At 54.2% G+C, this 453140-nt stretch carries 460 protein-coding genes, 4 tRNA genes, 2 other RNA genes, 4 pseudogenes, 2 riboswitches and 1 other annotated feature (2 of these 473 cut by a window edge); of the genes and pseudogenes, 249 read left to right on the top strand and 221 right to left on the bottom strand.

Annotated features, from left to right (window positions below):
• A protein-coding gene (locus ACMVME_RS04805) for an ABC transporter ATP-binding protein (protein ID WP_032681288.1) crosses the window boundary here: on the bottom strand, positions 1-905 show its 5' portion. The gene continues 211 nt to the left of window position 1, outside the view; 905 of the gene's 1116 nt are visible here — the first part of the coding sequence; the start codon lies at positions 903-905; its stop codon lies off the left edge, out of view.
• Between the two features lie 321 nt (positions 906-1226).
• On the opposite strand from ACMVME_RS04805, the gene ACMVME_RS04800 reads away from it, so the two are divergent.
• The 6 genes from ACMVME_RS04800 (at position 1227) to ACMVME_RS04775 (ending at position 8301) form a co-directional block, all read left to right on the top strand.
• A complete protein-coding gene (locus tag ACMVME_RS04800) occupies positions 1227-2441 on the top strand; it encodes an extracellular solute-binding protein (RefSeq protein WP_032681287.1) in 1215 nt (404 codons plus the stop codon).
• Between the two features lie 57 nt (positions 2442-2498).
• Entirely contained in the window at positions 2499-3803 is a 1305-nt protein-coding gene (locus ACMVME_RS04795) for a carbohydrate ABC transporter permease (protein ID WP_020884733.1), read from the top strand.
• Positions 3804-3814: 11 nt separating this feature from the next.
• Entirely contained in the window at positions 3815-4666 is an 852-nt protein-coding gene (locus tag ACMVME_RS04790) for a sugar ABC transporter permease (RefSeq protein ID WP_032681286.1), read from the top strand.
• Between the two features lie 2 nt (positions 4667-4668).
• On the top strand, positions 4669-5871 hold the full coding sequence (locus ACMVME_RS04785) for an arabinogalactan endo-beta-1,4-galactanase (RefSeq protein ID WP_014169480.1): 1203 nt from the start codon (positions 4669-4671) through the stop codon (positions 5869-5871).
• Positions 5872-5901: 30 nt separating this feature from the next.
• On the top strand, positions 5902-7959 hold the full coding sequence (locus ACMVME_RS04780) for a beta-galactosidase (RefSeq protein ID WP_014169481.1): 2058 nt from the start codon (positions 5902-5904) through the stop codon (positions 7957-7959).
• 99 nt (positions 7960-8058) lie between these two features.
• Positions 8059-8301 carry a glucose PTS transporter subunit EIIB gene (locus ACMVME_RS04775; RefSeq protein WP_074164888.1) on the top strand — a complete coding sequence of 81 codons (243 nt, stop codon included), beginning with the start codon at positions 8059-8061 and terminating at the stop codon, positions 8299-8301.
• Positions 8302-8405: 104 nt separating this feature from the next.
• On the opposite strand, the gene ACMVME_RS04770 is transcribed toward ACMVME_RS04775, so the two are convergent.
• Positions 8406-9671, bottom strand: a complete 1266-nt coding sequence (locus ACMVME_RS04770) for a maltoporin (RefSeq protein ID WP_025204490.1) — start codon at positions 9669-9671, stop codon at positions 8406-8408.
• 269 nt (positions 9672-9940) lie between these two features.
• Between ACMVME_RS04770 and ACMVME_RS04765 the strand changes: the two genes are divergently transcribed.
• Positions 9941-11017: a LacI family DNA-binding transcriptional regulator gene (locus tag ACMVME_RS04765; RefSeq protein WP_041162527.1), complete on the top strand. Its 1077-nt coding sequence runs from the start codon at positions 9941-9943 to the stop codon at positions 11015-11017.
• 41 nt (positions 11018-11058) lie between these two features.
• Here ACMVME_RS04765 and ACMVME_RS04760 read toward each other — a convergent pair whose 3' ends face one another.
• A complete protein-coding gene (locus ACMVME_RS04760; protein WP_020884727.1) occupies positions 11059-12060 on the bottom strand; it encodes a magnesium transporter in 1002 nt (333 codons plus the stop codon).
• A 60-nt stretch (positions 12061-12120) separates the two neighbouring features.
• A riboswitch (M-box (ykoK) riboswitch) is annotated at positions 12121-12290 on the bottom strand.
• Between the two features lie 289 nt (positions 12291-12579).
• On the opposite strand from ACMVME_RS04760, the gene ACMVME_RS04755 reads away from it, so the two are divergent.
• Entirely contained in the window at positions 12580-13083 is a 504-nt protein-coding gene (locus tag ACMVME_RS04755; RefSeq protein WP_032670645.1) for a DedA family protein, read from the top strand.
• A 1-nt stretch (position 13084) separates the two neighbouring features.
• On the opposite strand, the gene ACMVME_RS04750 is transcribed toward ACMVME_RS04755, so the two are convergent.
• A complete protein-coding gene (locus ACMVME_RS04750) occupies positions 13085-13834 on the bottom strand; it encodes an SDR family oxidoreductase (protein ID WP_041162528.1) in 750 nt (249 codons plus the stop codon).
• A 100-nt stretch (positions 13835-13934) separates the two neighbouring features.
• Between ACMVME_RS04750 and ACMVME_RS04745 the strand changes: the two genes are divergently transcribed.
• Together ACMVME_RS04745 and agp are read left to right on the top strand one after the other, a co-directional pair.
• Positions 13935-14294 (top strand): winged helix-turn-helix transcriptional regulator, encoded by a 360-nt coding sequence (locus ACMVME_RS04745; protein ID WP_068794492.1) that lies wholly within the window; start codon positions 13935-13937, stop codon positions 14292-14294.
• 86 nt (positions 14295-14380) lie between these two features.
• On the top strand, positions 14381-15622 hold the full coding sequence (agp, locus tag ACMVME_RS04740) for a bifunctional glucose-1-phosphatase/inositol phosphatase (protein WP_032681278.1): 1242 nt from the start codon (positions 14381-14383) through the stop codon (positions 15620-15622).
• Between the two features lie 32 nt (positions 15623-15654).
• On the opposite strand, the gene ACMVME_RS04735 is transcribed toward agp, so the two are convergent.
• Both ACMVME_RS04735 and wrbA read right to left on the bottom strand, forming a co-directional pair.
• Positions 15655-15882, bottom strand: coding sequence for a YccJ family protein (locus ACMVME_RS04735; RefSeq protein WP_014169490.1), 228 nt, complete (start codon positions 15880-15882; stop codon positions 15655-15657).
• 18 nt (positions 15883-15900) lie between these two features.
• On the bottom strand, positions 15901-16497 hold the full coding sequence (gene wrbA / locus ACMVME_RS04730) for an NAD(P)H:quinone oxidoreductase (RefSeq protein ID WP_014169491.1): 597 nt from the start codon (positions 16495-16497) through the stop codon (positions 15901-15903).
• Between the two features lie 391 nt (positions 16498-16888).
• Here wrbA and ACMVME_RS04725 point away from each other — a divergent pair, with 391 nt between their 5' ends.
• Complete coding sequence (locus ACMVME_RS04725) at positions 16889-17059, top strand: general stress protein (RefSeq protein WP_001273664.1); 171 nt, start codon at positions 16889-16891, stop codon at positions 17057-17059.
• Between the two features lie 117 nt (positions 17060-17176).
• Positions 17177-18100 (top strand): DMT family transporter, encoded by a 924-nt coding sequence (locus ACMVME_RS04720; RefSeq protein ID WP_041162529.1) that lies wholly within the window; start codon positions 17177-17179, stop codon positions 18098-18100.
• On the opposite strand, the gene rutG is transcribed toward ACMVME_RS04720, so the two are convergent.
• From rutG to rutA, 7 genes are read right to left on the bottom strand one after another with little or no spacing between them, the layout of a single operon-like run.
• Positions 18088-19416, bottom strand: coding sequence for a pyrimidine utilization transport protein G (rutG, locus tag ACMVME_RS04715; protein ID WP_014169495.1), 1329 nt, complete (start codon positions 19414-19416; stop codon positions 18088-18090). The two genes, ACMVME_RS04720 and rutG, sit on opposite strands and share 13 nt — an antisense overlap.
• A 21-nt stretch (positions 19417-19437) precedes the next feature.
• The gene (gene rutF / locus ACMVME_RS04710; protein ID WP_014169496.1) at positions 19438-19932 is read right to left on the bottom strand and encodes an NADH-dependent FMN reductase RutF; all 495 of its coding nucleotides are present in this window, start codon (positions 19930-19932) and stop codon (positions 19438-19440) included.
• 9 nt (positions 19933-19941) lie between these two features.
• The gene (locus ACMVME_RS04705; protein WP_068794493.1) at positions 19942-20532 is read right to left on the bottom strand and encodes a malonic semialdehyde reductase; all 591 of its coding nucleotides are present in this window, start codon (positions 20530-20532) and stop codon (positions 19942-19944) included.
• Between the two features lie 9 nt (positions 20533-20541).
• The gene (gene rutD, locus ACMVME_RS04700; protein WP_020884719.1) at positions 20542-21342 is read right to left on the bottom strand and encodes a pyrimidine utilization protein D; all 801 of its coding nucleotides are present in this window, start codon (positions 21340-21342) and stop codon (positions 20542-20544) included.
• A gap of 7 nt (positions 21343-21349) precedes the next feature.
• Positions 21350-21736 (bottom strand): pyrimidine utilization protein C, encoded by a 387-nt coding sequence (gene rutC / locus ACMVME_RS04695; RefSeq protein WP_020884718.1) that lies wholly within the window; start codon positions 21734-21736, stop codon positions 21350-21352.
• An 11-nt stretch (positions 21737-21747) separates the two neighbouring features.
• Complete coding sequence (rutB, locus tag ACMVME_RS04690; RefSeq protein ID WP_068794494.1) at positions 21748-22437, bottom strand: pyrimidine utilization protein B; 690 nt, start codon at positions 22435-22437, stop codon at positions 21748-21750.
• Positions 22437-23528, bottom strand: a complete 1092-nt coding sequence (gene rutA, locus ACMVME_RS04685; RefSeq protein WP_068794495.1) for a pyrimidine utilization protein A — start codon at positions 23526-23528, stop codon at positions 22437-22439. Before rutA ends, rutB begins: the two co-directional genes overlap by 1 nt.
• A gap of 243 nt (positions 23529-23771) precedes the next feature.
• Between rutA and rutR the strand changes: the two genes are divergently transcribed.
• Positions 23772-24410 (top strand): HTH-type transcriptional regulator RutR, encoded by a 639-nt coding sequence (rutR, locus tag ACMVME_RS04680; protein WP_063156153.1) that lies wholly within the window; start codon positions 23772-23774, stop codon positions 24408-24410.
• Here the strand turns inward: rutR and ACMVME_RS04675 are convergent.
• Together ACMVME_RS04675 and putA are read right to left on the bottom strand one after the other, a co-directional pair.
• Entirely contained in the window at positions 24407-24802 is a 396-nt protein-coding gene (locus ACMVME_RS04675) for a lysozyme inhibitor LprI family protein (protein ID WP_020884714.1), read from the bottom strand. The genes rutR and ACMVME_RS04675 overlap by 4 nt on opposite strands.
• A gap of 101 nt (positions 24803-24903) precedes the next feature.
• Positions 24904-28866: a trifunctional transcriptional regulator/proline dehydrogenase/L-glutamate gamma-semialdehyde dehydrogenase gene (putA, locus tag ACMVME_RS04670; protein ID WP_068794496.1), complete on the bottom strand. Its 3963-nt coding sequence runs from the start codon at positions 28864-28866 to the stop codon at positions 24904-24906.
• 423 nt (positions 28867-29289) lie between these two features.
• Between putA and putP the strand changes: the two genes are divergently transcribed.
• Positions 29290-30798, top strand: a complete 1509-nt coding sequence (gene putP / locus ACMVME_RS04665) for a sodium/proline symporter PutP (protein ID WP_020884712.1) — start codon at positions 29290-29292, stop codon at positions 30796-30798.
• Positions 30799-30911: 113 nt separating this feature from the next.
• The gene (locus ACMVME_RS04660) at positions 30912-31331 is read left to right on the top strand and encodes a DUF3574 domain-containing protein (protein ID WP_068794497.1); all 420 of its coding nucleotides are present in this window, start codon (positions 30912-30914) and stop codon (positions 31329-31331) included.
• 32 nt (positions 31332-31363) lie between these two features.
• On the opposite strand, the gene ACMVME_RS04655 is transcribed toward ACMVME_RS04660, so the two are convergent.
• A complete protein-coding gene (locus ACMVME_RS04655; RefSeq protein ID WP_014169507.1) occupies positions 31364-32548 on the bottom strand; it encodes a NupC/NupG family nucleoside CNT transporter in 1185 nt (394 codons plus the stop codon).
• Between the two features lie 251 nt (positions 32549-32799).
• Here ACMVME_RS04655 and efeU point away from each other — a divergent pair, with 251 nt between their 5' ends.
• The 4 genes from efeU (at position 32800) to phoH (ending at position 37380) form a co-directional block, all read left to right on the top strand.
• Positions 32800-33633, top strand: a complete 834-nt coding sequence (efeU, locus tag ACMVME_RS04650) for an iron uptake transporter permease EfeU (protein WP_020884710.1) — start codon at positions 32800-32802, stop codon at positions 33631-33633.
• Between the two features lie 42 nt (positions 33634-33675).
• On the top strand, positions 33676-34803 hold the full coding sequence (efeO, locus tag ACMVME_RS04645; RefSeq protein WP_020884709.1) for an iron uptake system protein EfeO: 1128 nt from the start codon (positions 33676-33678) through the stop codon (positions 34801-34803).
• Positions 34804-34808: 5 nt separating this feature from the next.
• Positions 34809-36092 (top strand): iron uptake transporter deferrochelatase/peroxidase subunit, encoded by a 1284-nt coding sequence (efeB, locus tag ACMVME_RS04640; RefSeq protein ID WP_020884708.1) that lies wholly within the window; start codon positions 34809-34811, stop codon positions 36090-36092.
• A gap of 499 nt (positions 36093-36591) precedes the next feature.
• On the top strand, positions 36592-37380 hold the full coding sequence (gene phoH, locus ACMVME_RS04635; RefSeq protein WP_024908976.1) for a phosphate starvation-inducible protein PhoH: 789 nt from the start codon (positions 36592-36594) through the stop codon (positions 37378-37380).
• A gap of 298 nt (positions 37381-37678) precedes the next feature.
• Here the strand turns inward: phoH and ACMVME_RS04630 are convergent.
• The 4 genes from ACMVME_RS04630 to ACMVME_RS04615 form a co-directional block, all read right to left on the bottom strand.
• A non-coding RNA gene (locus ACMVME_RS04630) (RtT sRNA) lies at positions 37679-37816 on the bottom strand.
• Between the two features lie 44 nt (positions 37817-37860).
• Positions 37861-37948: transfer RNA gene (locus ACMVME_RS04625), tRNA-Ser, on the bottom strand.
• A gap of 147 nt (positions 37949-38095) precedes the next feature.
• Positions 38096-38773, bottom strand: coding sequence for an isochorismatase family protein (locus tag ACMVME_RS04620; RefSeq protein WP_040017121.1), 678 nt, complete (start codon positions 38771-38773; stop codon positions 38096-38098).
• Positions 38774-38793: 20 nt separating this feature from the next.
• Complete coding sequence (locus ACMVME_RS04615) at positions 38794-39654, bottom strand: pirin family protein (RefSeq protein WP_020884706.1); 861 nt, start codon at positions 39652-39654, stop codon at positions 38794-38796.
• A 109-nt stretch (positions 39655-39763) separates the two neighbouring features.
• On the opposite strand from ACMVME_RS04615, the gene ACMVME_RS04610 reads away from it, so the two are divergent.
• On the top strand, positions 39764-40669 hold the full coding sequence (locus tag ACMVME_RS04610) for a LysR family transcriptional regulator (protein ID WP_068794498.1): 906 nt from the start codon (positions 39764-39766) through the stop codon (positions 40667-40669).
• 119 nt (positions 40670-40788) lie between these two features.
• Here ACMVME_RS04610 and ACMVME_RS04605 read toward each other — a convergent pair.
• A tRNA-Ser gene (locus ACMVME_RS04605) sits at positions 40789-40876 on the bottom strand.
• 232 nt (positions 40877-41108) lie between these two features.
• Here ACMVME_RS04605 and ghrA point away from each other — a divergent pair.
• The 4 genes from ghrA to ACMVME_RS04585 all read left to right on the top strand — a co-directional run bounded on the left by ghrA (position 41109) and on the right by ACMVME_RS04585 (position 44023).
• A complete protein-coding gene (gene ghrA, locus ACMVME_RS04600; protein ID WP_020884704.1) occupies positions 41109-42047 on the top strand; it encodes a glyoxylate/hydroxypyruvate reductase GhrA in 939 nt (312 codons plus the stop codon).
• Between the two features lie 84 nt (positions 42048-42131).
• The gene (locus ACMVME_RS04595; protein ID WP_014169516.1) at positions 42132-42869 is read left to right on the top strand and encodes a phosphatase; all 738 of its coding nucleotides are present in this window, start codon (positions 42132-42134) and stop codon (positions 42867-42869) included.
• Positions 42870-42889: 20 nt separating this feature from the next.
• Positions 42890-43444, top strand: a complete 555-nt coding sequence (locus tag ACMVME_RS04590; protein WP_014169517.1) for a molecular chaperone — start codon at positions 42890-42892, stop codon at positions 43442-43444.
• Between the two features lie 96 nt (positions 43445-43540).
• Positions 43541-44023, top strand: a complete 483-nt coding sequence (locus tag ACMVME_RS04585) for a DUF1097 domain-containing protein (RefSeq protein WP_074439190.1) — start codon at positions 43541-43543, stop codon at positions 44021-44023.
• Between the two features lie 43 nt (positions 44024-44066).
• Here ACMVME_RS04585 and csgG read toward each other — a convergent pair whose 3' ends face one another.
• The 4 genes from csgG to csgD are packed head-to-tail and all read right to left on the bottom strand — an operon-like array spanning position 44067 to position 46408.
• Positions 44067-44900 carry a curli production assembly/transport protein CsgG gene (gene csgG / locus ACMVME_RS04580; RefSeq protein WP_014169519.1) on the bottom strand — a complete coding sequence of 278 codons (834 nt, stop codon included), beginning with the start codon at positions 44898-44900 and terminating at the stop codon, positions 44067-44069.
• A gap of 26 nt (positions 44901-44926) precedes the next feature.
• Positions 44927-45340, bottom strand: a complete 414-nt coding sequence (csgF, locus tag ACMVME_RS04575; RefSeq protein ID WP_020884701.1) for a curli production assembly/transport protein CsgF — start codon at positions 45338-45340, stop codon at positions 44927-44929.
• Positions 45341-45363: 23 nt separating this feature from the next.
• Positions 45364-45753 carry a curli production assembly/transport protein CsgE gene (gene csgE / locus ACMVME_RS04570; RefSeq protein ID WP_020884700.1) on the bottom strand — a complete coding sequence of 130 codons (390 nt, stop codon included), beginning with the start codon at positions 45751-45753 and terminating at the stop codon, positions 45364-45366.
• Positions 45754-45757: 4 nt separating this feature from the next.
• Positions 45758-46408, bottom strand: a complete 651-nt coding sequence (gene csgD / locus ACMVME_RS04565; protein ID WP_020884699.1) for a biofilm master transcriptional regulator CsgD — start codon at positions 46406-46408, stop codon at positions 45758-45760.
• Positions 46409-47174: 766 nt separating this feature from the next.
• Between csgD and csgB the strand changes: the two genes are divergently transcribed.
• The 5 genes from csgB to ymdB all read left to right on the top strand — a co-directional run bounded on the left by csgB (position 47175) and on the right by ymdB (position 49648).
• Entirely contained in the window at positions 47175-47630 is a 456-nt protein-coding gene (gene csgB / locus ACMVME_RS04560) for a curli minor subunit CsgB (RefSeq protein WP_020884698.1), read from the top strand.
• A gap of 41 nt (positions 47631-47671) precedes the next feature.
• On the top strand, positions 47672-48127 hold the full coding sequence (gene csgA / locus ACMVME_RS04555; RefSeq protein WP_014169524.1) for a curli major subunit CsgA: 456 nt from the start codon (positions 47672-47674) through the stop codon (positions 48125-48127).
• A gap of 59 nt (positions 48128-48186) precedes the next feature.
• Positions 48187-48519, top strand: a complete 333-nt coding sequence (gene csgC, locus ACMVME_RS04550) for a curli assembly chaperone CsgC (RefSeq protein ID WP_014169525.1) — start codon at positions 48187-48189, stop codon at positions 48517-48519.
• Positions 48520-48678: 159 nt separating this feature from the next.
• Positions 48679-48999, top strand: coding sequence for a hypothetical protein (locus ACMVME_RS04545; protein WP_014169526.1), 321 nt, complete (start codon positions 48679-48681; stop codon positions 48997-48999).
• A 106-nt stretch (positions 49000-49105) separates the two neighbouring features.
• A complete protein-coding gene (gene ymdB, locus ACMVME_RS04540) occupies positions 49106-49648 on the top strand; it encodes an O-acetyl-ADP-ribose deacetylase (protein WP_032681269.1) in 543 nt (180 codons plus the stop codon).
• Between the two features lie 34 nt (positions 49649-49682).
• Here ymdB and mdoC read toward each other — a convergent pair whose 3' ends face one another.
• Complete coding sequence (mdoC, locus tag ACMVME_RS04535) at positions 49683-50822, bottom strand: glucans biosynthesis protein MdoC (RefSeq protein WP_014169528.1); 1140 nt, start codon at positions 50820-50822, stop codon at positions 49683-49685.
• A 255-nt stretch (positions 50823-51077) separates the two neighbouring features.
• On the opposite strand from mdoC, the gene mdoG reads away from it, so the two are divergent.
• The 3 genes from mdoG (at position 51078) to ACMVME_RS04520 (ending at position 55461) form a co-directional block, all read left to right on the top strand.
• Positions 51078-52631 (top strand): glucans biosynthesis protein MdoG, encoded by a 1554-nt coding sequence (mdoG, locus tag ACMVME_RS04530; protein ID WP_025204472.1) that lies wholly within the window; start codon positions 51078-51080, stop codon positions 52629-52631.
• Positions 52624-55152 carry a glucans biosynthesis glucosyltransferase MdoH gene (mdoH, locus tag ACMVME_RS04525; RefSeq protein ID WP_032681268.1) on the top strand — a complete coding sequence of 843 codons (2529 nt, stop codon included), beginning with the start codon at positions 52624-52626 and terminating at the stop codon, positions 55150-55152. Before mdoG ends, mdoH begins: the two co-directional genes overlap by 8 nt.
• 81 nt (positions 55153-55233) lie before the next feature.
• Positions 55234-55461 carry a YceK/YidQ family lipoprotein gene (locus ACMVME_RS04520; protein ID WP_020884695.1) on the top strand — a complete coding sequence of 76 codons (228 nt, stop codon included), beginning with the start codon at positions 55234-55236 and terminating at the stop codon, positions 55459-55461.
• 6 nt (positions 55462-55467) lie between these two features.
• On the opposite strand, the gene ACMVME_RS04515 is transcribed toward ACMVME_RS04520, so the two are convergent.
• From ACMVME_RS04515 to ACMVME_RS04505, 3 genes are all read right to left on the bottom strand, one after another.
• Positions 55468-55842, bottom strand: coding sequence for a MysB family protein (locus ACMVME_RS04515; RefSeq protein ID WP_020884694.1), 375 nt, complete (start codon positions 55840-55842; stop codon positions 55468-55470).
• Between the two features lie 84 nt (positions 55843-55926).
• A complete protein-coding gene (gene mdtG, locus ACMVME_RS04510) occupies positions 55927-57156 on the bottom strand; it encodes a multidrug efflux MFS transporter MdtG (RefSeq protein ID WP_032677863.1) in 1230 nt (409 codons plus the stop codon).
• Between the two features lie 141 nt (positions 57157-57297).
• On the bottom strand, positions 57298-58224 hold the full coding sequence (locus ACMVME_RS04505; RefSeq protein ID WP_414743390.1) for a Kdo(2)-lipid IV(A) acyltransferase: 927 nt from the start codon (positions 58222-58224) through the stop codon (positions 57298-57300).
• A gap of 223 nt (positions 58225-58447) precedes the next feature.
• Between ACMVME_RS04505 and ACMVME_RS04500 the strand changes: the two genes are divergently transcribed.
• The gene (locus tag ACMVME_RS04500) at positions 58448-59497 is read left to right on the top strand and encodes a rhodanese-related sulfurtransferase (RefSeq protein ID WP_020884692.1); all 1050 of its coding nucleotides are present in this window, start codon (positions 58448-58450) and stop codon (positions 59495-59497) included.
• Between the two features lie 41 nt (positions 59498-59538).
• Here ACMVME_RS04500 and ACMVME_RS04495 read toward each other — a convergent pair whose 3' ends face one another.
• The 9 genes from ACMVME_RS04495 to mdtH form a co-directional block, all read right to left on the bottom strand.
• A complete protein-coding gene (locus ACMVME_RS04495; protein ID WP_020884691.1) occupies positions 59539-60117 on the bottom strand; it encodes a YceI family protein in 579 nt (192 codons plus the stop codon).
• A gap of 1 nt (position 60118) precedes the next feature.
• Positions 60119-60685, bottom strand: coding sequence for a cytochrome b (locus ACMVME_RS04490; RefSeq protein WP_032670551.1), 567 nt, complete (start codon positions 60683-60685; stop codon positions 60119-60121).
• A gap of 228 nt (positions 60686-60913) precedes the next feature.
• Entirely contained in the window at positions 60914-61027 is a 114-nt protein-coding gene (locus ACMVME_RS04485; RefSeq protein ID WP_032670549.1) for a DUF2770 family protein, read from the bottom strand.
• A 59-nt stretch (positions 61028-61086) separates the two neighbouring features.
• Positions 61087-62205, bottom strand: a complete 1119-nt coding sequence (gene solA, locus ACMVME_RS04480; protein ID WP_049022472.1) for an N-methyl-L-tryptophan oxidase — start codon at positions 62203-62205, stop codon at positions 61087-61089.
• Positions 62206-62321: 116 nt separating this feature from the next.
• Positions 62322-62576, bottom strand: a complete 255-nt coding sequence (bssS, locus tag ACMVME_RS04475) for a biofilm formation regulator BssS (protein ID WP_008500827.1) — start codon at positions 62574-62576, stop codon at positions 62322-62324.
• Between the two features lie 273 nt (positions 62577-62849).
• Entirely contained in the window at positions 62850-63095 is a 246-nt protein-coding gene (gene dinI, locus ACMVME_RS04470; RefSeq protein ID WP_020884687.1) for a DNA damage-inducible protein I, read from the bottom strand.
• Positions 63096-63169: 74 nt separating this feature from the next.
• Positions 63170-64216, bottom strand: a complete 1047-nt coding sequence (gene pyrC / locus ACMVME_RS04465) for a dihydroorotase (protein WP_032677867.1) — start codon at positions 64214-64216, stop codon at positions 63170-63172.
• 126 nt (positions 64217-64342) lie between these two features.
• Positions 64343-64903 carry a lipoprotein gene (locus tag ACMVME_RS04460; protein WP_020884685.1) on the bottom strand — a complete coding sequence of 187 codons (561 nt, stop codon included), beginning with the start codon at positions 64901-64903 and terminating at the stop codon, positions 64343-64345.
• A gap of 124 nt (positions 64904-65027) precedes the next feature.
• On the bottom strand, positions 65028-66236 hold the full coding sequence (gene mdtH / locus ACMVME_RS04455) for a multidrug efflux MFS transporter MdtH (RefSeq protein WP_014169547.1): 1209 nt from the start codon (positions 66234-66236) through the stop codon (positions 65028-65030).
• A 236-nt stretch (positions 66237-66472) separates the two neighbouring features.
• Here mdtH and rimJ point away from each other — a divergent pair, with 236 nt between their 5' ends.
• From rimJ to murJ, 4 genes are all read left to right on the top strand, one after another.
• On the top strand, positions 66473-67057 hold the full coding sequence (gene rimJ / locus ACMVME_RS04450) for a ribosomal protein S5-alanine N-acetyltransferase (protein WP_013097146.1): 585 nt from the start codon (positions 66473-66475) through the stop codon (positions 67055-67057).
• Between the two features lie 9 nt (positions 67058-67066).
• Positions 67067-67717, top strand: coding sequence for a YceH family protein (locus ACMVME_RS04445; protein ID WP_068794501.1), 651 nt, complete (start codon positions 67067-67069; stop codon positions 67715-67717).
• A gap of 2 nt (positions 67718-67719) precedes the next feature.
• Positions 67720-68643: a Gfo/Idh/MocA family protein gene (locus ACMVME_RS04440; protein ID WP_025204464.1), complete on the top strand. Its 924-nt coding sequence runs from the start codon at positions 67720-67722 to the stop codon at positions 68641-68643.
• 191 nt (positions 68644-68834) lie between these two features.
• The gene (murJ, locus tag ACMVME_RS04435; RefSeq protein ID WP_020884681.1) at positions 68835-70370 is read left to right on the top strand and encodes a murein biosynthesis integral membrane protein MurJ; all 1536 of its coding nucleotides are present in this window, start codon (positions 68835-68837) and stop codon (positions 70368-70370) included.
• 59 nt (positions 70371-70429) lie between these two features.
• On the opposite strand, the gene flgN is transcribed toward murJ, so the two are convergent.
• The 3 genes from flgN to flgA all read right to left on the bottom strand — a co-directional run bounded on the left by flgN (position 70430) and on the right by flgA (position 71906).
• A complete protein-coding gene (flgN, locus tag ACMVME_RS04430; RefSeq protein ID WP_025204463.1) occupies positions 70430-70855 on the bottom strand; it encodes a flagella biosynthesis chaperone FlgN in 426 nt (141 codons plus the stop codon).
• A gap of 4 nt (positions 70856-70859) precedes the next feature.
• The gene (gene flgM / locus ACMVME_RS04425) at positions 70860-71153 is read right to left on the bottom strand and encodes a flagellar biosynthesis anti-sigma factor FlgM (protein WP_014169554.1); all 294 of its coding nucleotides are present in this window, start codon (positions 71151-71153) and stop codon (positions 70860-70862) included.
• A 93-nt stretch (positions 71154-71246) separates the two neighbouring features.
• Entirely contained in the window at positions 71247-71906 is a 660-nt protein-coding gene (gene flgA / locus ACMVME_RS04420; protein ID WP_020884679.1) for a flagellar basal body P-ring formation chaperone FlgA, read from the bottom strand.
• Positions 71907-72063: 157 nt separating this feature from the next.
• Here flgA and flgB point away from each other — a divergent pair, with 157 nt between their 5' ends.
• The 11 genes from flgB (at position 72064) to flgL (ending at position 81918) form a co-directional block, all read left to right on the top strand.
• Positions 72064-72480 (top strand): flagellar basal body rod protein FlgB, encoded by a 417-nt coding sequence (gene flgB / locus ACMVME_RS04415; RefSeq protein WP_014169556.1) that lies wholly within the window; start codon positions 72064-72066, stop codon positions 72478-72480.
• A gap of 3 nt (positions 72481-72483) precedes the next feature.
• On the top strand, positions 72484-72888 hold the full coding sequence (gene flgC / locus ACMVME_RS04410) for a flagellar basal body rod protein FlgC (RefSeq protein ID WP_013097138.1): 405 nt from the start codon (positions 72484-72486) through the stop codon (positions 72886-72888).
• A gap of 11 nt (positions 72889-72899) precedes the next feature.
• Complete coding sequence (gene flgD / locus ACMVME_RS04405; protein ID WP_014169557.1) at positions 72900-73610, top strand: flagellar hook assembly protein FlgD; 711 nt, start codon at positions 72900-72902, stop codon at positions 73608-73610.
• A gap of 26 nt (positions 73611-73636) precedes the next feature.
• A complete protein-coding gene (flgE, locus tag ACMVME_RS04400; RefSeq protein WP_068794502.1) occupies positions 73637-74845 on the top strand; it encodes a flagellar hook protein FlgE in 1209 nt (402 codons plus the stop codon).
• A gap of 20 nt (positions 74846-74865) precedes the next feature.
• The gene (locus tag ACMVME_RS04395) at positions 74866-75621 is read left to right on the top strand and encodes a flagellar basal body rod protein FlgF (RefSeq protein WP_014169559.1); all 756 of its coding nucleotides are present in this window, start codon (positions 74866-74868) and stop codon (positions 75619-75621) included.
• Between the two features lie 11 nt (positions 75622-75632).
• Positions 75633-76415, top strand: coding sequence for a flagellar basal-body rod protein FlgG (flgG, locus tag ACMVME_RS04390; protein ID WP_008500810.1), 783 nt, complete (start codon positions 75633-75635; stop codon positions 76413-76415).
• A 57-nt stretch (positions 76416-76472) separates the two neighbouring features.
• The gene (gene flgH / locus ACMVME_RS04385) at positions 76473-77171 is read left to right on the top strand and encodes a flagellar basal body L-ring protein FlgH (RefSeq protein WP_023311139.1); all 699 of its coding nucleotides are present in this window, start codon (positions 76473-76475) and stop codon (positions 77169-77171) included.
• A 12-nt stretch (positions 77172-77183) separates the two neighbouring features.
• Positions 77184-78281, top strand: coding sequence for a flagellar basal body P-ring protein FlgI (locus tag ACMVME_RS04380; RefSeq protein WP_014169561.1), 1098 nt, complete (start codon positions 77184-77186; stop codon positions 78279-78281).
• On the top strand, positions 78281-79234 hold the full coding sequence (flgJ, locus tag ACMVME_RS04375) for a flagellar assembly peptidoglycan hydrolase FlgJ (protein WP_063214591.1): 954 nt from the start codon (positions 78281-78283) through the stop codon (positions 79232-79234). Before ACMVME_RS04380 ends, flgJ begins: the two co-directional genes overlap by 1 nt.
• Before the next feature lie 75 nt (positions 79235-79309).
• The gene (gene flgK / locus ACMVME_RS04370; protein WP_020884676.1) at positions 79310-80950 is read left to right on the top strand and encodes a flagellar hook-associated protein FlgK; all 1641 of its coding nucleotides are present in this window, start codon (positions 79310-79312) and stop codon (positions 80948-80950) included.
• Positions 80951-80964: 14 nt separating this feature from the next.
• Positions 80965-81918 (top strand): flagellar hook-associated protein FlgL, encoded by a 954-nt coding sequence (flgL, locus tag ACMVME_RS04365; protein ID WP_050736632.1) that lies wholly within the window; start codon positions 80965-80967, stop codon positions 81916-81918.
• Positions 81919-81993: 75 nt separating this feature from the next.
• Here flgL and ACMVME_RS04360 read toward each other — a convergent pair whose 3' ends face one another.
• The gene (locus ACMVME_RS04360) at positions 81994-83208 is read right to left on the bottom strand and encodes an MFS transporter (protein WP_020884675.1); all 1215 of its coding nucleotides are present in this window, start codon (positions 83206-83208) and stop codon (positions 81994-81996) included.
• A 109-nt stretch (positions 83209-83317) separates the two neighbouring features.
• Between ACMVME_RS04360 and ACMVME_RS04355 the strand changes: the two genes are divergently transcribed.
• Complete coding sequence (locus ACMVME_RS04355; protein WP_068794503.1) at positions 83318-84253, top strand: LysR family transcriptional regulator; 936 nt, start codon at positions 83318-83320, stop codon at positions 84251-84253.
• Positions 84254-84293: 40 nt separating this feature from the next.
• Here ACMVME_RS04355 and rne read toward each other — a convergent pair whose 3' ends face one another.
• On the bottom strand, positions 84294-87404 hold the full coding sequence (gene rne, locus ACMVME_RS04350; RefSeq protein ID WP_047955361.1) for a ribonuclease E: 3111 nt from the start codon (positions 87402-87404) through the stop codon (positions 84294-84296).
• A gap of 572 nt (positions 87405-87976) precedes the next feature.
• Here rne and rluC point away from each other — a divergent pair.
• On the top strand, positions 87977-88924 hold the full coding sequence (gene rluC / locus ACMVME_RS04345) for a 23S rRNA pseudouridine(955/2504/2580) synthase RluC (protein WP_014169568.1): 948 nt from the start codon (positions 87977-87979) through the stop codon (positions 88922-88924).
• Positions 88925-88987: 63 nt separating this feature from the next.
• Here the strand turns inward: rluC and ACMVME_RS04340 are convergent, their stop codons facing one another.
• Positions 88988-89572 carry a Maf family protein gene (locus tag ACMVME_RS04340; RefSeq protein WP_063156134.1) on the bottom strand — a complete coding sequence of 195 codons (585 nt, stop codon included), beginning with the start codon at positions 89570-89572 and terminating at the stop codon, positions 88988-88990.
• A 140-nt stretch (positions 89573-89712) separates the two neighbouring features.
• On the opposite strand from ACMVME_RS04340, the gene yceD reads away from it, so the two are divergent.
• The 14 genes from yceD (at position 89713) to ptsG (ending at position 102037) form a co-directional block, all read left to right on the top strand.
• Entirely contained in the window at positions 89713-90234 is a 522-nt protein-coding gene (yceD, locus tag ACMVME_RS04335) for a 23S rRNA accumulation protein YceD (RefSeq protein ID WP_014169570.1), read from the top strand.
• 16 nt (positions 90235-90250) lie between these two features.
• A complete protein-coding gene (rpmF, locus tag ACMVME_RS04330) occupies positions 90251-90424 on the top strand; it encodes a 50S ribosomal protein L32 (protein ID WP_003857964.1) in 174 nt (57 codons plus the stop codon).
• 80 nt (positions 90425-90504) lie between these two features.
• On the top strand, positions 90505-91539 hold the full coding sequence (gene plsX, locus ACMVME_RS04325; protein WP_014169571.1) for a phosphate acyltransferase PlsX: 1035 nt from the start codon (positions 90505-90507) through the stop codon (positions 91537-91539).
• Between the two features lie 6 nt (positions 91540-91545).
• The gene (locus tag ACMVME_RS04320) at positions 91546-92499 is read left to right on the top strand and encodes a beta-ketoacyl-ACP synthase III (RefSeq protein WP_068794504.1); all 954 of its coding nucleotides are present in this window, start codon (positions 91546-91548) and stop codon (positions 92497-92499) included.
• Between the two features lie 15 nt (positions 92500-92514).
• Positions 92515-93444, top strand: a complete 930-nt coding sequence (gene fabD, locus ACMVME_RS04315) for an ACP S-malonyltransferase (protein ID WP_014169574.1) — start codon at positions 92515-92517, stop codon at positions 93442-93444.
• A 12-nt stretch (positions 93445-93456) separates the two neighbouring features.
• A complete protein-coding gene (fabG, locus tag ACMVME_RS04310; RefSeq protein WP_014169575.1) occupies positions 93457-94191 on the top strand; it encodes a 3-oxoacyl-ACP reductase FabG in 735 nt (244 codons plus the stop codon).
• Between the two features lie 154 nt (positions 94192-94345).
• Positions 94346-94582 carry an acyl carrier protein gene (gene acpP / locus ACMVME_RS04305; protein WP_003857954.1) on the top strand — a complete coding sequence of 79 codons (237 nt, stop codon included), beginning with the start codon at positions 94346-94348 and terminating at the stop codon, positions 94580-94582.
• Positions 94583-94671: 89 nt separating this feature from the next.
• Positions 94672-95913, top strand: coding sequence for a beta-ketoacyl-ACP synthase II (gene fabF, locus ACMVME_RS04300; protein WP_014169576.1), 1242 nt, complete (start codon positions 94672-94674; stop codon positions 95911-95913).
• A 121-nt stretch (positions 95914-96034) separates the two neighbouring features.
• The gene (gene pabC, locus ACMVME_RS04295; RefSeq protein WP_050736636.1) at positions 96035-96844 is read left to right on the top strand and encodes an aminodeoxychorismate lyase; all 810 of its coding nucleotides are present in this window, start codon (positions 96035-96037) and stop codon (positions 96842-96844) included.
• A 2-nt stretch (positions 96845-96846) separates the two neighbouring features.
• Positions 96847-97869 (top strand): cell division protein YceG, encoded by a 1023-nt coding sequence (yceG, locus tag ACMVME_RS04290; protein ID WP_020884666.1) that lies wholly within the window; start codon positions 96847-96849, stop codon positions 97867-97869.
• Positions 97859-98500 carry a dTMP kinase gene (gene tmk, locus ACMVME_RS04285; RefSeq protein ID WP_014169579.1) on the top strand — a complete coding sequence of 214 codons (642 nt, stop codon included), beginning with the start codon at positions 97859-97861 and terminating at the stop codon, positions 98498-98500. Before yceG ends, tmk begins: the two co-directional genes overlap by 11 nt.
• Positions 98497-99501, top strand: a complete 1005-nt coding sequence (gene holB / locus ACMVME_RS04280; protein ID WP_050736637.1) for a DNA polymerase III subunit delta' — start codon at positions 98497-98499, stop codon at positions 99499-99501. The genes tmk and holB overlap by 4 nt, the downstream gene beginning before the upstream one ends.
• Before the next feature lie 10 nt (positions 99502-99511).
• Positions 99512-100306 (top strand): metal-dependent hydrolase, encoded by a 795-nt coding sequence (locus tag ACMVME_RS04275; RefSeq protein WP_032677884.1) that lies wholly within the window; start codon positions 99512-99514, stop codon positions 100304-100306.
• Between the two features lie 297 nt (positions 100307-100603).
• Complete coding sequence (gene ptsG / locus ACMVME_RS04270; RefSeq protein ID WP_014169582.1) at positions 100604-102037, top strand: PTS glucose transporter subunit IIBC; 1434 nt, start codon at positions 100604-100606, stop codon at positions 102035-102037.
• 57 nt (positions 102038-102094) lie between these two features.
• On the opposite strand, the gene fhuE is transcribed toward ptsG, so the two are convergent.
• Positions 102095-104284: a ferric-rhodotorulic acid/ferric-coprogen receptor FhuE gene (fhuE, locus tag ACMVME_RS04265; protein WP_050736638.1), complete on the bottom strand. Its 2190-nt coding sequence runs from the start codon at positions 104282-104284 to the stop codon at positions 102095-102097.
• A gap of 350 nt (positions 104285-104634) precedes the next feature.
• Between fhuE and hinT the strand changes: the two genes are divergently transcribed.
• From hinT to ACMVME_RS04225, 8 genes are all read left to right on the top strand, one after another.
• On the top strand, positions 104635-104994 hold the full coding sequence (hinT, locus tag ACMVME_RS04260) for a purine nucleoside phosphoramidase (protein ID WP_014169584.1): 360 nt from the start codon (positions 104635-104637) through the stop codon (positions 104992-104994).
• Position 104995: 1 nt separating this feature from the next.
• Positions 104996-105370: a YcfL family protein gene (locus ACMVME_RS04255; RefSeq protein WP_014169585.1), complete on the top strand. Its 375-nt coding sequence runs from the start codon at positions 104996-104998 to the stop codon at positions 105368-105370.
• 10 nt (positions 105371-105380) lie between these two features.
• Positions 105381-106028, top strand: a complete 648-nt coding sequence (gene lpoB / locus ACMVME_RS04250; protein WP_014169586.1) for a penicillin-binding protein activator LpoB — start codon at positions 105381-105383, stop codon at positions 106026-106028.
• On the top strand, positions 106009-106833 hold the full coding sequence (thiK, locus tag ACMVME_RS04245) for a thiamine kinase (protein WP_050736639.1): 825 nt from the start codon (positions 106009-106011) through the stop codon (positions 106831-106833). The genes lpoB and thiK overlap by 20 nt, the downstream gene beginning before the upstream one ends.
• Positions 106834-106844: 11 nt before the next feature.
• A complete protein-coding gene (gene nagZ / locus ACMVME_RS04240) occupies positions 106845-107870 on the top strand; it encodes a beta-N-acetylhexosaminidase (protein WP_020884661.1) in 1026 nt (341 codons plus the stop codon).
• A 34-nt stretch (positions 107871-107904) separates the two neighbouring features.
• Positions 107905-108447 carry an alpha/beta hydrolase YcfP gene (ycfP, locus tag ACMVME_RS04235; protein WP_013097106.1) on the top strand — a complete coding sequence of 181 codons (543 nt, stop codon included), beginning with the start codon at positions 107905-107907 and terminating at the stop codon, positions 108445-108447.
• A 238-nt stretch (positions 108448-108685) separates the two neighbouring features.
• Positions 108686-109990, top strand: a complete 1305-nt coding sequence (locus tag ACMVME_RS04230; protein ID WP_025204449.1) for an NAD(P)/FAD-dependent oxidoreductase — start codon at positions 108686-108688, stop codon at positions 109988-109990.
• Between the two features lie 192 nt (positions 109991-110182).
• Positions 110183-110722: a glycine zipper 2TM domain-containing protein gene (locus tag ACMVME_RS04225; RefSeq protein ID WP_008500779.1), complete on the top strand. Its 540-nt coding sequence runs from the start codon at positions 110183-110185 to the stop codon at positions 110720-110722.
• A gap of 60 nt (positions 110723-110782) precedes the next feature.
• Here the strand turns inward: ACMVME_RS04225 and comR are convergent, their stop codons facing one another.
• Positions 110783-111418, bottom strand: a complete 636-nt coding sequence (gene comR / locus ACMVME_RS04220; RefSeq protein ID WP_014169591.1) for a TetR family copper-responsive transcriptional repressor ComR — start codon at positions 111416-111418, stop codon at positions 110783-110785.
• A gap of 244 nt (positions 111419-111662) precedes the next feature.
• On the opposite strand from comR, the gene bhsA reads away from it, so the two are divergent.
• Positions 111663-111920, top strand: a complete 258-nt coding sequence (gene bhsA / locus ACMVME_RS04215) for a multiple stress resistance protein BhsA (RefSeq protein WP_013097102.1) — start codon at positions 111663-111665, stop codon at positions 111918-111920.
• Between the two features lie 79 nt (positions 111921-111999).
• Here the strand turns inward: bhsA and ldtC are convergent, their stop codons facing one another.
• The 3 genes from ldtC to ACMVME_RS04200 all read right to left on the bottom strand — a co-directional run bounded on the left by ldtC (position 112000) and on the right by ACMVME_RS04200 (position 117783).
• Complete coding sequence (ldtC, locus tag ACMVME_RS04210; protein WP_032681246.1) at positions 112000-112965, bottom strand: L,D-transpeptidase LdtC; 966 nt, start codon at positions 112963-112965, stop codon at positions 112000-112002.
• Between the two features lie 149 nt (positions 112966-113114).
• Entirely contained in the window at positions 113115-116561 is a 3447-nt protein-coding gene (gene mfd / locus ACMVME_RS04205; protein ID WP_414743389.1) for a transcription-repair coupling factor, read from the bottom strand.
• Positions 116562-116709: 148 nt separating this feature from the next.
• Positions 116710-117783, bottom strand: a complete 1074-nt coding sequence (locus ACMVME_RS04200; RefSeq protein WP_014169594.1) for an acyltransferase family protein — start codon at positions 117781-117783, stop codon at positions 116710-116712.
• Between the two features lie 256 nt (positions 117784-118039).
• On the opposite strand from ACMVME_RS04200, the gene lolC reads away from it, so the two are divergent.
• The 5 genes from lolC to cobB are packed head-to-tail and all read left to right on the top strand — an operon-like array spanning position 118040 to position 122979.
• On the top strand, positions 118040-119239 hold the full coding sequence (gene lolC / locus ACMVME_RS04195) for a lipoprotein-releasing ABC transporter permease subunit LolC (protein ID WP_032681244.1): 1200 nt from the start codon (positions 118040-118042) through the stop codon (positions 119237-119239).
• Positions 119232-119933 carry a lipoprotein-releasing ABC transporter ATP-binding protein LolD gene (gene lolD, locus ACMVME_RS04190; protein WP_020884656.1) on the top strand — a complete coding sequence of 234 codons (702 nt, stop codon included), beginning with the start codon at positions 119232-119234 and terminating at the stop codon, positions 119931-119933. Before lolC ends, lolD begins: the two co-directional genes overlap by 8 nt.
• Positions 119933-121177, top strand: coding sequence for a lipoprotein-releasing ABC transporter permease subunit LolE (gene lolE / locus ACMVME_RS04185; protein ID WP_014169597.1), 1245 nt, complete (start codon positions 119933-119935; stop codon positions 121175-121177). Before lolD ends, lolE begins: the two co-directional genes overlap by 1 nt.
• A 54-nt stretch (positions 121178-121231) precedes the next feature.
• Complete coding sequence (gene nagK, locus ACMVME_RS04180; protein WP_044867442.1) at positions 121232-122143, top strand: N-acetylglucosamine kinase; 912 nt, start codon at positions 121232-121234, stop codon at positions 122141-122143.
• 14 nt (positions 122144-122157) lie between these two features.
• Entirely contained in the window at positions 122158-122979 is an 822-nt protein-coding gene (cobB, locus tag ACMVME_RS04175; protein ID WP_014169599.1) for a Sir2 family NAD+-dependent deacetylase, read from the top strand.
• Between the two features lie 46 nt (positions 122980-123025).
• On the opposite strand, the gene ACMVME_RS04170 is transcribed toward cobB, so the two are convergent.
• Entirely contained in the window at positions 123026-124957 is a 1932-nt protein-coding gene (locus ACMVME_RS04170) for a methyl-accepting chemotaxis protein (RefSeq protein ID WP_050736642.1), read from the bottom strand.
• Between the two features lie 237 nt (positions 124958-125194).
• Between ACMVME_RS04170 and ACMVME_RS04165 the strand changes: the two genes are divergently transcribed.
• Complete coding sequence (locus ACMVME_RS04165) at positions 125195-126424, top strand: EAL and HDOD domain-containing protein (RefSeq protein ID WP_050736643.1); 1230 nt, start codon at positions 125195-125197, stop codon at positions 126422-126424.
• Between the two features lie 47 nt (positions 126425-126471).
• On the opposite strand, the gene potD is transcribed toward ACMVME_RS04165, so the two are convergent.
• From potD to potA, 4 genes are read right to left on the bottom strand one after another with little or no spacing between them, the layout of a single operon-like run.
• Positions 126472-127506: a spermidine/putrescine ABC transporter substrate-binding protein PotD gene (potD, locus tag ACMVME_RS04160; RefSeq protein WP_014169602.1), complete on the bottom strand. Its 1035-nt coding sequence runs from the start codon at positions 127504-127506 to the stop codon at positions 126472-126474.
• On the bottom strand, positions 127503-128294 hold the full coding sequence (gene potC, locus ACMVME_RS04155) for a spermidine/putrescine ABC transporter permease PotC (protein ID WP_014169603.1): 792 nt from the start codon (positions 128292-128294) through the stop codon (positions 127503-127505). The genes potD and potC overlap by 4 nt, the downstream gene beginning before the upstream one ends.
• Positions 128291-129148 carry a spermidine/putrescine ABC transporter permease PotB gene (gene potB / locus ACMVME_RS04150; protein ID WP_020884651.1) on the bottom strand — a complete coding sequence of 286 codons (858 nt, stop codon included), beginning with the start codon at positions 129146-129148 and terminating at the stop codon, positions 128291-128293. Before potB ends, potC begins: the two co-directional genes overlap by 4 nt.
• The gene (gene potA / locus ACMVME_RS04145; protein ID WP_171032980.1) at positions 129132-130283 is read right to left on the bottom strand and encodes a spermidine/putrescine ABC transporter ATP-binding protein PotA; all 1152 of its coding nucleotides are present in this window, start codon (positions 130281-130283) and stop codon (positions 129132-129134) included. The genes potB and potA overlap by 17 nt, the downstream gene beginning before the upstream one ends.
• Positions 130284-130516: 233 nt before the next feature.
• Between potA and pepT the strand changes: the two genes are divergently transcribed.
• On the top strand, positions 130517-131740 hold the full coding sequence (pepT, locus tag ACMVME_RS04140; RefSeq protein ID WP_020884649.1) for a peptidase T: 1224 nt from the start codon (positions 130517-130519) through the stop codon (positions 131738-131740).
• Positions 131741-131798: 58 nt separating this feature from the next.
• Here pepT and ACMVME_RS04135 read toward each other — a convergent pair whose 3' ends face one another.
• The 10 genes from ACMVME_RS04135 to rluE form a co-directional block, all read right to left on the bottom strand.
• The gene (locus tag ACMVME_RS04135) at positions 131799-132920 is read right to left on the bottom strand and encodes a cupin domain-containing protein (protein ID WP_032677894.1); all 1122 of its coding nucleotides are present in this window, start codon (positions 132918-132920) and stop codon (positions 131799-131801) included.
• 91 nt (positions 132921-133011) lie between these two features.
• Positions 133012-134475: a two-component system sensor histidine kinase PhoQ gene (gene phoQ / locus ACMVME_RS04130; RefSeq protein WP_044867219.1), complete on the bottom strand. Its 1464-nt coding sequence runs from the start codon at positions 134473-134475 to the stop codon at positions 133012-133014.
• Entirely contained in the window at positions 134476-135147 is a 672-nt protein-coding gene (gene phoP / locus ACMVME_RS04125; protein ID WP_032670531.1) for a two-component system response regulator PhoP, read from the bottom strand. It abuts the gene before it with no gap.
• Positions 135148-136218: 1071 nt separating this feature from the next.
• On the bottom strand, positions 136219-136974 hold the full coding sequence (locus ACMVME_RS04120; protein WP_068794506.1) for a glycosyltransferase family 25 protein: 756 nt from the start codon (positions 136972-136974) through the stop codon (positions 136219-136221).
• A 28-nt stretch (positions 136975-137002) separates the two neighbouring features.
• Positions 137003-137266 carry a hypothetical protein gene (locus ACMVME_RS04115; RefSeq protein WP_068794507.1) on the bottom strand — a complete coding sequence of 88 codons (264 nt, stop codon included), beginning with the start codon at positions 137264-137266 and terminating at the stop codon, positions 137003-137005.
• A gap of 331 nt (positions 137267-137597) precedes the next feature.
• Complete coding sequence (gene purB / locus ACMVME_RS04110) at positions 137598-138968, bottom strand: adenylosuccinate lyase (RefSeq protein WP_020884458.1); 1371 nt, start codon at positions 138966-138968, stop codon at positions 137598-137600.
• A 19-nt stretch (positions 138969-138987) separates the two neighbouring features.
• Positions 138988-139617 carry a high frequency lysogenization protein HflD gene (hflD, locus tag ACMVME_RS04105; RefSeq protein WP_014169611.1) on the bottom strand — a complete coding sequence of 210 codons (630 nt, stop codon included), beginning with the start codon at positions 139615-139617 and terminating at the stop codon, positions 138988-138990.
• Positions 139618-139644: 27 nt separating this feature from the next.
• Complete coding sequence (gene mnmA, locus ACMVME_RS04100; RefSeq protein WP_032670452.1) at positions 139645-140757, bottom strand: tRNA 2-thiouridine(34) synthase MnmA; 1113 nt, start codon at positions 140755-140757, stop codon at positions 139645-139647.
• 40 nt (positions 140758-140797) lie between these two features.
• Positions 140798-141271, bottom strand: coding sequence for an NUDIX hydrolase (locus ACMVME_RS04095; protein ID WP_020884456.1), 474 nt, complete (start codon positions 141269-141271; stop codon positions 140798-140800).
• Between the two features lie 9 nt (positions 141272-141280).
• Positions 141281-141934, bottom strand: a complete 654-nt coding sequence (gene rluE, locus ACMVME_RS04090) for a 23S rRNA pseudouridine(2457) synthase RluE (RefSeq protein ID WP_020884455.1) — start codon at positions 141932-141934, stop codon at positions 141281-141283.
• A gap of 117 nt (positions 141935-142051) precedes the next feature.
• Here rluE and icd point away from each other — a divergent pair, with 117 nt between their 5' ends.
• The 5 genes from icd to ACMVME_RS04065 all read left to right on the top strand — a co-directional run bounded on the left by icd (position 142052) and on the right by ACMVME_RS04065 (position 146747).
• Positions 142052-143302, top strand: a complete 1251-nt coding sequence (gene icd / locus ACMVME_RS04085) for an NADP-dependent isocitrate dehydrogenase (RefSeq protein ID WP_014169617.1) — start codon at positions 142052-142054, stop codon at positions 143300-143302.
• Positions 143303-143889: 587 nt separating this feature from the next.
• On the top strand, positions 143890-144936 hold the full coding sequence (locus ACMVME_RS04080) for a glycosyl hydrolase (RefSeq protein ID WP_068794509.1): 1047 nt from the start codon (positions 143890-143892) through the stop codon (positions 144934-144936).
• Between the two features lie 199 nt (positions 144937-145135).
• On the top strand, positions 145136-145486 hold the full coding sequence (locus tag ACMVME_RS04075; protein ID WP_020884453.1) for a DUF1304 domain-containing protein: 351 nt from the start codon (positions 145136-145138) through the stop codon (positions 145484-145486).
• A 76-nt stretch (positions 145487-145562) separates the two neighbouring features.
• Positions 145563-145808 carry a YmjA family protein gene (locus ACMVME_RS04070; RefSeq protein WP_014169620.1) on the top strand — a complete coding sequence of 82 codons (246 nt, stop codon included), beginning with the start codon at positions 145563-145565 and terminating at the stop codon, positions 145806-145808.
• A 243-nt stretch (positions 145809-146051) separates the two neighbouring features.
• Entirely contained in the window at positions 146052-146747 is a 696-nt protein-coding gene (locus tag ACMVME_RS04065; protein ID WP_068794510.1) for a hypothetical protein, read from the top strand.
• On the opposite strand, the gene ACMVME_RS04060 is transcribed toward ACMVME_RS04065, so the two are convergent.
• Positions 146744-148255, bottom strand: a complete 1512-nt coding sequence (locus ACMVME_RS04060) for a cyclic diguanylate phosphodiesterase (protein WP_068794511.1) — start codon at positions 148253-148255, stop codon at positions 146744-146746. The genes ACMVME_RS04065 and ACMVME_RS04060 overlap by 4 nt on opposite strands.
• A gap of 237 nt (positions 148256-148492) precedes the next feature.
• Between ACMVME_RS04060 and ACMVME_RS04055 the strand changes: the two genes are divergently transcribed.
• From ACMVME_RS04055 to ACMVME_RS04045, 3 genes are all read left to right on the top strand, one after another.
• Complete coding sequence (locus tag ACMVME_RS04055) at positions 148493-150013, top strand: cyclic diguanylate phosphodiesterase (protein WP_081308085.1); 1521 nt, start codon at positions 148493-148495, stop codon at positions 150011-150013.
• Positions 150014-150194: 181 nt separating this feature from the next.
• Positions 150195-151667: a sensor domain-containing diguanylate cyclase gene (locus ACMVME_RS04050; RefSeq protein ID WP_032679672.1), complete on the top strand. Its 1473-nt coding sequence runs from the start codon at positions 150195-150197 to the stop codon at positions 151665-151667.
• Positions 151668-151943: 276 nt separating this feature from the next.
• The gene (locus ACMVME_RS04045; protein WP_006174788.1) at positions 151944-152192 is read left to right on the top strand and encodes a GlsB/YeaQ/YmgE family stress response membrane protein; all 249 of its coding nucleotides are present in this window, start codon (positions 151944-151946) and stop codon (positions 152190-152192) included.
• Between the two features lie 54 nt (positions 152193-152246).
• Here the strand turns inward: ACMVME_RS04045 and yoaJ are convergent, their stop codons facing one another.
• Genes yoaJ through ACMVME_RS04030 form a run of 3 tightly spaced genes read right to left on the bottom strand, consistent with a single transcriptional unit; the run spans position 152247 to position 153494 of the window.
• A complete protein-coding gene (yoaJ, locus tag ACMVME_RS04040; protein ID WP_071605476.1) occupies positions 152247-152321 on the bottom strand; it encodes a protein YoaJ in 75 nt (24 codons plus the stop codon).
• Entirely contained in the window at positions 152322-152420 is a 99-nt protein-coding gene (locus ACMVME_RS04035; RefSeq protein ID WP_014883431.1) for a YoaK family small membrane protein, read from the bottom strand.
• A 45-nt stretch (positions 152421-152465) separates the two neighbouring features.
• Entirely contained in the window at positions 152466-153494 is a 1029-nt protein-coding gene (locus tag ACMVME_RS04030; RefSeq protein WP_040017217.1) for a sensor domain-containing diguanylate cyclase, read from the bottom strand.
• A 304-nt stretch (positions 153495-153798) separates the two neighbouring features.
• Here ACMVME_RS04030 and ACMVME_RS04025 point away from each other — a divergent pair, with 304 nt between their 5' ends.
• Together ACMVME_RS04025 and ACMVME_RS04020 are read left to right on the top strand one after the other, a co-directional pair.
• Entirely contained in the window at positions 153799-154053 is a 255-nt protein-coding gene (locus ACMVME_RS04025; RefSeq protein ID WP_068794512.1) for a DUF333 domain-containing protein, read from the top strand.
• 80 nt (positions 154054-154133) lie between these two features.
• The gene (locus tag ACMVME_RS04020) at positions 154134-154439 is read left to right on the top strand and encodes a hypothetical protein (RefSeq protein ID WP_014169628.1); all 306 of its coding nucleotides are present in this window, start codon (positions 154134-154136) and stop codon (positions 154437-154439) included.
• Here ACMVME_RS04020 and ACMVME_RS04015 read toward each other — a convergent pair whose 3' ends face one another.
• Complete coding sequence (locus ACMVME_RS04015; protein WP_014169629.1) at positions 154440-154784, bottom strand: DUF488 domain-containing protein; 345 nt, start codon at positions 154782-154784, stop codon at positions 154440-154442. It lies immediately after the preceding gene.
• A gap of 151 nt (positions 154785-154935) precedes the next feature.
• On the opposite strand from ACMVME_RS04015, the gene ACMVME_RS04010 reads away from it, so the two are divergent.
• On the top strand, positions 154936-155643 hold the full coding sequence (locus ACMVME_RS04010; protein ID WP_068794513.1) for a CTP synthase: 708 nt from the start codon (positions 154936-154938) through the stop codon (positions 155641-155643).
• 31 nt (positions 155644-155674) lie between these two features.
• Here ACMVME_RS04010 and ACMVME_RS04005 read toward each other — a convergent pair whose 3' ends face one another.
• On the bottom strand, positions 155675-156862 hold the full coding sequence (locus ACMVME_RS04005; RefSeq protein ID WP_068794514.1) for a CynX/NimT family MFS transporter: 1188 nt from the start codon (positions 156860-156862) through the stop codon (positions 155675-155677).
• Between the two features lie 99 nt (positions 156863-156961).
• Here ACMVME_RS04005 and ACMVME_RS04000 point away from each other — a divergent pair, with 99 nt between their 5' ends.
• The gene (locus ACMVME_RS04000) at positions 156962-157753 is read left to right on the top strand and encodes an AraC family transcriptional regulator (RefSeq protein ID WP_014169632.1); all 792 of its coding nucleotides are present in this window, start codon (positions 156962-156964) and stop codon (positions 157751-157753) included.
• On the opposite strand, the gene ACMVME_RS03995 is transcribed toward ACMVME_RS04000, so the two are convergent.
• Entirely contained in the window at positions 157737-158183 is a 447-nt protein-coding gene (locus ACMVME_RS03995) for a DUF441 domain-containing protein (RefSeq protein ID WP_014169633.1), read from the bottom strand. The two genes, ACMVME_RS04000 and ACMVME_RS03995, sit on opposite strands and share 17 nt — an antisense overlap.
• 145 nt (positions 158184-158328) lie before the next feature.
• Between ACMVME_RS03995 and yoaI the strand changes: the two genes are divergently transcribed.
• The gene (gene yoaI / locus ACMVME_RS03990) at positions 158329-158433 is read left to right on the top strand and encodes a small membrane protein YoaI (protein ID WP_251858844.1); all 105 of its coding nucleotides are present in this window, start codon (positions 158329-158331) and stop codon (positions 158431-158433) included.
• A gap of 20 nt (positions 158434-158453) precedes the next feature.
• Here the strand turns inward: yoaI and ACMVME_RS03985 are convergent, their stop codons facing one another.
• The 3 genes from ACMVME_RS03985 to yeaG all read right to left on the bottom strand — a co-directional run bounded on the left by ACMVME_RS03985 (position 158454) and on the right by yeaG (position 162386).
• Positions 158454-158954, bottom strand: a complete 501-nt coding sequence (locus ACMVME_RS03985) for a YbaK/prolyl-tRNA synthetase associated domain-containing protein (protein WP_014169635.1) — start codon at positions 158952-158954, stop codon at positions 158454-158456.
• A gap of 114 nt (positions 158955-159068) precedes the next feature.
• Entirely contained in the window at positions 159069-160352 is a 1284-nt protein-coding gene (locus ACMVME_RS03980) for a YeaH/YhbH family protein (RefSeq protein WP_040017223.1), read from the bottom strand.
• 99 nt (positions 160353-160451) lie between these two features.
• Positions 160452-162386 (bottom strand): protein kinase YeaG, encoded by a 1935-nt coding sequence (gene yeaG, locus ACMVME_RS03975; protein WP_014169637.1) that lies wholly within the window; start codon positions 162384-162386, stop codon positions 160452-160454.
• Positions 162387-162818: 432 nt separating this feature from the next.
• Between yeaG and ACMVME_RS03970 the strand changes: the two genes are divergently transcribed.
• Positions 162819-163568, top strand: a complete 750-nt coding sequence (locus ACMVME_RS03970; protein WP_014169638.1) for a MipA/OmpV family protein — start codon at positions 162819-162821, stop codon at positions 163566-163568.
• Between the two features lie 91 nt (positions 163569-163659).
• Complete coding sequence (locus ACMVME_RS03965; RefSeq protein WP_068794515.1) at positions 163660-164514, top strand: aldo/keto reductase; 855 nt, start codon at positions 163660-163662, stop codon at positions 164512-164514.
• A 47-nt stretch (positions 164515-164561) separates the two neighbouring features.
• Here ACMVME_RS03965 and ACMVME_RS03960 read toward each other — a convergent pair whose 3' ends face one another.
• The gene (locus ACMVME_RS03960) at positions 164562-165446 is read right to left on the bottom strand and encodes a D-hexose-6-phosphate mutarotase (protein ID WP_068794516.1); all 885 of its coding nucleotides are present in this window, start codon (positions 165444-165446) and stop codon (positions 164562-164564) included.
• Between the two features lie 74 nt (positions 165447-165520).
• The gene (gene gapA, locus ACMVME_RS03955; RefSeq protein WP_414743388.1) at positions 165521-166516 is read right to left on the bottom strand and encodes a glyceraldehyde-3-phosphate dehydrogenase; all 996 of its coding nucleotides are present in this window, start codon (positions 166514-166516) and stop codon (positions 165521-165523) included.
• Positions 166517-166857: 341 nt separating this feature from the next.
• Here gapA and msrB point away from each other — a divergent pair, with 341 nt between their 5' ends.
• Both msrB and ACMVME_RS03945 read left to right on the top strand, forming a co-directional pair.
• Positions 166858-167271, top strand: coding sequence for a peptide-methionine (R)-S-oxide reductase MsrB (gene msrB / locus ACMVME_RS03950; protein WP_020884441.1), 414 nt, complete (start codon positions 166858-166860; stop codon positions 167269-167271).
• 56 nt (positions 167272-167327) lie between these two features.
• Positions 167328-167591 (top strand): YeaC family protein, encoded by a 264-nt coding sequence (locus ACMVME_RS03945; RefSeq protein ID WP_153852331.1) that lies wholly within the window; start codon positions 167328-167330, stop codon positions 167589-167591.
• A gap of 55 nt (positions 167592-167646) precedes the next feature.
• On the opposite strand, the gene ACMVME_RS03940 is transcribed toward ACMVME_RS03945, so the two are convergent.
• The 4 genes from ACMVME_RS03940 to sppA all read right to left on the bottom strand — a co-directional run bounded on the left by ACMVME_RS03940 (position 167647) and on the right by sppA (position 172664).
• On the bottom strand, positions 167647-168906 hold the full coding sequence (locus ACMVME_RS03940; RefSeq protein WP_068794517.1) for a glycoside hydrolase family 18 protein: 1260 nt from the start codon (positions 168904-168906) through the stop codon (positions 167647-167649).
• Positions 168907-169076: 170 nt separating this feature from the next.
• Positions 169077-169718: a bifunctional nicotinamidase/pyrazinamidase gene (gene pncA / locus ACMVME_RS03935; protein ID WP_020884439.1), complete on the bottom strand. Its 642-nt coding sequence runs from the start codon at positions 169716-169718 to the stop codon at positions 169077-169079.
• 9 nt (positions 169719-169727) lie between these two features.
• Complete coding sequence (ansA, locus tag ACMVME_RS03930) at positions 169728-170744, bottom strand: asparaginase (protein ID WP_020884438.1); 1017 nt, start codon at positions 170742-170744, stop codon at positions 169728-169730.
• Between the two features lie 63 nt (positions 170745-170807).
• A complete protein-coding gene (sppA, locus tag ACMVME_RS03925; RefSeq protein ID WP_068794518.1) occupies positions 170808-172664 on the bottom strand; it encodes a signal peptide peptidase SppA in 1857 nt (618 codons plus the stop codon).
• Positions 172665-172831: 167 nt separating this feature from the next.
• Here sppA and ACMVME_RS03920 point away from each other — a divergent pair, with 167 nt between their 5' ends.
• From ACMVME_RS03920 to ACMVME_RS03910, 3 genes are all read left to right on the top strand, one after another.
• Entirely contained in the window at positions 172832-173383 is a 552-nt protein-coding gene (locus tag ACMVME_RS03920; protein ID WP_014169648.1) for an NAD(P)H nitroreductase, read from the top strand.
• Between the two features lie 116 nt (positions 173384-173499).
• Entirely contained in the window at positions 173500-174543 is a 1044-nt protein-coding gene (selD, locus tag ACMVME_RS03915) for a selenide, water dikinase SelD (RefSeq protein ID WP_020884436.1), read from the top strand.
• Positions 174544-174547: 4 nt separating this feature from the next.
• Positions 174548-176455, top strand: coding sequence for a DNA topoisomerase III (locus ACMVME_RS03910; protein WP_020884435.1), 1908 nt, complete (start codon positions 174548-174550; stop codon positions 176453-176455).
• A 49-nt stretch (positions 176456-176504) separates the two neighbouring features.
• On the opposite strand, the gene gdhA is transcribed toward ACMVME_RS03910, so the two are convergent.
• Entirely contained in the window at positions 176505-177848 is a 1344-nt protein-coding gene (gene gdhA, locus ACMVME_RS03905; RefSeq protein WP_414743387.1) for an NADP-specific glutamate dehydrogenase, read from the bottom strand.
• A gap of 228 nt (positions 177849-178076) precedes the next feature.
• On the opposite strand from gdhA, the gene ACMVME_RS03900 reads away from it, so the two are divergent.
• Positions 178077-178349 carry a YnjH family protein gene (locus ACMVME_RS03900; protein WP_014169653.1) on the top strand — a complete coding sequence of 91 codons (273 nt, stop codon included), beginning with the start codon at positions 178077-178079 and terminating at the stop codon, positions 178347-178349.
• Here the strand turns inward: ACMVME_RS03900 and ACMVME_RS03895 are convergent.
• Positions 178309-178725 carry a pyrimidine (deoxy)nucleoside triphosphate diphosphatase gene (locus ACMVME_RS03895; RefSeq protein ID WP_047357299.1) on the bottom strand — a complete coding sequence of 139 codons (417 nt, stop codon included), beginning with the start codon at positions 178723-178725 and terminating at the stop codon, positions 178309-178311. The genes ACMVME_RS03900 and ACMVME_RS03895 overlap by 41 nt on opposite strands.
• Positions 178726-178800: 75 nt before the next feature.
• Here ACMVME_RS03895 and ACMVME_RS03890 point away from each other — a divergent pair, with 75 nt between their 5' ends.
• Both ACMVME_RS03890 and ACMVME_RS03885 read left to right on the top strand, forming a co-directional pair.
• A complete protein-coding gene (locus ACMVME_RS03890; protein ID WP_020884431.1) occupies positions 178801-179370 on the top strand; it encodes a carboxymuconolactone decarboxylase family protein in 570 nt (189 codons plus the stop codon).
• Positions 179363-179980 (top strand): CDP-alcohol phosphatidyltransferase family protein, encoded by a 618-nt coding sequence (locus ACMVME_RS03885; RefSeq protein WP_025204416.1) that lies wholly within the window; start codon positions 179363-179365, stop codon positions 179978-179980. Before ACMVME_RS03890 ends, ACMVME_RS03885 begins: the two co-directional genes overlap by 8 nt.
• Here ACMVME_RS03885 and ACMVME_RS03880 read toward each other — a convergent pair.
• From ACMVME_RS03880 to xthA, 6 genes are all read right to left on the bottom strand, one after another.
• Positions 179977-181284, bottom strand: coding sequence for a rhodanese-like domain-containing protein (locus ACMVME_RS03880; protein WP_032681220.1), 1308 nt, complete (start codon positions 181282-181284; stop codon positions 179977-179979). The genes ACMVME_RS03885 and ACMVME_RS03880 overlap by 4 nt on opposite strands.
• Positions 181285-181357: 73 nt before the next feature.
• Positions 181358-181978: an ATP-binding cassette domain-containing protein gene (locus ACMVME_RS03875; protein WP_032681219.1), complete on the bottom strand. Its 621-nt coding sequence runs from the start codon at positions 181976-181978 to the stop codon at positions 181358-181360.
• Positions 181978-183507, bottom strand: a complete 1530-nt coding sequence (locus ACMVME_RS03870; RefSeq protein ID WP_032681218.1) for a thiamine ABC transporter permease — start codon at positions 183505-183507, stop codon at positions 181978-181980. Before ACMVME_RS03870 ends, ACMVME_RS03875 begins: the two co-directional genes overlap by 1 nt.
• Positions 183480-184640, bottom strand: coding sequence for an ABC transporter substrate-binding protein (locus tag ACMVME_RS03865; protein WP_025204412.1), 1161 nt, complete (start codon positions 184638-184640; stop codon positions 183480-183482). Before ACMVME_RS03865 ends, ACMVME_RS03870 begins: the two co-directional genes overlap by 28 nt.
• Positions 184641-184655: 15 nt before the next feature.
• The gene (locus ACMVME_RS03860) at positions 184656-185339 is read right to left on the bottom strand and encodes a TVP38/TMEM64 family protein (RefSeq protein WP_025204411.1); all 684 of its coding nucleotides are present in this window, start codon (positions 185337-185339) and stop codon (positions 184656-184658) included.
• Positions 185340-185345: 6 nt separating this feature from the next.
• On the bottom strand, positions 185346-186152 hold the full coding sequence (xthA, locus tag ACMVME_RS03855) for an exodeoxyribonuclease III (RefSeq protein WP_020884424.1): 807 nt from the start codon (positions 186150-186152) through the stop codon (positions 185346-185348).
• Between the two features lie 433 nt (positions 186153-186585).
• Between xthA and ACMVME_RS03850 the strand changes: the two genes are divergently transcribed.
• The 7 genes from ACMVME_RS03850 (at position 186586) to ves (ending at position 194300) form a co-directional block, all read left to right on the top strand.
• Positions 186586-187806 carry an aspartate aminotransferase family protein gene (locus ACMVME_RS03850; RefSeq protein ID WP_014169663.1) on the top strand — a complete coding sequence of 407 codons (1221 nt, stop codon included), beginning with the start codon at positions 186586-186588 and terminating at the stop codon, positions 187804-187806.
• On the top strand, positions 187803-188837 hold the full coding sequence (gene astA / locus ACMVME_RS03845) for an arginine N-succinyltransferase (protein WP_014169664.1): 1035 nt from the start codon (positions 187803-187805) through the stop codon (positions 188835-188837). Before ACMVME_RS03850 ends, astA begins: the two co-directional genes overlap by 4 nt.
• Positions 188834-190321, top strand: coding sequence for a succinylglutamate-semialdehyde dehydrogenase (gene astD, locus ACMVME_RS03840; RefSeq protein ID WP_032681217.1), 1488 nt, complete (start codon positions 188834-188836; stop codon positions 190319-190321). Before astA ends, astD begins: the two co-directional genes overlap by 4 nt.
• Positions 190308-191633: an N-succinylarginine dihydrolase gene (gene astB, locus ACMVME_RS03835; RefSeq protein ID WP_047955472.1), complete on the top strand. Its 1326-nt coding sequence runs from the start codon at positions 190308-190310 to the stop codon at positions 191631-191633. The genes astD and astB overlap by 14 nt, the downstream gene beginning before the upstream one ends.
• Positions 191634-191643: 10 nt before the next feature.
• Positions 191644-192609, top strand: a complete 966-nt coding sequence (gene astE, locus ACMVME_RS03830) for a succinylglutamate desuccinylase (protein ID WP_047955473.1) — start codon at positions 191644-191646, stop codon at positions 192607-192609.
• A 338-nt stretch (positions 192610-192947) separates the two neighbouring features.
• Complete coding sequence (gene spy, locus ACMVME_RS03825) at positions 192948-193445, top strand: ATP-independent periplasmic protein-refolding chaperone Spy (RefSeq protein WP_020884420.1); 498 nt, start codon at positions 192948-192950, stop codon at positions 193443-193445.
• 297 nt (positions 193446-193742) lie between these two features.
• On the top strand, positions 193743-194300 hold the full coding sequence (ves, locus tag ACMVME_RS03820) for an environmental stress-induced protein Ves (RefSeq protein WP_020884419.1): 558 nt from the start codon (positions 193743-193745) through the stop codon (positions 194298-194300).
• Here the strand turns inward: ves and cho are convergent.
• Together cho and nadE are read right to left on the bottom strand one after the other, a co-directional pair.
• Positions 194278-195156, bottom strand: coding sequence for an excinuclease Cho (cho, locus tag ACMVME_RS03815; protein WP_014169671.1), 879 nt, complete (start codon positions 195154-195156; stop codon positions 194278-194280). The two genes, ves and cho, sit on opposite strands and share 23 nt — an antisense overlap.
• 123 nt (positions 195157-195279) lie before the next feature.
• Positions 195280-196107 (bottom strand): ammonia-dependent NAD(+) synthetase, encoded by an 828-nt coding sequence (gene nadE / locus ACMVME_RS03810; protein WP_020884418.1) that lies wholly within the window; start codon positions 196105-196107, stop codon positions 195280-195282.
• Positions 196108-196339: 232 nt separating this feature from the next.
• On the opposite strand from nadE, the gene osmE reads away from it, so the two are divergent.
• From osmE to chbG, 7 genes are all read left to right on the top strand, one after another.
• The gene (osmE, locus tag ACMVME_RS03805; RefSeq protein ID WP_014169673.1) at positions 196340-196684 is read left to right on the top strand and encodes an osmotically-inducible lipoprotein OsmE; all 345 of its coding nucleotides are present in this window, start codon (positions 196340-196342) and stop codon (positions 196682-196684) included.
• Positions 196685-196965: 281 nt separating this feature from the next.
• On the top strand, positions 196966-197283 hold the full coding sequence (gene chbB, locus ACMVME_RS03800) for a PTS N,N'-diacetylchitobiose transporter subunit IIB (RefSeq protein WP_008500676.1): 318 nt from the start codon (positions 196966-196968) through the stop codon (positions 197281-197283).
• A 79-nt stretch (positions 197284-197362) separates the two neighbouring features.
• Entirely contained in the window at positions 197363-198721 is a 1359-nt protein-coding gene (gene chbC / locus ACMVME_RS03795; RefSeq protein ID WP_014169674.1) for a PTS N,N'-diacetylchitobiose transporter subunit IIC, read from the top strand.
• A 47-nt stretch (positions 198722-198768) separates the two neighbouring features.
• On the top strand, positions 198769-199116 hold the full coding sequence (gene chbA, locus ACMVME_RS03790; protein ID WP_032681213.1) for a PTS N,N'-diacetylchitobiose transporter subunit IIA: 348 nt from the start codon (positions 198769-198771) through the stop codon (positions 199114-199116).
• A gap of 8 nt (positions 199117-199124) precedes the next feature.
• Positions 199125-199964, top strand: coding sequence for a transcriptional regulator ChbR (gene chbR, locus ACMVME_RS03785; protein WP_074176883.1), 840 nt, complete (start codon positions 199125-199127; stop codon positions 199962-199964).
• A 110-nt stretch (positions 199965-200074) separates the two neighbouring features.
• Positions 200075-201430 (top strand): 6-phospho-beta-glucosidase, encoded by a 1356-nt coding sequence (locus ACMVME_RS03780; RefSeq protein ID WP_068794521.1) that lies wholly within the window; start codon positions 200075-200077, stop codon positions 201428-201430.
• Between the two features lie 11 nt (positions 201431-201441).
• A complete protein-coding gene (chbG, locus tag ACMVME_RS03775; RefSeq protein ID WP_068794522.1) occupies positions 201442-202200 on the top strand; it encodes a chitin disaccharide deacetylase in 759 nt (252 codons plus the stop codon).
• 85 nt (positions 202201-202285) lie between these two features.
• On the opposite strand, the gene katE is transcribed toward chbG, so the two are convergent.
• Complete coding sequence (gene katE, locus ACMVME_RS03770; RefSeq protein ID WP_059305969.1) at positions 202286-204535, bottom strand: catalase HPII; 2250 nt, start codon at positions 204533-204535, stop codon at positions 202286-202288.
• A 202-nt stretch (positions 204536-204737) separates the two neighbouring features.
• Here katE and cedA point away from each other — a divergent pair, with 202 nt between their 5' ends.
• Positions 204738-204977, top strand: coding sequence for a cell division activator CedA (gene cedA, locus ACMVME_RS03765; protein ID WP_025204404.1), 240 nt, complete (start codon positions 204738-204740; stop codon positions 204975-204977).
• Positions 204978-205024: 47 nt separating this feature from the next.
• On the opposite strand, the gene ACMVME_RS03760 is transcribed toward cedA, so the two are convergent.
• The 4 genes from ACMVME_RS03760 to hxpB all read right to left on the bottom strand — a co-directional run bounded on the left by ACMVME_RS03760 (position 205025) and on the right by hxpB (position 208791).
• The gene (locus ACMVME_RS03760; protein ID WP_014169681.1) at positions 205025-206416 is read right to left on the bottom strand and encodes an L-cystine transporter; all 1392 of its coding nucleotides are present in this window, start codon (positions 206414-206416) and stop codon (positions 205025-205027) included.
• A 127-nt stretch (positions 206417-206543) separates the two neighbouring features.
• A complete protein-coding gene (locus ACMVME_RS03755; RefSeq protein ID WP_032681210.1) occupies positions 206544-207134 on the bottom strand; it encodes a metal-dependent hydrolase in 591 nt (196 codons plus the stop codon).
• A 93-nt stretch (positions 207135-207227) separates the two neighbouring features.
• On the bottom strand, positions 207228-207989 hold the full coding sequence (gene kduD, locus ACMVME_RS03750) for a 2-dehydro-3-deoxy-D-gluconate 5-dehydrogenase KduD (RefSeq protein WP_032681209.1): 762 nt from the start codon (positions 207987-207989) through the stop codon (positions 207228-207230).
• A 130-nt stretch (positions 207990-208119) separates the two neighbouring features.
• On the bottom strand, positions 208120-208791 hold the full coding sequence (gene hxpB / locus ACMVME_RS03745; RefSeq protein WP_025204401.1) for a hexitol phosphatase HxpB: 672 nt from the start codon (positions 208789-208791) through the stop codon (positions 208120-208122).
• Between the two features lie 148 nt (positions 208792-208939).
• Between hxpB and ACMVME_RS03740 the strand changes: the two genes are divergently transcribed.
• Positions 208940-209476, top strand: a complete 537-nt coding sequence (locus tag ACMVME_RS03740) for a YniB family protein (protein WP_014169686.1) — start codon at positions 208940-208942, stop codon at positions 209474-209476.
• Positions 209477-209512: 36 nt separating this feature from the next.
• Here ACMVME_RS03740 and ACMVME_RS03735 read toward each other — a convergent pair whose 3' ends face one another.
• The 3 genes from ACMVME_RS03735 to pfkB all read right to left on the bottom strand — a co-directional run bounded on the left by ACMVME_RS03735 (position 209513) and on the right by pfkB (position 211807).
• On the bottom strand, positions 209513-210373 hold the full coding sequence (locus tag ACMVME_RS03735) for a fructosamine kinase family protein (RefSeq protein ID WP_014169687.1): 861 nt from the start codon (positions 210371-210373) through the stop codon (positions 209513-209515).
• Positions 210374-210478: 105 nt separating this feature from the next.
• Entirely contained in the window at positions 210479-210769 is a 291-nt protein-coding gene (gene ghoS / locus ACMVME_RS03730) for a type V toxin-antitoxin system endoribonuclease antitoxin GhoS (protein ID WP_014169688.1), read from the bottom strand.
• A gap of 105 nt (positions 210770-210874) precedes the next feature.
• Positions 210875-211807, bottom strand: coding sequence for a 6-phosphofructokinase II (gene pfkB, locus ACMVME_RS03725; RefSeq protein WP_068794523.1), 933 nt, complete (start codon positions 211805-211807; stop codon positions 210875-210877).
• A gap of 295 nt (positions 211808-212102) precedes the next feature.
• Between pfkB and ACMVME_RS03720 the strand changes: the two genes are divergently transcribed.
• Both ACMVME_RS03720 and ACMVME_RS03715 read left to right on the top strand, forming a co-directional pair.
• A complete protein-coding gene (locus ACMVME_RS03720; protein WP_025204400.1) occupies positions 212103-212861 on the top strand; it encodes a YdiY family protein in 759 nt (252 codons plus the stop codon).
• Between the two features lie 272 nt (positions 212862-213133).
• On the top strand, positions 213134-213367 hold the full coding sequence (locus tag ACMVME_RS03715) for a hypothetical protein (protein WP_068794524.1): 234 nt from the start codon (positions 213134-213136) through the stop codon (positions 213365-213367).
• A 199-nt stretch (positions 213368-213566) separates the two neighbouring features.
• Here ACMVME_RS03715 and yniD read toward each other — a convergent pair whose 3' ends face one another.
• Positions 213567-213674 (bottom strand): small membrane protein YniD, encoded by a 108-nt coding sequence (yniD, locus tag ACMVME_RS03710; protein WP_008500658.1) that lies wholly within the window; start codon positions 213672-213674, stop codon positions 213567-213569.
• A 99-nt stretch (positions 213675-213773) separates the two neighbouring features.
• Positions 213774-213866 (bottom strand): stress response membrane protein YncL, encoded by a 93-nt coding sequence (yncL, locus tag ACMVME_RS03705; protein WP_021241082.1) that lies wholly within the window; start codon positions 213864-213866, stop codon positions 213774-213776.
• A 323-nt stretch (positions 213867-214189) separates the two neighbouring features.
• Here yncL and thrS point away from each other — a divergent pair, with 323 nt between their 5' ends.
• The 14 genes from thrS (at position 214190) to selO (ending at position 226837) form a co-directional block, all read left to right on the top strand.
• Positions 214190-216118: a threonine--tRNA ligase gene (thrS, locus tag ACMVME_RS03700; protein WP_014169692.1), complete on the top strand. Its 1929-nt coding sequence runs from the start codon at positions 214190-214192 to the stop codon at positions 216116-216118.
• A 3-nt stretch (positions 216119-216121) separates the two neighbouring features.
• Positions 216122-216664: a translation initiation factor IF-3 gene (infC, locus tag ACMVME_RS03695; protein WP_023616141.1), complete on the top strand. Its 543-nt coding sequence runs from the start codon at positions 216122-216124 to the stop codon at positions 216662-216664.
• 97 nt (positions 216665-216761) lie between these two features.
• Positions 216762-216959: a 50S ribosomal protein L35 gene (gene rpmI, locus ACMVME_RS03690; RefSeq protein ID WP_003030583.1), complete on the top strand. Its 198-nt coding sequence runs from the start codon at positions 216762-216764 to the stop codon at positions 216957-216959.
• Between the two features lie 50 nt (positions 216960-217009).
• Entirely contained in the window at positions 217010-217366 is a 357-nt protein-coding gene (gene rplT / locus ACMVME_RS03685) for a 50S ribosomal protein L20 (protein WP_000124850.1), read from the top strand.
• Positions 217367-217484: 118 nt separating this feature from the next.
• Positions 217485-217609, top strand: a sequence feature (Phe leader region).
• Positions 217490-217534 (top strand): pheST operon leader peptide PheM, encoded by a 45-nt coding sequence (gene pheM / locus ACMVME_RS03680; RefSeq protein ID WP_001386830.1) that lies wholly within the window; start codon positions 217490-217492, stop codon positions 217532-217534. It overlaps the preceding feature by 45 nt.
• 62 nt (positions 217610-217671) lie before the next feature.
• A complete protein-coding gene (gene pheS / locus ACMVME_RS03675; protein WP_020884406.1) occupies positions 217672-218655 on the top strand; it encodes a phenylalanine--tRNA ligase subunit alpha in 984 nt (327 codons plus the stop codon).
• 15 nt (positions 218656-218670) lie between these two features.
• Positions 218671-221058 (top strand): phenylalanine--tRNA ligase subunit beta, encoded by a 2388-nt coding sequence (pheT, locus tag ACMVME_RS03670; protein ID WP_025204398.1) that lies wholly within the window; start codon positions 218671-218673, stop codon positions 221056-221058.
• A 4-nt stretch (positions 221059-221062) separates the two neighbouring features.
• The gene (ihfA, locus tag ACMVME_RS03665) at positions 221063-221362 is read left to right on the top strand and encodes an integration host factor subunit alpha (protein ID WP_003857805.1); all 300 of its coding nucleotides are present in this window, start codon (positions 221063-221065) and stop codon (positions 221360-221362) included.
• A gap of 103 nt (positions 221363-221465) precedes the next feature.
• Positions 221466-222446, top strand: a complete 981-nt coding sequence (btuC, locus tag ACMVME_RS03660; RefSeq protein WP_044866869.1) for a vitamin B12 ABC transporter permease BtuC — start codon at positions 221466-221468, stop codon at positions 222444-222446.
• Between the two features lie 33 nt (positions 222447-222479).
• Positions 222480-223031, top strand: a complete 552-nt coding sequence (locus tag ACMVME_RS03655; RefSeq protein WP_068794525.1) for a glutathione peroxidase — start codon at positions 222480-222482, stop codon at positions 223029-223031.
• Positions 223031-223786: a vitamin B12 ABC transporter ATP-binding protein BtuD gene (gene btuD, locus ACMVME_RS03650; RefSeq protein ID WP_020884404.1), complete on the top strand. Its 756-nt coding sequence runs from the start codon at positions 223031-223033 to the stop codon at positions 223784-223786. The genes ACMVME_RS03655 and btuD overlap by 1 nt, the downstream gene beginning before the upstream one ends.
• 74 nt (positions 223787-223860) lie before the next feature.
• Positions 223861-224325: an NlpC/P60 family protein gene (locus ACMVME_RS03645; RefSeq protein WP_020884403.1), complete on the top strand. Its 465-nt coding sequence runs from the start codon at positions 223861-223863 to the stop codon at positions 224323-224325.
• A 294-nt stretch (positions 224326-224619) separates the two neighbouring features.
• Entirely contained in the window at positions 224620-225330 is a 711-nt protein-coding gene (locus ACMVME_RS03640) for an EAL domain-containing protein (RefSeq protein WP_020884402.1), read from the top strand.
• Between the two features lie 64 nt (positions 225331-225394).
• Positions 225395-226837: a protein adenylyltransferase SelO gene (gene selO, locus ACMVME_RS03635; RefSeq protein ID WP_020884401.1), complete on the top strand. Its 1443-nt coding sequence runs from the start codon at positions 225395-225397 to the stop codon at positions 226835-226837.
• A gap of 59 nt (positions 226838-226896) precedes the next feature.
• Here the strand turns inward: selO and ACMVME_RS03630 are convergent, their stop codons facing one another.
• The 5 genes from ACMVME_RS03630 to ACMVME_RS03610 are packed head-to-tail and all read right to left on the bottom strand — an operon-like array spanning position 226897 to position 231683.
• Positions 226897-227667: a 3-hydroxybutyrate dehydrogenase gene (locus ACMVME_RS03630; RefSeq protein WP_044867294.1), complete on the bottom strand. Its 771-nt coding sequence runs from the start codon at positions 227665-227667 to the stop codon at positions 226897-226899.
• Positions 227668-227677: 10 nt separating this feature from the next.
• Positions 227678-229072 carry a GntP family permease gene (locus ACMVME_RS03625; protein WP_333053897.1) on the bottom strand — a complete coding sequence of 465 codons (1395 nt, stop codon included), beginning with the start codon at positions 229070-229072 and terminating at the stop codon, positions 227678-227680.
• 53 nt (positions 229073-229125) lie between these two features.
• The gene (locus tag ACMVME_RS03620) at positions 229126-230307 is read right to left on the bottom strand and encodes an acetyl-CoA C-acetyltransferase (protein WP_251858845.1); all 1182 of its coding nucleotides are present in this window, start codon (positions 230305-230307) and stop codon (positions 229126-229128) included.
• A gap of 9 nt (positions 230308-230316) precedes the next feature.
• A complete protein-coding gene (locus tag ACMVME_RS03615; protein WP_251858846.1) occupies positions 230317-230973 on the bottom strand; it encodes a CoA transferase subunit B in 657 nt (218 codons plus the stop codon).
• A 2-nt stretch (positions 230974-230975) separates the two neighbouring features.
• Complete coding sequence (locus tag ACMVME_RS03610) at positions 230976-231683, bottom strand: CoA transferase subunit A (RefSeq protein ID WP_032677981.1); 708 nt, start codon at positions 231681-231683, stop codon at positions 230976-230978.
• Between the two features lie 140 nt (positions 231684-231823).
• Between ACMVME_RS03610 and ACMVME_RS03605 the strand changes: the two genes are divergently transcribed.
• Positions 231824-232747, top strand: a complete 924-nt coding sequence (locus tag ACMVME_RS03605; protein WP_020884395.1) for a LysR family transcriptional regulator — start codon at positions 231824-231826, stop codon at positions 232745-232747.
• On the opposite strand, the gene ACMVME_RS03600 is transcribed toward ACMVME_RS03605, so the two are convergent.
• From ACMVME_RS03600 to ppsR, 8 genes are all read right to left on the bottom strand, one after another.
• Entirely contained in the window at positions 232714-233493 is a 780-nt protein-coding gene (locus ACMVME_RS03600) for a heme ABC transporter ATP-binding protein (protein WP_251858847.1), read from the bottom strand. The two genes, ACMVME_RS03605 and ACMVME_RS03600, sit on opposite strands and share 34 nt — an antisense overlap.
• Positions 233486-234478, bottom strand: coding sequence for a FecCD family ABC transporter permease (locus ACMVME_RS03595; RefSeq protein ID WP_113656688.1), 993 nt, complete (start codon positions 234476-234478; stop codon positions 233486-233488). The genes ACMVME_RS03600 and ACMVME_RS03595 overlap by 8 nt, the downstream gene beginning before the upstream one ends.
• Positions 234478-235299 carry a heme/hemin ABC transporter substrate-binding protein gene (locus ACMVME_RS03590; RefSeq protein ID WP_050736668.1) on the bottom strand — a complete coding sequence of 274 codons (822 nt, stop codon included), beginning with the start codon at positions 235297-235299 and terminating at the stop codon, positions 234478-234480. Before ACMVME_RS03590 ends, ACMVME_RS03595 begins: the two co-directional genes overlap by 1 nt.
• Positions 235296-236324 carry a hemin-degrading factor gene (locus ACMVME_RS03585; RefSeq protein WP_251858848.1) on the bottom strand — a complete coding sequence of 343 codons (1029 nt, stop codon included), beginning with the start codon at positions 236322-236324 and terminating at the stop codon, positions 235296-235298. The genes ACMVME_RS03590 and ACMVME_RS03585 overlap by 4 nt, the downstream gene beginning before the upstream one ends.
• 47 nt (positions 236325-236371) lie before the next feature.
• The gene (locus tag ACMVME_RS03580; protein ID WP_040017272.1) at positions 236372-238357 is read right to left on the bottom strand and encodes a TonB-dependent hemoglobin/transferrin/lactoferrin family receptor; all 1986 of its coding nucleotides are present in this window, start codon (positions 238355-238357) and stop codon (positions 236372-236374) included.
• 76 nt (positions 238358-238433) lie between these two features.
• Positions 238434-238622: a hemin uptake protein HemP gene (gene hemP / locus ACMVME_RS03575; protein WP_020884389.1), complete on the bottom strand. Its 189-nt coding sequence runs from the start codon at positions 238620-238622 to the stop codon at positions 238434-238436.
• Positions 238623-238786: 164 nt separating this feature from the next.
• Positions 238787-239833 (bottom strand): 3-deoxy-7-phosphoheptulonate synthase AroH, encoded by a 1047-nt coding sequence (gene aroH, locus ACMVME_RS03570; protein ID WP_025204385.1) that lies wholly within the window; start codon positions 239831-239833, stop codon positions 238787-238789.
• Between the two features lie 152 nt (positions 239834-239985).
• Positions 239986-240819 carry a posphoenolpyruvate synthetase regulatory kinase/phosphorylase PpsR gene (gene ppsR / locus ACMVME_RS03565; protein WP_020884387.1) on the bottom strand — a complete coding sequence of 278 codons (834 nt, stop codon included), beginning with the start codon at positions 240817-240819 and terminating at the stop codon, positions 239986-239988.
• 335 nt (positions 240820-241154) lie between these two features.
• On the opposite strand from ppsR, the gene ppsA reads away from it, so the two are divergent.
• The 3 genes from ppsA to ACMVME_RS03550 all read left to right on the top strand — a co-directional run bounded on the left by ppsA (position 241155) and on the right by ACMVME_RS03550 (position 247545).
• Positions 241155-243533 carry a phosphoenolpyruvate synthase gene (ppsA, locus tag ACMVME_RS03560; protein ID WP_020884386.1) on the top strand — a complete coding sequence of 793 codons (2379 nt, stop codon included), beginning with the start codon at positions 241155-241157 and terminating at the stop codon, positions 243531-243533.
• A gap of 232 nt (positions 243534-243765) precedes the next feature.
• On the top strand, positions 243766-245166 hold the full coding sequence (locus ACMVME_RS03555) for an MFS transporter (RefSeq protein ID WP_020884385.1): 1401 nt from the start codon (positions 243766-243768) through the stop codon (positions 245164-245166).
• A 3-nt stretch (positions 245167-245169) separates the two neighbouring features.
• Positions 245170-247545, top strand: a complete 2376-nt coding sequence (locus ACMVME_RS03550; protein WP_228175595.1) for a glycoside hydrolase family 3 N-terminal domain-containing protein — start codon at positions 245170-245172, stop codon at positions 247543-247545.
• 5 nt (positions 247546-247550) lie between these two features.
• On the opposite strand, the gene rprA is transcribed toward ACMVME_RS03550, so the two are convergent.
• An RNA gene (gene rprA / locus ACMVME_RS03545) (antisense sRNA RprA) lies at positions 247551-247658 on the bottom strand.
• Positions 247659-247866: 208 nt separating this feature from the next.
• The gene (gene ydiK, locus ACMVME_RS03540; RefSeq protein ID WP_020884383.1) at positions 247867-248982 is read right to left on the bottom strand and encodes an AI-2E family transporter YdiK; all 1116 of its coding nucleotides are present in this window, start codon (positions 248980-248982) and stop codon (positions 247867-247869) included.
• Positions 248983-249179: 197 nt separating this feature from the next.
• Between ydiK and ACMVME_RS03535 the strand changes: the two genes are divergently transcribed.
• The 3 genes from ACMVME_RS03535 to ACMVME_RS03525 all read left to right on the top strand — a co-directional run bounded on the left by ACMVME_RS03535 (position 249180) and on the right by ACMVME_RS03525 (position 252923).
• On the top strand, positions 249180-252236 hold the full coding sequence (locus ACMVME_RS03535) for an FAD-binding and (Fe-S)-binding domain-containing protein (protein ID WP_251858850.1): 3057 nt from the start codon (positions 249180-249182) through the stop codon (positions 252234-252236).
• On the top strand, positions 252233-252643 hold the full coding sequence (gene menI, locus ACMVME_RS03530; RefSeq protein WP_020884381.1) for a 1,4-dihydroxy-2-naphthoyl-CoA hydrolase: 411 nt from the start codon (positions 252233-252235) through the stop codon (positions 252641-252643). Before ACMVME_RS03535 ends, menI begins: the two co-directional genes overlap by 4 nt.
• 85 nt (positions 252644-252728) lie before the next feature.
• Positions 252729-252923: a YdiH family protein gene (locus ACMVME_RS03525; protein ID WP_003857766.1), complete on the top strand. Its 195-nt coding sequence runs from the start codon at positions 252729-252731 to the stop codon at positions 252921-252923.
• Between the two features lie 50 nt (positions 252924-252973).
• Here the strand turns inward: ACMVME_RS03525 and ACMVME_RS03520 are convergent, their stop codons facing one another.
• A complete protein-coding gene (locus ACMVME_RS03520; protein ID WP_047357321.1) occupies positions 252974-253603 on the bottom strand; it encodes a helix-turn-helix domain-containing protein in 630 nt (209 codons plus the stop codon).
• 67 nt (positions 253604-253670) lie between these two features.
• On the bottom strand, positions 253671-254330 hold the full coding sequence (locus tag ACMVME_RS03515; RefSeq protein ID WP_025204381.1) for a winged helix-turn-helix transcriptional regulator: 660 nt from the start codon (positions 254328-254330) through the stop codon (positions 253671-253673).
• 451 nt (positions 254331-254781) lie between these two features.
• On the opposite strand from ACMVME_RS03515, the gene ACMVME_RS03510 reads away from it, so the two are divergent.
• From ACMVME_RS03510 to fliB, 7 genes are all read left to right on the top strand, one after another.
• Positions 254782-255312, top strand: a complete 531-nt coding sequence (locus ACMVME_RS03510; RefSeq protein ID WP_020884377.1) for a fimbrial protein — start codon at positions 254782-254784, stop codon at positions 255310-255312.
• Positions 255313-255366: 54 nt separating this feature from the next.
• Positions 255367-256044, top strand: coding sequence for a molecular chaperone (locus tag ACMVME_RS03505; RefSeq protein WP_020884376.1), 678 nt, complete (start codon positions 255367-255369; stop codon positions 256042-256044).
• A 44-nt stretch (positions 256045-256088) separates the two neighbouring features.
• Positions 256089-258614 (top strand): fimbria/pilus outer membrane usher protein, encoded by a 2526-nt coding sequence (locus ACMVME_RS03500; protein ID WP_414743386.1) that lies wholly within the window; start codon positions 256089-256091, stop codon positions 258612-258614.
• A gap of 2 nt (positions 258615-258616) precedes the next feature.
• The gene (locus ACMVME_RS03495; protein ID WP_251858852.1) at positions 258617-259564 is read left to right on the top strand and encodes a fimbrial protein; all 948 of its coding nucleotides are present in this window, start codon (positions 258617-258619) and stop codon (positions 259562-259564) included.
• An 8-nt stretch (positions 259565-259572) separates the two neighbouring features.
• Positions 259573-260088 (top strand): fimbrial protein, encoded by a 516-nt coding sequence (locus ACMVME_RS03490; RefSeq protein ID WP_014169728.1) that lies wholly within the window; start codon positions 259573-259575, stop codon positions 260086-260088.
• A gap of 47 nt (positions 260089-260135) precedes the next feature.
• The gene (locus ACMVME_RS03485) at positions 260136-260798 is read left to right on the top strand and encodes a helix-turn-helix transcriptional regulator (protein ID WP_078773938.1); all 663 of its coding nucleotides are present in this window, start codon (positions 260136-260138) and stop codon (positions 260796-260798) included.
• Between the two features lie 110 nt (positions 260799-260908).
• Positions 260909-262126, top strand: a complete 1218-nt coding sequence (fliB, locus tag ACMVME_RS03480) for a flagellin lysine-N-methylase (protein ID WP_044859405.1) — start codon at positions 260909-260911, stop codon at positions 262124-262126.
• A 37-nt stretch (positions 262127-262163) separates the two neighbouring features.
• On the opposite strand, the gene fdhF is transcribed toward fliB, so the two are convergent.
• The 4 genes from fdhF to ycgZ all read right to left on the bottom strand — a co-directional run bounded on the left by fdhF (position 262164) and on the right by ycgZ (position 265379).
• Positions 262164-264314 (bottom strand): formate dehydrogenase subunit alpha, encoded by a 2151-nt coding sequence (fdhF, locus tag ACMVME_RS03475; RefSeq protein WP_068794541.1) that lies wholly within the window; start codon positions 264312-264314, stop codon positions 262164-262166.
• Between the two features lie 192 nt (positions 264315-264506).
• The gene (locus ACMVME_RS03470; protein WP_014169732.1) at positions 264507-264785 is read right to left on the bottom strand and encodes a biofilm development regulator YmgB/AriR family protein; all 279 of its coding nucleotides are present in this window, start codon (positions 264783-264785) and stop codon (positions 264507-264509) included.
• 29 nt (positions 264786-264814) lie between these two features.
• The gene (locus tag ACMVME_RS03465; protein ID WP_020884369.1) at positions 264815-265135 is read right to left on the bottom strand and encodes a hypothetical protein; all 321 of its coding nucleotides are present in this window, start codon (positions 265133-265135) and stop codon (positions 264815-264817) included.
• Positions 265136-265139: 4 nt separating this feature from the next.
• Complete coding sequence (gene ycgZ, locus ACMVME_RS03460; protein ID WP_020884368.1) at positions 265140-265379, bottom strand: regulatory protein YcgZ; 240 nt, start codon at positions 265377-265379, stop codon at positions 265140-265142.
• Between the two features lie 341 nt (positions 265380-265720).
• Here ycgZ and ACMVME_RS03455 point away from each other — a divergent pair, with 341 nt between their 5' ends.
• From ACMVME_RS03455 to ldtE, 9 genes are all read left to right on the top strand, one after another.
• Entirely contained in the window at positions 265721-266941 is a 1221-nt protein-coding gene (locus ACMVME_RS03455; RefSeq protein ID WP_014169734.1) for a diguanylate phosphodiesterase, read from the top strand.
• Between the two features lie 188 nt (positions 266942-267129).
• Positions 267130-267858: a MerR family transcriptional regulator gene (locus ACMVME_RS03450; RefSeq protein ID WP_414743385.1), complete on the top strand. Its 729-nt coding sequence runs from the start codon at positions 267130-267132 to the stop codon at positions 267856-267858.
• A gap of 313 nt (positions 267859-268171) precedes the next feature.
• Entirely contained in the window at positions 268172-268540 is a 369-nt protein-coding gene (gene sufA / locus ACMVME_RS03445) for a Fe-S cluster assembly scaffold SufA (RefSeq protein WP_008500631.1), read from the top strand.
• A gap of 8 nt (positions 268541-268548) precedes the next feature.
• Positions 268549-270039 (top strand): Fe-S cluster assembly protein SufB, encoded by a 1491-nt coding sequence (gene sufB, locus ACMVME_RS03440; protein WP_032681183.1) that lies wholly within the window; start codon positions 268549-268551, stop codon positions 270037-270039.
• 9 nt (positions 270040-270048) lie between these two features.
• Positions 270049-270795, top strand: coding sequence for a Fe-S cluster assembly ATPase SufC (sufC, locus tag ACMVME_RS03435; RefSeq protein ID WP_020884365.1), 747 nt, complete (start codon positions 270049-270051; stop codon positions 270793-270795).
• Positions 270770-272041 (top strand): Fe-S cluster assembly protein SufD, encoded by a 1272-nt coding sequence (gene sufD / locus ACMVME_RS03430; protein WP_040017285.1) that lies wholly within the window; start codon positions 270770-270772, stop codon positions 272039-272041. Before sufC ends, sufD begins: the two co-directional genes overlap by 26 nt.
• Positions 272038-273258 (top strand): cysteine desulfurase SufS, encoded by a 1221-nt coding sequence (sufS, locus tag ACMVME_RS03425; RefSeq protein ID WP_032681180.1) that lies wholly within the window; start codon positions 272038-272040, stop codon positions 273256-273258. Before sufD ends, sufS begins: the two co-directional genes overlap by 4 nt.
• 14 nt (positions 273259-273272) lie before the next feature.
• Positions 273273-273689 (top strand): cysteine desulfuration protein SufE, encoded by a 417-nt coding sequence (sufE, locus tag ACMVME_RS03420; RefSeq protein ID WP_025204370.1) that lies wholly within the window; start codon positions 273273-273275, stop codon positions 273687-273689.
• A gap of 97 nt (positions 273690-273786) precedes the next feature.
• On the top strand, positions 273787-274800 hold the full coding sequence (ldtE, locus tag ACMVME_RS03415; protein WP_014169743.1) for a L,D-transpeptidase LdtE: 1014 nt from the start codon (positions 273787-273789) through the stop codon (positions 274798-274800).
• A gap of 60 nt (positions 274801-274860) precedes the next feature.
• Here the strand turns inward: ldtE and lpp are convergent, their stop codons facing one another.
• The 4 genes from lpp to ACMVME_RS03395 form a co-directional block, all read right to left on the bottom strand.
• Positions 274861-275097, bottom strand: a complete 237-nt coding sequence (lpp, locus tag ACMVME_RS03410; protein WP_001082307.1) for a murein lipoprotein Lpp — start codon at positions 275095-275097, stop codon at positions 274861-274863.
• A gap of 310 nt (positions 275098-275407) precedes the next feature.
• On the bottom strand, positions 275408-276820 hold the full coding sequence (pykF, locus tag ACMVME_RS03405; protein ID WP_014169744.1) for a pyruvate kinase PykF: 1413 nt from the start codon (positions 276818-276820) through the stop codon (positions 275408-275410).
• Between the two features lie 377 nt (positions 276821-277197).
• A complete protein-coding gene (locus ACMVME_RS03400; protein WP_041162559.1) occupies positions 277198-278343 on the bottom strand; it encodes a trans-sulfuration enzyme family protein in 1146 nt (381 codons plus the stop codon).
• An 11-nt stretch (positions 278344-278354) separates the two neighbouring features.
• On the bottom strand, positions 278355-279725 hold the full coding sequence (locus tag ACMVME_RS03395; protein ID WP_014169746.1) for a pyridoxal-phosphate dependent enzyme: 1371 nt from the start codon (positions 279723-279725) through the stop codon (positions 278355-278357).
• 399 nt (positions 279726-280124) lie between these two features.
• Here ACMVME_RS03395 and ACMVME_RS03390 point away from each other — a divergent pair, with 399 nt between their 5' ends.
• The 4 genes from ACMVME_RS03390 (at position 280125) to fumD (ending at position 282967) form a co-directional block, all read left to right on the top strand.
• Positions 280125-281147 (top strand): methionine ABC transporter ATP-binding protein, encoded by a 1023-nt coding sequence (locus ACMVME_RS03390; protein ID WP_020884357.1) that lies wholly within the window; start codon positions 280125-280127, stop codon positions 281145-281147.
• Entirely contained in the window at positions 281140-281808 is a 669-nt protein-coding gene (locus ACMVME_RS03385; RefSeq protein WP_025204366.1) for a methionine ABC transporter permease, read from the top strand. Before ACMVME_RS03390 ends, ACMVME_RS03385 begins: the two co-directional genes overlap by 8 nt.
• A gap of 28 nt (positions 281809-281836) precedes the next feature.
• Positions 281837-282649, top strand: a complete 813-nt coding sequence (locus tag ACMVME_RS03380; RefSeq protein WP_014169750.1) for a MetQ/NlpA family ABC transporter substrate-binding protein — start codon at positions 281837-281839, stop codon at positions 282647-282649.
• A gap of 108 nt (positions 282650-282757) precedes the next feature.
• Positions 282758-282967, top strand: coding sequence for a fumarate hydratase FumD (fumD, locus tag ACMVME_RS03375; protein WP_014831602.1), 210 nt, complete (start codon positions 282758-282760; stop codon positions 282965-282967).
• Here the strand turns inward: fumD and ACMVME_RS03370 are convergent.
• The 4 genes from ACMVME_RS03370 to ACMVME_RS03355 are packed head-to-tail and all read right to left on the bottom strand — an operon-like array spanning position 282948 to position 286011.
• Positions 282948-283634: an amino acid ABC transporter permease gene (locus ACMVME_RS03370; RefSeq protein ID WP_047744540.1), complete on the bottom strand. Its 687-nt coding sequence runs from the start codon at positions 283632-283634 to the stop codon at positions 282948-282950. The two genes, fumD and ACMVME_RS03370, sit on opposite strands and share 20 nt — an antisense overlap.
• Positions 283618-284364 carry an amino acid ABC transporter permease gene (locus ACMVME_RS03365; RefSeq protein ID WP_014169753.1) on the bottom strand — a complete coding sequence of 249 codons (747 nt, stop codon included), beginning with the start codon at positions 284362-284364 and terminating at the stop codon, positions 283618-283620. The genes ACMVME_RS03370 and ACMVME_RS03365 overlap by 17 nt, the downstream gene beginning before the upstream one ends.
• Complete coding sequence (locus tag ACMVME_RS03360; protein ID WP_063156077.1) at positions 284364-285179, bottom strand: amino acid ABC transporter ATP-binding protein; 816 nt, start codon at positions 285177-285179, stop codon at positions 284364-284366. Before ACMVME_RS03360 ends, ACMVME_RS03365 begins: the two co-directional genes overlap by 1 nt.
• Position 285180: 1 nt before the next feature.
• Entirely contained in the window at positions 285181-286011 is an 831-nt protein-coding gene (locus ACMVME_RS03355) for an ABC transporter substrate-binding protein (protein WP_020884352.1), read from the bottom strand.
• A gap of 244 nt (positions 286012-286255) precedes the next feature.
• Between ACMVME_RS03355 and ACMVME_RS03350 the strand changes: the two genes are divergently transcribed.
• From ACMVME_RS03350 to ACMVME_RS03335, 4 genes are all read left to right on the top strand, one after another.
• Positions 286256-286423, top strand: a complete 168-nt coding sequence (locus ACMVME_RS03350) for a hypothetical protein (RefSeq protein ID WP_014169756.1) — start codon at positions 286256-286258, stop codon at positions 286421-286423.
• A gap of 107 nt (positions 286424-286530) precedes the next feature.
• Entirely contained in the window at positions 286531-287856 is a 1326-nt protein-coding gene (locus ACMVME_RS03345) for a sensor histidine kinase (protein WP_068794542.1), read from the top strand.
• The gene (locus ACMVME_RS03340) at positions 287849-288460 is read left to right on the top strand and encodes a response regulator transcription factor (protein ID WP_014169758.1); all 612 of its coding nucleotides are present in this window, start codon (positions 287849-287851) and stop codon (positions 288458-288460) included. Before ACMVME_RS03345 ends, ACMVME_RS03340 begins: the two co-directional genes overlap by 8 nt.
• Before the next feature lie 89 nt (positions 288461-288549).
• Positions 288550-289029 (top strand): GlcG/HbpS family heme-binding protein, encoded by a 480-nt coding sequence (locus ACMVME_RS03335; protein WP_020884350.1) that lies wholly within the window; start codon positions 288550-288552, stop codon positions 289027-289029.
• Positions 289030-289064: 35 nt separating this feature from the next.
• Here the strand turns inward: ACMVME_RS03335 and ACMVME_RS03330 are convergent, their stop codons facing one another.
• Positions 289065-289205 carry a hypothetical protein gene (locus ACMVME_RS03330; protein ID WP_020884349.1) on the bottom strand — a complete coding sequence of 47 codons (141 nt, stop codon included), beginning with the start codon at positions 289203-289205 and terminating at the stop codon, positions 289065-289067.
• 125 nt (positions 289206-289330) lie between these two features.
• Between ACMVME_RS03330 and ACMVME_RS03325 the strand changes: the two genes are divergently transcribed.
• Together ACMVME_RS03325 and ACMVME_RS03320 are read left to right on the top strand one after the other, a co-directional pair.
• The gene (locus tag ACMVME_RS03325; RefSeq protein WP_251858853.1) at positions 289331-290113 is read left to right on the top strand and encodes an MBL fold metallo-hydrolase; all 783 of its coding nucleotides are present in this window, start codon (positions 289331-289333) and stop codon (positions 290111-290113) included.
• A gap of 72 nt (positions 290114-290185) precedes the next feature.
• Positions 290186-290821 (top strand): carbonic anhydrase, encoded by a 636-nt coding sequence (locus tag ACMVME_RS03320; protein WP_014169762.1) that lies wholly within the window; start codon positions 290186-290188, stop codon positions 290819-290821.
• Between the two features lie 28 nt (positions 290822-290849).
• Here ACMVME_RS03320 and ACMVME_RS03315 read toward each other — a convergent pair whose 3' ends face one another.
• From ACMVME_RS03315 to mdtK, 4 genes are all read right to left on the bottom strand, one after another.
• Positions 290850-292445, bottom strand: a complete 1596-nt coding sequence (locus ACMVME_RS03315) for an FAD-NAD(P)-binding protein (RefSeq protein ID WP_251858854.1) — start codon at positions 292443-292445, stop codon at positions 290850-290852.
• 118 nt (positions 292446-292563) lie between these two features.
• Positions 292564-292640: transfer RNA gene (locus ACMVME_RS03310), tRNA-Val, on the bottom strand.
• Between the two features lie 4 nt (positions 292641-292644).
• Positions 292645-292721, bottom strand: a tRNA-Val gene (locus tag ACMVME_RS03305).
• A 153-nt stretch (positions 292722-292874) separates the two neighbouring features.
• Positions 292875-294248, bottom strand: a complete 1374-nt coding sequence (mdtK, locus tag ACMVME_RS03300) for an MdtK family multidrug efflux MATE transporter (RefSeq protein WP_014169764.1) — start codon at positions 294246-294248, stop codon at positions 292875-292877.
• Positions 294249-294473: 225 nt separating this feature from the next.
• Between mdtK and ACMVME_RS03295 the strand changes: the two genes are divergently transcribed.
• A complete protein-coding gene (locus tag ACMVME_RS03295; protein WP_414743384.1) occupies positions 294474-295115 on the top strand; it encodes a riboflavin synthase subunit alpha in 642 nt (213 codons plus the stop codon).
• A 28-nt stretch (positions 295116-295143) separates the two neighbouring features.
• Here the strand turns inward: ACMVME_RS03295 and cfa are convergent, their stop codons facing one another.
• The gene (gene cfa, locus ACMVME_RS03290) at positions 295144-296292 is read right to left on the bottom strand and encodes a cyclopropane fatty acyl phospholipid synthase (RefSeq protein ID WP_014169766.1); all 1149 of its coding nucleotides are present in this window, start codon (positions 296290-296292) and stop codon (positions 295144-295146) included.
• A gap of 299 nt (positions 296293-296591) precedes the next feature.
• Positions 296592-297791 carry a purine nucleoside transporter PunC gene (punC, locus tag ACMVME_RS03285; RefSeq protein ID WP_251858855.1) on the bottom strand — a complete coding sequence of 400 codons (1200 nt, stop codon included), beginning with the start codon at positions 297789-297791 and terminating at the stop codon, positions 296592-296594.
• Positions 297792-297906: 115 nt separating this feature from the next.
• Between punC and punR the strand changes: the two genes are divergently transcribed.
• Positions 297907-298818, top strand: coding sequence for a DNA-binding transcriptional activator PunR (punR, locus tag ACMVME_RS03280; protein WP_086532629.1), 912 nt, complete (start codon positions 297907-297909; stop codon positions 298816-298818).
• Positions 298819-298834: 16 nt separating this feature from the next.
• On the opposite strand, the gene purR is transcribed toward punR, so the two are convergent.
• A complete protein-coding gene (purR, locus tag ACMVME_RS03275) occupies positions 298835-299860 on the bottom strand; it encodes an HTH-type transcriptional repressor PurR (protein ID WP_014169769.1) in 1026 nt (341 codons plus the stop codon).
• Between the two features lie 297 nt (positions 299861-300157).
• Here purR and ACMVME_RS03270 point away from each other — a divergent pair, with 297 nt between their 5' ends.
• Together ACMVME_RS03270 and ACMVME_RS03265 are read left to right on the top strand one after the other, a co-directional pair.
• Entirely contained in the window at positions 300158-300247 is a 90-nt protein-coding gene (locus tag ACMVME_RS03270) for a YnhF family membrane protein (protein WP_032670423.1), read from the top strand.
• 163 nt (positions 300248-300410) lie between these two features.
• The gene (locus ACMVME_RS03265) at positions 300411-301577 is read left to right on the top strand and encodes an MFS transporter (protein WP_068794546.1); all 1167 of its coding nucleotides are present in this window, start codon (positions 300411-300413) and stop codon (positions 301575-301577) included.
• 38 nt (positions 301578-301615) lie between these two features.
• On the opposite strand, the gene sodB is transcribed toward ACMVME_RS03265, so the two are convergent.
• Both sodB and ACMVME_RS03255 read right to left on the bottom strand, forming a co-directional pair.
• Positions 301616-302197 carry a superoxide dismutase [Fe] gene (sodB, locus tag ACMVME_RS03260; protein WP_020884341.1) on the bottom strand — a complete coding sequence of 194 codons (582 nt, stop codon included), beginning with the start codon at positions 302195-302197 and terminating at the stop codon, positions 301616-301618.
• Positions 302198-302319: 122 nt separating this feature from the next.
• Positions 302320-303093 carry a C40 family peptidase gene (locus ACMVME_RS03255; protein ID WP_068794547.1) on the bottom strand — a complete coding sequence of 258 codons (774 nt, stop codon included), beginning with the start codon at positions 303091-303093 and terminating at the stop codon, positions 302320-302322.
• 339 nt (positions 303094-303432) lie between these two features.
• Between ACMVME_RS03255 and grxD the strand changes: the two genes are divergently transcribed.
• Complete coding sequence (grxD, locus tag ACMVME_RS03250) at positions 303433-303780, top strand: monothiol glutaredoxin 4 (RefSeq protein WP_003832760.1); 348 nt, start codon at positions 303433-303435, stop codon at positions 303778-303780.
• A 45-nt stretch (positions 303781-303825) separates the two neighbouring features.
• On the opposite strand, the gene rnt is transcribed toward grxD, so the two are convergent.
• The 5 genes from rnt to eptA form a co-directional block, all read right to left on the bottom strand.
• Complete coding sequence (rnt, locus tag ACMVME_RS03245; protein ID WP_025204356.1) at positions 303826-304476, bottom strand: ribonuclease T; 651 nt, start codon at positions 304474-304476, stop codon at positions 303826-303828.
• Positions 304477-304572: 96 nt separating this feature from the next.
• Positions 304573-304980 (bottom strand): lactoylglutathione lyase, encoded by a 408-nt coding sequence (gloA, locus tag ACMVME_RS03240; RefSeq protein WP_020884340.1) that lies wholly within the window; start codon positions 304978-304980, stop codon positions 304573-304575.
• Between the two features lie 100 nt (positions 304981-305080).
• Positions 305081-306178 carry an alkene reductase gene (locus tag ACMVME_RS03235; RefSeq protein WP_020884339.1) on the bottom strand — a complete coding sequence of 366 codons (1098 nt, stop codon included), beginning with the start codon at positions 306176-306178 and terminating at the stop codon, positions 305081-305083.
• Positions 306179-306231: 53 nt separating this feature from the next.
• The gene (locus ACMVME_RS03230) at positions 306232-306831 is read right to left on the bottom strand and encodes a TetR/AcrR family transcriptional regulator (protein WP_014169778.1); all 600 of its coding nucleotides are present in this window, start codon (positions 306829-306831) and stop codon (positions 306232-306234) included.
• A gap of 41 nt (positions 306832-306872) precedes the next feature.
• The gene (gene eptA, locus ACMVME_RS03225) at positions 306873-308498 is read right to left on the bottom strand and encodes a phosphoethanolamine transferase EptA (protein WP_068794548.1); all 1626 of its coding nucleotides are present in this window, start codon (positions 308496-308498) and stop codon (positions 306873-306875) included.
• A gap of 149 nt (positions 308499-308647) precedes the next feature.
• Here eptA and ACMVME_RS03220 point away from each other — a divergent pair, with 149 nt between their 5' ends.
• The 3 genes from ACMVME_RS03220 to sodC all read left to right on the top strand — a co-directional run bounded on the left by ACMVME_RS03220 (position 308648) and on the right by sodC (position 310430).
• On the top strand, positions 308648-308887 hold the full coding sequence (locus ACMVME_RS03220; RefSeq protein ID WP_020884337.1) for a DUF1289 domain-containing protein: 240 nt from the start codon (positions 308648-308650) through the stop codon (positions 308885-308887).
• Between the two features lie 48 nt (positions 308888-308935).
• Positions 308936-309832 (top strand): aldo/keto reductase, encoded by an 897-nt coding sequence (locus ACMVME_RS03215; RefSeq protein WP_047366452.1) that lies wholly within the window; start codon positions 308936-308938, stop codon positions 309830-309832.
• Positions 309833-309911: 79 nt separating this feature from the next.
• A complete protein-coding gene (gene sodC / locus ACMVME_RS03210; protein WP_020884336.1) occupies positions 309912-310430 on the top strand; it encodes a superoxide dismutase [Cu-Zn] SodC in 519 nt (172 codons plus the stop codon).
• On the opposite strand, the gene ACMVME_RS03205 is transcribed toward sodC, so the two are convergent.
• The 3 genes from ACMVME_RS03205 to ACMVME_RS03195 are packed head-to-tail and all read right to left on the bottom strand — an operon-like array spanning position 310409 to position 313541.
• Positions 310409-312442 carry an FUSC family protein gene (locus tag ACMVME_RS03205; protein ID WP_047366454.1) on the bottom strand — a complete coding sequence of 678 codons (2034 nt, stop codon included), beginning with the start codon at positions 312440-312442 and terminating at the stop codon, positions 310409-310411. The genes sodC and ACMVME_RS03205 overlap by 22 nt on opposite strands.
• Positions 312442-313302: an HlyD family secretion protein gene (locus ACMVME_RS03200; RefSeq protein ID WP_068794549.1), complete on the bottom strand. Its 861-nt coding sequence runs from the start codon at positions 313300-313302 to the stop codon at positions 312442-312444. Before ACMVME_RS03200 ends, ACMVME_RS03205 begins: the two co-directional genes overlap by 1 nt.
• A 2-nt stretch (positions 313303-313304) precedes the next feature.
• On the bottom strand, positions 313305-313541 hold the full coding sequence (locus tag ACMVME_RS03195; protein ID WP_020884333.1) for a DUF1656 domain-containing protein: 237 nt from the start codon (positions 313539-313541) through the stop codon (positions 313305-313307).
• A gap of 186 nt (positions 313542-313727) precedes the next feature.
• Between ACMVME_RS03195 and slyA the strand changes: the two genes are divergently transcribed.
• Positions 313728-314168 (top strand): transcriptional regulator SlyA, encoded by a 441-nt coding sequence (gene slyA / locus ACMVME_RS03190; protein WP_014169785.1) that lies wholly within the window; start codon positions 313728-313730, stop codon positions 314166-314168.
• A gap of 35 nt (positions 314169-314203) precedes the next feature.
• Here the strand turns inward: slyA and ACMVME_RS03185 are convergent, their stop codons facing one another.
• Together ACMVME_RS03185 and slyB are read right to left on the bottom strand one after the other, a co-directional pair.
• Positions 314204-315565: a GGDEF domain-containing protein gene (locus ACMVME_RS03185; RefSeq protein WP_068794550.1), complete on the bottom strand. Its 1362-nt coding sequence runs from the start codon at positions 315563-315565 to the stop codon at positions 314204-314206.
• A gap of 222 nt (positions 315566-315787) precedes the next feature.
• On the bottom strand, positions 315788-316255 hold the full coding sequence (slyB, locus tag ACMVME_RS03180; protein ID WP_014169789.1) for an outer membrane lipoprotein SlyB: 468 nt from the start codon (positions 316253-316255) through the stop codon (positions 315788-315790).
• A gap of 255 nt (positions 316256-316510) precedes the next feature.
• Here slyB and anmK point away from each other — a divergent pair, with 255 nt between their 5' ends.
• From anmK to pdxY, 5 genes are all read left to right on the top strand, one after another.
• Entirely contained in the window at positions 316511-317635 is a 1125-nt protein-coding gene (gene anmK, locus ACMVME_RS03175; RefSeq protein ID WP_044867844.1) for an anhydro-N-acetylmuramic acid kinase, read from the top strand.
• A gap of 93 nt (positions 317636-317728) precedes the next feature.
• A complete protein-coding gene (gene mliC, locus ACMVME_RS03170) occupies positions 317729-318052 on the top strand; it encodes a C-type lysozyme inhibitor (protein WP_020884329.1) in 324 nt (107 codons plus the stop codon).
• Between the two features lie 57 nt (positions 318053-318109).
• The gene (gene pdxH, locus ACMVME_RS03165; RefSeq protein WP_025204349.1) at positions 318110-318766 is read left to right on the top strand and encodes a pyridoxamine 5'-phosphate oxidase; all 657 of its coding nucleotides are present in this window, start codon (positions 318110-318112) and stop codon (positions 318764-318766) included.
• A gap of 125 nt (positions 318767-318891) precedes the next feature.
• On the top strand, positions 318892-320166 hold the full coding sequence (tyrS, locus tag ACMVME_RS03160) for a tyrosine--tRNA ligase (protein ID WP_032678025.1): 1275 nt from the start codon (positions 318892-318894) through the stop codon (positions 320164-320166).
• 65 nt (positions 320167-320231) lie between these two features.
• Positions 320232-321092: a pyridoxal kinase PdxY gene (gene pdxY, locus ACMVME_RS03155; RefSeq protein WP_014169794.1), complete on the top strand. Its 861-nt coding sequence runs from the start codon at positions 320232-320234 to the stop codon at positions 321090-321092.
• Positions 321093-321151: 59 nt separating this feature from the next.
• On the opposite strand, the gene gstA is transcribed toward pdxY, so the two are convergent.
• From gstA to blr, 12 genes are all read right to left on the bottom strand, one after another.
• On the bottom strand, positions 321152-321757 hold the full coding sequence (gene gstA / locus ACMVME_RS03150) for a glutathione transferase GstA (protein ID WP_014169795.1): 606 nt from the start codon (positions 321755-321757) through the stop codon (positions 321152-321154).
• 105 nt (positions 321758-321862) lie between these two features.
• Positions 321863-323371: a dipeptide/tripeptide permease DtpA gene (dtpA, locus tag ACMVME_RS03145; protein WP_014169796.1), complete on the bottom strand. Its 1509-nt coding sequence runs from the start codon at positions 323369-323371 to the stop codon at positions 321863-321865.
• A gap of 617 nt (positions 323372-323988) precedes the next feature.
• Positions 323989-324624 (bottom strand): endonuclease III, encoded by a 636-nt coding sequence (gene nth / locus ACMVME_RS03140; protein ID WP_014169797.1) that lies wholly within the window; start codon positions 324622-324624, stop codon positions 323989-323991.
• A complete protein-coding gene (locus ACMVME_RS03135) occupies positions 324621-325307 on the bottom strand; it encodes an electron transport complex subunit E (protein WP_020884326.1) in 687 nt (228 codons plus the stop codon). Before ACMVME_RS03135 ends, nth begins: the two co-directional genes overlap by 4 nt.
• Positions 325308-325309: 2 nt before the next feature.
• Positions 325310-325930 carry an electron transport complex subunit RsxG gene (gene rsxG, locus ACMVME_RS03130; RefSeq protein WP_020884325.1) on the bottom strand — a complete coding sequence of 207 codons (621 nt, stop codon included), beginning with the start codon at positions 325928-325930 and terminating at the stop codon, positions 325310-325312.
• Between the two features lie 10 nt (positions 325931-325940).
• A complete protein-coding gene (rsxD, locus tag ACMVME_RS03125) occupies positions 325941-326993 on the bottom strand; it encodes an electron transport complex subunit RsxD (RefSeq protein WP_014169800.1) in 1053 nt (350 codons plus the stop codon).
• Positions 326994-329216 (bottom strand): electron transport complex subunit RsxC, encoded by a 2223-nt coding sequence (gene rsxC, locus ACMVME_RS03120; RefSeq protein WP_063435087.1) that lies wholly within the window; start codon positions 329214-329216, stop codon positions 326994-326996.
• Positions 329209-329787 (bottom strand): electron transport complex subunit RsxB, encoded by a 579-nt coding sequence (rsxB, locus tag ACMVME_RS03115; protein WP_014169802.1) that lies wholly within the window; start codon positions 329785-329787, stop codon positions 329209-329211. The genes rsxC and rsxB overlap by 8 nt, the downstream gene beginning before the upstream one ends.
• Positions 329787-330368: an electron transport complex subunit RsxA gene (gene rsxA, locus ACMVME_RS03110; RefSeq protein ID WP_014169803.1), complete on the bottom strand. Its 582-nt coding sequence runs from the start codon at positions 330366-330368 to the stop codon at positions 329787-329789. The genes rsxB and rsxA overlap by 1 nt, the downstream gene beginning before the upstream one ends.
• 76 nt (positions 330369-330444) lie before the next feature.
• Positions 330445-330885 (bottom strand): DUF2569 domain-containing protein, encoded by a 441-nt coding sequence (locus ACMVME_RS03105; RefSeq protein ID WP_025204344.1) that lies wholly within the window; start codon positions 330883-330885, stop codon positions 330445-330447.
• A gap of 86 nt (positions 330886-330971) precedes the next feature.
• A complete protein-coding gene (gene ydgT, locus ACMVME_RS03100; RefSeq protein ID WP_006174966.1) occupies positions 330972-331187 on the bottom strand; it encodes a transcription modulator YdgT in 216 nt (71 codons plus the stop codon).
• Positions 331188-331419: 232 nt separating this feature from the next.
• Positions 331420-331545, bottom strand: a complete 126-nt coding sequence (gene blr / locus ACMVME_RS03095) for a division septum protein Blr (RefSeq protein ID WP_168112406.1) — start codon at positions 331543-331545, stop codon at positions 331420-331422.
• 243 nt (positions 331546-331788) lie between these two features.
• Between blr and ACMVME_RS03090 the strand changes: the two genes are divergently transcribed.
• Positions 331789-332829 carry an oxidoreductase gene (locus ACMVME_RS03090; protein ID WP_068794551.1) on the top strand — a complete coding sequence of 347 codons (1041 nt, stop codon included), beginning with the start codon at positions 331789-331791 and terminating at the stop codon, positions 332827-332829.
• 45 nt (positions 332830-332874) lie between these two features.
• Here ACMVME_RS03090 and add read toward each other — a convergent pair whose 3' ends face one another.
• From add to malX, 3 genes are all read right to left on the bottom strand, one after another.
• The gene (add, locus tag ACMVME_RS03085; protein WP_014169807.1) at positions 332875-333876 is read right to left on the bottom strand and encodes an adenosine deaminase; all 1002 of its coding nucleotides are present in this window, start codon (positions 333874-333876) and stop codon (positions 332875-332877) included.
• Positions 333877-333972: 96 nt separating this feature from the next.
• Positions 333973-335145 carry a MalY/PatB family protein gene (locus ACMVME_RS03080; protein WP_040017321.1) on the bottom strand — a complete coding sequence of 391 codons (1173 nt, stop codon included), beginning with the start codon at positions 335143-335145 and terminating at the stop codon, positions 333973-333975.
• A gap of 48 nt (positions 335146-335193) precedes the next feature.
• Entirely contained in the window at positions 335194-336786 is a 1593-nt protein-coding gene (malX, locus tag ACMVME_RS03075; protein WP_014169809.1) for a maltose/glucose-specific PTS transporter subunit IIBC, read from the bottom strand.
• Between the two features lie 177 nt (positions 336787-336963).
• Here malX and ACMVME_RS03070 point away from each other — a divergent pair, with 177 nt between their 5' ends.
• A complete protein-coding gene (locus ACMVME_RS03070) occupies positions 336964-337992 on the top strand; it encodes a Mal regulon transcriptional regulator MalI (RefSeq protein WP_014169810.1) in 1029 nt (342 codons plus the stop codon).
• 69 nt (positions 337993-338061) lie between these two features.
• On the opposite strand, the gene ACMVME_RS03065 is transcribed toward ACMVME_RS03070, so the two are convergent.
• The gene (locus tag ACMVME_RS03065) at positions 338062-339621 is read right to left on the bottom strand and encodes a YdgA family protein (protein ID WP_068794552.1); all 1560 of its coding nucleotides are present in this window, start codon (positions 339619-339621) and stop codon (positions 338062-338064) included.
• A gap of 99 nt (positions 339622-339720) precedes the next feature.
• Positions 339721-340896, bottom strand: a complete 1176-nt coding sequence (manA, locus tag ACMVME_RS03060; protein WP_068794553.1) for a mannose-6-phosphate isomerase — start codon at positions 340894-340896, stop codon at positions 339721-339723.
• Positions 340897-341093: 197 nt separating this feature from the next.
• Here manA and fumA point away from each other — a divergent pair, with 197 nt between their 5' ends.
• Positions 341094-342740 (top strand): class I fumarate hydratase FumA, encoded by a 1647-nt coding sequence (fumA, locus tag ACMVME_RS03055; protein ID WP_025204339.1) that lies wholly within the window; start codon positions 341094-341096, stop codon positions 342738-342740.
• Positions 342741-342877: 137 nt separating this feature from the next.
• Complete coding sequence (gene fumC / locus ACMVME_RS03050; protein WP_414743383.1) at positions 342878-344272, top strand: class II fumarate hydratase; 1395 nt, start codon at positions 342878-342880, stop codon at positions 344270-344272.
• On the opposite strand, the gene tus is transcribed toward fumC, so the two are convergent.
• The 3 genes from tus to rstA all read right to left on the bottom strand — a co-directional run bounded on the left by tus (position 344273) and on the right by rstA (position 347777).
• The gene (gene tus, locus ACMVME_RS03045; protein WP_014169815.1) at positions 344273-345202 is read right to left on the bottom strand and encodes a DNA replication terminus site-binding protein; all 930 of its coding nucleotides are present in this window, start codon (positions 345200-345202) and stop codon (positions 344273-344275) included.
• A 74-nt stretch (positions 345203-345276) separates the two neighbouring features.
• Positions 345277-346575 carry a two-component system sensor histidine kinase RstB gene (gene rstB, locus ACMVME_RS03040; protein WP_059306021.1) on the bottom strand — a complete coding sequence of 433 codons (1299 nt, stop codon included), beginning with the start codon at positions 346573-346575 and terminating at the stop codon, positions 345277-345279.
• Between the two features lie 485 nt (positions 346576-347060).
• On the bottom strand, positions 347061-347777 hold the full coding sequence (gene rstA / locus ACMVME_RS03035) for a two-component system response regulator RstA (protein ID WP_025204337.1): 717 nt from the start codon (positions 347775-347777) through the stop codon (positions 347061-347063).
• Between the two features lie 128 nt (positions 347778-347905).
• Here rstA and ACMVME_RS03030 point away from each other — a divergent pair, with 128 nt between their 5' ends.
• Complete coding sequence (locus ACMVME_RS03030; RefSeq protein ID WP_020884312.1) at positions 347906-348241, top strand: GlpM family protein; 336 nt, start codon at positions 347906-347908, stop codon at positions 348239-348241.
• Here the strand turns inward: ACMVME_RS03030 and folM are convergent.
• From folM to ydgH, 3 genes are all read right to left on the bottom strand, one after another.
• Positions 348238-348960, bottom strand: a complete 723-nt coding sequence (gene folM / locus ACMVME_RS03025; protein WP_020884311.1) for a dihydromonapterin reductase — start codon at positions 348958-348960, stop codon at positions 348238-348240. The two genes, ACMVME_RS03030 and folM, sit on opposite strands and share 4 nt — an antisense overlap.
• Positions 348961-348999: 39 nt before the next feature.
• Positions 349000-350382 (bottom strand): amino acid permease, encoded by a 1383-nt coding sequence (locus tag ACMVME_RS03020; RefSeq protein WP_068794555.1) that lies wholly within the window; start codon positions 350380-350382, stop codon positions 349000-349002.
• A 184-nt stretch (positions 350383-350566) separates the two neighbouring features.
• Entirely contained in the window at positions 350567-351511 is a 945-nt protein-coding gene (ydgH, locus tag ACMVME_RS03015; protein ID WP_020884309.1) for a DUF1471 family protein YdgH, read from the bottom strand.
• 535 nt (positions 351512-352046) lie between these two features.
• Here ydgH and pntA point away from each other — a divergent pair.
• On the top strand, positions 352047-353576 hold the full coding sequence (gene pntA / locus ACMVME_RS03010) for a Re/Si-specific NAD(P)(+) transhydrogenase subunit alpha (protein WP_020884308.1): 1530 nt from the start codon (positions 352047-352049) through the stop codon (positions 353574-353576).
• Positions 353577-353586: 10 nt separating this feature from the next.
• Positions 353587-354975 (top strand): Re/Si-specific NAD(P)(+) transhydrogenase subunit beta, encoded by a 1389-nt coding sequence (pntB, locus tag ACMVME_RS03005; RefSeq protein WP_014169826.1) that lies wholly within the window; start codon positions 353587-353589, stop codon positions 354973-354975.
• A gap of 49 nt (positions 354976-355024) precedes the next feature.
• Here the strand turns inward: pntB and uspE are convergent, their stop codons facing one another.
• From uspE to ACMVME_RS02975, 6 genes are all read right to left on the bottom strand, one after another.
• Complete coding sequence (uspE, locus tag ACMVME_RS03000) at positions 355025-355975, bottom strand: universal stress protein UspE (RefSeq protein WP_014169827.1); 951 nt, start codon at positions 355973-355975, stop codon at positions 355025-355027.
• Positions 355976-356414: 439 nt separating this feature from the next.
• Complete coding sequence (gene fnr / locus ACMVME_RS02995; protein ID WP_014070017.1) at positions 356415-357167, bottom strand: fumarate/nitrate reduction transcriptional regulator Fnr; 753 nt, start codon at positions 357165-357167, stop codon at positions 356415-356417.
• A gap of 183 nt (positions 357168-357350) precedes the next feature.
• A complete protein-coding gene (gene ogt / locus ACMVME_RS02990; protein ID WP_020884306.1) occupies positions 357351-357866 on the bottom strand; it encodes a methylated-DNA--[protein]-cysteine S-methyltransferase in 516 nt (171 codons plus the stop codon).
• A gap of 10 nt (positions 357867-357876) precedes the next feature.
• Entirely contained in the window at positions 357877-359403 is a 1527-nt protein-coding gene (abgT, locus tag ACMVME_RS02985) for a p-aminobenzoyl-glutamate transporter (RefSeq protein ID WP_020884305.1), read from the bottom strand.
• A 44-nt stretch (positions 359404-359447) separates the two neighbouring features.
• Positions 359448-360893, bottom strand: a complete 1446-nt coding sequence (locus ACMVME_RS02980) for a M20 family metallopeptidase (protein WP_068794556.1) — start codon at positions 360891-360893, stop codon at positions 359448-359450.
• Positions 360893-362203, bottom strand: coding sequence for a M20 family metallo-hydrolase (locus tag ACMVME_RS02975; RefSeq protein WP_063156053.1), 1311 nt, complete (start codon positions 362201-362203; stop codon positions 360893-360895). Before ACMVME_RS02975 ends, ACMVME_RS02980 begins: the two co-directional genes overlap by 1 nt.
• A gap of 175 nt (positions 362204-362378) precedes the next feature.
• Here ACMVME_RS02975 and ACMVME_RS02970 point away from each other — a divergent pair, with 175 nt between their 5' ends.
• Together ACMVME_RS02970 and smrA are read left to right on the top strand one after the other, a co-directional pair.
• Positions 362379-363290, top strand: a complete 912-nt coding sequence (locus ACMVME_RS02970) for a LysR family transcriptional regulator (protein WP_063156052.1) — start codon at positions 362379-362381, stop codon at positions 363288-363290.
• 354 nt (positions 363291-363644) lie between these two features.
• Positions 363645-364208 carry a DNA endonuclease SmrA gene (smrA, locus tag ACMVME_RS02965; RefSeq protein WP_044866938.1) on the top strand — a complete coding sequence of 188 codons (564 nt, stop codon included), beginning with the start codon at positions 363645-363647 and terminating at the stop codon, positions 364206-364208.
• A 37-nt stretch (positions 364209-364245) separates the two neighbouring features.
• On the opposite strand, the gene tcp is transcribed toward smrA, so the two are convergent.
• The gene (tcp, locus tag ACMVME_RS02960) at positions 364246-365907 is read right to left on the bottom strand and encodes a methyl-accepting chemotaxis citrate transducer (protein ID WP_014169836.1); all 1662 of its coding nucleotides are present in this window, start codon (positions 365905-365907) and stop codon (positions 364246-364248) included.
• 144 nt (positions 365908-366051) lie between these two features.
• On the opposite strand from tcp, the gene ACMVME_RS02955 reads away from it, so the two are divergent.
• The 3 genes from ACMVME_RS02955 (at position 366052) to umuC (ending at position 368832) form a co-directional block, all read left to right on the top strand.
• Positions 366052-366918, top strand: a complete 867-nt coding sequence (locus tag ACMVME_RS02955) for an aldo/keto reductase family oxidoreductase (protein WP_020884301.1) — start codon at positions 366052-366054, stop codon at positions 366916-366918.
• Positions 366919-367151: 233 nt separating this feature from the next.
• Positions 367152-367586 carry a translesion error-prone DNA polymerase V autoproteolytic subunit gene (umuD, locus tag ACMVME_RS02950; protein WP_014169838.1) on the top strand — a complete coding sequence of 145 codons (435 nt, stop codon included), beginning with the start codon at positions 367152-367154 and terminating at the stop codon, positions 367584-367586.
• Positions 367570-368832 (top strand): translesion error-prone DNA polymerase V subunit UmuC, encoded by a 1263-nt coding sequence (umuC, locus tag ACMVME_RS02945; RefSeq protein WP_182268520.1) that lies wholly within the window; start codon positions 367570-367572, stop codon positions 368830-368832. Before umuD ends, umuC begins: the two co-directional genes overlap by 17 nt.
• A 7-nt stretch (positions 368833-368839) precedes the next feature.
• Here umuC and ACMVME_RS02940 read toward each other — a convergent pair whose 3' ends face one another.
• Complete coding sequence (locus tag ACMVME_RS02940) at positions 368840-369721, bottom strand: LysR family transcriptional regulator (RefSeq protein ID WP_044858837.1); 882 nt, start codon at positions 369719-369721, stop codon at positions 368840-368842.
• Between the two features lie 97 nt (positions 369722-369818).
• Between ACMVME_RS02940 and ACMVME_RS02935 the strand changes: the two genes are divergently transcribed.
• The gene (locus ACMVME_RS02935) at positions 369819-370874 is read left to right on the top strand and encodes an SDR family oxidoreductase (RefSeq protein WP_047955519.1); all 1056 of its coding nucleotides are present in this window, start codon (positions 369819-369821) and stop codon (positions 370872-370874) included.
• Positions 370875-370939: 65 nt separating this feature from the next.
• Here the strand turns inward: ACMVME_RS02935 and ACMVME_RS02930 are convergent, their stop codons facing one another.
• On the bottom strand, positions 370940-372448 hold the full coding sequence (locus ACMVME_RS02930; protein WP_251858857.1) for a PLP-dependent aminotransferase family protein: 1509 nt from the start codon (positions 372446-372448) through the stop codon (positions 370940-370942).
• A 36-nt stretch (positions 372449-372484) separates the two neighbouring features.
• Here ACMVME_RS02930 and ACMVME_RS02925 point away from each other — a divergent pair, with 36 nt between their 5' ends.
• Positions 372485-373252, top strand: a complete 768-nt coding sequence (locus ACMVME_RS02925) for an arylamine N-acetyltransferase family protein (RefSeq protein ID WP_020884297.1) — start codon at positions 372485-372487, stop codon at positions 373250-373252.
• Between the two features lie 120 nt (positions 373253-373372).
• Here ACMVME_RS02925 and ACMVME_RS02920 read toward each other — a convergent pair whose 3' ends face one another.
• Positions 373373-373642: a hypothetical protein gene (locus ACMVME_RS02920; RefSeq protein WP_014169844.1), complete on the bottom strand. Its 270-nt coding sequence runs from the start codon at positions 373640-373642 to the stop codon at positions 373373-373375.
• Between the two features lie 56 nt (positions 373643-373698).
• Positions 373699-374046 carry an HNH nuclease YajD gene (gene yajD, locus ACMVME_RS02915; protein WP_014169845.1) on the bottom strand — a complete coding sequence of 116 codons (348 nt, stop codon included), beginning with the start codon at positions 374044-374046 and terminating at the stop codon, positions 373699-373701.
• Between the two features lie 178 nt (positions 374047-374224).
• Here yajD and ACMVME_RS02910 point away from each other — a divergent pair, with 178 nt between their 5' ends.
• Positions 374225-375250 (top strand): LLM class flavin-dependent oxidoreductase, encoded by a 1026-nt coding sequence (locus ACMVME_RS02910; protein ID WP_014169846.1) that lies wholly within the window; start codon positions 374225-374227, stop codon positions 375248-375250.
• An 89-nt stretch (positions 375251-375339) separates the two neighbouring features.
• Here ACMVME_RS02910 and ACMVME_RS02905 read toward each other — a convergent pair whose 3' ends face one another.
• Complete coding sequence (locus ACMVME_RS02905) at positions 375340-376383, bottom strand: AI-2E family transporter (RefSeq protein ID WP_014169847.1); 1044 nt, start codon at positions 376381-376383, stop codon at positions 375340-375342.
• Positions 376384-376804: 421 nt separating this feature from the next.
• Here ACMVME_RS02905 and mdtJ point away from each other — a divergent pair, with 421 nt between their 5' ends.
• The 3 genes and pseudogenes from mdtJ to ACMVME_RS02890 all read left to right on the top strand — a co-directional run bounded on the left by mdtJ (position 376805) and on the right by ACMVME_RS02890 (position 379723).
• Positions 376805-377167, top strand: a complete 363-nt coding sequence (gene mdtJ, locus ACMVME_RS02900; protein ID WP_025204323.1) for a multidrug/spermidine efflux SMR transporter subunit MdtJ — start codon at positions 376805-376807, stop codon at positions 377165-377167.
• Entirely contained in the window at positions 377154-377483 is a 330-nt protein-coding gene (mdtI, locus tag ACMVME_RS02895) for a multidrug/spermidine efflux SMR transporter subunit MdtI (protein WP_014169849.1), read from the top strand. Before mdtJ ends, mdtI begins: the two co-directional genes overlap by 14 nt.
• Before the next feature lie 85 nt (positions 377484-377568).
• Positions 377569-379723, top strand: a pseudogene (locus tag ACMVME_RS02890) (EAL domain-containing protein).
• A gap of 1 nt (position 379724) precedes the next feature.
• On the opposite strand, the gene ACMVME_RS02885 reads toward ACMVME_RS02890, so the two are convergent.
• The 3 genes from ACMVME_RS02885 to ACMVME_RS02875 all read right to left on the bottom strand — a co-directional run bounded on the left by ACMVME_RS02885 (position 379725) and on the right by ACMVME_RS02875 (position 382879).
• Positions 379725-380546 carry a trypsin-like serine peptidase gene (locus tag ACMVME_RS02885; RefSeq protein ID WP_020884292.1) on the bottom strand — a complete coding sequence of 274 codons (822 nt, stop codon included), beginning with the start codon at positions 380544-380546 and terminating at the stop codon, positions 379725-379727.
• 278 nt (positions 380547-380824) lie between these two features.
• Positions 380825-381214 (bottom strand): acid resistance repetitive basic protein Asr, encoded by a 390-nt coding sequence (gene asr / locus ACMVME_RS02880; RefSeq protein WP_032670412.1) that lies wholly within the window; start codon positions 381212-381214, stop codon positions 380825-380827.
• Between the two features lie 177 nt (positions 381215-381391).
• Positions 381392-382879 (bottom strand): carboxypeptidase M32, encoded by a 1488-nt coding sequence (locus tag ACMVME_RS02875; protein WP_044866433.1) that lies wholly within the window; start codon positions 382877-382879, stop codon positions 381392-381394.
• 155 nt (positions 382880-383034) lie between these two features.
• Between ACMVME_RS02875 and ACMVME_RS02870 the strand changes: the two genes are divergently transcribed.
• On the top strand, positions 383035-383397 hold the full coding sequence (locus ACMVME_RS02870; protein WP_104440207.1) for a cell envelope integrity protein TolA: 363 nt from the start codon (positions 383035-383037) through the stop codon (positions 383395-383397).
• Position 383398: 1 nt separating this feature from the next.
• On the opposite strand, the gene ACMVME_RS02865 is transcribed toward ACMVME_RS02870, so the two are convergent.
• Positions 383399-384652 (bottom strand): MFS transporter, encoded by a 1254-nt coding sequence (locus ACMVME_RS02865; protein ID WP_049022299.1) that lies wholly within the window; start codon positions 384650-384652, stop codon positions 383399-383401.
• A 121-nt stretch (positions 384653-384773) separates the two neighbouring features.
• Between ACMVME_RS02865 and ACMVME_RS02860 the strand changes: the two genes are divergently transcribed.
• From ACMVME_RS02860 to bioD, 3 genes are all read left to right on the top strand, one after another.
• Positions 384774-385706, top strand: coding sequence for a LysR family transcriptional regulator (locus ACMVME_RS02860; RefSeq protein ID WP_044866430.1), 933 nt, complete (start codon positions 384774-384776; stop codon positions 385704-385706).
• A 94-nt stretch (positions 385707-385800) separates the two neighbouring features.
• Positions 385801-387021, top strand: a complete 1221-nt coding sequence (gene mlc / locus ACMVME_RS02855; protein ID WP_044857727.1) for a sugar metabolism global transcriptional regulator Mlc — start codon at positions 385801-385803, stop codon at positions 387019-387021.
• Positions 387022-387151: 130 nt separating this feature from the next.
• Entirely contained in the window at positions 387152-387847 is a 696-nt protein-coding gene (bioD, locus tag ACMVME_RS02850) for a dethiobiotin synthase (RefSeq protein ID WP_014169857.1), read from the top strand.
• Here bioD and clcB read toward each other — a convergent pair.
• From clcB to ACMVME_RS02810, 8 genes are all read right to left on the bottom strand, one after another.
• Complete coding sequence (clcB, locus tag ACMVME_RS02845; RefSeq protein WP_068794562.1) at positions 387782-389092, bottom strand: voltage-gated ClC-type chloride channel ClcB; 1311 nt, start codon at positions 389090-389092, stop codon at positions 387782-387784. The genes bioD and clcB overlap by 66 nt on opposite strands.
• Positions 389093-389260: 168 nt before the next feature.
• Complete coding sequence (gene osmV / locus ACMVME_RS02840) at positions 389261-390409, bottom strand: osmoprotectant ABC transporter ATP-binding protein OsmV (RefSeq protein ID WP_047357361.1); 1149 nt, start codon at positions 390407-390409, stop codon at positions 389261-389263.
• Positions 390409-391056 carry an osmoprotectant ABC transporter permease OsmW gene (gene osmW, locus ACMVME_RS02835; RefSeq protein WP_014169860.1) on the bottom strand — a complete coding sequence of 216 codons (648 nt, stop codon included), beginning with the start codon at positions 391054-391056 and terminating at the stop codon, positions 390409-390411. The genes osmV and osmW overlap by 1 nt, the downstream gene beginning before the upstream one ends.
• A gap of 8 nt (positions 391057-391064) precedes the next feature.
• The gene (gene osmX, locus ACMVME_RS02830) at positions 391065-391964 is read right to left on the bottom strand and encodes an osmoprotectant ABC transporter substrate-binding protein OsmX (protein ID WP_047955525.1); all 900 of its coding nucleotides are present in this window, start codon (positions 391962-391964) and stop codon (positions 391065-391067) included.
• 18 nt (positions 391965-391982) lie between these two features.
• Complete coding sequence (osmY, locus tag ACMVME_RS02825; protein WP_068794563.1) at positions 391983-392693, bottom strand: osmoprotectant ABC transporter permease OsmY; 711 nt, start codon at positions 392691-392693, stop codon at positions 391983-391985.
• Positions 392694-392966: 273 nt separating this feature from the next.
• Positions 392967-393710, bottom strand: a complete 744-nt coding sequence (locus ACMVME_RS02820; RefSeq protein WP_068794564.1) for a YoaK family protein — start codon at positions 393708-393710, stop codon at positions 392967-392969.
• A gap of 155 nt (positions 393711-393865) precedes the next feature.
• Positions 393866-394489, bottom strand: a complete 624-nt coding sequence (locus tag ACMVME_RS02815) for a glutathione S-transferase family protein (protein WP_047357365.1) — start codon at positions 394487-394489, stop codon at positions 393866-393868.
• A gap of 106 nt (positions 394490-394595) precedes the next feature.
• Entirely contained in the window at positions 394596-394886 is a 291-nt protein-coding gene (locus tag ACMVME_RS02810; RefSeq protein WP_032678054.1) for a DUF1330 domain-containing protein, read from the bottom strand.
• Between the two features lie 71 nt (positions 394887-394957).
• On the opposite strand from ACMVME_RS02810, the gene ACMVME_RS02805 reads away from it, so the two are divergent.
• From ACMVME_RS02805 to atzF, 8 genes are all read left to right on the top strand, one after another.
• Positions 394958-395410 carry a MarR family winged helix-turn-helix transcriptional regulator gene (locus tag ACMVME_RS02805; RefSeq protein ID WP_068794565.1) on the top strand — a complete coding sequence of 151 codons (453 nt, stop codon included), beginning with the start codon at positions 394958-394960 and terminating at the stop codon, positions 395408-395410.
• A 216-nt stretch (positions 395411-395626) separates the two neighbouring features.
• Positions 395627-395725: riboswitch (guanidine-I (ykkC/yxkD leader) on the top strand.
• 57 nt (positions 395726-395782) lie between these two features.
• Complete coding sequence (locus ACMVME_RS02800; RefSeq protein ID WP_032681129.1) at positions 395783-396841, top strand: putative urea ABC transporter substrate-binding protein; 1059 nt, start codon at positions 395783-395785, stop codon at positions 396839-396841.
• 17 nt (positions 396842-396858) lie between these two features.
• Complete coding sequence (locus ACMVME_RS02795; RefSeq protein WP_068794566.1) at positions 396859-397674, top strand: ABC transporter permease; 816 nt, start codon at positions 396859-396861, stop codon at positions 397672-397674.
• On the top strand, positions 397671-398447 hold the full coding sequence (locus ACMVME_RS02790; RefSeq protein WP_068794567.1) for an ABC transporter ATP-binding protein: 777 nt from the start codon (positions 397671-397673) through the stop codon (positions 398445-398447). Before ACMVME_RS02795 ends, ACMVME_RS02790 begins: the two co-directional genes overlap by 4 nt.
• A 13-nt stretch (positions 398448-398460) precedes the next feature.
• Positions 398461-399168 (top strand): urea amidolyase associated protein UAAP1, encoded by a 708-nt coding sequence (locus tag ACMVME_RS02785; RefSeq protein ID WP_040019021.1) that lies wholly within the window; start codon positions 398461-398463, stop codon positions 399166-399168.
• Positions 399169-399179: 11 nt separating this feature from the next.
• Positions 399180-399812, top strand: coding sequence for an urea amidolyase associated protein UAAP2 (locus ACMVME_RS02780; protein WP_068794568.1), 633 nt, complete (start codon positions 399180-399182; stop codon positions 399810-399812).
• Between the two features lie 152 nt (positions 399813-399964).
• Positions 399965-403567: an urea carboxylase gene (gene uca, locus ACMVME_RS02775; RefSeq protein WP_414743382.1), complete on the top strand. Its 3603-nt coding sequence runs from the start codon at positions 399965-399967 to the stop codon at positions 403565-403567.
• On the top strand, positions 403564-405363 hold the full coding sequence (atzF, locus tag ACMVME_RS02770; RefSeq protein WP_068794570.1) for an allophanate hydrolase: 1800 nt from the start codon (positions 403564-403566) through the stop codon (positions 405361-405363). The genes uca and atzF overlap by 4 nt, the downstream gene beginning before the upstream one ends.
• An 18-nt stretch (positions 405364-405381) precedes the next feature.
• Here the strand turns inward: atzF and dmsD are convergent, their stop codons facing one another.
• From dmsD to catA, 6 genes are all read right to left on the bottom strand, one after another.
• Positions 405382-405996, bottom strand: a complete 615-nt coding sequence (dmsD, locus tag ACMVME_RS02765; RefSeq protein ID WP_040017358.1) for a Tat proofreading chaperone DmsD — start codon at positions 405994-405996, stop codon at positions 405382-405384.
• A 42-nt stretch (positions 405997-406038) separates the two neighbouring features.
• The gene (locus ACMVME_RS02760) at positions 406039-406893 is read right to left on the bottom strand and encodes a dimethyl sulfoxide reductase anchor subunit family protein (protein WP_068794571.1); all 855 of its coding nucleotides are present in this window, start codon (positions 406891-406893) and stop codon (positions 406039-406041) included.
• Between the two features lies 1 nt (position 406894).
• Positions 406895-407512: a DMSO/selenate family reductase complex B subunit gene (locus tag ACMVME_RS02755; RefSeq protein WP_014169373.1), complete on the bottom strand. Its 618-nt coding sequence runs from the start codon at positions 407510-407512 to the stop codon at positions 406895-406897.
• 10 nt (positions 407513-407522) lie between these two features.
• Positions 407523-409961, bottom strand: coding sequence for a selenate/tellurate reductase subunit YnfE (gene ynfE / locus ACMVME_RS02750; RefSeq protein ID WP_068794572.1), 2439 nt, complete (start codon positions 409959-409961; stop codon positions 407523-407525).
• 145 nt (positions 409962-410106) lie between these two features.
• Entirely contained in the window at positions 410107-410400 is a 294-nt protein-coding gene (locus ACMVME_RS02745; RefSeq protein ID WP_014169881.1) for a DUF1161 domain-containing protein, read from the bottom strand.
• A gap of 167 nt (positions 410401-410567) precedes the next feature.
• Entirely contained in the window at positions 410568-411266 is a 699-nt protein-coding gene (gene catA, locus ACMVME_RS02740) for a type A chloramphenicol O-acetyltransferase (protein WP_068794573.1), read from the bottom strand.
• A 386-nt stretch (positions 411267-411652) separates the two neighbouring features.
• On the opposite strand from catA, the gene ACMVME_RS02735 reads away from it, so the two are divergent.
• A complete protein-coding gene (locus ACMVME_RS02735) occupies positions 411653-412399 on the top strand; it encodes a YnfC family lipoprotein (RefSeq protein WP_032670404.1) in 747 nt (248 codons plus the stop codon).
• 16 nt (positions 412400-412415) lie between these two features.
• Here ACMVME_RS02735 and speG read toward each other — a convergent pair whose 3' ends face one another.
• Together speG and ACMVME_RS02725 are read right to left on the bottom strand one after the other, a co-directional pair.
• Positions 412416-412976, bottom strand: coding sequence for a spermidine N1-acetyltransferase (gene speG / locus ACMVME_RS02730; protein ID WP_020884265.1), 561 nt, complete (start codon positions 412974-412976; stop codon positions 412416-412418).
• Entirely contained in the window at positions 412976-413314 is a 339-nt protein-coding gene (locus ACMVME_RS02725; RefSeq protein ID WP_020884264.1) for a DUF1283 family protein, read from the bottom strand. The genes speG and ACMVME_RS02725 overlap by 1 nt, the downstream gene beginning before the upstream one ends.
• 152 nt (positions 413315-413466) lie before the next feature.
• Between ACMVME_RS02725 and ACMVME_RS02720 the strand changes: the two genes are divergently transcribed.
• The 5 genes from ACMVME_RS02720 to ACMVME_RS02700 all read left to right on the top strand — a co-directional run bounded on the left by ACMVME_RS02720 (position 413467) and on the right by ACMVME_RS02700 (position 419293).
• Positions 413467-413793 (top strand): YnfA family protein, encoded by a 327-nt coding sequence (locus tag ACMVME_RS02720; RefSeq protein WP_025204305.1) that lies wholly within the window; start codon positions 413467-413469, stop codon positions 413791-413793.
• Positions 413794-413907: 114 nt separating this feature from the next.
• Positions 413908-415122, top strand: coding sequence for a starvation-sensing protein RspA (rspA, locus tag ACMVME_RS02715; RefSeq protein WP_020884262.1), 1215 nt, complete (start codon positions 413908-413910; stop codon positions 415120-415122).
• A gap of 14 nt (positions 415123-415136) precedes the next feature.
• Positions 415137-416156 carry a Zn-dependent oxidoreductase gene (locus ACMVME_RS02710; protein WP_020884261.1) on the top strand — a complete coding sequence of 340 codons (1020 nt, stop codon included), beginning with the start codon at positions 415137-415139 and terminating at the stop codon, positions 416154-416156.
• A 73-nt stretch (positions 416157-416229) separates the two neighbouring features.
• Positions 416230-417609, top strand: a complete 1380-nt coding sequence (locus ACMVME_RS02705) for an MFS transporter (RefSeq protein WP_014169890.1) — start codon at positions 416230-416232, stop codon at positions 417607-417609.
• Positions 417610-417829: 220 nt separating this feature from the next.
• Positions 417830-419293, top strand: a complete 1464-nt coding sequence (locus ACMVME_RS02700) for a mannitol dehydrogenase family protein (RefSeq protein WP_251859097.1) — start codon at positions 417830-417832, stop codon at positions 419291-419293.
• Positions 419294-419336: 43 nt separating this feature from the next.
• On the opposite strand, the gene ydfZ is transcribed toward ACMVME_RS02700, so the two are convergent.
• A complete protein-coding gene (gene ydfZ, locus ACMVME_RS02695) occupies positions 419337-419540 on the bottom strand; it encodes a putative selenium delivery protein YdfZ (RefSeq protein WP_013096785.1) in 204 nt (67 codons plus the stop codon).
• 289 nt (positions 419541-419829) lie between these two features.
• Here ydfZ and ACMVME_RS02690 point away from each other — a divergent pair, with 289 nt between their 5' ends.
• Positions 419830-420261 (top strand): universal stress protein, encoded by a 432-nt coding sequence (locus ACMVME_RS02690; protein WP_068794575.1) that lies wholly within the window; start codon positions 419830-419832, stop codon positions 420259-420261.
• A 35-nt stretch (positions 420262-420296) separates the two neighbouring features.
• On the opposite strand, the gene ACMVME_RS02685 is transcribed toward ACMVME_RS02690, so the two are convergent.
• Positions 420297-420983 (bottom strand): GntR family transcriptional regulator, encoded by a 687-nt coding sequence (locus ACMVME_RS02685; RefSeq protein WP_014169893.1) that lies wholly within the window; start codon positions 420981-420983, stop codon positions 420297-420299.
• Between the two features lie 91 nt (positions 420984-421074).
• Entirely contained in the window at positions 421075-421821 is a 747-nt protein-coding gene (gene ydfG, locus ACMVME_RS02680; protein ID WP_068794576.1) for a bifunctional NADP-dependent 3-hydroxy acid dehydrogenase/3-hydroxypropionate dehydrogenase YdfG, read from the bottom strand.
• A 142-nt stretch (positions 421822-421963) separates the two neighbouring features.
• Here ydfG and dcp point away from each other — a divergent pair, with 142 nt between their 5' ends.
• The gene (gene dcp / locus ACMVME_RS02675) at positions 421964-423997 is read left to right on the top strand and encodes a peptidyl-dipeptidase Dcp (protein ID WP_414743381.1); all 2034 of its coding nucleotides are present in this window, start codon (positions 421964-421966) and stop codon (positions 423995-423997) included.
• 150 nt (positions 423998-424147) lie between these two features.
• Here the strand turns inward: dcp and ACMVME_RS02670 are convergent, their stop codons facing one another.
• From ACMVME_RS02670 to ACMVME_RS02625, 10 genes are all read right to left on the bottom strand, one after another.
• Positions 424148-425287: a phage integrase Arm DNA-binding domain-containing protein gene (locus ACMVME_RS02670; protein ID WP_106504017.1), complete on the bottom strand. Its 1140-nt coding sequence runs from the start codon at positions 425285-425287 to the stop codon at positions 424148-424150.
• Positions 425268-425525 (bottom strand): excisionase, encoded by a 258-nt coding sequence (locus ACMVME_RS02665; protein ID WP_050736722.1) that lies wholly within the window; start codon positions 425523-425525, stop codon positions 425268-425270. The genes ACMVME_RS02670 and ACMVME_RS02665 overlap by 20 nt, the downstream gene beginning before the upstream one ends.
• Positions 425526-425584: 59 nt before the next feature.
• Positions 425585-425827 carry a DUF4060 family protein gene (locus ACMVME_RS02660; RefSeq protein ID WP_106504018.1) on the bottom strand — a complete coding sequence of 81 codons (243 nt, stop codon included), beginning with the start codon at positions 425825-425827 and terminating at the stop codon, positions 425585-425587.
• A gap of 38 nt (positions 425828-425865) precedes the next feature.
• The gene (locus ACMVME_RS02655; protein WP_414743380.1) at positions 425866-426951 is read right to left on the bottom strand and encodes a RecT family recombinase; all 1086 of its coding nucleotides are present in this window, start codon (positions 426949-426951) and stop codon (positions 425866-425868) included.
• 9 nt (positions 426952-426960) lie between these two features.
• Positions 426961-430098 (bottom strand): RecE family exodeoxyribonuclease, encoded by a 3138-nt coding sequence (locus tag ACMVME_RS02650; protein ID WP_414743379.1) that lies wholly within the window; start codon positions 430096-430098, stop codon positions 426961-426963.
• A gap of 140 nt (positions 430099-430238) precedes the next feature.
• Positions 430239-430403 (bottom strand): YdaE family protein, encoded by a 165-nt coding sequence (locus ACMVME_RS02645; RefSeq protein WP_328704382.1) that lies wholly within the window; start codon positions 430401-430403, stop codon positions 430239-430241.
• 399 nt (positions 430404-430802) lie between these two features.
• Positions 430803-431000, bottom strand: coding sequence for a hypothetical protein (locus ACMVME_RS02640; protein ID WP_106504022.1), 198 nt, complete (start codon positions 430998-431000; stop codon positions 430803-430805).
• A 367-nt stretch (positions 431001-431367) separates the two neighbouring features.
• The gene (locus ACMVME_RS02635; RefSeq protein WP_279257582.1) at positions 431368-431787 is read right to left on the bottom strand and encodes a hypothetical protein; all 420 of its coding nucleotides are present in this window, start codon (positions 431785-431787) and stop codon (positions 431368-431370) included.
• Between the two features lie 6 nt (positions 431788-431793).
• On the bottom strand, positions 431794-432210 hold the full coding sequence (locus ACMVME_RS02630; protein WP_279257581.1) for a hypothetical protein: 417 nt from the start codon (positions 432208-432210) through the stop codon (positions 431794-431796).
• Positions 432211-432264: 54 nt separating this feature from the next.
• Positions 432265-432648 (bottom strand): helix-turn-helix domain-containing protein, encoded by a 384-nt coding sequence (locus ACMVME_RS02625; protein ID WP_279257580.1) that lies wholly within the window; start codon positions 432646-432648, stop codon positions 432265-432267.
• Between the two features lie 98 nt (positions 432649-432746).
• Between ACMVME_RS02625 and ACMVME_RS02620 the strand changes: the two genes are divergently transcribed.
• The 13 genes and pseudogenes from ACMVME_RS02620 (at position 432747) to ACMVME_RS02560 (ending at position 441274) form a co-directional block, all read left to right on the top strand.
• On the top strand, positions 432747-432965 hold the full coding sequence (locus ACMVME_RS02620) for a transcriptional regulator (RefSeq protein WP_414743378.1): 219 nt from the start codon (positions 432747-432749) through the stop codon (positions 432963-432965).
• 2 nt (positions 432966-432967) lie between these two features.
• Positions 432968-433519, top strand: a complete 552-nt coding sequence (locus ACMVME_RS02615; protein WP_414743377.1) for a toxin YdaT family protein — start codon at positions 432968-432970, stop codon at positions 433517-433519.
• An 84-nt stretch (positions 433520-433603) separates the two neighbouring features.
• A complete protein-coding gene (locus ACMVME_RS02610) occupies positions 433604-434521 on the top strand; it encodes a replication protein (RefSeq protein ID WP_414743376.1) in 918 nt (305 codons plus the stop codon).
• Complete coding sequence (locus tag ACMVME_RS02605) at positions 434518-435192, top strand: replication protein P (RefSeq protein ID WP_414743375.1); 675 nt, start codon at positions 434518-434520, stop codon at positions 435190-435192. The genes ACMVME_RS02610 and ACMVME_RS02605 overlap by 4 nt, the downstream gene beginning before the upstream one ends.
• Positions 435193-435607: 415 nt before the next feature.
• Positions 435608-437053 (top strand): AAA family ATPase, encoded by a 1446-nt coding sequence (locus ACMVME_RS02600; RefSeq protein ID WP_414743374.1) that lies wholly within the window; start codon positions 435608-435610, stop codon positions 437051-437053.
• Positions 437043-437972, top strand: coding sequence for a hypothetical protein (locus ACMVME_RS02595; protein ID WP_267214925.1), 930 nt, complete (start codon positions 437043-437045; stop codon positions 437970-437972). Before ACMVME_RS02600 ends, ACMVME_RS02595 begins: the two co-directional genes overlap by 11 nt.
• 629 nt (positions 437973-438601) lie before the next feature.
• Positions 438602-439051 (top strand): annotated as a pseudogene (locus ACMVME_RS02590) (replication protein P); the annotation flags it as partial.
• Between the two features lie 11 nt (positions 439052-439062).
• Entirely contained in the window at positions 439063-439749 is a 687-nt protein-coding gene (locus ACMVME_RS02585; protein ID WP_414743373.1) for a DUF1627 domain-containing protein, read from the top strand.
• Positions 439750-439752: 3 nt separating this feature from the next.
• Entirely contained in the window at positions 439753-440082 is a 330-nt protein-coding gene (locus ACMVME_RS02580) for a DUF977 family protein (protein ID WP_414743372.1), read from the top strand.
• Between the two features lie 47 nt (positions 440083-440129).
• Positions 440130-440387 (top strand): hypothetical protein, encoded by a 258-nt coding sequence (locus ACMVME_RS02575; RefSeq protein ID WP_414743371.1) that lies wholly within the window; start codon positions 440130-440132, stop codon positions 440385-440387.
• 44 nt (positions 440388-440431) lie between these two features.
• On the top strand, positions 440432-440761 hold the full coding sequence (locus ACMVME_RS02570) for a hypothetical protein (protein WP_414743370.1): 330 nt from the start codon (positions 440432-440434) through the stop codon (positions 440759-440761).
• A complete protein-coding gene (locus tag ACMVME_RS02565; RefSeq protein WP_232960429.1) occupies positions 440754-441005 on the top strand; it encodes a hypothetical protein in 252 nt (83 codons plus the stop codon). The genes ACMVME_RS02570 and ACMVME_RS02565 overlap by 8 nt, the downstream gene beginning before the upstream one ends.
• A pseudogene (locus ACMVME_RS02560) lies at positions 441005-441274 on the top strand (hypothetical protein). The gene ACMVME_RS02565 and the pseudogene ACMVME_RS02560 overlap by 1 nt, the downstream one beginning before the upstream one ends.
• 42 nt (positions 441275-441316) lie before the next feature.
• Here the strand turns inward: ACMVME_RS02560 and ACMVME_RS02555 are convergent.
• Positions 441317-442294: a Kiwa anti-phage protein KwaB-like domain-containing protein gene (locus tag ACMVME_RS02555; RefSeq protein WP_414743369.1), complete on the bottom strand. Its 978-nt coding sequence runs from the start codon at positions 442292-442294 to the stop codon at positions 441317-441319.
• Positions 442295-442305: 11 nt separating this feature from the next.
• Positions 442306-442902, bottom strand: coding sequence for an anti-phage protein KwaA (gene kwaA / locus ACMVME_RS02550; protein ID WP_232960425.1), 597 nt, complete (start codon positions 442900-442902; stop codon positions 442306-442308).
• A gap of 589 nt (positions 442903-443491) precedes the next feature.
• On the opposite strand from kwaA, the gene ACMVME_RS02545 reads away from it, so the two are divergent.
• From ACMVME_RS02545 to ACMVME_RS02500, 10 genes are all read left to right on the top strand, one after another.
• Positions 443492-443716: a DinI-like family protein gene (locus ACMVME_RS02545; protein ID WP_414743368.1), complete on the top strand. Its 225-nt coding sequence runs from the start codon at positions 443492-443494 to the stop codon at positions 443714-443716.
• Between the two features lie 106 nt (positions 443717-443822).
• Positions 443823-444065: a hypothetical protein gene (locus tag ACMVME_RS02540; RefSeq protein WP_224065701.1), complete on the top strand. Its 243-nt coding sequence runs from the start codon at positions 443823-443825 to the stop codon at positions 444063-444065.
• Positions 444066-444104: 39 nt separating this feature from the next.
• Positions 444105-444707: a DUF1367 family protein gene (locus tag ACMVME_RS02535; protein WP_414743367.1), complete on the top strand. Its 603-nt coding sequence runs from the start codon at positions 444105-444107 to the stop codon at positions 444705-444707.
• Positions 444707-444913: a hypothetical protein gene (locus tag ACMVME_RS02530; protein WP_414743366.1), complete on the top strand. Its 207-nt coding sequence runs from the start codon at positions 444707-444709 to the stop codon at positions 444911-444913. The genes ACMVME_RS02535 and ACMVME_RS02530 overlap by 1 nt, the downstream gene beginning before the upstream one ends.
• 2 nt (positions 444914-444915) lie before the next feature.
• A complete protein-coding gene (gene rusA / locus ACMVME_RS02525) occupies positions 444916-445278 on the top strand; it encodes a crossover junction endodeoxyribonuclease RusA (protein WP_414743402.1) in 363 nt (120 codons plus the stop codon).
• On the top strand, positions 445275-446108 hold the full coding sequence (locus ACMVME_RS02520) for an antitermination protein (protein WP_414743365.1): 834 nt from the start codon (positions 445275-445277) through the stop codon (positions 446106-446108). Before rusA ends, ACMVME_RS02520 begins: the two co-directional genes overlap by 4 nt.
• 690 nt (positions 446109-446798) lie before the next feature.
• On the top strand, positions 446799-447023 hold the full coding sequence (locus ACMVME_RS02515) for a class II holin family protein (protein WP_252065077.1): 225 nt from the start codon (positions 446799-446801) through the stop codon (positions 447021-447023).
• Positions 447001-447492, top strand: coding sequence for a lysozyme (locus ACMVME_RS02510; protein WP_414743364.1), 492 nt, complete (start codon positions 447001-447003; stop codon positions 447490-447492). Before ACMVME_RS02515 ends, ACMVME_RS02510 begins: the two co-directional genes overlap by 23 nt.
• A complete protein-coding gene (locus tag ACMVME_RS02505; RefSeq protein WP_414743363.1) occupies positions 447492-447953 on the top strand; it encodes a lysis protein in 462 nt (153 codons plus the stop codon). Before ACMVME_RS02510 ends, ACMVME_RS02505 begins: the two co-directional genes overlap by 1 nt.
• A gap of 51 nt (positions 447954-448004) precedes the next feature.
• Positions 448005-448685: a hypothetical protein gene (locus ACMVME_RS02500; RefSeq protein ID WP_414743362.1), complete on the top strand. Its 681-nt coding sequence runs from the start codon at positions 448005-448007 to the stop codon at positions 448683-448685.
• A gap of 120 nt (positions 448686-448805) precedes the next feature.
• On the opposite strand, the gene ACMVME_RS02495 is transcribed toward ACMVME_RS02500, so the two are convergent.
• On the bottom strand, positions 448806-449078 hold the full coding sequence (locus tag ACMVME_RS02495; protein WP_126304116.1) for a DUF6953 family protein: 273 nt from the start codon (positions 449076-449078) through the stop codon (positions 448806-448808).
• Positions 449068-449259 (bottom strand): YodC family protein, encoded by a 192-nt coding sequence (locus ACMVME_RS02490; protein ID WP_126304118.1) that lies wholly within the window; start codon positions 449257-449259, stop codon positions 449068-449070. Before ACMVME_RS02490 ends, ACMVME_RS02495 begins: the two co-directional genes overlap by 11 nt.
• Before the next feature lie 23 nt (positions 449260-449282).
• On the opposite strand from ACMVME_RS02490, the pseudogene ACMVME_RS02485 reads away from it, so the two are divergent.
• The 6 genes and pseudogenes from ACMVME_RS02485 to ACMVME_RS02460 all read left to right on the top strand — a co-directional run.
• A pseudogene (locus ACMVME_RS02485) lies at positions 449283-449515 on the top strand (terminase small subunit); the annotation flags it as partial.
• An 86-nt stretch (positions 449516-449601) separates the two neighbouring features.
• Positions 449602-449799 (top strand): hypothetical protein, encoded by a 198-nt coding sequence (locus ACMVME_RS02480; RefSeq protein ID WP_196083428.1) that lies wholly within the window; start codon positions 449602-449604, stop codon positions 449797-449799.
• 98 nt (positions 449800-449897) lie between these two features.
• Positions 449898-450125, top strand: coding sequence for a hypothetical protein (locus tag ACMVME_RS02475; RefSeq protein ID WP_414743361.1), 228 nt, complete (start codon positions 449898-449900; stop codon positions 450123-450125).
• A 61-nt stretch (positions 450126-450186) separates the two neighbouring features.
• Positions 450187-451176, top strand: coding sequence for a terminase small subunit (locus ACMVME_RS02470; RefSeq protein WP_414743360.1), 990 nt, complete (start codon positions 450187-450189; stop codon positions 451174-451176).
• Complete coding sequence (locus ACMVME_RS02465; RefSeq protein WP_414743359.1) at positions 451154-452461, top strand: terminase large subunit domain-containing protein; 1308 nt, start codon at positions 451154-451156, stop codon at positions 452459-452461. The genes ACMVME_RS02470 and ACMVME_RS02465 overlap by 23 nt, the downstream gene beginning before the upstream one ends.
• A gap of 1 nt (position 452462) precedes the next feature.
• Positions 452463-453140, top strand: partial view of a DUF4055 domain-containing protein gene (locus ACMVME_RS02460; protein WP_414743358.1) — the beginning only. The gene runs 711 nt beyond the window's last position; the window shows 678 of its 1389 coding nt (coding positions 1-678); it begins with the start codon at positions 452463-452465; its stop codon lies off the right edge, out of view.

Below are 453140 nucleotides of genomic sequence, written 5' to 3'. Positions count from 1 at the left end.
CAGTTAAACGTCAGCCGCGTGCCGTGGCGGAGATCGGTGGTTAAATGTTCCGGACGGATGCCCAGCGTCACCGGGCTGCCTGCGTTCAACGGTGTGGTGGTCAGGGCCAGTGTGAGTGTCTTCTGCTGGGATAATCTCACCGTCAGCTCACCCGGTTGCCAGGACTCTACCGTTGCCGGCAGGAAATTCATCTTCGGCGAGCCGATAAACCCGGCCACGAACTTGTTCGCCGGTTTGTAGTAGAGTTCCATCGGCGCGCCCATCTGCTCAACCTTTCCGTAGTTCATCACCACAATTTTATCAGCCAGGGTCATCGCTTCTATCTGGTCGTGGGTGACATACACCATGGTGGTTTTCAGTTCCTGGTGCAGACGGGCAAGGTGCAGACGCATCTCCACGCGCAGCTCGGCATCCAGGTTGGAGAGCGGTTCGTCGAACATAAAGACCCGCGGATTACGTACGATGGCGCGGCCAATAGCCACACGCTGGCGCTGGCCGCCGGAAAGCTGCTTAGGTTTGCGATCCAGAAGGTGGGAAAGCTGCAGCGTTTTGGCCACCATCTCGACCTGATGGCGGATCTGATCTTTCGGCACCTTATTGACCTTCAGGCCGTAGCCCATGTTTTCGGCCACCGTCATATGTGGGTAGAGCGCATAGGACTGAAACACCATCGCCACGCCGCGGTGGGAGGGGGCAACGTCGTTCATCACCTCGTCACCAATTAACACTTCCCCTTCGCTAATGTCCTCCAGTCCGGCAATCATGCGCAGCATTGTCGATTTACCGCAGCCGGAAGGACCGACAAAGACGGCAAACTCACCGTCTTCAATCTCAAGATTCACGTTGTGCAAGGTTACGGTGTCGCCAAAGCGTTTGGTGACATTCCTCAATTGTATGTTCGACATCTGTATTCCCCGAGTAAACCGCCGTGTATGTATTACGTATAACAATTATTTGCTACATGGCTGGACGGTGCAATTTGTCTGCTCTGACTATAACTTCCAGTATTCACGCACCCTATACTGATATTCCATTAATGTTATGACGATCACACAACTTACAGTTTTTTGTAGAGTTATCATGATGTGAAGGGTAGCGTATACCAAACCAAAGGCATTTGATGTTATACGTTATACGCCAGTGTTAGTCGGTTTTCTGGCGAAGGTGTATGGCGGTGAAATGCAATAACAACCATAAAATTGTTATACCTTCACATGAGGTTGATAATGAAAAAGAACATACTCGCTGCTCTGATCCTCTCTACGCTCGCGGTGCAGGCTCACGCCACCACGCAGCTTAACGTCTGGGAAGACATCAAAAAGTCGTCCGGCATTAAAGACGCGGTCGCCGATTTCGAAAAGCAGTACGACGTTAAGGTTAACCTGCAGGAGATGCCTTACGCGCAGCAGCTGGAAAAACTGCGCCTCGACGGCCCGGCAGGAATTGGCCCGGACGTGCTGGTCATTCCCAATGATCAACTCGGCGGCGCGGTTGTGCAAGGGCTGCTGACCCCCCTGAATCTGGAGGCGAAGCAGACCGAACAGTACACGCCGGCGTCGATAAATGCCTTCAAAATGGATAACACCCTTTACGGTGTGCCGAAAGCGGTTGAGACGCTGGTGCTGATTTACAACAAAGACCTGATCGCGAAGCCGCTCAACTCACTTCAGGACTGGTATGACTTTTCTAAACAGCAGCGCGCCAAAAACCAGTACGGCCTGCTCGCCAAGTTCGACCAGATTTACTACAGCTGGGGGGCTATCTCCCCGATGGGCGGGTACATCTTCGGTAAAAACGATAAAGGCGGTTATAACGCCAGCGACGTGGGCCTGAACAAGCCGGGCGCGGTAGACGCGGTCACCTACCTGAAAAAATTCTATACCGATGACGTATTCCCGGCGGGGATCATCGGCGATAACGGTCTGAACGCGATCGATTCTCTGTTTACCGAGAAAAAAGCGGCAGCCGTCATCAACGGTCCGTGGGCGTTCCAGCCGTATGAAGCGGCGGGCATTAACTACGGCGTTGCGCCGCTGCCGACGCTGCCGGACGGTAAGCCAATGAGTTCATTCCTGGGCGTGAAGGGCTATGTCGTCTCTACCTGGAGCAAAGACAAAGCCATGGCGCAGAAATTTATCGAATTTATCAACCAGCCGCAGTACGTCAAAACGCGCTATATCGCGACGCGTGAAATTCCGCCGCTGACCGCGATGATTGACGATCCGCTCATTAAGAACGACGAGAAAGCCAGCGCGGTTGCCGTGCAGGCCGCACGGGCGACAGCGATGCCGGGCATTCCGGAAATGGGTGAAGTCTGGGCTCCGGCGAACGCGGCCCTCGAGCTGAGCCTGACCGGTAAACAGGATCCGAAAGCCGCGCTCGACAGCGCAGAAAAACAGGTTCAGATGCAAATCGAAGCCATGCAGGCCAGCAACCAGTAGTTTTCTGACGTCGCAGAACGGGAGGGCGTCTCTCCCGTTTTTTGAAAGGAGTTGTTTGTGAGTATCATCCCGGAACATTTTGCCAAACCGCGCGTGGCCGGGCGTCACGCCTGGACCAGCCTGCTGCTGGCGGTCATTCCCGGCTTCGGTCAGTTTTACCACCGTCAGTGGCTGAAAGGGGTCATCTTCCTGGTGCTGCTTGCCAGTTTTATCGGCGTATTTGCTGATTTTCTGCGCGAAGGGCTGTGGGGACTGGTGACGCTGGGTGAGGAGGTGCCGCGCGACAACTCCATCTTCCTGCTGGCGGAGGGGATCATCAGCGTGTTAATCGCTGCGTTCGGCGTGATGGTGTATTACCTGTCGATGCGTGACGCGTGGGTCAATGGCCTGAAACGTGACGAAGGGTTGCAGCTTAACAGCGTGCGTAAACAATATCAGATGCTATTGAGCGACGGCTTCCCGTATCTGATGATCACCCCGGGCTTTATCCTGCTGGTGTTTGTGGTGGTGTTTCCCATTTTGTTCGGGTTTGCCATCGCCTTTACCAATTACAACCTCTACCACACGCCGCCGGCTAAGCTGGTTGACTGGGTCGGGTTTAAGAACTTCATCAATATCTTTACGCTCTCTATCTGGCGTTCCACCTTCTTCGACGTGCTGCAGTGGACGGTGGTCTGGACGCTGCTCGCCACTACGCTGCAGTGTACGGTGGGCGTACTGCTGGCGATTCTGGTGAACCAGAAAGATTTACGCTTTAAGCCGCTGATCCGCACCATCTTTATTTTGCCGTGGGCGGTGCCGGGCTTTGTCACCATCCTGGTTTTCGCCGGGATGTTTAATGACTCGTTCGGGGTGATTAACAACGCCATTCTGGCCTTCTTTGGTATTGCGCCTAAAGCCTGGATGACCGATCCGTTCTGGACCAAAACGGCGCTGATCATGATGCAAACCTGGCTTGGTTTCCCGTTTGTTTTCGCCATGACCACCGGCGTGCTGCAGGCCATTCCTGATGACCTGTATGAAGCGGCCACCATGGACGGCGCCAGCAGCTGGACCCGGTTGCGGACCATTACGCTGCCGCTGGTGCTCTACGCCATTGCGCCGATCCTGATTACGCAATACACCTTTAACTTCAACAATTTCAACATCATCTATCTGTTCAATAACGGCGGACCGGCGGTGGTAGGGTCGAATGCGGGCGGCACCGACATTCTGGTGTCGTGGATCTACAAACTGACGATGTCATCTTCGCAATATGCCATTGCGGCGACCATCACCATCCTGCTGTCTGTTTTTGTCGTCGGCCTGGCGCTATGGCAGTTCCGCGCCACCAAATCTTTCAAAAATGACGACATGGCGTAAGGGACGTAACAATGGCTAAATCACAAAGTATTAAACGTGAGAAATGGGTCCGCCTTTCACTCTCCTGGCTGGTTATTGTGCTGGTGTCGGTCATCATCATTTACCCGCTGGTGTGGACGGTGGGCGCCTCACTCAACGCGGGCAACAGCCTGTTAAGCTCCTCTGTTATTCCACAGAACCTGTCGTTCCAGCATTACGCCGACCTGTTTAATGGTCAGGTGAACTATATGACGTGGTACTGGAACTCGATGAAAATCAGCTTCCTGACCATGGTGTTGACCTTAATCAGCGTTAGCTTTACCGCCTATGCCTTCTCGCGTTTTCGCTTTAAGGGGCGGCAGAACGGACTGATGCTCTTCCTGCTGCTGCAGATGATCCCGCAGTTCTCGGCGCTGATTGCCATCTTCGTGCTCTCGCAGCTGTTGGGCTTAATCAACAGCCATCTGGCGCTGGTGCTGATTTACGTTGGCGGCATGATCCCAATGAATACCTATCTGATGAAGGGCTACCTGGACGCCATTCCTAAGGATCTGGATGAGTCCGCGCGCATGGACGGAGCCAGTAACTTCCGCATCTTCATCGAGATCATCATGCCGCTTTCCAAACCCATTGTGGCGGTGGTGGCGCTGTTCTCCTTCACCGGGCCGCTGGGGGATTTCATTCTCTCCAGCACCATTTTGCGCACCCCGGACAAATACACCTTATCCATCGGGCTTTATAACCTGGTGGCGCAAAAAATGGGTGCCAGTTACACCACCTACGCGGCAGGCGCGGTGCTGATTGCGGTGCCGGTCGCGATCCTCTATCTGGCCTTACAAAAATACTTCGTCTCCGGTCTGACCTCCGGGAGTACTAAGGGATAACCATGAAAAGACTCAAACCCGCTTTGCTTGCTGTTTGTCTTTCTTGCGGTCTTGCCGCGAGTGCGTTCGCCGCGGACGGGGTAAAAACGCGTCCTTTTAACGCCATGCCGGCAGACTTTATTAAGGGGGCGGACATCTCGACGCTGCTCGAGGCGGAACAGCATGGCGCAACATTTTATAACCAGAATGGCCAGCAGCAGGACGCGATTGCCATTCTGAAAGCCAACGGCGTGAACTATGTGCGCCTGCGTTTGTGGGTGGATCCGCAGGATGCCAACGGAAATACCTACGGGGGCGGCAGTAACAATCTGGAAAACACGCTGGCGCTGGCGAAGCGCGTGAAGGCCCAGGGCATAAAACTCCTGCTCGATTTCCACTACAGCGATTTCTGGACCGACCCGGGCAAACAGTTCAAACCTAAAGCCTGGGAGAAGATGGATTACCCGCAGCTTAAAACGGCAATCCATGACTATACGCGCGACACCATTGCCCGCTTTAAAAAAGAGGGCGTGCTGCCGGACATGGTCCAGATTGGTAATGAAATCAATGGCGGAATACTCTGGCCGGAAGGCAAAAGCTGGGGGCAGGGTGGTGGCGAGTTTGACCGCGTAGCCGGGTTACTCAACGCCGCAATCAGCGGGATGAAAGAGAACCTGACCGACGGCGAGCAGGTGAAAATTATGCTGCACCTGGCCGAAGGCACTAAAAATGACACCTTCCGCTGGTGGTTTGATGAGATCACGAAGCGCGATGTGCCATTCGATATTATCGGCCTGTCGATGTACACCTACTGGAATGGCCCGATCGGCGCGCTGAAAGCCAATATGGATGACATCAGCAAACGCTATAACAAAGACGTCATTGTGGTGGAAGCGGCCTATGGCTATACGCTGGAGAACTGCGATAACGCAGAAAACAGTTTCCAGGCCAAAGAAGAGAAGGACGGTGGCTACCCCGGCACCGTGCAGGGTCAGTACGATTATATCCACGATTTAATGCAGGCCGTGATTGACGTTCCCGATCGTCGCGGTAAAGGTCTGTTCTACTGGGAGCCGACCTGGATTGCCGTACCGGGCACCACATGGGCCACCAAAACCGGCATGAAATATATCCATGATGACTGGAAAGAGGGAAATGCCCGCGAAAACCAGGCGTTATTTGATTGTCATGGCAAAGTGCTGCCGTCGATAACGGTATTTAAATAGTATTCTGTTTCACTTCAGGACGTTTTTAATATGAATAAATTTGCGCCTTTAAGTTCGAAGGTCGCTGCGTTATTGCATGGCGCCGACTATAACCCGGAGCAATGGGAGAATTACCCCGGTATTATTGAAAAAGATATTGCCATGATGCAGCAGGCGAAATGTAATGTCATGTCGGTGGGCATATTTAGCTGGGCGAAGCTCGAACCGCGTGAAGGGGAATATGATTTTGTCTGGCTGGATAACGTCATTGATAAATTATATTCAGCGGGGATCCATATTTTCCTCGCCACGCCGAGCGGTGCGCGCCCGGCATGGATGTCGCAAAAATACCCGCAGGTGCTGCGCGTAGGGCGTAACCGCGTGCCTGCGCTGCACGGTGGACGTCATAACCACTGTATGTCTTCCCCGGTGTACCGTGAGAAGACATTCAAAATGAATAGCTTACTGGCTGAGCGTTATTCACAGCACCCGGCGGTGCTGGGCTGGCATATCTCCAATGAGTACGGCGGTGAGTGCCACTGCGATCTGTGCCAGGAGCGCTTTCGTGACTGGCTGAAAGCGCGCTACAAAACCCTGGATGCGCTGAACCACGCATGGTGGAGCACCTTCTGGAGCCACACCTATAGCGACTGGTCGCAGATTGAGTCCCCTGCGCCGCAGGGAGAGGTGTCCATTCACGGTCTGAACCTCGACTGGCGCCGCTTTAATACGGCGCAGGTAACAGATTTCTGCCGCCATGAGGTTGCGCCGCTAAAAGCCGTCAACGCAGCGTTGCCGGTGACGACCAACTTCATGGAGTACTTCTACGATTACGACTACTGGCAGCTTGCGAAAGCGATCGACTTTATCTCCTGGGACAGCTACCCGATGTGGCACAAGGAGAAAGACGAAACCCAGCTCGCCTGCTACACCGCCATGTACCACGACATGATGCGCAGCCTGAAAGGCGGCAAACCTTTTGTGCTGATGGAGTCCACGCCGAGTACCACCAACTGGCAGCCGACCAGCAAGCTGAAAAAGCCGGGGATGCATATTCTCTCGTCAATGCAGGCGGTGGCACACGGGGCCGATGCCGTACAGTACTTCCAGTGGCGTAAAAGCCGCGGTTCGGTGGAGAAATTCCACGGGGCGGTTATCGACCACGTGGGGCATCTTGATACGCGTGTCGGGCGCGAAGTGACGCGTCTGGGCGAAATGCTTGAGCGCCTGCCGGGGGTGGTCGGGTGTCGCACGCAGGCACGGGTGGCGATTATCTTCGACCAGCAAAATCGCTGGGCGCTGGACGATGCCGAAGGGCCGCGCAACATGGGGATGGAGTACGAAAAAACCGTTAACGAACACTACCGTCCGTTCTGGGAAAAAGGCATCGCGGTGGATGTGATTGATGCCGACGGCGATCTCAGCCAGTACGCGCTGGTGATTGCGCCGATGCTTTATATGGTGCGGGAAGGCTTCGCCGAACGCGCAGAAGCGTTTGTCGCCGGGGGCGGCCATCTGGTGACCACCTACTGGAGCGGCATCGTGGATGAAAGCGATCTTTGCCATCTCGGTGGGTTCCCGGGGCCGCTGCGTAAACTGCTCGGCATCTGGGCAGAAGAGATCGACTGTCTCGGTGAGGGAGAACGTAATCTGGTACAGGGGCTGGCGGGTAATGCGGCTGGCCTGCAGGGCCCGTATCAGGTTCGTCATCTGTGCGAGCTGATCCATGTCGAAAACGCTCAGCCGCTGGCGACCTACCGGGATGATTTCTACGCCGGTCGGCCTGCCGTGACGGTGAACCGTTTCGGTAAGGGGAAAGCGTGGCATGTGGCGTCGCGCAACGATCTGCCGTTCCAGCGTGATTTCTTCGCCGGGATTATTGACGAACTGGCGCTGCCGCGGGCCATGGAATGCGATTTCCCACCGGGTGTAGTGGCAACGGCCCGCACGGACGGCGAAACCACGTGGGTGTTTGTGCAGAACTACACCGCCCAGCAGCAGCTCATTACGCTGCCGCAGGGGTATACCGACTGCATGACCGATGCCGCCGCCGCGGGTGATACTGCTCTGCTGCCGTGGGATTGTCGGGTACTCAGGCGTAAAGCGTAGTCGCTGAGGGCGTCGCGTCGTACAACCCTGGCTAATCAATCTGAAGGCGCCTGCTCTATGAGCAGGCATTTTTTTATCTGCATAACAGAGAGGCGTATTATGGACAGTGAAATAACTCAGCGTTTAATTCCTGCATTCGGCGGCGACGATAATATCGAACATGTTGAAGCCTGCATTACCCGTCTGCGCGTCACGGTAAAAGATTTAAATAAGGTGGATACGCAGGCGTTACAACAGGAGGGGGCGCTGGGCGTAATTATTATTGGCCAGCAGGTGCATGCGATATTTGGCCGGCAGTCTGATACCTTGCGGCAATTATTAGATGCGCATTTTAGTCATTAATAATAAAAAAGGGATAGCCAAAATAATGGCTATCCCAAACCAGGATAATAGACTGCCAGTTGTTGGAGATACAATAACGATTAACGCATATCAGGAAATAAATATTACCACCAGGCTTCCACCTGCACGCCAACGTTCCAGGTATTATTTGCGGTGCCGTCTTCGAAGGATTGTCCTTTCTCGGAGTCATTCAGGTAAGAGGCGAAGACGCGCAGTTCAGGACGCGACATAAAATCAGGCCCATCCGCCAGTCCGAGTGCGAGGGTGTACTTCTCTCCGCTCTGCTTGTAGCTGGAGCCGTCGGTGTAGGTATCTTTCTGGTAGAAACCACCCACTTCACCAATCAGACGCACGTATTCGGTGAACTGGTACTGCGCGCGACCCACCAGAGAGACAAGGCGCGATTTATCGGTGAATTGCGTGGTGTCATCCGCCGAGCCCCAGGTCAGCACGTGGTTGAAGGAGAGCTTGTCCGTAATCGGAATTAAGCCGGTGTTAATCACACGGTAGCCGCTGGCGTCGTTCACGTAGTTCCACATGTCATACCAGCCGCCGCCCTGGGACACCATGTTCTGCGCCAGGCCTTTGTTCGCATACTGCAGCACCAGCTTGTTGTAGCCGCCTAACATGTCCTGGCTGATCTCACCGGTGACCATGACGCCGTTGTCGGCCTCATACAGCCCACCGTACTCTTTCTGCTTATTGGTGGGGTTTGGCATGGCGTAATCAATGCCCACTTCAGTCCATGCACCCGCCCACGGCTTCCAGCCCGCATAGCGAAGGTCGATGTAGTTGATATTGACGTCGCTATCGCCATCCACGCGGTAGTCCACGTCGTTGGCATCGCCACGGATCCAGGCCACGGACACCGCACCCGGTCCGAGCGTGTAGTTTTCGATACCGGCACCCGCGCCTGAGATGTTCCAGTATTTGGTGTCAATGATGTGCAGGTCATGGCGCTGGTAGTAGCGCTTACCGCCCCAGATCACCGCGTTCGGATCGCCGGGGATCAGCCCCTTGATCTGCAGATTCAACTGACGCAACCCGAACTGCGCATCGTCGCCGAAGGTGGTTTCATTGTCGTTAGAGCCGTCAGAGACCATGCTCACCATGCTGTCGAGGTAGAAGCTGACATCGTTCTTTTTGTACACCTCTGAGCCCAGCTCCAGCTCGCCGTAGGTATCGGCCTCGTTACCCAGACGGCCAATTTTATTTTTTTGCCACTCCTCCATCCCACCATCCCGTGAGACGCCCACACCGGAGCGAAGATACCCATGAAAATCAATTGGTACTGAAGACGCTGCAAACAGCGAAGGAGACGCTAACGCGGCAGCCAACGCAACAGATACAGAGCGGATCGTCGTGTTCATTGTTACCCTCTTATTGTTTTGTAATACGTTCACAAATCCGCTGTCATAAAATGCCTAAACCTTTTTTCTGGCAATTGCGTGATCGTTAATCTGTGATTAAGTGCAAATAAAATAGCCAATTTTGTTACGATTGATGAGGTGCGACCAGAAATGTAGTATTGTGAACGTAATACTTTTTGATGGTGTTATGGCAGCCAGACGTGCCCAGTGGACGTTTTTTTATATCGCCCCTGATACAATCAGCGCATAACAACATAAGGAACCGGACCATGAAGTCGAAAAGCGCAACGTTAGAGGACGTCGCACGCCATGCGGGCGTCTCCTATCAGACCGTGTCCAGGGTACTGAATAAATCTGCCAATGTATCCGAAGCCACGCGTCACAAGGTGGAGAAATCCATAGAGTTATTGCGGTATGTCCCGAACCGTCTGGCGCAGCAGCTGGTCGGAAAGCAGACCCAGACCGTCGGACTGGTGACGATTTCGCTGGCTTTGCATGCGCCGTCACAGGTCGCCGCGGCGGTAAAACGCTATGCAAATGTGGAAGGGTACCAGGTGTTGATCTCCATGATTGATGAGAACGTCAACCACAGCATCCAGGATTCGATCAATGAACTGAAATCTCAGCTCGTCAGTAAGGTGATCATCAACGTCCCGCTGGAAGCAGAGCAGGCGCAGAAAATCGCGACGGACAACGACGATATCGTCTGTCTGTTCCTCGACGTTGACCCTTACAGTTCCGTGTTTAACGTTTCGTTTAACCCGGCAGATGGCACCCGTGCCAGCGTCAAATATCTCTACGAACTGGGGCACCGGGAAATCGCGTTGCTGGCGGGGCCAGCCTCTTCTGTCTCGGCGCAGCTCAGGCTGAAAAGCTGGATTGAAACCCTGAACGGTTACGGTCTGGAGCCGGCCTCGGTGATCCGCGGGAACTGGGATGCGCAGAGCGGTTACGCGGGTGCACTGCAGATGCTGCGCGAGACGCCGCAATTTTCTGCCGTGCTGGTGGCCAACGACCAGATGGCGCTGGGGGTATTAAGTGCTTTCCATCAGCATCAGATTTCCATTCCGGGTGAAAAATCGGTGATTGGCTACGATGACACCTACGAAAGCTCATTCTTCTATCCGGCATTGACCACGGTATCGCTGGACCTGGATCTGCAGGGGAAGGAGGCGGTGCGCCGCATTCTTGATAGTGGCGAAGACAATGCCGTGCGCATGTCATCCATTTTGCCTGCCCGGCTGGTGGTGCGGCAGTCGACCGGGCCGAAAGGTGAGAAGGGCAAAAACCTGCAGGCGCTGGCGCAACAGCTTCGTGATATCGCACATCAGCTTGGCGATATGTAAAACGGTGAGCACCTCATCCCGGCGGGTGAGGTGCTGCACTCTTATTCCAGCCCCAGCGTGTACTGCGCAATCTTGAAGTAGATAATCAGACCGGTTCCGTCGATAAGCGTCGCGATAAAGGGCGCGGAAACGACGGCCGGGTCAATGCCGCAGCGCTTCAGTACCATCGGAATAACTGACGAGACAATCGCACTCCACAGCGTAATACAGACCAGCGTCAGGCTGACGATAAGGGTAATTTCCAGCCCGATACCCATCATCCAGGCGCGAACACACCCGGCAAGACCAAGCGTGGCGGCAATCATCAGCGAGGTGGTCATCTCCTTTCGTAACACGCGGCCAACGTCGCGCAGACGCACTTCACCCAGCGCCATTGCACGCACCAGCGTGGAGGTGATCTGCGTCCCGCTGTTCCCACCGGTCCCTATCAGCAGCGGAATAAAAAAGGCCAGGGCAATGGCGGATTCCAGCGCTTCTTCGAAGTGCTGAATAACCGAGCTGGTATAGGCTTCAGCGACAAACAACAGCAGCAGCCAGACGGAGCGTTTTTTCCACAGGCTGAAGGGGCTGGTTTCCAGATACGGCTTTTCCAACGGCAGCGTTGCTCCCTGGAGCTGGGCATCTTCGGTGACATCATCTTCCAGCAGATGGGCGATTTCGCGTTCGGTCAGGCAGCCGACCACTTTACCGTGCGTGACCACCGGCACGACATCCGCCTCGCCGTGGGCCAGCAGCCCGGCGACATCGGCACGCTCGTCTTCCGGTTTGACCTGCAGAAACTGAGAAATCATCAGCGTTTTCACCGGCTGTACCGTATCGGCGGTCTGCAGCAGTTTGCGCACCGCAACCATGCCCGCCAGCCGACCGTTATCTTCGAGGAAAATATGCGATGGAATATCATCGTCTTTTAATTTTTCGAAAAATTGCTCGCGTGCCAGCGCCACGCATAATGAAATATCGAGGACGATAAAATCGGTATTCATATATTGCGCGATTGCGCTGTCATTGAATGCCAGGTTTTGATTGTGAATAGCGTAAGACATAGTGAATTCCCTTTGAATAATAAAATCTCTCAGGGGCGAGCAAGACAGGGCATGTCGAAGAGGAGATCCCCACGTCCTGGGTTCAGCACTGTACACCGTATCCCGTAAGGGAAGTTATACTGACAAAGCCTTGATTCGACAGTGCCTGTTTTACCCTGTGCCGGTTCTCTCGAACCCACCAGAGCGATAACGTGTATTTGTACAGGAGCCTCGCCATAACGAGATCGTTGTAAAACGAGAGGGATAATACGCCACTTTAAAAATCGCGCTGTGGAATTTAAAAGACGTTTAAGAAACGTTTAGAACAATAATTTAATCCCGCGTATTAATGACATCGATTATTCATCAATGACGGAGGTTATTGCTCAAGAGAGTATAATTCCACGCCTCTGTGTTTCTAATGGCGCTGACATTTTCGCGTGTCGTTAATGCCTTTCTGCTGGAGGTCTGAGCGGTTGATACCCCATTTAAGGTTGTTCGTTTCTAATGGTCAGCATCACGAACGCTGCGGGGTGGAATATGACGTGGTTTGACAATCTGCTGAATCATTTTGCGCTCTATCCGACGCATCTGTTCGCGCTGCTTTTCGTCATCGCGCTGAGCAAGTCTACGGTACTGGTTTCCTCCGTGCTTCCGCCGGCCTCGGTGATGCTGCTGGCAGGGATCACCGTCAGCCAGACCAGCCTGCATCCGGGACTGACGTGGCTGGCTGTCGCGGCGGGTGCCACAACAGGGTCGGTATTGAATTATCATATCGGCCAGTTGATGGGCCACACGCGGCTGGTCACGCGCTTCACCTCCCGGCACGCCGAGAAATTTTTGCGGGTACAACATCAGCTGCAGAAAAACGGCGTGCTGGTGCTCTTTACCGCGCGTTTCCTGGCGGTGCTGCGCTATATCGTCCCGCTGGCAGCGGGCATGCTCAGACTGAACGCGGCGAAGGTGTACGCGGTAAGCCTGATTTCAGCCGTCGTATGGGCGGCGCTGTATGTCGGCATCGTCACCGGCATCAGCGCCTTTTGACCTACAGGTTTCCCATTCCGCCGTCGACCAGCAGTTCCGTTCCCACCATATAGCGCGATTCGTCAGAGGCAAGATAGAGCGCGGCTTTCGCCAGCTCCGTCGGCGTGCCCATTCTGCCCAGCGGCACAAGTTTGGTGATATCCCCCAGCATCGCCTTGAGCGCTTCCTCGCTTAACCCCGTTTTATTAAATGCCGGTGTTTCTACCGGACCCGGGCTCAGGCCGTTGACGCGAATACCGCGCGGCAACAACTCCCCTGACAGCGTGCGTGCCAGCGACAGTAATCCCGCCTTGCTGGCGGCATAAACGCTGCTGGCAGGCAGCCCGATGCGGGCGCTCACGGACCCGCACAGGATCACAGAGGAGGGATTATTGAGCAGCGGCAGCAGGGCCTGAATCAAAAAGAACGGTCCTTTAAGGTTGATGCCCATCAGGCGATCCCAGGCGTCTTCCTGCCACTCTTCAAGCAGCCCGTGCGTCACATCGCCGGCGTTAATAAACACGGCATCAAGACGCGACCAGCAAGAGGCGAGCGTGTCCGCCAGCGCTTTTTGCGCGGCGATGTCACCCGCATCGGTCGGAATAACCCAGGCATTATCGCCCAGAATGCGTTGTGCTTCGGCAAGGGTATCCGGGTTACGTCCGGTGACAGCAACGTGCGCCCCTTCGGCAATAAATTCCTGCGCGGTAGCGAGACCAATACCGGAAGTGCCGCCGGTAATCAGCGTATATTTACCTGCTAAACGACCCATGTGCTTCTCCTGAAATGACTCTGGAGAAAGCACTATAGAAACGTTAGTATCGAAAGGAAACCAGGTACCATTTGGATACTAATGAGGCTAGAGGTGTGCTATGGCGGAATCACTCAATATACCCTGTGAAAAAAAATCTGAGGTTTATCTCTGCCCGATGACGCAGTTTGTAAACCTGATTTCCGGTAAGTGGGCCATCCCGGTGCTCTATCGCCTGATTATGCTCAATGCACCGGTCCGGTTTGGCGATCTGCTGCGCGCCGCTGCCCCCATCACGCAAAAAGAGCTCACGAAGCAGTTGCGCCTGTTTGAGCAGCGCGGGCTGGTGTCGCGCACTATCTACCCGGAGATCCCACCGCGGGTGGAGTATCAGGTAACCGCGCTGGGGTTAACCCTCCAGAGCGCGCTCTCCCCGCTGGCCGACTGGATGAGCGAATACGGCGATCGCCTTGAAAAGTAATCCTCAGTTTGCGAAACGCTTCCCGGAAAATTGTCACGAATCTGTCACACTCACTGCGACATTTTAAAACGAGTGAGGAATTAGGGATGAGAAAAGCACTACTCGCGCTGGCAATCGCCGGTTCCATTGCAGTGACATCTGGCGTGCAGGCGCAAGAGACGCCGGAAGGGTATCAGCTGGAACAAGTTTTAATCATGAGTCGCCATAATTTGCGCGCGCCGCTCGCCAATAATGGCAGCGTGCTCGAGCAATCCACACCGAAGCAGTGGCCAGAATGGGAGGTGCCAGGCGGTCAGCTCACCACCAAAGGTGGCGTGCTTGAAGTCTATATGGGCCACTATATGCGTGAGTGGCTGGCACAGCAGGGGATGGTGAAAACCGGCGAGTGCCCGGCCGCGGATAGCGTATATGCCTATGCCAACAGCCTGCAGCGCACTGTCGCCACCGCGCAGTTCTTTATCACCGGCGCCTTCCCGGGGTGCGATGTGCCTGTGCATCATCAGGAAAAAATGGGCACCATGGATCCGACCTTTAACCCGGTGATTACGGATAACTCACCTGAATTCCGTGAAAAAGCGCTGAAGGCGATGGAGACTGAGCGGCAGAAAATGCAGCTTGGCGAGAGCTACAAGCTGCTGGAGCAGATGACGAATTACGCCGATTCACCGTCCTGTAAAGAGAAGAACGTGTGCTCGCTGGCAGAGGCGAAAGATACCTTCAGCGCCGACTATGAAAAAGAACCTGGCGTATCGGGGCCGTTAAAAGTCGGTAACTCGCTGGTGGATGCCTTCACGCTGCAGTATTACGAAGGCTTCCCGGCAGACCAGGTTGCCTGGGGTGAAATTAAAACCGATCAACAGTGGCGCGTGTTGTCGCAGCTGAAAAATGGCTATCAGGACTCGCTGTTTACCTCCACCGAGGTGGCGCAAAACGTGGCCAAACCGCTGGTGAAGTATATCGACCAGGCTCTCGTCACCGGGCAGGCGAAAGCGCCGAAAATCACCCTGCTGGTGGGGCATGATTCCAATATCGCGTCGCTGCTTACGGCGCTGGATTTCAAACCGTACCAGCTGCATGACCAGCACGAGCGGACGCCAATTGGCGGGAAAATTGTTTTCCAGCGCTGGCATGATAAAAGCGCCAACCAGGAGCTTATGAAGATTGAGTATGTCTATCAGAGCGCCGACCAGTTGCGTAACGCCAGCGTACTGTCACTGGATGCGCCGGCACAGCGTGTGACGCTGGAGCTGAAGGGGTGTCCGGTTGATGCGAACGGTTTTTGCCCAATCGATAAATTCAATGCGGTGATGAATAACGCGGCGAAATAGGTAAAACCCCCCGCTCAGGCGGGGGGAAACGTTCAGACGTTTTTACGTTCGATGGTTTGCTCACCCCAGAAGAGCGCGTCTTTGTCCGTTTTCCCGAAGGCACGTTCCAGCACTTCATCGCTGCCTTCTTCCCAAATCTGCTCTGCCAGCTTCTCGTCATAGTTCGCGACTTCAAAAATGGCTTCGGCGATCTCCGGAGAGGTGTTGCGTAAACTTGCCCATTCACCCACGCGGTGGGCTTTGGATTCTTGAGTTGGCATGCTTGTCCTCCTGTTGAGTTAGCCGTTCAGTTTTTTGGCGAGGCCTGCGACATACTCACCCTGATAGCGGGCGATAGTGAGCTCTTCGTTGCTCGGCTGTCGGGAGCCATCGCCACCGGCAATGGTGGTGGCGCCGTACGGTGTCCCGCCACGAACCTGGGAAATATCAAACAGTTCCTGCGCGCCGTAGCCAATCGGCACAATCACCATCCCATGATGAGCAAGGGTAGTCCAGGTTGACGTAATCGTCTGCTCCTGACCGCCGCCGGTCCCGGTGGAGCTGAAGACGCTGGCGAGTTTGCCGTATAACGCTCCGGATGCCCAAAGTCCTCCGGTTTGATCGAGGAAGGTCCGCATCTGACCTGACATATTGCCAAATCGGGTAGGGGTGCCGAAAATAATGGCATCGTAATCAGCCAGTTCCTGCGGGGTGGCAACCGGGGCATTTTGTGTTTTCCCCCCGGCTTTGGCGAACGCCTCAGCCTGCATCGTTTCCGGTACGCGTTTCACCACAACTTCTACGCCGTCCACTCTGTTTGCACCTTCTGCTACCGCGTGAGCCATGGTTTCAATGTGTCCATACATGGAATAATAGAGCACCAGAACTTTTGCCATTTTGCATCACTCCTCGTTTGTGTTTTCTGACAGCGGATCGCTGCGTTCATTTAAAGATATGTCATCACAGCCAGACTGCAAAAATGAACGGCATTTCTTTGATTTATAACAATATGGATACAAAAGCGCTTTGTAGCAAAATGAAACAACTTTCCCGCTGCGGATTTTTAAAATGATAAGAAAGGCTTATAAATGGCCGTCGCGTAATCTCACCCGAATGGCTGAGATCATGTTGCAGAATATTACCTCTGACTTGCCGGATAGCCGCATTCCACTAAGCTTAATTTCACGCGGCACAGATAAAGGCACTGTCCTTCAGCCGCGCGGTGAAAGAATCCTCTTTTACTGAATGCAATATGATGTCTAATGTTTCACACTCTGGAGGTTAGAGATGGCAAACCATCGTGGTGGTTCAGGTAATTTCGCTGAAGACCGTGAAAGAGCATCAGAAGCAGGTCGTAAAGGTGGCCAGTCTAGCGGGGGGAATTTCAAAAATGACCCTCAGCGCGCATCAGAAGCTGGCAAAAAAGGGGGCAAAAACAGTCATGGCAGCAATAAGTAATACGCCGGGCTGATACCCTGCCGCCGGGATCTCCCGGCGGTTTTTTATTTCTGCAACATTGAACTGTCACCAAAGGCATCGCACACTAGAGGATTGATGCTTATTTGCTGGTGCCGCATGTCTCTCTCCCGTTTCACATTCTCCGTCAAACCTCAGGAAGCCCTTCTCATTCTGATCACCATGTTCTGGGGCGGAACCTTTCTCGCCGTCCAGTATGCGGTTACGCTGAGCGGTCCGTTCTTTTTTGTCGGCCTGCGCTTTGCGACGGCGGCGATTGCCGTGGGATTACTCTCGCTTAAAACCTTGCGCGGGCTGACGCTTAAAGAACTGAAGGCCGGGGTGGCCATAGGGGTTGCAATTGCCATGGGCTACAGCCTGCAGACGTGGGGATTACAGACCATCACCAGCAGCAAATCGGCGTTTATCACCGCCATGTATGTGCCGCTGGTGCCGTTATTGCAATGGCTCTGTCTGGGGAGAATACCGGGTCTGATGTCCTGCACGGGGATCGTACTGGCGTTTATTGGCCTTATCTTGCTTGCCGGGCCGGAAAACAACCTGCTGGCGCTGGGGCCGGGCGAAATCATTACGCTGGTGGGCGCTATCGCGATTGCAGCGGAAATTATTCTGATCAGCGCCTGGGCTGGCAAAGTGGACGTCAAGCGCGTCACCGTGGTTCAGCTGGCGACCGCGTCGCTGGTGGCTTTTGCCACCATGGTGCCGGCAGGGGAGTCTGTTCCGCCGATGTCCACCGGGCTGGTTGTGGTGGCGCTGGGGCTGGGCATCTTTAGCGCCATTATCCAGGTCACCATGAACTGGGCGCAGCGCAGCGTTTCCCCGACGCGTGCGACGGTTATCTATACCGGTGAACCGGTATGGGCGGGCATTTTCGGGCGTATCGCGGGAGAGCGTTTACCGCTGCTGGCGCTGGTGGGTGCGGCGTTTATTGTCGCCGGCGTGCTGGTGAGTGAGCTGAAGCTGAAACGGAAGAAAAAAGCGCTGCCAGAGCGTGACAGCGCTGCGATAAATCAAGAGTCCTGATGTACCACGTCGCCCTGCGGTGCGGCCGCTTCCCGGCGGCTCAGCAGGGCGTTAAGCAGGATTGCGCCAAAGGTTGCGGTGCCAATCCCACCAAGGGTGAAGCCGCCCAGCGTCAGGGCAAAATCTCCCGCCCCCAGCACCAGCGTGACCGCCACCATAATCAGGTTGCTGTTCTGGCTCAGATCGACACGGTGCTGCACCCAGATGCGTGCCCCGGCAACGGCAATCAGACCAAATACCACAATCGATGCCCCACCAATCACCGGCGCGGGAATGGTGTGGATCAGCGCGCCGAATTTCGGTGAGAAGCCGAGGAGCATCGCCATCACCGCTGCCGCCACGAAGACCAGGGTGGAGTAAACTTTGGTCACTGCCATCACACCAATATTTTCAGCGTAGGTCGTTACACCGCTACCGCCGACCGAGCCGGAGAGCATGGTAGCCAGACCGTCGCCGACAAAGGCGCGGCCCATGTAAGGGTCCATGCTGCGCCCGGTCATACCCGCAACGGCTTTCAGATGGCCTAAGTTTTCTGCCACCAGGATCACCGCAACTGGCGCGATTAACATCATCGCCTGCGTGTTAAAGACCGGAGACGTCACCTGCGGCAGGCCGAACCAGGCGGCGTTATGCAACAGTGTAAAATCAACCGGCTTGCCCAGACCGAAGACGTTTGCCAGCAGGGCGTACACCAGACAGGCAACGATTAACCCCACCAGGATCAACAGTCGCTGGATCATCCCCCGCGTAAACACCGCCACCAGGCCAATGCAGAGTACCGTGATCACCGCCATCCAGCTTTCAAAGGGCGAACCGGAGACGCTTCTGACGGCTATTGGCGCAAGGTTCAGACCAATTGCCATCACCACAGCCCCGGTGACGACGGGAGGCATCATCCGCTCTATCCAGCGCGTCCCGACCTTCATGACCACCAGGCCAATCAGCGTGTAGACCAGCCCGCAGGCGATAATGCCGCCGAGCGCGACGCTCAGATTCGGGTTGATACCCTGACCGTTAAAGCCGGTGGTGGCGATGACCACGCCGACAAACGCAGCGCTGGAACCAAGATAGCTGGGCACGCGCCCGCCGGTGATGAAAAAGAACAGCAGGGTACCGATACCCGACATCAAAATGGACAGATTGGGATCAAGCCCCATCAGCATGGGCATCAGCACCGTTGCGCCGAACATCGCGACCGCGTGCTGAACCCCCATCACTAAGGTTGGCCCGAGCGGGAGCCTTTCATCCGGCGCGACCACGCCAGGTTCTGTAGAGGTCGATTTCAACTGCCAGTGGGGAAAACCGAACATTGCCATGAGCTGACTCCTTAAGGAGGGTTAACAGGCGGGTCGCATAAGCGCGTGATAGCCGCGGTCAAACCACACCAGCCCTTGCGGCGCGGGGTGGCGAATAATCGAAACGATGTCGCAAAACAGGATGTCGTGCGTGCCCACGCTCACCACCTGGCTGATACGGCAGTCAAACGAGGCCAGCGCCTCCTCCAGACGCGGGCACCCCGTTTCGCCAGTCTCCCAGCGCGCGGCGGCGAAGCGCTCGTCCATCGGGGTTTTCCCCCCAAACAGGTTTGATAGCGGCTCTTGTCCGGCGCTCAGGGTATTGACGCACAGGGTGCGGTTTTCACTGAAGGTCGGCCAGACGGATGCGCCACGGTTCAGGCATACCAGCAGCGTGGGCGGTGAATCCGTTACGCTGCACACCGCGCTGGCGGTGAAACCCGCCATCCCGGCAGGACCGTCGGTGGTGATGATATTGACCGCCGCACCGACGCAGGCCATGGCATCACGGAAGGTTTGTTTATCGGGTGTCATCATGGTGGCTCCTTATGCCAGTGCGCATGCGTCTTCAAAGGCCAGACGCGGCAAACGGCCGTAGAGTTTGCTGGTATCGCCATAGCCAATATTGATAAGCAGATTACTTTTCAGCGACGTGCCGGTGAAAAACGCGTCGTCGACTTTTTGGCGATCAAAGCCTGACATCGGGCCCGTATCGAGCCCCAGCGCCCGACAGGCGAAAATCAGGTAAGCCGCCTGCATCGCGCTGTTGCGAAAGGCTGTCTCTTCGGCAAGCACCGGGCTTGAGGTAAACCAGCTCCGCGCATCCCCGTGGGGGAACAGGGCGGGAAGGCGTTCATAAAATTCACTATCCCAGGCGACAATCGCCGTGACCGGGGCGGTGAGGGTTTTCTCCAGGTTGCCGCTGGAAAGCGCCGGGCGCAGTTTTTCTTTTCCCTCTGCGCTTCGTACAAACACAATCCGCGCTGGCGAGCAGTTGGCGGACGTTGGACCCCATTTCATCAGGTCGTAGATCTCGCGCAGCGTCTCGTCGCTGACGGGGATCGCCTGCCAGCCGTTATGGGTGCGTGCGCCGGTAAACAGTGATGCCAGCGCGCCAGGGGTAATCGCTTCGCTCATCAGGGCTCCTTATAAAGCGGGTTCAGGGCTGTGCAGCAGGCTGGCAAGCCCGTTCAGCAGCAGCGTATTAAAGGTTTCTGGCTCGGTGACGTTGCAGGCGTGCCCGCCCTGACGCATCACCACCTTGTGGCTGCCGGGGATGGCCGCCTGTAGCTCAGTGGAACAGACCGCAGGGATGAGCAGATCGTCGGCGGAGCAGATGAGGTGTACCGGGCAGTGAATGCGTGAGGCGTGGCGACTGAAGTCCGCTTTCTTCAGGGCATTCAGCCTGTGCAGCAGGTTGTTTTTGCCCTGGAAGTGGGCCAGTGCCAGAGCCTCTTCGGCCTCCAGACGCGGCGCGCGGGCGGCCATCCAGTCGGCCGGGTAAAGAAACAGCGGCTGTGCCTCTACCCACGCCTGTGCGCCGCCTGCATGAAGCAGGCGTTCGCGGATCTGGAAACAGCGTCGGGTATGAGCATTCAGAGTGAGCCAGCCGTTCACGCACACCAGCGCGCTGAGGGCATCGGGGTGGTCGAGCGCCAGCTGCAGGCCGATCAGCGCTCCCAGCGCATGACCCACGACGCAGTAACGAACGATCCCGGCGGCATTCAGCGCCCGGGCCAGCTCGTCGGCCATCATCGCCAGGCTGTAGGCTTCCGGCAGCACGTCGGGATTATTGCCCGTCCCGCGCTGGTCGTAGCACACCACCTGGTACTCTTGCTCCAGGACGGCAAGCTGCGGTAGCCAGTAGCTGCCGCCCCCGCCAAGCCCGGCAATCAGGACAACCGTGGGCGCGCCGTCGTAAGGGGGAGGTGAGACAGAGAGCTTCATGGCCGCCTCACTTTGCGATGTGTGCAACGGTCGCGATTTCAACCAGCGCATCTGGCTTCACCAGCCCACACTGAATGCAGAACCGGGCCGGTTTATCACCGGGAAAGAATTCGGCGTAAATGTCGTTAATCGCGGCGTAGTTTTTCCAGTCGGTGATAAAGATACTGTTGAACGTCACATCCTCCATTGTGCCACCCGCTGTTTCGATCACTTTTTTGATCGTCTCCAGCACGTGGCGGGTTTGCGCCTTTGGGTCGTTGGGGTAGACCACGTTATTGTGCTGATCAAACGGCAGCGTGCCGGATACATACACCACACCATCGGCCAGCGTGCCGGGCACGAACGGGGCAATCGGGGTACTGGTTCCTGGCGGAATAATCACGGATTTCGGCATGGTCTTGTTCCTCAGGCAATACGGGCTAATGGTGGATTCAGGGCGTCGCAAAAATCCGCGACGTTGCTGACCCAGCCAAAAAAGGTTTCGATGTTGAACAGGGCCGCTTGCTGCGCAAACGCCGGCCCGGCCTGATGGGTGGCGTCTTCCAGCACCACGCCAAAATATTCCAGGAAGAAGCCGTCGCGCAGGGTGGATTCCACGCAGACGTTGGTAGCGATGCCGGTAAAGACCAGATGACGGATCCCCCGGCTGCGCAGCAGGCTGTCGAGCGGGGTGTTGAAAAAGCCGCTGTAGCGCGGTTTGGGCAGCACGATATCGCCTGCCTCTGGCACCAGCTCATCCACCAGCTGGTAATCCCAACTGCCTTTCGCCAGCAGTGTGCCCTGCAGTTCGGGCCGTTTGCGCATGGTTTTCAGGGCGTTCGATTTATGGAAATTGGGAGAGCCCGGGCCACCGGCCTCCACATATTGATCGTCCCAGCCGTTCTGGAACCAGACGATCAGCATGCCTGCCGCGCGGGCTGCGTTGACTGCGGTTTGAATGTTCTCAATCACCGGTCGGGTGGTGGAGACGTCAAATCCCGCCAGATCCAGATAGCCGCCCTGGCTGGCATAGGCGTTTTGCATATCCACCACAATCAGGGCGCTTTGGTGCGGCGCAAAGGTGATGGCTTCCGGACGTGCTGCAAGCGTGGTCATTACGCGACCTCCTTTGTGATGGCAGGAATGTGGGCGCGGCACTGCATCAGCGGCTGAATGCGCTCGCCAAATGTTTCCACACCGGTCAGGAACTCATCGAAGGTCAGCAGCACGCCTTCCGCACCGGGCACGGCGGCCACTTCATCGAGCATTCTGGCGATGCTGGCATAGGAACCGACCAGCGTGCCCATGTTGATGTTGACCGCTGAGGTCGGGTCGGCCATCTGACGGACGTTGGTGTCCGAGCCGGAACGGGTATCTTTCTGGCTCTGTTCGGTGAGCCAGCTCAGTGCTTCATCGTCCGCGCCCGCCTTATACCGTTCCCATTTCGCGCGGGCGGCGTCGTCGGTTTCGTCGGCAATGACCATAAACAGGACATAGGAACCCACATCGCGACCGGTTTTGTCCGCGGCCTCTTTCATGCGTGCCGCGGTCGGGGCGAAGGCGGCTGGGGTATTCACGCCTTTGCCAAAGCAGAAGTTGAAGTCGGCGTATTTAGCGGAGAATTCCATTCCTGCGTCGCTCTGCCCGGCGCAGATCACTTTCATCGGGGCGGAAGGCTGCGGGCTGACGCGGCAGTCGTTCATGGTGAAGTAATCACCTTTGAAGTCGCTTTTGCCTGTGCCCCAGAGATCGCGCAGCACCTGCACATACTCGGTCAGGTAGTCGTAGCGGCGGGAGAAATACTCGTCGCCCGGCCAGATCCCCATCTGCTCATATTCAGGTTTTTGCCAGCCCGTAACCAGGTTAACGCCAAAGCGACCACCGGAAATGGAGTCGATGGTGGAGGCCATTCTGGCAACGATCGCCGGCGGCAGGGTGAGGGTGGCGGCCGTCGCGTAGATCTGAATGCGCGAGGTGACGGCTGCCAGCCCGGCCATCAGGGTGAAGGACTCCAGGTTGTGATCCCAGAATTCGGTTTTGCCGCCGAAACCCCGCAGCTTGATCATCGAAAGCGCAAAATCGAAATGGTAGTGCTCCGCCTTTTGCACAATGGCCTTATTCAGCTCAAAAGTAGGCATGTATTGCGGGGCGGTGGTCGAGATTAGCCAGCCGTTGTTGCCGATAGGTACAAATACGCCAATTTTCATCACGAACCTCTCTTTACGACGTTGCAGGTAAAAAGGGTTTTGCAAAGGCAATGCCAGTTTTGAAAATGGCTTTGTTATTAATGTGTTAATCAATGGTTGGTTAATTGAGGTATGCAAATGTGGACTAAATGGTCAAAAACATTGCACAGAAAACAGGCATTCATGCGCGATCGGAGTGCAGAGTGTCGTGGTCGGTGAGGGGTTTTGCTATGCTGATGGCAACGCAAAATATGGAGAGCGGGAATGACACAAGGTGCAGTGAAAACACCCGGTAAACGTTCGCAGGCGGTCAGTGCGAAGAAGCAGGCCATCCTCGGTGCGGCACTGGAGACCTTTTCGCAGTTTGGTATTCATGGCACGCGCCTTGAGCAGGTGGCGGAACAGGCCGGTGTGTCGAAAACGAATCTGCTCTACTACTACCCGTCGAAAGAGGCGCTTTATATTGCGGTGATGCAGCAGATCCTCAATATCTGGCTGGCGCCGCTTAAGGCGTTTCGCGAAGAGCTTGCCCCGCTGGTGGCAATCAGGGAGTACATTCGCCTGAAGCTGGAGGTGTCGCGTGATTATCCGCAGGCGTCACGGCTGTTCTGCCTGGAGATGCTGCAGGGCGCACCGCTGTTGCAGGCGGAACTGACCGGGGATTTAAAACAGCTGGTTGACGAGAAATCGGCCATTATTGCCGGATGGGTGGCGGGCGGGAAGCTGGCTCCAGTTGACCCACATCATCTGATCTTTATGATTTGGGCCTCCACTCAGCATTACGCTGACTTTGCGGCCCAGGTTGAAGCGGTAACCGGTAAGACGCTTCAGGATGAGGCGTTTTTCCACAGCACGCTGGAAAACGTTCAGCAGATGATCATTGAAGGGATCCGCGTGCGTTAGTTTCCCGGCGGAAGAGGGCAGCTTAAATCGCCCTCTTCACACTGCATCAGTGAGGCAAGAAACGCTTCACGCTCAACGGTTTTTTCGTTCAGGCACTGGCTGATGATCATCGGCTGGACGCTGCCTCCCTCCGTACCCGACCCGATAAAGTTGCAGTCGGCATCGCGCAGGGCAATCCACGCCTGCTGTGCCTTTTTCAGAAGCTCACGCTGTGGGGCTTCTGCGCGTTTGATGGCAGCCTGATACGTCTGATTCAGTTTTTTATCGGCTGCCTGGTACTGCTGCGCCGTACAGGTGTTCATTTCAAGCTGGGTGGTCGCATTTGCGCACTCTTCTGCCAGCGCGTTCGCGCTCAGCAGCAATGCAGCCCCCGCGATCAGATATCTTTTCATCATCCCCTCCATGTAAAAAAGCCGGATGCGCTGTGCTTATCCGGCCCTGGGTTTTTTTGTCACCCCGGTAAGCGTAGTGCCACCGGGGATATTTTACACGATTAACCGATTGTCATCAGGCTCGCGTTACCGCCCGCCGCTGCGGTGTTCACGCTGAGCGAGCGCTCCACGTACAGACGTTCCAGCAGCAGATTGGTTTCGCCGCGGGCAAAGCCCTGCACCGAAACAATCGCACCGCTGCGGGCCGCCACCTGCTCGCACAGTTCGCGCAGCTGGTCGGAATCACCGTGATAGATAACGGCATCAAACGGCTGAGTCAGCAGGGCATCGGGCTTTGCAAAATGAATGCGGGCAGAGACCGCTTTCGGCAGCTGTTTCGCGAGGTCACGATGCAGTGCATCTTCCGGCCACAGCACTTCACAACCGGTTGCAGCAGCGGCGGCCAGCTGGACCAGCGCATCCTGCTCGTTGTCCGCCACGCACAGCACACGCTCGCGCGGCATCAGCGTCCAGGTGTTGCGCTCACCGGTTGGCCCCGGCAGCAGGCGCTGGGTACCCGCCTGCGCCAGTTCGCCATACTGCTGTGCGACAGCGCGCAGTTCCGGGCGTGTTTCTGCCCACGTGATGAGCGCCTCCAGCGGCTGTGTCAGCACGGCCTTCAGCTGCGCGTCCACCGGACGTTCGGCATCCTGACGTGCCAGCGTCACGCCGAGCGCATTGTCCGGACGGTTTGCCAGCAGACGGTACAGGTAGAGTGGACCACCGGCTTTTGGACCGGTACCTGACAGACCTTCACCGCCGAACGGCTGTACGCCCACCACCGCGCCGACCATGTTACGGTTGACGTACAGGTTGCCTACTTTAGCGCTGCCGGTCACCTGAGCGATGGTCTCATCGATGCGGGTATGCACGCCAAGGGTCAGACCATAGCCGGAGGCGTTAATCTGTTCAATCAGCTCGTTGAGGTTGTTCCGGTTGTAGCGCACCACGTGCAATACCGGGCCAAAGACCTCTTTTTTCAGCTCGTCGAAGCTGGCCAGTTCAATCAGCGTTGGCGGCACAAAGGTGCCGGTCTGCCACTCGCGGGCATCCTCGCTGTTTTCACGCACGGCCTGGAAGACCGGACGGCCTTTGGCGCGCATGGTCTGAATATGGTTTTCGATATTTGCTTTGGCTTCCGCGTCGATAACCGGCCCGATATCGGTCGTGAGACGGCCCGGGTTACCCATGCGGCATTCGGCCATCGCGCCGCGCAGCATCTTCAGTGTGTGGTCTGCCACGTCATCCTGCAGACACAGCACGCGCAGGGCGGAACAGCGCTGGCCCGCGCTGTCGAAGGCGGAGGCGAGAACATCGACCACCACCTGCTCGGTGAGCGCGGAGGAGTCGACGATCATGGCGTTCATGCCGCCGGTTTCAGCGATGAGCGGCGTTGGACGCCCCTGTGCATCAAGACGGGTGGCGATGTTGCGCTGCAGCAGGGAGGCCACTTCAGTCGAGCCTGTAAACATCACGCCGCGCACACGGTTATCGGCGGTCAGTTTCGCCCCGACCGTTTCACCGCGGCCCGGCAACAGCTGTATGACACCCGCAGGCACGCCTGCTTCCAGCAGAATGTTAATACCCTGAGCGGCAATCAGCGGGGTCTGCTCCGCCGGTTTTGCCAGCACGCTGTTGCCTGCGGCAAGTGCGGCGGCAATCTGGCCGGTGAAGATCGCCAGCGGGAAGTTCCACGGACTGATACACACCACCGGACCGAGAGGACGGTGGGTTTCGTTATCGAAATCATCACGAACCTGGCCTGCGTAGTAGTGCAGGAAGTCGACCGCTTCACGAACTTCGGCAATGGCGTTGCTGAAGGTTTTACCTGCTTCGCGCACCAGGATCCCGATGAGCGACTGCATCTGGTCTTCCATCAGCACCGCAGCACGTTCCAGAATGGCGCCACGCTCTTGCGGCGGCGTCGCGAACCAGATTGGCGCGTTATTCACCGCGCTGTCCAACGCCTGATCCACTTCTGCTTCGGTTGCTTCACGCACGTAGCCGACGATATCTTTTGGCTCCGCCGGGTTAATCACGGGCTGCATTTCGCCATCAGCGACGGGCTGCTCCAGAATCGGTTTGGCCTGCCATTTCTGCAGCGCGCTGTTGAGCAGGGCGGAGGAGAGGGAGGCCAGACGGTGTTCGTTCGCCAGGTCCAGGCCCGCGGAGTTCACGCGACCTTTGCCGTACAGTTCGCGCGGCAGCGAGATCTTCGGATGCGGCAGGCCAATCTGACCTTCCTGGGCCGCCATCTTCTCAACCGCCTGCACCGGATCGGCAACCAGCTCGTCAAGCGGCAGGGTGGTATCGGCGATACGGTTAACGAAGGAGGTGTTCGCCCCGTTCTCCAGCAGACGACGCACCAGGTACGCCAGCAGGGTTTCATGGGTGCCCACCGGGGCATAAATACGGCACGGACGGTTCAGTTTGCCATCCGCCACTTTACCGGTGACCTGCTCGTACAGCGGTTCACCCATGCCGTGCAGGCACTGGAACTCATACTGACCCGGATAGTAGTTCTGACCGGCCAGGCTGTAGATGGCCGCCAGAGTGTGGGCGTTATGGGTGGCAAACTGCGGGTAAATCAGGTTCGGCACGCCGAGCAGTTTTTTCGCGCAGGCAAGGTATGAGACATCGGTGTAAACCTTGCGGGTATAGACCGGATAGCCTTCCAGACCTTCCATCTGGGCGCGTTTAATCTCGCTGTCCCAGTAGGCGCCTTTCACCAGGCGGATCATCAGGCGACGGCGGCTGCGGCTTGCCAGGTCAATCAGGTAATCAATCACGAACGGACAACGTTTCTGATACGCCTGGATAACGAAACCAATTCCGTTCCAGCCTGCCAGCTCCGGCTCGAAGCACAGTTTTTCCAGCAGATCGAGGGAGATCTCCAGGCGGTCGGCCTCTTCGGCATCGATGTTGATACCGATGTCGTACTGGCGCGCCAGCAGGGTCAGAGACTTCAGGCGCGGATAGAGCTCTTCCATCACCCGGTCGTACTGCGCACGGCTGTAGCGCGGATGCAGGGCCGAGAGCTTGATGGAGATCCCCGGGCCTTCATAAATACCACGACCGTTTGACGCTTTACCAATGGCGTGAATCGCCTGCTGGTAAGAGACCATATAAGCCTGCGCGTCGGCGGCGGTCAGAGCCGCTTCACCCAGCATGTCGTAAGAGTAGCGGAAACCTTTATCTTCGAGCTTACGGGCGTTGGCCAGCGCTTCCGCGATGGTTTCGCCGGTAACAAACTGCTCGCCCATCAGGCGCATCGCCATATCCACGCCTTTGCGGATCAGCGGTTCACCGCTCTTGCCGATGATGCGGTTCAGGGAGCGGGAGAGGTTGGCTTCGTTATGGGTCGAGACCAGTCGGCCGGTAAACAGCAGGCCCCAGGTCGCCGCGTTGACGAACAGCGACGGGCTGCGGCCAATGTGTGACTGCCAGTTACCGTTGCTGATTTTGTCGCGGATCAGTGCGTCACGGGTGGCTTTGTCAGGAATACGCAACAGCGCTTCCGCCAGACACATCAACGCTACGCCCTCCTGAGAGGAGAGGGAAAACTCCTGCAGCAGACCCTGTACCATTCCGGCGCGGCCGGTGGCATTTTTCTGGTTACGCAGTTTGTCGGCAAGCTGATACGCCAGGCTGTGCGCCTGAGAGGCAATGGCTTCTGGCAGACGGGCCTGCTCCAGCAGCATCGGTACGGCGTCGGTTTCGGCACGACGGTAAGCACCGGTAATGGCGGCGCGGCTGACGGACTGAGGCAGGATCTGCTCGGCGAATTCAAGGAACGGCTGATGGTTTTCGTCAGCAGCGGCGGAAACCTCATCACTTTCATTGGCCGCACCCGCCAGCAGCGCGGGCAGCTCTGGCAGCCCCTCATCGCTTTCGAGTCTTTCAAGGTAGTTAAAAATCGCCTGCTTGATTAGCCAGTGCGGCGTGCGGTCAATGCGTGTTGCTGCGGTCTTAATCCGTTCGCGGGTTGCGTCATCCAGCTTAACCCCCATGGTGGTCATACCCATGCCAAAGCTCCTGTTGTTCTGTCGTCGTGTGCTATCGATAGCGTGAAATATCCACCATGTTGCAACTTTGTGCAACCGTGTTAAATGTGACCTGGTTTGCAACCCAGGAAATGAATGGATTGTTAAGAGATGGTTAGCTGGAAAAAAGTGCTGGCTTCTGGATGAGAGGCCTGTTTTTATGCGGGACTTAACACTTTTAAAAGGTGCAACCCGTAAAAGCGTGAGCGAGTGCAACCTATACGAAAGACGTATAAAACCAGGGATGAATTTGATGTAAATGCAGTGTTAAATCGTTTGTGTGCGAGCACTGCTTACGGCAGGATACGCGCGGCCAACAGAAACACATACACACATCACTACGTTCCGGTGATGACATAACAAGGCAACCCGGACGGTTGTCGCTCGACATTTTGGAGAATTTGAATGGCAATTAGCACACCGATGCTGGTGACATTTCTCGTTTATATATTTGGCATGATCCTGATAGGGTTTTTGGCATGGCGTTCAACAAAGAACTTTGACGACTACATTCTGGGCGGGCGTAGCTTAGGGCCGATGGTTACCGCACTCTCTGCGGGCGCGTCCGACATGAGCGGCTGGCTGCTGATGGGTCTGCCGGGGGCGATTTTCATCTCCGGTATTTCTGAAAGCTGGATCGCCATTGGCCTGACCGTTGGGGCATGGATCAACTGGAAGCTGGTTGCAGGCCGTCTGCGCGTGCATACCGAAGCCAACAACAATGCGTTGACCCTGCCGGATTACTTCACCGGACGCTTTGAAGATAACAGCCGCGTGCTGCGTATTATCTCTGCGCTGGTTATCCTCGTGTTCTTCACCATCTATTGTGCCTCTGGCATTGTGGCCGGTGCGCGCCTGTTCGAAAGCACCTTCGGCATGAGCTATGAAACGGCGCTGTGGGCCGGTGCTGCGGCAACCATTCTCTATACCTTCGTGGGCGGTTTCCTGGCCGTAAGCTGGACTGACACCGTGCAGGCGAGCCTGATGATCTTCGCTCTGATCCTGACGCCAGTCATTGTCATCTTCACCGTCGGCGGCTTTGCTGATTCGCTGGAAGTAATTAAGCAGAAGAGCATTGAAAACGTCGACATGCTGAAAGGGCTGAACTTTGTCGCCATCGTTTCTCTGATGGGCTGGGGTCTGGGCTACTTCGGTCAGCCGCACATTCTGGCGCGCTTCATGGCCGCTGACTCTCACCACACGATTGTTCATGCCCGTCGTATCAGTATGACGTGGATGATCCTCTGTCTGGCGGGTGCCTGTGCGGTTGGCTTCTTCGGCATCGCTTACTTCAACAATAACCCGGCGCAGGCAGGTGCAGTAAACCAGAACGCAGAGCGTGTGTTCATCGAACTGGCGGGCATTCTGTTCAACCCGTGGATTGCCGGTATTCTGCTCTCCGCGATCCTGGCGGCCGTGATGTCCACCCTGAGCTGCCAGCTGCTGGTCTGCTCAAGTGCAATCACCGAAGACCTCTACAAAGCGTTCCTGCGTAAAGATGCGAGCCAGAAAGAGCTGGTTTGGGTGGGGCGTTTCATGGTGCTGGTGGTGGCCTTAATTGCCATTGCGCTGGCGGCAAACCCTGAGAACCGCGTGCTGGGCCTGGTGAGCTACGCGTGGGCGGGCTTTGGTGCGGCGTTTGGTCCGGTGGTGCTCTTCTCGGTGCTGTGGTCGCGCATGACCCGCAACGGCGCGCTGGCGGGGATGATTATCGGTGCGCTTACCGTGATCGTCTGGAAGCAGTTCGCCTGGCTCGGTCTGTACGAAATTATCCCGGGCTTCATCTTCGGCAGTATCGGCATTGTGGTGTTCAGCCTGCTGGGTAAAGCGCCTTCTGCCTCAATGCAGAAACGTTTTGCTGAAGCAGACGCACACTATCACACTGCACCGCCGTCTAAGCTGCAGGCTGAGTAATCTTTTTCGCTGATAGACAGGCCGGGTAAGCGCGTGCTACCCGGCTTTTTTCTTGCCAAAATCCGCAATTTACGATGATATCGCTGTGCTTATAACAATGAGGATAGCGAAGCATGACAATCAAAACAGGGGTAATGGTAGCGGCATTATTGATGCTGGCGGGCTGCAGTGTGCCGTCGCAACACGCGGCGATGGAGACCTGCAAAGCAGATAACCAGATGCAGCAAACCACGCTCTATTTCGGGCTAAACCGTCCCGCAGGCGCGCAAATCACCACCGGCGAGTGGCAGCAGTTCGTTGACCAGGACGTGACGCCGCGTTTTCGCGATGGCCTGACGGTCTTTGATGCGCGCGGGCAGTGGCTGGGTAACGACGGGAAAGTGGCGCGTGAACCGAGTAAGGCGCTTATGCTGATCCACGGTAAAGATGCGCAGAGCGAGAAGAATATTGAAGCGTTGCGCGGTATTTATAAATCACGCTTCGCGCAGGAGTCGGTGATGCGGGTCGATCAGCCGGTGTGCGTGCAGTTTTAATGAAAAACGGCGGGAGAACCCGCCGTTATCGCTTACAGCACCAGTCCTGCAAAGCTGGCGGACAGTAAACTGACCAGCGTCGCGCCATACACCAGACGTAAGCCAAAACGCGATACCACGTTCCCCTGTTGCTCGTTCAGGCCTTTGATCGCCCCGGCCACAATGCCGATAGAGGCAAAGTTAGCGAACGACACCAGGAAAACGGACAAAATGCCCAGTCCGCGGGGTGACATCTGATGCGCAATTTTTTGCAGCTCAATCATTGCCACAAATTCATTTGCGACCAGCTTGGTTGCCATAATACTGCCGGCATTCAACGCGTCGCTCAGCGGAATACCAACCAGCCATGCCAGCGGATAAAATACATAGCCCAGGATCTGCTGGAAGCTCATACCAAATACGCTGGAGAAGAGGGCGTTAACGGCGCTAATAAGGGCAATAAAGCCAATCAGCATCGCCAGAATAATCATCGCCACTTTAAAACCGGCCAGAATATACTCGCCAAGCATTTCGAAGAAGCTCTGGGACTCGTGCAGCTTTTCAAGCTTGATGTCCGGCTCTGCTTCCGGGCGCGCCGGGTTGATAATGGAGAGAATAATAAAGGTGCTGAACATGTTCAGGATGAGCGCGGCAACGACAAATTTGGCGTCGAGCATGGTCATATAGGCACCGACAATCGACAGGGATACCGTCGACATGGCCGTGGCCGCCATGGTGAAGAGACGACGAGAGGAGAGGTCGCCCAGTACACCCTTGTAGGCAATAAAGTTTTCAGACTGTCCGAGGATCAGCGAGCTCACCGCGTTGAACGATTCCAGCTTACCCATGCCATTCAGTTTTGACAGCAGTGTCCCGATCACCCGAATAAAAATCGGCAGAATTCGCCAGTGCTGAAGAATACCAATCAGTGCGGAGATAAAAATAATCGGGCAGAGTACGCCGAGGAAAATGAACGCCAGTCCTTTTTCACCCATCCCGCCAAAGACGAAATTGGTGCCTTCGGCCGCGAATTTCAGCAGTGACTCAAAGAATCCCGAGACATATTTAATAATGAACAGCCCGCTTTCGGCATGAAGGAAAAAGAACGCCAGGGCTATTTCAATGACAATCAGCTGTAAAACAAAACGAATGCGAATTTTTCGGCGGTCGAAACTCACCAGCCAGGCAAGCGCAAGAATAATCACCAGCGCCAGCAGGAAATGGATAATGTTAAACATGGTTAATTTTCAGTTGGTTTTTGAGGCAGATATTTAGCCACAGCCCTGATTAACCGTAAATGGGCATTTTCGCTATAACTTATAAACTTAACGATAACGCCAGCAATTATTACCAGGCTGGGTGTTTACAACTCGTCATCAAAACAACACACATTTCGCTTGTTTTTCTTGCTGGCGTAATGATAATCACTATCACAAGAATTTACCTTTCTTTGCATCAGTTGACCGCGATAAACATTTAAGGTGTCGGCATGTTTGTTCCATTTCTCATTATGTTACGTGAAGGTCTCGAAGCGGCCCTCATCGTCAGCCTCATCGCCAGTTATCTGAAGCGAACCCAGCGTGGACGCTGGATTGGTGTCATGTGGATTGGGGTATTCCTCGCTGCAGCACTCTGTCTGGGCCTCGGCATTCTTATCAATGAAACCACCGGTGAGTTTCCCCAGAAAGAGCAAGAGTTGTTTGAAGGGATCGTGGCCGTCATTGCCGTGGTAATCCTCACCTGGATGGTGTTCTGGATGCGTAAAGTGTCCCGCAACGTGAAGGTGCAGCTGGAGCAGGCGGTGGATAACGCCCTGCAAAAGGGCAATAACCACGGCTGGGCGCTGATCATGATGGTCTTTTTCGCCGTGGCGCGGGAAGGGCTGGAGTCGGTTTTCTTCCTGCTGGCGGCATTTCAGCAGGATGTGGGGATCTGGCCACCGCTGGGTGCGATGCTGGGTCTGGCCACTGCGGTGGTGCTGGGATTCCTGCTCTACTGGGGCGGCATTCGTCTTAACCTGGGTGCGTTCTTTAAATGGACCAGCCTGTTTATTCTGCTGGTGGCCGCTGGGCTGGCGGCGGGGGCGATCCGCGCTTTCCACGAAGCGGGCCTGTGGAATCACTTCCAGGAAGTGGCGTTCGACCTCAGTAACGTGCTCTCAACGCACTCCCTGACCGGTACCTTGCTCGAAGGTATTTTTGGTTACCAGGAAACGCCGAGCGTCAGCGAAGTGGCGATGTATTTTATCTATTTGGTTCCGGCGCTGGTGCTGTTTGCCATGCCGCCGCGCACCGGCACTCAGACGTCGCGCGTTGCGCCGTAATCTGACTGCATTAGTTACAACATACTTTTAAAGGGAAGAGTCATGGCAATTCAGTTCCGTCGTAGTGCGTTATGCGCAGGCATTGCCGCGCTGTTCGCTTCAACATTTTCCGCCTGGGGCGCGGATGTTCCGCAGGTCAAGGTTTCGGTCAATGATAAGCAGTGCGAGCCAATGACCATCACGGTCAACAGCGGCAAAACCCAGTTTATTATTCAGAACCACAGCCAGAAGGCGCTGGAGTGGGAAATCCTGAAAGGCGTCATGGTGGTGGAAGAGCGTGAAAATATCGCGCCGGGCTTTAGTCAGAAGATGACCGCCAACCTGCAGCCGGGTGAATATGAGATGACCTGCGGGCTGCTGACGAACCCTAAAGGCAAGCTTATCGTGAAGGGTGACGCCACGGCCGACGCCGGAAAAGGCACGGCCCTGTTGAGCCTGGGTGATGCGATTACTGCTTATAAAGCGTATGTCATCAAAGAGACGGCGGACCTGGCTGCGGGTACCAAAGCCTTCACCGATGCGGTGAAAGCGGGCGATATCACGAAAGCGAAATCCCTGTATGCGCCAACCCGCCAGCATTACGAGCGGATTGAGCCGATTGCCGAATTGTTCTCTGACCTGGATGGCAGCATTGATGCCCGTGAAGATGATTTTGAGCAGAAAGCCGCCGACCCGAAATTTACCGGCTTCCACCGTCTGGAGAAAGCCCTGTTTGGCGATAACACTCTCAAAGGGATGGATAAATATGCCGATCAGCTGAACAGTGACGTGCTTGAGCTGCAAAAACGCATCAGTGAGCTGGCCTTCCCGCCATCAAAAGTGGTGGGCGGTGCCGCGGGTCTGATTGAAGAAGTGGCGGCAAGTAAAATCAGCGGTGAAGAAGACCGTTACAGCCACACCGACCTGTGGGACTTCCAGGCCAACGTCGATGGCGCGCAGAAAATTGTCGATCTGCTGCGTCCTCAGCTGCAGAAAGATAACAGCGAACTGCTGGCGAAAGTGGATGCCAACTTCAAAAAAGTCGACACCATTCTGGCGAAGTACCGTACCAAAGACGGGTTTGAAACCTACGATAAACTGACCGATGCCGACCGTAACGCGCTGAAAGGCCCGATTACCACACTGGCGGAAGATCTCTCCCTGCTGCGTGGCGTACTGGGTCTGGATTAAGCACGATGAACAAGCAGAATGAACACGACGTGGTGGAACCTTCACGTCGTCGATTGTTAAAAGGGGTAGGGGCGCTGGGGGGCGCCCTTGCTCTGGCCGGAGGGTGCCCGGTGGCGCATGCGGCGAAACCGCAAAGTGCTCCCGGCACGCTGTCACCCAATGCACGCATGGAGACGCAGCCTTTTTATGGCGAGCATCAGTCGGGCATTCTGACGCCACAGCAGGCCTCCATGATGCTGGTGGCTTTTGATTCGCTGGCAAGCGATAAAGCCGATCTTGAGCGTTTGTTCCGCCTGCTGACGACGCGCATCGCGTTTCTCACCGCCGGTGGTCCGGCGCCGGACACGCCTAACCCGCGTCTGCCGCCGATGGATTCCGGTATCCTCGGGGCATTTATCGCTCCGGATAACCTGACGATAACCGTTTCGCTCGGTGAGTCGCTGTTTGATGCGCGCTACGGGCTGGCAAAACAGAAGCCAAAAGCGCTGCAGAAAATGACGCGTTTCCCGAATGATTCTCTGGATGCTGCTCTCTGCCACGGCGATCTGCTCCTGCAGATTTGCGCCAATACCCAGGATACGGTGATCCACGCGCTGCGCGACATCATCAAGCACACGCCGGACCTGCTGAGCGTTCGCTGGAAGCGGGAAGGGTTTATCTCTGACCATGCCGCCCGCAGCAAAGGGAAAGAGACGCCCGTAAACCTGCTGGGCTTTAAAGACGGCACGGCCAACCCGGACAGCCGTAATGATCCGCTCATGAAAGAGGTGGTCTGGGTGACGGCCGATCAGGGCGAGCCGGCATGGGCTGTGGGGGGAAGCTATCAGGCGGTGCGGATTATTCAGTTCCACGTGGAGTTCTGGGACCGTACGCCGCTCAAAGAGCAGCAGACGATTTTTGGCCGCGATAAACAGAGTGGCGCTCCGCTCGGGATGAAGAACGAGCATGATGTGCCTGACTACGCCAGCGATCCGAATGGCGATGTCATCGCGCTGGACAGCCATATCCGACTGGCCAATCCGCGTACCAAAGAGACACAATCCAGCCTGATGATGCGTCGGGGATATAGCTATTCACTTGGCGTAACCAACGCCGGCCAGCTCGATATGGGGCTGCTGTTTGTCTGCTATCAGCACGACCTGGAGAAGGGCTTCCTGACCGTACAGAAACGCTTAAACGGGGAAGCGCTGGAAGAGTACATTAAACCCATCGGCGGCGGTTATTTCTTTGCCCTGCCTGGCGCACGCGATCGCAACGCCTATCTCGCTCAAGGGTTGATTGAAGCCTGATAATTGTCCCTGCGATAATTCGCGGGGACATTATTTTTTCATATGCCTGTCCTGCTGTTATATTTCTGTAATATTCCTGTATGAGACTGATTTCCACTGTAGGGACAGTCTTAAAGTTACGTTCAGGTAAAATAAATGTTGCATTTATGATAACTCCTGATGTACTTAAGATAAGACAGCGGTAGTTCCCGGCAGTGATGCTGAATCACTATGGAGATCGCGAATGGTTGCGTCCTGTACTGGACATGGTAAACACAACACCCGCAGCACCCGGCGCGGAGGCTCAGACTCCGGCAGCGATTTCCTCACCACAAAATTATCCCCCTCGACTCAAGAATCTCTTTCGACCGACGTGCAGAATGGTGCGCGTAGCCGTTCTGTTGCGTCATCCGGTAAAGCAAGCAATGGCTTACAAGGAAGCCAACCCTCTGATGTTCGTGCGCATAATCGTGCTGAAACTGGCACGTGTGATGAATACCAACAACTCAAGGTGCTATCCATGGGAAGACAAAAAGCAGTGATCAAAGCTCGTCGCGAAGCAAAACGTGTGCTGAGACGGGATTCACGTAGCCATAAACAGCGTGAAGAAGAATCGGTCACCTCGCTTGTGCAGATGAGTGGCGTAGAAGCAATTGGCATGGCCCGAGACAGCCGTGATAATTCTCCAATTGTGGCGCGCAATGAGGCTCAGGCGCACTACCTGAATGCTATCGAGAGTAAACAGCTCATCTTTGCAACCGGTGAAGCCGGATGCGGGAAAACGTGGATCAGTGCAGCCAAAGCGGCAGAGGCGCTGATCCATAAAGACGTGGAGAGAATTATTGTCACCCGTCCGGTACTGCAGGCTGATGAAGATCTTGGCTTCTTGCCCGGAGATATTTCAGAGAAGTTTGCCCCTTACTTCAGGCCCGTCTATGACGTGCTGGTGAAACGTCTGGGAGCATCCTTTATGCAGTACTGTCTGCGACCAGAGATTGGCAAGGTGGAAATCGCGCCGTTCGCTTATATGCGCGGACGTACATTTGAAAATGCGGTCGTCATTCTTGACGAGGCTCAGAACGTGACCGCAGCGCAAATGAAGATGTTTTTAACGCGCCTCGGGGAAAACGTGACGGTCATCGTCAATGGTGATATTACCCAGTGCGATCTGCCGTCGGGCGTGAAGTCCGGACTGAGCGACGCCATGTCACGTTTTGAGGAAGATGAGATGATTGGGGTGGTACGCTTCACGAAAGAAGACTGCGTGCGTTCAGCGCTGTGCCAGCGCACGCTGCAAGCGTACTATTGAGTTAGCCGTTGTGTTCAAGGCCCGGGAAACCGGGCTTTGTTTTTTGTGCGGGCGTCCTGTCCGGAGAATATAAAAGAAAAAAGCCCGTACTTTCGTACGAGCTCTTATCTTGAATATGGCGGTGAGGGGGGGATTGACTCGCTTCGCTCGCCTTGCGGGCAGCCTGTTCGCTGCGCGCTCAGTCTGTCCAACTGGCTGTCGCCCGTTGTCGAACCCCGGTCGGGGATTCTCATCCCCCCTGTCCGGAGGATATAAAAGAAAAAAGCCCGTACTTTCGTACGAGCTCTTACCTTGAATATGGCGGTGAGGGGGGGATTGACTCGCTTCGCTCGCCCTGCGGGCAGCCTGTTCGCTGCGCTTTCAGTCTGTCCAACTGGCTGTCGCCAGTTGTCGAACCCCGGTCGGGGATTCTCATCCCCCCTGTCCGGGGAATATAAAAGAAAAAAGCCCGTACTTTCGTACGAGCTCTTATCTTAAATATGGCGGTGAGGGGGGGATTCGAACCCCCGATACGTTGCCGTATACACACTTTCCAGGCGTGCTCCTTCAGCCACTCGGACACCTCACCATATTGTTTTGCTGCCTGACCGCTTGGGGGGCAACGGGGCGCTACTATAGGGAGTTGCGCTAAAACGGTCAAGCAGATTTTCTGCTTTAGTGCTTGTTCGGTTAAGCAATAATCAGCTCCACGTCTTTTTGACCGTGGAGCCGGTGATTAACGCTGTGAATCGAGCACTTCGCTGTTTTTGACCACCTCTTGTGCTCTGGTATAGCTTTCGATCAGCAACTGATAGGCAGGGAAGATATGGGTATACACTTCAGCCCACTCGGCTGCATCTTCCCGGTTCCATGTCCGCTGGATCTCAGAGGCAACCGCCGCGGTATCCATTGGTACCACCCCGGCCTGGACCACGCGCGCCAGGGTGATCTCCTGAGCCATTTTGCTGTAGGTGCCGGAGGCATCAATAACCGCAAACACTTTATAACCCTCCGCGACTGCGCTAATAGAGGGAAACGCCATGCAGACGCTGGTGATGGTGCCGGCGATGATCAACGTTTTGCGCCCGGTGGCTTTCACCGCAGCCACAAACTCCGGGTTATCCCAGGCGTTGATCTCACCTTTACGTGGAACGTATTGCGCATGTGGCGCATTAGCGTGGATCTCCGGAATAAGGGGGCCATTCGGTCCCTGTGGAACAGAAGCGGTGGTGATCACCGGGATCTTCGCCAGGGTAGCGATTTTTGCCAGCGCCGCAGCACGTGCGCGCAACTCTGGCATTGGCATATCCCCCACGGTCTGGAAAAGTCCGCTCTGGTGATCGATAAGCAACATCACCGCATCGTTTACATCAATAACCGGGCGTGAGCCGTTAAAATTTGCAGGTGCAGACATCTTCTTCTCCTTTATTACCATCAGATCTGGCCGAAGCGGCCGGAGTTGAAATCACGAATGGCTTCCGCGATTTCGGTTTTACTGTTCATCACAAACGGCCCATAGCCCACGATGGGTTCATTCAGCGGTTCGCCGGCCATCAGCAGGACTTTGGCATCGAGGCTCGCTTCCAGATGGAGTGTGTCGCCTTGCTGGCTTAATACAACCAGCTGTGCCTCGCCTGCCTGGGCTGTTCCGTTCACCGTAATGGTGCCTTCCATCACAACCAGCGCCGTGCTCCAGCCCTCCGGCTGACTGAGCGTGAGATGGCTACCCTGATTGAGCGCGATGTCCCAGACGTTTAGCGGCGAAAAGGTGTGTGCGGGGCCAGCAACATCCTCGTAGCGACCTGCGATAACCCGCAGCGAGCCGCTGTTATCCGGCAGCGTGACCACAGGGATATCCGCCTTAGTGATGCTCTGGTAGCCCGGCGTCGCCATTTTGTCTTTGGCAGGCAGGTTGACCCACAGCTGCATCATTTTCAGTTCACCGCCTTTCTGCGCGAACGCGCTGGAGTGGAACTCCTCGTGCAAAATGCCAGCGCCCGCCGTCATCCATTGCACGTCCCCGGGGCCTATTACGCCGCCTCTGCCGGTGGAATCGCGATGTTCAACTTCGCCGGAATAGACGAGGGTGACCGTTTCGAAACCCCGGTGCGGATGCTCGCCGACGCCGCGCTTTGCCCCATCCGCCGGGAAGGTGTATGGCCCGGCGTAGTCCAGCAGCAAGAACGGGCTGAGTGGCTCGCCGTGCGTCTGGTAAGAAAACATTGAACGTACCGGGAAACCATCACCAACCCAGTGTTGACGGGGAGCGGTATACACGCCTGTTACGTTTTTCATGATGAACTCCTGAAGCGTTGTTGATGTAATTAGCTTATATTCAGCGTTAATATCCCGGTAGATAGTGAAAATGGCATTCACTGTTCTGAAAATAGAACGATGAGGATTTATGCAGGATCTCAATGACTTCGTCTGGTTTGTGAAGGTGGTCGACTACGGTGGTTTTGCTGCAGCGGGGCGTGCGCTCGATTTGCCGAAGTCCCGGCTAAGCCGCCGGATAGCTCAGCTGGAAGAGCGGCTTGGCGTGCGGTTAATACATCGCACAACGCGGCAGTTTACGGTGACAGAAGTAGGTCAGACCTTCTATCAGCACTGTAAAGCGATGATGGTGGAAGCAGAAGCTGCTGAGGAGGCGGTGGCCGCGTTACAGGCTGAGCCGCGCGGTATTGTCAGGATCACCTGCCCGATAACATTGTTGCATGTCCATGTTGGCCCGATGCTGGCGAGATTTATGGCGCGCTATCCAGGGATCGCGCTGCAGCTTGAGGCAACCAACCGGCGGGTAGACCTGGTGGGGGAGGGGATTGATGTCGCGATTCGCGTGCGCCCGCGTCCGTTCGATGACAGCGATCTGGTGTTAAGGGTACTGGCTGACCGGGGACATTGTCTGGTCGCCGCACCGGCGTTGATTCAGCGGATGGGTAAACCGTTGGTGCCCTCTGAACTCAGTGCCTGGCCTGGATTAAGCACGAACGAGGGTAAACACATCCATAAATGGGAACTGAGCGGTCCCGAAGGGGCGAAGGCGGAAATCCATTACCATCCTCGCCTGATCACTACCGATATGCTGGCATTGCGTGAAGCGGCTATAGCGGGTATCGGCGTGGTGCAGTTGCCCATATTGATGGTGAAAGAGCAGCTTGCGTCAGGGGACCTCATTCGCGTACTTGATGCCTGGGAGCCACGACGTGAGGTGATTCATGCTGTGTATCCTTCAAGACGCGGGTTACTCCCGTCTGTCAGGGCACTGGTGGATTTTCTTACCGAAGAGTATGCGCGGATGGTGGAAGATTAATCTTTCCTTCTCCCCTGGGCGAGGGTGAGGATCTTACACCACACAAGGCCTCATGCTGCACGGGCGGGGAATATAAAAGAAAAAAGCCCGTACTTTCGTACGAGCTCCTATCTTAAATATGGCGGTGAGGGGGGGATTCGAACCCCCGATACGTTGCCGTATACACACTTTCCAGGCGTGCTCCTTCAGCCACTCGGACACCTCACCATATTGTCATCCCGTTGTTGCTGGGACGGGCGCTAATGTAAGGAAAAGCCGAACTGGCGTCAACTCACTTTTTCAGTAAATCAGCGCATTTAGACAAACTTCAGTCAACATGGCTTTTAAATGTGCTGAAAGCGCCTTTTTTATCAACAACGCGGTGGCGGGAAAAATTTGTTATGCTGGCAATCCAGTTGAAAATGAACACAAAACAGCGCAATAAAAGGCAGGAATGACTATGGATATAATCTTCTATCACCCCACTTTTGATACTGCTTACTGGATTAAGGCACTTTCGGCGGCGTTGCCCGGGGCGCGCGTGCGTGAGTGGAAACGTGGTGATAACGAACATGCTGACTACGCGCTGGTCTGGCATCCGCCGGTAGAAATGCTCCAGGGCCGTAAACTGAAGGCCGTTTTTGCGCTGGGCGCCGGCGTGGATTCGATTCTGAGCAAACTGAAAGCACACCCTGAAATGCTGCCGGAAGAGATCCCTCTTTTCCGTCTGGAAGATACCGGCATGGGCCAGCAAATGCAGGAGTATGCTGTCAGCCAGGTGCTGCACTGGTTCCGCCGCTTCGACGACTATCAGGCACTAAAACAGCAATCCCACTGGGAACCGCTGCCGGATTATCAGCGCGAAGATTTTACCATTGGTATCCTCGGGGCTGGCGTGCTCGGCTCAAAAGTCGCTGAAGCACTTGCCCCGTGGGGCTTCCCACTGCGTTGCTGGAGCCGTAGCCGCAAGGATTATCCGGGCGTAGAAAGTTTTGCCGGCGCTGATGAGCTTCCTGCGTTCCTGAACGGTACGCGCGTGCTCATCAACCTGCTGCCAAATACGGCCGAAACGGTGGGGATTATCAATGGTGCACTGCTAAATCAACTGGCTGACCAGAGTTACGTAATGAACCTGGCGCGCGGGGTACACCTTGTTGAGTCCGATCTGCTGCAGGCGCTGAACAGCGGAAAACTGAAAGGGGCGATGCTGGATGTGTACAGCCGCGAGCCGTTACCGGCCGAAAGCCCGCTGTGGGCACATCCGCGTGTGGCGATGACGCCGCACATTGCAGCGGTCACGCGTCCGGCGGAAGCTGTGGCCTATATTACCCACACCATCAGTGAGATGGAGCAGGGCCATCCGGTAACCGGACAGGTCGACAGACAGCGCGGCTACTGAGTGAAACCCGGCGTTAGCCGGGTTTTTGCTAATATTCGCTGCAGATAACTGCTATCCTTTGGAAAAACCGCAGAGGAGAGAAAGATGTATCCCGTTGACCTGCATATGCACACCGTCGCCAGTACCCACGCGTATAGCAACCTCCATGATTATATCGCGCAAGCGAAACGCAAGGGCATTACGCTTTTTGCGATTACCGATCACGGCCCGGACATGGCAGATGCGCCGCACTACTGGCATTTTGTGAATATGCGGATCTGGCCACGTCTGGTGGACGGTATTGGGATACTGCGCGGCATCGAGGCAAACATTAAAAATACAGACGGTGAAATCGACTGTACCGGACCGATGCTGACCTCTCTGGATCTGATCCTTGCCGGTTTCCACGAGCCGGTTTTCGCGCCACAGGATAAAGAGACGAACACCCGAGCGATGATTGCTGCCATAGCCAGCGGCAACGTGCACATTATTTCTCATCCGGGTAATCCTAAATACCCGATTGATATCGAGGCTGTTGCCCAGGCGGCAGCGAAACACCGCGTGGCGCTGGAGATCAATAACTCTTCTTTTGTTCACTCGCGTAAGGGCAGTGAAGCAAACTGTCGCGCCGTTGCAGCTGCGGTACGGGATGCAGGCGGCATGGTGGCGCTGGGTTCCGATTCCCATACCGCGTTTACGCTGGGTGATTTTAGTGAATGCCTGAAAATACTGAATGACGTGGATTTCCCGGAAGACAGGATCCTTAACGTTACCCCACGCCGCATGCTTGATTTCCTCGAGTCACGCGGAATGGATCCGATTGATGAATTTGCCGATCTTTAATTGTGTAATGGAATAAAAAAATGAATGAGTTTTCCATCCTTTGCCGCGTGCTGGGTACGCTGTTCTATCGTCAGCCGCAAGACCCGCTGCTGGTTCCACTCTTTACCCTGATTCGTGAAGGGAAACTGGCGCAAAACTGGCCGCTGGAACAGGATGAGTTGCTGGAGCGTCTGCAAAAAAGTTGCGATATGCAGCAGATTTCAACGGATTACAACGCACTGTTTATTGGCGACGAATGCCGCGTTTCGCCGTACCGTTCAGCCTGGCAGGAAGGGGCGACGGAAGCGGAAGTGCGCGCGTTTCTCTCTGAACGCGGAATGCCGCTGACGGATACCCCTGCGGACCATATCGGAACGTTGCTGCTGGCTGCATCCTGGATTGAAGATCACGCCGCTGATGATGAGAACGAGGCTATCGAAACGCTCTTCGGAGCGTATCTGCTGCCGTGGTGCGGTACTTTCCTCGGCAAAGTTGAAGCACATGCGACCTCGCCGTTCTGGAGAACGCTGGCTCCGCTGACCCGCGACGCCATTGCGGCAATGTGGGATGAGCTGGAAGAAGAGGATGAAGAGTGATTTAGGCCACATAAATTCTGCAACCATACATTTCATCTTGCACGGAATGTGCATCTGATCTCATTTCCATGGCGCGCTTCTGCTAAGATGCGCGCCATGAACATATTACTTTGTATCGCATTCACGACAGGCATTCTCTCCGGACTATGGGGATGGGTGGCGGTCTCTCTCGGGTTGCTCAGCTGGGCCGGGTTTCTGGGCTGTACGGCCTACTTTGCCTGCCCGCAGGGCGGCGTAAAAGGGCTTTTTATCTCTGGCTGTACCCTGATGAGCGGTGTTATCTGGGCACTCGTGATTATGAAGGGCAGCGTGCTGGCCCCGCATCTGGAGATCCTGGGCTATATCATGACCGGCGTAGTCGCGTTTTTGATGTGTATCCAGGCAAAGCATATGCTGCTGTCGTTTGTACCCGGTACCTTTATGGGCGCATGCGCGACGTTTGCAGGGCAGGGGGACTGGGCGCTGGTGCTTCCCTCGCTAATGCTGGGGTTGGTGTTTGGCTATGCCATGAAGAACAGCGGCCTCTGGCTGGCCGCCAGACGGGATAAAGCGCAAAACATCAGTGCGGTAAGTGAATAAAAAAAGGCGAGATGATGATCTCGCCTTTTTTATGCGCTTCCTGTCAGGATTCCGGAGGCACTGACATATCGCGGTATTTAACCAGTATCGGGTTTTGCGCCTCTGCTTTGTTCTGCAGGTCCCACAATCCACGATCGATACCATCATTAATCAGGAAGATTACCCCGGTTTCTATGGCTGACATCAGACACATCATGACCGGTTCGTTAGAGGTATACCCGATTTCACCCTCCAGCAAACGCTGGTAATCGATGAAGCGGAAAACCCCGGCCTGCACTTCATAAGAAAGAATGGTTTTGCTGGTCGTTACCGAAGAGAGCACTTCGCCCGTGCTGACGTTGACGACACGCAGGTTTACGGCGATTTGGTCGAGCTGATATTGCGTATCAGCACCGATACCAAAGTAACGCGCGCCCACACCACCCGATTTAACGTTGCTTTCATAACCGATAATCGATCCCTCGATCATGACGTTCGCCGCAGCCAGTGATTCCAGCGGCATGCGGTTATTATTCGCAACGGTGCCATTTTCCTGCGCAGCGCGAATAATTTTCCGTTCATTTAACAGGTTCTGCAGACCCTGACGTTCCAGAGGAATAAACCAGTGCGAATCTTTCAGGGCGGTCACCAGCATGGCGGTGGCGCTCTGTGGCACTGCCGTAGAGAAGTTACTTGCCGGATAAGGTTTAAATTGTCCCGTTTCATCCTGAATGTTGTAAACCGAGACAAATATTTTACCGGTCGGCGCAGGTAAATGTGTTAAATCACGATAGCTTTGAGCCCGAGGCATTAATGTTGGTTTTGCAGCTTCTTTAGGTGGAGCAGTTAAACAACCGCTCAATAAGCACACTGCAACAAATATCAGGAAGCGCTGCATGATCGTTGTCCTTATTTCGTTGTTGTTTAAAAGTTCGTTGAATCACTTTGTAGACCGGAAACCTGAATGGTGGAGGTTTTCCCGGTTTTTCGATCGGTAACGTTCAACTGGAGTTGTCCGTCCTTGTTGGCGATGTCGACAATGAAGTCGTTGGTCACCATTCGGCCGGGTTTGCCGGTATTAATGTTGGTCAGCAACCCTCCCAAAATCTGCGACTGGATAGCCTGCGTGAAGTTGTCCAGTGCCGATGGGGTATCGACGCTAAAATCCTTAAAGCTGGGATCCTTATAGGAGTTTTGCGCCTGGGCTTCGTTCAACAGAAACGCCCCATTATTGGGATTACCGCCAAAGTTAGGGTTACGGAACTGGAACGTCATATTTCCGGCCCAGCTTATAGGGGTTATTAGCATTATCGAAACAACTGCATATGCAATACGCATGACAGCCTCCGGATATAGGTTCGCTAGAATTCGTCTTTTGCTAAATCGCTGGTGCTTAATAGCGCTTTATCAATTTGCAGGCGATTAATAGCATCTTCTGATTGAGCCAGTGCTAAGGCTACGTTTTTATCGAAGTCTATTTTCGTGGGGAATAAAAATGTTTGATAAATAACGTCCTGATTAGCCGTTATTGTTATCCAACTTCCCCATCGTGCACTGGGTCGCTCGTTGATTGTTATATTTCCAGTAAATGTACTGTCCCATTTGTCACTGAATGCACGATAAAAATTGTGCCCGACCGAGGAGACAGTGTGGTCTGTTAACAATCCGGGAACTTCGACCTCGACGGCCCGTACGTTCCCGGCAGCGAGCATAAAACTCGCTGCGGCGATCCAACTCAACGTGCGTTTCATTTGATTAACGCCTGAGGTTATCGTTTGCCCATGAAACAGCCTGAGTTCGGTTCTTAACAGCTATCTTCTTGAAAAGATTATAAAGGTGCGTCTTTACCGTATTTTCGCTGATAAATAACGAACGGGCGATTTCAATATTTGAAGCACCAATGCGCAATTTGTTCAGGATCTCTTTCTCACGGTGCGTTAGCAGCGCTGACTCTGAACTGTTATAGCGGTAATTTCCGGAGTGCGTGATGAGATAGCTGGCAAGTTTTTGCGAAAAATAACACTCGCCGCGCAATATACCCTGCAGACCTTCGACCAGCCGATCTTCTTCTTCCGTGATATAGAACACACCATTGATATGCGGCCAGCTTTCAATATCTCTGAAGGGATACTCATCAGGGGTATTCAATAATAACACGCGGATATTATTGTTTTTCCTGCTTAAATTATCTTGCCAGTAATGGATAAGCTTTTTATCCGCTTCCATCATATCAATCAGAATGATACTGCCAGGTGCAATATCATCAAAAGAACGTTGAATATTATGTAATTTCCCGTGCAGAGACAGCGATTGCTTTAAATGTTGTAATAAAGCGGTCGCTTGCAACGAAGGTTTTGTGATCAACAGTAACGTATGACCATGTAAACTTTGGACTTCATTATACATGATGAAACCCCACTTTTTTATGACACCTGACAGCGGTCCTCCAGATAAAAAAGAGGACCCCAGAAGTACTGACAGATGTTGCACTGCTGTGTGAAGAAAAAAAACATAACCTCCAGCAGGAGGTAAATATAAAACAAATTTCGTACATCTGATTTCAATCTAGCTATTACTAACTTTAAAGCAAGTGTTAAACGTGTAACAGGATGTAAAAATCAATATTAATTTGTGAAAATGGACTCTTTTAAATGTTGTGGAATGATAAGAAAGTTGTACATGTAAATAACCCTGCACAGATTTTAAAAATCATACAAATATTTATAATTGTTTGATTTTTATGAGTATTAATTATTTATTTCTTCCTGTAAAGAGGTATGAGTCACAGAGATTTTCTAAGTCCTGGAATGAACGATGCTGCGTCTTAAGAAAACAGGTCTCGTGTCACGTGTTGTGTAAAATGTCCTCCTGGCGTTTCGTTTAGCGTCCGTTGCATGGGGGCTTTACCCCTCTCGTCCCGCTGCACAATCGATTATTAAGAAAGGCTTAATAGAAAAATAAGAACCCCGGTCTATAACGTTTTTTTGCATGGAATTACTACTTTGAGGTGACGTGATAAATAAAAATAAGCCACGCGGGTGAGATATTTAAAATGTTTCGGCAGACATACTCATCACCGTAACGACGCGTTAACAAATTACGAGTCGTTCTAACACGAAGTCACAGTAACAAGGTTATGGCGTTATCAAATAGCCAGGTCCAGGGTGACAACATGAAAAATACATCGTTATTTATGATGTTTACATTACTGGGTGCGCCTGGATTTGTAATCGCGGCTGATTCAGATTTGGCTAACGCTGAATATAACTTCACGGTTAATGAATTAAGTCGTTCATCATTAAATCAGGCAGCCATTATTGGTCAGCAGGGCATGTTAAATGATGCTCAGGTTCGCCAGGACGGGTCAAAATTATTGTCCATTGTTTCTCAGGATGGCGCAGGCAACAGAGCGAGAGTTGATCAATCAGGGACTTATAATATTGCCTGGATCGATCAGAGCGGTAGCGCGAATGATGCAGGTATTACGCAAGATGGATATGGTAATAGTGCGAAAATTATCCAAAAAGGGTCGGGTAATAGAGCAAATATTACGCAGTACGGTACGCAGAAAACCGCAGTTGTAGTGCAGAGACAGTCGCAAATGGCGATTCGCGTTATTCAGCGTTAGTTATTTAGCGGCGACTTTAATCAATCCGATGGGGGTTTACCATGAAATTTATCAAAGTGGCAGCAATTGCAGCAATCGTAGTTTCTGGTAGTGCTATGGCCGGTAGTATTAATCAAGGCGGTTGGGGTAACGGGCATGGCCACGGTGGTCATGACAGTGGTCCAAATTCAACGCTGAGCATTTACCAGTACGGTGGCGGTAACTCGGCTCTCGCTTTGCAAACCAGTGCGAGAAATTCCACACTGACCATTAATCAGAGTGGCGGCGGTAACGGTGCTGACGTTGGTCAGGGCTCTGATGACAGCTCAATTAGTCTGACTCAGAATGGTTTCGGTAACAGCGCAACGCTTGACCAGTGGAATGGTAACCACTCGGTGATGAACGTTAGCCAGTACGGTGGTGGCAACGGTGCTGCTGTTGATCAAACCGCATCCGGATCCACTGTGACTGTTCAGCAGGTTGGTTTTGGCAACCACGCGACTGCACATCAGTATTAATTTCCAGTCTGTGCTACAAAAAACAGGGCATTTGCCCTGTTTTTTTTCGGGAGTTCATCATGAATACCTTAATTCTCCTCGCGGCGCTTTCCAGTCAGATCACGTTTAAAACATCGCAACAGGGAAATATGACCACCATTATTCCGCAGGTTATTCTGACGGAACCGTGTGAATGTCAGGTGCAGATTGTCTCTTTGCGACAGGGGCAGGGGGGGCAAAGTTCTTCACGGCAACAAAACACACTTTTTATTCCCGCTAATCAGACGATTGATTTAATGCGACTGAGTTTAAATATAGATTCCGGAGACAAGGTGAACATTACTGTCACCGTCTCTGACGGGAAATCGCTTCATTTATCACAGCAATGGTCCCCAGCGGGAAGTGCGCTCTAATGATTATGAAATCAAGACGTTGTGGATATGGCGGGCGTGCGCGGTTGAGCTATGCTGTTATCAGGAGCTGTGAAGTGCTGTTCCATAACGTGATGCTTTGTTTGCCCTAACGGAGCGCGTTTACCCCTCAAGGACGACTTTCATTGAGGAGTACATATAGTGACCAAATATTTAGCCCGACGGGTTTATGGTTTAGGTTTGATCCTCTCTGCATTTATTACCCCCGCTTTTTCAGCCACGATTGTCGACGGTGGTGTGATTCATTTTCGCGGCGCTATTGTCGCAGACCCCTGCGTGGTCACACCGCATCATGACGCGTTTGCAATGACATGCCCGGATAATAATCGGATGCAAACGCGCAGGGTCAGCTATGAAGATGTACTTAACGGTCAGGTCAACGATTCCAGCCTCGCAACTCTCAGCATGAAGTACCTTAATCCCGAAAAAACGCTCGCGGTTGTTCAAATTCAGTATCGTTAATTCTCGCTCTTCCGCTCCCCGGCGGAAGAGGTTTTTCCCCGATAGTTTTTTATCCATACCTCCTCTGCGATACACTTAAGAAAAAGGCGGGTAGCAGAGGGTACGTATGAAACCGCAAATTGAAGTCATTCATGGCGATATTACGACGATGCACGTCGACGTGATCGTTAATGCGGCCAATCCATCACTGATGGGCGGGGGCGGTGTTGACGGCGCAATCCACCGGGCTGCAGGACCGCAGCTCCTTGAGGCCTGTAAAGCTGTGCGTCAGCAGCAGGGTGAATGTCCTCCGGGTCATGCGGTGATTACCCTCGCGGGAGATCTTCCTGCCAAAGCGGTGATTCACGCAGTGGGGCCTGTATGGCATGGCGGCGATCGGTATGAGGCGAGTATTCTGGAGGAGGCGTACCGCAACTGCCTGCGCCTGGCAGCGGATAACGGCTATAAGACGATGGCTTTTCCGGCTATCAGCACTGGGGTATACGGATATCCAAAACCTGCCGCTGCCACGATCGCGGTAGAGACCGTTTACCGATACCTCTCCCTCAAGCCGATGCCTGAGAAGGTGATTTTTGTCTGTTTCGACGAAGAAACCACACACCTTTATCAGCGGCTTCTCACGCAGCGTGGACAGGACGTAGAGAGCTAAAACAAACACGGCGCACTGAGTGCGCCGCGTTTGTTTATGAGGCTTTAGCCTGTGGTTTTCCTGAAAAGAGGAAACGCAGGAGCGGGATCCGCAGATGGATTTCATAAAGCACGATGGCAATCCCAATCACAAAGACCAGTCCGGTAAAGAAACCCAGCGTGTTGGACGCAATATGTGGCGTGATATAAGCGCCGAAGAACAGCGTCAGCGGGTGGTGCACCAGGTAAATAAACAGTGAAGCATTGACGAAGTAGGTCACGCGGCTGGACTTAAAGTTCAGCAAGCGGTGTCCCAGCGCGAAGACCACATTCACCATCCACAGACCCAGCAGCATGGTGATCACGCTTTCTGTTTCATACATCCAGCCATCGCCGCTGCCATAGCGCTGATTTAACAGATAGGCCGCAAACGCGATAGCGGCACCCAGGGCGCACCATGGCGACGGGGTGGTAAACAGCGATTTAAGTTTGGGATGAATAAATGCCAGCGCACCGGCTAAAAAGAAGGGGATGTAAAACAGCGACTGCATCACGACGAAATTGAACAGCCCGTCACTCAGTATCGGCGGATACACGATAAATAGCGTGCGTCTCACGGCCGCATAGGCGATACCCAGCAGCAAAAAGAGCAGAGACAGTTTACCCAGCGTAATATTGGCGAAGAAGGTATCGGCCTGGGTACTCAGGCGATGGCGCAGGCGGCTGAAAATGACCAGGCTGACCGTGGTGAGCACCACCAGGACCAGCAGGAACCACAGGTGAGACACCAGTTCCCAGACCAGGGTATTGTACTTTTCATACAGCGTCAGATTTGGCCAGTTCTCCGCTTTGCCTTTGACGTACTGCAACATAATAAACTGCGGCAACGTCAGCAGGGGAATGGCGGTCAACATCGGAATGCCCACACGCTCCACGCGCACTTTCCACCAGCGTTTTACCGGGTAGCGTAAGAACAGCATGTAGGAGAAATAGCCGGATATGACAAAAAACACCTGCATACGAAAGGCATGGATAAAGTCATTAAACAGCGTGAGCCACCAGGAAGGCATCTGGCTATTCACATGCCAGGTGTGGCTGGAGTAAATCAGTGAAATGTGAAAGGGGATCCCCAACAGCATCAGCCATGCCCGGATCGAGTCGAGGAAATATTCACGTTCTACAGGTGTTGAGCTCATATAACTTTGTGCATTCTCAGACTTTTCGCCTTATCCCTAAGACTCATAATGGTTACATTCGAAGCCAACCCTACACCAAGACCGACACCCTGTCTCCAGGATAAGCACGCAAAGTGAAAAGCGGGTTCTTTCATTTGCTTAATCCATGAGCCAGCGAGCTGAACAAAGCAGTGATAATGTTGTCGGATTGCCTGAGTTTCCATTAAAATGGATCGGATCGATATAAGCACACAAAGGGGGAAGTGCTTACTTATTATGAAACATAAACCACAGATGATGAAAATGCGTTGGTTGGGTGCTGCAGTGGTGTTATCTCTGTATACCTCATCGGCACTGGCCTTTAACATCGACGATGTCGCAAAACAGGCAAAATCGATGGCAGGCAAGAGCTACGAAGCGCCAAAAAGTAACTTGCCCTCCGTTTTCCGCGACATGAAGTATGCGGACTATCAGCAGATCCAGTTCAACCATGACAAAGCGTACTGGAACAACATTAAAACCCCGTTCAAGCTTGAGTTTTATCATCAGGGAATGTACTTCGACACGCCTGTTGCCATTAATGAAGTGACGGCGACCGCGGTACGTAAAATCAAGTACAGCCCGGATTACTTCAATTTTGGCAATGTTCAGCACGATAAAGATACGGTTAAAGACCTGGGCTTCGCTGGCTTCAAGGTGCTTTACCCGATCAACAGCAAAGATAAAAACGACGAAATCGTCAGCATGCTCGGTGCCAGCTACTTCCGCGTGATCGGGGCAGGGCAGGTGTACGGGCTTTCTGCGCGTGGCCTCGCCATTGATACCGCGCTGCCATCAGGTGAAGAGTTCCCACGTTTCCGCGAGTTCTGGATTGAACGTCCAAAACCAACCGACAAACGCCTGACTATTTATGCACTGCTGGATTCCCCGCGTGCGACCGGTGCTTATCGCTTTGTGATTATGCCTGGCCGTGACACGGTCGTTGACGTGCAGTCCAAAGTTTACCTGCGCGATAAAGTCGGCAAACTGGGCGTTGCACCGCTGACGAGTATGTTCCTGTTTGGGCCGAATCAGCCGTCACCGGCGACGAACTTCCGCCCGGAACTGCACGATTCCAACGGTCTTTCTATTCATGCAGGTAATGGTGAGTGGATCTGGCGTCCGCTGAATAACCCGAAACATCTGGCTGTTAGCAGTTTTGCGATGGAAAACCCGCAAGGTTTCGGCCTCCTGCAGCGTGGCCGTCAGTTCTCCCGATTTGAAGATCTGGATGACCGCTATGACCTGCGCCCAAGCGCCTGGGTCACGCCGAAAGGTGACTGGGGTAAAGGTAAGGTTGAGCTGGTTGAAATTCCAACCAATGACGAAACCAACGATAACATCGTTGCTTACTGGACGCCGGATCAGCTGCCGGAAGCCGGTAAAGAGATGAACTTCAAATACACCATTACCTTTAGCCGCGACGAAGACAAACTGCATGCGCCGGATAACGCGTACGTCATGCAGACTCGCCGTTCTACGGGTGATGTGAAGCAGTCTAACCTGATCCGTCAGCCTGATGGCACCGTGGCCTTTGTTGTGGACTTCGCGGGCCAGGATATGAAAAAACTGTCCCCGGATACCGCCGTTGCCGCTCAGGCGAGCATCGGTGATAACGGTGAAATCGTTGAGAACACCGTACGCTATAACCCGGTAACGAAAGGCTGGCGTCTGACGCTGCGCGTGAAAGTGAAAGATCCGAAACAGACCACTGAAATGCGTGCTGCGCTGGTCAGTAACGATCAGCCGCTGAGTGAAACCTGGAGCTATCAGCTACCTGCCAATGAATAATACATCTGAATATATTGATGCCATGCCGCTGACGGACATTGAAAAAGCGGCGCTGCCTAAAAGCGACATCCGCGCGGTGCATACCGCGCTGGATGGCGAACACCGTCCGTTTTCACGTGACGATGATACGCCGCTGGGGTCAGTAAAGGCGCGTCTGGAGCAGGCATGGCCAGACTCGCTGGCAGAAGGGCAGTTGATTAAAGACGACGAAGGACGCGATCAGCTTCAGGCAATGCCGAAAGCCACGCGTTCCTCGATGTTCCCTGACCCGTGGCGCACCAACCCGGTTGGCCGCTTCTGGGATCGCCTGCGTGGGCGTGATGTTACGCCGCGCTATCTGTCGCGCCTGACGAAAGAAGAGCAGGCCTCCGAACAGAAATGGCGGACCGTGGGGACCATTCGTCGTTACATTCTGCTGTTACTGACGCTGGCGCAGACCGTGGTCGCTACCTGGTACATGAAAACCATTCTGCCTTACCAGGGCTGGGCGCTTATCAACCCTGCAGACATGATGGGCCAGGATATCTGGGTCTCCTTCATGCAGCTGCTGCCGTATATCCTGCAGAGCGGCATTCTTCTGCTGTTTGCCGTTCTTTTCTGCTGGGTGTCAGCCGGTTTCTGGACCGCGCTGATGGGCTTCCTGCAGCTGCTGATGGGGCGGGACAAATACAGCATTTCAGCCTCAACGGTCGGGGATGAACCCCTTAATCCTGAGCACCGTACGGCGCTGATCATGCCTATCTGTAACGAAGACGTTGACCGCGTATTTGCGGGTCTGCGTGCGACCTGGGAATCCGTAAAGGCAACCGGTAACGCGGCGCATTTTGACGTCTATATCCTGAGTGACAGCTACAACCCGGACATTTGCGTTGCCGAGCAAAAAGCCTGGATGGAACTGATCGCGGAAGTACAGGGTGAAGGCCAGATCTTCTACCGCCGTCGTCGTCGTCGCGTGAAGCGTAAAAGCGGAAACATCGATGACTTCTGCCGTCGCTGGGGGAATCAGTACAGCTACATGGTCGTGCTGGATGCTGACTCCGTAATGAGCGGCGACTGCCTGAGCGGTCTGGTGCGTCTGATGGAAGCCAACCCGAACGCGGGGATCATCCAGTCTTCGCCAAAAGCGTCCGGTATGGACACGCTTTATGCGCGCTGCCAGCAGTTTGCAACCCGCGTCTACGGGCCGCTCTTTACCGCTGGTCTGCACTTCTGGCAACTGGGTGAGTCTCACTACTGGGGTCACAACGCCATTATCCGCGTGAAGCCGTTCATTGAGCACTGTGCGCTGGCTCCGCTGCCGGGGGAAGGTTCGTTTGCGGGGTCTATTCTGTCGCACGACTTCGTGGAAGCGGCGTTGATGCGTCGTGCTGGCTGGGGCGTCTGGATCGCCTACGACCTGCCGGGATCTTACGAAGAGCTGCCGCCGAACCTGCTGGATGAGCTCAAGCGTGACCGCCGCTGGTGTCACGGTAACCTGATGAACTTCCGCCTGTTCCTCGTAAAAGGGATGCACCCGGTTCACCGTGCTGTATTCCTGACTGGCGTAATGTCTTATCTCTCCGCACCGCTGTGGTTTATGTTCCTTGCGCTCTCTACTGCGCTACAGGTGGTGCATGCTCTGACGGAACCGCAATACTTCCTGCAACCGCGCCAGCTGTTCCCGGTGTGGCCGCAGTGGCGTCCGGAGCTGGCGATTGCGCTGTTTGCCTCCACCATGGTACTGCTGTTCCTGCCTAAGCTGCTCAGTATCATTCTGATCTGGTGCAAAGGCTCGAAAGAGTACGGTGGTTTCTGCCGCGTGACGCTCTCGCTTCTGCTGGAAGTGCTGTTCTCGGTGCTGCTGGCGCCGGTGCGTATGCTGTTCCATACCGTGTTTGTGGTCAGCGCGTTCCTCGGCTGGGAAGTGGTCTGGAATTCACCGCAGCGTGATGATGACTCCACGCCGTGGGGGGAAGCCTTCATGCGTCATGGCTCGCAGCTGCTGCTGGGTCTGGTATGGGCGGCAGGTATGGCCTGGCTGGATCTGCGCTTCCTGTTCTGGCTGGCACCGATTGTCTTCTCGCTGATCCTGTCACCGTTTGTGTCAGTGATTTCGAGCCGTTCAACGGTGGGGCTGCGTACCAAACGCTGGAAACTGTTCCTGATCCCGGAAGAGTATTCGCCGCCACAGGTGCTGGTGGATACCGACACGTATCTGGAGCAGAACCGCAAACGCTCGCTGGAAGATGGCTTTATGCACGCGGTGTTTAACCCGTCATTTAACGCTCTGGCGACGGCCATGGCGACAGCGCGTCACCGTGCAAGCCAGGTACTGGAGATTGCCCGCGATCGTCACGTTGAGCAGGCGCTGAATGATACGCCGGAAAAACTCAACCGCGACCGTCGTCTGGTGCTGTTGAGCGATCCGGTTACGATGGCACGCCTTCACTACCGTGTGTGGTCTGCGCCGGAAAAATACTCTTCGTGGGTCAGCCACTATAAAGAGATTAAAATTAATCCACTCGCGCTGAAGGCGAAGTAAGCCTTCTGTGCCCGGCGGCGTTACGCTACCCGGCAAATAAAAATACCGGCTGAAAAGCCGGTATTTTTTTAGAGGTCATTGATGAAAATAATCCTCGCCGTGATGATGGCGTGTTTACTCAGCGGCTGTGGCAGCATCATCAGCCGCACCATTCCAGGGCAAGGCCACGGTAATCAGTACTACCCCGGGGTAAAATGGGATGTACGTGACTCAGCGTGGCGCTATCTCACCGTGCTCGATTTACCGTTTTCACTGGTATTCGATACGCTATTGTTGCCGATCGACGCTCAGCACGGCCCTTATGAATAGGGGAAATTAACGCTCATCCCACTCATCGGCTGCGGTCTGTCCTTCTTCCGTATCCAGCGGCGGCTCGAGCTGAAATTCGCCCTCATCCCACTCGTGCAGGGTGTTTTCTTCAAGCCATTCCTGCCGTAGTTCGATTTCGTCATAGTCGCCATCAAAGACGGCCTGCGCACCTTCTCCGCTCAGGACCGGCAAACATTCTCCTTCCTCGCCATCATCAGCAAAGAATTCGGCCTGCCACATAATATCCCCGTCCTGCAGAACGTATTTCTGGATATTAAGCTGTTGCACGTCAGCATTTTCTTCCTCAACGCCAGGATTATCGGCGAGGAACTCTTCACGAGCGGCATCAATAGCTTCTTCCAGTGTGGCGTACATGGTCATTGGTGTCTCCCTGTTTTCCTGAAGGTTTCAGGGAAAGAATAGCTGAATATCGGGTTCTGCAAGTATGAATGCAAAAATAAGCTGTCACGCGTTCGTCTTATTAACGACCGGTCGTAAAGCCCTCGATAAACTGAACCACGAATAAACCGCATTAAACAACACCACGCCCGCGGTGACGATAAACACGGCGCGGAAACCAAAACTGGCGGAAATCCCGGCTCCGACAAGCGGTCCGGTGACGTTGCCGATATCGCGAAATGACTGGTTATAGCTAAAAATGCGGCCGGCTATCTGGTTCGTTGAGTTGTACACCAGCAGGGTCTGAACCGCAGGCAGTAACGCGCCGTCTGCCGCTCCCAGTAAGAAACGCAGCAGGCCAAGCTGCCACGGTGCTTGTACCATCGACATCGGAATGAGGAGCAGAACGGAAATCACCAGGGCGCATATCAGGATTTTTTCCGGGCCCACGCGGTCCCCCAGTTTTCCCAGCCTCGGGGCGCTGAGCAGCGCTGCCACGCCGGGCACCGACGCGATAAGCCCGCTGATAAACGCAATATTACTGACGTCACCGGCCAGATCGCGAACGTAGAGCGTCAGAATAGGGGCAATCGACCCGGTTGCTACCTGAATAATCAGGGTCGTGACGAACAGGCTTAGCACCAGCCTGGGATTTTTAAGCGAGGTCAGCACATCCCGTGCGTGGAGCATCTCTTTTCGGGGGACCGGGGTGAAACGTTCACGGATACAGAGCAGCGTGACGATAAAGCAGAGAAAAAGGACGCTGGCAGTAATGAAAAAGACCGGACGCAGGCCGTAGTTATCCGCCAGCAGCCCGCCTGCCAGCGGTCCCAGCAATGCGCCGCTCACGCCACCGGTGGAGAGCGTTCCGAGCGCCCAGCCGCTTTTGTGTCGCGGAATTTGGGTGGCGATGAGCGCATTTGCGTTAGGAATAAAGCCCCCCAGCAGGCCCAGTAACGCGCGCAAAATCAGAAATTGCCAGACGTTCTGCGCAAGGCCCATCAGCGCCATAATGATGGCCATCCCCAGTGCCGAACGCAGCAGCATGATCTTTCGTCCTTTGCGATCGGCAAGGCCACCCCAGAAGGGCGAAGCAATCGCGGAAAAGAGAAAGGTGATACTGAAGACCAGGCCAGACCACATATTGAGCGCACTGTGACCGGTGACGCCAAGTTGTTCAACGTAAAGCGGCAGGAAGGGCATCACCAGGCTAAACGCCGCACCGGTGAGAAAACAGCCAAGCCACGCAACTGTGAGGTTACGCTTCCAGTTTATGGGGGCATCTGAGGGTGACATAACAATCCGCATAATGAGGTGCAGAGCACCATAGGCCTGAAGTAATAAGCCTGCTAAGTATGCGCCTGGGTTATGATCGCTGCAATGCGGAGGCGCTTTTAAAGCTAAATGAGCGTGCGGCCCTGATGGCCGCACGGAAAATTAATAGCGCGACGGCATACCCTCTGGCCGCGTTTTGAAGCGACGATGGAGCCACATATACTGCTCCGGCGCGAGCATGATGCATTTCTCAACCACTCTGTTCATCCAGCGAGCGGTCGTTTCCGCATCGTCCAGCGGCCGCGCGAGTTCCGGCTCGAGCATCATTAACTCGTAGCCTGAGCCATCCGGCTTGCGACGCGGGACAAACGGGACGATCGCGGCTTTGGACATTTTCGCCAGCATCCAGGTACCGGTGGTTGTGGCCGCCTCTTCAACGGCGAAGAACGGGACAAATACGCTGGATTGCGGGCCATAATCGTGGTCAGGGGCATACCAGATCACTTCACCTGATTTCAGCGCGCGGATCATCCCCTTCAGGTCTTTCCGGTCGATCATACTTTTGTTGGAGCGCATACGGCCGTTGGTCTGGATTAAATCGATCACCGGGTTATCGTTAGGGCGATAAACACCAATACCAGGTGCCTGCATGCCAAACATACGCGCACCGATCTCCAGCGTCAGAAAATGCACGCCAATCAGCAGTACGCCTGTCTTATTGGCCTGAAGCGTATGCACAGGCTCCATACCTGTCCCGGTGACTTCACTCCAGCGGGCCATCCGTTTGTCTGGCCAGAACCACGCCATACCGGTTTCCATCAGCCCCATGCCAACGGATTCGAAATTCCTGGTAACCATCTCATGACGTTCCGCCTCGCTCATCTGCGGGAAGCACAGCTCAAGGTTGCGGTAGGCAATCCTGGCGCGGCGTTTCATGAATTTTTGACCAATACGGCCCACACATTTGCCCACACGGAAAATCACAGGGTAAGGGAGTTGGACCATCAGCCATAAAAAACCAATGCCAAGCCAGGTCAACCAATAGCGGGGATGCAAAAGGGCGACAGTAAATTTCGGTAACTGGGTCATGTCTTTCCTGTGTTCTAACGTCCTGTTTAGCTATTGTCTCATTTTTTGAGGCGTAGCCAAAATGTCTGTCTTCGAAACGTGTACGAATGCAGCAATTGTTAAGTCTGACTAACTAGGGGTGTGTGAAATGTAGCGTAAATTGTGTGGATGTAAATTGTCATTGTTTGCTATATGATGCCGACCGATTTTTCATTCTCTCTAACGATTGCAGGACTTGTACACCATGCCAGTGTTACACAACCGCGTTTCGAATGAGATGTTAAAGGCGCGTATGTTGGCTGAAACCGAACCGCGCACGACAATCTCATTCTACAAATACTTTACCATCAACGATCCACAAGCGACCCGCGATGCGCTTTATCAGGCCTTCACGACGCTGAATGTTTTCGGTCGCGTCTATCTTGCCCGTGAAGGCATCAATGCCCAGATCAGCGTACCGGAAAGCAAAGTAAACGCCTTCCGCGACCTGCTTTACGGGTTCGATCCGGCTCTCAACGGTGTACGCCTGAACATTGCCCTGGATGATGACGGTAAATCATTCTGGGTACTGCGCATGAAAGTGCGTGAACGCATTGTCGCGGACGGTATTGACGATCCGGCGTTTAACGCCGCTGATGTCGGGGAATACCTGAAAGCGGCGGAAGTGAATGCGATGCTGGACGATCCGGATGCGGTGTTCATCGATATGCGTAACCATTATGAGTATGAAGTGGGGCATTTCGAAAACGCGATGGAAATTCCGGCTGATACCTTCCGCGAGCAACTGCCAAAAGCGGTTGAGATGATGCAGGAACATAAAGATAAAAAGATCGTGATGTACTGCACCGGCGGGATCCGCTGTGAGAAGGCCAGCGCCTGGATGAAGCACAACGGGTTTAATAAGGTCTGGCACATTGAAGGCGGCATTATTGAGTACGCCCGCCGTGCCCGTGAGCAGGGTTTACCGGTGCGTTTTATCGGTAAGAACTTTGTCTTTGACGAACGAATGGGCGAGCGTATTTCAGAGGATGTGATTGCCCACTGTCACCAGTGCGGTACGCCGTGTGATACCCATACCAACTGCAAAAATGACGGATGTCATTTGCTGTTTATTCAGTGTCCGGCCTGTGCCGAGAAATTTAACGGATGCTGCAGCGAACTGTGCAGTGAAGAGAGCATGCTGCCGGAAGAGGAGCAACGCCGTCGTCGTGCAGGACGGGAAAATGGTAACAAGATTTTTAATAAATCCCGTGGCCGTCTGAACACCAAACTGGGTATTCCCGACCCTGAATAAGGCTGATGCCCGGCAGCGTGAAAGCCTGCCGGGCGTCGTTATTATGACTTCTGCTGAACGCCTTCAACGGAAATAATCAGTTCGACATCCTGAGAAGCAGGGCCCAAATCGGTAGTAATATTAAAGTCTTTCAGGTGAATTTTACCTGCGGCTTCAAATCCGGCACGTTTACCCCCCCACGGATCGTCACCCTGGCCCATTAATTTTGCATTCAGCGTAACCGGTTTTGTCACGCCGTTGAGCGTCAGGTTGCCGGTAATATCCAGCTTATCGCCATCTTTTTTCACTTCCGTGGAGGTGAAGGTGGCCTGCGGGAATTTAGACACGTTCAGGAATTCCGCACTGCGCAAATGTTTATCGCGTTCTGCATGATTGGTGTCGACGCTGTTGGTATTAATGGTCACGTTGACTTTATCGGCGGCAGGATTTTTTTCGTCAAAGCTGAATGTGCCGTCAAAATCATTAAAGGTGCCATACAGCCAGCTATACCCGAGATGCTGAATACGGAAATTGACGAAAGCATGTTGGCCCTCTTTATCAATTTTATAGTCAGCAGCAACGGCTGAGCCAGTGGTAAATAACAGAGAACCCAGTGCGATACCCAGCAGGTGTTTTTTCATTTTAAGCTCCAGAGTCAACTGACGAGCGGCCAAGCATGCGCTTTAGCGTATCGTCTTTATCGATGAAATGATGTTTAAGGGCGGCAAGCCCGTGCAGCACGGACAGGATAACCACGCTCCATGCCAGCCAGAGGTGAATCACCCCGGCAATATCGGCCTGTGATCCCGCATCGGCAAGCGTTGCCGGGACATCAAAAATGCCAAAAACGCTTATTGGCTTACCCTCTGCTGTCGAAATGAGATAGCCGCTGATCAGAAGAGCGAAGAGCAGCGCATAAAGCGTAATATGCGCGGCAACAGCGCTGATACGGGTAAATTTACTGTGGGTCTTTGGCGCGGCAGGCGGCGGTGAAATGTGTCGCCAGATCACGCGAATAACCAGCCCCATCATCAGCAGCACGCCGATGCTCTTATGCAGCTCCGGGGCCTGGTGATACCAGCCATCGTAATAGCTGAGCGTCACCATCCAGAGGCCAAGTCCGAACATGGCATAGACCGCAATAGCAAATATCCAGTGCAAGCTTATGGATATTATTCCATAGCGCCGGGAGGTGTTACGCAATTGCATCAGGATTACCATTATCAAATAAACAGAGCAGTAAAAATGAACGGGAAGGAATGATATTGCAACTGAAATAAGTCGATATTGATTTTTATTTTATTTATTTCAGCGGTTTTGAAAATGATCCGCAAAGGTAATTCAATGTCTTCGTGCAAGACTTAACAAAGGGCTAATTGAGGAATTGTTCTAACTTAAGTAAATATAAAGTAATGTCAATAAATGTCAGGCAGGCTTTCAGTAAAATACAATGTAAATAAAATCAATGATGGCCAGCAGCGCCCACAATAAGATATAGAGCATCAAATGCTCACGAATATTATTGATGAGAAAACCCACAACTTTGCGCATAGCGCCCCGCAAACCGTAACATGAAGACGGGCTCCGGAACGTCCGAAGCCCGTGGTGGATTATCCGTTAAAACGTGAAAGAGAGAAGGGCGTCAGATCAAACTGCGGTGTAATACCCTGGGCAAACTGCGCGGCAATTTCACCCAGCACCGACGCGAACTTAAAGCCGTGACCGCTCAGACCGGTGATGAGCAATGTATTCTCATGCCCGGGGAGCGTATCGATAATAAAGTCTTCGTCCGGCGTGTTGTCGTAGGTACATGCCGCGCCATAGAGTAAGCCACCGACGCCCGGCAGAATATTTCGCAGGAACGAGAAGGCTTCAGAGCCATCCTGTGGGTAGGCGCCAAACGGTTTACGTTCTTCAGGAGAGGAGATGATTTGTCCCCCATTGTGTTTCCCGATTTTGAGCGCGTCTTTATCCGAAGGGAAGCCGTAGAACTGATCGCCGTTGGGTAACTCGCCGGTGAACGCCGGGAATTTATTCTGCGTACTGTAACGGCCATCAGACTGGAACCAGGAGAAGACCTTGCGCACCGGCTGTACGGGCAGGTCTGGCAGCAGACGGGTTACCCAGGTACCTGCACTGATGAGCAATCGGGAGGCCGTGTACTCTCCGTCCAGGGTTGTCACCGTGACGCCGTCAGCGTCATGTTTAATGGCCTCGACCGGGCAATTGAAAAGCTGGGCGCAGCCTGCTTTCGCGGCCAGCGCTATCCAGGTTTTTATTGCTGTTTCGCAATGCAACACCCCAGAATGGGCTTCAAAGAGACCAACATAATCGTCCGGGACGGTGATTTCCGGCCAGCGTGACATGATCCCCGCCGCGTCGAGCTTCTCAACGTCCAGGTTGAATGTCTTCGCGCTGCGTTCGACGCTGGCGAGAAAATCAGAGTGGGCAGGACCAAGGTTAATGATACCCGTGCGTTCGAAAATGCGTTCCTCAGTCTGTTTAGCCAGTTCGTCCCAGAGCGCTTGCGCGCGAAGTACCAGCGGGACATAGCGCTCGCCTTCACCATAGGCGTGACGAATGAGGCGAGTATCGCCATGATGGCTTCCCTCTGAATGAGGGGGAAGATGGGCATCTATCATCAGAACCTTGAGGCCAGCCTGGGTGGCATAATATCCGGCGGCAGAACCAACGGAGCCGCTACCAATAATAATCAGATCATATTTCATGGGCATCTCTTAAACTAACGCTTTGTTAGCAGAGTAATTAACATCGGGGGCTTATACAAGGGAGAAATAAATAAGGCACCCCGAGGGTGCCTGTAGAGTGAAAAGTGGGCTAAACGCTAATGCCGTTTATACTCATTTTCCTGGTAGTCGCCAGATTCTATTTTTGCGATGCCTGCTTCCAAAATAGAAATAAACTGACGGGCGACGTCTGTCGTAAGCCACAGCGTCTGTCCAACTTCCGCTTCTTCACGGTTCAGCTGATTTGGGGTCTGGTAGTGCAAACGCAGCATCAGTGCATCGTAGCTGTCTACGGTACTGATATCCCAGCCAACGAGTGGGTGGGTCTGGATGACTTCGCTATTCTTTTCCATTATAACCCCCATAATGCGTGTTAGAAGACAACGACTTCGAGGTTCAATGCATGTTTTTCTGAAGCAACTTCAGTATACAAGTAATAAGGGTTCCTAAGGGAAAAATAAACAGCTAGCAACACATTTTTCTGCTTTTTAGGATTGTTCGAACAATAAAACACCATGTTGTTCACGATTTTTAAAGAAGTTGCCGAATTAATTTGAACTTTCTGGATTTTCAGGCGAAAAAAAAGCCGGGGCGACCCGGCAAAAAAACACAATGAGGGAGCAGTGTTAATCTGTGATGAACCAGTCGTCGGCGCTTTCCCACGTTTCCTGCAGGATTTCGGTGATACGCGCTTTATCTTCTTTCGCGCCGCCAATGACGGAGAGGTTGTTTGCGGCCGCGTAACGCACCGTTACGGCACCATCGTTTTCGGGAAAGGTGTTGTTAATACGACGGGATAATTCGCCTGCAAGCGCATCAAGCGCGCCGGCAGGCAGAACGGTAGTTTTGGCTATGGTGACTTCAATACGCATAAATGCCCCCTGTGTAATATACTGTTTATTTATACAGGTATATTATCGGTTTGACAACAAGGGGCACTGATTTTTTAGCGTTTTACCGTCCAGCGAACGGTTTCACCTGCCAGGAATGGGATCAGCGTGTCATCGGTCAGTGGAATGGCTTCCTCAACCTGGCTCTCTTTACGTTCCAGCTCAATGAAGGTCTCATTGACCGGCAGCCCATAAAAACGGGGGCCATTGAGTGAGCAGAACGCCTCGAAATGCGGCAGGGCATTCATCTCTTCAAACACGGTTGCATAGCTGGCGAGAGCGGTTGGGGCATTAAAGCAGCCCGCACAGCCGCAGCTTGCTTCTTTGCGATGACGCGCATGAGGTGCGGAATCCGTGCCCAGAAACGCGCGGGAGAAACCGCTGGCAACCAGTTCGCGCAGCGCCTGCTGGTGAATGTTACGCTTGAGGATCGGCAGGCAGTACAGATGCGGACGTACACCGCCAACCAGCATGTGGTTACGGTTAAACATCAAATGCTGTGGCGTGATGGTGGCGGCGATAAGCTCGTTACCGTCGCGGACATACTCCGCGGCATCTTTGGTGGTGATGTGCTCGAAGACCACTTTGAGCGCGGGAAGGCGCTGACGCAGGGGCTCCATCACGGTGTCGATAAAACGGGCTTCACGGTCGAAGATGTCGATCTCGGCATGCGTGACTTCACCGTGAACCAGCAGCGGCATACCCAGTTTCTGCATGCGCTCCAGTACCGGCATGATGGCATCAATGCTGGTAACGCCGTGGCTGGAGTTGGTGGTGGCATTGGCCGGGTAAAGTTTCGCAGCGGTGAATACGCCTTCGTTAAACCCGCGTTCCACTTCGTTTGGATCCAGGGAATCGGTCAGGTAGCAGGTCATCAGCGGGGTGAAATCATGGCCCGCCGGGACGGCATCCAGAATGCGCTGGCGATACGCCATTGCGGCATCGACGGTGGTGACTGGTGGCACCAGGTTAGGCATGACAATCGCGCGGCCATAAATTTCGCTGGTATAAGGCACGACGGTTTTGAGCATATCGCCATCGCGCAGATGGATATGCCAGTCGTCAGGGCGGCGGATTTTAAGAACCTGGGGTTGTGCAGTCATGGAAGCTCCGGCTTGTCAGGAATCAGTCATTCGGATGGCTGTTTTTGCCGGACACAAATCATAAGCGGAAACGTTTTCGTTTGCACACTTTTCCGTAAAAAAAAGGGCGCCTCGGCGCCCTACGGGTTAATCAGTGAAGGGAATAATGATTTCTCCCGGTTTCACCTCTATCCCTTTAGCATACTTTTTCGCAAGCGCTTCACCCTTGCTCTTGTCTTCACTTAAGACATAGGCTGGCTGCTGATTAAAATAGTTACGCAGCGACTGATTTAGATAAGGCATCAGGGTTTGCAGCACAGATTTCATCTTGTCCGGCGTGACTTCCGCATCGACGACTTCCATCTCCTGCAGGTAAATAGCCCCTTTCTCTTTGTTAAAGACCGGCAGCGCTTTCAGCTTCAGCTTGATATTGGCTTTCTGGTTGCCGAAGAGGGAGGTCATATCGAGGTTTGCATCCCCGTTCAGCGTCACTTTGTTTGGCTCTTCACGTCCTATCTGGCTGGTCAGGTTGCTGAGGACGATATGCGCATCGGCAAGCCCGGGCACGCCGATGTCTTTTGAAAAGTTGTTATGTTTTTCCAGCGCCTGATTAATTTCCTGTTCACTGACGGTGTATTGCGTAAGCTGGTTACAGCCCACCAGCAGACCGCTGACAATGAATGCAGCGGCAATGACAATTTTCTTCATAGTGTTCCTTAACGAAAAATCGGCGCTTCTGTCCTGTTACGTCAGTATGTCAGTGTGAAATGGCAGAAACCAGCAGAAAAAACTGAGAAGTGAGGCGGGAGCGACCTCCCGCCAGAGGGAAGGGCTACGCGCCCGGTTCGAGCATGCCGCTTGCGCTGCGCTTCTGGCTGAACTGCCACCAGAGGGCCAGCAGCGTCATAAAGCCCACCGCGCCGAGCATCATCCACGGCAGTTCCGGTTGATTCAGCGCTTTGCCTGCATCAAACAGCCAGCCGCCGCCGGCGTAACCCAAAGCCCCACCAAAGGCCAGACCGAGTCGGCTGAACCCCATATAGCTGCCGCGGGCACGCGCATCTGCAAGCGAGGCGCTCAGCGTCTCACGAGCTGGCTCGGCGATGATAGAGCCGATATAGAAGGTGCAAATCAGCGTAAACAGCTGCTGGAGAGAATTCACCAGACCGATGGGCATCATGCTCAGCGTCATTAAAAACAGCCCGGCCATCAGACGATGTTCCAGGCGAAAACGCCGTTCGCTCCAGCGGGCAATCGGATAGAGCAGCGTCAGCGAAAGCGCGGCTTCGATGGCGTACATCCATTTCACGGCGGCCGGGGTTCCCGCAATATCATTGACCATGATAGGCAGCATCAGCATCACCTGCACGGCAAGCATGTAGTAACCCGTCAGGGTCAATACGTAGGTGACAAAACGTTTGTCGTGCAGGACGCGGCCCAGCCCTTCGCGTACCGGCGCTTTCACCGTTGACAATTTCCATGCTGGCAGATACAGGCCATTAAAGAGGGCGCACAGAATAAAGAGCACCGCGCCAGCCGCGCAGACCAGACGGAAATCGTACTGCAGCAACCAGCTCCCCAGAAGCGCGCCAATTACCGCGCCCGCGCTGTCCTGCATCATCAAAATCGAGAAGAAACGTCCGCGGTGCTGCGGGCGAATTAACTTCACCACCAGCGCGGTGCGCGGCGGGTCAAACAGGGTTCCGCCGATCCCGGAGAGAAAGCAGGAGAACCACAGAAGCCAGGGCTCATGGGCAACCGCCATCGTGGCAAAGCCTGCCGCACGAAGCAGCATACCGGTCACAATCATCGGTTTCGCGCCAAAGCGGTCAGCAATGGCACCGCCAAACACCCCAAGGCCTTGCTGGACAAACTGGCGTAAACCCAGCGCGATGCCAACCATCAGCGCCGCCCAGCCCATTTGATCGACAAAGCGGATCGAGATAAGAGGAAACACGACAAAAAAGCCGAGCACGACCAGCATGTTATCGACTAGCAGGAAATATTTACCCAGGCTCCTCGCCTGTGATACGCGGGACATTTTCCCTCCAGGGAAAACAGGATGGTGAGCACGCTAACATTCTGCGGGGTTACTGCGCGTTTTCCCACCCCTGGGCGTGACAATATTTTTTTATCAAAAGAGCGCTTTGATAGAGAGTTCTCATCGAAAAATGTGAAAAGAGGTCAAAATGGTATGTCACTGTTTTCACAGACGGCGCAGGCACAGGTATAGTAAAGCTAATGGGTCAGCAGAAGTGACGGGAAGGAGTGGTATCGATGTTTGGCTATCGCAGTAATGTGCCAAAAGTGCGTCTGACAACGGACAGGCTGGTCGTTCGTCTGGTGCATGAGCGTGATGCCTGGCGTCTGGCGGATTATTACGCCGAGAATCGCCAGTTTTTAAAACCCTGGGAACCCGTTCGGGATGAGAGCCATTGTTACCCATCCGGCTGGCAGGCGCGCCTCAGTATGATTGCGGAATTTCATAAGCAGGGAAGTGCGTTTTATTTTGCGCTGCTCGATCCTGAAGAAAAAGAGATCATCGGCATCGCCAACTTTTCAAACGTCGTGCGCGGATCGTTTCACGCCTGCTACCTCGGCTACTCCATCGGTCAGAAATGGCAGGGGCAGGGGCTGATGTATGAAGCATTAACGGTGGCGATCCGTTATATGCAACGCACGCAACATATCCATCGTATTATGGCGAACTATATGCCGCATAATCAGCGCAGCGGTAATTTGCTGGCGCGTTTAGGGTTTGAGAAAGAGGGTTACGCCAAAGACTATCTGCTGATAGATGGAGAATGGCGCGACCATGTCCTCACGGCATTAACCACCCGGGACTGGACAGCGGGTCGCTAAGGAGAAGAGATGAAATATCAGTTAAGCGGTGCAGAAGCGCGCGTCGTCGGATGCCTGCTGGAAAAACAGGTCACGACGCCGGAGCAATATCCGCTCTCTGTCAACGCCGTCATGATGGCCTGCAACCAAAAGACCAACCGCGAGCCGGTAATGAACCTCAGCGAGCATGACGTTCAGGATGTGCTGGATGAACTGGTGAAACGCCATTATCTGCGCACCGTCTGCGGCTTCGGAAACCGCGTCACCAAGTACGAACAACGTTTTTGTAATTCCGAATTCGGCGACCTGAAGTTGAGCGCCGCGGAAGTGGCGGTGATCACGACCCTTTTACTGCGCGGGGCACAGACTCCCGGCGAGCTGCGCACACGGGCTTCCCGTATGCATGAGTTTGCGGATATGCAGGAAGTGGAACAAACCCTGGAAGGGCTTGCAACCCGCGAGGATGGCCCTTACGTGGTGCGTCTGGCACGCGAACCGGGCAAGCGTGAGAGCCGCTATATGCATCTCTTCAGTGGCGAGGTGGATACCGCGACGCTGGCAACGGAACAAGAGTCCACTGTTGTCAGCGGCAGCCTGACGGCGCGCGTGGACGCGCTGGAAGAGGAGGTCGCTGGGCTGAAACAGCGCCTGGACGCACTGCTGGCACATTTGGGAGATTAACAGTGAAAAAATTACGTGTAGGCGTGGTGGGGCTTGGCGGTATTGCACAAAAAGCCTGGTTACCGGTATTAGGCGCGGCAACGGACTGGACGCTTCAGGGCGCGTGGTCACCTACCCGCGAGAAGGCTGAACGCATCTGCGCAACCTGGCGGATACCTTACGCCGCTTCGCTGTCGGATCTAGCCCGCGAGTGCGATGCGGTATTTGTGCATACCTCAACGGCAACACACTATCAGGTGGTCAGCGAACTGCTGAATGCCGGTGTTCACGTCTGTGTGGATAAGCCCCTGGCGGAGAACGTTCAGGATGCCGAGCGACTGATAGAGCTGGCGGCACGCAAGAACCTGACGCTGATGGTGGGCTTTAACCGCCGCTTCGCTCCGCTTTATCAGCAGCTGAAGGCACAGCCGGGCGCGCTGGCCTCCCTGAGGATGGATAAACACCGTACCGACAGCGTCGGGCCAAACGATCTGCGCTTTACGCTTCTCGATGATTATCTGCACGTGGTGGACACGGCGCTCTGGCTGACAAACGGCCAGGCTCAGCTGAAAAGCGGGACCCTGATGACCAACGATCTGGGCGAGATGGTCTACGCCGAGCACCACTTTGCGCTGGAACATCTGCAGGTGACCACCAGCATGCATCGTCGTGCGGGCAGTCAGCGGGAGTTTGTCCAGGCCGTCACTGACGGTGCGCTGTATGACATCACTGACATGCGGGAGTGGCGAGAAGAGAAGGGCAACGGTGTGGTCACGCTTCCGGCGCCGGGCTGGCAGAGCACTCTGGAGCAACGCGGCTTCGCGGGATGCGCCCGTCACTTCATTAGCTGCGTGCAAAATCAGACGGTTCCGGAAACCGCCGGTGAACAGGCCATCATGGCGCAACGCATCGTGGAACGGCTCTGGCGAGAGGCCATGAGTGAATAACCCTCTGTAACATCTGCCGATAGTAATTCCCTTAAATCCGGGTAGACTAAGCGCCGATTGTTGGTTTCGCCGGGAGGCTTTTCGCCTACCCGGCCTGCAAATCCGAAGGCCTGCGCAAGCGCAACGCCGTCGGGCATTCATTACGCCTGCTCTGCAGGCGTTTTGCCGTATGGTTGTGGAAATTCACATTAATGAACTTATTAAAATCGCTGGCAGCCGTCAGCTCGATGACCATGTTTTCTCGCGTACTGGGTTTTGCGCGCGATGCCATTGTGGCAAGGGTTTTTGGTGCTGGGATGGCAACGGACGCCTTTTTCGTCGCGTTCAAACTGCCGAATTTATTGCGCCGTATTTTTGCTGAGGGCGCTTTCTCGCAGGCCTTCGTTCCAATTCTGGCGGAATATAAAAGCAAGCAGGGCGAAGATGCTACGCGGGTGTTTGTCGCCTACGTCTCCGGGCTGCTGACGCTGGCGCTGGCTATTGTGACAGTCCTGGGGATGCTGGCTGCGCCCTGGGTGATTATGGTGACCGCGCCGGGGTTTGCCGACACCGCTGATAAATTTGCGCTCACCACCCAGCTGCTGCGCATTACCTTTCCTTATATCCTGCTGATCTCACTGGCCTCGCTGGTGGGGGCAATCCTCAATACCTGGAACCGCTTCTCCGTTCCGGCGTTTGCGCCGACGTTTTTGAATGTCAGCATGATCGGCTTTGCCCTGTTTGCCGCACCGCATTTCAACCCGCCGGTACTGGCGCTGGCCTGGGCGGTGACCGTGGGCGGCGTCCTGCAGCTGGCATATCAGCTGCCGCATCTGAAGAAAATTGGCATGCTGGTTCTGCCGCGCATTAATTTCCGTGATGCCGGCGCAATGCGCGTCATGAAGCAGATGGGACCTGCAATCCTCGGGGTTTCTGTCAGCCAGATCTCACTTATCATCAATACCATCTTTGCCTCTTTCCTGGTGTCCGGTTCGGTCTCCTGGATGTACTACGCTGACCGTCTGATGGAGTTTCCTTCTGGCGTACTGGGCGTCGCGCTGGGGACGATTCTGCTGCCGTCGCTCTCTAAAAGCTTTGCCAGCGGCAACCATGATGAGTATTGCCGCCTGATGGACTGGGGCTTACGCCTCTGTTTCCTGCTGGCACTGCCAAGCGCGGTGGCGCTGGGGATCCTCGCGAAACCGCTGACCGTCTCGCTGTTCCAGTACGGTAAATTTTCAGCCCATGATGCGTCCATGACTCAGCAGGCGCTGGTGGCGTACTCGGTGGGATTGATGGGGCTGATTGTTGTTAAAGTGCTGGCGCCAGGGTTCTACTCCCGTCAGAACATTAAAACGCCGGTGAAGATTGCCCTGGTGACGCTGGTGATGACCCAGTTGATGAACCTGGCGTTTATTGGCCCGCTGAAGCACGCGGGGCTGGCTCTGTCTATTGGTCTGGCGGCCTGTCTGAATGCCGGGCTGTTGTACTGGCAGCTGCGTAAGCAGGATATCTTCACGCCGCAGCCGGGCTGGGCGAGTTTCCTTGTGCGACTGGTTATCGCGGTGCTGGTGATGGCAGCGGCGTTGCTCGGCATGATGCACGTGATGCCGGAGTGGTCGCTCGGCACCATGCCTTATCGTCTGCTGCGACTGATGGCCGTGGTGGGTGTTGGGGTTGTGGCTTACTTTGCCACCCTCGCCGTGTTGGGCTTCAAAGTGAAAGAGTTTGCCCGCCGTACGGCATAAACGCCAAAAGGGGAGTTCACCTTATGGTGCTCCCCACTGCTTGATTTGTCGCTTATGCTTCAAATCGAAATCTTTTTCCCGCCCGTAATACGTGCCGTCGCTGTCTGCCCATCCGCACCGTACAGCCCGGTTTCTTTATGCGGTTTTAACACCTCAAGCGCTTGCTGATTACGCTCTATCTGACCTTCAAGCAGCCAGCCGTTATGCTGGTTGAGATCGCGAAGGTGCTGGGTTTTTTCTGTAATAGTCTGCCAGCGCTCAACGATATCGTCGTTAGCACTGCGCTTAGGATCCTGCTCAGCGCGACGTTGCTGCTCAAGGTAATCCAGCGTCGCCAGAAGCGAGCTTTTGTCTTCAGTAATACGCTGCAACGCGCTGCCGTTGATGTGACCGGAAGAGAGGTGCTGTTGCTCAGCGTCCATTACCGTTTTCAGGTCGTTCAGGACAACCGTCATTTGATCCAGTATTTCTGACAGTCGACTCATACGGTTAGTTACTCTGTAAGAAACTCTGCGCTTCCTGAATCAGGGCGTCAGCAATTTTGCTGGTGTCCATTTTCAGCTCGCCGTTACGAATAGCCGTTTTCAGCGCTTCAACGCGTTCCATGTTGATATCGTTGCCGCCGGGCTGCATCAGTTTTGCCTGGGCATCGCTCAGGGTTACGCTGGTGCTGTTAGACGTTGACGGTTTTTCCAGACGCGTTTTCTGCGGCGTAGCGTCATTCGTTTCGCGAGGTTGTACAGCGCTTACCGGCTTCAGGGCTGATGTACGATCAATGCTCATAGTGTTGTCCTCATCGAGGGTTCGCGGCGTTGGCGCCTGACATCATCAATAGTTGAATATTTATCGGCAGCTGCAGCGAAATCTTTAAAAAGATTATAGGTTAATCAGAATATTCCCATCAGAATCGACGGTTCCGCTAACCACCTGCCCTGAAGACATTCTGACGCGGGCATTTTGCGCCACCGCGGCATTGTTTAACGCTTTCCCTTCACTGTTGATACTGAAGCCATCTCCATTGGCCACCACCATCACCTGTTGACCCGCCTTGACGCGCCACGCCTGGCGCAGCATCGACAGCTGTATCGGCTGGCCCGGTGCGACATCACGCAGGCTGACGGCGTCCTGCGCCTGGTTAATTTCAAGCATTGTCCGTGGCGGCAGCTGATCCAGACGGCCGCGTTTCAACGTCACGCTGTTGGCCTGCAGTGCGGTACCCCGGGCAATGGGGACAGCGGCGACAACATAATTGCCTGTCGCCTGGACTGCAACCTGTAAATACCGTTTTTCGTTGGCGCAGCGTGCCAGCACGTTCACGTTCCCCCACAGTCTGGTGGTGCCGGTCACGGTAAATGACGGCTGCTCACAGGAGGGATACAGATTTGGTGGCGTGCGTACCGTGACGACAACTTCATCGCTAAAGCCCGCCAGCTTCTGGGCAAAAAAGGTGTTTAGCTGATCCTGTAAACCATCCGCCTGCACCAGGGGGCTAAAAAGCAAGAAAGTTGCCATCAGGCCACGTTTTAACGTTTGCATCGCAAGTTCCACCGTTTCCAGAATTGAGTGAATTCTACCTGCAGTGGTTTTTCATCAACGCAATAAATAGCGACGCATTTTGCGCTTATTCCGTCGATAAGGCGGATGGGTTGAGATTTAAGCTGTGAACTGAAATTTTGCCATCAGCGGAGGAGACATGCTCGATAAACTCGACGCCGCGTTACGTTTTCAGCAGGAAGCGCTCAATTTACGTGCCCAGCGGCAGGAAATTTTAGCCGCCAATATCGCTAACGCCGATACGCCAGGGTATCAGGCGCGCGATATTGATTTTTCCAGTGAGCTTAAAAAAGTGATGGAGCGTGGACGCGCAGAAGGGAGCGGTGTCGCGCTCGCGCTGACCTCCTCACGTCATATTCCCGCTCAGACGATGACCGCACCAACGACCGATTTGCTTTATCGCATTCCCGACCAGCCTTCACTCGACGGTAACACCGTGGACATGGACCGGGAGCGTACACAGTTTGCCGATAACAGCCTGAAGTACCAGACAGGCCTGACCGTTCTCGGCGGACAAATCAAAGGCATGATGAACGTCCTGCAGGGGGGCAACTGATAAATGGCCTTGCTGAATATTTTTGATATCGCCGGCTCGGCGCTTACCGCGCAGTCCAAACGTCTAAACGTAGCCGCCAGTAACCTGGCGAACGCCGACAGCGTGACCGGACCAGACGGTCAGCCTTATCGTGCGAAACAGGTCGTCTTTCAGGTCGATGCGGCGCCAGGCGCGGCCACCGGCGGTGTGAAAGTCTCTGATGTGGTTGAGAGCCAGGCACCGGACAAGCTGGTGTATGAGCCTGGCAACCCGCTGGCGGATGCGAACGGTTACGTAAAAATGCCTAACGTGGATGTGGTGGGTGAGATGGTGAACTCCATGTCGGCGTCACGCAGTTACCAGGCAAACGTCGAAGTGCTTAATACCGTGAAGAGCATGATGCTCAAAACACTCACTCTCGGCCAGTAAAGGAGACATGCATGTCCATCGCCGTAAATGTGAATGATCCCACGAACTCAGGTGTTAATGGCGCCAAAAGTTCGACGGGTTCCAACGCCCTGACGGGCAGTAACGCGTCCGATCTGCAGAGCAGCTTTCTGACGCTGCTGGTGGCGCAGCTGAAGAACCAGGATCCCACCAATCCGATGCAGAACAACGAGCTGACCACGCAACTGGCGCAGATCAGTACCGTCAGCGGCATTGAAAAACTCAACACTACCCTTGGCTCCGTTTCCGGTCAGATTGACAACAGCCAGTCTCTGCAGGCTGCGAATCTGATTGGTCATGGGGTGATGATCCCGGGGACCACGATCCTTGCCGGCACCAGCACTACCGAGGGGACGTCAACCACGACCACCACGCCGTTTGGCGTTGAGCTGCAGCAGCCGGCTGACAAAGTGACTGCGACGATCAGCGATGCGAGCGGGGCAGTGGTACGCACCATTGAGATTGGTGAGCTGAAGGCAGGCGTACACACCTTTACCTGGGACGGCAGCCTGACCGACGGCACGAAAGCACCAAACGGTTCTTACAAAGTGGCGATCAGCGCCAGCAACGGAACCACCCAACTGGTGGCGCAGCCGCTGCAGTTCGCGCTGGTTCAGGGCGTGATTAAAGGCGCCGGCGGTAACAAACTGGATTTGGGTACCTCGGGTACCACCACGCTCGACGAAGTTCGGCAGATTATCTAAGCCTTAACACTTATCAGGAGTAAGTCATGGCCTTTTCTCAAGCGGTCAGCGGCCTGAATGCTGCGGCCACCAACCTGGATGTCATTGGCAACAACATCGCCAACTCCGCGACCTATGGTTTTAAATCCGGTTCTGCCTCATTTGCAGATATGTTTGCCGGTTCCAAAGTAGGTCTGGGCGTGAAAGTTGCGGGCATCACTCAGGACTTTACCGACGGTACGACGACCAATACCGGTCGTGGTCTGGACGTCGCCATCAGCCAGAACGGTTTCTTCCGTATGGTCGATTCCAACGGCTCTGTGTTCTACAGCCGTAACGGTCAGTTCAAACTGGACGAAAACCGTAACCTGGTGAACATGCAGGGTCTGCAATTAACCGGTTATCCTGTTGCGGGTACTCCGCCAACGGTTCAGACCGGCGCTAACCCGCAGGCGATCAATATCCCAACGACCTTGATGGCGGCGAAATCCACCACCACCGCGTCCCAGCAGATCAACCTGAACTCCACTGACACCGCGCCAACCACGGCCTTTGATCCGACCAACCCTGACAGCTACAACAAAAAAGGGACGGTGACGGTCTTTGACAGCCAGGGTAATGCGCACAACATGAACCTGTTTTACGTTAAAGACGCGACTCCGGCAAACTCCTGGAAAGTCTATGCCCAGGACGGCAGCGTTGCAGGAAGCACGCCATCCCTGGCGACCACGCTGACCTTCAACACCAGCGGCGTACTGACTGGCGGCGGCAGCATCAATATCACTACCGGCACCGTTCCAGGTGCAACGCCAGCCACGTTTGCGATGAGCTTCGCCAATTCCATGCAGCAGAACACCGGCGGCAATAACATCGTGGCAACCAACCAGAACGGTTACAAACCGGGTGACCTGGTGAGCTACCAGATCAACGACGACGGCACCGTGGTGGGTAACTACTCCAACGAACAGACCCAGGCCCTGGGCCAGATCGTGCTGGCTAACTTCGCCAACAACGAAGGTCTGAAGTCTGAAGGCGATAACGTCTGGTCTGCCACCCAGTCTTCTGGCGTGGCGCTGCTGGGTACCGCGGGCTCCGGTAACTTCGGTACGCTGACCAACGGTGCGCTGGAAGCGTCTAACGTGGATCTGAGTAAAGAGCTGGTGAACATGATCGTCGCGCAACGTAACTATCAGTCGAACGCGCAGACCATCAAAACCCAGGATCAGATCCTCAACACGCTGGTTAACCTGCGTTAAGCGGCTGACAGGAAAGCGCAATGGATCACGCAATATATACCGCGATGGGCGCGGCAAGCCAGACGCTCAATCAGCAGGCTGTTACTGCCAGCAACCTGGCAAACGCCTCTACACCGGGCTTTCGTGCGCAGCTTAATGCGCTGCGTGCGGTCCCGGTGGAAGGGCTCTCCCTGCCGACGCGTACGCTGGTTACGGCCTCTACGCCGGGTGCGGATATGACGCCAGGCCAGATGGATTACACCTCACGCCCGCTGGACGTTGCCCTGCAACAGGACGGCTGGCTGGCGGTGCAGACCGCTGACGGCGGTGAAGGATATACCCGTAACGGTAACATCCAGGTGAGTGCCACGGGCCAGCTGACGATTCAGGGTCATCCGGTAATGGGTGAAGCGGGTCCGCTGACGGTGCCGGAAGGGTCTGAGCTGACTATCGCGGCCGACGGGACTATTTCGGCATTGAACCCGGGCGATCCGGCCAATACCGTTGCGCCCGTCGGGCGTCTGAAGCTGGTGAAGGCGGAAGGCAAAGAGGTGCAGCGTGGCGATGACGGAATGTTCCGTCTGACCCAGGCGACCCAGGCCACTCGGGGAGCCACGTTACAGGCCGATCCGAGCATCCGCGTGATGTCCGGCGTTCTGGAAGGCAGTAACGTCAAGCCGGTCGAAGCGATGACCGACATGATCGCCAGTGCCCGCCGTTTTGAAATGCAGATGAAGATTATCAGCAGCGTTGATGAAAACGCGGGCAAGGCTAACCAACTTCTGGCTATGAGTTAACAGGACTCCTTATGATCAGTTCTTTATGGATCGCGAAAACTGGCCTGGACGCGCAGCAAACCAACATGGATGTGATTGCCAACAACCTGGCAAACGTCAGCACCAATGGTTTCAAGCGTCAGCGTGCCGTTTTCGAAGATTTGCTTTATCAAACCATCCGCCAGCCGGGAGCGCAGTCTTCTGAACAAACGACGCTGCCATCCGGCCTGCAGATTGGTACCGGTGTTCGTCCGGTAGCCACCGAGCGTTTGCATAGCCAGGGCAACCTGTCTCAGACCAACAACAGCAAAGACGTGGCAATCAAAGGCCAGGGGTTCTTCCAGGTGCAGTTGCCTGACGGTACTTCTGCCTATACCCGCGACGGATCGTTCCAGGTCGATCAGAATGGCCAGCTGGTGACGGCGGGTGGTTTCCAGGTTCAGCCTGCGATTACCATCCCGGCGAATGCCCTGAGTATTACTATCGGGCGTGACGGCGTGGTGAGTGTGACGCAGCAGGGGCAGGCCGCACCTGTTCAGGTTGGACAGCTAAACCTGACCACCTTCATGAACGACACCGGTCTGGAAAGCATTGGTGAGAACCTCTACACCGAAACGCAATCCTCCGGTACGCCAAATGAAAGCACCCCGGGCCTCAACGGTGCGGGTCTGTTGTATCAGGGTTATGTGGAAACCTCGAACGTGAACGTTGCGGAAGAGCTGGTGAATATGATCCAGGTTCAGCGCGCGTATGAAATTAACAGTAAAGCAGTGTCGACGACCGACCAGATGCTGCAGAAACTGACGCAACTCTAAGGTGTAGCCCGGTGCGGTCAACGCCGCGCCGGCTCCCTGTTTTCGAAGATGAAGGCAATGCAAAAAAACGCGGCGTTTCGTTATCCGATACTGACTGTTCTGGCTGTCACCCTCAGCGGGTGTGCCTTGATCCCGTCTAAACCTTTAGTGCAGGGTGCGACTACCGCCCAACCCGTTCCTGGCCCGGCGCCAGTGGTGAACGGCTCCATTTTCCAGACCGCGCAGCCAATCAATTATGGCTATCAACCGCTGTTTGAAGATCGCCGCCCGCGTAATGTCGGCGATACGTTGACCATTGTGCTGCAGGAAAACGTCAGCGCGAGCAAGAGCTCGTCGGCGAATGCCAGCCGCGATGGCAAAACCAATTTCGGTTTCGATACCGTTCCACGCTATCTGCAGGGCCTGTTCGGCAATGCGCGTGCTGATGTCGAGGCCTCTGGCGGCAATACCTTTAACGGTAAAGGTGGCGCGAATGCCAGCAATACCTTTAGCGGCACGCTGACGGTGACGGTTGACCAGGTGCTGGTTAACGGCAATTTACACGTTGTGGGTGAAAAACAGATCGCCATCAATCAGGGCACTGAGTTCATTCGTTTCTCGGGCGTGGTTAATCCTCGCACCATCAGCGGCACCAACACCGTTCCGTCCACCCAGGTGGCGGATGCGCGCATCGAGTACGTCGGTAACGGCTACATCAATGAAGCGCAAAATATGGGTTGGCTGCAGCGTTTCTTCCTTAACTTATCGCCGATGTAAGCGAGGTGACCCATGTTTAAATCGATCTTCGCCGTGGCGCTGGCGCTGGTGGCAACGTTTGCCCAGGCTGACCGTATTCGCGATCTCACCAGCGTTCAGGGCGTACGCGAAAACTCGCTGATTGGCTATGGCCTGGTGGTGGGTCTGGACGGAACGGGCGACCAGACCACCCAGACGCCATTCACGACTCAAAGTTTGAACAACATGCTTTCCCAGCTCGGTATTACCGTCCCGGCGGGAACCAATATGCAGCTGAAAAACGTGGCCGCGGTCATGGTCACCGCCTCCTACCCGGCGTTCGCGCGCCAGGGGCAGACAATTGATGTCGTGGTCTCGTCAATGGGTAACGCCAAAAGCCTGCGTGGCGGCACGCTGCTGATGACTCCGCTGAAAGGGGTCGACAGCCAGGTTTATGCGCTGGCGCAGGGGAACATTCTGGTCGGCGGTGCCGGCGCGTCTGCGGGCGGCAGCAGTGTGCAGGTGAACCAGCTGAACGGCGGGCGTATCACCAATGGTGCGATCATTGAGCGTGAACTGCCGACCCAGTTTGGCGCAGGCAACACCATTAACCTGCAGCTGAATAATGAAGACTTCACGATGGCGCAGCAGATTGCCGACACCATCAACCGTAGCCGCGGCTACGGCAGCGCCACGGCACTGGATGCCCGTACCGTGCAGATCCGCACCTCTACCGGCAGCAGCAACCAGGTCCGTATGCTGGCTGATATCCAGAATATGGAAGTGAATGTTCCGGTTCAGGATGCCAAAGTGATTATCAACTCGCGCACCGGTTCGGTCGTGATGAACCGCGAAGTGTCGCTCGACAGCTGTGCCGTGGCGCAGGGTAACCTCTCCGTGACGGTTAACCGCTCCGCCAACGTCAGTCAGCCTGATACCCCGTTCGGGGGTGGCCAGACCGTGGTGACGCCACAAACGCAGATTGATTTGCGCCAGAGCGGTGGGTCGCTGCAGAGCGTACGCTCCAGCGCGAACCTCAATAGCGTGGTTCGGGCCCTGAATGCCCTGGGGGCGACGCCGATGGATCTGATGTCGATTCTGCAATCCATGCAAAGTGCGGGATGTCTGCGCGCCAAACTGGAAATCATCTGATGCTGACCGATAGCAAGCTGTTGACCGGTGCTGCCTGGGATGCCCAGTCGCTCAACGAACTGAAAACCAAAGCAGGTAAGGACCCGGCGGCGAATATCCGCCCGGTCGCCCGCCAGGTGGAAGGGATGTTTGTACAGATGATGCTGAAAAGCATGCGTGAAACCCTGCCGAAAGACGGGATGTTCAGCAGTGATTCAACCCGTCTTTACACCAGCATGTATGACCAGCAGATTGCACAGCAGATGACCGCCGGGAAAGGCCTCGGTCTGGCTGATATGATTGTCAAACAGACCGAAGCCGCGCAGGGCATCCAGCCGGATGATAAGCCACAGCAGGTGCCGATGAAGTTCGACCTGCAAACGGTGACCAGTTATCAGAATCAGGCCCTGACGCAGATGGTGCGCAAAGCCATACCGAAGGCCACGAGTACCAGCGATGAGCCACTTTCTGGCGACAGCAAAGACTTCCTGGCGCAGCTCTCGCTGCCGGCACGTCTTGCCAGTGAACAGAGCGGCGTGCCTCATCACCTGATCCTCGCGCAGGCGGCGCTGGAGTCCGGCTGGGGTCAGCGGCAGATCCGTAAAGAAAACGGCGATCCGAGCTTTAACATCTTCGGCGTGAAGGCCACGTCGAGCTGGAAGGGGCCGACCACCGAGATCACCACCACTGAATATGAAAACGGTGCGGCGGTGAAGGTTAAAGCCAAATTCCGCGTCTATAGCTCCTATCTGGAAGCCTTATCCGACTATGTGGGCCTGTTGAGCCGAAATCCGCGTTATACCGCCGTTACACAGGCGGCAACCGCGGAGCAGGGCGCTCAGGCACTGCAGAACGCGGGCTACGCCACCGATCCGAACTATGCGCGTAAGCTCACCAGTATGATTCAGCAGCTGAAATCGATGGGCGAGAAGGTCAGTAAAGCCTATAGCACAGATATCGAAAATCTGTTCTGAAAGTTCTCAAGTCCCGGTGGAGGCTGCCGATAACCTTCATCAGGACTCGTGTCTGAACGTATAAAAGGAACCCCCATGTCCAGTTTGATTAACAGTGCCATGAGTGGCCTCAGTGCTGCGCAGTCGGCACTCAATACCGTCAGTAATAATATTTCAAGCTATAACGTGGCAGGTTATACCCGCCAGACGACAGTGCTGGGCGCGTCAAACAGCACGCTGACCGGCGGTGGCTGGGTAGGTAACGGGGTTTATGTCTCCGGTGTCCAGCGTGAGTATGATGCATTCATTACCAACCAGCTGCGCGCCGCGCAGACCCAGAGCAGCGGCCTGACTACGCGCTATCAGCAGATGTCAAAGATCGACGATGTGCTCTCGGATACCACCAACTCGCTCTCTACCACGCTGCAGGACTTCTTCAAAAGTCTGCAGACGCTGGTGAGCAACGCAGAAGATCCGGCTGCGCGCCAGACGGTGCTGGGCAAAGCGGATGGCCTGGTCAATCAGTTTAAAACCAACGATCAGTATCTTCGCGATCAGGATTCTCAGGTGAATACCGCGATTTCTGCCAGCGTCGATCAAATTAATAACTACGCCAAACAGATTGCGAACCTGAACGATCAGATTTCCCGTCTGACCGGCGTGGGTGCTGGCTCATCACCAAATGACCTGCTCGATCAACGCGATCAGCTGGTGAGCGAACTGAATAAAATTGTCGGTGTTGAAGTTTCTGTGCAGGATGGCGGCACGTATAACGTCTCATTTGGCACCGGTTACAGCCTGGTACAGGGGAGCAAAGCGAACCAGCTGGCTGCGGTGAATTCCAGCGCAGACCCAACCCGTACAACGCTGGCCTATACCGATGATGTTTCCGGCAATATCGAAATTCCTGAGAAGCTGATTACCACCGGCACCCTTGGCGGTTTACTCACCTTCCGCTCTGAAGATCTGGATAAAGCGCGTAATAGCCTTAACCAGATGGCGCTGGCCTTTGCTGACGCGATGAACAAGCAGCATGAAGCGGGTTTTGATGCTAACGGCGATGCTGGCGGCAAGCTCTTTGACTTTGGCTCGCCTGCGGTTGTGTCCAACAGCAAGAATTCAGGTACCGCCGCGCTGACAGCCTCCGTGGCTGACAGTACTAAAGTCCAGGCAACGGATTATAAGCTGCAGTTCAACGGAACCGACTGGACCATTACGCGTACGTCGGATAAGACCAGTTTCACGATGAGTCCGGATGCGAGCGGCAATCTGTCTTTCGACGGCCTGAATGTCAACGTGAGCGGTACCGCGAATAACAAAGACAGTTTTGTTGTGAAGCCCGTTTCTGATGTCATCGTAAACATGGAACTCAAGTTTAATGATGAGTCCAAACTGGCGATGGCATCGACAAGCGCCGGTGGCGAAAGTGACAACCGCAACGGTCAAAAATTGCTGGATCTGCAAAATAGCAAGCTTGTCGGCGGGAATAAGTCTTTCAATGATGCTTATGCTTCCCTCGTCAGTACCGTTGGTAGCTCAACAGCGGCACTGAAAACCAGCAGCGAAACGAAAGCGAATGTGGCGACGCAGTTAACCAAACAGCAGCAGTCGATCTCAGGGGTAAACCTTGACGAAGAGTATGGCAATTTGCAGCGCTATCAGCAGTATTACCTCGCTAATGCGCAGGTTTTACAAACTGCCAGCTCGCTCTTTGATGCAATCATTAATATTCGCTAAGGCTGAGGTGAAACATGCGTATTAGCACCCAGATGATGTACGACCAAAACATGCGCGGGATCACCGATTCCCAGAGCAAGTGGTTGAGTTATGGTGAACAAATGTCCACCGGCAAGCGTGTCAATCGCCCGTCGGACGATCCCATCGCGGCGTCGCAGGCTATTGTTCTGTCACAATCACAGTCACAAAATAGCCAGTTTGCGTTGGCGCGTACGTTTGCTACGCAAAAAGTCTCGCTCGAGGATAATGTACTGGCTCAGGTTAACACCGCCTTATCGAGCGTGCGTGAGAAATTAGTTTACGCTGCAAATGGGACATTAAGTGATGATGACCGCCTTTCCCTGGCAACTGATATCCAGGGCGTGCGCGATCAGCTCATGAACCTGGCCAATACAGCCGATGGTAATGGTCGTTTTATCTTTGCAGGATATAAAACAGAAAGTGCACCGTTTGATTCTGCTACCGGGGATTACAAAGGTGGCCTTGAGCCGATCACTCAGCAAGTCGATACGGCACGAAACATGGCAATTAGCCATACTGGGCAGCAAATTTTCGAGAGCATTACGAGTAATGCACAGGAAGTGCCGGGTGGGGGATATGGCGAAACAAATATGTTCAAAATCCTTGATGCCACCGTGGCCTCGCTGAAAACGCCGATTGAAAACGATCCGACAGCTGCAGCTGCGCAAGCTCAGGTGATTGCAAATGCTCAAATTGGTATCAAAAATTCCCAGAACAATATCCTTACTGTTGTTGCTGATGTGGGTACCAAGATGAACGAGCTTGAAAAGCTGGATACACTTGGTGACGATCGTGCACTGGGCCAGACTAAGCAGATGAGCGACCTGGTTGATGTGGACTGGAACGCAGCGATCTCTTCTTACACCATGCAGCAGGCCGCGTTGCAGGCATCTTATAAAGCGTTTAGCGATATGCAGGGCATGTCCCTGTTCCAGCTGAACAGATAATATCTTGACCTCTTGGAACATGTCTTGAAACTGGGCATGTTTTACTGCCCAATCCGTGTGGATTGGGCATTTTTTTTACGCGATTTCTGCCGGTGCGGAGGCGACGCGTGCACTTTCAATCAGACGTATTGCCAGCGCAATGACGCCGCATACCGTTGCCAGGGCAACCACGCCCGTCCAGCCAGCCAGCGTGTAGATTTTACTCCCCGCAGCCGAACCTAACGCCATGCCGATAAAGACCACCGTAAAGAGCAGGGCGTTAAGACGCCCCCTGGCCTGAGGCTCAAGGCTATAGACCAGATTCTGGTGCGCCACCAGACTGGACTGCAGGCCCAGATCAAACCCGATGGCTGAGACAGCAATCAGTATTAGTTGTCCATGAAGACCGAGTGCGGGCATCAGGAACATCAGGGCAAACGAGACGGTAACCAGTGCCGCGCCAAGTTGCGTGACTTTTCCGGCACCCAGCTTGTCCGCCAGACCTCCCGCCAGCGGAGCGGCTAAGGCCCCCGCGGCCCCGGCAATACCATAACCACCCGCGACGGCGCTCCCCAGGTGATAGCGCTCCAGCAGCATGACCGCCAGCGTTGACCAGAAGGCGCTAAAGGCAATCGACAGAAAACCCTGTGCCAGTGCTGCACGACGCAGAGCCGGATAACGACGCCACAGATGTTCCATTGAGCGCATCAGGGCGGGATAACTCAGCGTGGAGTGAATGGCAAAACGCGGGAGTACCCGCCACATCACCGCCCCAATAAATGCGATGCTTACAGCGGCCAGCTGATACATGACACGCCAGCCAAAAGCTTCACCCACCACACCGCTGACGGTTCGCGACAGCAAGATGCCCATCAGCAACCCTGTCATCACGGTTCCCACGGTTTTTCCCTGCTTCCCTTCGGGGGCGAGGATAGCCGCTGCGGGAACGATATCCTGTGCCATGGTCGCGGCCATGCCAATCAGCAGGCTTGCCAGCAGCAATGAGTGCTGCTGCCCGGTCAGGCTGCAGCCCAGCAGAAACAGTGCCAGGGCGGCGCTTTTTATCAGGATTAACGTCCTGCGGTCGTGACGATCGCCAAGTGGCAACAGAAAAAGAATACCGAGCGCGTAGCCTGCCTGGGTCAGCGTCGGGACCAGCCCCATCCCTTCAATACTAAGATGAAGGTCGGCGCCTATCAGCGGCAGCAGCGGTTGCGCGTAGTAAATGGATGCGACGCTAAAGCCAGCCCCCAAAGCCAGCATAAAAATCACCCAGCGACTGGCGGCATGGGGAGCAGTTGTTGTGTTCATAAGACGTTCCTCACTCATAGTGTGCCGCTATTTTTTATCACTACGCCTTGCGACGGTAGAGGGCCTGGTGGTAAAACGCTTATACGTTTGGCGTATAGCAGGGAAAATGATGAAGCGAGTTGAGCGTATAGACAGGGTTGAACTCATGCGCACATTTGTTCGTATTGTGGAAAGCGGATCGCTATCCGGGGCGGCAAGACTGCTTGCGACGAGCCAGGCCACGGTGAGCCGCCGCCTTCAGTCTCTGGAAACGCTGCTGGGGGTACGGCTTTTATTGCGAACCACCCATGCAACAAAACTTACCGATGACGGCGAGCGCTGCTATCAACATGCCCGGCGGGTCATTGATAGCTGGCTGGCACTGGAAGATGAAATCGGCCAGACGGAGGACGAGCCGGTCGGCGTGTTACGGGTACGCGCACCGCACGCCTTTGGGCAGGATCAGCTTCTGAGGCCGTTAACGGAGTTTTTGCAGCGTTATCCTCAGCTGTCGGTGGAGTGGATGCTCAACGATAAGTCGGTGGATTTTCTGAGCGACAATCTGGATTGTGCTATTCGAGTTGGCGCAGAGGTGGATCCGGCAACCGTCTCCGTGCTGTTGGCGGAAGTGCCACGCTGTGTGGTAGCTTCGCCTGCGCTGCTGGACCAGTTTGCGCCGGTTCACACACCGGAGGATCTGCAGGCGCTTCCCTGGATTGCCATCAGCACGTTCTATCAGCGACATGTGGAGTTGTGGGATGATCTTGCGCAGGTAAAACGTATTTCCATTGCGCCACGACTAAGCACGGATAGCCTGCATGTTGCGCGCAATACCGCCCTGACAGGGTTAGGGGTGGCGATGGTTTCAAGCTGGACGGTCAAGCAGGATATCCAGGAAGGGCGCTTAGTGCATTTGCTTCCACAGTGGCAGCCCGCCGCGCTCCCGGTTCATCTGGTTTATCCGTGGTCGCGTTATTATCCGGCGCGTTTACGCCGTTTTCTGGAGATGATGAAGAGGGTGATGCCGGACATTGCGGGTATGAGAAAGCCGGCACGCGAGCAATAAAAAAGCCGACCCGAAGGTCGGCTTTTTACGCTATGTGTCGTTACTCAACAGACTGCGGACGGGTAGCCGGTGCCGTCGCCTGATGCGTTGCACTGTGGCCACCGGCAGAGCCTTTACCGTCAAAGTTGAACGCAGGGCGGACCCAGTCACTGTGACGCGGCGCTTCCGGCACATATTCCGGCGCTGGTGCGCGAGTCATCGGGGCTGTCGCAACGTGAGCAGGGGCCGGAGCGGTGATTACCGGCTCGGCTTTCACTTCTGGCTCTTCTGCTTTCGCGGCTTCACGCACCGGTTCGACGTCAATTTCAACGTCCTGAACCACGTCTTCAGTCACGGTTTCGACAACCACGTCCGGGGTCTCTTCTACCGCTGCTGCTGGCTGAACCTCAGCAACAACGTCTTCAGCGACCACGGTGTCTTCTTCAGCAATAAGCTGCGGTGCGGCGTCAACCGGCGCGGCAATCACTTCTGGGTGCGTGGTTTCAACGTCTACTGCATGAGGCGCTTCTGACTCAACGGCCTGTGGCTCAACCACGATAGCGGCTTCATTTACCGCTTCTTCAGTTGCGGCTACCGGGGCAATCACCTCTTCGGTGACAGCCTGTTCTTCCACAACCTGTTCCTGACGAGCAACCGGGTAGCGGATCCAGACTTTACCGGATGCCATTTCAGGAGACGCGCACGCTACGGTTAATGGCATTGGCGACTGTGTCGGGTAACGCTCATCGCGATAACGACGACGACGTTGACCGCTGACGCGCAGGTGACGCGGAGAACGGCGTGAACGACGTGGCATACCCGCGTTATCACGGCCTTCACCGTTATCGTCTTGCTCAGCGTTGTTTTCGACGACGGCCGGCAGATCCACTTTCGCCAGTTGAGTGCCTGGTGCAGTGTCACTTGCTTCTGCAGGGACGATGACGGTCTCTTCTACCGGCAGGGCACCTACACGCACTTTCTGTGACAGCTGGCGCTGCTTACGACGCGGCATAACCTGAGTACGTTCTTCCTGCTCGCTTTCCTGTTGTTCAACAGGCTCTTCGCGGTTCAGGTTTTTGACTTCCTGCTGCGCCTGGCGCTTCTCGTCGTTACGACGACGGCTACGCTCACGGCGTGGCTGCTGCTCGTCGCGCTGTTTGCTCTTCTCAGACTCATCGCCCGCCTGCTGGCGAATTTCACGATCTTCAACATTCTGCGGTTGCTTCTCGCGACGGTTGCGACGGTTGTCTTCGCGTTGCTCACGACCCTCATTATTGTCCGAACGGTTGTCACGGCGTTCGTTACGGTCATTACGATCGTTACGGTCACGGCGGTTGTTCTGACGTTTACGACGGTCCTGCTGACGTTCAGGTTTCGCTTCTTTCGGTGCTTCTTTCGGTTGCTCAGGCTGCTGGACTTCTTCGCCTGCAAACATCTTCTTCAGCGCACCGAAGAGGCGGCTCAGCAGACCCGATTGTTCTGGCTGGGCTTTGACCGCAACGGCTTCTGGTTTTTGCGCCACCGGTTTGGTCACGGGTTTTTCCAGTGCCGTTTCTGGCGGAGCTTCAGGCATGATGAAGGTTGCTAAGGCTGGCTGCTCTGGCAGTTTGCGCTCGGCAGGTTCTTCATCGGAAGGCAGTGCCATCTCTTCTTCATGCAGCTTAGGCAGCAGATAGCTGAGCGTGCTGGTCTCTTCACCCTTACGGACACGCAGTACGTGGTAGTGCGGGGTTTCCATCTGATCGTTAGGCACGATGATGCAGCGAACATCGCCCTGGCGTGATTCAATTGCGCTGACGGCCGCACGTTTTTCGTTCAGCAGGTAGGACGCAATTGGCACGGGAACAATGGCATGAACCTCTTTGGTGTTCTCTTTCAGCGCTTCTTCTTCAATCAGACGCAGAATAGAGAGGGACAGAGATTCGTTATCACGAACGGTACCGGTACCGGAGCAGCGCGGACAGACGTGATGGCTGGATTCACCGAGTGAAGGGCTCAGACGCTGACGGGACATCTCCAGCAAGCCGAAGCGTGAGATATGGCTAATCTGGATACGAGCACGATCCTGACGTACCGCTTCGCGCAGACGGTTTTCAACCGCACGCTGGTGGCGAACAGGGGTCATGTCGATAAAGTCGATAACAATCAGACCACCCAGGTCACGCAGGCGGAGCTGGCGGGCGATTTCATCAGCGGCTTCAAGGTTGGTGTTGAAGGCGGTCTCTTCGATATCACCGCCGCGCGTAGCACGTGCGGAGTTGATATCGATGGCGGTCAGCGCTTCGGTCGTATCAATAACGATAGAACCACCGGATGGCAGACGCACTTCACGCTGGAAAGCGGATTCAATCTGCGATTCGATCTGATAATGGCTGAACAGCGGGATTTCACCGGTGTACAGTTTGATTTTGCTGGTGAAATCCGGACGACCCAGCGCAGCGATGTGCTGGCGCGCCAGCTCAAGCACTTTCGGGTTATCGATCAGAATCTCACCGATGTCCTGACGCAGGTAGTCACGGAAGGCACGCACAATCACGTTGCTTTCCTGGTGAATCAGGAACGGCGCTGCGCGGCTTTCTGCCGCTTTCTGGATTGCTTCCCAGTGCTTCAGACGGAAGCTTAAGTCCCACTGCAGCGCTTCGGCAGATTTGCCGACGCCTGCGGTACGGACGATAAGCCCCATGCCGTCAGGCAGCTCAAGACTTGCCAGCGCTTCTTTCAGCTCGGTACGGTCATCACCTTCGATGCGGCGAGAGATACCACCGGCACGCGGGTTGTTTGGCATCAGAACCAGATAACTTCCCGCAAGACTGATAAAGGTGGTCAGTGCGGCACCTTTGTTGCCACGCTCTTCTTTATCAATCTGAACAATGACTTCCTGACCTTCACGCAGCACATCTTTGATGTTTGGGCGGCCATGGGAGTTATAGTTTGCAGGGAAATATTCGCGGGCGATTTCTTTCAGAGGGAGGAAACCGTGACGCTCAGCACCGTAATCGACAAATGCAGCTTCAAGGCTTGGTTCAATGCGGGTGATTTTACCTTTGTAAATGTTCGCTTTTTTCTGTTCGTGTCCAGGACTTTCGATATCCAGATCGTACAGGCGCTGCCCATCCACAAGGGCGACACGCAACTCTTCTTGCTGAGTTGCGTTGATTAACATTCTTTTCATCGTAACTTACTCGTTATTCTTACATTGACGACAAAGCTGCGGGCAAGGTGACGCTTTCCGGGGTATGAACCGATGGCCTCGTGTCTATTCACGTCGCCAACCTCACGGTTGTCGCTCGCTTAAGAGGCGCAGAGTGTCGGTTGCCTGTATTTCATACGGAAACACAGCGCAATTATCAGGGGAATTGCCTGGGTAGAACTCTCCAGAGAACAATCCTTATACCGGGAAGTACTGCAACCCGCAGCCCGCTAACTGCCTGAAAGATCAATACGTCTTACGCCATTGCTGCGTGGATGATCGGTCAGACAAAATTGGTCATTCCGTCGAGATCCTTACTTAACCAGGATTTAACACGGAAAACGAGTTCATTATTCCACTGCTCGCCGGGTTATAGCAAGATGACTTTTACCAATTATCACCCGGTTACTCACAGTTTCTTCACTTCAAGGCGGTGATTGGTTTAATAACCACCAAATCGATTGCGTGAAACAGGGAACAGGCCGGATAAAAGTAAATATAAGCATAGAAAAATGAGTGGCGCTAATGGCTGACGATATTTAGAATCGCCAACCATGAAAACAGAGACTCCAGCCGTAAAAATGGTTGCCATCGCGGAAGACGACGCGGGGCAACGTATCGATAACTTTTTGCGCACCCAACTCAAAGGCGTGCCAAAGAGCATGATTTACCGCATCCTGCGCAAGGGTGAAGTGCGGGTTAACAAAAAACGCGTGAAGCCTGAGTACAAACTCGAAGCCGGTGATGAAGTGCGTATCCCGCCGGTCCGTGTTGCGGAACGCGAAGAAGAGGTCGTTTCACCCAGGTTGCAGAAAGTGGCCGCCCTGAGTGACGTTATCCTTTATGAGGATGATCATATCCTGGTGCTGAATAAACCGTCAGGTACCGCTGTCCATGGGGGGAGTGGTCTCAGCTTTGGCGTGATTGAAGGCCTGCGTGCGCTGCGCCCTGAAGCCCGTTTCCTTGAACTGGTTCACCGTCTCGATCGCGATACCTCCGGCGTGCTGCTGGTCGCAAAAAAACGTTCTGCCCTGCGTTCCCTGCATGAGCAGCTGCGTGAAAAAGGGATGCAGAAGGATTATCTGGCGCTGGTTCGTGGCCACTGGCAGTCCCACGTTAAGGCGGTGCAGGCACCTTTGCTGAAGAATATTTTGCAAAGCGGTGAGCGCATTGTCCGTGTGAATCAGGAAGGGAAGCCGTCTGAGACGCGTTTCAAAGTGGAAGAGCGCTATGCGTTCGCCACGCTGGTGCGCTGCAGCCCGGTAACCGGCCGTACCCACCAGATCCGCGTACATACGCAGTATGCCGGTCATCCGATCGCATTTGATGACCGCTATGGTGACAGGGAGTTTGATAAGCAGCTGGCGGGCACCGGGTTGTCACGCCTGTTCCTGCATGCGGCGGCACTGACGTTCACTCACCCGAATACCGGCGAAACAATTCGCATTGAAGCCCCCCTTGATGAGCAGTTAAAACGCTGCCTGAAGGTGCTGCGCGGCTGATTTGGCCGGCACTTACCGGCCTGAGGTCTCTCAGGCCGGTAAGTAATGCATCAACCGTAATACTCACATCTTCAGTGGATTACACTCCTCGCGTCTGAGCATCTGGCACAATGCTATCAGCGGCAACCCGACCAGTGTGTTCGGGTCACGTCCGTCCAGCTTGTCGAACAGGGCAATCCCCAGACCTTCGCTTTTGAAGCTTCCGGCGCAATTGAGCGGTCGCTCCCGGCGCACATAGTCGGCGATTTCCTGCTCGCTAAGATGGCGAAAATGGACGTCGAAAGGTTCGCATTCGGTTTGCAGGTGACCCGAGGCGGAGTTGTAGAGCGCCAGACCCGTATAAAAGGTGACGATATTGCCCCGCGCTTGCATAAGCTGCTGGCAGGCATTCGCTTCAGTGTGCGGCTTTCCGGTGATAACACCGTCCAGCACACAAACCTGATCGGAGCCTATAATCAAATGCGAAGGGTAGCGTGCGGCAAGTGATTGCGCTTTCTCCTTCGCAAGACGGGTGACCAGGTGACGTGGTGATTCGCCCGCCTGCGGCGTCTCGTCAACTTCCGGCGCCGCGCATTCAAACGGGATCCCGAGCTTTTCCAGCAACATTCGGCGGTAGGGTGAGGTGGAGGCAAGAACGAGATTTGGCATATTTTTATCACCAGATATAGCGTATCGATGCCAGCCATTTTAAACTACAGGCCGCAATGTGTGCGAATAATTGGCAAAAGGCAGCTGTGGTTGCCTTTTTCTTTGACTATATGACGTTACAAAGTTAATATGCGCGCCCTATGCAAAAGGTAAAATTACCCCTGACTCTTGATCCGGTTCGCACGGCTCAAAAACGCCTCGATTACGAAGGTATTTATACTTCCGATCAGGCTGAGCGTGTCGCCGAATCCGTAGTCAGTGTGGACAGTGATGTAGAATGCTCCATGTCGTTCGCTATCGATAACCAGCGTCTCGCCGTTTTAACCGGTGATGCAAAGGTGACGGTAACCCTCGAATGTCAGCGTTGCGGGAAACCGTTTGTACAGCATGTTCACACAACGTATTGTTTCAGTCCGGTCCGTTCTGACGAACAGGCTGAAGCACTCCCGGAAGCGTATGAACCGATTGAAGTTAATGAATTCGGTGAAATCGATCTTCTGGCTCTGGTTGAAGATGAAATCATCCTCTCCTTGCCAGTCGTTCCGGTGCATGAATCTGAACACTGTGAAGTGTCCGAGGCGGACATGGTCTTTGGGGAACTGCCTGATGAAGCGCAAAAACCAAACCCATTTGCCGTATTAGCCAGCTTAAAGCGTAAGTAATTGAGGAGTAAGGTCCATGGCCGTACAACAGAATAAACCAACCCGTTCCAAACGTGGCATGCGTCGTTCCCATGACGCGCTGACTGCAGTTACCAGCCTGTCTGTAGACAAGACTTCTGGTGAGAAACACCTGCGTCACCACATCACCGCTGACGGTTTCTACCGCGGCCGCAAGGTTATCACTAAGTAATCACGCGTCAGCGTGATTAGGCTTAGTGAGGATTTCCCCGTGCAAACGGGGAATTTACCGAACCAGGCTGTGACGATACCTTGACACGTCTAACCCTGGCGTTAGATGTCATGGGAGGGGATTTTGGCCCTTCCGTGACAGTGCCTGCAGCTTTGCAGGCACTGAATTCTAATTCGCAACTCACACTTCTTTTAGTCGGCAATCCCGACACAATCACGCCATTACTTGCAAAAGCTGACTTCGAACAACGTTCGCGTCTGCAGATTATTCCTGCGCAGTCAGTTATTGCCAGTGATGCACGTCCATCGCAGGCGATTCGCAATAGCCGGGGCAGTTCTATGCGAATGGCGCTGGAGCTGGTGAAGGAAGGACGCGCGGAGGCTTGCGTCAGTGCGGGAAATACCGGCGCGCTGATGGGGCTGTCGAAATTGTTGCTCAAACCTATTGAAGGTATTGAGCGTCCGGCGCTGGTGACGGTATTACCGCATCAGCAGAAGGGCAAGACCGTGGTGCTCGATTTGGGTGCTAACGTCGATTGTGATAGTACAATGCTGGCTCAGTTTGCCGTGATGGGGTCGGTGCTGGCAGAAGAAGTGGTCGGGATAAACAATCCCCGTGTTGCGTTATTGAACATCGGTGAAGAAGAGACCAAAGGCCTGGACAGCATTCGCGAAGCTGCCGAATTGCTCAAACAGGTTCCCTCCATCAACTATATTGGTTATCTCGAAGCCAATGAGTTGCTGACGGGGAAAACGGATGTTCTGGTGTGTGATGGCTTCACCGGAAACGTAACGTTGAAGACCATGGAAGGGGTCGTGCGAATGTTTCTCTCACTGCTTAAATCGCAGGGAGAAGGCAAAAAAAGCGCCTGGTGGTTGATTTTATTAAAGCGTTGGTTACAAAAAAGCCTGACGCGGCGATTCAGTCACCTCAACCCCGACCAGTATAATGGCGCCTGTCTGTTAGGATTGCGCGGCATCGTGATTAAGAGTCATGGTGCCGCCAATCAGCGAGCATTTACTGTCGCCATTGAACAGGCAGTGCAGGCGGTGCAGCGACAAGTCCCTCAGCGGATTGCCGCTCGCCTGGAATCTGTATTAGCTAAAAGTGACTGAGCGTACATGTATACGAAGATTTTAGGTACCGGCAGCTACCTGCCAAAACACGTGCGTACCAACGCCGATCTTGAAAAAATGGTAGATACGTCTGACGAGTGGATTGTCACGCGCACAGGTATCCGTGAACGTCGTATTGCCGCGCCAGACGAAACCGTTTCGACCATGGGTTACGAAGCCGCGCAGCGTGCTATCGAAATGGCGGGCATTGATAAAGATCAGATTGGCTTGATCGTGGTTGCCACGACCTCTGCCACGCATGCCTTCCCAAGCGCAGCGTGCCAGGTGCAAAACATGCTCGGCATTAAAGGCTGCCCGGCATTTGACGTTGCCGCAGCGTGCGCAGGGTTCACCTATGCGCTGAGCGTTGCCGATCAGTATGTTAAATCCGGTGCCGTGAAATATGCGCTGGTCATCGGTGCTGACGTGCTGGCACGTACCTGCGATCCAACCGATCGTGGGACGATCATTATTTTTGGTGATGGTGCGGGCGCGGTACTGCTCGGTCAGTCCGAAGAGCCGGGCATCATCTCTACGCATCTGCATGCCGATGGCAGCTATGGCGAATTACTGACCCTGCCTAACGCCGATCGCGTTAATCCGGATAACGCTATTTACCTGACGATGGCGGGTAATGAGGTGTTCAAGGTGGCGGTGACTGAGCTTGCGCACATTGTCGATGAAACGCTGGAAGCGAATAACCTTGACCGCTCCGCACTCAACTGGCTGGTGCCACATCAGGCAAACCTGCGTATCATCAGCGCGACCGCTAAAAAGCTGGGCATGTCGATGGATAACGTTGTGGTGACGCTGGATCGTCACGGCAATACCTCTGCGGCGTCAGTACCGTGCGCATTTGATGAAGCGGTACGTGACGGACGAATCAAACGGGGCCAGTTGGTCTTGCTTGAAGCCTTTGGTGGCGGGTTCACCTGGGGTTCCGCGCTGGTTCGTTTCTAGTATAAGGATTAAATAATGACGCAATTTGCTTTTGTGTTCCCGGGCCAGGGTTCTCAGGCCGTTGGGATGTTGTCTGAAATGGCAGCAAAGTATCCGGTTATCGAAGAGACTTTCCGTGAAGCTTCCGCTGCGCTGGGTTATGATTTGTGGGCGCTGACCCAACAGGGACCAGCCGAAGAGCTGAACAAAACCTGGCAGACTCAGCCAGCGCTGTTGACGGCATCCGTTGCGCTGTGGCGTGTCTGGCAGCAGCAGGGCGGTAAAGCGCCAGCGCTGCTCGCGGGCCATAGCCTGGGTGAATACTCTGCGCTGGTGTGTGCCGGTGTTATCGCGTTTGCTGACGCGGTGCGTCTGGTTGAGCTGCGCGGTAAGTTCATGCAGGAAGCAGTACCTGAAGGCACCGGTGGCATGTCTGCTATCATCGGCCTCGATGATGCTGCGATTGCAAAAGCGTGTGAAGAATCCGCTGAAGGTCAGGTGGTGTCTCCCGTTAACTTCAACTCGCCAGGCCAGGTGGTTATCGCCGGTCATAAAGACGCGGTTGAACGTGCTGGTGCAGCCTGTAAAGCTGCAGGGGCGAAACGCGCTCTGCCGCTGCCCGTCAGCGTACCGTCCCACTGCGCACTGATGAAACCTGCTGCCGATAAACTGGCCGTTGAGCTTGAAAAAATTACTTTTAACACACCGACAATTTCCGTTGTGAACAACGTCGATGTGAAATGCGAAACCTCGCCGGACGCTATCCGTGATGCGCTGGTTCGCCAGCTCTACAGCCCGGTACAGTGGACCAAAACCGTTGAGTTTATGGCCTCTCAGGGCGTTGAGCATCTGTATGAAGTCGGCCCAGGTAAAGTCCTCACCGGTCTGACAAAACGTATTGTTGACACCCTGACTGCTTCGGCAATTAACGAGCCGGACGCGATGTCAGCGGCACTCTCGCAATAAAAGAGGAATACCATGAGTTTTGAAGGAAAAATTGCCCTGGTCACTGGCGCAAGCCGCGGTATCGGGCGTGCAATTGCTGAAACACTGGTTGCGCGCGGCGCGAAAGTGATTGGTACAGCAACCAGCGAGAATGGCGCTAAGGCCATCAGCGAGTATCTGGGTGCGAACGGTAAAGGTCTGGTTCTGAATGTGACCGAACCTGCATCTATCGAATCTGTTCTGGAAAATATTCGCGCAGAATTTGGCGAAGTGGATATTCTGGTAAATAATGCCGGGATCACTCGTGATAACCTGTTAATGCGAATGAAAGACGACGAGTGGAACGATATCATCGAAACCAACCTGTCATCTGTATTCCGTCTGTCAAAAGCGGTAATGCGCGCTATGATGAAAAAGCGTCATGGTCGTATTATCACTGTCGGTTCTGTGGTTGGTACCATGGGAAATGCTGGTCAGGCTAACTACGCTGCGGCGAAAGCAGGTCTGATCGGTTTCAGTAAGTCGCTGGCACGTGAAGTTGCGTCCCGCGGTATTACTGTAAACGTTGTTGCTCCGGGCTTTATTGAAACGGACATGACGCGTGCGCTAACTGATGAGCAGCGTGCGGGTACGCTGGCAGCTGTTCCAGCGGGCCGCTTAGGCGACCCTAAAGAAATTGCCAGCGCGGTTGCATTTTTAGCCTCTGACGAAGCGGGTTACATCACTGGTGAGACCCTCCACGTCAACGGCGGGATGTACATGGTTTAATCACGATGAAAAATATTTGCGTTATTAGGGCGAATGGCCTCAAAATAACGTAAAATCGTGGTAAGAACTGCCGGGATTTAGTTGCAAATTTTTCAACATTTTATACACTACGAAAACCATCGCGAAAGCGAGTTTTGATAGGAAATTTAAGAGTATGAGCACTATCGAAGAACGCGTTAAGAAAATTATCGGCGAACAGCTGGGCGTTAAGCAGGAAGAAGTTGTGAACTCCGCTTCCTTCGTTGAAGACCTGGGCGCAGATTCTCTTGACACCGTTGAGCTGGTAATGGCTCTGGAAGAAGAGTTTGATACTGAGATTCCGGACGAAGAAGCTGAGAAGATCACCACCGTTCAGGCTGCCATTGATTACATCAACGGTCACCAGGCGTAAGTGAACATCTCCAGGCGGTCATTCGACCGCCTGAGTTTTATCTTTTTTGTCCCACGAATCCCTTTTTTATCCCTCCCTGGAGGACAAACGTGTCTAAGCGTCGTGTAGTTGTGACCGGACTTGGCATGTTGTCTCCTGTCGGCAATACCGTAGAGTCCACCTGGAAAGCTCTCCTTGCCGGTCAGAGCGGCATCAGCCTAATCGACCATTTCGATACTAGCGCCTATGCAACGAAATTTGCTGGCTTAGTAAAGGATTTTAACTGTGAAGAGATCATCTCGCGCAAAGAACAGCGCAAGATGGATGCCTTCATTCAATATGGAATTGTCGCTGGCGTTCAGGCCATGCAGGATTCTGGCCTTGAAATTACGGAAGAGAACGCAACCCGTATCGGTGCCGCTATCGGTTCCGGGATTGGCGGTCTGGGTCTGATCGAGGAAAACCATACATCTCTGATGAATGGCGGCCCGCGTAAAATCAGCCCGTTCTTCGTTCCGTCCACGATTGTTAATATGGTGGCAGGTCATCTGACCATCATGTTCGGCCTGCGTGGGCCAAGCATTTCTATCGCTACCGCATGTACCTCTGGCGTGCATAACATCGGCCAGGCCGCGCGCATGATTGCGTACGGCGATGCAGATGCTATGGTTGCGGGCGGTGCGGAAAAAGCCAGTACTCCGCTGGGAGTGGGTGGCTTTGGTGCAGCGCGTGCGCTGTCTACCCGCAACGATAACCCGCAGGCAGCAAGCCGTCCGTGGGACAAAGACCGTGACGGTTTCGTGCTGGGTGACGGTGCGGGTATGATCGTACTTGAAGAGTACGAACATGCTAAAAAACGTGGCGCGAAGATTTATGCTGAAGTTGTCGGCTTCGGGATGAGCAGCGATGCATACCACATGACGTCACCACCAGAAAATGGTGCGGGCGCCGCGCAGGCAATGGCCAACGCGATTCGCGACGCGGGTCTTACCCCGGAGCACATTGGTTACGTTAACGCGCACGGTACTTCTACGCCTGCAGGCGATAAAGCAGAAGCTCAGGCTGTTAAGTCTATCTTCGGCGAATACGCCAGCCGCGTGCTGGTGAGCTCCACGAAATCCATGACCGGTCACCTGTTGGGTGCGGCGGGTGCAGTAGAGTCTATCTACTCTATCCTTGCGCTGCGCGATCAGGCTGTTCCGCCAACCATCAACCTGGATAATCCGGATGAAGGTTGTGACCTGGACTTCGTTCCTCACGAAGCGCGTCAGGTAAGTGGTATGGAGTACACCCTGTGTAACTCCTTCGGCTTTGGTGGTACTAACGGTTCACTGATCTTCAAAAAGATCTGAGCCTGACTGCATCATGGCGATAAAAAAAGGTCCGCTTGTCGGGCCTTTTTTATTAAGCCTAATCTTCTTGTCGGCTGCATGGCATCCTGCCAGACTAAATGCCCACGCATAAGGAGCCACCATGTTTTTAATCAATGGCCTTGAGCAAAACACGCTGCCTGCTGGTGACAGGGCAACTCAGTTTGGTGATGGCTGCTTTACGACAGCGCGCATTCTCGACGGCAATGTCTGCCTGCTCGAGGCGCACCTTCGTCGTCTTCAGCAGGGTTGTGAAGCCTTGATGATCCCCTTCACGCACTGGGACACATTGCGTCAGGAGATGTGCCATCTGGCGGCCGGGAAGCAAAGCGGTGTTCTGAAGGTGATTATCAGCCGCGGCAGCGGTGGCCGGGGATACAGCGGTTCAGCTTGCCAGCACCCAACGCGGATCCTTTCGGTGTCTGCCTGTCCTGCTCATTATCCGCGCTGGCGTGAAGAGGGCGTTACGCTGACGCTCAGCCCGGTACGTCTGGGGCGAAACCCCATGCTTGCCGGTATAAAACACCTCAATCGCCTTGAACAGGTACTGATTCGCACTCATCTTGAACAGACGGACGCTGATGAGGCGCTGGTTCTTGACAGCGAAGGGTTTATTACGGAATGCTGTGCGGCTAATTTACTCTGGCGGCAGGGGAACGATGTTTATACGCCGTCGCTCGAGCAGGCCGGCGTCAACGGGATTATGCGTCAGTTTTGTTTGCAGCAGCTGGCACACTCTGGCTTTCGCGTTGTCGAAGTGAGCGCGAGAGAAGAGGCGCTGCACCAGGCTGATGAAATTATCATCTGTAATGCGCTGATGCCGGTTGTACCCGTCCGCGCGTATGGTCAATACAGCTTGTCCTCGCGCGAGCTGTTTCAGTTTTTAGCCCCGATATGTGAGCAAACCCGATAGTCATGAAGAAAATGTTGCGCTTTGTCCTCCTCCTTATCGTTGCGCTGGGTCTTGCCGGCGGAGCGGGAGTGTGGAAAGTTCGTCAGCTGGCGAACAGTAAGATCCTGATTAAAGACGAGACGATTTTTACCCTGAAAGCGGGGACGGGCCGCCTGGCGCTTGGCGAACAGCTTTATGGCGACAAGATCATTAACCGTCCGCGCGTGTTTCAGTGGCTGTTACGTATCGAGCCTGAACTGTCTCATTTCAAAGCCGGTACCTATCGCTTTACGCCGGGGATGACCGTCAAAGAGATGCTTCAGCTGCTGGAAAGCGGTAAAGAAGCGCAGTTCCCGCTGCGTTTTGTTGAGGGGATGCGCCTGAGCGATTATCTCGAGCAGCTGCGCGATGCTCCGTACATTAAGCATACCCTGAAAGATGACCGCTATCAGACGGTGGCCGAGGTACTGAAATTTGAACACCCTGAGTGGGTGGAAGGCTGGTTCTGGCCAGACACATGGATGTACACCGCAGGCACGACCGATGTAGCTATCCTTAAGCGGGCGCATAAAAAGATGGTTGCAGCCGTCGATTCCGCCTGGGAAGGTCGCATGGACGGTCTGCCATACAAAGATCAAAACCAGTTTGTCACGATGGCCTCAATTATTGAGAAAGAGACGGCCGTCGCCGCCGAACGCGATCAGGTGGCATCGGTCTTCATTAACCGCCTGCGTATCGGCATGCGTCTGCAAACGGACCCCACCGTCATCTACGGAATGGGCGAGAGTTATACCGGTAAGATTTCAAGAAAAGATCTGGAGACGCCAACGGCGTATAATACCTACGTGATTAGCGGTCTGCCGCCGGGCCCGATTGCCACGCCGAGCGAGGCTTCCCTGCGTGCGGCTGCGCATCCTGCTAAAACACCGTATCTCTATTTTGTGGCTGATGGAAAAGGGGGGCATACCTTTAACACCAACCTTGCCAGCCACAATCGCTCCGTTCAGGACTATCTGAAGGCACTTAAGGAAAAAAATGCGCAGTAAATATATTGTCATTGAGGGACTCGAAGGGGCGGGTAAAACCACGGCCCGCAACGTGGTGGTGGATACGCTCAAATCGCTTGGCGTTGCGGACATGGTATTTACCCGCGAGCCCGGCGGTACGCAACTGGCCGAAAAGCTGCGAAGCCTGGTGCTGGATATCAAATCCGTAGGTGACGAGGTCATCACAGATAAAGCCGAAGTATTGATGTTCTACGCGGCGCGCGTGCAGCTGGTGGAGACGGTCATTAAACCGGCCCTGGCTAATGGCAAGTGGGTAATTGGCGATCGTCATGACCTGTCGACCCAGGCTTATCAGGGCGGTGGACGTGGTATTGACCAGACGATGCTGGCCACGCTGCGCGATGCGGTGCTGGGTGATTTTCGCCCTGACCTGACGCTCTATCTGGATGTGACGCCGGAAGTGGGTCTCAAGCGCGCCCGTGCTCGCGGTGAGCTGGACCGCATTGAGCAGGAGTCGCTTGATTTCTTTAACCGTACCCGCGCGCGCTATCTGGAACTGGCGGATCAGGATGGCAGTATTCGCACCATTGATGCGACGCAATCCCTGGAAGAGGTCACCCGCGCAATTCAGAAGACGGTTACGCAGTGGCTACAGGAGCAACAGGCATGAAATGGTACCCATGGTTGCGCCCGCATTTTGAAAACCTGATCGAAAGCTATCAGGCTGGTCGGGGGCATCATGCGTTACTGATTCAGGCACTGCCGGGAATGGGGGATGATGCATTGATTTACGCCATCACCCGCTTCCTGATGTGTCAGCAGCCGCAAGGCCATAAAAGCTGTGGTAAATGCCGTGGCTGCCAGTTAATGCAGGCGGGCACGCACCCTGACTATTACACGCTCGAGCCTGAGAAGGGCAAAAGCGCGCTCGGTATTGATGCCGTGCGTGAAGTCAGTGAAAAATTGTACGAACATGCGCGGCTCAGCGGCGCAAAAGTCGTCTGGCTCAAAGACGCAGCACAGCTTACCGAGGCGGCGGCGAATGCGCTGCTTAAAACGCTGGAAGAACCGCCGGAGAAAACGTGGTTCCTTCTCTCCTGTCGTGACCCGGGGCGTTTGCTGGCAACGCTGCGCAGCCGTTGTCGTCTTCATCACCTCGCGGTGCCTCAGGAATCATGGGCGCTGAGCTGGCTTGAACGAGAAGTGACAACGTCACAGGAAGGGGCGCTCTCTGCGCTGCGCCTGAGCAGTGGTGCGCCCGCGGCGGCGCTGGCATTACTGCAGCCAGAGGTCTGGTCACAGCGAGACGCGCTCTGCCGGGCCGTTGAGTCTTCCATCACCAGCCGCGACTGGCTAAGTTTATTGCCTGTGCTTAACGGCGAGCAGGCCGCGGAACGTCTGCACTGGCTGGCTTCCTTACTTCTGGATGCGCTCAAACTCCAGCAAGGAGCAACGCTACTGACCAACCCGGACGTCTGGCCGCTGGTTAACACGCTGGCAAACAGCCTGTCAGGAGCATCATTACACGCTATCCTTCACGATATCTGTCAGAGTCGTGAACAGCTTTTAACAGTGACCGGTCTTAATCGCGAGCTTTTACTGACCGACCAGTTGCTGCGTATCGAACATTACCTGCAACCAGGCGTGACAGCGCCTGTTTCCCATCTCTGAGAGAGACATTATGTTTTTAGTCGACTCACACTGCCATCTTGATGGCCTGGATTATCAATCCCTGCATAAAAACGTGGACGACGTGCTGGCCAAAGCCGCTGCCCGTGATGTGAAGTTTTGCCTTGCCGTGGCGACAACGTTACCGGGGTATCGCGGCATGCGTGAGCTGGTGGGCGAGCGGGAGAACGTTGTTTTCTCCTGTGGTGTGCATCCGCTCAATCAGGATGAAGAATACGACGTTGAGGAACTGCGCCGGCTGGCCGCAGAAGAGGGCGTCGTGGCGATGGGGGAAACCGGGCTGGATTACTACTACACGCCGGAAACGAAACCGCGCCAGCAAGCGTCCTTCCGCCATCATATTCGCATTGGTCGCGAGCTCAACAAGCCGGTGATTGTCCATACCCGTGATGCGCGCGCCGATACGCTGGCGATCCTGAAGGAAGAAAAGGTGACGGATTGCGGTGGCGTACTACACTGTTTCACAGAAGACAGAGAAACAGCGGGTAAACTGCTTGATTTAGGGTTTTATATCTCGTTTTCGGGGATCGTGACGTTCCGTAACGCTGAGCAACTCCGCGAGGCTGCACGCTATGTTCCGCTCGATCGCATCCTCGTGGAAACAGACTCTCCGTATCTGGCACCGGTGCCGCATCGCGGTAAAGAAAATCAGCCAGCCATGACGAGAGACGTAGCCGAGTACATGGCCGTGCTTAAAGGCGTCAGCATTGAAGAGCTGGCCCGCGTCACGACGGACAACTTCTCTACGCTGTTCCATATCGACCCCGCCCGCCTGCAATCTGTTTGATACGCCTGTTTTTTTTAGGCTCGTAATTAATACATAAAACGAGTAAAGTTCACCGCCTCATTTGGGGCGGTGAAGGTGTATTTAGACACATCCAGAAATGCTTTTTGTAAATAACTGAAAGTTTTTCGACCGTCTTAAGCTGAAACGTGATAGCCGTCAAACAAACTCAGAGGGAATTATTTTACTCTGTGTAATAAATAAAGGGCGCTTAGATGTCCTGTCCACGGCACGGTACTCCCCCCGGGCCAATGCGTGAAAGCGTAAAAAAAGCACAAATACTCAGGAGCACTCTCAATTATGTTTAAGAATGCATTTGCTAACCTGCAAAAGGTCGGTAAATCGCTGATGCTGCCAGTATCCGTACTGCCTATCGCAGGTATCCTGCTGGGTGTCGGTTCTGCTAACTTCAGCTGGCTGCCAGCCGTAGTTTCCCACGTGATGGCCGAAGCAGGCGGTTCCGTCTTTGCTAACATGCCTCTGATCTTCGCTATCGGTGTGGCGCTGGGCTTCACCAATAACGACGGCGTTTCTGCGCTGGCTGCAGTTGTTGCCTACGGCATCATGGTGAAAACCATGGCAGTGGTTGCGCCACTGGTTCTGCATTTACCGGCAGAAGAGATCGCTGCGAAACACCTGGCAGACACCGGTGTTCTGGGCGGTATCATCTCCGGTGCGATTGCAGCGTACATGTTCAACCGCTTCTATCGCATCAAGCTGCCTGAGTATCTGGGCTTCTTCGCGGGCAAGCGTTTTGTTCCGATTATTTCTGGTCTGGCAGCGATTTTCACTGGCGTGATCCTGTCCTTCATCTGGCCACCAATCGGTTCCGCTATCCAGACCTTCTCTCAGTGGGCTGCTTATCAGAACCCGGTTGTAGCGTTTGGTATCTACGGCTTCATCGAGCGTTGCCTGGTACCATTTGGTCTGCACCACATCTGGAACGTTCCATTCCAGATGCAGATTGGTGAATTCACCAACGCAGCAGGTCAGGTATTCCACGGTGATATCCCACGTTACATGGCGGGTGACCCAACTGCAGGTAAACTGTCTGGTGGCTTCCTGTTCAAAATGTACGGTCTGCCGGCAGCGGCAATTGCTATCTGGCACTCTGCTAAACCAGAGAACCGTGCAAAAGTGGGCGGTATCATGATCTCCGCAGCGTTGACCTCGTTCCTGACCGGTATCACCGAGCCGATCGAGTTCTCCTTCATGTTCGTTGCGCCGATCCTGTACATCATTCATGCGGTTCTGGCGGGTCTGGCGTTCCCAATCTGTATCCTGCTGGGTATGCGTGACGGTACGTCCTTCTCTCACGGCCTGATCGACTTCATCGTTCTGTCCGGTAACAGCAGCAAACTGTGGCTGTTCCCAATCGTTGGTGCGTGCTATGCCGTTGTTTACTACACCATCTTCCGCGTGCTGATCAAAGCACTGGACCTGAAAACACCAGGTCGTGAAGATGCGTCAGAAGACAGCAAAGCCACCGCGACAAGCGAAATGGCTCCGGCTCTGGTTGCCGCATTCGGCGGGAAAGAAAACATCACTAACCTGGACGCGTGCATCACTCGTCTGCGTGTTAGCGTTGCCGACGTCGCGAAAGTAGACCAGCCGGGTCTGAAAAAACTGGGTGCAGCAGGGGTTGTTGTTGCTGGTTCGGGCGTTCAGGCAATCTTCGGGACTAAATCCGATAACCTGAAAACCGAAATGGATGAGTACATCCGCAACAGCTAAGCTGTGACCTGGGGAGACTAAGGCAGCCGAATGGCTGCCTTTTTTATGGGTAGAAACTTAAAAAGAGTAATTCGCGCTGACGGAGACGTTCAGCGGCGCGCCATAGACAACGTATGACCCGACGTAGTCGTAGTATTTTTTATCAAACAGGTTGTTAACGTTGGCCTGCAAGGCCAGATCCCTGGTGACCTGATAACGGCTGAAGAGATTCACCAGCGCATAGCTGCCCTGTTCTGCACGGGACTGGCCTGCCGGGCCACCCTCCACATCCGTCCACACTTTATTCTGCCAGTTCACCCCGCCGCCCACCGCCAGTTCCGGCAGCATAGGCAATTGATAACGGGTAAACAGCTTCATGGTCGTACGTGGCTGATCGGAACTGATGGCATTCCCGCGCTTATCTTCTGCAATAAACCGTGTCGCCCCGAAGGTTAACTGCCAGTTGTCGGTCAGTGCACCGTTTAGCTCAAATTCAATCCCTTTGCTGACCACGCCATCCAGTGATTCATAAATAGATTCACCGCTCGGCATATAGGTGTAGGTATTGCTCGCCACGTTATCCTGTTCAATACGGAAAACGGCCAGTGAGGTGGTCAGGCGGGTGTTGAACCAGTCCGCTTTCACCCCCGCTTCGTAGCTCTTACCGGTCGTAGGGTCGAGGTAACGACCGCTCGCGTCACGCTTGTCCTGTGGCTGGAAAATAGAGGTGTAGCTGACATAGGTCGACCAGTCTTCATTGATGTCATAAACCAGTCCTGCATAAGGCGTTACGTCATCTTTGGAACTTTCCAGACGGGTATCCGGGGAGCCTGCCGGGTTATAGCGAATGTTATAGTTGGTGTAACGCGCGCCAAGGATCAGGTGCAGCGGGTCGGCCAGCGAGAATCGGGCCGAGGTATACGCCGAAGACTGGCGAATGTCGTCCTGGCTATAGAGCTTCCACGGTGTCCACTGCGGGTCGGCGATAGTGCCATTCCAGTTTTTAAAATTACCCACATCCACCATACCGTATAACGCATCCGGCATGCTGTTATCGTAATGGTTACGCTGGCGGCTGAAGCTCCCGCCAAACATCATCTCATGCTGACGACCAAAAAGGCTGAAATCGCCACGCAGGAAGGCGTCGATGGCATCCTGCTTACGTTCACCGCGGTTCCAGCCGCCGTAGCCGACCATGCCTGCCCCGGTCTCTTTATCCGGATAGCCTGACATATACATCAGTTTGCTGTCGAAATGGGTTTCCGCATGCATGCCGTTGATGTGCGCTTCCCAGCCGTTGTCAAAACGTTGGGTCAGGTTGGCAAAGATACGGGTGTTGTCTTTATCCGAGTAAGCCCAGTCAGGCGCAACGGTCTGGCTGCGGTCGTAATGCGTTTTGCTTCCGTCGCTATACCAGGTTGGCAGCCCGCCCCAGGTGGGATCGGCGGTGTGACTTTCCTGGTATTCATAGCCTACGGAGAGGGTCGTGCTGTCGGTGACGTCGGCATCCACCACGCCATAGAGGAATTTTTTACGGTAGTGGTAGTTATCCACAGCGCTGTCGTTGTCCTGGTAACCGGTGATCAGACGACCGCGCACCTTGCCGGATTCTACCAGCGGGGCCTGTAAATCCAGCACATAGCGCTGCTTGTCCCAGCTGCCGTAGCTGGCGGAGACGTTCCCTTTGAATACGTTACTGTCTGCGTGCTTGCGCACCATATTGACGTAGGCGGATGGGTTACCGGTGCCGGACATCAGCCCGGTAGCGCCGCGAACCACCTCTATACGGTCATAAATGGCGGTGTCGGCGGCGGTGTCGCCAAAGTTCCATACTTCGCTGATGGAGGTCGGCAGGTCATCGAACGCATAATTACTGACGAAGAATCCGCGCGAGTAAAATACGGTGCGGTCGCTGTCCTGCACCTGGGCCGTTACGCCGGTGGTGTTGGTTAACACCTGGCCGACTGACTGCAGGTTCTGATCTGCCATGCGCTGCTGGCTAATCACGCTGACGGACTGGGGGATATCGCGGGGAACAAGTAACAGTTTGGTCCCGGTGGTGGTGGTTTTTACGCTGTAGTCCTGATCCTGTCCGCTGGAGGGATCCTGTACGTTATCAAAGCCACCCTCCACAACTACCGTATCTTCGGTCGTGGAGGCGGCAAAACTGACGGTTGGCATCAATGCCATAGCAATACAGGCTGTCAGCAACGAAGGTGTTGCGACAGGCTGGCGTTGCCCATCCCTGGTATGAGTAATGAAAGACATCATCAAACCCTTAATGAATGGTGAAGGTGGTCTGCATCAGTCCCGCATGTACGGGCTGATGTCGTTTTCTATGTTGAAAATGCGCATGAAAATGCAAATGCGAAATATACGCATTGAGATTAACGGTGTAAACAGATGTGTCAAAAGGAACTGAAATAATGTTTCAGGCGATCGCGACGCGTCAGCGCTCACTCTCCAGGCAGCTGGAGGACATTCAGGAAAGAAATCGGTGGAGAAGGTTGAAAGGACAGGAGAATCTCGCTCATACTCTTGTGTTGTGTCACACAGTAATACTGAGAATGTGTTAATGGCGGCGCACTACGCCAGATTAAACAAAAAAGGAAAAGGTCATGGCTGAAGAAACGATTTTTAGTAAAATTATCCGCCGCGAAATCCCTTCGGATATCGTTTATCAGGATGAGCTGGTGACGGCTTTCCGGGACATTTCTCCTCAGGCTCCGACACATATCCTTATTATTCCTAATATTCTGATTCCGACCGTAAACGACGTAAAAACCGAGCATGAAGTAGCGTTAGGTCGTATGCTGACAGTGGCCGCAAAAATTGCTGAGCAGGAAGGGATTGCTGATGACGGTTACCGTCTCATCATGAACTGTAATCGCCACGGTGGTCAGGAAGTTTATCATATTCACATGCATCTGCTGGGTGGACGTCCTCTGGGGCCGATGCTGGCACATAAAGGTCTTTGACATGCTTAAAGGGCGTATTGCAGCGCTGGTAATGACGATGTTGATCGTAGGGTGCAGCACGCGTCCGGCGATCCCCGTCAGCGATGAACAGACGCTGGTGATGGAATCCTCCGTACTTGCTGCGGGTATCACGGCGCAACAACCTGCGTTGTCGATCAGTGAAATCAACTCTTCTGCTTCCTCTACGCTCTTTAATGAAAGACAAGAACCAGTGACGGTGCACTACCGTTTTTTCTGGTATGACGTACGAGGTCTTGAAATGCATCCGCTGGAAGCGCCGCGCAGCGTCACTATTCCGGCAAGATCGTCGGTAACGCTCTATGGCAGCGCCAACTATCTGGGTGCACATAAGGTGAGACTTTATCTTTATTTGTAAGGGGTGAACCTTGATTAAAAATTTGAGCCGTTATGCGCTCGTGACTGCTTTCGCTCTGTTCCTCGCAGGGTGTGTGACCCGAACTGAAGAACCTGCGCCTGTGGAAGAGGCCAAACCGGGTACCGAGCAGCCGACACAGCCAACGCAGCCGCCGCCAACCGTACCGACTGTGCCGTCTATTCCGTCGCAGCCTGGTCCAATTGAACATCCGGATCAGACATCGCAGCCTGCGCCGCGCGTTCGCCATTACGACTGGAACGGTGCGATGCAACCGATGGTCGGCAAAATGCTGCAGGCTCAGGGTGTGACCGCGGGCAGCGTATTGCTGGTTGATAGCGTGAATAACCGTACCAACGGTTCGCTGAACGCGGGCGAAGCGACAGAAACCCTGCGCAATGCCCTGGCTAATAACGGTAAGTTTACGCTGGTCTCGGCACAGCAGCTCGCGGTAGCCAAGCAGCAGTTGGGCCTGTCACCGCAGGACAGCCTCGGTTCACGCAGCAAGGCGATTGGGATTGCCCGTAACGTCGGTGCGCAGTATGTGCTTTACTCCAGTGCCACCGGTAATGTGAACACGCCAGCCCTGCAGATGCAGCTGATGCTGGTTCAGACAGGCGAGATTATCTGGTCAGGTAAAGGTGCCGTTACGCAACTCTGACAGGACGCATGAAGAGATCCTGACGCGTTATTTTCCACAGTATCGCCTTATCGCGCCGCAGGCCCCTTCCGGGCTTGGCGGCGCGAGTTGCATTATAGAGCAGGGCGAGCAACGTCTGGTATTGCGGCAGAATCACGATCCCTTAGCGTCATCATCCCATTTCCGCCGTCAGTTTCGGGCACTGAAACGCCTTCCGGCGGATCTGGTGCCAAAGCCCCGTTTTTACCGCCAGGGCTGGATGGCCGTGGAGTATCTGGCAGGGGAGATCGGCAACACGCTACCGGAAACGGCAGTGCTTGCGGCTATGCTCTGTCATCTGCACCGGCAACCGCGTCTGGGGTGGCGGGTGACGCTGCTGCCGTTGCTTGAACAATACTGGCAGCAGGCTTCAGCCGACAGGCGAACCCCATTCTGGCTGGCACAGCTAAAACGGCTGCGTAAAACGGGCGAACCGCAGCCGCTTCGGCTCTCGCCGCTGCATATGGATGTTCATGCCGGAAATATTGTTCATACGTCCCTCGGTGCGAGGCTTATCGACTGGGAGTATGCCGGTGACGGAGACGTGGCGCTGGAGCTGGCGGCAGTCTGGTCGGAAGATGATGCTGCGCGGCAGCGGCTCATCACCGACTACGCCCGGGTAGCGCACATGAATGTCGGTATCCTGGGGCGTCAGGTGAGGCGCTGGCGACCGTGGGTCGTCATGCTGATGGCTGGCTGGTTTGAAATGCGCTTTCAGCAATCCCGAGACAAACAATTTATTGCGCTGGCAGATGATGCCTGGCGTCAGTTACAAACTAAAGGATAAGAGAGGTTGGTGTGGGTCCAGTCATGTTGGATGTAGAAGGGTTTGAACTGGATGCGGAGGAGCGTGAAATACTGGCGCACCCGCTGGTGGGAGGCCTGATCCTGTTCACCCGCAACTATCACGATCCGGCGCAGTTGCGAGAACTGGTGCGCCAGATCCGTGCTGCATCGCGCAATCATCTGGTGGTGGCCGTCGATCAGGAAGGCGGACGCGTACAGCGTTTCCGCGAAGGCTTTACTCGCCTGCCTGCCGCCCAATCTTTTGCGGCATTACTGGGCACGGAAGAGGGTGGCAAACTGGCGCAAGAGGCTGGCTGGCTGATGGCCAGCGAGATGATTGCCATGGATATCGACATCAGTTTTGCGCCGGTTCTGGACGTGGGGCATATCAGCGCCGCCATTGGCGAACGCTCATACCATGAAGATCCGCGTATTGCGCTGGCGATAGCGAGCTGTTTCATTGACGGTATGCACGACGCGGGAATGAAAACCACCGGGAAACATTTCCCGGGACACGGTGCGGTGACCGCCGACTCGCACAAAGAGACGCCGCGCGATCCGCGTCCGGAAGCTGACATTCGTGCCAAAGATATGTCGGTGTTCCGCTCCCTGATCACCGATAACAAGCTGGACGCCATCATGCCAGCGCACGTGATTTACAGCGACGTCGACCCGCGTCCTGCAAGCGGGTCCGCGCACTGGCTGAAAACCGTTTTGCGTCAGGAGCTGGGGTTTAATGGCGTGATTTTCTCTGACGATTTGTCGATGGAAGGGGCGGCGATTATGGGCAGCTACGCCGAGCGCGGTCAGGCGTCGCTGGACGCAGGTTGCGATATGATCCTCGTCTGCAATAATCGTAAAGGTGCCGTCAGCGTGCTGGATAACCTGTCGCCGATCAATGCACAGCGTGTTACACAATTGTATCATAAAGGTTCATTTAGCCGTCAGGAGCTGATGGACTCGGCGCGCTGGAAGACGGTCAACGCGCAGCTTGAAGCCCTGAATGAACGCTGGCAGGCACATAAAGCCAGCCTGTAAATCCTCCCGGAAGGCGTAGCGTGGTGAGAAGACAATGATCATCTATTTACACGGTTTTGACTCAAACAGTCCTGGTAATCATGAGAAGGTCCTGCAGCTGCAGTTTATCGATCCGGATGTCCGGCTGATCAGTTACAGCACACGCCATCCAAAGCATGATATGCAGCACCTGCTCAAAGAGGTGGACAAGATGTTGCAGCTCAACATCGATGACCGTCCGCTGATTTGTGGCGTGGGATTAGGTGGCTACTGGGCAGAGCGGATTGGATTCCTGTGCGATATCCGCCAGGTGGTGTTCAATCCTAATCTTTTCCCGAATGAGAACATGGAAGGTAAAATTGACCGCCCTGAAGAGTATGTCGATATTGCCACCAAGTGCGTCAGTAATTTTCGGGAGAAAAACCGCGACCGTTGTCTGGTGATCCTGTCGCGTAATGATGAAGCCCTTAACAGCCACCGGGCGGCTGAGCTGCTGCATCATTACTATGAAATTGTCTGGGATGAAGAACAGACCCACAAATTCAAGAACATCTCCCCGCATTTGCAGCGGATCAAAGCCTTCAAAACCCTGGGCTAAGCCACTGCGTACGACCTGCCAGGCCCGGCCGCGAAAGCGCGGCGGGCTTTCTTTTTGTCCAGAATTGTCTACTTTTAAGCCATCAAAACTTGATGCATATCAATTTTGGTATGACCAATGCGCCTGACGTGGTATTCTCAATGCACCTGAATGGTTTCAGTGCTGTAACCTGTTGTTAATTAAGGGTTATTTTTATAACTTTTAATTAACAATTGGTTAATAATTTGAGGGGGTCACGTTGACTACGCCATTGAAAAAGATAGTGATTGTCGGCGGTGGTGCTGGCGGGCTGGAGCTGGCTACACAGTTAGGCAAGAAGCTCGGTCGCGGCAAAAAAGCCAAAATTACGCTGGTGGATCGTAACCACAGCCACCTGTGGAAACCGCTGTTGCACGAAGTGGCGACCGGTTCACTGGATGAGGGCGTGGACGCGCTGAGCTATCTGGCACATGCGCGCAATCACCATTTCCAGTTCCAGCTGGGCTCCGTGGTGGATATCAATCGTGAGAGCAAAACCATTACCCTGGCAGAGCTGCGCGATGAAAAAGGGGAACTGCTGGTTCCTGAGCGCAAACTGCCGTATGACACGCTGGTCATGGCGCTGGGCAGTACCTCCAATGACTTCAACACACCAGGTGTAAAAGAGCACTGTATCTTCCTCGATAACCCACATCAGGCACGTCGTTTCCACCAGGAAATGCTGAACCTGTTCCTGAAGTACACCAGCAATATGGGTGCGAACGGGAAGGTTAATATCGCGATTGTTGGTGGGGGGGCGACGGGCGTCGAGCTTTCTGCTGAGCTGCACAACGCGGTGAAACAGCTGCACAGCTACGGCTATAAAGGCTTAACCAATGACGCGCTGAACGTGACGCTGGTTGAAGCGGGTGAACGTATCCTGCCGGCGCTGCCTCCGCGCATTTCCGGCGCGGCGCATAATGAACTGACCAAGCTGGGCGTGCGGGTTCTGACCCAAACCATGGTGACCAGCGCGGACGACGGCGGCCTGCACACCAAAGATGGCGAGTACATCAAAGCAGACCTGATGGTCTGGGCTGCTGGCATCAAAGCGCCTGATTTTATGAAAGAGATTGGCGGGCTGGAAACGAACCGTATTAACCAGCTGGTGACCGAGCCGACCCTGCAAACCACACGCGATCCGGATATTTTCGCCATCGGCGACTGTGCTTCCTGCGCGCGTCCGGAGGGCGGTTTTGTGCCTCCGCGTGCTCAGGCAGCGCACCAGATGGCAAGCCTGGTACTGCACAATATTCTGGCGCAGTACAAAGGTAAGCCGATGAAAGCTTATGTCTATAAAGACCATGGTTCTCTGGTATCGCTCTCGAACTTCTCTACCGTCGGCAGCCTGATGGGTAACCTGATGCGCGGCTCCATGATGGTGGAAGGGCGTATTGCACGCTTTGTCTATATCTCGCTCTATCGTATGCACCAGATTGCCCTGCACGGTTACTTCAAAACCGGGCTGATGATGCTGGTGGGACGAATCAACCGCGTTATTCGACCACGCCTGAAGCTGCACTAATATTCTCTCCCTCCGGGGCCTCCGGAGGGGATTTTTAGCATATCATGCTGCTCATCGTACATTGAGTGCTTAAGAGTTCTCCTAAACACAATATATCTCTCCTCCATGTCCACTTTTTGATCCTTTGTCTTATTGGCGAAGCGCGACCTGCATTGCAAAATTGTTACCAATAGCAACAAAGGAGGAAGTCCCGTGAATAAATCAATGTTGGCGGGTATAGGGATTGGCGTCGCTGCTGCGTTAGGTGTGGCTGCCGTTGCCAGTCTCAACGTACTGGATCGCGGCCCACAATACGCACAGGTCGTGTCTGCTACCCCGATTAAAGAAACCGTGAAAACGCCTCGTCAGGAGTGCCGTAACGTCTCCGTGACCCATCGCCGTCCGGTACAGGATGAAAACCGTATCGCCGGTTCAGTACTGGGTGCGGTTGCCGGTGGTGTGATTGGCCATCAGTTTGGTGGTGGTCGTGGTAAAGATGTGGCGACCGTGGTCGGCGCGCTGGGCGGCGGCTATGCCGGTAACCAGGTGCAGGGCGCTATGCAGGATAACGACACGTACACGACGACTCAGCAGCGCTGCAAAACCGTCTATGACAAGTCGGAGAAAATGCTGGGTTACGACGTGACGTACAAAATTGGCGATCAGCAGGGCAAGATCCGCATGGATAAAGACCCGGGTACTCAAATTCCGCTGGATGGAAACGGCCAGCTGGTACTGAATAACAAAGTGTAAAAAAGATGTTCTCTGAACTTAGCTCCTCAAGCGCTCAGGCTGAGGAGCTTTTTTTTTGCGTCAGATTTTGAGCAGTTCAGGCCACAGTTTCAGCGTGGTCGCGGTAATGGTTTGCAGTTTTTCCAGCGTAGCCCCTTCACGAGCGCTTATCGACATACCCTGCAAAATACAGTTCAGGTATTGCGCCAGCATCTGTGGATTGCAATGCGCAGGAATTTCACCTCGTTGTTGGCGCTGAGACAGGAACGCGCTTAGCGTCTCTTCCTGCATGGCATGGCGCGATTTCACCGTGTTGGCAATCTCTTTTGAGGAGGCCGCAAGGGTGGCAGAGGTGTTAATCATAAAGCAGCCCGCAGGGGTATCTTTACTGGTGAAGCAGGTCGCGACGGTGGTGAAGTAGTCCCGTAGCGCCTGTTCGACGCTTTTCTCTTCACAAAACAGCTGGGCTTCGTGTTTCGCCGCAAAGCGTGAAATGTATCTGTCCAGCACTGCCCTGAACAGCCCCTCTTTATTGGTGAATTCAGCATACAGCGTGGGTGCTTTGGCACCGGTAGCTTCCACCAGATCGGAAAGCGAGGTCGCTTCATACCCATGTTGCCAGAAGAGAGTCATGGCCTTATCAAGCGCTGCATCCCTGTCGAACACTTTTGGTCGGCCACGGCTTTTCTTCGCGCAACTCGTCACGTCGGTTGTCATTTGCCGTTGGTCCTCTGTTGGTTTGTTGAATAATCATTATAAAAATAATCGCGGGTGACCACCAGCACTGATGAGAGAAAAATAAATTAATCATATGGGTATGAAAAATAACGGATTTAAAATTTAATTAATGTTCGTTATAAAAAGATGTTGACGCGTGAGCTGGATCACATTTATGATTTACCTATCGATCGTTAACTAAATAGCTAACGACCTCCAAATCATCTGCCCAAAGGTAAAAATCATGAAAAACGTAAAAACCCTCATCGCTGCTGCTGTTCTGAGTTCACTTTCTTTCGCAAGCTTCGCTGCTGTTGAAGTGCAATCAACCCCTGCTGACCAGCATAAAGTCGGGACTATCTCTGCTTCTGCCGGGACTAACCTGGGCTCACTGGAAGATCAGCTGGCGCAGAAAGCTGACGAGATGGGTGCAAAATCTTTCCGCATCACCTCCGTGACCGGTCCTAACACCCTGCACGGCACCGCTGTTATCTACAAATAAGCCTGGCTAAACCCTCATTTATGCCACTGCGATGCCACTGTAAAAAAGCCCTGCTCAGCAGGGCTTTTTTTATTGGGGATTACATCGACTGCTGGGTGACATCCTGATGCCGGGTGACATCGGTGGGCATCCCGGAACGCGCCTCCATCGCACGCTCCATCACGATGCCATCCGTGCGGGCATTCGTTTTAAAGCTCACCATCGCGGCATTCAGATTAATTGGCAGTGTCTGCGGATCGTCGCCAATGTTTTTCGATAACGGCTGGTGAATTTCAACCAGTCTTACGCCACCCGGCTCCTCAGAAACCTTAATGGGCGTATTAATAATATTCACTCGAGTACCAGGCGTGATCACGCTATAGAGCGTCTTGATATCATCATCGCGCAGACGAATACAGCCGGAACTGACGCGCATCCCGATACCGAAATCCGCATTTGTTCCATGCAGAAGGTAAACGCCACCATAGGCCGCAAGACGGATCGCGTGGTGACCCATCGGATTCTCCGGACCCGCTGGCACCACAGCCGGCAAATCAATCCCCTGTGCTTTATAGCGAGCACGAATATTAGCCGTTGGCGTCCAGGTTGGGTTGGCACGTTTATCCGATACGGTGGTGACCATTGTTGGGGTCAGCGTGTCGCCGCCCAGCTGGCCAATACCGATTGGATAAACGGTGACTTCATTTTTACCCGGTGGGTAATAGTAAAGACGCAGCTCGGCAAGGTTTATCACGATCCCTTCGCGCGCTACATCCGGGAGAATGGTCTGCAACGGGATGGTCAGGACGCTGCCAGCGCGTGGCACATAGGGGTCGACGCCAGGGTTAGCCTGCAGCAGAGCCAGAAAGCCTACGTTATATTTTTTGGCAATCGCTTCGAGCGATCCCCCATTATTTTCAACCACATGAAAACGGTTTTCGCCCACGACCTTGCTGCCAGCAGGGGGAAGAGGCCAGGTATTTGCGCGTGCAGGAAGCGCAACAGCGACCGTTGCTGCCAGCGCAAACACGGTTATCCAGCGGGTAAAACGCGAAGAGGTCATCATCACCATAATCCATATAAATAATAAGGTTATTGTTTTATAAGGCGTTAACGATAATTATGGCGAATGGGTATGTCGGGAAATCCAGGTGAAGTGCAAAGAGTTTGTAAATTGTCCCCCCGTAAGCATTGCGCCAACGGGGGGAAGGGGAATTATGCGACAGCGTTCTCTTCCAGCTGACGCATAAAGTGACGAACCCACTCCATCCGGTTTTTACGATCCGTCAGCTCCTGCGTAAATTTCAGACGCGTTGGACCATCCAGACGGAAATGCTGCGGCTGTTTCTGGAGCAGACCGATTAGCCACATCGGATTAACGTGATTCTTCTCGGCAAATTCAATCACGCCACCTTTTTCATTGCCTTCGAGCTTACGAATGCCCAGCTTCTGTGCCTGCTGGCGCAGCCTCGCAATATCCAGCAGGTTTCTCGCGGCATCCGGCAACAGGCCAAAGCGATCGATCAGCTCTACCTTAATTTCATCCAGTTCGTTCTCATTTTTCGCACTGGCGATACGTTTGTAGAACGACAGACGCGTGTTCACATCCGGAATAAAATCATCCGGTAGCAGGGAAGGCATGCGCAGTTCCACCTCAGTTTGCTGGCTGGTCAGATCTTCCAGCGATGGCTCACGTCCGGCCTTCAGGGCATCGACCGCATTTTCCAGCAGCTCCATATAGAGCGAGAAGCCGATGGTTTCCATCGAGCCGCTCTGGTCTTCGCCCAGAAGTTCACCTGCACCGCGGATCTCAAGGTCGTGTGTCGCCAGCGCGAAGCCCGCGCCCAGATCTTCCAGCGATGCGATAGCCTCCAGACGTTTTTGCGCATCGGTGGTCATCGCTTTCGGATGCGGGGTCAGCAGCCAGGCGTAGGCCTGATGGTGCGAGCGGCCAACGCGGCCACGCAACTGGTGAAGCTGCGCCAGTCCAAAGTGATCCGCGCGCTCAATAATGATGGTATTGGCCGTCGGAATATCGATCCCGGTCTCAATGATGGTGGTACACACCAGGACGTTAAAGCGCTGGTGGTGGAAATCGTTCATCACCCGCTCCAGCTCGCGCTCGCGCATTTGACCGTGACCGATAGCGATGCGCGCTTCCGGCACCAGTTCTGCCAGCCTGTCCGCCGCTTTCTGGATATTTTCCACGTCGTTGTAGAGATAATAGACCTGACCCCCGCGCAGTACTTCACGCAGAATAGCCTCGCGGACGACCAGGTTGTCGTACTCACGAACAAAGGTTTTTACCGCCAGACGACGTGCCGGCGGCGTGGCGATAATCGACAGGTCGCGCATGCCGCTCATCGCCATATTCAGCGTTCGCGGAATCGGTGTGGCGGTGAGGGTGAGGATATCGACGTCGGCACGCATCGCTTTAATACGCTCTTTATGACGGACCCCGAAGCGGTGTTCTTCATCGACGATCAACAGCCCCAGATCTTTCCACTTCACATCACTCTGCAGTAGCTTGTGGGTGCCGATCAGAATATCGATCTTACCCTCGCTGGCCTGTTCCAGAATCTGCGTCTGCTCTTTGGTACTGCGAAAACGTGACAGCATCTCAATACGAACCGGCCAGTTGGCGAAACGGTCACGGAAGTTGTCAAAATGCTGCTGGGCGAGCAGGGTGGTAGGCACCAGCACCGCGACCTGTTTGTTGTTTTCTACCGCGAGGAAGGCGGCGCGCATCGCCACTTCGGTTTTGCCGAAGCCGACATCGCCGCAAACCAGCCTGTCCATCGCCAGCGGCTGGCACATGTCGCTCAGCACAGCATTAATGGCCTGAGCCTGATCCGGCGTGGTTTCAAACGGGAAGCTATCGCAGAACATCTGGTACTGTTGTTTATCATGCCTGAAGGCAAAGCCTTCTTTGGCCGCGCGTTGGGCGTAGATATCCAGCAGCTCTGCCGCCACATCACGCACTTTTTCCGCGGCTTTCTGCCGCGCGCGCGCCCAGGCGTCGCCGCCCAGTTTATGTAATGGCGCATGATCTTCTGCACCGCCGGCATAGCGGCTGATGAGATGCAGTGAAGAGACCGGCACATAGAGTTTGGCGTCATTGGCGTAGGTCAGCATCAGGTATTCGCCCTTGATGCCACCGGCTTCCAGCGTCGTCATGCCCTGATAACGGCCCACCCCGTGCTCGAGGTGAACAATCGGCTGGCCGGGGTGCAGTTCGGCGAGGTTACGGATCAGCGTGTCCGGATTAATGGTGCGACGGCTGTCCTGACGGCGGCGCGCCACGCGTTCCCCCAGCAGGTCGCTTTCGCAAATCAGCGCCAGATTGTTGAGGGTATCCACAAACCCGTGTTCGGCGGAGCCAATCATCAGATAACGGCCATTACCGGTGGCTTCACTCAGGCGCAAAATACGTTTCGGCGCGATTTTGATCCGCCCCAGCAGTTCACCCAGCGCTTCCCGGCGGCCTTCGCTTTCAACGGAGAACACGACCGGCCCGGTAAAGGATTCGAGGAACTTGCGCAGATTATCCAGCGGCGACTTCTGCTGCGCCTGAACGGATAAATCCGGTAGCGTGCGGAAGGCGAGGTTGGTATTGGCGGCCTTGTCGGCGAGCGAATCGGTTTTGAGCTGCATACGCGGCCAGCGTTTCAGCTCGGCGTTCAACTCGTCGGTGCGCAGCCACAGCACCTCCGGTGGCAACAGCGGACGCATCGGGTCCAAGCCCCGGTTTTCAAAGCGGGCGCGAGTTTCGCTCTCAAAACGGCTGGCGCTGGCGTCGATATCACCGGTGTTAACAATCAGCGTATTGGCCGGGAAATAGCTGAACAGCGCGGGCAGAGGCTCGTTAAAGAACAGCGGCTGCCAGTATTCAATACCCGCCGGCAACGTCCCTTTGCTGACCTGCTGGTAGATATGTTCGGCATCGCGTTTGACGTCGAATTTGTCGCGCCACTGGCTGCGGAACAGTTCGATTGCGGTTTTGTCTGTCGGGAACTCATGTGCGGGCAGTAAATTGATGGAGTCCACTTCTTCCAGCGTGCGCTGCGTGTCGGCGTCGAATATGCGCAGGCTGTCGATTTCATCATCGAAGAAATCCAGACGATACGGCTGGTCGCTGCCCATCGGGTAAAGATCGAGCAGTGCACCACGCGTGGCATATTCCCCGTGCTCCATCACCTGATCGACATGGCGATAACCGGCGCTGTCGAGCTGTGCACGCAGGGCATCCCGGGACAGGCGCTGGCCTTTTTTCATCACCAGCGCATGGCCATGAAGATAGCTGTGCGGACAGACGCGCTGCATCAGGGTGTTTACGGGGACGATCAGCACGCCGCGCTGCATCGTCGGTAACTGATACAGGGTCGACAGACGAGAGGAGATGATCTCCTGGTGCGGCGAGAAACTGTCATACGGCAGCGTTTCCCAGTCGGCCAGACTGAACACCAGATTGTCAGTGAACTGGCGAATTTCATCATGCAGACGCAGGGCATTTTGCATATCCGGGGCAACCAGTACCACCGGACCCGGGTGCCGCTCAGCGATTTCTGCCACCAGCGTGGCGCACGCCGCGCCAGTAAGTTCGCCCAGCTGGCGCTGATCGCCCGCTTTGACAGGCAAGGAATATCGATAGTGTTCAGGCATGGCTATGTCAGAGTCTCTTGGGGATATACCAACAGTATTGGGGCATATCACTGATACGCAATGTCTTTATTATCCTCGATCGTTTTACATAATCAAACCGGAACCGCACAGGGAGGAAATTCGCCCCCAAAAGGGGGCGAAAAGCGCATCAGCGGCTGGCCGATGACGGAGAAAGCGTGGAAGGCGGGGAGAAGAACACATCACCAAACAGTGCGGTGGAGACCTTTCGCACCCCAAGCCCGGCAACGGTGCAGAGCAACAGGCTGGCAAACGGGTAGACCAGAATCAACGTCAGCTCCGCCCAGACCGGCCAGTATGCGGCATTCATCTCACCAATCAGGAACAGGCTAAAGGCCTCAATCAGGATGCGATGGGTGGTATAAATCGCGATGGTATTAGAACCGATCACGTTAAGCAGATTATTAGGATGGACGGCATAACGTTGCTCAATGCTGTAGAAAAGCTTCATGATCAACACAATCGACAGCAGGGAGAGCAGCAGCGGGACGTTAGCAAACCACAGCACCACAGAAACGGCAGCGAACGCGGCTAACGCCAGCCAGGCGCGACGCAGATTGAACCCTTTCATCCACGCCATCAGCTCAGCGCCATACCACGCGCCGAGGCTGTAGTAGATCATGTTGCGCACCACGCTGTTCATTCCCCACCACGGCAGCGGCAGGAAGTTTATCGCGACGCTCGCCAGTGCCAGCAGCCCCAGTACCGGCAGCTTCCAGCGGCTCAGCAGTTTACACAGCGTGAAATAGACCACCAGGGCATACAGATACCAGAGACTGGTGCTGGCGGTGAGCATTCCCTTCACAAACCCGGAAAGGGAATCGGCATAGGCCGCATTGGAGGAAGTGGCCAGTTCACGCTCGGGAGCAAGCCAGGCGTTGAGGTGGCTCAGCGCCTGCCATTGCAGAACGCCCCACAGCGCCAGTACCCAGACAATGCTCCAGATCCGTTTATCGAGACTGGTACGCCAGTCCACCTCATCAATGTAACGTCGAATCAGATAGCCGGAAATGAAGAAAAACACCGGCATGCGGAAGGGAGCAAGATAGAGATTAAAATAGACCCAACATTTGGCGAGAAGACCGGATAACGGATGTTGTAACCCATTGAGATGGGGATAAAAGGTGATGACTGAATGGTAGATAACCACCAGGCAAATACACAGCCCTTTTATCTGGTTAATCCATAATGCTTTTTGCTTCATTGTTCGCGACTACCTTTTTGCCATAAACGAACGAACAATTGTTGTTAAACAAAACCGTGATGTAACGGGTAACAGTCTGTATCAGGAGGTTTTTCGGAAAAGGTGGAGGCTGTACAGGGAGGTTTCAGAGAGTAGCACCCTGATTTATCTGAATTTTTCAGAAAAATGATTACCAAAGCTTACGGTTTCAGTCATTTACGCTTAAGGGATTCGCTTATATACTCGTGGGTCTGCTATCAGCAAACAGACGGATTTCATGTACCAACCTGTCGCACTCTTCATAGGCTTACGTTACATGCGTGGGCGCGCCGCGGACCGCTTCGGTCGTTTTGTCTCCTGGCTTTCGACTATTGGCATTACGCTTGGCGTAATGGCTCTGGTGACGGTTCTTTCCGTCATGAACGGCTTTGAGCGCGAGCTGCAAAACAACATCCTGGGGCTGATGCCGCAGGCTATCCTCTCCTCAACCAACGGTTCCGTTAACCCACAACAGCTCCCGGAAAGCGCGGCGAAGTTACAGGGTGTCACGCGCGTTGCGCCGTTAACCACGGGCGATGTGGTGCTGCAAAGCGCCCGTAGCGTGGCGGTCGGCGTGATGCTGGGCATTGACCCGGCGCAAAACGACCCACTGACGCCATTCCTCGTGAACGTGAAGCAGACCGACCTGGAAGCTGGCAAATATAACGTGATCCTCGGCGAGCAACTGGCCGGGCAGCTTGGCGTCAACCGTGGCGACCAGCTGCGTGTAATGGTACCGTCGGCCAGTCAGTTTACGCCGATGGGACGTTTGCCAAGCCAGCGCTTGTTCACGGTGGTTGGCACGTTTGCCGCCAACAGCGAAGTCGATGGTTATCAGATGCTGGTGAATATTCAGGACGCGTCACGTCTGATGCGCTATCCGGCGGGGAATATCACCGGCTGGCGCCTGTGGCTCGACGCCCCGCTAAAAGTGGATACCCTCAGCCAGCAAACGTTGCCGGAAGGGACCAAATGGCAGGACTGGCGTGAACGCAAGGGCGAGCTGTTCCAGGCCGTGCGGATGGAAAAAAATATGATGGGGCTGCTGCTGAGCCTGATCGTGGCGGTCGCGGCCTTCAACATCATCACCTCACTGGGGTTGATGGTGATGGAAAAGCAGGGTGAGGTCGCCATTCTGCAGACTCAGGGGCTAACGCCGCGCCAGATCATGGCGGTATTTATGGTGCAGGGTGCCAGTGCCGGGATTATCGGTGCGCTACTCGGTGCGGCGCTGGGGGCGCTGCTCGCCAGCCAGCTTAACAATTTAATGCCGATCATCGGCGCTCTGCTTGATGGTGCGGCGCTGCCCGTGGCTATCGAACCGTTACAGGTGATTGGAATTGCGCTGGCTGCGATGGCCATTGCGCTGCTTTCTACGCTTTATCCTTCCTGGCGCGCTGCCGCCACTCAACCCGCTGAGGCTTTACGTTATGAATAAGATCCTGTTGCAATGCGACAACCTGTCCAAACGCTATCAGGAAGGCACTGTGCAGACTGACGTGTTGCACAATGTGAGCTTCAGCGTGGGCGAAGGTGAGATGATGGCGATTGTGGGCAGTTCCGGCTCCGGGAAAAGTACGTTATTACACCTGCTCGGTGGGCTGGATACACCCACCAGCGGTGACGTGATTTTCTCCGGCCAGCCAATGAGCAAAATGTCATCTGCGGCAAAAGCGGAGCTGCGTAACCGCGAGCTGGGCTTTATCTACCAGTTTCACCACCTGCTGCCGGATTTCACGGCGCTGGAAAACGTGGCGATGCCGCTGCTGATTGGTAAAAAGAAACCCGCAGAAATTAACACCCGCGCCAGCGATATGCTGAAAGCGGTTGGGCTTGGGCATCGCGGTAATCATCGTCCTTCTGAACTTTCCGGCGGTGAACGCCAGCGTGTGGCCATTGCGCGTGCGCTGGTCAACAATCCGCGCCTGGTACTGGCGGATGAGCCAACGGGTAACCTGGACGCCCGCAACGCGGACAGTATTTTCCAGCTGCTGGGTGAGTTGAATGCCTCGCAGGGAACCGCGTTTCTGGTGGTAACCCACGATCTCCAGCTGGCAAAACGGATGGGACGTCAGCTTGAGATGCGCGACGGTCATCTGAACCCAGAACTGACCCTGATGGGGGCGGAGTAATGGCTTCACCGTTATCGTTACTCATAGGGTTGCGTTTTAGCCGCGGACGTCGTCGCGGCGGCATGGTGTCACTGATCTCGGTGATCTCCACCATCGGTATTGCGCTGGGGGTGGCGGTGCTGATCGTGGGCCTTAGCGCCATGAACGGTTTTGAGCGTGAACTGAATAACCGCATCCTGGCGGTGGTCCCGCACGGTGAAATCGAACCGGTGAATCAGCCGTGGACGCACTGGAGCGATGCCCTGAGCAAAATCGAAAAAGTGCCAGGCATCGTGGCGGCCGCGCCTTACATTAACTTTACCGGGCTGGTCGAGAGCGGCGTTAACCTGCGCGCCATTCAGGTAAAAGGGGTGAACCCGGTGCAGGAAGAGCGCCTCAGCGCGTTGCCGAAATATGTGCAAAACGGCGCGTGGGCAAACTTTAAGGCCGGTGAACAGCAAATTATTATGGGCAAAGGCGTTGCCGAGGCCCTGAAGGTTAAGCAGGGCGACTGGGTCTCTATCATGATCCCGAACGCCAGTGCCGACCACAAGCTGCAGCAACCTAAACGCGTACGTCTGCACGTCACCGGTATTCTTCAGTTAAGCGGCCAGCTCGATCACAGCTTTGCGATGGTGCCGATGGAAGACGCGCGCCAGTATCTCGACATGGCCGACAGCGTGACGGGGATTGCCATTAAGGTCAACGACGTCTTCAACGCCAATAAGCTGGTGCGTGATGCCGGCAGCGTGACCAATAACTATGTCTACATCAAAAGCTGGATTGGCACTTACGGTTATATGTACCGTGATATCCAGATGATCCGCGCCATTATGTATCTGGCGATGGTGCTGGTGATTGGGGTCGCGTGCTTTAATATCGTCTCGACGCTGGTGATGGCGGTCAAAGACAAGAGCGGCGACATCGCCGTCCTGCGTACCCTGGGGGCAAAAGACGGTCTTATTCGCGCCATCTTTGTCTGGTACGGTCTGCTGGCTGGGCTGTTCGGGAGCCTCTGCGGCGTGGTGATTGGCGTGGTGGTTTCTCTGCAGCTGACGCCAATTATCAATGGCATCGAGGCGCTTATTGGCCACCAGTTCCTGTCAGGTGATATCTATTTTATTGACTTCCTGCCGTCTGAATTGCACTGGCTGGACGTTTTTTATGTGCTGGTAACGGCACTTTTACTGAGTCTGCTGGCAAGCTGGTATCCGGCGCGTCGCGCAAGCCGAATTGATCCGGCGAGGGTATTAAGTGGCCAGTAATTACGTCATGATTTAGCGGTCGTCAGGCCGCCAAATCAAAAAGAGGAATGCGTGATGTATTATGGATTTGATATTGGCGGCACCAAAATTGCGCTGGGCGTGTTTGATAAAAACCTCAAACTGCAGTGGGAAACCCGCATTCCCACACCACGCGAAAGCTATGATGAATTTTTAACTGCCATTGCCGCGCTGGTGGCGCAAGCTGATTCACGTTTTGGCGTGAAAGGCAGCGTCGGCATTGGTATTCCGGGAATGCCCGAAACTGACGATGGTACGCTGTATGCGGCCAACGTTCCTGCTGCCAGCGGTAAACCGCTGCGCGCCGATCTCTCCGCTCTGCTTGAACGCGACGTGCGTTTAGATAATGATGCCAACTGTTTTGCACTCTCCGAAGCCTGGGACGATGAGTTTCAGCGCTATCCGCTGGTGATGGGGCTGATCCTCGGCACGGGCGTAGGGGGAGGGATCGTCATCAACGGTAAGCCGATTACCGGGCGCAGTTACATTACGGGAGAGTTCGGCCATATCCGCCTGCCGGTTGATGCCCTGGCGGTCGTCGGGCGCGACTTCCCGCTGACCCGCTGCGGTTGCGGTCAGCATGGCTGTATTGAGAACTACCTCTCCGGACGTGGGTTTGCATGGCTTTACGAACACTTCTATCATCAGAAACTTGAAGCCCCTCAAATCATTACCTTGTGGGAGCAGGGGGATGCGCAGGCGCGAGAGCACGTTGAGCGCTATCTGGATCTGCTGGCGGTGTGTCTGGGAAATATTCTCACCATCGTCGACCCGGATCTGCTGGTGATTGGGGGAGGGCTTTCAAACTTTAGCGCGTTAACGGAACAGCTGTCCGGGCGTTTGCCCCGACATTTATTGCCGGTTGCCCGCGTGCCGCGTATTGAACGTGCGCGACACGGGGACGCAGGAGGGATGCGCGGAGCCGCATTCCTTCATCTCACCGATTAGTTTACGAGGTTTTTATGCTGTCGCGTCGCTTAGGTCGACTCAGCCGTTTTCGCAAAAATAAACGCCGCTTACGTGAGCGCTTGCGCCAGCGGATCTTTTTCAGAGACAGAATGATGCCAGAAGCGATGGATAAACCCAGAGTGGTGGTGCTGACCGGGGCGGGGATCTCCGCAGAGTCAGGTATTCGTACTTTCCGCGCTGCGGACGGGTTATGGGAAGAGCACCGTGTTGAGGATGTGGCGACGCCGGAAGGCTTTGCCCGCGATCCGGATCTTGTACAGGCGTTTTATAACGCCCGCCGTCGTCAGCTGCAGCAGCCAGAGGTTGTGCCTAATCCGGCGCATCTGGCGCTGGCGAAGCTGGAAGAGGCGCTTGGCGATCGTTTTTTGCTGGTTACGCAGAATATCGACAATCTGCATGAACGGGCCGGTAACAAAAACATCATCCATATGCACGGTGAACTGCTGAAAGTTCGCTGCGCCTGGAGCGGTCAGGTGCTGGACTGGAAAGAGGACGTGCTGCCTGAAGATAAGTGCCATTGCTGCCAGTTTCCATCGCGCCTGCGCCCGCATGTGGTCTGGTTTGGTGAAATGCCGCTTGGTATGGATGACATTTACAGCGCGCTGGCCATGGCGGATGTCTTTATCGCCATTGGCACGTCTGGCCATGTCTATCCGGCGGCCGGGTTTGTTCACGAAGCGCGGCTGCACGGCGCGCATACGGTTGAGCTGAATCTGGAGCCGAGCCAGGTGGGCAGCGAGTTCGAAGAGAAGCACTATGGCCTGGCCAGTACCGTCGTACCGGAGTTTGTCGATAAGCTCCTGAAAGGGCTGTAATCGCGATAGCCTGAAAAGGCACCCGTCCTGCGGGTGCCTTTTTTGTTTATGGCGTAAAGTACGCCAGCGTTTTCTCCAGCGATTTCGCCTGTTCGTCCAGCGACAGGGCCGCTGCCGAGATCTGTTGTACCAGGGACGCGTTCTGCTGGGTCGTGCTGTCCATCTGATTGACGGCAATGCTGACCTGGCTAATTCCCCGATTCTGCTCATCCAGAGCCTGAACAATATCGTTAATCACCAGATGCACATGCGACACGGCCTCGATGACCTGCTTCATCATGACGCCGGTTTCATTGACCAGCTCAACGCCTTTGCTGACACGGCCTGAAGACTCGGCTATCAGCTGGGAGATCTCTTTTGCCGCGTTGGCGCTTCGCTGGGCAAGGTTGCGAACTTCACCCGCCACCACTGCAAAACCGCGCCCCTGTTCGCCCGCGCGCGCCGCTTCTACGGCGGCATTCAGCGCCAGAATATTGGTCTGGAAGGCGATACCGTCCACAATGCTGTTGATCTCTCCAATCTTACGGGCGCTTTCGTCAATTTCCCCGATCACCACCACGACATCGTTCACCAGCGTCTCGCCATGTCCGGCAAGGGTCGCGGCACGATCGGTAAGGGTGGTAGCTTTGTGCGCATTGTCGGCGTTATTTTTCACCGTGACCGAAATCTCTTCCATGCTGGCTGCGGTTTCGACAATCGCCGCTGCCTGTTCTTCGGTGCGTGAGGCCAGATCGAGATTGCCTGCCGAAATTTCACTGGTGCCACCGTGAACGGAGTGGCTGGCTTCGCTGATGTTACCCACGATGCGCTTGAGCTGCATCTGCATGGTGTGTAGGGCGTAAAAAATACTGCTGGTATCCCCGGGACGCACCGGGATAGCGTTGTTCAGGTCGCCGCCGGCCACGGCCAGCGCGATCCCGGCGGCATCTGACGGTTCGCCCCCCACCGGGCGGTCCACTTTACGGGTAAAGATTTGCGCCATGACCAGGCTGACAACCACAATGCTTAACACCATCAGGAGGATGGCTTTCAGTAAAAATTGTCTTGCCTCGGCCATCACTTCGCTGACCGGGGTGACGATAGCCAGCTTCCAGGGCGTCTGACTGTTGCCGATGGTAATCGCCTGCCAGGTGATAAACGCCTCTTCCTTCAGTTGAGGATCGTTTGTGCGTATCACCTCATCCCCTGTGACAGTTCCGGTGTAAGGCTTGCCTACGGCACGTTTATCCGGGCTGGAAACCACGCTGTTGCCCGCCGACAGAAGCAGGGCGTAGCCTGTACCGTTCCACGGCTTAATCGCCCCGATCATCGATTGCAGGGTGGCGAGTGAGAAATCCGACGTGACGGACCCCAGGAACTGACCCTCACGCATGATGGGGGCGGCAATCGAGGTGAGCATTACGTCCACCCCATTGTAGGGATAAATATAGGGTTCGATGATGACATCTTTTTGCCGTTGCTTCGGCAGCAGATAATAATCGCCGCTGCCGGGCGTTTCGATGTCCGTCAGCAGATGTAATGCCGGTTTGCCTGTGGCGTCGCGGTCAACGTAGCGGGCGTAACGTCCGGCAGGATCTTCACCGCTCTGACCGGCAAAGGTGGCATCGTTGCCATCGAAGGCATCAGGTTCAAAGGCCATCGACATTGAAAGAAACTGAGGGTGCGCTGAGAGATAATGGATTAGCAGCTGGTTGAGTCCCTGTCGATCAACGATGCCCGCGTCGCGCAGTGCCTGAGCGCTATTTCCCATGTCACGCGCGGCCGCCAGGGCGGAATCCATCTGTTTACTGACCTGCAACGACTGCACTTCAGCAATCTGACGGATGTGTTTTTTAGCCAGCACTTCTTGCTGATCCATCCACTGCCACATCATAAAACCGATCGTTGCCGTAAAGCCCACCGTCACGGTGAGGAAAATGGACAATAGCATCAACGTCTTGACTCTTATTTTTTGTTTTCGGACCATGGCGTCTTTCATTCTCAACTCCCGTAATGACGTGCATGTCGGGCAGGCACAGATCACTTATCGGATATTTCGCCATGTTTCTGTAGAGCACCGGGTATATTTAATTTAAATTTTTGAACGCTAATTCCCGTTAATTAGTGTGGATGCTTTTATTTTGTGCATTCAATCAAATTAGTGTTCGATAATGCTCGTTATCGTTGTGCAGATAGGGGATGCTAATAAATATAAAGACGTTCAGGAGGATGGGATATGTATGGATTTATCGCGAGACAACCCATTTTTAACCTCGATATGAATACCGTGGCCTATGAGCTGCTTTTCAGAGACGGAATGACCAACCGTTTCCCCGATGTGTCGGCGGAATATGCCACATCCAGAATGATATCAGACCAGTTCTTATCCGTGCCGTCCCAGCGCATCGCCGGGGAACATACGTCGTTTATCAATTTTCCTTCCCGGATGATCATCGACCGCAGCGCTGAGGCGCTGGACAAAAACAACGTGGTCATTGAGATCCTGGAAGATGCTGACCCGGGTGAGGCGCTTTTGCAGGCCGTGAGAGAAATGTATGAGCACGGGTACTGCTTTGCGCTCGATGATTTCACTCTCGCACCGGAATGGGATGTTTTCTTGCCCTATATTTCCATCATCAAATTCGATGTCCAGAATTACACCTTAGCGCAAATTCAAAATTACCTGAGTGAGCGTAAAAGCCTGACCGGGCATATTAAATATCTGGCTGAAAAAATTGAGACTAAAGAGGAATTCAAACAATACAGCGATGCCGGATTTTCTCTTTTCCAGGGATATTTTTTCTGTCGTCCGGAGGTGATTAAATATAAACGGCTATCGCAAAATCAGCTTGCAATTTTCCGTCTGCAAATGGAAGTAGGACGCAATAAACCTGACTTTCGGATCATCGAGGCGTTAATCAAAAGCGACCTCACGCTGTCCTATAAAATCATGCGCTATATGAAGCACACCGCTTTTAAACACATGGGGGCCTGTAATTTCAGCAAGTTAACCCTGAGTGAAGTGCTGAGGTATCTTGGAGAAAATCAGCTCAGAAGGTTTGTAGCCGTTGTAGTGCTGGCAAGTGCAGCCAACGACACCGTCACCGAGCTTTACCCGATGAGTATGATGCGCGGGAAATTCTGTGAACTGATTGCCGAGAAACTGAACGAGCCGATGCTGGCTGAGAATGCGTTCATGTGCGGTCTGTTCTCACTGCTTGATACCCTGCTTGAGCTGCCGATGGCAGAGCTGATGACGCAAATTGCTGTCCCGCAGAGCGTGAGTAATGCGTTGTGCCATCAGGAAGGGCAGTTAGCGGACATGGTTCGCCTCTGCCATTACTACGAGCAGCAGCAGTGGGATGAGGCAAGCAGAATAAGTCACGCGCTGGGGCTGGCAGAGGACGAGATCGTAGAGGCGATGAGGAAGGCCACGATCTGGGCCGGGGAGAACGCCGTCAGTTAATCGTTCCTCACTCCGCTAAGACGGAGTGAGGAAGAAAGCCTGGCCGCTTACCGGCCCGCTTTTAATTTCTGGTAATACTCTTCATAGATGCGGCTTGCGTCACCGACATCGTTTTGCCACTCGCCTTTACTGATGGTTTGCGCATCCGGATAGAGCGATTTGTCGTTCGCGACGGCCGGGCTGAGCAGCTTGCGCGCAGCGAGGTTCGGGGTGGGATAACCAATGGTCTCCGCAACTTGTTTCGCGACGTCCGGGCGCAGCAGGAAGTTAATCAGCTTCAGGGCACCGTCAACGTTCTTCGCGTTTGCAGGAATAGAGAGGCTATCCATCCAGAAGATCCCGCCTTCTTTCGGCCACACTACCTCCAGCGGCGTACCGGCCTGACGGGCAACATACGCGGAGCCGTTCCACACCATGCCCAGATTCACTTCGCCTTCCATATACGGGTTTGCCGGGTTATCAGAGTTGAATGCCGCCACGTTAGGCATCAGCTTTTTCAGCTCGTTATAGGCCGCTTCAATCTCTTTCGGGTCCGTCGTATTGCCTGAGTAGCCGAGCTTACGCAGCGCTACCTGGAACACTTCGCGCGCGTCGTCGGTTAACAGCAGGCTGCCTTTGTATTCCGGTTTCCACAGATCGGCCCAGCTTGTAACGGTTTTCGGATCGATAGCCTCGCTGTTGACACCAATGGCGGTTGCGCCCCAGATGTAAGGAATGGAGTAGTCGTTATTCGGGTCAAACGGCTTATTGAGCATCTCCGGATCGAGATTGTTGAAGTGAGTGAGCTTCGTTTTATCGATCTTCTGAATCATGCCCTCTTTGCGCATTTTATCGACGAAATAGGTCGACGGGACGACCAGATCGTACGCGCCTTCTTTGTAAGTTTTGAGCTTGGCGTACATGGTTTCATTCGACTCATAGGTAGAATAGATAACCTTGATGCCCGTCTCTTTCGTGAACTGCTCCAGCAGGCCCGGTGGCACATACTCGGTCCAGTTATAGAAATAGAGCGTTTTGCTGTCATCAGCGTGCGCGGCACCCATTCCGAGCACCAGTGCCGCAGCGGCAAGCATTTTTTTCATTTCATTGTCCCCTGAGATTTTGTTTTATCACGAGCAATAACCTGGCTGGCAATCACCAGCACCAGCGAGAACACTAACAGTATGGTCGCCAGCGCGTTCACCTCGGGCGAGACGCCGACTTTCACCATTGAATAGATCTTCAATGGCAGAATTTCATAACTCGGGCCGGTGACGAAGGAGGAGACCACCACATCGTCCATCGACAGGGTAAAACTCAGCAGCCATCCGGCAGCCACGGCGGGCATCGCCAGCGGCAGGATGATTTTGCGCAGGATGGTCATCTCACTGGCACCCAGATCTTTTGCGGCTTCCAGCATGCGTACGTCAAACCCTTTCAGGCGTGCGAAGACGGTGACCACCACAAACGGCAGGCAGAAAGTGATGTGGGAGAACAGCAGTGACCAGAAACCCAACTGGACGCCCAGCAGCATAAACAGCACCAGCAGCGAAATCGCCATGACGATATCCGGCGACATCATCACCACAAACAGCATCCCGCTGACGAACGGTTTACCCCGGAAGCGATAGCGATAGAGCGCCACGGCGGTAAGCGAACCAATCAGCGTGGCGAAGGTGGCGGAGAAAATCGCCATCGTCAGGGAGTGCTGAGCAGCCTGCAGCAGGCTGTCGTTGTTCATCAGCAGGCTGTACCAGTTGGTAGTGAAACCTTGCCAGTTGATGCCGAAACGCGAGCTGTTAAACGAGTTCACGATCAAAATAATGATCGGAATATAAAGATAGGCATAGATGGCGGTCATAAAACCGCCGCGAAGCAGTCGACCGATCATTCGAGTTCCACCTTTTTATTCAGTAATCGTGAAGCACGCCAGTAGATCAACAGCATCAGGCCCATCACCACCGTGAGCGTAATGCTGGTAGCGGAACCGAACGGCCAGTCGCGAATGTTCAGGAACTGGCTCTTAATCACGTTGCCGATAAGCAGGTTTTTCGCGCCGCCCATCAGGTCGGACACGTAGAACAAGCCCATTGCCGGCAGCATTACCAGCAGACAACCTGCAATGATGCCAGGCATGGTCAACGGAATGATAATCCGGATAAAGGTCTGCAGTTTGCTGGCGCCCAGGTCTCTCGCAGCTTCCAGCAGCGGTTTATCCAGCTTCTCAATGCTGGAATAGAGCGGCATCACCATAAAGGGCAGCAGGATATAGACCAGACCCACAATGACCGCACCCGGCGTAAACATGATGCGCACTGGCGTATCAATCACGCCCAGCCACAACAGGAACTCGTTCAGATAGCCTTTGGTGCTGAGGAAAATTTTCAGCCCGTAGATGCGGATCAGGGAGTTGGTCCAGAAAGGCACGATCAGCAAAAAGAGCAGCAGTGGACGCACTTTTTGCGGCAGACGTGCCAGAAACCATGCAAAGGGATAACCCAGCACCAGGCAGGCAACGGTGGCGATCAGCGCCATATTAAGCGAGTGCAACAGCACGTCAAAATAGAGCGGATCGAGCAGACGCGAGTAGTTGTCCAGCGTAAAGACCAGCTTTACGAAGTCAGTATCGTCGCGGGTCAGGAAGCTGGTGGCGATGATCATCAGGTTGGGTAAGAAGACAAACAACACAAGCCAACCGACGATAGTAGCAATCACCACATTCTGGAATTTACTTGTGTTCTTCATCAGCCAGTACAACCTCCCAGCTTTCTACCCAGTTGATAACCATTTTCTGGTCGAGGGAGTGGTCGAAATCAGGGTCGTCCTCATTAAAGAACTCACTGACCATCACCATCTTACCGTTTTCCAGTTCGACGACAGACTCCAGCGTCATCCCTTTATAGTTGCGCTCCCGGATATAGCCAATCAGGCCCTCGGCATCAGTATTGCCGTGGATCTCTTCAACGCGCAGATCCTCCGGGCGCAGCAGGACGTTGAGCTTTTGCCCTTTTTCGACGGCAAAATTCACGGTGATATTGCACTCGCGGCCTTCTACGTTGGCCCGCACGCGCTGTTCGTCCAGGCGTTCAATCACCGTGGCGTTGAAAATGTTGATTTCCCCAATGAAGCTGGCCACGAACAGGTTTTTCGGCTCTTCATAGATTTCACGTGGCGTGCCGTCCTGCTCGATTTTGCCGTCACGCATCACCACGATACGGTCCGACATGGTGAGTGCCTCTTCCTGATCGTGGGTAACGAAGACAAAGGTAATGCCGAGCTTGCGCTGCAGGGCTTTAAGCTCGTTCTGCATCTGCTTGCGCAGTTTATAGTCCAGCGCGGAAAGTGACTCATCCAGCAGGAGCAGACGCGGTTTATTGACCACAGCGCGGGCGATAGCAACGCGCTGCTGCTGGCCGCCGGAAAGCTGGTGTGGCTTACGCTGGGCAAATTCTTCCAGTTGCACCATGCGCAGCGCGTCGGTAACGCGAGCCGGGATCTCGCTGGCCGGGGTTTTTTGCATCCGCAGGCCAAATGCGACGTTCTCGAACACGGTCATGTGCGGAAACAGGGCATAGCTCTGAAAGACGGTATTCACGTGCCGCTCTTCGGCGGGGACCTGGGTGATATCCTGGTTTTCAAGGTGGATGTGACCGCTATCGACGTTTTCCAGTCCGGCGATAAGGCGCAGTACGGTTGTCTTGCCGCAGCCAGAGGGGCCAAGCAGCGTGAGGAACTCACCGTCATTGATGGTCAGGTTGAGCCCGGAAATAACATCTTTACCATCAAAACTTTTACGAATTCGTTCCAGTTGCACCAGCGGTGAACGTGAACGGGATTGTGTATTCAATTTTTGCGCTGTCCCATATAGACGCTCCGGGATGCAGACCGAAGCGGGGTTTGTGTGTAACCACCTTGGTGACTCGTAATGAGGGCGGACATTCTACGGCAAACCACTGTAATCGCCAATCCTTGTCACTGATTCATAAGCTACATTTACTAACGGATACGATATAAACGGAAAATATTCTCGTTTGCGGGATAAAAGTGACCTGACGCAATATTTGCCTTTTGATGCTTATTGATAATGTTGTCACAAAAAGTGAGGGTGACTGCATGGATAAATTACTTGAGCGTTTTTTACAGTACGTTTCGCTGGATACCCAATCTAAACCGGGTGTCCGCCAGGTGCCAAGCACCGAAGGCCAGTGGAAGTTATTAAACCTGCTCAAAGAGCAGCTCGACGCCATGGGGCTGGTTAACGTCACGTTAAGCGAGAAAGGCACTGTGATGGGAACGCTGCCTGCGAATGTCTCCGGTGATATCCCGGCGATTGGCTTTATCTCCCATGTCGACACCTCTCCGGATTTTAGCGGTAAACATGTGAACCCGCAGATTGTTGAAAACTACCGCGGCGGCGACATTGCGCTGGGGATTGGTGACGAAGTACTGTCGCCGGTGATGTTCCCGGTGCTGCACCAGCTGCTCGGTCAGACGCTCATCACCACCGACGGCAAAACGCTGCTGGGTGCCGATGACAAAGCGGGTATTGCCGAGATCATGACGGCGCTGGCGGTGCTGAAAGAGAAAAATATCCCGCACGGGGATATCCGTGTCGCCTTTACGCCGGATGAAGAGGTCGGCAAGGGGGCAAAACACTTCGACGTAGATGCTTTTAACGCGAAGTGGGCCTACACCGTCGACGGTGGCGGCGTAGGGGAACTGGAGTTCGAGAATTTCAACGCCGCGTCCGTGACAATCAAAATCGTCGGAAACAACGTTCATCCTGGCTCCGCCAAAGGGGTCATGGTGAATGCGTTGTCGCTGGCGTCGCGTATTCATGCGGAAGTTCCGCCAGAAGAGAGCCCGGAACAGACCGACGGTTATGAAGGTTTTTATCACCTGACCAGCATTAAAGGCACCGTAGACAGTGCGCAGATGCACTACATCATTCGCGACTTTGACCGTAAAGCATTTGAAGCGCGTAAACGTAAGATGATGGAGATAGCCAAAAAGGTCGGTAAGGGCCTGCATCCGGATTGCTATATCGAGCTGATTATCGAAGACAGCTACTACAATATGCGCGAGAAAGTGATGGCGCATCCGCATATCCTCGATATCGCGCAGCAGGCAATGCGTGACTGTGATATTGAACCGCTGTTAAAACCGATTCGTGGCGGCACAGACGGTTCGCAGCTGTCGTTTATGGGGCTGCCTTGCCCGAATCTGTTTACCGGTGGCTACAACTATCACGGCAAGCACGAGTTCGTGACGCTGGAAGGAATGGAAAAAGCGGTGAAGGTGATTGTGCGAATTGCGGAGCTGACCGCGGCGCGGTAATGACAAAAAAAAGGCCGGGTCAGGCGAAGCCGCCACCCGGCACGCTTTTCTTTACGGTTTAGTCCTCAAAGAACCAGTACCCGCTGTTCACCAGCGCGGCGAGCATCGCGAGGAAAGAGGGATCTTCCAGCGCATCGCCAAAGGTATCGGCCGTTAAGGTCAGGTGGCTGGCAATAGCCTCCAGCGCCGGACGGTGAGGGGAGTCCAGCTTCTCGCCGTTAACGAAAACATCTTCACCGATGCGCAGTACGCGCAACCCGCCCAGACGAACCAGTTTGTCGCCCTGTTGCAGTGCGTCATAAATCTCGTCGGCCTGGTATGGCGGCTCTGGCGGTGCCACATCCAGCTCATGGCGTGACTGGCTGATAAACTCACCAAACCACTGGCTGAAATGCGCCGGTTCATTGATCAAATCCAGCATCATGCCGCGAAGCTTGTCCAGTTCGGCTGGCACAATATCGGCCGGGTGCTCGCGTGCAGGCACATCCGGATCGCTGTAACGATGGCTGCCCAGTTCACGCTGCAGCACGTAGTCAGCAAAGCCGCTGATCATTTCGCGACCGCTTGGTGCGCGGAATCCGACGGAGTAGTTCAGCGAGTTTTCCAGCGAATACCCTTCGTGCGGGAACCCTGGTGGGATATAGAGAATATCACCCGGCTCCAGCTCTTCATCGATAATCCCTTCAAACGGATCGACCTGAAGCAGGTCCGGATGCGGGCAGTGCTGTTTCATCGGCACTTTGTCGCCCACGCGCCAGCGGCGGCGGCCTGTACCCTGAATGATGAACACGTCGTACTGGTCCAGATGCGGACCAACGCCCCCTCCTGGCACGGAGAAGGAGATCATCAGATCGTCCATTCGCCAGTCGGGCAGGGCGCGGAACGGACGCATTAACGCCGCAGTCGGTTCATGCCAGTGGTTAACCGCCTGAACCAGTAATGACCAGTTGTTTTCACCGAGGTGATCGTAGCTTTCGAAAGGACCGTGGCTGACCTGCCATTTCCCGTCCTGGTGGCTTACCAGGCGGCTGTCGACTTCACTCTCCATGGCCAGGCCGGCCAGTTCGTCAGGGGAGAGAGGATCGACAAAATTGCTGAACCCGCGTTTAAGAACGACCGGGCGTTTCTGCCAGTAACGTTCAATAAATTCGGGCCAGTTAAGTGTTAAGTGATAATCCATATTTTTTTATTCCGCAGGCTCTTACTGACTCGGATTATAACGGAAGCACAGGAGCCTGGGTGCGAGATCCTCGCATTTTTCACATAACGGGTTAACTATCGTTCGATGTGGGCTGCTGGCGACCGAAAATGACCTCCATTCTGGCGCCTCCGAGTAAACTGTCTTCGGTTTCAATTTTTCCGTCGTACTGGTCGACGATTTCGCGTGCCACCGCTAACCCAACCCCCTGGCCGGGGCGTAACGTATCCGCACGCTGTCCGCGGTCGAATACCACATCACGTTTATTGCGTGGGATCCCCGGGCCATCATCCTCAACGATAATATGCAATTCGTTATCCGTCTGACGCGCGGAAACTTCCACGAATTCCAGGCAATATTTACAGGCGTTATCCAGCAAATTGCCCATCACTTCCATGAAATCATTTTGTTCACCAACAAAGCTGATTTCGGGAGAGATATCGAGGCTGATATTGACCCCTTTGCGCTGGTAAACCTTGTTGAGCGCGGAGATGAGGTTATCCAGAAGCGGTGCCACAGGATGCAGTTCGCGGCTCAATAACGCGCTGCCGGAACGCATGCTGGCACGGTGCAGATAGTAACCAATTTGCTGAGAAATACGGCTGATCTGTTCCAGCATCACCGGCTCGGCGTCATCAACGCTCAGCTTTGAGCTGCGCATCGAACGCAGGGTACTTTGCATCACCGCCAGCGGCGTTTTCAGGCTATGCGTGAGGTCGGTGAGGGTGGTGCGGTATTTATCATAGCGCTCACGTTCGCTTTTCAGCAGACGGTTGAGGTTACGCACCAGGCTTGTCAGCTCGCGGGTAGTCTCCGGGTTGAGCTTCTCACGATGATGTTCTTCCAGCTCGCGCACCTCTCTCGCCAGCGATTCGATGGGGCGTAAACTCCACCACGCGGCGAGCCACAGCAGCGGGATTACTAGCAGCAGATTCGCGGCCAGAACATAGACGAACCAGTTCCATACCATATAAGAACGTTTAAGTTCGACCGGGATGGTATCGACCACCACGATGGTTAACTGCGGCATGTTCATCGTGGCCGGGTAGAGGTTAATCGCCACGGAGTGCGTCATTTCTGTTTCGGCATCGTCTGCGCGGATCTCATTCAGCTTTTGCTGCAGGGAGCGGTCCTCGCGCAGCAGCGAGCTGGTGGTGTTCAGATCGGCTTCAAGTTCGTGGAAACCATTGGTCTTAAGCCATTCCGGACGAATACTTTTAACCAGCCATGGGATATCGCGTTGTGCCCAAAGTAGTTTTCCCTTTTCATTATAAATCAGGGCCAGCGTCGGGCTTTGCTGGTTAAGGTTTTCCGGCATTTCGACGGTGATCGTGTTGTTTTCCCATTTCGCCAGGGTATAAAACAGGTTGCTTTCACCACGCAACAGTCGAAAAGTTGTTTTATCAAAACTGACGCTGTAGCCCACCAGAGCCACCATGCCGTAGGAGAGGGATAACACCAGCACGACGGCGGCCGTTGCCAGTAAAAAGCGAACCCGCAGCGAGAGGGGCAGAATATGACGCAAGATCCCTTTCATTTAGCGTATTTCGAACAGATAACCCTGACCACGGACGGTCGTGATCACGTCCTGCGGGTACTCCGCCTGAATTTTCTTGCGCAGACGTCCCATCAACACATCAATCGTGTGGCTCTCACGCAGCTCGGCATCCGGATAAAGCTGAAGCATTAAGGAATCTTTGCTCACCACTTTGCCGCTGTTGCGGATTAACGTTTCCATGATGGTGTATTCAAACGCGGTCAGCTTAATGACTTCATTATTGATCGAGAATTCACGACGGGAGAGATCAACCTGGAAAGGGGGAATCGAAATCACCTGGGAGGCCAGGCCGCTGTTGCGGCGTAGCAGTGCCTGCATGCGTGCCGCCACTTCTTCGATGTGAAACGGCTTGGTGACGTAATCATCCGCGCCCGCGCTGAGCACTTCAACCTTGTCCTGCCAGCCTTCACGTGCGGTCAACACCAGAACCGGAAGGGAGACATCATGGCTGCGCCAGCGACGAATCAACGACAAACCGTCTTCATCAGGCAATCCGAGATCGACGATGGCGATGTCCGGCAGGTGCTCATTGAGATAATAATCGGCTTCTTTTGCATCTTCGGCATCGTCCACCTGATGTCCCATCTCCTGAAGCTGAACCTTCAGGTGATGGCGTAGCAATGCGTTATCCTCAACAACCAGTACGCGCATCATCTTTTCTCCCTATATGAATGGTATGAATAGTTTAACGCTGATTATGGAGTTTGAAACCAGCGTCATGAAATTAAATGACTTTTTTCATGCTCCCGTACTGTTTGGGGCGTCCTGGGGGCATCGCTGTCGGCATCTGATTGTTCAGCATGTTGACCTGACCCTGGCGCATATCTCCTATCAACCTGGAATAAACCTCGTCGCCAATCCCAAGAAATCGAATTTTTTGAAAAATAGATCTCATTTGCTCGTGATTTTTTCTCTGGTGGAAAACGAAACGTAGATTTTGCGGCTCGGTTTTTCCAGATCAACATCATCCCATGCCAGGGCTCAAATCTTGCCAGGCCTCATTCCCGAGTGTAGGAGTACTATGATGGTCAACGCCAATTTTCGGGGGAGGGCTGCAATCAGCGCCAGGTTCTCATGAAGTAAAAGTGGATCGGGATCGGCCTTAGATAGCCTAAGCCGCGATACACCCTCATAAGGAGCGTATAATATAAACCGACTTCGATTTGCATGCTGCAGCATTTCCTATAAAACAGCCATTTGTTTATTAATTGTTGAGGGCGCATGGTCCTTTTTGACCCTGTCAGGGAGTGAAGAGTTTAAGACCTGCCGGTCGGCTGTTCTTTGCTGCACTTCAGCATATCTCAATGATCAATAACTGACCGAACTGGATTTCACTTGCGATGACAATGCCAGGATTTCCAGCTTTTTTGATATAACTGCTATTTGCAATCCAGTCAGGGATAATCTCGTGCCAGCAAATACCGCGATAAGTGAAACGCGATCCTGATTTTCCGTTATGAAATTTTACGAAAACTATATGTATTTAGTACGGGTATAATGGTGTGAATTACACAGAAGCAGAAAGAAGAGTCACAATGTATTTCACTGCGGTTTAGCAAACACACTCTTTACAGAATGCGACTCAGTAGTCTTTGGCAATAGATTAAAAAAACTGAATGTTTTATGGAATGGCAAAATTCCGGAGGGGTTCTCAATTGTTCCGATATTAGAGAACCCTCCTATTTTGAACGGCCAGTCAAGCCTCCTTATGAATTTACTGTTTTAACCTTTACCTTGATTTATGACCTTATGGAAAAGTGGAAGAATCGCTCTTCTGTATTTGTGTTTGATTTTCGTTTTAAATGTTCTACGTGACATAAGAAGATTCCATAATTCCTTTTTTCTTAAATGGATGGTTTGTGAATCTTCCGGAATGTTGATAGTAGAATTTTGGGCTTCTTCAGAGAGATGAACTGGATGAGGCACTACCGAATATACTTCAACCAATGACATATCTTCGAATAGTCCCCATTTATCAGCCACAATCCAAACAGGATTAAGCCCTTTGAGTAAAGAGCACGCAGCCTTGTTGTTGATAATATAACTGTGCGTGGTAGTGGCATGTAAGGTCTTATGCAAAGAATAGCCGGTGGAAATATTTTTTATTTTTTTTTGGAAAAACTTATTTGTACGGCTTAGTAAAATGACAGAAGGACGAACCTCTGGGACAGTAATGTGTTCCAAAACGTTTTTAAAATCATCATTTAAAACAACGTCATCCTCAAGAATAAGGGCTTCGCCGATCTTCTCATCAATCATTTTTTTATAAATTTTTTGATGACTTAATGCACAGCCGATCTCACCAGGAAGGAATGCATAATTAACGTTGGCAGTAACTCCCTTCCTTTCTTCTTCAGACATGAGTCTGCCATCTACTGCTTCGATAAACTCAGCTGAAAGACCTAAGGCATTCAGTTGCGCTTCCATTTTTTTACGACGTTCAACTGATTTTTTTAGATTTACGATAAAAATTTTCATTGTAGTTCCATGTTAAATAGCGAATCCCTCAGGAGATGCTTGCCCCTATCTCACGCATTTTTTCGAGTACTTTCTTCAACTCTTTATCATTCAATGCTAACTGTGCGGCCAAAAAAAAGAGCATATGCATTCCCATAATTCTGGGCGTTTCGCCACCAGTATATTTCCTCCAGTGATTGCTGCCGGCAAGACCAGCTAAATTTGCCATTTGGAAGCCTGTGAGACCAAGTTCTTCTTTAAGGTGCGCAAGGTCTGCTGTTGTAGGTGGTGTGTAATTATCGATCAGCGACATAATGCACCGGTAAGAGCCCCGCGAGGCTTATTTGTTAAAAGAATTTAATATACACAGATATAATGACTACTCTGGCATCAAAAGGTATAGCATTCATTGTTCTCACTTACGGGATGATGCGCACAAGCGATTCGGGGCCATAAGGATGAAGATTAGCCCCTTTAGGGCTTGTTGTCAATATGGATAACTCTATGGTGAGGCGGGTGAGCCCTCTATTGCTATTTCTGTGTTCTCTTTTCCACGGTCACGCTGATTATGTTGTTGTGGGGATAAACATTAAGTAAACCGGGGAAAAGCAGCCCCCTTTCCAGGCGGAAAGGGGGAAGGGAGGTTACTTCAGCTCGTCAACCATGGTGATGGCACGGCCGATATAGTTTGCCGGGGTCATCGCTTTCAGGCGGGTTTTCTCGTCTTCTGGCAGTTCCAGACTGTCGATAAACTGTTTCATGCCTTCGGCGTCTACGCGTTTGCCGCGCGTCAGCTCTTTCAGTTTCTCGTATGGTTTTTCAATGCCATAACGACGCATGACGGTCTGAATGGGCTCTGCCAGCACTTCCCAGTTGTGATCCAGCTCGTCCAGCAGACGGTCGCGGTTCACTTCCAGTTTGCTTACACCTTTCAGGGTGGACTGATACGCGATCAGCGCGTAGCCGATACCCACGCCCAGGTTACGCAGCACGGTGGAGTCAGTCAGGTCGCGCTGCCAGCGGGAAACTGGCAGTTTGCTCGCCATGTGCTGCAGCACCGCATTCGCCAGGCCCAGGTTGCCTTCGGAGTTTTCGAAGTCGATTGGGTTGACTTTGTGCGGCATGGTTGAGGAGCCAATTTCACCGGCGATGGTCTTCTGTTTGAAGTGGTTCAGCGCGATGTAACCCCACACGTCACGATCGAAATCGATCAGAATGGTGTTGAAGCGAGCGATGCAGTCAAACAGTTCCGCGATATAGTCGTGCGGCTCAATCTGGGTGGTGTACGGGTTCCACTGAATGCCCAGAGAGGTCACGAACGCTTCGCTGAACTGATGCCAGTCCACTTCCGGGTAGGCGGCGATGTGGGCGTTGTAGTTACCTACCGCACCGTTGATTTTACCCAGAATCTCGACCTGCTCCAGCTGACGATACTGACGTTCCATACGGTACGCCACGTTTGCCATCTCTTTACCCATCGTGGAGGGAGTGGCCGGCTGACCGTGGGTACGGGACAGCAGCGGAATATCACGATATTCGACAGACAGTGCTTTTACCGCGTCGATGATTTTACGCCAGTAAGGCAGCACCACGTCTTTGCGCGCGGTGGAGAGCATCAGCGCATGAGACAGGTTGTTAATGTCTTCTGAGGTGCAGGCGAAGTGAATGAATTCAGACACGGCATGCAGCGCAGGCACGCTTGCCACTTTCTCTTTCAGGAAATACTCAACCGCTTTTACGTCATGGTTGGTGGTGCGCTCAATAGTTTTAATGCGCGCAGCATCTTCTTCGTTGAAGTCAGCAACGATTTTATCGAGGTAATCGTTTGCCTGGGCGTCAAAAGCAGGAACTTCCTTGATTGCTGCCTGGGCGGCCAGCTTTTGCAGCCAGCGTACTTCAACCTGAACACGGAACTTCAGCAAACCATATTCGCTGAAGATCCCGCGCAGCGCGCTGACTTTATCGCCGTAGCGTCCATCTACAGGGGATACGGCGGTCAGTGAGGATAATTCCATAATTCGCAACTCCGGGAGGTTAACAATGAGCAAGAATTTGTTTTGCCTGAGTCGTCAGGCGATTACGAGAAAACATTAACTGCAGGCGGCCACCGCCAACCTGATGCCACAGCACGGCGGCACGAATACCCGCCAGCAGGGAGGCGCGGACTTTTGCCTGAACCTGCGGGCTTTGCAGCACGGCAGGAGAGCCGGTGACCTGAATACGTGGGCCCAGCGGGCTGATGACGTCAACATAAATGCCGGCCATGGCACTGAGCAGCGTTTCGGACTGCAGATCAAAATGGTCGAGCTGGCGCTGCAGCCCGGCAATGCGGTCACCGAGCGTATCAAGCGCGCCTTTGGCCGCACTGAGCTTACGCTCCAGCACCATCAGGCTTAACGTATAGCGGGTCAGCTCCGCGTTCAACCCCTGGCGGCTACTGGCGTTGAGCACGCCAAGCAAAGTTTCAAGACCGAGACGAAGATTGGTTTCACTCCCACCGAAGACACCCAGAGTCGAACCGGGGTTGAGGTCGATAACGCTGTTGAGTGAAACGTGCAGCGCGTCAGCATCGCAATGACCCTGATGCGCCAGCTGTTGCACCAGACGGGCAGACTGGCAAATTCCAGCCAGTGCCAGGGTGATGTCATAATAGTTCTTCGCCACACGTTCTCCTTTATGTGTGCAATCGTGTTAAACGGCCGGCAGCGGCAGGCGCTGTTCAATGATCCCGCCGCCCAGACAGATTTCGCCGCTGTAGAATACGGCGGACTGGCCTGGGGTGACCGCCGCAACCGGCTCGTCGAAACGCACATCAATGCGTTCATCATCCAGCGCGGTGACGGTACAAGGGATATCGGTCTGGCGATAGCGTGTTTTTACCGTGCAGCGCAGCGTACCCTTCAGCGGCTCACGATCGACCCAGTGCAGCTGTTGTGCGATGAGGCCGACGGACATCAGACGCGGATGGTCGTGGCCCTGAGCAACAACCAGAATATTGTTTTCGACATCTTTATCTACGACGTACCACGGATCTTCGCTGCCTTCTTTGGTGCCGCCAATACCCAGCCCTTTACGCTGGCCCAGCGTGTGGTACATCAGCCCCTGATGTTGACCAATTTCATCACCGTCGACGGTAACGATTTTGCCCGGCTGTGCCGGCAGGTAACGACCAAGGAAATCGCGGAATTTACGCTCGCCGATAAAACAGATACCGGTAGAGTCTTTTTTCTTAGCAGTGATCAGATCCAGCTCTTCGGCGATTTTACGCACCTGCGGCTTTTCAAGCTCGCCTACCGGGAACAGGCTTTGCGCAATCTGTTCGTGGCTGAGTGTATAAAGGAAGTAGCTTTGATCTTTGTTGCCATCCAGACCGCGCAGCAGCTGGCTTTTGCCATTCACATCGGCACGACGCACGTAGTGCCCGGTCGCAATATAGTCTGCGCCCAGATCTTCTGCGGCGAATTCCAGGAAGGCTTTAAATTTGATCTCTTTGTTGCACAGAATGTCCGGGTTCGGGGTACGACCGGCTTTGTACTCTTCCAGGAAAAGCTCGAAGACGTTGTCCCAGTATTCTGCGGCAAAGTTAACGGTGTGCAGTTCAATGCCCAGCTTATCGCACACCGCCTGCGCATCGGCGAGATCCGCAGCAGCAGTGCAATATTCCTCGCCATCATCTTCCTCCCAGTTCTTCATGAACAGGCCCTCCACCTTATAGCCCTGTTGTTGCAACAGGTAGGCGGAAACGGAGGAATCGACACCGCCGGACATGCCGACGATCACTTTTTTCTGGCTGTTATCTGACATGGAATACTCACGACATTGAACTTCAAGGCGGCGTATTCTATCACGCCCCCCCACCATTGGCACCCTCTGTAAACGGCCAGTTAAATTCTCCAATCACCTCAAGCGGCAGGCGACCAGCAGACTGCCAGCAGCGGATACTCTCGGCAACCAGCGGCGAGCGCAGGTTTGGCGCATTCAGGATCTCTTCGGCAGTGACCCACAGGCAGCGATCGATATCATCGTCCTGCGGCTCTGTGGCGCACGTTTCGCTAAGCTCGACGGCAAATAAAAAGCGCAGGAACGGGGTGTGATCAGGGGCAATCCACTGGTGCATACGGATGAAGTGCTGCGGCTCCGCGTGGATACCGGTCTCTTCCCACAGTTCGCGTTTAGCGGCCTGCAGTAAGGTTTCATTGGCTTCTAGGTGCCCGGCAGGCTGGTTCCACAGCGCCTTGCCGTTAATACTCTCTTCTACGACCAGAAACTTACCCTGCGCGTGAACCACGCAGGCGACCGTGACATGCGGTTTAAACATAGTGACTCCTTAAGGGGTAACGTCCCGCCATTCACCGTTTGCCAGTGAATCCAGGGTGAAGTTGCCCATGGCGTAGCGAATAAGTCGCAGGGTAGGGAAGCCCACGTGTGCGGTCATCCGGCGAACCTGGCGATTACGGCCTTCATAAAGGGTGATCTTGAGCCAGCTCGTCGGGATGGATTTGCGCTCGCGGATAGGCGGCGTGCGTGGCCACAGCCATTCCGGCTCGCTGACGAGCTCAATACCTGCAGGCAAGGTAGGACCATCGTTTAACGTCACGCCGCGGCGTAATGTCGCCAGCGTCTCATCATCCGGTTCACCTTCAACCTGGACGAAGTAAATCTTTCCCGTGCGTTTGCCCGGCTGAGTGAGCCGGGCCTGTAAGGCACCATCGTTGGTTAAGACCAGAAGTCCTTCGCTATCCCGGTCCAGACGGCCGGCGGCGTAGACGCCCTGAACAGGAATGTAATCCTTCAGCGTGCTGCGTCCGGCTTCGTCAGTAAACTGCGGCAAAACATCGTAGGGTTTATTGAACAAAATCACCCGCTTTGGCTGGGATTCTTGTGGTCTTCTGGCGGCTTGTCGTGAGCTGAATCGCTCAACCCGGTGTTTTGTAAAAGAAGTTTTCTTCATGGTATTTTCAGACGTTATCAATTGCCGCATTATAGCCTATTAACGAAGACCTTTCATGGCGTCGGACAATCAGGTACTATCGAAGGGCTCATTACAATTTATTAACATAAGATCAGTAACAACCAGAAGCGCTCGAAGGAGAGGTTAATGGAAAGCAAAGTAGTTGTTCCGGCGGAAGGTAAAAAGATCACCCTGCAAAACGGCAAGATTAACGTTCCTCACAATCCGATTATCCCGTTCATCGAAGGTGACGGTATCGGTGTAGACGTTACCCCGGCAATGCTGAAAGTGGTTGATGCCGCTGTTGAGAAAGCCTACAAAGGCGAGCGTAAAATTTCCTGGATGGAAATTTACACCGGTGAAAAATCTACTCAAGTTTATGGCCAGGACGTTTGGCTGCCAGCTGAAACGCTGGACCTGATCCGCGACTACCGCGTTGCTATTAAAGGCCCTCTGACAACTCCAGTCGGTGGCGGTATTCGTTCCCTGAACGTTGCGCTGCGTCAGGAGCTGGACCTGTACGTGTGTCTGCGTCCGGTTCGTTACTATCAGGGCACCCCAAGCCCGGTTAAGCACCCTGAACTGACCGACATGGTTATCTTCCGCGAAAACTCAGAAGACATCTACGCGGGCATCGAGTGGAAAGCGGACTCTGCTGACGCAGAGAAAGTGATTAAATTCCTGCGTGAAGAGATGGGCGTGAAGAAAATTCGCTTCCCTGAGCATTGCGGTATCGGTATCAAGCCTTGCTCCGAAGAAGGGACTAAACGTCTGGTGCGTGCGGCCATTGAATACGCGATCACCAACGACCGTGACTCTGTGACGCTGGTTCACAAAGGCAACATCATGAAGTTCACCGAAGGCGCATTCAAAGACTGGGGCTACCAGCTGGCGATGGAAGAGTTCGGTGGTGAGCTGATTGACGGTGGTCCATGGCAGAAGATCAAGAACCCGAACACCGGCAAAGAGATCATCATTAAAGATGTGATCGCCGATGCGTTCCTGCAGCAGATCCTGCTGCGTCCTGCTGAATATGACGTTATCGCCTGTATGAACCTGAACGGTGACTACATCTCCGACGCCCTGGCGGCGCAGGTTGGCGGTATTGGTATCGCCCCTGGTGCGAACATCGGTGACGAGTGCGCACTGTTCGAAGCGACCCACGGTACGGCACCAAAATATGCCGGTCAGGATAAAGTGAACCCAGGTTCTATCATCCTGTCTGCAGAAATGATGCTGCGTCATATGGAATGGTTCGAAGCCGCAGACCTGATCGTTAAAGGTATGGAAGGCGCGATCAACGCGAAAACCGTTACCTATGATTTCGAACGTCTGATGGAAGGCGCTAAGCTGCTGAAATGTTCAGAGTTTGGCGACGCGATTATCGCGAACATGTAATCCAGAGTCTGGGTTAAACAAGAACGGGAGCCGATGGGTTCCCGTTTTTTATTATTCGATTTCGTACGGTTATCAAAACTCCTCCTTCAATAGCATTTACCGTCCACGCTTTACCGGGCCATCATGCGCTTTCGCCGTTTGATTCGGCGATGTATGCCCCAAAATTTCTTGAGTATCTTAATTCCACGTCTCTCTAAATTCATTGTTATGGTGTCCGGCCTCACCCGGTGCCGCGCTCATGAATACCTGATCTAACTTATCGGGTGCGACGATTACGGTGAAACCCTCATTAATTCGGTTGTCAGCATAACTTTCTGGTGTGCGGAATATCACTCGTATTACGGGAGATAGCACAACGTGAATTAGCATCATTTTAAGCAGGCGGCTGATATAAATATCCCTGTCGCAGCAAGTTATTTAATCAAACGGTATTGCTGCGCGGGCACTGTCCACGGTAGTGGGAAAAGCCAGACAAACTGTACGAAAAAATAAAGCCGGGCAATGTCAGTTTTATTGTGTACGTAGCAAACACGCATGGTCATTCATTGCCATGTATTTTCCAATCGAGACATAAGGATATTCTACAAATGAGTACTTTTACTGTAGTACCCGCAAATCAGTCTGCAGATAATAATGCGAAAATGATTTATCAGTGGTTGAGTAGTCTGTCCGATCGACAGGGTAAAAAGCTCATTTCAGGTATTTTTGGTGGCTATAGCAATATCGGCGGCGTCGATGCTTTTTCCCTGCAACAAGGAAAAGACCTGCAGGCCCTGACCGGGAAATTCCCCGCTATTTATAGCGCTGACTATGCCCGTGGCTGGGATGCCTGTACCCCAGGAGAGGAAGCCAGTTTGATCGATTTTGGTTGTAATGTCGATCTGATCGACCACTGGAAAAAAGGCGGACTGGTCGCGATCAGCCACCATTTACCAAACCCTTGTTTTGCGGGTAATAATCCTGGTGATGGAAAGGGGGCTCTCAAGCATCCTGTGAGTAATGATGAATTTTCTGCAATCTTACAGTCTGGAACACCGTCGCGTGGACGCTGGTTGGCAATGCTTGATAAGGTCGCTCAGGGCCTACAGCAACTGAATGAGAAAGGTGTCACCGTCTTTTATCGACCCTTGCATGAGATGAATGGCGAGTGGTTCTGGTGGGGGGCAACCGGTGAGAATACAAACGATACTGTACGTATGGATCTGTATCGACGCCTGTATCAGGATATCTTTAATTATTTCGTTAAAACGAAAGGGTTAAACAATTTACTCTGGGTCTTCTCTCCTGATGCAAACCGGGATTATAAGACATCTTATTACCCTGGCGCAGAGTATGTTGATATTACTGGCCTGGACTTGTATACAGGCAATCCTGCCACTGTAAACGGTTACGATGAAATGGTGGCATTGAATAAGCCGTTTGCCTTTGCAGAAGTGGGGCCATCAACAATTAATGGCCAGTTTGATTATGCAAACTTAGTGAGTGTTATTCTTCAGAAATACCCTAAAGCAACCATGTTTATCCCCTGGAACAATGACTGGAGCCCGCTGAAAAACCTGAATGCCTCTGGTGCATACAATAATGACCGGGTAATAAATCTCGGAGAGGTATGGAACGGAAGCGTTCTGAGTTAATGTACGTTCCGGTGTCACGTTGATGCGCCATATAAAATGGTTGAAGTCGCTGGCCCGATCGTTAACGCTATAGAAGATGCTAAAATGTTCAGAGTCTGGCGACGCGATCATCGCGAATATGTCATCCAGATTCTGGGTTAAACGTGAACGGGGGCCAGAAGGTCCCCGTTTTTTTCCTCAGCCTGCGGGAGACTGCAAGATGTTAGCTACGATCCTTGTCGCTATTGTTGCGTTAATTCATCTCTACATACTTGTGCTGGAAATGTTCCTGTGGAACACAAAAACAGGCCACAAGGCATTTAATCTCAGCCCTGATTTTGCACGCGATACCCGCGTGCTGGCCGCAAATCAGGGGTTGTATAACGGTTTTCTGGCAGCGGGACTGCTCTGGGGACTGTGGCTTGGTGAAAGCGGTGTTCCTGTGGTCTTCTTCTTTTTGACCTGCGTGTTGATTGCGGGCATTTACGGTGCCATGACCGCCAGCCGAAAAATACTCTATGTTCAGGCTTTACCGGCGCTGGCTGCATTGATTGCATTGTGGTTGCGTTGATTAACAAGGCTTTGGTCTAAGAGTGCCGTCCGATATACTCAGGCATTACCCTTAAAGGTCAGAGAAGAGACTGTTTATGCACAATGAAATTCCACTTAAGTATTATGACATCGTCGATGAATACGCGTCGGAAGCCGCGGAGCCGGTAAGTGAGGCAGAGCGCGATCCTCTTGCCTGTTATTTCCAGTTGCTGCTCACCCGTTTATCGAACAATGAAGAGATCAGCGAGGAAGCCCAGCAAGAGATGGCCAGTGAAGCCGGCATCCGTAGCGCGCGCATTGATGATATTGCGAACTTCCTCAATCAGTGGGGAAATGAATAGTCCGCCTCAAAAACCGTTGTGCTGATGCTTTGCTAAACAGCTCAGCATCACGCTATCGGACCACATGCATTTTTTATCCGGGATGTGCGTTGAGGGTTTACCGATGAGCAGGGCGAAAATAACGATCAGGAAAAAGAGTACCAGCGGAAACAACAGAGAATTTTTCACGTTTTAACCAAATGAGAGTGTGCTTCAGGGTAATCTACGGTCTGAATGTGACGACTATATGTTTTTAGGAAAGAAATGGAAACGTCTGATCTGGAAAAACATTACCACGACACCAACGCTAAGACGCTGGCGCTCTGGGAAAAGCGGGACGGTATCGGAGCGGTAAGGGAGCCGTTTTATGCTACGCAAAAGCTCGCACTGGCGACAGGTTTCCAGCTGGAAATGACCGCGTCTCTCGACATGTTGTTTCGGGAACTGCGGGCGTTGACCCGCCACGACTCGTTAGTAGACCTCCAGCCGCCATCCGGCTTCCATTTCACCTTCGTACCCATAACGCTCCCTCTCTACGACGGGAATGCACCGTTACCGGCGAAGACGCGTCAGCTTATCGACGCATGGACCCCTTTTGCAGGTCTGGGTATCACGGTTCGGGAACTCAGGCTGGTGGCATTGCCCAACCAGCTCTTGCTTGCAGGCATACCCGATACACTTGCCTTGAGGCAGCGGCAGGCGTTTTGTGAACGTCTGTTAACCACGGACTGGCAAGAGGCGTTGCGCTTACGCCATGGCAATACCCCTTTGCCAGCGCCGTTCTGGCACACTACGCTGTTGCGCTACCAGGCAGACTGTCTGCCTGAATCACTGAGGGCGTTTTTCCGTGAGCGCCGCATGCAGCGTTACGGTGAGGTTTGCGGAGAGCTAAAACTCAACGTCGTGAATTATAACTGGACGCTATGCAGAGCCGTCACGTCGTCAATGTTGACACGTTAACGCGCTGGTTTTTGCTTATCGTTGTTAAGTTGCTGCGTCAGTTCATCAATGGTCAGTGATTTAGAGAAATACCATCCCTGAATCAGGGCATCAGGATACCGGTCAGCGATAAAGCGATATTGCGTTTTGCTTTCCACACCTTCAAAGACGAGCGTTTTATTCAGTCTGGCGAGGGCGTCACTAAAGATGACGAATATATTCTGTTTATAATGCTCATTAATACCATCTACCAGCGATTTGTCTATTTTGATCTCATCGTATTCCAGAAGCGATATGCGGGCGAGGTTAGAGTTTTGCACTCCAAAATCGTCAATTGATATTCTCACACCCAGCGATTTTAACGCCTGACAAAACCCTTCGAGAACATCCGCAGTGGAGACCGCCTTTTCAGAGAGTTCGACTTTTATCAAGGAGAGTGGAATGCTATTCACTAAACACTCACGACAAAGAATCTTAATGAATTGCCCGTCTTCAATCTCGGTTCGACCAATGTTTAATGAAATCACCAGCTGATGTTTAATCGCCAGCGAGGCGATTTCTGCCAGGGATTTTTCGATGATATTGATATAATACTTTTGATACAGGCCAATTTTCTTAATTAAGGGAATAAAGAGCTCAGGCGAGACCTCTCCATGATTATTATCGCGCCATCTCGACAGAACTTCGACGCCCACCATTTTTTTATCCTGGATTCGAATAATGGGCTGGTAGTTAACGCTGATGGTATTGGCTTTTACCGCGTTAACCAGCGTGCGCTCCAGTGAGAACCGATCTTCATAGATGCGGAAGAAAAACAGCGTGATCGCTATCCAGATGAAAGCCAGAATTGCCGTGAGAAGGGTAAACACCACCAGCGACAACGAAGCCAGCCCTGCGTTGTGATGCTTCACGATCACACACAAATCCCATACGGCGCTGCACTGCGTCAGGGTTAAGGTAAACAGATTTGAATGCAGCCAGCTCTGTTCTTTTATCACCGGGGAGGCTGAGAAAAATGTTCTGCCGAAATCTTTGGTCGTCGTACTCAGTGAATAGTTCGCCGTAATCGGCGTGAACTTATCGTAAGCATAGCGGGAGGTGAATATAATCACGTTATTATAAATTGCCGCATTGCCTGTAAAAAAATCTTTTCTGGAAAACTGTGCCAGAAGAAAACCCCGTGGCGTTTTATGCAGCTCTGCAGGAAGGGCAACGGGAGTGGCGAGTTTACCCCAAAAAGCAGTACAGGCTATTTTCCCCTTTTCAATAAAACCGATATCCCCGAAATAGAGGCTATCTAACTTTATCTGCCTGTAACTATCGAGACTGGTTTTATCACAACCCTGTGTAGTAATGCTTTTGAGCGCCTGCGCCACACTTTGAGACAGGCCTTCTGAATATTGCAAAAGGGAATGGGAAACCTCGAGCTGTTTGCTCTTTTGCTGGGCCACGATAACCGCATTAACCGCGTAGAGAGAGAGGGCGACCAGCAACGTTGAAATGATAGCAACGGCAATGATCTTTTTCATTTTCCAGTGGTCCCGTCCGCTCCCTGATTTCACAAATCTTAACACAGCCAGGGCAAGGCACAAGCCTGATAATAATGGAGGTTTATCTTATTCAGTCAGAGTAACTCATGCGGAAGTACCAGTTTTTTAAGATAAATCTTAACTAAACTTTTCACATTGCTTTAAGCAGCGCAGAGTTTGCCAGGCGATCGCCTTATACAGGTCATAAATGAGCATTTTTCTCCTAAGGAAAAAATCGTGCGCAACGTTATGCTCCCCATTCTGTGTGCCTTATTTGTGTTTCTGAGTGGCATGCTGATCATTAACTGGCAGTTGTGGCATATGGCCCGGTCAAATTATGCCGAAACCGCCGCCGCAAGCACGCGTAAAATTGAGGCCATTCTTGCTGAGGCTGTCAGTGCTGCAGATACAGCAAAACGGGTCGCCGCTGCAGGGTGTACCGACACCGGACAGCGTGAACTGGGTTCGGAAGCTGCGCTGAAACCGCATCTTCGCGCCATTATGATTGAGCAGCAGGGCAGGATCGTCTGTACCTCCCTTCCCGGAAACGGCGTATTGATTGTTCGCCCGCAGACGCTGCCCAACAAAGGATTGATGCTGCTCCCCGGTAATCGCCTGGTGAACGGCATTCCGGTGTTACTTTTTCAGATGCCCGTCGCGAAAGGGCGCGTTATCGTAAGCGTTAGCGACGCGCATTTGCGGGATGTTATTGCGAGTGCAGCAAACAACAAGGGACTGAGGCTGGTTGTTGGCGATAAAGCAATAGCCGGCGCGGGCGATGTGACCGGCTGGCCCCCCGTGAAGTGGGCGGGTTCCTTAACAGCATCGGCACATTTTCCGTTTAGCATGGCCTGGCAGCCTCCCGCCTTTTTCAGCCTGACGCGTTTACTGTATCAGGGATGGAGCCTCATACTGCTTATCCTTGCGTTATCTGCGGCTGTTGGCATTCTTATCCGTCGCTACAGGGGGAAAAGCAGCTCGTTTGAAGACGATCTGCGTAAAGCCATCATCCACGGCGAGATCGTTCCGTACTATCAGCCGATCGTGAATGGCGATACCGGCGGTTTGTATGGCGTGGAAGTGCTGGCAAGGTGGAAGCACCCAAAATCAGGCTTTATCCCACCGGATGTTTTTATTCCGATTGCCGAGCGCAGCGGCCTGATAATTCCGCTGACCAAAGGGTTAATGGCGAAAGTGGTGACCGAGCTTAAGCCGCTTTTGCCTAAGTTGCCGGACGGATTTCACATCGGGGTGAACATCAGCGCCAGACACATCAATGCGCCTTCTTTTATCGCTGACTGCCGGGTCTTTGGAAAAGGCTTTTATGGTAAAGAGGTCAAACTGGTTCTCGAAGTGACCGAGCGTGAACCGCTGATCGATAATCCTCATCTGGTGGAAAATCTCAATGCGTTACATAACGCCGGTTTCGTCATTGCGCTTGATGACTTTGGGACCGGGTATTCCGGACTCTCCTGTCTGCACGCGCTGGCGATTGATTATATTAAAATCGATAAAAGTTTCGTGAACCGGGTATCAGAGGCGAAAGACTCTACGATCCTGCTGGACTGTGTGATTGACCTGGCGAAAAAACTCTCACTGCATATCGTGGCTGAAGGGGTAGAAACGAAGGAGCAACTGGACTATCTCAACCGTAATCAGATTACCCTGTTGCAGGGATACTATTTTGGTAAACCGGTCTCGTATAAAGAATTTATTAAAATCATCTTATCTAAGCCCCTGGAGAAGGTCAGTCTGTAAGAGATTTTTTTCTGTGAAAGGGGCCCAGTAATAATATCTGATGCCCGTTTGCGAAAAGCGAAATATCATCAGATTTCTGTTGTATGCTTAAGTGCAATTCATTTTCCTCTTATCCTGAGCTTTGTTACAGTGACTCTAGTTGTCAGCCAGGGATGTCAGGCGTGATAAGGTGGAAGAGCTCGTGCATGTGAAAAATACTTTTTACACAACAACTATTACCGTCATCATTGTCTCATTGATCATTTCGCTGTCGCTTGCCGTCCAAATTACCACGTCCAGGCAGCAGTCAATCCAGCAAATAAATACCAGCGTTGCCAACCTGAGCCATACCTTAGACGTGTACAGCGAAGGGATCATGCGCCAAAGTGAAATGTTGATTACTTCGGTTTCCGACATAATCAAAATTTATGGCATGACCCCACAACAGGCCAAAAATATCCAGCGGATGATAAGCAATCAGGATAATCTTCTTATCCAGATAAATAATGTGGTTGTTTACGATGCGCAAGGGAATATTTTTACGGCACTGCATGAAAGTTTTTCCGGACCCCGGAAAGGGGTGGACAGGTCGTTTTTTATCTACCACAAAGAAAATAAGAGCCAGCAGATTTTTATTGGCCAGCCGGTGGTCAGCAGAACGAATGGTAAATGGGTCATAACCATTAGTCGTCGGCTGGAAACCCCTACCGGCGCGTTTAACGGTGTCGTTGTGGTTACGCTGGGTATCGAAAATTTTCTGGCGTTATACGGGCAGATCAATATTGGTCACTCAGGCGTGATCGGCTTAACAACCCAGTCAGGCGTGTTGCTGGTACGTCATCCGTTTAAAAATAATTACATCGGCGCGATTGTTTCGGATTCGCCTCTCTTCAGGACATACCTCAAGGTACAAAACGCGGGTATCGCCAGCTCTGTCTCACGGTTTGATAAAATCGAACGCATTTATGCTTTCGAGAAGAACAAGCGCTACGGGCTCGTCACCACCGTGGCGGTCAGTACGCAAGAAGCACTCGCCCCCTGGCGCAAGCAGGCTCTCCAGCTTTCTGTACTCATTTTGGTTTTTACCGCGATACTCATTGCGGCGTCCTGTTTCCTCTATTCCGATTTATCCAGAAAAACACGGGATAACAGAGCGCTGAAGATTATTGCGTCTGAAGATGCGCTAACCGGGCTTTTCAACCGACGCATTTTTGATGAAAAAATTCTGTCAGAAATTGCGGCCTGTGCGGCCAGCGACGCCCCGATTTCGGTGTTGATTGTCGATGTGGACTACTTCAAAAAATACAACGATAACTATGGTCATCCCGAAGGGGACCGCTGTTTAACCCTGCTGGGAAATAGCCTCAGGGAGAGCCTCAACCGGGACAACCAGGTTGTGGCGCGCTATGGCGGGGAAGAGTTTGCACTGATCCTGCCAGACACGGATATCCAGGAAGCGCTCCGCCTCGGTCAGACGATCATTCGCAATGTCTTTTCGCTGCATATTGAACATGCTTTCAGTCCCTTCGGGCGGGTCACGGTTAGCGTCGGGATCTCCACTGCTCGTGCCGTGGATATCGCGGGCAGCCAGCAGAACATCATTATAGCCGCCGACCAGGCGCTCTATCAGGCAAAACGTGCAGGGCGAAACCGGCACGCTTTTGTTGCGGTGTAGGCAAAAAAAAAGCCCACTCTAGAGTGGGCAAGAAATACTGGAAGCAATGTGAGCAATGTCGTACTGAATACCTGAGTGTTTCACTCAACCATTCAGTGTTGAGAAAGATAATCTTTCTCAACAAAAGATGCAACCCCACATTTCTTGTGGTGCTGTTGATGATTAAACGCGCACTCTCTCACTGTGATGCTTATCACAAATTTCCTTTCTGAAATCCTGTGCTATCCTTTCTTGTGTCGTTGATTTAATGACAAAAACCATACGGAGAGGAAACTTATGGGAATTTTATCCTGGATTATCTTTGGGCTTATTGCAGGTATTCTGGCGAAGTGGATTATGCCGGGCAAAGATGGCGGTGGGTTTATCGTCACCGTAATACTGGGGATTATCGGTGCAGTGGTGGGCGGTTGGATCAGTACGCTGTTCGGCTTTGGTAAGGTCGATGGCTTTAACTTCGGCAGCTTCGCTGTCGCGGTGATCGGTGCGTTGGTTGTTCTGTTTATCTACAGAAAAATCAAAAGTTAAGCCTGATAAATGTTGAAAAAGGCTGCCATATGGCGGCCTTTTTACGTGGTGGGTTTACCACCAGCCTAGCTGCGAGCCTGCAACAGCCACGATTGCCACGATCAGCATAATGAGGGTTGTTTTTCTCATTTATGCCCCCGGAGCAGCGTAACCACCGACAAAAAACCAGGCCAAAAACACTACCGCCGTTATAAAAATAACGACCGGGAAGAGGATCCCTATTCTCATACCATCACCTGTTTCGGTTTTTATAACGTCGTAGAGTGTACGGGGTTAATCCATCGCGAGAAAGCGCGTTTTGCTTTTTCCTTTCTTATGCTGATACATCGCGACATCAGCCGCGCGTAACGCACTGTCCGGATCGGTCACGGTGGGGTCAACTTCAATCACACCGAAGCTGGCGCCAGGATAAATAATGTTCACGCTCCCCAGCCAGTATTCTCCTGCAATACGGGCGTCGAGGCGCGTTTTAAGCAGGTTAATCTGTGTGCTCTCACCCGTACTGTTGGTCTGGCTAAGCGAGGCCACCAGAAACTCATCACCGCCCAGCCTGCCAATTATTTCGTCCGCCTGTTTTTCTTCAGTCAGACGTTTGCCCACTTCAATCAGGAACCGATCGCCTGATTCATGCCCGTAACGGTCGTTAATCAGCTTGAAATCATCAAGGTCGATAAACGCGATGATGGCGTTGCGTTTAAGGTGCTTTGCCAGTGAAAACAGGGTCGTCAGCTCTTCGAAGATGGCGCGACGGTTTGGTAATCCGGTAAGGGCATCGGTATAAGAGTGCGCAATGAGTGCCGCATTGGCTTCCCGAAGCTGGATCACCAGCGACTCTTTCTGAATATACTGGGCAATCAACCCGGCGAATAATTTCAAAACTTGTTCACCGCGATCGCTGGGATGTTTCTTTTCCGTGCTGGTGGCGCAGAGCGTGCCATAGAGTGAACCATCCGCAAGGTGAATGGGGATACTCATGTAGGTTGTAATGCCAAGGGCTTTCGCGGCATCGCAATCCGGCCAGCGCTCAGCCACCTCGTTACTGAACAACGTACCACTCTCAATGGCGCGCTTACACAACGTGTCGCCCCAGGGAACGCTCAGCCCCTCAGGGATCTGCATCTGCTTGCTGTTGCGGGCGTAGAGGATATGCTGCAGCCGCGCATTGATATCGACCTTCGTCAGGTAGGTGGACTCCATTTCAGTCACAATCTCCAGCATCTCCAGCAGCTGGCGGACGAGACTTTCAAGGGACTGCTCAGTGGCGAGCGTTTCTGAAACACGGGCAAGGATAATATCCGACATGACGTAGGCTCACTCCCATGCAGAAGACGTCTGCATCTGCATGTTATGCTGAATTTTTCGACTTCGGGCATAGTAAAACATGAATATAAAAATTTTAATATTCATCACAGGGGAGCGGGGGAGAAAAAAAGCCCCGATGTTGAGACCGGGGCAAAGACATCTTGATTACGGAATGATGTTCTCTGGTCATTGAGAACACGTGCCACTGTAGTGTGGAAAAGTGCAGTTAAGATGGAGAAATCGTGGAGAAAGCGGCGATGACCCGTTACCCTTAAAATCTGATGAAGTTAAAAGGATCAATGAGATGAGATTACTGCTTCTGGCACTGGCGTTACCGCTGGCCGCCTGTACCTCCAAAACATCCCCGCCTGATGCCCCGAAACCGCCCCATATTATCGGGATGGCTAATCCCGCCTCCGTCTACTGCCTGAATAAAGGCGGGGAACAGGTCCCGGTTCAGAGCCCGCAAGGGGTTCGCACGGAGTGCAAGTTGCCCGGTGGCGAAGTGATCGATGAATGGGCGCTTTATCGTCGCGATCATCCGCAACCTGCCAGGTGACAGCGGGACAGTGGCTGCGGTACACTTCTCTTTAGGATTATTCTTAGCCTTTCGATGGCTACCGTTATCGTGAGAGAAGTATGTTTCAGCTTAAACCGGGCAGCATGGCGATGATCATCGGTGCCCGCACGGCGTCCGGCCGTCGTAATATTGGTAAATCTGTTGAACTGTTTGGCCTGTGTCAGCCCGGCCAGCGTTTTGTTAATCCGGTCAATGGCGTCATGACGCAGTTACCCGCCACCTCGGATCGCGCGCTTTGGCTGGTGACCGGTGATGTCTTCGCGTTTGACAATCAGCACGGCTTTGCGTTTATTCGTGCCGAACATCTGATGCCGCTTACCCCGGATACGGCGCCGCAAATCCTTGATGAACTGATGATCGACTGACTAGACATTACGCAGCCAGTCGGCTAACACCAGGGCGTGATTGTGTTCCTTATCTTTCGCGCCATAGAGAAGGGTTAAGGTCTGCTTGCTGGCCAGCGCCGCAAGACGCAACCCCTCGTCCTTGTGCTGCGCCAGCTCTTCCCGGTACGCCTTGCTGAAGGCGTTGAAATCAAGGGTTTCGCTATGAAACGCCTTGCGTAAATCGTTGGACGGGGTGAGCGTTTTACACCATTCATCATACGCGAGATCGGTTTTCTTCACGCCACGCGGCCAGAGTCTGTCTACCAGCACCCGATAACCATCGTCCGGGCTTGCCTGTTCGTATACGCGTTTACACTGGATCATCTTTTCTCCTCACCTGCGGCCAAACGTTCTGCGTATTACTCTAGCACTTTGTCTTTACCCACCCAATTTAAGGTATTGTGATAATTGCAGAAGATCGGTAGTCTGAGGTTCCTTATGTTATCTGCTAATACTCAGGCATAAGGAACCTTTCATGGAACACCTCCCGGCTAAAACCACACTACGCATTGCGCTGGTTGGCGATTACAATCCCGATGCTATTGCGCACCAGGCGATCCCGCTGGCAATTGACGACGCCGCTGCCGTTCTTGACCTCACCGCTGATTATGACTGGCTCGCGACCACGGAACTGACCAGCCCGGAAGATCTGGTGGGTTATGACGCTATCTGGCTGGTTCCCGCAAGCCCGTACAAAAACACGGCGGCGGCCTTTATCGCTGCACGCTACGCACGCGAAAACAGTATTCCCTTCCTCGGCACCTGCGGCGGGTTCCAGCATGCGCTGATTGAGTACGCCCGTAATGTGCTGGGCTGGCACGATGCGGCTCACGCCGAAACGGATACCGAAGGCACAATGGTGATTGCGCCATTAACCTGCTCGCTGGTGGAAAAAACCGATGCAATTGAGCTGCGCAACAATACGCTCATCGCCAAAGCCTATGGCAAACCGGAAATCGTGGAGGGATATCACTGCAATTACGGTGTGTCGCCGGAATTTGCACGGGAGCTGGAGAGCGGTGACATGCGCGTCACCGGCTGGGACGAGCAGGGTGAAATTCGCGCCGCGGAGTTACTGACCCATCCGTTCTTCGTGATCACCTTATTCCAGCATGAACGTGCCGCGCTGGAAGGTCGACCGGTGGTGCTGGTACAGGCAATGCTGCGCGCGGCGCGCGGATAAAAAAAGGCAGACCTGGTGGTCTGCCATTCTACTAACGGGGCGTTACCTCCCGGTCACGCCCGGCAAGCATACCGCAAACGGCCATGATCACGGCGGCCAGTGCACAGGCCAGAAGCGGATACCGCCAGTCACCGGCAGCATCGTGAATTTTGCCCATCAACGGCGGGCCACAGGCGGCCAGCAGATAGCCAACCGACTGTGCCATGCCGGACAAGGCCGCGGCCTGATGCGCAGAGCTGGCGCGCAGCCCGATGAAGGTCAGGCCAAGGATCATCGTTGCCCCGGTACCAAAACCAAACACCAGCGTCCACATGACCGCCATTCCCGGCGCAAACCACAATCCTGCTGCGCTTATCGCGCACAACAGCGCCACGACGCCGGCGATTGCTCGCTGATCCTTCAGACGATGGAGGATCAGCGGCACAGCGAGACCCGGCACGGCGGTGGCCAGCTGTAAGAGTCCGTGCACAGAACCCGCCTGGGCTTCGCTATACCCGTGGCTGAGCAGGATCGCCGGTAGCCAGCCGATGATGACATAGTAAATCAGCGAGTTAATCCCCAGAAAAAGGGTGACCTGCCAGGCGAGGGCAGAGCGCCAGATGGCGCGGTTATGTAACGCGCCTGCACCGGTCACCGTCGCAACGTGTTTCTGACGCCACTGTGGCAGCCAGAGCAGTAACGCCGCCAGCGGAAAGGCCATCAGCACTAGCAGGGCGCCATGCCAGCCGGCTTCCCCCTGCGCCAGCGGAACAATCAGTGCGGAACCTAACGCCGCGGAGATCCCCATCGTCAGGGAATACGCGCCGGTGAGTCTGGCAACCTGTCCCGGGAAGTCACGTTTAATTAACCCAGGCAACAGCACATTGCCCAGTGCGATACCGCAGCCAATCACCGCCGTACCGATGAAAAGTAGGGGGGCGGAAGGCAGGGAGCGCACAGCAATGCCGACGCAAATCAGCAGCAGGGCGATAAACAGGCTGCGCTCCATGCCGATACGCCGGGCAACACCTGCGGCGAGCGGGGAGATAAGGGCGAAAGCCAGCAGAGGCAGGGTGGTCAGCAGACCGGTTTGCGCTGTACTCAAGCCATAATCGAGACGAATGGTATCGAGCAGCGGTGCTGCTCCGGTAAAGGTGACGCGAAGCGTAGTGGCAATCATCAGGATACCTGCGATCAGCAGCGCGCCCTGTTTTCCTGAAACCCGAATTGCAGTAGTCATTGTGTTCTCATACGTTCAAGCGAGCGCACACAATACCGATTTTCTCCACGGTTGAAATCAGGCTAAAATGACAGTTTATCGCTAATATCGGACAACCTGATGATTGGTCTCGGACTGGACGGCTACGATCCCGATAGCCAGCATGATGCGGCTGTCGCGTTTCGCATCCGCGTGGTGGCGCAGGAACAATACATTCCGCGGCACCAACACCGTAAGGGACAGCTGATTCTGGCGCTGGGGGGCGCCATCACCTGCGAAGTGGAAAACGCCATGCTGATGGTTCCGCCCCAGTATGCCGTGTGGATCCCTGGCCAGATGCCGCACAGCAATAAGGCCACGCCGGGTGCCCAGCTTTGCTTTTTGTTTATTGAACCCGGAGCGGTAAGTTTGCCCGATCGCTGCTGCACCCTGAAGATCTCCCCTCTGGTGCGGGAACTGATCTTATCGCTGGCGGAAAAATCACGTGAAGCGCTTTCGCTTGCTGCCACATCGCGTCTGGTGGATGTTCTTTTTGACGAGCTACCGCTGCAGCGTCAGGAACATTTGCAACTGCCCGTTTCGCCTCATCCAAAAATCCGGCTGATGAGCGAGAAGATGGCGGAAGAGCCTGCCGCCTGGCAGACGCTGGCACAATGGGCGAGCCACTTCGCCATGAGTGAGCGCAATCTGGCGCGCCTGGTGGTAAAAGAGACGGGCCTGAGCTTTCGCCGCTGGCGGCATCAGCTGCAGCTTATTGTGGCGTTACAGCTGTTGATTGGGGGAAAGTCGGTACAGCAGGTGGCGCAGTCGCTGGGGTACGACTCCACCACCGCGTTTATCACGATGTTTAAGAAGGGGCTGGGGCAGACGCCAGCGCGCTATATTGCCAGCCTGACTATGACTTCCCGATAAACAGTGAGACCAGCCCGGCCGCAATCAGCGGGCCCACCGGAACGCCACGAAAGAGCGCCACGCCCAGCACGGTTCCCACCAGCAGACCGGCCACCAGCGAGGGCTGGCTGCTCATCAGCGTAACGCCACGCCCGCCCAGCCACGAGACAAAAACGCCTACCGCTATCGCTATCAGCGATTTCCAGTTCACAAACGAGTGCAGCAGCGTCGAGGCAGGCAGCGTACCGCTGGCGATAGGTGCCATCACCCCAATGGTCAGAATGATGATCCCGATGGTGAGACCTTGTTTTTCTATCCACGGGAAAAAGGTGTTTAACGGGGTCACGCGCACAATGATCAGCACCAGAATTGAGATAGCGACGGTGGTGTTATGGCTGACAAAGCCAAGCGCAGCGAGGGCCAGAAGAATGAGCAGAGTCGGGTCAAACATAAGGAATCCTTGCCAAAAGAGTAAGCCTGCTTACTTTACGCGGAAACACGGCTGAAGACAGTTTTTAAAAAGATTTTACTGCTGTCATAACCCTGTCATTTACGGGGGATAAAACAGGGGCAGGCATCGAAAAAGGGGCGCAAAAATGTACGATCACATGTTTATCGAAACGCTGATCATCTCTTCATCGTTTTTCGCTGTTGCCATTATCCTGGTCTCGTCAGTTATTTTTCTGGAAAAAAAAGGCTGACGGGATGCCAGCCTACACGATTACGCTTTATGGAACGTCACCAGCTCAGGACGGGCGATACGCAAATAATCCTGCGTATCCATAATCACGGATTTTTCCAGCAGACCGGCGTTAAACGCGATTTCATCAAAACGCTCAAACAGGAGCGGGTCGGCCACCAGTGCCAGATCGGGATGGAAGCTAAAAGGCGGAATGGCGCCAAAAACGCAGGCGGTCAGGGTATCGACTTCGGCAGGGCTTGCGAGAGACGCTTTTATCCCCCCAAAATGGCTGGCAAGCTGGCTTAAATCGGCCTGCAGATCGGCGGCGAGGATCGCCAGAACGTGTTTTTTTACGCCGTTTCCCTTCACCTTACAGACCAGTGCTTTTGCCCCTTGCCCCAGATCGGTTCCGCGGATCTCACTCACCGCTTCGCATTTCCCCACGGCGTCATGCTCCATGACGCGAAATCGTGCGCCCTGCTGGGTTAACAACGTAATGAGTTGCTGGTGGGTTGTTGTTCCCTTAACGTCATCAGACATAGCGATTTACCTGTTAAATACCAATACGCAGCGTTTAACCTTAGCACAGAATATTTCGCCGTTGGGATAGGCAGGACGTAAAGAAAACAGCCAGCGGATTCGCTGGCTGTTGGGTCAGGCATTGCTGTTGGCTGACTGTTTATGGAACAGTTCCCTGAACACTGGATAGATATCATCCTGATCGCGGATATGCTGCATGGCAAAGTTATCAAACATCGATTGCAGATGTTCATACTCACGCCACAGCGTCTGGTGAGCACGGCGGGTAATTTCGATATAGCTGTAGTAACGCACCACCGGCAGAATTTTCTTCGCCAGTATGTCGTGACACAGCGGGGAGTCATCTGCCCAGTTATCGCCATCTGATGCCTGCGCGGCATAGATGTTCCACTGCGCCGGGTCGTAACGCTCTTTCACCACTTCATCCATCAGTTTCAGAGCGCTCGACACGATGGTGCCACCGGTCTCCTGCGAGTAAAAGAACTCATGTTCATCCACCTCTTTCGCCTGAGTGTGGTGGCGAATATAGACCACTTCCACGTTCTTATAGGTTCTGCTCAGGAACAGATAGAGCAGGATATAAAAACGCTTCGCCATATCCTTGGTGGCCTGGTCCATCGAGCCGGAGACATCCATCAGACAGAACATGACCGCCTGGCTCGACGGTTCGGGGCGTTTTTCGTAATTTTTGTAGCGCAGGTCGAAGGTGTCGATAAACGGTACCCGGTCTATTTTAGCCCGGAGTTCGGCTATCTCTTTGCGCAGGCGTTCCTCTTCCAGCAGTTGCGCCGGTTCCGTATTTTCCACCACCTTCAGGTTGCTCTCCAGCTCGCGGAGTTCGCGCCGTTTACCTGCCGTCATGGCCGTGCGTCGCGCCAGAGAGTTCTGCAGCGAACGGACCACGCTGATGTTAGCGGGCACGCCGTTTGCGGTATATCCCGCGCGATGGGTTTTGTACTCGTTAAGCTGACGATGCTGGTTCTTTTTCAGATTCGGCAGCGCCAGATCCTCAAACAGCAGGTCGAGATACTCATCTTTTGAAATCTGGAAGACAAACTCATCCTGTCCTTCACCGTCCTGGCTGGCCTGTCCCTGACCGCTTCCTGAACCGCCCCCGCCGCCTTGCGGGCGCTCGATTCTGTCGTTCTGCACGAAGTGGTCATTACCTGGGTGTACGCGATGGCGCAGGCCGCCACGTCCCTGATGAAACATCGGTTCGCTGATGTCATCGGTGGGGATGGAGACAGATTCGCCGCTGTCGACGTCGGTCACCGAGCGTTTATTGATGGCCTCGGAGATCGACTGTTTAATTTGCGCTTTATAACGGCGCAAGAAGCGCTGGCGATTTACCGTGCTCTTGTTTTTGCCGTTAAGACGACGGTCAATAAACCAGGTCATATATCCCCCGTACTGCATTTGCCAACTTGCAGTGTCCGGACGTGCCGGACATTTTTGTAGCCCGGCAGGCGTATGCGCTACCGGGCACTTGTACTTGTATTAAGACGATTTACGTACGCGCAGATACCATTCGCAGAGCAGGCGAACCTGTTTGCGGGTGTAGCCTTTCTCCATCATACGGTCGACAAAATCGTCGTGCTTTTTCTGTTCATCGGTTGACGTTTTAGTGTTAAACGAAATCACCGGCAACAGCTCTTCAGTATTGGAGAACATTTTCTTCTCGATTACCGTGCGCAGTTTCTCGTAGCTGGTCCAGTTCGGATTACGTCCGTTGTTATGCGCTCTGGCGCGCAGGACGAAATTCACAATCTCGTTACGGAAGTCTTTCGGGTTACTGATCCCGGCCGGCTTCTCGATTTTTTCCAGCTCTGCGTTCAGGGATTCCCGGTCGAACAGCTGGCCGGTATCCGGGTCGCGGTACTCCTGATCCTGGATCCAGAAGTCAGCATAGGTGACATAACGGTCAAAAATGTTCTGCCCGTACTCTGAATAAGACTCCAGGTAGGCGGTCTGGATCTCTTTGCCGATGAACTCCGCATATTTCGGGATCAGGTAGCCTTTCAGGAACTCAAGGTAGCGTTCAGCCTGTTCCTGCGGGAACTGCTCGCGTTCAATTTGCTGCTCCAGCACATAGAACAGATGAACCGGGTTCGCCGCCACTTCCGCATGGTCGAAGTTAAACACGCGGGAGAGGATCTTAAAGGCGAAACGCGTGGACAGACCGTTCATCCCTTCGTCCACACCGGCGTAGTCGCGGTACTCCTGATAAGACTTCGCTTTCGGGTCGGTATCTTTCAGGCTTTCCCCGTCATACACGCGCATTTTCGAGTAGATGCTGGAGTTTTCCGGCTCTTTCAGGCGCGAGAGAATGGAGAAGCGCGACAGCGTTTCCAGGGTGCCTGGTGCGCAAGGTGCGTGTACCAGCTCACTGTGGTTAAGCAGTTTCTCGTAAATTTTGATCTCTTCGGAGATCCGCAGGCAATAAGGCACTTTGACGATGTAGACACGGTCAAGGAACGCCTCATTGTTTTTGTTATTACGGAAGGAGACCCACTCAGATTCGTTTGAGTGCGCGAGGATAATGCCGTTAAACGGCAGGGCGGAAATACCTTCCGTACCGTTGTAGTTGCCTTCCTGGGTGGCCGTCAGCAGCGGATGCAGCACTTTAATCGGTGCTTTAAACATCTCGACGAACTCCATAATCCCCTGGTTGGCGCGGCACAGCGCACCCGAGTAACCGTAGGCATCCGGGTCGTTTTGCGCGTAGTTTTCCAGCTTACGAATATCGACTTTACCCACCAGGGCGGAGATATCCTGGTTGTTCTCATCCCCCGGTTCAGTTTTGGCGATAGCAATCTGTTCCAGAATGGATGGCCACACCTTGACGACGCGGAATTTGGTGATATCCCCACCAAACTCGTGCAGGCGTTTTGCCGCCCAAGGCGACATGATGGTGCCAAGATAGCGCCGCGGAATACCAAACTCTTTATCCAGAATTTGCGCATCTTCCTGCGGATTAAACAGGCACAGCGGATGGTCATTCACCGGGCTGCGTTCACCGTTAGCGCTCAGCACATAGATAGGGACGCGCTGCATCAGTGATTTCAGACGTTCAGCCAGTGATGATTTACCCCCACCCACAGGGCCGAGTAAATAAAGGATCTGTTTCTTCTCTTCCAGACCCTGGGCGGCATGCTTCAGGTAGGAGACAATCTGTTCGATGGCATCTTCCATACCATAGAACTCTTCAAACGCCGGGTATCGGGCGACCACCCGATTCGAAAAGAGACGGGAAAGCCGAGGTTCCAGGGCAGTATCAACCATGTTTGGCTCACCAATAGCCATTAATAGCCGTTCTGCCGCATTGGCATAGGCACTGCGATCTTGCCGACAAATGGTAAGAAACTCCTGCAGTGTGAACTCTTCGTCCTTGGCAGCTTCATAACGCTGGCGATAGTGATCGAATATATTCATGGCATGCCGTCCTTTCGTTTTTTAGCACAGGATAAGAGCCGTTCGTATGAGTAGTGGAGGCTCCCGGAAGAGAATCTCTCGCACCTCACTGCCAGAGCAGCAACCTGTGTGCCAGGTCAGACGCTAAGAACCGCAGGGTGTTCAGAAAAAACTCTTCTTAATTTAAAGCGTAGATGGCATTTGCAAAACTTGCATGCCGATAAAATCTAATTTCAATGACATATCAATAACTCATCCAAAAATTTCCCCTGCTGTTTTAGGGTAAAAGCACGTTTTTCATTCAGTAGTCATATAAATGAAAGCAGGCTGTCACCTGAAAAGTTGAAAATAACGGGTTAATCAGACTGATTAGCAGGCAAAAAATTTTGGGATGTACGACAATGGCGGTTAAACTTCTCTCGCTGATTATTTGACTACAGGAAAGAATGGATTGTGACCAAACTCAAACTTCTGGCATTGGGCGTACTTGCCGCAACCGCTGTTAGCACCGCACAGGCGGCGGAAAGTCAGTGGACTGTTGGCGCGGGCGTTGGCGTGATTAACAGCCCATACAAACAGTATGATCGTGATGTTTATCCAGTTCCGGTTGTCACCTATGAAGGCGATAACTTCTGGTTCCGCGGTCTGGGCGGTGGCTACTATCTCTGGAATGATACGGCCGACAAGCTCTCCATCATGGCTTACTACGATCCGACGCACTTCAAGCCGGGTGACAGCGACAGCCATGCGCTTCGCCAGCTCGACAAGCGTAAGAGCACCATGATGGCGGGACTCTCTTATGTGCATAACACCGAATATGGCTTCCTGCGTACCGCACTTGCGGGGGATACGCTGGATAACAGCAACGGTTTTATCTGGGATCTGGCCTGGCTCTATCGCTACACCAACGGTGCGTTAACGCTAACCCCGGGTATCGGTGTGCAATATAACAGTGAGAACTACAACGACTACTACTATGGTGTTTCTAAGAACGAATCCCGTCGTAGCGGTCTGAAGAGCTACAGTGCGGACGACGGCTGGGATCCGTACCTTGAGCTGACGGCGAGCTATAACTTCCTCGGTGACTGGAACGTCTACGGTACCGGGCGCTATGAGCGTCTGAGCGATGAAGTGAAGGACAGCCCGATGGTTGATAAGTCCTGGGCGGGCATATTCTCAGTCGGTGTGTCCTACAAGTTCTGATTGTGCATTAAAACAGTGCAATCATTGCATCAAAACGGGGCGCTTGCGCCCCGTTTGCATTGGTGTGGTGCAACGAAAAAGAGGGAATGATATGAGCGTAAAAACCGTGACCTTTTCCGCGGGGCGTCCACTTCCGGCTATTGGACAGGGTACCTGGTATATGGGAGAAAAAGCCAGCCAGCGTAAATCCGAAGTGAATGCACTGCGGGCGGGCATTGATCTGGGGTTAACGTTAATTGATACCGCTGAAATGTATGCCGAAGGCGGAGCGGAAGAGGTGGTCGGGGAGGCCATTAAGGGCCAGCGCGACAACGTTTTTCTGGTATCAAAAGTCTACCCGTGGAACGCTGGCGGTCAGAAAGGCCAGGCGGCGTGTGATGCCAGTCTGCGACGTCTCGGGACAGACCATATTGATCTCTACCTTCTGCACTGGCGCGGTAACTATGGCCTGGATGAAACCATTACGCTGATGGAAAGACTCCAGCAGCAGGGAAAAATTGGCCGCTGGGGCGTCTCAAACCTGGATTATGAAGATATGCAGGCGCTGTGGCGTGAAGAGGGCGGTTCCGCCTGTGCCACTAATCAGGTGCTTTATCATCTGGCGTCACGGGGAATTGAATTTGATCTGCTTCCCTGGTGTCAGCAACAGGCGATGCCGGTGATGGCTTACTGCCCGCTGGCTCAGGCCGGGCGCCTGCGTTCGGGGCTGATGAACCATCCGGTCGTGAATGCCATCGCGCATAACCACCGCGCCACTGCCGCCCAAATTCTGCTGGCGTGGGTTATCCGCCATCAGGGTGTTATTGCCATACCGAAAGCGGCCTCGATTGAGCATGTTAACGCCAACGCTGGAGCGCTGGAGATAATCCTCACCGCGGAAGAACGTCACAAACTGGATAATGCTTTCCCGCCACCCACCCATAAACTCCCGCTGGATGTCGTTTAATCCTGACGCATGCCCCTCTCCTTTACAGGAAGAGGGGCGGTAGCGTATTAGCGCTTCACAATACTGATTGTCTGCCCTAAGCGAGACGGTTTTTCTTCGCTGGTTTTTTGTGGCGCAGTGACGCACGCCGTTTCCACACAGACGAAGGTTTTGTAACCGTCATCAGGCACGTCGGCCATACTGACAGAAAGTGCCGGGCCTGGGTTCCAGCCCACCACGTTGCTGTGATGGTGGTGTACCACTTCGATACCACGGTTCAGGGCGCTGTCGTGGATCACGTTGCACGCTTCCGGATGCAGGTAAACGCGGTCAGTACGGTCCGGGAATATCTGAATGCCGTCGCTCAGTTTTCCTTCTTTCGCGTTATCCACTTTGTCGATAAAGGTATCGCCAAGGCCGCTCACCTTCACGGCGCTGATGTCACCAACGTTGAAATAGGTGTGCAGGGCGGAGGTGGTTTCAAATTCGCCGTGTGCTTCCAGTTCGATTTCGCAGGTTTTGCCCAGCTTGAAGCGTGCGTACAGGGTGAAATCGTGCGGCCACAGGGCACGGGTTTCCTCATTCGCCTGCAGCTCAAAGGTCAGTACCGCACCGTTATCGTCTTCATTGTGCGCTTTCAGCGTCCACTGCTGGTTACGGGCAAAACCGTGAGAAGGCAGGCCTTTCTCAGTGGAAGGTCCAAACCACGGCCAGCAAATAGGCACGCCGCCGCGAATCGCATCCCCTTTTTTAAAGGAGGTCGCGTCGCTCAGCCACAGTGCTTCCGTTTCGCCTTCAGGTTTCCAGGAGAGCAGGTGTGCGCCGTTCAGCGCCACGGAGGCTTTTACGCGCGGGTGGTCAACGACGATGATATCCGCACCATCAATCTGTCGGCGGGAGAGCACAGGGGTAAGTTGTTCGACTACCGGAAGTGCAAAAATTTTATTAATCATTAAGCAATCCTCTGTCTAAAAACAATAAAAAAGGCGACCGAAGTCGCCTTTTTGGATCAAGAACTCATCTCAACTTATTTGGAGATGTGAGCGATCAGGTCCAGTACTTTGTTAGAGTAGCCGGTTTCGTTGTCGTACCAGGAAACCACTTTCACGAAGTTGTCGTTCAGTGCGATACCCGCTTTAGCATCGAACACGGAAGTGCACACTTCGCCGTTGAAATCGGTAGATACAACGTCGTCTTCGGTGTAGCCCAGAACGCCTTTCATTGCGCCTTCGGAAGCAGCTTTGATTGCTTTCTTAATTTCTTCATAAGAAGCAGCTTTTTCCAGACGAACGGTCAGGTCAACAACGGATACGTTAGGAGTTGGAACGCGGAACGCCATACCAGTCAGTTTGCCATTCAGTTCTGGCAGTACTTTACCTACAGCTTTAGCTGCACCGGTAGAGGATGGGATGATGTTCTGAGCCGCGCCACGACCGCCACGCCAGTCTTTGTGAGACGGGCCGTCAACAGTTTTCTGAGTCGCGGTGGTCGCGTGAACGGTAGTCATCAGACCTTCGACGATGCCGAAGTTGTCGTTGATTACTTTAGCCAGCGGTGCCAGGCAGTTGGTGGTGCAGGATGCGTTAGAAACGATGTCCTGGCCAGCGTAAGTTTCGAAGTTTGCACCACGAACGAACATTGGGGTGTTGTCTTTAGAAGGACCGGTCAGAACAACTTTTTTCGCACCCGCGGTGATGTGTTTACGCGCAGTTTCGTCGGTCAGGAAGATACCGGTAGCTTCAGCTACAACATCAACACCGATTTCGTTCCATTTCAGGTTAGCTGGGTCTTTCTCAGCAGTAACGCGGATGGTTTTGCCATTAACAACCAGGTGGCCGTCTTTCACTTCAACGGTGCCGTCGAAACGACCGTGAGTTGAGTCGTACTTCAGCATGTACGCCATGTATTCAGCGTCCAGGAGATCGTTGATACCAACGATTTCGATGTCAGAACGTTTCTGAGCAGCACGGAAAACAATACGGCCGATACGGCCAAAACCGTTGATACCTACTTTGATAGTCATATATTCCACCAGCTATTTGTTAGTGAATAAAAGGTTGCCTGTAAAATTACAAAAACCTTACGCAGCGTCAAGCGGAATCGTGTCAATCATTGCGACAAATCAATCCTGTGACTAACGTTTGTGCGACTGACTCGCCTCACTTTCCCTTTGAGCTAGCAACCACATGGGGGCTGCGCGCGGCATTTTAAAGTCCTCGCAGGATAAAAATGTGAACATGATCACAATTGCCTGACCGCCTTTTCGCGACACATAAGTTTAGAACAAAAGTGCACGCAAGGGTGTTAATGTTTTGTTAGAATCCGGGTTAAAAGGTGTCTGTTTCTACAGCGAGATGTAAGCATATGTCGAACCAACGTAACCCTGACGATTTGAAAAAAAACCTCACCGAAATGCAGTTTTACGTGACACAAAATCACGGAACCGAACCGCCTTTTACCGGCCGTTTACTGCACAACAAGCGCGACGGTGTCTACCACTGTCTGGTATGTGATGCCCCGTTGTTCAATTCCCAAACGAAGTTCGATTCTGGCTGTGGCTGGCCAAGCTTTTATGAGCCGGTCAGCGACGATGCGATCCGCTACCTGAGTGACACGTCGCACGGCATGGTGCGTACTGAAATTCGTTGCGGAACCTGTGACGCTCACCTTGGACACGTCTTCCCGGATGGTCCTCAGCCGACGGGTGAGCGTTTCTGTGTGAATTCAGCGTCGATGAGCTTCACCGATGATGAAAACGGTGACCAGATCAAAGGTTGAAAAAACGATTCAGCAAATTATTCCTTTGAAAGGGAGAGATCGTGAATATTGATGACATGATTAGCGGTATGACGCCGGAGGTGTATCAACGCCTGGTGACTGCAGTTGAACTGGGAAAATGGCCAGACGGTGTCGCGCTCACGCCGGAGCAAAAAGAGAACAGTCTGCAACTGGTGATGCTCTGGCAGGCGCGTAACAATACCGACGCGCAACACATGACTATCGACACTCAAGGCCAGATGGTGATGAAGAGCAAGCGCGAGCTGAAAGAGGACTTTGGTATCACGCCAAAGCCGATCGCGACGATAAAGATGCAGTAACGGTGGGGCGGCTGTCCTGCCAGCGCCCTCTCTCAGGAGAGAGGGCGTGCTTATCTTACTCTTTGGGTTTAATTCCCAGCGACTCCGCCAGCTGTTTCGCTAACTGGTTATTGTCATCCGCGCCGTACTCCCAGAACATCGCCCCGGCGAGACCTTTCTCCTTGATGTAATCCGCTTTGATGGCGACGGAACGCGGGTTCTCATAGGAAAGGGCAAACAGCGCCTTGCCGTCCGCCGCATTCACTGAAAGCCACGGCACTTGCGCCCGTTCGTCCCAGTGTTCGGTAAAACGCTTCTGCGGATCGTTTAAGAGCTTTTTCACAATATCGTTGTACTTCACATACGTATCTTTGGTCAGGTCGTAACCCAGTGACGCGAACAAGCCGGTCTCCTGAGGCCCAAAGTAGGGCTGGGTCACCGGATGGTTTTGCGCATCGGGTTTTGTCCAGTCAATACCGGGCTCCACGGCGCGTTTCGGCACGCGGCCGTAAAAACCAATCCCGAGGTTCATCTGCTGCGGCTTCAGCCCGGCCGCCAGATAGTTGTTCACCACAAAATCCACGCTGTATTTGTCTGCGGCGGCCACCGTTGGCCAGTCGCTGGAGTCATACAGATTGGCGTTGAAATACTGTGTGCCATACGCCATGTCGTAGGTCATCAGGTTGATGTAGTCGAGCAGCGGGGCAATGGCCTTTACATCCACCCAGCTTTTCGGACTTTCTGCATTTGCCCCCACCGCGATGGTGACCAGCTTTTTATGGCCGAAGGCGGTGCGCAATTCTTTCAGCAGTGCGGTGAAGTTATCGCGATCGGCTGGCGTGCTGGCCACCAGTCCCCATGCGCCATTTACCGGGTATTCCCAGTCAAGATCGATGCCGTCGAGTGCATATTTTTCGACAATCTCCTGAGCCGAGCGGATAAACACCGCACGGCTCTCTTGGGTCGCGGCTGCGCCGGAGAAGCCACGCGCACCCCATCCGCCAACGGAGAGCAGCACTTTTAGGTTTGGATTTTGCTTACGTAGCGTCGGGATTAGCGCCAGATCGGCGACGACTTTTGGCGACAGCCAGATCTGATGAAGTTTCGCCGGATCTTTCAGCGCAGCATGGGTTTCGTCTTTCTCATCGTTATAGACCAGACCAAATGAGTAGTTCAGGTGGGTAATCTGACGAACGTCGAGCGTATTGATATCACCACCGGGACCGGCGGTGACATCGCCACCGCCATTAAAATATCCCACAGACATCAGGGGAGTGGCGGAAGCCACTGACGCGCAAAGCAGGGGTAATGCTGCCAGCAAAGGCAAACGTTTCATACAAGTTCCTCTTTGACTTAACAAAAATAACCACGCCACGGAAAAGGCGTGGCGAAAAAACAGCCTGAAGAGAATAGCATTGCCGCTTCGCTGGTGATGCGAGGGAGTTCACTTTATGGGGAATGAGACGGGGCGTGCCGGGCAGCACTGTGGCTTGCCCGACGAGAAGGTCAGGCGTGCGTTTCCAGCCAGTCTTCCAGGGTGTACAGGGTGGCGCCTTCCGCGGCCATATCCATAAACGCCTGTGCGCTGTCCTGCGGTTGAATGTTCACCCCGCGACAGCCATCGGTGATGACGCTGACGGTATAGCCTAGCTGGAGGGCGTCCAGCACGGTGAACTTCACGCAGTAATCCGTCGCCAGACCCAGCACAATCAGTTCGGTGATTTCGTGATGGCGTAACCACCCGTCCAGCGCCGTTTTCTGGCGATGCCCGTTATCAAAGAAGGCGCTGTAGCTGTCAATAGACGGGTTTTCCCCTTTATGAAACACCGCGTCGATGGCCTTCTGATTCAGCAGCGGATGCAGCTGCGCACCTTCCGTCTGTTGCACGCAGTGATCCGGCCAGAAGGTTTGTGCCAGGCCGTCAAGCTCACCCTGCGTGAAGGGCTCAACGCCGTGCTGGCTGGCAAAACTGCCGTGGTCAGCCGGGTGCCAGTCCTGGCTTGCGACAACTGCCTCACCCCGCGTTTTGCACCACTCAATCAGCGTATTCGCCACGTCTACGGTGCTGTCACCTTCAGCGACGGCCAGTGCGCCGCCCGCACAGAAATCATTTTGCAAATCGACCAGTAACAGGGCGCGTTGCGTCATGGTGCCTCCTTATTCGTCCGGCGTCAGTTCGCCGCGCAGGTTTTGCATCATCGCGCTGCGGATGGACTGAATGTCCAGATCCTGACTCAGTAAATAGTGAAGTTTAGTCAGCGTGGCTTCAACGGTCATATCGAATCCGCTGATAACGCCTGCATGCGCGAGGGCGTTACCGGTGGCGTAACCGCCCATGTTGACTTTACCGGACATGCATTGCGTCAGGTTAACCACCACGATCCCACGCTCGCTCGCTTCCTGCAGCTCTTTCAGGAACTCGCCGTTCTGCGGGGCATTGCCCACGCCGTAAGAGCGCAGGATCAACGCTTTCACCGGCTGGCGCAGGAAGTTACGCACCACATCTGCAGAGATACCCGGGTAAATCGTTACCACGCCAATCGGTTGCGGCGTGATCGGATGAACAATCAGTTCGCCCGCCGTGCTCGGCGCAGGCGGGGTGCCAAGACGACGAATATGGATGCCCGCCTCCAGCAGCGGCTGCAGGTTCGGTGAGGCGAAAGCGTCAAAGCCATCGGCGTGCGCCTTCGTGGTCCGGTTGCCGCGATACAGTCGGTTGTTGAAGAACAGCGACACTTCGTTAATCGGGTAATTCGCTGCCACATACAGGGAGTTGAGCAGGTTGATCTGCCCGTCAGAACGCAGCTCCGCCAGCGGAATTTGCGAGCCGGTGACGATGACGGGTTTGCCCAGATTCTCCAGCATGAAGGAGAGTGCCGAGGCGGTAAACGCCATTGTGTCGGTACCATGCAGGATCACAAAGCCGTCGTACTGGTCGTAATGGGCTTTAATGTCGTCCGCGATATGCTGCCAGTCTTCCGGCGTCATATCGGAGGAGTCCATCAGCGGCTCGTATTCGTGGATGGTGAAGTCAGGCATTTCCGGACGGTGGAATTCAGGCATCAGCGCGAGCTGGCGCTGAAGGTGGCCGGAGACCGGGATATAGCCGTTTTCAGAGCGCTGCATACCGATGGTACCGCCAGTGTAGGCTACATAAATCGATTTCTTCTGCATGGTAGTGAGTTCTTGTTCTTCAAAAGAAAAAAATCCCCTCTTCACGGGAAGAGGGGACGGTGTTTAACGGACGTTTGCACAGGTCAGACAAAACGCGTAACGGCTTTGTGGATCGTTAAAGGCCGCCAGTTTGTCGCTTTCCGCTTTCATTGCTTTAGCCGCCGTCGCGACTGGCGCAGGCAGATACGCCTGCAGCGCCTCAGGCAGCATGGCACGCACGGAGCCGGACATGCTGTTCATCACCAGGTCAAAGAACGACGGCTCGTCCTGGTAATACTCAACGTGCCACTGCTTGAGCTTCGCCAGTTCGGCGGCTTTCCTCACCGCGTCATCAAAGTCGCCCAGGCTGTCTACCAGACCATTATTCTTCGCATCCTGGCCGGTCCAGACGTGGCCCTGCGCAATGTCGTCGATCTGTTGCGGTGTCTTTTTACGGGACTCTGCCACCAGCGTAATAAAGCGCTTGTAGCCGTTCTCGATACTGAGCTGCATTATCTCAGAGACTTCAGGCGGCAGCGATTTGGTGACCGACACATCCGCCAGCGGTGAAGTGGCAACGCCATCGGTATGGACGCCCAGATAATCCAGGCTGTTTTCCACGGTGTTAATCACCCCAAAGATGCCAATCGAGCCGGTCAGCGTGCTCGGGTTGGCGACGATGTAGTTAGCCGGGGTTGAAATCCAGTAACCGCCCGAGGCCGCCATTCCACCCATCGATACCACTACCGGCTTGCCGGCTGCACGTGCCGCGGCAAGTTCAGCGCGGATCACTTCAGAAGCGCTGACGCTGCCGCCAGGGCTGTTTACGCGCAGTACAATCGCCTTCACTTTCGGATCAAGGCGAGCATCACGGATTTGCGATGCGGTGGTATCGCCGCCCACGTTACCCGGCGTTTCCTCGCCGTCCATGATGGCACCATTAGCAAAGACCACCGCGACGCTGTCACCGCTGTCATCCGGCTTTTTGGTCGCATAATCGTACATGCTGATAGCGCTGAAGTTTTTATCCTCTTTGCTCCAGCCAAACTGTTTGCTCAGTGATTTTTCGATATCCGCGCTGGTGCCCAGCGCATCGACCAGTTTGTTATCCAGCGCATATTTTGCGGTATCACCATCAACCTTGCGCAGGCCCTCCAGCACGCCCTGCGCGCCAGGGAACACCTGTTCAGCGGTTATCTGGCGGTTAGCGGCCACGGTGCTCAGATAGTTCTGCCACAGCTCACCAATCCAGCGGCTGTCCGCTTCACGGGCCGCAGGGGACATATCATCACGAATAAACGGCTCCACGGCGGATTTATAGGTTCCGACGCGGAAGACGTGGGTGGTGACTTTCAGTTTGTCGAGCAGCGATTTGTAATACAGACCGTTAGTGGCAAAGCCATGCAGATCGACCGTACCCTGCGGGGAGAGCCAGATTTTGTTGGCGAAGCTGGCCAGATAATACTGCCCCTGGCTGTAGCTGTCCCCGACCGCAATCACCGGCTTGCCGCTGTCACGGAATTCGCGCAGCGCTTTACCAATGTATTGCATTGAAGGCTGGTCGCCGCCGGCAAAATCTTTCAGATCCAGCACGATGCCGGTAATGTTGCGGTCATCTTTTGCCTGACGAATGGTATCGACGATATCGAACAGGGAGTTTTCCTGAAGACGGTCTGATGTCGCGCCAAACAGCTGACGGCCAATAACGCCCAGACGATTGCTGGTGGACGGCTTATCGACGATGACGCCCGTGATATCAAGTAACAGCGCCCCGCGAGTCGAATGCTGCGCCTGATTTGCGTTGCTGATATGCATCCAGACGCCTGCGCAAACCAGAACCAGGAGGATGAAGAAGATATTCATCACCAGGTTGCGGACGAAGTTGAGCAGTCGCCACGTCCATTTAAAGAAACCGGCAATGATTCGCCAAAGGGTTCGCATGTATTCTCCCTAACCAGAAAATGACTGTTTCCGTCGCCACGGGACGGCAATGTGCGGTTATCGTAATGACCCAACCGTCACTTGTCAGCAGGAATCGCCTGCTACGCTGTAACAAAATCTGCCGCCGTGTTAATTTTGTGAGTAAATTTCAAGAAAGGAGTTAACCAATGGACGCACTTGAACTGCTTGTTAACCGCCGTAGCGCTTCACGTCTCACCGAGCCGGCGCCGGCAGGGGAGCAACTGGAGAATATTCTGCGTGCCGGCCTGCGTGCACCGGATCATGGTACGCTGCAGCCATGGCACTTCTTTGTGATTGAAGGTGAAGGCCGCGATCGTTTCAGTCAGATACTGGAGCAGGGGGCGGTTGCCGCAGGTCAGGATGAGAAGGGTATTGAGAAAGCCCGCAGTGCGCCATTCCGTGCGCCGATGATCATCGCTGTCGTGGCGAAATGTCAGGCCGACCACAAAGTGCCGGTCTGGGAGCAGGAAATGTCTGCCGGCTGTGCCGTCATGGCAATGCAAATGGCCGCCGTGGCACAAGGGTTTAACGGTATCTGGCGCACAGGGCCGCTGACCAACAGCCAGCCGGTTCGCGACGGATTCGCCTGTGGTGAACATGATAAAATTGTCGGCTTCCTCTATCTCGGCACGCCTCAGCTTAAAGCCTCCGCCACCATTAATGTGCCGGACACCACGCCTTTCGTCAGCCGTTTCTGATAACGCGCGCTAAACTGTCTGGATTCTGAGCATCTGCCGCAGAATTCAGACAGTCATACTTACCTCTTTATGGAATGAGCGCTACCATAGCGCGATTGAGATGACAGGAGACGTCCATGAGCGAGCAAACCATTCGTTTAACGCAATACAGCCACGGAGCCGGTTGCGGTTGTAAAATTTCCCCGAAAGTGCTGGAGACCATTCTCCACAGTGAACAGGCGAAGTTTGTCGACCCGAACCTGCTTGTCGGTAACGAAACGCGTGACGATGCGGCAGTTTATGACCTGGGTAACGGCACCAGCATTATCAGCACCACCGACTTCTTTATGCCGATTGTCGACAACCCGTTCGATTTCGGGCGTATTGCGGCCACCAACGCCATCAGCGATATTTTCGCCATGGGGGGCAAACCGATTATGGCGATTGCCATTCTGGGCTGGCCGATTAACACCCTTGCTCCTGAAATTGCCCGTGAAGTGATTGAAGGGGGACGTTTTGCCTGCCAGCAGGCGGGGATCGCGCTGGCCGGGGGGCATTCTATCGATGCGCCGGAGCCGATCTTCGGTCTCGCGGTCACGGGCGTGGTGCCCACCGAGCGCGTGAAACGCAACAGCACCGCGCAGGCGGGCTGCAAGCTGTTCCTCACCAAACCGCTGGGCATTGGTGTCCTCACTACTGCGGAGAAAAAATCGCTGCTGAAGCCGGAACACCAGGGGCTGGCAACCGAGGTCATGTGCCAGATGAACCTCGCGGGTGCGGCCTTTGCGAATATCGACGGCGTGAAAGCCATGACCGACGTGACCGGTTTTGGCCTTCTCGGACACCTCTCCGAAGTGTGTCAGGGCGCGGGCGTACAGGCGCAGGTCTGGTATCAGGACGTGCCGAAGCTGCCGGGTGTGGAGGAGTACATTGCAGCGGGCGCCGTTCCGGGCGGTACCCAGCGTAACTTTGCCAGCTATGGTCATCTGATGGGTGAAATGCCTGAAGCGTGGCGCAATCTGCTGTGCGATCCGCAAACGTCCGGTGGTTTGCTGCTGGCGGTCACGCCAGACGCTGAAGCCGACGTCCAGGCGACGGCCGCAGAGTTTGGTATTACCCTGACGGCGATCGGTGAACTGGTGACCGCGCGCGGTGGCCGACCGATGATTGAGATCCGTTAATTCAATGCGGTTGTTTATTGCCGAAAAGCCGAGCCTGGCCCGTGCCATTGCCGATGTGCTGCCGAAGCCGCATCGCAAGGGCGACGGCTTTATCGAATGCGGTAACGGGCAGGTGGTCACCTGGTGTATCGGCCACCTGCTTGAGCAGGCGCAGCCGGATGTCTACGACAGCCGCTATGCCCGCTGGAACCTCAATGACCTGCCCATCGTCCCTGAAAAATGGCGCCTGCAGCCACGGCCCTCCGTCACCAAACAGCTCAACGTGATTAAACGTTTTTTGCATGACGCGACGGAAGTCATCCACGCGGGTGACCCGGACAGGGAAGGGCAACTGCTGGTGGATGAGGTGCTGGACTATCTGGAGCTGGCGCCGGAAAAACGCCAGCAGGTCCAGCGCTGCCTGATTAACGACCTCAATCCGCAGGCCGTGGAGCGGGCCATTTCACGTCTGCGCGCGAACAGCGAGTTTATTCCGCTGTGCGTTTCCGCGCTGGCCCGCGCTCGTGCGGACTGGCTTTACGGGATCAACATGACCCGCGCCTACACCATCCTGGGGCGTAATGCCGGTTATCAGGGCGTCCTCTCCGTCGGGCGTGTGCAAACGCCGGTGCTGGGGCTGGTGGTGCGTCGTGACGAAGAGATTGAGAATTTCGTCGCCAAAGATTTCTTTGAGGTTAAAGCGCATATCGTCACGCCGAAAGACGAGCGCTTTACCGCCGTCTGGCAGCCAAGCGATGCCTGCGAATCGTATCAGGATGAAGAGGGGCGGTTGCTGCACCGTCCGCTGGCGGAGCACGTGGTCAACCGGATTACCGGTCAGCCTGCTATTGTCACCAGCTATAACGATAAACGGGAATCAGAACCCGCGCCGCTGCCGTTCTCGCTTTCCGCGCTGCAGATTGAAGCGGCGAAACGCTTCGGTCTGAGCGCGCAGAACGTCCTTGATATCTGCCAGAAGCTCTACGAAACCCACAAGCTCATTACCTATCCGCGTTCGGACAGCCGGTATCTGCCGGAAGAGCACTTTGCCGGCCGTCACTCGGTGATGAACGCCATTGCCGTTCACGCGCCGGATCTGCTGCCACAACCGGTTGTGAATCCGGACATTCATAACCGCTGCTGGGATGATAAAAAGGTGGATGCCCACCATGCGATTATCCCGACGGCGCGCGCCAGCAATGTTAACCTCACGGAAAACGAAGCGAAGGTGTATAACCTGGTAGCTCGTCAGTACCTGATGCAGTTCTGCCCGGACGCCGTGTTCCGCAAATGCGTGATTGAGCTGGAAATTGCCAAAGGGAAATTTATCGCCAAGGCGCGTTTCCTGGCGGAGGCTGGCTGGCGCACGCTGCTTGGCAACAAAGAGCGTGACGAAGAGAATGACGGCACGCCGCTGCCGGTGGTTGCCAAAGATGACGAGCTGCTGTGTGAGAAAGGCGAAGTGGTTGAACGCCAGACCCAACCGCCGCGCCACTTCACCGATGCGACACTGCTCTCGGCAATGACCGGGATCGCCCGTTTTGTTCAGGATAAGGATCTGAAGAAGATCTTGCGTGCCACCGACGGACTGGGCACGGAAGCGACCCGTGCGGGCATTATCGAGCTGCTGTTTAAGCGCGGTTTTCTGGAGAAAAAAGGGCGCTATATCCACTCGACTGAACCGGGGCGCGCATTGATTCACTCACTGCCTGAGCTGGCCGCAAGGCCGGACATGACGGCACACTGGGAATCTGTGCTGACGCAAATCAGTGAAAAGCAGTGTCGCTATCAGGACTTTATGCAGCCGCTGGTGGGGACCTTGTACGAGCTGATTAACCAGGCGCGTAATACGCCGGTGAAGCAGTTCCGGGGGATGGTTGCACCGGGTGGTGCGCCGAAGAAACCGTTCAAAAAGAAAAAAAGCGCAGCCTGATGTGCTTTCGGTTGTCGCCCTCTCCCGACGGGAAAGGGCGACAGCGTGCTTAGATAACCCCTTGCCCCATCATCGCATCCGCGACCTTCACGAACCCGGCGATATTTGCTCCGCGCACGTAGTTGGTTTGCGATGCCTCACCGCCGTACTCGACACAGGCGTGGTGAATATCCAGCATAATGTGGTGCAGACGCGCATCCACTTTCTCTGCCTTCCAGCCGAGGCGCGCGGCGTTTTGCGCCATCTCCAGGCCAGAGGTCGCCACGCCACCGGCGTTTGCGGCTTTGCCTGGCGCAAACAGCACGCCGGCCTCAAGGAACAGATCGGTCGCTTCGATGGTGGTTGGCATATTCGCCCCTTCGGCCACGGCCTTCACGCCGTTGGTAATCAGGGTGCGTGCGGCCTCGGTATCCAGTTCGTTCTGGGTCGCACATGGCAGGGCGATATCGACCGGCACGCCCCACGGTTGTTTGCCTTCGAGCCAGGTCAGACCAAATTCACGGGCATAATCCGCCAGACGGCCGTCGCGGCTGGCTTTAATGTCGCACAGGCGTGCCAGCTTCTCGGCCGTAAAACCGGCTTCATCCACCACGGTACCGCGTGAATCTGACGCGGTAACCACGCGGGCACCAAACTGCATTGCTTTCTCAATGGCGTACTGGGCCACGTTACCGGAGCCGGACACCGCCACGCGCATACCTTCAAACCCTAAGCCGTGGCGCTTTAGCATCGCCTCGGTAAAAAAGACCAGCCCGTAGCCGGTGGCTTCCGGACGGATCAGGCTGCCGCCAAAGGAGAGCCCTTTGCCCGTAAAGACACAGGCGCTATTATTCGAGAGCTTTTTCATCATGCCGGCCATAAAGCCCACTTCACGCGCACCGACGCCGATATCGCCCGCCGGAACGTCAGTATCGGGACCAAGATGACGATAGAGTTCGGTCATCAGCGCCTGACAGAAACGCATCACTTCGCCTTCGCTTTTGCCTTTCGGATCGAAATCACTGCCGCCTTTCCCGCCGCCCATTGGCAGGGTCGTAAGGGCGTTTTTAAACGTCTGCTCAAAGCCGAGGAATTTTAAAATCGACAGATTCACGGAAGGGTGGAAACGCATCCCGCCCTTAAACGGGCCGATGGCGGAATTAAACTGCACGCGCCACGCGCGGTTAACCTGGACCTGATTACGGTCATCTACCCAGGTCACGCGAAACTGGATCACGCGCTCCGGCTCCACGAGGCGCTCAAGCAGTGACATCTGGCGATAACGCGGGTTTTCTTCAAGGAACGGCCACAACGTGGTCATGACTTCACGTACGGCCTGCGCAAACTCACTTTGATGCGGGTCGCGCTGTTGAACATAAGAGAGGAAAGCTTCCAGAGAGCGTGTCTGATCCATAGATATAAGAACCCCTTATATTATTTTATGTATATTGCTTATACGAATTGTGTTGTTTTTTTGACTATACCATCCGTACCGCTTTGTGAAGCAAGCAGAAATGCATGCCGAAAGGGAAATTAATCAGCGGGGCTGCGTCATAACCAAAAGCGATGAGGAGATAAATTAAAGGTTCTGCGCCGGTTTACCGTTATAGTCTTTATCAGGGCACAACAGGAAGATAAGTCTATGAACCGTTACGTGATAGCCGCGTTATGTTTGATGTTTACCGCAGGCGCGCAGGCAGACCGCATTCGCCCGGATGTGGACGTGAATGTGCCGCCGGAGGTGTTCAGCTCCAGCGGCCAGCGAGCGCAGCCGTGTAACCAGTGCTGCATCTATCAGGATCAGAACTATTCGGAAGGGGCGGTGGTAAAAGCGGACGGCATTCTGTTGCAGTGCCAGCGTGATGAACGCACCATTAGCACGAATCCGCTGGTCTGGCGTCGCGTAAAACAATAAACGCCTCCAGCAGCGGGATGTCCGCAGGCGCTAAGTTGAAACCAAATGCATCTTCGGGCGTACACCACACCAGCGCACTGTGGTAATGCGCCGTCAGCGCGCCGCTGAACGCCGGAACGTGCCAGGCGTGAAGGTTGATTAACCGCTGTGACACCTCACGCTGATGGCTTGCCACATACTCACCAGGCTGCGCGTGGATGCCGAGTTCTTCGTGAAGCTCGCGGACAAGCGCCTCGGACTGCGTCTCACCGGCTTCTACTTTTCCGCCTGCGAATTCCCACATGCCCGGCTGGTCGGCATGAGCCGGGCGCTGGGCCAGTAAAATTTTGTTGTCTTTTTCGATGATTGCCGCAACGACATCGACTGTTTTTAGCATGGTCGTCAATACTTGTTAGCGAAAAACACCATATTATCGTGCCCATTCTAAGAGTCCAGCCATCAGGAGAATCAGGTGAAAGAGACGTCCACCTGGGTAGATCCCATCGCCACCCTTCCGGTCAGCATAAAACCGATTGCCGCCATGCAGAAAAAACACTTTGGTGCCGTGCTTAACCCCACGCGCTGGTGGGGAAGGATGCCACGTCTTTTCTGGCTGGTGGCATTGTTCGTCGGTTTTCTCGAACGTCGTCACGCGCGCCTGTCGCCGGTGCTCCGTTCGCTGTTAATGACCCGGGTATCGCAGCTTTGTCACTGCGCTTTTTGTATCGATGCCAACAGTTTGCGCCTGGCGGAGCGCTCGGGCGCATTGGATAAGGTTCAGGCCGTCAACGCGTGGCGTGATTCCGCTCTTTTTAGCGAAGAGGAGCGTGCGGCGCTGGCCTATGCCGAGGCTGTCACCGCGACGCCGCCCCGTGTGAATGACGAAATCAAAAGTGAGATCACACGCCATTTCAGCGAGGACGCGATCGCCGAAATGACGGCGCTGATTGCGTTTCAGAATCTCTCTGCACGCTTTAATGCCGCGCTGGACATCCCGGCGCAGGGGTTATGTGCCACGTTTAAAGAGGATCCCCATGCTTGATCGTCATCTGCACCCGCGGATTAAACCCACGCTCAACCGACTGGTGTCAGTACTGGATAAGCCGGGGATCACGCCTGACGGATTAACCCTGACCGGGTTTGCTATAGGCGTGCTGGCCTTACCGTTTCTGGCCCTCGGCTGGTATCCGGCGGCGCTCGTCGCCATCGTGCTGAATCGCCTGCTGGATGGTCTGGACGGTGCGCTGGCGCGCCGGCGCGGGCTGACGGATGCGGGAGGCTTTCTTGATATCGCCCTCGATTTTCTGTTTTACGCGCTGGTTCCCTTCGGATTCGCGCTGGCGGCCCCCGCAGAGAACGCGCTTGCCGCTGGCTGGCTGTTGTTTGCCTTTATCGGTACCGGGAGCAGTTTTCTGGCATTTGCCGCGCTGGCAGCGAAACACAACATCGACAACCCCGGCTACGCGCATAAGTCGTTTTACTATCTCGGGGGGTTAACGGAGGGGACGGAGACGATCGCGCTGTTCGTGCTGTGCTGCCTCTTTCCGGCGCACTTCAGCGTGCTGGCGTGGATATTTGGCGCGTTGTGCTGGCTGACCACCACAACGCGCATCTGGAGCGGGTATGTGACGCTGAAGTCACTTACCCGTTAGCGTGAACTTTCTGGCCCGCGTTTTCCGCTGGAGACGGGGTTCTGTGGATGACTGCTCCACTCGTACCAGCCGCCGTCATAGACGGCGACATTTTTCCAGCCCATCGCCCGTGCGTACATAAACGTCTCGGACGCACGCCAGCCGGTGCCGCAGTAAAACGCGACGTGCTGTTCCGGCAGGATGTTCCAGGTTTTCCACATGGCGGCGATGTCGTCAGCGCTGCGCATGGTGCCATCCGGATTATGGAAATCTTCCATATGGGTGGCGTCGCTACCGGCATGACCCCAGCGGGCACCGGCAATTTCACCTTTTGGCTTGATGTAGCTGTAGCCGCTGGTTTCGCCGATGAACTCCGGCCAGGAACGAATGCTGACCAGCGACGCGTCCTGGCGATGCAGCATCCCGCGTGCTTGCGCCATATCCACCATCAACTGCGGCTGGCCGGGGATCGGTGCACCAAAATCGGGGGCGGGCTTCACGTCTTTGGGCATTCCCCGTTCAACCGGCAGACCCGCGTCAGACCAGGCTTTCCAGCCGCCATCAAGAATGCGGACGTCCTTCACGCCCGCATACAGCATGATCTGCGCCACGCGGGCGGCGGCATATACGTCACGGCCATACAGAATGACGGTCGTATCGTGACGGATCCCGTGCTTCGCCAGCATCGCTTTTAGCGTGTCGTCAGAAACTTTATTCCACAGCGGTTCGCTTTCCACTTCGTTGGTATCAATGTAGCCGGCACCGGGAATATGGTTCAGCAGATAAAACTTCGGCGCGCCCCATGCGGCTTCAATGACTTTCCAGTCGCCCGTCGGCGCGGCAGTGACGGGTTTACCCTGCTGAAGCTGGTGGATCCACTCCGGGTAGACGAGTTGTTCAAAGTGCGGCAAACGCTGCAGACGCTCAGGTACCTGCAGGGCATCGTTGAGCACGGAAATCTGGTGGTAACCGGCTTTTTCCAGCCGCGCTTTGACCGCCTGATTATCGGCGTCGCGGCCGTAGAGCGCGATCGTCATGGCCGGTGTAAGCTGGTGCTGTCTGGCCCAGACGGCAATCTGGTCATCGCTCATCGCGCCAAGCCAGGAGGCGGAAAGGTTAAGTGCGGCGGGCTCATGCCCGGAGGGCGCGCTCAGCGTTTGCGGCCAGCCGTTGTAAAACGCGCTGGCGCGGGTGTCGATCACCGCACCGTGTTGTGCCTGAAGTTGAGACAGCGTCATGGCGTGCGGCATATCAGCAGCCAGAGAGGAAAATGAAGCGAGGCCGCACAGCATGGCCAGCGCAGTCAGTTGAGAAACACGTTTCATCGAATAACCTGACGTCAGTAAAAGAGGGGGGCATTGTCGTCTCTCCTGAAAGGTAAAACATTGCGTTAGCACATTATTGCCAGCGAGAAATCTCAATCACTTCGCCGCCCGGGGGCACGTCTTCGTCGTCATGCGTGACCAGAACCACCGGAATATTGCGTGCGCGGGTAGTGTCAAATACCCATGCCCGAAACGAGGCGCGTAACGCATTATCGAGACGGCTGAACGGTTCATCCAGCAGTAACGCCTGCGGCTCTGCAAGCAGGGCACGCAGCAGACTGACCCGGGCACGTTCACCGCCGGAAAGGGTCGCAGGATCGCTGGCGTAATGCCCGGCAAGCCCGGCAGAACCGAGCGCCTGCTCGACCGCTTCCCGCCGCGCTCGTCCGACAATCCGTTCAGGTAATGCCAGCAGCAAATTTTGTCCGACGCTGAAATGGTCAAACAGCAGGGCATCCTGAAAGAGGATCCCCAACCCGCGGGCCTCCACGGGCAGTCCGTCGCAGCGACGTTCATCAAGCCACAGTTCGCCCTGAGCCTGAAAGTCGTCTGGCAGTGCGCCCACCATCCAGGCAAAAAGGGTTGATTTTCCGCTGCCGGAAGGCCCCATCAGCGTGACTATTTCGCCGCGTGGTACACAAAAATTGACCTCGCGGAAAAGCGGTTCAATGGTGAGATTGCTGACCTGCAGCATTAACGTAATCCTCGTCGGTAACGGCTTGCGAGCCGGGATAGCAGGGCGGCGAGGGCAAACACGCTCCCCGTGACCAACAGCAACCCCAGCGCCCGGTTAGCCAGAAGTGGAATGCTGCCTCCACTGCTGAGCGCCACGGTTTCAGTGGTTAGCGTCGCAAAACGGCCCGCGCCCAGCCAGAGGGTTGGCATGTATTGCGCCATGCTGACGGAAAACCCGGTCGCGAAAGCCAGCAGCGCCGGGCGTACCAGCAAGGGGCATTTCAGTAAGCAGAAGATTTTTCCCCGCTGCCAGCCGAGCGTTCTGGCGGTAAGGATCAGCCGGGGATCGATCCTCTGCCAGGCTGGCTGGAGGACCAACAACATCCACGGTAAAACCCACAGCAGATGGCTCCACAGCACGGCGGCATAGTGCCCGTCGATACCCAGTCGCAACGCGATAACGTATTGCCCAGTAACGAGGGGCAGCGCCGGCAGCGCCAGCGGCAACCACACCCACTGTGTGCCTCGCTGCGGTCCCCACTCAAGCCAGAGAACAATTACCCCCAGCGAAATCAGGCTGGCGAGCAGGCCAAAGGTGAGACTGGCGCCAACCGCACCGATGTCGTCCCGCTGCGCCAGCATGAGCAGCACGACCGCGCAAAGCACCCCGCAGGCGGGCAGAAATCCGCTGAGCAGACGCGCTGGTGGTGCGATAAGCGACATTCGACGGCGTCCGCTCAGATCCGGCAGCGTGCGACGCCAGAGTCTCCATGCGCCGTAACCCAGTGCAGAAAGCGCGGCCAGCAGCAGAAGGAGAAGCAGGCACAGCAGCGTTCCCTTTGTCTGCTGCTGCGCATCGCCCTGACTGAGCCACTGCCACGCCAGTACGGCAAGCGTCGGGGGATTGCCGGGCCCGAGCACCATCGCCACGTCCACTACCGACAGGGACCAGGCCAGCACCGCCAGCATCACCGCGCCAAGAGCCGGCGCGATCGTCGGAAGGATGAGCCAGTTCAGCGCCTGAAAACGCCCGTAGCCGAAGGTATGCAGCACGACCTTTTGCTGCGCAAGGCGTTTTTCCGGCAGGACGGCGTAAAGGGCCCACAGCACAAACGCGCTCTCTTTTACCGCAAGCGTCAGCCCCAGCCCTGCACCGTATCGGTCAAGTGGTGGCGTACAGACGCTACACACCTGATACAACAGGCCCCCTTCGGCAAAAAGCAGTAAAGCGCTGGTGGCAAAGGCCACATGAGGAACGGCGAGCAGCCACGGCAGCCGGCTGCTGAGCCGTCGCCAGCGCTCGCCCGGCCACAGGAGGGCCACGATCACCAGAGCGATAAACATCGACCCCAGCGTCGCGATAAGCGTTGAGACCAGCGTGGCGACCGTTGCCTGTGGCAGCTGCGGGTCGTTAAGCAGCAACTGCCAGTTGTTCAGCGAGAATGCCGGGGCAAACAGTATGGCGGCGGCGGGAAGCAACGGCAGATAGATGACTGCCATCGCCAGCCAGACGAGCCAGCTCAGCGGGTGCCGTAACGACGCAGCCATTCCTGCTCCAGCGCGTTAACCCAGGCAGCGTGCGGCTCGGGAAGCATTTTCGGCAGCCCTGCCGGCGTATGCGCAGCGAGCAGCTTCGCTTCTTTTTCGGGCAGTGTTTTCGCATCCAGTACGCTCGGGTCTCCCCAGATGGCCGGGTCGGCCTTGCGAATTTGCGCCTGCGGTGAAAGGAGGAAATTGGCGACCACCTTCGCGCCTGCGCTTGCACTGGCATTCGACGGAATGGCCACAAAATGGACGTTGCCTATCATTCCGTTGTCAAAACCAACGCTGTAGCTGTCGGCAGGCAGTTCACCGCTGGCCACTTTTTGCTGCGCATGTGCCGGGTTAAAGGTCAGGGAGAGATTGAGACTACCGCTGGCAAGCAAGGTATCCATTCTGGCGGGCGAGGGAGGAAAGTCCTCTCCCTTTCGCCACAGCAGCGGGTGTAATTTGTCCAGGTAGTGCCACAGCGGAGCCGTCACCTGGGCAAAGGTGTTATCAGGGGCTTTTTGCAGCGCCTCCGGGTGAGCGGTGAGGGTCAGGAGCAACTGTTCCAGAAATGCCGTACCGGTAAAATCGGGCGGGCGTGGGTAGCTGACTTTGCCCGGATGCTGCTGCGCATACGCCAGTAACGCCTGAGGATCGTTTGGGGGCGCAGGCAGGCTTGCGTGGCGGGCAATAAAGGTGAGCTGTGCACCGCCCCACGGGGATTCCGCGCCATCGGTGGGGACAGCAAAATCCTCCATAACCGGTTTACGGGTATCGACATAGCGCCAGTTGGGCAAGGTCTGCGCCCATCCGGTTTGCAGCAGGTTAGCGGCTTTCAGGGTACGGAAGTTCTCACCGTTGACCCATAAGAGGTCGACTGAACCGTTTGTTTTCCGGCCTGCGGCGGCTTCTGTTTGAATACGTTTGACCGCATCGGCGGCATCCGCCAGTGGGACGATTTTAAGGGTTATGTCGTAATGCGTTTTCATCTCACCGCTTACCCACTCGAGGTAGCGGTTTACCGCCCGATCGCCGCCCCAGGCGTTAAACCAGACGGTCTGGCCTTTGGCTTGTTGTTGGATAGCCTGCCAGTTGTCCGCTGCAAACAGCGGGGCTGCCAGCAGCAGACCGCTCAGAAACGTGCAAAAACGCACACGGCGCATAATGCCTCACTTTTTTGATGAAGGGGTAAACCGGGAAAACAGCCAGCGCGTCGCCAGCGGCAATAACCCCAGTAGTGTAAAGGCGAATATCAGTCCCGGCGATAAAATATCGCGAAGCGAATTCACTTTCCCCAGCGCGCGTCCGGCGTTCAGAAAGATAATGGTTGCAGGCAGCATGGCGACCTGGCTCACCCACCAGTAGCGACTGACCGCAATACGTGTCAGCCCCATGAGCAGATTCACCAGAAAAAACGGGAACAAGGGCATCAGACGCAGGGCAAAAAGATACCCTGCACCGTCCCGCGCCATACCGGCGTTCACCGTATTCATCTGTGATGTGAATCGCCGCTGTACCCAGTCGCGCAGCAGATAACGGCTGGCAAGCATCGCCAGCGTGGCGCCGAGGGTAGAAGCAAACGAGACCAGCAGGGTGCCTTCCCACAGCGTAAACAGCGCTCCCGCCAGCAGCGTCAGTATCGCCGCACCGGGTATCGACAGGGCGGAGACCAACACGTAGAGGGCGAAAAAGAAAAACGCGCTTTGCCACGGCGCCTGTTCCACGTGCGAGAGGAGCGACTGCTGGTGCGTTTTGATGGTTTCCAGGGAGAGCGTCCCCGGCGGAAGAAAGACGAAGGTCAGAACAAATGCGCCCAGAAGGGCGCACATCAGGAGTATTTTTTGCGTGTTCACACGAGGTTACAGTTTGAATTTCGCCCAGACCGGCGCATGGTCAGACGGTTTTTCCATGCTGCGGATATCGTAGTCGATGCCGGTTTCGATGCAGCGTTCCGCCAGCGGCGGGCTGGCCAGCAGCAGGTCTATACGCAGACCGCGGTTGTCATCAAAGCCTTTTGAGCGGTAGTCAAACCACGAGAAGCGATCCTGCGTTTCCGGGTTGGCGGTGCGGAAAGTATCAACCAGACCCCAGCCGAGCAGGCGTTCCATCCACTCGCGTTCTTCCGGCAGGAAAGAACATTTACCGGTACGCAACCAGCGTTTGCGGTTCTCTTCTCCAATGCCGATATCGAGATCGGTCGGGCTGATATTCATGTCGCCCATGATCAGCACCGGATTCTCTTTTTTCAGTTCGGTGGTCAGGTAATCCTGCAGATCCTGATAAAACTTTGCTTTGGCCGGGAATTTTGTCTCATGGTCGCGGCTCTCACCCTGCGGGAAATACCCGTTAATCACCGTGATATTGCCAAGTGGTGAAGGAATTTCCGCCATGATGATGCGACGCTGCGCTTCGCCATCATCGCCCGGGAAGCCACGACGTACGGAAACCGGCGTCTCTTTGGTCAGCAGCGCCACGCCATAGTGACCTTTCTGTCCGTGATAGAAGACGTTGTAACCGAGCTTCGCCACCTCTTCGAGGGGGAACATATCGTCGTGAACTTTTGTCTCCTGCAGGCCGATCACATCTGGCTGATGTTGCTCAACAATTGCTTCAAGCTGGTGAGGGCGGGCACGCAGGCCGTTGATATTAAAAGAGACAAATTTCATAGTCGCTGCCAATGCAAGGTGAATAGTGCATGGATGGTAGCAGAATTTGCGTCATCTGTTACGGGGTTCGACCAATAACTGCGACAGATCATGCCAACGGTGCAATATTTGCACCATTCTGACGCGCATTGCCCCCCAACAGGGCGTAAAGAACCGATAAATTTCGCGAGCGATCACAATTCCAGAATTATATTTGGCTTCTGCATACTCTTTCTTATTTTCGTGCGGCAAAGCGCCGCTTGTCGTAAAAATATTCACTTTTTATGCAATAACAGTGAATAACTCCATATCGTAACTTATTGATATTCTGTAACCCTAACCCGTTTATGCATTTTTATCGCTGGCTGGCACGAAGGCTGCAATCTACATTCACAGTGCAAACACTCAATTATTTAACATCTAAATAACCTTTTATTTACCGGATGAGGTCGCTATGTCTCTGTCAATTACGCGTGAAAATTTCGATGAATGGATGATGCCGGTTTACGCTCCGGCGGCTTTTATTCCGGTACGGGGGGAAGGCTCACGCCTGTGGGATCAACAGGGCAAAGAGTATATCGACTTTGCAGGCGGGATTGCGGTAAACGCGCTGGGTCACGCGCACCCGGCACTGCGTCAGGCGTTGAACGACCAGGCGGCGAAGTTCTGGCATACCGGTAACGGTTTTACCAACGAGCCCGCTCTGCGACTGGCGAAAAAACTGATCGACGCAACATTTGCCGAAAAAGTCTTTTTCTGTAACTCAGGTGCGGAAGCAAACGAAGCTGCCCTGAAGCTGGCACGCAAATATGCACACGATAAATTTGGCGTTCATAAGAGCGGCATTGTGGCGTTTAAAAACGCGTTCCACGGCCGCACGCTCTTTACCGTCAGCGCCGGCGGTCAGCCGTCATACTCACAGGATTTTGCGCCACTGCCGCCGGATATTCGTCACGGCGTGTATAACGATCTGCAGTCCGCCAGCGAGCTTATCAACGACACCACCTGTGCGGTGATCGTCGAACCTATGCAGGGTGAGGGCGGGGTCCTTCCGGCGCAAAAAGCGTTCCTGCAGGGGCTGCGTGAGCTGTGCGATCGTCATCACGCGGTGCTGATTTTCGATGAAGTCCAGACGGGTGTGGGGCGTACCGGTGAGCTGTATGCCTATATGCACTACGGCGTAACGCCGGACGTGCTCTCTACGGCGAAAGCGCTGGGCGGCGGCTTCCCGATTGGCGCCATGCTGACCACTGATAAATTCGCCAGCGTAATGACCGTGGGTACGCATGGTACAACATACGGTGGTAACCCGCTGGCTACCGCCGTGGCCGGGCAGGTTCTCGACATCATTAACACGCCGGAAGTGCTCAAGGGCGTTAAACAACGTCATGACTGGTTTGTTGAGCGCCTGAACGCCATCAACAGCAAGACGGGACTGTTTAAAGAGATCCGCGGTCTGGGTCTGTTAATTGGCTGCGAACTCACACCTGAGTTTGCCGGAAAAGCTAAACTTATTTCACAGGAAGCGGCAAAAATGGGCGTGATGGTACTGATTGCCGGTGCCAACGTGGTGCGTTTTGCCCCTGCGCTGATTGTCAGCGAGGAAGAGGTGAGAACCGGTTTAGACCGTTTTGCACTGGCCTGTGAACATGTGAAGTCCGGGGTGTCATCATGATGGTCATCCGTCCCGTTGAGCGCGGCGATATCGCCGGGCTCATGCAGCTTGCCGGTAAGACGGGAGGCGGGCTGACCTCGCTTCCTGCCGATGAAAAAACGCTGTCGGCGCGCATTGAGCGCGCCCTGCAAACCTGGCAGGGGACGTTGCCAAAAAGCGAACAGGGTTATGTGTTCGTTCTCGAAGATACCGACACCGGTACCGTGGCCGGCATTTGCGCAATCGAAGTGGCCGTCGGGCTTAACGACCCGTGGTACAACTATCGTGTCGGTACGATGGTTCACGCCTCAAAAGAGCTGAACGTCTATAACGCGCTGCCCACGCTTTTTCTCTGTAATGACCACACGGGAGCCAGCGAGCTTTGCACGCTGTTCCTCGATCCTGCGTGGCGAAAAGAGGGCAACGGTTATCTGCTCTCCAAGTCGCGCTTCATGTTTATGGCCGCGTTCCGCGATCGTTTTAACGAAAAGGTCGTCGCCGAGATGCGTGGCGTGATCGACGACACCGGCTATTCACCTTTCTGGGAGAGCCTCGGCGAGCGCTTCTTCTCGATGGAGTTCAGCCGGGCGGACTATCTGTGCGGCACCGGGCAGAAAGCGTTTATCGCCGAACTGATGCCGAAACACCCCATCTATACCCATTTCTTAAGCCCCCAGGCGCAGGCGGTGATTGGCGAAGTGCACCCGCAAACCGCGCCGGCCCGGGCTGTGCTGGAAAAAGAGGGTTTCCGCTACCGTAACTATGTGGACATCTTTGACGGCGGACCAACCCTGGAGTGCGATATCGACCGCGTGCGCGCGATCCGTAAAAGCCGGCTGGTTGAGGTTTCCGAAGGCCAGCCTGCACCGGGTGAGTGGCCGGCATGTCTGGTGGCTAACGAGCAGTACAACAATTTCCGCGCCATGCTGGTGCGAACCAACCCGAAAAGTGAACGTCTGGTGCTGACGGCCGCGCAACTGGATGCCCTGAAATGTAACGCCGGCGACACGGTTCGCCTGGTGCGTCTCTGCCCTGAGGAGAAAACAGCATGACTTTATGGATCAACGGTGACTGGGTCACGGGCGAAGGCGAGCCGCGCATAAAGACCAATCCGGTCGGACAAGAAGTGCTCTGGAAGGGAAATGATGCCAGCGCCGGGCAGGTCGAACAGGCCTGTCACGCCGCCCGTCGCGCCTTCCCGGGATGGGCGAAACAATCGTTCTCCGTACGTCAGGGAATTGTCGAGAAATTTGCATCACTGCTGGAGGCCAATAAAGCCGAATTGACGCGCGTTATCGCTCAGGAAACCAGCAAGCCGCGCTGGGAGGCGGCCACGGAAGTGACGGCGATGATCAATAAAATCGCCATTTCGGTGAAGGCGTACCATACCCGTACCGGCGAGCAACATACCGATATGCCTGACGGCGCGGCCACGCTGCGCCACCGTCCGCACGGCGTGCTGGCGGTATTTGGCCCTTATAACTTCCCGGGGCATCTGCCGAACGGGCATATCGTGCCCGCGCTGCTGGCGGGCAATAGCGTGATTTTCAAGCCGAGTGAGTTAACGCCACTGACCGGTGAGGTGGTGGTGAAGCTCTGGGAACAGGCTGGTCTGCCGCACGGGGTGCTCAATCTGGTGCAGGGGGGACGTGAAACCGGCCAGGCGCTGAGTGCGTTGAGTGATATCGACGGCCTGCTGTTTACCGGCAGCGCCGGAACGGGCTACCAACTGCATCGCCAGCTGGCGGGGCAGCCGGAAAAAATTCTCGCGCTGGAGATGGGCGGTAACAACCCGCTGATCGTTGAAGATCCCGATGATATCGACGCGGCGGTGCATTTGACCCTCCAGTCAGCGTTTATTACCGCCGGACAGCGCTGCACCTGCGCGCGTCGTCTGCTGGTGAAACGGGGTGCACAGGGCGATGCCTTCCTCGCGCGGCTGGTGGAAATCAGCGCGCGTCTGGTGCCTGCGCAGTGGGATGCCGACCCACAGCCGTTTATTGGGGGGCTGATTTCCGAGCAGGCCGCGCTGAACGTGCTGAAAGCCTGGCAGGATCACGTGGCGCGCGGGGCGAAAACCCTGCTTGAGCCAAAGCAAATCAAGCCCGGAACATCGCTCCTGACGCCGGGCATTGTTGAGATGAGTGGCGCACGCAACGTGCCGGATGAAGAGGTCTTTGGCCCGCTGCTCTGCGTCTGGCGTTATGACGATTTTGACAGCGCCATTGAGATGGCCAATCACACCCGCTATGGCCTGTCGAGCGGTCTGATTTCCCCGCATCGTGAGAAATTTGATCAGCTGCTGCTCGAAGCACGCGCCGGGATTGTGAACTGGAATAAACCGCTTACCGGTGCGGCGAGTACGGCACCGTTTGGCGGGGTAGGCGCTTCGGGTAACCACCGCGCCAGCGCATGGTATGCCGCAGATTACTGCGCGTGGCCGATGGCGAGCCTGGAAACGCCTGCGCTGACGCTGCCGGAAACGCTGAGTCCGGGGCTGGATTTTACTCAGGGGGATCGTCATGAAAGCGCGTGAAGTCAACTTTGACGGGCTGGTGGGGCTGACGCACCACTATGCTGGCCTCTCGTTTGGTAATGAAGCCTCGACGAAGCACCGTTTTCAGGTCTCCAACCCGAAACTGGCGGCGAAGCAGGGGCTACTGAAAATGAAAGCCCTGTCGGATGCCGGTTTCCCGCAGGCGGTGATCCCGCCGCAGGAGCGCCCGAACGTGGCGGTGTTACGTCAGATCGGCTTTAGCGGCAGCGATGAGCAGGTTATCGAAAAAGCGGGTACGCAGACGCCGCACCTGCTTTCAGCAGCGAGTTCTGCCTCGTCGATGTGGGTGGCAAACGCTGCTACCGTTGCACCGTCGGCCGATACGCTGGATGGCAAAGTGCATTTAACGGTGGCGAACCTGAATAACAAATTCCACCGTGCCACTGAAGCGGAGACGACCGAGCGCGTTCTGCGTGCGATTTTCCGTCATGAGGCTCACTTTGAGGTCCATCAGGCGTTGCCACAGGTGGCCATGTTCGGGGATGAAGGAGCGGCAAACCATAACCGTCTTGGGGGGGATTATGGCGATCCCGGCGTGCAGCTGTTCATTTACGGGCGAGAAGAGGGCGGCCATTCGGCGCCTGTCCGTTATCCCGCCCGCCAGACGCTGGCGGCGAGCCAGGCCGTCGCGCGGCTGAACCAGGTGAATCCCTCACAGGTGATTTTTGCTCAGCAGAACCCACAGGTGATTGACCAGGGTGTTTTCCACAACGACGTCATTGCCGTCTCTAACCGCCAGGTGCTGTTCTGCCATGAGCAGGCGTTTGCCCATCAGGAGAAGCTGCTCGCTACGCTGCATGAGCGGGTGCCGGGGTTTATGCCGATTCAGGTGCCGACCCAGGCGGTCAGCGTGCAGGACGCGGTTGAAACTTACCTCTTTAATAGCCAGCTGTTGAGCCGTGAGGACGGCAGCATGATGCTGGTGCTGCCGCAAGAGTCGCAGGACCATAAAGGAGTGTGGCGTTATCTGTCTGAACTGGTGAAAGCCGATAACCCGATCGATGAACTGCGCGTCTTTGACCTGCGCGAAAGCATGGCCAACGGCGGCGGTCCGGCCTGTTTACGCCTGCGCGTAGTGCTGACGCAGAACGAAATGCAGGCTGTTAATCCAGCCGTGATGATGAATGAGACGCTGTTTAACTCCCTGAATGACTGGGTGGATCGTTACTATCGCGACAGATTAACGCAGGCCGATCTGGTCGACCCTCAGCTACTGCGTGAAGGGCGTGAGGCACTGGACGCGTTAACAACAATCCTGCAGTTGGGATCGGTTTATCCGTTCCAGCGCTAAAGGAGTGGCTATGGAAAATTTACTGGCGTTGACACTGGCCGATGAAACGCCCGAACAGCGTGAGGGGGAGGGCCCCTCATTTCACTGGCGGTGGCTGGGTCGCGGCGTCCTTGAACTGACACCGGCCGCGAAGAGTGAGTTATCGCTGCTGCTTTCAACCGGCATCCATGGTAATGAAACCGCGCCGGTTGAAATTGTCGACCTGCTGCTTCGCGCGTTGTATCGGGGAGATATCACCCTGCAGTGCCGTCTGCTGGTGGTGCTTGGCAACCCGCCTGCGCTGGCGCAAAACAAACGTTATCTTGAGAGCGACCTTAACCGCATGTTTGGCGGCCGCTGGTCACAGTTTGTGCCAGGCGATGAAACGTCGCGGGCGCAGTGGCTTGAGCACGTGGTTGCAACATTTTTCGCCGCGGCCGGTCCCGTGCGCTGGCATCTCGACCTGCATACGGCAATTCGCGCCTCTTATCATGTGCGCTTTGGTGTTCTGCCCCAGCGTAACCAGCCGTGGGATGAGGCGTTTCTGAGCTGGCTGGGCGACGCCGGGCTGGAGGCTCTGGTGTTTCATCAGTCGCCGGGGGGGACATTTACCCATTTCACCTGTGAGCATTTCGGCGCGCTGGCCTGCACGCTGGAGCTGGGAAAAGCGCTACCGTTTGGCCAGAACGATCTCGCGCGCTTCGCGCCAACGCATCTTGCGCTTCGCGCGCTGCTCGGGGGATTGGCACCCGAGCCAACGCAACAGACTGTCGTGCGCTATCGGGTCGTACAGCAGATCACTCGCCGCAGCGAGGCCTTCCGGCTGCATATGGCCGCCCACACGCTGAACTTCACCCCTTTTCGCAAAGGCGTTCTGCTGGCGGAAGATGGCGACGAGCGTTACGAGGTGCAGAAAACCACTGAATATGTTCTGTTCCCTAATCCATCGGTAGCGTTTGGCCTGCGCGCCGGGCTGATGCTGGAAAAAGTGTCCTGAACATTTCCCCTCTCATTGCCTGAGAGGGGAACGTCAAATTATTTTTCTTAGCGATTAAAGCGCAATGACAACTATTGCAGAATATTCCTGGTGAATTGCTTTATTATTGGTCTTCACTTCGCTATACTTTTCTAAATTGCTTTGAAAATCATCATTTTGAATATTTTCGTTGCAACTCTCCATCCTTTATCCTTAATTCCTCCACATTTGGCGATAATTTGTTTTTTACACTTTCATTGTTTTACTGTTGCTCTGATTAATTGACGATAAACCCCGTAAAGTTAATCTCGTCAACACGGCATAGCGCCGAAGAATAACTGAAAGTAAGGAAATAAATTATGCGTAAGTTTACTGCACTGTTTGTTGCTTCTACCCTGGCTCTGGGCGCTACCAGCATGGCGTTCGCTGCAGATACCGCGACCACCACCACTGCCGCGCCTGTCGAAGGCAAAATGATGATGCATCATAAAGGCAAGCCGGGTATGCACCACGAGATGATGATGTTTAAAGATCTGAACCTGACGGATGCACAGAAACAGCAGGTCCGCGACATCATGAAAAGCCAGCGCGACCAGATGAAACGTCCGTCACTGGACGAACGCCGCGCGATGCATGACATCATCGCCAGCGACAGCTTCGATAAAGCAAAAGCCGAAGCGCAGATCGACAAAATGGCTGAGCAGCATAAAGCCCGCATGCTGGCGCATATGGAAACCCAGAACAAGATCTACAACATTCTGACGCCGGAACAGAAAAAACAATTTAATGCCAATTTTGAGAAGCGTCTGACAGAACGTCCAGCAATGGAAGGTAAAATGCCAGCACCAACCGAATAATCGGTTCAACATCTTAAGACCGCCGGGATCCTGTCCACAAAAGCGCTAACGCTGTGGACAGGACCGGCGGTTTTTCTTTCATGCCCTCTTGTCTGCCGCCGCCAGAGCGGTATTCTCCTGTAGTCGCTTCAGAGAATGTTGGCAGAGTCATGGCGTTATAATTTTTATTAACGTTCCGCTAAGGCCTGCCCGCTCTGCTGCCGATACTGTGTCTGTGAAAACCCAACGATAACAAACAAGACAGCAACGATAGCGATATCCTTGCCCTGGCACAGGTTGTGCCTTTCAGGAGTGGTGATGGAGTTCTTTGATATCCGTAAGATGCCGGTCAGCCTCTGGCGCAATGGCGCAGGCGAGACGCGGGAAATTTGTTGTTTTCCGCCCGCAACGCGCGATTTTTACTGGCGTGCCAGTATCGCGACCATCGCCAGCAATGGCGAATTCTCCTCTTTTCCCGGTGTCGATCGGGTGATTACCTTGCTTGAAGGGGGTGAGGTAACGCTGGATGCCGGTCAGGCGTTCTGCCATACCCTGAAACATCATCAGCCATACCATTTTTCCGGCGATCAGCCGGTGAAAGCGCTGCTTTCCGAAGGACGGATGTCGATGGATTTCAACATCATGACCCGGCGTGACCGTTGTCAGGCGAAAGTGCGTGTCGCTGACCGCACCTTTACCACGTTCGGCTCCCGCGGGGGCGTCGCGTTCGTGTTAAGCGGGGCGTGGCAGCTTGGCGATAAGTTGCTGACGGCCGATCAGGGCGCCAGCTGGGAGGAGGGCGTCCATACTCTCCGCCTGCTGGAGGCTCAGGGCACTTTATTATTCAGCGAAATTAACTGGCTGCCGGGGCACTAAGCTCAATGACCTCATACTTGCCGGTTAACACGGGCTTGCAGAGAATTTTGTAGCCATCGTGGTCGAAACCGGCGGGTGTGCGCAGCAAGGTTGCCGCATCGTTTACATCGTCAACAGCGCCCAGCCAGAGCCAGTTATTGATGATGTGATACTGGGTCATCGCGTCACCGACTTCTTTTAGCGCAACGGCACCCTCCCACGGCCAGCAGTTAACGCTAAGCGCCGCCAGCCCTGCGAGGAGCCGGGCGTGGTGTTCCTCAATGCTTTCTTTCCCGCAGCAGGCCCCTGCGCAGCGCTTTAACGCTGAGCGGAAACAGGCCCGCCCGCGAGTGGTTGCTTCGAGGCCTAGCAGGCTGTAGCACAGCTGTAACTCATCGGCCAGCGTTTGCAGAGCCTGCAGAGCCGCCCGTTTATTTGCGAACAGCCCGTAGAGATTGGGGGCGTGAGAAAAATCGACTTCGCGTGCGTAGACAACCTGCGGCTTACCGGCGTTTATCTGAAGGGAGCAGAGCTGCCGGTTGCGGCGCAGGCGCTTATTGAACAGCGGCTGTTGCTCTTTGATCAGACGGGCTTCCAGTAAGAGCGCGCCCATCTCTCCGGCGGTACGAAACCAGGTGATGCGTCGCGACTGGCGCAGCATTGCCGCCTCGTCTGGCGTGCGCAGATGAGACATGACCCGGCTGCGAATATTTACGCTTTTGCCAATGTAGAGCGGAAGGGTGTCACTCTCACCGTGAAAGATATACACGCCCGGCTGTTTAGGCAGTTCCTCAAGCCAGGGGCGAAGATGTTCGGGATATTCGTATATAGCCGCCGCTTCAAACTCAAGACGCGGGGCGGATTGACGCCTGCTCACATACTACTCCATATACTGTTCAGGCATACAGTGTAGCAGAGCCGGTTTGGTTAAAAAAGAGCCGGATGGTGCAACGGACGGTGCGGGCGAACCCCCTCTCCCCAGAGAGAGGGTGCCAGAGTGTTACTTTTTCCAGAAATCATCGAACACGGTGATCGGCGGGCGACGCTTGTGCTCGGTTTTCAGATACCAGCTTTCAATGATTTTCGCGGTACCTTCATCCAGTTTTTTGCCTTCCAGATAATCATCAATATTGTCATAGGTGACACCCAGGGCCGCTTCATCCGGCAGGGAGGGGCGATCGTCTTCCAGATCCGCCGTTGGCGCTTTCTTGTAAAGGTGCTCCGGGCAACCCAGCGCGGCAAGCAGCTGCTTACCCTGACGTTTATTGAGACGGAAGAGCGGGTTAATATCGGTACCGCCGTCGCCATACTTGGTGAAGAAACCCGTGATGGCTTCTGCCGCATGGTCGGTACCGACCACAACGCCTTTGGTCATCCCGGCAATGCTGTATTGCGCTTTCATACGTTCACGGGCTTTTTCATTGCCGCGGACAAAATCGCTCAACTCAATGCCTGCTTCGCGAAGCGCCTGCTCGCTGGCCAGCACCGATCCTTTGATATTGACGGTGAGCACACGATCGGGCTGGATGAAGGCGATGGCATCCTGGCAATCCTGTTCATCGGCCTGCACGCCATAGGGAAGACGCACGGCAATAAACTGCAGCGCGTCATCACCCGTCTCTTCGCGGAGCTCTGAAATTGCCATCTGGCAGAGTTTACCGGCCAGGGTAGAGTCCTGACCGCCGCTGATGCCCAGCACCAGGGATTTCAGGAACGAGTGAGTTTTTAAATAAGACTTTAAAAAATCCACGCTGCGGCGGATCTCTTCTTGTGCGTCTACCGCGGGCTTTGCGCCCAGCGCCTGAATAATCTCTTGTTGCAGAGCCATCACGCCCTCCATATGCAGAACATAAACAGATTGTGTTAACTGTTAAAACTAACCCTTTGAACGAGAAACGACAAGGATCACAGTTTCGAGTGCGTTAAATTGCGGCGATTTAGCAGGTTATCGTTGTTTTATTAGAATTTTCCGAAATTCGTCTGGCGGAATTCACAAAGTTGAACAATAGTACTTTTTATTCCATGCTTAGATAACACGCTGATAAACAAGAGGACGGAATATGAACAAGAACGTAGCAGGAATTCTTAGCGCAGCGGCGGTACTGACTATGCTGGCAGGGTGTACGGCCTACGACCGCACCAAAGATCAGTTTACACAGCCCGTAGTGAAAGATGTCAAAAAAGGCATGACCCGTTCGCAGGTGGCTGCGATTGCCGGCAAGCCTTCTTCTGAAGTGACAATGATTCATGCACGCGGTACCTGCCAGACCTATATCCTGGGTCAACGTGATGGTAAGGCAGAGACCTACTTCGTTGCGTTGGATGAGACCGGTCATGTGATCAACTCCGGTTACCAGACCTGTACTGAATACGATACCGATCCGCAGGCACCTAAGGCGCAGTAACCCTTCTTGCCTGAGTATGTTAACAAACCGGCCGTTGGGCCGGTTTTTTTATACATACGTAAATCTTATTTCTTCTCGCGAATTATTTGCCTGAAATGTGAAGGTAGTCAACACGCCAGGTCAATGAGAGACAATTTCCCCCTGTGCAGAATTATCTCCTGTCTGTACCATTGCGTATACTCACTCCAACGACAAACAACAGTAAGCAAACTACCTGTCTGCCAGGATAGCGAGTCGAGTGATAGCGCGATGGCAGGTAGTCATACGAGAGGGAAGTTACTATGGAAAAGAAACATATCTATCTGTTCTGCTCAGCAGGCATGTCAACCTCGCTTCTGGTGTCAAAGATGCGTGCTCAGGCTGAGAAGTATGAAGTCCCGGTGGTGATCGAAGCGTTTCCGGAGACGCTGGCGGGCGAAAAGGGCCAGACAGCCGACGTCGTTTTACTGGGGCCGCAAATTGCCTATATGTTACCCGAAATTCAACGTCTGTTACCCAATAAACCGGTCGAAGTGATCGATTCGGGATTGTACGGCAAGATTGATGGTTTAGGTGTATTGAAAGCTGCTGTTGCAGCCATTAAAAAAGCTGCTAATTAATTTTTATTTTTCCCGTCAAAGAGTTATTTCACACACAATACGCCGTAACCTGCGTTGCGGCATTTAAGGGTATTTTCCTATGAGTAAAGTCATCGCTTCACTTGAAAAGGTACTCCTTCCTTTTGCTGTTAAAATAGGAAAGCAGCCTCACGTTAATGCCATCAAAAACGGTTTTATTAGATTAATGCCGTTGACGCTGGCTGGGGCAATGTTCGTTTTAATTAACAACGTTTTTCTGAGCTTTGGTGAAGGTTCCTTTTTTTATTCATTAGGAATTCGATTAGACGCTTCCACAATTGAAACCCTTAATGGTTTAAAAGCCATCGGCGGCAACGTATATAACGGTACGTTAGGTATTATGTCGCTGATGGCACCTTTCTTTATTGGCATGGCACTGGCGGAAGAGCGGAAAGTGGATCCGCTGGCCGCAGGTTTATTATCCATTGCCGCCTTTATGACCGTGACGCCATACAGCGTCGGTGAGGCCTATGCCGTAGGGGCCAACTGGCTGGGGGGCGCTAATATCATCTCCGGTATCGTTATCGGTCTGGTGGTTGCGGAGATGTTCACCTTTATTATTCGTCGCAACTGGGTTATCCGTTTACCGGATAGCGTGCCGGCGTCCGTTTCTCGTTCATTTTCCGCGTTGATTCCAGGCTTCATTATTCTCTCCATCATGGGGATTATCGCCTGGGCGCTCTCTCATTGGGGCACTAACTTCCACCAGATCATCATGGACTCTATCTCAACGCCGCTGGCGTCAATGGGTAGCGTGGTCGGTTGGGCGTATGTGATTTTCACCTCCCTGCTGTGGTTCTTTGGCGTGCATGGTTCACTGGCACTGGCGGCGCTGGACAGCGGTATCATGACCCCATGGGCACTGGAAAACGTTGCACTTTACCAGCAGTACGGCTCTGTTGACGCGGCGCTGGCAGCCGGTAAAACCTTCCATGTGTGGGCGAAGCCGATGCTCGACTCTTATATCTTCCTGGGGGGTACCGGGGCGACGCTGGGTCTGATCATCGCGGTCTTTATTGTTTCTCGTCGCGCTGACCATCGTCAGGTTGCGAAGCTGGCACTGCCGTCAGGCATCTTCCAGATTAACGAGCCGATTCTGTTTGGTCTGCCAATCATCATGAACCCGGTGATGTTCATTCCGTTCATTCTGGTTCAGCCACTGCTGGCGGCCATAACCCTGACGGCCTATTACCTGGGCATTATCCCGCCCGTCACCAACATTGCGCCGTGGACCATGCCGGCGGGTCTGGGGGCGTTCTTCAACACCAACGGTAGCGTGGCTGCCTTCCTGCTGGCGATATTCAACCTCGGGATTGCAACACTGCTCTATATGCCATTCGTGGCGATAGCAAACAAAGCTGCAACCGTTATCGATGAAGAAGAGAGCGAAGAGGATATCGCCCTCGCACTGAAATTCTAAAATTGCACGGCGCGGGGCAACCCGCGCCAGCCAAAAGGAGCTTAAAAATGTTAGATTTGGACAGTATTGTCGCAGAAGAAACCGCAGAGAACGATCTGGAAGAGGTGGTGATGGGGCTTATCATCAATTCCGGGCAGGCGCGTAGCCTGGCGTATGCCGCGCTCAAACAGGCCAAGCAGGGTGATTTCGCAGCCGCGAAAACCATGATGGCACAGTCCCGTACGGCGCTGAACGAAGCGCACCTGGTGCAGACAAAGCTTATCGAAAGCGACCAGGGTGAAGGCAAGATGAAGGTCAGTCTGGTGCTGGTGCATGCGCAGGATCATCTGATGACGTCGATGCTGGCACGTGAACTGGTGGCCGAGTTAATTGAGCTTCACGAGAAGATGCAGTAAGGCAGAGTTTGCAGCAGGAGGTCAGCGCGATGGAAATAAAAACCGCACTTGAACAGCAACTGTTTAATGGCAAAAATTTTCACGTGATTATTTACAACAAGACGGAGAGCGCGAGCGGTCTGCATCAGCATGACTACTATGAGTTCACGATTGTTCTGACCGGTCGCTACTACCAGGAAATCAACGGCAAGCGCGTCCTGCTTGAGCGGGGAGATTTCGTCTTCCTGCCGATGGGGTCCCATCACCAGAGCTTTTATGAATTTGGTGCAACCCGCATTCTTAACGTAGGTGTCAGCAGACGCTTCTTTGAGAAACACTATCTGCCGCTGGTGCCGTTCTGCTTTGTGGCCTCGCAGGTCTATCGCATCAAAAACGAGTTCATGACCTGGATTGAAACGGTTATCGCCTCGCTTAACTTTCGCGAGAATGAATTTGATGAGTTTATTGAAACGGTGACGTTTTATGTGATTAACCGTCTGCGCCATCATCGTGAAGAGCAGCAGGTAAGCGATGATATTCCGCAGTGGCTGCGCAGTACGGTTGAACTGATGCACGATAAAGGACAATTCAGCGAAAATGCGCTGGAAAATATGGTCGCTTTGTCCGGTAAATCACAGGAATATCTGACCCGAGCAACTCAGCGTTATTATCGTAAAACGCCAGTGCAAATTATTAATGAAATCCGCATTAATTTTGCTAAAAAACAGCTGGAAATAACCAACTACTCGGTTACCGATATTGCTTATGAGTCAGGCTACAGTAGCCCCAGCTTGTTTATTAAGACCTTTAAGAAATTGACTTCGTTCACACCGAACAGTTACCGGAAGAACCTGACGGTAATTAATTAAATTTCGGCGGATTTACCCGCCACAAATATTGCCTTGATTGCTTGCCCACAGAGCGGGAAGAGTACGCTACACCTTGCAGGCGATTAACCTGATATGCTAAGGGAGATATTATGCAGAAGAAATTAAAAGTCGTAACCATTGGCGGCGGCAGCAGTTATACCCCGGAATTACTCGAAGGTTTCCTGAAACGTTATCATGAATTACCGGTCAGCGAATTATGGCTGGTGGACGTTGAGGAAGGTCAGGAGAAACTGAATATCATTTTTGAGCTCTGCAAGCGGATGGTCGCGAAAGCCGGTGTGCCATTGACCGTGCATAAAACCCTCGACCGTCGCCTGGCGCTGCAGGATGCCGACTTCGTGACGACCCAGCTGCGCGTCGGCCAGCTCAAAGCGCGTGAAATGGATGAACGTATTCCACTGAGCCACGGCTATCTGGGGCAGGAGACCAACGGCGCGGGTGGCCTGTTCAAGGGGCTGCGTACCATTCCGGTCATTTTTGACATCATCAACGATGTGGAAGCGATCTGCCCCAACGCGTGGGTGATTAACTTCACCAACCCGGCCGGGATGGTGACCGAGGCGGTCTATCGCCACACCGATTTCAAACGCTTTATCGGCGTCTGTAATATTCCGATTGGCATGAAGATGTTCATCAGCGATGTGCTGGAGTTGACCGATACCGACGATCTTTCTATCGATCTCTTTGGCCTGAACCACATGGTGTTTATCAAAGATGTCATCGTGAATGGTCAGTCTCGCTTTAGCGAACTGCTTGACGGCGTAGCCTCCGGACGTCTGACCGCTGCGTCAGTGAAAAACATCTTTGACCTGCCTTTCAGCGAAGGGCTGATCCGCTCGCTTAATCTGCTGCCTTGCTCATACCTGCTTTACTACTTCAAACAGAAAGAGATGCTGGCCATCGAGATGGGTGAGTACTATAAGGGTGGCGCACGCGCTCAGGTGGTGCAGAAAGTTGAAAAGCAGCTGTTTGATTTGTATAAAGATCCGAACCTGAACGTGAAACCGAAAGAGCTTGAGCTGCGCGGCGGAGCGTATTATTCCGATGCGGCGTGTGAAGTGATCAACGCCATTTACAACGACAAGCAGGCCGAGCACTACGTCAATGTGCCGCATCACGGTCATATCGACAACATCCCGGCTGACTGGGCCGTTGAGATGACCTGCATTCTGGGACGTGATGGCGCCAGGCCGCATCCACGGATTACCCACTTTGACGACAAAGTGATGGGGTTGATCCACACCATCAAAGGGTTTGAAGTGGCAGCCAGCAACGCGGCGCTGAGCGGTGAACTCAATGACGTTCTTCTGGCACTCAATCTCAGCCCGCTGGTCCATTCCGATCGCGATGCCGAGCAACTGGCCTGCGAAATGATTCTGGCGCATGAAAAATGGTTGCCTAATTTTGCCGCCACGATTGAGAAGCTGAAATTCAAACAGCACTGAGAGGATGTGTGATGGAAAACCTGCTGATCGTCAATGCTGATGATTTTGGTCTCTCAAAAGGTCAAAACTACGGCATTATTGAAGCCTGCCGCCGGGGTGTGGTGACCTCAACAACGGCACTGGTTAATGGTGACGCGGTTGAACACGCGGCGCAGCTCAGCCGCGAGGTGCCAGCGCTGGGCGTCGGCATGCACTTTGTATTGACGCTCGGGATGCCGCTTTCACCGATGCCGGGACTTGCGCGGGACGGACAGCTGGGCAAATGGATTTGGGAACAGGCAGAGCAGGGCACGCTGCCGCTCGAGGAGATTACCCGCGAGCTGGACTGTCAGTTCAACCGTTTCGTCGATCTCTTTGGCCGTGAACCCACGCATATTGACAGCCATCATCACGTGCATATGATCCCGGCACTTTTCCCGTCAGTGGCGGAATTTGCACAGCGCAAAGGCGTGGCAATGCGCGTGGATCGTGAGGTGCAGGCGCTGCACGGGCTGTCATTGTCTTCTGTGCCCACAACGGACGGATTCAGTAGCGCGTTCTACGGCGACGAGATTAGCGAAGCGCTGTTCCTGCAGGTGCTGGATGAGTCCGCCGCGCGCGGGGAACGGTCGCTGGAAGTGATGGCACACCCTGCGTTTGTCGATAACATTGTGCGTAAAAGTGCCTACTGCTGGCCGCGACTGGCGGAACTGGATGTGCTGACGTCGGCATCGCTGAAATACGCCATTGCCGAGCGTGGGTACCGTCTGGGCACCTTTGAGGATGTATGAAAATAGCCCGGAGGCGCGGTGCCTGCCGGGCTGAGTAAACGATGTCAATCAGCGCCGGGTCGGGCAAAGCCAGACCCGGCTTTTCTTATGCTGGTATCCGATCAATCTTACTGCTGCGTGACCACACACGGTGCGCTGCGAGCAGATCGAACAGCTTCGTCATAAACGCATCATCGACGTTATCGCCTTCGACAATACCATCTTCACCTTGCTCAGCCACCTTCAGGTGCGCTTTAAACTGTCGCGCATCGCCGGACAGGGCGATCGGCTTCAGGTGCTTATAGGCTTCCAGCAGATAATAAATCGCATCGCCATTGTTCAGCAGACTGTCGATGTCGCCGCACGGCACAATCACCGCATCAACGGTGAGCGATGGTGCTCCGGCAAAGGTGGCCGCAACCGGCAGCACTGAACCGTCGTCGGCGGTCACTTCCCCCATGCGGGAATAGAGCAGTTTGGCGTGAACGCCTTTGGTTTTCAGCGCCTGCATAATCCCCAGCACGTCGCTGGCACGGGTTTTGTCATTCAGCAGAATGGCCACTACCCGGCCTTTTATCGAGCCACCCGGCACCGCATACAGACTCAGGGACGGATCTTTCTTCAGTCCGTTAACGTCTTTCGGTGGGGTCGCATTGCGTTGCTCATCCGTCAGCGTAATGCCAAGGTTATCCGCCACGCTCTGGGCAAGCTGAATATCGATATGGGCGAGCTGATCGACCACGCGCTCGCGGATGTAAGTCCGCACCACTTTGCTCAGTTCAAAGCTAAAGCCACCGATAATGTGCTGTTGCTCGATCGGCGTCTGGCTGTTCCAGAACAGGCGAGGTTGGGCATAATACTCGCCGAATGACGGGCTACGCTCGCGGATTTTATTGCCATCGATGCGCTCCTGGTACGACTCAAAACCACCGCGTTTCGGTCCAGGCGGCGTTTCGCGCGGCCAGTTATCGTTGATGGAGTTCGGCTCATAGTTAGCCGGATTGGTATCGATATCCTGGCGATGCATCCCGTCGCGCTGGAAATTGTGGTACGGGCAGGTTGGACGGTTAATCGGAATTTCGTGGAAGTTGGGCCCGCCAAGGCGACTGATCTGCGTATCGGTATAGGAGAACAACCGCCCCTGCAGGAGGGGATCGTTCGTGAAATCCAGCCCCGGAACGATATGCCCCGGGTGGAACGCGACCTGCTCATTTTCGGCAAAGAAATTGTCCGGGTTACGGTTGAGCACCATTTTACCCACCAGCTGAACCGGCACCAGCTCCTCTGGGATCAGCTTTGTCGGGTCGAGAAGATCGAAATCGAAGTTAAACTCATCCTCTTCCGGGATCAGCTGTAACCCCAGTTCATATTCCGGGAAGTCACCGGCTTCAATCGACTCCCACAGCTCACGACGGTGGAAGTCCGGATCGCGCCCGGTCAGCTTCTGGGCTTCATCCCACACCAGCGAGGCTTTGCCCGCCACAGGCTTCCAGTGGAAGCGTACGAATGTGGCTTTCCCGTCCGCGTTGATCATCCTGAAGGTATGAATACCAAACCCTTCCATCGTGCGGTAGCTGCGCGGAATGCCACGGTCTGACATCGCCCACATCACGTTGTGTAACGTTTCTGGCTGCAGTGAGACATAATCCCAGAAGGTGTCATGCGCACTTTGTCCCTGCGGTATGGCCCAGTGGGGCTCCGGTTTTACCGCATGGACAAAGTCAGGAAATTTATGCGCATCCTGAATGAAGAACACCGGGGTGTTATTGCCGACGAGATCGAAAATACCCTCTTCGGTATAAAATTTGGTGGCGAAGCCGCGGATATCACGCACGGTATCTGCCGAACCCGCGCCGCCCTGCACGGTTGAAAAGCGGACAAAGACCGGTGTGATTTTGTCCGGATCGGAAAGGAAATCCGCTTTGGTTATCTCTTTGAGGCTTTTGTAGGGCTGGAAGTAGCCGTGTGCCGCGGAGCCACGCGCGTGAACGATGCGCTCAGGTATACGTTCATGGTCAAAATGGGTGATTTTTTCCCGCAGAATAAAGTCTTCCAGCAGGGTCGGTCCGCGCGTTCCCGCACGCAGCGAGTTCTGATCGTCAGCAATGCGCACGCCCTGGTTGGTGGTAAGTGCAAAACCTTCGCCGCCTTTACGGTGGGACTCAAGGGATTTCAGCTTCTCGTTTCCGGTATCCGGGGATTTCATACTTCCCGGCGCGGTAGGCTGTTCGCCAGGTGCGGAAGGGCCGGGGGACGGGCGGTGAGAGCCGTCCGCTGGGGCCAGAGAGTCCATGCCTGGTTGAGATTCTTCAGTGCCATGAATGGGTGATTGATGTGTTTCATCTTTGTTCGACATTGCACGCTTCTCCTTTATCCATTGCTAAAAACCTTGTTAACTATAGAACAATGTGGCGAAAGGGCGGGCGAACTAAGAGTTTTCAGATGACCTGGTTAAGGAATGCGCTATCAGAGCGATGCAGGGCGCGACGCGTGGGGGGAGGATCGGCTATCATAGAATTTTCCTGCTTCCAGAATGTGCTTTAGTGAACCCGTCGCTTATGAAACCTTTTCGTCAACAAAACCGCCCTGTCATTAGCTACGTGCCCCGCGTCGAACCCGCGCCGCCCGAACATGCCCTGAAGGTGGATGGTTTTCGTGATGTCTGGCAACTGCGCGGTAAATACGTAGCGTTTGTTCTGATGGGAGAACACTTCCGCCGTTCGCCCGCGTTTTCGGGGCCGGAGTCGGCCCAGCGATGGGCGAACCAGGTCCGCCAGGATGAAGAGATTGAAGAATAACAGCCAAAAAAAACCGCCATCAGGCGGTTTTTTTTATTCATCCGTGATTAACGGTGCGCCAGTTCAGCGTCGTCTTCACTTTCCAGAATGGTTTTATCGGTCTGCTTCAGCCACTGGCTGGTCAACGTACCGGCGGTCATGGAACCGCTCACGTTCAGCGCAGTACGACCCATGTCGATCAGCGGCTCAACGGAGATCAGCAGGGCAACCAGCGTCACCGGCAGACCCAGGGCCGGCAGGACAATCAGCGCGGCGAAGGTTGCGCCACCGCCAACACCCGCAACGCCTGCGGAGCTGATGGTAACAATCCCGACCAGCGTGGCAATCCAGACGGGATCCAGTGGGTTAATACCCACGGTCGGAGCAACCATTACCGCCAGCATTGCAGGGTAGAGACCTGCGCAACCGTTCTGACCAATGGTGGCACCAAAGGAGGCAGAGAAGCTGGCAATAGATTCCGGTACGCCCAGACGACGGGTCTGCGCTTCAACGTTCAGCGGAATAGACGCGGCGCTGGAACGGCTGGTAAACGCAAAGGTCAGTACCGGCCACACTTTACGGAAGTATTTCAGCGGGCTAACGCCATTGACGCCCAGCAGGATACCGTGCACCACGAACATAATGCCCAGACCCAGATAAGAGGCGACGACGAAGCTACCCAGCTTAATGATGTCCTGCAGGTTAGAGCCGGCAACCACTTTGGTCATCAGCGCCAGAACACCGTAAGGGGTCAACTGCATCACCAGACGGACCAGCTTCATTACCCAGCTTTGCAAGGTATCGATAGCCACCAGCACGCGCTCGCCTTTCGGCGCGTCGTCTTTCAGCAGCTTCAGCGCCGCCACACCGAGGAAGGCCGCAAAGATCACCACGCTGATAATGGAGGTTGGGCTGGCACCGGTCAGGTCAGCAAACGGGTTCTTCGGCACGAAAGAGAGCACCATCTGTGGCACCGTCAGGTCAGCGACTTTACCCACGTAGTTGGTCTGAATCGCCGTAAGACGCGCCGTTTCAGCCGTACCCTGGACCAGACCTTCAGCGGTCAGCCCGAACAGGTTGGTGACCAGCACACCGACCAGAGCTGCAATCAGCGTGGTAAACAGCAGCGTACCGATGGTCAGGAAGCTGATTTTACCCAACTGGGTGGCGTTATGCAGACGGGCAACGGCGCTCAGAATAGAGGCAAACACCAGCGGCATAACGATCATCTGCAGCAGCTGGACATAGCCGTTACCGACGATGTTGAACCACTGAATAGAATCTTTCAGAACTGGATTATCGGAGCCATAAATAGCCTGCAACGCCAGACCAAACACGACACCCATGGCCAGACCAACCAGCACTTTCTTCGCGAGGCTCCACTGTTTGTGGCGCGCCTGCGCGAGAAGCAATAGCAATACAACGAACACCACAATGTTCGCGATGAGTGGAAAATTCATCCCCGTTCTCCTGATTTATTATACGGTCGGTTTTTACCGATCCTGTTGGCGCAAGGTTATCAGAAGTGTGATGTGGCGCTTATATCCAAATGGAATGGGTTATGACAAATGGAAATAATTTGTGTGCTTAGTGTTCAATCTGGTGATTAATGAACCGATTAAACTGAAATTGCAGCGAATTGATCATCTGGGATGACCAGCGCACTGCACTGTTTTCGGGCAAGGTTTGCGGCATCCAGACGGCGTAGGCAAAGAGCGCCATACACAACACACGCTCAAGCTGATTACCTTTCTGCGGCGCAAGAATGGGCAAACGGAAACGCCAGCGGCATGGCCAGAGCAGCGGCACGCCCGCAGGCGTCAGCATATCGGCAAGGATATGGCTTAAATAACCCAGCACCATTCCCTGGATAGCATCGGCGGGCACTATCCAGCTATCAGGGACTTTTAAATAGAAAAGGGTGAGCAGGCCGAATACGGCCAGCAGGCTGTGGGTAAACCCACGGTGACCAAACGCGCGGGCGATGGGTTTTGATATCCACTTTAGCCGCTGTCCCAGGAATGACTTTGGATGGTCGATATCGGGCAGCAGACAGGTCAGCACGGCGGACGGGACAATATGCCACCAGTCCCCCTGTGCGAGCACAGGGGTAAGTTCAGCGTTTTTGGCAAAAACTGCGCACGCAATGGAAAAAAGCAGATGGCCTTCCGCCGTCATGATAAAACCCACAAAACTGTCAATTCATACAGTATAGGGTTTTTATACAGTAGACGAAAGAGGTGACGGTGTAACTGTATGTCACAAACGCGCCTAGCGCGCCAGCCAGCCCCCGTCGACGGCTAACGTATGACCGTTCACGTAATCCGAGGCGGCGGAGGCTAAAAAGACCACCGGTCCCTGCAGGTCTTCCGGAACTCCCCAGCGCCCGGCAGGTATCCGGTCGAGGATCTCCTGGCTGCGCTGCTGATCATCTCGCAGTTGCTGAGTGTTGTTGGTCGCCATATAGCCCGGCGCGATGGCATTAACATTGATGCCGTGTGTCGCCCATTCATTGGCCAGCAGACGCGTGATCCCCAACACGCCGCTTTTGGACGCGGTGTAAGAGGGCACGCGGATGCCGCCCTGGAATGAGAGCATCGAGGCGATATTAATGATTTTCCCGCCCTGGCCCTGCGCAATAAACTGTTTAGCCACGGCCTGGGAGAGGAAAAAAAGCGATTTCAGATTCAGGTTGATGACGTCATCCCAGTCCTTTTCGCTGAACGCGAGAGCATCTTCACGGCGTATGGTCCCGGCATTGTTCACCAGAATATCGACTCGCCCCATCTCAGCAACCGTGCTGTCAACAACGTTCTGAAGACTCTCCTGCTGACTGAGGTCGGCCCGAATCGCCCTGAACCGCCTTCCGAGTGCGCTAATGCAGGCAGCCGTTTCCTCCGGCGCTTTGCGGTTAACACCCACGATGTCGCATCCCGCCTGCGCCAGCGCAATGGCCATGGCTTGTCCCAGACCGGTATCGCATCCGGTGACGATGGCCACTTTTCCTGACAGAGTGAAGTTATCCAGTATCATACGCGCCTCAGAAGTAAGGTTATTGTCATTCTGACGCTAAGGATAGAAGCGGGGGATAAGAAAAGCAAACAAAATGAAACGATGTTTTGTTTTTAAAGCAGGCAGCCTGACGCTGCCTGAAAGGGGCGGGTTACTCGCCGCGCAGGTGCTGCGCCGTCAGCTCAACCAGTGAGTTCAGCTTTACGTCGGCAAGGGCAAAACGGGGATCGTGTCGGCCTTCCTCCGCGGGAACAACAATCGAGCGCATGCGCGCGGCCTTCGAGGCCACCATTCCGTTAACGGAATCTTCCAACGCGACACAGCAGAGGGGATCAAGACCGAGCTTAGCGGCACAGTCGAGATAGACCTGCGGGTGCGGCTTGCTGTATGGCAACGTTTCCGCTGAGGCCAGCGCGTCGAAGCTGTCGCGCAGCTCAAACATGGTCAGCACTTTTTCCAGCATATGCAGCGGTGAAGCTGACGCCAGGCCGACTTTCAACCCCTGCGCTTTACACAGCGCGACGGCTTCACGCACCCCGGGCAGCAGGGGCTTGCTCTCTTCCACCAGTGAGATGGCGCGGCTGATAATGCGCGCGGTCACTTCGTCGCGATCGGGTCCTACCCACGGCTGCTGGGCATACCACAGGTCCACCACCATATCGATGCGCAGACCAAGCGTATCCGGAAGTTCATTACGGCGGCTGATATCAACGCCCAGGCTGGCGATAACGTCCAGTTCGGCGCGATCCCACAACGGTTCGGAATCGATCAGTAATCCATCCATGTCAAAAATTGCGGCAAGAATCTGGCGCGGTGTCGACATCACAACGTCTCCTTATCCAGGGTGTACGACAGACGATAAATGCTAAGTGCACTCTGCAATTTAGCATATTGCCTTTAAAGAGCGGGCGAAAATGATGGTCAGCAGGTAGACTTAGGCAGAAATAACGCGTCTTTATGAAGGGGAACTGATGACGTATCAACAAGCTGGACGCATTGCTGTCTTAAAACGTATTGCTGGCTGGGTAATTTTTATTCCAGCCGTCATTTCGACGCTGATCTCTGTGCTCAAGTTTATGTACGATCACAGTGAAAAACAGCCAGGTATTAATGCGGTAATGCTTGATTTTGCTCATGTCATGATTGAAATGATGCGTTTTAACACGCCGTTTCTGAATGTCTTTTGGTTCAATTCGCCGACGCCGAATTTTCATCAGCAGTTGAATCTCGGGTTTTGGGTGATCTACGCGCTGATCTTTATTGGTATGGCGTTGCAGGCCTCTGGCGCACGCATGAGCCGTCAGACGCGCTTTTTACGCGAAGGTGTGGAAGACCAGATGATTCTCGAACAGGCGAAAGGCCCGGAAGGGATGAGCCGCGAGCAGATTGAGTCCCGCATTGTTGTGCCGCGTCACACCATTTTCCTGCAAATTTTCCCGCTGTATATCCTGCCAGTCATTATCATCGTGGCGGGGTACTTCTTCTTTTCGCTGTTGGGATTCCTGTAACCGATAAGGGTGGCGACATAGCCACCCGTCCCGCCATTACGCGGCAAGCACACGTTCAAGTGCCCTCTGGGCATTGACCAGATGCTCTCCGCCAAACAGAATGGCGCGGTTCATCAGTGTGTAGAGTTGATACACCGGCTGGCGCTCAAGAAAACCCTGCGGCAGAGGCAGCACGGACTGGTACCCGTCGTAAATTTGCGGCGGTTGCTCAGGGTGCAGTGGCAGCATCGCCAGGTCACACTCCCTGTCGCCCCAGTAACAGGCCGGGTCGAAGATATAGGGGCCGTCAGGACCCAGCGCGCAGTTATCTGACCACAAATCGCCGTGCAGCAGAGACGGCTGAGGCTGGTGGGATGCCAGACGCTGCTGAATGTGTTCGACGATGGCATCGATATTGCCAAACTCCAGACCTTTCTCCGCAGCCAGTTCCAGCTGCCAGCCAATGCGTTGCTCAGCAAAGAATGTCGACCAGCGTCGTTGCCAGGCATTAGGTTGTGGAGTGGTGGAGAGGTCGTTGTCAAAATCGAGACCAAACTGCGGCTGGTCGCTCCATTGATGCAGTCGCGCTAACTGTTGGCCGAGAATGAAGGCGTTATGGGCGTCTAACGGGCGGGCAGGAAGAAATTCCATGACCAGAAAACTGTAGTCGCGGTCGCTGCCCACGGCCCAGACCTGCGGGACCGTCACCGTTTTACTGCGCGACAACAGTTCCAGCTGGTCGGCTTCGGCGGTGAAAATCGGAAGCAGCTCTCGCTCATCGCATTTAACAAAGAGATCGCGCCCGGCGTAGCGTAAGTGCCATGCGGCGTGGATTTCTCCGCCTGGCAGTTCGTTCCGCAGTTCAATTTCACCTTCACCCAGTTGCTCACTTAAAAGATGACTGATAGCCTGCCACATGTTGTCTCTCCCATGTTGTCTGCCAGATCATAAAGTTAGCGCATAATTGCGGTAAAAAAATACGAACTAACGCACACCTGAGCGGTTTAAATTCATGCAGGGCACTTATTGTTCTTTTTTCTGCCAGCTTTCCCAGGTATCAAGATCAATTTCTGCCGCTTTGTCGGTCACGCTTTCGACCAGACTGGCCGCCAGAGCGTGAACCTCTTCTTTACTCAGGGCGCTGATCAGGCCAAACGTCAGGGTGCCTAAATCATGGATATTGCCCTCGTCATCCGTGAGTGTGAGCAGGAAATTGGCCCGGGTAAAGGCGTTGTTGAGCTCATTAAGCTCGGTCAGCGACGCTTGATGAATGTTGATGGTAACGACGTAGCGGGTGATATCACCACTGCTCATAATTCACCTCATTGTTATCTTGGAAGTTTTCTTAGCATAGTCGATAGGCTGCGTTTGGCGACTACGGCGCGTATTTCCCCTTCACAGAGAAGGGGAAAAGGGGGATTAATGTTGAGACAGGTAATCGACGATTTTTTGCGTGTCGCTAAGCGAACAGAGACGTGTGCCTTGGTTGATGGTGGCAGCGCTACCCGCTGCGACGCCGTAGCGTGTCATCTCCAGTAATGAAGCACCCTGGGCCAGTTTCAGGGTCATCGCTCCAACCATGCTATCACCTGCGCCCACGGTACTCTGGCTTTTCATCGGCGGCGGAACAACCTGAACGGACCCCGTTTCGTCCACGGCCAGGGCACCCTGCGGGCCAAGGGAGACCACGACCCGTCGCGCTTTGCCGCTGTGAACCAATTCCTGCGCGGCGGTGAGGACATCGTCCGGCTGGTTCAGTTCGCGGTTCACCAGCGCGCTTAACTCTTTCTGATTGGGTTTAACCAGCTCAAGATTGCCCGGCGTCAGGGCTGCCTGCAGCGCCTCGCCGCTGCTGTCGACAATGCAGCGGATACCGCGTTGCTGCGCGGCCCGAATCAGCGCCGTCAGTTTTTCCGTGCTGACACCGGGCGGCAGGCTGCCGCTTATCACCAGCAGAGCTCCGCTCTCAATGGCCAGCACCTTCTCTTCAAGCTGACGAAACTCATCTTCACTGAGTTTTGCACCCGGCATGACGAAACGGTATTGCTCGCCGCTGGACTCCACGTGCACATGCAGGTTTTGCCGCGTCCAGTCTTTGGCCTCGACGGTCTGCGAGGCCACCTGTTCATCGGCCAGCAGAGAGACCAGGTGCTCACCGGTCGCGCCACCTGCGGGGAAAATTGCTGTCGCCTTTCCACCGAGGTGCGTTATGGCTCGCGCCACATTGATACCGCCGCCGCCGGGCTCAAACACCGGGGCGCTGCAGCGCAATTTACCTTCCGGGTAAATCTGGGGCGTCAGGGTGGCGGAATCGAGGGAAGGGGAGAGCGTCAGGGTGTAGATAGAAACCATCATTACCTCCTTTTAGCGTGGGTTCCTTTTAGTCTGGCACCATTTGTCAGGAAGGCAATGTAAATAACAGTATGATTTTAAATATGAATACTGACATAAAGTCTGCTGCGGCTTATATAAAATAAAACGCTTTTTGAGATCGTTCTTATTCAAAAAATGAAATAAGAAATCATTGCTATGTTATTTGCGGCTTTTTATAATTTGTTACCTTTCTCTGGACGCCTTGTCATTGATCCTCAAGAAAGTTTCCGGGACCGTGTGGTCTCTTTTTTTGTTGTACGGACTCCTTAATAAAATGAAGCTTTTGAAGACAGTACCCGCTGCACTGATGCTGGCGGGTGGCGTGTTTGCTGCAATGAACGCGACCGCAGATGATTCCGTTTTTACTGTCATGGACGATCCAGCCACCGCGCAAAAACCGTTTGAAGGTAACCTGAACGCTGGCTATCTTGCACAATCCGGTAACACGAAAAGCTCCTCTCTCACGGCGGACAGTACGCTGACCTGGTACGGTAATACCACCGCCTGGTCTCTGTGGGGAAATGCCAGTAACACCTCCGCGAATGACGAACGCTCTTCCGAGAAATATGCGGTTGGCGGACGTAGCCGTTACAACATGACCGACTTTGACTACCTCTTTGGTCAGGCTAGCTGGTTAACTGACCGTTACAACGGCTATCGCCAGCGTGATGTGTTCACTGCCGGTTACGGTCGTCAGTTCCTGAACGGTCCGGTACACAGTTTACGTTTTGAATTCGGTCCAGGTGTGCGCTACGACGAGTACACCGACGGCGAAACCAAAACTCAACCGCTCGGTTACGCTTCCGGCACCTATGCCTGGCAGATGACTGACAACACCAAATTTACCCAGGGGGTGTCTGTGTTTGGTGCCGACGATACGACGCTGAACTCAGAAACAGCGCTGAACGTGGCCATCAACGAACACTTTGGCCTGAAAGTGGCCTACAACGTCACCTGGAACTCTTCTCCTCCTGATTCTGCTCCGGATCATACCGACCGCAGAACCACGGTTTCACTGGGTTATAAAATGTAATATTCTCGGGCCGATTATGCTATCGGCCCGTTTTTTATTTTTTGAAACTGTGCTGTTTTATATTAAACACTGTTTTGAAATATCTGGTCTGCTGATATCGCCATAATTTCTTCATAATGCACTTTCATTAATTTGCGGCTTATTTGACACGAATTGATAACGTAACAGACTAGGCAAAAGTGTGATCTGGATCTACACTCTTAGCACGGGCAGAATTCGGCCTTAAGGTATTTAGCATTATTAGTATTAAATGTAGAAAGAGAAAAAACATTATGAACAAAATCAAAACTGCCGCAGCAGCGATGGTGCTTTCCGCACTGTCTTTTGGCGTATTTGCTGCTGATGAAACCACCCCGACAGCCAGTGACACCCACAGTCAAATCGGCATTGCGAAAGCCGCTGACGTTGAAGCCGGGTCTAACATCGCGCCAGCCTCTCAGTCCACCGGCCAGTCTATGAATGATGCTTTTGACGTCCATAAACTGGTTGCAGGTGAATGGTCCTGATGGGTTTTGCCGTGTTGTTATTGACGTTTAAACGCTAATTCAACGCGCCAAAAAAAACCGGATTTTGTGGTACCGGTTTTTTCGCAGTAAACCTATTTGACGTAAACCTATCGTCCGTATTTCGTCCTGGCGGTGAATACCCGCAAAAGGGTATTACGGATAACGATGTTATTCCCTGCGCAGTTATTTATATCCACGTTCAGCCCCAAATCATTGCCGCCCAACGCAGAAGCAGCATCGCGCCGCAGATGGCAATCAGCACCAGTACCATTTTCCAGTGTTTTACGGCAAATCGTTTTGTTGGCATAACCTGATCCTTGTAAGTTGATGCGAACAGTCTACCAAACAGGGCGGGGAAATGCCCCTTCTCCAGTGGTGAATCAGGTTATGCCTGCTTCCGGTTCGGTTAGAACCAGTGGAATCGTTCTGCAAGAATCAACAATAAACCGGTGGCTGAAAGGATGTTCAATATCACAACCGTTCTACTTGATACGTTCATGGTATGCACCTTTGGGTTTAAAGACTTGTTCAAGAGTAGCCCAGCATCGCTGGAATGCGAGCACCGGAGATATGCGCCCTGCAAATTCATGCGAAAGTGCCAGCGCAGCAATCTGCCCGCAAAGGGTGCAATCTCTCTTTTGTTAGTGTTACCATTGCAGGGCTTGCCGTAAATCCGCATTTATCTGATTTTCGGGGAGTGAATGATCGCGAGCCAATTTGACGATTGTTGGTCAGATGGTGTCGTAATCTATTGTCAAATCACGATTATTTTCTTTGTATATGCTCTTATGTGTGGGGCATCACTGCAAATAAGGATATAAAATGCCTGTAATTACTCTTCCTGATGGCAGCCAACGCCATTACGACCACGCTGTAAGCCCAATGGATGTTGCCCTGGACATTGGTCCTGGACTCGCGAAAGCAACCATCGCTGGCCGTGTTAATGGTGAGCTGGTTGATGCATCTGACCTGATTGAAAGCGATGCGCAGCTGTCTATCATCACAGCGAAAGACGAAGAAGGTCTGGAGATCATTCGTCACTCCTGCGCGCACCTGTTAGGTCATGCGATCAAACAGCTGTGGCCGAACACCAAAATGGCGATCGGTCCGGTTATCGACAACGGTTTCTACTATGACGTTGATCTTGACCATACCCTGACTCAGGAAGATATCGACGCGCTCGAAAAACGTATGCACGAGCTCGCCGAAACTAACTATGACGTCATTAAGAAGAAAGTCAGCTGGCACGAAGCGCGTGAAACCTTCGTGAAGCGTGGTGAGAGCTATAAAGTCTCTATTCTTGATGAAAACATCTCTCATGATGACAAGCCTGGCTTGTACCATCACGAAGAATACGTCGACATGTGCCGTGGACCGCACGTGCCGAACATGCGCTTCTGTCATCACTTTAAGCTGATGAAAATCGCGGGCGCCTACTGGCGTGGCGATAGCAACAACAAGATGTTGCAGCGTATCTATGGTACCGCGTGGGCCGATAAAAAAGCCCTTAACGCCTACCTGCAGCGCCTGGAAGAGGCGGCTAAACGTGACCACCGTAAAATCGGTAAGCAGCTTGACCTGTACCACATGCAGGAAGAAGCGCCGGGTATGGTGTTCTGGCACAATGACGGCTGGACTATCTTCCGTGAACTGGAAACGTTCGTACGCTCCAAGCTGAAAGAGTACCAGTATCAGGAAGTGAAAGGCCCGTTCATGATGGACCGTGTGCTGTGGGAAAAAACCGGCCACTGGGACAACTACAAAGATGCGATGTTCACCACCTCTTCTGAGAACCGTGAATACTGCATTAAGCCAATGAACTGCCCTGGCCACGTTCAGATCTTCAACCAGGGTCTGAAATCCTACCGCGATCTGCCGCTGCGTATGGCAGAGTTCGGTAGCTGCCACCGTAACGAGCCATCAGGTGCATTGCACGGTCTGATGCGTGTTCGTGGCTTTACTCAGGATGATGCGCATATCTTCTGTACTGAAGATCAGGTTCGTGATGAAGTTAACGCCTGTATTCGTATGGTCTACGATATGTACAGCACCTTTGGCTTCGAGAAGATCGTTGTCAAACTCTCAACGCGTCCGGAAAAACGTATCGGTAGCGATGAGACCTGGGATCGCGCAGAAGCGGATCTCGCCGTGGCGCTGGAAGAGAACGGCATTCCGTTTGAATACCAGCTGGGCGAGGGCGCATTCTACGGTCCGAAAATTGAATTTACCCTGTATGACTGCCTCGATCGCGCATGGCAGTGCGGTACTGTACAGCTGGACTTCTCCCTGCCGCAGCGTTTAAGCGCCTCTTATGTTGGCGAAGACAACGAACGTCAGGTACCGGTTATGATTCACCGTGCAATCCTCGGTTCTCTGGAGCGCTTCATCGGCATCCTGACTGAAGAGTTTGCCGGCTTCTTCCCAACCTGGCTTGCGCCAGTGCAGGTCGTGGTGATGAACATTACCGATTCTCAGGCTGAATACGTTAAAGAATTGACGCAGAAACTACAAAATGCGGGCATTCGCGTAAAAGCAGACTTGAGAAATGAGAAGATTGGCTTTAAAATCCGCGAGCACACTTTACGTCGTGTCCCGTATATGTTGGTCTGTGGTGATAAAGAGGTGGAAGCAGGCAAAGTTGCCGTTCGCACCCGCCGTGGTAAAGACCTGGGGAGCCTGGACGTAAGTGAAGTGATTGAGAAGCTGCAACAAGAGATTCGCAGCCGCAGTCTTCAACAACTGGAGGAATAAGGTATTAAAGGCGGAAAACGAGTTCAAACGGCACGTCCGAATCGTATCAATGGCGAGATTCGCGCCCAGGAAGTTCGCTTAACAGGTCTGGAAGGCGAGCAGCTGGGGATTGTGAGTCTGAGAGAAGCGATCGAAAAGGCTGAAGAAGCTGGAGTAGATTTAGTTGAAATCAGCCCTAACGCCGAACCGCCAGTTTGTCGTATCATGGACTACGGCAAGTTCCTTTATGAAAAGAGTAAGTCTTCTAAGGAACAGAAGAAAAAGCAAAAAGTTATCCAGGTTAAGGAAATTAAATTCCGTCCTGGTACCGACGATGGCGATTATCAGGTAAAACTCCGCAGCCTGATTCGCTTTCTGGAAGATGGCGATAAGGCCAAGATCACACTGCGTTTCCGCGGTCGTGAGATGGCCCACCAACAGATTGGTATGGAAGTGCTTAACCGCGTCCGTGACGATCTGAGTGAACTGGCAGTAGTCGAATCCTTCCCTACGAAGATCGAAGGCCGCCAGATGATCATGGTGCTCGCTCCTAAGAAGAAACAGTAAGGCCTTCAAGCAGCAAAACCTGTGGAGCCTTCGGGTCTCATAGGTTTTGTTCGCCTATGTTTCGTTTATTTAACAATGCGAAGTGGAAGTAATTAAGATGCCAAAAATTAAGACCGTACGCGGTGCTGCTAAGCGCTTCAAAAAAACCGGTGGTGGTGGATTTAAGCGTAAGCACGCAAACCTGCGTCATATTCTGACCAAAAAATCTACTAAGCGTAAACGTCACCTGCGTCCAAAAGGCCTTGTTTCTAAAGGCGATCTGGGTCTGGTTATCGCGTGCCTGCCGTACGCATAAGCCGTTAACGTTTAATTTTTTACTAAGAATATAGATACAGGAGAGCACATATGGCTCGCGTAAAACGTGGTGTAATTGCACGTGCACGTCACAAGAAAATTTTGAAACAAGCTAAAGGCTACTACGGTGCGCGTTCACGCGTATACCGCGTTGCCTTCCAGGCTGTTATCAAAGCAGGTCAGTACGCTTACCGTGACCGTCGTCAACGTAAGCGTCAGTTCCGTCAACTGTGGATTGCGCGTATCAACGCAGCAGCACGTCAGAACGGTATTTCTTACAGCAAATTCATCAACGGCCTGAAAAAAGCCTCTGTTGAAATCGACCGTAAGATCCTGGCTGACATCGCAGTATTCGACAAAGTAGCGTTCACCGCTCTGGTCGAAAAAGCGAAAGCAGCACTGGCATAAGCCAGTTGAAAGAGGGGGCTTCGCTCCCTCTTTTCATTTAACACCATCAGAACATTGACTTTTACCCGTGCAACCTTTTCAATAAGGTCTTAACGGTTTTTTACCACACAAGGTAACGCAAGCATGAATGCTGCTATTTTCCGCTTCTTCTTTTACTTTAGCACCTGAATTCAGGAGGCTAGCGCGTGAAAGATGAAACGAAAAACAGCGCCAGATAAGCCTCCTGATGGAGGCTTTTTTTGTGTCTAAATTCGAGAGAATAACTCCACCAAATCGGTGTCTGCACCGACATAATGAGGAAAATCATGTCACATCTCGCAGAGCTGGTTGCCAGTGCAACAGCCGCCATTAATCAGGCCTCAGATGTTGCCGCGTTAGACAATGTCCGCGTCGAATATCTCGGTAAGAAAGGGCATTTGACCCTTCAAATGACAACCCTGCGTGAACTGCCGCCAGAGGAACGCCCGGCAGCGGGTGCGGTCATTAACGAAGCCAAAGAGCAGGTGCAACAGGCACTGAACGCGCGCAAAGCTGAGCTGGAAAGCGCGGTGCTGAATGCGCGTCTGGCGGCAGAGACTATCGATGTCTCCCTGCCGGGTCGCCGTATTGAAAATGGTGGCCTGCATCCGGTTACCCGCACCATTGATCGCATTGAAAGTTTCTTCGGTGAGCTCGGCTTTACCGTGGCGACTGGCCCGGAAATCGAAGATGATTACCACAACTTCGACGCCCTCAACATTCCAGGCCATCATCCGGCACGTGCTGACCACGACACTTTCTGGTTCGACGCCACCCGTCTGCTGCGTACTCAGACCTCGGGCGTTCAGATCCGTACCATGAAGGAACAGGAACCCCCGATCCGCATCATCGCACCGGGCCGCGTGTACCGTAACGACTACGATCAGACCCATACCCCGATGTTCCATCAGATGGAAGGCCTGATTGTTGATAAGAACATCAGCTTTACCAACCTGAAAGGTACGCTGCACGATTTCCTGAACAACTTCTTTGAGGAAGACCTGCAGGTTCGTTTCCGTCCGTCCTACTTCCCGTTCACTGAACCGTCTGCGGAAGTTGACGTGATGGGTAAAAACGGCAAATGGCTGGAAGTGCTGGGCTGCGGCATGGTGCATCCAAACGTTCTGCGCAACGTGGGTATCGATCCAGAAGTCTACTCCGGCTTTGCGTTCGGTATGGGCATGGAGCGTCTGACAATGCTGCGCTATGGCGTGACCGATTTGCGTGCATTCTTCGAAAACGATCTGCGTTTCCTCAAACAGTTTAAATAAGGGCAGGACAGAACAATGAAATTCAGTGAACTGTGGTTACGCGAATGGGTGAACACCACGCTTGATAGCGAAGCGCTTTCCAACCAGATCACCATGGCGGGTCTGGAAGTTGACGGTGTTGAGCCGGTTTCTGGCGCTTTCAATGGCGTCGTTGTGGGCGAAGTGGTTGAGTGCGGTCAGCACCCTAACGCTGACAAGCTGCGTGTGACAAAAGTTAACGTAGGCGGCGATCGCCTGCTGGATATCGTCTGCGGCGCGCCAAACTGCCGTCAGGGCCTGAAAGTGGCCGTGGCGACCGTGGGGGCTGTACTGCCGGGCGATTTTAAAATTAAAGCAGCGAAACTGCGCGGTGAGCCGTCTGAAGGCATGCTGTGTTCGTTCTCTGAGCTGGGTATTTCCGACGATCACAATGGCATCATTGAGCTGCCGCTTGATGCGCCTATTGGTACCGACATCCGCGAATACCTGAAACTTGATGACAACACCATTGAAATCAGCGTGACGCCAAACCGTGCGGACTGCTTAGGCATTATCGGCGTGGCCCGCGATGTGGCCGTGCTGAACCAGACTGAACTGAACGTACCGGAAATCGTACCGGTTGACGCTACCATCAGTGACACACTGCCGATTCAGGTTGAAGCCGCTGATGCGTGCCCACGCTACCTTGGTCGTGTGGTGAAAGGCATCAACGTAAAAGCGCCAACCCCGCTGTGGATGAAAGAGAAGCTGCGTCGCTGCGGTATTCGTTCTATCGACGCCGTCGTTGACGTGACCAACTATGTTCTGCTGGAGCTGGGTCAGCCGATGCACGCGTTCGATAAAGATCGTATCGAAGGCGGTATTGTGGTGCGTATGGCGAAAGAGGGCGAAACCCTGGTTCTGCTCGACGGTAGCGAAGCAAAACTGAATGCTGATACGCTGGTGATCGCGGACCACGTTAAAGCGCTGGCGATGGGCGGTATCTTCGGTGGCGAACACTCCGGTGTAAACGATGAAACGCAAAACGTTCTGCTGGAGTGTGCGTTTTTCAGCCCGCTCTCTATCACCGGTCGCGCACGTCGTCACGGCCTGCATACCGATGCCTCTCACCGTTATGAGCGTGGCGTCGATCCGGCACTGCAGCACAAAGCGATGGAGCGTGCGACGCGTCTGCTGATTGACATCTGCGGCGGTGAAGCGGGCCCGGTTATCGACGTCACCCACGAAGCGACGTTACCGAAGCGTGCGACCATTACCCTGCGTCGTAGCAAGCTGGATCGTCTGATTGGTCACCATGTTGCTGACGCACAGGTCAGCGATATCCTTCGCCGCCTGGGTTGTGATGTGACCGAAGGGCAGGACGAGTGGAAAGCCGTTGCGCCATCCTGGCGTTTCGACATGGAGATCGAAGAAGATCTGGTGGAAGAAGTGGCTCGCGTATACGGCTATAACAACATCCCGGATGAGCCTGTTCAGGCGGGTCTGGTGATGGGAAGCCACCGTGAAGCAGATTTGTCTCTTAAGCGTGTGAAAACCATGCTGAACGACAAAGGTTATCAGGAAGTGATCACCTACAGCTTTGTTGATCCAAAACTGCAGCAGATGATCCATCCGGGCCAGGAAGCGCTGATTCTGCCAAGCCCAATCTCCAGCGAAATGTCCGCGATGCGCCTGTCCCTGTGGACCGGTCTGCTGGGAACTATCGTTTACAACCAGAATCGTCAGCAAAACCGCGTGCGAATTTTCGAAAGTGGTTTACGCTTTGTACCGGATAATCAGGCAAATTTAGGCATCCGTCAGGATCTCATGCTGGCTGGTGCCATCAGCGGTAACCGTTACGAAGAGCACTGGGACCTGGCAAAAGGCACGGTTGATTTCTACGATATGAAGGGAGATCTGGAAGCAATTCTCGATCTGACCGGTAAATTATCTGAAATTGAATTCCGTGCAGAAGCGATCCCTGCGCTGCATCCAGGCCAGAGCGCGGCTATCTATTTAGACGGCAAACGCATTGGTTTCATTGGCGTTGTTCATCCTGAGCTGGAGCGCAAGCTGGACCTGAACGGCCGTACCATCGTGTTCGAGCTGGAATGGAGCCCGGTTGCAGACCGCGTCATTCCTCAGGCCCGCGACGTCTCACGCTTCCCGGCAAACCGCCGTGATATCGCGGTTGTGGTCGCGGAAAATGTGCCCGCAGCAGATATTTTGGCCGAATGTAAGAAAGTTGGCGTAAATCAGGTAGTTGGCGTAAACTTATTTGACGTGTACCGCGGCAAGGGCGTAGCAGAAGGTTTCAAGAGCCTCGCTATTAGCCTTATCCTTCAGGATACCAGCCGTACACTCGAAGAAGAGGAGATTGCCGCTACCGTCGCCAAATGTGTAGAGGCATTAAAAGAGCGATTCCAGGCATCATTGAGGGATTGAACCTATGGCGCTTACAAAAGCTGAAATGTCAGAATATCTGTTTGATAAGCTTGGGCTTAGCAAACGAGATGCCAAAGAGCTGGTAGAGCTGTTTTTCGAAGAGATCCGTCGTGCTCTGGAAAATGGTGAGCAGGTAAAACTCTCCGGTTTTGGCAATTTTGATTTGCGTGACAAAAACCAACGTCCGGGCCGTAACCCAAAGACGGGGGAAGATATTCCGATTACAGCCCGCCGCGTGGTGACCTTCAGACCCGGCCAGAAGTTAAAAAGCCGTGTCGAAAACGCAACGCCCAAAGCAGAGTAATATGAACTAACTAAAAAGGCCGCTCACGCGGCCTTTTTTCTTTGCGCTCTCTGGCAAACCCGCCGTAAAATCAATTACATCACACGCTACTAAAACCATGTCCATGCTTGATTATGCCCATCGCCAGCAACGTTTAGATCAACGACACCTGCTTTTGCTCGTGCTGCTGCTCATTGTTACCGCAGGCGTTAGCCTGTGCGCAGGGGAACAGTGGATAGGGCCTGAACACTGGTTTGAGCCTGAGGGGCAGCTTTTCGTCTGGCAAATCCGTCTGCCGCGCACGCTGGCGGTGATCCTGGTGGGCGCCGCGCTGGCACTGTGCGGCACCATTATGCAGGCATTATTTGATAACCCGCTGGCGGAGCCCGGGCTGCTCGGCGTGTCGAATGGCGCGGGCGTAGGGCTGGTGGCGGCGGTGATGTTGGGCGGGGGGGAACTCTCCTCATGGGGAATTAGCCTCAGCGCCATTATCGGCGCGTTGCTGATAACGGTAATTCTTTTGCGCTTTGCCAGACGGCACTTATCAACCAGTCGGCTGCTGCTTGCCGGGGTGGCTCTGGGGATCATCTGTAGCGCGCTGATGACCTGGGCGGTGTACTTCTCCACGTCCTTTGACTTGCGTCAGTTGATGTACTGGATGATGGGCGGCTTCGGGGGCGTAGACTGGCGCCAGGGCTGGCTGATGGCCCTGCTGATACCGGCCTTGCTATGGGCAGGCCTGCAGGCACAGCCGCTGAATATTCTCGCGCTGGGGGAAACCTCGGCCCGCCAGCTTGGCATGCCAATAGGCTTTTGGCGTAACGTGCTGGTCATTGCCATTGGCTGGCTGGTTGGTGTGAGCGTGGCACTGGCCGGGGCGATTGGCTTTATTGGGCTGGTTATCCCGCACATGCTGCGTCTGTGCGGGATAACCGACCATCGAACCTTACTGCCGGCCACGGCGGTTGCCGGGGCGGTAACGCTGCTGGTGGCGGATATCATCGCCCGGCTCGCCCTGACAGCCGCTGAGCTGCCAATAGGCGTGGTGACCGCCACGCTGGGCGCGCCGGTATTTATCTGGCTACTATTAAAATCCGGACGTTAAATCACTACCCGTAAGATAACCTGAGGGAATGCTATGCAGTCTGATATTTTGAATACCGAAGTGACCACCATTGAGGGTGAGAAAACCACGCTGGAAAGCTATAAAAGCAACGTGCTGCTCATCGTGAATGTGGCCTCCAAATGTGGCCTGACGCCACAGTACGAGCAGCTGGAAAACATTCAAAAAGCCTGGGAGAAAGACGGTTTCACCGTACTGGGCTTCCCGTGCAACCAGTTCCTGGGCCAGGAGCCGGGCAGCGAAGACGAAATCAAAACGTTTTGCAGCACCACCTACGGTGTGACGTTCCCGATGTTCAGCAAAATCGACGTTAACGGTGAACATCGCCATCCCCTGTATGCGAAGCTGGTGGCGGCCGCACCGACCGCCGTTGCGCCGGAAGGCAGCGGTTTTTATGAGCGCATGGCCAGTAAAGGACGCGCGCCGCTCTATCCGGACGATATCCTGTGGAATTTTGAAAAATTCCTTATTGGTCGTGACGGACAGGTGGTGCAGCGTTTTTCACCGGACATGACGCCTGAAGATCCGATTGTGATGGAGTCTATCAAGCTGGCGCTGGCGAAATAATGACGTTGCTGATGCAGCTCACGGACGTCGCTGATACGGGGCGTCTGGAGCCGATAACCGGTGCCATCAATGCAGGCGAAATCCTGCATCTTGTCGGGCCGAACGGCGCAGGAAAAAGCACCTTACTGGCGCGCATGGCGGGGCTGACCGCCGGCGCGGGGGAGATAACCCTGCTGGAGCATAACCTTGCTGACTGGTCGCCAGTCTCGCTGGCGCACAGGCGCAGTTATCTGGTGCAGCAGCAGGTCCCGCCCTTTGCGATGCCCGTCTGGCACTACCTGATGCTGCATCTGCACGATAAACAGCATACGTCGCTGCTCACTGAGGTGGCGGCGGGATTAGGGCTAGAAGATAAACTGTCCCGGCATGCCAGCCAGCTTTCCGGGGGCGAGTGGCAGCGCGTGCGTCTCGCGGCCGTCATTTTGCAGATTCACCCGGCCGGCAATCCGCACGGCAGACTGCTGCTTCTGGATGAACCGATGAGCGGTCTGGATGTGGCACAGCAGGCCGCGCTGGACACCCTGTTAAGCTCCCTGAGCAGAAAAGGGATCGGTGTGGTCATGAGCAGTCATGACCTGAACCATACGCTGCGTCACGCCCACCGGGTGTGGCTGTTGGCGCGAGGAAAGATGATTGCCAGCGGCACGCGCGATGCGGTATTGACGCCGCCAAATCTTGCCCGCGCGTACAATATGTCTTTCCGCAGGCTGGATATAGAAGGGCATAAGATGCTGATTTCTACCGCGCAGGCGTAACCGTTTCTTGCCTGTTAACGCCGTTGCACGCTAAATTACGAAAAGAACAAAAAAAGCAGAGGATTCGTCTGAAAATGCGATTCTGGTTTCTCCTGATGGCCGCGTTATTTCTTGCGGGATGCAGTAGCCATCGTGCGCCGCCGCCTAACCCGCGGCTTTCAGATTCTATTACCGTCATTGCCAGCCTTAACGATCAGCTGAGCAACTGGCGCGGCACGCCCTATCGTTATGGCGGCATGAGCCGTGGGGGCGTAGATTGTTCTGGCTTTGTTCTGATGACGTTTCGCGATAAGTTTGATTTACAGCTTCCGCGCGAAACGCGCAAACAGGCGGAAATTGGCACGGAAATCGATAAAGATGATTTGCTGCCCGGCGACCTGGTTTTTTTCAAAACCGGCTCGGGTGACAGTGGGCTTCACGTCGGTATTTATGATACCGATAATCAGTTTATTCACGCCTCGACCAGTCGTGGGGTGATGCGCTCGTCGCTCGATAATGTTTACTGGCGTAAAAACTTCTGGCAGGCACGACGTATTTAGTCTGTCAAAGAGCAGTCTCTTATGATGGCATGATAACTAATAAATCATGCCATTTTTTCTCAAATAAGAGGTTTAAAGTTAAATTTACGAAAAATGACTTATCTCCTCAGGTGTCTGTTTTATCTAAAACTGGCTATTACTGAGCAACCAGGATAAGATTATTTTAGATTCAGGGATAAATCTGAAAAATAATACGGAACTAATGAAATTAATCTTATTAAAATCAAGACAGTGGAATTGTGTCGGCAATTGCTCCAGGATGTCCTCTCTCATCTTTAATGCGGGGCGAGTGCAATGATTATTACGCTAGATAATGCTTACCAGTCTGAACTGATGCTTCTGCCTGCCCGTAATAGCGCCGGCGAGCTTAAAGGTTTAGAGGTTCTGGTTAACTTTACTGGCGTCGGTACCCACGTTCGGATCCCCACCGAACTCGTTATCCCGCGGCTTTCGGCTGAAGAAGAGTTAGCGTTGTTTAACGAGAAATTGCAATTGCTTGATACCTGTAAACTGTTTTTTATTCAGCATCAGTTAATTGCATGGATCAATATTACACCTGTAATTGTTGAATTTTTATTAAGTAATGGGAACGCTGTTTCAATACTTGAGCGTTATCCGTTTCTTGAGTTTACTGTTAATGAGAATTATCCAGGTTTAAATAACGGGAAGGACGATCTGCAACTGGCGAGAATGGCAATCCATTTTCCGCTGGTGCTGGCAAACTTTGGCGCAGGCGCAGCGTCGTTGAAAGCCGTTTATGATGGATTGTTTAAACGGGTCATTCTCGACAAGGGATTTATCCAGCAGCGTGCTTCTGAACTCTCTTTTGAGCCTTTTATGCGCGCAATCCTCTGGCAAATAACGCCTCACTGTCAGTCCGTGCTCGTCGGCGGCATTGATGACCACGGTTTATTGCAGCGCGTCTTGTCCTTTAACTTTGGCGCAATGCAGGGGGCACTCTGGCCAGCCGTCTCTGCAGAGCACGTCACCACGCTCGTTCAGTGATAACCCTCTCTTTCGCCCGTGTTTAAGTCCGGGTAAACCCTCTACACTAAAAGCAGGAGGACCTATGACCCTGTCTTTTACTGCTCACTGGCATGACGAGTTGCCGGGTTTTTATACCGCACTCAAACCCACACCGTTACAAAATTCCCGTCTTATCTGGCATAACGATCGGCTGGCAGATGAGCTGGCTGTTCCACCTGAGATGTTTCAGCCCGCCGACGGCGCTGGCGTCTGGGGAGGCGAAACGCTGCTTGCCGGTATGCAGCCTCTGGCTCAGGTCTATAGCGGACATCAGTTTGGCGTCTGGGCAGGACAACTGGGCGATGGCCGGGGGATCCTGCTGGGCGAACAACGGCTGCCCAACGGAGAGACGGTGGACTGGCACCTGAAGGGGGCCGGTCTGACCCCTTACTCGCGAATGGGCGACGGGCGCGCGGTATTGCGTTCGACTATTCGCGAATGTCTGGCATCCGAAGCGATGCATGCGCTGGGGATCCCCACCACCCGCGCACTGTCGATTGTAACCAGTGACACCCCGGTGGCGCGTGAAACGATGGAAAAAGGGGCGATGCTTATGCGCGTTGCGCAAAGCCATCTGCGTTTTGGCCACTTTGAACACTTTTATTATCGTCGTGAGCCGGAAAAAGTCCGCCAGCTTGCGGATTATGCCATTCGTCATCACTGGTCTCATTTCCAGGACGAGGCCGATAAGTACATTCTCTGGTTCCGCGATGTGGTAGCCCGTACCGCAACCATGATTGCCCGCTGGCAGACGGTCGGGTTTGCCCATGGGGTGATGAACACGGACAACATGTCGCTTCTCGGGTTGACCTTTGATTACGGTCCGTTTGGCTTCCTTGATGACTATCAGCCGGGGTACATCTGCAACCATTCTGACTATCAGGGACGTTACAGTTTCGACAATCAGCCGGCTGTTGGCCTGTGGAACCTGCAGCGCCTTGCGCAAACTCTGTCGCCGTTTATCGACGTTGATGCCCTGAATGATGCGCTCGACAGCTATCAGGACATTTTACTGCGCGAATACGGCGCGTTGATGCGCAACAAGCTGGGGCTGGTGACGCAGGAGAGGGGCGATAACGACATCCTGAACGCTCTGTTTGCCCTCATGGAACGTGAAGGCAGCGATTACACCCGCACCTTCCGGATGCTGAGCCAGACTGAGCAACACAGTAGTGCCTCACCGCTGCGCGACGAGTTCATTGACAGGCAGGGCTTTGACGACTGGTTTGCGCTTTACCGTGCGCGGTTGCAGCAAGAGCAGGTCGACGACGCAACCCGGCAGGCGCAAATGAACGCGGCGAACCCGGCGATGGTGTTGCGCAACTGGCTGGCGCAGCGGGCCATTGAACAGGCTGAGCAGGGGGAGTATGACGAATTACATCGCCTGCATGTGGCTCTGCGTACGCCGTTTGCTGACCGTGATGACGACTATGTCAGCCGTCCGCCGGACTGGGGAAAACGCCTGGAAGTGAGCTGTTCGAGCTAGCCTGGGCGGACAAAACCTGACACCTTGCGGTGCCAGGTTTTTTTATGCCGATACCGCGGTCACTGTGCGACCCATCCGCCATCCATATTCCAGGCGGCGCCGCGGACCTGTACGGCGCTGTCACTGCACAAAAACAACGCCAGCTCGCCTAGCTGTTCCGGCGTAACAAACTCACCGGCGGGCTGTTTCTCTGCCAGCAGTTGCTCACGAGCGACATCCGGTGCGACGCCATCGGCAATACGTCTGTCGATTTGCTGCTGCACCAGCGGGGTCAGCACCCAGCCCGGGCAGATGGCATTGGCGGTAATACCGGTGCGGGCGGTCTCCAGCGCCAGGGATTTGGTAAAGCCCACCACGCCATGCTTGGCGGCAACATAGGCGGATTTCTCTTTCGACGCGACCAACCCATGCACGGAGGCGATATTAATGATGCGCCCCCAGTTTTTCGCCTGCATCGCAGGCAGCGCCAGCCGGCTGGTGTGAAAGACGGAAGAGAGGTTGATGGCGATTATGTCGTTCCATTTCTCCACCGGGAACGCATCAACAGGTGCGACGTGCTGTATACCGGCGTTGTTGATCAGAATATCGACTCCGCCATACCGGGTTTCGGCGTAGTGCATCATGGCTTCAATCTGCTGGACGTCACGCAGGTCCGCATCGTGATAGCCCGGCGTTTTACCCCGTTTCGCGATTTCGTCTCTTGCCAATTCACTGTCGCCGAAACCGTTAAGAATCAACTGCGCGCCGGCCTTCGCCAGCACGCCAGCGATCCCAAGTCCAATACCGCTGGTCGAGCCAGTCACCAGTGCGGTTTTACCGTTCAGATTCATTTTATTCTCCTTACACAATGCCGGTGAGATAGAACACGGCAATGACAAAAAGCACCGCCAGACTTTTGATGAGGGTGATAGCGAAAATGCCGCCATACGCCTGACGATGGCTCAGACCCGTAATGGCAAGCAACGTAATCACGGCCCCGTTATGGGGAAGCGTATCCATGCCGCCGCTGGCCATCGAGGCCACGCGGTGGAGAACCTCCAGAGGGATATTGGCTGCGTGGGCGGCCGCGACAAACGAATCGGCCATGGCCGCAAGGGCGATGCTCATCCCGCCCGACGCCGAACCGGTGATCCCGGCAAGCACGGTCACGCTGATGGCTTCGTTGAGCAACGGGTTCGGGATAGCGGCGAGCGCTTTGGATAAGACCAGAAAACCGGGCAGCGCAGCGATCACCGCCCCGAAACCGTATTCAGACGCGGTATTCATTGCCGCCAGAATGGCGCCGCTGACCGCCGTCCGGCTGCCTTCTGCCAGCCGTCCCCGGATATTGCGAAATCCAAAAAGCAGTACCATGACAATACCCGCGATCAGCGCCGCTTCCACGGCCCAGATGGCGGTGATTTTGCTGACCTCGGTGACAATCGGCTTCGCCAGTCCGGGCAGGATAAGCTCATGTTGCGTCCCGTACCAGCCGGGGATCCAGCGGGTAAACAGCAGGTTGAGGATCCCGACCAGCAGCAGAGGGGAAATGGCGATCAGCGGATGGGGCAGATTAATGTTGTCCGGCGTTTCAGGTTCATTTTTCAGATCGAAACCGTAGCCCTCATTGTTGTTGAGCGCCTTTCGCCGCTGACGCTCCAGCCAGAGCAGGCCAAAACAGAGGATAAACAGCGAGCCAATCAGCCCAAGCCACGGCGCGGCCCAGGCGTTAGTGCCAAAGAAGCTGGTGGGGATAATGTTCTGGATCTGCGGCGTACCGGGCAGGGCGTCCATGGTAAACGAGAACGCACCCAGAGCCACGGTCGCCGGGATAAGACGTTTGGGGATGCCGCTCTGGCGGAACAGTTCGGCCGCAAAAGGATAGACGGCAAAGGCCACCACGAAGAGCGAAACGCCGCCGTACGTTAACAATGCACACACCAGCACAATGACCGGAATCGCATGGCGGCGCCCGAGGATCTGGATCGCTGCAGCGACGATAGCGCGTGAGAAACCGGAAAGTTCAATCAGCTTGCCAAACACGGCACCCAGCAGGAACACCGGGAAGTAGAGCTTGACGAAGCCGACCATCTTTTCCATAAACAGACCGGTAAACGTCGGGCCGACGGCCCCCGGATCGGTCAGCAGCACGGCACCCAGCGCCGCGATGGGGGCAAACAGAATAACGCTGTATCCGCGATAGGCCGCAAGCATCAGCAATGCCAGCGCCGCCAGGGCAATCAACACACTCATTATGACTCCTCACTATCATTGTTATATTCGGGTACCAACGAGATGTCCGGGCGCGGTTAGCGCGCAAGGGTTAATGCAATGCCTTGCCCCCCTCCCACACACAGGGTGACGAGCCCTTTTTTCGCGTCGCGGCGTTGCATCTCATGCAGCAGCGTGACGAGGATCCGACAGCCAGAGGCGCCGATGGGGTGGCCAAGCGCAATCGCACCACCGTTAACGTTCACCTTACGTTCATCCCAGCCGAGCAGTTTGCCAACGGCCAGCGCCTGTGCGGCAAAGGCTTCATTCGCTTCAATGACATCCACCTCATCCAGCGCCCAGCCTGCCCGGGCCAGAGCCGTCTGGCAGGCGCTGACCGGCCCGATGCCCATCACCGATGGATCAACGCCGGTCACGGCATAACTCACGACCCGTCCCAGGATCGGTAATCCGCTTTCCCGCGCTTTTTCACCGCTCATCAACAGCACCGCAGCGGCACCATCGTTCAGGGTTGAGGCATTACCCGCCGTGACCGTTCCATCTTCACGACGAAAGGCAGGGCGCAACTGAGCGAGTTGCTCAGCGGTGGTTCCCGGCCGGGGTTGTTCATCACTGTTGATCAGGCGCGGCGGCTTTTTACCCTCGCTCACCGTGACCGGAGCTATCTCCGCGTCAAACAGACCGTGCTCAATGGCCGACGCCGCTTTTTGCTGCGACCGGGCGGCAAAAGCGTCCTGCTGCTCGCGGGAGATGCCATACTGGCGGGCAACGTTTTCCGCGGTGATGCCCATGTGATAATCGTTAAATGCGTCCCACAGGCCGTCCGTTATCATGCTGTCCTGCAACCCTGTATGACCAAAACGCAACCCTGACCGCGCACCGTCCAGCAGGTAAGGGGCATTGCTCATGCTCTCCTGGCCGCCAGCGATAACCACGTCGGCATCGCCGCAGCGGATAGCCTGCGCGGCGAGCTGCACCGCTTTTAAGCCGGCACCGCACACCAGATTGACGGTTGTTGCGGGCGTACTGACGGGCAATCCGGCCGTGAGAGCGGTCTGACGGGCGGGGTTTTGTCCACACCCTGCCGTCAGCACCTGACCGAAAATCAGTTCGTCTACCTGATCTGCGCACAGCCGGCTGTTCTCAAGCAGGCGACGAACCGCTACGGCACCCAGTTCAACCGCGGAAAGGGAGGAGAGCGATCCGCGAAAACTGCCTACAGGGGTTCGCGTGGCCCCGACAATCATGACCTCATTCATGTTCACTCCTCAGTAGAAGCGCATCTCGCGCACGTCGTCCGCCACGATGATTTTCCCGGCTGTTTTACTGACGATGTCGTCAATACTGACGCCGGGGGCGTATTCCCGCAGAATGAACGCGCCGTCTTCAATCTCCAGCAACGCAAGGTCGGTTAACACCCGACGGATACAGCCAGCGCCGGTCAACGGCAGCGTGCAGCGCGGCAGCAGTTTTGACTCGCCGTTTTTTGCGGCATGGGTCATCACCACAATGATGTTCTGCGCCCCGGCGACCAGATCCATCGCGCCTCCCATCCCTTTCACCATCTTGCCCGGGATCATCCACGAGGCGATGTTGCCTTCGACATCCACTTCGAACGCCCCGAGTACGGTCAGGTCAACATGACCGCCCCGGATCATGGCGAACGACTGGGCCGAGTCGAAAATGGCGGCACCGATCCTCGCGGTGACGGTCTGCTTACCGGCGTTGATCATATCGGCGTCAAGGCTCTGCTCATCCGGAAAGGCTCCCATCCCCAGCAGGCCGTTTTCAGACTGGAGCATCACGTCCATTCCCGCCGGAATATAGTTCGCCACAAGGGTCGGGATCCCTATCCCCAGGTTGACGTAGTAACCGTCGCGCAGTTCTCGGGCGACGCGCATGGCCATCTGTTCACGGGTTAACATCTTCAGACTCCCTCTGCGCGCAGCGTGCGCTGTTCAATGCGTTTCTCGAACTGGCCGACAATCAGCCTGTCGACGTAGATCCCCGGGGTATGAATGGCCGACGGGGGCAGTTCGCCCGGGGCGACGATCTCTTCCACTTCCACTACCGTTATCCGGCCCGCGGTGGCCATCAGCGGGTTAAAGTTTTGCGCGGTATGGCGATAGATAACGTTGCCGTACCAGTCCGCTTTCCAGCCCTTGATCAGCGCAAAATCGCCGGTGATGGCCTCTTCGAGGACATAATGCTTGCCGGCAAACTGGCGAACTTCCTTGCCAGCAGCCACGGGGGTGCCATAGCCGGTGGCCGTGTAAAACGCCGGAATACCCGCTCCGCCAGCGCGAACCTTTTCTGCCAGGGTTCCCTGTGGGGTGAGTTCCACTTCCAGCTCGCCGCTCAACACCTGTTGCTCGAACAGCGCGTTTTCGCCCACGTACGACGCCACCACTTTTCGTACCTGGCGCGTCTCAAGGAGTATCCCGAGACCAAAACCATCGACGCCGCAGTTGTTTGAAACCACCGTCAGCCCCTGCACCTGACGGCGTCTGACTTCGGCAATCAGGTTCTCAGGAATGCCGCACAGGCCGAAGCCGCCCGCCAGCAATGTCATTCCGTCCGTCAGCCCGTCCAGCGCCTGCGCATAGCTGCCGACGCGCTTATCCAGTCCCGCCATAATCATCCCTCCCGTTATCCGTGCCGGTATCATTAGGGGCGGCGACTCATTTGTTAATTTTGAATTTGTGACCCACTCATTTGGTTTTTTTATTAATTTCCTGTTAACTAAATTTTTTCAATTAGTTAACAAGGTGAAAAATGAGAATGAGTGTCAAACAGTTACGCGCGTTTTTAGCGGTAGCTCACACTCTGAATTTCGCGCATGCCAGTGAACGGCTGAATCTTTCCCAGCCGGCGCTCAGCCTGACGATTAAAGGCCTGGAGGAGGCGCTGGGGGGACCGCTGTTGCAGCGCAGCACCCGCAAGGTGGCGCTGACGCAGGAGGGGGAGACCTTTTTACCGATGGCGCGGCAGCTGCTGGCGGACTGGGATAACGCCGAAGAGGCCATGCATCAGTGCTTTACGCTGCAGCGCGGCAAAATCTCAGTCGCGGCGATGCCGTCATTTGCGGCGAATGTCCTGCCGGAGGTGCTCAAGGCATTTCGTGATCGCCACGCCGGGATCAACGTCACCGTGCACGATGTTATCAACGAGCAGGTAATTGAAATGGTGCGGGAAGGGCGGGTTGAGATGGGGATCGCGTTTGAACCGGCGCCGACCCATAATCTGCTTTTTACGCCGCTGGGTCTCGATCGATTTGTCGCCATTGTGCCGAAATCATCCGCTCTGGCAGCCAAAAAACGCCTGTCATGGGAGGCGCTACTGACGCTGGATTTCATTACCCTGCAGCGCCCTTCGGCCGTTCGTCTGATGATGGAAGAGGAGCTGGCCCGCAGCGGTCGTAAACTGGATGTGGCGCTGGAGAGCCATCAGCTGGTGACGGTGGGCAGAATGGTCGCCAGCGGCCTGGGCGGCAGTGCGGTCCCGGCACTGTGTGAGGCGCAGATGACCTCGTTAGGCGCGGTCTGTATTCCACTCGATAACCCGCCGATTGAAAAATGCATCGGCGTGATCCACCCCGGGCACACGCAGCTTTCAAAAGCGGCGCATGCCCTGCTCGAGACGCTGAAAGATTTTTATCAGCCCGGTCAGGGCGCGAGAAACACCTGCGGCGAGGCGTGAACCGGATGTGGGCCAACGTATACCTGCGCGCCATACCACCGGGCCAGCGCGTCGGCCTGTAAAACCGTTTCCGGCGTGCCCTGAGAAACCAGCGTGCCGTTATGCAGCAGCAGGATCCGGTCCGCCCACAGCGCTGCCAGATTGAGGTCGTGCAGCACCACGCACACGTGAAAATCGCCCTGACGGGTCAGGGATTTCAACAGCCGCAGCAGATGCTGCTGGTGGTAAAGATCCAGCGCGGAAGTGGGTTCATCGAGAAACAGCCAGCCGCGCGGACCGCCGTCATGCCAGAGCTGCGCCAGGGCGCGGGCGAGCTGGATCCGTTGTTGCTCGCCACCGGAGAGGGCCGAAAAGTGTCGGTCTGCGAGGGGCAGGCAGCCCGTTATCGCCATTACGGCTTCGACAACCGGGGCTTCAGGGTAGCGCGTCCAGGGCGCGCGGCCCATACCCACCACCGCGTCGACCGGCCAGTCGAACCCGAGCTGCGTATTCTGGCGCATCACTGCCCGGCGGCGTGAAAGCTTTTGCGGGTGCCACGCCTCAAGCGGCGTACCCGCCAGGCTGCATTGCCCGCCTGAAGGCGTGAGATAGCCCGTGAGCAGGCGCAGTAACGTCGATTTTCCGGCACCGTTAGGCCCAATCAACGCCACCATTTCCCCCGGAGATAACGCCAGCGACACGTCGTTGATAAGCGTCCGTTGCCCGACCTGATAAACAAGACGTTCCGCGCGGTAGCGTTCAGCCATGTGCGCCTCCACGACGAAAAATGAGCCACAGGAACCACGGCGCGCCGAAGAGACTGGTCAGTAAACCGACCGGCATTTCAGCCGGTGCGACCAGCGTGCGCGCCACCGTATCGGCAACCAGCAGCAGCGACGCCCCGGCCAGTACGGAGCCGGGGATCACGGCCCGGTGATCGGATCCCAGCCACATCCGTATCAGGTGCGGCACCACCAGACCGACAAAACCAATCACCCCGCTGACGGCAACCGCGGCGGCAACCAGTAAGGCGCTGCACAGCAACAGGATCCGCTGTACCTTTGCTACCGCCACGCCAAGGTAGTGCGCTTCTTCTTCACCCAGCTGCAGTAAATTGAGCGCGCAGGCAAGACGCCAGATCATCAGAACGCCTGGCACCATCAGCGAGGTGACGGCCAGCAGCGTAGACCACTGTGCCTGGCCCAGGCTGCCCATGCCCCAGAGGGAGAGCTGGCGAAGCTGGGCATCATTGCTGAGCCATGACAGCACGCCGACTGCCGCACCGCACAGGGCATTGAGGGCAATGCCCACCAGTAACAGCCGTGAAAGTGTGCTGTTACGCTGCTGGCTTAGGACGAAAATGACGAAAGTGGCCGCCAGCGCACCCCCAAATGCCGCGATCATGGGAGCGTAAAGCATCATCAGCGCGGGGAGCGAGAGGGGAATAACCACCCACAGCGCCACGGCCAGCGCCGCGCCGCTGCTGATCCCAAGCAGTCCCGGATCCGCCAGCGGATTACGAAAAAGCCCCTGCATTACGCAGCCTGCCAGTGCCAGCGAGCCGCCGGTGACCAGCGCCAGCAGGACCCGGGGGAGACGAATGGTCAGCCAGATCTGACGCAGGGTTTCATCACTGCCGCGCCACAGCAGACTGACCGGCAGATGCAGTGCGCCAGCCCCGGAAGCCGCCAGCGTCATGATCGTCAGGATGGCGGCCAGCATCCACAGCGACAATGCGATCCGTCGGGACATCAGGGCAGTTGCTCCGCCCGGGTGCGCAATTGCTGTATGGCCTGCGGCGTGCGCACGCTAAAGCCCAGCAGTGCCATATCGTCGATAGCCAGCACCTGCCTGTTCCGTCCCGCCGGCGTTTGCGCCAGGCCGGGAAGTGTCCACACATTCGCTTCGCCGCCCAATGCCTTGACGCCATCCTGCGAAATCACCACAAGGTCAGGCTGGCTGGCAATCACCCCTTCCTGGGACAGCGGCTGATAACGGGTAAAGCCCTGCATCGCGTTTTGCAAACCCGCTGCGCGAATGGCTGCATCCGCGGCGGTCTGTTGTCCGGCAGCCATCGCGGTCATCCCGCCGTGGTTGAGGATAAACAGTACCCGTTTGTCGAGTGGCGAGGTGGGCAGGGCTGCCAGCGCCTGGCGCAGCCTGGCGCGCAATGCGTCACCCTGTGCTTCGCGATGCGTCGCTTCGGCAATGACTCGCACCTTGTCGTCAATCACGCTCAGGTCATGACTGCCGGGAACGGTGACGACACTGACGTGACTTTCCTCGACCTGTTTTAACGCCAGCGAGGGCTGCGCCTGAGCACTGGCCAGCACCAGCGTCGGGCGCATGGATAAGATCCCCTCCGCGTTAAGCTGGCGCAAATAGCCGACGTCGGGCAGGGCGTTCGCCGCCTGCGGCCACTGGCTGGTGCTGTCGCGGGCAACCAGTGACGATCCCGCGCCAAGGGCATAAACAATCTCAGTCACGTCACCCCCCAGGGCGACAATTTTCTGCGGTGTGGCCGCGAACGTCACCAGCGGCAGGGCGCAGAGCAGGGCGAGCCATTTTTTCATGCGGCCAGCCCTTTTCGGGTCAGGGCGTCGACCTGGCTGCGCCACTGACGCTGCTCTGGTTCACCTTCGCTGCGTTGACCGTACAGCTGAGCGATTTGCGTCCCGTCGGCGGCGAAGAGCTCCAGGCTGGTGACGTGCCCGTCAGCGGTGGGTTTACGCGTCACCCATGTTTCGGCGATGGACGTATCCCGCAGATGCAGGGTAAAGGTTGGGTTGAAGATGTTGAGCCAGCCTTTCATCGGGACGACGTTTTCCACCACGCCGGTAAAGATCTGCACGCAGCCGCGGTTGCCGACGAAGATCATCATTTCATTCCCCTCCAGGCGGACCGTTTCCAGCAGCTGTGCCAGAGCGGTGTTGTCTACCCTGCAGGCCAGATCGTCACCCACCAGACGAAACGCCTGCTGACGGCTCAGATTGTGGCGCTTCAGCAGGCCGAAGAACTGATGCACGTCGGTCATGGTGCGCCACTCCTGATCAACGAGGGCGGCATCAGCCTTTTCGTTGTGGGCAGGGACATCGGCATGCTTCAGCGCCAGTGGCGGATTATCGGCAAAGATAAAGCGCGTAAGCAGGTCGCCCCAGGCAGAAATATCGGTGTTATCGGTCGTGTAAACTTTCAGCAGGGCATCGCCCTGAAGGTCGAAGAACTGAATGCTCTGCCGCTCACCGCGGGCGGTGGTTTCACTGATGTGGAACGCGCTCGCCCACTGGTTGAGAAACAGGCGCAGATCCAGCGCCCGCGGATTCAGTACCAGCCCGGCGTGGCCGCTAAGGTGTTGATGCGTAAACGCGCCCACCTGCTCGTGAACTGCATAGTCGTTACGACAGATGCATTTGGTCTCGCCCACGGCTTCCAGCGCGCCGATGATTTCGCGGATGTCGCCGTGCAGGCGCCAGGCGTCGTGGCCCACGCGGGCGAAGGTCAGCTCTGCTTCGCTGATGTTCATTAAGCCTGCGATGTCACGTGCGTATTGACCCGGATTTTCTTCTTTCAGCGCAAGCCAGCGTGTATAGTGATTCATTGTCTCTTCCTTTCGAATAAGGGCCCCGGCAGGCCGGGGCGTGGGGATTACCACTGGTAACTCACAAAAATCTTACCGTTGCGTCCGTCCTGAGGAATGCCCTGAGGAGACCAGTACGCCTTGTCGAACGCGTTACCCAGCACCAGCGTCGTGGTTACCCCTTTGAGCTGCTCCTGGCCTTTATAGCTTACGTAGAAATCGTTAACCGCATAGCCCGGCTGTTCGCTGTAGCTACTGCTGATATGGGTTGAGCGATCGACGAAGGTGCCGATCCAGCCCACGGAGAAACCGCTTTGCGCCACCGGGATATCCAGCTTGCTGGTGACGGTATCCGGGTTGATGCTGGAGATATACTCGCCCGTATCGGTATCTTTTCCCCGGGTGCGGTTGTAGGCGACGTCGAGGTTGAACAGGTCGGCCGTGTATTTCGCCATCACGTCCCAGCCCCAGATTTTGGCGTGGGGAACGTTCATGGACATGGTGGTCGCAGCCGCAAAATCGACGCTGGTGGAGATGTAGTCTTTGGCTTTGGTGTCGAAGTAGCTGGCCTTGAATTCCAGCGCATCGTTAGCAAGCATGACGTCGTCAAAGCGCAGTCCGAAGCCAAACTCCTGCGTTTCATTGGTTTCCGGACGCAGGTTCGGGTTCGGTACCCAGTAGTTAGTGTAAAAGCGGCCGATGGAGAAGTGTTTGGCGTCGTTATACATTTCACCCATGGTCGGCGCACGGAAGGCCTGTGCGTAAGAGCCGAACAGCATCAGCCAGTCGGTCGGGCTGACGGTCAGTCCGGCACGGGAGGACCATCTGTCCGCGTTCACATCGTCGTATCCTTCGCTGCTCCCGCGGTAATTATCGTAACGGGTACCGCCGAGAAGCGTGACCGGCAGGTCGCGCAGGGTGATCTCGTCCTGCAGCCAGCCGGAGCTGAAATCGATTTTAGCCTCCGGGAAGCCGGTGGTGGTGCCCCCCGGATGTTGCTCCTGACGGTAGTATTCGCCGCCATAGGTCAGAAGATGTGAGGCAAACGTGTCGCTGAACAGACGGGTGCGGTTTTCCACTTTGCCACCTTTGGTGGTCTGCTTGCGAAACTCGCCGGTGCCGTCAATGTTCTGGGCGTTAATGCGCGCTTCAGACCAGTAGAGTTTCGCATCGGCATTCAGCCAGTCGTTGCCCTGGGGAGCCAGGTGATAGCCCAGCTGAGCGTCTCGCTGAATGGTGGAGCGATCGGTCATGGGATTGCTGCTGGCGTCTGCGGCGGGGGTTTGCGGGTTTTTTGGCTCCTGCGCCGCGTTATTGTAATAGCGCAGGGATCCGCTCAGGGTCTGGGCCGGGTCGATGGCCCAGCGGCCTTTTGCCAGCATGTTGTTGATGGATTCGTCATTCGGCGCTGTTCCACCGTCGCTCTGGCGCAGATCGCCGCGATCGCGGCTCGACCAGGCAACCAGTCCGTCCAGGGTTTCGGTACGCCCGTAAGCGCTGGCCCCCATGCCCAGACTGTGATCGCCCGTCGCGCCCGTACCAAACACGCGGTAGCCGCTGTTTTTTCCCGGTTCCAGCAGGTCATTTGCATCGGCGGTTTCATACGCGATCACGCCCCCCAGCGCGCCGCTGCCGTACAGTAAGGCTGACGGGCCGCGAACCACTTCGATACGTTTAATCAGAGCCGGGTCGAGGAACGTGCTGTTCAGGTGGCCAGTGTCGGTCCCCTGGCGCACGCCATCCACCAGCACCAGTACGCCGCGACGGTCGTAACCGCGCAGGTTGACGTCCTGACCGTTGGTGCGCCCGGTGCCGTCAAGCATCAGGCCTGGGACGTAGCGCAGCAGGTCGGCGGCGGAGCTGGCGGTCTGGTTTTCCGGGGCCGCGGTGTCAATCACGCTGACCATCATCGGGGCTTCGAAGGCGCTGCGGGCGTTGCCGGTGGCGATAACGGTCATGTCATCTGTGGCCGCAAACGCGACGCCCGGCAGGGCGCTGACAATGGATAGCGCAAGACAGGACGGGCGCAAAAATGCGGAATGCAGGTGTGGCATAGCAACTCTCCATAAAGAATCGAAAGCGCTGGCTGCCTGGGGATCACCTGGGTGGCTGGCGAAGGTATTGTGGTATTTATTTGGTGAGGATCAGCTTCCCGGCATGGGTCTGGCGCAACAGATAAAGCTGGCCGTCATGCTCGATGATCACGCGTCCCTCGTCCCCCAGCAGGCTTTTACTGTCGATCCGACGATCGGTGCGCGCTGGGGCAGGTGCTGTGTGTGTGTTTTCGGGCGTTGCCGCGTTGTTATCCGTACGTGACATAATGTTTATAAATAACAATCAATGTAACAATGATAATCATTATCAACAAAGTGAAAATTCACGGCAAGCGTTTTTGTGAAAAAACTGTGATGGGATCAAAACAGAAGCGGATGTGGCCGTGCGCGAACGTAGACCCTCTCCCGCAGGAGAGGGTAAGGTGAGGACTAAAAACGTGAATCGACCGCTGCCGCCAGTTTCTCCAGCAGCAGTTCGCTGTCTTCCCAGCTCAGGCACGGGTCGGTGATCGACTGGCCGTAAACCATTGGCTGTCCGGCTACGATTTTTTGCGTGCCTTCCCGAATAAAACTTTCGGCCATAATGCCCGCGATGGCGGTTGAACCGCTGACGATCTGCTGGCAGATCTCATCACACACGTCCAGCTGGCGGCGATGCTGTTTCTGGCAATTGCCGTGGCTGAAATCCACCACCAGGTGTTCCGGCAGGTCGAACTCGGCCAGCGTTTCACACGCCGCAGCAATATCTTGCGCGTGGTAATTAGGCTTTTTCCCGCCACGCATGATGATATGCCCGTATGGGTTGCCGCTGGTCTGATAAATGGTCATCTGACCGCGCTTATCCGGCGACAGGAACATATGGCTGGCACGCGATGCACGGATCGCGTCAACGGCAATTCGCGTGTTGCCATCGGTACCGTTTTTAAAACCAACCGGGCAGGAGAGGGCAGAGGCCATCTCACGGTGGATCTGACTTTCCGTGGTGCGCGCGCCGATAGCGCCCCAACTGATGAGATCGGCGATAAACTGTCCGGTCACCATATCGAGAAACTCGGTGGCCGTCGGTACGCCCAGCTCATTAACCTGCAAAAGTAGTTTACGCGCCAGCTCAATACCATAATTAACACGGTAGCTGCCGTTCAGGTCCGGGTCGGAAATCAGCCCTTTCCAGCCCACGACGGTGCGCGGTTTTTCAAAGTAGGTGCGCATGACAATTTCAAGGCGATGCTGGTACTTGTCCCGCAGTCCCTGAAGCCGTTTTGCGTAATCCATTGCGGCATCCAGATCGTGGATGGAGCAAGGGCCAATCACCACCAGAAGACGTTTGTCTTCGCCATTAAGGATTTTTTCAATGCGACGGCGGGATGCCGTGACATGTTCCGCTACACCCGCGGAAACAGGATGCCGCTGTGCCAGTTCAGCCGGTGTGACCAGGCTGTCAATGCGCGCAGTGCGGAGTTCATCGGTTTTATTCATGAAATGTCTCAGAAAAATTTTTGCTTCATCGGCAGACTACCGGGAAGTGATGGGCATCACCTTAAACCAATCCCTGCTGAATTCAAGTTCGGCGCGCCTGCGCGCCGAGGATGTGGTGATGATACCCGATTCTGAGTTATTGTACTAGCATGTTAGTACATGCGTCGGTTGAGCCCCATGATATCGAGGATTTTGGTGGCGATCTCTTCTACCGAATAGTTAGTGCTGTTTAGCCACGGGATCTGGTTTTTGCGGTACAGCGCTTCCACCTCGGAAACCTCCATTCGACACTGGCGCATTGAGGCGTAGCGGCTGTTCTCACGGCGTTCTTCACGTATTGCCGCCAGCCGTTCCGGGTTGATGGTCAGGCCAAACAGCTTGTGCTGGAGCGGCTTAAGGGCGGCTGGCAGCACCAGATTGTCCATGTCGTCAGCAATAAAGGGATAGTTGGCGGCGCGGATACCGAACTGCATCGCCAGGTAAAGGCTGGTCGGGGTTTTCCCGCAACGCGAGACGCCAAGCAGTATCACCTGCGCCTGGTCGAGGTTACGCAGCGAAATACCGTCGTCGTGCGCCAGGGTGTAATCAATGGCGGCGATACGCGCATCGTATTTGGTCAGGTTGCCGGGGTTCAGCCCATGCGTTCGGTGAGCGATAGGCGTCGGATCGAGTTTCAGTTCGCTCTGCAGCGGGGCCACCAGCGCCTGGACGATATCCTGACAAAACCCTTCACTTTGCAAAATAATCGCGCGAATTTCAGGGATCACGATGGAGTAGAAGACCAGCGGGCGGACCCCCGTCTGCTGGAAGATGGCGTCAATCTGGTCCTTCACCGCCTTTGCACGGCTCTCATTTTCCACAAACGGCAGCGTGATGCTGTTAATCGAAACGGGGAACTGCGACATCACCGCATGTCCCAGCACTTCGGCGGTAATCGCCGTACCATCAGAAATATAAAAAACGTGGCGATCGACAGCATTATCCATTTTACCCACCCTGAATATCGTACGTAATTGTCTGAAAGCATAAATTAAAAAAGTAAATTACACAGCAAAGAACTTATCCTAATTATAAATGAAACGGTGTTTTTGATTTTCCTGAAAAGTGGATTTCATTTTTCAATTAGCGACTTTATTTTTAGGGTTTTTGGCTGAATATATAGGAATCATCGGGTTAGCGGATGGTGGGAAAGTATCCGAAAAGTTGAAAATTTAAATTGCTTACACGATTCACCGTTTTTTTAGCGGAAATAATTATGCCAGTATAAATACGTAGTCAGGTGTTTCTTACTCCGATCAAATATCACAAAAGGATTGTTTCGATGTCCAACAATGGCTCGTCACCGCTGGTGCTTTGGTATAACCAACTCGGCATGAATGATGTAGACAGAGTTGGGGGCAAAAATGCCTCCCTGGGTGAAATGATTACAAATCTGTCGGGTATGGGTGTCTCCGTACCGAACGGGTTTGCCACAACCGCCGATGCCTTTAACCTGTTTTTAGACCAGAGCGGTGTAAACCAGCGCATTTATGACCTGCTGGATAAAACGGATATTGATGATGTGACCGAGCTTGCGAAAGCCGGTGCCCAAATCCGCCAGTGGATTATCGACACACCTTTCCAGCCGGAACTGGAAAAAGCCATTCACGAAGCCTACAACCAGCTATCAGCGGATGATGCCCAGGCGTCGTTTGCCGTGCGTTCTTCTGCCACCGCGGAAGATATGCCCGATGCGTCATTCGCCGGACAGCAGGAAACCTTCCTTAACGTCCAGGGTTATGACGCCGTGCTGGTGGCGGTGAAGCACGTCTTCGCGTCCCTGTTCAATGACCGCGCCATCTCTTACCGCGTGCACCAGGGCTATGACCATCGCGGCGTGGCGCTTTCTGCTGGCGTACAGCGCATGGTGCGCTCCGACGTGGGCTCTTCCGGCGTGATGTTCTCCATCGACACCGAATCCGGCTTCGACCAGGTGGTGTTCATCACCTCGGCGTGGGGTCTGGGTGAGATGGTAGTACAGGGCGCGGTGAACCCTGACGAATTCTACGTTCATAAGCCGACACTGGCCGCAAACCGTCCGGCGGTCGTTCGCCGCACGATGGGCTCGAAAAAAATCCGCATGATCTATGCCCCGACGCAGGAGCATGGCAAGCAGGTTAAGATTGAAGACGTACCGCAGGAAATGCGTGACCGTTTCTCCCTGACCGATGCAGAAGTGCAGGAGCTGGCGAAACAGGCGGTACAGATCGAAAAACACTACGGCCGTCCGATGGATATCGAATGGGCCAAAGATGGCAACACCGGCAAGCTGTTTATCGTGCAGGCGCGTCCGGAAACTGTCCGCTCCCGCGGTCAGGTGATGGAGCGTTATACCCTGCACGCACAGGGCAAAATCGTGGCGGAAGGCCGCGCGATTGGTCATCGCATCGGTGCCGGTCCTGTCAAAGTGATCCATGACATCAGCGAGATGAACCGTATTCAGCCAGGCGATGTGCTGGTGACCGACATGACCGACCCGGACTGGGAACCGATCATGAAGAAAGCGGCGGCCATCGTCACCAACCGCGGTGGCCGTACCTGCCACGCGGCAATCATCGCCCGTGAGCTGGGGATCCCTGCCGTTGTCGGTTGCGGTGACGCGACCGAGCGCATGAAGGACGATCAGAAAGTGACCGTCTCCTGTGCGGAAGGTGATACCGGTTACGTGTATGCCGATATTCTCGACTTCAGCGTGAAGAGTTCAAGCGTCGATACCATGCCGGATCTGCCGCTGAAGATCATGATGAACGTTGGTAACCCGGATCGTGCGTTTGACTTTGCCTGCCTGCCGAACGAAGGCGTTGGCCTGGCGCGTCTGGAATTTATCATCAACCGTATGATTGGCGTTCACCCGCGCGCGCTGCTGGAGTTTGACGACCAGGACGCGAAGCTGCAGAACGAAATCCGCGAGATGATGAAAGGTTACGACTCGCCAAAAGAGTTCTACGTCGGTCGTCTGACCGAGGGGATTGCCACGCTGGGCGCGGCGTTTTATCCGAAGCGCGTGATCGTGCGTCTGTCCGACTTTAAGTCAAACGAATACGCGAATCTGGTGGGGGGTGAGCGTTACGAGCCAGAAGAAGAGAACCCAATGCTCGGCTTCCGTGGCGCCGGACGTTATGTTTCTGACAGCTTCCGTGCCTGCTTCGCGCTGGAATGTGACGCCGTGAAGCGCGTGCGCAACGACATGGGACTGACCAACGTTGAGATCATGATCCCGTTCGTGCGTACCGTGGATCAGGCGAAAGCGGTGGTGGAGGAGCTGGCACGTCAGGGTCTGAAGCGCGGCGAAAACGGGCTGAAGATTATCATGATGTGTGAAATTCCGTCCAACGCCCTGCTGGCTGAGCAGTTCCTGGAGTACTTCGACGGCTTCTCTATCGGCTCGAACGACATGACGCAGCTGACGCTCGGTCTTGACCGTGACTCCGGCGTGGTCTCTGAACTGTTTGATGAACGTAACGAGGCGGTGAAAGCGCTGCTGTCGATGTCCATCCGTGCGGCGAAGAAACAGGGTAAATATGTCGGGATTTGCGGTCAGGGTCCGTCTGACCATGAAGACTTTGCCGCATGGCTGATGGAAGAGGGGATTGACAGCTTGTCTCTGAACCCGGACACCGTGGTGCAAACCTGGCTGAGCCTGGCCGAACTCAACAAGTAACGCCATCAGCACCAGAAAAAGGCGAGGATATATTCCTCGCCTTTTTTTATTTCATGCCTTATTTGCTCCCCATCACAAATAAAGTAAAAAACCAAATATCATAATTTGTCTGTTAATTTAGACAATTGTTAGCGCGCAAAGCGTTGCTAATACTTGAGCCTTACCGCGCATTTCCCTCGCTGATGCGCAACTGGTTGAAATACGTTTTAACCTGATAAAAAGGCAAATAACAATGACAATCTCCTCTGTATTGCGTACCAAAGATAAAATAGGTTATGGCTTAGGTGATATGGCCAGTGCGCTGGTCTGGCAAACGGCAACCTTATTTCTCGCCTATTTCTATACGGATGTTTTCGGTTTGCCGGCGGCCATCATGGGTACCATGTTTTTAGTGGTGCGCGTGGTGGATGCTTTTGTCGACCCTTGCATCGGCGCGCTGGTCGACCGCACCCAGACGCGGCACGGTCGCTTTCGTCCCTGGCTGCTGTGGTTTGCCATCCCATTTGGCGTAAGCTGCCTTATCACCTTCTATGTACCGGACGTCGGGCCGACGGCGAAAATCGTCTATGCCTGCGTTACTTACGCCATCTTAAGCCTTATTTATTCCGCGATTAACGTCCCGTATTGCGCCATGCCCGGGGCGCTGACGCTGGATCCGCGTGAGCGTCACTCGCTGCAGTCCTGGCGCTTCGGCCTGTCGTTCATCGGCGGGTTGATTGTGACGGTGATCGCCTTACCGCTGGTCTCGCTGTTAGGCCAGGGCAACGTTCAGAAAGGCTATTTCTATGCCATGAGCATGATGGGCCTGCTGGGTATTATTCTCTTCTTCTGCTGTTTCCTGATGACCCGCGAGCGTTATTCCCCGCGCAATGACACCTCGGGTTCGATGATCGGCGATTTAAAACTGCTGGCCGGAAATAGCCAGTGGCGAATTGTTTTCTTGTTTAATATTTTGCTGTTAACCGCAGTGGTGACGCGTGGTTCTGCCACCATGTATTACGTGAAATATGTGCTTCTGCGCCCGGAGCTGGTATTTGCCTTTATTGTTTCCGGGATGGTGGCGTCCTTAACGGGGGCATTATTATCTGAACGTCTGTTGGGGAAATTTGACCGCGTCCGCGCCTATCAGTGGACCATTATTTCCTTCGTGATTTTTGGCGCGCTGATTTTCTTCCTGCCGCCTTCGCAGATCTGGCTGATTTTTGGCCTCAACATTATCTTTAGCTTTATTCAGAACCTGACCACGCCGCTGCAGTGGACCATGTTCTCTGATGTGGTCGATTATGAGGAGCATCGCAGCGGCCGTCGTCTGGATGGTCTGGTCTTTTCTACCGCGCTGTTTGCCATCAAATTTGGTCTGGCGCTGGGCGGGGCGGTGGTCGGTTGGGTTCTCGGGATGGTGGATTATGCGCCCGGTCAGGCAACCCAGGCACCGCACGTGCTCTCTACCATTAATGCGCTCTTCACCCTCATCCCCTGCGTGCTGTTCCTCTGTATGGTCGCGCTGCTGACCATTTACAAACTCAACAGCAAGCTCGTCAATTCCATCGCCCGCGAGCTGGCCAGCAAACGCGAGGTGCGAGACGAGACAGGACAACTCACCCCGGCCACCCATTCCGCAATACAGGAGTAACACATGACTGCGATTTATAAGGACGCGGGACGTCCCGTGCATGAACGCGTCGCCGACCTACTGGCACGCATGACCCCGGAAGAGAAGTTCGCCCAGATGCATGCCTACTGGTTGATCCTCGATGAAAACGGTAACCACCGCGAACGCAGCGATCTGAGTGATGAATTCGCGGGCGTGAGCGAACAGGCTGCGCTTAGCGAACGGCTGAAACTGGGGGTGGGACAGATTACGCGTCCACTGGGCACCCATATTGTTGATGCGAAAACAGGCGTGCGTGCCGCTAACCGCCTGCAGCGCATGATGATGGAAGAGACGCGCCTCGGTATTCCGGCGCTGTTCCATGAAGAGTGCCTGGTGGGGCTGTTGTGCAAAGATGCCACGCTGTTCCCGTCGTCGCTGAACTACGGTTCGACCTGGAATCCGCAGCTGGTGCAGCGTGCGGCAGAACAGATTGGCAAAGAAGCACGCTCTGTTGGCTGCCAGCAGGGGCTGGCCCCGGTGCTGGATGTCTCTCGCGACGTTCGCTGGGGACGCACCGAAGAGACCTTCGGAGAAGACCCGTGGCTGGTGGGGGTGATGGCTACGGCATACGTGAAGGGTTTGCAGGGCGATAAGCGCGATCTTCTGGCAACGCTCAAACATTATGTGGGCCACTCCTTCAGCGAAGGGGCACGGAACCACGCGCCGGTGCATCTTGGCTTTAGCGAACTGAACGACACCTTCCTGCTGCCGTTTGAGATGGCGGTGAAGCTGGCCAATGCCGGTTCGGTGATGCCTGCCTATCACGATATCGATAACCAGCCCGGACACAGCGACCACTTCCTGATGACAACCGTGCTGCGTGAGCAGTGGGGGTTCGATGGGATCATCGTTGCGGACTATGGCGGCGTGAGCCTGCTGCACCAGCATCATGGCATCTCGCACGATGCCGCCGAATCTGCAGCGCTGGCCTTCAATGCCGGGCTGGATGTCGAATTGCCAAAAGATGATTGCGCGCGTCATCTGGCACTCGCCGTTGAGCGCGGACTGATTTCCATGGCGAAAGTCGATGAAATAGTGGCACGCGTCCTGACCGAAAAATTCCGTCTTGGCTTGTTTGAAAAACCGTATGCCGATGAACAGGGCATCGATTTGCAAAATGAGGCAACGCGTCAGGTTGCAAGGGAAGTGGCGACCCGTTCGCTGACGCTGCTTGAGAATAACGGCATTTTGCCCCTCGGCGGCAACCCTCGCGTGGCGGTCGTCGGGCCAACGGCAGACGATCCGCTGGCGCTCCTCAGCGGTTACAGTTTTCCGGTGCACTTAATTATTAGCGACATGGTGGAAGAGACCTCGCAGGTCACGACACCGCGCGCGGCGCTTGAGCAGTATCTGGGGGCCTCGCGGGTACGTTATGCCAAAGGCTGTCACATTATCGAAAAACGGATGGCGGGTGCGCCGGTGTTTCCGGGTGACAGCGGCGGTAAACCCATGCAGCAATCTCCGGTCTCGCAGCGTACCGACCTGATCCCTGAAGCCGTAAAAGCCGCACAGGAGAGTGACGTGGTGGTGGCCTGCGTTGGCGATCTCGCCGGGCTGTTCCAGAGCGGAACCGTCGGAGAGGGCTCTGATACCGACTCTCTGGATTTGCCGGGCGTACAGCAACAATTGCTGGCTGCGCTGGTGGCCACCGGCAAGCCGGTTATCGTGGTCATGACCGGCGGGAGGCCTTACAACCTTCAGGGGCTGGAAGATAACGTCGCCGCGCTGATGATGGCCTGGGCGCCAGGGCAGGAGGGCGGCTGGGCGATTGCGGATGTATTAACGGGCCGCGCTGAACCGCAGGGACGTCTGGTGGTCAGCGTGCCGAAAAGCGCGGGAGCAATGCCCTATTACTACAACCACAAGCTCAAAAGTGGCGGCACACCGTTCGCTTTCCATTTTGGCTCCCGCTATCCCTTTGGCTTCGGTCTCGGCTGGACGCAGTTTAGCTGGGGAACGGCGCGCGTGGCTGAACCCCGCGTTCCGATCGACGGCGAGGTGGTCGTAAGCCTGGATATCACCAATACCGGTGAGCGCAGCGGCAGCGAGGTGGTACAGGTCTATGTCCGGGATAACGTCGCCACGCAGGTGCGGCCACTGCAGGAGTTGAAGGCGTTCCAGCGCGTCACGCTCTCACCGGGTGAAACCGCCACGCTCACCTTTACGTTGCCCGTTGAGATGTTCAACTTTACCCGTCGTGACGGCAAACGGATCGTTGAGCCGGGTGAATTTGAGCTGCAGATTGGTGCATCGTCGGCGGATATTCGCGAGGTGGTGACGGTCAATGTGACCGGGGAAACCCGTGTATTGTCAACGGAATGGCGGATGCTTAGCACCTGTGACGTCAGCCGCGCGTAATCAGGATAAAAAAAAGCCCATCGTGGGAGATGGGCAAAGACTACACACAGCAATTCGTTGTTTCACTCAGGGGATTTCCATGCTTATAAATCAAGGTGTTGATTTATAACCGTGTCCTAATAGTAGGCATGTCAGCTTTTAGCGTCGATCAGATTCGTCTCAATAGTTAAAGAGACGTAAAGATTTCTTGAGGTTAATAGGGGACTTAGAGCCGTAATAGCGGGTCTGACCAGTGCGCAACGAATAAATACTTTAGCAACGTTTAAGTATTAAAGGGGAATATGTAGGCCGGGTACGCGACTGCGTTACCCGGCCTGTCCATTACTGCTTGTTCTTATCTTCCAGCTCTTCCAGTTCGCTCAAAATCACGTCCGGGTCCGTTCCCGGAGGCGGGATTTCGTGCACCCAGGCGGAGAACAGACGCCAGGTCACGGCCAGAAGCACCGGACCAATAAACAGACCAATCATCCCAAAGGCAATCAATCCACCAATTACGCCTGAGAGAATAAGGATCAGCGGCAGGTCTGCGCCCATGCGAATAAGGATGGGACGAATAACGTTATCCATGGTGCCGACCACGCAGCTCCAGACCAGCAGAACGGTGCCCCACGTGGTATCACCGGTCCAGTACAGCCAGATAATGCTGGGTACCAGCACCAGCAACGGACCCAGTTGCGCAAGGCAGGTCATCAGCATGACCACGGTGAAGACGGTGGCGTACGGCACGCCAGAAATCGCAAGACCAATACCGCCCAGCACCGCCTGAACCAGCGCCGTTACCACGACGCCAAGCGCAACCGCGCGCACGGCCTGCGCCGCCAGCAGAACCGCGGCATCACCCCGTTTACCCGCCAGGCGAGTGGCAAAATGACGCACGCCTAAAGCCACCTGCTCACCGCGCCAGTACAGCAGGGCGCTAAAGACCAGCATCAGCGTACAGTGCATCATAAAGCGGCCAATGTGCGCCGCCTGACCCACAAACCAGGTGGTGGTGGTGCCAATATACGGGCGCACTTTCGCCATCAGCGCGCTGCCACCCATCTCCAGCAGGCCATGCCAGCCGCTGTAAAGTTTTGCGCCAACAACCGGAATGCTGTTAAGCCAGGCGAGATCCGGCGGCGTCAGATCGCCACTGGTCACGGCGCGAATCACCGGGCCGCTGGAGTCGACAAGGCTGTTGACCAGCAACGCAACGGGAATAATGAACAGCAGGAACAACAGCAACGTCATCACCAGGACCGCCAGCCCACGACGTCCGAAGAGCAGTTTCTGTAACCGTAACAGTAAAGGCCAGGTGGCAACCACAACGGTTGCAGCCCAGGCGAAGCCGAGAATGAAGGGTTGAACGATCCACAAACACGCAATAATCATGAGGGCCAGGAACAGCACCGACAGCAAAATTTGCGCAACATCCCTGGGCTGGCGAAGATTGACCATAAATGAAACTTTCCTTAATTGAACACCAGCGTGGCTGGCGGGAACGGAAAACCGCGATTCTCTAATCATTAATGATTTCAGCGATTTTTGACAGGCGAATTCTGCCTGTAATTCTGCAGAGCGTATAAGAAAAAAATGTGATAAAACTTTTACGATACACGCAAACGATTTCACACCTCTAATTAGGGTCGACAGTAATGATCCCACAGATTTCTCAGGCACCTGGCGTCGTTCAGCTGGTGCTTAATTTTTTGCAGGCACTGGAGCAACAGGGTTTTACAGGGGATACCGCCACACATTATGCCGACAGGCTGACAATGGCGACCGACAACAGTATCTACCAGCTTCTTCCCGATGCAGTCGTGTTTCCCCGTTCAACGGCCGATGTGGCGCTTATTGCGCGACTGGCAACGCAGGAGCGATTTACCTCGCTGGTGTTCACGCCACGCGGCGGCGGCACCGGCACCAATGGTCAGGCGCTGAACCAGGGCATCATCATTGATATGTCGCGCTATATGAACCGCATCATTGAGATCAATCCCGAAGAAGGATGGGTGCGTGTCGAAGCGGGCGTCATCAAAGATCAGCTTAACCAGTACCTCAAGCCTTATGGTTACTTCTTTGCCCCCGAGCTCTCTACCAGCAACCGTGCGACAATCGGTGGGATGATTAACACCGATGCCTCCGGGCAGGGGTCGCTGGTCTACGGTAAAACCTCCGATCACGTTCTTGGCGTGCGCGCGGTGCTGCTGGGCGGCGATATCCTGGATACCCAGCCGATGCCGGTCGAACTGGCGGAAACGCTGGGTAAAGACAACACGGCCAACGGGTGGATTTACCGCACCGTGCTTGAGCGCTGTCGCGATAACCGCCAGCTGATCCTCGACAAATTCCCTAAACTGAACCGCTTCTTAACCGGCTACGATCTGCGTCATGTCTTTAACGATGACCTGACGCAGTTTGATTTAACCCGCGTGCTGACCGGCTCCGAAGGGACGCTGGCATTTATTACCGAGGCACGGCTGGATATTACGCCGCTGCCGAAAGTGCGTCGGCTGGTGAACGTTAAATACAATTCCTTCGATTCTGCCCTGCGAAATGCGCCCTTTATGGTTGACGCGCGGGCGCTGTCGGTGGAAACCGTCGACTCCAAAGTGCTTAATCTGGCTCGGGAAGACATCGTCTGGCACTCGGTGAGTGAGCTTATCACCGATGTACCTGATAAAGAGATGTTGGGTCTCAACATCGTTGAATTTGCCGGCGATGACGAAGCGCTGATTGAAAGCCAGGTCACCACGCTCTGTCAGCGGCTGGACGAACTCATTGCAGCAGGCGAAGGTGGGGTGATTGGCTGGCAGCTTTGCAGCGAACTCTCCGGCATTGAGCGTATTTACGCGATGCGTAAAAAAGCGGTGGGGCTGCTGGGCAACGCGAAGGGGGCTGCCAAACCGATTCCCTTTGCTGAAGACACCTGCGTCCCGCCTGAGCATCTGGCGGATTACATCGTTGAGTTCCGCGCCCTGCTGGACAGCCACGGTCTGAGCTATGGCATGTTCGGCCACGTGGATGCCGGGGTGCTGCACGTGCGTCCGGCGCTGGACATGTGCGATCCGCAGCAGGAGATCCTGATGAAGCAGATCTCCGACGATGTGGTGGCGTTGACCGCGAAATATGGCGGTCTGCTCTGGGGAGAACACGGGAAAGGGTTCCGCGCGGAGTACAGCCCGGCGTTCTTCGGTGAAGCGCTCTACGCTGAACTGCGTAAGGTCAAAGCGGCATTCGATCCGGATAACCGTCTCAACCCGGGTAAAATTTGCCCGCCAGAGGGCGTCGATGCCCCAATGCTGCAGGTGGACGCCGTCAAGCGCGGCACCTATGACAGACAAATCCCGATTGCGGTGCGCGCCTCCTGGCGCGGTGCAATGGAGTGTAACGGTAACGGTCTGTGTTTCAACTTCGACGTGAAAAGCCCAATGTGCCCGTCGATGAAAATTACCAGTAACCGTATTCACTCGCCCAAAGGCCGCGCAACGCTGGTCCGCGAATGGCTGCGTCTGCTGGCCGACCGCGGGGTTGATCCGCTGAAGCTGGAACAGGAATTACCGGAAAAACGCGCCAGTCTACGCTCGCTGATTGAACGTACCCGCAACAGCTGGCATGCGAACAAAGGCGAGTATGATTTCTCCCACGAGGTGAAGGAGGCCATGTCCGGCTGCCTGGCCTGTAAAGCCTGCTCAACCCAGTGTCCGATCAAGATTGATGTGCCGGAGTTTCGCTCACGCTTCCTGCAGCTTTACCATACCCGCTATCTGCGTCCAATGCGTGACCATCTGGTGGCGACGGTGGAGAGCTATGCCCCGCTGATGGCGCGTGCGCCGAAGACTTTTAACTTCTTCATCAATCAGCCGCTGGTGCGAAAGCTTTCCGAAAAACATATCGGGATGGTGGACCTGCCGCTGCTGTCAGTCCCTTCGCTACAGCGTCAGCTCGTGGGGCACCGCTCGGCGAACATGACGCTGGAGCAGCTTGAGGCGCTGACCCCTGAGCAGAAAGCCAATGTGGTGCTGGTGGTGCAGGATCCGTTTACCAGCTACTACGATGCCAAGGTGGTAGCCGATTTTATCCGTTTGGTAGAAAAACTGGGCTATCAGCCGGTGGTACTGCCGTTCTCACCAAACGGCAAAGCGCAGCACATTAAAGGTTTCCTTACCCGTTTTGCGAAAACGGCGCGGAAAACCGCTGACTTCCTCAACCGGGTGGCGCAGCTAGGGATGCCGATGGTCGGTGTCGATCCGGCGCTGGTGCTCTGCTACCGCGATGAGTATAAGCAGACGCTGGGGGAGCAACGCGGTGATTTCCACGTCATGCTGGTGCACGAGTGGCTGCCGGCGGCGCTGCAACAGGCGACCGTGAAGGATGTGAGCGGTGAATCGTGGTATCTGTTCGGCCACTGCACGGAAGTGACGGCACTGCCGGGCGCACCCGCGCAGTGGGCGTCCATCTTTGCCCGCTTCGGCGCGAAGCTTGAGAGCGTCAACGTGGGCTGCTGCGGCATGGCAGGTACCTACGGGCACGAAGTGAAAAACCACGCGAACTCGCTCGGTATCTATGAGTTGTCGTGGCATCAGGCGATGCAGCGTTTACCGAGGAACCGCTGTCTGGCCACGGGCTACTCCTGCCGAAGCCAGGTGAAACGGGTTGAAGGGAACGGGGTGCGTCACCCATTACAGGCCTTACTGGAGATAATTGGATGATCTGGAAACGAGCCGTGACGCTGCAGGCGCTGAATGCCATGGGCGAGGGGAATATGGTAGGGCTGCTGGACATTCAGTTCACGCGTATTGGCGAGGATGAACTGGAGGCCACGATGCCTGTCGATCATCGCACGCATCAGCCGTTTGGTTTATTGCATGGCGGCGCATCCGTCGTGCTGGCCGAAACCCTGGGGTCCGTGGCGGGTTATCTTTGCACCGAAGGGGAGCAAAAGGTCGTCGGGCTGGAGGTGAACGCGAACCATATTCGCTCGGTGCGAAGTGGACGGGTGCGCGGCGTTTGTCGCGCGCTACACGCCGGTAGCCGCCATCAGGTGTGGCAGATTGACATTCTTGACGAGCAGGATCGGCTCTGCTGCTCGTCGCGACTGACGACGGCGGTCGTGTAAAGTTTTCAGATGTTTTGCCTTTGGTCAAAAACTAGCCAGCCTCTTGTGATATACTGGTCAGGTTTTGTACATAAGCGAGGACATCATGGATACTGAAATAACCCCAACACAGCTGGCAATTGAATATTTACGTCGTGATAAAAGCAACTTGTCTCCGGCGCAGTACCTGAAAAAGCTGAAACAGCTTGAACTGGAGTTCACAGATTTGCTGGCGCTCTCTTCAAATGAGCTTAAAGAAGAGATCTACTTTGCCTGGCGGTTGGGCGTTCACGTCCATTGATCGTGACAGTAAAAAAAGGCCGCGTCAGCGGTCTTTTTTTTATCTGACGTTCAGTACCGGGCAGGCAGTTTATTGATTTTAACGAGCCTGCCTTCTTCTATCTCAATGAACCCGCCTGTTTTCAAATCCGCCAGAATACGCATCACCCCGCTGCGCGACAGCTGGGTTTTTTCGCGAATATACCGCTCTGCGGTGATGGCGTTGCGATAACTCTCATCTTCATCCATCAGCTTTATCAATTGCTGGCGAATCATCTCATAGGCCGTGGGCGCGCCCTGAGGCATCACATTATTGTATAGCCGGTTATAAACAAACATCAGGTGCTTAGACAACAACCCCCATAACCCATTCTCTTTGATAACGGCTTCTACCTGAGCGGTGGTAAGCATACCCGTCAGGCAGGGGGTCACGGTTTTAAGATAATCATTGAAGTAGATGTCTGTCAGATTGGCGAGGCCAAAAAGCGCCGGGCTACGTGCGGTGGTGAGCATCATGTTGTCGCTTCTGCGGTAGATAGCAACGGTGCCTTCGAGGATCAAATAGCACACGCTCTGGCCATTCACCTGGAGATCCAGCTGTTCGCCGGGAGCGACATTGCGCGTGGTACAGTAGGGTTGCAGGAATGAAATCAGTTCTCGCGCGTAAGGAGAACCACGATGCGTTTTTTCAGTAGAGGACATAACCTATAACCCGTAGCGATAACCCCCCTGATTATAGCGTTACTCCTTATTGTAAACACGAGGCCAATCAGTATTTACGTGGTAAATGACGGATTTCCAGCAGCACGCCACGCTCCATCGTGATGTACTTTCCGGTACGCAGTTCCGCGAGAATACGCATAATCCCACTGCGTGAAAGGTAGGTTCGACTCTTGATATACGCTGCCGCCGTGATGTTTTTCCGTACGGCATCTGGCTCCTGCATCAGTTCGACCAGCTGAAACCGGATAATGTCATAGGCTGACATCTGCGATATTTGCGCGCAGTGCTCGTATACCCGGGAGGCGGTATAGATGAGTAGCTTTGAAAAGTGTTCCCATAAGTTTTTTTCCGCCACGATCTTATTAAAATTATCCAGAGAGACATGCGCTATTTCGGAGGTTTCAAGCGCTCTGACGTACAGATGTTCAGAGGAGAACTGGCTGCTGACACCCAGAATAAAAGGCGAGGACTCTGAGTTTAAAACAATACCATCGCCACGACGATGCAGCGCAACGCTGCCGTGTAACAGCAAAAAACAGAGGCGAACATCATTATTGTGATACTGAATAATTTCGCCTTTCGCGAGAATATGCCTTTCCGTAAAAGGCAGCACAGTACTGATTAACTTATCAATATGGGCATACGGCTTTAAATCCAGTACGGTAGATTTTACATCGGTGAGGACCGCTGTCATTCGCGTGTTCATAAGGTGCTCCACTGCTTTCATTGCGATCATGGGTGACCGGCGTAGAGAATTATCTTAAAAAACAGCGACTACGGGAATATGCAGCACAGGTCTAAAAGTAGACTTTCAATATTATCCTGACTAACATTTTGAATTTAATGATCTTAACACTCCGGTCTATTAATAGACTGCCTGTTATATGCATAAGGTATTCCTTATTTACAATGTTTTATTTTTGTTAATTACGGGTCTACGGAAAGACTCCGAAAATGATTGTCGACGTCAACGGAGTTGTATAAATTTTATTTCATCGACAGCAAGTCATATGCGTCTTCAGACGTTTAATGAAATAAAGTTATTTCATTTTTTTCGCTGCTGTCTGTAAAAGGCAAAACATTAAGCGGGTGAAAAAACCGACGCGTCTTTTTGTCTGAATGTTAATAATAAATAAAGTGATACAGGATATAGCATGATGAAAAAAACACTTCTTCTGGCAACGATCGCAGCAGGTTCCGTACTGACAATGGCCAATGCGTTTGCCGCTGCAGGTACCGTTAATTTTAACGGAAATATTCTGGATTCTGCCTGTGATGTTGATGTGGCATCGCAGAACCAGGTGGTTGTACTTGGGGATTATTATAAAACAGAGTTTACCGCGACGGGGGCGAGAACCGCGGCAACGAAATTCGATATTATTTTGAAAAACTGTCCGGTCTCGGTCACGAATGCCAAAGTGCGCTTTGACGGTACTCCGGATGCGTCTAATAGCAATCTTCTGGCGATTGACACCTCCGTGGCGGGGGCTGCAACGGGCGTGGCGATCAATCTGATGACCGCGGATAAAGCCGACCTGCCTCTGCATGGCAGCAATGGTTACACCTACATGCTCAGCAGCTCCGCAGACAATACGCTCAATTTCTATGCTCAGTATATTTCGACCACGGCCAGCGTCACGGCGGGCCCGGCGAATTCTGTCGCCAACTTCTCGGTGGTTTATAACTAGCTCTTTTGCCTGAACGTCGGGGCCGCCCCGGCCCCCAATTTTATGAGGAACAGAATGTATTTTTTCAGAACCCCTTTACTGGCAACAGCGTTGTTATCTCTGATGCTGTCAACGGCTCATGCCGGCGTCATTATTGGTGGTACGCGCATTATTTTTGATGGCGCTAAAAAGGAAACGTCACTCAGTGTGAATAACCCTGATGGTACGCCGTATTTAATTCAGTCATGGATCGACGTGCAGGAAGGGGCGTCAGGCAAGGTGCCTTTTATTATTACGCCGCCTTTGTATCGTCTGGATGGCGGGCAAAAAAACGTTGAGCGCATCGTGATGACGGGGGCACTGCCTCAGGATCGGGAAAGTTTATTCTGGCTGAATATTAAAGCGATTCCGTCTGCCTCAACGCAGATGAACGCATTACAAATTGCGGTTAAAACGCGCATCAAACTGATTTATCGGCCCGCTGAGCTGCACGCGTCCACGCCTGACGAACAGGCCAGTCAATTACGCTGGCGCAGAACCGGGAATGAACTTCAGGTTAATAACCCGACCGCATATGTCATCAATTTTAATGAAATCACCCTTGGAGGTAAAAAAATCGATGACGTGTCGTATGTCTTACCCGGTGGCTCAGTCCGTTTCACGTTACCGCAAGGGGCCAGCGGCAGTGTACTGACGTTTAAAGTGATTAATGACTTCGGCAGCCCTGGGGGCGCGCATCAGGCAACCTTATAACCGGTGAAACGCGGGCATTGCCTGTCATAAATGAGTTAAAAGCGATGGCAATACACTATTTTCGGGCTCGACCTGCACCCCTGGCGACAGTGATCGGATTAATACTTGCAGGTTCATCGCAGGCGCTTTTTGCCGGTGAGACATTTAATGCCGAACTGGTTGAACTTGATAATCCAGGAAGAGGGAGAACGGATTTATCGGCATTTGAATCCGGATCGCAGGCACCCGGCACCTATCACGTCGATATTGTTCTTGATGACCAGCTAATGGCGACCCGCGATATCACCTTTACTGCAGTAAAAGACGAAAAGGGCAATGACGACCTCCGGCCGTGCCTGAGTCTTGACCAGTTAAAACAGTGGGGCGTAAGAACCACGCTTTTCCCGCAGCTGGCGGCGAACAACGGTGAATGCGCAAACCTTCAGGCGATCCCGCAGGCCAGTAGCGATTTTCAGTTTGGCGCACAGCGGCTGGTGATCAGCATTCCTCAGGCCGCCATCGACCTGCCAGCCAGGGACGCGGTTCCGCCAGAGATGTGGGATGAGGGGATTAATGCCGCCATGCTTAATTACAGTCTGAGCGGCGCAAACGCGTGGGCGAAGAACACTCGCGGCAGCCAGAATGATAGCCAGTACGCCAACCTGCGCCCCGGGGTCAATATCGGGCCGTGGCGCTTACGTAATTACACCACCTGGTCACGGGATTCCACCGGTGAGGATCGGTGGGACAACGTGTATACCTATGCGCAGCGCGCCGTTATTCCGCTGAAAGCACAGCTGATTATTGGGGACAGTACCGCACCGGCGGATGTTTTCGACAGTATGCCATTTCGCGGCGGTCAGCTGGCCTCGGATGATGACATGCTGCCGGACTCTCTTAAAGGTTATGCGCCCGTGGTCCGCGGCATCGCGCGAACCAATGCGCAGGTGGTGGTCCGCCAGAATGGTTATCAAATTTATCAAAGCTACGTGGCGCCAGGCGCGTTTGAAATCTCGGACATGTATCCCACCGGCGGCGCAGGCGATCTGGATGTGACCATCAAAGAGGCTGACGGGAGTGAGCAGCATTTCACGCTGCCTTATGCCTCGCTGCCGGTCCTGCAGCGGGAAGGACGCCTGAAGTATGCGGTGACGGCCGGGCAGTATCGCGCCTACAACAGCCGCGTGGAGAAAACGTCTTTTGGTCAAATCACCGGTATTTATGGGATTCAGCACGGCATCACCGTTTACGGCGGGATGCAGGGGTCTGATAAATACCGTTCAGTGGCGTTTGGCATCGGTAAAAACATGGGGGATATCGGCGCGATCTCTTCCGACGTGACCCAGGCCTGGTCAACGCCGAATAACACCGACAAAACATCCGGTCAGTCCTTGCGCGCGCGTTACAGCAAAAATATGGCGAAGACCGGGACAAACTTTTCAATTGCGGGATACCGATATTCAACCCGTGGCTATTACGGGATGCAGGACGTGCTGGATTCCTACGGCGACAGCAGCGCCCTGCAGGATCGGCGGCGTAACCGTGCTGAACTGACCATGAGCCAGACGCTGGGCGGCGCACTGGGTTCACTGACGCTCAGCGCCGCACGCGAAGATTACTGGAATTCTGGTCAGGCGATGGCCTCCTGGAGCGTGGGCTACAACAATGACTGGAACAACGTCAGTTACGGTTTGACCTGGACCTACAGCAAGAATGGACGCGGGAGCGCGCAAAACGCGGACCACGATCGGTTGCTGGCCTTTAACGTCAGCGTACCGTTGGACAAATTCCTGCCGCGTACCTGGGCTAACTATGGCATGAACGCCAGTAAGCACAACGGCACGACGCACATGGTCGGGCTGAACGGCGTGTCTCTGGAAAACAGCGCCCTGAACTGGAACGTGCAGCAAGGTTATGGCACACAGGGCACGGGAAATACCGGCAACCTGAACGGCGACTATAAAGGCACCTATGGCGAAATTGTCGCGGGCTACAGCTACGACAAACACAACGAGCGCCTGAATTACGGGTTGCAGGGGGGCGTCATTGCTCACCGTGACGGCATCACGCTTTCGCAGCCGCTCGGTGAAACCAATATCCTGGTGAAAGCGCCGGGTGCACACGGTGTCGATATTCGCAATCAACCCGGGGTTCGTACGGATTACCGTGGGTATACGGTGGTTAATAATCTGTCGGTATACCGAAAAAACGACATCACTCTTGAGCCGGAAACTATGCCGGATGACGTGGAGCTTGAGATTAATACGCGCACCGTAACACCGACCCGCGGGGCGATAGTGGAAGCCGATTATGTGTCTAAAATCGGGCGCCGGGTGCTAATGACCCTCTCCGATGGGCAGTATGCCGTTCCGTTTGGTGCGGTCGTCACGCTCAAAGGCGACAGCAACAGCAGCTTTATTGTGGGCGACCGTGGTCAGGTCTATTTAACGGGACTGCCCGGACAGGGAGAAATCGTGGCAACCTGGGGAAATCAACCCGGTCAGCAGTGCCGCGCGCAGTTTAGCCTGCCTGCACAACCCACCTACGGCGGAATAACCGACGTTAACGCGCTTTGCCGCCAGGAAGGTTAAAAATGAAATTTGCTTTATCTCTGATCCTGCTCTGTTTACTGAGCGGGTGGAATAGCGCCCTTGCCGGTACCTGTACAACCATCACGCCGCAAATATCGACGATATCTGTGGGCACGATTAACGTGCAGCGTGATGCCCCCGTGGGCACTATTATTTTTTCTCGCGCCGCCTCATCAACGGGAACCTATTTAACGGGATGTTCTAACCCGCTGATGCTGGGATTCAGTATGCGATATAACAATGGGAACCTGAGCAGCTACGGTAACCATGTTTATGCCACCAATGTCAGCGGTATTGGTATTCGCTTTTCCTCAGGGAATTATTTTGAAAACCCGGTTTACACGTTTTCGTATAACGCGGTGACGTCGTATGTGGATTGGTTTGGTGGAAAAGTTGAGCTGGTGGTGACCGGCCCGGTAACGTCGGGCGCTTTAACGCCGGGCGTTATCGGAACCGTGGCGCTTCAGGGAAGTGACGGTGTTTATCGTGACGGTCTGACGGTCCAGTTAACTGACGGCACAATTAATGCGCTGGCATGCACGATAACGACGGCGCAGTTGACGTTCCCGATAGGCGATATTCCGGCCTCATCGTTTGGCTCCGTTATTGGAACCACGCCATCCGGCGCCCAAAATACGCAAAATCTGGGGTTAACCTGCAGTGCCGGCACCAATATCAGTGTGTCACTCAGCGGTATGCAAAATCCGGACAGCGCCAATACCAGCGTCATGGCATTAACCGGTCAGGGGAATGCCGGTACGGCAAAAGGGGTAGGGGTTCAGCTACTTTATAACGGTTCTCCTTTGGTAATGAACGGTCGCCTGTTATTAAAACAGTCTGCGGGAGGACAGGAGACGCTCCCGTTAACCGCGCGCTATTACCAGACGTTAACCACCGTGGAATCAGGCTCGGCAAATGCGTCAGCCACGCTTACGATAACCTATCAATAACCGGTGAGATGATGAAAATAATTCCCGCGGCGTTGCTTGTGTCGGGTTTACTGTGCGGCAAAGCGCTATGTGCAGACAGCGTAAATATCGGGGTCACCGGAAATATCGTGGCCTCACCCTGCCTGTTTAATAACGGCAATACGAATCTCGATATTAATCTGGGCAATATCCAGGCGAGTAATATGGTGACGCCAGGATCATCCTCAGACCCGGTTACGTTTGATCTGTTATTTACCCAATGTCCGGTGGGGACGCGTAGCGTCACCGCTACCTTTACGGGTACACCCGACCCTGTTGCCGGCGCCGACTATTACATTAACCGCGGTACGGCCACCCACGTGGCGATAGCAATGCGCGAGGCCGGAAGTGGCATACTGAAAGGGAACGGCTCCAGCATGACGGAATATGTCGCCTCAGACCGGACGGCGAAGATGGCCATGCAGGCTGCGGTTATATCCACCGGAGGCAGGGCGACGCCCGGCACCCTCAGCGCAGTGGTGGTCATTACGCTGCAATACAATTAAGTCGCGCGGGATTTCACGCGCATTTTTGCTTCCCGTCGGTATGGTCTATGTTGAATATTTTAATTAGCGAGACGGATTCGTTATTTCAGTCTGGTCTGCAGTATTTTTTTATGGATTTCTTTTGGCGTAATTTTAATGACTGTATTCACTTTGATTATGAAATGACGCCGCATAACGTCAGCACGGCGGATATTATTGTCCTCTCTTTATGCCAGGGGGAAACCCTGACCTGTTTTCCGGAATTACAGTCACGGCAAAAAGGCATTGTGATCGGCTGGGTTGACGATGAGCAACGCTCTACGGCGTCGCAATCCTGTTATCAGGATATTGTTTTCATCTCCCGCAGGACCTCTCTTGACATGATTGGCGAGACGGTAGGGTGTGCGTGGCGTAAAACGCAGTTGAAGGGACATGTGCTGCAGAAAACGTCCTGTTTCGATTGCGAGCATAAAATATTATCACCGCAGCAAATACGCATCGTCATGAACCTGTATAAAGGCTTATCCGTTATGCAGACGGCAGACGCGTTACAGATCGGCTATAAGACCGTTTTTGCGCACAAGTACATGATCATGCAAAAATTTAACCTGCGAAGTGATTATGAGCTTATCGCGCTGCTCAACAGGATGGTGAAGAAAAACGGCACCCCCAATATTTTTCGTGATTCTGTGAGACAGGGTTTCCAGGACCGCCCCTGTCTGGAGGCGTAAAGGCACTTTTATTGATGACAGGAATAACGGAAACAAGTGTTCGGTTATGAAACTTTAGAGTTGCATCTGCAGCATGTTATTTTTACGTTTTATATAACGATTAATTAGCGATGCAAATTCATAAAACCCTGAAACCGATTTTTGTGACCAGGTTCAAGTGTGTGGGGCCGGAATGTTTAATTTCCTGCTGCCGCGGCTGGACAATTTCCATTGATAAAAAAACGCATCAAAAATATCTTTCATCAACGCATCCCGGTATCGCTGCAATCGCCAAAGACAATCTGATTCTGCAGCGTAAAGGCAAAGTAAACTATTCCCGTATTAAACTGGATGAAAATGGGGAGTGTCCGTTTATCGATGAAAATAAGCTCTGTATGGTACACCGTGATTTAGGTGAAAGTGCCTTATCGCACACCTGCAGTACTTATCCCCGAAGCTCCACCCGCTATCTGGATGAAACTCGCCACAGCATGACCCTTTCATGTCCGGAAGTGGTCAGGCGGGTTCTCTTCGACCCCGATGCGATGTTATTGCAGGAGCAGGATGAACTGCTGGCCGTTTATAAAACCAATCTGATTGGTCAGCGCCAGTCTATGCCTCAAAGCAGCCAGGTCATTCATCTCCTTGCGTGGAAAATAATCCAGTCGCCAGCGAGGAATGTTGAAGAAAATTTGATGGCGCTGGCTCAGTTGATCCTGACCTTACAGCATGTGAACTTCGATTTGCACAATCAGTATGAGCAGGTTGAACGCTTTTACGAAGCCTTGCTGGAAGCGTTGCAGAGCGGTAAATCGCTGCTCTCTGAAAGCAATGTCGGGCGATCAAATGCGATGAAATATCTGGCGTTGTCGATCCTCGGCACGAACGTGGCGCGAGATTCTGCACGGGATGGGTATATCAACGAAGGGCATCGTCAAATTGCTGACTTTTTGAATTTCAGCCATGACAGCGATCCCGCCAGGCTGGCGCAGAAATTCGACGCGATTAACCAGCAGTGGGGGAAACTTTGCCAGGAATCCTGTCTGTCAGAGCCGTACGTATTACGCAACTATCTGTTGTACAAACTCTACAGCGGCTATTTCCCGGGTAAGAATACCGCCACCATTATGCGTCAGTTTTATCGCATCGTTCTGGACTTTTTCTACCTGAAAGTTTTCCTGAGCGTCAAATCAATGGATGAACAACTGGACCAGCAGATGGTCATGAAAACCATCGCCAGCTTCTCAGAAAAGACCCTGCACAATCAGACCATTGATGCCCGTATGGATTTTGCTATCGATAAGATTAACGGTGGGGACGACCTCTCGTGCCTGCTGCTGATTGGCTAACGTATAACGAGGCTCGCCGTGGCGAGCCTCTTTTTCCTCAGACGTTCACCGCCGTGATTAACCGCGTCTTCATGGTCTGATAAGACGACGCCGCAAAGTCTTCCGCCCAGCGTTGGTCTTCAATTGCCTCAAGCTTAACCGCACAATACTTGGTTTCTGGCGTTTTGGAGACCGGGTCAAGGTTATCCTGCGTCAGTTCGTTACAGGCACCAATCCACCACTGGTAGGTCATATAAACCGCACCGGCGTTGATGCGCTCGCTGATGCTGGCACGGGTAATGACTTTGCCCCGACGGGAATGCACCCACACCAGCTGTCCGTCTTTAATGCCCAGGTTGTCCGCATCAAGGGGGTTCATTTGTACACGGCCTGGTTCGTCGGCAAGGCTTTGCAGCGCGGCGCAATTGCCGGTCATTGAACGGCAGGAGTAGTGGCCGACCTCACGCACGGTGCAGAGCACCAGCGGATACGTTTCGTCCGGGATCTCGGCAGGCGCGCGCCAGGCTGCCGCAAAAAGCTGGCCTTTGCCGCTCGGCGTATCGAACTGGTTATCTTTATAGAGATACGGCGTCCCCGGGTGATCGAGCGTTGGACACGGCCATTGCACATGGCCCATTTCACCCATTTTTTCGTATGTCACGCCATAGAATAGCGGACAGAGCTCGCGCATCTCGTCCCAGATCTGCTGGTTGGATGCGTAATGCATCGGATAGCCCATTTCGGTAGCAAGCAGGCTGATGATCTCCCAGTCACGTTTCACGTTGCCGCTGGCCTCAATGGCTTTACCGAAACGCTGGAAACCGCGGTCGGCACAGGTAAAGACGCCACCGTGTTCTCCCCACGATGTGGCAGGTAACAGAACATCCGCCACTTCCGCCGTTTTCGTCATAAAGATGTCCTGAACCACCACGAAATCGAGTGCTTCAAAACCGCGGCGCACCAGCCCCAGATCGGCTTCAGTCTGCAGCGGATCCTCGCCCATGATGTAATAGGCTTTTACCTTGCCTTCCAGCGCAAGGTGAGGGACTTCGGTGATACGCGTTCCAACCTCTTTGTCCATAATCCCGACATCGATTCCCCAGGCAGTGGCGAATTTCTGCCGGACCGCCGGGTCCGTAACGTCCTGATACCCCGGGAACATATTGGGCAGAACGCCCATATCACACGCGCCCTGAACGTTGTTTTGACCACGTACTGGCCCAACGCCGACGGCAGGTCGACCAAGGTTTCCGGTCAGCAGCGCCAGGCTGGAGAGACCTTTGACCACGTCTACAGCCTGACCAAACTGCGTTACGCCCATGCCCCACATGACGGTGGCGGAAGGCGCAGCCGCGAACGTCCGCATCGCCTGACGCACATCCCGGGCTGGAATGCCGGTGAGATGTTCAACGTTTTCGGGCGCGTAGTCTTTGACCGTTTCCCGATAAGCGTCAAGCCCTTCGGTAAAGCGCGCGACGTAGTTTTTGTCGTACAGCTCCTCTTCCAGAAGGACATAGCCAAACGCATTGACCAGCGCCATGTTGCTGCCGTTTTTCAGCTGCAGGTGCTGGTCGGCAATGCGTGCGGTTTCAATGCGACGGGGATCGCAGACGATGATTTTCGCGCCATTTTCGCGGGCTTTTAAGACCCGACGGGCGACGATGGGGTGCGAATCGGCGCAGTTATAGCCAAACACCAGCAGGCATTTTGAGTTTTCAATATCGTTAATGGAATTGCTCATTGCACCGTTGCCGAGGGTTTCCTGTAACCCGGCAACAGAAGGGCCGTGACAGACGCGCGCGCAGCAGTCCACGTTGTTGGTATTCAGCACCGCACGGGCAAATTTTTGCATCACATAGTTCGTTTCATTCCCTGTTCCCCGGGAGGAACCGGTGGTCATGATGGACCGTGGGCCATACTGCTCTTTTATGCTCCTGAGTTTATGGGCGGTATAGCGGATAGCCTCTTCCCAGGTGACGGGGGTAAAAGCCTCTCCCTTGTGGTAGCGGATCATGGGCTGAGTCAGACGGGGGGTAAGCAGACGCGTATCGTTCAGGAAGTCCCAGCCATAAAAGCCTTTCAGGCACAGGGTGCCCTGGTTTGTTACGCCTTCGGCCGCTTCGGCACGGAGGATACGGTTATTTTCGACGACAAGGTTTAATTTGCAGCCTGCACCACAGTAGGGGCAGACGCTGGCGATTTTTTTCATCAATAACAGACCTGTTAAGAAATGAAGCAAAGTTGACTGGGTAGCCCAGTCCCGTAAACGGGAGTAAGCAGGAACCATGCCATATTTACTTTGTAGGTTTTACAGGGTGTTATACGAGGAGGGAACGTGTCATCGTCAGCCCGATCGTCAGTTTTGACGATGACACGTTAGCCTTCACAGAGGGGAGGGTTTTTAGAGATCGTCCATGGTGTGACCCACAACGATTTCCAGGGTCTTACGAATGACATCTGCCTGCACAACGTCGTTTGTGGATTCCAGCGTCTGGATCAGCCACAAAATGATCGCTTTGTTGGACAGGTGTCCTTCAGAAGCCAGAACACAGCGTACTGCAGTAGAAAAAACAGCGGACTCTTCAGCAAAACGATCGCCTGCGTGACGGAAATATTCCGACAGCGCGCTTTCTAAAAAAGCGGAATGGTATTCGGGTTGAAGCTGAATATTTTGTCTCATTTGTTCTCACCGTAGCTGTAAAATTGCAGTCAATGTATTTTCCTGGGATCGGACGGTTTTCCATTTCCAAATAACGGCACTACATTGTCTCTTTTAACGTTGAGAGATCCCTCTCTATCGGTTCGTCCTTGCGCGGTTCTGCGACGTTTCAGGGCGATGTTGTTTGAACCGATGTCGGCAATCACCATCGCAAGTGTCTCCCGCCGCTGGGGATCCTTTTCATGCGCTTTCATATCCCGCAGACGCTGAACCAGAGCTTCGGTTGTGACGGGGCCTCGCTCTTTCAAAAGAGAAAGAACGGCTTCACCGATAAGCTGGTCAATCAGTCGGTCTGCATCACTGCTGTTCATAACATTACCGTTCGAAAAGCAGACCAAGCAGCATGTGGTAATGCTGTTCCTCTTCAGGCCCATCGGCCTTTTCGAGGCGGCTTAAGAGTTTGGTACAGAGCGATTTGCGATTCAGATTTCGCCCGTCGCTAAGAATCTCAACCACGACCTGACCGAGTGTCTCCTGTTGGGTAGGAAGCGCGGCCTTCTCGAAGTAGTGCGCGATCGCTGCTGCTGAATCTGCGACATAATCCTTCTGCTGCATGTTTCGCTCCTGTAAAAAAATGTAATCACTAACGTTACATTTAAGGTATACATAATTTCCAAATCTGTACATAGAAAATGTACAATTTTTTAAAATAATTGTGATATATTTTATAAATTCTATGTTTATCAGGTGGTTGAGTCATAAAAATGAAGCATTTCCGTTACAGAATATATTGTACAATACCCACCATGATGGATAAGTTGTACAACGCAGGAAACGGATGCGTTAGGTGCCGTAAATGGTTGAGATGTAAATTATTTGTCACGTAATTAATATGCTATAACAGATGTTTACCGACGTGTTTTTGTGGCCAACCCCTAACCCCCTTCAGGATAAGCATGCTTACAACCATCATATACCGCAGTCATATCTGCGAGGACGTTCCAGTGAAAGCGCTGGAAAACATGGTAGCTGCTGCAAATAGTAAAAACCGGCAATCCAATGTCACGGGGATCTTGCTGTTTAACGGCACGCATTTTTTTCAGTTGCTCGAAGGCCCAGCGGAAAACGTTTCATCCATTTACGAGCAGATTTGCCAGGACACGCGCCACCATAACGTGGTGGAGCTGATGCGCGATCACGGCCCCTCCCGACGCTTCGGCAAGGTTGGCATGGAGCTTTTTGACTTGCGTCAGTTCGACAGGGAAGAGGTGCTTCAGCAGGTTCTCGACAAAGGCACCAGCAGGTATCAACTGACATATAGCGATCGCGCCCTGCAGTTTTTCCGCACCTTCGTGGAGGCCACGGAGAAAGCCAACTATTTTGAACTGCCGCCTGCAGATGCCTGGGATTTCATCCCGGAAGAGACGCCTTTATCGGCGCAACCGGAGGTGGTGGCTAAAGGCGCGGATTGCAGCTTTGCGTTCCAGCCTATCGTGGATCCGTTTATGCAGCAGGTCGTCTCCTGGGAGGCCTTGATCCGCACGCCCACCGGTGAATCGCCCGGAACCTATTTTGCCCAAATTCCTCGAGAAGAGGTGTACGCCTCTGATTTGAAAAGCAAGCAGGTTGCGCTCTCCATGGCGAGCGCTCTGGGATTACAGGATCAGACATTATCCATTAACCTGCTGCCCATGACGCTGGTCAACGTGCCTGGCGCCGTGGATTTCCTGCTGACGGCCATTGACGCGAATGGCTTTGTGCCGGAGCAGATTGTGGTGGAATTCACCGAGAGCGAAGCGATTTCCCGTTTTGAAGAGTTTACCCATTCGGTCAGGCAGCTAAAAAGTGCCGGTATCAGCGTAACCATCGATCACTTTGGTGCCGGTTTTGCCGGTCTGCAGTTACTGGCGCAATTCCAGCCTGACAGAATTAAGATTAACCGCGATCTGGTCGCGAATGTGCACAAAAGCGGCCCGCGGCAGGCCATCATTCAGGCGATTATCACCTGCTGTTCCTCGCTGGAGATCCAGTTCTGTGCCGTCGGCGTTGAGAAGCCTGAAGAGTGGATGTGGCTGGAGTCTGCAGGCATTTCCCAGTTCCAGGGGCACCTGTTTGCCAGCCCGCGTCACGGGGGAATTCCGGCGATCGCGTGGCCAGAGAAGAAGTTTGAATTTTGAGAAAGCTGTACATAAACCTGCAAGCTTGACTGTACGCGCGGCAAAATTTGTACAACAATACATTAACGGGTGAAGGAACTTGTATACCCTTCACCCGCTCAAAAAGAGGCCTTAGTTATACAAATGGTTTGTACAATCTGATAAGGTTGGTCTGGTTGGGTATGGAAGTTCTAAGCGTGAGGGAGTTAATGGCCTATTACAGTATCGGCGAAGTGGCCGAACGATGCGGTATCAACCCCGTTACGCTGCGTGCCTGGCAGCGCCGTTATGGATTGTTGAAGCCGCAGCGAAGCGAAGGGGGCCATCGTCAGTTTGACGATGAAGATATCCTGCGTATTGAAGAGATCAAACGCCTGATGAAAAGCGGCGTTTCGGTCGGCAAAGTCAAAGGCTTGCTGGAAAACAAAGAAGTGATGACTCAGGGTAACTGGGCATCAATCCAGGAAGAGATGATGACGGTTTTGCGTTATGCCAGCCCGGCAAAGCTGCGCGCCAAAATAGGCGAATACCGCCGCGATCACGCGATGGATGCGCTTATCGATAATATTATTTCTCCCGTTCGTCAGCGAATGAATCAGGATCAAAATACGGTGCGTCATATGGCGAGCCTGCTTGACGGTGTGCTGATAGAATTTGCTGTAGCAAGCCTGGCGGAGTCACGTAAGAAAGCCGGTAAAGATGCTCTGCTTATTGGCTGGGAGTGTGATGACCGCACCCACTTGTGGCTTGAGGCTGCGCGTCTGGCACAAAAGGGGTGGCATATTGACGTGTTGGCCGACCCGATTGATTCCCCTCGTCCGGAGCTTTTTCCTGGGCAAAGAATTTTCGTCTGGACCGGTAAAGCGCCGACGCCGCGTCAGCAGGAACTGCTTGACCACTGGCGTGAACAGGGTTTTGTTGTCTCCTTTCATCATTAATTTCCGCAGGCCTTGAAGGCCTTTTTTTTTGCCCGTCGTTTCTCTGGATAAAATCTATCTTAAAAATAGGCATTTCCGATGCATATTTTACTTTTCCCCTTTACTCCACTTTTCTGATTCGATAACCCATTATTTTTCAAAGTATTGCACAATTAAATCCATCCCGCCCGCATCCGCTGACAGGGTCTATGCTTAATAAAAGTATGCAAAAAGGGCGATTTAGCCCAATGCCCCTGCTGACAGAGGGTTGAAGTGATAATCGTTATCACTAACATGGTGTTATGCCCTGGGGCTTATTAGATGAGGTGGACCTATGGAACTGCATTCAGAAACCTTCAATCCTGCCGACTTCGCCTGGCGTGGCTTAACGCTCACGCCAGCGGCGGCGGCACATATTCACGAACTTGTGGCGAAAAAGCCAGAGATCCTCGGCGTGCGCCTGGGGGTGAAACAGACCGGCTGCGCAGGATTCGGTTACGTGCTCGATACCGTCACAGAACCCGAGAAAGATGATCTGGTATTCGAAACTGACGGCGCAAAATTGTATGTCGCCCTGCAGGCCATGCCGTTTATTGACGGCACGGAAGTGGACTACGTACGTGAAGGTTTAAACCAGTTATTCAAATTTCATAACCCGAAAGCCCAGAACGAATGTGGGTGCGGCGAAAGCTTTGGGGTATAGGCGGTACTATGTCTCGTAATACTGAAGCAACGAGTGATGTTAACACCTGGAGTGGCGGCCACCTCAATTATAAAGAGGGGTTCTTTACCCAGCTGCAGACCGATGAACTGGCGAAAGGCATCAATGAAGATGTCGTCCGGGCGATCTCGGCCAAACGCAATGAACCTGAGTGGATGCTGGCGTTTCGTCTGAGCGCCTTCCGGGCGTGGCTGGAAATGGAAGAACCTCACTGGCTGAAAGCGCATTATGACAAGCTGAACTATCAGGATTACAGCTACTACTCTGCGCCATCCTGCGGGAGTTGCGACGACACCTGCGCCTCACAGCCTGGCGCGGTGCAGCAAACCGGTGCGGACAACAGCTTCCTGAGCAAAGAAGTGGAAGAGGCGTTTAACCAGCTGGGTGTGCCCGTTCGCGAAGGGAAAGAGGTGGCGGTGGACGCCATTTTTGACTCCGTCTCAGTGGCGACAACCTACCGTGAAAAACTGGCAGAACAGGGGATTATTTTCTGCTCCTTCGGCGAAGCGATTCACGAGCACCCTGAGCTGGTGAAAAAGTACATCGGCACCGTGGTGCCAAGTAACGATAACTTTTTTGCCGCGCTTAATGCGGCGGTAGCGTCTGATGGCACCTTTATCTACGTGCCAAAAGGCGTTCGCTGCCCGATGGAGTTGTCGACCTATTTCCGCATCAACGCGGAAAAAACCGGTCAGTTCGAACGCACCATTCTGGTGGCCGATGAAGGCAGCTACGTCAGTTACATTGAAGGGTGCTCTGCACCGGTCCGTGACAGCTACCAGCTTCACGCCGCGGTGGTTGAAGTCATCATCCATAAAGATGCCGAGGTGAAATACTCCACGGTGCAGAACTGGTTCCCGGGCGATGGCAACACCGGCGGTATTCTGAACTTCGTGACCAAGCGTGCGCTGTGCGAAGGCGAAAACAGCAAAATGTCCTGGACCCAGTCGGAAACCGGCTCTGCGATCACCTGGAAATACCCGAGCTGTATTCTGCGTGGGGATAACTCGATCGGTGAGTTCTACTCCGTGGCGCTGACCAGCGGCCATCAGCAGGCAGATACGGGTACCAAGATGATCCACATCGGTAAAAACACCCGGTCGACCATTATTTCCAAAGGCATCTCCGCCGGGCACAGTCAGAACAGCTATCGTGGGCTGGTCAAAATCATGCCGACGGCCACCAATGCCCGAAACTTTACCCAGTGTGACTCAATGTTAATTGGCGCAGACTGCGGGGCACACACCTTCCCGTACGTTGAATGCCGTAACAATACCGCCCAGCTTGAGCACGAGGCGACGACGTCACGTATTGGGGAAGATCAGCTCTTCTACTGCCTGCAGCGCGGGATCAGTGAGGAGGATGCCATCTCAATGATTGTGAACGGCTTCTGTAAGGATGTGTTCTCTGAACTGCCGCTGGAATTTGCCGTTGAAGCCCAGAAACTCCTCGCCATTAGTCTTGAACACAGCGTCGGTTAAGGAAAGCACATGTTAAGTATTAAAGATTTACAGGTTAGCGTGGAAGACAAAGAGATCCTGCGTGGTCTCAATTTTGACGTCAAACCGGGTGAAGTCCACGCCATTATGGGGCCCAATGGCTCCGGGAAAAGTACGCTCTCCGCGACGCTGGCAGGACGCGAAGATTACGAAGTGACCCACGGGTCGGTCGAGTTTAACGGCAAAGATTTGCTGGAGATGTCGGTGGAAGAGCGGGCCGGTGAAGGTATCTTTATGGCCTTCCAGTATCCGGTGGAGATCCCGGGGGTGAGTAACCAGTTCTTTCTGCAAACGGCGCTGAACGCGGTACGTAAATATCGCGGACTGGAAGCGCTGGACCGCTTTGATTTCCAGGACCTGATGGAAGAGAAGATTAAGTTGCTGAAAATGCCGGAAGACCTGCTGACCCGCTCGGTCAACGTCGGTTTTTCAGGCGGTGAGAAAAAGCGTAACGACATTCTGCAGATGGCGGTCCTTGAGCCTGAACTGTGTATTCTGGATGAGACCGACTCCGGTCTGGATATTGATGCCCTGAAGATTGTCGCCGACGGGGTGAACTCCCTGCGCGACGGCAAACGCGCGTTCATCATCGTCACTCACTACCAGCGTATTCTGGATTACATCAAGCCGGATTACGTCCATGTGCTTTACCAGGGGCGTATTGTGAAATCCGGTGATTTCACGCTGGTTAAACAACTGGAGGAGCAGGGTTATGGCTGGCTTACCGAACAGCAGTAATGCGCTCCAGCAGTGGCACCGTCTGTTTGAAGCGCAGGGCAATACGCGCTCGGAACAGGCGCAACAGCACCTGCAGCAGATGCTGCGTCTAGGTTTGCCGTCACGCAAGCAGGAGAACTGGAAATACACGCCGCTTGATGGCCTGCTGAACGGCGAGTTCGTCACCCGCCTGGCAGACATCAGCCCGGCGCAGCGCGATGCTCTGGCATTGACCGTTGATGCCGTGCGTCTGGTCTTCGTTGATGGTCAGTTCCGCCCTGAGCTGAGTGACAGCACCCAGGACAGCGGGTTTGAGATTGCCATTAACGATGACCGTCAGAGCCTGAGCACCCCGGTACAGCCCGAGGTCTTCCTGCACCTCACCGAGAGCCTGGCGCGGAGCGTGACGCATATTCGCGTTAAGCGTAACCAGCGTCCGGTAAAACCGCTGCTGCTGATGCACATCACCCAGGGAGCAGACGGCGACGAGATCAACACTGCTCACTACCGCCACCATCTTGAGCTGGCGGAAGGGGCGGAGGCCACGGTGATTGAGCATTACGTCAGCCTCAACGAAGCCCGGCACTTTACCGGGGCGCGTTTGACAATGCATGTTGCCGCCAATGCCCAACTTCACCATATCAAACTGGCGTTTGAAAACCCGCAGAGCCACCACTTTGCGCATAATGACATGCTGCTTGGACAAGATGCCGCGGCATACAGCCACAGCTTTTTGCTGGGCGGCGCGGTACTGCGCCACAACACCAGCACGCAGCTTAACGGCGAGAATACAACGCTTCGCATCAACAGCCTGGCGATGCCGGTTAAAACGCAAGTGTGCGATACACGCACCTGGCTTGAGCACAACAAAGGCTACTGTAACAGTCGCCAGCTGCACAAAACCATTGTCAGCGACAAAGGGCGGGCGGTGTTTAACGGCCTGATTAACGTGGCGCAGCACGCGATTAAAACCGACGGGCAGATGACCAACAACAACCTGCTGTTGGGACGCCTGGCGGAAGTGGACACCAAACCACAGCTTGAAATCTATGCTGATGACGTGAAGTGCAGCCATGGCGCGACGGTCGGGCGAATTGATGACGAACAGATGTTCTATTTACGCTCCCGCGGTATCGACCAGCAGGCGGCGCAGCAAATGATTATCTATGCGTTTGCCGCTGAACTGACGGAAGCGCTGCACGATGGCCTGTTAAAACAGCAGGTGCTGGCCCGTATCGGGCAGCGTCTGCCTGGAGGCGAAGCATGAGTTTTCCCGTAGAGAAAGTACGGGCAGATTTTCCGGTTCTGACCCGTGAAGTGAACGGTCTGCCCCTGGCGTATCTGGACAGTGCGGCCAGCGCGCAGAAACCGAATCAGGTGATCGAAGCGGAAGCGGAATTCTACCGCCACGGTTATGCTGCCGTGCACCGGGGGATCCACACCCTGAGTGCGGAGGCGACCCAGCGTATGGAAAATGTGCGTACCCAAATCGCCGCTTTCCTCAATGCACGCTCGCCAGAGGAACTGGTGTTTGTGCGTGGTACCACCGAGGGGATCAACCTTGTTGCCAACAGCTGGGGCAACGCGCAGGTCCACGCGGGGGATAACATCATCATCACCCAGATGGAGCACCATGCCAATATCGTGCCGTGGCAGATGCTCTGTGAGCGTGTCGGTGCGCAACTGAGGGTGATCCCATTGAACGTTGATGGCACCCTGCAGCTTGAGCAACTTGACGCGTTGCTGGATGCGCGTACGCGGCTGGTGGCCGTGACCCAGGTTTCTAACGTGCTGGGAACCGAGAACCCGGTGGCAGCGATTATTGAGAAAGCCCACCAGGCCGGCGCGAAGGTGCTGATTGATGGTGCGCAGGCGGTCATGCACCACGCGGTCGACGTCCAGGCGCTGGACTGCGATTTCTACGTCTTCTCCGGGCACAAGCTCTATGGGCCGACCGGGATTGGCGTGCTGTACGTGAAAGAAGATATTCTGCAGGCGATGCCACCGTGGGAAGGGGGCGGCTCGATGATTGCGACCGTCAGTCTCTCAGAGGGGACCACCTACGCACGCGCACCGTGGCGCTTTGAAGCTGGCACGCCGAATACCGGCGGGATTATCGGGCTGGGGGCGGCCATCGCCTATGTCACGTCTGTTGGCCTTGACGCGATTCAGGAGTACGAACAACTGCTGATGCACTACGCGCTGCAGGAGCTTGCCAGCGTACCGGCGCTGACCCTGTATGGCCCGGCGGACCGCCAGGGGGTAATTGCGTTCAATCTCGGTAAACACCATGCATACGATGTGGGCAGTTTCCTCGATAATTACGGCGTGGCCGTGCGTACCGGGCACCACTGTGCTATGCCGTTGATGGCGTTTTACCAGGTGCCGGCGATGTGCCGCGCATCGCTGGTGATGTACAACACAACGGAAGAGGTCGACAGGCTGGTGGCGGGGCTTAAACGCATTCACCAGTTGCTGGGCTAACGGAGAGGCGAAAGATGGCAGATTTGCCGGATAAAGAAAAATTACTGCGTAACTTCGGGCGTTGCGCAAACTGGGAAGAGAAGTACCTCTATATCATTGAACTGGGCCAGCGTTTACCGCCGCTCAGCGAAGAGGCACACAACCCGGAAAATATTATTCAGGGCTGTCAGAGCCAGGTCTGGATTGTGATGGAGCAGACGCGCGACGGCGTGATCGAATTACAGGGCGACAGCGATGCCGCTATTGTGAAAGGGCTTATTGCGGTGGTATTTATTCTCTATCACCAGATGTCAGCGCAGGATATTGTCGCTTTTGATGTCCGCCCGTGGTTTGAAAAAATGGCCCTGACCCAACACCTCACCCCGTCCCGTTCCCAGGGGCTGGAAGCGATGATTCGCGCCATCCGCGCCAAAGCTGCAATCCTTAGCTAGACTTACAGAACAGCATTCATTCTGTTTCGCGAGGTGGTTCCCGCCTCGCTGGTTTTTCAGCTTTCTGGCATCCGGCCAGTGAATAAGGAATCTCAGCATGAAGCGCGCGTCTCTAATAACTCTATTACTCCTGGGTTCGCTCGGTGCTCTTAATTCGGCCCGCGCGATGGATTACCCGTTGCCGCCCGCAGGCAGCCGTCTGATTGGGCAAAATCAAACCTACACGATACAGGAAGGGGATAATAAACTTCAGACCATCGCTCGCCGGTTTAATACTGCAGCACAGCTTATCCTTGAAGCCAATAATACTATTGCGCCGGTAAACCCTGCGCCGGGGACGGTGATCACGATCCCTTCGCAGATGCTGTTGCCCGACACGCCCCGTGAGGGGATTGTCGTGAACCTGGCGGAGCTGCGGCTTTACTACTTCCCGCCGGGCGAAAACATCGTTCAGGTTTTCCCGCTCGGCATTGGGCAACTGGGACTTGAAACGCCGGTCACCACCACCCGGGTCAGCCAGAAGATCCCTAATCCTACCTGGACCCCAACACCGGGCATCAGAGCGCGCTCTCTGGAGCAGGGCATTAAATTGCCGCCCGTGGTCCCGGCCGGGCCAAATAACCCGCTAGGACGCTTTGCATTGCGTTTAGGCGTGGGTCATGGGGAATATTTGATCCACGGCACCAGCGCACCGGACAGCGTTGGCCTGCGGGTCAGCTCTGGCTGTATGCGCATGAATGCGCCGGATATCAAAGCGCTGTTTGAGCAGGTGCGGGTCGGCACGCGGGTGCAAATCATTAATGAGCCAGTGAAGTTCTCCGTCGAGCCTGACGGTAAACGCTATATTGAAGTGCATCGTCCGCTGGCGCAGGTTGAGGGTGAAAACCCCCAGATGACACCCATTTCGCATTCCGCAGACTTTGCGACGTTTGTCTCGCAGTCAGGAAGTGATAAAGCGCTTATCGATAAAGCCTTGTCACGCCGCGCGGGGATCCCGGTAGCCGTGTCGGCCGATAACGGCGCGTCAGCGCGTCAGAACGTGTTGTCAGTACAGAACAGTCGGACATCCGCTGTGGTCGCGGAAAATGACGGTGAGAAGGTGACGCAGTAGGGGTTTGACGCAGACAAAAAAAATGGCGCACAATGTGCGCCATTTTATTAACAGGTACTATTACTTACGGTATTTAGTAGCCTGGTTGTCCAGACGCTGGTTAGCGCGAGCTGCGTCGTCTTTAGCAGCCTGAACGTCGGAACGCATTGCGTTCACGTCGTTGCTCAGCTGGTCAACTTTAGCGTTCAGAGTCTGAACGTCAGAAGACAGCTGATCGATTTTAGCGTTGCTGGAGCAACCAGCCAGCAGAGTAGAACCCAGGATTACCGCGCCCAGTACCAGTTTAGTACGATTCATTATTAATACCCTCTAGATTGAGTTAATCTCCATGTAGCGTTACAAGTATTACACAAAGTTTTTTAGGTTGAGAATATTTTTTTGATGGGAATACGCCTATTTTTGATCGTTCGCTCAAAGAAGCATCGAATCGGCCCTTTTTTGGCAAAAAGCTCTGTAAAAAAAGGCATTTTTCATCGGATTCATCTTAGATAATTCGCAATTAAATAGAGAAACCCGATTTGCTTTTTGAATGACTTTGGCTAATGCATGAAATAAAAAAAGCGTCCCGGAGGACGCTTTTTATGAAAATTAATTCGTTCGGGAATTATTACAGCACGTGAACAGATGCTGTGTTGGTGGTTCCGCTTGGTACCAGCGCACCAGAAACCATGACCACAACGTCGCCTTTCTGTGCCAGGCCGCTTTCCAGCGCCAGCGCTTTACCCTGAATGTAGAAATCGTCGGTAGACGCGATTTCTTTCACCAGATGCGCAACCACGCCTTTGCTCAGCACCAGCTGACGGGCAGTGGTTTCGTTGGTGGTCAGCGCCAGGATCGTCGCGTCCGGGAAGTATTTACGGACTGCGCGAGCAGATTTACCGCCCTGGGTGGCAACCACAATCAGAGGCGCTTCCAGTTTCTCAGCGGTTTCTACCGCACCGCGGCAGACTGCTTCGGTAATACGCAGTTTGCGGCTGTCGTTGTTGAAGTCCAGACGGCTGGTCATCACGCGGTCAGTACGTTCGCAAATGGTCGCCATGATGCCAACGGCTTCCAGCGGGTATTTACCTTTCGCGGATTCGCCGGACAGCATGACTGCATCGGTACCGTCGAGGATGGCGTTAGCCACGTCGCCAGCTTCTGCGCGGGTTGGGCGTGGGTTTTTGATCATGGAGTCCAGCATCTGCGTTGCGGTGATAACCACTTTACGCGCGCGAACACACTTCTCGATCATCATCTTCTGCGCGAAGATAACTTCTTCAACCGGGATTTCAACACCCAGGTCACCACGTGCAACCATGATGCCGTCTGACGCTTCGAGGATTTCGTCGAAGTTGTTCAGGCCTTCCTGGTTTTCGATTTTGGAGATGATCTGGATCTTCTCGCCGCCGTGCGCTTTCAGGTGCTCACGGATTTCAACCACGTCGGAACGTTTACGGATGAAGGATGCCGCAACGAAGTCGACGCCTTGCTCGCAACCGAAGATCAGGTCTTGTTTGTCTTTTTCAGCCAGGGCTGGCAGCGCGATGGAAACGCCTGGCAGGTTAACGCCTTTGTTTTCACCCAGGTCGCCGTTGTTCAGCACTTTACAGATAACCTTGTTACCTTCGATGGCGGTCACTTCCATGCCGATCAGGCCATCGTCTACCAGCACGGTGTTGCCAACGGACAGGTCGCTGGTGAAACCTTCATAGGTGACCGCAACGATTTCGTTGTTACCGACAACAGTCTTGTCAGTGGTGAAGGTGAAGGTCTGGCCCGCTTTCAGAGAGACGTCGTTACCGCCTTCCAGTTTGATGGTGCGGATTTCTGGACCTTTGGTATCCAGCAGGATGGCTGCTTTTTTACCGGTCTTGCTCATCACGTTGCGCAAGTTCTGGATACGCTGACCGTGTTCAGCATAGTCACCGTGGGAGAAGTTCAGACGCATAACGTTCATGCCGGCGTCCAGCATTTTGCTCAGCATCTCTTCAGATTCGGTTTTCGGGCCGATAGTACAAACAATTTTCGTCTTTTTCATGACAGTCTTAGTCTTTAAGTTGGGAAGGATATGGAAATCTCGCTCCGGGGGCGCACCGCCGCGGAGTCAAACCTGTGTTGCAAAAGAGTATATGACACGCACTAAGGATAGGAGACATCAAATGAGCGTGCAGAAGAAAGTGTGCCTGAGTGACAGCCCAACGAAGGAGAGGAGTAGTTGTACGTTGTTTTTTGTATTCCAAGCGCTGAAACCATTCACCAGGGATTAGGCGCGCATTATACGCTGATTTTAAGATAAAAGGAAAATGAAAACAGCGTTTCAAAAATAATCTGTGCAGATCCACATGAGATTGTTATCAAGGCGTTAAGGTTAGATGACATCTTATCGCGGCAGGTGCGTGACCTGCCGCATTTTGCTTAGTTTTTCAGCGCCTGGCTGAGGTCGGCAATCAGGTCTTTGGCATCTTCAATGCCTACGGACAGGCGAATCAGCTGCGGTACGATGCCGTTGGCCAGCCGCTGCTCAAGCGGAATCGAAGCGTGAGTCATGCTGTAAGGCTGGCTGACCAGACTTTCCACGCCACCCAGGCTTTCGGCGAGGGTGAATAATTTCAGTGAGCGGATCACCTCTGTGGCCCGTTGCGCATCGCCTTTCACCACCAGAGAAATCATGCCGCCCGGCAGCGCCATCTGCGTGCGGGCAAGCGAATATTGCGGGTGTGATTCCAGCCCCGGATAAAATACCTTTTCGACCTGCGGCTGTTGCTCCAGCCATTGCGCAATGGCCAGCGCGTTGGTGCTGTGCTTTTCTACCCGCAGCGACAGCGTACGAATACCGCGCAGCGTCAGGAAGCTGCTAAACGGATCCAGTACACCGCCGACCGCGTTCTGCAGGTAGGCAAGCTTGTCCGCCAGCGCGGCGTTATTTCCCACAACCGCCAGTCCGGCGACCACGTCCGAGTGACCATTCAGGTATTTGGTGGCAGAGTGCACGACGATGTCGAAACCCGTTTCCAGCGGGCGATGGATGACGGGCGACGCGAAGGTATTATCGGCCACGCTGATGACGTGATGACGACGGGCGATATCGGCGATAGCCGCCAGATCCGCCAGTTTAAGCAACGGATTGGTTGGCGTTTCAACCCATACCATTCGCGTATCCGGCCGGATGGCGGCTTCAAGACCGGCCAAATCGTCCGGCTTGACCCAGCTCACCTGCAGGCCGGTGCTACGTTTGCGCACATTTTCAATCAGGCGCCAGGTCCCGCCGTAGACATCGTCAATGGCGACGATATGGCTGTCTTTATCCAGCAGTTCAAGCACGGTAGAGATGGCGGCGAGGCCGGAAGCGAAGGCATAGCCGCGGGTCCCGCCTTCCAGTTCGGCGATGGCGGTTTCCAGCGCATGGCGGGTCGGGTTGCCGCTGCGCGAATATTCATAGCCGGTGTGCTCGCCGGGTGACGGTTGCGCAAACGTGGAGGTGGCGTAAATCGGGGGCATGACCGCGCCATGCCGATCGTTAAACTCACCGCTGTGTACGCTCAGGGTTGCCAGATTTTTCATCATGTATTCCTTTATTGCTGAAGACGGTTGCGCCAGGCGGTAAGAACATCGCTGCGCGTAATCAGGCCCAGGAAGCGGTCATTGTCATTAATGACCGCCACCAGACCGCGATCGAAAATGGCGTTCAGGGCGCTTTCCGGGGCGTTTTTATCGAGGAACTCCACCTGACGGGTCATTGCCGCGGTCACGGGAAGCGAGAAGCGGTCGCCATCGCCACCGATATGGCGCAGAAGATCCCACTCGTCGATGATGCCCACGACCTGGCCGTTCTCCAGGACCGGCAGCTGGGAGATGTCATACAAACGCATCCGCGCCAGTACGGTGGAGAGGGTGTCATCCGGCGCGGCGGTGACGGTTGCGCCTTCATCGTGGCGCAGGGCGATGTAGTCGGAGAGATCGCCAGCCTGCGGCCGGGAGATCAAACCCTGCTGGCGCATCCAGTCATCGTTGAACATCTTTGAGAGATATTTGTTGCCACTGTCACAGGCGAAGGTCACAACCCGTTTCGGGGTGGTCTGTGCCTGGCAATATTTCAGCGCAGCCGCCAGCAGGGTGCCGCTGGAGGAGCCTGCCAGGATGCCTTCCGTTTTCAGCAGCTCGCGGGCGGTGGTGAAAGCCTCGCGATCGGTGATGCGCCAGGCACGATTCACCCCTTCGATGTGTGCCAGCGGAGGAATAAAGTCTTCACCAATCCCCTCAACCAGCCACGAGCCCGCATCCTGATAGCGTCCCGTTTCTACCTGATCGGCCAGGACCGAACCGGCCGGGTCGGCCAGCACAAATTCAGTCTGCGGTGAGTGCTCAGCGAACCACGCCTGTAGCCCACCCAGCGTCCCGCCAGACCCCACGCCGACGACGATGGCGTCAATCTTACCGTCAAGCTGTTCATACAGTTCAGGCGCGGTGGTGGTGCGGTGCGCCAGCGGGTTGGCTTCGTTATTAAACTGATCGATGTAATACGCCCCCGGCAGTTCATTCGCCAGACGTTGCGCGTAATCCTGATAGTAGGCAGGGTGGCCCTTATTGACATCGGAGCGGGTCAGTACCACCTGAGCCCCCAGTGCCCGCAGGTGGAAAATCTTCTCGCGGCTCATTTTGTCTGGCACCACCAGGATCAGCGAATAGCCTTTCTGCGCGGCGATCAAGGCCAGGCCAAGACCGGTATTTCCCGCCGTCGCCTCAATGATGGTACCGCCTGGCTGGAGCTGGCCGTTGCGCTCCGCTTCGTTAATCATCGACAGTGCAACGCGGTCTTTAATCGAACCGCCCGGGTTCTGGTTTTCCAGCTTCAGAAACAACGAGCAGAGACCGGTATCAAGCTTATGCAGCTGGATAAGCGGGGTGTGGCCAATCAGTTCGGTGACGGAGTGGTAAATCGTCATGGTGTTTTCCTTTCAGGAGGTCATGACAGGATGATAGGGCGGGGAAATTAACCCCTTAAAGAATCCTTCACTCCGTTTTAGAACAGAAAAGAATATAAATGCCGTTTTTGGATGGAGGGATAGCAAGACGTAAAGTGCTCTGGATGTGAGGATGGCTATATCAGTCAAAAATGCTGCAAAATTAACCGTTTTCATCAGGTGATGAACCGCTGATATGCACATGCCAGATAATCATTTCTGAAATTGGTCTAAATGCCTGCCGGCGCGAAAACCGCTATTTATTCCTGCAAGTTATAACAAATTCCTTTTTGTTCATTTAAAAGGTGATAACGCCTGTTTACTATCATTTGGACATCCATACTGCTAAACCGCCATGCGCGGGACGGATTACACATAAGAATGATTGTACTCAGCAATATTTCGAAGGTTTTTGACAACGGGAAGGTTGCACTCACAGCCGTTGATAACGTCAATTTGACGATAGAGCAGGGGCAGATATACGGCATTATCGGTTACAGCGGCGCGGGTAAAAGTACTCTTATTCGTTTGCTGAATGGACTGGAAAAACCCACTCGCGGCAGCGTGACCATCAACGGACAGGACATTTCTGCCGCAAAGGGCGAAGCACTGCGCCAGGCGCGTCTGAAGATCAGCATGGTCTTCCAGCACTTCAATCTGCTTTGGTCGCGCACGGTGAGTGAGAATATTGCGTTCTCAATGCAAATCGCCGGTGTGCCAAAAGCCAACATTAAGGCTCGCGTGGCAGAACTGGTCGATCTCGTTGGGCTGAAGGGACGCGAGAACGCCTATCCCTCGCAGCTGAGTGGCGGGCAAAAACAGCGAGTGGGGATTGCGCGTGCATTGGCCAATAACCCCGACGTATTGCTGTGCGATGAAGCCACTTCAGCCCTCGACCCCCAGACCACCGATCAAATCCTCGATCTGCTGCTGGACATTAACCGCCGCTTCAGGCTGACCATTGTGCTGATCACGCACGAGATGCACGTGGTGCGCAAAATTTGCGACCGCGTGGCGGTGATGGAGAACGGCAAAGTGGTGGAGGAGGGGGAGGTGCTGAGCGTCTTTACCCGTCCGCAGCAGCCTATCACTCAGCAGTTTGTCCGCCAGGTGAGCCAGTATGCCGAGGAAGAGACGTTTAATACGGAGCTGGCAGCGGACCTTGAAGGTAGCGTCATCAGGTTGACCTTTACGGGCCACAGCACCCATAAGCCGATCGTGGGCGAGCTGACTCTGCGCTACGGCCTGCCGTTTAACATTCTGCATGGAAAAATGACCCAAACGGCCCACGGCGTATTTGGGCAACTCTGGGTACACGTCGTGGCATCGGATGAACAACTGAGCAATATCCTCGCCGATCTGAAGCACAGCGATATTGAAGGCGAGGTAATTAAACATGGCTGAGACGCTTTTTCCTCATCTGAAGTGGGAGCAACTCTGGGCGGCGACGCTGGAAACGCTGTACATGACTGCCCTTTCCGGCGTGGCAACCTTTGTTCTTGGGATCGTCCTTGGCCTGGCGCTGTTTTTAACCGCGCGCGGCGGGTTGTTCCACAACCGCGCGGTCTACAGCGTGATTTCAATTGTGGTGAACGTGTTTCGTTCTATCCCGTTCATCATTCTGATTGTGCTGTTGATCCCGTTCACGAAAACCCTTGTCGGCACCATTCTTGGCGCCAACGCGGCGCTGCCGGCTCTGATTGTCGGTGCGGCGCCGTTCTACGCACGCCTGGTCGAAATTGCCCTGCGTGAAGTGGACAAGGGGGTTATTGAAGCCACGCGCTCAATGGGCGCACGGCTGAGCACCCTGGTGTTTCGGGTTTTACTGCCGGAGTCATCACCTGCACTGGTATCAGGTATTACGGTAACGCTGATTGCGCTGGTGAGTTACAGCGCCATGGCGGGGGTGATTGGCGCAGGCGGTTTGGGAAATCTGGCTTATCTGGAAGGATTCCAGCGCAACCATGGCGACGTCACGCTGGTGGCGACGGTGACCATTCTGATCATCGTTTTCATTATCCAGTTCTGCGGCGACGTCCTGACCTCACTGTTAGATAAACGATAATCTCTAATAACACACAGGAACCATCATCATGAAAAAAACACTGACACTGATCGCCGCAGCAACCCTGAGCGCCCTGAGCTTTGCCACCTGGGCTGATACCCTGACCGTGGGGGCATCCAACACGCCGCACGCCGAAATTCTGGAGCAGGCGAAGCCTATCCTGGCGAAGCAGGGTATCGATCTGGAGATCAAACCTTTCCAGGACTACATTCTGCCCAACACCGCGCTGGCGGGTCATGATATTGACGCTAACTATTTCCAGCATATTCCTTACCTGAACAGCGTGCTGAAAGATCACGCCGGTGATAAGGATTATGATTTTGTCAGCGCGGGCGCGATCCACATCGAGCCAATCGGGATCTACTCCAAAAAATACAAATCCCTGAAAGATCTGCCGCAGGGCGGCAAAATCATCATGCGTGATGCTGTATCTGAAGAGGGCCGCATTCTCTCTATCTTCGAAAAAGAGGGGGTGATCAAACTGAAGCCGGGCATCGACAAAGTGACCGCGCGTATCAGCGATATCGTGGAAAACCCGAAAAAACTGCAGTTCACGCCTAATGTGGAAGCCTCTCTGCTGCCACAGATGTACAACAACGACGAAGGTGACGCGGTCGTGATTAACGCCAACTACGCGATTGATGCGGGCCTTGATCCTGTACATGACCCGATTGCGGTAGAGAGTGGTGAAAATAACCCGTATGCCAATATCATTACCGTGCATCGTGGTGACGAGAAGAAGAAAGATATCGTCGCGCTGGTGAACGTTCTGCACTCCAAAGCGATCCAGGACTGGATCCGCACCAAATACAAAGGCGCAGTGATCCCGGTAAACAACTAATTTATTGATTTTACGAATGAAGCCCGGCGGGACTCTCGCCGGGCTTCTTTTTTGTATCCGGGCGATGAATCATTTAAGCTGAGAGTTTAGGGCAATGGAGTGATGACGATGGGTAATGTGACCAAAGACGAAGCGCTGTATCAGGAGATGTGTCGGGTGGTCGGGAAGGTCGTTCTGGAGATGCGTGATTTGGGGCAGGAGCCGAAGCATATTGTCATCGCGGGGGTGCTGCGTACGGCGCTGGCGAACCAGCGCGTAAAACGTAGCGAGTTAACCACCCAGGCGATGGAAACCGTGGTCAAAGCGCTGGCCGGTTGAAGCGCCAGCGTTTCGCAAGCTGCTCAAGGGAGCAGCAGAGCAGGTAATAGACCACACCCGTAAAGATAAAAATGGCTGCCGGGTAAATTTGCACCCGGTTGTTCACCTGGCCGGCCACCGTGGTGAGCTCAGGGACATTCACAATAAACGCCAGCGACGTATCCTTCAGCAGGCTGATAAAAATCCCCACCAGTGACGGCAGAATATTGCGCATCGCCTGCGGCAGCAGCACGCGCGACAGCGTTTGCCGGGTACTGAAACCCTGAGACAGGGCGGCCTCGTACTGCCCTGACGGTAAGGCGCTGAGTCCGGCCAGTACTGAATGCATAACCGAGGCCGCGGTAAACCAGGCCAGGGCCAGCGTGACGGTGAGCGCCCCCGGGAGATCGCCGCCGGTGATGAGCGGCAGCAGATACCACATCCAGAAAATCACAAAGATTAGCGGGATCCCGCGAATTAATTCCGCCCATACAAAGAGCGCCTTGCGCACAAGCCCCGTAAAACGCCAGGCCAGGCACGCGAGAGCAATTCCACCGGGCAGGGCGAGAGCCGCCGCGCCCAGCGCCATCAGCAACGAGAGCAAGACCCCGCCAGGCTCACCGACTGCCGCACGTCCCCAGAGCAGGTAATCCAGGTTATCGGTAATGACATTAAGTCCGGCAAGCATGGTTTCCCCTTCCTGAGATTGGGCCGAGGCGCACCAGCACCGCCCCCATCAGCATACCGGTAAGCAGGTACAGGACGGTGCCGACGGTAAACGCCTCCAGCGCATGGGCGTTGTAGCTTTCAATCTGTCTCACCTGATAGGTCAGTTCGGCAAAGCCAATGCCGCTGGCGAGCGATGAGAGTTTCATCAGATTGAGATACTGCCCGACAACGGGTTGCCAGGCGTTGGCCAGCCCTTGCGGCAGAAGGATGTAACGAAACAAGCGCCACGCGGAAAATCCCTGTGCGAGCGCCGCTTCCCGTTGCCCGGCAGGGACTGAACGTAGTCCCGATGCCACTTCCTCAATCAAGAAAGCCGAGGTGAATACGCCTAACCCCCATGCAGAGCATAAAAACTCGGGGGTAAACCACCAGACGTCACCGGGTAAAACGGACCAGCGGTGATCCGCATTCACGGCATCCCGGAACGCCTGCGGTAACCCGTTCCAGGCGGCGAAATACCAGAACAGCAGCTGCACCAGCAGCGGCGTATTGCGAAACAGCGACACCCAGCTACTGACGACTACGTTCCCGACACGTCCACCCGTCAGGCGCAGAAGCAGAAAAAGCAGCGCGAGCAGGGTTGCCAGCAGCATCCCCGCGAGCGTCACCCACAGGGTGGTGAGAAATCCGGATGCGATCCACTGCAGGGGCTGTCCGGTCAGCACGCCCTGCCAGTCAAGTGCGGGCATTAGAGATGCTCCTGATGCAGCGGGTTCAGGACTTTTTGCAGGAATCGCTGAGCGCGTGGGTGCGACGGTTGCCTGAAAAATTGCTCCGGTGGCGCGGTTTCAAGAACGTGCCCGGCGTCGATAAACACAATCCGGTCGGCAATTTCCCGGGCAAATTGCATCTCATGCGTCACCACAATCATGGTGATCCCGCTGTGCGCAAGCGCCTTCATCACGAACAGCACTTCGCCAATCATCTCCGGGTCAAGCGCGGAGGTTGGCTCATCGAACAGAATGATTTGCGGTGAAGAGGCCAGCGCGCGGGCAATCGCCACGCGCTGTTGCTGACCGCCGGAAAGTTCGGCAGGGAAATGGTGTGCTTTTTCCAGCATCCCCACTTTTTCCAGCAGTGCCAGCGCCCGCGCCTGAGCTGGCTGGGCCTTCCAGCCGTGAACATGCTCCAGCGCCAGCGTGATGTTTTGACTGGCGGTGAGATGGGCGTAAAGATTGAACTGCTGAAACACAAACCCGACGCGGCTGCGCAACTGACGCAGCGCGGTACCGGAGAGCCGTTCTGTGGGTTTGTTATCGATCAGGATCTCGCCACCGCTCAGGGTTTCAAGCTGATTGATAAGCCGGATCAGGGTGGATTTTCCGGAACCCGAAGGCCCGAGAATGGCCACCACTTCACCTGGCGTGATGGTGAGGTTAATGCCCTTTAAGACCTGATGGTTACCGTAATGTTTCTGCACATCGCGAAACTCGACGCTGGCGTGTTCCAGATGTGAAAAATCCGCGGCACCGGCCGCGGAGTGTGAAAAAAGCGCTGAGAGCATATTACTGAGCTTCTATTTTAAAGGCACGAGGCTGTGGGGAGGGGGTATCCGGACCGAACCAGACGTCATAGATTTTTGCCGCCTGACCGTTCTTCTCAAGGTTAACAAGCTCGTCGTTGACGGCTTTCAGCAGAGCGGTTTCGCCTTTTTTTACCCCCACGCCAATCTCTTCTTTGCTGAGCAGATCGGGCAGGATTTTGAAGTTCGCCTTGTCCGGCGCCTGCGCCAGCAGACCGGCCAGAATCGTACTGTCCTGAGTGATAGCCTGCACGTTACCGTTGCGCAGGGCCGTCAGCGCCAGCGGAATATCGTCATAAGAGAGCACGCGGGCGTGCGGGAAACGCTGGTGCAGCGCCTGTTCACCCGTTGTGCCTTTTACCGCGCCAATGCGCGCCCGGCTATAGGCCTCAAGCGTATCGGCAGCTTTTACCGGTACCAGGAACTGCTGGCCGGTCACGAAATAGGGAAGGGAGAAATCAACCACCTGCGCCCGTTCCGGGGTAATGGTGATATCTGCCACAATCAAATCTGCCTTACCGGACTGCAGGAGGGGAATGCGGTTAGCCGGGTTGGTGGCGACCAGTTCAAGCTTCACGCCAAGTGCACTGGCGAGCGCTCTGGCGAAATCGACGTCGTAGCCGACAATCTCATGGGTCTTTGCATCGATGGAGCCAAACGGTGGATTGGCATCAAAGGTGGCAACTTTGACCACGCCTGCGGCTTTAATATCCGCCAGTTGATCGGCCTGCACCTGCATCGAGAACAGACCGCCTGCCGCCAGTAAGCCCAGCACCAGTGTCCTTTTTTTAAACCCTTTCGTGTTTGCTGCCATAGTGATTGTTCATCCCGTTGTTTTTGTTTTACCCCGTCACGCTCCCATAAGCGAAAGCTCTCGCCAAATAAGAAATCGTTCTTTGCTATTAGCAAAAAAGCATTAGTGAACAAGGTGTTAATGGCGAGTAAAAGAATGGAGGGCTATTTGCAAATCCTGCACATCGACAGTGGATTTTGGTATTTCCCCTGTGCGGGTGTTGGGTGTTTAACTTAGGGCAAGTGAAGCGAAAGGGGGAAAGACGATGAAAAAGTGGATAAACACGTTACGGCGGTTTTTTGCGACCCGACCAGCGAATGCGGAGAACAGCGCGCAACGTGTTCTTGAGTCCGTACTGCCTGTCGCCAGCCTGTATGGCGTGGACGTTGCCAACATTGATCCGGAGTGGTTCCATGATAAAACGTCACGCTGAACTGCGCCGCACGCGCGAAATGTACTGGAATGAGCTGTGCGAAATTTTGTTCTGACAACGGTTAACTGCTAATGTCGGCAGGATGAATCTCCTGACCCGTTAACGGAATGAATAACACTCTTTTCAGGCGCACGGTTATTGTCTGGCTGCTGGTGTGCCTCATCAGCGGCGTTTTGCTCTATGCCGAACAGATCCGCCGCCAGTTCTGGGAACGCGATCGTGAGTTTTCGACACGCTATTCCACCCTTAGCGCCGTGCTGACGCAAAATGAATCTGTTTTGCCGTTACTCAACGGTGAGGAAGACCTCGCGGCTCTGCGCAAAAAATTCCCGCACATCCTCGCCCTTGAGAAAACCTCAGGCCGTGCGCTGAACGCTGCCCGTGTGGAATCGACCCGCGATTGTCAGTACTGGCTGTATAATCCCTGGCGTCAGATCCGCGTACTTATCGATCTTGCGCCGCTGCTCAGCACCCAACATACCTTTGATGCACTTGCCATTCGCTTCAATGACGCAGATAACGCGCCCCCTGCCGGGGCTTTCTGGCACTGGCAGCGGACCTTCACGCAACCCACACAACCCTTTACCCTTATGGCCACGGCAAAGCCGCACTGGCTGGCCGTCTCCTGGTGGGTATATCCGTTCCTGTTCTTCGGCTGGGCAGTGCTTATCGCCGCGGCCAGCCTGCTGCTCTGGCAACGGCGGCAGCGCCAGCACGCCGAACAGCGCGCACACTATTACCAGCATGCAAGGCTCAACACCCTGGGAGAGATCACCGCTGGGATCGTGCATGAGATTAACCAGCCGCTGACTGCCGTTCAGACCTGGATTCAGGGTGCTCAGCGTCAGCAGCAGCAGGCGAATCCGCAGGCCGTATCGCAGGCGCTGGCTGCCGCGCTGGTACAAACCCAGCGTATCAGCGCGCTCTTAACCCGCTTTCGCGAACATGTGGTTCAGGAAAAAGTCACCTTGCGCGACATCGACCTGAAACCGTGCTGGCAGCAGGTGGTCGATCTCCTGGAACATGAACGCCGCTCTGAGCATATCGCGGTGAGCCATGCGTTCGCGGCAGGTGCCACGCGGGTTCTGGCAGACCGACTCTGGCTTGAACAGGTGCTGCATAATCTGCTCAGTAATGCCATTCAGGCCCAGCAACAATGCGCGCAAGGATGGGTGAAAATTACCAGCGAGAAACGGGAAAACTGGATTTATATCACCCTCACCGATGGCGGACCTGGCTTTAGCCCGGAGGCCTTGCAGAACGCCTTTATGCCGTTTTACAGCGGACGGACGGAAGGAATAGGGCTGGGAATGACGTTAACGGAGTCGTTGATGACGCGCATGAACGGATCAATCACGCTGGGCAATGCGCCCCAGGGCGGGGCGCAGGTTCGGTTACAACTGGCGAGTGGAGAGGTAAATACGCGTGGATAACACAGTCTGGCTGATTGATGACGATGAATCCATCCGTGAGTCGCTGGCCTTCTTACTCTCGGGAATGGGCTGGCAGGTCAATGGGTTTGAAAGCGTGGACGCGTTTACGTCAGCGCACGGTGGGCGCGCGGCGCTCGTCGGCTGTCTGCTGCTGGATATGCGCATGCCGGGAAAAGGCGGGCTGACCTGGCTGGAGGAGGGCAAATGGCCCTGGCCGCTGTTGCCGGTTATCGTCATGACCGGACACGGCACCGTTGATGCCTGCCGCCGCGCCTTTCGCAATGGCGTCTTTGAATTTTTCACCAAGCCGCTGGATGCCGATAAGCTCATTGAAACGGTAGGGCTCGCCTTCGAAGAGAGCCAGAGACGACTGACCCGCTGGCAGGAAACGTCGCGGATTAAAGCGCGTTTCGAACAACTGACGGCGCGTGAGCACGAGGTGCTGGCGGTGCTGATGGAAGGACGCAGCAATAAAGAGGTGGCCCTGCAGTTGAACCTCTCGCCCAGAACGGTTGAAGCGCACCGGGCCGCGGCGTTCGCCAAGCTTGGCGTGACCAGCCTGGTGCAGGCAATCCGCGATTACGACAAATTACAATCCGTATAACTACCAGGATAATTGCGTAATCAACCGAATTACGCCTCATCGCGCGTCTGAGTACGATTGAACGGTATTCAATCATTCGAGGACGTGCGATGAAAAAAGTAATGATGGCAGCCGCGCTTGTCGCCGGTAGCGTAAGCCTGACGGCACAGGCCGACGCGTTGAACCAGAAAAACCTCTCCCTGGCGCAGGCCAACGCGCTGGCGACCTCCGCCATTCAGGCCTGCGTAGCGAAAAACTACCAGGTGACGGTCACCGTGGTGGACCGCGCCGGTGTGGTCAAAGCGGTGCAGCGTACCGACAATGCCGGGCCACACACGGTAAAAGCCAGCGAAATGAAAGCCTATACCGCGCTGAGTGCAAAAAATGCGTCAGGCAAGGTTATGGAAGCCGCGCAGAGCAATGCCGGCGCACAAAACATGCGTGATATTCCGGGCTTCCTGCTGCTGGCCGGTGGTCTGCCGGTGAAAGAGGGGGATGAGGTGATCGGCGCAATAGGGATCGGCGGTGCGCCGGGTGGTCATCTGGATGAAGCGTGCGCGCAGGCGGCGATTGACGGGCTGAAGAAATAATATAAAAAAGCACCGGGTTTTCCGGTGCTTTATCATCAGATCTTGCAGGCATCACCGCAGTCGTCATCGGCGATAATCGACTGCGCTTTTTTATCAGCGTCGTCGAGACGTTCCGCGTTACGCTCTTCAGCTTCATCCAGCCCGTTAAAGACCAAGTTTTCGAGATCAATTTCCATATGGCACCTGCTTTGTTCGGTTTTTGATACTGGCACAGTATAGGGCAAAAAGAGCCGGCAATGTACCGCGCAGCACATAACGATAATCCCTGCCATACTCAGTGCTTTATCGCTGAGGAGAGCTCATGATTATACTGTGTAAAACCTGCGGTACCTCTTATGACGCAACGCCGGCGCGATGCCCTGTGTGCGAGGATGAACGCCAGTATGTTCCGGCCAGCGGCCAGGCGTGGAGTGATTTTGCGACGGTGACGGCCACACACAGCAATAAATGGCAGCAGATGGAGCCGCAGCTGCTCAGTATCAAAACGGTGCCCGCTTTTGCCATCAACCAGCGCGCGCTGCTTCTGCGTACCCCCCACGGCAATATCCTTTGGGATTGCATTGCGAATCTCGACCCGGCAACCAGAACCATCATCACGGCGCTCGGTGGCATCAGCGCGATCGCGATTTCACATCCTCACTACTACACCACAATGCAGGAGTGGGCCGGGGCTTTCGATGCGCCGGTTTACCTGCACGCGAACGATCGCGAGTGGGTTATGCGCGACAGCCCGATGCTCCACTTCTGGCAGGGCGATACGCTGGACATTTTCCCCGCGGTAACGTTATTACGCCTCGGAGGACATTTCGCTGGCGGAACGGTGCTGCACTGGCAGGAGGGTGATGGTGTCTTACTGGCAGGTGATATTCTACAGGTCACGCCGGGCAAAGATGCCGTCTCGTTTATGTGGAGCTATCCGAATATGCTGCCGTTGCCCGCCCGCAGCGTCGAAGACGTGACCGGGCGGCTGGTGGGGAAAAAATTCGCTCGCCTGTACGGCGCTTTTGAAGGGCAAAATATCCTGGCGAATGCGGATGAGATTGTGCAGCGGTCGGGCCAGAAATATATTGCTTGTCTGAAGTAAAGTCCGGTGGGTAAACTTTACTTGTGTGATCCCGATCATACCTAAACTAAAACAGATAAAAGAGAAATTGCTATGCAACATATCATTGAAGGTTTTCTCAGCTTTCAAAAAGAGATTTTCCCGCAACGTAAAGAGCTCTTCCGCAGTTTAGCGTCCAGCCAGAATCCCAAAGCGCTGTTCATCTCATGCTCTGACAGCCGTCTGGTCCCAGAACTGGTCACTCAGCAAGAGCCAGGACAACTCTTTGTCATTCGTAATGCTGGCAACATCGTGCCACCGTTCGGCCCTGAGCCAGGCGGTGTCTCCGCAACGATTGAATACGCGGTTGTCGCGCTGGGCGTGACCGATATTGTTATCTGCGGCCACTCCAACTGTGGGGCGATGAAAGCCATTGCCGACAATGCGGACCTCGAACCTATGCCGGCGGTTTCTCACTGGTTACGCTATTCCGATGCGGCAAAAGCGGTGGTTGAGAAGAAAACCTGGGATAAGCCAATCGATAAAGTGAATGCGATGGTGCAGGAAAACGTGTTTGCGCAGCTGAGCAACATTAAGACTCACCCGTCAGTGGCGGTGGGCCTGCGCAACAACGCCATCCGTCTTCACGGCTGGGTGTATGACATTGAAAGCGGCAAAATTCTTGCACTGGATAAAGAGACGAAAACCTTCGTCTCTTTATCCGATAACCCGCAGGTTTACTTCGAGTAATCCCGCGTTGCAGGGCACGGATGCCCTGTCAGTCATCACTGTACGGTAATTTCCGTCTTGAACCCGATGCGGTTTTCTCTGCGGCTTTTGCCATCGCCTCTGCTATCTCTGCACATTCCGCCAGTCCTTGAACAAAAGGGTGATCGTGCATCAGCCACGGGATTGCGCCAAATGCAATGCGTCCGCGAAGCGTTTCCGGCGCTTTTAACGTGTAATCCTCGCCAATATCCGGGATCTCATCGCCCGTCGCCTGTAGCTGCTTGCGCAGCGTCGGGAAGGGCAGATCTTTTGTTTTAAGCGGCTTTTGCCCGCGGGCATCAATAAAAACGTCGAAACGGTAGGTCATCTCTTTTGTGGCGATGACCGTCTGCGCGCTGCCAATATCCAGCGTGTAATCATCACCCAGCGCCACAACACTAATGATGCCGGCCTCACGAAGCGCGAGAAGCCTGCGAATCGACTGCGGGGGAATGGCGGCATAGTTGTCGATAAAGACGCGTGCCAGCCCGTTTTTAAAGCGTTCAGCGTCCTTTTCGGTAAGATGAGGAACCATCTCCTGGACCACTTCATGCAGCCGAAGCACGGTGTAGCGCCAGGCCACCGTGCGCCGGTCACGTTTGTTCCGCTCGACTTCAATCAGGTTCTCTTCAGCCCAGGTAAACGGGCCGTGCTGTTTTCGATCCTCAAACCACGCTTCGCGAAGGCTGTCCGCCGTCTGCATGCGCAGCGATATTTTCTCACACCAGGCCGGGTCGGCGAGTTCAAGCTCTTTCACCATCAGGGCGAAAATGCGGTCAAGCAGACCGTCTGATCCTTTGGCGATTTCGGCTTCGAGTACCGATTCGGTTAATACCGACAGCGGTTCGTACGGAATAGGGCAGTAAAAATCGGCCTCTGGCAGAATCCCGGTCCTGGACATGAGTACAATTTTTAACGCTTCACTTCCTTTATCGAGGAGGAATGTGCCGTCGCGAAACTCACCGTGCTGCATGACCACGGCCATCGCCGCGTCCAGCCCGCTTAAGGATGTTCCCATAATACCGACGCGGCAGGGGCGGATGCGGGCATCCATCAACCCTGACCACGGGCTTGGGAAATACGCGCGCGTGGCTTCCTCTTCTTCTGGCCAGACATGCCCGGTGGCGATCACGGCGAGATCGAATCGTTCCGGAAACGGCGAGTCATTGACCGAAAGCGTCACGCCGGAGGAGGACGGGGCAACATCGGTGACGGTGGCAGACGTGTGGATCTCAACCTGAAATCCCCGCCTCTTAGCTTCCTGGACTATTGTCTGGAAACTGTCGCGAAAATACTCGCCCAGCAGAATACGGGGCAAAAACTGTCTGTCATGCAAGGTGGCTTTATCAACCTTAAAGCGCGCCAGATGGGCTTCACTCTGGCGCTTAAGCCAGTCGAGGTAGGTCATAAAAAGGGGCGGGATTTCAATGCTGGCAATGTTGGCCAGCATCAGGCGAGAGTTATCGTCGTCGTTGTAGGGCATTCCCACGCCAGCTTCGTCTGCCTGTTCAAAAACGGAGACAGAGAGCGGCGACGCGTTCTTAAGAAGAGAATAAAAGGTGTAAATCCCTGTAGGGCCGGAGCCGATAATGGCGATTTTCTTCATCGACAGTCTTCCTGTTTTTTTTCCATAAGAAAAGCGTAGCAGGAGAATAATGATGAAATTGGGGTATTAAGAAAAATCAGGACTTAAGAAGAGGATTTGCACCATTTCAGGACTGAAATGGTGCGTCCGAGTGGACTCGAACCACCGACCCCCACCATGTCAAGGTGGTGCTCTAACCAACTGAGCTACGGACGCAGAATGGTGCGTTCAATTGGACTCGAACCAACGACCCCCACCATGTCAAGGTGGTGCTCTAACCAACTGAGCTATGAACGCAACGTGTTGTCGGTGACAACGGGGACGAATATTAGCGGCACAGCATCGTTGAGGCAAGAGGGAAAATGCATTTTTCTCTCTGATTTCACGCGATTGCTTTATTACCGCGCAAAGTGAAGAGAAAGTAGCCGCCAGCTGGCGGCTACTGCGTATTTAACGTGCAGCGCGTTGCAATATTACCGAGGATGACTGGCGTTGCAGGAAGCGCATGCGCAGCATCATCATAATTGCCGCAGAGGTTAAGCCGATGATAAAGCCCATCCAGAATCCTGCCGGCCCCATGCGGTCAACCACCAGATCGGTAAGCGCCAGGATATAACCACACGGCAGACCCAGCACCCAGTAAGCGATGAAGGTGATAAAGAAGATCGAACGCGTATCTTTATACCCACGCAGTACGCCGCTGCCAATCACCTGTATGGAGTCGGAGATCTGGTACACCGCGGCAAGCAGCATCAGATGGGAGGCCAGGGCCACCACTTCCGGGTTGTCGTTGTAAAGCAGGGCAATTTGCTCACGCAGCGTGATGGTAAACAGTGCCGTACAGATGGCCATACAGACACCGACGCCAAGCCCCGTGCGGGCCGCCGTTTGCGCATCCAGCGTCGAACCTTGCCCCAGACGAAAGCCCACGCGAATGGTCACCGCTGCGGCCAGCGACATCGGCAATACGAACATCAGGGAACTGAAGTTCAGCGCAATCTGGTGACCGGCTACATTCACAATGCCGAGCGGAGAAACCAGCAGGGCGACCACGGCAAACAGCGTCACTTCAAAGAACAGCGCCAGCGCAATCGGCAGGCCTAACTGCACCAGACGCGTCATGATGTTCCAGTCCGGCGTGCTGAACGAACGTTCATTGCGGATATCGCGCATTGAACGGGCACGTTTCACATAGGAGATCATACTGAAGAACATCACCCAATAGACGGCAGCCGTCGCCACGCCGCAGCCGACGCCGCCGAGCTCCGGCATACCGAAGTGACCATAGATGAAGATGTAGTTCACCGGAATATTCACCAGCAAGCCGATAAAGCCCATTACCATTCCGGGCTTGGTTTTCGCCAGGCCTTCACACTGGTTACGCGCGACCTGGAAGAACAGATAGCCAGGCGCACCCCACAGCAGGGCCCGCAGATAGCCGACGGCTTTGTCAGCCAGTGCCGGGTCAATATTATGCATGGCGCGGATGATATGACCGGCATTCCACAGCACAACCATTATCAGCACGGAGACAAACCCTGCCAGCCAGAACCCCTGTCGAACCTGATGGGCAATACGTTCACGTCGCCCTGAGCCATTTAGCTGAGCGATAACCGGGGTGAGGGCGAGCAGCAGGCCGTGGCCAAACAGGATGGCCGGAAGCCAGATCGAGGTGCCTATTGCCACGGCGGCCATATCGGTGGCGCTGTAGCCACCCGCCATTACCGTATCCACAAATCCCATTGCGGTCTGGGCTACTTGCGCGATGATCACTGGTATAGCCAGTGCCAATAACTGGCGCGCTTCATTCATGTACTTCTGCACGTGAACACCTTTATATTCTAGTTATTTGAGAGACTAAAAAGGCCGCCGTAACTGGCAGCAAGAAGAAAATGCAGGGGGGTGCCAGCTATTGTAGCGGGGTTTAGCTATTTATCTAGTGAAAAAATCGCCACAAAATGCGCTCCGCTGGCAACCTGTTTTTCCAACTGTTATTGTGGTGGGATTAAACGGTGTCACCACCGTCCGGAAAAAACAGGAGTTGTAAGCATGTTTACTGGTATTGTGCAGGGCACCGCCAAAGTGGTGTCCATTGATGAAAAACCTAATTTCCGAACTCATGTGGTTGAGCTTCCGGAATATATGCTTGATGGCATTGAAACTGGCGCCTCGATTGCACATAACGGCTGTTGCCTGACGGTAACCGAAATTAACGGGAACCAGATTAGCTTTGATTTAATGAAAGAGACGCTGCGCATCACCAACCTGGGCGAGCTGGTGGTAGGGGATACCGTAAACGTAGAGCGTGCGGCCAGGTTCAGCGATGAGATTGGCGGCCATCTGATGTCAGGCCATATTATGACCACCGCGGAAGTGGCGAAGATTGTCATCTCGGAAAATAACCGTCAAATCTGGTTTAAAGTGCAGGATCCTTCATTAATGAAATACATCCTGTATAAAGGATTTATTGGTATTGATGGGATTAGCCTGACGGTTGGGGAAGTGACGCCGACCCGTTTCTGCGTGCATTTAATTCCTGAAACTCTCCAGCGTACAACCCTGGGGGCGAAAAAACTGGGGCATCGGGTTAATATCGAAATCGATCCGCAGACTCAGGCGGTTGTGGATACCGTTGAGCGGCTGTTGGCGGCAAAAGAAGCCGCAATAATAAAGACCGCAGAAGAAGAATAAAATGAACCCCGGATATCCGGGGTTTTTTTTAGCGTGCGACCCGCAAACCGTGTTCTATCCCTCGGCTGAAAACAACCTGCCAAAGTTGAATATCACGCGCGCGAAAGGCGCCTGCGCAGGCATTGAGATAATAGCTGAACATCCGTTTAAACCGTTCAGAATAGTTGTCCGCAATTTCTGGCCAGGCTTCCTGAAAACGTGAATGCCATGCCATCAACGTGGTGTCATAATCCGCGCCAAAGTTATGCCAGTCTTCCATAATGAAATGAGGTTCACTGGCGTTAGCAATCTGGCGAACGGACGGCAAACAGCCATTCGGAAAGATGTATTTGTTGATCCACGGATCGACGTTATTGTCGGTGCGCTTAGAACCAATGGTGTGCAGCAGGAAGATACCGTCAGGTTTCAAGTTACGGTCCACCACGCTGAAGTAGGTGTCATAGTTTTTCGGCCCCACGTGTTCGAACATGCCGACGGAGACTATGCGATCAAACTGCTCGTTCAGGTCGCGATAATCCTGAAGGCGAATATCCACATCAAGGCCCTGGCAGCGCTCCCGTGCCATTTTTTGCTGTTCAGCTGAAATGGTCACACCGACCACGCTGGCACCATAATGCTTCGCCATAAAATAGGCCAGACCACCCCATCCACAGCCGATATCCAGCACACGCATACCCGGCTGTAGCTGCAGTTTTTCACAAATCAGACGCAGCTTAGCCTGCTGGGCTTCTTCAAGGGTTGAGGCCTCTTTCCAGTAGGCGCAGGAATATTGCATGAAAGGATCGAGCATGCGGCTGAACAGGTCATTACCGAGGTCGTAATGCTCCTTGCCGACGATCCACGCCCGTTTTTTGCTTTGCAGATTAAACAGCCGGGCGGAGGCGACACGTAATGTATCTTTCAGATTGCGGGGGAGCTGGTTTTCCAGACCGGCGCGTAACACGCTGGAGAAAAACATATCCAGCCGTTCACACTCCCACCAGCCGTCCATATAACTTTCCCCCAGGCCTAACGATCCCTCCCGCAATACGCGTTTAAAAAAGTCGGGATGCTTAACCTGTGGATCGGATGGCGAAGATCCATTAATAGTGATGCCTGCACGACCTAACAGTTCACTGACGATCCGGGACCAGTTATCGTCCGGAACGCTGACTTCTTCTATACACGATGAACTCATAGCTTCTCCATCACCTTACTGTGATCAGAACCTTCAAACAGCGTAGACGCTTTTTATGGTTTGTGAGAAATCTCACGGTATTTCCCCGTGAGGCTAGTATCCGACGTAGAACAGAGGAAGGGAGATAACCCTTGCCGAAATGCCTTCCATGGTAAAACGGGAGCGCTCCGGCTCCCGTTAACACTTAATATTTATCGTATTTAATCGAACCAAATTTAGTATAGGCCTCAAAATTTGGTGATTCAATAGAAAATTCTTAGCAACCTAATCACTGATATTTAACATAATTTCTGGCGCGATTATGCATGCGAGGTTTTCACCTCTGCGCGGTCATCCTGCTCACGTTGTGCCGCTGACTGCATACGGTATCCCAGAAGGGCCAGCGCAACCGTAACCAGCATGACGCTGGTGGTGGTCAGGAGCGGCGTGGCAATCAGCGCAGAGACCACCAGGCTTGCCAGGAAGCACAGACCCAGCTGCAGGGTATTCTGAAGCGCGGCCGCACGGCCTGTTGCCTGTGGGAACGGACGTAACGCCTGGGCTACCACGATAGGGTAAATCGCACCGTTCGACACGGCCATCACGCAGAAGGGAATCAGAATTTCTGCCAGACCGGCGCCCGGGATAAAGCCCACAGCCCAGGTGGCGATCACGCTCAGCGCGTAGAGCACCAGCAGCCAGGGCAGCATCTGCTGACCTTCCCATTTTTGCAGCGCCGCGCGACAGCCATAACCCCCGACCAGAAACGCGATGGTCTGCGGAACATAGCTCAGACCGATGGCGGCCGGGCTGTAACCCATATCGTGAAGAATGAACGGCGAACCGGTCAGCCACGCGAAGAAACTCGCCGAGCAGGCGGCATAAATCAGGACATTACCGCGGTACGCTTTGGTGCTCAGCAGAGAGGTGAAGGTCACCGGTGTTGTGTCAGCAGGCGTCTCTTTCTTATGTGCCGCTTTGAGCGTGAATGCTGGGATCATCAGGACCAGCGTGATGGCAAACAGCGTAGCGAAAATGGCCTGCCAGTCGAAATGTGCCAGGATCCAGCTCCCGAGCAGCGGGGCGAGGGCAGGCGAAAGCCCTACCAGCGGCATAATGGTGGCGAAAATGCGGTTTGTCCGGTTGGCCGGATAGTAGTCGGTGACCAGCGCCTGCCAGGTCACCGCGGCAGCACAGACGCCAACGGCCTGCACGAAGCGCAGTACCAGCAGCCAGGTTGCATCGCGTACCCATAACATTCCCAGACAGCCGACGGCAAAGATAGCCAGCCCCAGCAACAGCACCGGTTTACGGCCAAAGCGGTCAGAGAGAGGCCCCCAGAGCAGCTGCGCGAAGGCAAAGCCCGCGAGGAATAAGCTCAGGCTGGCGCTGATGGCTGCCGCCGGGGTCTGTAAATCTTCCTGCATTGCGGCGAAGGCGGGCAGGTACATATCGGTGGCTAAAAAGCCCAGCACGCTTAAACCACCGAGCCAGACTAAAAATCCTTTCCTGGGTTGCATTGTTTTTTTCTCCTGAGGGAGGCAGGTCTATGTTTGCGCAGAGTGTAGGGAGTGCAAAGCAGCTTGTGAAACGCTAATATTTGGCGAGTGCATTCAAAATTTTTGCAGGCAGAAAATGTGGTCAGATTATTCTCTTGAAGTGGTCGATGCTGTTGCACGCAACGGCAGCTTTAGCGGTGCAGCGCAGGAGTTGCACCGCGTCCCCTCGGCAATCAGCTATACGGTGCGTCAGCTTGAGGAATGGCTGGCCGTTCCGCTGTTTGAACGGCGTCACCGTGATGTGGAATTAACGCCCGCCGGGGCATGGTTTTTGAAGGAAGGGCGTTCTGTTATCAAAAAAATGCAGATCACCCGCGAACAGTGTCAGCAGATCGCTAACGGCTGGCGAGGACATCTTTCGATTGCCGTGGATAACATCGTAAAACCGGAACGTACCCGGCAGATGATTGTCGATTTCTATCGCCATTTCTCGGATGTCGAATTGCGGGTATCCCAGGAAGTGTTTAACGGCGTCTGGGATGCGCTGGCGGATGGCAGGGCAGAGATGGCGATCGGTGCCACGCAGGCGATCCCGGTTGGGGGACGCTTTGCCTTTCGCGACATGGGCATGCTCAGCTGGAAATGTGTGGTGGCAAGCGATCATCCGCTGGCTGACCTGGACGGGCCGCTCAGCGACGAAACGCTCCGTAACTGGCCCTCGCTGGTGCTGGAAGATACCTCGCGTTCGTTGCCCAAACGCATTACCTGGCTGCTGGATAACCAGCGACGGGTGGTTGCGCCGGACTGGGAATCCTCAGCAACATGCCTCAGCGCAGGGCTGTGCGTTGCCATGGTTCCTGGCCATTTTGCACGGCCCCGAATCGACACCGGTGAATGGGTTGAACTGATGCTGGAAAATCCTTTTCCGGATGCGGCCTGTTGCCTCACCTGGCAACAAAATGATGTGTCGCCCGCAATGGCCTGGCTTCTGGATTACCTGGGAGACAGTGAGACGCTTAACCGGGAATGGCTACGGGAGCCAGTATAACTGGCCCCGTAAAAGATTAACGACGATAGTCGCGGAACGGACCATCCGCAACGGAACGGCGTTCGATAAGACGCGGGTGAACTTCAATGGACTGAGACTCTTCACGCTTGTTGACGATCCTGTCCATCAGCATATTGAAGGCCGTTTCACCCAGCGAGTCTTTTGGCTGGTGGATGGTGGTCAGCGCCGGGGTAAAGAAGCGCGCGTTGCGCACGTTGTCATACCCGATCACGGAAATGTCCTGCGGCACGCGCAAACCCAGTTCATCGGCGGCACAGAGAGCACCCATCGCCATAATGTCACCGCCACAGAAAACGGCTGTCGGGCGATGCGACTGGGAGACAATCTGCTGCATCGCGCGGTAACCGGATTCCGGTTCAAAGTCACCCTGCACGATCCAGTTTTCCGGCACGGTAATCAGCGCCTCTTCCATTGCTTTCATAAACCCGGCCAGACGCCCGGCACCGGTGTTGCGCTCCAGTGGACCCGGGATCACACCAATCTCGCGGTGACCACGTTCAATCAGATAACGGCCTGCCATATAGCCGCCTTCAAACGCGTTATCGATGACGGAGTCGGTGAAGTCTGCACGTGCTTCGCCCCAGTCCATGACCACCATAGGAATATGGCGGTACTCTTCCAGCATGGAAAGCACGGACTCCGGATACTCTGAACACATCACCAGCAGGCCATCCACACGCTTTTGCGCCATCATGGAGAGATAAGCGCGCTGTTTTTCAATGCTGTTCCACGCGTTGCCCAGAATCAGGGTATAGCCTTTCTGGAAGCAGTTTTTCTCGACCGCTTCAATGATCTCGGCAAAATAGGCCGCTTCACTGCTGGTTGCCAGCAAACCAATGGATTTGGTGTGATTAACTTTGAGGCTGCGCGCCACCGCACTCGGTGAATAGTGTAATTCTTTGATTGCCGCCCAGACGGCGTTGCGCGTCTCTTCCGCCACAAAGCGGGTTTTGTTAATTACATGTGATACGGTTGTAGTGGAAACGTTTGCGCGTTTTGCTACGTCTTTAATTGTTGCCATTAAATGTCACTCCAGACCATATCCTAAACTCCTGAAAAACTTGAAGGTAAACGTTTGCCTTCTCTCACCCTTATCACGCAATCTTGAATTGCGGCACGCCGGGAAAACGACACAGGACGTCAGGAGGGGGTCAATGGCCGGTACGCTAATAAATTTAGCGTGGAATTTTGTCCTATCTTGATGAAAAGGGGAAGAGCTAAAGTGGTTATCAGTTTAAATCCAGGAAGATTTTTGAACTAAACTGTGTAAAAATGAGCAGGCTCACTTTTCGTGGGGAGATTAAAAGGAGAAAAATTGATGAGCTACGATCTGAAGTTTTCGCTGGTGACCACCGTTATTGTACTGGCTCTGATTGTTGCGGCGGGTCTGACGGCTGCATTGCACTGATTTACACGGAGGGAGAGCTCTCTCCCTCTCAGTTTTCCTGATTGTTACGCCTGCGGCAAAAATCTTTTGCCAATTTGTTAACTTCTCATTTTTTGTGATTGATGTCATGCTTTCGGCTTCTTTGTTCTGTGTCACGACATGACACGGCATCCGGAGTTGACGCATGAAAATCAATTTTCCCCTGCTTGCCCTGGCGATTGGCGCTTTTGGGATTGGCACCACTGAATTCTCCCCGATGGGGTTACTGCCTGTTATCGCCCGGGGCGTGGATGTTTCTATCCCGGCGGCCGGGATGCTCATCAGCGCCTACGCCATTGGCGTGATGGTGGGGGCACCGCTCATGACGCTTCTGCTTTCACACCGCGCGCGCCGCAATGCGCTGATTTTCCTGATGGCGATATTTACGCTGGGCAACGTGCTCTCCGCCATTGCTCCGGATTACACCACCCTGATGTTGTCCCGCATTCTGACCAGCCTTAACCACGGCGCGTTCTTTGGGCTGGGATCGGTTGTGGCCGCAAACGTAGTGCCAAAACACAAGCAGGCGAGTGCCGTGGCAACAATGTTTATGGGTCTGACGATTGCCAACATTGGCGGTGTACCTGCCGCAACCTGGCTGGGTGAGGCGATCGGCTGGCGCATGTCGTTCCTGGCGACGGCTGTGCTGGGTGTTATCGCCATGGTGGCGTTGTACTTCTCCTTGCCGAAAGGCAGCGCTGGTGAACGTCCTGATGTCCGCAAAGAGCTGTCGGTACTGATGCGCCCGCAGGTGCTCTCCGCGCTGTTGACCACCGTACTGGGTGCGGGCGCCATGTTTACCCTGTACACCTATATTTCACCGGTGTTGCACGATATCACCCACGCGACGCCTCTCTTTGTGACCGCGATGCTGGTGCTGACTGGTGTCGGGTTCTCTATAGGCAACTATCTCGGCGGGAAATTCGCCGATCGTTCCGTGAGCGGGACGCTGAAAGGCTTTTTAACGCTGCTGATTGTCATCATGCTCGCCATTCCATGGCTGGCGCGTAATGAAGTCGGGGCGGCGATGGCGATGGTTGTCTGGGGGGCTGCGACCTTTGCCGTGGTTCCGCCGCTGCAGATGCGCGTGATGCGCGTTGCCCATGAGGCACCGGGTCTCTCGTCGTCGGTCAATATTGGCGCGTTTAACCTTGGCAATGCGCTCGGTGCCGCTGCCGGTGGTGCCGTCATTTCTGGCGGCCTGGGATACAGCTTTGTGCCGGTGATGGGGGCGATAATTGCCGCGCTCGGCCTGCTATTAGTGATGATGTCTGGCCGTAAACAGCCGGACGCAGCGTGCGCTGCTGAATAATGAAAAAACGCAGAAGGGCAATCCCTTCTGCGTGTCTCTTACGCGGCGAAGTTCTTCGCCACAAACGCCCAGTTAACCAGTGCCCAGAAGTGCTCCAGGTAGTTCGGACGCGCGTTACGGTAATCAATGTAGTAAGCGTGTTCCCAGACGTCCACGGTCATCAGCGGCGTTGCGCTGGTGGTCAGTGGCGTACCCGCGTTCGAGGTGGAAACGATAGCCAGTTTGCCATCCGCGTCTTTCACCAGCCACGTCCAGCCAGAACCGAAGTTCTTGACTGCAGCATCCGTAAACTTCGCTTTAAAATCAGCAAAGCTGCCAAATGCCGCGTTAATCGCGCCAGCCAGTTCACCCGTAGGTTCGCCGCCTGCATTCGGTGCCAGGCAGTGCCAGTAGAAGGTGTGGTTCCACACCTGAGCGGCATTGTTAAAGACACCGCCCTCTGAACTGCGGACGATCTCTTCCAGCGTTTTGCCTTCAAAATCGGTGCCCTTGATCAGGTTGTTCAGATTGGTGACGTACGTCTGGTGATGTTTGCCGTAGTGATACTCCAGGGTTTCCGCAGAAATGTGCGGGGCCAGGGCGTCTTTTGCATATGGTAGTGCAGGTAATTCGAACGACATTGCTTCTCTCCTTATTGTTTTTTATGTTGCCAATAACCACACAGACAACAGGGACAGAATAGCAAATTGAAAGGGTATGCAAAAGAGGAACTTACCCTACCACGGCTGTGGCAGGGCAGGGGTTAGCGAATGGTTTTTGGCGTCATCACGCGGCGTGCGCCGACATAGTGACGTACCCAGTAGTCTTCACTGAGAGAGGTTATCTGGATGTCCTGGCCGCTACGTGGGGACTGGATAAATTTCCCGTTGCCTACATATACGCCAACGTGGTCAGCCGTGCCGCGCCCCTGAGTGCGGAAGAAGACGAGATCGCCATTCTCCAGTTCACCGCGGTTGACCGGTGACGCGTCGCGCAGGTGATACATCTCATTGGCGGTACGTGGAATTCGGAACTTCACCAGATCTTTGTAGGCGTAATAGACGAGGCCGCTGCAGTCGAAACCGGTACGCGGTGAGCTGCCGCCCCAGCGATAGGGTTTGCCGATCTGCCCCATCAGTTTATTCAACGCCGTTTTTTGCGCTTTCTGCACGCGAACCTTATGCACTTCCGCTATTTTCGTGACCTTCGTGCATTTCGCTTTATGACCTTTGCGGGGGATGCATTTTTCCGTCACGAGATTAGCTGCAGTTTGCGAGGCTTTGCTTTTGGTTGCGTGGGCATTGCGGGAAGGTTTTGTTTTCGTCTTGCTGGAGGCGGTCTTTTTAGTCTGGGTGGTGGTCTTTTTCTTGTCGTTCTTGCTGGTGGTTTTTTTCTTACGGTCTGTGGTTTTGGCCAGATGCGTTTTTTGTACAGCAGAGTGCCGCGCCTGTTGAGAGGCGTTCGCCACTGGCGTGAAAGTGAGTGTTGTAAACAGTAAAGCACAGAGCGTGATCGAGATTTTATTTATCCGCGCCACTGGGCAGTCCCCTGATAAATGCAGGTCATCAATAATACCCGCGAATGATTTACAAAGCCCGTCGATTCTAATCTATAAAAACCCGATAAGTTAATAGCATTTTTCAATCTACAATCCTGTTTCGTTAGCAAGTGCAAAAAAATTCATCAATCTGTCGCACTATTGTTCACTCCCTAAACAAAACCCTGAGTGCCGCAGGGTTAAACACCATTTGCAATGCAACTTTTCATCACTCGCGGTAGAATAAGAAAGACGTGACAAAAATGTTATTTTCCGATGGCAGTCTGAACCGCTACAATGACAGACGAATGCCGTAACAGAAGTTAAAGGAAGCAAGACATGAGCACCACTATTGAAAAAATCCAGCGCCAGATCGCTGAAAACCCGATTCTGCTGTATATGAAAGGTTCTCCGAAGCTGCCAAGCTGTGGCTTCTCCGCGCAAGCGGTTCAGGCGCTGTCTGCCTGTGGTGAGCGTTTTGCTTACGTTGATATCCTGCAGAACCCGGACATCCGCGCTGAGCTGCCTAAATACGCTAACTGGCCGACGTTCCCACAGCTGTGGGTAGACGGTGAGCTGGTCGGCGGTTGCGATATCCTGATCGAAATGTATCAGCGCGGTGAACTGCAGCAGCTGATCAAAGAAACGGCTGCGAAGTACAAAACGGAAGAGCCAGACGCGGAGTAAGTTATCTGCGAAGACAAAAAAGCGACCTCATGAGGTCGCTTTTTTTTATTCTTCATTGTCACCCATCGGCAGCGGCCAGCCGCCCAGACGCTTCCAGCGGTTCACAATTTCGCAAAACAGTTCCGCCGTCCGCTCGGTGTCATAAAGCGCGGAATGCGCCTGCGTACCGTCAAACTCAATGCCTGCCGTAATACATGCCTTTGATAATACCGTTTGTCCCAACGCCAGACCGCTCAGTGCCGCGGTATCGAAGGTCACAAACGGGTGGAAAGGGTTACGCTTGAGCGACGCGCGCTCAGCGGCGGCCATGGTAAAGGTGTGATCGAACGTGGCGTTATGCGCCACCATAATGGCGCGGCTGCAGTTGCTCTCTTTCATACCTTTACGCACCATTTTAAAAATGGCGTGCAGCGCGTCATATTCACTTACCGCACCACGCAGCGGGTTATGCGGATCGATGCCGTTAAAGGCCAGCGCTTCGGGCTGTAAGTTGGCCCCTTCAAACGGTTCAACGTGGAAATGCAGCGTGGTGTCCGGTGTAAGCCATCCCTGTTCATCCATCTTCAGCGTGATGGCGGCAATTTCAAGCAGCGCATCGGTTTTAGCGTTAAATCCGGCTGTTTCAACATCGATCACAACAGGATAAAAACCACGAAAACGGTCGCACAGACCGCTAAATTGAGCGTTATCGGACATCAGGGTCTCTTACATGGGGAAAAAAGCAGTGCGCATTATGGCAAATTTTGGATGGGGATGCAGTAAAAGTACGGGCGCATGTTGCGCCCTGCGGGATCAGTTGCCCAGACCGCGACCAGCGTCTTTGGCTTCAATCAGCTCGATTTTGTAGCCGTCCGGATCTTCAACAAACGCGATCACGGTGGTGCCGCCTTTGACCGGGCCAGCTTCGCGCGTCACGTTACCGCCGTTGCTGCGAATACGTTCACAGGCTTCGGCTGCGTTGTCCACTTCCAGCGCGATATGACCATAAGCGGTGCCCAGCTCATAGCTGTCCACGCCCCAGTTGTAGGTCAGTTCGATGACCGCTTCGTCCGTTTCCGGGCCGTAACCCACGAACGCCAGCGAGTATTTATATTCCGGGTTTTCGCTGGTGCGCAGCAGTTTCATACCCAGTACGTTAGTGTAGAAATCGACAGAACGTTGCAGATCGCCAACGCGCAGCATGGTGTGAAGTAGGCGCATAATTTCCTCATTAACCAATGGAATAGAATATCTATTTGAACAGAAACGATGTTTTAGTATAGCGGCGAAAGGTCGCCGCTATCAATGAGCAATGAAGAGATTACAGGGTAGGGTAGTCGGTATAACCTTCAGCGCCGCCGCCGTAGAAGCTTTCCGGACGCTGAGGGTTCAGCGCGGCTTTCTGCTGCAGACGGGCGACCAGATCAGGGTTAGCGATAAAATCGCGACCAAATGCAACGGCGTCGATCAAACCTTTGCTAATCAGATCTTCAGCTTTCTCAGGGGTATATGCACCTGCACCGATGATCACACCGTGGAAGCGTTCGCGTACTTTCTGACGGAAGGCTTCAGTGTAAGGCTGACCACCGGCCCAGTCTGGCTCGGACATATGCAGATACGCGATACCCCGTTTTGCCAGCTCTTCAATCAGGTAAAGGGCATCCGCTTCTTCGTCCGGGCCGTTATCAACGTTCTGGAAAGAACCAATCGGGGAAACGCGGATACCAATGCGATCCGGGCTCCACTCCTGACATACGGCATCCACCACTTCCAGCACCAGGCGCGCACGGTTTTCAACGCTGCCGCCGTACTGGTCGGTACGATGGTTAGAGGACGGTGACAGGAACTGGTGCAGCAGATAACCATGCGCGGAGTGCAGTTCAACCAGGTCGAAACCGGCTTCACGCGCATTCGCCACGGCCTGGCGGAAATCGTTAACAATCCCCGGGATCTCGTCCAGTTCAAGAGCGCGCGGCATAGACGTATCAACGCGGATCGCATTGCCGTTTTCATCACGCAACGAGGTGCGGGTGTTCGCGCTCAGGGCAGAGGCGGAAACCGGTGCCTGACCGCCAGGCTGGATGCTGCTGTGAGAGATACGACCGGTATGCCACAGCTGGACGGCAATACGACCCTCTTCAGCGTGAACGCCAGCCGTGATTTTTTTCCACGCGGCAATCTGTTCCGGGCTGTGCAGACCTGGTGCGCCAGCGTAACCCTTAGCCTGAGCAGAAATCTGAGTGGCCTCGGTGATGATCAGGCCAGAGCTTGCGCGCTGACGGTAATATTCACCCATCAACGGGGTAGGGATATCACCCGGCTCAATGCTGCGCAGACGGGTAAGCGGGGCCATGAACACACGGTTTGGCGCGGTAACGGCACCCACTTTCAAGGGGGTAAATAATTTTTCAGCGGACATAAAGGCTCCTGAGTAGACCAGTCGTCTAGTAATTACGTAAATAAAAACGCCTGCTATACGCGAGGCGTAGTAATGCTGCTTTTTACATGTGCCAGTGCGCTTTCAAGCGGCACCGCACTGCGTGAAATCTTGGCCTGCAGGTTCGCGCCTAACCAGAGGGCGTATAAAACCTGCGCCTGGGTTAAAGGTTCGCCGGGAAAAGTCAGCGTTTTTTCATCGCGGCCTTTCTCCAGCGCCTGTGCCATGAGGGCGATAACCCCGCGGGCCCCTTTATCCATTGCTGTGCGCATATCTTCTGAAAGATCGCACACTTCGGCAGAAAGTTTTACCGTCAGGCAACCGCTGATGATGCCCTGCTGACAGAACTGGTTCAGCGTTTCCTGATAGAAGTGCAGAACACGATCGCGATAATTACCTTCGCCCGTGGCAAAGTGCGCTGCCAGGCGCTGATGGTAGCTGGCATAGTGCCGCTCCAGCATTGCCACGCCAAACGCCTCTTTGGACCGGAAGTAGTGATAAAACGACCCCTTCGGTACCTCAGCGGTTTTTAATAACTCGCTCAACCCCATACCGGTGAACCCGCGATGCATGCAAAGTCGCTCGCCGGTCGCCAGTAAATGTTCTCGGGTATCGTGTTCTGTATTTCTGCTCATGGCCGCACTCTAATAGACCGTTCGGTCTATTGCAAGCGTGTTCAGTGGCGACATGCGTTCAGAATATCCAGCTGCTGTTGATAAACCTTTGATTTAATGTCCATCATACCCAATACGGTAGAGAGCAAATTGTCCTGCGAAACCGCATTTTTTGCTGCATAGTCACGTAAACACTGCGCGTTGACGCCGAAATTTTTCGCATAGTCTGGTGATAACCAGAACATAAACGGAATGTGCGTTTGTTGCTCTGGTGCCAGCAGATACGGCGTGCCGTGCAGATAAATCCCGCTTTCGCCCAGCGACTCCCCGTGATCCGAAAGGTAAATCAGGGCGGTATTCATGCTCACCTGACGCGCTTTCAGGGCATCGATGGTTTTGCTGACCATGCTGTCGGTATACAGGATGGTGTTGTCATAGGTATTCATCAGCGCCTGGTGATCGCAATCCTGAATTTCATTGGTATCGCAGGTTGGCGTAAATTTGCGGAAATTATCCGGATAACGGCGATAGTATGCCGGGCCGTGGCTGCCCATCAGGTGGATGACCAGTACGGAGTCCTGCTTCAGGCCATCCAGAACATTGTCCAGACGGGTGAAGTTCACATCGTCAATGCAGGAGTTGTCTTTGCAGAACTGATCGAGTTTCCACTGGGTCATGTCGGTATGGGGAACGCGATCGCAGGCGCCTTTACAACCGCCATCATTGTCACGCCACAGCATATTGATCCCCGCATGGGCGAGCACGTCCAGCAACCCTTCCTGGTGATGGGCCAGGTCGGCATCGTATTTACTGCGCGTCATACCGGAGAACATGCAGGGCACGGAAACGGCCGTTTCGGTGCCGCAGGAGGAGGCCTGCGGGAAGTTAATCACATCCTGCTTTTTCAGCTCGGGGTTTGTTTCACGCCCGTAGCCATTCAACGAGTAGTTCGCGGCGCGTGACGCTTCGCCGATGACCAGCACCAGAACGGTTTTCTTTTGTTGGCCTGCAATCAGCGGCCCTTTATGGGCATCTTCACCGATTCGGACCAGCGTTTGATCGCCTGCAAACCAGCGCATTTTGCTGTATTTGACCATCGCGCTGACATAGTTAGCGGGGGTCACCATTTTGACGATGCTTTTGTTATTGCGAAACAGCGACGCGTAGTCTTTATAAAACAGGGCGGCGATGAGGATGATAACCAGCAGGGCGCCGAGCATTGCGGCAAAACGGGTCAGCAGGGCGTACCACCATTTCCCGGTGCGAATGCGGATCATGGCCAGCACCACGGACGGAACAAGACCGGCAACGACAATCCACAGGATCATCTGCGGCGTCACCAGGGCAGTGGCTTCCTGAGAGTTGGTTTCGAACACGTTAACAATCATGTTCTGATCGATAACCGCGCCGTAGGTATACATAAAGTAAGTCGCGGCGGCGCATCCGACGGTCAAGACAATCAGCAGCGGCTTACGGATAAACGGGATATTAAGCAGACTAAAAACAATGACCCAGCCGCAAAACAGCACCAGTGGAACGGACGCGGCAAAGAGGACGTCATGGATATGCGCGGGCGCGATAATTGCCCAGCTACGCTGAATAAACAGCGCGTTTAATACGGTAAAGAAAAGTGCACAGCCCAGAGTAAATTTTATATCGTTACATTGTAACTTTTTGATTAGCCACATCGATCAGAAAACCTGCAATTTTAATGATGGGGCGAGTATAGAGAACGAAGATTAGTGAAACCTTAATGCCACAAAACTGTGGTAAAGCCCTTGCATGCGGGACGTTTAGCGTCTTCACTGTAGGTGATAGTCGTTATCGGGAGGTGAGTGTGGCAGAGCAACTGGAGTTTTTCCCCATCCAGAGCCCGTGCCGGGGTATTTGTCAGGTGGATGAGCGCGGATATTGCCGTGGCTGCATGCGCACGCGCGATGAGCGTTTTAACTGGCAACACTTCAGCGACACGCAGAAACAGGAGGTGCTCCGTCTCTGTCGACAGCGACTTCTGCGCAAAATACGCGCAAACAAAGCCGGTGACACCGAAGAACCCCAGCAACCTTCACTGTTTTAACACGGTAATTGCGTATACTCATGACATCACGTCCTTGAGGAAAATGTTATGGTTCAGCGAATTACCCTTGCCCCCCAGGGGCCAGAATTCTCCCGCTTTGTGATGGGCTACTGGCGCCTGATGGACTGGAATATGTCCCCCCTCCAGCTGGCAAGCTTTATTGAAGAGCATCTCGACTTAGGGATCACCACGGTCGATCACGCTGATATTTACGGTGGCTATCAGTGTGAAGCCGCGTTCGGCGAGGCACTCAAGTTGGTTCCTGCGTTACGCGAACGCATGGAGATCGTCACCAAATGCGGGATTGCCACGACGGCAAAACCGGAACATGCTCTCGGCCATTACATTACCGACAGCGCGCACATCATTAAGAGCGCCGAACAGTCGCTGGTTAACCTGGCGACCGATCATATCGATCTGCTACTGATCCACCGCCCCGATCCGTTGATGGATGCCGATGAGGTGGCCGAAGCGTTTCTGAATCTGCATCAAAGCGGCAAAGTGCGTCATTTCGGCGTATCAAACTTTACCCCTGCACAGTTTGCGCTGCTGCAGTCTCGTCTGCCGTTTACCCTGGCCACCAACCAGGTTGAAATTTCTCCGGTTCATCAGCCGCTGCTGCTGGATGGCACGCTCGATCAGCTTCAGCAGTTGCGTATCCGTCCGATGGCGTGGTCGTGCCTGGGCGGCGGACGTCTGTTTAATGATGATGAATTCCAGCCGCTGCGCACTGAGCTTGAGAACATTGCCCGCGAACTGAATGCCGGAAGCATCGAACAGGTGGTGTACGCGTGGATCCTGCGTCTGCCGTCAAAACCACTGCCGATCATTGGCTCGGGCAAAATTGAACGCGTACGCGCCGCCATTGCCGCGGAAGAGTTGCAGATGACCCGTCAGCAGTGGTTCCGCATCCGCAAAGCGGCGCTGGGTTACGACGTCCCGTAACCGGTAAAACGTGACTTTCCGGTGAAATCTTTGCCCCTGGTATAAACTTAAGGGGCAAAAAACAACCCGTGGAGGTCATATGAAGCGTTTTACTCTGGCTCTCGTCACGCTGGTGGTCTGTGCAGGTGCGCAGGCGGCCAGTGATGAAGTGGAAATGAATCTCGTCACCTCTCAGGGTGTAGGTCAGTCCATCGGCACGGTGAAAATCACTGAAACCGACAAGGGACTGGAATTCGCGCCCAATCTCAAAGCCCTTCCTCCTGGCGAACATGGTTTCCATGTCCATGCTAACGGTAGCTGTCAGCCCGCATTAAAAGAGGGTAAAGCCTCGGCTGCGGAGGCGGCAGGCGGCCACCTCGACCCACAACATACCGGTAAGCATGAAGGTCCTGACGGTATGGGACATCTGGGTGATTTGCCGGTGCTGGTGGTGAATAACGACGGCAAAGCCACGGATCCCGTCGTCGCGCCGCGGCTGAAAAAGCTGGATGAAGTGAAAGGCAAGGCGCTGATGATCCATGTCGGCGGCGACAATATGTCCGATCAGCCAAAACCGCTTGGCGGTGGCGGGGCTCGCTATGCCTGCGGGGTGATGTGATCCCCAATTGTACCCGGAGCCGGTGCCTGTTCCAGCTGCGACAGTGAGCAGTGCAGGCGCCAGATTATCGAGGCTAAATCTCGTGCTGCAGGCGAGTGGTGGTGCGCAAGGGTATCGCAAATTCGCTGAAGTTCAGCAAGCGTGGTCTCCAGTGGACGCTGCTGGACACCGCGTTCGCTCATGACATCGCGTAGCAGGGTGATGCAGACATCACGAACCTGCGACAGCGGGTCGGACCGTGTTTCCCATGCCCTAAGTTGCCAGACCACGTGAGAGCAGTTCAACAGCACCACGCCCCAGCGCAACAGCCAGCGGCGCGAAAGGGAGTCCTGGCTGTTATTGAGCTGGCTGACATAGTGATAGACCAGCGATTCATACTCACTTTCACGTAAATGCGGTTTTCGACTCAACTGGTCGACAAAACCTCTGCGTAACTCGCGGATATGCCGGCGACTCTTGCGCGCATCTGAACCCGGACGTAACACCGCAAATGCCAGCCACGCCAGCCCAACGCCAAGGATCTTCGCCAGATTGTCATTGAGAAAATCGGCGTAGTCATAAACCGGCGGGTTAGTGACGGAGATAAACGAGCCCATAAACACAATCAGCTGTCCCCACAGCCCGGCGAGTTTGGGCATTTGCAGCTTCAGCAACTGCATGGTGGTTAACAGCGGGAACAGGAACAGAAGGAACTGCCACAGGTCGCTTATCTGCACCATCAACCCAAACTTCACGGCAAAACTAAACAGCGAGAGCAGCACCAGGGTGCGCAGCAGCAGCGTGAGGGAGTTGAACGGTGACGCGGCGACGGAGTACAGCACGCAGCTGATAGCAGCAAGCGTCAGGGCCGCAGGGCCTGACTCCCACTGGGTGGTGATACTCCACGCGCCAACCAGCGTGAGCGCGCAAAAGGTACGAAAACCACTCCACAGTGCCTCCATCGAGTCTGTGTGTCGTGCCAGCGCCGGGCTACCGGGGACAGCGAACTCGGTGACCGGGGTGGCATTTTCCACGGCGTTAATCCAGCGGCTGCTGCGCAGATACAACCGGCAAAAATAGTTGAGACGCTGCCAGAAGGCGCGGTGACGGTAATCGTACTCATCTACTGGCGCGAGCGGGGCGATAATCTTCGCGACGGTGTAGATGTCGGCATCTGGGCGTGCAAGCGCCGCAAGCAGCGTTTCAATCACGGCGCGCGTATGTGCAGGGGGCGTGGGCCAGTTGAGCAGCATCCGGCGCAGGCTGGAGATTGAGCTGGTCATACGCAGCTGCTGATGCAACAGATAGTTCAGCAGGGTGTTCTGACGACGAAAGCGATAGTGGCTCCAGAAGGCCTGAATGCGTAACAGATTCATGGTCAGGATCTGGCCGATCACCTTTTCGTGCGCGAGACGGATGTCGTCGTTGGTATCCGGTTGCCAGAGCAGGCTTGCGTGCTCCAGTAAACGAGTATGCATGGTCTTCAGGGCGGTAATAAGCGCGGTGCCATCGGAAGTGCTCGGCAGTATCATCATCATGAAACCGCCGCTCAGAATACCGACAATCACTTCGCAGACGCGCGCCTGTGCGATGTCCCACAGCTCGGTGGTATCGAGCACATTCACCACCGGAAAGGCGATAATGGCAGCGGTATAGCCGGCCAGCTGGAAGGCATAGGCAACGTTATTCGTAAAATGCGCGCAGGCCCAGGTACAAAAGCCCAGCCATATCGCCATGCTCAACAAAAAAAGCCACGGATCGTTCAGCGTATGACCTGCAATGATTAACGCTGCGGTGGCACCTAACAGGCTGCCGGCAATACGTCCAAGACTCTTGCTGATCACCCCGCCGACGGTGGGGAAACTCACCACCGCGGCAGAGGTCATTGCCCAGTAGGGCTGATCAAGGTTGAGGTAATAGGCGACAGTCAGCGCCAGACACATCGCAATGCCATTACGCAGCGCATAGCGCCACTGCGGACGTGTCGCTTTCATCCACGGCGTATTTCGCCAGGAGAAGGCCTGCAGGTTCATCAACGGGTCCCGATGGCGACGGTGCAGGTTGTGCCGGAGACCAGCGTTATGCCCTGCGGTAAATGGTCAAACTCCACACGAACCGGTACGCGCTGGGCCAGACGCACCCACGGCACGTTCGGTTTAATGTCCGGTACCAGGCCTGAATCCATTTCAACACTCTGATCGTAGATGGCGCGGCCAATACTGGAGACGTGACCCTGTAACCTCTGCGAGCCGCTGTAAAGCGTAAGGGTAGCGGGAGACCCTTCGCGAATATGGCGAAGCTTGGTCTCTTCAAAATAACCCACCACATAGAACGAGTGGCTGTCGACAAGGGCGAAAACGGGTTGCCCGGCGGTGGCATAATTCCCCACGCGGGCTGACAGGTTGGTGATCCATCCATCGACTGGCGCGGTAATAACGGTTTGTGTCAGCTCCCACTGCGCCTGTTTGAGCGTAGCCTCCGCGACGTTCACGCTCGCCTGCATGGCCTTAACGTTGATATTGGCAGTATCTAAATCTTCTGCGGAAATATAGTTGCGCGACAAGTGCCGGCGGCGATTGGCTTCGTTATTGGCTTTTGCTAAATCAGACTGGGCCTTCGCCAGCTGTGCCTGGGCGTTAAGGATCGCAATATGATAGGGGGTGTCGTCGATACGGAATAACACGTCACCCTTTTTAACGTACTGGTTATCTTTCACGACAAGCGTCGTAATGCTGCCCGACACCTGTGGGGTAATGCTGACCTGCTCAGCCCGCACTTTGCCGTCACGTGTCCAGGGTGACTGCATATAAAAATTCCAGAGCCACCACCCGGCAACCAGGGCCAGGGCAAGAACAATCAGCGTGGAAAAGTACTTCAGCGTTTTCAGGGGCATATTCACCACACAATCAAGACAGCAAGGCCCAGACATACGGAAAGGGCAAACAGGGAGAGGTCCATTAACATGGGGTGCCAAATCTCGCCGGAGTACATCCAGTCACGAAGCAGGCGATGGGCTATGAGCCAAATCATAAAGCCGACCAGGACGGCCTTAAACAAGGGCGGAAAGTAGACTGACGCACCGAAAATCAGGTCCTGAAGGGGGAGTCCCACGGAGCTTTGAAAAAACGTCACGGGCAGAGATCCTTTGCAGTGAACAAAATGCCGCGAGGGCGAGTCTTAATCTGATGGAACATCACAATTCAGTGTAAGTCATCCTTTTAAGTTCGATGAATGCAGTATTGCATTTGTTTTGCCAATACAAATGCTGCACACTATTCTAAAATCAGTATAATAACTTAGCAAGCTAATTATAAGGAGATGAAATTGGAATCGCCATTAGGTTCTGATCTGGCAAGGTTGGTACGCGTCTGGCGTGCTCTGATTGACCATCGCCTGAAACCTCTGGAATTGACACAGACGCACTGGGTCACGCTGCATAACATTCATCAGCTGCCACCCGACCAGTCACAAATTCAACTGGCAAAAGCGATCGGCATTGAGCAACCGTCACTGGTACGTACGCTTGACCAACTGGAAGAGAAAGGACTCATCTCCCGGCAAACCTGCGCCAGCGATCGTCGCGCTAAGCGGATTAAGCTCACTGAGAAAGCGGCCCCTATCATTACTGAAATGGAAGCCGTTATCACCAAAACGCGCGGCGAAATCCTTTCCGGGGTTTCACCCGCAGAGCTTGAACTGCTCATCAGCCTCATTGGGCGCCTTGAGCAGAACATCCATGAGCTGCAGTCACGCGACTGACACCATCACAAGGCCTTGCAGCAGCAAGGCCTTTTTTACCTCGACACAACGACACGGTTACGCCCGGTCTCTTTCGCTTCATACATCGCCTTGTCAGCATTCTCCACGCACGCTTCAGCGGTCGTCGTCGGAGAGGTGGCGGTAAACACCCCCATGCTAATCGTGATGGATTCAGGTAACTGACCCCCGCTGCTGACCTTATCAAAACTGCTCAGCTTTAGCCGTATGCGTTCAGCCACCTGGTACGCTGCTTCCGACGAAGTATTGGTCAGCATCAGGACAAATTCTTCCCCGCCAATACGTGCCGCGATGTCCTGCGGGCGGACGGAATCCATCAGCAGGTTGGCGACAAACTGCAATACTTTGTCTCCCTGCAGATGGCCGTAGCAGTCGTTGATGCGCTTAAAACGGTCGAGATCGCTGACGATAACCGACACAGGGTGGTTGGCTTTGCTGATGCTGAGTGCCTGATTTAAGGCGTCGTAAAAATAACTGCGGTTGTAGAGGCGCGTCAGCGGGTCGCGGATCGAGTTCTGATAAGACTGCTGATACTTTATGTGCGAGTCGCGATACAGGTTAAAGACGTCGTACAGCAGGACAAAAATAATCATCAGCGTCGCCACGGTTTCGAATAAGCGAGCGTGATACCAGGACGTGTCCTCAGCATGCCCGCCGGCTAACAGTAATGAGAGCGTCAGGACATAACAAACACATAAGAAATTACCGCCAACCCAAAAAAGATTCCGCACCCGGGTAATCGTCATTAACGTTGCTAACGCCACAACCCAGAGAAGAATCAAAAAGATATTTATGACCTGGCTCCAGAGAACCATAAATTGCCGGGTTTCATTATCCACCAGATCCAGCGTTATCAGTGCCGAGTGGCTGGAGCAGAACCAGGCCAGGGCGACCATAGAAACCGTAAACAGCAGTGTACCGATAACCACGGCAATATGCGCGGGGCGTGAAAGGGGATAATCCCGAATAGAATAGAGCAAGGCTGAGACTATTATCAGCACCGCCATAAGAATATGACGGAACATAAAGAAGATCATGGCGTCGTTATAGTCGACAACATTGAACTGATAGAGATCCAGCCATGATGGGAAGCTGGACAGGGTACCGGCCATCAGCATCGTCGAACCGGCGAAGGCCGAGGCGAGGGCGATAAGGTACAACCGCCGTCTGTCATACCAGTATTTCATGACCATGAAGCAGGCAATAAACAGGTGGAATACCAGCAAAAATATGGTAAGTGTCGGGAATAGCAGCGGTGAGAATGAAGGGACTAATTCGACCAGTTTTACAAAGAGACCTTGTAATATTCCAACGACGACGATGCATCCAAAACAGAATGTAATATAAGGGTTCTTAAAATATCGTTGTAGTGCAAGCATAGGGATTTGACGGAATAATAAAATTAAAAAATGTAAAGTAAGAAAGAGAGTAACAGGCGTGGAGAGTAAATACTTTGCGCAGGAACAAGATATACCGCGCTTAATGATTCATGGCGGGAATGTTTTTTGTAAATATATTGCTGATAATTATATTATATGTAAACAGATTTGTTTACTGGATTTGCTAAATGGATGTGGTCTGATGACCACATCCAGTTTGAATTAGCGTGGAGAAACGGTGACCTGGCTTCCGTTGCTCGCCAGAACAACGCGCTGGCCGGCAGAGAAACGGGTATTACCTTGTTTCTGTACTACCATGATGGTGCTGCCGTCATCTTTACGGATTTCCAGTTCTACGCCCTGGCTTTTGTTCATTGCACCCTGAACGCCCTGGCCTGCAACACCACCCGCAACGGCACCTGCTGCTGTGGCCAGCGAACGACCCGTGCCACCGCCTACGGTATTACCGAGGAAGCCACCCAGCACAGCACCGCCGATGGCGCCCATCACGTTGCTGTCATCGCCACCCTGAATTTGTACAGGACGTGCGTTAACAACGGTACCGTAAGTGACGCTCTGAACCTGTTTGGCTTCAGAAGCGCTGTACACGTCGCCAGAAAGTGAACTGTCATTCACACAGCCTGCAAGGGTTAAACCGATCAGCGAAACGCCCAGTACACGTAAAATCATTTGAATCTCCTGTTCACCAAAAACGCCCGATGGCGGGCATCCGTTATGGCTAAATTATATGGCATAAGGGGCCATAGTTCATATCTTTGCACTAACAATAAGAAAATTGTACTTGAATTTAACTTAACGAGACATAAACGGGCACCCGGCAGGTTACCTGTCTGAGATTGTTAAAAAATATTATCGCCGGATAGCAAAGCGGCGCTGTTTATGGTTGAGTGGAGAGCATTAGCCCACGCAACGTAAGGAAAGCGCATGAAATCGGGTCGCTACATTGGTGTGATGTCGGGTACCAGTCTGGATGGCGTAGACGTCGTTCTGGCCGCTATTGATGAAAACATGGTGGCACAGCAGGCGAGCCTGACCTGGCCTATCCCCCTGGCGCTGAAAGAGGACATTCTCAGTGTCTGTCAGGGGCAGCAACTGACGCTTTCTCAGCTTGGTCAGCTTGATGTGCGGCTGGGGGCGCTGTTTGCCGATGCGGTACTGGCTCTGATGCATAAAGAAAAGCTTCGCCCGCAGGATGTCGTCGCTATCGGCTGTCACGGACAAACGGTCTGGCATGAGCCGGTCGGCGATGCACCGCATACCCTGCAAATCGGCGACAACAACCAGATTGTGGCGAAGACGGGCGTGACCGTAGTCGGTGATTTTCGGCGTCGCGATATTGCGCTTGGCGGGCAGGGCGCGCCGCTGGTGCCCGCTTTTCATCAGGCATTGTTGACCCATCCGACAGAGCGCCGAATGGTGCTGAACATTGGCGGTATTGCCAACCTGTCTCTGCTTATCCCGGATCAACCCGTACGCGGCTATGACACCGGCCCGGGTAACATGCTGATGGATGCCTGGATCTGGCGTCAGCGTGGTCAGGCGTATGATAAAGACGCGCAGTGGGCCAGCGAAGGCAAAGTGATCATCCCGCTGTTGCAGTCCATGCTAAGCGATCCGTACTTCGCCCTACCGGCGCCCAAAAGCACGGGGCGCGAATATTTCAACTATGGCTGGCTCGAACGTCAGCTGGCGCAGTTCCCGGCACTTGCACCGCAGGATGTCCAGGCGACGCTCGCCGAGTTAACGGCGATTTCGATATCGGAACAGGTTCTTCTCAGCGGTGGATGTGAACGCCTGCTGGTGTGCGGCGGTGGCAGCCGTAACCCGTTGGTGATGGCACGTCTTGCCGGGTTATTGCCGGGTACCGAGGTGACGACCACCGATGAAGCCGGCATCAGCGGCGATGATATGGAAGCGCTGGCCTTTGCCTGGCTTGCCTGGCGCACCATTGCCGGGCTTCCGGGCAATTTGCCGTCGGTGACTGGCGCACGTGAGGCCAGCGTCCTCGGGGCCATTTTCCCGGCGAATCCACGTCATAATCAGAGTTAACTGAAATTCAGCGCGGCGTGTGGTCGTTAGAATGGAATGAAACAGGAGGGCAGCCATGCCCTCCAGGACCAGGAAAGTCTTCGGAATACGCCCATGAAAAAACTTCTTCTTATTGCCGCGCCTTTATTGCTGTCAGGATGCAGCGTCTACAACCAGTTCCTTGATCGCATGCAGACCGATACCCTGGAGTATCGCTGTGATGAAAAACCGCTGACCGTTAAGCTGAACAATCCGCGTCAGGAAGCCAGTTTTGTCTACGACAACAAATTGCTCACCCTCAAGCAGGGCATTTCTGCCTCCGGCGCACGCTACACGGACGGAATTTATGTCTTCTGGTCGAAAGGCGACAGCGCCACCGTCTACAAACGCGACCGTATTGTGCTGAACAATTGCCAGCTCGAAAATCCGAAGCGTTGAGATTTTTACAGGGGCGGCGCACAATAGCGCCACCCAATGTCAATGTCAGCTAACGCCATGTCAGATAACGACGAACTGCAGCAAATTGCGCATCTGCGCCGTGAATACACCAAAGGCGGCCTGCGTCGCCAGGATCTTCCCGCCGAACCTCTCGTGCTTTTTGAACGCTGGCTGAAACAGGCCTGCGAAGCGAAACTCGCCGACCCAACGGCAATGGTTGTCGCAACGGTAGATGAAAACGGTCAACCGTATCAGCGTATCGTCCTGCTCAAACATTATGACGAGAAAGGCCTGGTGTTTTACACCAACCTGGGCAGTCGTAAGGCACACCATTTAGAAAACAATCCTCGTATCAGCCTGCTGTTCCCGTGGCATATGCTGGAGCGTCAGGTGATGGTCACCGGCAAAGCAGAGCGTCTCTCCACGCTGGAAGTGGTGAAGTATTTCCACAGCCGTCCGCGTGACAGCCAGATTGGTGCCTGGGTCTCAAAACAGTCCAGCCGCATTTCGGCGCGTGGCGTGCTTGAAAGCAAATTCCTCGAACTGAAGCAGAAATTCCAGCAGGGCGAAGTTCCGTTGCCCAGTTTCTGGGGGGGCTTCCGCATTCCGATCGAGCAGATGGAATTCTGGCAGGGCGGCGAACACCGTCTGCATGACCGCTTTTTATACCAGCGTGAAAATGGCGGCTGGAAAATCGACAGGCTGGCACCGTAATCGCCGAAATTTGTTGATTTAAGCGCTAGCGCAGGCCGCGCTTGCGCTTTATTCTATGTACCTTTCGCATCAGGCGAAAAGTCGTGTACCGGCAAAGGTGCAGTCGTTTATACATGGAGAATTTGATGGCAAGCAGTAACTTGATTAAACAATTGCAAGAGCGGGGCCTTGTGGCTCAGGTGACGGACGAGGAAGCGTTAGCAGAGCGACTGGCGCAAGGCCCGATCGCGCTCTATTGCGGCTTCGATCCTACCGCTGACAGCTTGCATTTGGGGCATCTTGTTCCATTGTTATGCCTGAAACGCTTCCAGATGGCGGGCCACAAGCCTGTCGCACTGGTTGGCGGCGCGACCGGTCTGATTGGCGACCCAAGCTTTAAAGCTGCCGAGCGTAAACTGAACACCGAAGACACCGTGCAGGAGTGGGTGGATAAGATCCGCAAACAGGTTGCGCCTTTCCTCGACTTTAACTGCGGTGACAATTCTGCGATTGCGGCCAATAACTATGACTGGTTTGGCGGCATGAACGTGCTGACCTTCCTGCGCGACATTGGCAAACACTTCTCTGTTAACCAGATGATTAACAAAGAAGCGGTGAAGCAGCGTCTGAACCGTGACGACCAGGGCATCTCCTTTACCGAGTTCTCCTACAACCTGCTGCAGGGTTATGACTTTGCTTGCCTGAATAAACTGCACGGCGTCTGCCTGCAGATTGGCGGCTCTGACCAGTGGGGCAACATCACGTCGGGTATCGATCTGACGCGTCGTCTGCACCAGAACCAGGTCTTCGGTCTGACCGTTCCACTGATCACCAAAGCCGACGGCACCAAATTTGGTAAAACCGAAGGCGGCGCGGTATGGCTTGATCCGAAGAAAACCAGCCCGTACAAATTCTACCAGTTCTGGATTAACACGGCGGATGCCGATGTTTATCGCTTCCTGAAGTTTTTCACCTTTATGGACATTGAGACGATCAATGCTCTGGAAGAAGAAGACAAAACCAGCGGTAAAGCGCCACGTGCTCAGTACGTACTGGCTGATGAAGTGACCAAACTGGTTCACGGTGAAGAAGGTCTGGCCGCGGCAAAACGCATTACTGCAAGCCTGTTCAACGGGACGCTGAGCGATCTGAGCGAAGCGGACTTCGAACAGCTGGCGCAGGATGGCGTGCCGATGGTTGAGATGGAAAAAGGTGCCGACCTGATGCAGGCGCTGGTGGACTCCGAGCTGCAGCCATCCCGCGGTCAGGCGCGTAAAACCATCGCCTCGAACGCTATCACCATTAACGGTGAAAAACAGGCCGACCCGGAATACACCTTCGCTGACAGCGATCGTCTGTATGGCCGCTACACGCTTCTGCGTCGCGGTAAGAAAAACTACTGTCTGGTCTGCTGGAAATAATTAAAAGTATCCAGGGGCGTGGGAAACCACGCCCCTTTTGTTTTTTCAGGGTTTGGTAAGTAAAAATGAAGAACATCCTCGCCATTCAGTCCCACGTGGTCTTTGGGCATGCTGGCAACAGCGCCGCGGAATTTCCGATGCGCCGCCTCGGTGCCAACGTCTGGCCCCTCAATACCGTGCAGTTCTCAAACCATACACAATACGGTCAATGGACCGGCTGCGTGATGCCGCCTTCGCACCTCACCGACATTGTGCAGGGCATTGCCAATATCGATCAGCTAAAACGCTGTGATGCGATACTGAGCGGATATCTCGGTTCGGCAGAGCAGGGAGAGCATATCCTGGGCATTGTCCGCCAGGTGAAAGCGGCAAACCCGGCGGCGAAATACTTTTGTGATCCTGTTATGGGGCATCCGGAGAAAGGCTGTATCGTGGCCCCCGGCGTGGCTGAATTCCATGTGCGTCACGCGCTGCCGGCCAGCGATATTATTGCGCCGAACCTGATTGAGCTGGAAATTCTCTGCGAGCATCCGGTGAATAGCGTAGAAGAGGCGGTAAGCGCTTCTCGCGAGCTAATAGCCCAGGGGCCGGAGATTGTCCTGGTGAAACATCTCGCGCGCGCAGGGCTGAGCAGGGACCGTTTTGAGATGCTGCTGGTGACGAAAGACGAAGCCTGGCATATCAGCCGTCCGCTGGTGGACTTCGGCATGCGTCAGCCGGTGGGTGTCGGTGATGTGACAAGCGGTTTGCTGCTGGTGAAATTACTTCAGGGAGCCACGCTGCGGGATGCGCTTGAGCATGTGACTGCTGCGGTGTACGAAATCATGAAGGCGACAAAAGAGATGCAGGAGTATGAACTGCAGGTGGTCGCGGCACAGGATCGTATCGCGAAACCGGAGCATTACTTCAGCGCGACCCGGTTATAACGGTTCACGTTCCTGTCGGCCGGGTAGCGACAGCGCCACCCGGCAATACAGTGCGCCGGTCAGTTCAACCCTTCTGCTTTAAGCGCTGCAGCCACCGCAGGACGCGCGGCTACGCGATCCATGTACGATGCAATGTGGTCCAGCCCGTCCATGTTGAGCTTAATGGCCCGCGCCCAGCGCAGCACGGTGAACAGATAGGCATCGGCAATCGTAAAACGCGCGCCCCCAATCCACTGATCGTCTTTCAGCGATGCGTTAACGTACTGCAGTTTTTTCTCCAGCTGAGCACGTACGGTCGGTTTGTACTCTTCCGGCGTCTCCGGACGGAACAGCGGCGTAAAGCCTTTGTGCAGCTCGGTCGCAATGTAGTTCATCCACTCCAGCGTTTTGTAGCGAGAAACCGTGCTTACCGGTGCCAGCAATTGCCTGTCGGGCACGCTATCGGCGAGGAACTGCATAATCGCCACGCCTTCGGTCAGCAGGGTACCGTCATCCAGCAGCAGAGCCGGAACTTGTCCCTTCGGGTTAATAGCAAAAAAATCATCGCCGTTTTCCAGGCGTTTTTTCATCAGGTCAACGCCATCCAGCGTGAAATCTTTGCCGCTCTCGCGCAGGGTAATGTGGGAAGCAAGAGAGCACGCGCCCGGTTTGTAGAACAGTTTCATCGGTAACTCCTTTTTGCTGAGGTTTCAGCTATGTTAGTGCGCGAACGGGTAAAAAAAAAGCCGCTAATACATTAGCGGCTTCTGTTCAGTCGTTTCTCAGTGACATTATGCGGTAGCGGTTTCGGTCGCTTTCGCCGTCTTGTCGTCGTCCTGAGTCATGCGATTCAGCTTCGGCGCAGTCAGCATCATCAGAACCGCGATAACCGCAGTAGCAATACCAATCTGCATGAACACGGTACCGTAGACGTTCAGAGAGACCAGTGGGTCAGTCACGTTATCCGGCACGGCCATCAGGTTTGCAATTTTACCTGCGATGATGGCGGCACCCGCAGTGGTCAGGAACCAGCTACCCATGATGAAGCCCATCAGACGCTGAGGAACCAGTTGTGCAACCATCGCCAGGCCCAGACCGGAGATCATCAGTTCACCGATAGACTGCAGCGCATAGCTCAGGATCAGCCAGTTAACGGAGACGATACCGGCGTCAGTCGCAAATTTCGTACCCAGCGGCAGTACCAGGAATGCGCCAGAACACAGCAGCATACCGATAGCAAATTTGTGCGGCATCGGCAGACGGTCGCCCATCTTGTTATAGATAGCAGCCAGAATCGGGCTACCAATCATGATCCAGAACGGGTTCAGGGCCTGATACTGTTCCGGCTCGAACGCGATACCCAGGATTGAGTGTTCAACGTTACGGATAGCGAAGAAGTTCAGAGACGTTGGCATCTGGCTGTACAGAACGAAGAAGATAATCGCTTCCAGCATCAGGATGAAGGCCACAATCATCTTACGACGAGCGGCACCCTGCATGGCGAAGGCTTCTTTCGCGAAGATGATCACGATACCCAGCGCAACCACACCCAGAACGGCACGCGCGATGCCCTGGTTATGCAGCAGCCAGGTCGCGATTGCCGCGAGGATCACCACGCCGACAATGGTCGCCAGCAGTTTGCCAATGTGAACCGGTTCGAAGTCAGGTTTGGAGCCGTAGTCTTTAACCCAGCGTTTGCAGAAGGCAAAGTTAACCACGGTGATCAGCATACCGACAACGGACAGGGAGAACGCAACGCTCCAGCCGAATTTAGCGGCCAGCCACGGGGTTGCCAGCATGGAGAAGAAGGAACCGATGTTCACGGACATGTAGTACATTGTGAATGCACCGTCCAGACGCGGGTCATCTTTGTTGTAACAGGTAGAGAGCAGGGAAGACGGGTTCGCTTTGAACAGACCGTTACCGACGGCGATAGTCGCCATACCCATATACACCACAGCGGCATCGTGACCAGACCATGCAACCAGTGCATAGCCAACGGCCAGGACAATCGCACCCAGCATAATGACACGTTTAGTCCCGAGGACTTTATCACCCAGCCAGCCGCCGATAGCGACCAGACCGTACACCAGGGCACTGAAAGAGGAGAACAGCGTAATGGAATCTGCTTCGGACATACCCAGCTGTTTTACCAGGTAAACCGCCATGATCCCTTGCAGGCCGTAATAACCAAAACGCTCCCATAACTCGATAGAGAAGATGAGATAGAACGCTTTAGGTTGTTTAAAAGCGTTAAGACTTACGCTTTCATCTGTTGGTTTATTGTTTGCAGTCGACACATATACCTCTTTTTTTACATCCCATATTAACGGGGGTGTTCATCGCGTGATGGCCGTAGTCCATCCGCCTTATAGTTATATTGGGAGGAGAAACGGCGGGTAATGTTCACTATCCTGCACCGTCTGGCAATACGTTTGTAATAATCTGTTACATATAACTGGGCCGCTATAATCGGCGGTTCATACAAATGTTATTCAGCGTTAAATTTCATACGATCTGTAAAGGGAGTTTTTTTGACTGGCATTCACCCGTATTTTGCCCTCAATGGCGATATGTTCTGCTATTTGAGGTTTATTGCAGTGATATAGCCCATATTCTGAAAAATAGCTGGTCTTATGTGTTGCTCATGATGAGTTTGATCTTGTCTGGCAAAGGGTTTACGCCGCTTTTAACAACAAAAATTCAACACGAAGTTATCAGGGTGATCTTCATCACATATGTATAGAAATTTTCGGCTATGAAAAAAGTATTAACCTGTTTGAGCGTTAAAGGCTCGAACAAGTGATAAGGGAAGCGGTAATGAAGGCGGATAAATTATGGTCAAAAGAAGGTCTTCTGGTAGACCCTCTTTTGGTAAGGAATTGCCGTTGCGACATAAAACGAAAAGTGGAAGATATCAGGGATACACTTTCTCTTTGTACTCGCAAAGATCTTCGATAATACAGGAGCCACAGCGAGGCTTACGGGCAATACAGGTATAACGGCCATGGAGAATGAGCCAGTGATGGCAATCCACCTTAAATTCGGCGGGAACCACCTTTAGCAGTTTCTCTTCAACCTGCTCGACATTCTTGCCCGGTGCGAAGTTAGTGCGGTTAGAGACGCGGAAAATATGGGTATCAACGGCGATAGTCGGCCAGCCAAACGCGGTGTTAAGTACCACATTCGCAGTCTTACGTCCCACGCCGGGTAATGCTTCCAGCGCGGCGCGATCTTCCGGCACTTCACCCCCATGCTGTTCCAGCAGGATCCGGCAGGTTTTGATCACGTTCTCAGCCTTGCTGTTAAAGAGTCCAATGGTTTTGATATAGGACTTCACCCCGTCCACGCCCAGTTCCAGCATCGCTTTTGGCGTGTTGGCGACCGGATAAAGCAGGGCGGTCGCCTTATTAACGCTCACGTCGGTAGCCTGCGCAGAGAGCAGCACGGCGATCAACAGCTCGAACGGGGAGTTAAAATTCAGCTCCGTCGTCGGGTGTGGGTTCTCATCCCGCAGACGGGTCAGGATCGCAATGCGCTTTTCTTTATTCATGAGGCCTTCTCGGGTATCCCTTCCTGTACGCTGCGCTCAGCCGCGCGACGCTTACGTTTTTCATCAATCAGGTATTTTATCGCCAGCATCATGCCGAGGCCAATAAACGCGCCTGGCGGCAGCATGGCCAGCAGGAACGGCGTATCGGTGTGGAAGACTTCGATGCGCAGCGCTTTAGCCCAGCCGCCGAGCAGCGCATCTGCGCCATCAAACAGCGTTCCGTTACCCAGGATCTCACGCATTGAGCCGAGCACGAACATGGCACCGGTTGCCCCCATACCAATAGAGAAACCATCCAGAGCCGACATCGCCGGGCTGTTTTTTACGGCAAAAGCTTCCGCGCGCCCGACCACAATACAGTTGGTTACGATGAGGGGAATAAAGATCCCGAGCGACTGATACAGACCGAACGCATAAGCGTTAATCAGCATCTGGACGATACTCACCACCGACGCGATGATCATGACGTAAATCGGAATACGGATTTCCGATGGCGTCCAGCGGCGCAGGGCAGAGATGGACAGATTGGTCAGGGTGAGAACCAGCGTGGTTGCCAGCCCCAGACCCAGCGCGTTGGTGGCGGTGGATGTCACTGCCAGCAGCGGACACATCCCCAGCAGCTGTACCAGCGCGGAGTTGTTCTTCCACAATCCCTGGACGATAACCTCTTTAACCTGGCTCATGATTACTCCTCACAGGCCGGAAGATTGTTCATCTGCGCGGGCAGCGTTTCCGCATACAGCCCGGCTCGTTTTACGGCATTGACCACGGCCCGTGGGGTAATGGTTGCCCCCGTGAACTGGTCAAACTCGCCGCCATCCTTTTTCACAGCAAACGCAGGATCCGCTTCGCCGTGGATCACTTTTCCGGCAAAATGCAAAATCCAGTCGCTCAGACGGGTTTCAATTTTATCCCCCAGGCCTGGCGTCTCATGATGTTCCGTCACGCGCGTACCCAACACGGTACCGGAGAAATCGCTGCCGACCAGCAGTTGAATCGCCCCGGAGTAGCCATCGGGCGCCGTCGCTTCCATTACCGCGCCTACCGCGTTATCCCCCTTACGGGCAATAAAGACGCGGTGCGGGCCTTTGCCTAACTGAGGTGCCTGGACCACGAAGCAACTTTTCTGCAGGTCATTATCGTAGAAATCAGGGGGGATCACCTGATCGAACAGGGCTTTTTGCTGCTTCACCGCCTGTTCGTCGATGGTCGATTTGGTCAGGTTGTTCACCAGGGCCGTCAGTCCGGTGAGGACCGCGGCGAAAATGGCCAGCGTGACGCCGTGTTTTTGCATTGTTTTCAGCATCGCGAAACCCTTAACGGTGGCCGTACACGCGCGGACGCGTGTAGTAGTCGATGAGCGGAACGGTGATGTTTGCAAGCAGAACCGCGAATGCCACACCGTCCGGGTAACCGCCAAAGCTGCGGATGAGCCACACCAGCAAGCCGGCCAGTGCACCGAAGATCAGGCGGCCACGGTTCGTGGTAGATGCCGTTACCGGATCGGTCAGGATAAAGAACGCACCCAGCATGGTTGCCCCCGAGAGCAGATGCATCTGTGGGCTGGCGAGCGATTCTGGCGAGAACACCCATCCCAGTGTGGCGCAGACCGCCAGCGTCACGAGGAAGCTGACCGGAATATGCCAGCGGATCGCTTTCTGCTGCAGCAGGAAGAGCCCGCCCAGCAAATAAGCAAGGTTCACCCACTGCCAGCCCGCGCCCGCCAGCATGCCGCTGAAGATGGCAGATTTCATAATCTGATCGACGGAGTGTCCGGCATGCAGGGAGGTTTTAAACGTATCGAGTGGTGTGGCCTGGCTGATGCCATCCACGCCCATACGCAGCGCGTTCATATCCGCACCGAGCGCGGTATGGCCGGTAAAGATAACGTGCAGGGCATCCATAAAGCCGGGTACTGTCGCGGCAATGTCATGCGGCGGCAACCAGCTGGTCATCTGAACCGGGAAGGAGATGAGCAGTACGACGTAGCCAATCATCGCCGGGTTGAACGGGTTATGGCCCAGCCCACCATAAAGTTGTTTGGCAATAATGACTGCAAACACCGTACCGAGCACCACCATCCACCACGGAGCAAACGGTGGAATACTGATTGCCAGCAACAGGCCAGTCAGCAGTGCTGAGTTATCGGCAAGGATGCGGGAAACCGCCAGCTTACGCAGTTTAAGCACCAGGGCTTCTGCCCCTAAGGCGCTGGCACAACCCAGCACTATCTGGAACAGCGTTCCCCAGCCGAAAAACCAGCACTGAACGGCAATGCCCGGCAGCGCCGCCAGGCACACCAGCATCATGATGCGTGATGTCTGGCGCTGATTATGGGTGTAAGGGGAACTTGCGATTCTGAAAACCATTTAATCCTCGTTAACTGCTTGCTGTGCGGCTTTCTTCGCCTGAACGCGCGCAATGGCGGCGGCGACTGCGGCTTTACGTGGGTCGTCGTTTGCGGCCGGTTGCTGTTCTTCCTGCTGCGCTGCTTTGCGGGCCTTGGCGCGGGCAATGGCGGCTTCGACAGCCGCCTTACGCGGGTCGACAGGTGCTTCAGGCGCAGCGGCTTCAGGCTGCGCCGCCGCTTTACGCGCTTTGGCACGGGCAATGGCGGCTTCGACAGCCGCTTTACGCGGGTCGACGGGGGCTTCAGGCGTAGCGGTTTCAGTCTGCGCCGCTGCTTTGCGCGCTTTAGCGCGCGCGATCGCCGCTTCAACAGCCGCTTTACGGGGATCTACGGCCTCCACTTCTTGCTCAACCACCACGTTTTGTTCGCCGGCCTTACGCGCTTTGGCGCGAGCGATCGCCGCTTCAACAGCCGCTTTACGGGGATCTACGGCCTCCGCGTCTTGTTCAACTACCTCGTTTTGCTCGCCGGCCTTACGGGCTTTGGCGCGGGCAATGGCGGCTTCAACGGCGGCTTTACGCGGATCGATCTCAGCGTCAGAGGAGGCTGACTGTGCTTTTTCTGCCTGACGGGCGCGCGCAGCCGCTTTACGCGCTTCGCGGGCGGCAATCGCTTCGCTGTTATCCGGTTTTTCACCGGCCGGGATCACCACGGTCTGGGCTGCCGTCGCTTTTTTCTCCCGCACGCGTGCCAGTGCGGCATTAATCGCATCCTGGTCTTTTTCGCCGGGCTGAACTGCTGCCTGTTTGTGACGCGCCTGACGGGCCAGTTTTTCACGTTCCAGACGCGCCTGACGCGCTTCAAAACGCGCTTTCGCTTCGGCTGCGCGTTTCTCTTCCATGGAGATGGCATAAATCTCGGCCTTCTCCTGGCGGAAGTACTGCACCAGAGGAATGTTACTTGGGCAGACCCAGGCGCAGGCACCGCATTCGATGCAGTCGGCCAGGTTATGGGCCTGCGCTTTATCGTGCAGCTGACCTTTGCTGTACCAGTACAATTGTTGCGGAAGTAAATCCGCCGGACAGGCATCGGCACAGGCGCTGCAGCGGATACAGCCTTTCTCCTCCTGCTCTTCACCCATTTCGGTCGGGGAGGGGGCAAGCAGGCAGTTTGTGATTTTTACTACCGGGACATCGAGCCACGGCAGGGTAAAGCCCATCAGCGGGCCACCCATGATCACCATCTGGTCGCTGCCCGGGCAAAAATCAGCCTGTTCCAGCAGATGACGAACCGGCGTACCCAGACGCGCCCAGACGTTGCCCGGACGTGCGACAGATTCACCGGTCAGCGTAACCACGCGCTCGGTCAGCGGTTCACCGTCCACCACCGCACGTTTCACGGCGTAGGCTGTCCCGACGTTTTGCATCAGCACCCCGATGTCCGAAGAGCGTCCGCCATGCGGAACCTGCTTGCCGGTCAGAATTTGCGTCAGCTGTTTGGCACCGCCAGAGGGGTACTTGGTTGGGATAACGCGCAGGCCGATATCGTGGCTGCCGTTGAGGACGGCACGCAACATCGAAATAGCCTGTGGCTTATTATCTTCAATGCCAATCAGCACTTCGCGTGGCTGCAGAATATGGGCAAGAATGCGGATCCCTTCCACGACCTGCGCGGCGCAGTCCTGCATCAGACGATCGTCGGCGGTGATGTAGGGTTCACATTCTGCTGCATTGATGATCAGAGTCTGAATTTTATCGCCGCCGCCGTGCAGTTTGACGCCAGTAGGGAACCCCGCGCCGCCCAGGCCGGCAACGCCGAATTGATGAATACGCTCGATAAGCGCTTCGCGGCTCCGGTTGCGGTAGTCGCTCCAGCCGTCACGGTCTATCCAGCGGTCTTCTCCGTCGGCTTCAATAATGACGCTCAGTTCGGAGAGCGCAGAGGGATGTGCTACGGTATGGGGGGCGATCGCCACCACTGTACCGGACGTCGGAGCGTGGACCGGCAGCATACGTCCGCGACCGAACGTTAACGGCTGGCCGCGAAGGACGGTATCGCCTTCTTTCACGCACAGTTCACCCTCAGCACCGATATGCTGTTTCAGCGGCATGACGTAACGGGACGCCAGCGGAATTTGGCGCAGCGGCGTGCCGTTGGACTGGGTTTTCATTTCAGGTGGATGGATACCACCATCAAAGTCCCAAATCTTCTCTTTTCTGAAAGCAGAAAATAACTTAAGCATGTTGTTCCACAGGAATGATGCGAACCGGAATGGTTTGAAGATCCCACTTCCAGCTTTCGGTAGTCGGTTCAACCGGGCGCAACGTTATACATTGCGTCGGGCAGGGTGCCACGCAGAGGTTACAGCCGGTGCACAGATCCGCCACGACGGTGTGCATGGCACGGGTTGCGCCAACGATGGCGTCGACAGGGCATGCCTGAATGCATTTTGTGCAGCCGATGCAGTTCGCTTCGTCAATCACGGCGAGGGCGCGAACCGGCTCCTGCACATCTTCATCGCCGTCAACAGGTTGCGGGTCAACGTTAAGCAGGGCGGCTATTTTCAGCATTACCGCTTCACCGCCGGGTGCGCAGCGGTTAATTTTTTCACCCTGCACGCCTACCGCTTCGGCATAGGGGCGGCAGCCAGGATAGCCACACTGCCCGCACTGGCTTTGCGGCAGAAGCTCATCGATTTTTTCTACAACAGGATCGTCCTCTACCGCGAAACGGCGGGAGGCGTAACCCAGAATAAGGCCAAACACCAACCCCAGCACGCTGATAGAGGCGATGGCTATCCAGATAGTACTCATTACAACTTCACCAGACCACTAAAGCCCATAAAGGCCAGAGACATTAAACCTGCTGTCACCAGGGCGATCGCGTTACCGCGGAATGGCGCAGGGATATCCGCTGCTGCCAGACGCTCGCGAATCGAGGCGAACAGCACCATCACCAGAGAGAAACCGACGGCGGCAGAAAAACCGTACAGCGCCGATTGCATGAAATTATGCCCAAGGTTGATGTTCAGCAGCGCCACGCCAAGTACTGCACAGTTGGTGGTAATCAGCGGCAGGAAGATACCCAGCAGGCGATAGAGAGCCGGGCTGGTTTTACGCACCACCATTTCTGTGAATTGCACTACCACCGCGATGACCAGAATAAAGGACAGCGTACGCAGATAGATTAAATCCAGCGGGATGAGGATCCAGTTATCAATCAACCACGCGCAGATAGACGCCATCGTCATCACGAAGGTGGTTGCCAGCCCCATGCCCATCGCAGTTTCCAGCTTTTTGGAAACCCCCATAAATGGACACAGGCCAAGGAACTTCACCAGGACGAAGTTGTTAACCAGCACAGTGCCGACAAAGAGCAGTAAGTAATCGGTCATTATTTAGCCTGAAATAAAAAAGCCGCCTATTATCGGACAAACCACCGCAGGCGACAACAGGTTATCTGTAAGGTTATTACGGGTTCACAAAGGTGTTCTTCACCCGCGTCGAACGCTTGAAATAGGGCACCAGCAGCGCCGCAGCCAGTAACGGAAAAAGCAGCTGGCGAACGGCCAGGGCATCAGAAACTGGCGAAAAAGCAAAGGCTTTCACCGCCAGCAGGACCGAAATCAGCAGCCAGATAATGTAGTGTTTAGGGACACCCTTACGGCGCTTAAAGAAGGCAATGGTCAGCCATAGCGTGTAGTACCACATCCCGATCGCAAAAACGAACGACACAAACCACATCGTAATATTAAGCACACTTTGCGACATCAGGGTCTGGATTGCATGAGGTGTAATCAGTGCGGTGGTATAAAGCAGCAGCGCAAGTGATGCGCTTAATAAGGCAACCAGCAGCCATGCCAGTGGGGCGATTAACCAGCCTCCAATTCGTTCTCCAGGCGTTGCGGTCATGAACTCTCCCATAATCTGCGCGAAATGTTGTACAGCCAGTTTGCAGGGCGGAGAGTATATAACATTTCGCGCGGATGGCTACTTTCTTATAAAACGTAGCGCCATACAGACTTAGGCACTTCACCGACGTTGAACAAACGGCCACCGGAGACCAGCTCCGCACGGCGGTGGTCAGCGGCGCGATACATATTGATGATTTCCTGATTATCCGACAGCGTGTAGTTCAGATGGTCAAACAGTTTTTCCAGGCTCTCAAGCGAATTGATCTTGCGAAATTTTAATAAATAGTCCTGAACTGTCATATTAATAAGTTTCCATATAAAAGTGAGTAATACCAGTTAAGGTAATTCGTCCGAATAATAAACGGATTAATAAAGACGTAAACAGCCCACTCAGATAACGCGACTAAATTAGGAGTTTTCTTTGCTGAAAGTACAGGCATCAGACGATGCCTGGAAGAGAAGGTTAACCGTGTTCACTAGGGCTGGCAATAAGTAACTGACATATTATGTCACTCTTTATTGCGGTAACCGGTTACTTAGGTTGGGCGACGGTGACAGGCTCCGGCGGCTGGTAGTTATCGATATGGCTGGCAACGCCAAGCAAAATGACCGATACCCCAAGAACAATCCATCCCGCTAATTCAATGATTCGATTAATAATTGACGTCATGACTGGTACGTGTAATTTATCCATAAATACAGGTTGCAAATGTTACAGCGCCGTTTCCCCCGCGGCAAGTGCTTTGGGAATGGTTCCCCTAAACAAAATCAGAACGTTAAATCTATGTAACAAAAACAACCGGCATAGCCTGCTATTTTACGTCATATGGCACATGATTAATCTGTAAGAACGTCAGAGTAGCCAGTGTGAAATAAGATAGTCATAAAAGAGGGCAACATTATGAGTGATAGCATCCGCGTCGGGCTTATTGGTTACGGGTACGCGAGCAAGACTTTTCATGCGCCTCTGATTGCCGGGACGCCGGGCATGGCGCTGGCGGCAGTTTCCAGTAGCGATGCCACGAAAGTGCATGCAGACTGGCCCTCCGTGCCGGTTGTTTCTGAACCTAAGCATCTTTTTAACGACCCTAATATTGATCTGATCGTCATTCCCACCCCCAATGACACGCATTTTCCGCTGGCAAAGGCTGCACTGGAGGCCGGTAAGCACGTTATTGTCGATAAACCCTTCACGGTGACGTTGTCACAGGCACGCGAACTGGATGCGCTGGCAAAAAGTTTTGGCAGAGTGCTTTCGGTATTTCATAACCGCCGCTGGGACAGTGATTTCCTGACGGTAAAAGCGCTCCTTAATGAAGGTACGCTGGGCGAAATCCTCTTTTTTGAATCGCACTTTGACCGGTTCCGCCCTCAGGTCCGAAACCGCTGGCGTGAGCAAGCCGGGCCGGGCAGCGGCATCTGGTACGATTTAGCGCCGCATGTTCTCGATCAGGCCGTAAATTTGTTTGGCCTGCCGGTCAGCATGACGGTCGATCTGGCCCAGCTCAGACCCGGAGCGCAAACCACCGACTACTTTCATGCCATCTTGAGTTACCCGCAGCGGCGTATTGTACTGCACGGGACAATGGTGGCAGCCGCCGAATCAGCGCGTTATATCCTTCACGGTACGCGCGGGAGCTATGTGAAGTTTGGTCTCGATCCTCAGGAAGAACGCCTGAAAAACGGCGAGCGTTTGCCGCAGGAAGACTGGGGCTATGACATGCGGGACGGGGTTGTGACGCGGGTGGAAGGCGAGGAGAGGGTTGAAGAAACGTTATTGACGATCCCGGGTAACTATCCGGCGTATTATGCCGCTGTCCGTGATGCGCTAAACGGGACGGGGGATAACCCGGTTCCGGCCAGCCAGGCGATTCAGATTATGGAATTGATTGAACTGGGGATTGAATCAGCCAAACACCGCGCAACGCTCTGTCTGGCGTGATTCTGGCAAAGCCGGGTAAGGGGACGACCCCACCCGGCAACGGGCTTAGCCGCGGGCGACCTTATCCCGCAGCGCCTGTTTCTCTGCTGGCGTCAGGAAGGCGATGTCCAGGCCGTTAATCTGCGCCTGGCGGATCTGATCCTGACTCAGGCCAGCCTGCGGTGCGGCGACGGTGTACTCATGAATAATATCCACGCCCTGTACTGCCGGATCGTCCGTGTTCAGTGAGGCCAGAACACCGTGCTCCAGGAAGGTTTTCAGCGGGTGATGCGCCAGTGATGCCACTGTGCTGGTCTGAATATTGGACGTCAGACACGATTCAATACCAATACGCTGCTCGGCAAGGAAATCCATCAGGGCGCGATCTTCAACGGCTTTGACACCATGACCGATACGCTCTGCACCCAGCTCACGGATGGCCTGCCAGATGCTTTCAGGGCCTGCCGCTTCACCGGCATGCACGGTAATGTGCCAGCCGGCGTCACGCGCGCGGTTGAAATGAGAAAGGAACAAACTGCCCGGGAAGCCGAGTTCATCCCCCGCCAGGTCAACGGCAGCGATCGCATCACGATGTGCCAGTAACCCTTCCAGCTCCTGCAGGCAGGCCGCTTCACCGAAGGTACGGCTCATAATGCCAATCAGGCGAGCCTGAACGTCGAAGGTTTTACACCCTTCGCGCACGCCGTCAATTACCGCTTCAACCACGCCTGCAACGGGCAGGTTGTGGGTCATCGCCATATAGCCTGGCGAAAAGCGCAGTTCAACGTAGTGCAGGCCATTACGGGCGGCATCTTCAATATTTTCGAAAGCAACACGGCGGCAGGCATCCAGCGAGGCCAGCATCTTCACGCCCCAGTCGAGTTTGCTCAGGAAACTGACCAGATCCGGTTCATTTGAGGTGACCTGAACGTGGGGGATTAGGGTCTCAATCGTTTGTGCAGGGAGCGTGAGATTGTACTGGCGGCCAAGATCGAGGATGGTTTGGGCACGAATGTTACCGTCAAGATGGCGGTGAATATCAGTTAGTGGCAGGCGTGTATCAATCATGGTCGCACTCTTTTCTGGTTAAAGTGCGTCATATTATAAAAACAAAACGAGGTAAAAAGCTATTTGCGCAAGGGAATATTCCGTTGCGCAATCTGATTACAGGAGCGTCGTTATGCCGGCGATCAGCCGCTGAACCCCTTGCTCAAGCTTGCTACGCGGGCATCCCGCGTTCAGACGGACAAAACCGCTACCCTCTTCGCCGTAGGTGTATCCCGGCATGATGGCGACCTTTTGCTGCTCAATCAGGACTTTTTGTAGCATTTTATCGTCAAGGTTGAGTGGGCGTAAATCGATCCAGGCCAGATACGTGGCTTCCGGTGGCTGCCAGTTGAGCGTCGGAAACGCGCGGTGTAATTCGCGTGCAATGTACGCCAGATTTTCCTCCAGATACGCCCGCAACGCATCCAGCCATGGCTCTCCCTGCTGATAGGCAGCAATGTGGGCCGTCAGCGCCAGTACGGAAGGGGAAGAGAGCCCGTCACGACCTTTTAATGCGCTGAGGTAACCGTTACGGCTCTGTTCATCGCCAATAAGCCCCCAGGCACCGGTGAGCGCCGGTATGTTAAAACTTTTTGAACCAGAGCTCAGAAGTGCCCATTTGCCGCGTGCCACTTCATTCCACGGCGTATGGCGACGGCCTCCCCACACCATGTCCATATGAATTTCATCGCTAATCACCGCCACGTCATAACGGGCGCACAGTTCTGCCATGTGACTCAGCTCTTCACGGGTCCAGACTTTACCCGTGGGATTTTGCGGGCTGCACAGCAGCAAAATTTTGTTTTCCGGTTTTGCCAGCGCCGCCTCAAGTGCGGCCCTATTTCCCTGCCAGCCCGTGGCATGTTTTTCCATCGCCACGCCGACCACCTGGCGGGCATTCCCCTCGATGGCCTTATAGAACGCATCGTAAGCGGGGGTATGGACCACCACGCCGTCGCCGGGAGTTGACCAAAGGCGAATCAGTTCGGATACCATATAAATAACGGAAGGCCCGTACACGAGCGAGTCGGTATCAATGTGGCTGTTAAAGCGCTGCCGGAACCAGTGCGCCACAGCGGCGAGAAACTCTTCATTTTTCCAGCGGCTGTAGCCAAACACCCCGTGATGAATACGCTGGTGCAGCGCTTCGGTGATGCAGGGCGCGGTCGCGAAATCCATATCGGAGATGGTGAAGGGCAGCAGATCGGCCGCGCCAAAGCGGTCGGCGACATAGTCCCACTGCGTGCACCAGGTGCCGTGTCGATCCACGACGGTTGAAAAATCGAACATGACTCAAGTCCTTAAAGAAAAACCCCCTCAGCGCGAGGGGGTGAGGCATCAGGCTTCCACTGTACGCATCAGGGTTGCCAGCTCATCTTTCACTGACTGAACCTGCGGGCCGATAACCACCTGCAAATTATGTTGATTTAACTGTACCACGCCGATCGCCCGGTTGGCTTTCAGGGCGTTGGTGTCCACTTTCGACATATCCGCCACCGACAGGCGCAGTCGGGTGATGCAGTTATCCAGAGAGGTAATGTTATCCGCACCACCCAACGCCGCCAGAATAGCAGGGGTGTTATAGCCGGACTTACCCACGGTACCTGCAACAGCCTGCTCAACGCTGCTGGCGGTATCGGTATCCCGTCCAGGCGTTTTGAGGTTAAAGCGGGTGATGGCGAAGCGGAAAATGCCGTAGTACACCGCGAACCAGATAGCGGCGACCACCGGTACCAGGTACCACTTGGTCGACAACCCGTGCAGGATCCCGAACACTACAAAGTCGATGACGTTGCCGTCGGTATTCCCGATGGTGACGCCCAGCACCGCCATCACAGTGAAGCCCAGACCGGTCAGTACCGCGTGGATGAGATACAGCACTGGCGCGACAAACAGGAACAGGAATTCGATTGGCTCCGTTGTACCGCCCACGACACAGGCGATGACCCCGGAAATCAGCAGCCCTTTAATTTTATGGCGGTTTTCCGGACGAGCACAGTGATACATGGCCAGCGCCGCACCCGGCAAGCCGCCGAGGAAGGCCGGCATTTTACCCTGTGACAGGAAGCGGGTTGCACTTTCAGAGAAGCCGTGCGTGGTCGGACAGCTCAGCTGTGCCTGGAAGATGGTCAGCGCACCGCTCACATCGTGTCCGCACACCTCCATTGTGCCGCCGGCTTCGGTAAAGCGGATCAGCGCCACCAGAATATGTTGCAGACCAAACGGCAGCAGCAGACGTTCGCCGGTTCCGAAGATCATCGGACCAAAATCGCCCGCACCGTTGATGATGCGGCCAATCCCGTTAATCCCCAGCGCAAAGACTGGCCAGATCAGCGGAATAATAAGGCCAAACAGACCCATGACCACAAGGGTTACAATGGGTACAAAGCGGGTGCCCCCGAAGAACGCCAGCGCATCAGGCAGGCGGATATTGTGGAAGCGCTCGTGCAGCATCCAGATAATCACCCCGGCGATCACCGCGCCGAGGATCCCGGTATCAATGGACTGAATCCCGATAACGCTCTGAATGTTGTTCGCTTTAAGCACGGCGGCATCGGTGGTGGGCAGAATGCCTTTAGCCGTCAGCCAGAAGTTCACCGCAAGGTTCATTACCGCATAACCGACAAACCCGGCAAAGGCGGCCACGCCTTTGTTCTCGCGTGCCAGACCCAGCGGGATAGCAATACAGAACATCACCGGCAGGAAGCTAAAGGCGAAGGAGCCGACTTTACTCATCCAGATAAAGATCGCCTGCAGCACAGGTGTCCCGAGGAACGGGATCAGCGTGATGACGTCCTTACTGCTCAACGAACTGCCGATCCCGAGCATGATCCCGCAGAACGAGAGGAGTGCCACGGGCAGCATAAAGGTTTTACCCAGTTGCTGGAAAAATTCCCACAGCGATATTTTTTGTGCTGCTTTCGCCGTCATAAAACGACTCCTTTATTGTTAAAATCAGTTTATCTGCTTCAATGCTGCGAGAAGATAAAACGTTTTATCAAAGTTTAGTGCGCTCTGAATCACATTCTCAGGCTTTGACTAGTAGTATAAAGATTACATATTGATAAAACGTTTTACCGATCTCATTTCAGGGAGTCACGCCGACACATGGCTGTAGCGAAAAAAATCACCATCAACGATGTCGCGCTGGCGGCGGGGGTTTCCGTCAGCACCGTTTCACTGGTGCTCAGCGGGAAAGGACGCATTTCTCCCGCGACCGGGCAACGGGTTAACGAGGCGGTTGAGCAACTGGGCTTTGTACGTAACCGCCAGGCATCAGCGCTGCGCGGCGGCCAAAGCGGTGTGATCGGTTTGATTGTGCGTGACCTGACCTCTCCCTTTTATGCCGAACTGACCGCGGGCCTGACCGAAGCGCTTGAAGCGCAGGGACGGATGGTCTTTTTGCTTCACGGCGGTCGCGAGGCCGATCAGCTCCTTTCCCGTCTGGATATGCTGCTTACGCAGGGCGTCGACGGGGTGATCGTCGCCGGCGCGTCGGGTGTGAGTAATGACTTGTGCGAGCGCGCCGCCGAAAAAGGCGTGCCGCTGGTGTTTGCCTCGCGCGCCAGTTATCTGGACGAAGCCGATACCCTGCGACCGGACAACATGCAGGCCGCACAAATGTTGACGGAGCATCTCATTCATCGTGGGCATCAGCGCATTGCCTGGCTTGGCGGAAAAAGCTCGTCCCTGACGCGAGCCGAGCGGGTAGGCGGCTACTGCGCGACGCTGATTAAATACGGCCTCCCGTTCCACAGTGAATGGGTGGTGGAATGCGAATCCAGCCAGAAGAAAGCCGCGGAAGCGATAAACGCGTTATTACGGAGTAGCCCGACGATAAGCGCCGTGATTTGCTATAACGAGGTGATTGCGATGGGGGCCTGGTTTGGCCTGATCCGCGCCGGGCGTCAGAGCGGCGAGGGTGGGGTTGAAACCTTCTTCGGCCACCAGGTGGCGTTAGGGGCATTTGCCGACGTTGGTGAAAACGCGCTGGACGATCTGCCCATTGTCTGGGCCACCACACCTGCCCGGGAGATGGGTTACACGCTGGCGGACAGGATCATGCAGCGCATCGAGAAAGCAGACGTGCAGGCCGGGCACCAGATTGTGTCGGCACGGTTAGTGACGGTGAAATAGTATTTCGTGGCATCAGTCTGAGTACCTGCAACCGGTAATAAAAAACCCCTCAGAGAGGGGTTTTGATGATTACTGCTGTGGTGCAGCGGGTGCAGCGGGTGCAGCGGGTGCTTCAGGCACGGCCGGCGCTGCCGGTTCAGCCGGTTCCGGCATCCCCAGAGCAGGCATACCAAACATCCCGACAAAATCTTCCAGCGGCATTTTATCGCCGTTTAGCGTGACCTGACCGTTGGCATACTGCAGGCTGGTGGAAATGGTGTTGTCTTCCATCTTCGTGATGCGGAACATCTGGCCCATTGCCGCCAGGCCTTTCACCTGCTGGCTCGCCAGCTTGCCGGCATCTTCATCGCCATACCCTTCAAGCTTCGCAATCTGGGTCATAAACTCGGTTGCCATATCCACAGGGATGGTCAGCTTGCTGTCGAGTGACTTCACGCTGCGATCCACTTCCTGCGCCAGCGTCTGAGGTTCACCCGTTGCGGTTGCAGGGTCTTTCAGGAACAGGGACAGGTTAAAGTTGGTTTCGCCTTTGCTGTTTTTCCAGCTCAGCGGGGCCACGGTGATAACTGGCTCGCCTTTCAGCAGGATTGGCAGGTTGTTCATCAGCACCGCCATGGCCTGCTGCTGGTAAACTTCCGGATTCTGCTGCAGCGCGGCATTGCTCAGCAGTGCCTGGCTCTCTTTGCTGTATTTCTGGCTAAATTCATGCCACGCCTGACCGTCGATATTGCCAATCTTCAGCGACAGTTTGCCGGTCCCGAGATCCTGGTTCTGCACTTTCAGGCTCTTCAGGGCGTAATCCAGTTGGGTATTGATGCTCTTACCGTCTTTAGACACGTCGGATTTGCCGTCCACCTCCATGCCTTCCAGCACGGCCATCTCTTTCCCTTCAACCGCGATAGCAATCTTGTCAAAAGAGAGTTTCTGATTACCGATACGCTCTTTAAAATCGGTCATCTTGCTGTCGCCGTCGGCTTTCAGGTTATTGAACGTCAGCTGAACCTTTTGACCGTATTCATTGACGGCATTGATCAGGCCGCTCTCTGCTTCACCGGTCAGGGAGAAGACATTTCCATCGCGGTCAGCATCAACCTTGAAATTCCCCCCGCTAAAGGTCACTTTCTCATTATCTTTCTCGTAGTTCAGTGCTTTCAGATCGATACTGGAACGTGTGTCGCCGGCGTAGCTGATGCGGGTGTTAACCTCGAAAGGTGACTCGTTCTTTGCCAGATCAAACAGAGGTTTGGTTAAGTCGTTATTCACCAGTACAGTATGAACGGACGCCATCGACGGGATCAGGTTAAAAGACGTTAACTGTGCCAGCGGGAACGGACCGTGGCTGACCACTTCATCCAGCACCACGCTTTGGCCCGGTTTCAGCCAGCCATTTTCATTACCGGCAACAGGCTTGACAACCACCTGCATATGGCTGGTAAAGACACCACGCTGATAATTCTGGTAGGCAAGCTCCACGCCTGCTTCCGGCGCGCCACGCTTAAGCTCTCCGTTAGCCTGTGCCACCATCTCAGCCAGACGGCTTTCCAGCTGTTTCCCGGTAAACCAGGAGGCACCTGTCCAGACCACGCCTAACGCTACAATCACTCCTACCGCTACGACCGATTTTTTCATTGCGACTATCCCTAAAATGAAACCAGGCGGTAGAAACCGCCCGGTGATGTAAAGTCTTCAACTAGCTTAGCAAGAGTTGTTAAAAAATTCAGTAAGTGCTTATAGCTTATTAAAAACACGCGCCAGACGACCGGTACCGCTCACGCTCACCGGCGACTCGTTTGCCGCTACAAATGCCGATTCGCCTGGCTTGAGCACCAGACGCTCGCTACCTTTATGCAGCGTTGCTTCACCCTCAACGCAGAACAGGATTGCCGCGCTCTCCTGCGCGATGGCGGTTTCTGCCGGGCTCAGGTCATGCAGTGAGAAGGCAAAATCATCCACCGGGATGGGGAAGTCCAGCTCCGCACCCTGTTTAACAGGCTGAGTCAGCAGGTGATCCGCAGGCTTCGCCTCAAACTTCACGTTGGCAACCAGCTCAGGGATATCAATGTATTTCGGTGTCAGGCCTGCACGCAGTACGTTGTCTGAGTTGGCCATCACCTCCAGCGCCACGCCCTGCAGGTAGGCGTGCGGGGTTTCAGCAAACAGGAACATCGCCTCGCCCGGGTTCAGCTTCACCACGTTCAGCAGCAGAGGGGAGAACAGGCCGCTGTCGTCCGGGTAGAATTCAGAAATCAGGCGGATGGTATCCCACGGCTCACCGTGCTGGCTGTCCAGTGCTGCTTTCAGCACCGCCAGGGCGTGAGATTTCTCTTCTCCCTGCATGTTCAGCAGGCTGGCGAAAAGCTGGCTCAGGCCTGCTGCATTCGGGTTTTCCAGGAAGTGAGCGATAGCGTTGTTAGCACCCGCCACCGGCTGCAGCAGGGAGATGATTTCTGAGAACTCGCGAAACGCGTTCATCGCCAGGAATGGGGTCAGCGCAAAGACCAGTTCCGGCTTGTGGTTAGGATCTTTGTAGTTACGCTCGGCGGCATCTAACGGAATACCGGCCGCGTTCTCTTTCGCAAAGCCCATCTCAGAGGCTTTTTTATTCGGGTGCACCTGGATCGAGAGCGGCTGGTCGGCGCACAGCACTTTAAACAGGAACGGCAGCTCACCAAAACGGCTGGCAACCTTGTCACCCAGCAGGGTGGCTTTGTCGGCATCAATCACGTCGCGCAGAGAGCGAACCTGGCCGCTTGCGTCTTCAATTTTTGAGCTGCTCTTCGGGTGCGCACCCATCCACAGTTCTGCCATTGGCAGGTTGTTTGGGTTCGCGATACCGTAGAGATCCGTTAACGCAGTTTTACTTCCCCAGGCGTAGTTTTGCACTGAGTTAATGAGTTTTTGCATTATCAAGCCCTGATTCAATGGTGGAATTAACTCCGGGTATTAAAGCAATAAACCACATGGAAGTAACCTGTGGATGTAAAAAGTCGTACTAGTCTCAGTTTTTGTTAAAAAATTGTGTAGGATAAGCTGACTCGCTTTTAAGCGGGCAGCGGAACATCTGCCCAAATAATCAGACTGAAGCAGTAAGTGAGAGAACAATGTCGAACAAACCCTTTCATTATCAGGATCCTTTCCCCCTCAGTAAGGATCAAACCGAATATTACCTGTTAACCCGCGATCACGTCTCCGTCTCTGAATTCGAAGGGCAGGAGATCCTCAAGGTCGATCCGCAGGCGCTGACGTTACTGGCGCAGCAGGCTTTCCACGACGCCTCGTTTATGCTCCGCCCTGCGCACCAGCAGCAGGTTGCCGATATCCTGAGCGACCCGCAGGCCAGCGAAAACGACAAATACGTCGCCCTGCAGTTCCTGCGTAACTCGGATATCGCGGCGAAAGGTATTTTACCTACCTGCCAGGACACCGGCACGGCCATCATTGTGGGTAAAAAAGGCCAGCGCGTCTGGACCGGCGGCGGCGACGAAGCGGCGCTGGCGCACGGCGTGTACAACACCTACACCGAAGACAACCTGCGCTACTCGCAAAACGCGGCGCTGGATATGTACAAAGAGGTCAACACGGGCACAAACCTGCCTGCGCAGATTGACCTGTATAGCGTGGACGGTGATGAATACAAATTTCTCTGCATCGCCAAAGGTGGCGGTTCAGCGAACAAAACCTATCTCTACCAGGAAACCAAAGCGCTGCTCACACCGGGCAAGCTGAAGAATTATCTGGTTGAGAAAATGCGCACGCTCGGCACCGCTGCCTGCCCGCCGTACCATATTGCCTTTGTGATTGGCGGTACGTCAGCAGAGAGCACCCTGAAAACGGTGAAGCTGGCGTCGACCAAATACTACGACGGCCTGCCTACCGAAGGGAACGAGCACGGCCAGGCGTTCCGCGATGTTCAGCTCGAACAGGAACTGCTGGAAGAAGCGCGTAACCTCGGCCTGGGCGCGCAGTTCGGCGGCAAATATTTTGCCCATGATGTGCGTGTGATCCGTCTGCCGCGCCACGGCGCCTCCTGCCCGGTCGGGATGGGGGTCTCCTGTTCTGCGGATCGTAACATCAAGGCGAAGATCAACCGCGAAGGCGTCTGGATCGAAAAACTGGAGAACAACCCAGGGAAGTACATTCCTGAAGCGTTGCGCAAAGCGGGCGAAGGTGAAGCCGTTCACGTTGACCTGAACCGTCCGATGAAAGAGATTCTGGCGCAGCTGTCTCAGTATCCGGTGTCGACCCGTCTCTCTCTTAACGGAACCATCATCGTTGGTCGTGACATCGCTCACGCGAAACTGAAAGAGCGTCTGGACAACGGTGAAGGGCTGCCGCAGTACATCAAAGATCACCCGATTTACTACGCAGGCCCGGCCAAAACGCCAGAAGGCTACGCCTCTGGCTCGTTAGGCCCGACCACCGCAGGCCGTATGGACTCGTATGTTGACCAGCTGCAGGCCAACGGCGGCAGCATGATCATGCTGGCAAAAGGAAACCGTAGCCAGCAGGTGACGGATGCCTGCCATAAACACGGTGGCTTCTACCTGGGCAGCATCGGCGGTCCGGCTGCCGTACTCGCGCAGGGCAGCATTAAGAGCCTTGAGTGCATTGAATACCCGGAACTGGGTATGGAAGCTATCTGGAAAATTGAAGTGGAAGATTTCCCGGCGTTTATCCTTGTGGATGACAAAGGTAACGACTTCTTCAGGCAGATCCAGTCCTCTCAATGTTCGGCGTGTGTGAAGTAATCTACTATAGCCGGGTGGCGTTCACGTCACCCGGCACATCAAAGAGCGCACAAAGCGCCATATCTTTTCTGTAAAGCAATCAATACTTATCTCTGAAGCATGTGAGCAATCCCGACAGTGTTATCAAGGAGAAAGTAATGACTACGGTACGCCGTGAGAAAGACTCTATGGGCGCGATCGATGTCCCGGCTGACAAGCTATGGGGCGCGCAAACCCAGCGTTCGCTGGAACATTTCCGTATTTCGACCGAGAAAATGCCCGTCTCGCTGATTCAGGCGCTGGCGCTCACTAAACGTGCGGCCGCCAAAGTGAATCAGGATTTAGGCCTGCTGGCGGCAGATAAGGCCACCGCGATTATCACTGCTGCCGATGAAGTGCTGGCCGGCAAGCATCCCGATGAATTCCCCCTCGCCATCTGGCAGACCGGTTCTGGCACCCAGAGCAACATGAATATGAACGAAGTGCTGGCGAACCGGGCAAGCGAACTGCTGGGCGGCGTGCGCGATATGGAGCGTAAGGTTCACCCGAACGATGACGTAAACAAAAGCCAAAGTTCGAACGACGTCTTCCCGACGGCGATGCACGTGGCGGCGGTGATTGCGCTTCGTGAACAGCTGATCTCGCAGCTCAACGTGCTTAAAACCACCCTTGGCGAGAAGGCGCAGGCTTTCAGCGATATCGTCAAAATAGGACGTACTCACCTGCAGGATGCCACGCCGCTGACGCTCGGCCAGGAGATTTCCGGCTGGGTGGCAATGCTAGAACATAACCTCAAGCACATCGAGTACAGCCTGCCGCATCTTGCAGAGCTGGCGCTGGGCGGAACGGCGGTCGGTACGGGGTTAAATACCCATCCGGAATATGCGGTGCGCGTTGCCGACGAGCTGGCGGCCATCACCGGGCAGCCGTTTATCACGGCGCCGAATAAGTTTGAAGCGCTGGCCACCTGTGATGCGCTGGTTCATACCCACGGTGCCCTCAAGGGTCTGGCAGCGTCGTTGATGAAAATCGCCAATGATGTGCGCTGGCTGGCCTCGGGTCCCCGTTGCGGTATCGGTGAAATTAGCATTCCGGAGAACGAGCCGGGTAGCTCAATCATGCCGGGCAAAGTAAACCCGACCCAATGTGAAGCCATGACCATGCTCTGCTGTCAGGTAATGGGTAACGACGTTGCCGTTAACATGGGCGGCGCGTCCGGTAACTTTGAGCTCAACGTCTATCGCCCGATGGTGATTCACAACGTGCTTCAGTCCATACGCCTGCTGGCGGACGGTATGGAGAGTTTCAACGAGCACTGTGCGTCAGGCATTGAGCCAAACCGCGAGCGCATCAGCCAGTTGCTCAATGAGTCGTTGATGCTGGTGACCGCGCTGAATACCCATATCGGCTACGACAAAGCCGCCGAGATTGCGAAAAAAGCGCATAAAGAGGGGCTGACGCTGAAAGCCTCCGCTCTGGCATTGGGTTACCTGACGGAGGCTGAGTTTGATGCATGGGTACGCCCGGAATCGATGGTCGGCAGCCTGAAATAATCACTGCGCCACATACAGGTGCAGCCGCGGAATAATCAGCTGCAGCGGTTGCGCCTGAGGTCTGTAACGATGCTGGACATTTTCAGCATCGTAATTCAGCAGTTCGCCAATATCCGGCACAATGGCCCCCTGATCGGCATCATAAAGAGCGATCAGCGGCGTCGGGCAGGCATACTGTACCTGTTTTTGCTGGCCGGAATACCAGACGCGTGCGATAGGCTGCACCTTCACCGGACGCTTAATCTTAAGCCGGGTATCCGCCGGCAGTGAGGCGATGCTGTGGTACTCCTGCTCAAGCCGTTCAATCCACTGCTCGCGTGACCACGGTGCGACAGTCCGCGGTGCCTTCAGACTCTTTTCCAGCTGCGCCAGAATGTCATCCCGGGTGAAGTTTTTAATGATGTGCTTGTTAGCCCAGCCGAAGCGAAGCGTGGCGGGATGACGCAGTACCGTGAGCGTACGGTAGGCATTCAGGGTGATTAATCCCGGTAGCTGTCGGTGTACCCATTCAAAACGGGCGGCAGGGGCCAGACCCGACTCTTCAGTGATGATCTTTTCAAACGTCGCCTTAAGCGTGTTGATATGCGCAATCTGGTTTTCCAGCGCTTCTCGCGTTGTTGCATCAGTTTGCAGGCAGATTACGCCCGGCAGACGAACGGCCGCCTTACTGCTGCGGTTTTCTGACTGCTGCTGGATAAACAGGCGACGGTAGTGCCGCAGCGTCAGTTCCAGCGCCGCTTTGCCGATATGCTGCTGCACCTCTATGGTTTCCAGCGGGTCGTGTTCAGCGCCTTTCACCACATCCGGCAGGGTAAAGACGCGCGCGGCTAACAGACGGCAGGTCTGCAAACGTTCGGTCAGGGTCAGTAACTCGTGTTCAATGTCGCGGAACGTGCTGTTCAGCCTTTCGATGAGATCGTACGTCGCCATGATAACTCTTCATTAGTTACAACATACTTATCATATAGCACAGTACGCCGGGTCAGACCAGCGTGCGATAAAGGTCAGGCAGGGACGGGAAGGGTGATGTTGTGATATACCGGCCAGCTAAAGCAGAAGCGCGCGCCGCCGAGTGCGCTCTCTTCACAATGCACCGTGCCGCCCATCGCCTGCGCGATGGAGTAGACAATTGCCAGCCCGAGCCCACACCCCCCCGTGGCACGATCGCGGCTAGGGTCGAGGCGTACAAACGGCTCAAACACCGTTTCACGCGCTTCCGGGGCGATGCCCGGTCCGTCGTCCTCAACCGTCAGACAGGCCTGACTACCCTGTAAATCTAAGCCAATCTGCAGCGTGCTCTCGCTATAACGCATGGCGTTGTTCATCAGATTATCCAGCACGCGTTCCATCAGACGCATATCCAGTGCACCATAATCGCCGGGCGTGACGCGTGTCAGTAGCGTGCGTTGCGGGTTTACGCTCTGGACATCATCGATATGGGTTTGTAACCAGCCGGGCAGGTCCGGCGTACTGAGGTTCAGTTCGTTTTGCGGGCGATCGAGGCGCGCGTAGGTCAGGAGCTCCTCAATGAGGCCCTCAAGCTGACCAATGTCGCGGTTCAGCGCCTGAGACTCGGCCTCCGTCAGGTTTTCGCTCATCTCCAGCCGATAGCGCAGGCGCACCAGCGGCGTACGCAGCTCGTGAGCAATTCCGTCAATGAGTTGTTTTTTACTGATAATCAGCGCATTGATGTTATCGGCCATCTGGTTAAACGCCACGCCAAGACGTTCGAAGCTGGAACCGCTGTCGAAGTGAATGCGCTCGGTAAAATGCCCGTCACCAAAACGTTGCGCAGCTGATTCCAGTTTCAGCATGTCCTGCCAGTGTGGCCTCATCCAGATAAAGACCGGGAACGCGAGCGAAATGGCAATGAAAGCCAGCAGGGCAAGGTCCAGCAGGCGCATCTGGTGCAGATAATAGAGATAAGGTACCGGCCCCACGGCCAGAACGTAATGGCTCCGTGGAATGCGCTGGATAAAGGTATATTTCTCATCCAGCGCCACAATGTCCCCGTCACGCAGTCGCTGCATGGCGGGTGGCTCTAAATCGAAATCCTTCATCGGCTCGATGCGCAGATCAAACGACAGGTTCAGATCCAGCTCTTTTAAGGTCTTGGCCCAGTCGTGTGGCGGGATCTCTCGCAGCTCGCTGCGCATCAGGTAGAGCGAGCTTTTCATTAAATCATCCAGTGACTGCCTGCCCGCACGTTCGGCGGTGAATTTATAGACCAGTCCAACCAGCATGGTCATCACCAGGAAGCAGACAAACAGCAGGAGGTAAAACTGTACGAACAGCTTTTTCATTCAATCTCACCGAAAATCAATACGTTAACAACCTGCGTCGAAGACAAACACGCAAACCCAAACTAGTTACACATACCGCTCGGTTTTTTACGGGGCCCGCATTGTGAGTAATCCCACAGAACGTACCCTTTTGATTTCATACAGTCTTCTATTTTTTTGATCCTGGAATCCTGCTGTTCTATCGTTTCGCCCGGCAGCAGGCGGTTACGACTGAAGTTTTCGTCCCATGAATTGAGCGAATACTTTCGATCAACGCCGCAGGCGTACAAATCCTCACGGCGTTGTTGCACATTGGTATGGCCCGGGGTCCTGGGATTCTGGATAGTCTGAATATACGGAACATAGTCATAATGACTTGAATCCATATCTGCGACAACGCACCCGGTTAACCCAAAACAGCAGATCAGGCTGAGTGTTCTTATTTTATGCAACTGTCAGACCTCGTCTGCGTAATGTTTTAAACAGTGTCGTTCGGGGAACCGGCATCAGGTTTCCCAGGCGTGAGGCGCGAACAGATAGCCCTTGTTACGCACGGTTTTAATGCGGTACGGCTCAGTGGCATTATCCTGCAGTTTTTTACGCAGGCGCGAAATAGCCACGTCAACGCTGCGATCCATTCCGTCGTAGCTGACGCCGCGCAGGTTTTTCAGTAATGCATCGCGGTCCATGATCTGCCCGGCGTGGGTTGCCAGTTCCCAGAGCAGGTCAAAATCTGCGGTGGAAAGGGCGATAAGCTCGCCAGAAAGCAGAACCTGACGGTTAATCGGATCAATAGACAAGGTACCAAAACGCATCGCTTTGTGCGGGGTCAGCGACTGAGCAGGCGCTTCACGTTCAACGCTGGCACGCTGGCGTAAATGAAGGCGCAGACGAGCAAGGAGGACGGCAGGGGGCGTGGTTTTCAGAATGTAGTCATTGGCACCCATTTCGAGTGACAAAATATGGTTCATGTCGCTGTCCAGAGAGGTCAGCAGTACGATAGGGCCCTCCCACCGGGCGCGCAGATCGCGGCAGACCGTCATGCCATCTTTGCCGGGCAGCATAATGTCCAGCAGCACCAGGTCCGGGTTTTCACGTAAGACCACCTCTTCGGCACGATCGCCACGAGGCTCAACAATGACGTCCATATCATGTTTACCCAGATAGGCGGCGATCAATTGCCCCACTTCGGGCTCGTCTTCAACATAAACAATCTTATTCATACAACGTCTGTTATCGCGAAAAAAGCCAACATACACCGCACAACCTTAACGTTCCATTAATCTTTCATAATTAACGCCAGTTCCGTTATTCTGGCTCATAGTGTTATTTGATTGTTATAGGGAAAAAGATGGGGCTGGTGATAAAAGCCGCGTTGGGTGCGCTGGTGGTGTTACTGATTGGTATTCTGGCTAAAACCAGGAATTATTATATTGCCGGGCTGATCCCACTCTTCCCGACCTTTGCGTTAATAGCGCACTATATTGTCGCCTCAGAACGAGGCACGGAAGCATTGCGTACGACTATCGTGTTCGGGATGTGGTCGATCATCCCTTATTTTCTTTATCTGCTTTCACTCTGGTACTTCACCGGTTTTATGCGACTTCCCCTGGCGCTGAGCGGGGCCGTTGTCTGCTGGGGACTCAGCGCCTGGGTGCTTATCTTCTTCTGGAGCCGCTTTCACTAGCGCAGCGGTCGACCGCCGTCCACGGCAAAGGTTCTGCCAGTGACGTAGCAACTGGTGAGCAGATAATCGATAAGATCGATAACCTCTTTTTCACCTGGCGCAATTTTCATCAGCGATTTATTCAGCGCCTGCTGGCGATACTCCGCATCATCGTCTTCGTTGAATAAAATCATCGCCGGGGCGATGGCGTTCACCTTAACTTCAGGGGCAAGTTTACGGGCGAACGAGCGCGTCATGTTATCGAGTGCAGCTTTACTGGCCGCATAGGCGATGTGCTTGTCGCTGCCGCGCTCCACGACGTAATCGGTGAAATGAATAATATCACCCGCCGCATGTCCGTGACCGCGCAACAGGTCGAGCAGGGCATGGTTCAGCAGATAGGGCGCATTGACGTGGATCTGCAGCATGCAGGAGAGCGTTTCGCTGAGTGGCGTACCGGATTTTTCGGGAAGCCAGGCGCTGGCATTATGGATAATGGCGCGCAGCCCGGGGGTGGTAGATTTCACTTTATCAGCGAAGGCCAGAATACCGTCATCGGTTGAGAAATCGGCCTGAATGCAGATCGCACCGGCTTTGCGTAGCCCCTCAATCGAGGGATATTCGCTGCGGTAACTGATGATGACCGGATGGCGAAGATTGAGAAAGTGATGGGCAAGGGCGAGGCCGATACGACGGCCTCCACCAGTAATCAGTATTGGGCGTTGCTGCGCGTTTCCCATCGTGTTCTCCTTTTCAGTTCAACAATGGGAAAGGCGATTCTATCCCATTAACATCCAGGTTGCCGGTACGGCAGCAACCAGTAACAGCCCGATTAAGGCCATCTCACGGCGTCTAAGCGCGTTCTCTAACTGATGCGTGCGGCGGGCGTAGATAAACACCAGCAGACCCGGTGCATACAACACCACCGACAGCAGCAGATGCATAGGCCCGGAAGCATACAACAACCACAGGCCGTAAATACAGGCTCCGACACCCACCACATAGTGCGCCGGACGTGTGGCGATTTTTAACAGATACGCACCCACTAAGAAATAGGGTACCAGAATCATCTCCGAGGCGATGGTCAGCAGGGTGTTATAGTCTGAACCTGTGAGCCAGATCAGCACCAGACAGACCTGAACGCTGATGTTGGTCAGCCAGAGTGAGGCCGACGGCGCGCTGTTTTTGTTTTGACGAGCAAACAGGCGTGGAAATGCTTTGTGCGTTGCGGCCAGGAACGGCACTTCTGCCGCCATAATGGTCCAGCTCAGGTACGCGCCGCACACGGAGATAATCAGCCCCGCGGCAATCACCACGTCACCCCATGGCCCGAACATTTTCACCATCAGGCCCGCCATCGACGGGTTACGCATTTCGGCCAGTTCAGGACGCGCGACCACCCCCAGTGACAACAGTGTCACCATCAGATACACGCTCAGCGCCGCCAGTACCGCCAGCAGCGTGGCGCGACCCACATCGCGCTTATTCCGCGCCCGGGCAGAGACCACGACGGCCCCTTCAACACCGATGAAGACCCACAGGGTGATCAGCATGGTGTTTTTGACCTGCTCCCAGACCGGTACGCCCAGCGCGACACCGCTGAAATCGAGACTGAACACATCGAGACGGAACGCCATAAAGGCCAGCACGATAAACAGGCCGAGCGGAACCAGTTTGGCCAGGGTTGCCACCAGGTTAATGCTGGCCGCCGTCTGTACGCCACGTAGAATCAACCAGTGAACAACCCACAGCAGTACCGAGGCGCCCACAATGGACTGCCAGGTATTGCCGTCGCCAAAGAACCGCAGTTCAGGGGTATCGGTAAAGAAACTGAGCGCAGAAAAGACGATCACCAGGTAGGAGACGTTTGCGATGACCGCACACAGCCAGTAGCCCCATGCGGAACAGAAGCCAATCAGTTCGCCGAAACCTTCACGGGCGTAAGTGAAAATCCCCCCATCCAGATCCGGGCGGATGCGGGTCAGCAGCAGCATTGCGAACGCCAGCAGCAAAATCCCGGCACCTGTGATGCCCCACCCTATAAGCAGTGCGGCAGGGCTTGCGACCGCCGCCATATTCTGCGGTAAGCTGAACACGCCCGCACCCAGCATTGAGCTCAAAACGAGTGCAGTCAAAGCACTCAGGCCTAGTTTCTTTTCCATTGGCTTCCTGTTATGAAAGGTCCAAATCCAGAATAATTATTTCGCACAGGCGCATAAAAATGGTGGATCACACTAAGGCGCGGGATTTTACGGAGTGTCACGAAAGCATGCAATGACGTGGGGCCGAATTTCAAAAAAAAGTAACAAAAAGGCGGCATTGCGCCGCCTCGGGTCAACCGTTCTGTTACTTGTACAGGTCGGCGCTGATGGTCACGTTGTTACCACGTTCCTGCCACTGGCGGGTGATGTGGTAATACTTCGCCCCTTTCTTCGCCGCACGTTTCGCGACCTGATAAGAGACTTCCGTCATGTTGCCATAGTTGCCGGTAAATTTAATGCTGTCGAACGGCACCATCTGCGCTGCAGTGGCTTTGTTCAGCTCTTCAATTTTGGTTCCGTCTGGCAGGGTAACGGAGTAACGGCCACCTTTGGTGGATTGCGTTTCGAAGAAACGGCCCACTTCAGCGCTTGGTGCGGCAGAGGTGGCTACGCCTGGAATTTCCACTTTCTTCGCTTCTTCGCCGCCTTTTGCTATCGCCGCACGACCCGCTTCGGAATCAGCAGGGATGGCGTCCGGGCTTTGCAGAACGCGTTTTTTCGCATCTTCTTTATAGATGAACGCAGTAATGCGCTGGTTGCCACCCTGGTTAGCATCGACCTGACGCACGATAAAGAAAGAGTACGCGCCTTTTTCTTTTGCGGCTTTGGTGATGGCATCGTTCACTTCAGGTTGGCTGCGATAGAAGCCCTGCACGGTGACGGTGTCATAAGGTTCCAGCTCAATCGCCTGATCTTTTGGTAATTCAACGACGCCGTTAATCACGCGGTTTTTCGGTGCGTCAGCTTTCGGCGCATTGTCTTTATACAGCGCAATGGTCACGCGCTGGTTACCGCTGTTGCCGGAGTCAGACTGATCAACAACGTAAAACGAGGCCGCACCGTTTTTATCGGCGGCTTTTGATGCGGCGGCGACGGCATCGCCAATAGAATTATAACGACCCACAATGACCGTATGGTCAAAAGGTTTTAACGCTGCCGCTTGCTCCGGCGTTAACTCTGTCGCGGCATTCGCAGACAGGGCGGTCGCGGAGAGAAGTGCGGACGCCAGGAGTGTGTTCTTAAGCTTCATAAAAATAATCCTTCGCCTTGCGCAAACCATGTACTGGTATTGTTGTTAATTTGAGACGGTCCCGATTATGGCATTTAAAACCCGTCGCTGTCTGCGCCATTTTTCACAGCCTGTGCTCACTGAATCATCTGATTTGATAACATTTAGTGATATGTTGAAAAAACAGGCGTCTGACAAGCAAAACTGATAAAGCTTATGACTTTTACAAGTTAATTTAATGTTAATAAGTTGTTCTCTAATGGCGCTATATCATGTTTTTACCGCTTCGCTTGCGCTATTTATCGGTCTCAGCGATGAATTTAAGGTAAATATCACTGTCAGCGACGCAGATCACTTATTTTTCACAGATAAAGTAAGAAATAGTGTTTTCTGGCGGTAGATCACGGGCGTTATTTTCAGTAGGTTATAGAAAGTTTGTTACTGTTTTATTTTCTGGGGTTAATCATATGTCGTCGCTGTCCTGCTGGCGAAAGTTGATACAAACCGCGGGCATTTATCGACAAACCATCATCAAAAACCGATGGAAGGGAAAACTATGCGTATTGGGGTACCAAAAGAACGGTTAGCCAATGAAACCCGCGTAGCGGCAACACCGAAAACGGTGGAGCAACTGCTTAAACTGGGTTTTACCGTCGCAGTTGAACGCGGCGCGGGCAAACTGGCGAGTTTCGATGACGAGGCCTTTATTCAGGCTGGCGCGGAAGTGGTGGACGGTGCTGAAGTCTGGCAGTCGCCCGTTATTCTCAAGGTTAATGCGCCGGAAGAGAGCGAGATTGAACTGCTGAATCCCGGCACGACGCTGGTGAGCTTCATCTGGCCTGCACAGAATCCTGAGTTGATGGAGAAGCTGGCAGCACGTGGCGTGACCGTGATGGCCATGGACTCCGTGCCGCGTATTTCGCGCGCGCAGTCGCTGGATGCCTTAAGTTCCATGGCGAATATCGCCGGTTACCGCGCGATTGTTGAGGCGGCGCATGAGTTTGGTCGCTTCTTTACCGGTCAGATCACCGCGGCAGGGAAAGTGCCTCCGGCGAAAGTGATGGTGATTGGCGCGGGCGTGGCGGGTCTTGCGGCTATCGGCGCAGCAAACAGCCTGGGCGCTATCGTACGCGCTTTTGACACCCGTCCTGAAGTAAAAGAACAAGTACAAAGTATGGGTGCCGAATTCCTTGAGCTGGACTTCAAGGAAGAAGCGGGCAGCGGTGACGGTTACGCGAAGGTCATGTCCGAAGCTTTTATCAAAGCGGAAATGGAACTCTTCGCCGCGCAGGCAAAAGATGTCGACATCATTGTCACTACCGCGCTTATCCCCGGTAAACCCGCGCCGAAGCTGATTACCCGTGAGATGGTTGACTCAATGAAGTCGGGCAGCGTGATCGTCGACCTGGCGTCGCAAAACGGTGGCAACTGTGAATACACCGTGCCAAATCAGGTGACCACAACCGCTAACGGCGTGAAGGTGATCGGGTATACCGATTTGCCGGGCCGTCTGCCAACGCAGTCTTCTCAGCTGTACGGTACCAACCTTGTTAACCTGCTGAAACTGCTCTGCAAAGAGAAAGACGGCAACATCACCGTTGATTTTGACGATGTTGTTGTGCGTGGCGTAACGGTGGTGCGTGAAGGCGAAATCACCTGGCCTGCGCCACCGATTCAGGTGTCCGCGCAGCCTCAGGCGGCACCGAAAGCGGCGCCTGAGCCTAAAGAGCCAGCTAAACCGGCTTCTCCGTGGCGCAAGTACGCGATCATGGCGCTGGTCATTATTCTGTTTGGCTGGCTGGCAGATGTCGCGCCGAAAGAATTCCTCGGCCACTTTACCGTCTTCGCGCTCTCGTGTGTGGTGGGGTACTACGTCGTGTGGAATGTCTCTCATGCTCTGCATACGCCACTGATGTCGGTCACTAACGCCATCTCCGGGATTATCGTGGTCGGGGCGCTGCTGCAGATTGGCCACGGCGGCTGGGTAAGCTTCCTGAGCTTTATCGCGGTGCTGATCGCCAGTATCAATATTTTCGGTGGGTTCACCGTGACTCAGCGCATGCTGAAAATGTTTCGTAAAGGCTAAGGGGTAGCATATGTCTGGAGGATTAGTCACAGCCGCATACATTGTTGCTGCAATCCTGTTTATTTTCAGTCTGGCGGGACTTTCCAAACACGAAACGTCTCAGCAGGGAAATAACTTTGGTATCGCCGGGATGGCGATTGCGCTGATTGCCACCATCTTCGGGCCGGACACCGGCAACGTTGCATGGATCCTGGTGGCGATGATCATCGGTGGCGCGATTGGTATTCGCCTGGCGAAACGCGTTGAAATGACCGAGATGCCGGAGCTGGTGGCCATTCTGCACAGCTTCGTGGGGCTGGCGGCGGTGCTGGTGGGCTTCAACAGCTACCTGTACCACACACCCGGTCTGGAACCGATTCTGGTCAACATCCATCTGACGGAAGTGTTCCTCGGCATCTTCATTGGTGCGGTGACCTTCACCGGCTCAATTGTCGCGTTCGGCAAACTGCGCGGTAAGATCTCTTCTAAACCGCTGATGCTGCCAAACCGTCACAAGCTGAACCTGGCGGCGCTGGTCGTGTCCTTTGTGCTGCTGGTGGTCTTCGTGCGCACTGAAAGCGTGGGCCTGCAGGTGCTGGCGTTACTGGTGATGACCCTGATTGCTCTGGCCTTTGGCTGGCACCTGGTGGCCTCCATTGGTGGTGCCGATATGCCAGTGGTTGTCTCCATGCTGAACTCCTACTCCGGTTGGGCCGCGGCGGCAGCTGGCTTCATGCTGAGCAACGATCTGTTGATCGTCACCGGTGCGCTGGTCGGTTCTTCTGGTGCGATCCTGTCTTACATCATGTGTAAGGCGATGAACCGTTCGTTTATCAGCGTTATCGCGGGTGGCTTTGGTTCTGATGGCTCCTCAACCGGTTCTGACGAAGAAGTGGGTGAGCACCGTGAGATCAGCGCGGAAGATACCGCAGAGATGCTGAAAAACTCACACTCGGTCATCATTACCCCAGGCTACGGCATGGCGGTGGCGCAGGCTCAGTATCCGGTTGCGGAGATCACCGAGAAACTGCGTGCGCGTGGTATCAAGGTTCGCTTTGGCATTCACCCGGTCGCGGGACGTCTGCCAGGCCACATGAACGTGCTGCTGGCGGAAGCGAAAGTGCCTTACGACATCGTGCTGGAGATGGATGAGATCAACGATGATTTCACCGATACCGACACCGTCCTGGTTATTGGTGCCAACGACACCGTTAACCCGGCGGCGCAGGACGATCCGCGTAGCCCAATCGCCGGTATGCCGGTTCTGGAAGTGTGGAAGGCGCAGAACGTGATTGTCTTCAAACGTTCCATGAATACCGGTTATGCAGGGGTTCAGAACCCGCTGTTCTTCAAAGAGAACACGCACATGCTGTTTGGCGATGCAAAAGCCAGTGTCGATGCGATTCTGAAATCGCTGTAAATCAGCGACAAAAAAACCGCCGGAAACGGCGGTTTTTTTATGTCTGAACTTAGTCGTCTTCCGGGTCGTCCAGTTCAACCGGTGTCTGATACTCATCCGGCTTGATGACCAGCAGGTCACAGCGCAGATGGTCGATCACCTGTTCGGCGGTATTGCCCAGGAACGCGGCAGAAATACCGGTCCGGCCAATGGTACCCAGTACCACAATCCCCGCCTGCAGATGTTCTGCTAAATCCGGGATCACCTCTTCAGGCAACCCTTTTTCCACATGTGTCATTTTCTCATCGATGCTGAATTTCTGGCGTAACGCCTTCATGGCCAGCAGGTGCTGCCCCCGGATCGCATCGTTATACACGCTCGGGTCAAATTCAGGCAGCTCGATAGCAATATTAATCGGTGTTACCGGGTAAGCGCCCACCAGATGGACTTCAGTGTGGTTAACCTGCTCGGCAAGCTGGATCGTCTCCTTGACCAGCTTTTCATTGAGCGAATTGTGGTAATCCTCCTCGCTCGCCAGGTTGACAGCCACGACGGCCTTGCCGCCTTCTGGCCACGGCTGGTCTTTTACCATCCACACCGGGCAAGGGCATTTACGCAGCAGGTGCCAGTCGGTAGGGGTAAAGATCACGGATTCCAGCTTGTCGTGCTGGTGCGCCATTTTCAGCAACAGGTCGTGCCCACCGGCGACCACTTCCTGGATAATGGCTTCGAAAGGTCGGTTATGCCAGACCACTTTAATATCGATAGGAACACCCGCTTCCAGGTAATATTTGGCCTGTTCACGGATCCACGCGGTACGCTGGCTGATCACTCCCTGACGCATTGCGGTGCGTTCGTCAGGCGACAGAAGGGTGGTCATCTCATATGAGAAGTCATAGATCGGCAAAAACGCTTTGATTTTGCCACCAATCCGTTGATGTAGATACACAGCACGTCGTAATGCCGGCTGATCGTCCTGGTTAGGATCGATAGCCACCAGCATGTTTTGATACTTTGCCATACAGGTCTCCTTACTACTGTCACCACAGTCTGTAATTAAAAGAGTAACCTATATATCTTGAATGAAACAGGGGGGAAGTTTTTGTCAGATCAATAAATCATGAAAATCTGTCACAGAAAAAGAACCGTTGTCGTTACCGCGATAAAGGCAATCAGCAGCAGTACCATCACCGCAATCGCAAACGTCGTTGAATCCTATACGTAGGTTTTTTCTTCACCCTTCATTGGCCCGACAAGCATGATCCAGATGAATATGAAGGTCACTGAGGCGATAACGACTGAAACGAAAAATAAACTTTCTCTCAATTCATAACCTCAACAAGAACCTTTCAGGGACTGAGTGGGGCGGTGCCAGGGAAACGTGGTGAAACGGAAGTGGTGACGTACCAGACCAATAAATCATAAAAATTTATCGGCCTGGCATCAATCATGCGGAGGCGTTATGCCACGTTGCGGGAGTGACCGGCAAGAACGGCCAGAGCTTCACCGTTTTCGATGGTAATGTATTTACCCTTAACGGCCAGCATTCCGCTTTTCTGGAAACGACCCAGCAGGCGGCTGATGGTTTCCACGGTCAGGCCCAGGTAGTTACCGATATCGCCACGCGTCATGGTCAGACGGAATTCACGCGGGGAGAAACCGCGCTCCGCGAAGCGGCGTGAGAGGTTATAGATAAACGCGGCCAGGCGTTCTTCTGCATTCTTTTTGGAAAGCAGCAGAATCATGTCCTGATCGCCTTTGATCTCACCGCTCATCAGACGCATCATCTGCTGACGCAGATTGGGCATTTTGCCTGAGAGATCGTCCAGCGTTTCAAACGGGATTTCGCAAACCATTGAGGTTTCCAGCGCCTGAGCAAAGCTCGGGTGATGGCCAGTACCGATGGCATCAAAGCCAACCAGGTCACCCGCCAGATGGAAGCCGGTAATCTGCTCATCACCCTGTTCAGTGATGGTGTAGCTTTTGATGGTGCCAGAACGGATAGCATAGAGCGATTTCAGTTCGTCTCCCGCTTTAAATAGCGTCTGCCCTTTCTGAATAGGCTTTTTGCGCTCGATGATATTATCAAGCTGATCGAGTTCATGCTCATTCAGGGTAAACGGGATACAGAGCTGGCTGATGCTGCAATCCTGGCAATGGATAGCACAACCGCCAGACTGAATGCGTCGTATAATTCGCTTTTCCGGGATCATAGGTTTGCTCAAGCCTTAATTGATATTGGTCAATTTTAACATCTTTTTGGTAAGTACGTAAGCCTGCCAAACCATCAATAAGGACAAGAGACGGCAACCTGTAGCCATCTTCTTGAAATTCCACAGCTTGATTATGGATTTTTAGCCTAACCGGAAGAAAATTAAGCACTAAAAGCCTGGAAACTAGAGCAGGAGATACCCCTCGTGACGCAGTAACCACTCCTTGCGCTGCACGCCACCGGCATAGCCGGTCAGGGTGCCGTTGCGGCCAATCACGCGGTGGCAGGGGACCACAATACTGACGGGGTTAGCGCCATTTGCCGCGCCGACCGCGCGGGCCGCGCCGGCACGGCCGAGTTGCCCGGCGAGCTGGCCGTAATGCATGACCTGTCCGCACGGAATACTGCGCAGCGCCTGCCAGACTTCGCGCTGGAAAGGTGTGCCTGCCGTGGCGGTCGGTAGGGTGTCAATGATGCTGAGATCGCCCTCGAAGTACGCCGTCAGTTTGTCGCTCAGGCCGCCGGGGTTGGTGGCGCTGATACGTTCATAACCCTGCGCGCGATAGTGCACGTTGAGCAACGTGTCCATCCTGTCGCTGTGTTCTTCCCACTCAACGGCGCGCAGACAGAACTGCTCGTCTGCAATCACCCACAGTGGACCAAGCGGCGTGGCAATTTTATCTTCGAGTAATCTCAGCATCGTGAATCCTTTAGTGCAGCCTTGGGTAAATCCCCGGCCCAATCGGCAGACCGACAAGATACCATGCCACCAGCATCACCAGCCATACCCCTAAAAAGATAAGCGGATAGGGTAAAACCAGCGAATAGTAGGTACCCAGTTTTGCCTCTGGTTTATAGCGCTGCAGGAAGCCTAAAAACAGCGGAACAAACGGCGAGACCGGTGCCAGCGGGATGACGGAGGAGTCTGCGATACGGAACAGGATCTGAGCAAACGCCGGGTGGAACCCCAGCATCATAAACATCGGCACAAAGATGGGGGCCAGAATCGACCAGATAGCCGAGCCGCTGGCGATAAACATGCACAGCAGTGACGACAGCAGCGCAAGGCCGACAAATGCCGGGACGCCGCTTAACCCCGCCGCTTCCAGCGCATCGGTCAGCCCCACGGCCATAAATTTGCCCATGTTGCTCCAGTTAAACATCGCCACGAACTGCGCCAGCGGGAACACCATCACAATAAAGCCCGCCATCTCTTTCATGGGTTCGATCATCAGCTGCGGCAGATCGCCCTGACGGCGAATTTTGCCGGTGGCGATCCCATAGGCGAGCGAAACGACAAAGAAAAACAGAATAATCAGTGGCACAATGCCCTGAATAAACGGCGAGGGGAGAACGGTATGTTTAACCGGATCGCGCAGGATGCCGTTTTCCGGTACTACCATCAGCGCGACCGCGGCAATAAACGCCAGCGAGACCACGCCTGCCACGCGCAGGCCAACACGTTGTTCTTTACTCAGCGTCTCCAGCTTCTCATCGCTTCGGCCTTCCCATTTCCCTAAACGCGGCTCAATGAGCTTATCGGTAATCAGTCCGCCCACCAGGGTCAGTAGGACCACCGAGCTGGCCATAAAGTACCAGTTGTCGATGACGCTGACGTGCATCGCGGTGTCGATGGTTTTGGCCGCCTCCGTGCTGATGCCTGAGAGCAGGACATCGGTGGTCACGATCAGCAGGTTGGCGGTAAAGCCGCAGCCTACGCCCGCAATCGCCGACAGCAGACCCGCCACGGGATGGCGTCCGACGGCGAGGAAAATCAGAGCGCCCATGGGCGGCATGATCACCAGCGCAGCATCAGAGGAGATGTGGCTAAAGAAGGCGATAAACAGCACCATGTAGCTGGCGTAACGTGCGCTGACGTGGGAGGCCATTTTCACCATCAGCGCCGGTAACAGACCGACACGCTCGGCAAGCCCGGCGCCCAGTACCAGCGCCAGAATGGCCCCCAGCGGGGCGAAGCCGCTGAAGTTTTTAACCACATTCGGTAAGAACCAGTGCAACCCTTCGACACTCAACAGGTTCTTGACCGCCACCATACTGCCATCGGCCGGACTGCGCACGCTGACATCAAAGGCGGACAGCACCGCTGTCGCCACCATCAAAACCACGATCAACCAGATAAAAAGCAGGAAAGGGTGCGGCACTTTATTGCCGATCCTTTCAACCCAGCCATAGAGCTTACCGGATGGGGAATGCGAAGGTATGGAAGACATACTCATGGGCGTTCCTCGGGACTGTTGTTGTGTTGTTGTGTTGTGTCTTATTATTTTAAAGGTGACGGTGTCACGCCTGGCGGGATCGGACACACGTACGGTTTTTCGGTGATTTGTTGTTCGAACTCTTCCCGGCATTGTTGCAGCAGCGTTGCATCCTGGAGCAGATTTAGCGCGGTTGCGCCCATCACTTTTCCGGCCAGCAGCATGCCCTTATGAGCAATCGAGGTTCGCCCCTGAGCCACGAGTTGCCAGGTATGCAAAGGCGTTCCGATGGTAAAGCAGGGGCTGAAACACTGTGCCACCGGCATTTTCCAGCTGACATCGCCCACATCGGTTGACCCGGCCAGTACGTTATCGGTAATGGCGTAAGGTGCGACCTCATCTGTCAGTAACATCTCCTGCTGACGGCGCGCAAAAGCGTTACCGGCTTCTCCCCCCGTCGCGGCAATGTTCTTCAGGCTGTTTTGCAGGTCATTTGGCGTTAGCGTGACACGAATATCCTGCGCAAACTGGCGCTCCTCTTCCGTCCACTCCGGCGTGCCGTAATGCTGCAGGGCGCGATACATCGCCGCTTCGAGCGTGCGGTTGGGCAGGTAGCTGGAGCAGGCTTTATCAAAGCGACACGCAACGGTGGTTTCGGTCATCATTGCCGCGCCCTGAGCGATTTTCTCGATACGTTCGTAGATCTGCTGCGCATCGGCCATTTCCGGCGCGCGGATCAGGTACAGCACTTCAGCCTGCGCCTGCACCACGTTGGGTGAGATTCCACCGGTATCGGTGATAGCGTAATGAACGCGCGCTTTCTCAATGATGTGTTCGTTGAGGAAATTGGTGCCGGTGGTCATCAGCGTTACGGCATCCAGCGCGCTACGCCCCAGATGTGGCGAGTTAGCAGCATGTGCCGCCACGCCGTGAAACCGCCAGGCGGCCTGAATATTGGCCAGCGTGCTGACGTTAAACATGCCGGCAAATGCTTCAGGGTGCCAGGTGACGGCGGCATCAACGTCATCAAACAAACCTTCGCGCACCATAAAGGTTTTCCCTGAACCGCCTTCTTCACCAGGACAGCCGTAGAAACGCACGGTGCCGCTCCCCCCGTGCTGCTCCAGCCAGCTTTTCACCGCAATGGCACCCGCCAGCGCTGCCGTTCCCAGCAAATTGTGGCCACAGCCGTGGCCGTTGGCACCCGGCGTGGCGGACTGTGCCGTCGCGCAATGTGCCTGCTGGCTCAATCCGGCCAGAGCATCATATTCCCCCAGCAGGGCGATAACGGGTTTACCGCTGCCGAAGCTGGCGATAAAGGCATTCGGAATCCCGCCGGCTTCACGGGTCAGGGTGAAACCTTCCGCTTCCAGCGCGCCGGCAATCCGTTCCGCGGACCAGAACTCTTCAAAACGCGTTTCAGGGTGATCCCAGATGTCGTCGGCAATGTCGGTTAACAGCTGACATCGTGTGTCGATGGCATCGGCAATAAAAGCGTAGTTCTCCTGCATTACACACCTCGCGTCCACGGGAAATTAAGCGCAGTGCGCGCCAGCGTTTCGATAGCGAGGTTCATGACCTGCTCATCAAAATCAAATTTTTCATTGTGATGACCTGCGCTTAACTCGGTACCGAACACCATATACGACGCCATTCCGCCGTTCTGTTGCACGCGGGCCATCATCAGCGTCGCGTCTTCGGAACCTGCGGGGGCGTTGACTCTGTCAATGGCCTGCACCACGCCGGTAACCTGGCTTGCCTGCTGGCGCAGATAATCTACCCAGGCCGGTGTAGGGGCACTGGCGGTGGCGGCGCCCATCAGACGCATCTCGACGCTCACGCCGTAGAGCGCCGCCGCCCCGGTAATCACGGCCTGCGCGCGTTCAAAGACGTACTGGTTAATGGCTTCGCTTACGCCGCGGGTTTCAACCTTGAGCAGGGCGTTAGCCGGCACGACGTTGCGTCCGCTGCCGGCCTGCATCACGCCGACATTCACCCGCGATGCACCTTCGCTGTGTGGGGCAATGCTGTGAAGCGCGATAGCGGCCTGAGCCGCGGCGAGCAGGGCATTACGGCCGTCCTCCGGTTTACCGCCGGCGTGTGCGGCAACCCCGGTAAAATGCACATCGAACTTGGTGGTGGCCATAAAGTTATCGCTGCCGCAAATCACCACACCGGCGGGCACACCGGTGCCAATGTGAATCGCGGTGAAGTAGTCCACGTCGTCGAGCGCCCCGGCGGCCACCATGGCGCGAGCGCCTCGGGTGCCTTCCTCGGCAGGCTGGAAGATCAGTTTGATGGTGCCATTGAGTTGCGATTCATTCTGCTTAAGCACGTGCGCCAGCCCCAGACCAATGGTGGTGTGACCATCGTGGGCGCAGGCGTGCATCATCCCCGGGTTGCAGGAGGCAAACCCGTCGCGGAACGGGCGATGGCTGTCATCGAGTGCTTCGCTTAAATCCAGCGCGTCCATATCCACGCGAAACGCCAGCGTCGGGCCTGGGCGGCCGGTATTCAGGGTCGCCACAATGCCGGTAAATCCCCCTTCAAACGGGGCCAGCCATTTCTCTGGTGCGCCTTGCGCCCGGGCGCGGGCAAACTCTCGCGCCAGCGTGGCGTCATCGGGTAATCCCATACGGCTTTCGGCGTCCACCACGTCGCGGCCCATCGCCAGCGAATAACCCAGCTGGTCTAAGATTTCCGCGACTTTCGCCGCCGTGCGAAATTCGAGCCATCCGGACTCCGCGAAATGGTGAAAATCGCGACGCCATGCGCTCAGTTGTGGGGCTAATGTCTGGATGTACTGCGCCAGTGATTCCATATCTGTTCCTGTCATCATTAAAATATGTGAACTGCTTCACGCTGTGATAGTTTTTACTTATCACTAACCGTTTTTTCACAGTTTTAACCGTTCAGGAATTACCCTCGCACATCCATTTCCATTAAAGTAGATGACAGTTTCTTTACTCTGATAAACAACGGTTATCGGTCGGGCTATGTCATTTCAGATTAAATTTCATCAAATCCGGGCGTTTGTTGAAGTCGCGCGTCAGGGCAGTATCCGCGGTGCCAGCAGGACGCTTAATCTTTCGCAACCGGCGCTGACCAAATCAATCAAAGAGCTGGAAGAGGGGATGGCGGCGCAGCTTTTTGTGCGCAGGAGTAAAGGCGTCGCATTGACCGAATGTGGGGAAGGGTTTTACTCGCGCGCCAGGCTGATTCTGGAAGAGTTACGCGCGGCGCAGGATGATATCCGCCAGCGCCAGGGAGAACTGGCCGGGCAGATTAATATTGGAATGGGAGCCAGTATTTCACGAAGCCTTATGCCCACGGTGATCACCCGCTTTCATGCACAACATCCGCAGGTAAAAGTCCGGATTATGGAAGGGCAACTGGTGTCGATGATCAATGAATTACGCCAGGGCGAGCTGGATTTCACCATCAATACCTATTATCAGGGGCCGTACGATCATGAGTTTACGTTTGAAAAATTGTTCGAAAAGCCTTTCGCCGTATTTTGTCGGGAAGGGCATCCGGCGACGGGCGCGACATCCATTACCGAATTGCTGAATTATAACTGGACAATGCCGACGCCACGCGGGAGTTATTATAAGCAATTAGAAGATGTTTTTACTCATCGCTCGCAAATACCGCGCATTGACGTTGTTTGCGAAACGTTTTCTTCCTGCATTAGTCTTGTTGCACAAAGTGATTTTTTAAGTATCCTGCCAAAGGAACTGGGCTGTGACCCGCTGCTGGCGCACCGCCTGGTTATGCTGCCCGTTGTCGAATCGCTACCTAAAGCGGCCTATTATTTAATTCAGCGCCGTGATTCTCGTCAGACACCCCTGACCGAATCGTTAATTACGCAATTCAGAAGAGAGGCGCGGAAAATAGTATCGGAGTGAAGTGGGGAGTAAAATAAAAAAACAGAGCCTGTCCGACATCAGACAGACCCTACAACACACAGCAGTGCTTCCCTTCGCAGATCCTGAATGTTATATCCGTGAAGCAGGTTTATTTAATTATAACAGCCAACCCTCAAAAAGATATGTTTTAGCATCATTGATTCCACATTTTTTTAACCTAAACTTTCTGTTTTATGTGTGCTGAAATTTAAGTTAAGTCGCGTTTAACTTTTGCGGAGAAATAATTTTTATATTCATCAGGTTAATATTTATGCCCTCATCCTGGGGGGCAGTTATTGAGGCCCATGCCTGGCGCAGGTATAGTACAGGCTCAGATGTAGCGGGAGGATGTCCATGAACCCTGACGACAAATCACTTTTTCTTGACGCCATGGAGGGTATCCAGCCCCTGAAGCGCTGCACGGATATTCACTGGCAGCCGAGCCGCAACACGCGAACGCGTCAGGAGATTGATACCGAGCAACTGGATAACTTCCTGACCCTGGGCTTCCTGGAACTTCTGCCCCTGGATGAGCCGCTGGCGTTCAGACGGGAAGGGGTGCAACAGGGCGTTATTGATAAGCTCCGCTCGGGTAAATATTCCCGCCAGGCCAGCTTAAATCTGTTACGCCAGCCCGCCGAGCGTTGCCGGCAGATGCTGTTTTCCTTTATCCGCCAGGCTGGACGCGATGGATTACGTAACCTGGTGATCATTCATGGAAAAGGGCGGGAGCAGAACGCCCATCCCAACGTGGTACGCAGCTATCTGGCGCGCTGGTTAACCGAGTTCGAGGAAGTGCAGGCCTTTTGCGTGGCGCTGCCGCATCACGGCGGCAGCGGAGCATGCTATGTTTCGCTACGAAAGTCTGACGAAGCGAAACAGGAGAACTGGGAACGGCACGCTAAGCGCAGCCGTTAAGCGCTTCTGGCGGGCGAGACGTTCGCCCGCCTGTCACTCAGAAGGTTTCCCAGTTGCTGTCGGTGGCGGTGTTGGCCGTTGCCGGGCGTAACAGCTGTGGGGTTTTCACCGTGGCCGGGCGGGGCGCGGTGGCTTTTTCCTTTCCGTTCAGGCGAAACGCTGCCACAGCCTGGCGCAGTTGTTCCGACTGATCTTCCAGGGCCGCCGCCGCCGTGGCGGATTGCTGTACCAGCGCGGCGTTTTGCTGTGTGACGCTGTCCATCTGCGAAACGGCCAGGCTCACCTGTTCGATGCCGCGGCTCTGTTCATCGGACGCCGACGAAATCTCGCCCATGATATCGGTCACGCGGGTCACGGCAGCGACAATCTCCTTCATGGTTGCGCCCGCTTCGCTGACCTGCTCTGAACCGGTATTCACCCGGCTGACGGAGTTCTCAATCAGCCCTTTGATCTCTTTCGCCGCCTGCGCACTGCGGCTGGCCAGCGTGCGGACTTCACCTGCGACGACCGCAAAGCCACGACCTTGCTCCCCGGCACGCGCGGCTTCCACCGCCGCGTTAAGCGCCAGAATGTTTGTCTGGAAGGCAATGCTGTCAATCACGCCGGTAATGTGCGCAATTTGCTGCGAGCTGTCGGCGATTTCGGTCATGGTACGGACAACGTTATCCACCACGTGACCGCCACGGGCCGCCGTTTCTGAAGCGTTCTTCGCCAGTAGCGTAGCCTGACGGGCGTTGTCGGAGTTCTGTTTAACCGTTGCGGTCAGCTCTTCCATGCTGGCTGCCGTCTCCTCCAGCGAAGCCGCCTGTTGCTCGGTGCGGGCAGACAGATCGTTGCTTCCGGCGGCAATTTCACCTGCGCCTGTGTAAATGGAGTCGGTGCTACCACGCACGGCGCTGACGGTGGTCACCAGCGACTGCTGCATCTCATGCAGACCCGCCGCCAGCTGGCCCATCTCATTGCGGCCAGACAGGGCGATATCCTGCGTCAGATCGCCGCCCGCAATGGCGCGAATATGGTTCATAATCATGTGGAGCGGTTTTAACAGCAGGTGTTGTAAACCCTGCCAGATCACCACCAGCACCGCGATAACGGCCAGGAAGATCGCTGCCAGCGTCCATTGCATCTGGGTAAAGCTGCTCTGGTTCTCTTCGGTTGCGGCTTTCAGCAGGGTGTTGTTTTCGGCGCGCCAGCGGTTATAAACCCCTTCCATATCGTCCTGGGCCTGTTGGGCATCCAGATCGCCATAGGCCTGGTAGTTGTCGGCACGCAGATACGCAATGGAAAGACGCATCACTTCATGCATCTGGCTCCATGATTTCTGCATTTCGTCGGTTAATGCCGCGTTCTGGCCGTTAACCTGCGGCATTTTCTGCCACTCTTTGTTATAGGCTTCAGCTTTAGCCAGAGAATCAGCCGCGGTGCCAAGCAGTTTGTTGATCGCCGCAAGGGACGCCGGGTCGCGCTGGTTTTTCAGGTAGCGGATCGCCACGCGGGTGACGGTGACGCGCGTTTTGATCAGCGTGTTTACGCTGTCGCTCAGGCTCTCCTGCTGGGCATTGAGCACCCCGGAGTTCTGGAAGTTATGGCGGTCGTTGCTGACGGCAGAGTAGAACAACCCTCCCGTGACAACTTGCAACAGACAGAATATGGTGAGAGCAAAGATAATACCGGTAATCACGTGCAGATTTTTCAGCATAGCGGTCGTCCGTTAGAGAAGATGCAGGGTTACACAAATACTATCGTCGTAGAGAAATTAAACTTTAATTTAACTCGCGCTTAACTACGGGGTCTGTTAAGGAACTCGTTGTAAATCCGGATCATTTTTATGAGGAAGGTCGACATGAGCAGCATTGATAAAAGCGGGACGTACGCACTGGGGTCGCGGACGGTTAAACGGCTTGGCTATGGCGCGATGCAGCTTGCCGGGCCGGGCGTGTTTGGTCCTCCAAAGGACAAAAATGCCGCGCTGGATGTGCTCCGCGAAGCGGTGGCTGCTGGGGTGAATCACATTGATACCAGCGATTTTTACGGGCCTCATATCACCAACCAGCTGATCCGCGAGGCGCTTCATCCGTACCGCGACGATCTGACGCTCGTCACCAAGATCGGTGCCCGTCGCGGCAGTGATGCCTCCTGGCTGCCGGCCTTCTCCGCGCAGGAACTGACGCAGGCGGTACATGACAATCTGCGTAATCTGCAGCTGGATGTGCTGGACGTGGTTAATCTGCGCATCATGTTCAGCGCACACGGGCCAGCAGAAGGCTCAATTGCTGAACCTCTCGCCACGCTGGCCGAGTTACAACAGCAAGGTTTGGTGCGCCATATTGGCCTGAGCAACGTCACGGCCACCCAGGTTGCGGAAGCGCAGAAGATGGTGCAGGTGGTGTGTGTGCAGAACATGTACAACATCGTGAACCGTGGCGATGATGCGCTGGTGGATTCGCTGGCGCAGCAGGGGATTGCGTATGTGCCGTTCTTCCCGCTGGGCGGTTTTACACCCCTGCAATCATCCGGGCTGCAGGCGGTCGCTGATTCGCTGGGTGTAACGGCAATGCAGGTCGCGCTGGCGTGGTTGCTGCAACGTTCGCCGAACATCCTGTTGATCCCCGGCACCTCCTCCGTGGCGCATCTGCGACAAAATCTTGCGGCGGCGGAGCTGGTGCTCCCGGCTGACGCGCTGGAAACGCTCGATTCGCTGGCGGATTAAGCCAGACAGGCATAAGCCCAAAGCAGTGCTTTGGGCTTTTTTGTCCCTCTTGAAACCTGAATGTCGCTGCCGCAGGCGTTATCTGGCTATTCTTTCGCCGATGCGCAGGATACGGCTGAATTAAATCCGCTCACACTTCAATGCGTTTGGGGTAACCCCCGTAAAGGACCTTGATCCTTGTCCATAATCCGTAATACTGTATTTATATACAGCATCTGGCGAGAAAGGCATTTATGGACACTCTCTTTTCTTATTATCCAAAGCAACCCCTTGAATTACCGTTATTTGTAGAACGCGTAGCGTGTGGTTTTCCAAGCCCGGCGCAGGATTATGTGGAGGATCGTCTCGATCTTAACCGCCTGGCCGTCAGGCATCCCAGCGCGACCTACTTTGTGAAGGTGAGCGGAGACTCGATGATCGGCGTTGGGATCGGCGATGGCGATCTGCTGGTCGTCGATCGTTCGTTAAACGCCGTGCACGGGGATATTGTGGTGGCATCCGTCGCGGGTGAGTTTACGGTCAAAGAGCTGCAGACCCGCCCGATCCTGAGGTTAGTGCCGCATAACGTTCGCTATCAGCCGATCACGTTTCAGTCCGAAGAGGAACTGCAGATCTTCGGTGTTGTCACCCACACACTCAAAACGCATAAACATGTTCGCGCTGGTTGATGTGAACAGCTTTTATGCCTCCTGCGAGACGGTGTTTCGGCCCGATCTGCGGGGCAAACCCGTGGTGGTGGTCTCCAATAACGACGGCTGCATTATTTCGCTGTCGCGGGAGGCAAAGCAGTTCGATATAAAAATGGGCGAGCCGTATTTCAAATTCAAAGAGAAGCGCTTTCCCGCGCGGGTTTACGTCTTTAGCTCGAACTATGCGCTTTACGCCGATCTCAGCAGCCGGGTGATGCAGACGCTGACCGACTTCGCCCCGGCCATAGAGATTTACTCCATTGATGAGGCGTTTGTGAACGTTGCTGGCGTCAGCAACTGCATGGCGCTGGAGGCGTTTGGTCATCATATGCGCACGCAGGTGTTTAAAAATACGGGATTAACCGTTGGCGTAGGCATTGCCCCCACGAAAACGCTGGCGAAGCTGGCCAACTATGCGGCAAAGCGGTGGAGCAGCACGGGAGGCGTAGTGGATTTATCGGATCGCGAGCGGCAGCGTAAACTGCTGGCGCGCGTACCGGTAGAGGAGGTGTGGGGCGTCGGGCGGCGCATTACCAAAAAACTTAATGCGATGGGCGTCACCACGGCGCTGAATCTGGCACAAGCTTCCTCGTGGGTCATCCGCAAACATTTTAACGTTGTCCTGGAGCGCACGGCGCGCGAGCTGCGCGGCGAGCCCTGTCTTGATCTGGAAGAGTTCACGCCCACGAAGCAGCAGATTATCTGTAGCCGCTCGTTTGGACACCGTATTACGCAATACGAGGAGATGCACCAGGCCATTTGCGCCTACGCTGAACGGGCTGCGGAAAAGCTGCGCAGCGAGCATCAATATTGTCGCTTTATCAGCGTGTTTTTGCGTACCAGCCCGCATGCGGACAACGAGGTTTATTACGGCAATCAGGCGTCTGTCACCCTGATGACGCCCACCAATGACTCGCGCGATATCATCCGTGCCGCCACCGATGCGCTGGGGCGCATATGGCTTGACGGTTATCGCTACATGAAAGCGGGGGTGATGCTGGCGGACTTTTTCAGTAGCGGCGTCGCCCAGCTGAATTTATTTGACGATAACCGTTTGCGCGCCAACAGCGCGGCGCTGATGGCGCTGATCGACAGCGTGAATCATTCCGGGAAAGGGAAGATATGGTTTGCCGGGCAGGGGATTGAGAAATCCTGGGCGATGAAGCGCGAGATGTTGTCACCGGCTTATACGACGCGGTACGCGGATTTGCCGGTAGCGAAGTAGACGCCGGTTATTTGGCAAGCGTCGGCAGGATTTGTTCGATCACCTGTATCACGCTTCTGACGCGTTGTGGGATAAAGCGGGCGTCGGGGTAGACGGCATAGAGATACCGGTCAGGTAACCGCCAGGCCGGTAATACCGGCACCAGCGTGCCGGCTTGCAACGCCTTTGCCGCAAGCGGCAGCTGCATACCGCCAATCCCGAGGCCTGACTCCAGCGCCTGTAACAGGGCGTCACTGGTGTTGGCACGAAAAACGGTATGCACTTTCACGTCAATTGTTTCCTCACCGGCGATCAACCGTAGAGGCGCATCCCGCGGGATGCCGCTAAATCGCACATGGGGATGTGCCGCCAGTTCGCTGACGGAGTGTACCGCCTGAAAGCCGGGAGCAGCGAACAGCGCGGTTTCAATCCGCATCAGAAGACGTGCCGCATGCGATTGCGGAGGCTCAGCGCTAAGGCGTAGCGCGACATCCACCCCTTCGCTCACCAGGTCGGCGATGCGGTCATCCAGGGACAACGTCAGGTGCAATGCCGGATGCAGGCGCTGAAGCGCCAGCAGAGGGGGCAAAACGATCTGCCCCAGACCGCTTGGCAACTGAACATGGACGCTGCCCTGAAACTGATGATCGGCAGGGTTCAACCGTCTCTCCGCTTCCTGCATGGCATCCAGCAAAAGCTGCATATCACGGCGATAACGTTCACCCTGCTCGGTGAGCTTCATCATTCGCGTTGTCCGATGCAGTAATACCACCCCGAGCTCCTGTTCCAGGGCGGCAATCTGCTGGCTGACGGCAGACTGCTTCATTCCGCTCTGACGAGCGGCTGCCGAAAAGGAACCCGCTTCTGCGACGCGCAGAAAGGTGGAAATGGCGTTGAGCTTATTGTTCATTTAATGTTTTTTCTTATAAGTGCCATCGAATTCAGGGGATATGTAGGGAAAAATTAATATATCACACTGTGTCTGTCACCCTAACTGGAGAAACACCGTGAATAAGATGCAGCCACAAAACGTCGCGCTGGTCGCTGGCGCCAGCGGGATCGTAGGCAGACAGCTCGTCAAAACACTCCTGGACAACAAATGGCAGGTGATTGGCCTGAGCCGCCATGCCTTATCCCATCCTGATGCTATTTCGCTGATCAACGTTGATTTACTGGATGCAGAGGATAGCGCAAGGGCTTTGCAAGCCGCTGGCGAGATCACCCATATTTTTTACAGCGCCTGGATGAATGCCGGGAGCTGGGCGGAAATGGTTGAACCGAACGTCACGATGTTGCGCAACCTGGTCAGCAATATTGAAAAAACGGCGCCTTTGCAGACGGTAAGCCTGATGCAGGGATACAAAGTGTATGGCGCGCACCTGGGACCCTTCAAAACCCCGGCACGCGAAAGCGATCCGGGCGTACCCGGGGCAGAATTTAACGCCGCTCAGCTCGCGTGGCTCCGTGATTTTCAGCGGGGAAAACGCTGGCACTGGAATGCCATCAGGCCAGGCGTGGTGGGCAGTTCGGTGCCAGGCAATACCATGAACCTTGCACTGAGCATCGCACTGTATGCGTCCCTGTGTAAGGCTCTGGGTTTACCTCTGCGTTTTCCCGGTTCGGAACAGACCTGGCATAGCATTGTTGATCATACTGACGCCGGATTGCTGGCGGAGGCAACGCTGTGGGCAGCCACATCACGTAGGGCTAACAACCAGGCTTTCAACGTGAATAATGGGGACATCTGGCGCTGGAGCGAGCTGTGGCCGCGCATCGCACGCTGGTTTGAACTGGACTCTGCGCCGCCGGTCAGATTGTCATTCCATCAGCTGTTTAAGGACTATCGTGCGTTATGGCGCGACATTGCCGGGGAGCGGTTGGTGGAGGCGGATATTTTGCAGCTGAACGACGGGCATTTTGCCGATTTTGTCTTTAGCTGGAATTACGACATGTTTGGCGACGGCAGTAAGCTCCGCCGGTCAGGGTTCACGCGAATGCAGGCAACCGACGAGATGTTTTTCAGCCTGTTCTCGCAGCTAAGAGCGGCACGTATTATTCCGTGAAAAAAGGGAGTGCGTTTCTGACGGCAGTAAAAAACGCGAACCCGGAAGCAGGGAGTAAAGAGCGCTCAATGTTCACTTTCTGGAATAAGGCCAGAGGAGCTGGCTAGTTCATGACAAAGCGCGCCAATCCGATCCACCGCATTCAGCAGGAGGGGCGTAGGCTCGTTGGCACAATTTAATCGCAGGAAATTCGTTAAGTGTGCGCGGGGGGAAAACAGCGGCCCGGGGCTAACGCCAATGTTCAGTGTCAGCGCGCGGCGGTGCACCTCCAGTGCATTCACCTGGTGTGGAAGTTCAACCCACAACAGGAAACCGGCAGCCGGCACGTTAACGCGTGTGCCGGGAGGGAAGCTTGCCTTGACGCGCGCAATGACGGCACCAATCCCTTCTGCGATGCGCCGCTTTAGCCGCCGCAGATGACGATCGTAGTCGCCACTGGTCAGGATTTCGCTCGTTGCGGCCTCAAACAGCGGCGCGCCTGCCCAGTCTCCGGCCATACGCGCCTGCAGGACCTGGGCGTGGTAACGTCCGGGCGCAATCCAGCCGATGCGCCATCCGGGCGCAAGCGTTTTAGACAATGAACTGCAGTAAATGACATTCCCGCTCTGGTCGAACGCTTTACAGGCCGGAGGACGTTGCCCTTCGCCGACCAGATCGCCATAAACATCGTCCTCAATTAACGGGATACCTGCATCTTCCAGCAGGGCAACAAGTTCCTGCTTGCGGGGGACGGACATACTGGCGCCCAGCGGATTTTGCACGGTGGGCGAGGCCAGAACGGCCGCTGGATGATGGCACCGAATAGCATCGGCGAGCGGCGCCAGCAACAACCCTTCTTGAGGATCGGTTGGGATCTCCAGCGCCTTCAGGCCCAAATCTTCCAGCAGCAACAGCGTACCGAAATAGGCGGGTTGTTCTATCGCTACCACGTCGCCAGGCTGGCACACAGCCCGCAACGCCAGACGCAGCGCCTGTGTCGCGCCAGCGGTAATGATGAGATCCTCTGCACCAAAACGGCCGCCCCATTGCGCTGCCCGGGCGGCAATCTTACTGCGCAAATCAACCCGTCCCGGAGGCAGACTATAGCTTTGCCCACGTGCTTCCAGACGTCGACCTGCAGACTGCAGCGCACGTTGCAGGGTATCGCCTGGTAGCCACGCGGGGTCGGGCAAGGCAGCCCCCAGCGGTACCAGCCGGGCTTCTGCACTACTGAATAACGATCGCGCGACGGCTGACATTGTCACAGGCACGGGGCCGGGCAGGGAACGCGTGGGCTGCACGCATCGGGACTGGCGGGTCTGACGGACGTAGTAGCCCGAACGCGGACGCGCAACGATCAGGCCTTCGGCCTCAAGGCAGCGTAGTGCTTCCAGTGCCGTCGGGAGACTGACCTGTTCGCGCTCGGCCAGTTTACGTGCAGAGATCATCCGGTCGCCGATTTGCAACGCGCCTGAAGCCAGCGTAAGACGCAGCATCTCAGCAATCCGACGGTAATGGGGGGACGGGGCGGCCATGGGGATCTGTGCAGTCAAATTTTCGATAAAACTGACTATACAGCCAATGAAGTGCCCCATCTATAGTGTCCGGCATGTTCCAGACAAGGAGGCACTATGCACAGCGACAATTTCGATATTTCTGCCTATTTCAGGCGCATAAACTATACCGGCCCGGCGGCTGCCGATACTGCAACCCTGCATGCGCTGATGCGCCATCAGCTCTTTTCGATACCCTTTGAAAATGGGGATGTACAGGCGGGTAAAGTCGTTTCGCTGGTCCCCGAAGACATTGCCGATAAGCTGTTGAGGCAGAAGCGCGGCGGTTACTGCTATGAGGTGAATGGGCTATTTGCGATGGCGCTGGAGGCATTGGGCATTCGCTGGCGTTTTGTCGCGGCGCGCCCGATGTTCTACCCGGTGCGTCGGCCTAAAACCCATATGGCACTCATTGCTGAGATTGACGGTCGTCAGTGGCTTTGTGACCTTGGATTCGGTAGCTACGGCATCCGTGCGCCGATGGCGTTAGACATGCTTGATACGGATATCCGGCAGGATTTCGACACGTTCCGGCTGACCCGTAACGCGGAGGGTGAGTATCTGCTTCAGGCATGGGTGGAGGGTAAATGGGCCAGTCAGTACGGCTTTGACCTCTCTCCTCAGGAGTGGATTGATTTCGTGCCTGCCAACTACCTTAACTCCACGCACCCGGACGCCATTTTTGTGCAGAAGCTGCTCGTCGTACAGCATCGCCCGGAAGGACGCCAGATTTTGCTGGGTAACGTGCTGAAAACGATCACCGCGCAGGGCGTGGAAACGCAACAGCTGGCAGAAGATGATATTGCCTCTGTACTGAAAAATTGTTTCGCGCTGACGGTTGAGTGATCCGCAGGGGGACGCTGGACTGTATCGAGTCTGCGCATGCGTCCCCGGCTTATCATCGACAATGCGAACTGTTAAAGACAGAGGCTACCTGAGACGTCTTCAGGGCAGAAACCGTATCCGCTACGTAAAAAGCGTCGTAATAATCAACCCTATAATATACAGGGAAAGGATGCCCTGGATGCTACTTAAAGCCCACCGCAAGTAGCGCCACTGGTAGCGTTCTCTGGCATTGGCCTCGGCAATGGGGCCGGTAGCGTCAGGGGCTTCTTTTCTGAAGCGCTGCAGGGTTTGATGACACCACCACACCAGCAGTAATACCAGCACGGTTTTCGTGAGCAGTGAGCCATAAGCATTGAAAAAAACGTCCCAGTAGCAACGGAGTGTATCCATATCCTTTTACCTGTAACTGTGCGGCCCATATGACGAAGAGGGGCAATATTAGGGAATTATTTTTTCTTATTCATCATCGCTTTTAGATCGGCAAACGGGTTGAAAGTGGCCACGCCCATGTCTTTTTGCGCGTCTTCACCCGCCACAACGGTAGTACCGTACTGATCTGCTTCGGTGTATTTCGAGTGTTCATGGTCGTGGCAAAACAGGCACAACAGCTCCCAGTTGCTGCCATCTTCCGGGTTATTAGTATGATCGTGATCGATATGGTGAACCGTGAGCTCGCGCAGGTTTGAATAGACGAACTCGCGTGAGCAGCGTCCACAGACCCAGGGATAGATTTTTAATGCCTTTTCACGGTAGCCACTTTCCAGTCGCGCGTAGTTTTTAGGGATCAGAGCCATTGCCGGTTTTACCTGCCAGGGAAAAAGAAAGACGCACTATATCTCATTATGGGGCGTCATTGCGATCCGCTCAATTCAGTCAATTTATTTGAATTATTCCGTTAAATAAAGGGCATTTATTCTCCCCGGGTAATGCGTAAAGTAGAGATAACGCAAAGCATCATCAGGATATCTCGTTATGAAAAAGATCGGCTTTTTGTCATTTGGTCACTGGACACCGTCACCTCAGTCCGGCACGCGTTCCGCGGCGGACACCCTGTTGCAATCCATCGACCTGGCCGTCGCCGCTGAAGAGCTGGGCGCAGACGGTGCCTATTTCCGTGTGCATCATTTTGCCCGTCAACTCAGCTCTCCGTTCCCCTTACTGGCGGCGATCGGTGCCAAAACGAAAAGCATCGAAATCGGTACTGGTGTGATCGATATGCGCTATGAAAATCCGATGTACATGGCGGAAGATGCGGGCGCGGCGGATTTAATCTCCGGCGGACGTTTGCAGCTGGGGATCAGCCGGGGCTCTCCGGAGCAGGTCATTGATGGCTGGCGTCATTTTGGTTATGTCCCGCAGGAAGGGGAAAATGAATCAGATATGGCACGCCGACACACCGAGGTACTGCTTGAGGTGCTGCGCGGAGAAGGGTTTGCAAAACCGAACCCACAACCCATGTTCCCAAATCCACCGGGACTGCTGCGCCTGGAGCCACATTCCGAAGGTTTACGTGAGCGCATCTGGTGGGGCGCAGGGTCGAACGCGACAGCGGTATGGGCTGCAAAACTGGGGATGAACCTGCAAAGCTCAACCCTGAAAGATGATGAAACCGGTGAGCCATTCCATATTCAGCAGGCAAAACAGATCCGCGCCTACCGACAGGCATGGGCGGAAGCCGGGCATACTCGTCAGCCGCGCGTCTCGGTCAGCCGCAGTATTTTTGCGCTGATGGACGATCGTGACCGCATGTACTTCGGCGCAAGCCGGAACGACAGCGATAGCGTGGGTTACCTTGATGAGAAAACGCGCGCCATTTTCGGACGCAGCTATGCCGCTGAGCCTGAAAAGCTGATTGAGCAGTTGAAACAAGACGAAGCGATTGCCGAAGCGGACACCTTATTGCTCACCGTGCCGAACCAGCTCGGAGTGGATTACAACGCGCATGTTATCGAGTCCATTCTGAAGCATGTTGCACCGGCAATGGGATGGCGCGAGTAGCCATTTTGTTGTGCACCGAGCGCGAAGGCCGTAACGCCTGCCTGTCTCGTCACCCCCGGTAAGGGGGACGAGGCAGGCATCTGCGGAGGTTATTCGACTGGCTTATGGCTCATATCGCTCAGCAGCACGGCGATACTTTGCCCGCCTGCCGTCTGTTCGAGGCCAATCTTCACAATGATGGTCAGCGGAACGGAGAGCAACATGCCGACCGGGCCGAGCAGCCATCCCCAAAAGATAAGGGACAGAAATACCACCAGCGTGGACAATCCCAAACCACGCCCCATCATGCGTGGCTCAAGAATATTCCCGAACACCAGGTTAATCACCAGATACCCGGCCAGCAGAATCAGCGCATCATAGAACCCACTGAACACCAGCACCTGCAGAATAGGGGGGATAGCGGCCAGCACCGAACCGATGTTAGGGATATAGTTGAGCGCAAAGGCCAGTAATCCCCAGACGAACGCAAACCGGACATCCAGCGCCATCAGCATTCCCCAGACCACGGCCCCGGTGACCAGGCTAATGGCGGTTTTCAGGACCAGATAGCGGGAGACGCTATCCAGCGCGCGTTGAATCGCCCCCATGCCTTCAACCGGACGGACCATTATTTGCTGCAGTTTTGCGGGCAGTTGCGGTACTTCCAACAGCATGAACACCACCGTTAAAAACAGCAGGAAAATCGAGGTCATGGCGTTAGAGAGCTGCGCCAGCAGGCCAGTGACGAGGGTCATGGCGGCATTCGGATCAATGTACTTCAGCAACTCCTCAACGGAGACTTCGATTCCCGCACGCTGCAGCCAGGGTTCTAGCTGCAACAGCGGTATCGCCAGCGACGAGCGGTATTTCGGTAACGTTCGCGTCAGTTCATTGAGGGAGGTGCCGAGATAAGCGACCAGCAGCACCATGGCAATAATAATGATGCTGATAAGCATCGTGATTGCCAGCACGCGCGGGATGCGGAACCGCGTCATGCGCTGTATGAGCGGGTTAAGGATCACCGCAATAAACAGGGCCAGAATAAACGGCACGATGATGTCGGCGGCAAAACGGACGCCCGTCAATATGATCACCAGCATGCCCAGCATGATGACAATTTTTAGCCCGTTCAGGGTAATGATGGGTTTAGCCATGGGGGTTCCTGAATAATATTTTTATTTATAATAAAGGCGAAAGCCGTTTCAATAAACTAACCAAAATCAAACGGGATGGGTAAAGAATTGAAAAGACTTTGAGTAAAAGCCTTACTTATGGTACAAATTTGGCGTGTTCAACTACCGAGGACAATTTTCATCCGCAAAGACGAGAAGCAACAACGCGGATAATTGTAATTTTATGGACAATTTGTTCAGGACGTATTCTTCAAACAACACCGCTGTATTTTTCACTTCCTTCTGCCTTCTTTCTGGTGAGCAACACTGGCGCAACGCGCTATAGTCACATCTTCTGCCTGAGCTGGCGCTACGCGCTTAGCTGTCTGATTTAATTTCATATTTTTGGGTTTGCTGCACGCAGCAGGCCACGATGGATTATATTCTCAAGCAGGAGAAAAACATGTTTTACTGGATTTTATTAGCCCTTGCTATTATCGCTGAAATTACCGGCACGTTGTCGATGAAATGGGCAAGCGTCAGCGATGGCAATACCGGCTTTATTTTAATGCTGGTGATGATTTCACTTTCCTATATTTTCCTGTCGTTTGCAGTGAAGAAAATTGCGCTGGGTGTGGCCTATGCACTGTGGGAAGGGATCGGTATTTTGTTGATCACCCTGTTCAGCGTCTTATTATTTGACGAAACATTATCAACAATGAAGATTGCCGGGTTAACGACGCTGGTAGCAGGTATCGTGCTGATTAAATCGGGTACACGCAAACCGACTAAGCAGCCGAAGGAGCAGACCCATGCAGCAGTTTGAATGGATCCACGCGGCCTGGTTGGGGTTTGCCATCGTGTTGGAGATTTTAGCGAACGTCCTGCTAAAATTCTCTGACGGTTTTCGTCGTAAAATTTACGGACTGTTGTCGATTGCCGCCGTACTGGGGGCGTTCAGCGCCCTGTCACAGGCGGTGAAGGGTATCGATCTGTCCGTGGCCTATGCGCTGTGGGGCGGGTTTGGTATTGCCGCCACCCTGGCAGCCGGCTGGGTGCTGTTCGGTCAGCGTTTAAATAACAAAGGTTGGATTGGACTGATATTGCTGCTTGCCGGCATGATCATGATAAAACTCGCCTGATACACGTTAAGCCATTATTTACAGGCAGCGAAATTCGCTGCCTGTATTACTCTTAAAAAAAGCAAAACATTGAAGAGGATGGCTGATGTATCGCACATTAAGCTGGCGCAATATTCCCACCGCGAGAACATTGTTCGCCATGATCTTCATGGCGGGGATCGGCTTAATCATCTCCATTGTCGCGCTGCTCTATTTATCTCTGCACCTGATCAGCACCAAAACCAATGAAATTGACGAGCACCGCACCACGCTTTCCGTGCAGGGTGCGATACAAACGTCGGTTAACCGTGTCTCGACCCTGGTGATTGATAATGCCGTCTGGGACGATGCGGTACGCGAGGTCTACCGCCCAAAGCTCGATACCGAATGGTTATACAACACCTGGGGAGCGGGCTTTAAAGTCAATAACCTCTATGACGGCACTTTCGTGCTGGATGAGCATTTCAACGTCATCTGGGGATCGTTTCAAAGCCAGCCTTTTGCGGAGACGAATCTCGACTTTTTTGGCAAAGGCCTGCAAGCGCTTATTCAGCAGCACGGACATGAATTACCCAGCCAGAAGAATATTTATGCCGGGATCACCCGAACGCGTCACGGCGTCGCGTTTGTCGGAATAGGGCTGATCCGACCGATGATCGGGCGATTGCAGGTTAACGACGGTACGCGCCGCTATCTGGTGATTACCCGCCATTTGAATGGCGGCATATTATCCGATCTGGGGCAGACCTTTCAGATTGATAACCTCAACTTTACCCCGGATAAAATCAACAGTCTGAGTATGCCGCTGCGCAGTTCTGCAGGGGAGTTACTGGGGTACCTCAACTGGCAGGCACGCCTTCCTGGCGCGCAGGCGGCCCGGGCCGCATCATCCGATATTACGCAGATAGTGGTGCTGGCATCGGTGCTGATCCTGCTGTTCATTATGGTGAGCTGCGTGGGCCTGTACAAACTGGCCCGCGGAGAAAGCCAGGCGCGTCTGGTCGCCAGAACGGACTGGCTAAGCCATCTGCCGAACCGCCGCGCACTCATTGAAGCGCTGGACCGTGTGAGTTTGCGTGGCGATATTGACGTCAAAAGCGTGGTGTTTATCGATCTGGATGGCTTCAAGGACGTCAACGATATCTACGGCCACAGCGTCGGTGACGATCTCATTGTGACCATCGCCAAAACGCTGAATGAATGCGTTCCACCGGGCGGGATGCTGGCGCGCATGGGAGGCGATGAGTTTGCCATGACCATCGGCGGTGAAGGGGCAGAAGCGCTGGCGACCACCTTTGCTGAATCGGTACTGGATTTTCTCAATACCCCCATTCGTCTGGGGGAGCGCACCATTCATATCGGTGCCAGCATCGGGATTGCCAGCGGAACCCTGATTGAATGCACCAGTTCCGAGCTGTTTCGCCGCGCCGATATCGCCATGTACCATTCCAAAATTAGCGGGAAAGGGCGTGTCACCCACTATGACGCGGCGCTGAATAACGCCCGGGAACGCAAGCTTGCGATTGAAAACCAGATCCGTAACGGACTGGAGCGAGACGAGTTTGAGGTCTGGTACCAGCCGATTATTGACGCCCGCAGTCAGAAAATGAGCAGTGTGGAAGCGCTGGTTCGCTGGCCGCGTCGTCCGGAAGGCGAACTCGGTCCAGATACCTTCATTTCCATTGCGGAAACGAGTGGGCTGATTTACAAACTGGGTCAGTTTGTTTTGCAGCGTGCCTGCCAGGATCTGGAGCCGTACAGCGAATTGAAGCTCTCCGTTAATATCTCCCCGGCGCAGTTTCGCGACCCTGAATTCGAAGGCCTGGGTTCTGGAAAGCACCCGTTTCCCGGCCAGGCGACTCCAGCTCGAAGTCACGGAGACCTATGTGCTGGAAAACCCCGAGCGTGCCCGCACGGCGATTGCCAACCTTAAAGCACTGGGCACCGCGGTGGCGCTGGATGATTTTGGCACGGGCTATTCGAGTATTGGCTATTTGCGGCGTTTTAATTTCGACACCATTAAGATCGATAAATCACTGGCCGGGCTGGTGGACAACGATGAGCAGGCAGCGGCGCTGGTGAGCGGCACGGTGAGGATCGCCAATGCCCTGGGCATGGCGGTGGTCGCTGAAGGGGTGGAAAACGAAAAGCAGATGAAATTGTTACGGCTGGCTGGCTGCGATCAGCTGCAGGGATTCTGGTTCAGCCAGCCGATGCCGATTGAATCAATCAGGGCGTTACGTCAGGTCAGACAGTGCTGAGTTACTGCTGCGCCAGTGCTTCCAGCTTGTCACGAAAACCGGTCACGGCTAAGGCCCGGTTATCTGCTCGCCATCTGTCTTTTGCCGCTGGCGCAGAGCTTTGAACACCAATCAGCTGCCAGCCGTTATCCGTTTTTAACATCAGCGGCGAGCCGCTGTCACCGGGTAACGTATCGCACTGATGTGAGAGCACGCTGTTTTGCGCCCATCCTGTGACAATACAGTCCGTGTGGGTGTACAGCGCGTCCAGATGATCGACGGGGTAGCCTGATTGCGTCACCTTACGGTCGGCGGCTTTCAGTGCGGCAGTGAGCGCGGCTTTGTCTCCGTCAAATAACGGAAGCGGGGTAATGCCAGAAGGCGGGTAGCGCAAAATGATCAGGCCAAAATCCCAGGATGCCGCTGACGGAGGCACTATCCAGCCGTCACCGTCAGGCTTCAGACGTTTGCCGAGAGAAGCATCAACCCGTCCCTCAATACCGTGAATTTCATAACGCCACATCCCTTTTTGCGACACAAATCGCAGGGCAACGGCTTTGTCTGGCTTGCCGTCTGGCGGTGTCAGCAGGCAGTGGCCTGCCGTCAGGGCAAGTTGCGGGGTAATCAGCGTAGCGGTACATAAATTACCGCTGGCGGTTTCCAGTTGCCCGATAGCGTCCCAGGGTGCCTGGGTAGGATCGGCGACGCGCGTACGATCGTCATGACCGAAAAACAGCGTTTTAAGCTCTTTCGCGCTAATGGTTTCATCACCGCCATCATCCGCATGTGAGAATCCAGAAAAAAGACCAAACGTTCCCAGTAACAACACAACAGATTTACGCATATCACACTCTGGTGGGGGCAATTATGATTATTAAAAGTGAACCCTATGAAAATACTATAGACGGGACAGCGCTAAAGTGGGAGTAAAATCAGCGTGCTACGATCAGGAAAGATAAAAATGGCTTGCGATGAGCGCGCATAAAATAAGCAGGATAAGAATCAGCTCAAACCGATAGCGCCGCAGCATACGCCCTCCGGATAAAAAAAACGGCGCTGGACCTTTCCGGTTCAGCGCCGGTTTACCAACGTGCCCCGAAAGGCACGGTTAAGCTTGTACTCTTACGCAGCTGGCTGTGCAGCTGGTTTAGCAGCTTCGTGTTTTACTGCTTTTTTGTGATGCTTTTTAGCGGCCTGGGCTTTCTGTTCTACAGCAGGTTTGGTCGCTTTTTTGTGGTGCTTTTTAGCGGCCTGCGCTTTCTGCTCTACAGCCGGTTTAGCGGCATCTTGTTTAACGGCTTTTTTGTGGTGTTTTTTAGCAGCCTGGGCTTTTTGCTCTGCAGCAGGTTTAGCGGCTTTATGGTGTTTCTTGTGGTGTACGGTTTTTGCCGGAGCAGCAGTCGTTGTTGCAGCTGGCGCAGCAGCAGCCGGTGCAGCAGTGGTTTCAGCAGCAAACGCAGCAGAAGACAGACCCATAGCAGCGGCAACAACCAGAGCTAATACTTTTTTCATGTTCATACCCTCGAATTTGGTTTTTCATTTAACCCCACTGCGGGGCCGTTGAAAGAACTATATCCCTGTAAATTCGGGGTTTCCGTGAGTGATTGGTATCGGCGTGTAACGGAATGTACAAAGGGCGGTACAGGGTGCGCAAAAGGAAAACGGCCGGAGCGTACTCCGGCCGCTGGATTACAGATAACGGGACGTCAAATGCTCGCGGAAGTAACGGATATTCAGGTCTTCACCCGTCGCCTGGGTAATCAGTTGCGAAGTGGTGAAGCGGCTACCGTGCTGCCAGATGTTCTGACGCAGCCAGTCAAACAGGGCGGAGAAATCGCCCTCAGCGATGGAGGACTGCAGACCTGGCAGCGCCGTTTTGGCCGCATGGAACAATTGCGCGGCGTACATCGCGCCGAGCGTGTAGGACGGGAAGTAGCCAAAACCGCCGTCGGTCCAGTGAATGTCCTGCATACAGCCGTTGCGGTAGTTATCTTTGGTTGATAACCCGAGCCAGGCCTGCATTTTCTCATCCCACAGTGCCGGAATGTCATCCACCTCGATATCGCCATTGATCAGCGCACGTTCAATTTCATAGCGCAGCACCACATGTGCCGGGTAGCTGACTTCGTCGGCATCGACGCGGATATAGCCCGGTTTCACGCGCTGGTTCCAGGCAATAAAGTTCTCTTCACTGAACGCCGCCTGACTGCCAAAACGGGCGTGAACCGCAGGGAGGAGATGTTTAAGGAAAGCGTCGCTGCGCCCCAGCTGCATCTCAAAGAACAGGCTCTGGGATTCGTGGATCGCCGTTGAACGGGCCAGCGCGACAGGTTGACCGGCCCACGTTCGTGGCAGGTTTTGCTCGTAGCGCGCGTGTCCGGTTTCGTGGATCACGCCAAACAGCGCGCTGAGCAGCTCGTCCTCATCATAACGCGTGGTGATGCGCACATCTTCCGGCACGCCACCGCAGAACGGGTGTGCACTGACGTCCAGGCGACCGCCGTTAAAATCAAAGCCGAGCATCTTCATGGCTTCAAGCCCAAGTTCACGCTGCGTTGCCGTCGGGAAGGGACCCTGCGGCGGAACGAACGACTGCTGAGCCTGTTTTTCCACAACGTTTGCCAGCAGGTCCGGCAGCCAGGATTTCATATCCGCGAACAGTACGTCCAGGCGCGCGCTGGTCATGTCCGGCTCGAAAATATCCAGCAGCGCGTCGTAAGGGCTGCAGCCTTTGGCTTCAGCACGCAGGCGAGCCTCCTCACGGCTCAGTTTGACGACCTCTTTCAGGTTGGCGGCAAACCCCTGCCAGTCATTGGCCGGGCGCTGAGTACGCCAGGCGTGCTCACATTTGCTGCCTGCCAGCGATTTGGCTTCCACCAGCGCTTCCGGCAACAGCGACGCCTGCTGGTAATGACGCGTCATTTCACGCAGGTTGGCTTGTTCAATATCATTCAGGTCCTCACCGGTCGCGGCGGACAGCCATTCACCCACCTTTTTATCGGTCAGGATCTGGTGTTGCAGAACGCTCATTTCGGCCAGCGCTTCACCGCGCGCGGCACTGCCTCCCGGCGGCATCATGGTAAACATATCCCAGCTGGCGATGGAGGAGAGGTGGGAGAAACGGGAGAGGCGCTGGAAGGTGCGGGTGAGTTGTTGGTAGTGGCTGTTTTCGCTCATTTCGTTTTCTCTTTGCAAGGCGATGTTTCAGGCATGAAGAGTGAGTAGTATCAAAATTCCCACCTGAATCCAAGCCATTACCCCTTAGAGTTTGGTGCTATTTCGTTCAGTAACGCTGTGTTATAACCCTAAAAAAAACGACTGCCGGATGGAAAATGAACAAGGTTGTGAGTGTAGGGATTGCAGTGTTGCTGACGGGGTGCCAGACACATCATCATGACGTGATCCCGTTCAACACCAAAGAAGACTCCGCGCACGCATGGGCGTTTGCGTATGTGGAAACAGTGAAACAAAGGATGACAACCACAGAGCAGTATGAAGGGAAGCTCTGCTCGTTAAAGATTCACCAGCCTAAAGGCGCGACCTATGTGACCGACATTCAGGTGGTAAAAGGCAGCGATCCTGAACTGTGTAAGGCCGCCATTGCGGCCTTAAAGTCTGCCAGTGACGATCATGTGCTCCCAGTGGTACCTGATGAGCGTATCGGGGAAAACTACACGCTCGATTTCAAACCCTGAATCAGTGCAGCCGCTGGTGTAAACGGGTCCCTACCAACAGCGCCCCGCAGAGCATCAGCGCAATAAAACTGCCCACGCCGTTCCAGCCATAGTTATGCCAGAACACCCCACCCAGCGTCCCCGCAAAGCTGGAACCGAGGTAATAGCTGAACAGATACAAAGACGACGCCTGGCCTTTGGCCCGGCGAGCGCGCGGGCCAATCCAGCTGCTGGCCACCGAGTGAGCGGCGAAGAAACCGGCAGAGAAAAGCAGCATTCCGGCGAAGATAAGCCACAGGGAGGCGAAAAGGGTCATCAACAGGCCGAGCAGCATGACGGCCGTAGAGACCAGCATAACCGGACCGCGTCCAAAGCGGGCCGTCATCGCTCCGGCTTTAGGTGAACTCCACGTGCCGGTGAGATACGCCACAGAGAGCAAACCCACCACCGCCTGGCTCAGGTGCCACGGGGAGAGCATCAGGCGATAGCCGATATAGTTAAACAACGTAACGAATGAGCCCATCAGCAGAAAGCCGGTCAGGAACAGCAGCGGCAACCCTTTGTCACGCCAGTGCAGACGGAAGTTGATAAACAGCGTTTTCGGGCGCAGGGAGGTGGAACGAAAATGACGTGATTCCGGAAGGATTCTCCAGAACATCAGCGCAGACGCAAGGGCAAAGCAGCCGATCACCGCCAGCGCAATACGCCAGTTAAAGAAGTCCGTAAACACCCCGCTCAGCAGACGTCCACTCATTCCGCCAATCGAGTTCCCGCTGATGTACAGCCCCATAGAGAAGGCGACAAAGCTCGGGTGGATCTCTTCGCTGAGATAGGTCATCCCGACCGCCGCCACGCCGCTCAGGGATAACCCAATTAACGCGCGCATCACCAGGATACCGTGCCAGCTGGTCATCATCGTGGAGAGTAACGTACAAATCGAAGCCAGCATCAGGGCGGTAACCATCACCTGTTTACGGCCAATGGCGTCGGAAAGTGGCCCGGTGAAAAGCAGACCAATCGCCAGCATGCCGGTAGAGATGGAGAGCGAAATACTGCTGCTGGCAGGCGATACGCCAAATTCATGGGAAAGAACGGGCAGGATCGGCTGAACACAATAGAGCAGGGCGAAGGTTGCCAGACCCGCTGAGAAAAGCGCCAGCGTGACGCGCATGAACTGGGGGGTACCACGTTTAATGAACTGAACCGGCTGCGATGCTGCGGGTAAATCATCAATATCTCTGGCCGGATCGATATCAATGGTAGATGTACGACTCACACAATGTCCTTGCTTAAACATCCCCGTGGTTTCGGGTGACGGGTATGACCACACGATCAGAGTAGGAAAATGTAAATATTCTGTCTAATATATTAATAATCTCAAATGATACTTTAAAAATATGAATATCGAACTGCGTCATCTGCGCTACTTTGTCGCCGTCGCTGAAGAGCTTCATTTTGGCCGCGCGGCGGCAAGACTGAATATCTCACAACCCCCGCTAAGCCAGCAGATCCAGATCCTTGAGCAACAGGTCGGGGCGCGCCTTCTGGCACGGACCAACCGCAGCGTGAGCCTGACGGCGGCCGGGAAGCAATTTCTGGCCGACAGCCGACAAATTCTTAGTATGGTGGATGAGGCGGCAGCCCGGGCAGAGCGGCTTTATCTCGGAGAAACCGGAGAGTTGCGGATTGGGTTTACCTCGTCTGCACCGTTTATCAGCGCTGTTTCACAGACCCTGTCGTCGTTTCGCCGGCATTTTCCGGATGTGCATATTCAGACGCGCGAAATTAATACCCGCGAGCAAATCGCTCCGCTGAATGAAGGTTCTCTTGATTTAGGTCTGATGCGTAACACCCAACTCCCGGATACGCTGGCGTGGCAGGTTATTCTGCGCGAACCGTTGATGGCAATGATCCCGCATGATCATCCGCTCGCCTCGCGTTCGGCGGTCACGCTGGCAGAGCTGGCAAAAGAGCCGTTTGTTTTTTTCGACCCGCAGGTAGGTACCGGTCTGTACGACGATATTCTGGGCCTGTTACGACGCTACGATCTTGCCCCGATCATTACGCAGGAAGTCGGGGAAGCGATGACCATCATTGGTCTGGTCGCGGCGGGGCTGGGCGTCTCTATTCTTCCGGCCTCGTTTAAACGGGTACAATTGCGTGAAATGCGCTGGGTTGCTATCGCCGAAGACGATGCTGTTTCGGAAATGTGGCTGGTATGGTCGAAACATCATGAGCAGAGCCATGCAGCGCAGCGGTTTAAAGCACAGCTGTTAAGCGCCTCTGCAGAACGATATTTAGAGGGAAAAGGGGGTAAAAATGTGCAGTAAATCACATGGCTAAGTAAATATTTGACGACGGCCATTGAAGTGCTTCACCATAGCCCACAGTTTATTTCGATGCTCGAAAATAAGGGAGTACGAGGTGGTTGCTGATAGTCAGCCAGGGCACATTGATCAGATTAAGCAGACCAACGCTGGCGCGGTTTATCGCCTGATTGATCAGCTTGGCCCGGTTTCGCGTATCGATCTTTCGCGCCTGGCACAACTGGCACCTGCCAGTATTACCAAGATTGTTCGTGAAATGCTGGAAGCCCACCTGGTCCAGGAGACGGAAATTCAGGAGCCGGGCAGCCGCGGCCGTCCGGCGGTCGGCCTGGTGGTGGAGACCGAAGCGTGGCACTACCTGTCACTGCGCATTAGCCGGGGAGAGATCTTCCTTGCCCTGCGCGATTTAAGCAGCAAGCTGGTGGTAGAAGACCGGCTGGAACTGCCGCTCAAGGCTGAACAATCGCTCCTCGATGTCATTGTCACCCATATCGATCACTTCTTTATTCGCCATCAGCAACGCCTTGAACGCTTAACGGCCATTGCGATCACCATGCCGGGTATTATTGATACCGAAAATGGAATCGTGCACCGCATGCCGTTCTACGACGATGTTAAAGAGATGCCGCTGGGCGAGGTGCTGAAAAATCACACCGGCGTGCCGGTCTATATTCAGCATGACATCAGCGCCTGGACGATGGCGGAGGCGCTGTTTGGCGCATCCCGCGGCGCAAGGGACGTGATTCAGGTGGTGATTGACCATAACGTCGGGGCGGGCGTCATCACCGACGGACGCCTTCTGCATGCCGGAAGCAGTAGCCTGGTCGAAATCGGCCACACGCAGGTCGATCCCTACGGCAAGCGCTGTTACTGCGGCAACCATGGCTGTCTGGAAACCATCGCCAGCGTGGAAAGCGTGCTGGAGCTGGCGCAGGTCAGGCTCAGCCAGTCCATGAGCTCTTCGCTACACGGACAACCGTTGACCGTCGATTCACTCTGCGCCGCAGCGCGTCAGGGGGATCTGCTGGCAAAGGATATTATTACCGGAGTGGGGAATAACGTTGGCCGCATTCTGGCCATTATGGTGAATCTCTTCAACCCGCAAAAAATCCTGATTGGCTCACCGCTGAGTCAGGCGGCGGAAATCCTCTTCCCGGCTATCTCGGCCTGTATTCATCAACAGGCGCTCCCGGCCTACAGCAAAAATATTGCCGTGGAAAGCACCCAGTTTTCCAATCAGGGCACCATGGCTGGTGCAGCCCTGGTCAAGGACGCCATGTATAACGGCTCGCTGCTGATCCGCCTGTTACAGGGTTAACTCTTTTCCGCAGATGTACGAAAAATTGCGCTATCTCAAGCTGGGTAGCGCACGCATCCCGTAGACTTCCCCCACTGAATTATTTCTCTGGTTTATATTTTCGAAGCATACCCAAGAGGTGGAATGAGTCATGCTTAAGCGTTTCTTTGTTACGGGTACAGATACCTCTGTCGGCAAGACCGTTGTATCCCGCGCGTTGCTACAGGCTCTGGCAGCAAGCGGTAAACGCGTTGCAGGGTACAAACCGGTCGCAAAAGGCAGTAAAGAGACGCCCGAAGGATTGCGGAATAAAGACGCCCTGGTGTTACAAAGCGTCTCGTCACTGGAACTGCCATATCACGCGATCAATCCCATTGCCTTAAGCGAAGATGAAAGCAGCGTGGCGCACAGCGGTCTGATTAATTACACCCTGTTGTCCGACGGTCTGGCGAACCTGAGCGAGATGGCCGATCATGTCGTGGTGGAAGGTACCGGCGGATGGCGCAGCCTGATGAACGATCTGCGCCCGCTTTCTGAGTGGGTGGTGCAGGAGCAACTGCCGGTGATCATGGTGGTCGGTATTCAGGAAGGGTGCATCAACCATGCGCTTCTGACGGCGCAGGCGATTGCCAATGACGGATTGCCGTTGATTGGCTGGGTCGCAAACCGTATCAACCCGGGCCTGGCGCACTACGCGGAAATCATCGACGTGCTGAGCAAAAAACTGCCGGGACCGTTGGTGGGCGAGCTGCCTTATCTGCCACGTGCCGAACAGCGTGAATTAGCGCAGTACATCGATCTCTCTTCCCTCGGTCGCATGTTGTCCGTAGATCGAGTCGTGGCGTAACGTCCGCGAGAAGACGGACGCGATCACGCAGGCAATCAGCAAACCGGGCAGCAAAAAATACTGCCCGGTCATTTCACAGACCATCAACGCAGACATAATGGGCGCATGGGTCGTCGCGGCGAGTAACGTCGCCATGCCTGCCAGCCCCAGCAAAATCACCGTTTCAGACCCCGGAAACCACAGCCCGAAGAGTTGTGCAAACAGCATTCCTGTCGCCAAGCCGACAAACAACGTCGGTGTGAAAACCCCGCCCGGCGCGCCAGAACCACTGCTTGCCAGTACCGCCAGTAATTTACAGATAAATACACCTGCTATCACGGACAGCAGCGGTGGGGAGAGCAGAAAAGCCTGAACCACGCTGTAGCCATTCCCCCACACGTCAGGCGTCAGGAGCGACAGCAGCCCGACGATCGCTCCGCCGAGCGCCAGTTGCCAGGGCGGCGAGAGCCTGAGACGCAGAAATAACGAATGGCAGAACGCCATTAGCCACATCAGCAGCGGTCCGCACAGGCCCGCCAGCAGGCCTGTCACGACAAGCAGGCCATAATCTGCCGCACTGAGTAGGCCACTCAGATGGACGTCATAGAGCGTACCGGCACCGGGCGCTAAGAGTCGCGTGGTAAGCAGGGCTACCACCGCCGCAATCACCACCGGCCCGAGCGAGGCCAGCATCAGCGTGCCAAACAGAATTTCGGCAATAAACAGGCTGCCGGCCAGGGGCGCGTGATAGGCGCTGGCCATCCCGGCCGCGGCTCCGCAGGCAATCCATAATTTCCATTCGGATTTCGGCGTAAAGCGTTGGGCGAAAAAGGAGGCGGCCAGCGCCGCAAGCAGGATCATGGCACCTTCGCGGCCGATGGCGCTCCCGCTGGAGACAACCAGCAGTGACGCAAGGGATTTTACGAGGCTCGAGCCATAATCAAACTGGCCGTCGCCCGTCTCCAGTGCTTCCATATAATCTGTCGGCGCATGAGGACGTTGCGCCGTAAGCCGCTGCCATCCCCACAACAGTAACCCCGCCGCCAGCCCTCCCAGCGCGGGCGTCAACGCGCGACGCCACGGAGATAACGCCGCCGCGGCATTCACCAGACTGCCGCTGTTGTTACTGAGAAACAGCCACTCCAGCAGATACATGCTGTGGCGGAACACCGCGACGGCCAGCGCGGCCAGTATGCCGGTAAGGGTGGCAATCAGAAGTCTGCGAAACATCGCGCGGATGTCGGGATAAGCGTGAAGACGTTGCATGGGCCGCAATTAAACGTGGGAGATACAATATTGTGAGGGGAAATCGCGGGGTTAGCAAAAGGTATGCGTGCGATGAACCGTGTCGGCCTGAGCAAATGCGCTGTGGGGGAGCGTGTCGCCGGGCAGGTCAGCGCCATACGTCTGGCCCGCCCGGCGGAGTGTTTTCGCTTAACTCTCGCTGTGAATATTCAGCGCCCGGCGCGTACGGCCGGAGCTGAGATACTCGGCAATATAATCCTGCGAGATCTCACCGTTATAGCGGCCCTCTTCGTCGACAATCGGCATCCAGCTGGTGTTGCTCTCATACAACCGTGAAAGCACCACGCGCAGGTTATCCTCCGCTTTGCCGGTCATACGGAACGGATGCAGGATATCGGCACAGGTGCCGCTGGCATTACGCGCTTCCCGACGCTTCACAAAGCCCAGCGGTTTACCCCGATCGTCCACGACGGTAATGGCGCGAATATCGTTGTCATCCATGGTTGCAAAGGCCTCAGAAAGCAGGGTAGAGCCCCGCACGGTGAGGGTCGGTTGCTGGTCGGTGACATCACCTGCCGATACCAGCAGCAGACGCTTGAGCGTACGGTCCTGGCCGACAAACGAGCCGACGAACTCATTCGCCGGTTTTGCCAGCAGTTCGTCCGGGCTGGCGCACTGGACAATACGCCCCTGGCGGAAGACGGCGATACGATCCCCAAGCTTCAGGGCCTCGTCGATGTCATGGCTGACCAGCATCACGGTCTTTTTCAGTTTACGCTGCATCTCCAGGAACTGGTTCTGGATCACCTCGCGGTTTATCGGGTCCACCGCACCGAACGGTTCATCCATCAGCAGTACCGGAGGATCCGCCGCCAGGGCGCGGATCACGCCGATACGCTGCTGCTGACCGCCGGACATTTCACGCGGATAGCGGTTGAGAAATTTATGCGGGTCCATGGCCACCATATCCATCAGCTCTTCAGCGCGGGTTTTACATCGGGCTTTATCCCAGCCCAGCATGCGCGGCACCACGGTGATGTTTTCCTCAATGGTCATGTTCGGGAACAGACCAATCTGCTGAATAACGTAGCCAATATTGCGGCGCAGGGTCACGGTATCCATCCCGCTGGTGTCTTCACCGTTAATCAGGATCGTGCCGCTGCTTGGTGCGATCAGACGGTTAATCATCTTCAGGGTGGTGGTTTTCCCACAGCCTGACGGGCCGAGGAGGACGCACATTTCCCCTTCAGGCACGTTGAGGTTGACGTTGTCGACGGCCTTAACGCTCTGGCCGTGTTTCTGTGAAAATTGTTTGGTGAGGTTTTCCAGTTTTATCATTATCGTATCCCCTTTGGAGTCAGAACGACCTGCAGACGATGCAGCAGCCAGTCGAGCACAATCGCTAAAAGACAGATCATCAGTGCACCCGCAATTAACATACGAATATCGCTACCGCCGATGCCGTTAAGCAGCAGCAGGCCAAGACCGCCAGCGCCAATCACTGCGGCAATGGCCATCACGCCGATGTTCATCACGACGGCGGTGCGGATGCCGCCAAAAATCACCGGCAGTGCCATCGGGATTTCAACCCAGCGCAAACGCTGCCAGAAGGTCATCCCGATACCGCGTCCGGCTTCACGCAGGCCCGGCGGCAGGCTGTCCAGCGCGGTATGGGTATTACGCACAATTGGCAGCAACGAGTAGAGAAACACCGCCGTGATAGCGGGCAGGGCACCAATGCCCTGACCGATCAGCGAAAAGAGCGGGATCATCAGGCCAAACAGCGCAATGGACGGTATTGTCAGCACGATGGTGGCAATCCCCAGCACCGGCGTCGCCAGCCATTTGTGGCGGACAATCAAAATCCCCAGAGGGACGCCGATGAGTATGGCTAGCCCAACCGCCAGCGCCACCAGCCACAGGTGTTGCAGCGTCAGGGTTAACAGATAGTCCCAGTTATCCAGAATGTAGTGAATCGTCTCCATAGCGCCTCCTACAGCAACTGTTTGCTACGCAGGAAATCACGGGCGACCTGCTGCGGTGACTGATGGTCGATATCCACCTTCTTATTCAGTTCGGTGATAACGTCGTTATTGAGCTGGGCGGAGAGAGTATTCAGCGCCTCTTTCAGACCCGGATTGGCGTCAAGGGTGTCTTTACGCACCACGGGAGTGACCGCATAGCTCGGGAAGAAGCCTTTATCATCTTTCAGCACCTTCAGGTCGAAGCCTTTTACCCGCCCGTCGGTGGTATAGATAAGCCCGGCATCGACGAAACCGTCCCGCACCGCGTTATAGACCAGGCCCGGGTCCATCTGGCGGATCTGCGGGCGATCCAGTTCCATGTTGTATGCCGCCTGCAGCGGTTTCATCCCGTCGCTGCGTCCGGCAAATTCGAGGTCCAGACCCAGCAGCCAGTTTTTATCCGGATCGGTTTTACGGATCTGCTCAATCTTTGCGACCATTTCAGACATGGTGTTGATGTGTTCCGCTTCGGCGCGTTTACGCTGCATGGCGAAGGCGTAGGTATTGTTCATATCGGCGGGGTTGAGCCATACCAGACCGTGCTTCGCGTCCAGGCGTTTCACCGTCTCGTAAGACTCCTGTGGCGACATGCGCTTGTTGATGTGGTTAAAAATGATTAACGACGTGCCGGTGTACTCCCAGGTCATATCAATTTGTTTGTTGATCATCGCGTTGCGGGAAATGACCGTGGCAATATTGGTCTGTGGCTGGACCTGAAATCCCTTCTTTTGCAGATACTGGACGGTCATGGCCGAGAGAATGTGCTGCTCGGTAAAGCTCTTGGTCGCCAGGATCAGCGGGGCCGCTATCGCCTGGCTGGTGAACAGTGCCGCGGCACACAGCGCCGTCAGGCTGGATATCAGTCTCATAAAAGCTCCTTGTTATTGTTATCGAGCGAGATGTGGACTCATCACGCGACCCAGCGCAGCCAGCAGGGTGTCGAGGATCAGAGCAAACAGGGCGGTGGCCGCCGCGCCGAGGATCAGCGTCGGGAAGTCGTTGAGGTAGATACCGGGAAAAATCAGTTCGCCGTAGCTGCTGGCACCAATCAGGAAGGCCAGCGGGGCGGTACCCACGTTGATGGCGGTGGCAATGCGGATCCCGGAGAGCATTACCGGCCAGGCGTTGGGAAGTTCGACCTGGCGCAGACGCTGCCATTTCGTCATCCCAATGCCATTAGCCGCTTCCAGTAACGACGCCGGAACCGAGCACAGTCCGGCATAGGTGTTTCGCACTATCGGCAGCAGCGAGGCGAGGAACAGGGCGATAATCGCAGGCGTATCACCGATACCAATCACCACCATTGCCAGCGCCAGAACGGCCAGCGGCGGCAGGGTATTACCGACGTTAAAGATCTGCATCACGTATTCAGCGATACCGCGTGCTGACGGGCGGCTCAACAAAATGCCGCTGGGAATACCTATCAGCAGGGCAAAGAACATGGATGAGAATACCAGGATTAAATGCTGTTGCCCGAGGTAAATCAGGTCAACCTGACGCGCCTTAATTGTATCCAGCCCAATTCCCCAGGTGAGGAGGGCAACGACCACAATAATGGCGCCGACAAAAAGCAGCGAACGTTTGAGTAATGGGTGCATTGCGATGTGTCTCCCTGTGCGCATGCGTTATAGCAACCACGGGTTGCCTGTTGTTATGCCATGTTTCGGCAGGGGTAGTTGACCTATAGCAAGCGTTTGGGATGGGTTCCAGCGAAGGGGGAAAATCAGTAACCCTATGAAATTAGTGACAACCTTAGGTTAAGCCTTATGGAGCAAGGGCTGGCTGTGGGGCAGACAGAATTGTCCTAAAGCGTAATTTAAAATGTGACAGTGTCACATGGCGTGAGCGTCTCCTCACGCCTGCGACCCTCATTATCGGCTGAAGGCGGCGCGCACCCGGCGAACGCGCACTGAGGTGCTGATGATGGAAAAGGCGGCGACAACGACGAGCATTACCCCAAGCGCCAGCATGGCGTTAAACCCAATCCACCTGAACAGGAGCAGCCCGGCGATACCGCCGGTAATAAACGAGAAAATGGTGGTTAAGTGGGTTTTAAGCTGACTTTTTTGCGCTGCCGTATCTTTAGAATAATCCCGGCGGAGCATCGCCACCAGGACCGAGGCCAGGGATATTCCCGCGTCCGTCAGCGTGCCGGTAATATGGGTTGATCTTACCCGGCCGCCGGAAAGCTGGGTCGATGTTGAATTATGAATCCCCATCAGACCACAAAGAAAGATAATAATTTCACGGTTAGTCGTGAGGGCATGGAAATACATCTCGTAACAGGAAACGCCGGTCAGTAATAATCCCTCGACCAACAGTATCTGGCAAAAAACCAGCCTGATATTATGGATAATCCCCCATAACACGATGATACGGGCCATGATTGCGCCGGCAACAAAAGACAGAATAAGGGTGCCAAAGAACAAAATATCATTCAGATCGGTAGAGGAAACTTCGCTGGATAATTGGGAGGTATTGCCGGTCATATGGGAGGGAAAAAAGCCAAATGCCCCGAGGGCGATGGCGTTGAGCAAGCCTGCAGAGGTCGCCAGCCAGAGTGCGAGCAGGCGATCCTCCTGATGCGTTCGTTCTTTTTTGAGTTTAATCAGCAAGAATACCTCCGGGTTGAGCTTTGCCTGACTATTCAGGCTAGCAAAGCGGTGCAAGGGGCTGTCCAGGATATTGCTTAATTATTATTCCTGATAACGGCATTCAGGGTTTTGTAATTAAATAAAATATCCTTGCTGAATGTGTGTGGGCTGAAAACTTACACCATACCGTTATTCCCGTGACGTAAAAATGCCGGTCGCTGATTAAGTCGTTCGAACCAGGCGTTAATTGCCGGCACATCAGGCTTATCAAATGGCGTCATTTTCCAGCGGTTCACCGAAAGACCAAGTACCACGTCTGCAAGGGTAAACACCTCGCCCGCCGTATAGGCTGCAGTGCGTTGCAACTGCTCCTCCAGAATAGCGATGCAGTAGTTCCACGCTTTAATTCCGGCGGCAATACGCTCCGGGTCGTTATAGTCCGGGTTATTGCGTCCCAGTGCCGGAAAGACATACCGCCAGGCATTGTTGAATTCGCTTGCCTGCCAGTCCATCCAGCGTTCGACGTTGGCGCAGGCCTGCGGTTCCGTTGGCAGGAGATCCTCACGGCCGGCTTTACGTGCCAGATAACGGCAGATTGCGTTAGATTCCCAGAGGACGAACTCGTCATCGAGCAGCACGGGAACCATGGCGTTGGGATTCAGAGCGCGGAAGGCAGCGGTTTGCGTGGAGGCAAAACCGCTGCCGTAGTCTTCCTGGTGATACTCGATACCCGCTTCTTCGCAGGTCCAGAGCACTTTACGTACGTTGATCGAGGTTGTCTTGCCCAGGATGCTTAACATGATGCCGGTGTCCTTTTAGAGATGCAGTGTTTAAAAACTCTACACCGGTTCTGGCGAACGGGTGGAGAAATCTGGAAACGATACCGCAGGCAAGGAAACGAAACGCTTAGTCAGTGGTGACAACGAACATTTTTGCCTGCTGTGCCAGCTGGCGTTCAGCTTTGATCGGGGCATATTTTTCCGAATGGTAAAACGCCAGCGCCTGCTGCAGTGAAGGGAACTCAAAAATGCCAGCAAAGGGTAGCGGTTCTTCATCGCCTTCAAGGAGTTCGACAACAGGACCAAAATGCAGAATTTTGCCGCCGGCCTCTTCAAGTGCCAGTCTGAAGCGAGGGGCAAGATTGGCCTGCCGTGCAGGGTCGATAACACGTAAATTGATATGGATAAATGCGGGCATCATGATACCTTGAATAGCGTTAATAGTGTATATACACTATTTTATCTCACCGTATCTGTCGAGCGTAAAGTATGAACACTGTTGATCTGGCGTTACTAAAAACCATCCCCGAGACCTGTCCGGCGTATCAGGCACGTGCAACCGCACGGGCTATAACGCGTTATTACAACGCCTGCTTCAGACCTTATGAATTGACGGCAGAACAGTTCAGCCTGCTGGTGGGGATCGGCGGTGGCGTAAATGAAACGGTGGCAGGGCTTGCATCAAAGGCCGGGGTGGATGCAACCACACTGAGCCGAAACATAGGGATTATGGAGTCCCGTGGGGTTATTGAATCAACGGGGGGGCGCGGGCGCCGTGGAAAACAACTTAGCCTGACCTCGCAGGGGTGGGCGCTTCTGACATCCGTGATCCCCGTATGGCAGTCCGCAAGAGAGGAATTGTCACGTAAAATGGGAAGCGAGCAGCTCAGCCTGACGACGACGATGATGAAAGACCTGGCAAAAACCAGCACATCATTTTGAGCCTTTCCTGCTGTCGCAGACACGTTCTGTGGGCAACGCCGTCAGCACCACGCGTCATCCCAAAGAGCACCAGCACGGTGCACTCAACTCGCCGTGTCTCACCAAAACGGTGAAACAGCCTGCACAGGCAGACTTAACAGTTTAATAATTAACATAAAAAATTCTGGCATATCCCTTGCAATGCTTAACACTGAAGGGCAGCACACCACAATTTGAAAAATAGCTGGCTAGGGTTCCGGTTCACTGCGGTGAATGACTGGTCCAAGAGCTGGCGACCTCTGAGAGGTTACACGGCGGGACAAAAGCCCGGGAGACAGCAGCACCTGAAGGTGTCGCGCTGCCCCCTAATTTTGTGCCACTCAGAGGTCAAGCATGAAGAAAACGCCATTATTCCGCACCCTGGTACTCTCCCTGGCGATGCTGGTCAGTCTCCCCACCTTTGCTGCGGTGAAGAAAGAGTTCAACGTCTGCTGGACCATCTACGCCGGCTGGATGCCCTGGGGCACCCTTAGCAGTAGCAAAATCATCGATAAATGGGCCGATAAATACGGCATCAAAATCAATGTTGTTCAGCTCAACGACTATATCGAATCCATCAACCAGTACACTGCGGGCCAGTTTGACGGCTGCACCATGACCAATATGGATGCGCTGACCATACCGGCCGCGGGCGGCGTTGATACCACGGCGCTGATCCTCGGCAGCTATTCAGAAGGCAACGACGGCGTGGTGATGAAGGGCGAGGGCAAAACGCTCAACGACCTGAAAGGGATGAAAGTCTACCTGCCTGAGCTCTCTGTTTCCCACTATCTGCTGGTGCGCGGCCTGGAAAAAGCCGGCCTGGCCGAAAAAGACGTCACTGTGGTAAACACGTCTGACGCGGACATCGTCTCCGCCTTTGGCACGGCAAATGTGCAGGCAGCGGTAGCCTGGAACCCGCAGCTGTCGGTCATCAAAGGCACGCCAAAAACGACAGAAGTGTTCAGCTCCTCTCAGGTACCGGGTGAGCTTATCGACATGATGGTGGTCAACAGCGAAACCCTGAAAGACAACCCGGCGCTTGGCAAAGCATTGACCGGCGCATGGTACGAGATGATGGGGCTGATGAAAGCGCAGGATGCCACCGTGCTCAACGCAATGGCCGCCGCCTCCGGTACCGATCTGGCCGGTTATCAGGCGCAGCTGAAAACAACCCACCTGTTCTATACCCCGCAGGACAATATTGCCTTTTTAACGTCGCCGGAGCTGGCGAAAACCATGCAGCGCGTGGCCACGTTTTCGTTCGATAAAGGGCTGCTGGGCGATGGGGCGCAAAGCGCGGATTTCATCGGCATGCGCTTCCCGGGCAATGTCACCCAGGGCGATGCCAGCAACGTGAAGCTGCGCTTTGACGACAGCTTCGTGAAAATGGCCGCTGCCGGCACGCTGTAATAACGGACGGAACATCCATGCGACAAATTAATCGCCATCCCACGCCCGGCATGCGGCTGATGCTCGTGATGCTGCCTTTCGTCCTGCTGCTGGCCGCGTACTTTTTCGGTTCCGCGGTCAGGCTGGAGGCTAACCCGCAGGACAAGCTGCTGCCTGGCCTGCAGCAGATGCTGGACGCGCTATCACGCATGGCGTTGACCCCGGATAAACGCAGCGGTGACTATCTGTTCTGGGTGGATACGCTGGTGAGCCTTGCCCGTCTTCTGACGGGGCTGGTCATCGCCTCGATCATCGGCCTCTGTGTTGGTGTCACCGCCGGTGTTTTCCCGCTGTGGCGCGCGTCGCTCTCGCCGCTGATGACGGTGCTGTCGATGATCCCGCCGCTGGCGATCCTGCCAGTGCTATTTATCGTTTTCGGGCTGGATGAACTGTCGAAAGTGATGCTGATTGTCATCGGCATCACTCCGATGCTGGCGCGCGATCTGGAGCATCGCGCGTGCGAAATCCCACCGGAGATTCTGATCAAAGCCCAGACGCTGGGTGCCAACAGCTGGACGCTGGTGTTGCGCGTGGTACTTCCGCAGCTGTTATCGCGGCTGCTGACCTCGCTGCGTCTGCTGCTGGGGTCGGCATGGTTGTTTCTCATTTCGGCAGAGGCCATCTCCTCAACCGCCGGGCTGGGCTATCGCATTTTCCTCGTGCGCCGCTATATGGCGATGGATGTGATCATTCCGTACGTCCTGTGGATCACGCTGCTGGCCTGGCTGATGGATCTGGCCCTGCGCCAGTTACATAAAACCTGGTTTCCCTGGGCGGAAGGAGGGAAGGCATGAGCTTTATCACCATCAACAATATCTGGCAGGAGTACGGCGACCACGTGGTGCTGGAGCGCCTCAATCTGCAGGTGAAAGAGGGCGAGTTCTGCTCAATGGTGGGGGCCTCTGGCTGCGGAAAATCCACGTTTTTGCGCCTGCTGCTCGGTCAGGAAGCGCCCAGCCGAGGGGCCATTACGCTGGACGGTAAACCGCTGCACGCCGAGCCGGACAGCAGCCGGGGCGTGGTGTTTCAGCGCTACTCCGTTTTCCCGCATCTCAGCGTGCTGGATAACGTCACCATAGGGCTCGAACTGCCGCAAGCGCCGCTGTTCGGGCGACTGTTTGGGGCAAAGAAACGCGCGGCGCGTGAGCGAGCCACCGGGATGCTGGAAAAAGTCGGTCTCGGGCATGCGATGCACAAATACCCGGCCCAGCTTTCCGGCGGTATGCAGCAACGTTTAGCCATTGCGCAGGCCTTCATCATGCAGCCGCGCGTGTTGCTGCTGGATGAGCCGTTTGGCGCCCTGGACCCGGGTATTCGTAAAGATATGCACGCCTTGTTGCTTCAGCTATGGGGGGAGACCCGCATGACCGTCTTTATGGTCACCCACGATCTTTCGGAAGGCTTTAACCTCGGCACCCGCTTACTGGTGTTCGACAAAGTGCGCCTCGACCCGCAGGCGCCCAACGCCTTTGGCGCCCGTATTACCTACGACATTCCGCTCAACGAGACGCGGCTCTCCGCGCTGAGTGGAACGGCTCCCGATAACGTTTATGCATTAAGGGGTTAACACCGTGAATACCATGACTATGTTACGCGAAGAGATCCTGCCCGGCGGCGGTCACCTCTCGTTTGTGCTTAAGCGCGGGCAGATCCTGCGTATGACCGACATTGAAGGTGGAGCAAACGTCAGCCTGCTGATGCTGAATCCGCACGAGAAAAGTGAACGTCTGAACCTGCCCGACACCCTGAAAGGCCAGCACACCGCGCGTCTGACCGCCGGACACTGCTTTTACTCCGACATGGGACGCGTGCTGGCAGGCATCACCGCAGATACCTGCGGCTGGCATGACCCGTTTGGCGGCGTACTGAACGCCGCCGAGGTGACTGAAAAGTATGGCCAGGGACGCTATCAGGAACTGCGTAACGGGTTTTACCGAAACGGAACGGACAACCTGCTGGTGGAGATGGGTAAGTGGGATCTCAACCTCGAAGATCTGCTGATGGTGGTCAACTTCTTCAGCAAAGTCACCGTCGATGACCGCGGTCAGTTCACCTTCCACGGCGGTTATTCGCAGCCGGGCAGTTACGTGGAGCTGTACGCCCCCATGGACACGCTTGTGGTGATGACCGCGCTGCAGCATCCGATGGATCCGTCCCGGGAATATGCCCCACGACCGGTCGCGCTGAGCTGGCGACAGGCTGAGGATGAAGAGGGGGCCGTTAACGCGCTTCTGACGCGCCCGGAAAACGAACGCGCCATGACCAATACCCGGCTTTTCGCCCTGTAAGGAGCAGTAAAATGACCATGATCTCTGAAAAGCATGTGCAAGACGCGGTATTTCGCCACGTGATCCCGGCAGGTGAACCGTACCTGTTCGAGATGAAACAAGGGCAGACGTTGCGCCTGCTCGACCTGGAAGGTAACCAGGCGGTCGACACGCTGTTCTACAATGCCGATAACCCGCGTGAACGTTACGATGCGCAGCGCACATTGCGCCGTCAGAACAACGCCTATCTCACGCGGGGCAGCGTCCTGTACTCCAGCCTCGGTAACCCCCTGCTGACCATTATCGACGATACCTGCGGGCGTCACGATACCCTCGGCGGGGCCTGCGCCCAGGAGAGCAACACCGTGCGATACGCCCTCGATAAACGCCATATGCACAGCTGCCGCGATAACTTCCTCTGCGCCTGTCTGCACGATGGCCGTCTGCAAAAACGCGACATCACGGCCAACATCAATTTCTTTATGAACGTGCCGGTGACGCCAGAGGGCGGGCTGACGTTTGAAGATGGTATCTCCGCGCCGGGGAAATACGTCGACCTGCGCGCCGAGTGTAACGTCATTGTCTTGATCTCCAACTGTCCACAGCTGAATAACCCCTGCAACGGCTGGAACCCAACGCCTGCTGAGGTGCTGGTATGGAACTGACGCCCACCCGCTGGCAGCGACTGCGCCAGGCGCTGTACCGCCTGTTTGAAGTCCGTGCCGGACGCATTCTGCCGTAACCGCTTTTTCCCCCATGGACGACCATGGGTGAGCCGATTTTCGGCGGGACGACCCGCCACGATTGAGTCTGACCTATGTTGACGACACTCCTGATTGCGAACCGCGGGGCGATAGCCTGCCGCATTTTACGCACCCTGCGCACCATGAAAATTCGTGGTGTGGCAGTCTATTCCGAGGCGGATATCAGCAGCCTGCATATTCGCGAAGCCGATGAAGCGCTGAGTCTGGGCGATGGCCCGGCGGCGCACACCTATCTGGATAGCACAAAGATCATCGCCGCCGCGAAAGCCAGCGGGGCACAGGCCATTCATCCGGGCTACGGTTTTCTCTCGGAAAACGCCGCGTTCGCCGAAGCGTGTGACGCCGCGGGGATTGCCTTTGTGGGCCCCACGCCGGAACAGCTGCGTCTGTTTGGGCTAAAGCATACCGCTCGCGCGCTGGCGAAAACGCACGGGGTTCCGATGCTGGAGGGCACCGACCTGCTGGCCGATGTTAACCAGGCCGTCAACGCTGCCGCCGAAGTGGGATATCCGGTGATGCTGAAAAGCACAGCGGGAGGCGGCGGTATCGGTATGCGCGTCTGCTATGACGCAGAAGAGCTGCGTGACGCGTTCGATGCGGTAGTGCGTCTGGGGAAAAATAACTTCAGCGACGCGGGTGTGTTTATCGAAAAGTACATTGAGCGGGCGCGTCATCTGGAAGTACAGCTGTTTGGCGACGGTAAGGGTGAGGTAATTGCCCTCGGCGTGCGCGACTGCTCTGTGCAGCGGCGTAACCAGAAAGTGCTGGAGGAGACGCCCGCGCCAAACCTGCCGGCGGGCATGGTGCAGTCACTGTGCGAGGCGGCGATAACGCTCGGTAAAGCGGTCAACTACCGCAGCGCGGGCACCGTTGAATTCGTCTATGACAGCGACGCCGCCCGCTTTTACTTCCTTGAGGTGAATACCCGTTTGCAGGTGGAGCACGGCGTGACCGAACAGGTGTGGGGCGTGGATCTGGTACGCTGGATGATCGAACTTGCCGCCGGAACGTTGCCGCCACTGGCGACACTGCGTGACACCCTGAAACCGGAGGGGCATGCCATTCAGGCCAGGATCTATGCCGAGAACCCGGGCCGCCAGTTCCAGCCTTCACCGGGACTGCTCACCGACGTGGCTTTCCCGTCCGATGACCGCGTTACGCTGCGCATCGACAGCTGGGTTGAGGCCGGATGCGAAGTCCCGCCGTTTTTTGACCCCATGTTAGCCAAAATGATCGCCTGGCAGCCGACACGCGAAGCCGCTATCCGCGTGCTGCATACCGCGCTGGGGGAGACCCGTCTTTATGGCGTTGAAACCAACCGCAGTTATCTGCAGCAGATCCTGACCTTCGCACCGTTTGCCGCAGGTGAGCCCTGGACCCGCTGTCTTGAGCACCTGATGTACCAGGCGTCTACGCTGGAGGTGCTCAGCGCCGGTACGCAGACCACGGTACAGGATTACCCGGGACGCACAGGCTACTGGGCGGTTGGCGTTCCGCCATCCGGGCCAATGGACAGCCTGGCGCTGCGTCTCGGTAACCGTCTGCTGGGCAATAAAGACGATGCCGCCGCGCTTGAGATCACCCTCAGCGGCCCGACGCTGAAATTCAACTGCGATGCGCAGCTGGTGGTGACGGGCGCTGAAATTGCGCTCACGCTGGACGGTGAACCGCTGGCCAATAATCACGTTTTTCGCGTACGTGCGGGCATGACGCTGCGTATGGGAGAGATCCGCGGTGCGGGCGTGCGCAGCTATCTTTGCCTGCGCGGCGGGTTTAACGTGCCGGAATATCTGGGCAGTAAAAGCACCTTCACGCTGGGGCAGTTCGGGGGGCACGCCGGACGGGCGCTCCGCACAGGTGACATTTTGCACCTGGCTCCGTTAACCGAGCCGGTTGCGGATGCGCCGCTGCCGCAGGCGCTGCACACGAGGCTGGACGCGGTGCGCGAACTGCGGGTGATTTACGGCCCGCACGGTGCGCCGGAGTATTTCACGCCGGATTACATCGCGACGTTTTTCGCCACCGAATGGGAAGTGCATTTCAACTCCAGCCGGACGGGGGTACGCCTGATTGGCCCGAAACCGGAGTGGGTTCGCGACAGCGGCGGCGAGGCGGGTCTGCATCCGTCGAACATTCATGACAATCCGTATGCCATCGGCGCGGTGGATTTTACCGGCGATATGCCGGTGATCCTCGGCCCGGATGGCCCAAGCCTGGGCGGGTTTGTCTGTCCGGTCACCATCATCGAGGCCGATCTGCACGCGGTAGGGCAACTGAAGGCGGGAGATTACGTTCGCTTTGTGCCGGTGGATATTGCCACCGCGCGACGGCTGGCGCAGGCGCAGGAGCGCCAAATCGCCAGCCTGACCCCGCAACCTGTCATGTGGCAACCTGCCGGTCTGGACTCACCGATTGTGCTGACGCAGGGGACTGACGATAAACGTCTGGTGGCGAGAGTGTCGGGTGATACCCATCTGCTGCTGGAGATTGGCGAGCCAGAGCTGGATCTGGTGCTGCGTTTTCGCGGCCACGCGCTGATGCAGGCGCTGGAGGACCAGGCGCTGAAAGGCGTTATCGATCTCACGCCGGGGATCCGCTCCCTGCAAATTCATTATCAGCCGGAAACGCTGCGCCTGGATAGCCTGCTGGAGGTGATCGCCGGGCTGTGGCAGGGCGTTTGTGACCAGGACTCGCTGGACGTGCCATCGCGCATCGTCTGGCTGCCGCTCTCCTGGGACGATCCGGCGTGTCAGAAAGCCATCGACAAATACATGACCACCGTGCGCCGCGATGCGCCGTGGTGCCCGAGTAACCTGGAGTTTATCCGTCGCATAAACGATCTGGCTAACATTGATGAAGTGTATAAAACGGTGTTCGACGCCCGTTATCTGGTGATGGGGCTGGGGGATGTCTACCTCGGCGCGCCGGTGGCCACGCCGCTCGACCCGCGACACCGTCTGGTGACCACCAAATACAACCCGGCGCGCACCTGGACGGCGGAGAACTCGGTGGGCATTGGCGGGGCATACCTCTGCATCTACGGTATGGAAGGGCCGGGCGGGTATCAGTTTGTGGGGCGAACCCTGCAGATGTGGAATCGCTATCGCACGATAGAGGATTTCGGCGGCAAGCCCTGGCTGCTGCGTTTCTTCGATCAAATTCGCTTTTATCCGGTCTCAGCCGGGGAGTTGCAAACCATCCGCCGGGATTTCCCACTGGGGCGTTATCCGCTGCGTATTGAACACACCACGCTGAAACTGGCGGAGTATCAGCAGTTTCTGGCTGACGAAGCACCTGAGATTGAGGCATTCCGTGCGCATCAGCAGGCGGCGTTTAACGCCGAGCGTGAGCGCTGGATAGCGGGCGGGCAGGCGCATTTTGACAGCAGCGACGAAACGACGGATGACGGTGACGACGTGCCGTTACGGTCGGGAGAATCCGGTGTTGAAAGCCCGGTTGCCGGCAACCTGTGGCAGGTGAACGTTGTGGTCGGCAACACCGTGCGCGAAGGCGATGTGCTGGTGGTGCTGGAGTCGATGAAAATGGAAATCCCGTTAGTTGCCACTCAGGACGGCGTGGTCAGTCAGGTCCGTGTCCAGCCGGGGTCGTCGGTGCGGGCGGGCCAGTGCGTGGTCGTTCTGGAGAAAACAGCATGAAGCCTCTTTATGATTTACGTCTCTCTGTGCTGGCAGAGGCATACCGTGAAGGCCAGATCGCCCCGCGTGAGGTGATAACGGCATTACGCGAGCGCGCGCTGGCGCTGAACCCGTCATTTAACGCTTTTATTTATCTGCTCACCCCTGAAGAGCTGGAGCCGTACCTTGCTGCGCTGGAGGGCGTAGCGCCGCACGCGCTGCCGCTGTTCGGCGTGCCCTTTGCCATCAAAGACAATATCGATCTGGCGGGTATCGACACCACCGCCGCCTGTCCGGCATTTGCGTATCGGGCAGAGCAGGATGCAACGATAGTTTCGCAGCTGATTGCGCTGGGGGCGATTCCGCTGGGGAAAACTAACCTCGATCAGTTCGCAACCGGCTTAAACGGTACGCGCTCGCCGTATGGCCCATGTCGTAACAGCGTTCATCCGGATTACCCGTCCGGTGGCTCCAGCGCGGGGTCGTCGCTGGCGGTCGCCCTGGGTCTGGCGAGCTTCGCGCTGGGAACGGACACGGCCGGCAGCGGGCGCGTACCGGCCTCGCTGAATAATCTGGTCGGCCTCAAAGCAACCAAAGGACTCATCTCCACGGCAGGGGTTGTGCCTGCCTGCCGCACGCTGGACTGCGTCACGTTTTTCACCGCGACAGCGGCAGAGGCCAGCCAGCTGCTGGCACTCACGGCGCGACAGGATCCGCGTGACGAATACAGCCGGTCAAACCCGGCGTGGAACGGCCCACAGGCTTTTGGTGTCCCTGCTGCGGGCTTTCGCTTTGGCGTGCCGGAGACGCTGGAGTTTCTCGGCTGTGCAGAAAGCGAGGCGCTGTATCACCGCGCGAAGACGGGGCTTATCGCGCTGGGTGGCGTGCCCGTGACTCTCGACTTTGCACCGTTTCTGGCGGCCGCGAAACTGCTCTATGACGGCCCGTGGGTCGCCGAGCGTTATCACCTCGCGGGTGCGCTGATTGAACGCCAGCCCGACGCGGTGTTGCCGGTTATCCGTGATGTCCTGCAAAACGCGCCTGCAGCCACTGCGGTGGCGGCGTTTGACGCGCAGTACAAACTCCAGCGGTATAAAGCCGAGTGCGATGCCATGATGGCCGACCTGGATTGCGTATTAATTCCGACGTATCCCCGCCCGGTGAGTCTGGCTGAGCTGGCCGATGAGCCGGTTAAAAGCAACTCGGCGCTGGGCATCTATACCAACTTTATGAACCTGCTCGACTATGCCGCCGTAGCGGTCCCGGTCGGTGAAATGAACAATGGGCTGCCATCCGGCGTCACGCTGTTTGGCCGCGCGTTTACCGATCAGTATCTGCTCAGCCTGGCCGATGCGTTACAACGTCACACAAAATTAACGTTACCGGGCAATCGTGCCATGCTGGACGATGCGCCGACCAGCACCGCAACCCATGACCGCCTGCGGATAGTGGTCTGCGGTGCGCATATGGACGGTCTGGCGCTCAATGTTCAGTTACGAGAGCGCGGAGCACGTCTTGTCGACGCGACCACCAGCGCACCTTATTACCGTCTGTATGCGCTGGCGGACGGTAAACGTCCCGGAATGGTTCGGGTGGCAGACCAGGGGGCCGGGATTGCGGTCGAAGTCTGGGAGCTACCGCACAGCGAAGTGGGGTCGTTTCTCGCCGGGATCCCCGCACCTCTGGGGCTGGGAAAAATCGAGCTGCAGGACGGACGCTGGTTGACCGGGTTTATCTGCGAGGCGTATGGCCTGGAGGGGGCACGGGATATCACGGAATTTGGTGGCTGGAGAGCCTGGCTTGCCCGGAAACGGTGAGCAAGCCAGGTGCTGGCGTTAGCGGTAGAGCGTTTTTTCCGCGACCGGAATAATTAACGTGTCCTGCCAGTCCGCGAGCGTCAGCTGTGCGAGTTTGCCCAGTGCGGTGTAGAACGGGTGCCCGGCGTTTTCAACAAACACGGACAGGAAGCGGGTACTCCACGGCAGCAGGTGCCATGCCAAAAGCTGGTCGCGTTCAGCGTCGCGGCCATTTTCTGCCAGCCACGCGGCCAGTAACAGCAGGGTACCGATGTGATCTTCCGGTTCGTTCTGCTTCATCTCGAAGGCAATGTTGTTTTCACGCATCCACTGGCGCAGCGCGAGGGTGGAGTCGCCGAAGAGCACGGATTCCCGATCCAGCCAGACGGAACCCCACGGCGGTGACGGCAGGGCGTAAGGGCCAATAAACAGACGTTGCCAGGCATCTTTCAACGCTTCATCGGATGGCGTTTTGAACGCATCTGCAACAGGCTGCAGCGTTTCCGGCGCCAGCGGCCAGTCCTGAATCCAGTCGCCTTCGGTGAGCGCCTGCACCAGCGGCGCAGTCTGCTCACTATCCGGAGCAAAATAAAACAGCGCGCCCAGTACCCGGGCGCTGAACGCGAACGAATCACGCTGTGAGACTTCTTTCATGACTACCTTCCTTGCTCGCGCGGAGTAGCCCGCGCGACTGTGTTAACCCGCAATCGCCATACCTGCGGTCATGTGCAGACCATAGAAAAGACCACGGCCAATCAGTTCACCCACGACGACCAGTATCACGCCTGCAAAAAGAGCGAGGGCTTTAGGCTCCTGCCGACGCATCAGCGGGCACAACCAGCAGCCGAGTCCGGCGGCAAGCAGTACGATACGCCAGATTTGCAGTGCGCCATAGTCAGGCAGCAGGGCACTCGCCTGTTGAACGGAACTGTGGATTGTCGCCAGGTCATTGCTCTGCAGCACGATGACCGCCACGCAGGCCAGGAGTCCCAGCACGCTAACAGAGGCCGCGAATGTGCTTTTATATGTCGTGTTTGCCACGCGCAGCAACAGGGCTGCAAACAGCGGCCCTCCCAATACCAGCGTCAGGAAAAAGGCCAGCGTGGTGTAACCCGTGTACCAGGTCGGTACGGTATCAATTTGATAAACCCGGGTCATCGCCCAGACAAAGACAACGCCCAGGATCTGGCTAACGACCAGCCAGATTTTACCCAGTGCCGGGGGCATTTTACCGATAACGGATACCAGCCACCAGAAACCGCCCACGGCAAAGAAAACGGATCCCGCGGCAATTTCGTTACTGAGCGCCGAAGCACCCACGCGGTTGAGCGAGTTAAAGGCCCGGAGCGGGGAGCCAAGGTGCAGCACGGACGCCAAAAATCCGATGCCCATCACCAGCCACAGAAAGAACATACTGCGGACAAGGCGTGTTTTCACCGCGTCGTCTTTTTCAGTAAGCCAGACGAGCCCCATAACGATCAATGCCCCGGCGACGCACTGTCCGAAGACGGTGAAGATCACCAGCGGCCATTCATGCCATCCACTTCCCATCTCACACCTCTTTCGGGTTTGCCAGGTAGCCGGTGGTATCCCCTGTCGGGCGGCTGTTGGCGTTAGGTTTAATCACGATGCTTGGCTTCGTGAAGTGCGCGGACGGCAGCGGCGCGACGGCCGCCAGCTGACCATGTTTTTTACGCAGCTCGTCGATGGGACCGAAGTCCAGCGCACGCAGCGGGCAGGACTCCACGCAGATCGGCTTTTTGCCGTCTGCCACGCGGGTGTGGCAGCCGTCGCACTTGGTCATATGCCCTTTGGCGGCATTGTACTGCGGGGCACCGTACGGACAGGCCATGTGGCAGTAGCGACAGCCGATGCAGACATCTTCATCCACTACCACGAACCCGTCGTCACGCTTGTGCATCGCCCCGCTCGGGCAGACCTTGGTGCAGGCCGGGTCTTCGCAGTGGTTGCAGGCAATCGACAGGTAGTAGGCAAACACGTTCTGGTGCCAGACACCGTTGTCTTCCTGCCAGTCACCGCCCGCGTATTCGTAAATACGACGGAAGCTGACGTCCGGGGTTAAATCTTTGTAATCCTTGCAGGCGAGCTCGCAGGTTTTGCACCCGGTGCAGCGGCTGGAATCAATAAAAAATCCATACTGGGTTGTCATCGGTTACTCCTTACGCCTTCTCGATCTGCACCAGATTGGTGTGCTGCGGGTTACCTTTGGCCAGCGGTGACGGGCGGTGCGTGGTCAGGGTGTTGATGCATGAACCGTGGTCGACACGATCGCCGTTCATATTGGCGTCATGCCAGGCTCCCTGGCCCATCGCGCTCACGCCGGGCATGATGCGTGGTGTGACTTTCGCTTCGATGCGCACCTCGCCGCGATCGTTAAACACGCGCACCGTATCGCCATTTTTGATGCCGCGTTGCGCCGCGTCCACGGGGTTAAGCCAGACCTCCTGACGGCAGGCGGCTTTCAGCACGTCGACATTGCCGTAGCTGGAGTGGGTGCGAGCTTTGAAGTGGAAGCCGAAGAGCTGCAGCGGGAATTTATGACGTTCCGGGGCGTCCCAGCCGTCGAAGGTCGAGGCGTAGACCGGCAGCGGGCTGATGGTTTCGTCGTCGGCGAGCTCCCAGGTAGCCGCAATCTCTGCCAGCTTGCTGGAGTAAATTTCAATCTTGCCCGAGGGGGTGTTGAGGGGATGAGCCTGCGGATCATCGCGGAATTTTTTATAGGCCACGAAGTGCCCGGCCGGATCTTTACGCTTATAAATACCCCTCTCTTTCAGTTCGTCATAGGACGGCAACTGCGGATCTTTTTCGAGCATTTTGACATACAGATACTGCAGCCACTGCGTCTGGGTACGTCCTTCGGTAAATCGCTGATGAATATCCGGGCCGAGGCGTTTCGCCACTTCACTCATGATCCAGTAGATCGGTTTGCGCTCAAACTTCGGTGCGGTCACGGGCTGAAGGAAAATCAGATAGCCCATGTTGCCTGCATAATCGTTAGGAATAATGTCTTCCTGCTCAACGGTCATTAAATCGGGCAGCAGGATGTCAGCATATTTCGCCGACGAGGTCATAAAGTTGTCGATCACCACGATGGTTTCGCATTTACTCTCGTCCTGCAGAATATCGTGGGTTTTGTTGATGTCGGAATGCTGGTTGATGATGGTGTTGCCGGCGTAGTTCCAGATGAATTTGATCGGCACATCCAGCTTCTCTTTTCCCCGCACGCCGTCGCGCAGGGCGGTCATTTCGGGTCCGCGCGCGATGGCGTCGGTCCAGCTAAAGCATGAGATTTGCGTTTTCACCGGGTTATCCGGCAGTGGCATACGCTCAATGGTGATCGTGTAGGTCGATTCACGTGCGCCGCTGTTACCGCCGTTGATACCGACGTTTCCGGTCAAAATCGGCAACATGGCAATGGCGCGGGAGGTCAGCTCGCCGTTGGCCTGGCGCTGTGGGCCCCAGCCCTGACAGATGTAGGCCGGTTTGGTACTGCCAATTTCCCGTGCAAGCTTGATGATGCGATCGGCCGGTATGCCTGTGATGCGGGAGGCCCATTCCGGCGTTTTGGCGGTGGCATCATCACCCTGACCGAGAATATACGCTTTGTAATGCCCGTTAGCAGGCGCACCTTCCGGCAGCGTTTTTTCGTCATAGCCGACGCAGTACGTGTCGAGGAACGGCTGATCGACAAGGTTTTCGTCGATCAGTACCCAGGCGATACCCGCGACCAGCGCGGCGTCCGTCCCCGGGCGAATCGGGATCCACTCGTCTTCGCGCCCGGCGGCGGTGTCGGTATACCGCGGATCGATGACGATCATGCGCGCGTGAGAGCGCTCGCGGGCCTGCTCGAGATAATAGGTTATCCCGCCGCCGCTCATTCGCGTCTCTGCCGGGTTATTGCCGAACATCACCACCAGCTTCGTGTTTTCAATATCCGAGGTGCTGTTGCCATCGTTGCTGCCGTAGGTGTAGGGCATTGCACAGGCTATTTGCGCGGTGCTGTAGGTGCCATAGTGGCTTAAAAAGCCGCCGTAGCAGTTCATCAGACGCGCGACCAGCGAAGCATAAGGGGAGGAGCGGGTGATATTGCCGCCCACAATGCCGGAGGAGTAGTTAATGTAGACCGCTTCGTTGCCGTATTTTTCGACGACATCTTTCAGGCTGCGGGTAAGGGTGTCCAGGGCTTCATCCCATGAGATACGCTCAAATTTCCCTTCACCGCGTTTCCCTACGCGCTTCATGGGGTAGTTCAGACGATCGGGGTGATTGATCCGACGGCGAATGGAACGCCCGCGCAGGCAGGCGCGAACCTGATGATTGCCATAAATATCCTCACCGGTGTTATCCGTTTCGACCCAGTAAACTTCTTCATCACGGACGTGAAGACGCAGCGCACAACGGCTCCCGCAGTTGACCGAGCAGGCACCCCAGACCACTTTGTCTTCAGCGGGCTTTACGGCGTTTTGTACCGCGGCAGCGGCGCATTTGAGGCCAAAAGGCAGTGAAATCCCCCCGGCGGCAAGTGCCAGAGAGCCTATTGCAGTGGATTTAACCAACGTTCGACGGCTGATCCCGCCGTGATTTTCGACATCGGACATAACTCACCCCATCATTTTAATTGCATATTATTTTCGCCCGTGATTACAACCGGGCTAATGATGGGGTGAATGTTACTTATTTGGAGGTATTAAATATTAATCCTCATCAAGTCAAAGGGAATTGGCCGCGAGAAAGTGATTAAAATCACTGAGGTTCGCCCTGACCATTATCCTGCATCCCTGATGCGGCACCGCTACCGGTGCGGGTATAGAGAATTTTAAAGGTATCGTTCGCACAATGACCGACAACCTGTGCATCCGGCTGGTCAGCCTGATCGTTTGGCACAATATTCAACGTAAAGCCGGACTCGGGCACGCCGTTATTGATGATTTTCTGCTGAATGTCGCTTTTTACGCGCTCGCAGGAATCCGGGGCAGCCAGAGCCGCTGTAGAAGCGCTCATTAACAGCAGGGCGGTAATCCAGGGTAACCGTTTCATCTGTAGCTCCTTTTCTCTGTGTGTCGGTTAAGCTTAGCAGGGTTCGTGTAAGCTTTTGTTATTGGAGATAACTTTCTGAACAATCTTATACAGGCTTCCTGCGCTCATTTTCCCCAATTTCCATCAACACGTCCTGCGGGCGGTTATACCCGCCCGGCATCGCGACGCTAAGCGCGGTGCGTTTTGCTCTGCACCTGTCGTTCGCCGGAGTGATGCCGTAAGTCATCACACATCGCCTGTAACTCATTGAACAATCTTGCTACATGGAAACCATCGCACACGGAATGATGGACCTGCACGGCGAGGGGCAACAATACTTTTCCACCCTGGTTGACGTATTTCCCCATAGTGAACATGGGGGCAAAAAAGTTCTGCATATTGGCTACGTTGATATTAAAACTGGTAAAACTTGACCAGGGGATCGACGACACGAAAAATACATTTTCCCGTGACTCTTCCTTCGGCCAATAAGAAAGGCTATTACCATAGCGAGCAACATCTTCCGAATAAACGTTCTGGAAATGATCAATATTGCCATCGAAGTGACTCCATAATGAAGAAAAGGTCTCCGTTTCATTATGGAAAATGGTATAGCTTGGATGAATTTCATTCCATATGACAAGTTCATTGTTCTTCATGGCCATACGGAATTCCGAATGGTTGTTGACGATTTTAGAAAGGAGGGAAATCATCGTCGGATAAAATTTCCAGCCCAGTTCTTTTATATCCTTGAGCAATGCGGTGATGTCTATTTGAACAGTTTGATTAAATGTAGATTGAGCAAAGGACTGAAATACCTCGAAATGTTCTTTTCTGGCCCAACGTGATAAGTCAACAGGCGTATATTCAGGGATTGTTTTTTTCATTTTTTAACCTTTGATGAGCAATCAAAAATCAGCGTTTTGCCTACGTTTTTTCATGAATAAAGAAAGCATAGAGATTCCAGGCGGTTTTGGACGCGAACGCATTTGTGAGGGTAGCGCATCCTTATAGAGGAAGAAAGGGGATGTTAAACATTTAATATATCAAAGAAAAAAGTTAGATGGCGCAATCTGCCGGCGTTTTCATGTTGTTAATATGTCACAGAATATCCGTCATGTGCTCAAAGCAGGTGTGTTTCCTGTTCAACAGCGGGCACAGCGCCTTCTCGTTCTGGCGAGGTTTTGCAGAGGGTAAGAGAGATTAATGCATTGATTGTACGTCTCTTTTCGCCTGACATTTTGCTATCGTGTGAACAACGGTATTTGCTAATATGATCGGGAATACTCTCCCTGATTCGGTAAATGATGTGAAGAACTACGCAGCGATAACGCTACTGGCAGCAACACTGGTGGGGTGCGACAACCCTTCCGCGCCGCTGTCGTTTACGCCCGAGATGGCGAGCTTCTCCAATGAATTTGATTTTGACCCTCTGCGCGGCCCGGTAAAAGACTTTACCCAGACACTGTTCAACGACAAAGGTGAAGTCTCCAAACGGGTAACCGGTACGATGTCGACGGAAGGGTGTTTCGATACCCTCGAACTGCACGACCTCGAGGCCAATACCGGCGTGGCGCTGGTACTGGATGCTAATTACTACCTTGATGCGGAAACCCAGCAGCGAAAAGTGAAACTGCAGGGGAAATGCCAGCTGGCCGAATTGCCGTCGGCGGGCGTAACGTGGGATACCGACGATAACGGGTTTGTGGTGGCGGCGCACGGCAAAGAGATGGAAGTGAAGTACCGCTATGATGCGGATGGCTATCCGCTGGGGAAAACCACCGTCTCCGGGGACCAGCATTTATCCGTCCAGTCGACGCCGTCTAAAGATCTTCGCAAAAGAATGGATTACTCCGCCGTGAGCATGCTGAATGACAAGCCGCTGGGCAACGTCAATCAGAGCTGTGATTACGATCGACACAATAATCCGGTGAGTTGCGATCTGACGATCACCGACAACAGCGTGAAGCCCGCCGTTGAGCGCAAGTACACCATTAAGAACAGTATTGAATACTACTGAGAAAAAGCCGCGCAGGTTACTGCGCGGTGGGTTTCAGCAGGCTGGCGCCTGACGGTTTGTGTCCGGCCAGGTGCTGATGCTGGAAGATGCACATGCGAATGGTGTTGCGGTATTCACCGTTGATAAAGAACTCGTGAACCAGTTCGCCTTCCACCATAAAGCCCAGCTTGCGGTAGATATGGATTGCTTTCTCGTTCTCTTTATCCACGATGAGATAAAGCTTGTAGAGATTCAGGACGTTGAATCCGTAATCCATCGCCAGCTTCGCCGCCCGCGTGGCAAGACCTTTCCCCTGATGCTCAGGTGAAATGATAATCTGGAATTCTGCCCGACGATGAACGTGGTTGATCTCAACCAGTTCCACCAGACCGGCTTTTTCACCTTCACACTCCACGACAAAACGGCGTTCGCTCTGATCGTGAATGTGCTTGTCGTAGAGATCCGACAGCTCAACAAACGCCTCGTAAGGCTCTTCGAACCAGTAGCGCATCACGCTGGCGTTATTGTCGAGCTGGTGGACGAAGCGCAGGTCTTCACGCTCCAGAGGGCGGAGCTTAACGTCACACTGTACTGACATTATGGCGCGACCGTGCGGCCAGTTCGACGATCCAGGCAGCGCAGGGTATTTGGCTCCCAGTAGGCGTTAACGTTGGCACTTTGCTGACACTTATCGCGCGCGTCGAAAGCGACATCTTCTTTGTCCCACTCTTTTTCAACACGTTTGTTCACCTTCTGACGAAGGCTACGGGTGTCATTCCATTGTTCTTTGTCCATGGCGGCGTTCTGACGGCTTTGCGCGCTGTCGCCAGACTCAATAATGAGTTTGCTGGTTTCGGCGGTGGCAGAGGCGGCAAAGGCGAACGATGACAGCGCCAGCAGGGCTGTCAGACAAAGGCGTTTGCTTAATGTAGTCATAGCGTTTCCTTTTAAATGGGCGCAGATAATTAAGTTATCCCGTTCAGATTCTACACCAAAGAGAAATAACGGCATACCCGCGACACGGGTATGGAAAAGTAAACGATATCATCAGGTATGATGTCTAAATAAATCATCACATGACTGTAAATATGCTCAAAACCACTCTGCTTTTTTTTGCCACCGCGCTGTGTGAAATCATCGGCTGCTTCCTTCCGTGGCTCTGGCTGAAGAAGGGGGCAACCGTATTCCTGCTGATCCCGGCGGGCATTGCGCTGGCCCTGTTTGTCTGGCTGTTGACGCTGCACCCGGCGGCCAGCGGGCGCGTCTACGCCGCTTATGGCGGGGTTTATGTCTGTACCGCGCTGCTGTGGTTACGCGTGGTGGATGGTGTGAAGCTCAGCGCGTATGACTGGGCCGGGGCGCTGGTTGCACTGTGCGGCATGTTGATTATTGTTGCCGGATGGGGGCGCGCCTGAGCGCCCGATTTTTTTTGTGACCGTTCGCTGATTTTATGATCATTATACTTGTATGGTAGTAGTGCAGAAGAGTAAGTTTCCAGCATCACAATGAGCGATGTAAGGAAATGGATTATGAAGATTGTCGGGGCTGAAGTCTTTGTTACCTGCCCGGGGCGTAACTTTGTCACCCTTAAGATTACCACCGACGAGGGCATCGTCGGCCTGGGTGATGCCACCCTCAACGGACGTGAACTTTCGGTGGCCTCTTATCTGAAAGATCACCTTTGCCCGCAGTTGATCGGCCGTGATGCGCACCGCATTGAGGATATCTGGCAGTTCTTCTATAAAGGCGCCTACTGGCGTCGTGGTCCGGTCACCATGTCGGCCATTTCCGCCGTGGATATGGCACTGTGGGATATCAAAGCCAAAGCGGCCAATATGCCGCTCTACCAGCTGCTGGGCGGCGCATCCCGGGAAGGGGTGATGGTCTATTGTCATACCACCGGACACTCCATTGATGACGTGCTGGAAGATTACGCCCGGCATAAAGAGATGGGCTTTAAGGCGATCCGCGTTCAGTGCGGCGTGCCGGGTATGAAAACCACCTATGGCATGTCGAAAGGAAAAGGGCTGGCCTACGAGCCCGCCACTAAAGGTGACTGGCCGGAAGAGCAGCTCTGGTCCACTGAAAAATACCTCGATTTCACACCGAAGCTGTTCGATGCGGTGCGCAGTAAGTTTGGCTTTAATGAGCATCTTTTGCACGACATGCACCACCGTTTGACCCCGATTGAGGCGGCGCGATTCGGTAAGAGCATTGAAGCATTCCGTATGTTCTGGATGGAAGATCCTACGCCAGCGGAAAACCAGGCCTGCTTCCGTCTGATCCGTCAGCACACGGTCACGCCGATTGCGGTTGGAGAAGTGTTTAACAGCATCTGGGACTGCAAGCAGCTTATTGAAGAGCAGCTTATCGACTATATCCGCACCACCATTACCCACGCGGGCGGCATCACCGGCATGCGGCGCATCGCGGACTTCGCCTCGCTTTATCAGGTGCGTACCGGCTCACATGGACCGTCGGATCTGTCGCCTGTTTGCCACGCCGCCGCGCTGCATTTTGACCTGTGGGTGCCAAACTTTGGTGTACAGGAATATATGGGTTACTCCGAACAGATGCTGGAGGTCTTCCCGCACAGCTGGCGCTTTGATAATGGCTATATGCATCCGGGCGACAAACCCGGGCTGGGTATTGAATTTGACGAAAAACTGGCGGCGAAATACCCGTACGATCCTGCCTATCTTCCGGTTGCCCGTCTCGAAGATGGCACGTTGTGGAACTGGTAAACGAGGAGCGAACGATGAAAAGCGTAGTGATTCAACAACCCAATGCACTGGTGATTGAAGATCGTCCACTCCCGGAACCCGCGGCAGGTGAAGTGCGCGTCAACGTCAAACTGGCCGGTATTTGCGGTTCAGACAGCCATATTTACCGCGGGCATAATCCGTTTGCCCGATACCCGCGCGTGATTGGCCATGAATTTTTTGGTGAGATTGATGCCGTTGGTGAGGGTGTTGACCCGGCCCGCGTGGGCGAGCGCGTCTCGGTTGACCCGGTGATCAGCTGCGGACACTGCTATCCGTGCTCCGTGGGCAAACCCAATGTCTGTACCTCTCTGGTGGTGCTGGGCGTTCATCGCGACGGAGGCTTTAGTGAGTATGCCGTCGTACCGGCAAAAAATGCCTGGGTTGTTCCGGATGCTATTCCTGATAAACACGCGGTAATGATCGAGCCGTTCACGATTGCCGCTAACGTGACGGGCCACGCACAACCCACCGGGCAGGATATCGCCCTGATCTACGGCGCAGGCCCCATGGGGCTTGTCACCCTCCAGGCGCTGAAAGGTGTCTATAAGGTGAAGCAGGTTATCGTTGTCGATCGGATCAATGAACGGCTGGCGATGGCGCAACGCAGCGGCGCGGACTGGGTGTTCAACAACGCGGAGCTGTCGTTACAGGCGGCGCTGGAAGAAAAAGGGATCAAACCGACGCTTATTATTGACGCAGCCTGTCATCCGACAATTTTACAGGAAGCCATCACCATTGCCTCTCCGGCGGCACGCATTGTGCTGATGGGGTTTTCCAGCGACCCAAGCCAGATTGTTCAGCAGGGGATCACCGGAAAAGAGCTGGCGATATTCTCATCACGGCTGAATGCCAACAAATTCCCCGTCGTCATCGACTGGCTGGAAAAGGGGTTGATCGACCCGGACAAACTGATCACCCACACTTTTGACTATCACCACGTAACAGACGCCATCGAACGGTTTGAAAAAGATCAGCGGCAGTGCTGCAAAGTCTTACTCACGTTCGGGCAATAATAATTCACGCGGTTAAGAGCCTGCGCAGACAGGCTCTGAGTGGTACGCATCTTACCTTGCAGAGATAGCCATTATGACGCAAACACAACCACAAAGAACGACTTCAGATCTGGTGAAAGCCGCCGTTTCCGGCTGGCTGGGTACCGCACTGGAGTTTATGGATTTCCAGCTCTATTCGCTGGGGGCCGCCCTGGTATTCCATGAGATCTTCTTCCCGGAACAATCGGCCGCAATGGCGCTGATTCTGGCGATGGGGACGTACGGTGCAGGCTATATCGCGCGCATTGTCGGCGCCTTTATCTTCGGGCGAATGGGCGACAGCATTGGCCGTAAAAAGGTGCTGTTTATCACCATTACTATGATGGGGATCTGCACGACCCTGATCGGGGTCTTGCCGACCTACGCGCAGATTGGGATTTTCGCGCCCGTCCTGTTAGTGACGCTGCGTATCATCCAGGGGCTGGGAGCAGGGGCTGAAATCTCCGGCGCCGGAACCATGCTGGCGGAGTACGCCCCTAAAGGGAAACGCGGCATTATCTCCTCGCTGGTGGCGATGGGCACCAACTGCGGGACGCTAAGTGCAACGGCTATCTGGGCAATTATGTTCTTCGCCCTCGACCGCGAACAGTTGGTTGCCTGGGGCTGGCGTGTACCGTTTCTTGCAAGCGTGGTGGTAATGATCTTCGCCATCTGGCTGCGAATGAACCTCAAGGAGAGCCCGGTATTTGAAAAAGTGAACGAGGCTGAGACAACCGCACCGGTGACAAAACACGATTTATCATTTGCAGCGATGGTGAAGAGTAAGTCCTTCTGGCTGGCAACCGGGCTGCGTTTTGGTCAGGCGGGGAATTCGGGACTGATCCAGACGTTTCTTGCCGGGTATCTGGTTCAGACGCTGCTGTTCGATAAAGCGATCCCCACCGATGCGCTGATGATAAGCTCAATTCTCGGGTTTATCTCTATCCCGCTGTTGGGCTGGCTCTCCGATAAAGTAGGGCGTCGTCTGCCGTACATTCTGCTCAATATCTCCGCCATTATTCTGGCGTACCCGATGCTGTCGATTATCGTTGATAAGAGCTATGCGCCGGGCGTGATCATGCTTTCCATCATCGTTATCCATAATTTCGCCGTACTGGGACTGTTTGCCCTGGAAAATATCACGATGGCGGAGATGTTTGGCTCGCGTAACCGCTTTACCCGGATGGCTATCTCAAAAGAGGCGGGCGGGCTGGTGGCGGTAGGCTTTGGGCCAGTGCTCGCCGGGATCTTCTGCAATATGACCGGTTCCTGGTGGCCAATTGTCGCCATGATGATCGCCTACTCCGTGATTGGGCTGATCGCCGCCATCTGCATGCCAGAGGTCTGCGATCGTGATTTGAGCGTGGCGGAAGATGCGGCGGAGGGGCCGGCACGTGATTCCGTTGGCTATGGGGCGGTTTCATCGCGGCGGTAATGGTTTATATCTTTAGTGACCTGTCACACAACTTTATATTCATGTCACACCACATGCGTAAAAGTTAATATAAATCAAAATCTCAAACTGCAGGATCAGTATGGTTAATGGCAGTTCTTTTTTACCCCGACTGCCATTCTAGTTGGTGTAGTCAGCAGGCGCTGCTGCTCATATAGAGCGGCAGCGAATCCCAGCGTACATAACTTAACGAGTCTTAATCATGGAAAACCGGTTATTACAGGCGAAAGCGACGCTTCCTCAGTACGATCGCGAACGCCTCAAGGCACGCATTGTTCATTTAGGGTTTGGCGCATTCCACCGTGCGCATCAGGCGGTGTACGCCGACATTCTCGCCGCGGAGCACAATAGCGACTGGGGTTACTGTGAGGTAAACCTGATTGGCGGTGAACAGCAGATTGCCGATCTGAACGCACAGGATCATCTCTACACCGTGGCGGAAATGTCTGCCGATGCGTGGACATCGCGGGTGGTGGGCGTGGTCAGGAACGCACTGCATGCACAGGTTGACGGGCTGGAACGCGTGCTGGCCGCAATGTGTGAGCCGCAGGTGGCGATTGTCTCGCTCACCATTACTGAAAAGGGATATTGCCACTCGCCGGCGACCGGGAAACTGATGCTCGATCACCCGTTAATCGCCGCCGACCTGAAAAACCCGCATCAGCCGAAATCTGCGCCGGGTGTGGTGGTGGAAGCACTCGCGCGACGCAAAGCTGCCGGGCTGCCCGCGTTTAGCGTCATGTCCTGTGACAATATGCCGGAGAACGGTCACGTCATGCGTAATGTGACCTGCGCTTATGCCCGCGCGGTTGACGGCGAGCTGGCAGACTGGATTGAATCCAGCGTCACTTTCCCGTCCACCATGGTGGATCGTATTGTTCCCGCGGTTACACCGGAGACGCTGGATAAAATTGAACAGCTGACTGGCGTTCGTGACCCGGCAGGCGTGGCGTGCGAACCGTTCCGTCAGTGGGTGATTGAGGACAACTTTGTTGCAGGCCGTCCGCAGTGGGAAAAGGCCGGGGCGGAGCTGGTTTCAGACGTCATTCCGTTTGAAGAGATGAAGCTGCGCATGCTTAACGGCAGTCACTCTTTCCTCGCGTATCTTGGCTATCTGGCGGGGTACCCGCACATCAACGACTGCATGGAAGACGAACACTACCGTACTGCCGCCCATGCGCTGATGCTGAACGAGCAGGCGCCGACCTTAAAAGTGAAAGGCGTTGATTTAGGCCACTATGCTGACATGTTGATTGCCCGCTACAGCAACCCGGCGTTACGTCACCGTACCTGGCAAATCGCGATGGACGGCAGCCAGAAGCTCCCGCAGCGTATGCTCGATTCCGTGCGCTGGCATCTGGTGCATCAAAAAAGCTTCCCGCTGCTGGCATTAGGCATTGCAGGCTGGATGCGGTATGTCGGTGGTGTCGATGAGCAGGGCAACGCTATCGACGTGAGCGACCCGCAGCTGGTGGTCATTCAGGCGGCGGTGAAGGGAAGTGCTGAGGGCGAAGACCGGGTGAAGGCGCTGCTGGGCATTGAGGCCATTTTTGGCAAAGAACTCCCGCATGAAACCGTCTTTGTGGATGCGGTAATGCGTGCTTACCAGACGTTAGTGCAAAAAGGTGCAAAAGCCACGGTCGCAGAGTACGCGGCGAACGGCTAAGTCATCACATGCCGCCGCGTGCGGCGGCATGATGTCGCATGAATCAGTGCATACCCAGGCGAATCAGTTCAATCGGTTCGAACTTACCTTCGCAACCTTCCACTTCTACCGTTTTGCTGCGACGCACCTGCGCGGCATCCAGCCCTTCGCTGTGGATCGCTTTAATCACGCCGGTGTGTCCTGTGCCATTGATCATTACACGGCTGCCGGTGGTAATTGCGTTACGGTTACGGTCGTATGTCATCATGGTATTTTCTCCTCTCTCACTTATCCGTTACGGCGCTATTTCAGGTTTCACCGTTCACGAGGCACTATAAATACGCCTGTCTGCATCTCATTTTTTTGTTTTTGATCAAACTCACACTTTTTTCTCAATATTGGTGGGTGCTGACGGTTCACGACAGCAATTTACAAAGCCCACATTTATTTTCCTTTATTGATAGTTTCTGCTGGCAAGCGTTTAGGGTTTGTTTATATTCCGGCTGTCATTCTTGAAGCAGGGAATACCCCTTTCACAGGAATAAGGAGTCAGGCTTATGTATAAGAAGATTTTAATGCCTGTTGATGTATTTGAAATGGAATTGAGCGACAAAGCGGTTCGCCACGCGGCCAACCTTGCAAAGGCGGAAGGTGCGTCGATTACGCTGGTGAACATTATCCCCAACAGCAGCCGCTCGTTGCTGCGCGGATTCAACGCCGATATCAAAAAGTTTGAAGCGTTTATGACCGCGGAATCCGGGAAGAAAATGAACGAGCTAAAAAGGCTGTTTGATCTCCCCGGGGAGAATATCCACAGCCTGGTCTGCTTTGGCAACGTGCGTGACGAAATTATCAAACTGAGCAAAGAAGGGGAATATGACGTGATCGTCATCGGGTCGAAAAACCCGAGCATCAGCACCCATCTGCTCGGTTCAAATGCGGAATCTATCCTGCGCTATGCGAGTATTCCGGTGCTGGTGGTTCGCTAATCTCTTCGCCGCAACCGAAACGGGGGCGGCGTATTTTACTCTTCGCTAAACCAGTCGCTGTTTTCCTGACGAATTAACTGTACGGATTCGCTGATTTCCTGCAGGTGCAGCGTCATCGCTTTTTCTACACCGTCCTGATCGCGTTTTTCCAGCGCACTGAAAATATCATGATGCTGTCGTAGCAACATTTCCGGTGGTGAGACGTGGTCGAGGCTCATATAGCGCACGCGGTCGATGGTGGCTTTGATGTTTTCAATCGTGTCCCAGGCCAGTTGACAGTCTGCAATTTGCGCCAGCTTCTGGTGAAACTCGTCATCAAGCTGGAAGAAGTCGTTGAGCTGTTTGCGGTCAATCGCAATACGCTGCTGATGCAGGTTTTGCTCCAGCAGGTAGCACTGGTTGTCATCAATCAAGGATGCGGCCCGGCGCGCCACCGCGCACTCAATGGCCTGACGGACAAAACACCCGTTACGCACCTGGGAGAGCGAGATTTTGTTCACATAGCTGCCGCGCTGCGGGCGGATCTGAATCAGACCGTTTTCTGCAAGCTTGATAAACGCCTCACGCACGGGCTGGCGGGACACGTCAAACCGCACGGACACCTCTTTTTCAGAGAGCGGCGTTCCGGGTGGGATCAGGCAATGGACAATATCACGTCGCAAAATGCGATAGATTTGCTGGTTTACGGGCTGGGTAGGATTGAGTTGCGATTCAGCGGCCATGAGTTGTCATTTCTCAGAGAGTTAGCCTGAACATACTACCATTCTTTTATGGCCTGAAACAGACCCGGCCCGCAGGCCGGGAAGGGCAATGTTAGCCACGATGGACGCTAAGTCCGCCAAAACTCTGGCTGACTGGCATCATTTCTACCGTGTTAATGTTGACGTGTTTTGGCAGCGTTGCCACCCACCAGACCGCTTCGGTGACATCTTCCGGCGTCAGGGCGTTCGCATTCTCGTAGGTTTTGCCTGCTTTCGCGTCATCACCTTTAAACCGAACGTTGGAAAATTCGGTTCCGCCTACCAGGCCCGGCTCAATATCGGTCACGCGAATGGCGGTGCCGTGCAGATCGGTACGCAGGTTAAGGCTGAACTGACGCACGAAGGCTTTGGTCGCGCCATAAACATTACCGCCCGCATAAGGCCAGCTTCCTGCGGTCGAGCCGATGTTAATAATGTGGCCGCGATTGCGCTCAACCATGCCTGGCAGCACGGCGCGGGTCATGTACACCAGCCCTTTGTTGTTCGTGTCGATCATGTTTTCCCAGTCTTCGACGCTGGCTTTGTGGGCAGGCTCCATACCGAGCGCCAGACCGGCATTGTTGACCAGCAGGTCAATGGCACGCCATTCGGCCGGCAGGTTAGCAATCATCTCTTCGATGGCGGCACGGTTACGGACATCAAGCTGCGCGGTCAGGATGCTGTCACCCAGCTCATCTTTCAGCTCCTGCAGACGCTCCTGACGACGACCCGTCGCAATCACCTTATGTCCGTTGGCGACGAAGCGACGCGTGATGCTTTCACCAAAACCTGCCGTTGCCCCGGTAACTAAAATAATCATCTCACTGTTCCTCAACGCTTTTTGTGTTGTACTAACATAGCACGGCCGAGAAGGATGCGTTAAGGCAACATTTGTATGACGGCATTGCAGGCAGTGGCGGCCTGGCCTACTCTGGGAAGATAACCGTACTCAGGAGTGAAAGATGTCGGCCACTAATCCCTTTTTTGAAAGCAGCCTGTTGCCTTATCAGGCACCCCGATTCGACGAAATCAACGACGGTCACTACCGCCCGGCATTCGATGAAGCGATACGCCAGAAGCGAGCCGAAATTGACGCGATTGTCGCGCAAACGGCCGCCCCCGATTTCAACAATACCGTGCTGGCACTCGAAAAAAGCGGTGCCATGCTCTCGCGTGTCAGCAGTGTTTTCTTCGCCATGACCTCTGCGCACACCAATGATGACTTACAGGCGCTTGAAGAGCAGATCTCTACCGAGCTTGCTGCCCTGGCGAACGATATCTGGCTTAACGACACGCTGTTCTCTCGCGTAGAGAGCGTCTGGCAGGATTGTGCTGCACTGGACGCCGAATCCCGTCGGCTGGCAGAAGAGACGTACCAGCACTTTGTGCTGGCCGGTGCGCGGCTGAATGATGCAGAAAAAGCGGAGCTGAAAGCGCTGAATACCGAGGCGGCTACCCTCACCAGCCAGTTTAATCAGCGTCTGCTGGCCGCCACCAAAGCCGGTGGGCTGGTCGTGGATTATGCTCATCAGCTTGATGGACTCAATCCTGACGAGATTGCGACGGCTGCCCATGCCGCCGCGGAGAAAGGGCTGAACGATCGCTGGTTGATTCCGCTGCTGAATACCACTCAACAACCCGCACTTTCCGCGCTGCGTGACCGTCAGACGCGCGAAAATTTGTTTAACGCGGGCTGGACGCGTACCCAGAAAGGGGATGAAAACGATACCCGGGCACTGATCCTGCGTCTCACCGCGTTGCGTGCGCGTCAGGCAAAATTGTTGGGATTTGAGGACTACGCAAGCTGGAGTATCGCCGATCAAATGGCGAAAACACCAGCCGCCGCGTTGGCTCTTATGCGCGGTATTGTGCCCGCTGCACGCACTCGAGCGACGCTTGAGCAAGCCGATATCCAAAAAGTGATTGATGACGAGCAGGCCGGGTTCACCGTGCAGGCGTGGGACTGGGCTTTTTATGCCGAGCGCGTGCGCCAGGCGAAATATGCCCTCGACGAGTCGCAAATCAAGCCGTACTTTGCGCTCAACACGGTGTTGCAGGATGGCGTATTCTGGGCTGCAAGCCAGCTGTTTGGCCTCCGCTTTGTCGAGCGTTTCGATATTCCGGTTTACCATCCTGATGTCCGCGTGTGGGAAATTTTCGACCATACCGGCGAAGGGATGGCGCTGTTCTACGGTGATTTCTTTGCCCGCGAATCGAAAGCCGGTGGGGCGTGGATGGGGAATTTCGTCGAGCAATCGTATGAGTTTGCCTCGCGCCCGGTTATCTACAATGTCTGCAACTATCAAAAACCGGCTAACGGTCAGACGGCGCTGATCTCCTGGGACGATGTGGTCACCCTGTTCCACGAGTTTGGTCATACGCTGCACGGTCTGTTTGCCAGCCAGCGCTACGCCTCCCTCTCCGGCACCAATACGCCGCGTGATTTTGTCGAGTTCCCATCGCAAATCAACGAGCACTGGGCGAGCCACCCGCAGGTGTTTGCCCACTATGCCCGCCACTATCAGACCGGAGAGCCGATGCCCGAGGCGCTGCGCGATAAAATGCTTAACGCGACGCAGTTTAATAAAGGTTATGACATGACCGAGTTGCTTAGCGCTGCGCTGCTGGATATGAACTGGCACAGCATCAGCGAACCCGTGGACGATGTTGACACCTTTGAAGCGGTAGCACTGCACAAAGAGGGGCTGGATCTGCCCGCCGTTCCTCCGCGCTATCGCAGCAGCTACTTCGCCCATATCTTCGGCGGCGGCTATGCGGCGGGGTATTACGCCTACCTGTGGACCCAGATGCTGGCAGACGATGGCTATCAGTGGTTTGTCGAGCAGGGTGGTTTGACTCGCGAAAATGGACAGAAATTCCGCGATGCCATTTTGTCGCGCGGGAATAGTACTGATTTAGCTGAACTTTACCGGAACTGGCGCGGGCACGATCCGAGGATTGAACCGATGCTGGATAACCGCGGGTTGAGCTCGTAAAGGCTTTTTCAGGCTGGTAGCAGAACCGGGCGCGGTGCCCGGTTTTTGCCCGATTTTTTCTTCCCCAAAACTCCTCCAAAATTCCTCCCCAAAATGAATTCTTGAATTCTGCGAAATTTGCAGGGGGATACGGTCCAATTATTCACGTAGCTACACCTTCACTTTCACCCAGTCGAGGCCGCGATCGTTATGATACTGCGCCGTCATCCTGTCTGATGAGTGACCTAGTAGCTGCTGGGTATTGATGCCTTGCCCCTCATACAGACGCTCCGATAGAGAACGCAGCTCGTGAAAAGTCGGCATTGTTTTCCCATCCTCTACGGAAATGCCAGTACTATCGATCGCGAGTTTGAAGGAGACACTAAGGCTGTTCTCGCCAACCTGATCGCCTGCTTTCACATTACCGCTTGAGGTCACGTGATGGAGAAGCCAGGGGCTTACGACCCGATCCCTGCATCGCTTGATCACCTGCGCCAGTGTAATATCCAACATCTCGCAGCGTAGCGAGAGCGGTATAGCCAGTTTCGCCCCGGTCTTTTGCTGCTCAACGTGGAGATGACCGTCCCAGACATCAGAGAACTTCATTTTGGCGATATCGCCGCGCCGTTGCCCGGTGACAACTGCCAGAAGCATGGAGTTTTGGACGTAGGGCGCCATATTGGAGGCAGCTTCAAATATCGCCTTCCACATCTCAAGGTTCAGTCGCGAACGACTTACCCGGACAACGACTTTTCTTGTGGCTAGCGCCGGGTTATAACCCGGCTCAACTTCGCCTGCGTGCTGCGCCTCTTTGAACAGGTCAATCCAGACGCTGCGGAGCGTTTGCGCCATTCGTGCTTTGCCTCTGGCTTTATATTCGTCTGTAATGGCTGCCAGCATTTTGGTGGTGACTTCCTGAATGCCAATGTCAGGCATCCTTTCAACCAGTACGTTTGTGCATGTCCTTCTTGATTTAAGCGTATTAATTTTTATCTCTTTATTGCTGAGTCGCTCCTCCTGAATTTTCAGATACCGTTCAATCCATAGGCGCATCCGCATCGATTTCTTGGAATTAACTTTCTTATGGCTGACCATATCTATCAGGGCAAACGACTGGGCAACTTCCTGCTGCGCAAGCAGACGATTCAATTCAGAGGCGGCCAGACTGGCCGCCTCTTGATCGGTACCAAAACCGATAAACTGACCGGTTAAAGGGTGCCGATATTGCCAGTAGGTTTTGCTGTTACGCTTATCAAGCTTGCAGTAGAGATTTGGGATATCAACCCTGTGATTACGTGGTCTGGCTGCCATTAATTACTCTCTCCATAAGCGTCTTAACCGCTTTGGGCATGCGTGGTGGTAGAGCCGGCGATGCGAGCATACCAATGAATTTGGCCTCTTCATCGATAACCCACCGACGACCTTGTTTCAGCGCCCTTGGGATCGTTTGTCCTGTTTTAGCAATCTTGTGCAGCGCCGCTCTGGATGGTGGTTGCTTGAAGCCGTTTGGACCGGAAGCCCAATCCTCCAAGCTAACGAGCTGTCCCATGAAAACCTCCAGTTTGATAAATATGAGCTCTCAAAGTTATGTAGTGTGATATTTCAATATCAGGCCACCTGCCCAGGCAAGGATCGCAGTCGTCGCATGCCTGTCATTGCCGTGGCCACATAGCTCGCCTTGCGGTTCACCACCTCCACCCAGACCTTCACGCCTTCCACTCTCACCGTATAGGTCTCTTTCATCTTGCTGCGCCCATAGTCACCATATCTTTGCTGGTGGGCTGCGAGTGCGATTTCACATGCCTGGCGAGCCAAAGGGGATTGCTTACTGCCTCGATTAATCAGTCGCATTTTTTCTCCTTGAAGGAGGGTTTCCCCTCCCGATCTCGTTAGTCCACGTATTCCGGTTTCATATCCGCCAGGGTGATGCTGAACTGACCATGCAGTTCGTCGCCCAGATGGCGTTTCGACGATGCAAGAACGCGCTCAACCTCTGCGAACCGAGCAGCTGCATCTGGATCATCTGAAGGTGGCAAGGAATTGATGGCTGCTTCGACTTTGTTACGAGCATCAACCAGGTAATAACGCTTCACGGCCTTGTTTTTCAGCTCCGTGAACAGGGCAGAACCCAGCGTTGCTTTCACGGTTTCAATATCTGCGCGCAGAGCTTTAGCGCTATCCACGTCCTGAGCCGCCTCGATGCGGTCACGGAAATCATCAGCAAGCGTATCGATGTTTTGAGCTGATTCCTGAGCCGTTTGAGTCGTAGTGACGTTGTCACCTGAAATATCAGCGAGGCTAACGTGCTGCGCCGGTGCCGGGTTTACCTCTCGTTCTTCAAGGCGATCATCCAGTTCATCCGGGGTATAAACGCCCAGAATTACATCCGGGCAGAACAGTCTCGCCCAACGTTTGACAGCCAGGTACGCCAGCTGCTGGCGAGGGTCGTCAGCCCAAAGGGTAGAGTTTCGGGTACGGGCCTGAGCCAGCAGTAAATCGAGTTCTCTCGGTTTATCCTCGCCTTTCAGCGTTGCGCTGATAATGATGCCGATCCCGGCTTCGTCAGCCAGGGTCCAGCCAGGGACGCGGTACTCGCCTTTGTCGCCTTTACGGATATGGAATTTTCCAACGACCTTTTCCCATGGCCCGTACCATTCATATTCAAAGCGGCTGGCCAGTACGCCACTGCGCGAAATCACAGCATTAACCAGTTGCGCTTCATACCCGAGTACACCGTTAATCAGGTGCGTCTTTTGGGCCACGGCAAAGGGATTCATTTGCCACTGTGCTGCTTGCATCGCTACAGCCATGCAGTCGGCCTGATTGCCCTGAAGGTGTTTAGGAACGGTCGCGGTGCCTTGCGCCATAATCTGCGCGAACGTGCTGATGGCGTTCAGATACTGGGAATCGAACAAAGCCACGTTGGAGTTAATAACTGTGTTCTGGTCGGCAACGGTAACGTTTGTGTTATGCATAAATCCCCCTTAAGCCTGAGCGCGCAGCGCTTCGAGGCGGCGCAGGTCGAAGTCGTTCAGTTCATCGGTGTAATCGGTAGTGATCGGCGCTGGCCATTCGCCCGTATCGAAACCGGTTGCGATGGCGCGCATCGTTTTGCGGTACTCGAGCATGCCCAATTCCAGCAGTTCGGTGGATGCTTCAATGATGGCGATCCAGTGGTAGTTCTCGTCTTTGTTGACGAAAATCCAGAAGAACTGGTCCAGCGCTGCAGTCTCGCAATACATAGCCGCGCTGAGGTGGTAGTCCCGGTCAATGATTTCCCGGTGCAGCCTGGCGCGCAGGCTTTCCTGCTTCACATTCCACATGCTGATGGTTTTCAGGTCAGCACCGATGCGCACGCCGTCCAGTTCAATCTCGAGGTCAGGGCGTACACGCACTTCTAATCCGGTTTCGTCGTCGAAACCGAAATAGCTCACTTCAACGGCGCGGCTTGGATGTGTAAGCAGCATACCGGCGGTCGGGTGCGCCAGGAGTGCAGACTGAATTGCACGCGCTGTGGCCAGCTGCTGGCGGGTAACCAGAATCTTTTCGCCAGGGTTGTCGCGCCAAGCATCCAGCAGTTCGTCGGCAAATATGGCATCGGGCTTAACCGACTTAACTGCCTGGATCATGTCTGCTTTGCTGCCGGAGACTTTCAGCGGCGTCGGTTTCTGCGCTTCCTGTGCGACCAGATCAGGATTGATGATCGCTAATTGCTCGAGTAGCGCATCACGGCTGCCACTGGTTTTAACCGGCGTCTGCAGAGTGGCGTTGTACTCTTTGAAGCACGCTTTCATTGCCGTTGCCGTTTGCTTCTGGCCTTCTTCAATACGCTGGTACTCAGCAGGGAGAGCCATATAGCTTTGAGCCGTTTCTTCCAGGCTCGCGCCAAGTGGCACTGGAGCGGGAAGGGCTGCGTTATGTTCTTCAAGCAACGCTTTAATCTCGTCAGCGCTCAGCAGTGCCGGCAGGCTGGCGTTGTACCCGTCGATGAACTCACGCAGAGTAGCGGTGGTCGTAAACGCATCTTCAGGGATCTCTGGTTCTACGCTGAACTCTGCTTCAAGGTTTTCCGGCTGCAATGCAAGGGCGTGCACCAGGTTTCCCATGTCCAGCACTTTGGATGATGTGCGCGGGATAGTTTTAGCCACATGGCGCGCATTGAAATACATCAGACTGACCCTGGCATCTTTCACCTGGGTTGAGCTAATACCGTTTGCTGCGTGATAAACATCATTCGGCAGACCTTCGTAGCGGCCAGGCTCGAAGTAGGCCGGGTATTCGAATACTGGCTCTGATTGCTGCTCTTCTGGCGCTATGGTAACTGCTTGCGTATTAGCCGCATCAGCGCCTTCGCCTGGTTGTACCGGATCAGTATTTTCGACTTTCTCTGACTGAGTCGTTTCCATCTGCACATCGCTGGTGGTCTCCGCTGCGTTTTCCGTTTTTTCGACTTCATTTGAGGTGGTATTGATGGCCGGATCGTTAATTCCACCCACCAGACCATCGATGGAGAACACACCGCTGCCGAGATTTTCAACATGCGGTTGTGCAACTGGAGCTTCGGTCTCAACAGCCGGAGTAGACAGCGGCAGCAACGCCACAGCAGAGTTAAATTCAGCCGTCATGGTTTTATTCACAAACTCAAGATGAGCCGCTGGCGTGTGGTGGATGTTCTCTGGTGCGATGCGGATCAGATTGAAGATTGCCGCACGGTTCACCGCCAGTATGCCGGGCTGATTACGCAGGATGGCGCTCCATGATTTCCATGGTTCCTCTTTTTTAGCGACAATTTCCTTCGCGCGACGCAGTACGCTGCCTGGTATTTCGTGTGGGTTGAAATCCATAGGCAGCAGGGTGCATGCGATCTCAAGATCGAGAGTGTCCAGCGTATGGTGTGCGCCTTCGCCGCGGTCGGTAACATAGCCGCCATCAGCGTTAGTGCCGGAATCAGTACGCTGCACGCTGCTGATGCGGTTTCCGGCAGCCCATTCGCGCGCCAAGATGCCACGGTTAATGTAATCAGTCGCCGCCCAGACTCTGGTGAATTGGAGAACCAATGCGAGTTCGTGACGCTTATCCTGGCTGAAAACTTTGCGAATGGCGTCGGTGTAACGCCACAGGTCTTTGGTATCGTAACCCTTAATCTCTTCGCAGTTTTCTGCCGCCAGCAGCAGGTTCTGAACGTAGCTGTTGTCAGTGTCCATCTCCAGCGCGCTGATAGTTTCGTATTCTTCTCGGGTTAAGTGGTGACGCAGTTCGTCGGCGGTGAACTGGGCGAGTAGCTGCTTGCGGAACGGCATACGAACGACTGGATAACGTGTGGTTTCGTCATCATTCTCGTCAATCTGAATACCGTTTTCAGGTTCTACATCCTGACCGGTTGTAACGCCGGTGTTGCTGGTGCTTTCTGATTTGAGAAGAGTAAGCTTTCCGCTTCTCCACTCTTCAACTAACTGATTGCGATCGCTGACATCTGCTCTCGCCCAGTCAGCCATGAATGCAGCGATAACTTCAGCTTCGTGCGTTTCATCTTGCGCGAAGACCTGCTTTATCGACTGAACGAGTTTCCACTCAGCGTTCAGGCTGAGTTCGGCAACTTCAGGGATGTCGTTCTTCGCCAGCAGCAGGTTCTGGAGATAGGTGTTGCCTTCATCCAGTGACATTTCGCTGGCAGCCAACTGCTGCTCTTTAGTGATGTGTGACTGGTATTTGTCGCTGGTCAGGTGGACGGCATAACGAACCGCTGGAGTGCGGTTTTCAAGCGGGACACTCTCGATGGTAGTTTCGACATTAACGGTCGCTTCCGGTGCGGCACTGTTGTCAAAGTCTCCAGTAGACTCAGCGCTAGCCTTTGGCAGCCAGGTGCGTCCATCGTCCTGGAGTGCATAGCGTTTGCACCAGGTGTAATCCACCGAACTTTCTTTCGGTAGGTCGTTATATACCGGAAAATCAGTGCGAACAGGTTTGGTGTAATCCTTACCACGCCCGGTTTCAATACCAGCATCTTCCAGCTCAACATCTAACTGCAGGTTGGCACGGGCTTCTGATTTCGCAGTGAACCAAATCACTGCGTCTTCTTTACCAGATTTCTGCGTAGCCTTAACTACATAGAAAAATTCCATGTGAGATCCTCTTTTTTGGATGTAAGATCCCCGGGCCAGAGATAGCGCCCATTGGGTGAACTTTGGTTTTTTAAGTAGTTTTCCGGTGTAACTTTGGTCGGGAGCACCGGACGTACGGGCCGCCTTGCGCGGCTTTTACGTTAGCTTTCGTGGGCCATCTGGTCGTAGGAAGCACAACGTTCAGAGCAGTATTCTTTTTCTTTGCGCGCCAGCTGTGCGCCGTTGCGATAGAGAAGGGTACTTTTGACTACTTCCTCCGGTTTAACCGGCTTGCCGCAGTACCCGCATTTCGTTGAGTTACACATCTGGATTCCCCTTTTGCGCCAGCAGGTAACAGAGCCGACGAAGAATCACTTCGAAGAAATTCAGTTTTACGGCCTGCTGCCGTCCTGGTTTGCGTGCGTAATCAATCATATTGATCTCCTTGTTATGCCTGTCTTTTTACCACTTCAGGCTCGGTGGTATACTGGAGTTATCACACAACCAGTAAGGGTAATAATTATGTCAGACAACCTCTTTAATTCAGGGCGAACGGTTGATTCCGTCGCATACGATCTCGCGCTAGCTCTCGCCTCAAAGGATCCGTCAATCAACACACCGGATGCTTTACTGGAAAAAATCGAATCTCTCTTGCCAGAATGCGTGGCTATAGTGAGTCTCAGAAAACCTAAATACGCATACGGGATAGATATCGGCACTACGTATTAATCATTACCAAGAGCTGCCCGTGCAGAATCGAGGGCGGCTCTGGCCATTTTCATATAGAGGTAATGATCGTCTTCGCGAAGACTACCCATAGTGTCTTGCACTGCGTTCAGTGCAGCATCAGCAGCCTTCAATACCAGGTTGTTACTTGTCAGAATCGGTTTGACCTTAATCGCGTTTGACTCTTTATCGCTCACCTTAACCTCTCCTCTTAGTTGCCTTATCGCCGGCTAGCGGAACATTTACACCTGATGCGCGTTAATCTCTCCACCTCATCCGACTCTTCGTATGCCGTCGGTGGCTACTTCGTGGGCGTCCTGCCTTGGTGGTTCGTAGTGCGTCTTGGTGATTCTAGTAAATCACTACTTTACCTTAAGGTCAAGTGTTGCAATACGTAAAAGTACAGTAATTCTTTACCTGAGCTATATGGAGTATGAAAATGAGTTATTGAGGGCAAAAAAATCCCGACGCTAAGGTCGGGATCTTTGAGTTCAGGGTAGGGGCTTGGCGGTTAGGCTGCTGGGATAGGGGAAAGAAAACCCAGCGCGGTGGTCGGGTTACTGGTTACGGCTTTTTAAGATAAAGATTGAGCAAGAACATTATTATTGGCATTGCTATAGAAAGTAACAGTAAGCCTAACATCCAAACCTTGATATCGCCGGCTTTAGAATCAACGAAGTCTTTGCTTGCTTTAGTTGAAAGCTTTTCGTCTATATCTTTTAGTTTTTGTAATACTGTAGATATATCAGTTTTGATAGAGGCTGAGCTCTTAGTAAGCTCACGAATATCCATTCGTGCTTCAGATAGATTCACTTTGATGTTTTCGACATCTGCTTCGAGTTTTGCAACTCTAGCCTCAAGCATGTTTCCACCTCCGCCATTACCGCCATCATGCTCGAATGATGCATTATTTTCGTGATAGCGTCCAGCAGGCAACCGCATGGTCTCTTTTCCAGGTCTTAGTATTGTAACTTTTTCCGGCATGTACTTTTACTCAGCCTTCTTTGTTACCTTAAAAAAGGCATCATTTTGGTGGATGGGTGTTTTACTATCTTGAGGGTAAAATAGCTCAGCACTAATCTGATAAATTCCTTCCATGTCAAATGGTACGGATGGAAGATCAATATTCAGTCCAACTGCTACTTTATCGGGGTCAGAAGATGGATCTTCTGACATAAATATTTTGTCTCTATCCCAGCTATCGTCGATTACAGAAATTCCATTACGAAGAATGTCAAACCTTAATCTGTAATTTTCTTTGTTTTTCAGGCAGATAAAGTAAAAAGCAATTTGCAGTACCGCTTTGACAGGTAAAACGTCGCATTCAAAAGTTAGTACAGGGGAAAAGTTGTGCTGATTTATCCCGACAGTCGTGTATGGGAAAAGAAAAGATATTTTTGCATCCATAGTATTACTTCCTTAAATCTCATGGAAGAGATCGGAATTAAGGGATTGATTAATTCACTCCGTATCGCCCTTGATCCTTCGACTCATGTACTTCGCGTACAGTTCATCTAGTTCTTTCAGGCGAATTGAGAAGATGCGAAGCATGTTCTTCTGCTCTTCCTCGGGCAGTTGGCGATAGAGCTCAAGCAGGCGCTGTTCGTCTACCTTAAGTCCGTCTTTCTCGCCAACGTCCTCACCAAGGATCCAGGCGACCGACACCCCAGCTGCATCAGCTAAAGCAAGTGCAGATTCTTTGCTCATCTTGCCGGTTCGAAACCATCCGGTCACCGCTTGTTTGCTGACATTAGCTACTTTGGCCATCTCTGTTTTTGAGAAGCCTTTGTTATTCAATTCAGTCAGCCTAGAAATTAGGCTCTGGTTAGGTTCTTTTCTATTCATATATGGATTGTAAACAATAGCTTTACCACTTGATAGGCAGGTGTTTATTGACTGTTTGGTAAATTGGTGCTTTACTCGGTCGCACTTAAGGAGGTCCTATGACTGGAATTGAACTTGCAATTCTTCGATCTGGCTCGGCCAGTGCGCTTGGTACTCTGATCGGCGTTTCAAAAACGGCTGTTTCGCTTTGGCGCCGCAAGGGGATCCCGGCTGAGCGTGTGCTGCCAATTTATGGGGTTACCGGCGTGACTCCACACGAACTGCGCCCCGATCTCTACCCAAACCCCACAGATGGTTTACCTAAACAGGAGCCTTAACAATGCAAACTGTTTTATCCCAACAGAGTAACAGAGCTTCATCTAATCGACTGATATTCCCGTGTCATCCAAGCGAATCGGCATCTCAGGATATTGCTCATCGCGATATCTGCTCTGCGGTCCGGGCGTGGGCGGCAGCAGAAGGGCGCGTAGCTGTTGCACTTCAAATCCAAGAAGCGGCGGAAGAACTTCAAGTTGATGGCGTGGACTTCTCAGGCCAGGCCGATGTCTGGAACGTGAAGCTGTTCCGATGGCTGGACAACAAAGAAGACTCCGCATCTTACCGAAAGAACGTCGAACAGTTGGTGCCCGCGATCATGTCTGCATTACCGCTTCGGTACCGCGACCGCGTCGTTAAAAACGACTCCTTTGCCTACCGGATGGCCAGGCTGGAGAAAGAGGTGAGTGAGGCGAAGCAAGCTCTAATGCTCGATGCCCCGAAGAAGGAAAAGCTGAAGGAGTTAGGCGAGGGGATTTTCGAAATGTTCAGAGTCGATCCGGACCTTACGGCACCGCTGCTGGCGATGGTCACAACCATGCTGGGGGCAATGTGAAGACTTCAGTAAAGGCGAAAGCCGGTCTGCGCTAACAGAACCGACTTTCAAGTGCAAAAACGGAGTGTAATTGCGGAGCTAAGTATGTCAAACACAGCTGAAATTATCAATTTCCCCCACAGAACCGAACAACCGGGAGGTCGTATGGCCGACCTGTCGAACGGGTATACCAAGGTCGCTAACGAGATCCAACAGCTCAAGCCTCGTCTGAGAATGTCAGGCCGGGAGTGGCAGTGTTTTGAGGCGGTGATCTGGCTTACCTACGGCTGGAACAAGAAGCAGGACCGCGTTACGAACACGGTGATCGCCGAGCTTACAGGGTTGAGTGACTCGCATGTTTCTGATGCGCTCAAATCGCTCGCAGAACGCAAAATTATCTTCAATCAAAAGCAGGGCGTGATGAAAATGGTCGGTATAAATACTGACCTTTCTGCCTGGATTTTAGACAAACCGAAAACGGGAAAAGTCTTCCCGAAATCGGGAAAAGTGTTACCGAAAACGGGAAAAACCTTCCCGGAAACGGTAGACACCCAAGACTATAACAAGAACAATATTAAAATATCCTCGTCTCGGAATTCTGACGAATCCCGAAACCAGAAAACTCAAAAATTTCTCTCACGCCATCCAGAAGCTGCCGATGGGATATATACCCCGGCAGGTAAATCATGGGGATCCGCTGACGACCTCAAGGCCGCCCGCTGGATTTACGACAGGCTTCTCACTGTCAACGCATCGCTATCCGAACCCAACTGGGCTGAATGGGCAAACACCATCAGACTGATGCGTGTCCAGGACAATCGTACTCACTACGAAATCTGTGATTTGTTCCAGTGGGCTAACCGGGACGAGTTCTGGAAAGACAACATCCTGAGCCCCTCAAGACTGCGAAAGCAGTGGGATCAACTCACCACGAAGCGGCTGCGTGCAACCGGAACGGCAAAGCCATCCCGGGGCGGCATCGACCTGCATAACACCGACTGGATTGACGGGGTGCTGGAATGAAAAACCTAGCCGAGAGCATTTGCAATTTTGACCGGGAGCAGGCTCGCCGTGTGGCGCACACCATGCCTGAGCAGTACACCGAACGCGAGCAAACACAGCAGGTGGCGCAGATCATCAACGGCCTGTTTGTGCAGCTGGCCGCCGCGTTCCCTGCAAGCCTGGTTAATCGCAGCCAGGAAGACGTGAACGAGATCCGCCGCCAGTGGGTGCTGGCGTTCAAAGAAAACGGGATTACCACTCTGGAGCAGGTTGAAGCGGGCATGCGCATGGTACGGCGCCAGGAGCGCCCATTCCTGCCTTCGCCAGGCCAGTTCATCAAGTGGTGCAGGGAAGGGCGCTCCGTGCTGGGGATCACCACCGCTGACGTGATGGCTGAATACTGGAAGTGGCGCAAGCTAGTGTTCCGGTACCCGAGCAGCGAGCAGTATCCCTGGCCTAAGCCGGTTTACTACCACATTTGCCTCGAACTGCGGCGCCGCGGAACGGATGGTCAGCTGAGCCACAAAGAGTTGGAGCATGAGGCTGGAGATATTATTGCTATCTGGGAAAAGCGCGTAATGGCTGGGAAACCGATCCCACCCGTACGGCGCGCGTTAGCAGCACCAGTGACGCCAAAAGGGCCTACGCCTGCTGAATTGCTTAAAGCAAAATATGAGCGCATGAAAGCATGAGGGGAGGGTAAGCGATGCTTTGGCGGTATAATTGCAAAGTGGAAATGATAATCGCCCAGATCATCGAATTAGTGACCGCTTTGAGCTAATTAGACTAGGGATGTTGTGGTGGGTGAGGGTGACCATTTTGCATGTGTGAGGATTGACACAGGAAAAATTTTAACACTGATTTAAAGGTTCAGACTATCTGCATATTGAGTATGCCAAAGGACATAGTGCGTGTTTATAGCATATAATTGGCAAATTATATTGGCTAACTGATATTTTAGATTTTCTTAGTTAAATACTATGGATGTCTCATGCATGAATTAAAATTTAAAAACGATTTTTTGGATGTGTAAGTCTATGGGATTGACGGTGATTAACGACTCGATTACTATATAACTCAAAATTAAACAGCATTAAGGATATCGCGATGTCAAAAATCATGGCAGTGAGAATTGATGAGCAGCTTATACAGCTCATACCACATAAAGCGGAGCTTTATGGCCCACTATTCGAAATAGATAGTATCAGTTTATTATTGGGGACAAACGGCTCGGGTAAAACAAGGATGCTGCATTCACTGGCAAATGCTGTTGTTTCATCTCAAGATGATTCTTTTCAATTTTATTTTCAAGGCACGCCAAATGGTAACTATGAACCCACTGCGCCTTATAATAATGAACTTTGTGCAATTTACTATACAGCGTTGCCTTATAAAAGAAAGCTTACTAAAAGAAAAGGTGTAATTGATGCATCTCCTAATACCAGAAAATCTACTGATATAAATAGTCTTCAAAAGTATGGTGTTATTTCTGAGGCATTAGGAGTTAACACCGAACTAGTAGCGGTTTTGAGGTATTCCAAAAAGGTTTTTAGAACTATCCTTATTCCTGCAATTAGATCTCATGGCAGGGTAAACTCTGATAAATTGAAGGAGCTTACATACAAATACGAGGATTTATCAAGGAATTCTCAAGATAATGATTATCTAATAATAGACCAAAAAAGAGAAGTTTCTTTAAATAATATTGAGGTTGTATTAGAGAGTTTAATCCGTAAACGGTATGGAAGATATTCAACACTACTGCATCTTGCTTCCCTAGAGTATATCCATGGCAAGTTAGGGGGAGGGGTTTCAAGATCTGTTGCGTTAGATTTTCTTAGCCATTTAGGGATTATTGATGATGATTCAAATTTTTCTGCTTTAGACGAATTAAAAAGAGTAGTTTATCTTTCAGATAATTTTATCTCTGAATGCTGTGAGTCTATAAACTATGAAGCTGATGATCACTCTATTAAATTCAGAATTAACAACATAAATTTTCCAAATAAGATAAATAATCTTGATACTTCGATTCAGATTGAATGGTCTAATCAAAGCTCAGGTATTCAAGCATTAGTGGAACAGTTTTCTTTAATCGAAAAATCAATAAAACAAGCCGTCGATAAGAATTATAAATCTATTTTGTTATTAATCGATGAAGGGGATGCATACTTGCATTTAGACTGGCAGAGAAAATATATATCTATGCTTAATAAATTCTTGGGAGGGGTCAAATCAAGTTGTGATTTAAATAATTTGCAACTTATCATAGCTACTCACTCACCGCTGCTGGCTGCCGATATTCCGGGGGATTTTGTCACAAGCCTTGATTCGAATGAGTTTTCAAATACATTTGCTGCACCACTTGATGAAGTAATAGCAACCGCCTTCTCTTCCAATTCTATTGGTGAATTTGCGGCCACCAACATTAATAAAATATATAAGCGAGCCTTAAATGGGAATGCTACTAAATATGACCTAAATTTGATTGATTCTATTGGGGATGTTGCCGTAAAAAAAGCCCTCAAAAGGAGTCTCGGTAATGGTAATTAACATTTCAGATGTTTGGGAAAATGCCTGCACTCAACACTATGATTATTTAAACTCACTAATCGACCGAGGTATAGGCAGTTTAGGAAACTCATTTTTAGATGTGGTCATCAAGGATTTCATTCAAACAAATAGAAGTGTAATAGTTGAGGGGACGCCTTCAGATTTAGCTGGTTGTATATTAGATTATGAAAAAAGATTTGGAAGAGATATTCTACATTTTTGTGTTTTGCAAAAGTTAACCAAAATTTTTGATTATGCAAGCTTTTCAGCGAAATCAGATAAATCATGGACAGCTTATGAGCTTTGTGAACTGGCAAAATATAACATATGTTGTTATTGTCATATGGTGAGCACTGAAACTAGCCTACCAGATAAACATAGCAAAGGTTATAGACCTCCTATTGATCATTATTATACAAAATCAGATTATCCGTTTCTTGCGTTGACCTTGTCAAACTTCATTCCGTGTTGCGAAAAATGCAATGGAAGCCAAATGAAACACTCCATTGATTTTGCGAAGGTTCCTCATCTGAATCCACTTGTTGATATCGAGTCAATCGAATTTGAGCTCCGCCCTGCTGAAGTTGATGAAGAACTAGTAGCACTTGCACTTTCATTGCAACTACGTCCGGAAAATTATTTGTTATCTGTTGATGCGAAACATAACTTTAGCTTATCCAATATGTCAATTTCAACTTTTCAATTAAAAAATCGTTATAAACATTATGCTTCCCAGGCATTTTATCTGGCTAGGAAAATAAAAAGTTTTGTTGCTCGTAAATCTACTTATGCAAGTGAACTTGAATTTAATATCGAGTTGGCTGATCTTTTGGAATTCGAGCCGGAAGAATACAAAAATATTCAATATGGTAAGGCAAGATTATGTATTGCAAAACAGTATGGTGCAATTGTAGATTAGTTTGCAAAAAAAATATCACTTGAATTGATTGTGGTTTTGATTGTTGTTATATGGTGTTGTGCTTCGCAATCAGTAAATAGCTGGTTGCGTTTGTTTCATTTTTTAAAAAATAAAGTCAATATGCTTTTTTAATTCTTCGATAATGTGAATGCTATAGCTACTTTAACTTAAACTAGATGTCTGCTCTATATGTGTCAATGATAAATTAATATCCATTGTGGTAAGTTACCACTATTTTTCCTACTTGCCCCCCAAGGAATGGTAAAGGTAAGTTCTCATGGGGTTATATACTAGTCGATGGTGCAGTAAGTGTATTAGAGTGTGAGCTACTGACTCGTTTATGCAAAGATTCTTATCTTTATACGCTGACTATCAAGCGCTATCAACGATGCACTTACCGTTTTTGTAGGTGATAAAAATTAGTTGAAGATACCCTTCAGGAAACGCGGTAGGGCGCCGACGAGTGGTTTTATTGATCGCGTGAATTTTATAGGGGTAGTTTCGAAGCGTCTCGTTGTTAGCGTTTTTTTAACTGCTCCCGATAACGATTAACTGCGTCAATATGTCGCTCTGGGGGAAATAGTGAGTAGTTCCGATATCCTGCAATCCAAAACCCGGCTCGGCGATGTACGACCATGGAGCGGGTTGATGCCGGTATGCGCATGGTGCGCCGTCAGGAGCGTCCATTCCTGCCGTCGCCTGGCCAGTTCATCAAGTGGTGCAGGGAACGGCGATGCGTGCTGGGGATCACCACTTCTGACGTCATGGCTGAATACTGGAAGTGGCGTAAGCTGTTGTTCCGGTACCCGAGCAGTGAGCAGTATCACTGGCCGAAGCCGGTTCTCTATCACATTTGCATTGAGCTTCGCCGCCAGAGTACCGATCGCCAGATGACAGAAAAGGAGCTGCACCAGGCGGCCGCAAAATGTCTCGCAGACTGGGAGAAACGTGTCTCTGAAGGTAAACCCATTCCACCAGTTCGCCGCGCGATCGCCGCACCCGCTAAAGCAAGCGGACCTACGCCAGCAGAAATGCTGAAGGCTCAATACGAACAACGCAAAAGCGCTGGGTTTATTTAATAGGAGTTCCCATGGAAACCTTAATTCAAGTTCTGGAAAAAATGGGCCGGGCGACATACCGCGAAGTGGCAGCCCGTCTTGAAATCGACCCGGTTGATGCGCTCACCATGTTACGTGAGCAGCGTGACCAGGGGTTATGCGATTTTGGCGATGGTGGCTGGTTTATTGGTACCGTGACAGGTCAGCCTCAGCAGTCAACGCCAAAGGCTCCTATGAATCCGGCCCCGCGTCTGAAAGGTGAGGAGCCGGAACCCGTTGATCCTGATGTCGTCCGACAGCAGCTGCGTGAGCATGGGGCAATGACGACAGTGTCGCTGGCTGCGGCCGCCAATCGCAATGCCCGCGGGATGGTCTCTGTACTTCGCGCGCTGGAGCGTCAGGACGTCGTGGTGAAGAACGGGAAGGGCAAAGCCGTTACCTGGTCCCTTGCTGTTGTGACAGAACCCGTTAAGCAAGAACCGGTACCGGAGGCACCAGCCGCGCCGGAAGAAGCAAAACCGGTTGAACTGATTGTGAGTGAAATCCCCTCGTTCACCGAAGGGCGCGCCACAGTCGAAGCGGTACCAGCTGTGCGGGACATTTCTCGCGAAATCCGCCGCACCAGAAACAAGCTGGAGCAACTGACCAAACTGCGTGACGCGGTTCGTGTTATTGGTCGCCACAGAAATCTCGTGCAACAGCTGACAGGGAGGGAATAACCGATGGCCAGAACGAAAACCGACAAAGAACGCGCCCTGATCATCAACCGGATTATCGAACTGGCGAAGGAGCAGGGGCGCATCACCACAAATGACGTCGTTGCGATGTTCGGCCTGCACCGGACCACGGCGGAGAAATATCTCCACGTAGCAGTGGAACAGGGTGGCCCGGTTCGCCACGGGCGCTGCGGAGTTTTCCGTGACCAGCGGGCAACAATCGACTTTGACCTGAAACGTTTTTCACATAGCAAGGTGGCTGCAGGAAAAACATCGCCAAACGTCCTTACCGCGCTGACGGCGGCGATATCGGAACCTGTCGCCTCAAAGAAATAGCGGACAACCCATACGGTGACGAAGAGAAATGCTGGCTGGCAAAGCGCTTGCTGGCGCTGCTGGCTGAGCTGGAAGCTGAGCATGAGCAGCGCGTTATGGCTTTGATGGGACTTACTATGCAGCACACCCGGGCTAATGATGCTGAGGGTCGAATTACTGTGCTGGAGGCGCGGGAGGTGAAATTGCCTGAACGCTACGAAGTTGAAATGTGTCTCACGCCGTCCCCGGATGGGGAGTGGTATTCACGCGAGGATGTGTTGGCGGCCTTGAAAACGGCTGGCATCCACATCCGCAGGGAGGACTAACCCATGAGCATCATTTCCAAAGAGTCATTCGTGGCATTCAGTCTGTGCATATTGATATGGCTATCGCTGGTATGCATCGTTTGCTGGCATTGCTCGAAGCTGAGCCTGTGGCGTGGCGATCGCTTTATTACGAAAATCACGGACTTCTGACAGGATCAAAAAATGTCTTGGCATCCTGGCAAAAGCAAGGCTGGTTATGCGAGCCGTTATTCACAGTACCGCCAGCGCCGGTAGTTGATCAAGACCTTCTTCATATGGCAGCGGCTGCGGTTGAAGACCTGCTCAGTCACAAAGACAGGTCTGGTTCCGGGGTATGGGCTGACATTTCTTTTAAGTTGCGCCGCGCCGCCCAAAATGAGCGGCAGAATGCCTGACTATGAAGTCGGCGTTATGACGCAGCGTGAGTTCTTCCAGGCAGGGTGGGAAGCGCATCACTCCGCAATGCTTCGCGCTGGCGCTCCGGTGCAGTTTGGATGGTCCAAAGGTCATTTCGGCTACCACACACTTATCAACGCAATCGGTAAGGCAGTGAACATTCAGGGGGGCGCGCTATCAATTTCGGTGAGTGCGTTCGAAGATGCAATGCTCGCAGCCGCACCGCAGCAGGAGGCGAAATAGTGGATCCATTGCTCAAATATGCCTGCTGTCGTGTAGCTGAACTTGAAAGCCTGCTGCTGGTGGACATATCAGAAACCGTATGGCTTGCCTAGGTCGGTATGGTCTACAGCCAGATTGAAAACGCCGGGAACCTACCGGCGCACCATCAGCGCCGCCAGCAGCATCACATCAATCGGATGTGGCGCCAGAAAATGTTTGAAAGCGACACGTTTCTCGCGGCGAGTGAATCCGACCCGATTGTATCTGCATACTACTGGGGAAAGTGTTGATGTCAATAAAACCTAGGAATTAAATAACTATTTTGAAATACATTATGCCGCTGAGTCTTTTCCGACCGCAAGAAAAGGCTCTTGGTTTAATGCTGTGAAAGATGCCTCATTATTTAGCAGGCGAATGAAATATAATTTCTGCTTTTGAGAGGATAATTCTATCAATCCAGATTGATTGATTATTATATTCCTCCCAAGAATCGGGAAGTTTTGAATTAATGTCTGAATGTTGGCTATATTAATAGTTCCATTCTGTATTAGTGGGCTGTTGGCTGTGGTGGCAAGTCTGCGCATGAAGTTTCTATTTCGATGCATATCATTGAAAATGTCAGCAGGGTTCGGATGGTTTGATACGTCCAGGATGTTCAGCGCGATTATATAAGGGGTTGCATTTGCCGCTAAATTGTTTATGACCTGTTCAAGGCCATATGCTCTTTCAAGTAAGTTAATATTTAGTGCATAATACTTGTTGTTAAAGTAAAAGAAATCCACATTCCCATTTATGTCAATGCTATCATGGGTGACCTCATCAAGGGTTCTACCATTCGCAGAAAAATATGACAATTTTGTTTTTTTATGTAGTGCGATTGGATATTTGTGTTGGTAAACAACAACTCCGTTACCTTGACCATCACAAAGATAATAAATTATTCCTTTAACGGTTGATAGGTTTTGCTGAGCAAAGTCAAAGTCAGTGGGTGCATTATTAACTCCAAAGGTAAGCACGTCCGCCATCTTTGCTAGAGCAGGTGGCAGATGGTTTATTACTTGGTGATCATATTCATGCACCTGCTTATCTCGACTTAGCAGAGAAGAAACTAACGGCAAGGCGTTCTGTCCAGTGTTTGGGTCAATAACATCACGCTTAAGTGATAGACTGAAAGACTGTGTTAATTTCTGTTCTGCACCTGGTTCTAGAGATACTCTGAAAATATCTACTTGCCCTTGGTGTTCTGTAACAAAATAAGCCTCACCTGAGAGTTGGGCTGAATTTAATATATTATCTATTGCTGTGAACATTTCACCCTCGATTATTGAGTAATTTTAGCAAGACATGTGTTGTTATCTAGTCTGATATATTTTATTCTGCTGTTGTTATCAACTTCGCCATGGCAAATGATTACAAACTCTTTGGTTCCTCTGTCATTTATATTAGCTTTGAAAATTCTAAATCCAAGCAATGCTAACGATGGATTAGAATAAAAACGATTTGTTTTTACATAAATCATTCCTATTGCTACTATCATGATCAAAAGATTCAGCATAGTCCTCTTACTGTTCACATCAGTAAATACCAAAGGCATAACATAGGTGGTTAAAAATTCAAGGTGCTCATGGCTTTCATTTCTAACATCAGAAACCGTGCACGCTACTGACCAACCAGAGTTAAAGGAAAATAATAAATATAGAAAGATTAAAACACCTGCTACAATCATTGCAAAGCTGGAAATAAAAACTATATTTTTAGGTGTGATGCTTGAAAGCAATGTTCCAGTATCTCTGCTGCCCAGATATGTTGATATATTTACAAAAAGATTCTTGTCATATGACATTATAAAAAGTGATACAAATAATAGCCATAGTGACAATATATATAATGCATACTTTAAACCTGTTCTTTTTTTCATGGCTTCATCTCTCGGGTTAATATACATCTTAGCATCGCTAAAGTTGTACTTTTCGTGTAGTTACACACATCGAACAACTCATTGGCAATAAACAGATACGTAAAGAGATGGAATGGGTTTGCTGCAAGATTGTTTCTGGCACGCTACCGCCACAGACGCATATCAATGAGTCTGATGGTGGTTGAAATACAAGGTTAGCTTGATGATTTTACAACCTTTCAGATGTTAAAATCCAGCCCCAAAGCCCTTTACCACTCTCCAATTGATACTGGTTTAATATACAGTATTTCCTTGGGGGTTTAAACTCATACTTAGCTTACCTTACAGAAGCTCGTGGGTAGCGTGCATTGCTGTAATACGTGTAGTCGGAAAATAAGAAGATAGTGATGTGACACATTGCGGAAAGTTAAATTTTACAGGAATCACTCTTCCACCTGAGAGCCCTATGCGCGCGGCTTCTCCTTCTAAAAGCTGAAATTTTGGATGATAAACAATGGGCTAGCTTTACCAAAAAGTGCTCTTAAGAAGTTGACCATTTCCCCATGCAGGTATACTGTATAAAAAAACAGTGCATGCAAAGGAGGCCACCATGAAAGTTGAGCTAACCATTGATCGCATGAAGAAACTTCCTGATGGAGGTATACCTGCGCTCGAGTCAGAACTGCTCAAAAGACTCAACAAGCAGTTTGATGATTACCAGCTTACGATTAAGCGTGCCAGTAATGATGGTTTGACTGTTTTTGGGGGCGACAAGAAAGAGGTTGAGCATATCGTGCAGGAGACCAGGGAAAGCGCGGACGAATGGTTTTATTAATCGTGTAAATTTCACTGGAGCAGTTTTGAAGAGTATCGCTGTTTGCGTTCCCCTGGCTGTTCCCGATTACTGTTTACCGCGTCAATAAGTCGCTCTGGGGGAAATAGTGTGTAGTGCAGATGCCTTTAATGCAGATGATCAATGGTACGACGTGGTCAGAAGGGCCGATAAAGCAGTTATCTATAGCTTCCCGGCGGAAGGGAGATATCTGGTTTATCGAGTAAATGGAATAGTTTCATTACGACCGTTACTCGAAGAGGAAGAAATCTTCACTCTCAACGGGTTCATGCAATTTGCAAAACGGCTGGGGTACCGAGTTACACCACCGTCTGATATTATTCTTTCGTAGGCCTGAACAACCTATACCTGATGCGCCACGGAGAGAACCATGGCGCTAGAATTACAACTTATCAAACACCATTCAGGAATACTGATCCCGGCCACGCCCGAGACCAGCGATATCCTGCAATCCAAAACCCGGCTCGGCGATGTTCTTGTTGCCGAGTTCAGGCGGGTACGAAACCCGGCATTTCATCGGCGCTTTTTCGCGCTTCTCAATCTCGGTTTTGAATACTGGGAACCAACTGGCGGGGCTATCTCGAGTAACGAGCGGAAGCTTATTACCGGCTACGCCAGGTTCCTGGCTTCGTATGGCGGGAATGAGGGCGCGCTGATCGATGCTGCTGAGCAATATCTTGAGCAGGTTGCTTACCGGCGAGTCACGAATGGTATTAGCCTGTGCAAATCCTTCGATGCTTACCGCTCATGGGTAATCGTCGAGGCAGGGCATTTTGATGCCATTCAGCTACCAGACGGCACACTCAAAAAGCATCCTCGTAGCATTTCATTCGCCAACATGGACGAAATCGAGTTTCAGCAGCTCTATAAAGCTGCGCTCGATGTCCTCTGGCGCTGGGTTTTGTCCCGTTCATTCCGCAGTCGTGATGAGGTAGAAAATGTCGCCGCACAGCTGCTTGGCTTTGCGGGGTGATGGGGATGAAGAAGACCTGGTTCCACCACACCGATTGCAGCACCGAACAGGCCGACGAACTGGTTAAGCGTTACAAAGCGCGCGGCATCCGTGTTGAGCGTAGCCTTAACCAGGATTACGTGACATGGACTGTCAGTGCATTCTTGCCGACCTCAAATTCACCAGCGCGCCCGGACAGCCGCTGGCGAAACCGGATGTGGGGATGAGCGTGAACACATATCAAATCACTTTGCCCTGGCCGCCGAGCAATAACCGGTATTACCGGCACAACCGCGGGCGTACGCACATTAGCGCTGATGGCGTAGCGTACCGCTATGTGGTCGCCAGTGTCATTCGAAGCGCGCGGCTTAATATCCGGACGGCCGCACCACTCAAAATCCGAATTGAATGTCACATGCCCGACCGCAGGCGCCGCGATCTGGATAATCTGCAGAAAGCTGCATTCGACGCTTTAACCAAGGCGGGATTCTGGCTGGATGACTGCCAGGTTGTCGACTATCGCGTTGTGAAAAGGCCTGTTGTTAAGGGCGGGAAATTAGAACTCACCATCACTGAGCTGGAGACCGCATGAATCTTGAAAACACCCTTAAATATCACTTCGCCAAATCGACAATGATTAGCGACTCTTCCCGGACTACGGCATCAGATGCATTAACCGGAACGGATATTATGGCTGCGATGGGCATGACGCAGGAACGGGCCGCCATGGGCTACAGTGCTTTTCTTGGGAAGATGGGCATTAGCAACAATGACCGGGAGAGGGCGATCGAACTACTGGCCCAGTACGCGTTGACTAAGTGCGAGCGGGTTGCGGCATTACGGAAGCTTGATGCAGAAATTAAACCACTGGTGATGCATCAGCTGGCCACCTTCGCGTTCGAGGACTATTCCCGTAGCGCCGCAAGCGTGAAGCAGTGCGATGACTGCAATGGGAAAGGATTCATTGACGCTGAGGTATTCAGCATGAAGTCTCACACTCCAGCAAGAGAGAAGAAGTTCGTGAAGATGTCTTTGCACATGTGCGTCGAAGATATTCGTCCTTCCGATTATGAGGTGCACAGGCAGGTCAGGGAGGTTGCACGCGTTCTCTGCCCTCAGTGTAAGGGCAAGAAGGTCGTTAGTTGTGCCTGTAATGACTGTCAAGGACGCGGGAAAGCCATTAATCAGGCTCTTACAAAACAGAAGGGCGTTCCGGTTCTGGCTGATTGCAAACGCTGCAGTGGTCGTGGATATGAACGAATCCCATCGACCGAGGCATACGCCGCGGTATGTCAGATAACGGATGCAATCAGCCTCGATACCTGGAAGAAGTCTGTAAAACCCTTCTACGATCAGCTCATCACCAAGTTTGACATCGAAGAGGCTTGGGCTGATGCGCAGTTGAAGCAAATAACAAAATAGGGCGTTATTCTATCGCGAGCTATTTACTTTTCCCGAATCTGTGATAATTTTGTTCTAACGATGGGTTTTTGCCTTCGTTTAAAGCCCTGCGGTAACCCCGTGGGGCTTTTACTTTTTGGCGGTGTATGAATTATTGAAGAGTTAACGCTGTAACTGAAGCCTCGCCACATTTAGTATCCATGGAAGAAGTAGCGAATCTTCAGGCCGATACACTTCACCACAGGCCAGACATAATGTCGGATTAAATATAGGACAGGTGGAACAACCAATGTCGCACCAGTTGCGCAGCCTGCGTATACCGCTGAGTCCTTTGCGATTAATGAATAATTTAGGTTTAGTGTTTCAAGATTAATTGCATTGGCTGTACTTGAACCTACAAATCCGGAGCCAAAAACAACCAGGAACACATAAAGTGATGCTGTTAAGAGCTTTAAAATTAGCCGAATGAATTTCACAATGATCACCTGCTGATTGATGTCATCTTTTTACACAAGAACCACCTGTTTAGCTAGCTTATGGCTTGAGTTGTTCTGTTTGGTCTTCTTGATCGTCACCCCCCAGTATCCCCAGGCTCTCTCGGGTATTTAATTCAGGCCGCAGATAATCACTCTCATACACCACATTAGATATTTTGTCTGATGGCCATTCAAATTCCTTTGAAACAGCACCCGCACAAAGCGAGGTGAGAGTATGTATCGCATGGACAAACTAACCACCGGTGCTGCATATGGCGCTTCAGCCGGTAGCATCCTAAACGGCATGCTCAATGCCTACAGCCCCGAGCAGTGGAATGCTATCGGCGTGCTGGTGGGCATAATCATTGCCGTACTGACATATCTGACGAATCTCTATTTCAAGATCCGCGAAGATAATCGCCGCAACAGGAGCCGAGATGAACCCGACACTCAGGAATAAGCTGGTGGGTGCCATTGTTGGTGGATCCGGAGCAATCACCATCGCCGCTGTGATGCTGGGCAATGCGGATGGACTTGAAGGTCGGAGATATTACGCCTATCAGGATGTCGTCGGCGTCTGGACTGTATGCGACGGACACACTGGTGTAGACGTTCGCCGCGGCCACCGTTACACCGATAAAGAATGTGACGCTTTGCTTCAATCCGACCTGCGCAAGGTAGCAAACGCCATTGACCCGCTAATCAAGGTTCACATCCCTGAGCCTACCCGCGCCGCGCTTTACTCCTTCACCTACAACGTGGGAACGGGAGCATTTAACAGATCAACGCTGCTGAAGAAACTTAATGCCGGTGATATTCCGGGTGCATGCAAAGAACTTCAGCGCTGGACATATGCCGGTGGAAAGCAGTGGAAGGGGCTTATCACTCGGCGCGAGATTGAGCGTGAAGTTTGCGAGTGGGGCCAGTAATGAACCGATTAACAGCCATCATTTGCGCAGTCGTTATCTGCCTGCTGGGTTCCATGGCCTGGGCGGTTAACCACTATCGTGGCAACGCCATCATCTACAAAGACCAGCGCGATAAAGCCACGGAGAAGCTCATCCTGGCGAACGCCAGCATCAAAGACCTGCAGACCCGCCAGCGCGACGCAGCTGTACTGGATGCTAAATACACGAAGGAATTAGCCGATGCGAAATCTCGTCTTGAAGATCTGCAGCGTTGCGTTAGCACTGGTAAGTGTGGGCTGCACGTCAACGCCAGATGTCCCGCGAACAGAGCGACCAGCACCGGCGGCATGGGCGATGCTTCCAGCCCCCGACTTACTGACTCCGCTGAACGGGATTATTTTACCCTCAGAGAGCGAATCGTCACAGTGACGAAGCAGGTCGGCTACCTTCAGGAATACATCAAAGAGCAGTGCTTGAATTGACTTATTACGCTTAACGGATGTTAAATACCAAATCCAATTAAGGAGATGGTGATGAGACTGTTTTGGTATGGGCTACTGGTTAGTGTTCTTTATTTCGTCATGCTGGGTGCCGTAATTTACTTAATGGAATTAGGTGTCATGACGTCTTGGAATGAGTTTGGCGACTTTTTAGCTGGGGCATTCTCACCTGTCGCTTTTCTCTGGTTAGTATTAGGCTATCTTCAGCAGCAAAAAGAGTTGCAGCAAAATACAAAAGCACTTGAGCTTCAGGCGCTTGAGCTGAAAAACTCTGTAGACCAGTACAGGGAAATGGTTTCTGTTGCGAGGGAGCAATTACTTTCAGATCGCGAAAATCTTGAAACATCTAAGCGAGAAAGAGAGAGGCAATATAAACCAATTATAAAGGCACCATCGATTAGACCAGCAGTCATTATAGGTGGAACAAAATATAAATATAGAGGTAGCCTGTCCATTGGTGGGGAAGACGCTTTAATGTTGTCGATAAACACTGAGCCACCATTCAGCCCGTATAGTGAGTACTCTGCTCATCACGCGAAAGTGGGAGATGTAGTGCTCGGAGAGTCTTGGGAAGTAAATGAACATGAGCTACCGTCAACGATTGTTATGACCATTTCTTATCAAAGTAAACTAGGAAATTCATACAAAGATAAATACGTATATAGCCTTGGAGATAGGGGTATGTACTCAATTGTTGATGAAGAAAATCTATAGCTTACATTTAACAATTAGCTTTCCCTTTCTAACTAAAACCGCCTCCGGGCGTTTTTGGTTGTCATCATCGTGATCAGAACCATCGTAATGGTGAATAAGGGCGAATCATCGCCCTTTATTTTAACCGCGAGCTTCACGGCCAGGTTCGTCCTCAGCGACACGATAGCGCCAATAACGCTGGGGCTTAACCCAAACAACATCGTCTGCTGTATGTTTCATAAACAAGGTAAGAATCTGACGACTCAAGGCTAAGTTTCCGTCGGCATTTTCTATTAATAGGACTTCACTTTTAGTCCTAACCAGATGATCTACTACATCATCTTGATATAGACAGCCGTCTTTTTGAAGATGTTCGAGCATCCAAAGGACTGTTTGTTCCTTATTAATCGTCATCTCCGACTTCCTCTAAGGATTCATCAGGAAAATAACCTTCTTCGAGCTTTTTCCCGGCAAACCATTGGCAGCGCATATTTCCCCTATAGGTTACCGGGTGCCGCACATCGAGCTCATGGATTGTCATTACTGGTCCGCCTGATCTCAATCTTACTTTGTCGCCAACTTTGTAATTACTCATTTTCATCTCCTTGATGTGTATACATGGCACTCACCGACAAGCAAGAAATGTTCTGTCGCGAGTACCTCATCGATTTAAACGCCACGCAAGTGCCATTCGGGCGAAGTACGGTTAACAATCTTAGCGCTGTACACCGCCCGAAAACCTTTCTAAACCTGACATCCGGTTAAGAATTGCTGAACTAAAAGTGCAGCGCAATGATCTAGTAGTCATAAATGCGACATACCTCCTGAATCGTCTCTTAAATATTGATAAAAGATTTTATGCACTTGAAATTTGTAGATTCGTCCCAATTTTTGTAGTGAAACCCTCCATTGTGGCTGGGTAAGGAAAGGAATTGTTATGCTTGAAAATTATTTCAAAAGTGGTGCAATTCAGACTGACGAAAAAACGCAGCGCTTATTAGCAGTTCAGGCTGCACTCGAGATAGCTAAGGCCTCAGCTAGTTCAGGAGGCGGTGTAATGCATAGCGATTTAGACCAAGCTGCTGAGCGCATTGGGAAACTGGCGGACGCAATTCAGGCAGCCATCAAAAAATAGTGCTGGTGTCTACGAATTGCCTGTATCAAGGCGGTTTTTGTAGCCTTAATAAAGGATAACTTAACTAGGATTCACCCCGTAATTAATAGGGAGAGAGCATGCATCAAGATATAGAAATGTCTATCTATAATGCTCTGCGTATGTTTGAAGGATCATCCGGTGTCGGTTCATCTTCAACTGCTAATGAAATTATCAGGGTTGTTAAGGCATATTATGCTCAGGGTAACGAGCAAGATAAGCGCGATATCCTGGCAAGGCTCGAGAAACTCCGTAAAGAGCCTGGTGTGCCGTTCCCAATGAACCTTCAGCAGATTCTCGAAAGTTAACCCGCAATAGTATTCTTCATAGCCACTGGCATTTGCTGGTGGCTTTTTTATTGGAGTAAATATGGCAAAGCCGGACTGGGGCGAGCTTCAGCAACGGTTCCTGTCCGATCATGCCGCAACTGGCGTATCACCGAAGGAATGGTGTGAAACGCAGGGACTGAATTATGCGACTGCCCGCCGCTACATCAAAAAACCTTCTGCGCAAACTGCGCAAAAACCTGCGCAGAAAAAAGTGCGCACTGCGCAGAACGAACAAAGCGCAGAAGTGCTGGTAGACATAAAGCTAAGCGCCAAGGTAAAGCGCTTTATTGCTGAATACCTAAAGGATAATAACGCCACAGCCGCAGCTGCACGTGCTGGTTATAGCGACCCAAATTATGGTCGTCAGCTCATAGCGAATCCTAACGTTGCGCAGGCTATTGCGCAGCAGCAAAAAGCCTCCATTGCGCGCACGCTCGGCAGTGCCGATGAGGTTCTCGCGCAGATGTGGCAGCTCGCCACCTTCGATGCAAACCAGCTATCACAATACCGCCGCGGCGCATGCCGTTATTGCTGGGGCTTCGGTTACCACTACCAGTGGCGCGATGCTGTTGAGTTCGAAGAAGAGAAAGCGAAGGTTGAAGGTAAAGAGGGCGCGAAGCAGCCAGAAGACACAGGCGGTTACGGCTACGACCACAATAGGGAGCCTAATCCAGAGTGCCCTCGCTGCAATGGCGATGGTATCGGGCGTCCTCACTTCCCCGATTCTCGTTATTTGCCGCCGACCGCTGCGCTGGCTTATTCCGGTGTGAAGGTCGGTAAAAACGGTGTCGAGATAACGGCTATCAGCCGAGAGAAGATGTTTGAAGCTGTAATGAAACGGCTTGGCCTGGCTGATAGCGAGTTCGCACAGAAGCTGCAGCAAATCGAAATCGAGCGCCGAAAACTTGAAGTGGAAAAACTCCGCAAAGATCTGGCCGGCGATGGTGACGACGACGAGCCAACCCCAGTGCAGATTAATATCAACGTAGTAGATGCGAGGGTGGACGATGGGGATAAGCCCGACACTTAATATCCCGCAGGCGCGCTTCCTCGCGATGCAGCACAAGTTCAAAGCCTACGTTGCCGGATTCGGTTCCGGTAAGACGTGGGTGGGCTGTGGTGGCATCTGCAAGGGAATGTGGGAGTATCCGAAGATTAACCAGGGCTATTTCGCGCCCACTTACCCGCAGATACGTGACATCTTTTACCCAACGATTGAAGAGGTGGCCTTTGACTGGGGTCTGAACGTCAAAATCAACCAGGGGAACAAAGAGGTTCACTTCTATGAGGGGCGACGGTACCGGGGGACAACCATCTGCCGCTCGATGGAGAAGCCTGGCTCAATTGTCGGCTTCAAAATCGGCAATGCGATGGTTGATGAGTTGGATGTTATGGCGGCAGCCAAAGCACAGCAGGCCTGGCGAAAAATCATCGCGCGTATGCGCTATAACATTGATGGTCTGCGTAACGGCATCGATGTAACGACGACGCCAGAAGGTTTCAAGTTCGTCTACCAGCAGTTCGTGAAGGCGGTACGGGAAAAGCCTGAGCTTGCGGCCCTGTATGGACTGATTCAGGCCAGCACGTTCGACAACGCGAAGAACCTGCCGCCTGACTACATCCCGTCGCTGCTGAGTTCTTACCCTGACGAACTGATTCAGGCCTATCTGCGCGGGAAGTTCACCAACCTCAACAGCGGGACCATTTACAACACCTTTAACCGTAAGCTGAATAACTGTTCTGATGAGATTCAGGATGGGGATCCGCTATTTATTGGCATGGACTTTAACGTTGGGAAAATGGCCGCGATTGTTCACGTTAAGCGTAACGGGCTGCCGCGCGCTGTTCGAGAGCTGGTGAAAGTTTACGACACTCCGGCGATGATCAAGCGCATCCAGGAAGAGTTCTGGCGATATGAGGATGGTCGCTACGTGAAAAGCCGGGAGATTTACATCTATCCTGATGCCTCAGGCGATTCCCGCAAATCCCAGAACGCCAGCAAGACCGATATTGCTCAGCTCAACGACGCCGGATTCAGCGTCATTGTTGATGATGCCAACCCGCCGGTTAAAGACCGCATCAACTCGATGAATGCCATGTTCTGCAACGCCAACGGAGAACGCCGCTATCTGGTTAATGTGCAGAATTGCCCGGTTTACACCGAGAGCCTCGAACAGCAAATCTGGGCGGCTAATGGCGAACCGGATAAATCAGCGGATAACGATCACCCCAATGATGCTGGTGGGTACTTCATCGTGAAGGATTACCCGATCGTGAAACCGGCATATTCAATTACCATGGACACCACTTTCTGATATGGCAAACGACGACATCACCTGGGTTCGACCAGAACACCGGGCGGCTTCCGCTGCCTGGAAAAAATATCGGGATTTCTGCAAAGGGGCTGAGGCAGTAAAAGCGGCGGGTAATAAGTACCTGCCTTATCTCGACCCAACAGATAAATCCACGCGTAACCGCAAACGCAATGAGGAATATCTTAGCCGTGCGGTTTTCTACGCAATTGCAGGCAATACGAAGATCGGCATGCTTGGCATGGCGTATCGAAAGGATCCAACCTTTAACGGTCCGGAAAAGCTCAAATATCTTTTGGACAATGCTGACGGCGCAGGCACCAGTATTTACCAGCAGTCGCAGTTGGTGGCCGAAAACGTGCTGGAGGTTGCCCGAGAGGGGCTTTATGTTGATTACGCAGGAGCATCCGACGAAGCGATCATCCTTCGTTACCCTGCGGAGAACATCATCAACTGGCGAACAAAGCGCATTAACGGGCGTGATCAACTGGTGCTGGTGATCCTGCGTGAATGCATAGAAGAGCCGGATGGGTACGCATATAAGGATGAAATCCAGTATCGCGAGTTGGCGCTGGAAGAAGGGAAGTTTATCTGCCGGGTTTGGCGCAGGGCTGGTGGGACCACCAGCGGAGCCTATACCGTCAGCAGCGAATATCAACCGAAGCCGAAAGGAAAAGACTAC

The sequence above is a fragment of the Enterobacter cloacae complex sp. 2024EL-00711 genome, from assembly GCF_047529885.1.
In the GTDB taxonomy this organism is placed as follows: domain Bacteria; phylum Pseudomonadota; class Gammaproteobacteria; order Enterobacterales; family Enterobacteriaceae; genus Enterobacter; species Enterobacter ludwigii.
Note: the sequence above shows the minus strand (reverse complement) of the source record. Positions and strands in the feature narration are given on the sequence as shown.

Coding starts and splice junctions, on each gene's coding strand:
- ACMVME_RS04800 (WP_032681287.1), top strand. CDS start 1,227: ATGAAAAAGAACATACTCGCTGCTCTGATCCTCTCTACGCTCGCGGTG.
- ACMVME_RS04790 (WP_032681286.1), top strand. CDS start 3,815: ATGGCTAAATCACAAAGTATTAAACGTGAGAAATGGGTCCGCCTTTCA.
- ACMVME_RS04785 (WP_014169480.1), top strand. CDS start 4,669: ATGAAAAGACTCAAACCCGCTTTGCTTGCTGTTTGTCTTTCTTGCGGT.
- ACMVME_RS04780 (WP_014169481.1), top strand. CDS start 5,902: ATGAATAAATTTGCGCCTTTAAGTTCGAAGGTCGCTGCGTTATTGCAT.
- ACMVME_RS04775 (WP_074164888.1), top strand. CDS start 8,059: ATGGACAGTGAAATAACTCAGCGTTTAATTCCTGCATTCGGCGGCGAC.
- ACMVME_RS04770 (WP_025204490.1), bottom strand. CDS start 9,671: ATGAACACGACGATCCGCTCTGTATCTGTTGCGTTGGCTGCCGCGTTA.
- ACMVME_RS04765 (WP_041162527.1), top strand. CDS start 9,941: ATGAAGTCGAAAAGCGCAACGTTAGAGGACGTCGCACGCCATGCGGGC.
- ACMVME_RS04760 (WP_020884727.1), bottom strand. CDS start 12,060: ATGTCTTACGCTATTCACAATCAAAACCTGGCATTCAATGACAGCGCA.
- ACMVME_RS04755 (WP_032670645.1), top strand. CDS start 12,580: ATGACGTGGTTTGACAATCTGCTGAATCATTTTGCGCTCTATCCGACG.
- ACMVME_RS04750 (WP_041162528.1), bottom strand. CDS start 13,834: ATGGGTCGTTTAGCAGGTAAATATACGCTGATTACCGGCGGCACTTCC.
- ACMVME_RS04745 (WP_068794492.1), top strand. CDS start 13,935: ATGGCGGAATCACTCAATATACCCTGTGAAAAAAAATCTGAGGTTTAT.
- agp (WP_032681278.1), top strand. CDS start 14,381: ATGAGAAAAGCACTACTCGCGCTGGCAATCGCCGGTTCCATTGCAGTG.
- ACMVME_RS04735 (WP_014169490.1), bottom strand. CDS start 15,882: ATGCCAACTCAAGAATCCAAAGCCCACCGCGTGGGTGAATGGGCAAGT.
- wrbA (WP_014169491.1), bottom strand. CDS start 16,497: ATGGCAAAAGTTCTGGTGCTCTATTATTCCATGTATGGACACATTGAA.
- ACMVME_RS04725 (WP_001273664.1), top strand. CDS start 16,889: ATGGCAAACCATCGTGGTGGTTCAGGTAATTTCGCTGAAGACCGTGAA.
- ACMVME_RS04720 (WP_041162529.1), top strand. CDS start 17,177: ATGTCTCTCTCCCGTTTCACATTCTCCGTCAAACCTCAGGAAGCCCTT.
- rutG (WP_014169495.1), bottom strand. CDS start 19,416: ATGGCAATGTTCGGTTTTCCCCACTGGCAGTTGAAATCGACCTCTACA.
- rutF (WP_014169496.1), bottom strand. CDS start 19,932: ATGATGACACCCGATAAACAAACCTTCCGTGATGCCATGGCCTGCGTC.
- ACMVME_RS04705 (WP_068794493.1), bottom strand. CDS start 20,532: ATGAGCGAAGCGATTACCCCTGGCGCGCTGGCATCACTGTTTACCGGC.
- rutD (WP_020884719.1), bottom strand. CDS start 21,342: ATGAAGCTCTCTGTCTCACCTCCCCCTTACGACGGCGCGCCCACGGTT.
- rutC (WP_020884718.1), bottom strand. CDS start 21,736: ATGCCGAAATCCGTGATTATTCCGCCAGGAACCAGTACCCCGATTGCC.
- rutB (WP_068794494.1), bottom strand. CDS start 22,437: ATGACCACGCTTGCAGCACGTCCGGAAGCCATCACCTTTGCGCCGCAC.
- rutA (WP_068794495.1), bottom strand. CDS start 23,528: ATGAAAATTGGCGTATTTGTACCTATCGGCAACAACGGCTGGCTAATC.
- rutR (WP_063156153.1), top strand. CDS start 23,772: ATGACACAAGGTGCAGTGAAAACACCCGGTAAACGTTCGCAGGCGGTC.
- ACMVME_RS04675 (WP_020884714.1), bottom strand. CDS start 24,802: ATGAAAAGATATCTGATCGCGGGGGCTGCATTGCTGCTGAGCGCGAAC.
- putA (WP_068794496.1), bottom strand. CDS start 28,866: ATGGGTATGACCACCATGGGGGTTAAGCTGGATGACGCAACCCGCGAA.
- putP (WP_020884712.1), top strand. CDS start 29,290: ATGGCAATTAGCACACCGATGCTGGTGACATTTCTCGTTTATATATTT.
- ACMVME_RS04660 (WP_068794497.1), top strand. CDS start 30,912: ATGACAATCAAAACAGGGGTAATGGTAGCGGCATTATTGATGCTGGCG.
- ACMVME_RS04655 (WP_014169507.1), bottom strand. CDS start 32,548: ATGTTTAACATTATCCATTTCCTGCTGGCGCTGGTGATTATTCTTGCG.
- efeU (WP_020884710.1), top strand. CDS start 32,800: ATGTTTGTTCCATTTCTCATTATGTTACGTGAAGGTCTCGAAGCGGCC.
- efeO (WP_020884709.1), top strand. CDS start 33,676: ATGGCAATTCAGTTCCGTCGTAGTGCGTTATGCGCAGGCATTGCCGCG.
- efeB (WP_020884708.1), top strand. CDS start 34,809: ATGAACAAGCAGAATGAACACGACGTGGTGGAACCTTCACGTCGTCGA.
- phoH (WP_024908976.1), top strand. CDS start 36,592: ATGGGAAGACAAAAAGCAGTGATCAAAGCTCGTCGCGAAGCAAAACGT.
- ACMVME_RS04620 (WP_040017121.1), bottom strand. CDS start 38,773: ATGTCTGCACCTGCAAATTTTAACGGCTCACGCCCGGTTATTGATGTA.
- ACMVME_RS04615 (WP_020884706.1), bottom strand. CDS start 39,654: ATGAAAAACGTAACAGGCGTGTATACCGCTCCCCGTCAACACTGGGTT.
- ACMVME_RS04610 (WP_068794498.1), top strand. CDS start 39,764: ATGCAGGATCTCAATGACTTCGTCTGGTTTGTGAAGGTGGTCGACTAC.
- ghrA (WP_020884704.1), top strand. CDS start 41,109: ATGGATATAATCTTCTATCACCCCACTTTTGATACTGCTTACTGGATT.
- ACMVME_RS04595 (WP_014169516.1), top strand. CDS start 42,132: ATGTATCCCGTTGACCTGCATATGCACACCGTCGCCAGTACCCACGCG.
- ACMVME_RS04590 (WP_014169517.1), top strand. CDS start 42,890: ATGAATGAGTTTTCCATCCTTTGCCGCGTGCTGGGTACGCTGTTCTAT.
- ACMVME_RS04585 (WP_074439190.1), top strand. CDS start 43,541: ATGAACATATTACTTTGTATCGCATTCACGACAGGCATTCTCTCCGGA.
- csgG (WP_014169519.1), bottom strand. CDS start 44,900: ATGCAGCGCTTCCTGATATTTGTTGCAGTGTGCTTATTGAGCGGTTGT.
- csgF (WP_020884701.1), bottom strand. CDS start 45,340: ATGCGTATTGCATATGCAGTTGTTTCGATAATGCTAATAACCCCTATA.
- csgE (WP_020884700.1), bottom strand. CDS start 45,753: ATGAAACGCACGTTGAGTTGGATCGCCGCAGCGAGTTTTATGCTCGCT.
- csgD (WP_020884699.1), bottom strand. CDS start 46,408: ATGTATAATGAAGTCCAAAGTTTACATGGTCATACGTTACTGTTGATC.
- csgB (WP_020884698.1), top strand. CDS start 47,175: ATGAAAAATACATCGTTATTTATGATGTTTACATTACTGGGTGCGCCT.
- csgA (WP_014169524.1), top strand. CDS start 47,672: ATGAAATTTATCAAAGTGGCAGCAATTGCAGCAATCGTAGTTTCTGGT.
- csgC (WP_014169525.1), top strand. CDS start 48,187: ATGAATACCTTAATTCTCCTCGCGGCGCTTTCCAGTCAGATCACGTTT.
- ymdB (WP_032681269.1), top strand. CDS start 49,106: ATGAAACCGCAAATTGAAGTCATTCATGGCGATATTACGACGATGCAC.
- mdoC (WP_014169528.1), bottom strand. CDS start 50,822: ATGAGCTCAACACCTGTAGAACGTGAATATTTCCTCGACTCGATCCGG.
- mdoG (WP_025204472.1), top strand. CDS start 51,078: ATGAAACATAAACCACAGATGATGAAAATGCGTTGGTTGGGTGCTGCA.
- mdoH (WP_032681268.1), top strand. CDS start 52,624: ATGAATAATACATCTGAATATATTGATGCCATGCCGCTGACGGACATT.
- ACMVME_RS04520 (WP_020884695.1), top strand. CDS start 55,234: ATGAAAATAATCCTCGCCGTGATGATGGCGTGTTTACTCAGCGGCTGT.
- ACMVME_RS04515 (WP_020884694.1), bottom strand. CDS start 55,842: ATGACCATGTACGCCACACTGGAAGAAGCTATTGATGCCGCTCGTGAA.
- mdtG (WP_032677863.1), bottom strand. CDS start 57,156: ATGTCACCCTCAGATGCCCCCATAAACTGGAAGCGTAACCTCACAGTT.
- ACMVME_RS04505 (WP_414743390.1), bottom strand. CDS start 58,224: ATGACCCAGTTACCGAAATTTACTGTCGCCCTTTTGCATCCCCGCTAT.
- ACMVME_RS04500 (WP_020884692.1), top strand. CDS start 58,448: ATGCCAGTGTTACACAACCGCGTTTCGAATGAGATGTTAAAGGCGCGT.
- ACMVME_RS04495 (WP_020884691.1), bottom strand. CDS start 60,117: ATGAAAAAACACCTGCTGGGTATCGCACTGGGTTCTCTGTTATTTACC.
- ACMVME_RS04490 (WP_032670551.1), bottom strand. CDS start 60,685: ATGCAATTGCGTAACACCTCCCGGCGCTATGGAATAATATCCATAAGC.
- ACMVME_RS04485 (WP_032670549.1), bottom strand. CDS start 61,027: ATGCGCAAAGTTGTGGGTTTTCTCATCAATAATATTCGTGAGCATTTG.
- solA (WP_049022472.1), bottom strand. CDS start 62,205: ATGAAATATGATCTGATTATTATTGGTAGCGGCTCCGTTGGTTCTGCC.
- bssS (WP_008500827.1), bottom strand. CDS start 62,576: ATGGAAAAGAATAGCGAAGTCATCCAGACCCACCCACTCGTTGGCTGG.
- dinI (WP_020884687.1), bottom strand. CDS start 63,095: ATGCGTATTGAAGTCACCATAGCCAAAACTACCGTTCTGCCTGCCGGC.
- pyrC (WP_032677867.1), bottom strand. CDS start 64,216: ATGACTGCACAACCCCAGGTTCTTAAAATCCGCCGCCCTGACGACTGG.
- ACMVME_RS04460 (WP_020884685.1), bottom strand. CDS start 64,903: ATGAAGAAAATTGTCATTGCCGCTGCATTCATTGTCAGCGGTCTGCTG.
- mdtH (WP_014169547.1), bottom strand. CDS start 66,236: ATGTCCCGCGTATCACAGGCGAGGAGCCTGGGTAAATATTTCCTGCTA.
- rimJ (WP_013097146.1), top strand. CDS start 66,473: ATGTTTGGCTATCGCAGTAATGTGCCAAAAGTGCGTCTGACAACGGAC.
- ACMVME_RS04445 (WP_068794501.1), top strand. CDS start 67,067: ATGAAATATCAGTTAAGCGGTGCAGAAGCGCGCGTCGTCGGATGCCTG.
- murJ (WP_020884681.1), top strand. CDS start 68,835: ATGAACTTATTAAAATCGCTGGCAGCCGTCAGCTCGATGACCATGTTT.
- flgN (WP_025204463.1), bottom strand. CDS start 70,855: ATGAGTCGACTGTCAGAAATACTGGATCAAATGACGGTTGTCCTGAAC.
- flgM (WP_014169554.1), bottom strand. CDS start 71,153: ATGAGCATTGATCGTACATCAGCCCTGAAGCCGGTAAGCGCTGTACAA.
- flgA (WP_020884679.1), bottom strand. CDS start 71,906: ATGCAAACGTTAAAACGTGGCCTGATGGCAACTTTCTTGCTTTTTAGC.
- flgB (WP_014169556.1), top strand. CDS start 72,064: ATGCTCGATAAACTCGACGCCGCGTTACGTTTTCAGCAGGAAGCGCTC.
- flgC (WP_013097138.1), top strand. CDS start 72,484: ATGGCCTTGCTGAATATTTTTGATATCGCCGGCTCGGCGCTTACCGCG.
- flgD (WP_014169557.1), top strand. CDS start 72,900: ATGTCCATCGCCGTAAATGTGAATGATCCCACGAACTCAGGTGTTAAT.
- flgE (WP_068794502.1), top strand. CDS start 73,637: ATGGCCTTTTCTCAAGCGGTCAGCGGCCTGAATGCTGCGGCCACCAAC.
- ACMVME_RS04395 (WP_014169559.1), top strand. CDS start 74,866: ATGGATCACGCAATATATACCGCGATGGGCGCGGCAAGCCAGACGCTC.
- flgG (WP_008500810.1), top strand. CDS start 75,633: ATGATCAGTTCTTTATGGATCGCGAAAACTGGCCTGGACGCGCAGCAA.
- flgH (WP_023311139.1), top strand. CDS start 76,473: ATGCAAAAAAACGCGGCGTTTCGTTATCCGATACTGACTGTTCTGGCT.
- ACMVME_RS04380 (WP_014169561.1), top strand. CDS start 77,184: ATGTTTAAATCGATCTTCGCCGTGGCGCTGGCGCTGGTGGCAACGTTT.
- flgJ (WP_063214591.1), top strand. CDS start 78,281: ATGCTGACCGATAGCAAGCTGTTGACCGGTGCTGCCTGGGATGCCCAG.
- flgK (WP_020884676.1), top strand. CDS start 79,310: ATGTCCAGTTTGATTAACAGTGCCATGAGTGGCCTCAGTGCTGCGCAG.
- flgL (WP_050736632.1), top strand. CDS start 80,965: ATGCGTATTAGCACCCAGATGATGTACGACCAAAACATGCGCGGGATC.
- ACMVME_RS04360 (WP_020884675.1), bottom strand. CDS start 83,208: ATGAACACAACAACTGCTCCCCATGCCGCCAGTCGCTGGGTGATTTTT.
- ACMVME_RS04355 (WP_068794503.1), top strand. CDS start 83,318: ATGAAGCGAGTTGAGCGTATAGACAGGGTTGAACTCATGCGCACATTT.
- rne (WP_047955361.1), bottom strand. CDS start 87,404: ATGAAAAGAATGTTAATCAACGCAACTCAGCAAGAAGAGTTGCGTGTC.
- rluC (WP_014169568.1), top strand. CDS start 87,977: ATGAAAACAGAGACTCCAGCCGTAAAAATGGTTGCCATCGCGGAAGAC.
- ACMVME_RS04340 (WP_063156134.1), bottom strand. CDS start 89,572: ATGCCAAATCTCGTTCTTGCCTCCACCTCACCCTACCGCCGAATGTTG.
- yceD (WP_014169570.1), top strand. CDS start 89,713: ATGCAAAAGGTAAAATTACCCCTGACTCTTGATCCGGTTCGCACGGCT.
- rpmF (WP_003857964.1), top strand. CDS start 90,251: ATGGCCGTACAACAGAATAAACCAACCCGTTCCAAACGTGGCATGCGT.
- ACMVME_RS04320 (WP_068794504.1), top strand. CDS start 91,546: ATGTATACGAAGATTTTAGGTACCGGCAGCTACCTGCCAAAACACGTG.
- fabD (WP_014169574.1), top strand. CDS start 92,515: ATGACGCAATTTGCTTTTGTGTTCCCGGGCCAGGGTTCTCAGGCCGTT.
- fabG (WP_014169575.1), top strand. CDS start 93,457: ATGAGTTTTGAAGGAAAAATTGCCCTGGTCACTGGCGCAAGCCGCGGT.
- acpP (WP_003857954.1), top strand. CDS start 94,346: ATGAGCACTATCGAAGAACGCGTTAAGAAAATTATCGGCGAACAGCTG.
- pabC (WP_050736636.1), top strand. CDS start 96,035: ATGTTTTTAATCAATGGCCTTGAGCAAAACACGCTGCCTGCTGGTGAC.
- yceG (WP_020884666.1), top strand. CDS start 96,847: ATGAAGAAAATGTTGCGCTTTGTCCTCCTCCTTATCGTTGCGCTGGGT.
- tmk (WP_014169579.1), top strand. CDS start 97,859: ATGCGCAGTAAATATATTGTCATTGAGGGACTCGAAGGGGCGGGTAAA.
- holB (WP_050736637.1), top strand. CDS start 98,497: ATGAAATGGTACCCATGGTTGCGCCCGCATTTTGAAAACCTGATCGAA.
- ACMVME_RS04275 (WP_032677884.1), top strand. CDS start 99,512: ATGTTTTTAGTCGACTCACACTGCCATCTTGATGGCCTGGATTATCAA.
- ptsG (WP_014169582.1), top strand. CDS start 100,604: ATGTTTAAGAATGCATTTGCTAACCTGCAAAAGGTCGGTAAATCGCTG.
- fhuE (WP_050736638.1), bottom strand. CDS start 104,284: ATGTCTTTCATTACTCATACCAGGGATGGGCAACGCCAGCCTGTCGCA.
- hinT (WP_014169584.1), top strand. CDS start 104,635: ATGGCTGAAGAAACGATTTTTAGTAAAATTATCCGCCGCGAAATCCCT.
- ACMVME_RS04255 (WP_014169585.1), top strand. CDS start 104,996: ATGCTTAAAGGGCGTATTGCAGCGCTGGTAATGACGATGTTGATCGTA.
- ycfP (WP_013097106.1), top strand. CDS start 107,905: ATGATCATCTATTTACACGGTTTTGACTCAAACAGTCCTGGTAATCAT.
- comR (WP_014169591.1), bottom strand. CDS start 111,418: ATGACAACCGACGTGACGAGTTGCGCGAAGAAAAGCCGTGGCCGACCA.
- bhsA (WP_013097102.1), top strand. CDS start 111,663: ATGAAAAACGTAAAAACCCTCATCGCTGCTGCTGTTCTGAGTTCACTT.
- ldtC (WP_032681246.1), bottom strand. CDS start 112,965: ATGATGACCTCTTCGCGTTTTACCCGCTGGATAACCGTGTTTGCGCTG.
- mfd (WP_414743389.1), bottom strand. CDS start 116,561: ATGCCTGAACACTATCGATATTCCTTGCCTGTCAAAGCGGGCGATCAG.
- ACMVME_RS04200 (WP_014169594.1), bottom strand. CDS start 117,783: ATGAAGCAAAAAGCATTATGGATTAACCAGATAAAAGGGCTGTGTATT.
- lolC (WP_032681244.1), top strand. CDS start 118,040: ATGTACCAACCTGTCGCACTCTTCATAGGCTTACGTTACATGCGTGGG.
- lolD (WP_020884656.1), top strand. CDS start 119,232: ATGAATAAGATCCTGTTGCAATGCGACAACCTGTCCAAACGCTATCAG.
- lolE (WP_014169597.1), top strand. CDS start 119,933: ATGGCTTCACCGTTATCGTTACTCATAGGGTTGCGTTTTAGCCGCGGA.
- nagK (WP_044867442.1), top strand. CDS start 121,232: ATGTATTATGGATTTGATATTGGCGGCACCAAAATTGCGCTGGGCGTG.
- cobB (WP_014169599.1), top strand. CDS start 122,158: ATGCTGTCGCGTCGCTTAGGTCGACTCAGCCGTTTTCGCAAAAATAAA.
- ACMVME_RS04170 (WP_050736642.1), bottom strand. CDS start 124,957: ATGAAAGACGCCATGGTCCGAAAACAAAAAATAAGAGTCAAGACGTTG.
- ACMVME_RS04165 (WP_050736643.1), top strand. CDS start 125,195: ATGTATGGATTTATCGCGAGACAACCCATTTTTAACCTCGATATGAAT.
- potD (WP_014169602.1), bottom strand. CDS start 127,506: ATGAAAAAAATGCTTGCCGCTGCGGCACTGGTGCTCGGAATGGGTGCC.
- potC (WP_014169603.1), bottom strand. CDS start 128,294: ATGATCGGTCGACTGCTTCGCGGCGGTTTTATGACCGCCATCTATGCC.
- potB (WP_020884651.1), bottom strand. CDS start 129,148: ATGAAGAACACAAGTAAATTCCAGAATGTGGTGATTGCTACTATCGTC.
- pepT (WP_020884649.1), top strand. CDS start 130,517: ATGGATAAATTACTTGAGCGTTTTTTACAGTACGTTTCGCTGGATACC.
- ACMVME_RS04135 (WP_032677894.1), bottom strand. CDS start 132,920: ATGGATTATCACTTAACACTTAACTGGCCCGAATTTATTGAACGTTAC.
- phoQ (WP_044867219.1), bottom strand. CDS start 134,475: ATGAAAGGGATCTTGCGTCATATTCTGCCCCTCTCGCTGCGGGTTCGC.
- phoP (WP_032670531.1), bottom strand. CDS start 135,147: ATGCGCGTACTGGTTGTTGAGGATAACGCATTGCTACGCCATCACCTG.
- ACMVME_RS04120 (WP_068794506.1), bottom strand. CDS start 136,974: ATGAAAATTTTTATCGTAAATCTAAAAAAATCAGTTGAACGTCGTAAA.
- ACMVME_RS04115 (WP_068794507.1), bottom strand. CDS start 137,266: ATGTCGCTGATCGATAATTACACACCACCTACAACAGCAGACCTTGCG.
- purB (WP_020884458.1), bottom strand. CDS start 138,968: ATGGAATTATCCTCACTGACCGCCGTATCCCCTGTAGATGGACGCTAC.
- mnmA (WP_032670452.1), bottom strand. CDS start 140,757: ATGTCAGATAACAGCCAGAAAAAAGTGATCGTCGGCATGTCCGGCGGT.
- ACMVME_RS04095 (WP_020884456.1), bottom strand. CDS start 141,271: ATGTTTAAACCGCATGTCACGGTCGCCTGCGTGGTTCACGCGCAGGGT.
- rluE (WP_020884455.1), bottom strand. CDS start 141,934: ATGCGGCAATTGATAACGTCTGAAAATACCATGAAGAAAACTTCTTTT.
- icd (WP_014169617.1), top strand. CDS start 142,052: ATGGAAAGCAAAGTAGTTGTTCCGGCGGAAGGTAAAAAGATCACCCTG.
- ACMVME_RS04080 (WP_068794509.1), top strand. CDS start 143,890: ATGAGTACTTTTACTGTAGTACCCGCAAATCAGTCTGCAGATAATAAT.
- ACMVME_RS04075 (WP_020884453.1), top strand. CDS start 145,136: ATGTTAGCTACGATCCTTGTCGCTATTGTTGCGTTAATTCATCTCTAC.
- ACMVME_RS04070 (WP_014169620.1), top strand. CDS start 145,563: ATGCACAATGAAATTCCACTTAAGTATTATGACATCGTCGATGAATAC.
- ACMVME_RS04065 (WP_068794510.1), top strand. CDS start 146,052: ATGGAAACGTCTGATCTGGAAAAACATTACCACGACACCAACGCTAAG.
- ACMVME_RS04060 (WP_068794511.1), bottom strand. CDS start 148,255: ATGAAAAAGATCATTGCCGTTGCTATCATTTCAACGTTGCTGGTCGCC.
- ACMVME_RS04045 (WP_006174788.1), top strand. CDS start 151,944: ATGGGAATTTTATCCTGGATTATCTTTGGGCTTATTGCAGGTATTCTG.
- ACMVME_RS04035 (WP_014883431.1), bottom strand. CDS start 152,420: ATGAGAATAGGGATCCTCTTCCCGGTCGTTATTTTTATAACGGCGGTA.
- ACMVME_RS04030 (WP_040017217.1), bottom strand. CDS start 153,494: ATGTCGGATATTATCCTTGCCCGTGTTTCAGAAACGCTCGCCACTGAG.
- ACMVME_RS04025 (WP_068794512.1), top strand. CDS start 153,799: ATGAGATTACTGCTTCTGGCACTGGCGTTACCGCTGGCCGCCTGTACC.
- ACMVME_RS04020 (WP_014169628.1), top strand. CDS start 154,134: ATGTTTCAGCTTAAACCGGGCAGCATGGCGATGATCATCGGTGCCCGC.
- ACMVME_RS04015 (WP_014169629.1), bottom strand. CDS start 154,784: ATGATCCAGTGTAAACGCGTATACGAACAGGCAAGCCCGGACGATGGT.
- ACMVME_RS04010 (WP_068794513.1), top strand. CDS start 154,936: ATGGAACACCTCCCGGCTAAAACCACACTACGCATTGCGCTGGTTGGC.
- ACMVME_RS04005 (WP_068794514.1), bottom strand. CDS start 156,862: ATGACTACTGCAATTCGGGTTTCAGGAAAACAGGGCGCGCTGCTGATC.
- ACMVME_RS04000 (WP_014169632.1), top strand. CDS start 156,962: ATGATTGGTCTCGGACTGGACGGCTACGATCCCGATAGCCAGCATGAT.
- ACMVME_RS03995 (WP_014169633.1), bottom strand. CDS start 158,183: ATGTTTGACCCGACTCTGCTCATTCTTCTGGCCCTCGCTGCGCTTGGC.
- yoaI (WP_251858844.1), top strand. CDS start 158,329: ATGTACGATCACATGTTTATCGAAACGCTGATCATCTCTTCATCGTTT.
- ACMVME_RS03985 (WP_014169635.1), bottom strand. CDS start 158,954: ATGTCTGATGACGTTAAGGGAACAACAACCCACCAGCAACTCATTACG.
- ACMVME_RS03980 (WP_040017223.1), bottom strand. CDS start 160,352: ATGACCTGGTTTATTGACCGTCGTCTTAACGGCAAAAACAAGAGCACG.
- yeaG (WP_014169637.1), bottom strand. CDS start 162,386: ATGAATATATTCGATCACTATCGCCAGCGTTATGAAGCTGCCAAGGAC.
- ACMVME_RS03965 (WP_068794515.1), top strand. CDS start 163,660: ATGAGCGTAAAAACCGTGACCTTTTCCGCGGGGCGTCCACTTCCGGCT.
- ACMVME_RS03960 (WP_068794516.1), bottom strand. CDS start 165,446: ATGATTAATAAAATTTTTGCACTTCCGGTAGTCGAACAACTTACCCCT.
- gapA (WP_414743388.1), bottom strand. CDS start 166,516: ATGACTATCAAAGTAGGTATCAACGGTTTTGGCCGTATCGGCCGTATT.
- msrB (WP_020884441.1), top strand. CDS start 166,858: ATGTCGAACCAACGTAACCCTGACGATTTGAAAAAAAACCTCACCGAA.
- ACMVME_RS03945 (WP_153852331.1), top strand. CDS start 167,328: ATGATTAGCGGTATGACGCCGGAGGTGTATCAACGCCTGGTGACTGCA.
- ACMVME_RS03940 (WP_068794517.1), bottom strand. CDS start 168,906: ATGAAACGTTTGCCTTTGCTGGCAGCATTACCCCTGCTTTGCGCGTCA.
- pncA (WP_020884439.1), bottom strand. CDS start 169,718: ATGACGCAACGCGCCCTGTTACTGGTCGATTTGCAAAATGATTTCTGT.
- ansA (WP_020884438.1), bottom strand. CDS start 170,744: ATGCAGAAGAAATCGATTTATGTAGCCTACACTGGCGGTACCATCGGT.
- sppA (WP_068794518.1), bottom strand. CDS start 172,664: ATGCGAACCCTTTGGCGAATCATTGCCGGTTTCTTTAAATGGACGTGG.
- ACMVME_RS03920 (WP_014169648.1), top strand. CDS start 172,832: ATGGACGCACTTGAACTGCTTGTTAACCGCCGTAGCGCTTCACGTCTC.
- selD (WP_020884436.1), top strand. CDS start 173,500: ATGAGCGAGCAAACCATTCGTTTAACGCAATACAGCCACGGAGCCGGT.
- ACMVME_RS03910 (WP_020884435.1), top strand. CDS start 174,548: ATGCGGTTGTTTATTGCCGAAAAGCCGAGCCTGGCCCGTGCCATTGCC.
- gdhA (WP_414743387.1), bottom strand. CDS start 177,848: ATGGATCAGACACGCTCTCTGGAAGCTTTCCTCTCTTATGTTCAACAG.
- ACMVME_RS03900 (WP_014169653.1), top strand. CDS start 178,077: ATGAACCGTTACGTGATAGCCGCGTTATGTTTGATGTTTACCGCAGGC.
- ACMVME_RS03895 (WP_047357299.1), bottom strand. CDS start 178,725: ATGCTAAAAACAGTCGATGTCGTTGCGGCAATCATCGAAAAAGACAAC.
- ACMVME_RS03885 (WP_025204416.1), top strand. CDS start 179,363: ATGCTTGATCGTCATCTGCACCCGCGGATTAAACCCACGCTCAACCGA.
- ACMVME_RS03880 (WP_032681220.1), bottom strand. CDS start 181,284: ATGAAACGTGTTTCTCAACTGACTGCGCTGGCCATGCTGTGCGGCCTC.
- ACMVME_RS03875 (WP_032681219.1), bottom strand. CDS start 181,978: ATGCTGCAGGTCAGCAATCTCACCATTGAACCGCTTTTCCGCGAGGTC.
- ACMVME_RS03870 (WP_032681218.1), bottom strand. CDS start 183,507: ATGGCTGCGTCGTTACGGCACCCGCTGAGCTGGCTCGTCTGGCTGGCG.
- xthA (WP_020884424.1), bottom strand. CDS start 186,152: ATGAAATTTGTCTCTTTTAATATCAACGGCCTGCGTGCCCGCCCTCAC.
- ACMVME_RS03850 (WP_014169663.1), top strand. CDS start 186,586: ATGTCTCTGTCAATTACGCGTGAAAATTTCGATGAATGGATGATGCCG.
- astA (WP_014169664.1), top strand. CDS start 187,803: ATGATGGTCATCCGTCCCGTTGAGCGCGGCGATATCGCCGGGCTCATG.
- astD (WP_032681217.1), top strand. CDS start 188,834: ATGACTTTATGGATCAACGGTGACTGGGTCACGGGCGAAGGCGAGCCG.
- astB (WP_047955472.1), top strand. CDS start 190,308: ATGAAAGCGCGTGAAGTCAACTTTGACGGGCTGGTGGGGCTGACGCAC.
- astE (WP_047955473.1), top strand. CDS start 191,644: ATGGAAAATTTACTGGCGTTGACACTGGCCGATGAAACGCCCGAACAG.
- spy (WP_020884420.1), top strand. CDS start 192,948: ATGCGTAAGTTTACTGCACTGTTTGTTGCTTCTACCCTGGCTCTGGGC.
- ves (WP_020884419.1), top strand. CDS start 193,743: ATGGAGTTCTTTGATATCCGTAAGATGCCGGTCAGCCTCTGGCGCAAT.
- nadE (WP_020884418.1), bottom strand. CDS start 196,107: ATGGCTCTGCAACAAGAGATTATTCAGGCGCTGGGCGCAAAGCCCGCG.
- osmE (WP_014169673.1), top strand. CDS start 196,340: ATGAACAAGAACGTAGCAGGAATTCTTAGCGCAGCGGCGGTACTGACT.
- chbB (WP_008500676.1), top strand. CDS start 196,966: ATGGAAAAGAAACATATCTATCTGTTCTGCTCAGCAGGCATGTCAACC.
- chbC (WP_014169674.1), top strand. CDS start 197,363: ATGAGTAAAGTCATCGCTTCACTTGAAAAGGTACTCCTTCCTTTTGCT.
- chbA (WP_032681213.1), top strand. CDS start 198,769: ATGTTAGATTTGGACAGTATTGTCGCAGAAGAAACCGCAGAGAACGAT.
- ACMVME_RS03780 (WP_068794521.1), top strand. CDS start 200,075: ATGCAGAAGAAATTAAAAGTCGTAACCATTGGCGGCGGCAGCAGTTAT.
- chbG (WP_068794522.1), top strand. CDS start 201,442: ATGGAAAACCTGCTGATCGTCAATGCTGATGATTTTGGTCTCTCAAAA.
- katE (WP_059305969.1), bottom strand. CDS start 204,535: ATGTCGAACAAAGATGAAACACATCAATCACCCATTCATGGCACTGAA.
- cedA (WP_025204404.1), top strand. CDS start 204,738: ATGAAACCTTTTCGTCAACAAAACCGCCCTGTCATTAGCTACGTGCCC.
- ACMVME_RS03760 (WP_014169681.1), bottom strand. CDS start 206,416: ATGAATTTTCCACTCATCGCGAACATTGTGGTGTTCGTTGTATTGCTA.
- ACMVME_RS03755 (WP_032681210.1), bottom strand. CDS start 207,134: ATGACGGCGGAAGGCCATCTGCTTTTTTCCATTGCGTGCGCAGTTTTT.
- kduD (WP_032681209.1), bottom strand. CDS start 207,989: ATGATACTGGATAACTTCACTCTGTCAGGAAAAGTGGCCATCGTCACC.
- hxpB (WP_025204401.1), bottom strand. CDS start 208,791: ATGTCGACACCGCGCCAGATTCTTGCCGCAATTTTTGACATGGATGGA.
- ACMVME_RS03740 (WP_014169686.1), top strand. CDS start 208,940: ATGACGTATCAACAAGCTGGACGCATTGCTGTCTTAAAACGTATTGCT.
- ACMVME_RS03735 (WP_014169687.1), bottom strand. CDS start 210,373: ATGTGGCAGGCTATCAGTCATCTTTTAAGTGAGCAACTGGGTGAAGGT.
- ghoS (WP_014169688.1), bottom strand. CDS start 210,769: ATGAGCAGTGGTGATATCACCCGCTACGTCGTTACCATCAACATTCAT.
- pfkB (WP_068794523.1), bottom strand. CDS start 211,807: ATGGTTTCTATCTACACCCTGACGCTCTCCCCTTCCCTCGATTCCGCC.
- ACMVME_RS03720 (WP_025204400.1), top strand. CDS start 212,103: ATGAAGCTTTTGAAGACAGTACCCGCTGCACTGATGCTGGCGGGTGGC.
- ACMVME_RS03715 (WP_068794524.1), top strand. CDS start 213,134: ATGAACAAAATCAAAACTGCCGCAGCAGCGATGGTGCTTTCCGCACTG.
- yniD (WP_008500658.1), bottom strand. CDS start 213,674: ATGCCAACAAAACGATTTGCCGTAAAACACTGGAAAATGGTACTGGTG.
- yncL (WP_021241082.1), bottom strand. CDS start 213,866: ATGAACGTATCAAGTAGAACGGTTGTGATATTGAACATCCTTTCAGCC.
- thrS (WP_014169692.1), top strand. CDS start 214,190: ATGCCTGTAATTACTCTTCCTGATGGCAGCCAACGCCATTACGACCAC.
- rpmI (WP_003030583.1), top strand. CDS start 216,762: ATGCCAAAAATTAAGACCGTACGCGGTGCTGCTAAGCGCTTCAAAAAA.
- rplT (WP_000124850.1), top strand. CDS start 217,010: ATGGCTCGCGTAAAACGTGGTGTAATTGCACGTGCACGTCACAAGAAA.
- pheS (WP_020884406.1), top strand. CDS start 217,672: ATGTCACATCTCGCAGAGCTGGTTGCCAGTGCAACAGCCGCCATTAAT.
- pheT (WP_025204398.1), top strand. CDS start 218,671: ATGAAATTCAGTGAACTGTGGTTACGCGAATGGGTGAACACCACGCTT.
- ihfA (WP_003857805.1), top strand. CDS start 221,063: ATGGCGCTTACAAAAGCTGAAATGTCAGAATATCTGTTTGATAAGCTT.
- btuC (WP_044866869.1), top strand. CDS start 221,466: ATGCTTGATTATGCCCATCGCCAGCAACGTTTAGATCAACGACACCTG.
- ACMVME_RS03655 (WP_068794525.1), top strand. CDS start 222,480: ATGCAGTCTGATATTTTGAATACCGAAGTGACCACCATTGAGGGTGAG.
- btuD (WP_020884404.1), top strand. CDS start 223,031: ATGACGTTGCTGATGCAGCTCACGGACGTCGCTGATACGGGGCGTCTG.
- ACMVME_RS03645 (WP_020884403.1), top strand. CDS start 223,861: ATGCGATTCTGGTTTCTCCTGATGGCCGCGTTATTTCTTGCGGGATGC.
- ACMVME_RS03640 (WP_020884402.1), top strand. CDS start 224,620: ATGATTATTACGCTAGATAATGCTTACCAGTCTGAACTGATGCTTCTG.
- selO (WP_020884401.1), top strand. CDS start 225,395: ATGACCCTGTCTTTTACTGCTCACTGGCATGACGAGTTGCCGGGTTTT.
- ACMVME_RS03630 (WP_044867294.1), bottom strand. CDS start 227,667: ATGAATCTGAACGGTAAAACCGCACTGGTGACTGGCTCGACCAGCGGT.
- ACMVME_RS03620 (WP_251858845.1), bottom strand. CDS start 230,307: ATGAATGAGGTCATGATTGTCGGGGCCACGCGAACCCCTGTAGGCAGT.
- ACMVME_RS03615 (WP_251858846.1), bottom strand. CDS start 230,973: ATGTTAACCCGTGAACAGATGGCCATGCGCGTCGCCCGAGAACTGCGC.
- ACMVME_RS03610 (WP_032677981.1), bottom strand. CDS start 231,683: ATGGCGGGACTGGATAAGCGCGTCGGCAGCTATGCGCAGGCGCTGGAC.
- ACMVME_RS03605 (WP_020884395.1), top strand. CDS start 231,824: ATGAGAATGAGTGTCAAACAGTTACGCGCGTTTTTAGCGGTAGCTCAC.
- ACMVME_RS03600 (WP_251858847.1), bottom strand. CDS start 233,493: ATGGCTGAACGCTACCGCGCGGAACGTCTTGTTTATCAGGTCGGGCAA.
- ACMVME_RS03595 (WP_113656688.1), bottom strand. CDS start 234,478: ATGTCCCGACGGATCGCATTGTCGCTGTGGATGCTGGCCGCCATCCTG.
- ACMVME_RS03590 (WP_050736668.1), bottom strand. CDS start 235,299: ATGAAAAAATGGCTCGCCCTGCTCTGCGCCCTGCCGCTGGTGACGTTC.
- ACMVME_RS03585 (WP_251858848.1), bottom strand. CDS start 236,324: ATGAATCACTATACACGCTGGCTTGCGCTGAAAGAAGAAAATCCGGGT.
- ACMVME_RS03580 (WP_040017272.1), bottom strand. CDS start 238,357: ATGCCACACCTGCATTCCGCATTTTTGCGCCCGTCCTGTCTTGCGCTA.
- hemP (WP_020884389.1), bottom strand. CDS start 238,622: ATGTCACGTACGGATAACAACGCGGCAACGCCCGAAAACACACACACA.
- aroH (WP_025204385.1), bottom strand. CDS start 239,833: ATGAATAAAACCGATGAACTCCGCACTGCGCGCATTGACAGCCTGGTC.
- ppsR (WP_020884387.1), bottom strand. CDS start 240,819: ATGGATAATGCTGTCGATCGCCACGTTTTTTATATTTCTGATGGTACG.
- ppsA (WP_020884386.1), top strand. CDS start 241,155: ATGTCCAACAATGGCTCGTCACCGCTGGTGCTTTGGTATAACCAACTC.
- ACMVME_RS03555 (WP_020884385.1), top strand. CDS start 243,766: ATGACAATCTCCTCTGTATTGCGTACCAAAGATAAAATAGGTTATGGC.
- ACMVME_RS03550 (WP_228175595.1), top strand. CDS start 245,170: ATGACTGCGATTTATAAGGACGCGGGACGTCCCGTGCATGAACGCGTC.
- ydiK (WP_020884383.1), bottom strand. CDS start 248,982: ATGGTCAATCTTCGCCAGCCCAGGGATGTTGCGCAAATTTTGCTGTCG.
- ACMVME_RS03535 (WP_251858850.1), top strand. CDS start 249,180: ATGATCCCACAGATTTCTCAGGCACCTGGCGTCGTTCAGCTGGTGCTT.
- menI (WP_020884381.1), top strand. CDS start 252,233: ATGATCTGGAAACGAGCCGTGACGCTGCAGGCGCTGAATGCCATGGGC.
- ACMVME_RS03525 (WP_003857766.1), top strand. CDS start 252,729: ATGGATACTGAAATAACCCCAACACAGCTGGCAATTGAATATTTACGT.
- ACMVME_RS03520 (WP_047357321.1), bottom strand. CDS start 253,603: ATGTCCTCTACTGAAAAAACGCATCGTGGTTCTCCTTACGCGCGAGAA.
- ACMVME_RS03515 (WP_025204381.1), bottom strand. CDS start 254,330: ATGAACACGCGAATGACAGCGGTCCTCACCGATGTAAAATCTACCGTA.
- ACMVME_RS03510 (WP_020884377.1), top strand. CDS start 254,782: ATGAAAAAAACACTTCTTCTGGCAACGATCGCAGCAGGTTCCGTACTG.
- ACMVME_RS03505 (WP_020884376.1), top strand. CDS start 255,367: ATGTATTTTTTCAGAACCCCTTTACTGGCAACAGCGTTGTTATCTCTG.
- ACMVME_RS03500 (WP_414743386.1), top strand. CDS start 256,089: ATGGCAATACACTATTTTCGGGCTCGACCTGCACCCCTGGCGACAGTG.
- ACMVME_RS03495 (WP_251858852.1), top strand. CDS start 258,617: ATGAAATTTGCTTTATCTCTGATCCTGCTCTGTTTACTGAGCGGGTGG.
- ACMVME_RS03490 (WP_014169728.1), top strand. CDS start 259,573: ATGATGAAAATAATTCCCGCGGCGTTGCTTGTGTCGGGTTTACTGTGC.
- ACMVME_RS03485 (WP_078773938.1), top strand. CDS start 260,136: ATGTTGAATATTTTAATTAGCGAGACGGATTCGTTATTTCAGTCTGGT.
- fliB (WP_044859405.1), top strand. CDS start 260,909: ATGCAAATTCATAAAACCCTGAAACCGATTTTTGTGACCAGGTTCAAG.
- fdhF (WP_068794541.1), bottom strand. CDS start 264,314: ATGAAAAAAATCGCCAGCGTCTGCCCCTACTGTGGTGCAGGCTGCAAA.
- ACMVME_RS03470 (WP_014169732.1), bottom strand. CDS start 264,785: ATGAGACAAAATATTCAGCTTCAACCCGAATACCATTCCGCTTTTTTA.
- ACMVME_RS03465 (WP_020884369.1), bottom strand. CDS start 265,135: ATGAACAGCAGTGATGCAGACCGACTGATTGACCAGCTTATCGGTGAA.
- ycgZ (WP_020884368.1), bottom strand. CDS start 265,379: ATGCAGCAGAAGGATTATGTCGCAGATTCAGCAGCAGCGATCGCGCAC.
- ACMVME_RS03455 (WP_014169734.1), top strand. CDS start 265,721: ATGCTTACAACCATCATATACCGCAGTCATATCTGCGAGGACGTTCCA.
- ACMVME_RS03450 (WP_414743385.1), top strand. CDS start 267,130: ATGGCCTATTACAGTATCGGCGAAGTGGCCGAACGATGCGGTATCAAC.
- sufA (WP_008500631.1), top strand. CDS start 268,172: ATGGAACTGCATTCAGAAACCTTCAATCCTGCCGACTTCGCCTGGCGT.
- sufB (WP_032681183.1), top strand. CDS start 268,549: ATGTCTCGTAATACTGAAGCAACGAGTGATGTTAACACCTGGAGTGGC.
- sufC (WP_020884365.1), top strand. CDS start 270,049: ATGTTAAGTATTAAAGATTTACAGGTTAGCGTGGAAGACAAAGAGATC.
- sufD (WP_040017285.1), top strand. CDS start 270,770: ATGGCTGGCTTACCGAACAGCAGTAATGCGCTCCAGCAGTGGCACCGT.
- sufS (WP_032681180.1), top strand. CDS start 272,038: ATGAGTTTTCCCGTAGAGAAAGTACGGGCAGATTTTCCGGTTCTGACC.
- sufE (WP_025204370.1), top strand. CDS start 273,273: ATGGCAGATTTGCCGGATAAAGAAAAATTACTGCGTAACTTCGGGCGT.
- ldtE (WP_014169743.1), top strand. CDS start 273,787: ATGAAGCGCGCGTCTCTAATAACTCTATTACTCCTGGGTTCGCTCGGT.
- lpp (WP_001082307.1), bottom strand. CDS start 275,097: ATGAATCGTACTAAACTGGTACTGGGCGCGGTAATCCTGGGTTCTACT.
- pykF (WP_014169744.1), bottom strand. CDS start 276,820: ATGAAAAAGACGAAAATTGTTTGTACTATCGGCCCGAAAACCGAATCT.
- ACMVME_RS03400 (WP_041162559.1), bottom strand. CDS start 278,343: ATGAAAAATCTGGCAACCCTGAGCGTACACAGCGGTGAGTTTAACGAT.
- ACMVME_RS03395 (WP_014169746.1), bottom strand. CDS start 279,725: ATGACGATTTACCACTCCGTCACCGAACTGATTGGCCACACCCCGCTT.
- ACMVME_RS03390 (WP_020884357.1), top strand. CDS start 280,125: ATGATTGTACTCAGCAATATTTCGAAGGTTTTTGACAACGGGAAGGTT.
- ACMVME_RS03385 (WP_025204366.1), top strand. CDS start 281,140: ATGGCTGAGACGCTTTTTCCTCATCTGAAGTGGGAGCAACTCTGGGCG.
- ACMVME_RS03380 (WP_014169750.1), top strand. CDS start 281,837: ATGAAAAAAACACTGACACTGATCGCCGCAGCAACCCTGAGCGCCCTG.
- fumD (WP_014831602.1), top strand. CDS start 282,758: ATGGGTAATGTGACCAAAGACGAAGCGCTGTATCAGGAGATGTGTCGG.
- ACMVME_RS03370 (WP_047744540.1), bottom strand. CDS start 283,634: ATGCTTGCCGGACTTAATGTCATTACCGATAACCTGGATTACCTGCTC.
- ACMVME_RS03365 (WP_014169753.1), bottom strand. CDS start 284,364: ATGCCCGCACTTGACTGGCAGGGCGTGCTGACCGGACAGCCCCTGCAG.
- ACMVME_RS03360 (WP_063156077.1), bottom strand. CDS start 285,179: ATGCTCTCAGCGCTTTTTTCACACTCCGCGGCCGGTGCCGCGGATTTT.
- ACMVME_RS03355 (WP_020884352.1), bottom strand. CDS start 286,011: ATGGCAGCAAACACGAAAGGGTTTAAAAAAAGGACACTGGTGCTGGGC.
- ACMVME_RS03350 (WP_014169756.1), top strand. CDS start 286,256: ATGAAAAAGTGGATAAACACGTTACGGCGGTTTTTTGCGACCCGACCA.
- ACMVME_RS03345 (WP_068794542.1), top strand. CDS start 286,531: ATGAATAACACTCTTTTCAGGCGCACGGTTATTGTCTGGCTGCTGGTG.
- ACMVME_RS03335 (WP_020884350.1), top strand. CDS start 288,550: ATGAAAAAAGTAATGATGGCAGCCGCGCTTGTCGCCGGTAGCGTAAGC.
- ACMVME_RS03330 (WP_020884349.1), bottom strand. CDS start 289,205: ATGGAAATTGATCTCGAAAACTTGGTCTTTAACGGGCTGGATGAAGCT.
- ACMVME_RS03325 (WP_251858853.1), top strand. CDS start 289,331: ATGATTATACTGTGTAAAACCTGCGGTACCTCTTATGACGCAACGCCG.
- ACMVME_RS03320 (WP_014169762.1), top strand. CDS start 290,186: ATGCAACATATCATTGAAGGTTTTCTCAGCTTTCAAAAAGAGATTTTC.
- ACMVME_RS03315 (WP_251858854.1), bottom strand. CDS start 292,445: ATGAAGAAAATCGCCATTATCGGCTCCGGCCCTACAGGGATTTACACC.
- ACMVME_RS03295 (WP_414743384.1), top strand. CDS start 294,474: ATGTTTACTGGTATTGTGCAGGGCACCGCCAAAGTGGTGTCCATTGAT.
- cfa (WP_014169766.1), bottom strand. CDS start 296,292: ATGAGTTCATCGTGTATAGAAGAAGTCAGCGTTCCGGACGATAACTGG.
- punC (WP_251858855.1), bottom strand. CDS start 297,791: ATGCAACCCAGGAAAGGATTTTTAGTCTGGCTCGGTGGTTTAAGCGTG.
- punR (WP_086532629.1), top strand. CDS start 297,907: ATGTGGTCAGATTATTCTCTTGAAGTGGTCGATGCTGTTGCACGCAAC.
- purR (WP_014169769.1), bottom strand. CDS start 299,860: ATGGCAACAATTAAAGACGTAGCAAAACGCGCAAACGTTTCCACTACA.
- ACMVME_RS03270 (WP_032670423.1), top strand. CDS start 300,158: ATGAGCTACGATCTGAAGTTTTCGCTGGTGACCACCGTTATTGTACTG.
- ACMVME_RS03265 (WP_068794546.1), top strand. CDS start 300,411: ATGAAAATCAATTTTCCCCTGCTTGCCCTGGCGATTGGCGCTTTTGGG.
- sodB (WP_020884341.1), bottom strand. CDS start 302,197: ATGTCGTTCGAATTACCTGCACTACCATATGCAAAAGACGCCCTGGCC.
- grxD (WP_003832760.1), top strand. CDS start 303,433: ATGAGCACCACTATTGAAAAAATCCAGCGCCAGATCGCTGAAAACCCG.
- rnt (WP_025204356.1), bottom strand. CDS start 304,476: ATGTCCGATAACGCTCAATTTAGCGGTCTGTGCGACCGTTTTCGTGGT.
- gloA (WP_020884340.1), bottom strand. CDS start 304,980: ATGCGCCTACTTCACACCATGCTGCGCGTTGGCGATCTGCAACGTTCT.
- ACMVME_RS03235 (WP_020884339.1), bottom strand. CDS start 306,178: ATGTCCGCTGAAAAATTATTTACCCCCTTGAAAGTGGGTGCCGTTACC.
- ACMVME_RS03230 (WP_014169778.1), bottom strand. CDS start 306,831: ATGAGCAGAAATACAGAACACGATACCCGAGAACATTTACTGGCGACC.
- eptA (WP_068794548.1), bottom strand. CDS start 308,498: ATGTGGCTAATCAAAAAGTTACAATGTAACGATATAAAATTTACTCTG.
- ACMVME_RS03215 (WP_047366452.1), top strand. CDS start 308,936: ATGGTTCAGCGAATTACCCTTGCCCCCCAGGGGCCAGAATTCTCCCGC.
- sodC (WP_020884336.1), top strand. CDS start 309,912: ATGAAGCGTTTTACTCTGGCTCTCGTCACGCTGGTGGTCTGTGCAGGT.
- ACMVME_RS03205 (WP_047366454.1), bottom strand. CDS start 312,442: ATGAACCTGCAGGCCTTCTCCTGGCGAAATACGCCGTGGATGAAAGCG.
- ACMVME_RS03200 (WP_068794549.1), bottom strand. CDS start 313,302: ATGCCCCTGAAAACGCTGAAGTACTTTTCCACGCTGATTGTTCTTGCC.
- slyA (WP_014169785.1), top strand. CDS start 313,728: ATGAAATTGGAATCGCCATTAGGTTCTGATCTGGCAAGGTTGGTACGC.
- ACMVME_RS03185 (WP_068794550.1), bottom strand. CDS start 315,565: ATGCTTGCACTACAACGATATTTTAAGAACCCTTATATTACATTCTGT.
- slyB (WP_014169789.1), bottom strand. CDS start 316,255: ATGATTTTACGTGTACTGGGCGTTTCGCTGATCGGTTTAACCCTTGCA.
- anmK (WP_044867844.1), top strand. CDS start 316,511: ATGAAATCGGGTCGCTACATTGGTGTGATGTCGGGTACCAGTCTGGAT.
- mliC (WP_020884329.1), top strand. CDS start 317,729: ATGAAAAAACTTCTTCTTATTGCCGCGCCTTTATTGCTGTCAGGATGC.
- pdxH (WP_025204349.1), top strand. CDS start 318,110: ATGTCAGATAACGACGAACTGCAGCAAATTGCGCATCTGCGCCGTGAA.
- tyrS (WP_032678025.1), top strand. CDS start 318,892: ATGGCAAGCAGTAACTTGATTAAACAATTGCAAGAGCGGGGCCTTGTG.
- pdxY (WP_014169794.1), top strand. CDS start 320,232: ATGAAGAACATCCTCGCCATTCAGTCCCACGTGGTCTTTGGGCATGCT.
- gstA (WP_014169795.1), bottom strand. CDS start 321,757: ATGAAACTGTTCTACAAACCGGGCGCGTGCTCTCTTGCTTCCCACATT.
- nth (WP_014169797.1), bottom strand. CDS start 324,624: ATGAATAAAGAAAAGCGCATTGCGATCCTGACCCGTCTGCGGGATGAG.
- ACMVME_RS03135 (WP_020884326.1), bottom strand. CDS start 325,307: ATGAGCCAGGTTAAAGAGGTTATCGTCCAGGGATTGTGGAAGAACAAC.
- rsxG (WP_020884325.1), bottom strand. CDS start 325,930: ATGCTGAAAACAATGCAAAAACACGGCGTCACGCTGGCCATTTTCGCC.
- rsxD (WP_014169800.1), bottom strand. CDS start 326,993: ATGGTTTTCAGAATCGCAAGTTCCCCTTACACCCATAATCAGCGCCAG.
- rsxC (WP_063435087.1), bottom strand. CDS start 329,216: ATGCTTAAGTTATTTTCTGCTTTCAGAAAAGAGAAGATTTGGGACTTT.
- rsxB (WP_014169802.1), bottom strand. CDS start 329,787: ATGAGTACTATCTGGATAGCCATCGCCTCTATCAGCGTGCTGGGGTTG.
- rsxA (WP_014169803.1), bottom strand. CDS start 330,368: ATGACCGATTACTTACTGCTCTTTGTCGGCACTGTGCTGGTTAACAAC.
- ACMVME_RS03105 (WP_025204344.1), bottom strand. CDS start 330,885: ATGACCGCAACGCCTGGAGAACGAATTGGAGGCTGGTTAATCGCCCCA.
- ydgT (WP_006174966.1), bottom strand. CDS start 331,187: ATGACAGTTCAGGACTATTTATTAAAATTTCGCAAGATCAATTCGCTT.
- ACMVME_RS03090 (WP_068794551.1), top strand. CDS start 331,789: ATGAGTGATAGCATCCGCGTCGGGCTTATTGGTTACGGGTACGCGAGC.
- add (WP_014169807.1), bottom strand. CDS start 333,876: ATGATTGATACACGCCTGCCACTAACTGATATTCACCGCCATCTTGAC.
- ACMVME_RS03080 (WP_040017321.1), bottom strand. CDS start 335,145: ATGTTCGATTTTTCAACCGTCGTGGATCGACACGGCACCTGGTGCACG.
- malX (WP_014169809.1), bottom strand. CDS start 336,786: ATGACGGCGAAAGCAGCACAAAAAATATCGCTGTGGGAATTTTTCCAG.
- ACMVME_RS03070 (WP_014169810.1), top strand. CDS start 336,964: ATGGCTGTAGCGAAAAAAATCACCATCAACGATGTCGCGCTGGCGGCG.
- ACMVME_RS03065 (WP_068794552.1), bottom strand. CDS start 339,621: ATGAAAAAATCGGTCGTAGCGGTAGGAGTGATTGTAGCGTTAGGCGTG.
- manA (WP_068794553.1), bottom strand. CDS start 340,896: ATGCAAAAACTCATTAACTCAGTGCAAAACTACGCCTGGGGAAGTAAA.
- fumA (WP_025204339.1), top strand. CDS start 341,094: ATGTCGAACAAACCCTTTCATTATCAGGATCCTTTCCCCCTCAGTAAG.
- fumC (WP_414743383.1), top strand. CDS start 342,878: ATGACTACGGTACGCCGTGAGAAAGACTCTATGGGCGCGATCGATGTC.
- tus (WP_014169815.1), bottom strand. CDS start 345,202: ATGGCGACGTACGATCTCATCGAAAGGCTGAACAGCACGTTCCGCGAC.
- rstB (WP_059306021.1), bottom strand. CDS start 346,575: ATGAAAAAGCTGTTCGTACAGTTTTACCTCCTGCTGTTTGTCTGCTTC.
- rstA (WP_025204337.1), bottom strand. CDS start 347,777: ATGAATAAGATTGTTTATGTTGAAGACGAGCCCGAAGTGGGGCAATTG.
- ACMVME_RS03030 (WP_020884312.1), top strand. CDS start 347,906: ATGGGGCTGGTGATAAAAGCCGCGTTGGGTGCGCTGGTGGTGTTACTG.
- folM (WP_020884311.1), bottom strand. CDS start 348,960: ATGGGAAACGCGCAGCAACGCCCAATACTGATTACTGGTGGAGGCCGT.
- ACMVME_RS03020 (WP_068794555.1), bottom strand. CDS start 350,382: ATGGAAAAGAAACTAGGCCTGAGTGCTTTGACTGCACTCGTTTTGAGC.
- ydgH (WP_020884309.1), bottom strand. CDS start 351,511: ATGAAGCTTAAGAACACACTCCTGGCGTCCGCACTTCTCTCCGCGACC.
- pntA (WP_020884308.1), top strand. CDS start 352,047: ATGCGTATTGGGGTACCAAAAGAACGGTTAGCCAATGAAACCCGCGTA.
- pntB (WP_014169826.1), top strand. CDS start 353,587: ATGTCTGGAGGATTAGTCACAGCCGCATACATTGTTGCTGCAATCCTG.
- uspE (WP_014169827.1), bottom strand. CDS start 355,975: ATGGCAAAGTATCAAAACATGCTGGTGGCTATCGATCCTAACCAGGAC.
- fnr (WP_014070017.1), bottom strand. CDS start 357,167: ATGATCCCGGAAAAGCGAATTATACGACGCATTCAGTCTGGCGGTTGT.
- ogt (WP_020884306.1), bottom strand. CDS start 357,866: ATGCTGAGATTACTCGAAGATAAAATTGCCACGCCGCTTGGTCCACTG.
- abgT (WP_020884305.1), bottom strand. CDS start 359,403: ATGAGTATGTCTTCCATACCTTCGCATTCCCCATCCGGTAAGCTCTAT.
- ACMVME_RS02980 (WP_068794556.1), bottom strand. CDS start 360,893: ATGCAGGAGAACTACGCTTTTATTGCCGATGCCATCGACACACGATGT.
- ACMVME_RS02975 (WP_063156053.1), bottom strand. CDS start 362,203: ATGGAATCACTGGCGCAGTACATCCAGACATTAGCCCCACAACTGAGC.
- ACMVME_RS02970 (WP_063156052.1), top strand. CDS start 362,379: ATGTCATTTCAGATTAAATTTCATCAAATCCGGGCGTTTGTTGAAGTC.
- smrA (WP_044866938.1), top strand. CDS start 363,645: ATGAACCCTGACGACAAATCACTTTTTCTTGACGCCATGGAGGGTATC.
- tcp (WP_014169836.1), bottom strand. CDS start 365,907: ATGCTGAAAAATCTGCACGTGATTACCGGTATTATCTTTGCTCTCACC.
- ACMVME_RS02955 (WP_020884301.1), top strand. CDS start 366,052: ATGAGCAGCATTGATAAAAGCGGGACGTACGCACTGGGGTCGCGGACG.
- umuD (WP_014169838.1), top strand. CDS start 367,152: ATGGACACTCTCTTTTCTTATTATCCAAAGCAACCCCTTGAATTACCG.
- umuC (WP_182268520.1), top strand. CDS start 367,570: ATGTTCGCGCTGGTTGATGTGAACAGCTTTTATGCCTCCTGCGAGACG.
- ACMVME_RS02940 (WP_044858837.1), bottom strand. CDS start 369,721: ATGAACAATAAGCTCAACGCCATTTCCACCTTTCTGCGCGTCGCAGAA.
- ACMVME_RS02930 (WP_251858857.1), bottom strand. CDS start 372,448: ATGGGGCACTTCATTGGCTGTATAGTCAGTTTTATCGAAAATTTGACT.
- ACMVME_RS02925 (WP_020884297.1), top strand. CDS start 372,485: ATGCACAGCGACAATTTCGATATTTCTGCCTATTTCAGGCGCATAAAC.
- ACMVME_RS02920 (WP_014169844.1), bottom strand. CDS start 373,642: ATGGATACACTCCGTTGCTACTGGGACGTTTTTTTCAATGCTTATGGC.
- yajD (WP_014169845.1), bottom strand. CDS start 374,046: ATGGCTCTGATCCCTAAAAACTACGCGCGACTGGAAAGTGGCTACCGT.
- ACMVME_RS02910 (WP_014169846.1), top strand. CDS start 374,225: ATGAAAAAGATCGGCTTTTTGTCATTTGGTCACTGGACACCGTCACCT.
- ACMVME_RS02905 (WP_014169847.1), bottom strand. CDS start 376,383: ATGGCTAAACCCATCATTACCCTGAACGGGCTAAAAATTGTCATCATG.
- mdtJ (WP_025204323.1), top strand. CDS start 376,805: ATGTTTTACTGGATTTTATTAGCCCTTGCTATTATCGCTGAAATTACC.
- mdtI (WP_014169849.1), top strand. CDS start 377,154: ATGCAGCAGTTTGAATGGATCCACGCGGCCTGGTTGGGGTTTGCCATC.
- ACMVME_RS02885 (WP_020884292.1), bottom strand. CDS start 380,546: ATGCGTAAATCTGTTGTGTTGTTACTGGGAACGTTTGGTCTTTTTTCT.
- asr (WP_032670412.1), bottom strand. CDS start 381,214: ATGAAAAAAGTATTAGCTCTGGTTGTTGCCGCTGCTATGGGTCTGTCT.
- ACMVME_RS02875 (WP_044866433.1), bottom strand. CDS start 382,879: ATGAGCGAAAACAGCCACTACCAACAACTCACCCGCACCTTCCAGCGC.
- ACMVME_RS02870 (WP_104440207.1), top strand. CDS start 383,035: ATGAACAAGGTTGTGAGTGTAGGGATTGCAGTGTTGCTGACGGGGTGC.
- ACMVME_RS02860 (WP_044866430.1), top strand. CDS start 384,774: ATGAATATCGAACTGCGTCATCTGCGCTACTTTGTCGCCGTCGCTGAA.
- bioD (WP_014169857.1), top strand. CDS start 387,152: ATGCTTAAGCGTTTCTTTGTTACGGGTACAGATACCTCTGTCGGCAAG.
- clcB (WP_068794562.1), bottom strand. CDS start 389,092: ATGCAACGTCTTCACGCTTATCCCGACATCCGCGCGATGTTTCGCAGA.
- osmV (WP_047357361.1), bottom strand. CDS start 390,409: ATGATAAAACTGGAAAACCTCACCAAACAATTTTCACAGAAACACGGC.
- osmW (WP_014169860.1), bottom strand. CDS start 391,056: ATGGAGACGATTCACTACATTCTGGATAACTGGGACTATCTGTTAACC.
- osmX (WP_047955525.1), bottom strand. CDS start 391,964: ATGAGACTGATATCCAGCCTGACGGCGCTGTGTGCCGCGGCACTGTTC.
- osmY (WP_068794563.1), bottom strand. CDS start 392,693: ATGCACCCATTACTCAAACGTTCGCTGCTTTTTGTCGGCGCCATTATT.
- ACMVME_RS02815 (WP_047357365.1), bottom strand. CDS start 394,489: ATGTTAAGCATCCTGGGCAAGACAACCTCGATCAACGTACGTAAAGTG.
- ACMVME_RS02810 (WP_032678054.1), bottom strand. CDS start 394,886: ATGCCCGCATTTATCCATATCAATTTACGTGTTATCGACCCTGCACGG.
- ACMVME_RS02805 (WP_068794565.1), top strand. CDS start 394,958: ATGAACACTGTTGATCTGGCGTTACTAAAAACCATCCCCGAGACCTGT.
- ACMVME_RS02800 (WP_032681129.1), top strand. CDS start 395,783: ATGAAGAAAACGCCATTATTCCGCACCCTGGTACTCTCCCTGGCGATG.
- ACMVME_RS02795 (WP_068794566.1), top strand. CDS start 396,859: ATGCGACAAATTAATCGCCATCCCACGCCCGGCATGCGGCTGATGCTC.
- ACMVME_RS02790 (WP_068794567.1), top strand. CDS start 397,671: ATGAGCTTTATCACCATCAACAATATCTGGCAGGAGTACGGCGACCAC.
- ACMVME_RS02785 (WP_040019021.1), top strand. CDS start 398,461: ATGACTATGTTACGCGAAGAGATCCTGCCCGGCGGCGGTCACCTCTCG.
- ACMVME_RS02780 (WP_068794568.1), top strand. CDS start 399,180: ATGACCATGATCTCTGAAAAGCATGTGCAAGACGCGGTATTTCGCCAC.
- uca (WP_414743382.1), top strand. CDS start 399,965: ATGTTGACGACACTCCTGATTGCGAACCGCGGGGCGATAGCCTGCCGC.
- atzF (WP_068794570.1), top strand. CDS start 403,564: ATGAAGCCTCTTTATGATTTACGTCTCTCTGTGCTGGCAGAGGCATAC.
- dmsD (WP_040017358.1), bottom strand. CDS start 405,996: ATGAAAGAAGTCTCACAGCGTGATTCGTTCGCGTTCAGCGCCCGGGTA.
- ACMVME_RS02760 (WP_068794571.1), bottom strand. CDS start 406,893: ATGGGAAGTGGATGGCATGAATGGCCGCTGGTGATCTTCACCGTCTTC.
- ACMVME_RS02755 (WP_014169373.1), bottom strand. CDS start 407,512: ATGACAACCCAGTATGGATTTTTTATTGATTCCAGCCGCTGCACCGGG.
- ynfE (WP_068794572.1), bottom strand. CDS start 409,961: ATGTCCGATGTCGAAAATCACGGCGGGATCAGCCGTCGAACGTTGGTT.
- ACMVME_RS02745 (WP_014169881.1), bottom strand. CDS start 410,400: ATGAAACGGTTACCCTGGATTACCGCCCTGCTGTTAATGAGCGCTTCT.
- catA (WP_068794573.1), bottom strand. CDS start 411,266: ATGAAAAAAACAATCCCTGAATATACGCCTGTTGACTTATCACGTTGG.
- ACMVME_RS02735 (WP_032670404.1), top strand. CDS start 411,653: ATGATCGGGAATACTCTCCCTGATTCGGTAAATGATGTGAAGAACTAC.
- speG (WP_020884265.1), bottom strand. CDS start 412,976: ATGTCAGTACAGTGTGACGTTAAGCTCCGCCCTCTGGAGCGTGAAGAC.
- ACMVME_RS02725 (WP_020884264.1), bottom strand. CDS start 413,314: ATGACTACATTAAGCAAACGCCTTTGTCTGACAGCCCTGCTGGCGCTG.
- ACMVME_RS02720 (WP_025204305.1), top strand. CDS start 413,467: ATGCTCAAAACCACTCTGCTTTTTTTTGCCACCGCGCTGTGTGAAATC.
- rspA (WP_020884262.1), top strand. CDS start 413,908: ATGAAGATTGTCGGGGCTGAAGTCTTTGTTACCTGCCCGGGGCGTAAC.
- ACMVME_RS02710 (WP_020884261.1), top strand. CDS start 415,137: ATGAAAAGCGTAGTGATTCAACAACCCAATGCACTGGTGATTGAAGAT.
- ACMVME_RS02705 (WP_014169890.1), top strand. CDS start 416,230: ATGACGCAAACACAACCACAAAGAACGACTTCAGATCTGGTGAAAGCC.
- ACMVME_RS02700 (WP_251859097.1), top strand. CDS start 417,830: ATGGAAAACCGGTTATTACAGGCGAAAGCGACGCTTCCTCAGTACGAT.
- ydfZ (WP_013096785.1), bottom strand. CDS start 419,540: ATGATGACATACGACCGTAACCGTAACGCAATTACCACCGGCAGCCGT.
- ACMVME_RS02690 (WP_068794575.1), top strand. CDS start 419,830: ATGTATAAGAAGATTTTAATGCCTGTTGATGTATTTGAAATGGAATTG.
- ACMVME_RS02685 (WP_014169893.1), bottom strand. CDS start 420,983: ATGGCCGCTGAATCGCAACTCAATCCTACCCAGCCCGTAAACCAGCAA.
- ydfG (WP_068794576.1), bottom strand. CDS start 421,821: ATGATTATTTTAGTTACCGGGGCAACGGCAGGTTTTGGTGAAAGCATC.
- dcp (WP_414743381.1), top strand. CDS start 421,964: ATGTCGGCCACTAATCCCTTTTTTGAAAGCAGCCTGTTGCCTTATCAG.
- ACMVME_RS02670 (WP_106504017.1), bottom strand. CDS start 425,287: ATGGCAGCCAGACCACGTAATCACAGGGTTGATATCCCAAATCTCTAC.
- ACMVME_RS02665 (WP_050736722.1), bottom strand. CDS start 425,525: ATGGGACAGCTCGTTAGCTTGGAGGATTGGGCTTCCGGTCCAAACGGC.
- ACMVME_RS02660 (WP_106504018.1), bottom strand. CDS start 425,827: ATGCGACTGATTAATCGAGGCAGTAAGCAATCCCCTTTGGCTCGCCAG.
- ACMVME_RS02655 (WP_414743380.1), bottom strand. CDS start 426,951: ATGCATAACACAAACGTTACCGTTGCCGACCAGAACACAGTTATTAAC.
- ACMVME_RS02650 (WP_414743379.1), bottom strand. CDS start 430,098: ATGGAATTTTTCTATGTAGTTAAGGCTACGCAGAAATCTGGTAAAGAA.
- ACMVME_RS02645 (WP_328704382.1), bottom strand. CDS start 430,403: ATGTGTAACTCAACGAAATGCGGGTACTGCGGCAAGCCGGTTAAACCG.
- ACMVME_RS02635 (WP_279257582.1), bottom strand. CDS start 431,787: ATGCCGGAAAAAGTTACAATACTAAGACCTGGAAAAGAGACCATGCGG.
- ACMVME_RS02630 (WP_279257581.1), bottom strand. CDS start 432,210: ATGGATGCAAAAATATCTTTTCTTTTCCCATACACGACTGTCGGGATA.
- ACMVME_RS02625 (WP_279257580.1), bottom strand. CDS start 432,648: ATGAATAGAAAAGAACCTAACCAGAGCCTAATTTCTAGGCTGACTGAA.
- ACMVME_RS02620 (WP_414743378.1), top strand. CDS start 432,747: ATGACTGGAATTGAACTTGCAATTCTTCGATCTGGCTCGGCCAGTGCG.
- ACMVME_RS02615 (WP_414743377.1), top strand. CDS start 432,968: ATGCAAACTGTTTTATCCCAACAGAGTAACAGAGCTTCATCTAATCGA.
- ACMVME_RS02610 (WP_414743376.1), top strand. CDS start 433,604: ATGTCAAACACAGCTGAAATTATCAATTTCCCCCACAGAACCGAACAA.
- ACMVME_RS02605 (WP_414743375.1), top strand. CDS start 434,518: ATGAAAAACCTAGCCGAGAGCATTTGCAATTTTGACCGGGAGCAGGCT.
- ACMVME_RS02600 (WP_414743374.1), top strand. CDS start 435,608: ATGTCAAAAATCATGGCAGTGAGAATTGATGAGCAGCTTATACAGCTC.
- ACMVME_RS02595 (WP_267214925.1), top strand. CDS start 437,043: ATGGTAATTAACATTTCAGATGTTTGGGAAAATGCCTGCACTCAACAC.
- ACMVME_RS02585 (WP_414743373.1), top strand. CDS start 439,063: ATGGAAACCTTAATTCAAGTTCTGGAAAAAATGGGCCGGGCGACATAC.
- ACMVME_RS02580 (WP_414743372.1), top strand. CDS start 439,753: ATGGCCAGAACGAAAACCGACAAAGAACGCGCCCTGATCATCAACCGG.
- ACMVME_RS02565 (WP_232960429.1), top strand. CDS start 440,754: ATGCCTGACTATGAAGTCGGCGTTATGACGCAGCGTGAGTTCTTCCAG.
- ACMVME_RS02555 (WP_414743369.1), bottom strand. CDS start 442,294: ATGTTCACAGCAATAGATAATATATTAAATTCAGCCCAACTCTCAGGT.
- kwaA (WP_232960425.1), bottom strand. CDS start 442,902: ATGAAAAAAAGAACAGGTTTAAAGTATGCATTATATATATTGTCACTA.
- ACMVME_RS02545 (WP_414743368.1), top strand. CDS start 443,492: ATGAAAGTTGAGCTAACCATTGATCGCATGAAGAAACTTCCTGATGGA.
- ACMVME_RS02535 (WP_414743367.1), top strand. CDS start 444,105: ATGGCGCTAGAATTACAACTTATCAAACACCATTCAGGAATACTGATC.
- ACMVME_RS02530 (WP_414743366.1), top strand. CDS start 444,707: ATGGGGATGAAGAAGACCTGGTTCCACCACACCGATTGCAGCACCGAA.
- ACMVME_RS02520 (WP_414743365.1), top strand. CDS start 445,275: ATGAATCTTGAAAACACCCTTAAATATCACTTCGCCAAATCGACAATG.
- ACMVME_RS02515 (WP_252065077.1), top strand. CDS start 446,799: ATGTATCGCATGGACAAACTAACCACCGGTGCTGCATATGGCGCTTCA.
- ACMVME_RS02510 (WP_414743364.1), top strand. CDS start 447,001: ATGAACCCGACACTCAGGAATAAGCTGGTGGGTGCCATTGTTGGTGGA.
- ACMVME_RS02505 (WP_414743363.1), top strand. CDS start 447,492: ATGAACCGATTAACAGCCATCATTTGCGCAGTCGTTATCTGCCTGCTG.
- ACMVME_RS02500 (WP_414743362.1), top strand. CDS start 448,005: ATGAGACTGTTTTGGTATGGGCTACTGGTTAGTGTTCTTTATTTCGTC.
- ACMVME_RS02495 (WP_126304116.1), bottom strand. CDS start 449,078: ATGACGATTAATAAGGAACAAACAGTCCTTTGGATGCTCGAACATCTT.
- ACMVME_RS02490 (WP_126304118.1), bottom strand. CDS start 449,259: ATGAGTAATTACAAAGTTGGCGACAAAGTAAGATTGAGATCAGGCGGA.
- ACMVME_RS02480 (WP_196083428.1), top strand. CDS start 449,602: ATGCTTGAAAATTATTTCAAAAGTGGTGCAATTCAGACTGACGAAAAA.
- ACMVME_RS02475 (WP_414743361.1), top strand. CDS start 449,898: ATGCATCAAGATATAGAAATGTCTATCTATAATGCTCTGCGTATGTTT.
- ACMVME_RS02470 (WP_414743360.1), top strand. CDS start 450,187: ATGGCAAAGCCGGACTGGGGCGAGCTTCAGCAACGGTTCCTGTCCGAT.
- ACMVME_RS02465 (WP_414743359.1), top strand. CDS start 451,154: ATGGGGATAAGCCCGACACTTAATATCCCGCAGGCGCGCTTCCTCGCG.